454 protein-coding genes, 9 tRNA genes, 27 pseudogenes, 2 riboswitches and 1 other annotated feature (1 of these 493 cut by a window edge) are annotated in these 459406 nt (G+C 51.7%); of the genes and pseudogenes, 182 read left to right on the top strand and 308 right to left on the bottom strand.

All coding sequences use genetic code 11. The features are described from left to right. The 5 genes from ftsI to mgrB all read right to left on the bottom strand — a co-directional run. Window positions 1-1697, bottom strand: the 5' portion of a protein-coding gene (gene ftsI, locus ACLJNW_RS02450) for a peptidoglycan glycosyltransferase FtsI (protein ID WP_000730322.1). The gene continues 49 nt to the left of window position 1, outside the view; 1697 of the gene's 1746 nt are visible here — the first part of the coding sequence; it begins with the start codon at window positions 1695-1697; its stop codon lies beyond the left edge, outside the window. A gap of 219 nt (window positions 1698-1916) precedes the next feature. Continuing rightward, window positions 1917-2126, bottom strand: a complete 210-nt coding sequence (cspE, locus tag ACLJNW_RS02445; protein WP_001062678.1) for a transcription antiterminator/RNA stability regulator CspE — start codon at window positions 2124-2126, stop codon at window positions 1917-1919. Window positions 2127-2138: 12 nt separating this feature from the next. Beyond that, a complete protein-coding gene (locus ACLJNW_RS02440; RefSeq protein ID WP_001537930.1) occupies window positions 2139-2282 on the bottom strand; it encodes a DUF2627 domain-containing protein in 144 nt (47 codons plus the stop codon). 648 nt (window positions 2283-2930) lie between these two features. Continuing rightward, on the bottom strand, window positions 2931-3218 hold the full coding sequence (locus ACLJNW_RS02435) for a YebO family protein (protein WP_001000660.1): 288 nt from the start codon (window positions 3216-3218) through the stop codon (window positions 2931-2933). A 70-nt stretch (window positions 3219-3288) separates the two neighbouring features. Continuing rightward, on the bottom strand, window positions 3289-3432 hold the full coding sequence (gene mgrB / locus ACLJNW_RS02430; protein WP_000714547.1) for a PhoP/PhoQ regulator MgrB: 144 nt from the start codon (window positions 3430-3432) through the stop codon (window positions 3289-3291). A gap of 157 nt (window positions 3433-3589) precedes the next feature. On the opposite strand from mgrB, the gene yobH reads away from it, so the two are divergent. Then, window positions 3590-3829, top strand: coding sequence for an invasion protein YobH (yobH, locus tag ACLJNW_RS02425; protein ID WP_001236777.1), 240 nt, complete (start codon window positions 3590-3592; stop codon window positions 3827-3829). 210 nt (window positions 3830-4039) lie between these two features. Here yobH and kdgR read toward each other — a convergent pair whose 3' ends face one another. Then, complete coding sequence (gene kdgR / locus ACLJNW_RS02420; RefSeq protein WP_001262195.1) at window positions 4040-4831, bottom strand: DNA-binding transcriptional regulator KdgR; 792 nt, start codon at window positions 4829-4831, stop codon at window positions 4040-4042. Window positions 4832-5006: 175 nt separating this feature from the next. Here kdgR and ACLJNW_RS02415 point away from each other — a divergent pair, with 175 nt between their 5' ends. Next, window positions 5007-6380 (top strand): MFS transporter, encoded by a 1374-nt coding sequence (locus ACLJNW_RS02415; RefSeq protein WP_023238504.1) that lies wholly within the window; start codon window positions 5007-5009, stop codon window positions 6378-6380. Window positions 6381-6427: 47 nt separating this feature from the next. Here ACLJNW_RS02415 and htpX read toward each other — a convergent pair whose 3' ends face one another. The 4 genes from htpX to ACLJNW_RS02395 form a co-directional block, all read right to left on the bottom strand. After that, on the bottom strand, window positions 6428-7309 hold the full coding sequence (htpX, locus tag ACLJNW_RS02410; protein WP_000984498.1) for a protease HtpX: 882 nt from the start codon (window positions 7307-7309) through the stop codon (window positions 6428-6430). 193 nt (window positions 7310-7502) lie between these two features. Beyond that, complete coding sequence (prc, locus tag ACLJNW_RS02405; RefSeq protein WP_001525059.1) at window positions 7503-9551, bottom strand: carboxy terminal-processing peptidase; 2049 nt, start codon at window positions 9549-9551, stop codon at window positions 7503-7505. A 19-nt stretch (window positions 9552-9570) separates the two neighbouring features. After that, window positions 9571-10257 (bottom strand): RNA chaperone ProQ, encoded by a 687-nt coding sequence (gene proQ / locus ACLJNW_RS02400; protein ID WP_000431401.1) that lies wholly within the window; start codon window positions 10255-10257, stop codon window positions 9571-9573. 97 nt (window positions 10258-10354) lie between these two features. Beyond that, on the bottom strand, window positions 10355-10852 hold the full coding sequence (locus tag ACLJNW_RS02395) for a GAF domain-containing protein (protein WP_001518229.1): 498 nt from the start codon (window positions 10850-10852) through the stop codon (window positions 10355-10357). A 128-nt stretch (window positions 10853-10980) separates the two neighbouring features. Between ACLJNW_RS02395 and yebS the strand changes: the two genes are divergently transcribed. The 5 genes from yebS (at window position 10981) to ACLJNW_RS02370 (ending at window position 17038) form a co-directional block, all read left to right on the top strand. After that, on the top strand, window positions 10981-12264 hold the full coding sequence (gene yebS, locus ACLJNW_RS02390; protein WP_001207294.1) for a membrane integrity lipid transport subunit YebS: 1284 nt from the start codon (window positions 10981-10983) through the stop codon (window positions 12262-12264). After that, window positions 12233-14866: a PqiB family protein gene (locus tag ACLJNW_RS02385; protein ID WP_001521100.1), complete on the top strand. Its 2634-nt coding sequence runs from the start codon at window positions 12233-12235 to the stop codon at window positions 14864-14866. Before yebS ends, ACLJNW_RS02385 begins: the two co-directional genes overlap by 32 nt. A gap of 77 nt (window positions 14867-14943) precedes the next feature. Further along, window positions 14944-16383, top strand: coding sequence for a 16S rRNA (cytosine(1407)-C(5))-methyltransferase RsmF (rsmF, locus tag ACLJNW_RS02380; protein WP_024154648.1), 1440 nt, complete (start codon window positions 14944-14946; stop codon window positions 16381-16383). Window positions 16384-16499: 116 nt separating this feature from the next. Further along, a complete protein-coding gene (locus ACLJNW_RS02375; RefSeq protein ID WP_024131167.1) occupies window positions 16500-16736 on the top strand; it encodes a YebV family protein in 237 nt (78 codons plus the stop codon). A gap of 110 nt (window positions 16737-16846) precedes the next feature. Further along, window positions 16847-17038 (top strand): YebW family protein, encoded by a 192-nt coding sequence (locus ACLJNW_RS02370; protein ID WP_000457838.1) that lies wholly within the window; start codon window positions 16847-16849, stop codon window positions 17036-17038. A gap of 18 nt (window positions 17039-17056) precedes the next feature. Here ACLJNW_RS02370 and pphA read toward each other — a convergent pair whose 3' ends face one another. The 4 genes from pphA to sopE2 all read right to left on the bottom strand — a co-directional run bounded on the left by pphA (window position 17057) and on the right by sopE2 (window position 19102). Further along, complete coding sequence (gene pphA / locus ACLJNW_RS02365) at window positions 17057-17707, bottom strand: protein-serine/threonine phosphatase (protein WP_000986176.1); 651 nt, start codon at window positions 17705-17707, stop codon at window positions 17057-17059. 17 nt (window positions 17708-17724) lie between these two features. Then, on the bottom strand, window positions 17725-17940 hold the full coding sequence (locus ACLJNW_RS02360; RefSeq protein ID WP_024143539.1) for a hypothetical protein: 216 nt from the start codon (window positions 17938-17940) through the stop codon (window positions 17725-17727). Continuing rightward, window positions 17931-18095 (bottom strand): hypothetical protein, encoded by a 165-nt coding sequence (locus tag ACLJNW_RS02355; RefSeq protein WP_001134857.1) that lies wholly within the window; start codon window positions 18093-18095, stop codon window positions 17931-17933. The genes ACLJNW_RS02360 and ACLJNW_RS02355 overlap by 10 nt, the downstream gene beginning before the upstream one ends. A 284-nt stretch (window positions 18096-18379) precedes the next feature. After that, entirely contained in the window at window positions 18380-19102 is a 723-nt protein-coding gene (sopE2, locus tag ACLJNW_RS02350; protein WP_023204535.1) for an SPI-1 type III secretion system guanine nucleotide exchange factor SopE2, read from the bottom strand. 682 nt (window positions 19103-19784) lie between these two features. Here sopE2 and ACLJNW_RS02345 point away from each other — a divergent pair. Together ACLJNW_RS02345 and ACLJNW_RS02340 are read left to right on the top strand one after the other, a co-directional pair. Beyond that, on the top strand, window positions 19785-20180 hold the full coding sequence (locus ACLJNW_RS02345) for a DUF1398 domain-containing protein (RefSeq protein WP_000422879.1): 396 nt from the start codon (window positions 19785-19787) through the stop codon (window positions 20178-20180). Between the two features lie 327 nt (window positions 20181-20507). Next, window positions 20508-20984, top strand: a complete 477-nt coding sequence (locus ACLJNW_RS02340; protein ID WP_000030945.1) for a hypothetical protein — start codon at window positions 20508-20510, stop codon at window positions 20982-20984. Window positions 20985-21356: 372 nt separating this feature from the next. Here ACLJNW_RS02340 and ACLJNW_RS02335 read toward each other — a convergent pair whose 3' ends face one another. Next, window positions 21357-21776: a GNAT family N-acetyltransferase gene (locus ACLJNW_RS02335; RefSeq protein WP_000354407.1), complete on the bottom strand. Its 420-nt coding sequence runs from the start codon at window positions 21774-21776 to the stop codon at window positions 21357-21359. 369 nt (window positions 21777-22145) lie between these two features. On the opposite strand from ACLJNW_RS02335, the gene ACLJNW_RS02330 reads away from it, so the two are divergent. Beyond that, on the top strand, window positions 22146-22415 hold the full coding sequence (locus tag ACLJNW_RS02330; RefSeq protein WP_001752421.1) for a hypothetical protein: 270 nt from the start codon (window positions 22146-22148) through the stop codon (window positions 22413-22415). Window positions 22416-22580: 165 nt separating this feature from the next. Then, window positions 22581-22721 carry a hypothetical protein gene (locus tag ACLJNW_RS02325; RefSeq protein ID WP_001617922.1) on the top strand — a complete coding sequence of 47 codons (141 nt, stop codon included), beginning with the start codon at window positions 22581-22583 and terminating at the stop codon, window positions 22719-22721. Between the two features lie 145 nt (window positions 22722-22866). Here the strand turns inward: ACLJNW_RS02325 and ACLJNW_RS02320 are convergent. Continuing rightward, a pseudogene (locus tag ACLJNW_RS02320) lies at window positions 22867-24061 on the bottom strand (IS256 family transposase). A 58-nt stretch (window positions 24062-24119) separates the two neighbouring features. Here ACLJNW_RS02320 and ACLJNW_RS02315 point away from each other — a divergent pair. From ACLJNW_RS02315 to ACLJNW_RS02300, 4 genes and pseudogenes are all read left to right on the top strand, one after another. Further along, window positions 24120-24553, top strand: a pseudogene (locus ACLJNW_RS02315) (tyrosine-type recombinase/integrase); the annotation flags it as partial. A 1294-nt stretch (window positions 24554-25847) separates the two neighbouring features. After that, window positions 25848-26762, top strand: coding sequence for a DMT family transporter (locus ACLJNW_RS02310; protein ID WP_001233445.1), 915 nt, complete (start codon window positions 25848-25850; stop codon window positions 26760-26762). 132 nt (window positions 26763-26894) lie between these two features. Then, window positions 26895-27053: a DUF5993 family protein gene (locus tag ACLJNW_RS02305; protein WP_000480735.1), complete on the top strand. Its 159-nt coding sequence runs from the start codon at window positions 26895-26897 to the stop codon at window positions 27051-27053. Window positions 27054-27062: 9 nt separating this feature from the next. Then, on the top strand, window positions 27063-27677 hold the full coding sequence (locus tag ACLJNW_RS02300) for a disulfide bond formation protein B (RefSeq protein ID WP_000848069.1): 615 nt from the start codon (window positions 27063-27065) through the stop codon (window positions 27675-27677). 326 nt (window positions 27678-28003) lie between these two features. Here ACLJNW_RS02300 and ACLJNW_RS02295 read toward each other — a convergent pair. Further along, window positions 28004-28150, bottom strand: a pseudogene (locus tag ACLJNW_RS02295) (helix-turn-helix domain-containing protein); the annotation flags it as partial. 674 nt (window positions 28151-28824) lie between these two features. Further along, a complete protein-coding gene (locus tag ACLJNW_RS02290) occupies window positions 28825-28950 on the bottom strand; it encodes a hypothetical protein (protein WP_001652642.1) in 126 nt (41 codons plus the stop codon). On the opposite strand from ACLJNW_RS02290, the pseudogene ACLJNW_RS02285 reads away from it, so the two are divergent. Next, a pseudogene (locus ACLJNW_RS02285) lies at window positions 28941-29142 on the top strand (IS3 family transposase); the annotation flags it as partial. The gene ACLJNW_RS02290 and the pseudogene ACLJNW_RS02285 overlap by 10 nt on opposite strands. A 377-nt stretch (window positions 29143-29519) precedes the next feature. After that, window positions 29520-29720 (top strand): vesicle-borne virulence factor PagK, encoded by a 201-nt coding sequence (gene pagK / locus ACLJNW_RS02280; protein WP_010989029.1) that lies wholly within the window; start codon window positions 29520-29522, stop codon window positions 29718-29720. Window positions 29721-29816: 96 nt separating this feature from the next. Here the strand turns inward: pagK and ACLJNW_RS02275 are convergent. The 5 genes and pseudogenes from ACLJNW_RS02275 to ACLJNW_RS02255 all read right to left on the bottom strand — a co-directional run. Then, window positions 29817-30329: pseudogene (locus tag ACLJNW_RS02275) on the bottom strand (tail fiber assembly protein); the annotation flags it as partial. Between the two features lie 27 nt (window positions 30330-30356). Continuing rightward, window positions 30357-30587 (bottom strand): annotated as a pseudogene (locus tag ACLJNW_RS02270) (phage tail protein); the annotation flags it as partial. 51 nt (window positions 30588-30638) lie between these two features. Continuing rightward, a pseudogene (locus ACLJNW_RS02265) lies at window positions 30639-31871 on the bottom strand (phage tail protein); the annotation flags it as partial. Then, window positions 31834-32437, bottom strand: a pseudogene (locus ACLJNW_RS02260) (phage terminase large subunit family protein); the annotation flags it as partial. The pseudogenes ACLJNW_RS02260 and ACLJNW_RS02265, both read right to left, overlap by 38 nt. Further along, complete coding sequence (locus tag ACLJNW_RS02255) at window positions 32424-32915, bottom strand: DUF1441 family protein (protein ID WP_023204530.1); 492 nt, start codon at window positions 32913-32915, stop codon at window positions 32424-32426. The pseudogene ACLJNW_RS02260 and the gene ACLJNW_RS02255, both read right to left, overlap by 14 nt. Window positions 32916-33222: 307 nt before the next feature. Between ACLJNW_RS02255 and ACLJNW_RS02250 the strand changes: the two genes are divergently transcribed. Beyond that, window positions 33223-33390 (top strand): lytic enzyme, encoded by a 168-nt coding sequence (locus ACLJNW_RS02250; protein WP_000789530.1) that lies wholly within the window; start codon window positions 33223-33225, stop codon window positions 33388-33390. A 256-nt stretch (window positions 33391-33646) separates the two neighbouring features. Here the strand turns inward: ACLJNW_RS02250 and ACLJNW_RS02245 are convergent, their stop codons facing one another. Then, complete coding sequence (locus tag ACLJNW_RS02245; RefSeq protein WP_001050883.1) at window positions 33647-34180, bottom strand: DUF2514 domain-containing protein; 534 nt, start codon at window positions 34178-34180, stop codon at window positions 33647-33649. Window positions 34181-34233: 53 nt separating this feature from the next. Further along, window positions 34234-34425: pseudogene (locus ACLJNW_RS02240) on the bottom strand (glycoside hydrolase family 19 protein); the annotation flags it as partial. On the opposite strand from ACLJNW_RS02240, the pseudogene ACLJNW_RS02235 reads away from it, so the two are divergent. Both ACLJNW_RS02235 and ACLJNW_RS02230 read left to right on the top strand, forming a co-directional pair. Beyond that, a pseudogene (locus tag ACLJNW_RS02235) lies at window positions 34414-35568 on the top strand (exonuclease VIII); the annotation flags it as partial. The pseudogenes ACLJNW_RS02240 and ACLJNW_RS02235 sit on opposite strands and share 12 nt — an antisense overlap. Before the next feature lie 29 nt (window positions 35569-35597). Beyond that, window positions 35598-36677: a tyrosine-type recombinase/integrase gene (locus ACLJNW_RS02230; protein ID WP_038803962.1), complete on the top strand. Its 1080-nt coding sequence runs from the start codon at window positions 35598-35600 to the stop codon at window positions 36675-36677. A gap of 382 nt (window positions 36678-37059) precedes the next feature. Here the strand turns inward: ACLJNW_RS02230 and ACLJNW_RS02225 are convergent, their stop codons facing one another. The 3 genes from ACLJNW_RS02225 to yobA are packed head-to-tail and all read right to left on the bottom strand — an operon-like array spanning window position 37060 to window position 38680. Continuing rightward, window positions 37060-37413 carry a YebY family protein gene (locus tag ACLJNW_RS02225; RefSeq protein WP_023204512.1) on the bottom strand — a complete coding sequence of 118 codons (354 nt, stop codon included), beginning with the start codon at window positions 37411-37413 and terminating at the stop codon, window positions 37060-37062. A gap of 16 nt (window positions 37414-37429) precedes the next feature. Continuing rightward, on the bottom strand, window positions 37430-38305 hold the full coding sequence (gene copD / locus ACLJNW_RS02220; protein ID WP_000979694.1) for a copper homeostasis membrane protein CopD: 876 nt from the start codon (window positions 38303-38305) through the stop codon (window positions 37430-37432). Next, window positions 38306-38680, bottom strand: coding sequence for a CopC domain-containing protein YobA (gene yobA / locus ACLJNW_RS02215; protein ID WP_000168393.1), 375 nt, complete (start codon window positions 38678-38680; stop codon window positions 38306-38308). A 137-nt stretch (window positions 38681-38817) separates the two neighbouring features. Between yobA and ACLJNW_RS02210 the strand changes: the two genes are divergently transcribed. From ACLJNW_RS02210 to exoX, 3 genes are all read left to right on the top strand, one after another. Continuing rightward, a complete protein-coding gene (locus tag ACLJNW_RS02210; protein WP_000856224.1) occupies window positions 38818-39048 on the top strand; it encodes a DNA polymerase III subunit theta in 231 nt (76 codons plus the stop codon). Between the two features lie 107 nt (window positions 39049-39155). Next, on the top strand, window positions 39156-39812 hold the full coding sequence (locus ACLJNW_RS02205; RefSeq protein WP_000100256.1) for a nitrilase-related carbon-nitrogen hydrolase: 657 nt from the start codon (window positions 39156-39158) through the stop codon (window positions 39810-39812). A gap of 23 nt (window positions 39813-39835) precedes the next feature. Next, window positions 39836-40534: an exodeoxyribonuclease X gene (gene exoX / locus ACLJNW_RS02200; RefSeq protein ID WP_000944284.1), complete on the top strand. Its 699-nt coding sequence runs from the start codon at window positions 39836-39838 to the stop codon at window positions 40532-40534. 36 nt (window positions 40535-40570) lie between these two features. On the opposite strand, the gene ptrB is transcribed toward exoX, so the two are convergent. The 4 genes from ptrB to yebG form a co-directional block, all read right to left on the bottom strand. Then, complete coding sequence (ptrB, locus tag ACLJNW_RS02195) at window positions 40571-42622, bottom strand: oligopeptidase B (protein WP_023204511.1); 2052 nt, start codon at window positions 42620-42622, stop codon at window positions 40571-40573. Between the two features lie 213 nt (window positions 42623-42835). After that, on the bottom strand, window positions 42836-43495 hold the full coding sequence (locus ACLJNW_RS02190; RefSeq protein ID WP_000024709.1) for a tellurite resistance TerB family protein: 660 nt from the start codon (window positions 43493-43495) through the stop codon (window positions 42836-42838). 93 nt (window positions 43496-43588) lie between these two features. Beyond that, window positions 43589-43942 carry a protein YebF gene (gene yebF / locus ACLJNW_RS02185; RefSeq protein WP_023204510.1) on the bottom strand — a complete coding sequence of 118 codons (354 nt, stop codon included), beginning with the start codon at window positions 43940-43942 and terminating at the stop codon, window positions 43589-43591. A gap of 67 nt (window positions 43943-44009) precedes the next feature. Next, window positions 44010-44300, bottom strand: coding sequence for a DNA damage-inducible protein YebG (gene yebG, locus ACLJNW_RS02180; protein WP_000257723.1), 291 nt, complete (start codon window positions 44298-44300; stop codon window positions 44010-44012). Between the two features lie 130 nt (window positions 44301-44430). On the opposite strand from yebG, the gene purT reads away from it, so the two are divergent. Then, complete coding sequence (purT, locus tag ACLJNW_RS02175) at window positions 44431-45609, top strand: formate-dependent phosphoribosylglycinamide formyltransferase (RefSeq protein ID WP_000173430.1); 1179 nt, start codon at window positions 44431-44433, stop codon at window positions 45607-45609. A gap of 99 nt (window positions 45610-45708) precedes the next feature. Here the strand turns inward: purT and kdgA are convergent, their stop codons facing one another. The 3 genes from kdgA to zwf form a co-directional block, all read right to left on the bottom strand. After that, entirely contained in the window at window positions 45709-46350 is a 642-nt protein-coding gene (kdgA, locus tag ACLJNW_RS02170) for a bifunctional 4-hydroxy-2-oxoglutarate aldolase/2-dehydro-3-deoxy-phosphogluconate aldolase (RefSeq protein ID WP_000800494.1), read from the bottom strand. A gap of 37 nt (window positions 46351-46387) precedes the next feature. Next, window positions 46388-48199 carry a phosphogluconate dehydratase gene (gene edd, locus ACLJNW_RS02165; RefSeq protein WP_001069124.1) on the bottom strand — a complete coding sequence of 604 codons (1812 nt, stop codon included), beginning with the start codon at window positions 48197-48199 and terminating at the stop codon, window positions 46388-46390. Window positions 48200-48433: 234 nt separating this feature from the next. After that, the gene (zwf, locus tag ACLJNW_RS02160; RefSeq protein WP_000301711.1) at window positions 48434-49909 is read right to left on the bottom strand and encodes a glucose-6-phosphate dehydrogenase; all 1476 of its coding nucleotides are present in this window, start codon (window positions 49907-49909) and stop codon (window positions 48434-48436) included. 341 nt (window positions 49910-50250) lie between these two features. Between zwf and ACLJNW_RS02155 the strand changes: the two genes are divergently transcribed. Together ACLJNW_RS02155 and pyk are read left to right on the top strand one after the other, a co-directional pair. Then, a complete protein-coding gene (locus ACLJNW_RS02155; protein WP_001056720.1) occupies window positions 50251-51120 on the top strand; it encodes a MurR/RpiR family transcriptional regulator in 870 nt (289 codons plus the stop codon). Window positions 51121-51243: 123 nt separating this feature from the next. After that, window positions 51244-52686 carry a pyruvate kinase gene (pyk, locus tag ACLJNW_RS02150; RefSeq protein ID WP_000091156.1) on the top strand — a complete coding sequence of 481 codons (1443 nt, stop codon included), beginning with the start codon at window positions 51244-51246 and terminating at the stop codon, window positions 52684-52686. A gap of 72 nt (window positions 52687-52758) precedes the next feature. Here pyk and lpxM read toward each other — a convergent pair whose 3' ends face one another. The 3 genes from lpxM to znuA all read right to left on the bottom strand — a co-directional run bounded on the left by lpxM (window position 52759) and on the right by znuA (window position 56126). Beyond that, a complete protein-coding gene (lpxM, locus tag ACLJNW_RS02145) occupies window positions 52759-53730 on the bottom strand; it encodes a lauroyl-Kdo(2)-lipid IV(A) myristoyltransferase (RefSeq protein WP_000448401.1) in 972 nt (323 codons plus the stop codon). A 116-nt stretch (window positions 53731-53846) separates the two neighbouring features. Next, window positions 53847-55166, bottom strand: coding sequence for a murein DD-endopeptidase MepM (gene mepM / locus ACLJNW_RS02140; RefSeq protein ID WP_001184032.1), 1320 nt, complete (start codon window positions 55164-55166; stop codon window positions 53847-53849). Window positions 55167-55181: 15 nt separating this feature from the next. Beyond that, window positions 55182-56126 carry a zinc ABC transporter substrate-binding protein ZnuA gene (gene znuA, locus ACLJNW_RS02135; protein WP_000939597.1) on the bottom strand — a complete coding sequence of 315 codons (945 nt, stop codon included), beginning with the start codon at window positions 56124-56126 and terminating at the stop codon, window positions 55182-55184. A gap of 78 nt (window positions 56127-56204) precedes the next feature. Here znuA and znuC point away from each other — a divergent pair, with 78 nt between their 5' ends. Next, window positions 56205-56960, top strand: coding sequence for a zinc ABC transporter ATP-binding protein ZnuC (gene znuC / locus ACLJNW_RS02130; protein WP_000203023.1), 756 nt, complete (start codon window positions 56205-56207; stop codon window positions 56958-56960). Next, window positions 56957-57742, top strand: coding sequence for a zinc ABC transporter permease subunit ZnuB (znuB, locus tag ACLJNW_RS02125; RefSeq protein ID WP_000571506.1), 786 nt, complete (start codon window positions 56957-56959; stop codon window positions 57740-57742). Before znuC ends, znuB begins: the two co-directional genes overlap by 4 nt. A gap of 78 nt (window positions 57743-57820) precedes the next feature. Here the strand turns inward: znuB and ruvB are convergent, their stop codons facing one another. The 3 genes from ruvB to ACLJNW_RS02110 all read right to left on the bottom strand — a co-directional run bounded on the left by ruvB (window position 57821) and on the right by ACLJNW_RS02110 (window position 60503). Further along, entirely contained in the window at window positions 57821-58831 is a 1011-nt protein-coding gene (ruvB, locus tag ACLJNW_RS02120) for a Holliday junction branch migration DNA helicase RuvB (protein WP_000568504.1), read from the bottom strand. A gap of 8 nt (window positions 58832-58839) precedes the next feature. Further along, entirely contained in the window at window positions 58840-59451 is a 612-nt protein-coding gene (gene ruvA / locus ACLJNW_RS02115; protein ID WP_000580335.1) for a Holliday junction branch migration protein RuvA, read from the bottom strand. Window positions 59452-59810: 359 nt separating this feature from the next. After that, window positions 59811-60503 carry a hypothetical protein gene (locus tag ACLJNW_RS02110; RefSeq protein WP_000227320.1) on the bottom strand — a complete coding sequence of 231 codons (693 nt, stop codon included), beginning with the start codon at window positions 60501-60503 and terminating at the stop codon, window positions 59811-59813. Between the two features lie 208 nt (window positions 60504-60711). Between ACLJNW_RS02110 and ACLJNW_RS02105 the strand changes: the two genes are divergently transcribed. Then, window positions 60712-61311: a YebB family permuted papain-like enzyme gene (locus ACLJNW_RS02105; RefSeq protein ID WP_000716750.1), complete on the top strand. Its 600-nt coding sequence runs from the start codon at window positions 60712-60714 to the stop codon at window positions 61309-61311. 1 nt (window position 61312) lies between these two features. On the opposite strand, the gene ruvC is transcribed toward ACLJNW_RS02105, so the two are convergent. The 4 genes from ruvC to aspS all read right to left on the bottom strand — a co-directional run bounded on the left by ruvC (window position 61313) and on the right by aspS (window position 64959). Next, window positions 61313-61834, bottom strand: coding sequence for a crossover junction endodeoxyribonuclease RuvC (ruvC, locus tag ACLJNW_RS02100; protein WP_000022509.1), 522 nt, complete (start codon window positions 61832-61834; stop codon window positions 61313-61315). 36 nt (window positions 61835-61870) lie between these two features. Further along, window positions 61871-62611 carry a YebC/PmpR family DNA-binding transcriptional regulator gene (locus tag ACLJNW_RS02095; RefSeq protein ID WP_000907242.1) on the bottom strand — a complete coding sequence of 247 codons (741 nt, stop codon included), beginning with the start codon at window positions 62609-62611 and terminating at the stop codon, window positions 61871-61873. Window positions 62612-62640: 29 nt separating this feature from the next. Beyond that, window positions 62641-63093 carry a dihydroneopterin triphosphate diphosphatase gene (gene nudB / locus ACLJNW_RS02090; protein WP_000653693.1) on the bottom strand — a complete coding sequence of 151 codons (453 nt, stop codon included), beginning with the start codon at window positions 63091-63093 and terminating at the stop codon, window positions 62641-62643. Window positions 63094-63186: 93 nt separating this feature from the next. Then, on the bottom strand, window positions 63187-64959 hold the full coding sequence (gene aspS, locus ACLJNW_RS02085; RefSeq protein ID WP_001258629.1) for an aspartate--tRNA ligase: 1773 nt from the start codon (window positions 64957-64959) through the stop codon (window positions 63187-63189). Between the two features lie 324 nt (window positions 64960-65283). Between aspS and ACLJNW_RS02080 the strand changes: the two genes are divergently transcribed. From ACLJNW_RS02080 to cmoB, 5 genes are read left to right on the top strand one after another with little or no spacing between them, the layout of a single operon-like run. Beyond that, window positions 65284-65850 carry a hydrolase gene (locus tag ACLJNW_RS02080; RefSeq protein ID WP_000916144.1) on the top strand — a complete coding sequence of 189 codons (567 nt, stop codon included), beginning with the start codon at window positions 65284-65286 and terminating at the stop codon, window positions 65848-65850. Beyond that, on the top strand, window positions 65847-66665 hold the full coding sequence (locus tag ACLJNW_RS02075) for a DUF72 domain-containing protein (RefSeq protein ID WP_000639226.1): 819 nt from the start codon (window positions 65847-65849) through the stop codon (window positions 66663-66665). Before ACLJNW_RS02080 ends, ACLJNW_RS02075 begins: the two co-directional genes overlap by 4 nt. A 52-nt stretch (window positions 66666-66717) precedes the next feature. Continuing rightward, entirely contained in the window at window positions 66718-67113 is a 396-nt protein-coding gene (locus ACLJNW_RS02070) for an MAPEG family protein (RefSeq protein WP_000252975.1), read from the top strand. Between the two features lie 40 nt (window positions 67114-67153). Beyond that, window positions 67154-67897, top strand: coding sequence for a carboxy-S-adenosyl-L-methionine synthase CmoA (cmoA, locus tag ACLJNW_RS02065; RefSeq protein WP_001524372.1), 744 nt, complete (start codon window positions 67154-67156; stop codon window positions 67895-67897). Further along, complete coding sequence (gene cmoB / locus ACLJNW_RS02060; protein WP_000569035.1) at window positions 67894-68865, top strand: tRNA 5-methoxyuridine(34)/uridine 5-oxyacetic acid(34) synthase CmoB; 972 nt, start codon at window positions 67894-67896, stop codon at window positions 68863-68865. The genes cmoA and cmoB overlap by 4 nt, the downstream gene beginning before the upstream one ends. A 235-nt stretch (window positions 68866-69100) precedes the next feature. On the opposite strand, the gene cutC is transcribed toward cmoB, so the two are convergent. Next, the gene (gene cutC / locus ACLJNW_RS02055) at window positions 69101-69847 is read right to left on the bottom strand and encodes a copper homeostasis protein CutC (RefSeq protein WP_001185768.1); all 747 of its coding nucleotides are present in this window, start codon (window positions 69845-69847) and stop codon (window positions 69101-69103) included. 19 nt (window positions 69848-69866) lie between these two features. Further along, a complete protein-coding gene (locus ACLJNW_RS02050; RefSeq protein ID WP_000024794.1) occupies window positions 69867-70436 on the bottom strand; it encodes a VOC family protein in 570 nt (189 codons plus the stop codon). Window positions 70437-70672: 236 nt separating this feature from the next. On the opposite strand from ACLJNW_RS02050, the gene argS reads away from it, so the two are divergent. After that, the gene (gene argS, locus ACLJNW_RS02045; protein ID WP_020839273.1) at window positions 70673-72406 is read left to right on the top strand and encodes an arginine--tRNA ligase; all 1734 of its coding nucleotides are present in this window, start codon (window positions 70673-70675) and stop codon (window positions 72404-72406) included. Window positions 72407-72594: 188 nt separating this feature from the next. Next, window positions 72595-74466: a penicillin-binding protein 2 gene (mrdA, locus tag ACLJNW_RS02040; protein ID WP_023204649.1), complete on the top strand. Its 1872-nt coding sequence runs from the start codon at window positions 72595-72597 to the stop codon at window positions 74464-74466. Between the two features lie 53 nt (window positions 74467-74519). On the opposite strand, the gene ACLJNW_RS02035 is transcribed toward mrdA, so the two are convergent. From ACLJNW_RS02035 to flhD, 15 genes are all read right to left on the bottom strand, one after another. Beyond that, window positions 74520-75659, bottom strand: a complete 1140-nt coding sequence (locus ACLJNW_RS02035) for a glycoside hydrolase family 105 protein (RefSeq protein WP_000989908.1) — start codon at window positions 75657-75659, stop codon at window positions 74520-74522. Window positions 75660-75895: 236 nt separating this feature from the next. Then, window positions 75896-76288: a flagellar protein FlhE gene (flhe, locus tag ACLJNW_RS02030; protein WP_001233619.1), complete on the bottom strand. Its 393-nt coding sequence runs from the start codon at window positions 76286-76288 to the stop codon at window positions 75896-75898. Next, window positions 76288-78366: a flagellar biosynthesis protein FlhA gene (gene flhA, locus ACLJNW_RS02025; RefSeq protein WP_000002386.1), complete on the bottom strand. Its 2079-nt coding sequence runs from the start codon at window positions 78364-78366 to the stop codon at window positions 76288-76290. The genes flhe and flhA overlap by 1 nt, the downstream gene beginning before the upstream one ends. Next, complete coding sequence (flhB, locus tag ACLJNW_RS02020) at window positions 78359-79510, bottom strand: flagellar biosynthesis protein FlhB (RefSeq protein ID WP_024154646.1); 1152 nt, start codon at window positions 79508-79510, stop codon at window positions 78359-78361. Before flhB ends, flhA begins: the two co-directional genes overlap by 8 nt. Window positions 79511-79703: 193 nt before the next feature. Continuing rightward, the gene (cheZ, locus tag ACLJNW_RS02015; protein WP_000983585.1) at window positions 79704-80348 is read right to left on the bottom strand and encodes a protein phosphatase CheZ; all 645 of its coding nucleotides are present in this window, start codon (window positions 80346-80348) and stop codon (window positions 79704-79706) included. A gap of 10 nt (window positions 80349-80358) precedes the next feature. Then, entirely contained in the window at window positions 80359-80748 is a 390-nt protein-coding gene (gene cheY, locus ACLJNW_RS02010) for a chemotaxis response regulator CheY (protein ID WP_000763861.1), read from the bottom strand. A 17-nt stretch (window positions 80749-80765) separates the two neighbouring features. Beyond that, the gene (gene cheB / locus ACLJNW_RS02005) at window positions 80766-81815 is read right to left on the bottom strand and encodes a protein-glutamate methylesterase/protein glutamine deamidase (protein WP_000036389.1); all 1050 of its coding nucleotides are present in this window, start codon (window positions 81813-81815) and stop codon (window positions 80766-80768) included. After that, entirely contained in the window at window positions 81812-82678 is an 867-nt protein-coding gene (gene cheR / locus ACLJNW_RS02000; RefSeq protein ID WP_000204370.1) for a protein-glutamate O-methyltransferase CheR, read from the bottom strand. The genes cheB and cheR overlap by 4 nt, the downstream gene beginning before the upstream one ends. A 160-nt stretch (window positions 82679-82838) precedes the next feature. Further along, window positions 82839-84500 (bottom strand): methyl-accepting chemotaxis protein II, encoded by a 1662-nt coding sequence (gene tar / locus ACLJNW_RS01995; RefSeq protein ID WP_000483261.1) that lies wholly within the window; start codon window positions 84498-84500, stop codon window positions 82839-82841. A 236-nt stretch (window positions 84501-84736) separates the two neighbouring features. After that, window positions 84737-85240 (bottom strand): chemotaxis protein CheW, encoded by a 504-nt coding sequence (gene cheW / locus ACLJNW_RS01990; RefSeq protein ID WP_000147295.1) that lies wholly within the window; start codon window positions 85238-85240, stop codon window positions 84737-84739. Between the two features lie 20 nt (window positions 85241-85260). After that, window positions 85261-87276, bottom strand: a complete 2016-nt coding sequence (gene cheA, locus ACLJNW_RS01985; RefSeq protein ID WP_000061302.1) for a chemotaxis protein CheA — start codon at window positions 87274-87276, stop codon at window positions 85261-85263. A 4-nt stretch (window positions 87277-87280) separates the two neighbouring features. Continuing rightward, the gene (gene motB / locus ACLJNW_RS01980; protein ID WP_000795653.1) at window positions 87281-88210 is read right to left on the bottom strand and encodes a flagellar motor protein MotB; all 930 of its coding nucleotides are present in this window, start codon (window positions 88208-88210) and stop codon (window positions 87281-87283) included. After that, complete coding sequence (gene motA, locus ACLJNW_RS01975; protein WP_000906312.1) at window positions 88207-89094, bottom strand: flagellar motor stator protein MotA; 888 nt, start codon at window positions 89092-89094, stop codon at window positions 88207-88209. The genes motB and motA overlap by 4 nt, the downstream gene beginning before the upstream one ends. Window positions 89095-89218: 124 nt before the next feature. Beyond that, a complete protein-coding gene (gene flhC / locus ACLJNW_RS01970) occupies window positions 89219-89803 on the bottom strand; it encodes a flagellar transcriptional regulator FlhC (RefSeq protein WP_000605987.1) in 585 nt (194 codons plus the stop codon). Next, a complete protein-coding gene (flhD, locus tag ACLJNW_RS01965) occupies window positions 89800-90141 on the bottom strand; it encodes a flagellar transcriptional regulator FlhD (RefSeq protein WP_001518146.1) in 342 nt (113 codons plus the stop codon). The genes flhC and flhD overlap by 4 nt, the downstream gene beginning before the upstream one ends. Before the next feature lie 682 nt (window positions 90142-90823). Between flhD and ACLJNW_RS01960 the strand changes: the two genes are divergently transcribed. Both ACLJNW_RS01960 and uspC read left to right on the top strand, forming a co-directional pair. After that, window positions 90824-90940, top strand: coding sequence for a hypothetical protein (locus ACLJNW_RS01960; RefSeq protein ID WP_001617301.1), 117 nt, complete (start codon window positions 90824-90826; stop codon window positions 90938-90940). After that, window positions 90937-91365: a universal stress protein UspC gene (gene uspC, locus ACLJNW_RS01955; RefSeq protein ID WP_000122606.1), complete on the top strand. Its 429-nt coding sequence runs from the start codon at window positions 90937-90939 to the stop codon at window positions 91363-91365. Before ACLJNW_RS01960 ends, uspC begins: the two co-directional genes overlap by 4 nt. Window positions 91366-91382: 17 nt before the next feature. Here uspC and otsA read toward each other — a convergent pair whose 3' ends face one another. The 4 genes and pseudogenes from otsA to ACLJNW_RS01935 form a co-directional block, all read right to left on the bottom strand. Continuing rightward, window positions 91383-92804, bottom strand: a complete 1422-nt coding sequence (gene otsA, locus ACLJNW_RS01950; protein WP_000089042.1) for an alpha,alpha-trehalose-phosphate synthase — start codon at window positions 92802-92804, stop codon at window positions 91383-91385. Continuing rightward, the gene (gene otsB, locus ACLJNW_RS01945; protein WP_000830106.1) at window positions 92779-93582 is read right to left on the bottom strand and encodes a trehalose-phosphatase; all 804 of its coding nucleotides are present in this window, start codon (window positions 93580-93582) and stop codon (window positions 92779-92781) included. Before otsB ends, otsA begins: the two co-directional genes overlap by 26 nt. 222 nt (window positions 93583-93804) lie before the next feature. After that, a pseudogene (araH, locus tag ACLJNW_RS01940) lies at window positions 93805-93986 on the bottom strand (L-arabinose ABC transporter permease AraH); the annotation flags it as partial. Window positions 93987-94097: 111 nt separating this feature from the next. Then, complete coding sequence (locus ACLJNW_RS01935; RefSeq protein ID WP_000754796.1) at window positions 94098-94655, bottom strand: DJ-1/PfpI family protein; 558 nt, start codon at window positions 94653-94655, stop codon at window positions 94098-94100. Between the two features lie 551 nt (window positions 94656-95206). Here ACLJNW_RS01935 and ACLJNW_RS01930 point away from each other — a divergent pair. Beyond that, window positions 95207-95710, top strand: a complete 504-nt coding sequence (locus ACLJNW_RS01930; RefSeq protein WP_023204700.1) for a non-heme ferritin-like protein — start codon at window positions 95207-95209, stop codon at window positions 95708-95710. 178 nt (window positions 95711-95888) lie between these two features. Here ACLJNW_RS01930 and ACLJNW_RS01925 read toward each other — a convergent pair whose 3' ends face one another. Beyond that, window positions 95889-96527, bottom strand: a complete 639-nt coding sequence (locus tag ACLJNW_RS01925; protein ID WP_000684804.1) for an RpiB/LacA/LacB family sugar-phosphate isomerase — start codon at window positions 96525-96527, stop codon at window positions 95889-95891. 255 nt (window positions 96528-96782) lie between these two features. On the opposite strand from ACLJNW_RS01925, the gene ACLJNW_RS01920 reads away from it, so the two are divergent. Both ACLJNW_RS01920 and ftnA read left to right on the top strand, forming a co-directional pair. Continuing rightward, the gene (locus ACLJNW_RS01920) at window positions 96783-97118 is read left to right on the top strand and encodes a YecR-like lipofamily protein (protein ID WP_000803229.1); all 336 of its coding nucleotides are present in this window, start codon (window positions 96783-96785) and stop codon (window positions 97116-97118) included. A gap of 239 nt (window positions 97119-97357) precedes the next feature. Continuing rightward, entirely contained in the window at window positions 97358-97855 is a 498-nt protein-coding gene (ftnA, locus tag ACLJNW_RS01915) for a non-heme ferritin (protein WP_000920615.1), read from the top strand. Window positions 97856-97900: 45 nt separating this feature from the next. Here ftnA and ACLJNW_RS01910 read toward each other — a convergent pair whose 3' ends face one another. After that, on the bottom strand, window positions 97901-98140 hold the full coding sequence (locus tag ACLJNW_RS01910) for a YecH family metal-binding protein (RefSeq protein ID WP_000377238.1): 240 nt from the start codon (window positions 98138-98140) through the stop codon (window positions 97901-97903). A 226-nt stretch (window positions 98141-98366) separates the two neighbouring features. On the opposite strand from ACLJNW_RS01910, the gene tyrP reads away from it, so the two are divergent. Then, window positions 98367-99578 carry a tyrosine transporter TyrP gene (tyrP, locus tag ACLJNW_RS01905; protein ID WP_023204702.1) on the top strand — a complete coding sequence of 404 codons (1212 nt, stop codon included), beginning with the start codon at window positions 98367-98369 and terminating at the stop codon, window positions 99576-99578. Window positions 99579-99652: 74 nt separating this feature from the next. Here the strand turns inward: tyrP and ACLJNW_RS01900 are convergent, their stop codons facing one another. From ACLJNW_RS01900 to uvrY, 10 genes are all read right to left on the bottom strand, one after another. Then, window positions 99653-100318 (bottom strand): YecA family protein, encoded by a 666-nt coding sequence (locus ACLJNW_RS01900; RefSeq protein ID WP_000781520.1) that lies wholly within the window; start codon window positions 100316-100318, stop codon window positions 99653-99655. A gap of 237 nt (window positions 100319-100555) precedes the next feature. Next, window positions 100556-100882, bottom strand: coding sequence for a glucose-6-phosphate dehydrogenase (locus ACLJNW_RS01895; RefSeq protein ID WP_000240837.1), 327 nt, complete (start codon window positions 100880-100882; stop codon window positions 100556-100558). A gap of 260 nt (window positions 100883-101142) precedes the next feature. Continuing rightward, window positions 101143-102582, bottom strand: a complete 1440-nt coding sequence (locus tag ACLJNW_RS01890) for an SH3 domain-containing C40 family peptidase (RefSeq protein ID WP_077910363.1) — start codon at window positions 102580-102582, stop codon at window positions 101143-101145. 212 nt (window positions 102583-102794) lie between these two features. Next, window positions 102795-103127: a hypothetical protein gene (locus tag ACLJNW_RS01885; RefSeq protein ID WP_023209714.1), complete on the bottom strand. Its 333-nt coding sequence runs from the start codon at window positions 103125-103127 to the stop codon at window positions 102795-102797. 249 nt (window positions 103128-103376) lie between these two features. Then, window positions 103377-103463: transfer RNA gene (locus ACLJNW_RS01880), tRNA-Leu, on the bottom strand. Window positions 103464-103474: 11 nt separating this feature from the next. Further along, window positions 103475-103548: transfer RNA gene (locus tag ACLJNW_RS01875), tRNA-Cys, on the bottom strand. Between the two features lie 51 nt (window positions 103549-103599). Continuing rightward, a tRNA-Gly gene (locus ACLJNW_RS01870) sits at window positions 103600-103675 on the bottom strand. A gap of 151 nt (window positions 103676-103826) precedes the next feature. Beyond that, complete coding sequence (gene pgsA, locus ACLJNW_RS01865; protein ID WP_001160192.1) at window positions 103827-104375, bottom strand: CDP-diacylglycerol--glycerol-3-phosphate 3-phosphatidyltransferase; 549 nt, start codon at window positions 104373-104375, stop codon at window positions 103827-103829. Between the two features lie 56 nt (window positions 104376-104431). After that, window positions 104432-106264 (bottom strand): excinuclease ABC subunit UvrC, encoded by a 1833-nt coding sequence (gene uvrC / locus ACLJNW_RS01860; RefSeq protein ID WP_001289468.1) that lies wholly within the window; start codon window positions 106262-106264, stop codon window positions 104432-104434. Continuing rightward, window positions 106261-106917 (bottom strand): UvrY/SirA/GacA family response regulator transcription factor, encoded by a 657-nt coding sequence (gene uvrY / locus ACLJNW_RS01855; protein WP_000611323.1) that lies wholly within the window; start codon window positions 106915-106917, stop codon window positions 106261-106263. The genes uvrC and uvrY overlap by 4 nt, the downstream gene beginning before the upstream one ends. 311 nt (window positions 106918-107228) lie before the next feature. Between uvrY and ACLJNW_RS01850 the strand changes: the two genes are divergently transcribed. Both ACLJNW_RS01850 and ACLJNW_RS01845 read left to right on the top strand, forming a co-directional pair. Next, window positions 107229-107384: a hypothetical protein gene (locus tag ACLJNW_RS01850; protein ID WP_000546186.1), complete on the top strand. Its 156-nt coding sequence runs from the start codon at window positions 107229-107231 to the stop codon at window positions 107382-107384. Beyond that, window positions 107381-107605, top strand: a complete 225-nt coding sequence (locus ACLJNW_RS01845) for a DUF2594 family protein (RefSeq protein WP_000106483.1) — start codon at window positions 107381-107383, stop codon at window positions 107603-107605. The genes ACLJNW_RS01850 and ACLJNW_RS01845 overlap by 4 nt, the downstream gene beginning before the upstream one ends. A 66-nt stretch (window positions 107606-107671) precedes the next feature. Here the strand turns inward: ACLJNW_RS01845 and sdiA are convergent, their stop codons facing one another. The 9 genes and pseudogenes from sdiA to ACLJNW_RS01800 all read right to left on the bottom strand — a co-directional run bounded on the left by sdiA (window position 107672) and on the right by ACLJNW_RS01800 (window position 116480). After that, window positions 107672-108394: a transcriptional regulator SdiA gene (gene sdiA, locus ACLJNW_RS01840; protein ID WP_001157167.1), complete on the bottom strand. Its 723-nt coding sequence runs from the start codon at window positions 108392-108394 to the stop codon at window positions 107672-107674. Window positions 108395-108624: 230 nt separating this feature from the next. Beyond that, window positions 108625-109377 (bottom strand): L-cystine ABC transporter ATP-binding protein TcyN, encoded by a 753-nt coding sequence (tcyN, locus tag ACLJNW_RS01835; RefSeq protein WP_001273033.1) that lies wholly within the window; start codon window positions 109375-109377, stop codon window positions 108625-108627. After that, window positions 109374-110042: a cystine ABC transporter permease gene (gene tcyL, locus ACLJNW_RS01830; RefSeq protein WP_001158238.1), complete on the bottom strand. Its 669-nt coding sequence runs from the start codon at window positions 110040-110042 to the stop codon at window positions 109374-109376. The genes tcyN and tcyL overlap by 4 nt, the downstream gene beginning before the upstream one ends. Before the next feature lie 20 nt (window positions 110043-110062). Continuing rightward, complete coding sequence (gene dcyD / locus ACLJNW_RS01825) at window positions 110063-111049, bottom strand: D-cysteine desulfhydrase (protein WP_001128188.1); 987 nt, start codon at window positions 111047-111049, stop codon at window positions 110063-110065. Window positions 111050-111202: 153 nt separating this feature from the next. Then, window positions 111203-112003 carry a cystine ABC transporter substrate-binding protein gene (gene tcyJ, locus ACLJNW_RS01820; RefSeq protein WP_000761628.1) on the bottom strand — a complete coding sequence of 267 codons (801 nt, stop codon included), beginning with the start codon at window positions 112001-112003 and terminating at the stop codon, window positions 111203-111205. A 146-nt stretch (window positions 112004-112149) separates the two neighbouring features. Continuing rightward, window positions 112150-112701: a flagella biosynthesis regulatory protein FliZ gene (gene fliZ / locus ACLJNW_RS01815; protein ID WP_023204633.1), complete on the bottom strand. Its 552-nt coding sequence runs from the start codon at window positions 112699-112701 to the stop codon at window positions 112150-112152. A 58-nt stretch (window positions 112702-112759) separates the two neighbouring features. Continuing rightward, complete coding sequence (locus tag ACLJNW_RS01810; RefSeq protein ID WP_001087453.1) at window positions 112760-113479, bottom strand: RNA polymerase sigma factor FliA; 720 nt, start codon at window positions 113477-113479, stop codon at window positions 112760-112762. Between the two features lie 196 nt (window positions 113480-113675). Continuing rightward, window positions 113676-114881: pseudogene (fliB, locus tag ACLJNW_RS01805) on the bottom strand (flagellin lysine-N-methylase). Window positions 114882-114959: 78 nt separating this feature from the next. Further along, window positions 114960-116480 carry a FliC/FljB family flagellin gene (locus ACLJNW_RS01800; protein ID WP_020438185.1) on the bottom strand — a complete coding sequence of 507 codons (1521 nt, stop codon included), beginning with the start codon at window positions 116478-116480 and terminating at the stop codon, window positions 114960-114962. Between the two features lie 256 nt (window positions 116481-116736). Here ACLJNW_RS01800 and fliD point away from each other — a divergent pair, with 256 nt between their 5' ends. The 4 genes from fliD to amyA all read left to right on the top strand — a co-directional run bounded on the left by fliD (window position 116737) and on the right by amyA (window position 120486). Further along, window positions 116737-118140 (top strand): flagellar filament capping protein FliD, encoded by a 1404-nt coding sequence (gene fliD, locus ACLJNW_RS01795; protein ID WP_023204636.1) that lies wholly within the window; start codon window positions 116737-116739, stop codon window positions 118138-118140. Between the two features lie 14 nt (window positions 118141-118154). Then, the gene (gene fliS / locus ACLJNW_RS01790) at window positions 118155-118562 is read left to right on the top strand and encodes a flagellar export chaperone FliS (RefSeq protein WP_000287764.1); all 408 of its coding nucleotides are present in this window, start codon (window positions 118155-118157) and stop codon (window positions 118560-118562) included. Beyond that, window positions 118562-118930 (top strand): flagella biosynthesis regulatory protein FliT, encoded by a 369-nt coding sequence (fliT, locus tag ACLJNW_RS01785; protein ID WP_000204899.1) that lies wholly within the window; start codon window positions 118562-118564, stop codon window positions 118928-118930. Before fliS ends, fliT begins: the two co-directional genes overlap by 1 nt. 71 nt (window positions 118931-119001) lie before the next feature. After that, window positions 119002-120486, top strand: a complete 1485-nt coding sequence (gene amyA, locus ACLJNW_RS01780) for an alpha-amylase (RefSeq protein ID WP_023204182.1) — start codon at window positions 119002-119004, stop codon at window positions 120484-120486. A gap of 39 nt (window positions 120487-120525) precedes the next feature. On the opposite strand, the gene yedD is transcribed toward amyA, so the two are convergent. Further along, window positions 120526-120939 carry a lipoprotein YedD gene (gene yedD, locus ACLJNW_RS01775; protein ID WP_000754694.1) on the bottom strand — a complete coding sequence of 138 codons (414 nt, stop codon included), beginning with the start codon at window positions 120937-120939 and terminating at the stop codon, window positions 120526-120528. A 185-nt stretch (window positions 120940-121124) separates the two neighbouring features. Between yedD and yedE the strand changes: the two genes are divergently transcribed. The 3 genes from yedE (at window position 121125) to ACLJNW_RS01760 (ending at window position 123212) form a co-directional block, all read left to right on the top strand. After that, a complete protein-coding gene (yedE, locus tag ACLJNW_RS01770; RefSeq protein WP_001535233.1) occupies window positions 121125-122330 on the top strand; it encodes a selenium metabolism membrane protein YedE/FdhT in 1206 nt (401 codons plus the stop codon). Further along, window positions 122327-122560, top strand: coding sequence for a sulfurtransferase-like selenium metabolism protein YedF (gene yedF, locus ACLJNW_RS01765; RefSeq protein ID WP_000790504.1), 234 nt, complete (start codon window positions 122327-122329; stop codon window positions 122558-122560). Before yedE ends, yedF begins: the two co-directional genes overlap by 4 nt. 265 nt (window positions 122561-122825) lie before the next feature. Then, on the top strand, window positions 122826-123212 hold the full coding sequence (locus tag ACLJNW_RS01760; protein WP_000639596.1) for a hypothetical protein: 387 nt from the start codon (window positions 122826-122828) through the stop codon (window positions 123210-123212). A gap of 119 nt (window positions 123213-123331) precedes the next feature. Here the strand turns inward: ACLJNW_RS01760 and fliE are convergent, their stop codons facing one another. Further along, the gene (fliE, locus tag ACLJNW_RS01755) at window positions 123332-123646 is read right to left on the bottom strand and encodes a flagellar hook-basal body complex protein FliE (protein ID WP_000719036.1); all 315 of its coding nucleotides are present in this window, start codon (window positions 123644-123646) and stop codon (window positions 123332-123334) included. 216 nt (window positions 123647-123862) lie between these two features. Between fliE and fliF the strand changes: the two genes are divergently transcribed. From fliF to rcsA, 14 genes are all read left to right on the top strand, one after another. Continuing rightward, the gene (gene fliF / locus ACLJNW_RS01750) at window positions 123863-125545 is read left to right on the top strand and encodes a flagellar basal-body MS-ring/collar protein FliF (RefSeq protein ID WP_001276832.1); all 1683 of its coding nucleotides are present in this window, start codon (window positions 123863-123865) and stop codon (window positions 125543-125545) included. Further along, on the top strand, window positions 125538-126533 hold the full coding sequence (gene fliG, locus ACLJNW_RS01745; RefSeq protein ID WP_000067735.1) for a flagellar motor switch protein FliG: 996 nt from the start codon (window positions 125538-125540) through the stop codon (window positions 126531-126533). Before fliF ends, fliG begins: the two co-directional genes overlap by 8 nt. Beyond that, on the top strand, window positions 126526-127233 hold the full coding sequence (gene fliH, locus ACLJNW_RS01740) for a flagellar assembly protein FliH (protein WP_000064158.1): 708 nt from the start codon (window positions 126526-126528) through the stop codon (window positions 127231-127233). Before fliG ends, fliH begins: the two co-directional genes overlap by 8 nt. Continuing rightward, window positions 127233-128603: a flagellar protein export ATPase FliI gene (gene fliI / locus ACLJNW_RS01735; RefSeq protein ID WP_000213257.1), complete on the top strand. Its 1371-nt coding sequence runs from the start codon at window positions 127233-127235 to the stop codon at window positions 128601-128603. Before fliH ends, fliI begins: the two co-directional genes overlap by 1 nt. Before the next feature lie 21 nt (window positions 128604-128624). Next, window positions 128625-129068 carry a flagellar export protein FliJ gene (gene fliJ, locus ACLJNW_RS01730; protein ID WP_000046981.1) on the top strand — a complete coding sequence of 148 codons (444 nt, stop codon included), beginning with the start codon at window positions 128625-128627 and terminating at the stop codon, window positions 129066-129068. Continuing rightward, window positions 129065-130282: a flagellar hook length control protein FliK gene (gene fliK / locus ACLJNW_RS01725; protein WP_000631669.1), complete on the top strand. Its 1218-nt coding sequence runs from the start codon at window positions 129065-129067 to the stop codon at window positions 130280-130282. The genes fliJ and fliK overlap by 4 nt, the downstream gene beginning before the upstream one ends. 104 nt (window positions 130283-130386) lie before the next feature. Next, complete coding sequence (fliL, locus tag ACLJNW_RS01720; protein WP_000132169.1) at window positions 130387-130854, top strand: flagellar basal body-associated protein FliL; 468 nt, start codon at window positions 130387-130389, stop codon at window positions 130852-130854. A gap of 4 nt (window positions 130855-130858) precedes the next feature. Continuing rightward, the gene (fliM, locus tag ACLJNW_RS01715; protein ID WP_000502811.1) at window positions 130859-131863 is read left to right on the top strand and encodes a flagellar motor switch protein FliM; all 1005 of its coding nucleotides are present in this window, start codon (window positions 130859-130861) and stop codon (window positions 131861-131863) included. After that, window positions 131860-132273 carry a flagellar motor switch protein FliN gene (gene fliN / locus ACLJNW_RS01710; RefSeq protein WP_001282115.1) on the top strand — a complete coding sequence of 138 codons (414 nt, stop codon included), beginning with the start codon at window positions 131860-131862 and terminating at the stop codon, window positions 132271-132273. Before fliM ends, fliN begins: the two co-directional genes overlap by 4 nt. Continuing rightward, entirely contained in the window at window positions 132273-132650 is a 378-nt protein-coding gene (gene fliO, locus ACLJNW_RS01705) for a flagellar biosynthetic protein FliO (protein WP_000978276.1), read from the top strand. Before fliN ends, fliO begins: the two co-directional genes overlap by 1 nt. Then, window positions 132650-133387, top strand: a complete 738-nt coding sequence (gene fliP / locus ACLJNW_RS01700; RefSeq protein ID WP_001253410.1) for a flagellar type III secretion system pore protein FliP — start codon at window positions 132650-132652, stop codon at window positions 133385-133387. Before fliO ends, fliP begins: the two co-directional genes overlap by 1 nt. Before the next feature lie 9 nt (window positions 133388-133396). Further along, window positions 133397-133666: a flagellar biosynthesis protein FliQ gene (gene fliQ / locus ACLJNW_RS01695; RefSeq protein ID WP_000187355.1), complete on the top strand. Its 270-nt coding sequence runs from the start codon at window positions 133397-133399 to the stop codon at window positions 133664-133666. An 8-nt stretch (window positions 133667-133674) separates the two neighbouring features. Continuing rightward, window positions 133675-134469, top strand: a complete 795-nt coding sequence (gene fliR, locus ACLJNW_RS01690; RefSeq protein WP_000616953.1) for a flagellar biosynthetic protein FliR — start codon at window positions 133675-133677, stop codon at window positions 134467-134469. Window positions 134470-134750: 281 nt separating this feature from the next. Then, complete coding sequence (gene rcsA / locus ACLJNW_RS01685) at window positions 134751-135374, top strand: transcriptional regulator RcsA (protein WP_000103974.1); 624 nt, start codon at window positions 134751-134753, stop codon at window positions 135372-135374. 38 nt (window positions 135375-135412) lie between these two features. Here rcsA and dsrB read toward each other — a convergent pair whose 3' ends face one another. Then, window positions 135413-135607: a protein DsrB gene (gene dsrB / locus ACLJNW_RS01680; RefSeq protein ID WP_000867218.1), complete on the bottom strand. Its 195-nt coding sequence runs from the start codon at window positions 135605-135607 to the stop codon at window positions 135413-135415. Window positions 135608-135735: 128 nt separating this feature from the next. Between dsrB and yodD the strand changes: the two genes are divergently transcribed. Next, window positions 135736-135963, top strand: coding sequence for a YodD family peroxide/acid resistance protein (yodD, locus tag ACLJNW_RS01675; protein WP_000844798.1), 228 nt, complete (start codon window positions 135736-135738; stop codon window positions 135961-135963). A 309-nt stretch (window positions 135964-136272) separates the two neighbouring features. Beyond that, a complete protein-coding gene (locus ACLJNW_RS01670; RefSeq protein WP_024154645.1) occupies window positions 136273-137088 on the top strand; it encodes a mannosyl-3-phosphoglycerate phosphatase-related protein in 816 nt (271 codons plus the stop codon). On the opposite strand, the gene dgcQ is transcribed toward ACLJNW_RS01670, so the two are convergent. The 3 genes from dgcQ to ACLJNW_RS01655 form a co-directional block, all read right to left on the bottom strand. Next, on the bottom strand, window positions 137067-138779 hold the full coding sequence (gene dgcQ / locus ACLJNW_RS01665; RefSeq protein WP_001119834.1) for a cellulose biosynthesis regulator diguanylate cyclase DgcQ: 1713 nt from the start codon (window positions 138777-138779) through the stop codon (window positions 137067-137069). The genes ACLJNW_RS01670 and dgcQ overlap by 22 nt on opposite strands. A gap of 164 nt (window positions 138780-138943) precedes the next feature. After that, window positions 138944-139129, bottom strand: coding sequence for a YodC family protein (locus tag ACLJNW_RS01660; RefSeq protein WP_001521741.1), 186 nt, complete (start codon window positions 139127-139129; stop codon window positions 138944-138946). Window positions 139130-139205: 76 nt separating this feature from the next. After that, a complete protein-coding gene (locus tag ACLJNW_RS01655) occupies window positions 139206-140123 on the bottom strand; it encodes a DUF808 domain-containing protein (RefSeq protein ID WP_085920526.1) in 918 nt (305 codons plus the stop codon). A gap of 169 nt (window positions 140124-140292) precedes the next feature. On the opposite strand from ACLJNW_RS01655, the gene yedA reads away from it, so the two are divergent. After that, window positions 140293-141213, top strand: coding sequence for a drug/metabolite exporter YedA (yedA, locus tag ACLJNW_RS01650; protein ID WP_001212264.1), 921 nt, complete (start codon window positions 140293-140295; stop codon window positions 141211-141213). On the opposite strand, the gene ACLJNW_RS01645 is transcribed toward yedA, so the two are convergent. The 4 genes from ACLJNW_RS01645 to drpB form a co-directional block, all read right to left on the bottom strand. Further along, complete coding sequence (locus ACLJNW_RS01645) at window positions 141202-141672, bottom strand: very short patch repair endonuclease (RefSeq protein ID WP_000785978.1); 471 nt, start codon at window positions 141670-141672, stop codon at window positions 141202-141204. The two genes, yedA and ACLJNW_RS01645, sit on opposite strands and share 12 nt — an antisense overlap. Beyond that, window positions 141653-143083: a DNA cytosine methyltransferase gene (locus ACLJNW_RS01640; RefSeq protein WP_024154644.1), complete on the bottom strand. Its 1431-nt coding sequence runs from the start codon at window positions 143081-143083 to the stop codon at window positions 141653-141655. The genes ACLJNW_RS01645 and ACLJNW_RS01640 overlap by 20 nt, the downstream gene beginning before the upstream one ends. Before the next feature lie 73 nt (window positions 143084-143156). After that, window positions 143157-143852 (bottom strand): phosphohydrolase, encoded by a 696-nt coding sequence (locus ACLJNW_RS01635; protein ID WP_000377041.1) that lies wholly within the window; start codon window positions 143850-143852, stop codon window positions 143157-143159. Between the two features lie 91 nt (window positions 143853-143943). Then, a complete protein-coding gene (gene drpB, locus ACLJNW_RS01630; RefSeq protein WP_000107430.1) occupies window positions 143944-144243 on the bottom strand; it encodes a cell division protein DrpB in 300 nt (99 codons plus the stop codon). A gap of 649 nt (window positions 144244-144892) precedes the next feature. Here drpB and ompS1 point away from each other — a divergent pair. Further along, window positions 144893-146071, top strand: a complete 1179-nt coding sequence (gene ompS1 / locus ACLJNW_RS01625; protein ID WP_001080668.1) for a porin OmpS1 — start codon at window positions 144893-144895, stop codon at window positions 146069-146071. A 260-nt stretch (window positions 146072-146331) separates the two neighbouring features. Here ompS1 and ACLJNW_RS01620 read toward each other — a convergent pair whose 3' ends face one another. The 5 genes from ACLJNW_RS01620 to ACLJNW_RS01600 form a co-directional block, all read right to left on the bottom strand. Beyond that, window positions 146332-146520, bottom strand: coding sequence for a hypothetical protein (locus tag ACLJNW_RS01620; protein WP_024131109.1), 189 nt, complete (start codon window positions 146518-146520; stop codon window positions 146332-146334). Between the two features lie 10 nt (window positions 146521-146530). Next, window positions 146531-146743 carry a cold shock domain-containing protein gene (locus tag ACLJNW_RS01615; protein WP_000208509.1) on the bottom strand — a complete coding sequence of 71 codons (213 nt, stop codon included), beginning with the start codon at window positions 146741-146743 and terminating at the stop codon, window positions 146531-146533. 454 nt (window positions 146744-147197) lie between these two features. Then, on the bottom strand, window positions 147198-148466 hold the full coding sequence (locus tag ACLJNW_RS01610; RefSeq protein ID WP_000457663.1) for a Y-family DNA polymerase: 1269 nt from the start codon (window positions 148464-148466) through the stop codon (window positions 147198-147200). Between the two features lie 2 nt (window positions 148467-148468). Continuing rightward, a complete protein-coding gene (locus tag ACLJNW_RS01605) occupies window positions 148469-148888 on the bottom strand; it encodes a translesion error-prone DNA polymerase V autoproteolytic subunit (protein ID WP_000394197.1) in 420 nt (139 codons plus the stop codon). 590 nt (window positions 148889-149478) lie between these two features. Further along, a tRNA-Ser gene (locus ACLJNW_RS01600) sits at window positions 149479-149568 on the bottom strand. Window positions 149569-149656: 88 nt separating this feature from the next. Here ACLJNW_RS01600 and mtfA point away from each other — a divergent pair. From mtfA to ACLJNW_RS01575, 5 genes and pseudogenes are all read left to right on the top strand, one after another. Beyond that, on the top strand, window positions 149657-150454 hold the full coding sequence (gene mtfA, locus ACLJNW_RS01595; protein WP_000598920.1) for a DgsA anti-repressor MtfA: 798 nt from the start codon (window positions 149657-149659) through the stop codon (window positions 150452-150454). Window positions 150455-150554: 100 nt separating this feature from the next. Further along, a tRNA-Asn gene (locus tag ACLJNW_RS01590) sits at window positions 150555-150630 on the top strand. A gap of 167 nt (window positions 150631-150797) precedes the next feature. Next, window positions 150798-151103, top strand: a pseudogene (locus ACLJNW_RS01585) (Arm DNA-binding domain-containing protein); the annotation flags it as partial. Window positions 151104-151524: 421 nt separating this feature from the next. Then, a tRNA-Asn gene (locus ACLJNW_RS01580) sits at window positions 151525-151600 on the top strand. Window positions 151601-152251: 651 nt separating this feature from the next. Next, window positions 152252-153706, top strand: a complete 1455-nt coding sequence (locus ACLJNW_RS01575) for an AMP nucleosidase (RefSeq protein ID WP_000428191.1) — start codon at window positions 152252-152254, stop codon at window positions 153704-153706. A gap of 521 nt (window positions 153707-154227) precedes the next feature. Here ACLJNW_RS01575 and ACLJNW_RS01570 read toward each other — a convergent pair. After that, window positions 154228-154401 carry a hypothetical protein gene (locus ACLJNW_RS01570; RefSeq protein WP_000957535.1) on the bottom strand — a complete coding sequence of 58 codons (174 nt, stop codon included), beginning with the start codon at window positions 154399-154401 and terminating at the stop codon, window positions 154228-154230. 47 nt (window positions 154402-154448) lie between these two features. Here ACLJNW_RS01570 and ACLJNW_RS01565 point away from each other — a divergent pair. Further along, a pseudogene (locus ACLJNW_RS01565) lies at window positions 154449-154553 on the top strand (DUF520 family protein); the annotation flags it as partial. A gap of 57 nt (window positions 154554-154610) precedes the next feature. On the opposite strand, the gene ACLJNW_RS01560 reads toward ACLJNW_RS01565, so the two are convergent. The 7 genes and pseudogenes from ACLJNW_RS01560 to ACLJNW_RS01530 all read right to left on the bottom strand — a co-directional run bounded on the left by ACLJNW_RS01560 (window position 154611) and on the right by ACLJNW_RS01530 (window position 162454). Then, a complete protein-coding gene (locus ACLJNW_RS01560; protein WP_024154643.1) occupies window positions 154611-156353 on the bottom strand; it encodes a hypothetical protein in 1743 nt (580 codons plus the stop codon). Between the two features lie 56 nt (window positions 156354-156409). Next, complete coding sequence (locus ACLJNW_RS01555; RefSeq protein ID WP_010989035.1) at window positions 156410-158104, bottom strand: SEL1-like repeat protein; 1695 nt, start codon at window positions 158102-158104, stop codon at window positions 156410-156412. 683 nt (window positions 158105-158787) lie between these two features. Next, window positions 158788-159066 (bottom strand): annotated as a pseudogene (locus tag ACLJNW_RS01550) (transposase); the annotation flags it as partial. A gap of 85 nt (window positions 159067-159151) precedes the next feature. Continuing rightward, window positions 159152-159619 (bottom strand): annotated as a pseudogene (locus ACLJNW_RS01545) (phage integrase N-terminal domain-containing protein); the annotation flags it as partial. 473 nt (window positions 159620-160092) lie between these two features. Then, on the bottom strand, window positions 160093-160617 hold the full coding sequence (locus ACLJNW_RS01540) for a peptidase (RefSeq protein ID WP_001219019.1): 525 nt from the start codon (window positions 160615-160617) through the stop codon (window positions 160093-160095). 163 nt (window positions 160618-160780) lie between these two features. Continuing rightward, a tRNA-Asn gene (locus ACLJNW_RS01535) sits at window positions 160781-160856 on the bottom strand. 140 nt (window positions 160857-160996) lie between these two features. Beyond that, entirely contained in the window at window positions 160997-162454 is a 1458-nt protein-coding gene (locus ACLJNW_RS01530; RefSeq protein ID WP_023204221.1) for an EmmdR/YeeO family multidrug/toxin efflux MATE transporter, read from the bottom strand. Window positions 162455-162613: 159 nt separating this feature from the next. Between ACLJNW_RS01530 and ACLJNW_RS01525 the strand changes: the two genes are divergently transcribed. Then, window positions 162614-162689 (top strand) — tRNA-Asn (locus ACLJNW_RS01525). Window positions 162690-162853: 164 nt separating this feature from the next. Then, entirely contained in the window at window positions 162854-163156 is a 303-nt protein-coding gene (locus ACLJNW_RS01520) for an Arm DNA-binding domain-containing protein (RefSeq protein ID WP_001219031.1), read from the top strand. Between the two features lie 18 nt (window positions 163157-163174). Here the strand turns inward: ACLJNW_RS01520 and arsB are convergent, their stop codons facing one another. From arsB to ACLJNW_RS01495, 5 genes are read right to left on the bottom strand one after another with little or no spacing between them, the layout of a single operon-like run. After that, window positions 163175-164224 carry an ACR3 family arsenite efflux transporter gene (gene arsB / locus ACLJNW_RS01515; protein WP_001276040.1) on the bottom strand — a complete coding sequence of 350 codons (1050 nt, stop codon included), beginning with the start codon at window positions 164222-164224 and terminating at the stop codon, window positions 163175-163177. A 17-nt stretch (window positions 164225-164241) separates the two neighbouring features. Next, window positions 164242-166002: an arsenical pump-driving ATPase gene (arsA, locus tag ACLJNW_RS01510; protein WP_023210638.1), complete on the bottom strand. Its 1761-nt coding sequence runs from the start codon at window positions 166000-166002 to the stop codon at window positions 164242-164244. Window positions 166003-166045: 43 nt separating this feature from the next. Continuing rightward, window positions 166046-166408, bottom strand: coding sequence for an arsenite efflux transporter metallochaperone ArsD (gene arsD, locus ACLJNW_RS01505; protein WP_000849417.1), 363 nt, complete (start codon window positions 166406-166408; stop codon window positions 166046-166048). A 33-nt stretch (window positions 166409-166441) separates the two neighbouring features. Then, window positions 166442-166918 carry an arsenate reductase ArsC gene (locus tag ACLJNW_RS01500; protein ID WP_001101539.1) on the bottom strand — a complete coding sequence of 159 codons (477 nt, stop codon included), beginning with the start codon at window positions 166916-166918 and terminating at the stop codon, window positions 166442-166444. Then, a complete protein-coding gene (locus ACLJNW_RS01495; RefSeq protein ID WP_023204219.1) occupies window positions 166915-167289 on the bottom strand; it encodes an ArsR/SmtB family transcription factor in 375 nt (124 codons plus the stop codon). The genes ACLJNW_RS01500 and ACLJNW_RS01495 overlap by 4 nt, the downstream gene beginning before the upstream one ends. A gap of 413 nt (window positions 167290-167702) precedes the next feature. Here ACLJNW_RS01495 and ACLJNW_RS01490 point away from each other — a divergent pair, with 413 nt between their 5' ends. Beyond that, a complete protein-coding gene (locus ACLJNW_RS01490) occupies window positions 167703-167888 on the top strand; it encodes an Arm DNA-binding domain-containing protein (RefSeq protein ID WP_001624696.1) in 186 nt (61 codons plus the stop codon). A 148-nt stretch (window positions 167889-168036) separates the two neighbouring features. Here the strand turns inward: ACLJNW_RS01490 and ldtA are convergent, their stop codons facing one another. The 23 genes from ldtA to pduF all read right to left on the bottom strand — a co-directional run bounded on the left by ldtA (window position 168037) and on the right by pduF (window position 188062). Next, window positions 168037-168966 (bottom strand): L,D-transpeptidase, encoded by a 930-nt coding sequence (gene ldtA / locus ACLJNW_RS01485; RefSeq protein ID WP_001252816.1) that lies wholly within the window; start codon window positions 168964-168966, stop codon window positions 168037-168039. A 77-nt stretch (window positions 168967-169043) separates the two neighbouring features. After that, window positions 169044-170114, bottom strand: coding sequence for a nicotinate-nucleotide--dimethylbenzimidazole phosphoribosyltransferase (cobT, locus tag ACLJNW_RS01480; RefSeq protein ID WP_023204218.1), 1071 nt, complete (start codon window positions 170112-170114; stop codon window positions 169044-169046). A gap of 26 nt (window positions 170115-170140) precedes the next feature. Beyond that, complete coding sequence (cobS, locus tag ACLJNW_RS01475) at window positions 170141-170884, bottom strand: adenosylcobinamide-GDP ribazoletransferase (RefSeq protein ID WP_023204217.1); 744 nt, start codon at window positions 170882-170884, stop codon at window positions 170141-170143. Beyond that, window positions 170881-171426 (bottom strand): bifunctional adenosylcobinamide kinase/adenosylcobinamide-phosphate guanylyltransferase, encoded by a 546-nt coding sequence (cobU, locus tag ACLJNW_RS01470; RefSeq protein WP_000973194.1) that lies wholly within the window; start codon window positions 171424-171426, stop codon window positions 170881-170883. The genes cobS and cobU overlap by 4 nt, the downstream gene beginning before the upstream one ends. Continuing rightward, window positions 171423-172943, bottom strand: a complete 1521-nt coding sequence (locus ACLJNW_RS01465) for a cobyric acid synthase (RefSeq protein ID WP_020839249.1) — start codon at window positions 172941-172943, stop codon at window positions 171423-171425. The genes cobU and ACLJNW_RS01465 overlap by 4 nt, the downstream gene beginning before the upstream one ends. Next, complete coding sequence (locus ACLJNW_RS01460) at window positions 172940-173755, bottom strand: energy-coupling factor ABC transporter ATP-binding protein (protein WP_000881542.1); 816 nt, start codon at window positions 173753-173755, stop codon at window positions 172940-172942. Before ACLJNW_RS01460 ends, ACLJNW_RS01465 begins: the two co-directional genes overlap by 4 nt. Before the next feature lie 8 nt (window positions 173756-173763). Further along, window positions 173764-174441 (bottom strand): energy-coupling factor ABC transporter transmembrane protein, encoded by a 678-nt coding sequence (locus ACLJNW_RS01455; protein ID WP_000147141.1) that lies wholly within the window; start codon window positions 174439-174441, stop codon window positions 173764-173766. Beyond that, window positions 174428-174709, bottom strand: a complete 282-nt coding sequence (locus ACLJNW_RS01450; RefSeq protein ID WP_000753212.1) for an energy-coupling factor ABC transporter substrate-binding protein — start codon at window positions 174707-174709, stop codon at window positions 174428-174430. The genes ACLJNW_RS01455 and ACLJNW_RS01450 overlap by 14 nt, the downstream gene beginning before the upstream one ends. A gap of 1 nt (window position 174710) precedes the next feature. Then, window positions 174711-175448, bottom strand: a complete 738-nt coding sequence (gene cbiM / locus ACLJNW_RS01445; RefSeq protein WP_000764336.1) for a cobalt ECF transporter S component CbiM — start codon at window positions 175446-175448, stop codon at window positions 174711-174713. After that, window positions 175445-176158, bottom strand: a complete 714-nt coding sequence (locus ACLJNW_RS01440; protein WP_023193425.1) for a cobalt-factor II C(20)-methyltransferase — start codon at window positions 176156-176158, stop codon at window positions 175445-175447. Before ACLJNW_RS01440 ends, cbiM begins: the two co-directional genes overlap by 4 nt. Beyond that, complete coding sequence (gene cbiK / locus ACLJNW_RS01435) at window positions 176155-176949, bottom strand: sirohydrochlorin cobaltochelatase (RefSeq protein ID WP_000709784.1); 795 nt, start codon at window positions 176947-176949, stop codon at window positions 176155-176157. The genes ACLJNW_RS01440 and cbiK overlap by 4 nt, the downstream gene beginning before the upstream one ends. A gap of 2 nt (window positions 176950-176951) precedes the next feature. Next, window positions 176952-177743: a cobalt-precorrin-6A reductase gene (locus tag ACLJNW_RS01430; RefSeq protein ID WP_001001982.1), complete on the bottom strand. Its 792-nt coding sequence runs from the start codon at window positions 177741-177743 to the stop codon at window positions 176952-176954. Continuing rightward, window positions 177740-178465, bottom strand: a complete 726-nt coding sequence (locus ACLJNW_RS01425; protein ID WP_024154642.1) for a precorrin-3B C(17)-methyltransferase — start codon at window positions 178463-178465, stop codon at window positions 177740-177742. Before ACLJNW_RS01425 ends, ACLJNW_RS01430 begins: the two co-directional genes overlap by 4 nt. Beyond that, complete coding sequence (cbiG, locus tag ACLJNW_RS01420) at window positions 178465-179520, bottom strand: cobalt-precorrin 5A hydrolase (RefSeq protein WP_001098927.1); 1056 nt, start codon at window positions 179518-179520, stop codon at window positions 178465-178467. The genes ACLJNW_RS01425 and cbiG overlap by 1 nt, the downstream gene beginning before the upstream one ends. Next, on the bottom strand, window positions 179501-180274 hold the full coding sequence (locus ACLJNW_RS01415) for a cobalt-precorrin-4 methyltransferase (protein ID WP_000004867.1): 774 nt from the start codon (window positions 180272-180274) through the stop codon (window positions 179501-179503). Before ACLJNW_RS01415 ends, cbiG begins: the two co-directional genes overlap by 20 nt. Continuing rightward, window positions 180258-180836 carry a decarboxylating cobalt-precorrin-6B (C(15))-methyltransferase gene (locus tag ACLJNW_RS01410; RefSeq protein ID WP_023204216.1) on the bottom strand — a complete coding sequence of 193 codons (579 nt, stop codon included), beginning with the start codon at window positions 180834-180836 and terminating at the stop codon, window positions 180258-180260. Before ACLJNW_RS01410 ends, ACLJNW_RS01415 begins: the two co-directional genes overlap by 17 nt. After that, window positions 180826-181431, bottom strand: coding sequence for a cobalt-precorrin-7 (C(5))-methyltransferase (locus ACLJNW_RS01405; RefSeq protein WP_000958841.1), 606 nt, complete (start codon window positions 181429-181431; stop codon window positions 180826-180828). The genes ACLJNW_RS01410 and ACLJNW_RS01405 overlap by 11 nt, the downstream gene beginning before the upstream one ends. Next, on the bottom strand, window positions 181425-182564 hold the full coding sequence (cbiD, locus tag ACLJNW_RS01400) for a cobalt-precorrin-5B (C(1))-methyltransferase CbiD (protein ID WP_001292910.1): 1140 nt from the start codon (window positions 182562-182564) through the stop codon (window positions 181425-181427). Before cbiD ends, ACLJNW_RS01405 begins: the two co-directional genes overlap by 7 nt. Further along, a complete protein-coding gene (locus tag ACLJNW_RS01395) occupies window positions 182564-183196 on the bottom strand; it encodes a cobalt-precorrin-8 methylmutase (protein WP_000558988.1) in 633 nt (210 codons plus the stop codon). The genes cbiD and ACLJNW_RS01395 overlap by 1 nt, the downstream gene beginning before the upstream one ends. 10 nt (window positions 183197-183206) lie before the next feature. Continuing rightward, entirely contained in the window at window positions 183207-184166 is a 960-nt protein-coding gene (gene cbiB / locus ACLJNW_RS01390) for an adenosylcobinamide-phosphate synthase CbiB (RefSeq protein ID WP_000153660.1), read from the bottom strand. Continuing rightward, window positions 184163-185542 carry a cobyrinate a,c-diamide synthase gene (locus ACLJNW_RS01385; RefSeq protein WP_000741252.1) on the bottom strand — a complete coding sequence of 460 codons (1380 nt, stop codon included), beginning with the start codon at window positions 185540-185542 and terminating at the stop codon, window positions 184163-184165. The genes cbiB and ACLJNW_RS01385 overlap by 4 nt, the downstream gene beginning before the upstream one ends. A gap of 96 nt (window positions 185543-185638) precedes the next feature. Further along, window positions 185639-185814, bottom strand: a riboswitch (cobalamin riboswitch). Window positions 185815-186139: 325 nt separating this feature from the next. Further along, a complete protein-coding gene (gene pocR / locus ACLJNW_RS01380) occupies window positions 186140-187051 on the bottom strand; it encodes a transcriptional regulator PocR (RefSeq protein ID WP_000622326.1) in 912 nt (303 codons plus the stop codon). Window positions 187052-187267: 216 nt separating this feature from the next. Continuing rightward, window positions 187268-188062 carry a propanediol diffusion facilitator PduF gene (gene pduF, locus ACLJNW_RS01375; protein ID WP_023204215.1) on the bottom strand — a complete coding sequence of 265 codons (795 nt, stop codon included), beginning with the start codon at window positions 188060-188062 and terminating at the stop codon, window positions 187268-187270. Between the two features lie 524 nt (window positions 188063-188586). Here pduF and pduA point away from each other — a divergent pair. The 21 genes from pduA to pduX all read left to right on the top strand — a co-directional run bounded on the left by pduA (window position 188587) and on the right by pduX (window position 205361). Beyond that, window positions 188587-188871: a propanediol utilization microcompartment protein PduA gene (pduA, locus tag ACLJNW_RS01370; RefSeq protein ID WP_001183618.1), complete on the top strand. Its 285-nt coding sequence runs from the start codon at window positions 188587-188589 to the stop codon at window positions 188869-188871. Further along, entirely contained in the window at window positions 188868-189680 is an 813-nt protein-coding gene (pduB, locus tag ACLJNW_RS01365) for a propanediol utilization microcompartment protein PduB (protein WP_000097500.1), read from the top strand. The genes pduA and pduB overlap by 4 nt, the downstream gene beginning before the upstream one ends. A gap of 18 nt (window positions 189681-189698) precedes the next feature. Further along, on the top strand, window positions 189699-191363 hold the full coding sequence (gene pduC / locus ACLJNW_RS01360) for a propanediol dehydratase large subunit PduC (RefSeq protein WP_001256899.1): 1665 nt from the start codon (window positions 189699-189701) through the stop codon (window positions 191361-191363). A gap of 10 nt (window positions 191364-191373) precedes the next feature. After that, a complete protein-coding gene (pduD, locus tag ACLJNW_RS01355) occupies window positions 191374-192048 on the top strand; it encodes a propanediol dehydratase medium subunit PduD (RefSeq protein WP_000405050.1) in 675 nt (224 codons plus the stop codon). 14 nt (window positions 192049-192062) lie between these two features. Next, the gene (gene pduE, locus ACLJNW_RS01350) at window positions 192063-192584 is read left to right on the top strand and encodes a propanediol dehydratase small subunit PduE (protein WP_001090600.1); all 522 of its coding nucleotides are present in this window, start codon (window positions 192063-192065) and stop codon (window positions 192582-192584) included. Between the two features lie 15 nt (window positions 192585-192599). Beyond that, window positions 192600-194432 (top strand): propanediol dehydratase reactivase alpha subunit PduG, encoded by a 1833-nt coding sequence (gene pduG, locus ACLJNW_RS01345; protein ID WP_001268884.1) that lies wholly within the window; start codon window positions 192600-192602, stop codon window positions 194430-194432. Continuing rightward, complete coding sequence (pduH, locus tag ACLJNW_RS01340) at window positions 194422-194772, top strand: propanediol dehydratase reactivase beta subunit PduH (RefSeq protein WP_023204612.1); 351 nt, start codon at window positions 194422-194424, stop codon at window positions 194770-194772. Before pduG ends, pduH begins: the two co-directional genes overlap by 11 nt. A gap of 18 nt (window positions 194773-194790) precedes the next feature. Further along, on the top strand, window positions 194791-195066 hold the full coding sequence (gene pduJ / locus ACLJNW_RS01335; RefSeq protein ID WP_001057755.1) for a propanediol utilization microcompartment protein PduJ: 276 nt from the start codon (window positions 194791-194793) through the stop codon (window positions 195064-195066). A 3-nt stretch (window positions 195067-195069) separates the two neighbouring features. Then, a complete protein-coding gene (gene pduK / locus ACLJNW_RS01330; RefSeq protein ID WP_077911656.1) occupies window positions 195070-195552 on the top strand; it encodes a propanediol utilization microcompartment protein PduK in 483 nt (160 codons plus the stop codon). Further along, on the top strand, window positions 195552-196184 hold the full coding sequence (locus ACLJNW_RS01325; RefSeq protein ID WP_023204615.1) for a phosphate propanoyltransferase: 633 nt from the start codon (window positions 195552-195554) through the stop codon (window positions 196182-196184). The genes pduK and ACLJNW_RS01325 overlap by 1 nt, the downstream gene beginning before the upstream one ends. Beyond that, window positions 196181-196672, top strand: a complete 492-nt coding sequence (gene pduM, locus ACLJNW_RS01320; protein WP_001012965.1) for a propanediol utilization microcompartment protein PduM — start codon at window positions 196181-196183, stop codon at window positions 196670-196672. The genes ACLJNW_RS01325 and pduM overlap by 4 nt, the downstream gene beginning before the upstream one ends. A gap of 3 nt (window positions 196673-196675) precedes the next feature. Continuing rightward, complete coding sequence (pduN, locus tag ACLJNW_RS01315; protein ID WP_000549825.1) at window positions 196676-196951, top strand: propanediol utilization microcompartment protein PduN; 276 nt, start codon at window positions 196676-196678, stop codon at window positions 196949-196951. 9 nt (window positions 196952-196960) lie between these two features. Next, window positions 196961-197971: a two-domain cob(I)yrinic acid a,c-diamide adenosyltransferase PduO gene (pduO, locus tag ACLJNW_RS01310; protein WP_001029488.1), complete on the top strand. Its 1011-nt coding sequence runs from the start codon at window positions 196961-196963 to the stop codon at window positions 197969-197971. Further along, a complete protein-coding gene (gene pduP, locus ACLJNW_RS01305) occupies window positions 197968-199362 on the top strand; it encodes a CoA-acylating propionaldehyde dehydrogenase PduP (RefSeq protein ID WP_001097680.1) in 1395 nt (464 codons plus the stop codon). The genes pduO and pduP overlap by 4 nt, the downstream gene beginning before the upstream one ends. Before the next feature lie 11 nt (window positions 199363-199373). After that, on the top strand, window positions 199374-200486 hold the full coding sequence (gene pduQ / locus ACLJNW_RS01300) for a 1-propanol dehydrogenase PduQ (RefSeq protein ID WP_001091465.1): 1113 nt from the start codon (window positions 199374-199376) through the stop codon (window positions 200484-200486). Then, on the top strand, window positions 200483-201838 hold the full coding sequence (gene pduS, locus ACLJNW_RS01295; protein WP_001271293.1) for a cobalamin reductase PduS: 1356 nt from the start codon (window positions 200483-200485) through the stop codon (window positions 201836-201838). Before pduQ ends, pduS begins: the two co-directional genes overlap by 4 nt. Window positions 201839-201840: 2 nt before the next feature. Further along, window positions 201841-202395 (top strand): propanediol utilization microcompartment protein PduT, encoded by a 555-nt coding sequence (gene pduT / locus ACLJNW_RS01290; RefSeq protein WP_000075774.1) that lies wholly within the window; start codon window positions 201841-201843, stop codon window positions 202393-202395. Beyond that, entirely contained in the window at window positions 202395-202745 is a 351-nt protein-coding gene (pduU, locus tag ACLJNW_RS01285) for a propanediol utilization microcompartment protein PduU (protein WP_000441098.1), read from the top strand. Before pduT ends, pduU begins: the two co-directional genes overlap by 1 nt. 4 nt (window positions 202746-202749) lie before the next feature. Beyond that, a complete protein-coding gene (pduV, locus tag ACLJNW_RS01280; RefSeq protein ID WP_000826277.1) occupies window positions 202750-203202 on the top strand; it encodes a propanediol utilization protein PduV in 453 nt (150 codons plus the stop codon). Continuing rightward, entirely contained in the window at window positions 203187-204401 is a 1215-nt protein-coding gene (pduW, locus tag ACLJNW_RS01275; protein ID WP_023204607.1) for a propanediol utilization propionate kinase PduW, read from the top strand. Before pduV ends, pduW begins: the two co-directional genes overlap by 16 nt. A gap of 93 nt (window positions 204402-204494) precedes the next feature. Then, on the top strand, window positions 204495-205361 hold the full coding sequence (gene pduX / locus ACLJNW_RS01270; RefSeq protein ID WP_038803957.1) for an L-threonine kinase PduX: 867 nt from the start codon (window positions 204495-204497) through the stop codon (window positions 205359-205361). A 33-nt stretch (window positions 205362-205394) separates the two neighbouring features. Here the strand turns inward: pduX and ACLJNW_RS01265 are convergent, their stop codons facing one another. The 8 genes and pseudogenes from ACLJNW_RS01265 to ACLJNW_RS01230 form a co-directional block, all read right to left on the bottom strand. Next, window positions 205395-205730, bottom strand: coding sequence for a DUF496 family protein (locus ACLJNW_RS01265; protein ID WP_000450405.1), 336 nt, complete (start codon window positions 205728-205730; stop codon window positions 205395-205397). Between the two features lie 244 nt (window positions 205731-205974). Further along, window positions 205975-207033, bottom strand: a complete 1059-nt coding sequence (locus tag ACLJNW_RS01260; RefSeq protein WP_001200854.1) for an FUSC family protein — start codon at window positions 207031-207033, stop codon at window positions 205975-205977. A gap of 118 nt (window positions 207034-207151) precedes the next feature. Then, the gene (gene sbmC / locus ACLJNW_RS01255; protein ID WP_000384326.1) at window positions 207152-207619 is read right to left on the bottom strand and encodes a DNA gyrase inhibitor SbmC; all 468 of its coding nucleotides are present in this window, start codon (window positions 207617-207619) and stop codon (window positions 207152-207154) included. A gap of 150 nt (window positions 207620-207769) precedes the next feature. Then, window positions 207770-208942 (bottom strand): serine-type D-Ala-D-Ala carboxypeptidase DacD, encoded by a 1173-nt coding sequence (gene dacD / locus ACLJNW_RS01250; protein WP_000925044.1) that lies wholly within the window; start codon window positions 208940-208942, stop codon window positions 207770-207772. Between the two features lie 123 nt (window positions 208943-209065). After that, window positions 209066-209830 (bottom strand): thiosulfate reductase cytochrome B subunit, encoded by a 765-nt coding sequence (gene phsC, locus ACLJNW_RS01245; RefSeq protein WP_001092553.1) that lies wholly within the window; start codon window positions 209828-209830, stop codon window positions 209066-209068. Then, entirely contained in the window at window positions 209827-210405 is a 579-nt protein-coding gene (gene phsB, locus ACLJNW_RS01240) for a thiosulfate reductase electron transport protein PhsB (protein ID WP_001016236.1), read from the bottom strand. Before phsB ends, phsC begins: the two co-directional genes overlap by 4 nt. 14 nt (window positions 210406-210419) lie before the next feature. After that, window positions 210420-212696, bottom strand: a complete 2277-nt coding sequence (gene phsA / locus ACLJNW_RS01235; RefSeq protein ID WP_024154639.1) for a thiosulfate reductase PhsA — start codon at window positions 212694-212696, stop codon at window positions 210420-210422. 259 nt (window positions 212697-212955) lie between these two features. After that, window positions 212956-213048 (bottom strand): annotated as a pseudogene (locus ACLJNW_RS01230) (heavy metal-binding domain-containing protein); the annotation flags it as partial. Between the two features lie 266 nt (window positions 213049-213314). Here ACLJNW_RS01230 and sopA point away from each other — a divergent pair. Continuing rightward, a pseudogene (sopA, locus tag ACLJNW_RS01225) lies at window positions 213315-215667 on the top strand (SPI-1 type III secretion system effector HECT-type E3 ubiquitin transferase SopA). A 129-nt stretch (window positions 215668-215796) separates the two neighbouring features. On the opposite strand, the pseudogene ACLJNW_RS01220 reads toward sopA, so the two are convergent. Next, window positions 215797-215874 (bottom strand): annotated as a pseudogene (locus tag ACLJNW_RS01220) (hypothetical protein); the annotation flags it as partial. A gap of 159 nt (window positions 215875-216033) precedes the next feature. Between ACLJNW_RS01220 and ACLJNW_RS01215 the strand changes: the two are divergent. Further along, window positions 216034-216105 (top strand): annotated as a pseudogene (locus tag ACLJNW_RS01215) (hypothetical protein); the annotation flags it as partial. A 348-nt stretch (window positions 216106-216453) separates the two neighbouring features. Further along, window positions 216454-217944, top strand: coding sequence for a type III secretion effector GogB (gene gogB / locus ACLJNW_RS01210; RefSeq protein WP_010835411.1), 1491 nt, complete (start codon window positions 216454-216456; stop codon window positions 217942-217944). Window positions 217945-218214: 270 nt separating this feature from the next. Here gogB and ACLJNW_RS01205 read toward each other — a convergent pair. Further along, window positions 218215-218373: pseudogene (locus tag ACLJNW_RS01205) on the bottom strand (hypothetical protein); the annotation flags it as partial. Between the two features lie 35 nt (window positions 218374-218408). Here ACLJNW_RS01205 and ACLJNW_RS01200 point away from each other — a divergent pair. Then, complete coding sequence (locus ACLJNW_RS01200) at window positions 218409-218633, top strand: PagK family vesicle-borne virulence factor (RefSeq protein WP_001216644.1); 225 nt, start codon at window positions 218409-218411, stop codon at window positions 218631-218633. Window positions 218634-218752: 119 nt separating this feature from the next. Here ACLJNW_RS01200 and ACLJNW_RS01195 read toward each other — a convergent pair whose 3' ends face one another. From ACLJNW_RS01195 to ACLJNW_RS01060, 28 genes and pseudogenes are all read right to left on the bottom strand, one after another. Beyond that, the gene (locus ACLJNW_RS01195; RefSeq protein ID WP_058652153.1) at window positions 218753-219334 is read right to left on the bottom strand and encodes a tail fiber assembly protein; all 582 of its coding nucleotides are present in this window, start codon (window positions 219332-219334) and stop codon (window positions 218753-218755) included. Then, window positions 219334-220206: pseudogene (locus ACLJNW_RS01190) on the bottom strand (phage tail protein); the annotation flags it as partial. The gene ACLJNW_RS01195 and the pseudogene ACLJNW_RS01190, both read right to left, overlap by 1 nt. A gap of 833 nt (window positions 220207-221039) precedes the next feature. Continuing rightward, window positions 221040-221666, bottom strand: coding sequence for a hypothetical protein (locus tag ACLJNW_RS01185; RefSeq protein ID WP_024154638.1), 627 nt, complete (start codon window positions 221664-221666; stop codon window positions 221040-221042). Next, the gene (locus ACLJNW_RS01180; RefSeq protein ID WP_023225456.1) at window positions 221650-222876 is read right to left on the bottom strand and encodes a baseplate J/gp47 family protein; all 1227 of its coding nucleotides are present in this window, start codon (window positions 222874-222876) and stop codon (window positions 221650-221652) included. The genes ACLJNW_RS01185 and ACLJNW_RS01180 overlap by 17 nt, the downstream gene beginning before the upstream one ends. Continuing rightward, window positions 222873-223205, bottom strand: coding sequence for a hypothetical protein (locus ACLJNW_RS01175; protein ID WP_001261467.1), 333 nt, complete (start codon window positions 223203-223205; stop codon window positions 222873-222875). The genes ACLJNW_RS01180 and ACLJNW_RS01175 overlap by 4 nt, the downstream gene beginning before the upstream one ends. Continuing rightward, complete coding sequence (locus ACLJNW_RS01170) at window positions 223202-223918, bottom strand: hypothetical protein (protein WP_024154637.1); 717 nt, start codon at window positions 223916-223918, stop codon at window positions 223202-223204. The genes ACLJNW_RS01175 and ACLJNW_RS01170 overlap by 4 nt, the downstream gene beginning before the upstream one ends. After that, window positions 223915-224958, bottom strand: coding sequence for a hypothetical protein (locus tag ACLJNW_RS01165; protein WP_024154636.1), 1044 nt, complete (start codon window positions 224956-224958; stop codon window positions 223915-223917). Before ACLJNW_RS01165 ends, ACLJNW_RS01170 begins: the two co-directional genes overlap by 4 nt. Continuing rightward, window positions 224958-225233, bottom strand: coding sequence for a hypothetical protein (locus ACLJNW_RS01160; RefSeq protein ID WP_000061271.1), 276 nt, complete (start codon window positions 225231-225233; stop codon window positions 224958-224960). The genes ACLJNW_RS01165 and ACLJNW_RS01160 overlap by 1 nt, the downstream gene beginning before the upstream one ends. Continuing rightward, a complete protein-coding gene (locus tag ACLJNW_RS01155; RefSeq protein WP_000011138.1) occupies window positions 225230-225946 on the bottom strand; it encodes a hypothetical protein in 717 nt (238 codons plus the stop codon). Before ACLJNW_RS01155 ends, ACLJNW_RS01160 begins: the two co-directional genes overlap by 4 nt. Beyond that, window positions 225946-228000 carry a hypothetical protein gene (locus ACLJNW_RS01150; RefSeq protein WP_024154635.1) on the bottom strand — a complete coding sequence of 685 codons (2055 nt, stop codon included), beginning with the start codon at window positions 227998-228000 and terminating at the stop codon, window positions 225946-225948. Before ACLJNW_RS01150 ends, ACLJNW_RS01155 begins: the two co-directional genes overlap by 1 nt. 123 nt (window positions 228001-228123) lie before the next feature. Beyond that, window positions 228124-228711: a hypothetical protein gene (locus tag ACLJNW_RS01145; protein WP_000268743.1), complete on the bottom strand. Its 588-nt coding sequence runs from the start codon at window positions 228709-228711 to the stop codon at window positions 228124-228126. Further along, window positions 228711-229148 carry a hypothetical protein gene (locus tag ACLJNW_RS01140; RefSeq protein WP_001133547.1) on the bottom strand — a complete coding sequence of 146 codons (438 nt, stop codon included), beginning with the start codon at window positions 229146-229148 and terminating at the stop codon, window positions 228711-228713. The genes ACLJNW_RS01145 and ACLJNW_RS01140 overlap by 1 nt, the downstream gene beginning before the upstream one ends. Before the next feature lie 3 nt (window positions 229149-229151). Beyond that, complete coding sequence (locus ACLJNW_RS01135) at window positions 229152-230546, bottom strand: hypothetical protein (protein WP_024154634.1); 1395 nt, start codon at window positions 230544-230546, stop codon at window positions 229152-229154. A gap of 5 nt (window positions 230547-230551) precedes the next feature. Continuing rightward, entirely contained in the window at window positions 230552-231490 is a 939-nt protein-coding gene (locus ACLJNW_RS01130; protein ID WP_023225461.1) for a hypothetical protein, read from the bottom strand. Beyond that, window positions 231474-231905, bottom strand: coding sequence for a hypothetical protein (locus ACLJNW_RS01125; RefSeq protein ID WP_000766224.1), 432 nt, complete (start codon window positions 231903-231905; stop codon window positions 231474-231476). Before ACLJNW_RS01125 ends, ACLJNW_RS01130 begins: the two co-directional genes overlap by 17 nt. Further along, window positions 231902-232327, bottom strand: a complete 426-nt coding sequence (locus ACLJNW_RS01120; RefSeq protein ID WP_001114360.1) for a hypothetical protein — start codon at window positions 232325-232327, stop codon at window positions 231902-231904. Before ACLJNW_RS01120 ends, ACLJNW_RS01125 begins: the two co-directional genes overlap by 4 nt. Before the next feature lie 12 nt (window positions 232328-232339). Beyond that, complete coding sequence (locus tag ACLJNW_RS01115) at window positions 232340-232825, bottom strand: hypothetical protein (RefSeq protein ID WP_001643824.1); 486 nt, start codon at window positions 232823-232825, stop codon at window positions 232340-232342. Window positions 232826-232889: 64 nt separating this feature from the next. After that, on the bottom strand, window positions 232890-233921 hold the full coding sequence (locus ACLJNW_RS01110; RefSeq protein WP_001110972.1) for a major capsid family protein: 1032 nt from the start codon (window positions 233919-233921) through the stop codon (window positions 232890-232892). A 17-nt stretch (window positions 233922-233938) separates the two neighbouring features. After that, complete coding sequence (locus ACLJNW_RS01105) at window positions 233939-234811, bottom strand: hypothetical protein (protein WP_024154633.1); 873 nt, start codon at window positions 234809-234811, stop codon at window positions 233939-233941. A 20-nt stretch (window positions 234812-234831) separates the two neighbouring features. After that, window positions 234832-236406, bottom strand: coding sequence for an NUDIX hydrolase (locus ACLJNW_RS01100; protein ID WP_038803955.1), 1575 nt, complete (start codon window positions 236404-236406; stop codon window positions 234832-234834). Continuing rightward, complete coding sequence (locus tag ACLJNW_RS01095) at window positions 236407-237282, bottom strand: hypothetical protein (RefSeq protein WP_010835735.1); 876 nt, start codon at window positions 237280-237282, stop codon at window positions 236407-236409. Beyond that, window positions 237254-238684 (bottom strand): anti-CBASS protein Acb1 family protein, encoded by a 1431-nt coding sequence (locus ACLJNW_RS01090; RefSeq protein WP_001150142.1) that lies wholly within the window; start codon window positions 238682-238684, stop codon window positions 237254-237256. Before ACLJNW_RS01090 ends, ACLJNW_RS01095 begins: the two co-directional genes overlap by 29 nt. Then, complete coding sequence (locus tag ACLJNW_RS01085; protein ID WP_024154632.1) at window positions 238684-239955, bottom strand: hypothetical protein; 1272 nt, start codon at window positions 239953-239955, stop codon at window positions 238684-238686. Before ACLJNW_RS01085 ends, ACLJNW_RS01090 begins: the two co-directional genes overlap by 1 nt. Then, window positions 239945-240919: a terminase small subunit gene (locus ACLJNW_RS01080; RefSeq protein ID WP_024154631.1), complete on the bottom strand. Its 975-nt coding sequence runs from the start codon at window positions 240917-240919 to the stop codon at window positions 239945-239947. The genes ACLJNW_RS01085 and ACLJNW_RS01080 overlap by 11 nt, the downstream gene beginning before the upstream one ends. A 70-nt stretch (window positions 240920-240989) precedes the next feature. Then, window positions 240990-241223 (bottom strand): DUF826 domain-containing protein, encoded by a 234-nt coding sequence (locus ACLJNW_RS01075; RefSeq protein WP_246751040.1) that lies wholly within the window; start codon window positions 241221-241223, stop codon window positions 240990-240992. A 168-nt stretch (window positions 241224-241391) separates the two neighbouring features. After that, entirely contained in the window at window positions 241392-241847 is a 456-nt protein-coding gene (locus ACLJNW_RS01070) for a lysis protein (RefSeq protein WP_371063713.1), read from the bottom strand. A 5-nt stretch (window positions 241848-241852) separates the two neighbouring features. Further along, window positions 241853-242341, bottom strand: a complete 489-nt coding sequence (locus ACLJNW_RS01065; RefSeq protein ID WP_024154628.1) for a lysozyme — start codon at window positions 242339-242341, stop codon at window positions 241853-241855. After that, window positions 242319-242624 carry an HP1 family phage holin gene (locus tag ACLJNW_RS01060; protein WP_246751041.1) on the bottom strand — a complete coding sequence of 102 codons (306 nt, stop codon included), beginning with the start codon at window positions 242622-242624 and terminating at the stop codon, window positions 242319-242321. The genes ACLJNW_RS01065 and ACLJNW_RS01060 overlap by 23 nt, the downstream gene beginning before the upstream one ends. Window positions 242625-242797: 173 nt before the next feature. Here ACLJNW_RS01060 and ACLJNW_RS01055 point away from each other — a divergent pair, with 173 nt between their 5' ends. Continuing rightward, a complete protein-coding gene (locus tag ACLJNW_RS01055) occupies window positions 242798-243295 on the top strand; it encodes a hypothetical protein (RefSeq protein ID WP_024154626.1) in 498 nt (165 codons plus the stop codon). Between the two features lie 262 nt (window positions 243296-243557). Here the strand turns inward: ACLJNW_RS01055 and ACLJNW_RS01050 are convergent, their stop codons facing one another. The 16 genes and pseudogenes from ACLJNW_RS01050 to ACLJNW_RS00975 form a co-directional block, all read right to left on the bottom strand. Further along, complete coding sequence (locus ACLJNW_RS01050; protein WP_024154625.1) at window positions 243558-244124, bottom strand: ORF6N domain-containing protein; 567 nt, start codon at window positions 244122-244124, stop codon at window positions 243558-243560. A 272-nt stretch (window positions 244125-244396) separates the two neighbouring features. Further along, on the bottom strand, window positions 244397-245074 hold the full coding sequence (locus ACLJNW_RS01045; RefSeq protein ID WP_024154624.1) for a bacteriophage antitermination protein Q: 678 nt from the start codon (window positions 245072-245074) through the stop codon (window positions 244397-244399). Next, on the bottom strand, window positions 245071-245211 hold the full coding sequence (locus ACLJNW_RS01040) for a YlcG family protein (RefSeq protein ID WP_000801757.1): 141 nt from the start codon (window positions 245209-245211) through the stop codon (window positions 245071-245073). Before ACLJNW_RS01040 ends, ACLJNW_RS01045 begins: the two co-directional genes overlap by 4 nt. After that, window positions 245208-245819, bottom strand: coding sequence for a recombination protein NinG (locus ACLJNW_RS01035; protein ID WP_134938864.1), 612 nt, complete (start codon window positions 245817-245819; stop codon window positions 245208-245210). Before ACLJNW_RS01035 ends, ACLJNW_RS01040 begins: the two co-directional genes overlap by 4 nt. Before the next feature lie 2 nt (window positions 245820-245821). Next, entirely contained in the window at window positions 245822-246028 is a 207-nt protein-coding gene (locus ACLJNW_RS01030) for a hypothetical protein (protein WP_001241022.1), read from the bottom strand. Continuing rightward, complete coding sequence (locus ACLJNW_RS01025) at window positions 246028-246630, bottom strand: DUF1367 family protein (RefSeq protein WP_024154570.1); 603 nt, start codon at window positions 246628-246630, stop codon at window positions 246028-246030. Before ACLJNW_RS01025 ends, ACLJNW_RS01030 begins: the two co-directional genes overlap by 1 nt. 34 nt (window positions 246631-246664) lie before the next feature. Beyond that, on the bottom strand, window positions 246665-246913 hold the full coding sequence (locus ACLJNW_RS01020) for a hypothetical protein (RefSeq protein ID WP_014343878.1): 249 nt from the start codon (window positions 246911-246913) through the stop codon (window positions 246665-246667). A 116-nt stretch (window positions 246914-247029) separates the two neighbouring features. Continuing rightward, on the bottom strand, window positions 247030-247263 hold the full coding sequence (locus ACLJNW_RS01015) for a DinI family protein (protein ID WP_024154569.1): 234 nt from the start codon (window positions 247261-247263) through the stop codon (window positions 247030-247032). Window positions 247264-247510: 247 nt separating this feature from the next. After that, window positions 247511-247837 (bottom strand): hypothetical protein, encoded by a 327-nt coding sequence (locus tag ACLJNW_RS01010; RefSeq protein WP_023226036.1) that lies wholly within the window; start codon window positions 247835-247837, stop codon window positions 247511-247513. Between the two features lie 95 nt (window positions 247838-247932). Next, a pseudogene (locus ACLJNW_RS01005) lies at window positions 247933-248181 on the bottom strand (DUF551 domain-containing protein); the annotation flags it as partial. Between the two features lie 7 nt (window positions 248182-248188). Further along, the gene (locus tag ACLJNW_RS01000; RefSeq protein ID WP_023226038.1) at window positions 248189-248617 is read right to left on the bottom strand and encodes a ParB/RepB/Spo0J family partition protein; all 429 of its coding nucleotides are present in this window, start codon (window positions 248615-248617) and stop codon (window positions 248189-248191) included. Continuing rightward, entirely contained in the window at window positions 248614-248961 is a 348-nt protein-coding gene (locus ACLJNW_RS00995; protein WP_023181106.1) for a DUF977 family protein, read from the bottom strand. Before ACLJNW_RS00995 ends, ACLJNW_RS01000 begins: the two co-directional genes overlap by 4 nt. A gap of 10 nt (window positions 248962-248971) precedes the next feature. After that, on the bottom strand, window positions 248972-249721 hold the full coding sequence (locus tag ACLJNW_RS00990; RefSeq protein WP_000800008.1) for an ATP-binding protein: 750 nt from the start codon (window positions 249719-249721) through the stop codon (window positions 248972-248974). 2 nt (window positions 249722-249723) lie between these two features. Further along, window positions 249724-250521, bottom strand: coding sequence for a YdaU family protein (locus ACLJNW_RS00985; RefSeq protein WP_024132164.1), 798 nt, complete (start codon window positions 250519-250521; stop codon window positions 249724-249726). Window positions 250522-251058: 537 nt separating this feature from the next. Continuing rightward, window positions 251059-251433, bottom strand: a complete 375-nt coding sequence (locus ACLJNW_RS00980) for a CII family transcriptional regulator (protein ID WP_001574095.1) — start codon at window positions 251431-251433, stop codon at window positions 251059-251061. Further along, window positions 251399-251635 (bottom strand): transcriptional regulator, encoded by a 237-nt coding sequence (locus ACLJNW_RS00975; protein WP_001013670.1) that lies wholly within the window; start codon window positions 251633-251635, stop codon window positions 251399-251401. The genes ACLJNW_RS00980 and ACLJNW_RS00975 overlap by 35 nt, the downstream gene beginning before the upstream one ends. A 103-nt stretch (window positions 251636-251738) precedes the next feature. Between ACLJNW_RS00975 and ACLJNW_RS00970 the strand changes: the two genes are divergently transcribed. The 8 genes and pseudogenes from ACLJNW_RS00970 to ACLJNW_RS00935 all read left to right on the top strand — a co-directional run bounded on the left by ACLJNW_RS00970 (window position 251739) and on the right by ACLJNW_RS00935 (window position 257978). After that, entirely contained in the window at window positions 251739-252122 is a 384-nt protein-coding gene (locus ACLJNW_RS00970; protein ID WP_000125524.1) for a helix-turn-helix domain-containing protein, read from the top strand. Between the two features lie 27 nt (window positions 252123-252149). Continuing rightward, window positions 252150-252551, top strand: coding sequence for a helix-turn-helix domain-containing protein (locus ACLJNW_RS00965; protein WP_024154567.1), 402 nt, complete (start codon window positions 252150-252152; stop codon window positions 252549-252551). 259 nt (window positions 252552-252810) lie between these two features. Further along, a pseudogene (locus tag ACLJNW_RS00960) lies at window positions 252811-252975 on the top strand (hypothetical protein); the annotation flags it as partial. Then, window positions 252968-253138 carry a YdaE family protein gene (locus tag ACLJNW_RS00955; RefSeq protein ID WP_000917690.1) on the top strand — a complete coding sequence of 57 codons (171 nt, stop codon included), beginning with the start codon at window positions 252968-252970 and terminating at the stop codon, window positions 253136-253138. The pseudogene ACLJNW_RS00960 and the gene ACLJNW_RS00955, both read left to right, overlap by 8 nt. Before the next feature lie 140 nt (window positions 253139-253278). After that, window positions 253279-256194 (top strand): RecE family exodeoxyribonuclease, encoded by a 2916-nt coding sequence (locus ACLJNW_RS00950; protein ID WP_024154566.1) that lies wholly within the window; start codon window positions 253279-253281, stop codon window positions 256192-256194. Then, a complete protein-coding gene (locus ACLJNW_RS00945; RefSeq protein ID WP_077910356.1) occupies window positions 256157-257314 on the top strand; it encodes a RecT family recombinase in 1158 nt (385 codons plus the stop codon). Before ACLJNW_RS00950 ends, ACLJNW_RS00945 begins: the two co-directional genes overlap by 38 nt. Window positions 257315-257356: 42 nt before the next feature. Further along, window positions 257357-257596 (top strand): DUF4060 family protein, encoded by a 240-nt coding sequence (locus ACLJNW_RS00940; RefSeq protein WP_024154564.1) that lies wholly within the window; start codon window positions 257357-257359, stop codon window positions 257594-257596. 175 nt (window positions 257597-257771) lie between these two features. Then, entirely contained in the window at window positions 257772-257978 is a 207-nt protein-coding gene (locus ACLJNW_RS00935; protein WP_000997833.1) for a helix-turn-helix transcriptional regulator, read from the top strand. Here ACLJNW_RS00935 and ACLJNW_RS00930 read toward each other — a convergent pair. After that, window positions 257959-259140 (bottom strand): tyrosine-type recombinase/integrase, encoded by a 1182-nt coding sequence (locus ACLJNW_RS00930; RefSeq protein ID WP_001007943.1) that lies wholly within the window; start codon window positions 259138-259140, stop codon window positions 257959-257961. The genes ACLJNW_RS00935 and ACLJNW_RS00930 overlap by 20 nt on opposite strands. Before the next feature lie 175 nt (window positions 259141-259315). Between ACLJNW_RS00930 and sbcB the strand changes: the two genes are divergently transcribed. Then, window positions 259316-260746: an exodeoxyribonuclease I gene (gene sbcB, locus ACLJNW_RS00925; RefSeq protein ID WP_024154563.1), complete on the top strand. Its 1431-nt coding sequence runs from the start codon at window positions 259316-259318 to the stop codon at window positions 260744-260746. 135 nt (window positions 260747-260881) lie between these two features. On the opposite strand, the gene plaP is transcribed toward sbcB, so the two are convergent. From plaP to ACLJNW_RS00905, 4 genes are all read right to left on the bottom strand, one after another. Further along, window positions 260882-262240, bottom strand: a complete 1359-nt coding sequence (gene plaP, locus ACLJNW_RS00920) for a putrescine/proton symporter PlaP (RefSeq protein ID WP_001519005.1) — start codon at window positions 262238-262240, stop codon at window positions 260882-260884. Next, window positions 262230-262292 carry a membrane protein YoeI gene (gene yoeI, locus ACLJNW_RS00915; RefSeq protein ID WP_096335044.1) on the bottom strand — a complete coding sequence of 21 codons (63 nt, stop codon included), beginning with the start codon at window positions 262290-262292 and terminating at the stop codon, window positions 262230-262232. Before yoeI ends, plaP begins: the two co-directional genes overlap by 11 nt. Before the next feature lie 233 nt (window positions 262293-262525). Further along, the gene (locus ACLJNW_RS00910; protein WP_000803384.1) at window positions 262526-263440 is read right to left on the bottom strand and encodes a LysR family transcriptional regulator; all 915 of its coding nucleotides are present in this window, start codon (window positions 263438-263440) and stop codon (window positions 262526-262528) included. Window positions 263441-263485: 45 nt separating this feature from the next. Beyond that, the gene (locus tag ACLJNW_RS00905; RefSeq protein WP_000754715.1) at window positions 263486-264310 is read right to left on the bottom strand and encodes an SDR family oxidoreductase; all 825 of its coding nucleotides are present in this window, start codon (window positions 264308-264310) and stop codon (window positions 263486-263488) included. Window positions 264311-264472: 162 nt separating this feature from the next. On the opposite strand from ACLJNW_RS00905, the gene hisL reads away from it, so the two are divergent. The 9 genes from hisL (at window position 264473) to hisIE (ending at window position 271805) form a co-directional block, all read left to right on the top strand. Continuing rightward, window positions 264473-264523, top strand: a complete 51-nt coding sequence (hisL, locus tag ACLJNW_RS00900; protein ID WP_001364200.1) for a his operon leader peptide — start codon at window positions 264473-264475, stop codon at window positions 264521-264523. Then, window positions 264499-264622: a sequence feature (His leader region), on the top strand. (Overlaps the previous gene by 25 nt.) A gap of 46 nt (window positions 264623-264668) precedes the next feature. Then, a complete protein-coding gene (gene hisG, locus ACLJNW_RS00895; protein ID WP_000886603.1) occupies window positions 264669-265568 on the top strand; it encodes an ATP phosphoribosyltransferase in 900 nt (299 codons plus the stop codon). A gap of 102 nt (window positions 265569-265670) precedes the next feature. Next, window positions 265671-266975, top strand: a complete 1305-nt coding sequence (hisD, locus tag ACLJNW_RS00890; protein ID WP_000009622.1) for a histidinol dehydrogenase — start codon at window positions 265671-265673, stop codon at window positions 266973-266975. Continuing rightward, window positions 266972-268051 carry a histidinol-phosphate transaminase gene (gene hisC, locus ACLJNW_RS00885; protein ID WP_000102715.1) on the top strand — a complete coding sequence of 360 codons (1080 nt, stop codon included), beginning with the start codon at window positions 266972-266974 and terminating at the stop codon, window positions 268049-268051. Before hisD ends, hisC begins: the two co-directional genes overlap by 4 nt. Continuing rightward, window positions 268048-269115 (top strand): bifunctional histidinol-phosphatase/imidazoleglycerol-phosphate dehydratase HisB, encoded by a 1068-nt coding sequence (gene hisB / locus ACLJNW_RS00880; RefSeq protein WP_020898967.1) that lies wholly within the window; start codon window positions 268048-268050, stop codon window positions 269113-269115. Before hisC ends, hisB begins: the two co-directional genes overlap by 4 nt. Beyond that, window positions 269115-269705 (top strand): imidazole glycerol phosphate synthase subunit HisH, encoded by a 591-nt coding sequence (gene hisH, locus ACLJNW_RS00875; protein WP_024154562.1) that lies wholly within the window; start codon window positions 269115-269117, stop codon window positions 269703-269705. The genes hisB and hisH overlap by 1 nt, the downstream gene beginning before the upstream one ends. Beyond that, the gene (hisA, locus tag ACLJNW_RS00870; protein ID WP_000586409.1) at window positions 269705-270442 is read left to right on the top strand and encodes a 1-(5-phosphoribosyl)-5-[(5-phosphoribosylamino)methylideneamino]imidazole-4-carboxamide isomerase; all 738 of its coding nucleotides are present in this window, start codon (window positions 269705-269707) and stop codon (window positions 270440-270442) included. The genes hisH and hisA overlap by 1 nt, the downstream gene beginning before the upstream one ends. After that, the gene (gene hisF / locus ACLJNW_RS00865) at window positions 270424-271200 is read left to right on the top strand and encodes an imidazole glycerol phosphate synthase subunit HisF (RefSeq protein ID WP_000880125.1); all 777 of its coding nucleotides are present in this window, start codon (window positions 270424-270426) and stop codon (window positions 271198-271200) included. Before hisA ends, hisF begins: the two co-directional genes overlap by 19 nt. Beyond that, on the top strand, window positions 271194-271805 hold the full coding sequence (hisIE, locus tag ACLJNW_RS00860; RefSeq protein ID WP_023204341.1) for a bifunctional phosphoribosyl-AMP cyclohydrolase/phosphoribosyl-ATP diphosphatase HisIE: 612 nt from the start codon (window positions 271194-271196) through the stop codon (window positions 271803-271805). The genes hisF and hisIE overlap by 7 nt, the downstream gene beginning before the upstream one ends. An 80-nt stretch (window positions 271806-271885) precedes the next feature. Here the strand turns inward: hisIE and wzzB are convergent, their stop codons facing one another. The 40 genes from wzzB to ACLJNW_RS00660 all read right to left on the bottom strand — a co-directional run bounded on the left by wzzB (window position 271886) and on the right by ACLJNW_RS00660 (window position 317675). Continuing rightward, window positions 271886-272869: an LPS O-antigen chain length determinant protein WzzB gene (wzzB, locus tag ACLJNW_RS00855; protein ID WP_023195129.1), complete on the bottom strand. Its 984-nt coding sequence runs from the start codon at window positions 272867-272869 to the stop codon at window positions 271886-271888. A 142-nt stretch (window positions 272870-273011) separates the two neighbouring features. After that, on the bottom strand, window positions 273012-274178 hold the full coding sequence (ugd, locus tag ACLJNW_RS00850; protein ID WP_000704825.1) for a UDP-glucose 6-dehydrogenase: 1167 nt from the start codon (window positions 274176-274178) through the stop codon (window positions 273012-273014). 236 nt (window positions 274179-274414) lie between these two features. After that, window positions 274415-275821 (bottom strand): NADP-dependent phosphogluconate dehydrogenase, encoded by a 1407-nt coding sequence (gene gndA, locus ACLJNW_RS00845; protein ID WP_000043530.1) that lies wholly within the window; start codon window positions 275819-275821, stop codon window positions 274415-274417. Between the two features lie 163 nt (window positions 275822-275984). Then, the gene (locus ACLJNW_RS00840) at window positions 275985-277415 is read right to left on the bottom strand and encodes an undecaprenyl-phosphate galactose phosphotransferase (protein WP_000368707.1); all 1431 of its coding nucleotides are present in this window, start codon (window positions 277413-277415) and stop codon (window positions 275985-275987) included. A 71-nt stretch (window positions 277416-277486) separates the two neighbouring features. After that, window positions 277487-278920, bottom strand: a complete 1434-nt coding sequence (rfbK, locus tag ACLJNW_RS00835; RefSeq protein ID WP_001103643.1) for an O-antigen biosynthesis phosphomannomutase RfbK — start codon at window positions 278918-278920, stop codon at window positions 277487-277489. Then, window positions 278907-280346 carry a mannose-1-phosphate guanylyltransferase/mannose-6-phosphate isomerase gene (locus ACLJNW_RS00830; protein WP_000009016.1) on the bottom strand — a complete coding sequence of 480 codons (1440 nt, stop codon included), beginning with the start codon at window positions 280344-280346 and terminating at the stop codon, window positions 278907-278909. Before ACLJNW_RS00830 ends, rfbK begins: the two co-directional genes overlap by 14 nt. Next, window positions 280347-281291: an O antigen biosynthesis rhamnosyltransferase RfbN gene (rfbN, locus tag ACLJNW_RS00825; protein ID WP_000705151.1), complete on the bottom strand. Its 945-nt coding sequence runs from the start codon at window positions 281289-281291 to the stop codon at window positions 280347-280349. It lies immediately after the preceding gene. Beyond that, window positions 281292-282353 (bottom strand): glycosyltransferase family 4 protein, encoded by a 1062-nt coding sequence (locus tag ACLJNW_RS00820; protein WP_001521643.1) that lies wholly within the window; start codon window positions 282351-282353, stop codon window positions 281292-281294. 320 nt (window positions 282354-282673) lie between these two features. Continuing rightward, a complete protein-coding gene (gene rfbV / locus ACLJNW_RS00815; RefSeq protein ID WP_000908623.1) occupies window positions 282674-283675 on the bottom strand; it encodes an abequosyltransferase RfbV in 1002 nt (333 codons plus the stop codon). 4 nt (window positions 283676-283679) lie between these two features. Continuing rightward, window positions 283680-284972: an MATE family efflux transporter gene (locus tag ACLJNW_RS00810; protein WP_006497737.1), complete on the bottom strand. Its 1293-nt coding sequence runs from the start codon at window positions 284970-284972 to the stop codon at window positions 283680-283682. A gap of 81 nt (window positions 284973-285053) precedes the next feature. Then, complete coding sequence (rfbJ, locus tag ACLJNW_RS00805) at window positions 285054-285953, bottom strand: CDP-abequose synthase (protein WP_000143399.1); 900 nt, start codon at window positions 285951-285953, stop codon at window positions 285054-285056. Between the two features lie 27 nt (window positions 285954-285980). Next, window positions 285981-287294, bottom strand: a complete 1314-nt coding sequence (gene rfbH / locus ACLJNW_RS00800; protein ID WP_000126349.1) for a lipopolysaccharide biosynthesis protein RfbH — start codon at window positions 287292-287294, stop codon at window positions 285981-285983. Between the two features lie 26 nt (window positions 287295-287320). Next, the gene (rfbG, locus tag ACLJNW_RS00795; protein ID WP_000565903.1) at window positions 287321-288400 is read right to left on the bottom strand and encodes a CDP-glucose 4,6-dehydratase; all 1080 of its coding nucleotides are present in this window, start codon (window positions 288398-288400) and stop codon (window positions 287321-287323) included. A 4-nt stretch (window positions 288401-288404) separates the two neighbouring features. Continuing rightward, a complete protein-coding gene (gene rfbF, locus ACLJNW_RS00790; RefSeq protein ID WP_000648784.1) occupies window positions 288405-289178 on the bottom strand; it encodes a glucose-1-phosphate cytidylyltransferase in 774 nt (257 codons plus the stop codon). Further along, on the bottom strand, window positions 289175-290167 hold the full coding sequence (locus tag ACLJNW_RS00785) for a CDP-6-deoxy-delta-3,4-glucoseen reductase (RefSeq protein ID WP_000018227.1): 993 nt from the start codon (window positions 290165-290167) through the stop codon (window positions 289175-289177). The genes rfbF and ACLJNW_RS00785 overlap by 4 nt, the downstream gene beginning before the upstream one ends. Window positions 290168-290172: 5 nt before the next feature. Continuing rightward, a complete protein-coding gene (gene rfbC, locus ACLJNW_RS00780; RefSeq protein WP_000973709.1) occupies window positions 290173-290724 on the bottom strand; it encodes a dTDP-4-dehydrorhamnose 3,5-epimerase in 552 nt (183 codons plus the stop codon). Further along, entirely contained in the window at window positions 290725-291603 is an 879-nt protein-coding gene (gene rfbA / locus ACLJNW_RS00775) for a glucose-1-phosphate thymidylyltransferase RfbA (RefSeq protein ID WP_023194347.1), read from the bottom strand. It abuts the gene before it with no gap. Window positions 291604-291650: 47 nt separating this feature from the next. After that, window positions 291651-292550 carry a dTDP-4-dehydrorhamnose reductase gene (rfbD, locus tag ACLJNW_RS00770; RefSeq protein ID WP_001023658.1) on the bottom strand — a complete coding sequence of 300 codons (900 nt, stop codon included), beginning with the start codon at window positions 292548-292550 and terminating at the stop codon, window positions 291651-291653. Beyond that, window positions 292550-293635, bottom strand: coding sequence for a dTDP-glucose 4,6-dehydratase (rfbB, locus tag ACLJNW_RS00765; RefSeq protein WP_000697846.1), 1086 nt, complete (start codon window positions 293633-293635; stop codon window positions 292550-292552). The genes rfbD and rfbB overlap by 1 nt, the downstream gene beginning before the upstream one ends. Window positions 293636-294011: 376 nt before the next feature. Further along, a complete protein-coding gene (gene galF, locus ACLJNW_RS00760; RefSeq protein WP_000981469.1) occupies window positions 294012-294905 on the bottom strand; it encodes a GalU regulator GalF in 894 nt (297 codons plus the stop codon). Window positions 294906-295082: 177 nt separating this feature from the next. Beyond that, entirely contained in the window at window positions 295083-296486 is a 1404-nt protein-coding gene (gene wcaM / locus ACLJNW_RS00755) for a colanic acid biosynthesis protein WcaM (RefSeq protein WP_023209799.1), read from the bottom strand. A gap of 10 nt (window positions 296487-296496) precedes the next feature. Continuing rightward, window positions 296497-297717 carry a colanic acid biosynthesis glycosyltransferase WcaL gene (gene wcaL, locus ACLJNW_RS00750; protein ID WP_000868504.1) on the bottom strand — a complete coding sequence of 407 codons (1221 nt, stop codon included), beginning with the start codon at window positions 297715-297717 and terminating at the stop codon, window positions 296497-296499. After that, on the bottom strand, window positions 297714-298994 hold the full coding sequence (gene wcaK, locus ACLJNW_RS00745; RefSeq protein ID WP_023204337.1) for a colanic acid biosynthesis pyruvyl transferase WcaK: 1281 nt from the start codon (window positions 298992-298994) through the stop codon (window positions 297714-297716). The genes wcaL and wcaK overlap by 4 nt, the downstream gene beginning before the upstream one ends. A 21-nt stretch (window positions 298995-299015) precedes the next feature. Then, on the bottom strand, window positions 299016-300494 hold the full coding sequence (wzxC, locus tag ACLJNW_RS00740) for a colanic acid undecaprenyl disphosphate flippase WzxC (RefSeq protein ID WP_023139021.1): 1479 nt from the start codon (window positions 300492-300494) through the stop codon (window positions 299016-299018). Between the two features lie 101 nt (window positions 300495-300595). Next, on the bottom strand, window positions 300596-301990 hold the full coding sequence (gene wcaJ / locus ACLJNW_RS00735; protein ID WP_000183155.1) for an undecaprenyl-phosphate glucose phosphotransferase: 1395 nt from the start codon (window positions 301988-301990) through the stop codon (window positions 300596-300598). Between the two features lie 53 nt (window positions 301991-302043). Then, a complete protein-coding gene (cpsG, locus tag ACLJNW_RS00730; protein ID WP_023204336.1) occupies window positions 302044-303414 on the bottom strand; it encodes a colanic acid biosynthesis phosphomannomutase CpsG in 1371 nt (456 codons plus the stop codon). A gap of 110 nt (window positions 303415-303524) precedes the next feature. After that, window positions 303525-304967, bottom strand: coding sequence for a mannose-1-phosphate guanyltransferase (cpsB, locus tag ACLJNW_RS00725; protein WP_072209469.1), 1443 nt, complete (start codon window positions 304965-304967; stop codon window positions 303525-303527). After that, window positions 304964-306187, bottom strand: a complete 1224-nt coding sequence (gene wcaI, locus ACLJNW_RS00720) for a colanic acid biosynthesis fucosyltransferase WcaI (RefSeq protein WP_023203902.1) — start codon at window positions 306185-306187, stop codon at window positions 304964-304966. The genes cpsB and wcaI overlap by 4 nt, the downstream gene beginning before the upstream one ends. Further along, on the bottom strand, window positions 306184-306657 hold the full coding sequence (locus tag ACLJNW_RS00715; RefSeq protein WP_023203903.1) for a GDP-mannose mannosyl hydrolase: 474 nt from the start codon (window positions 306655-306657) through the stop codon (window positions 306184-306186). Before ACLJNW_RS00715 ends, wcaI begins: the two co-directional genes overlap by 4 nt. A gap of 2 nt (window positions 306658-306659) precedes the next feature. Beyond that, window positions 306660-307625: a GDP-L-fucose synthase family protein gene (locus tag ACLJNW_RS00710; protein WP_023203904.1), complete on the bottom strand. Its 966-nt coding sequence runs from the start codon at window positions 307623-307625 to the stop codon at window positions 306660-306662. Between the two features lie 2 nt (window positions 307626-307627). Beyond that, window positions 307628-308749: a GDP-mannose 4,6-dehydratase gene (gmd, locus tag ACLJNW_RS00705; protein WP_000048160.1), complete on the bottom strand. Its 1122-nt coding sequence runs from the start codon at window positions 308747-308749 to the stop codon at window positions 307628-307630. A gap of 23 nt (window positions 308750-308772) precedes the next feature. Further along, window positions 308773-309327: a colanic acid biosynthesis acetyltransferase WcaF gene (gene wcaF / locus ACLJNW_RS00700; RefSeq protein ID WP_001153603.1), complete on the bottom strand. Its 555-nt coding sequence runs from the start codon at window positions 309325-309327 to the stop codon at window positions 308773-308775. Between the two features lie 15 nt (window positions 309328-309342). After that, on the bottom strand, window positions 309343-310089 hold the full coding sequence (gene wcaE / locus ACLJNW_RS00695; protein WP_000480134.1) for a colanic acid biosynthesis glycosyltransferase WcaE: 747 nt from the start codon (window positions 310087-310089) through the stop codon (window positions 309343-309345). Window positions 310090-310101: 12 nt separating this feature from the next. Beyond that, complete coding sequence (gene wcaD, locus ACLJNW_RS00690) at window positions 310102-311316, bottom strand: colanic acid polymerase WcaD (RefSeq protein WP_000091392.1); 1215 nt, start codon at window positions 311314-311316, stop codon at window positions 310102-310104. After that, a complete protein-coding gene (wcaC, locus tag ACLJNW_RS00685) occupies window positions 311291-312508 on the bottom strand; it encodes a colanic acid biosynthesis glycosyltransferase WcaC (protein WP_023203905.1) in 1218 nt (405 codons plus the stop codon). Before wcaC ends, wcaD begins: the two co-directional genes overlap by 26 nt. After that, a complete protein-coding gene (gene wcaB, locus ACLJNW_RS00680; protein WP_000888724.1) occupies window positions 312505-312993 on the bottom strand; it encodes a colanic acid biosynthesis acetyltransferase WcaB in 489 nt (162 codons plus the stop codon). The genes wcaC and wcaB overlap by 4 nt, the downstream gene beginning before the upstream one ends. 2 nt (window positions 312994-312995) lie before the next feature. Further along, window positions 312996-313838, bottom strand: a complete 843-nt coding sequence (wcaA, locus tag ACLJNW_RS00675; protein ID WP_000205695.1) for a colanic acid biosynthesis glycosyltransferase WcaA — start codon at window positions 313836-313838, stop codon at window positions 312996-312998. Between the two features lie 86 nt (window positions 313839-313924). Beyond that, window positions 313925-316084 carry a tyrosine-protein kinase Wzc gene (gene wzc / locus ACLJNW_RS00670; protein WP_023203906.1) on the bottom strand — a complete coding sequence of 720 codons (2160 nt, stop codon included), beginning with the start codon at window positions 316082-316084 and terminating at the stop codon, window positions 313925-313927. Next, window positions 316081-316530: a low molecular weight protein-tyrosine-phosphatase Wzb gene (gene wzb, locus ACLJNW_RS00665; protein ID WP_000482224.1), complete on the bottom strand. Its 450-nt coding sequence runs from the start codon at window positions 316528-316530 to the stop codon at window positions 316081-316083. The genes wzc and wzb overlap by 4 nt, the downstream gene beginning before the upstream one ends. A 5-nt stretch (window positions 316531-316535) precedes the next feature. Further along, window positions 316536-317675 (bottom strand): polysaccharide export protein, encoded by a 1140-nt coding sequence (locus ACLJNW_RS00660; RefSeq protein WP_000978076.1) that lies wholly within the window; start codon window positions 317673-317675, stop codon window positions 316536-316538. Window positions 317676-318349: 674 nt separating this feature from the next. Here ACLJNW_RS00660 and ACLJNW_RS00655 point away from each other — a divergent pair. Beyond that, entirely contained in the window at window positions 318350-319930 is a 1581-nt protein-coding gene (locus ACLJNW_RS00655) for a TerC family protein (protein WP_000454712.1), read from the top strand. Window positions 319931-320015: 85 nt separating this feature from the next. Here the strand turns inward: ACLJNW_RS00655 and asmA are convergent, their stop codons facing one another. The 3 genes from asmA to udk all read right to left on the bottom strand — a co-directional run bounded on the left by asmA (window position 320016) and on the right by udk (window position 323224). After that, window positions 320016-321872, bottom strand: a complete 1857-nt coding sequence (gene asmA, locus ACLJNW_RS00650; RefSeq protein ID WP_001252254.1) for an outer membrane assembly protein AsmA — start codon at window positions 321870-321872, stop codon at window positions 320016-320018. A 38-nt stretch (window positions 321873-321910) separates the two neighbouring features. Beyond that, window positions 321911-322492 (bottom strand): dCTP deaminase, encoded by a 582-nt coding sequence (gene dcd, locus ACLJNW_RS00645; protein WP_001234783.1) that lies wholly within the window; start codon window positions 322490-322492, stop codon window positions 321911-321913. 90 nt (window positions 322493-322582) lie between these two features. Continuing rightward, window positions 322583-323224, bottom strand: a complete 642-nt coding sequence (gene udk, locus ACLJNW_RS00640) for a uridine kinase (RefSeq protein ID WP_000132082.1) — start codon at window positions 323222-323224, stop codon at window positions 322583-322585. A gap of 330 nt (window positions 323225-323554) precedes the next feature. Between udk and ACLJNW_RS00635 the strand changes: the two genes are divergently transcribed. Next, window positions 323555-326545, top strand: coding sequence for an MASE1 domain-containing protein (locus ACLJNW_RS00635; RefSeq protein ID WP_000042948.1), 2991 nt, complete (start codon window positions 323555-323557; stop codon window positions 326543-326545). Here ACLJNW_RS00635 and alkA read toward each other — a convergent pair. Beyond that, a complete protein-coding gene (alkA, locus tag ACLJNW_RS00630; protein ID WP_000494703.1) occupies window positions 326513-327382 on the bottom strand; it encodes a DNA-3-methyladenine glycosylase 2 in 870 nt (289 codons plus the stop codon). The genes ACLJNW_RS00635 and alkA overlap by 33 nt on opposite strands. Before the next feature lie 133 nt (window positions 327383-327515). Here alkA and yegD point away from each other — a divergent pair, with 133 nt between their 5' ends. Beyond that, entirely contained in the window at window positions 327516-328868 is a 1353-nt protein-coding gene (gene yegD / locus ACLJNW_RS00625) for a molecular chaperone (RefSeq protein ID WP_023203957.1), read from the top strand. Window positions 328869-328966: 98 nt separating this feature from the next. On the opposite strand, the gene ACLJNW_RS00620 is transcribed toward yegD, so the two are convergent. Further along, window positions 328967-329026: a type I toxin-antitoxin system Ibs family toxin gene (locus tag ACLJNW_RS00620; protein ID WP_105887528.1), complete on the bottom strand. Its 60-nt coding sequence runs from the start codon at window positions 329024-329026 to the stop codon at window positions 328967-328969. 282 nt (window positions 329027-329308) lie between these two features. Between ACLJNW_RS00620 and mdtA the strand changes: the two genes are divergently transcribed. The 11 genes and pseudogenes from mdtA to ACLJNW_RS00565 form a co-directional block, all read left to right on the top strand. Next, a complete protein-coding gene (mdtA, locus tag ACLJNW_RS00615; protein WP_024154560.1) occupies window positions 329309-330547 on the top strand; it encodes a multidrug efflux RND transporter subunit MdtA in 1239 nt (412 codons plus the stop codon). Continuing rightward, window positions 330547-333669: a multidrug efflux RND transporter permease subunit MdtB gene (mdtB, locus tag ACLJNW_RS00610; protein ID WP_001197786.1), complete on the top strand. Its 3123-nt coding sequence runs from the start codon at window positions 330547-330549 to the stop codon at window positions 333667-333669. Before mdtA ends, mdtB begins: the two co-directional genes overlap by 1 nt. Continuing rightward, complete coding sequence (gene mdtC, locus ACLJNW_RS00605; protein WP_001210077.1) at window positions 333670-336750, top strand: multidrug efflux RND transporter permease subunit MdtC; 3081 nt, start codon at window positions 333670-333672, stop codon at window positions 336748-336750. After that, on the top strand, window positions 336747-338159 hold the full coding sequence (locus ACLJNW_RS00600) for an MFS transporter (RefSeq protein WP_001523543.1): 1413 nt from the start codon (window positions 336747-336749) through the stop codon (window positions 338157-338159). Before mdtC ends, ACLJNW_RS00600 begins: the two co-directional genes overlap by 4 nt. Continuing rightward, on the top strand, window positions 338159-339562 hold the full coding sequence (gene baeS, locus ACLJNW_RS00595) for a two-component system sensor histidine kinase BaeS (protein WP_000870077.1): 1404 nt from the start codon (window positions 338159-338161) through the stop codon (window positions 339560-339562). The genes ACLJNW_RS00600 and baeS overlap by 1 nt, the downstream gene beginning before the upstream one ends. Continuing rightward, the gene (gene baeR / locus ACLJNW_RS00590; RefSeq protein ID WP_000137854.1) at window positions 339559-340281 is read left to right on the top strand and encodes a two-component system response regulator BaeR; all 723 of its coding nucleotides are present in this window, start codon (window positions 339559-339561) and stop codon (window positions 340279-340281) included. The genes baeS and baeR overlap by 4 nt, the downstream gene beginning before the upstream one ends. A gap of 268 nt (window positions 340282-340549) precedes the next feature. Then, on the top strand, window positions 340550-341752 hold the full coding sequence (locus ACLJNW_RS00585) for a PcfJ-like protein (protein WP_023204065.1): 1203 nt from the start codon (window positions 340550-340552) through the stop codon (window positions 341750-341752). After that, entirely contained in the window at window positions 341752-342468 is a 717-nt protein-coding gene (locus ACLJNW_RS00580; RefSeq protein WP_000498586.1) for a DUF1266 domain-containing protein, read from the top strand. The genes ACLJNW_RS00585 and ACLJNW_RS00580 overlap by 1 nt, the downstream gene beginning before the upstream one ends. Window positions 342469-342478: 10 nt before the next feature. After that, the gene (locus ACLJNW_RS00575; protein ID WP_049812309.1) at window positions 342479-344533 is read left to right on the top strand and encodes a DUF4034 domain-containing protein; all 2055 of its coding nucleotides are present in this window, start codon (window positions 342479-342481) and stop codon (window positions 344531-344533) included. A 172-nt stretch (window positions 344534-344705) separates the two neighbouring features. Continuing rightward, a complete protein-coding gene (gene yegQ, locus ACLJNW_RS00570) occupies window positions 344706-346067 on the top strand; it encodes a tRNA 5-hydroxyuridine modification protein YegQ (RefSeq protein ID WP_023204653.1) in 1362 nt (453 codons plus the stop codon). A 450-nt stretch (window positions 346068-346517) separates the two neighbouring features. Then, window positions 346518-346696, top strand: a pseudogene (locus ACLJNW_RS00565) (non-LEE encoded effector protein NleB); the annotation flags it as partial. Between the two features lie 9 nt (window positions 346697-346705). On the opposite strand, the gene ACLJNW_RS00560 reads toward ACLJNW_RS00565, so the two are convergent. Then, the gene (locus tag ACLJNW_RS00560) at window positions 346706-347122 is read right to left on the bottom strand and encodes a CesT family type III secretion system chaperone (RefSeq protein WP_023204654.1); all 417 of its coding nucleotides are present in this window, start codon (window positions 347120-347122) and stop codon (window positions 346706-346708) included. Between the two features lie 121 nt (window positions 347123-347243). Beyond that, window positions 347244-347579 (bottom strand): type III secretion system effector SteD, encoded by a 336-nt coding sequence (steD, locus tag ACLJNW_RS00555; protein ID WP_001533113.1) that lies wholly within the window; start codon window positions 347577-347579, stop codon window positions 347244-347246. A gap of 561 nt (window positions 347580-348140) precedes the next feature. On the opposite strand from steD, the gene yegS reads away from it, so the two are divergent. Next, the gene (yegS, locus tag ACLJNW_RS00550; protein WP_023204655.1) at window positions 348141-349040 is read left to right on the top strand and encodes a lipid kinase YegS; all 900 of its coding nucleotides are present in this window, start codon (window positions 348141-348143) and stop codon (window positions 349038-349040) included. 52 nt (window positions 349041-349092) lie between these two features. Here the strand turns inward: yegS and fbaB are convergent, their stop codons facing one another. After that, complete coding sequence (gene fbaB / locus ACLJNW_RS00545; protein WP_000129590.1) at window positions 349093-350145, bottom strand: class I fructose-bisphosphate aldolase; 1053 nt, start codon at window positions 350143-350145, stop codon at window positions 349093-349095. Between the two features lie 253 nt (window positions 350146-350398). On the opposite strand from fbaB, the gene ACLJNW_RS00540 reads away from it, so the two are divergent. The 3 genes from ACLJNW_RS00540 to ACLJNW_RS00530 are packed head-to-tail and all read left to right on the top strand — an operon-like array spanning window position 350399 to window position 353633. Continuing rightward, the gene (locus ACLJNW_RS00540) at window positions 350399-351670 is read left to right on the top strand and encodes a nucleoside permease (RefSeq protein WP_023204656.1); all 1272 of its coding nucleotides are present in this window, start codon (window positions 350399-350401) and stop codon (window positions 351668-351670) included. Beyond that, window positions 351667-352671 (top strand): ADP-ribosylglycohydrolase family protein, encoded by a 1005-nt coding sequence (locus ACLJNW_RS00535; RefSeq protein WP_000642793.1) that lies wholly within the window; start codon window positions 351667-351669, stop codon window positions 352669-352671. Before ACLJNW_RS00540 ends, ACLJNW_RS00535 begins: the two co-directional genes overlap by 4 nt. Continuing rightward, window positions 352668-353633: a PfkB family carbohydrate kinase gene (locus tag ACLJNW_RS00530; RefSeq protein WP_024154559.1), complete on the top strand. Its 966-nt coding sequence runs from the start codon at window positions 352668-352670 to the stop codon at window positions 353631-353633. Before ACLJNW_RS00535 ends, ACLJNW_RS00530 begins: the two co-directional genes overlap by 4 nt. Here ACLJNW_RS00530 and ACLJNW_RS00525 read toward each other — a convergent pair. The 3 genes from ACLJNW_RS00525 to thiM are packed head-to-tail and all read right to left on the bottom strand — an operon-like array spanning window position 353607 to window position 355973. Next, on the bottom strand, window positions 353607-354353 hold the full coding sequence (locus ACLJNW_RS00525; RefSeq protein WP_000434062.1) for a GntR family transcriptional regulator: 747 nt from the start codon (window positions 354351-354353) through the stop codon (window positions 353607-353609). The genes ACLJNW_RS00530 and ACLJNW_RS00525 overlap by 27 nt on opposite strands. 35 nt (window positions 354354-354388) lie before the next feature. After that, entirely contained in the window at window positions 354389-355189 is an 801-nt protein-coding gene (thiD, locus tag ACLJNW_RS00520) for a bifunctional hydroxymethylpyrimidine kinase/phosphomethylpyrimidine kinase (RefSeq protein WP_001188957.1), read from the bottom strand. Beyond that, entirely contained in the window at window positions 355176-355973 is a 798-nt protein-coding gene (gene thiM / locus ACLJNW_RS00515; protein ID WP_001523544.1) for a hydroxyethylthiazole kinase, read from the bottom strand. The genes thiD and thiM overlap by 14 nt, the downstream gene beginning before the upstream one ends. 31 nt (window positions 355974-356004) lie before the next feature. Further along, window positions 356005-356101, bottom strand: a riboswitch (TPP riboswitch). A gap of 281 nt (window positions 356102-356382) precedes the next feature. Between thiM and rcnB the strand changes: the two genes are divergently transcribed. Further along, entirely contained in the window at window positions 356383-356697 is a 315-nt protein-coding gene (rcnB, locus tag ACLJNW_RS00510) for a Ni(II)/Co(II) efflux transporter accessory subunit RcnB (protein ID WP_000837534.1), read from the top strand. Between the two features lie 262 nt (window positions 356698-356959). Here rcnB and ACLJNW_RS00505 read toward each other — a convergent pair whose 3' ends face one another. The 6 genes and pseudogenes from ACLJNW_RS00505 to apbC form a co-directional block, all read right to left on the bottom strand. Beyond that, window positions 356960-357967 carry a putative fimbrial-like adhesin protein gene (locus tag ACLJNW_RS00505; protein WP_000765279.1) on the bottom strand — a complete coding sequence of 336 codons (1008 nt, stop codon included), beginning with the start codon at window positions 357965-357967 and terminating at the stop codon, window positions 356960-356962. Window positions 357968-357982: 15 nt separating this feature from the next. Next, window positions 357983-360471, bottom strand: a pseudogene (locus tag ACLJNW_RS00500) (fimbrial biogenesis outer membrane usher protein). Window positions 360472-360484: 13 nt separating this feature from the next. Continuing rightward, window positions 360485-361168: a fimbrial biogenesis chaperone StcB gene (gene stcB / locus ACLJNW_RS00495; protein ID WP_000698775.1), complete on the bottom strand. Its 684-nt coding sequence runs from the start codon at window positions 361166-361168 to the stop codon at window positions 360485-360487. A gap of 55 nt (window positions 361169-361223) precedes the next feature. After that, on the bottom strand, window positions 361224-361754 hold the full coding sequence (gene yehD / locus ACLJNW_RS00490; RefSeq protein WP_000830686.1) for a fimbrial protein YehD: 531 nt from the start codon (window positions 361752-361754) through the stop codon (window positions 361224-361226). 278 nt (window positions 361755-362032) lie between these two features. Further along, window positions 362033-362314, bottom strand: coding sequence for a YehE family protein (locus tag ACLJNW_RS00485; protein WP_000760404.1), 282 nt, complete (start codon window positions 362312-362314; stop codon window positions 362033-362035). A 277-nt stretch (window positions 362315-362591) separates the two neighbouring features. Beyond that, on the bottom strand, window positions 362592-363701 hold the full coding sequence (gene apbC / locus ACLJNW_RS00480; RefSeq protein ID WP_001005424.1) for an iron-sulfur cluster carrier protein ApbC: 1110 nt from the start codon (window positions 363699-363701) through the stop codon (window positions 362592-362594). Between the two features lie 164 nt (window positions 363702-363865). Here apbC and metG point away from each other — a divergent pair, with 164 nt between their 5' ends. The 3 genes from metG (at window position 363866) to ACLJNW_RS00465 (ending at window position 367299) form a co-directional block, all read left to right on the top strand. Continuing rightward, a complete protein-coding gene (metG, locus tag ACLJNW_RS00475; RefSeq protein ID WP_024154558.1) occupies window positions 363866-365899 on the top strand; it encodes a methionine--tRNA ligase in 2034 nt (677 codons plus the stop codon). A 239-nt stretch (window positions 365900-366138) separates the two neighbouring features. Next, entirely contained in the window at window positions 366139-366597 is a 459-nt protein-coding gene (locus ACLJNW_RS00470) for a YehR family lipoprotein (RefSeq protein ID WP_000703137.1), read from the top strand. A gap of 171 nt (window positions 366598-366768) precedes the next feature. Further along, the gene (locus ACLJNW_RS00465) at window positions 366769-367299 is read left to right on the top strand and encodes a YehR family lipoprotein (RefSeq protein ID WP_001197951.1); all 531 of its coding nucleotides are present in this window, start codon (window positions 366769-366771) and stop codon (window positions 367297-367299) included. 56 nt (window positions 367300-367355) lie between these two features. On the opposite strand, the gene ACLJNW_RS00460 is transcribed toward ACLJNW_RS00465, so the two are convergent. The 3 genes from ACLJNW_RS00460 to ACLJNW_RS00450 are packed head-to-tail and all read right to left on the bottom strand — an operon-like array spanning window position 367356 to window position 370271. After that, window positions 367356-367823: a DUF1456 family protein gene (locus ACLJNW_RS00460; RefSeq protein WP_000950413.1), complete on the bottom strand. Its 468-nt coding sequence runs from the start codon at window positions 367821-367823 to the stop codon at window positions 367356-367358. A gap of 46 nt (window positions 367824-367869) precedes the next feature. Continuing rightward, window positions 367870-368589, bottom strand: coding sequence for a two-component system response regulator BtsR (btsR, locus tag ACLJNW_RS00455; RefSeq protein WP_000598637.1), 720 nt, complete (start codon window positions 368587-368589; stop codon window positions 367870-367872). Next, window positions 368586-370271, bottom strand: coding sequence for a sensor histidine kinase (locus tag ACLJNW_RS00450; RefSeq protein ID WP_000272845.1), 1686 nt, complete (start codon window positions 370269-370271; stop codon window positions 368586-368588). The genes btsR and ACLJNW_RS00450 overlap by 4 nt, the downstream gene beginning before the upstream one ends. 222 nt (window positions 370272-370493) lie before the next feature. On the opposite strand from ACLJNW_RS00450, the gene mlrA reads away from it, so the two are divergent. Together mlrA and ACLJNW_RS00440 are read left to right on the top strand one after the other, a co-directional pair. Further along, complete coding sequence (mlrA, locus tag ACLJNW_RS00445; RefSeq protein WP_001240418.1) at window positions 370494-371225, top strand: HTH-type transcriptional regulator MlrA; 732 nt, start codon at window positions 370494-370496, stop codon at window positions 371223-371225. Window positions 371226-371284: 59 nt separating this feature from the next. After that, entirely contained in the window at window positions 371285-371392 is a 108-nt protein-coding gene (locus ACLJNW_RS00440) for a protein YohO (RefSeq protein WP_001261696.1), read from the top strand. On the opposite strand, the gene ACLJNW_RS00435 is transcribed toward ACLJNW_RS00440, so the two are convergent. The 5 genes from ACLJNW_RS00435 to bglX form a co-directional block, all read right to left on the bottom strand. Further along, the gene (locus tag ACLJNW_RS00435) at window positions 371373-372104 is read right to left on the bottom strand and encodes an ABC transporter permease (protein ID WP_000824854.1); all 732 of its coding nucleotides are present in this window, start codon (window positions 372102-372104) and stop codon (window positions 371373-371375) included. The genes ACLJNW_RS00440 and ACLJNW_RS00435 overlap by 20 nt on opposite strands. Next, window positions 372088-373035 carry an ABC transporter ATP-binding protein gene (locus tag ACLJNW_RS00430; protein WP_023204661.1) on the bottom strand — a complete coding sequence of 316 codons (948 nt, stop codon included), beginning with the start codon at window positions 373033-373035 and terminating at the stop codon, window positions 372088-372090. Before ACLJNW_RS00430 ends, ACLJNW_RS00435 begins: the two co-directional genes overlap by 17 nt. Next, on the bottom strand, window positions 373028-374197 hold the full coding sequence (locus ACLJNW_RS00425) for an ABC transporter permease (RefSeq protein WP_023204662.1): 1170 nt from the start codon (window positions 374195-374197) through the stop codon (window positions 373028-373030). Before ACLJNW_RS00425 ends, ACLJNW_RS00430 begins: the two co-directional genes overlap by 8 nt. A 3-nt stretch (window positions 374198-374200) precedes the next feature. Continuing rightward, the gene (locus tag ACLJNW_RS00420) at window positions 374201-375118 is read right to left on the bottom strand and encodes an ABC transporter substrate-binding protein (protein ID WP_000155876.1); all 918 of its coding nucleotides are present in this window, start codon (window positions 375116-375118) and stop codon (window positions 374201-374203) included. 180 nt (window positions 375119-375298) lie between these two features. Further along, the gene (bglX, locus tag ACLJNW_RS00415; protein ID WP_000871560.1) at window positions 375299-377596 is read right to left on the bottom strand and encodes a beta-glucosidase BglX; all 2298 of its coding nucleotides are present in this window, start codon (window positions 377594-377596) and stop codon (window positions 375299-375301) included. A 266-nt stretch (window positions 377597-377862) separates the two neighbouring features. On the opposite strand from bglX, the gene dld reads away from it, so the two are divergent. Then, a complete protein-coding gene (gene dld / locus ACLJNW_RS00410) occupies window positions 377863-379593 on the top strand; it encodes a D-lactate dehydrogenase (RefSeq protein ID WP_000095232.1) in 1731 nt (576 codons plus the stop codon). 58 nt (window positions 379594-379651) lie between these two features. Here the strand turns inward: dld and pbpG are convergent, their stop codons facing one another. Beyond that, window positions 379652-380593, bottom strand: coding sequence for a D-alanyl-D-alanine endopeptidase (gene pbpG / locus ACLJNW_RS00405; protein WP_023204664.1), 942 nt, complete (start codon window positions 380591-380593; stop codon window positions 379652-379654). A gap of 165 nt (window positions 380594-380758) precedes the next feature. Then, window positions 380759-381346: a Yip1 family protein gene (locus ACLJNW_RS00400; RefSeq protein WP_001017057.1), complete on the bottom strand. Its 588-nt coding sequence runs from the start codon at window positions 381344-381346 to the stop codon at window positions 380759-380761. 158 nt (window positions 381347-381504) lie between these two features. Here ACLJNW_RS00400 and ACLJNW_RS00395 point away from each other — a divergent pair, with 158 nt between their 5' ends. Further along, window positions 381505-382074: a DedA family protein gene (locus ACLJNW_RS00395; RefSeq protein WP_001523476.1), complete on the top strand. Its 570-nt coding sequence runs from the start codon at window positions 381505-381507 to the stop codon at window positions 382072-382074. A 48-nt stretch (window positions 382075-382122) separates the two neighbouring features. On the opposite strand, the gene ACLJNW_RS00390 is transcribed toward ACLJNW_RS00395, so the two are convergent. Further along, complete coding sequence (locus ACLJNW_RS00390) at window positions 382123-382884, bottom strand: SDR family oxidoreductase (protein WP_000169609.1); 762 nt, start codon at window positions 382882-382884, stop codon at window positions 382123-382125. Between the two features lie 65 nt (window positions 382885-382949). After that, complete coding sequence (gene mdtQ, locus ACLJNW_RS00385; protein ID WP_001081453.1) at window positions 382950-384386, bottom strand: multidrug resistance outer membrane protein MdtQ; 1437 nt, start codon at window positions 384384-384386, stop codon at window positions 382950-382952. Window positions 384387-384703: 317 nt separating this feature from the next. On the opposite strand from mdtQ, the gene yohP reads away from it, so the two are divergent. After that, window positions 384704-384787 carry a small membrane protein YohP gene (yohP, locus tag ACLJNW_RS00380; protein WP_000698460.1) on the top strand — a complete coding sequence of 28 codons (84 nt, stop codon included), beginning with the start codon at window positions 384704-384706 and terminating at the stop codon, window positions 384785-384787. Between the two features lie 57 nt (window positions 384788-384844). Here the strand turns inward: yohP and dusC are convergent, their stop codons facing one another. The 6 genes from dusC to ACLJNW_RS00350 all read right to left on the bottom strand — a co-directional run bounded on the left by dusC (window position 384845) and on the right by ACLJNW_RS00350 (window position 390877). Next, on the bottom strand, window positions 384845-385783 hold the full coding sequence (gene dusC, locus ACLJNW_RS00375) for a tRNA dihydrouridine(16) synthase DusC (protein ID WP_024154557.1): 939 nt from the start codon (window positions 385781-385783) through the stop codon (window positions 384845-384847). Between the two features lie 108 nt (window positions 385784-385891). Beyond that, a complete protein-coding gene (locus tag ACLJNW_RS00370) occupies window positions 385892-387085 on the bottom strand; it encodes a 3-hydroxybenzoate 6-monooxygenase (protein ID WP_000150113.1) in 1194 nt (397 codons plus the stop codon). Between the two features lie 14 nt (window positions 387086-387099). Next, window positions 387100-387744 carry a maleylacetoacetate isomerase gene (maiA, locus tag ACLJNW_RS00365; protein WP_000781183.1) on the bottom strand — a complete coding sequence of 215 codons (645 nt, stop codon included), beginning with the start codon at window positions 387742-387744 and terminating at the stop codon, window positions 387100-387102. A gap of 8 nt (window positions 387745-387752) precedes the next feature. Then, the gene (locus ACLJNW_RS00360) at window positions 387753-388454 is read right to left on the bottom strand and encodes a fumarylacetoacetate hydrolase family protein (protein WP_000170621.1); all 702 of its coding nucleotides are present in this window, start codon (window positions 388452-388454) and stop codon (window positions 387753-387755) included. 15 nt (window positions 388455-388469) lie between these two features. After that, on the bottom strand, window positions 388470-389507 hold the full coding sequence (gene gtdA, locus ACLJNW_RS00355; protein ID WP_001289857.1) for a gentisate 1,2-dioxygenase: 1038 nt from the start codon (window positions 389505-389507) through the stop codon (window positions 388470-388472). Between the two features lie 11 nt (window positions 389508-389518). Then, window positions 389519-390877, bottom strand: coding sequence for an MFS transporter (locus ACLJNW_RS00350; protein ID WP_023204666.1), 1359 nt, complete (start codon window positions 390875-390877; stop codon window positions 389519-389521). Window positions 390878-391002: 125 nt separating this feature from the next. Between ACLJNW_RS00350 and ACLJNW_RS00345 the strand changes: the two genes are divergently transcribed. The 8 genes from ACLJNW_RS00345 (at window position 391003) to preA (ending at window position 397984) form a co-directional block, all read left to right on the top strand. Continuing rightward, window positions 391003-391911 (top strand): LysR substrate-binding domain-containing protein, encoded by a 909-nt coding sequence (locus ACLJNW_RS00345; RefSeq protein WP_000024658.1) that lies wholly within the window; start codon window positions 391003-391005, stop codon window positions 391909-391911. 131 nt (window positions 391912-392042) lie between these two features. Continuing rightward, the gene (locus ACLJNW_RS00340) at window positions 392043-392441 is read left to right on the top strand and encodes a CidA/LrgA family protein (RefSeq protein WP_000045719.1); all 399 of its coding nucleotides are present in this window, start codon (window positions 392043-392045) and stop codon (window positions 392439-392441) included. Continuing rightward, complete coding sequence (locus ACLJNW_RS00335; protein WP_000989296.1) at window positions 392438-393133, top strand: CidB/LrgB family autolysis modulator; 696 nt, start codon at window positions 392438-392440, stop codon at window positions 393131-393133. Before ACLJNW_RS00340 ends, ACLJNW_RS00335 begins: the two co-directional genes overlap by 4 nt. Window positions 393134-393286: 153 nt before the next feature. Continuing rightward, window positions 393287-394171, top strand: a complete 885-nt coding sequence (gene cdd, locus ACLJNW_RS00330; RefSeq protein WP_000553526.1) for a cytidine deaminase — start codon at window positions 393287-393289, stop codon at window positions 394169-394171. A gap of 176 nt (window positions 394172-394347) precedes the next feature. Beyond that, a complete protein-coding gene (sanA, locus tag ACLJNW_RS00325; protein ID WP_000920081.1) occupies window positions 394348-395067 on the top strand; it encodes an outer membrane permeability protein SanA in 720 nt (239 codons plus the stop codon). Further along, a complete protein-coding gene (locus ACLJNW_RS00320; protein WP_000605187.1) occupies window positions 395064-395309 on the top strand; it encodes a DUF2542 family protein in 246 nt (81 codons plus the stop codon). Before sanA ends, ACLJNW_RS00320 begins: the two co-directional genes overlap by 4 nt. 204 nt (window positions 395310-395513) lie before the next feature. Beyond that, window positions 395514-396755, top strand: a complete 1242-nt coding sequence (locus ACLJNW_RS00315; RefSeq protein WP_023258893.1) for an NAD(P)-dependent oxidoreductase — start codon at window positions 395514-395516, stop codon at window positions 396753-396755. Next, entirely contained in the window at window positions 396749-397984 is a 1236-nt protein-coding gene (gene preA / locus ACLJNW_RS00310) for an NAD-dependent dihydropyrimidine dehydrogenase subunit PreA (RefSeq protein ID WP_023203832.1), read from the top strand. The genes ACLJNW_RS00315 and preA overlap by 7 nt, the downstream gene beginning before the upstream one ends. Before the next feature lie 74 nt (window positions 397985-398058). On the opposite strand, the gene mglC is transcribed toward preA, so the two are convergent. From mglC to folE, 6 genes are all read right to left on the bottom strand, one after another. Next, window positions 398059-399069, bottom strand: a complete 1011-nt coding sequence (gene mglC / locus ACLJNW_RS00305; RefSeq protein WP_001275101.1) for a galactose/methyl galactoside ABC transporter permease MglC — start codon at window positions 399067-399069, stop codon at window positions 398059-398061. 15 nt (window positions 399070-399084) lie between these two features. After that, complete coding sequence (mglA, locus tag ACLJNW_RS00300) at window positions 399085-400605, bottom strand: galactose/methyl galactoside ABC transporter ATP-binding protein MglA (RefSeq protein WP_000535907.1); 1521 nt, start codon at window positions 400603-400605, stop codon at window positions 399085-399087. A gap of 133 nt (window positions 400606-400738) precedes the next feature. Continuing rightward, the gene (gene mglB, locus ACLJNW_RS00295) at window positions 400739-401737 is read right to left on the bottom strand and encodes a galactose/glucose ABC transporter substrate-binding protein MglB (protein WP_001036943.1); all 999 of its coding nucleotides are present in this window, start codon (window positions 401735-401737) and stop codon (window positions 400739-400741) included. 498 nt (window positions 401738-402235) lie between these two features. Next, window positions 402236-403258, bottom strand: a complete 1023-nt coding sequence (gene galS, locus ACLJNW_RS00290) for an HTH-type transcriptional regulator GalS (RefSeq protein ID WP_000628631.1) — start codon at window positions 403256-403258, stop codon at window positions 402236-402238. A 149-nt stretch (window positions 403259-403407) separates the two neighbouring features. Continuing rightward, window positions 403408-404550 carry a DUF418 domain-containing protein YeiB gene (gene yeiB / locus ACLJNW_RS00285; RefSeq protein ID WP_001518079.1) on the bottom strand — a complete coding sequence of 381 codons (1143 nt, stop codon included), beginning with the start codon at window positions 404548-404550 and terminating at the stop codon, window positions 403408-403410. Window positions 404551-404564: 14 nt separating this feature from the next. Then, entirely contained in the window at window positions 404565-405233 is a 669-nt protein-coding gene (folE, locus tag ACLJNW_RS00280; protein ID WP_001139611.1) for a GTP cyclohydrolase I FolE, read from the bottom strand. Window positions 405234-405562: 329 nt separating this feature from the next. Between folE and fghA the strand changes: the two genes are divergently transcribed. Next, window positions 405563-406420, top strand: coding sequence for an S-formylglutathione hydrolase (fghA, locus tag ACLJNW_RS00275; protein ID WP_000425491.1), 858 nt, complete (start codon window positions 405563-405565; stop codon window positions 406418-406420). On the opposite strand, the gene ACLJNW_RS00270 is transcribed toward fghA, so the two are convergent. Both ACLJNW_RS00270 and ACLJNW_RS00265 read right to left on the bottom strand, forming a co-directional pair. Further along, entirely contained in the window at window positions 406409-406798 is a 390-nt protein-coding gene (locus ACLJNW_RS00270) for a helix-turn-helix domain-containing protein (protein ID WP_000876817.1), read from the bottom strand. The genes fghA and ACLJNW_RS00270 overlap by 12 nt on opposite strands. A 4-nt stretch (window positions 406799-406802) precedes the next feature. Beyond that, window positions 406803-408170: an L-serine ammonia-lyase gene (locus ACLJNW_RS00265; RefSeq protein ID WP_001518989.1), complete on the bottom strand. Its 1368-nt coding sequence runs from the start codon at window positions 408168-408170 to the stop codon at window positions 406803-406805. A gap of 216 nt (window positions 408171-408386) precedes the next feature. Here ACLJNW_RS00265 and serB point away from each other — a divergent pair, with 216 nt between their 5' ends. Together serB and ACLJNW_RS00255 are read left to right on the top strand one after the other, a co-directional pair. Beyond that, the gene (gene serB, locus ACLJNW_RS00260; protein WP_000022921.1) at window positions 408387-409274 is read left to right on the top strand and encodes a phosphoserine phosphatase SerB; all 888 of its coding nucleotides are present in this window, start codon (window positions 408387-408389) and stop codon (window positions 409272-409274) included. Between the two features lie 32 nt (window positions 409275-409306). Continuing rightward, entirely contained in the window at window positions 409307-410629 is a 1323-nt protein-coding gene (locus ACLJNW_RS00255; RefSeq protein ID WP_000023806.1) for an MFS transporter, read from the top strand. A 43-nt stretch (window positions 410630-410672) separates the two neighbouring features. Here the strand turns inward: ACLJNW_RS00255 and cirA are convergent, their stop codons facing one another. From cirA to yieE, 3 genes are all read right to left on the bottom strand, one after another. Further along, complete coding sequence (cirA, locus tag ACLJNW_RS00250; RefSeq protein ID WP_001749131.1) at window positions 410673-412664, bottom strand: catecholate siderophore receptor CirA; 1992 nt, start codon at window positions 412662-412664, stop codon at window positions 410673-410675. Between the two features lie 345 nt (window positions 412665-413009). Beyond that, complete coding sequence (gene lysP / locus ACLJNW_RS00245) at window positions 413010-414479, bottom strand: lysine-specific permease (protein WP_000535000.1); 1470 nt, start codon at window positions 414477-414479, stop codon at window positions 413010-413012. 189 nt (window positions 414480-414668) lie between these two features. Further along, entirely contained in the window at window positions 414669-415532 is an 864-nt protein-coding gene (gene yieE / locus ACLJNW_RS00240) for a DNA-binding transcriptional regulator YeiE (RefSeq protein ID WP_000548315.1), read from the bottom strand. A gap of 120 nt (window positions 415533-415652) precedes the next feature. Between yieE and ACLJNW_RS00235 the strand changes: the two genes are divergently transcribed. Together ACLJNW_RS00235 and nfo are read left to right on the top strand one after the other, a co-directional pair. Continuing rightward, complete coding sequence (locus ACLJNW_RS00235) at window positions 415653-416702, top strand: YeiH family protein (RefSeq protein ID WP_000137966.1); 1050 nt, start codon at window positions 415653-415655, stop codon at window positions 416700-416702. 78 nt (window positions 416703-416780) lie between these two features. Further along, entirely contained in the window at window positions 416781-417638 is an 858-nt protein-coding gene (gene nfo, locus ACLJNW_RS00230; protein ID WP_023204025.1) for a deoxyribonuclease IV, read from the top strand. Between the two features lie 64 nt (window positions 417639-417702). Here nfo and fruA read toward each other — a convergent pair whose 3' ends face one another. The 3 genes from fruA to fruB are packed head-to-tail and all read right to left on the bottom strand — an operon-like array spanning window position 417703 to window position 421476. Then, window positions 417703-419391: a PTS fructose transporter subunit IIBC gene (gene fruA / locus ACLJNW_RS00225; protein ID WP_000854417.1), complete on the bottom strand. Its 1689-nt coding sequence runs from the start codon at window positions 419389-419391 to the stop codon at window positions 417703-417705. Between the two features lie 16 nt (window positions 419392-419407). Further along, on the bottom strand, window positions 419408-420346 hold the full coding sequence (fruK, locus tag ACLJNW_RS00220; protein WP_000091249.1) for a 1-phosphofructokinase: 939 nt from the start codon (window positions 420344-420346) through the stop codon (window positions 419408-419410). Beyond that, complete coding sequence (gene fruB, locus ACLJNW_RS00215) at window positions 420346-421476, bottom strand: fused PTS fructose transporter subunit IIA/HPr protein (protein ID WP_023204026.1); 1131 nt, start codon at window positions 421474-421476, stop codon at window positions 420346-420348. The genes fruK and fruB overlap by 1 nt, the downstream gene beginning before the upstream one ends. 368 nt (window positions 421477-421844) lie before the next feature. Here fruB and setB point away from each other — a divergent pair, with 368 nt between their 5' ends. After that, window positions 421845-423026, top strand: coding sequence for a sugar efflux transporter SetB (gene setB, locus ACLJNW_RS00210; RefSeq protein ID WP_000551934.1), 1182 nt, complete (start codon window positions 421845-421847; stop codon window positions 423024-423026). A 63-nt stretch (window positions 423027-423089) separates the two neighbouring features. Here the strand turns inward: setB and ACLJNW_RS00205 are convergent, their stop codons facing one another. The 3 genes from ACLJNW_RS00205 to ACLJNW_RS00195 all read right to left on the bottom strand — a co-directional run bounded on the left by ACLJNW_RS00205 (window position 423090) and on the right by ACLJNW_RS00195 (window position 424521). Next, a complete protein-coding gene (locus ACLJNW_RS00205; RefSeq protein WP_023180837.1) occupies window positions 423090-423755 on the bottom strand; it encodes a GNVR domain-containing protein in 666 nt (221 codons plus the stop codon). 1 nt (window position 423756) lies between these two features. Then, entirely contained in the window at window positions 423757-423879 is a 123-nt protein-coding gene (locus ACLJNW_RS00200) for a membrane protein (RefSeq protein WP_001519564.1), read from the bottom strand. 387 nt (window positions 423880-424266) lie between these two features. Beyond that, window positions 424267-424521 (bottom strand): YkgJ family cysteine cluster protein, encoded by a 255-nt coding sequence (locus ACLJNW_RS00195; RefSeq protein WP_001523448.1) that lies wholly within the window; start codon window positions 424519-424521, stop codon window positions 424267-424269. 324 nt (window positions 424522-424845) lie between these two features. Between ACLJNW_RS00195 and yeiP the strand changes: the two genes are divergently transcribed. From yeiP to yejF, 9 genes are all read left to right on the top strand, one after another. Next, on the top strand, window positions 424846-425418 hold the full coding sequence (gene yeiP, locus ACLJNW_RS00190) for an elongation factor P-like protein YeiP (RefSeq protein WP_001136822.1): 573 nt from the start codon (window positions 424846-424848) through the stop codon (window positions 425416-425418). Between the two features lie 212 nt (window positions 425419-425630). Further along, window positions 425631-426617 (top strand): CobW family GTP-binding protein, encoded by a 987-nt coding sequence (locus tag ACLJNW_RS00185; protein WP_000169350.1) that lies wholly within the window; start codon window positions 425631-425633, stop codon window positions 426615-426617. 29 nt (window positions 426618-426646) lie between these two features. Continuing rightward, complete coding sequence (locus ACLJNW_RS00180; protein WP_000178091.1) at window positions 426647-427366, top strand: phosphatase PAP2 family protein; 720 nt, start codon at window positions 426647-426649, stop codon at window positions 427364-427366. Window positions 427367-427779: 413 nt separating this feature from the next. Beyond that, complete coding sequence (mepS, locus tag ACLJNW_RS00175; protein ID WP_000241015.1) at window positions 427780-428352, top strand: bifunctional murein DD-endopeptidase/murein LD-carboxypeptidase; 573 nt, start codon at window positions 427780-427782, stop codon at window positions 428350-428352. 325 nt (window positions 428353-428677) lie between these two features. Next, window positions 428678-430234 carry a cyclic di-GMP phosphodiesterase gene (locus ACLJNW_RS00170; RefSeq protein ID WP_024154555.1) on the top strand — a complete coding sequence of 519 codons (1557 nt, stop codon included), beginning with the start codon at window positions 428678-428680 and terminating at the stop codon, window positions 430232-430234. A 106-nt stretch (window positions 430235-430340) separates the two neighbouring features. Beyond that, a complete protein-coding gene (locus ACLJNW_RS00165; RefSeq protein ID WP_000561742.1) occupies window positions 430341-432146 on the top strand; it encodes an extracellular solute-binding protein in 1806 nt (601 codons plus the stop codon). Between the two features lie 9 nt (window positions 432147-432155). Beyond that, a complete protein-coding gene (locus ACLJNW_RS00160; protein WP_023204027.1) occupies window positions 432156-433250 on the top strand; it encodes a microcin C ABC transporter permease YejB in 1095 nt (364 codons plus the stop codon). Then, on the top strand, window positions 433250-434275 hold the full coding sequence (locus tag ACLJNW_RS00155) for an ABC transporter permease (protein WP_198910648.1): 1026 nt from the start codon (window positions 433250-433252) through the stop codon (window positions 434273-434275). Before ACLJNW_RS00160 ends, ACLJNW_RS00155 begins: the two co-directional genes overlap by 1 nt. Window position 434276: 1 nt before the next feature. Next, complete coding sequence (gene yejF, locus ACLJNW_RS00150) at window positions 434277-435866, top strand: microcin C ABC transporter ATP-binding protein YejF (RefSeq protein ID WP_000203612.1); 1590 nt, start codon at window positions 434277-434279, stop codon at window positions 435864-435866. A 3-nt stretch (window positions 435867-435869) separates the two neighbouring features. Here the strand turns inward: yejF and ACLJNW_RS00145 are convergent, their stop codons facing one another. From ACLJNW_RS00145 to rsuA, 3 genes are all read right to left on the bottom strand, one after another. Continuing rightward, a complete protein-coding gene (locus ACLJNW_RS00145) occupies window positions 435870-436214 on the bottom strand; it encodes a YejG family protein (RefSeq protein WP_001094639.1) in 345 nt (114 codons plus the stop codon). Window positions 436215-436604: 390 nt separating this feature from the next. Beyond that, window positions 436605-437795, bottom strand: a complete 1191-nt coding sequence (locus ACLJNW_RS00140; RefSeq protein ID WP_000213349.1) for a Bcr/CflA family multidrug efflux MFS transporter — start codon at window positions 437793-437795, stop codon at window positions 436605-436607. Between the two features lie 27 nt (window positions 437796-437822). Then, window positions 437823-438518 carry a 16S rRNA pseudouridine(516) synthase RsuA gene (gene rsuA / locus ACLJNW_RS00135; protein WP_001234836.1) on the bottom strand — a complete coding sequence of 232 codons (696 nt, stop codon included), beginning with the start codon at window positions 438516-438518 and terminating at the stop codon, window positions 437823-437825. A gap of 151 nt (window positions 438519-438669) precedes the next feature. Here rsuA and ACLJNW_RS00130 point away from each other — a divergent pair, with 151 nt between their 5' ends. Both ACLJNW_RS00130 and rplY read left to right on the top strand, forming a co-directional pair. Then, window positions 438670-440430 carry a DEAD/DEAH box helicase gene (locus ACLJNW_RS00130; RefSeq protein WP_000578121.1) on the top strand — a complete coding sequence of 587 codons (1761 nt, stop codon included), beginning with the start codon at window positions 438670-438672 and terminating at the stop codon, window positions 440428-440430. Between the two features lie 124 nt (window positions 440431-440554). Further along, on the top strand, window positions 440555-440839 hold the full coding sequence (gene rplY, locus ACLJNW_RS00125) for a 50S ribosomal protein L25 (RefSeq protein WP_000494193.1): 285 nt from the start codon (window positions 440555-440557) through the stop codon (window positions 440837-440839). A 108-nt stretch (window positions 440840-440947) separates the two neighbouring features. Here the strand turns inward: rplY and ACLJNW_RS00120 are convergent, their stop codons facing one another. Then, window positions 440948-441568 carry a hypothetical protein gene (locus ACLJNW_RS00120; RefSeq protein WP_000033442.1) on the bottom strand — a complete coding sequence of 207 codons (621 nt, stop codon included), beginning with the start codon at window positions 441566-441568 and terminating at the stop codon, window positions 440948-440950. Between the two features lie 27 nt (window positions 441569-441595). Continuing rightward, the gene (yejK, locus tag ACLJNW_RS00115) at window positions 441596-442603 is read right to left on the bottom strand and encodes a nucleoid-associated protein YejK (RefSeq protein WP_000050806.1); all 1008 of its coding nucleotides are present in this window, start codon (window positions 442601-442603) and stop codon (window positions 441596-441598) included. 179 nt (window positions 442604-442782) lie between these two features. Here yejK and ACLJNW_RS00110 point away from each other — a divergent pair, with 179 nt between their 5' ends. The 3 genes from ACLJNW_RS00110 to ACLJNW_RS00100 all read left to right on the top strand — a co-directional run bounded on the left by ACLJNW_RS00110 (window position 442783) and on the right by ACLJNW_RS00100 (window position 444952). Next, entirely contained in the window at window positions 442783-443010 is a 228-nt protein-coding gene (locus tag ACLJNW_RS00110) for a YejL family protein (protein WP_001135904.1), read from the top strand. 31 nt (window positions 443011-443041) lie between these two features. Beyond that, window positions 443042-444802 carry an LPS biosynthesis-modulating metalloenzyme YejM gene (gene yejM / locus ACLJNW_RS00105; RefSeq protein ID WP_000256150.1) on the top strand — a complete coding sequence of 587 codons (1761 nt, stop codon included), beginning with the start codon at window positions 443042-443044 and terminating at the stop codon, window positions 444800-444802. Between the two features lie 73 nt (window positions 444803-444875). Then, window positions 444876-444952, top strand: a tRNA-Pro gene (locus ACLJNW_RS00100). 130 nt (window positions 444953-445082) lie between these two features. On the opposite strand, the gene ACLJNW_RS00095 is transcribed toward ACLJNW_RS00100, so the two are convergent. Further along, window positions 445083-445586, bottom strand: coding sequence for a S24 family peptidase (locus tag ACLJNW_RS00095; RefSeq protein ID WP_000806401.1), 504 nt, complete (start codon window positions 445584-445586; stop codon window positions 445083-445085). Between the two features lie 27 nt (window positions 445587-445613). On the opposite strand from ACLJNW_RS00095, the gene ACLJNW_RS00090 reads away from it, so the two are divergent. Together ACLJNW_RS00090 and ACLJNW_RS00085 are read left to right on the top strand one after the other, a co-directional pair. Continuing rightward, window positions 445614-445904, top strand: coding sequence for a DinI family protein (locus ACLJNW_RS00090; protein WP_000884778.1), 291 nt, complete (start codon window positions 445614-445616; stop codon window positions 445902-445904). Between the two features lie 347 nt (window positions 445905-446251). Then, entirely contained in the window at window positions 446252-448081 is a 1830-nt protein-coding gene (locus tag ACLJNW_RS00085; protein WP_000639473.1) for an acyltransferase family protein, read from the top strand. 53 nt (window positions 448082-448134) lie between these two features. Here ACLJNW_RS00085 and ACLJNW_RS00080 read toward each other — a convergent pair whose 3' ends face one another. From ACLJNW_RS00080 to ACLJNW_RS00065, 4 genes and pseudogenes are all read right to left on the bottom strand, one after another. After that, a complete protein-coding gene (locus ACLJNW_RS00080; protein WP_024154554.1) occupies window positions 448135-448578 on the bottom strand; it encodes a tail fiber assembly protein in 444 nt (147 codons plus the stop codon). Between the two features lies 1 nt (window position 448579). Beyond that, the gene (locus ACLJNW_RS00075; protein WP_125572651.1) at window positions 448580-448903 is read right to left on the bottom strand and encodes a hypothetical protein; all 324 of its coding nucleotides are present in this window, start codon (window positions 448901-448903) and stop codon (window positions 448580-448582) included. A 52-nt stretch (window positions 448904-448955) separates the two neighbouring features. Continuing rightward, a complete protein-coding gene (locus tag ACLJNW_RS00070) occupies window positions 448956-449483 on the bottom strand; it encodes a tail fiber assembly protein (RefSeq protein ID WP_001215679.1) in 528 nt (175 codons plus the stop codon). Window positions 449484-449485: 2 nt separating this feature from the next. Further along, a pseudogene (locus ACLJNW_RS00065) lies at window positions 449486-451003 on the bottom strand (tail fiber protein); the annotation flags it as partial. Here ACLJNW_RS00065 and ACLJNW_RS00060 point away from each other — a divergent pair. Next, window positions 450963-451121 (top strand): hypothetical protein, encoded by a 159-nt coding sequence (locus ACLJNW_RS00060; protein WP_001749124.1) that lies wholly within the window; start codon window positions 450963-450965, stop codon window positions 451119-451121. The pseudogene ACLJNW_RS00065 and the gene ACLJNW_RS00060 overlap by 41 nt on opposite strands. A gap of 28 nt (window positions 451122-451149) precedes the next feature. After that, on the top strand, window positions 451150-451353 hold the full coding sequence (locus tag ACLJNW_RS00055) for a virulence protein MsgA (RefSeq protein ID WP_001653202.1): 204 nt from the start codon (window positions 451150-451152) through the stop codon (window positions 451351-451353). Window positions 451354-451544: 191 nt separating this feature from the next. Here ACLJNW_RS00055 and pagL read toward each other — a convergent pair whose 3' ends face one another. Continuing rightward, complete coding sequence (gene pagL / locus ACLJNW_RS00050; protein WP_000281877.1) at window positions 451545-452108, bottom strand: lipid A 3-O-deacylase PagL; 564 nt, start codon at window positions 452106-452108, stop codon at window positions 451545-451547. A 729-nt stretch (window positions 452109-452837) separates the two neighbouring features. On the opposite strand from pagL, the gene narP reads away from it, so the two are divergent. Then, a complete protein-coding gene (gene narP / locus ACLJNW_RS00045; protein ID WP_001115498.1) occupies window positions 452838-453485 on the top strand; it encodes a nitrate/nitrite response regulator protein NarP in 648 nt (215 codons plus the stop codon). Between the two features lie 43 nt (window positions 453486-453528). Here narP and ACLJNW_RS00040 read toward each other — a convergent pair whose 3' ends face one another. The 8 genes from ACLJNW_RS00040 to ACLJNW_RS00005 all read right to left on the bottom strand — a co-directional run. Further along, on the bottom strand, window positions 453529-454572 hold the full coding sequence (locus ACLJNW_RS00040; protein ID WP_130576507.1) for a cytochrome c-type biogenesis protein CcmH: 1044 nt from the start codon (window positions 454570-454572) through the stop codon (window positions 453529-453531). After that, window positions 454569-455126 (bottom strand): thiol:disulfide interchange protein DsbE, encoded by a 558-nt coding sequence (gene dsbE / locus ACLJNW_RS00035; RefSeq protein ID WP_000828296.1) that lies wholly within the window; start codon window positions 455124-455126, stop codon window positions 454569-454571. The genes ACLJNW_RS00040 and dsbE overlap by 4 nt, the downstream gene beginning before the upstream one ends. Continuing rightward, complete coding sequence (locus tag ACLJNW_RS00030; RefSeq protein ID WP_024154791.1) at window positions 455123-457054, bottom strand: heme lyase CcmF/NrfE family subunit; 1932 nt, start codon at window positions 457052-457054, stop codon at window positions 455123-455125. Before ACLJNW_RS00030 ends, dsbE begins: the two co-directional genes overlap by 4 nt. Continuing rightward, on the bottom strand, window positions 457051-457530 hold the full coding sequence (gene ccmE, locus ACLJNW_RS00025; RefSeq protein ID WP_001053607.1) for a cytochrome c maturation protein CcmE: 480 nt from the start codon (window positions 457528-457530) through the stop codon (window positions 457051-457053). Before ccmE ends, ACLJNW_RS00030 begins: the two co-directional genes overlap by 4 nt. Beyond that, window positions 457527-457739, bottom strand: coding sequence for a heme exporter protein CcmD (gene ccmD / locus ACLJNW_RS00020; RefSeq protein ID WP_000074110.1), 213 nt, complete (start codon window positions 457737-457739; stop codon window positions 457527-457529). The genes ccmE and ccmD overlap by 4 nt, the downstream gene beginning before the upstream one ends. Then, window positions 457736-458473: a heme ABC transporter permease gene (locus ACLJNW_RS00015; protein WP_000266003.1), complete on the bottom strand. Its 738-nt coding sequence runs from the start codon at window positions 458471-458473 to the stop codon at window positions 457736-457738. The genes ccmD and ACLJNW_RS00015 overlap by 4 nt, the downstream gene beginning before the upstream one ends. Before the next feature lie 51 nt (window positions 458474-458524). After that, a complete protein-coding gene (ccmB, locus tag ACLJNW_RS00010; protein WP_000990037.1) occupies window positions 458525-459184 on the bottom strand; it encodes a heme exporter protein CcmB in 660 nt (219 codons plus the stop codon). Further along, window positions 459181-459406, bottom strand: a 226-nt coding sequence (locus ACLJNW_RS00005) for a hypothetical protein (protein ID WP_410961053.1), incomplete at its 5' end; no start/stop codon positions are given. The genes ACLJNW_RS00005 and ccmB, both read right to left, overlap by 4 nt.

Raw genomic sequence — 459406 nt, 5'->3', positions numbered from 1 at the left:
TCTGAATCGGCAGGCATACCGTCTGGCTCAACATTTTCCAGCCGCAGCACATCGCCCATGATCTGGCTGAATACGGGCGCAGATACCGCGCCGCCATAATAAGCCCCATTTTGCGGATTATTAATCACCACCACCAGCGCAAATCTGGGGTTACTTGCCGGCGCGACGCCTGCGGTATATGCCACATACTTATCGACGTATTTACCATCATCGCCAATTTTTTTCGCCGTCCCGGTTTTGACCGCAATACGGTAGTCTCTTACTGCGGCTTTTGTTCCGCCGCCGCCAGGCAACGCGACACTCTCCATCATATGTTCCACCTCGTGCACCAGTTCTTCCGGCATTACCCGCGTGCCGATCACGGGCGGATCAACTTTGGTGATCGATAACGGACGGTAGATACCAAAGCTGCCAATCGTGGCATAAACATGCGCCAGTTGCAGCGGCGTCACCATTAATCCATAGCCAAAAGCGAAGGTAGCGCGATCTAAATCACTCCAGTAACGGCGTTTCGGTAATAACCCGCTGCTCTCTCCGGTGAGACCCAGTCCGGTAGGCACGCCGAAACCAAAGCTTTTATAAGTATCCATTAATTTCTGCACCGGCATCGCCAGAGAAAGGTGAGAAACGCCGGTATCGCTGGATTTTTGCAAAATGCCGGTTAATGTCAGTTCCGGATAGTAACCGACGTCGCGGATACGGTGTCCATCGAGAGTAAAAGGATGGGTATCGATAACGCTGTCCGGTTGCACGATACCCTGCTGTAACGCAGTCATAATGACCAATGGCTTCACAGTAGAACCGGGTTCGAAAGTGTCGCTAATCGCGCGGTTACGAAAATCGTCCAACTGCGCGCCTTCACGGTTGTTCGGGTTGAAATCCGGGTAGCTCGCCATCGAGAGAATTTCACCCGTTGGGATGTTAATCAATACGGCAGCGCCGGATTCCGCTTTGTTCCAGATGACGGCGTTATCCAGCGCATCTTCGGTAACCGTTTGCAGACGTTCATCAATGCTAAGCTGAAGTTCATGAGCAGGAACCGGATTCACTTCCGTAATGTTCTCAATAACGTGACCAAATTTATCTTTACGCACCAGTCGGGAGCCCGGTTTTCCCGTCAGTTGCGCGTTAAAGCTCTTTTCAATACCTTCTATTCCCTGCCCGTCGATATTGGTAAAGCCGATCAAATTGGCCGCTACGTGTCCGGCAGGGTAAAAACGGCGCGACTCTTCCCGCAGGTTAATACCCGGTAGATTTAATTTATCTATCCATTCGGCTTGCTGGGGTGAAACCTGGCGCGCAAGGTAGATAAAACGGCCTGCCGGGTTACTGTTTACCCGTTCCGCAAGCGTACTGAGCGACAGATGTAAGGCGCTGGCCAGCGCCTGCCAGCGCTCATTGTAGCCAACGCCGCCTTTGCTTATGATAGTCTTCGGATCGGCCCAGACAGCATTAACCGGAACGCTCACCGCTAAGGGTCGCCCTTCTCTGTCGGTGATCATGCCGCGTGGAGAGGCCGTGGTCACTTCACGAAGCGAGCGCATATCTTCTTGTTTCACCAGTTTCGACGGCGTAACAATTTGCAGCCATGCCACCCGCCCTAACAACAATGCCATACTGAGCAGAATGGCAGTGCAAAGTAGTGCAAAACGTATGGGCGTAAAATTACGGGTATCGCCGTCGCTTTTCTTTTTCACCTGATCTCCAGCCGAATCATTTTTCAGGTGATTGATTTAACGGGAAACGGCCGGAAAAACCAGAAAAAACAATGCTAATAACCTCGCGCCTTTGCAACAAATCGCTAACGAGAGCGCATCCAGACACATTTTGAAGGATATTGAATTAAAAAGCCCCGCTTTTAGCGAGGCTTTATATCTGAGGCTGACGCGACAAACGCATCAAATCAGTGGTGTCGATCAGATAGCTGTTACGTTAACAGCAGCCGGACCTTTCTGGCCGTCCTGAATTTCGAACTCAACGTTCTGGCCTTCAGCCAGAGTTTTGAAACCATTGCCCTGGATAGCGGAGAAGTGTACGAACACATCTTTGCTGCCGTCAGCCGGAGTAATGAAGCCAAAACCTTTGGATTCGTTGAACCACTTAACTTGACCTTTAATCTTTGCCATTTGCAAAATTCCTTAGAGTGTTTTCTTTGCCCGTAGGCATAACATAGATAAAACTGAGACATTACTGCTTGAGGCACTAATATAAGGTTCGGCAGAGAAGCGGTATTCAACGTCAACGTGTTTACTCAGGACTTCTTTACTGAAAATGCCACACATAAACAGAACTGTACCTCGTTTAACCCAAAGCCTGTTATCACATACAACGTTAATTATGGCAAGCCATTTTTAAACGTGTCTCGATCCGTCGCACAAATTACGAGAACCTTCACAAATTGACAGCACGTTTATGCAACAAAATTGCGAAAGATATATCCTCACGCGCTGACGGACTCCTGACAACGTCACTGCTGAAAAGCCATTTTTCTACCATAGCTCAATAACTTCGCTTCTTCCAGTGCATCAAATCACATTTAAAAGCTGTATTTTTCATATCACTTTTTATGCTGAGTTATGCATAAATTGTCACAATGATAAAAAACACCTTTTAATCAAAATAATAGAAAAGAAAAGCGATTTTCGACACCGCTTTTTGTGATGTTCTGCGTCTTTACAGAATGCCTTAAAATAATGAACAAACAATGACAATCCATAAAGAGAGAGAAACGTTTCGCTTTTAATAGAGAATGAGCGGTATCACAAAAATGCCATATGTCCATTTGTTATACATATAAAACTATGTTGCATATAAAGCCATATATTATGTAAGGTGTTGATGCTGTAGTATCAGTTGCAAACGGCAACGCGGAGAGATCCGACGGGGAAATGGGGCGTATGGCACTGGCGCCATTTGCGCCCCGGTAAGCATTATCGTTCTGCAACCAGACGAATGATGTCCTCATCCTCTTTTGGTTCGCTTGCCGCTGTTGCGGGTTCCGCTTCTTTTTCTGGTTCGTTTGCTTCGCAAAGGCGGCGTAACAACGCGTTTTGCCGCTTCTGTTGATCCAATAACGCTTCGAGCAATTCTATCTGCTCGTTGGCACGGGAACTTGCCCGGTTGACAAAGAACCAGAGCGCCAGCCCCACCACCAGAACCACCATTGATACTATTAAAGATGCAAGAGAAAACGCACCAGAGTTTAAAACGTCGTTCATTTCACCACCTCAATGTAGAGACGTCATTCTACCACTGCTACACGGGAAGGAAATCTCTGGTGTAAAACGTTTACCAGGGAATAAATTTATTGATGGCGCAAATACCGCTGAAAAATTGTACATCCTGATCGCACATGATATTAAACACCTGCGCCCACAGCAACAGGCATACTACCACCACGATGCCGAGAACGACCCATCGAAATTTTTTCACTCCACTCTCCGATCTTACATCTTATGTCGCTAAATTATCATGAGTTACTTAAACCAGGAGTAACTGTAGCGGCATTATATGTTTTTAGGAATGATTCACTTGTTTCAATCAATGTACACGCTACTCTTATTCTAACTAAAAAAGAAAAGAGGTAGTAATGCGTTTGATCATTCGCGCAATTGTATTGTTTGCCCTGGTGTGGATAGGCCTGCTGATGAGCGGCTATGGCATCCTGGTGGGAAGTAAAGTGAACGCTGCGGGGCTGGGTTTACAGTGCCATTACCTGACCGCACGCGGCACCAGCACGGCGCAATATCTCCATACCAACAGCGGCATTATTGGCTTTTCCGACTGTCCCATTTTCAGAAAAATCGCCACCGTGGTGGATAATGGCTAAGCGGCAATAAATAATTTCACAGTGAAACTATCACCAATAATTCCCCTATATTGGCTGTTGTTCATAAGTACTGTTAAATAATATTTTAATAACCGTTAAATAAGCCGACAGATATTATCTACTTTTACGATTTCATCCCACCCGTGTTATAAAAAAAGCAGCTACATTTTTCGTAGCTGCTTTTTTTTAACGTCATGCTAATAACGTTGCTTAGAAGGGATAATCGTTGTAACCCATTTGTTCAGAAATTTTACGCGCGGCGGCGTGTAACATAGCCACATATTCCTGTAGGCGTTCTTCTGAAAAACGCAGCGTCGGGAACGAAATGCTTAACCCTGCGATGACTACGCCAAAACGGTCAAATACCGGTACGCCGATACAACGTAATCCTTCTTCCTGTTCTTCGTTATCTTCACCGTATCCTTGCGCACGCACTTCATCCAACAGCGGCAGCAACGCTTCAGTGCTGGTAATCGTGCGTCCCGTGCTTTGCTTATACTCTACGCCGTCGAGAATCTGCTTAACCTCATCACGGTCGCGCCAGGCCAGAAGCACTTTACCGATGGCCGTACTGTACAGCGGATTACGACGCCCAATACGTGAGTACATCCGCAGATTGTACATAGAGTCAATTTTATGGATATAGACAATGCTGTCTTCATCCAGCGCGCCAAGATGGATAGTTTCTTTTGTCAGACGAGACAGTTCGCGCATCTGAATGTCCGCACTGCGGATGAGATCAACATTTTGCAAAGCTCGCGCGCCCAGCTCAAACAGCTTTAGCGTCAGAGAGTATTTTTCAGACTCCCCCTCCTGAGCCACGTAGCCCAGCGTTTTCATGGTTTGCAAAAAGCGATAAACGGTGCTTTTCGACATCATGACGCGCTGCGATAGCTCGGTAATCCCTATTTCACGCTCTTCACCCAGCGCCTGCAGAATGCCGAAAACTTTCAGCACAGAAGATACAGAATCAGGCTGCTTATCCAGATCTGCGTTTGCCATCTATCACCTCATTACGAGCGTTTTATAAAATTCAGAACGAGTTTTTATTATAATTTCACGCCAGGTCGCCCGCAATCCATCTTTGCTTACTTCGTTACAAATCTGCGACATAACAACTCAGTATTAATGCTAACATTATTATTCAGCTCATAATTCCCCTTATTACAAAATACTTATGGAAAAAACACGGGCCGATGGCCTGCCCCTCCCGCAGAGATACGGCGCTATCCTGACGATTATTATCGGTATTTCGATGGCGGTTCTGGATGGCGCAATCGCTAATGTCGCGCTGCCAACCATTGCGACTGATTTACATGCCTCCCCTGCCAGCTCTATCTGGATTGTCAATGCGTACCAAATCGCCATTGTCGTCTCACTGCTTTCCCTGTCTTTTTTAGGCGACATGTTTGGTTATCACCGGATCTATAAATGTGGTTTAGTGGTATTTCTGCTTTCATCATTGTTTTGCGCGCTTTCAGACTCGCTGCAGATGCTGACGCTGGCGCGCATCGCGCAGGGATTTGGCGGCGCGGCGCTCATGAGCGTAAACACGGCGCTGATTCGTCTTATCTATCCCCAGCGTCATCTGGGACGAGGCATGGGAATTAACTCTTTTATCGTCGCAGTCTCTTCCGCCGCGGGTCCGACCATCGCCGCGGCGATTTTATCCATCTCATCATGGAAATGGCTGTTTCTGATTAATGTCCCGTTAGGTATCATCGCGTTAATTCTGGCCATCCGCTTTTTACCAGCAAACATCGCCCATGACACTAAGCCGCGCTTTGACTTACCGAGCGCGGTAATGAATGCGCTCACATTTGGCCTGCTGATTACCGCATTGAGCGGCTTTGCCCAGGGACAGTCGCTAACGTTGATTGGCGCAGAGCTGCTCGTTCTGGTCGTGGTCGGGTTTTTCTTCGTGCGCCGCCAGCTTTCTTTGCCCGTCCCTTTGTTACCCATCGACTTGTTACGCATTCCGCTTTTTTCACTCTCGATCGGCACGTCAATTTGCTCGTTCTGCGCGCAAATGTTAGCCATGGTCTCGCTACCTTTTTATCTGCAAACCGTGCTGGGCCGTAGCGAAGTAGAAACCGGCCTGTTATTGACGCCCTGGCCGCTGGCAACGATGGTGATGGCGCCGCTGGCGGGATACCTGATAGAACGTCTTCATGCCGGTTTGCTGGGGGCGCTGGGAATGGTGATAATGGCAGCCGGGTTGTTTGCGCTGGTCATGTTGCCAGGCCCCCCCTCCGATCTGAATATTATCTGGCCGATGATCCTTTGCGGCGCAGGGTTTGGCCTGTTCCAGTCGCCGAATAATCACACCATTATCACTTCCGCGCCGCGTGAGCGCAGCGGTGGCGCCAGCGGGATGCTGGGCACGGCGCGACTGTTAGGCCAAAGTACTGGCGCCGCGCTGGTAGCGCTGATGTTGAACCAGTTTGGCGATAGCGGTACGCATCTTTCGCTGCTCGTGGCGGCGATCCTGGCGACTCTCGCGGCGGTAGTGAGCGGTTTACGTATTACGCAACCACGCGTTCAGGCGTAAAAAAAGCGCGTCATTCGACGCGCTTTTCATACTTGCCAGTGGGCTTATTATTTCAGGTACTCGCCGCTACGCAGCGCTTCAATGCGTTTATCCAGCGGTGGGTGCGTCATAAACAGCTCGCTTAACGATTTCGATTTACCGTTAATACAAAACGCCATCATGCTGGTCGCTTCTTGCGGCTCGTAGCTGGTTTTCAGGCGCTGCAACGCGGCAATCATTTTTTCACGGCCAACCAGCTTCGCCGATCCCGCATCGGCATGAAACTCACGGTAACGGGAGAACCACATGGTGATGATGCTCGCCAGAATACCGAAGACCAGTTCCAGCACCGTCGCAACGGCGAAATAGATTAGCGGATTACCGTTACTTCCTTCGCCTTCATCGCGGTTGCCGCCCAGAAAACCAGCAGCAATTTGCGCGATAATGCGCGAAATAAAGATAACGAAGGTGTTAACCACCCCCTGAATCAACGTCATCGTCACCATATCGCCATTGGCAATATGGCTGATTTCATGCGCAATGACGGCTTCCGCTTCGTCAGGGCTCATGTTTTGCAACAGACCGGTGCTTACAGCGACCAATGAGGCGTCACGGCGTGCGCCCGTCGCAAACGCGTTAATGTCCGGCGCATGGTAGATAGCAACCTGCGGCATGGCGATACCGGCCTGGCGCGCTTGCGTTGCTACGGTGTTCATCAACCAGCGTTCTCTTTCATTGCGAGGCTGTTCAATAACTTCCCCTCCTACGGATTTTAACGCCATCCATTTGGACATCAGCAATGAAATAAAAGAACCGCCAAAACCAAACAGCAGCGCCATGATCAGCAAGCCTTGCACGCTGCTCGACTGTATCCCTGTCAGGCTCAGAACCAGCCCGAAAACGACCATCACGGCCAGGTTCGTCAGCAGGAAGAGCGCGATTCGCATCATAATTTTCTTTTAACCTCAATTTAACAAAGCGCACTATGCGATTACCCACATCGTATGGGTCTTATGGCTATTTTCAAGCATCACCAGGCGGTAAGTCACGAGAAAAACACAACTTTACATTTTGTAGCATTATCCTGACGACTTCTGCGCTTGTTAAAAAAAAACAGGCACAATTTTTTGTGCCTGTTTAGCGTTACTTATCGGCTGCCGCCTGCTCCGCTGGTTTTTCTTTTTCAAGATGCGCCAGGTCCAGAGCAATCTTCACCGTTTCATCAAGGTATGGGTCCGGCTCCTGGTAATCCTTTGGCAGATCGTCCAGTTTCTTCAGCAACGGTTTACCCTCACGTTTAAACCGATCGTTAATACGCGCCAGACGCAGAGCGTCTTCTTCATTGTTCTCTTTCTCACGCTGCGCATAATTCAGAGAGACGATGTTACGCTTATCCTTCATGGCATTGAAACGTGCGATATCCTTCATGATGTACTGAAACTCAGGATCTTTGGCGATACGCGCGTTGTGCTCTTTCAATAATTCCGGGCCAAACGGGGCTAAATCGTCCGATTTCACGTATTTCGCCGCATCAATGCTATCCCACGGCAAGGCGTTATCTTCAAATTTTTCTCCGGTTTCCGTCTCTTCATTGCCGGTCGGCATGATGATATCCGGCGTGACCCCTTTACGCTGCGTACTACCGCCGTTGACACGGTAAAACTTCTGAATGGTGTACTGCACCGAACCCAGCGCAGGCCATTCCGGGCGAAGCATCTGATCGTAAATTCGGTTTAGCGAACGATATTGCTGTACCGTCCCTTTACCGAAGGTCGGCTCACCGACAATCAGCGCGCGACCATAATCCTGCATCGCGGCAGCGAAGATTTCCGATGCCGAGGCACTGAAACGATCGACCAGCACCACCAGCGGGCCTTTGTAGTAGACCACGCCGTCGGTGTCGCTATCCTCACGCACTTTGCCGTTATTGTCGCGCACCTGAACTATCGGACCAGAAGGGATAAACAGACCGGAAAGCGAAACGGCTTCCGTCAGCGCCCCACCGCCGTTTGAACGCAGATCGATAACGATGCTGTTAACATTCTGTTTTTCCAGCTTCTGAAGCTGAACTTTGACATCATCGGTCAAGCCAACATAGAAGCCTGGAATATCCAGTACGCCAACTTTTTCCTTGCCGACGGTTTTCACCGACATTTTAACCGCGCGATCTTCAAGACGAATCCGTTCACGCGTCAGCGTGATGATACGCGTTTTCGTCCCTTTACCAGCCGGCAGTATTTCCAGTCGGACCTTGCTGCCTTTTGGCCCTTTGATCAGCGCCACCACATCGTCAAGACGCCAGCCAATGACGTCGACCATCGGTTTTCCGGCCTGCCCTACGCCGACGATACGATCGCCGACGCTAATCGACTTGCTCTTCGCTGCCGGGCCGCCGGCGACCAATGAGTTAATGACAGTGTAATCGTCATCCATTTGCAGCACCGCGCCGATACCTTCCAGAGACAGGCTCATTTCGGTATTAAACTGCTCGGTATTGCGGGGAGAAAGATAATTCGTATGCGGGTCGATTTCACGCGCAAAAGCGGTCATCGCCAGCGAGAACACATCTTCACTGTTGGTCTGCGCCAGGCGGCGAATAGCGAATTTGTAGCGACGCGTCAGCGTTTCGCGAATTTCTTTGTCGCTCTTGCCGGTGAGTTTCAGACTGAGCTCATCGAATTTCACTTTACCATCCCACAGCGCATTTAGCTCAGCCTCATCTTTCGGCCAGGGCGCTTTACTGCGGTCCAGGTTAAACGTATCGTTTCCGGTGAAATCCATTGGCCGTTCCAGCACTTTTAGCGCGTACTGGTAACGTTCAAACCGGCGCTTTTGCGCCAGGTTATAAAGATCGTAAAAAACATCCAGCTTACCCGTGCGCAGCTCATCGCCCAACACGGTTTTCTTTTTCGCAAACTGCTCGACATCGCTCGCCAACAAAACGTTGTGGCTATAGTCGAGAAGATTCAGATAGCGATCAAAAATCTTTGCCGAAAATGCCTCATCCAGATCGAACTGGCGATAGTGGGAGCGGGTAAAACGCGACGTTACGCGCTCGCTCACCGTCGCATGTTGCGTCTCTTCCTTCAGTACGGGAATTTGATCGGCACGCGTAATATCTTCCACGGCGAAGGACTGGCCTGCTAATGCAAGCAGGCCAGCTAACGCGGTAAGCCTAAAAAAAGTGTTCATGCCAGGCCTGGCCTCCGTTTCAGAACACCAGGTGTTCTGCGCGTACAATCAAAGACATACCCGAATTCAGCTGTACACGGACACCATCTTTGGTGATTTCTAATACGGTGGCATCCATCGCATTATTACCCGCTTTCACCTTGAGGGACTGCCCTACGGTCAATACTGAAATATCAGAAACCGGCGTGTGCTTCTCTTCGCGAGGCGCACGCGGCGCTTTCGTCGTCGGTTTATCAGCGCGAGGTTTACGTTCAGCGCCTTCTTTACGACGCGCTACCGGGCGAGGTTTACGCTCGCGTCGCGGCGCGTCTTCTTTTTCGCCAGCCGCCGCGGCAGCTTCGCGTTTTTTCGCTTGCTGCTCTGCGCGCTGCGCCTGAACACGGGCTTTGGCTTCTTCAAGCTGCTTACGCGCATGTTCGACATGCTGTTCTTCCAGCTCGCCGCACGGATTGCCATCAAGGTCGACGCGCGTTGCGCCCGGCTTAACGCCGTACAGGTAACGCCAGCTTGAAGTATAAAGACGTAAAGCGGAACGAAGTTGCGTTTTGCTGAGGTTCATTTCGCCCCCAACTCGCTCTACCAGATCCTGAAAAATACCAATTTTCAGCGGGCGAGCTTCGCCTTCCGCACTAAAACAGTGAGGAAAACGCTCGGCCAGAAACGCGATAACTTCTTTACTGCTATTCAACTTAGGTTGATTTTCCATGAAATTTCCTGATTACAACGGACGTAGCCAACAAGCAGCAGGCATGAACAGGCGTCATTATAATGACGCCATCAGTAATTGCTACGTTATCCGTTGATTATCCTGCGACGCTCGCAAAGAATTTTTTGTAATCCGTCGTTGCAAGCACGGTTTCAAGCTGTGCGACCAGCGTACGCAGGCCGTGTTCATCTTCTTCGGTAAAACGGCCAAACGCCGTGCTATCTATATCCAGCACGCCGATAATCCGTTCGCCAACCGTGACAGGCAGCACAATTTCGGCGTTGCTGGCGGCATCACAGGCAATATGGCCGTCAAACGCATGAACATCATCAATACGTTGAACCTTATTCTGCGCTACCGCTGCGCCGCACACGCCGCGACCAACCGGAATCCGCACACAGGCGATTCGCCCCTGAAACGGCCCCAACACCAGCGTATCGCCTTCGAGGAGATAAAATCCCGCCCAGTTCACCTCGGTAAGACGTTCGAACAGTAGCGCGCTGGTATTCGCCAGCGTGGCCAGAAAGCTGGTTTCACCTGCCATTAACGACTGAAAATCGCGGTTTAACGCCGCGTATAGTTCTGTTTTGCTCATTATATAATCACTTCGTGGTCTTACTCCTAAACACAGGCTATTAAAATAAGCATTAAATGCGTTCTTGCTCAAGATTATTCCTGTCATGAGTTAAGATTACATTATTCTAACACTTTGATTCACGATACATGGCTCTGAACACCTCACACGTCACGCCAACAAAAAAGCTAACGATCAGGTCAATTAGCGAAGCGCTGCCGCGCAGCCACTACCAGCGCTGCCCTGAATGCGACATGCTGTTCAGCTTGCCGGAGATGAGCGCTCATCAAAGCGCTTATTGTCCTCGTTGCCAGGCCAAAATTCGCGATGGGCGCGACTGGTCGCTGACGCGGCTGACCGCGATGGCAGTAACCATGCTGCTATTGATGCCGTTTGCCTGGAGTGAACCGCTACTCCATATCTACCTGTTGGGCGTACGCATTGATGCCAATGTGATGCACGGCATCTGGCAAATGACGCAGCAGGGCGATCCGTTAACCGCCGCAATGGTGCTCTTTTGCGTGGTGGGCGCGCCGCTTATTCTGGTTTTTTCAATTGCTTACCTGTGGTTTGGCAGCCTCCTCGGCATGAATCTGCGTCCAGTCCTGCTGATGTTGGAAAAACTGAAAGAGTGGGTGATGCTGGACATCTATCTGGTCGGTATTGGCGTTGCCTCTATCAAAGTGCAGGACTATGCCTTTCTGCAGCCGGGCATCGGGCTTTTAGCGTTCGTCTCGTTGGTGGTTCTTAGCATTCTGACTATGATTCATCTGAATGTGGAGCAACTATGGGAACGATTTTATCCGCAGCGCCCTGCTCAACGTGCGGACGAAAGATTGCGCGTCTGTCTTGGCTGCCACTTTAGCGGCTATCCGGATGCGAAAGGACGCTGCCCGCGTTGTCATATTCCGCTACGGTTACGCAGAAAACAGAGCATACAGAAGTGTTGGGCGGCCTTGCTGGCGTCTATTGTTTTTTTGCTGCCGGCAAACCTGCTGCCTATCTCGGTAATCTACATTAATGGCGGGCGTCAGGAAGATACTATCCTGTCGGGCATTATGTCGCTTGCCAGCAGCAATATCGCCGTCGCCGCCGTCGTTTTTATCGCCAGTATTTTGGTGCCGTTTACCAAAGTCATCGTGATGTTTACGCTACTGTTGAGTATCCATTTTAAATGCCAACAGGGACTGCGGACGCGAATTCTGTTGCTGCGTCTGGTGACATGGATAGGCCGCTGGTCGATGCTTGATCTTTTCGTTATCTCGTTAACCATGTCTCTGATTAATCGCGATCAGATTCTGGCTTTTACTATGGGACCGGCTGCGTTTTATTTCGGCGCAGCGGTAATTTTGACTATTCTTGCAGTGGAATGGCTGGATAGCCGCTTACTTTGGGATGCACATGAGTCAGGAAACGCCCGCTTCGAAGACTGAAGCGCAAATTAAAACCAAACGCCGTATTTCACCTTTCTGGCTGCTACCGCTTATCGCGCTAATGATCGCGGGGTGGCTGGTATGGGATAGCTACCAGGATCGCGGCAATAGCGTGACTATCGATTTTATGTCGGCGGACGGTATCGTACCGGGCCGTACTCCCGTGCGTTATCAGGGAGTAGAAGTCGGCACCGTGGAAGATGTCAGTCTGAGCAAAGATCTGCGCAAAATTGAAGTTCGCGTCAGTATCAAATCAGATATGGAAGATGCGTTGCGCGAAGAGACGCAATTCTGGCTGGTGACGCCCAAAGCCTCGCTGGCGGGCGTTTCCGGCCTGGATGCGTTGGTCGGCGGGAATTACATCGGTATGATGCCAGGTAAAGGCAAGCCCAGAGATCATTTCGTCGCCCTGGATACACAGCCTAAATACCGGCTTAGCAACGGCGATCTGATGATTCATCTCAATGCGCCGGATCTCGGTTCGCTTAATAGCGGTTCACTGGTCTATTTCCGTAAAATCCCTGTCGGACGGGTGTATGACTATTCGATTAACCCTAACAAACAGGGCGTGACGATTGACGTTCTGATTGAGCGACGGTTTACCGATCTGGTGAAAAAAGGCAGCCGTTTTTGGAATGTCTCCGGCATTGACGCCGATCTAAGCCTGAGCGGCGCGAAGGTGAAACTGGAGAGCCTCGCGGCCCTGGTCAATGGCGCGATTGCGTTTGACTCACCGGACAATTCCAAACCCGCCGCCCAGGATGACACGTTCGGCTTATATAAAGATTTAGCCCACAGCCAACGAGGGGTAATCGTTAAACTTGAGCTGCCCAGCGGAGACGGTCTGAAAGCGGAATCTACGCCGCTAATGTACCAGGGACTGGAGGTGGGTGAGCTTTCTAAACTGACGCTCAACCCTGGCGGTAAAGTCACCGGAGAGATGACCGTCGATCCCAGCGTTGTTCCGCTGATGCGGGAAAATACGCGTATTGAGTTACGCAATCCCAAACTGTCGCTAAGTGACGCGAATATCAGTTCGTTGTTAACCGGAAAAACCTTCGAGCTGGTGCCGGGCGACGGCGAACCGCGCAGTGAATTTGTGGTGGTGCCGGGTGAAAAAGCCCTGCTGCATGAGGCGAATGCCTTAACCCTGACGCTGACGGCCCCGGAAAGTTACGGCATCGAACCGGGCCAGCCGTTAATTTTACATGGCGTAAAAATTGGCCAGGTCATTGAGCGCAACTTATCCAGTAAAGGCGTGTCATTCATCGTCGCGATTGAACCGCAGCACCGGGATTTGGTACAGGGCGACAGTAAATTCGTGGTCAACAGCCGGGTGGATGTCAAAGTCGGCCTTGACGGCGTAGAGTTCCTCGGCGCCAGCGCCAGCGAGTGGATTGACGGCGGAATTCGTATTTTACCCGGTACGAGCGGGAAGATGAAATCCACCTACCCGCTCTATGCTAACCTGGAAAAAGCGCTGGAAAATAGCCTCAGTGACTTACCGACTACCACCTTAACGCTGACGGCCGAAACGTTGCCGGATGTCCAGGCAGGTTCCGTCGTGCTGTATCGAAAATTTGAAGTAGGCGAAGTCATCACCGTTCGCCCACGTGCCAATACCTTTGACATCGACCTGCATATTAAGCCGGAATATCGCCACCTGTTAACCAGCAATAGCGTGTTCTGGGCGGAAGGCGGCGCGAAGGTGCAACTTAACGGCAGCGGCCTAACGGTACAGGCCTCGCCACTCTCCCGCGCGCTGAAAGGGGCCATTAGTTTTGATAACCTGAGCGGCGCCAGCGCCAGTCGGCGCAAAGGCGATAAACGCATTCTTTATGCTTCAGAAACCTCCGCCCGCGCGGTAGGCGGACAAATTACGCTGCACGCGTTCGACGCCGGAAAATTGGCGGAAGGGATGCCCATTCGTTACCTCGGTATTGATATCGGCCAGATCCAGACGCTGGAATTGATCACCGCACGTAATGAAGTGCAGGCAAAAGCCGTCCTTTATCCGGAGTACGTACAGACATTTGCCCGCGCCGGGACACGTTTTTCCGTTATTACGCCACAAATTTCCGCGGCGGGCGTCGAGCATCTGGATACGATTCTCCAGCCCTATATTAACGTTGAGCCAGGACGCGGCGCGGCACGGCGCGACTTTGAACTGCAGGAAGCCACGATTACCGACTCACGCTATCTGGATGGGTTAAGCATCGTCGTGGAGGCGCCAGAAGCAGGCTCGCTTAATATTGGTACACCCGTCCTGTTCCGCGGTATCGAAGTGGGAACCGTCACCGGAATGTCCCTGGGGTCGCTCTCCGATCGGGTGATGATCACCTTGCGCATCAGTAAGCGTTACCAATATCTGGTGCGTAATAACTCCGTATTCTGGCTCGCCTCCGGCTATAGTCTCGACTTTGGTCTGACAGGCGGCGTGGTGAAAACGGGGACATTCAATCAGTTCATCCGTGGCGGTATCGCCTTCGCTACTCCACCTGGTACGCCGCTGGCACCAAAAGCGCAAGCCGGTAAGCATTTCCTGTTACAAGAGAGCGAACCGAAAGAGTGGCGTGAATGGGGTACCGCTCTGCCACGTTAAACACCCGGCTCCGGCGTACTCGCGCCGGAGCGTTTTATGCTACACTGCGCGCCTGTTTTTTTGCCGGCGATACACCTGTGGCTCAACACGCTGTCTATTTTCCTGACGCTTTTCTGACGCAAATGCGTGAAGCAATGCCTTCCACGCTCTCTTTTGATGAATTTATTTCGGCCTGCCAACGCCCGTTGCGCCGCAGTATACGCATCAATACGCTTAAAATATCCGTGGCTGATTTCCTTGCCCTAATCGCGCCCTACGGCTGGTCGCTCACGCCAATTCCGTGGTGTCATGAAGGATTCTGGATCGAGCGCGATGATGAAGAGGCATTGCCGCTTGGCAGTACCGCTGAGCATTTAAGCGGCCTGTTTTACATTCAGGAGGCCAGTTCGATGCTGCCGGTCGCGGCCCTGTTCGCCGATGATAATCATCCGCAGCGGGTCATGGATATGGCAGCGGCGCCTGGCTCCAAAACCACGCAGATCGCTGCCCGCATGGGGAACCACGGCGCCATTCTGGCCAACGAATTTTCGGCCAGTCGCGTCAAAGTTCTGCACGCTAATATCAGCCGATGTGGAATCGCCAATACCGCACTGACGCATTTCGATGGCCGCGTATTTGGCGCTGCGTTACCGGAGATGTTTGACGCTATCCTGCTGGATGCGCCCTGCTCTGGCGAAGGCGTAGTACGTAAAGATCCTGATGCGCTAAAAAACTGGTCGCCAGAAAGCAATCTGGATATCGCGGCGACACAGCGGGAACTGCTCGACAGCGCTTTTCATGCTTTACGACCCGGCGGCACGCTGGTCTACTCCACCTGCACGTTAAATCGCCAGGAAAACGAAGAGGTCTGCCTCTGGCTGAAAGAGACCTACGCCGACGCCGTTGAATTTTTGCCGCTGGGTGATCTGTTTCCTGACGCTGACCGCGCCCTCACCCCGGAAGGCTTCCTGCACGTCTTCCCGCAAATTTACGACTGCGAAGGATTCTTCGTCGCACGTCTGCGTAAAATGTCATCCCTTCCAGCCATGCCCGCGCCGGGGTATAAAGTGGGGGCGTTTCCTTTTACCCCCCTCAAAGGCCGCGAAGCATTACACGTTACCCAGGCGGCCAACGCCGTCGGACTGTTATGGGATGAAAATCTCCATCTTTGGCAGCGTGAAAAAGAGGTCTGGCTGTTCCCGGCAGAGATTGAATCACTGATCGGAAAAGTCCGTTTTTCCCGGCTCGGCATTAAGCTGGCTGAAAGTCATAATAAAGGCTATCGCTGGCAACATGAGGCGACGATAGCCCTTGCCTGCCCGACTCATGCTCACGCGTTCGAACTCTCTGCGCAAGAGGCGGAGGAGTGGTATCGCGGTCGGGATATTTATCCGCAAACACCCCCTGCCGCTGATGATGTCCTGGTGACGTTCCAGCGTCAGCCGCTTGGTCTGGCAAAACGTATCGGCTCAAGAATAAAGAACAGTTACCCGCGTGAACTGGTGCGGGATGGCAAACTCTTTACTGGTAACAGTTAAAAGGCGCACAAAAAACCGCACTTTTTGACTGGCGCTTTTGCGTACGTTGACTACGCTGAAAAATGGACGGCTAAACTGGTCGTACCACAATTAGCGTATTAACGGAGAGCACGATGATGAAAACCAGTGTGCGCATTGGCGCTTTTGAAATCGACGATGCCGAATTACATGGCGAATCGCCGGGGGAGCGAACGTTAACTATCCCCTGTAAATCCGATCCGGATTTATGTATGCAACTGGACGCCTGGGATGCCGAAACCAGCGTTCCCGCCATTCTCAACGGGGAACATTCCGTTTTGTTCCGTAATCATTACGATCCTAAATCTGATGCCTGGGTCATGCGTCTTGCCTGACTCAAAAAGAACCCGTCGCCAGGCGGGTTATTTATTCTTCCTTTTCTCATTTCCCCCCTGCGCTAACCTCTCCTACACTATCGTGTAAAGTAGTTAACATTGAGGATGTAATGTTCGCGCTGGTACTTTTTGTATGTTACCTGGATGGAGGATGCGAGGATATTGTCGTGGACATCTACGATACCGAGCAGCAATGTCTTTATTCGATGGACGATCAACGGATTCGCCATGGCGGCTGTTTTCCGGTAGAGGATTTTATCGACGGCTTCTGGCGACCTGCGCAGCAATATAGCGATTTTTAACCCTGGTCGCTGATACCGCTATTGTATCCGCGCTAACGTCAATTGCCCGCCAAATACCGCGCCCGTATCAATATAGTGTACGTTGGCAAAATCCATGCGCCGACGCAACGGCGTATGGCCAAACCAAAAATGATCGGCTCCGCTAATCCCGCCGCGCTTATTTATGAGCCGTTCGCGGCTCCAGAGAACCTGATGTAAGTCGACCTTTTTTTGCCATTGATAGGTTGACGCGGGATAATCTGCATGAGCGATCACATGCGTGCTATGGCGGCAACGAACTTCCAGTATCCAGGGCAGCCGCTGACAAAGAATAAAAAGCGCTTCAGCTTGCGCAGCGTGTTCAGCCGTCAGGCGGGTAAACCAGTCGCCACCATTCATCAACCACAGCGTCGACTGCGATGAGGCCCGCGCATCCAGCGCCATTTGTTCATGATTGCCGCGAACCGCCGTCATCCAGGACTCACGCAGTAAAGCCAGGCAGCCCAGGCTGTCCGGGCCTCTATCAATGAGATCGCCCACAGAAACTAACAAGTCTTGTTGCGGATCAAATCGACACTCACGTAACCTTTTCATTAACATTGAAAAACAGCCGTGAATATCGCCAACCACCCAGACATGCCGCCAATTCTTTGCCTCTATTCGCTGATAAATCTCTTCAGGCCGCATCATGTTTTTCCTGTCATTCATTACCCAGGACAGATATAAAAAGATAGCGTGTGCAGATTTTTTTGCTTAGTAAGCGTGCTCTGTTGTAAATAGCGAATTTCATCAGTAGTGAGTAAATGCTTTGTTATCACCGCACTAAAATATAACTGGCTGCGCCAGGGGAGTATTATCCCCTGGCGCAGCGAGCTACTCACTATCGCCTGTTCACGTTCAATATTCTTCCTCCTTAAAAGCATATTGGAAACATAAACCACATCACCTCAGCACACGATATAGCACACTCTTTAGCGGAGTGATCCTCAAGGCAAACCAGCGCCAATGCAGGTGTCGTTACCGTGGCGACCATCGCCCCCACAAACAGGCGCAGCACAATTTTTTTTAAAGGCGGCATAACCTCTCCTGACAGTTAACAGACCATTAATCCTTATCGAGACATCATCCGTGCGCGGGTATCATAAACTTAACAACACGCAGCGTTTCAAAAAAAGCTGTCTGGTTGTGCAGGTATTTAGAGTAATAACAATTATTTTAAGTTTTAAGGTTATCCATTTGATTTTTATATTAAAATAAAGATGACGACGTTTTGTTAAAAGCGTCGCCATAAAAACGAATATATAGTTTCAGAAAATCTGCTATTAATTCATATGGTTAATAGCAGTATTGTATTTACTATCTTCAGGAGGCATTCTGAAGATGCTTATTCGCAATATTTTCTATAGTTAACTGAAATTGTTGTGGCGTCGGCAGCGCCCCCTTATCAAACAGCGGCGTAACCTCTTTCATAACGATTTTCTCAGCATACGCTTTAAAAGACACCTGCTGATTATGATTTATAAACATATGCGGATATTTAATACTCGCGGAAGCAATGAGGGGGACGACAAAAGGATTCGCCCCTGCCCCACCTGGAGTAAATACGCCATTTTTTATCTCCCCAGGTAGCCCCGCATTCTGCGCAGCCTCTCCTATCTCTTTCAGAAAGGGGGTAATACTGACCCCTTTACTGATGAGTAATTTACAACATTGATCTTTATTATTACTGTACACGGCTGATAATATGGCTTCGCATGTCTGACGAGCATAGGCCGGATCTTTACTCGCATTACCTTTGATATCCAGACTATTGAGCTTTTGCAGCATAAAATCTTTAACAGTTTTACTGGTTAATACTGCCCTACCCTCAGAAGCGTTCCCACGATGAAAATGGGTAGTCGGTATGTCTGTTTGTTGATGCAGGCTAAAACGATCTGACAGACTCGTCGACAGGCTGATAAAGCTATTTCTAACGGCAGTAATACTTTTTGCAAAAATGTCCTTCTCCGTTGTTTTTTCTTTTACTGGTTCAACGTCACTTCTATGGATTCTGTAGTGCTGGGTGGATAGTGTTATGTTAGTCACGGTAGTTCTCCTTTTAGATAACTATGCATAGCTACACTTTGTTTATATTTCTTGCTTTCAAAAAATAGCCACCATCTCCACAACCATTTTTACTCATTGATATTTATAAATTTTATTTTCCTGATGGATTTTGTTCTTCTGTCACTTAGCCTGTTTTTTTCGGCGCAAGGTGATCGACTTTTATCGAGGAACATTTTTATCGGGACAATCCTGAACAGGTAAAACATCACTTCAATTCAACTGCTGCGTCACATAAAACATTCATGAATATTATTATTTATGCTGATGTTGTTACGATTTTGCCCCCATTCGCAGGCTGGCTACCAATTATCCTGCCAGCGAGTTAGCCGCTTTTTCAAAACCTATAAAGTCGCCACGCCAAACCTCTCCGTCACTGTAATCATTATCTAAACATCAATTAATTAACTGATTTTTATATATTATGACTTTTCATGACGTTCAGAAAAACTACAAATGAAATGGATTGACGCATCTATTAGTGGTCAAAAAAACGCGCTACGAGAAATAATCAGTAACAATTGCAACACTATTCCAATCATAACGTAAACTATATGATACCAGGCGATTATTATTGCTTTTAGGTAACATCTTTGTATGGCTGCTTTTAAGCAACAATACTCTAACACAACGTATAACATTATAACTTACAATAGGTTAACAAATGGAATTACAGCTTATGCTTAACCACTTTTTCGAGCGCGTCAGAAAGGATGCAAATTTCAACGCATTTCTAATCGATCTGGAATATAATAATATCGCTTATTACATCTATTTTGTTGCTACCGGCAATGTGAAAATTATCACTCATGCAGGCCACTTCATTTCTATTAAAAGCAATAGAAAGCTGATTAAAGTCAATTCAACACCAAATACGGAATTAATAAAATTGACTTCAGCTAAACACTTTTCGGGCGAGCATTCCTATGAAAAATACTGTACCGATCTGGCAACAGCAGGCGTTTTTAAATGGATTGTGGAATTAAACCAAAAAACTCGACAATACTGGTCGAAAGACAACCAATTATTATATATAGAAAATGCGGTCATGCCGCTTTAACAAGCCAGGGTAATAATAGCGTCAGTCGTGACATTCGGCGTGTTACGACTGCGGGTTATCCATTTGAGACCATAATGAGAGTCTGACTGCGAGAGTTATCCTGTGCAGTCCGACCGACGCAGCAACGTTTGACACGATGCTCGACAACAGCATCTCCTGGTGCAGGAGAAATGATATTCAAAGCGATATCGACTAAAAGCTCAAAATATTTGCCTGCTATTTATATTCTATCTAATTAATACCCTCCAGGAAGTGTGGCATAATTGCAGAATCTGTCAGGATTCCGGGAGCATACCGGAGCGTAATCGAAAAAACATCTGGAGATGTATGAGCAAGGATGAAATCAGTTATCAAATTCTTTACCGGTACTCTCTGGAAAAGCTATACAGTACTCTTACCAGAAGAGTAGATAACGTGCTGTCATTCGCCCTCGTTTTTCTCGGGGTCGGCGTCACCATAAACGTCGGGAGTCCCTTTATTCTGGGGCCAGGCATTGTGGGTATCGCCATACTAAAAAGAGTACTCCGCTTCGGCACGCGATCAGCCCAGGCCGACCGGCAGTCCCGCGCCTGGCTGAAACTTTTTAATACTCAGCACCGCTTTCCTTCAGATAAAACACTGTTCCTTGCCTTCACATCGCTTGAGCAAGACGCGAGTGAAGTATGGTCCATGCTTATTGGTCCTGCCATCGTCATGACTGAGACCGCCCTCGGAAAAACGCCCATTGAGCCATTGACGGCGGGTGAAAAACTCTGTGCATTTTTGAGCGGCGCGACGAAATCCCAGCTAGCAGATCGCAATTGACCTGTCTTCTAAACGCCTGTGCCATACCACAGAGATTTAGTACAAAATTAATTAATGGAGTACTAACGCTGTCAGCAGGTTTCTCTGAGTGAAAGATTCGTATTATACGCACAGCCCAGTTTACAGTTTATATAACAGCGCAATATGTTTTTGTATCCGGACCATGCCGCCTACAAGCGGCTGTCTGAGTACCTCTAGCCGTGCCAGGGGGTATTAGCTCAAATGTGAGCTGACAGCCAAACCTAATCTGACTGTCCGCCCTGTGCCAGAAGCGGACGCTGATCATGGTGTGTACAGGCCAACGGTACGATATATTTTAAAGCTACCTGATTACAGCTTTCATAAAGCTATGGGTATTCAAATGCAGCAAAGCTATAAACCGAGCTTAATTAAATAATGCCTTTGCGAACCTACTTTAGGAAAGTCCGGTAGCGACATTTGAAGTATATAACCCTGTTTTTCATAAAAAGGGAGAGCCTGGAAGCTAAAGGTATCTACAAGTCCATGAACACAGCCTTTCCGCAAACCTTCTTTTTCGGCCATCGCCATAAGTTTGCTCCCCAGACCGCAGTTCCTTGCAGATTCACTTACCCAAAGATAGTCGATGCAGAGCCACGGACCTTTTCTGTCAGCAATTAATCCGCCTACCATTTCGCCGCTTTCGTTTCTGCAGTAGACCCCAAGCTGCCCATTTTTACTAAAATCGACGAACTGAGCATTGTAGCTTCTTAATCCGGTTAATAGTTCTTCTTTATCAAATTCAGTAACTTGATGTGTGATTTGAATGTCCATACATGCCCAATTGAACAAGTTTGTATTTGGAATATAACGTTATAAATAAGTTAATTAAATGTATCAATAGAAAGTTTGTTTTTACTCCTGGGGGCAGGTCACGTCCGCTACTCGCTTAAAGCAAACTGTCAGTTGGAGTCTGAGCTGGTACAATTAATGTGCCACTGGTTAGAAATCAGTAATACGATTTTATCAGGCTGGTGCTCTGGCCTGTCAGGATTTGAGGTATCCACCCGGTTTACCAGCCCCCTGTATTTGGCACCAGTGGAACCCACTTCCCGATCCAGGATATCCAGTACCCACCACCGAACCTCTTTCCCCAAAAGACATGAGCAACCTCAAGCGCCTTGTCTGGATGATAACCACGGTATGAAGTTTGATAACACGTGGAATCAGGGCGTATGGTTCGCTCTCCGTTCAGCAACTGGACGCCCTTCTCCCCAGCCTTTCAGCGTTGAAGATTTGCCAGCGCTGGGTGAAGAGTATAGGCGAATTATGAAAATCATTTCTGCCGTTTATACTTCGAAAAAGACGTTATCAAAAAGGTGGTTCGCAAGCGCGGAGTTATTAAACCTTTACTTAACGAAATACGGTTTAAGTTGCTTGAATTGCAGCAGAAAGAAAACGACGGCTTGCTGATGCTGGACAAATTAAGCAAGCATGGCATCAATGGACTGATACGCCGTCAATAAAAGGAAGGGTGCATGGACGATCCCGTCACATCACCAATCACAACAGAAGAGCACAAAACAACATTTCACAGTGTAAAGGATAAAACACGATGCCATTTTCAATCAAAAACATATGTTCAGGTCCAAAAGGACATTGCCCAGAAATCTCCAGCCCTATACAGGACAAGCCAGTACCGAGGAATTGCACACTGACCTCAACAACATGCGATATACAGAGCTATACAGTATTCAGCAGATGGTCCTGCAGTTATGAAATGCGCCCACCCGGTGCAGAAGAAAGAACCCCACGACTAAAATTCTCAGCGACGGAGCTCTCATGGCTATCTAAAACAATAGAAACAGAGAGGCGCAACACAAAAGAATGAGCCTGTCAGTAATTCTGTGTAACTGCCCAGTTATTAAAGGTGATCGCTCAGGCGGTCACCGAACTCGATAATAAAACGGCTCATCGCCAGCCGCCAGTTCTGGATCGGCATACTCCATTTTTTGACGCATCCTTGATCGCCAGATAAATAACTTTTCGTACTGAGTCATCCGTCGGGAACACCTTGCGTTTCTTAATCGCGGCACGGATCACGCAGTTCAGGGATTAGATTGCGTTTGTGGTGTAGATGGCCTTGCGGATATCCGGCGGATAACTGAAGAGCGTATTGAGGTTTTCCCAGTGCGCACGCCAGCTTTTGCTGATTTGCGGATATTTATCGTCCCGGGCTTTCGCGAACGCATCCATCGCCATCAGTGCCGCCTCTTCGGTCGGGGCCTGAGGCCGCTGGTGGCGACTTTGTAGCCTTTCCAGGCTACGTATTTCAGACTGTTACGCACCATGTGGATACTGCACAGCTGGATATGGGGCTGCGGGAAGACGCTGTTTATCGCATCCGGGAAGCCCTTCAGACCATCCACACAGGCAATCAGGATGTCCTGAACGCCCCGGGTTTTCAGCTCCGTCAGCACGCTTAGCCAGAACTTTTCGCCTTCATTTTCGGCCAGCCACATACCCAGTAACTCTTTCTGGCCTTCGGTGTTGATACCCAGTGCCAGGAAGACGGCTTTGTTGATTACGCTGCCATTCTGACGGACTTTGACAACAATGCAGTCCATATAAACAATGGGGTACAGCGCATCCGGTTGCCGGTTTTGCCTCTCAGTGACCTGCTCTTTTACGGCGTCGGTGACTTTAGATATCAGCGAGGGTGACACATTGGCGTCGTACATCTCTTTGAAGGTGGCGACGATTTCGCGGGTAGTCATGCCTTTGGCGTAGAGGGATAAAATTTGGCTGTCCATCTGCGTAATGCGCGTCTGGTGCTTCTTAAGCAGCTGTGGTTCGAAGGTGTTTTCACGCTCACGCGGTGTGTTGAGTTCTATCTCGCCGTCATCGCACAACACCGTTTTGGACGAGTAGCCATTACGGGTGTTTGAGCCTGTTTTGGGCGCATTTTTCTCATACCCGGGGTGGTCAGCCAGCTCCGCATTGAGCACCGTTTCGACGGTTAATTTCGTCAGCATACGGGAAAACGAATTGAGGTCGGCTTCGGTTTTAAGGCCTTTAGTCAGTTCAACCGCAAGGGCTTTGAGTTTCTTTTCGTCCATAATTGCCTGTCCCCGTTACTGGAGTGAACATATCAAACACAGGCAATTACACAATTTTATATTACAGTCTCAGTTCAGTCACATTATTGATGAGCGACTGTACGTTAAGCCAATCAAGACCGAGATGAAAATCGCTCTGCCACTTTCGCTCACCCCTCCTTCCATGGGTTTACGCCTCAGTACGGTGATTGATCGTTGCCGCCTGGTAAGCCGTAGCGAATACCTTATCAGCGCTGGCATACGCAAAAACCGCCCGAACGGGAGTATTCATCCTGACAGCCTGACTAAAAAATTTGTTGCGGCACGAAAATTTACCGGAATAAATTTAGTGATAACCCACCGACATTTCACGAGATCCGCAGCTTATCCGGACGACTGTATAAAGATGCTTACGGGGAAAGGTTTGCTCAGAAACTCCTGGGACATACTTCCGAGAACACCACGAAACTCTATCTCGATGAACGCGATAATAAAGCTTACGTGATGCTCTGATTTTGCTGTAAAAGAAATGTTAAACTGGATTTGGATCTGATATAACGAAAAAGCCCGAAATACAGAAATTCTGGAAAATTTCGGAAATTTCGGATTATTGATCATAAGCAACTGATTTATAAGAAAAAAAAGAGACCGAATACGATTCCCGCTTACGGCAACCATTGATATTTCTCTTTAAATTCATAATGTTACATATTAATTAAGTGATTTTAACGATTGGAATATGTTATTTTTGATTCTAATAGATTCAATTAGTTATCACTTTTTACGTTTTAATTCGGACATATTTCGGGCCATTTTGCGTATAAATCCCCCGACCAAACAAATTAACTGCCCAATACATCACTCCCCTCTTCCATTGGGGGACTCCCGATGCCAAATACCTATGTAGACGAAGGCTTAATAGTGATGCCAACAAAAGCGATCGCGAAAAGTTGAACAGGTGGCTAGTTTCAGATTAAACACATTGGTTAGTCATCTTGAACAAGTAAAATCCGCCGCAACTGGCAACCATTCAATACTCGCACTATCGAACGATCGCCAGCTTGCCGCAGCCCGTTCTTGCATACGATGTGGCTGCGGTTCCATCACATCAGGAATGTGAAAATCGGGATAAACCTGCCACTTAACCTGAAGCAGGTCTTCATAGCGGGTGGTATACCGAGGCGAAAGCATTTCTCTTAAGGTCGCCATATAAAAACATTCTATTACAACGAGTTATCTCCTCCTGCCTCCGCCCCGGCGCAAAGCTATAGTTTTTTCTATCTCCTTGTGAAACAAACAATTATTCTTGCTATGGTGCTGATTAACAATCGTTCGCGGGCAACGTACATTCAGCGAGTTTCAGAGCTTCCTGACGGAATTCAGCCGGTGCTGTTTCTGGGGCTTCTTACTGGTTGATACAGATCCTGCCTCTTACTTGAGAATTTACCATTTAGCCGTATGTCCATTATGGGTGAATAAGATCATTTATCATCGTAAGGGTTGAAAGCGATAAGTTAAACTTGTCCTGGCTCAACAAGGGACCCGACTAATGATGAGCTCTTCATCTTCAAGGCGTTTTATGCCTTCCAGCAAGAATAGACATTAAATCGACAACTGCTGCCAGGTCTTACAGGCGCAGTGGACAATCGTGTGGTAACAGCTTGAGTCATTTATTATTTTTCTCATTCAGCATAACTGCGTCTTCTGATAGAGAAATTTTTATCTAAACATATAAAAAACACAGTGAAGAAAACGCTACTTTTTTCTAGCTAAAAAGCTAAATTAATTTTTTTACGGAGAGGATCTTATGCGCAAGGTGTCGATATCTATATTATTCATGCTAGTTTCACTGACTTGGGGGACTACATGGTTGGCCATGCGAATTGCCGTTGAAACTATCCCTCCAGTGTTTGCAACCGGAATGAGGTTTATGTTTGCAGCACCTTTTTTAATCATCATTGCATGGTTAAGAAAAAAAACACTGTTGTTTCCTCCCGGACAACGATTATTCCAGTTTGTGATATGCATCTTTTATTTTTGCATTCCTTTCTCACTAATGATTTATGGTGAAACCTATGTCAACTCTGGGCTTGCCGCCATTATCTTTGCGAATATGCCTGTGGCCGTTTTGATAGCATCGGTTTTGTTTCTAAATGAAAAAGCGAAACTAATGCAGATCGCGGGCTTAACTATCGCAATCACTGCATTGACGGGGATACTTCTTGAAGAAACGAATACAAGTACAGAGAGTCACTGGCAGGGTATCACTGCGCTTATTTCTGCTGTGTTAATCCATGCCATAATATATACACAATGTAAGAAAAGAAGTTGTACTGTCTCTGTTATCACATTTAATGCGCTCCCGTGCCTTTTAGCTGGGTTGATACTTTCTGCGACAGGATGGTTTTTTGAAAGACCACAAGTATCAACCTTCTCAGTACACTCAATATTAGCTACCCTGTATCTCGGGGCTTTTGCCGGAGTTTTTGGTATCCTGTGCTACTTTGCGCTTCAGCAAAAGGCTAATGCCTTCCAGGCTTCGCTTGTATTTCTTATCTTTCCGCTGATTGCGGTAAGTCTGGAAGACTATATTTATGGATATGCTATTTCAACACATTCAATGCTGCTTATTATACCATTAGTTATCGGGATATTTCTTACCCTTGTCGCCAGAAATATCCCTGTAACCAGCAGATGCCGGGATAACTCATCACAGAAATAATCGATTTATAATAACGCAAATAATTCCTGATGCCTTACTGTGCTCCGGCTAATGCGGGGTGGATAAGCTGGAATACAGACCCGGTAATACACAGCGATTATATTAACAAGCAATGTAATAAAGGAGTTTTTTATGTTCATGTTTCTGCCATTCTTGCTTGCACTGAGCGTGGCAATGGGGGCCATAAACAGAAAGGATAAAGTCAGCTACATTCTGTGGGCCGTTTTACTCATCGTCACTATTTTATCATTCATTCATCATATGACCAATTCGCTGACTTTGTCATTTTAAGGAGTGTGTATGAAAACGCATCATCATCCAACAACATTTGTTCATCTGATTAATCAGGTGGGACTCCTTGGGATATGCGTTGCTCTGGTTGTAGCCTTTTATTATCAACTCGTTAGGCATGAACTGCCTTGTCCAATTTGCTTATTACAGCGGGCTGGCCTCATCATCGCCGGTTTTGGCTTTTTATTTAACCTCTGCTTTGGTCTACGAGGTATACATTACGGGATGGTAATTATTGGCAGTATCCTGACCGGAGTTATGGCATCCCGGCAAATATGTTTGCATATCATGCCCGGTGACACAGGATATGGTTCTGCATTTTTTGGATTACACTTTTATACCTGGACTCTGATTACGTCAATTCTGATTATTATTGCTGTTGCGGTAATTCTGGCAATCAGTAGCATGAATGTTGCATTTCGTTCATTGAATATTAATCCGGACCTGTTCAGTATTGTCGGTTGGGTATTTCTGTTACTGATTACTGCCAACCTTATTTCAACTGTACTGGAATGTGGCGGAGGGGAATGTGCTGCTAACCCGGTCACATATAAGCTACTGTCGAAACAGGATATTGCCTTTCTGAAAACAGGCCTCCTGACGAGGACAGTTCTCCGGTTATGACGCACTTTTAAAATGACTGATTGGTAAATATATAGCAAGCACCTGTCTTGTAGAAATTGGAATGGTTATGGGCTAACACGGAAGTTACAGTAACATTGAAATGTTGCAATAACAGGAATCAAACTTACAACCTTCGCATTACGAATTAGTAGAATCACATTTAACTAACTGTTTCAAATACACATTTCCGCATTCACATTGCTCAACTCAATGGCACATGATGTTAGAAATAGAATGATGCTTCACCATGTTTGACACAAAAATGGCACACCCTATAAAGCATCCACAGCACATATTTGGGTGGCACGCACCGTGGAAATACTGCATTACCCTAACACAGGGAATTTTCTGTACAGCGTCGACAGCCCCGCATCATAAATAATCGCTACCTGCTGTCGCGGTACTCCTGCCCTAATAAGGCACCCTGCCTGCGCCCATTGCTCCGGCGTCAGTTTTGGCCTACGGCCACCAATGTAGTGGCACTGTAGTGGCACACTGGGTACTGAAGCAATGGCCACAACTGGCGCTTGATGCTATCAGCCAGATAACCTTCCAGATGGATAACAAACATAGCAGCTATCCTGTCTGTATCGGAATTGTAAAACCAGACGTTGACCATCTTCATCAAGGTTAAAGGAACAAAGAGCTCTTTAAAGTAACTCTTTGTTCCATTACGATAGTTTAAATATGATGTTCTGAATGGGCCTTCACTACATGAACAGGAAAGGCTCAGGATAACCACTTCTCAGACATTAAAAGCAAATGAGAAAACCAAGGGGGCCTAAACCTGCCGCCAGGGAACAAACCTTTGCACAGTCTGCAGTGCTACCACCGTCCCCTATGCACCCCAGGGCGAACGCTGGCTGGGCAGCAGACGACAACAGCAGAAGAGTTGTTATGAATAAAACTTTACGTGATTTAATAAGAGAAAACATATTATTACCCTCATAGTAAGCAGTATTAAATAAGCCGGGATATATCTGATGTTCAATCAGTCCCTCATATAGGGTTAGCACCATAGCGAGTCGTTTTCACAAAAAACACAGACTGTTGAAACTTTATTTATCACTTTGACATTTGCAATACATGACACATGATTAGCTTCAGCCGCCATTATAGGGAAAGCTCCATTTCCATACTCATTTACTCACTTCTCCCTGCGGAAAAAGAAATGCAGTATAGCCAGCGTGGTGCTTTTGCTGAAACCAGACGCGAGCAACACGGCAATGATGATCGGCGTCAGAATGAGTTCGGAATCGGCATTGGCAAACAAGGCGCACAGTCGTTAATACCCACCAGCAGTTCCGCCAAGACTGCGACAATGTCGTAAGAGAGGCCTTCAGCCAGGCAAAACAGCGCTATGGTGCGCCCCGGCTTGCTGAGGAAGTGAACCTGGGGCCTGAGGTACAATGTAAAAACGATAGCGTCCAGCCTGCGCCATCAGGGTCTGCGGCGATCTCAGTCCGGAACAATTTGAAAACCAGAACCTCGCTTAAGGCTGTGTCCACAATACGCGGACAGGATCAAAACTGTTAGTATGGCTGGCTTACAAGAATGAAGTGAAGTTGATTGATATAACAAACACTCCTGATAATGTTAACTGGCCTGTTCCTCCGGGGGAGCGAGCCAGCCATGATTTGAAAAGCACATGAAATCACTTTCACATGAATTAATTTACATTGGAAATAAAATATAATAGTGCTTATCATTTTTATTTAAGTTAAATATTTTATAAATGGTTTTTATTTACTCACCTGATGGTAATGAATAACGTTTAATATCTATAGTAAAGGATGCTGTAACCGTAAGGATAGTGTGCCACAATTTAACAGGTAACATATTATGAAACACGTCAAGAGCGTATTTTTAGCAATGGTTTTAATATTACCATCTTCACTATATCCTGCTCTTACAATAGCGGCAGACTCTCAAGATCATAAAAAAGAAGAAACAATTAAGCCAATGCCTCAAAAGTGGTGTAATCTTTGGCCTGCTGGCATACCCTTCCCTGAAGATTGGTTTAAAATGTGTAGAGGTTATTGAGTATAAATTTAATATACTAGCCAGTAACCATATCAGTTATGACAGACAGGCCTTCTTCATATTTGCTATAAATAAGGCCTGAGCTTTCCTGACAAATTATAAACTACTGGCTGGTTTCTCCGGCCAGACAGGCTTTAAAGTATCAACACGGTTTACCTGTACCCGGTACTTTCTCCATGCCAGAAGAGAAGCTTTTTCTTTATTGGTTGCTTCGTCCAGATCCACTGCATCCTGTAACGGCGCGATTTTTTCAGACGCTATTTGCAGGAGTCTGTTTTTCGTTCCTTCAGCTTCACGAAGTCTGGCTGCGGCCTCCGCAGCTTCATCATTCATCCAGACCTGAGCCTTACTATCCCATTTTTTGTATCCACCACCTGGTGAAACTGATGTGACGTTTTCAGGTAGCGGACCAAGATCGGAGATATAAACCTGATTGCCGGTTGTTGTGTCGTAAACCGTCTCGCCGCGGTGATCCTCCTGCAGACTCCACGTTTGGGTTTCAGCGTCAAAAACAGCAATATGACTGGAGGGAATATCAGGAGGGGCTATATCAGTACAATTTGCCGGGCGACGCTGTCCGGGGGGGACCTGACCACATCCGGCCCCCATTGCAGGTAATGCAACAGATGTAATTTTCCGGTCTTCTCCGGCGCTTTTATTGTGCTGAAAAATTGCCAGTAACGCAGCCCGTGTTGCATTATAAACCGCGTCGGTGCCGTCAATAATCAGCGGAACGCGCATCGTCGGGGCGGGAACCAGCCACGGATGTTTACTGTTACCCGTTTCAATAACAAAGGCGGTGCCGACGGGCTGTTCCCCCAGGTATTCACGGATGATATTTTGCTGTACCCGTTCCTGTAATTGCGACCCGAAATATGCCGTAATAGCAGCATCCACACCGCCGTCCATAAGACCAAAGGTTTCCGCATTACCGTCTGCGTCCACAATAACGACGTGTCCGTGTGGACCGATATACATGGTGTGCTCGTGTCCTCCGATATAAACTGTATGCGCATGGTCGCCAGCGGCCTGTGTCCACGCACCACCTCCAGGCTGAAATGAAGTGTGATTGGAATCTCCCCAGTATGAATTGATATAACCGCCGAACTGGTTAGTATGATTGCCCGTGGTATTGGTCGATTTCGTGCCGTAATCAAAGGATGAGGTAGTTTTTGTCCCTAAGTCGGTATCCTGCGCTCTGGCGCTGTGACTGTGCGATTTGTTGCCGTCCATTTCTTGCGACAGTATAGCTCGCCCACTGGCGGGTTTACCTTTGATTGTCCAGCCTCGCATGTCAGGGATAACGCCGGACGGATACGCTATAGCCAGTAACGGGTAAGCAGATTTATCAAACGATTGCCCCTGCATCAGAGCGTAACCTGCCGGAGTAGCATCAGACGGCCATGCTATCGGCGCCCCTACTGGATGCGAATCCGGTGGCGGATTTAGTGTGGTGTAGAGCATTGCCCATTCGGACCACTCAGCCTCGGCGGTATCTCGATGGCTGCGAATATATGCGGGCGCTGGCGCACCGTTTGTCCCGCTCCAGCCAATGAGAATTTCCCCATCACCGGTTCCGGTCAGACGCAAAATATTCCCGTATTGCGTTGGATAACCGTTATTGTAAACCTCGCCCATTATCAGGCCGCTATCGCTGCCTCTTGTCGTGCCAGTCAGTGCCGGAAGCGCGCCGCGTGATGCCAGTCTGTTCGCTGCAACAGCCGTACCTGATGCAGGGAGCGCTCCGATATTTTGTACAAACAGCGGCTTTTCCGGAATATCGCCACCGTTCTGTGATTTATGTAACGCATCGGCGGCGTGATTTATCGTTTCCCGTAAACTAATGTATTCGATAAAACCATCAGCGCTTTTTCCTGACAGCGCCGTCAGGGTTTCGTCCAGCGGCTGCTTGCCCGCCAGTTTATTCAGTACCGTGATGGCAAAGTTCGGATCGTTTCCCAAAGCGTCAGCCAGTTCCTGCAGGGTGTCCAGCGCTTCCGGCGCAGAACCAACCAACTGCGCCACTTTCGCAACCACAAACGCTGCCGTGGCAATTTCAATACCTGCAGCTGTGGTTTCCGGCATTGGTGCCGTTGGCGTACCGGTCAGTGCCGGACTGTCCAGCGGGGCTTTGGTCTGTACCTCCCCCATACCCCACCATGTTTTCCATCGCTGGCTGGAACCAGTCGCCGCAGTGTGGACAGGGCCAGTACCACCGACGGCGATCGCCCCGGTTATAAAGAGAAAGAATGCCTGTCGTGGGTGGGGCCTCGTGCGGCGAAGAACGCCGCCATTTCACATCGGTGATTTCCCGACCAGACGAACTCTCTGCCAGTGTCATCCCCGCAGACATAAAGGTGGTGGTACGTTTGGATGCCAGGGAAAAACCATCTCCCTCGCCATCGATATCTTCAGGGAAACGGTCATAGTCGGTCAGCGCCACCCGCTTGTAATCCGACGAAGAAAAAACGGTTATGGACGGCCAGCCAATTTGCAGGAATGAACCATCACGAAACATTTTATCGTGGACGTTGTTGTCATTTCGGGAAGGACTGAGACGCTAACGTGTCATCCCAAGGAACCGCCGTATTGGTACCGCGGGGAACAAACATAAATTGTTTTGTTCCTTCCGCTACCGGCATTCTGCGTGGAGGCCTGAGATATTCAGCAACCTCCCGGCGTACTGCCGCTGCGGAGCCATATTTATTCCCCGTCATCGTCTGCGGTCTCCTGTATTGCCTTAACTAACAGTATTCTGACCTCATCCACCACATCCTGGGCCTCGTTTAGCTGATCCGCAGACCATCCCTTATCCCTTTCCAGTTTATCCGGCCAGACTTCAAGTACCTGCGTAATGGCCTTGACTATCGCCGCCATTTGTTGACGGACTTCCGACAACGGGACGACCTGCTTCATCTCTTTTTCCAGCCAGAGACGCCCCTTTTCGGAGTCAAACCAGTTCTTACGCTCTTTTGGAGTCATTTTATTCGGGTCCTGATGTTCAGCAGCCTGGGAAACGGGCGTTTCCATCAGTACGCGGATCACATCCGTCAGGAGATACAGCTTGTTTTTTTCATTGCTTCCCAGTGCCAGGGGAACGCCCGAGAGGCGACTGACAACCGTCTGTCGATGTAACCCTGTAATAGCGGCAAGCTGACAGATATTGCATTTGAGGTTCTTCAGTTCGCCGTCCATTTTTACCTCTGGGGCTGTTTCTTAGCGCGCCCTCGCCCGGAAAAACAAAATATAACGAACAAAAAACATACAAACCATCATCTTTTAAAAATAAATGACATTAAAACAGAGAGTTACAACATGATGATGATGCATGAAAAATCAAAAATGCGCCAAATCCCGCGCCGCTGCCGCCCCGTGGCAGACCGCCCCGCCGGGAGTACCTTTTTAAAATACGAACAATTATCAACAACTACCACTTAATGATTATTTATTTCATTTTGCGATATTGATTATCATTTTCAATAACAACACACAGAGAACATAAATGAAAAACATCATCACTATTATCGTAGCCATTATTATCGTTTTTTATGCAGGTATGTGGTCGCAGAAATTCCTGATGGAAGATGAGTGCCTTGATTCAGGTGGTTCATACAATGAAAATGGAATTTGCAATATTGCAGGCAGTCATCAGGATGTTCCCCCTAAGTAAGCAGAATGCTTTTTAAATTCGTTACCCACCTCTACAGATAAGGAGGCGAATGGTCACTAAAAGTAAAATCCATTGCAGAAGAATTTCCGGAAAGTTGTTATTCCAGCACCCCGACAGGTTATTCAGACAGATTTCAGCTATATCAAAACTGAGTGAGTACTTATCAGTTTCATCTGGTGAAAAACCTGTTCTTATTCATCTGGTTCCATCTGATGATATGTAGTCACTTTTTTACAGCAATATTACAGGGGGAGTTTCAATGCCTCCTGTAATTATTTGACTCTCTCACCGAATCATATACTCGTTCACACGTCATTCCTGCCCGGTAGCGCTCGTCAGCGATTCCAGCATAATGTTTAGCTTCTTCTGCAATATCTCCGAGCATGTTGGCAAGCATTCTGGCGTCGGCGTTGGTTGTTTTGCTTCTGACGGCAGCGGCAAGATTTGCGGTGTGCTTTGCGGCGTCCAGGCGGGTGGCAAGTTTTTTTGCTTCGGTACGCAGCTGGCTAACAGTGGCAGACAGGCCAGCAGCAGTGGCAGCAGATTTAGCGGCTTGCGCTTGTGCATCTTTCACAGCCTCATCACGGGCAATAACGCGGCCCTGTTCAATAATACGGGCGGCGGTCTGGGCGTTGACTTCCTGAGAGGATTCAGCGCTGTCGCGATCTGCCCATTTTTTTTGCCAGCCCCTGTCACTCCAGACATTACCGGCGATAAACGCACCAGCCATCAGCAAAATAAACACCAGCTGCAACCAGTATCTTTTCAGAAGAGCAGATAACAGATTCATACCAGCACCGATTTTGCTTTCTCAAAGCGCTCCCGCCGATCACCGATGCCGTTCTACCCTCCGTTGATGATCTGCGTAACACGTACCAGGTCGCCGGAATATTTCAGACACCCTTTAGTCACAAAAAGCCACGCTGCGGATCGGGCGGCATGACGTTCTAGCTCAAGCTGTCCTGGATTCGCCACTAGATCCAGTTTCAGTGCAACGCCACATCTGGTGTAATTCTCCAGCCCGGTAATCCTGATCTTCGCCGAACGTGGTGCGAAAGCTTTCTTGCCGTTCATGGCGTTCGCGATCCGGACTGGTACGAATATGTGCCTGATAACCCCCCAACAACCCATGAAGAAAATGCAGCAAGGCTTAGTCAGGCGGGCAAATGTCTGCGGGATATTGAGGCAGAGAGATTTCAGTGTGATGAAGAAAAACAGCAACCGACAGGCGAACTGGCAGATGAACCAGCAACGCCTGAAGCAGTGGAACAGGACACAACTGAACATCATCCGGACCCACAGCCGCTGGAGAATGAACCACCTGTAAGCCAGACAGAAGCAGGCTACCAGAAAATACGGGCAGAACTGCACGAAGCACGTAAAAACATTCCACCCAAAAACCCGGTTGATGTTGGTAAACAACTGGCAGCCGCGCGCGGTGAATATGTCGAAGACATCAGCGACCCGAACGATCCGAGGTGGGTTCATAACAATTACAGCGCCTCAAATCAGGGTGAAAAAGAAGAAGTGGTGCCGGAGGGAAAACAACCAGCAGCAGAGCCGGAGGCTGTCACCAGAAACGCGGACGGGACTTTCGATGTATCAGCGCTATTCCTGCCCCCCTCAAACCAGACCGAAAAAACGGAAGCCAGAACAGAAAGAGATGGAGAAACGCCGAAAGAGAGCAACCAGCAGGAAACGGCTGGCGATACAGGACAGGAAATTACAACGGACGGTGGATCAGGTACTGGCGGTGATGAAGCTGGCGAAGCGGCAGATCCCGTAGAAAACGGAAATTTCACTGTCCCTGATAATATACAGCCAGGTATTTACTATGACATCCCTAACGAGGCGTATCACGCTGGCCCCGGCGTCAGTAAATCACAGCTTGACGATATCGCAGACACACCAGCAATTTATCTGTGGCGTAAAAATGCCCCCGTGGACACGGAGAAAACAAAGACTCTCGATACAGGAACGGCTTTTCACTGCCGGGTACTGGAACCAGAGGAATTCAGTAAACGCTTCATCATCGCTCCGGAATTTAACCGCCGTACCAGCGCAGGAAAAGAAGAAGAGAAAACCTTTCTGGAAGAGTGCGCCCGGACAGGAAGAACCGTGCTTACGGCAGAAGAAGGCCGGAAAATCGAACTTATGTACCAGAGTGTGATGGCGTTAACCGAGTGCATTGCTGGAGAAGTTGATCAGTGAGTCGAAAAAAGTACGATGCTAACCTTCCGAGGTACCTCACCTACCGTAAGGCCAGTAAATCTTTTTTCTGGCGTAACCCGGTAACTGACAAGGAATTTCCGCTCGGTCAGATCGCCCGCAGGGACGCTATCACACAGGCCATAGAGGCAAACAACTTCATAGCGCAAAACCACACGCCAGTGGCGCTTATTGAAAAACTAAAAGGAACGGACTCATTCACTGTGTCCGCATGGATTGATCGCTATGAGGTTTTATTACAGCGCCGGAGTCTGTCGGTTAATGCCTACAAGATTCGCAGTAATCAATTAGCGACCGTACGCGAAAAAATGGGAGAAATAATACTGGCAGAAGTAACAACCCGGCACATTGCCAAGTTTCTTGAGTCGTGGATAACCGAGGGAAAAAACACTATGGCGGGAGCAATGAGATCAGTTCTATCTGACATGTTCAGAGAGGCTATTGTCGAAGGGCATATTGTGAAAAACCCGGTGGAAGCAACCCGGATACCAGAGATTAAGGTGGCCAGGGAACGCCTGCAACTGGAAACGTATAACGCCACACGAGCGGCAGCAGAGCATATGCCTGCATGGTTCCCTCTCGCGATGGATTTAGCGCTCGTTACTGGTCAACGTAGGGAGGATATCGTAAATATGAAATTTAGTGATGTTTTTGACAACCGCTTATACGTAACTCAGATTAAAACCGGAATGAAAATAGCCATTCCCCTCTCCCTGACACTTCGGGCGACGGGGTTACGTCTGGGAACGGTAATCGATCGCTGCCGGCTGGTAAGCCGCACTGATTTCATGATCAGTGCTGGAATCAGGAAAAATAGCCCAACCGGGAATATTCATCCGGATGGATTGACAAAGACATTTGTAAAAGCAAGAAAAGCCTCCGGTGTTAACTTCAGCAATAATCCACCGACATTTCACGAGATCCGAAGTCTGGCCGGGCGGCTGTACAAAAACGAGCACGGCGAGGTGTTCGCCCAAAAACTCCTGGGCCACACATCAGCGAACACCACGAAACTCTATCTCGATGAGCGTGATGATAAAGCTTTTATGATGCTCTAATACTCCAATTTTCGTTGTGAAATAAATGTTAAATTTAATTTGATTGTGATATAACCAAAAAGACCGGAATACAGAAATTCGGAAAAATTTCGGAAAATTTCGGATCATTAATCATAAGTAACTGTTTTATAAGAAAAATAAAAAGAGACCGAATACGATTCCTGTATTCGGTCCAGGGAAATGGCTCTTGGGAGAGAGCCGTGCGCTAAAAGTTGGCATTAATGCAGGCTAAATCGCCTTGCCCTTTAAGAATAGATGACGACGCCAGGTTTTCCAGTTTGCGACGAAGGTGATTGAAAAAACCTGGCGTTTTGTCTGTCATCAGAGATAAAAAAACCGTAAGCCTTTTCGTGAAGGTTTACGGTTTTTTATTAAAAATCAGTCAGCTATTGGATGGATCACAAAGCTTTTCCGCACGTTCGATAAACGGCGCCAGACTCATTTTCTCACCGGGCTTCGCCGGGTTATCGATTTGAATGACGGCAATAGGCTGAGCGCGCGTTTTACCCTCCGCTACTTGCTGTTCGGCAATGGCATTCAAGGGATACTGCACCAGCGTACTGGGGTTGATCACATAGAGCGCCTGGCCAGGCCGACAGGTCAACATGACCTCTTCCCGATTAAACGCCCACTTGTCTTTTCCTACTTCAAAACGACTTACGGTAATCACCTGCGGCGCCGCCAACGCTACGCCCAAAGTGGCCAGCAGAAGCGCCGGAAGGAGTATTTTTTTCATTCGTTATGCCAGTCCATCAAAAAGGTTCGAGGGTTGCAAACAGGCTGACGATCGCCAGAACTATGCCTCCAACTCCCCATTCAATTTGCGTCATCCTGACAAACCATAGGTCAGTCCGGGGATTTTCCTGTCGCATACGTGGTACGAGAACATACCGATTCGTCAGCGCAATTGCTACCATAAGCACGACCAGCGCACATTTTAACAAAAGCAACTGTCCATAGGTGGTCTGCCAGATAGCGGTAAATCCCGTGATAAATAGCGTGTTGCCAATGCCTGTGAGCAATACGCCCGCCACAAAAAAGTGACCATAACGAGAAAAACGCATCATGGCGCTAATAGCATGTTGACGCCAGCGTCCCTGAGCCATGCGCATACAATAAACCACTGGCAACAGCCCACCAAACCAGGCTGCGGCACAGAGTAAATGCAGAGCATGGTTAATCTGCTGTAATGTTCCCACTACACCGTCGCGCATCGTCGCATGTCCAACGCCTGCCAGCAGGATAAACTGAGCAACGGTGAGAATAAGAAGCCGTCGTTGCATTTTTACCGGCGCAATGACTACCACCGCCAGCGTGACCAGCGCGAGGATAATTTGCCATATCCAGACCGCACCAAAGCGGGTTTGCAGTACCGCGCCCCACACCGAGACGGAAAAAACATCGGGCCAGCCGCCGCCCATCAGTCCGCCCTGAATCGCCAGCATAAAAGCCGCGCTGATAACGCTCCAGGCGGCGGCATGTCGTTGCAGATGTAAAAATCGACGCGTCATTAAACGACGAATTGATGCGGGTGCCAGCCAGGCGCCGTAAAGCGCGCAGCCGTAGACCAGCATCAAACTAGCAAAATGAATAAATCGGAGAGTTATCCAGACGAATGTCAGCATCATTTATTTCACGCTGAAGGTGTATTTCCCTTTTGTTTTATGTCCATCCACCGACACAACGTGCCAGTCTACCGTGTAAGCGCCAGATTTTAACGGCTGCTCAAGCGGGATAATCAACTGCGTTTTATCCTGTTCATTTCGCTTTGCCGGGCGCGTTTTGATGAGCTCTTGCTGAGGGCCAGTAATGGTTGCGCCGCTGAACCCTGGCTCAATCCCTTCAGAAAAGTTCAGGGTCAGCGCCTGTGGCGAGGCCGTAACGGCAGCATTCGCCGCTGGATACTGATGCGTCAGGTGCGCATGTGCCCAGGCCGCTGGCGTCGCAAATGTCGATGCCAGCAGCAGTAAAGCTAAACGTCGCGATGGTGCAGAAGAAGCCATATTCACTATTCCTTTTTGTTATACCTACGTTACAAAGAATAACCTTCAACAATCAATGAGTCGAGGATCATCATTTCCATCTTGCCATTACCGCGGACTCTTAGTACCTTCTGGCGGCAACAAAAAAGGAGACACGTATGAAAACAAATCTGGCTCAGCTTGAACAAGCGGAAATGGATAAAGTCAATGTGGACCTGGCGGCTGCCGGGGTGGCATTTAAAGAGCGCTACAATATGCCAGTTGTCGCGGAGGCGGTCGAACGTGAGCAGCCAGAGCATCTACGCGCCTGGTTTCGCGAGCGGCTGATTGCCCATCGTCTGGCTTCCGTATCACTATCCCGACTCCCTTACGAACCCAAAGTTAAATAAAAATTATATAACGTTACACTTCCTTACATGCAGACGACTACATTATAAGGCGATTCTTAACCTATGCTTTTTAGAATGGCTGTAGAGACTATGAAAAGGAAGTCATTATGTCCTCCTGGAAAATTGCTGCTGCGCAGTATGCGCCCCTGAACGCCTCGCCGGCGGAGCATGTCGCCCATCATCTGGAATATATTGAGCTTGCGGCTCGTCAACAGTGCGAACTGCTGGTCTTTCCGTCACTGTCGCTATTAGGCTGCGACGAAAGGAATAAATCGTTGCCCGCCCCGCCTGACGAGGCGCTTTTACAGCCGCTCACTCATGCGGCCGATACCCACCATATGACTATCATTGTGGGTATGCCTGTTGAGCATAACTGCCGCTTCGTAAAAGGCATCGCTATTTTTGCCCCATGGCTAGCGTCGCCGCTCATGTTTCACAAAAGTCATGGCGCCTGTATTGCCAGGCAGCGAAGCGCTATCAACGTGGTGGATGAGCAGCCAGAAGGTGGTGATATAGATCCCTCATTTACGTTATTCACAACCAGTCAATGTCTTAACGAACCTGAACTACATGCTTCTACCTCACGCTTACAACGTTTTTCGCATAAATATGCGCTGGCCGTACTGATGGCCAATGCCTGTGGCAGTAGCGCGCTGTGGGATGAAAGCGGGCAACTTATTGTTCGTGCCGATTGCGGTTCGCTATTACTGACGGGCCTGCGCACAACGGAGGGTTGGCAAGGCGATATCATTCCATTACGCTAAGGTCTTTCGGTGAGGAATGAATCATGTTGCGGATTATAGACACGGAAACCTGCGGGCTGCAGGGCGGGATCGTAGAGATAGCCTCTGTAGATGTCATTGATGGCAACATTGTCAATCCCATGAGTCACCTGATACGCCCCGATCGCCCTATTACGCCGCAGGCGATGGCGATACACCGTATTACCGAAGCCATGGTCGCCGATAAGCCGTGGATTGAAGATGTCATACCGCTTTATTACGGTAGTGAGTGGTATGTCGCTCACAATGCCAGTTTCGACAGACGCGTATTACCTGAATTGCCGGGTGAGTGGATCTGTACCATGAAGTTGTCGCGACGCCTGTGGCCGGGAATAAAATACAGCAATATGGCGCTCTATAAATCGCGCAAACTAAGCGTACAAACGCCACCGGGGCTGCATCATCACCGGGCGCTTTATGATTGCTATATCACCGCCGCCTTGCTGATTGATATTATGCGAACCACCGGCTGGACCGCGGAAGAGATGGTCAATATCACGGGCCGTCCTGCGCTGTTAACCACTTTCTCGTTCGGTAAATACCGCGGTAAGGCGGTATCTGAAGTCGCAAAACGCGATCCGGGCTATTTACGCTGGCTTTTTAATAACCTTGATAATATGAGCCCGGAACTTCGCCTGACGCTTAAACACTACCTGGACGATGTTCAGGCTGGCGAGCAACGCAGCAATGGAACACCACAATAACCCGCGACGCTCACAAGCCGTTGCGGGCGCGCGCGTCTATGCGCTATGTAAGGTTCCCTGCGCCAGGCCGATTAAAAAGGCGAACTCCAGCGCGACGCCTTCGTAGGATTTAAACCGCCCCGACTTACCACCGTGCCCGGAGTCCATATCCGTACATAACAGCAGCAGACATTGGTCCGTTTTTAGCTCGCGTAATTTTGCCACCCACTTCGCCGGTTCCCAGTATTGCACCTGGGAATCGTGCAATCCTGTCGTCACCAGCAGGTGCGGATAGTCCTGCGCTTTGACATTGTCATAAGGACTATAGCTTTTCATATAGTCATAATACTCAATATCCTGCGGGTTCCCCCACTCTTCAAACTCCCCTGTCGTTAATGGGATCGACTCATCCAGCATCGTGGTTAATACATCAACAAAGGGCACCTGGGCAATAACGCCGTGGAAAAGCTCGGGGCGTTCGTTGATAGCGACGCCCATTAGCATTCCGCCCGCGCTCCCGCCCATCCCATAACACAGCGACGGTGAACCGTAACCCAGTTTTAATAAGGCATCGCAGGCATCAAGATAGTCATTAAAAGTATTCCGCTTTTTGAGGAATTTGCCATCTTCATACCACTGCTGTCCCAGCTCACCGCCGCCGCGAACGTGTACGATTGCGTAAACAAAGCCACGATCCAGCAAGCTCAGTCGGCTGCTGCTGAAGTCGGCGTCAATACTGGAACCGTAAGATCCGTAGCCGTAAACCAGAAGCGGATTTTGCCCTTTACGAAAATACTTCTGATGATAAACCAGCGATACCGGCACTTCGACGCCGTCGCGTGCGGTGATCCACAGGTGTTCGCTCTGATAACAGCCAGAATCAAACCCAGGCACTTCCGTCTGTTTAAGTATCCGTCGTTCTCCGGTATCCATATCCAGTTCAAACAAGGTATCTGGCGTCGTCATTGAAGAATAGCCGTAACGCAGCCGGGAGGTCTCAGGTTCGGGATTATAGGCAAGCCACGTCACGTAAGCCGGATCGTCAAAGGCAATGCCTATCACTTCACGGGTTTTACGGTTAATTTGCCGCAGGCTGGTAAGCCCCCGTTGACGCTCTTCGACCACTAACCAGTCGGTAAACAGGGTAAACCCTTCCAGCATAATATGCTCGCGCGGAGGGATCAGCTCTTCCCAGGCGTTTTCATTGCGCACGCGGGTACGGTACAACCCAAAGTTTTTACCGTTCCGGTTAGAGCGCAGGTAAAACTTATGTTGATAGTGATCGAGACTATATTCGTGGTCTTTGCGGCGCGGTAAGAATGAAAACGGCTCGGCATCGGCCAGTTCCGCGTCAAGTAATAGCACTTCGCTAGTGGTGGCGCTGGCAAGATGAATTACCACATAATGCTGCGAAGTGGTTTTATGCAGGCTGACATAAAAGGTGTCGTCTTTCTCTTCATATACCAGTTCATCTTGCGATGACGGAGTGCCAATCGTGTGCCGCCAAACCTGATAGGGCAGCAGCGTCTTCTTATGCTTACGCACATAGTAAAGGGTCAGGGAATCATTGGCCCAGACAAATTCAGGCGCAACGTTATCCAGCAGTTCCGGATACCAGTTACCGCTTTCGAGGTTACGAAAACGCAACCCATACTGACGACGGGATAAATAATCTTCTGCCAGCGCCATGATGGTATTATCCGGCGTAATGGCAAGTCCGCCGAGCGTATAAAATTCGCTGTGCGCGGCCCGCTGGTTCGCATCGAGCAAGGTTTCCCACACATCCCACTCTTCGCTTAACGCCGATTGTCGTTGATAGATGGCATATTCGCAGCCGGGTTCATAGATATAACGGTAGCGATAGCCATTTTTCACATACGGAGCGGAAACTTCTCTGGGCGGGATGCGATCGATAATTTCTTTTAGAATGCGGTCCTGTAACGCCTGCTGAGAGGACATGACCTTCCGGCCATACTCATTTTCCTGATGCAGGTAATCAAGGACTTCCGGCTGCGAGCGAGTGTCATCTCGCAGCCAGTAATAATTATCAATGCGCGTATCGCCATGTACGGTCATGGCATAGGGAATTCGATTGGCTTTTGGCAACATGTCGTTTTTTCTTTTGCGTTAATATTTGTTATATATCACGCGGCAAACACAGCGGCTTAGCATGGTAGTCCCGGTCCGCTCACCTCGGTAAGCGCCTGAGATGTCACTGCTTCGCCGCTATCTTGCAACATGAATGACGTAAACTATCCATCCTATAAGGGTGGCAAAAGACACGCATGATGCAAGCGAAACATGTTACTTAATGGCAGGTTATCAGCCTGGTAGCGCTTGTTTTTGCTGCTGCAAGTCCTGCTCGATACCGTCCCGAACCTCTTGAGGAATTTTTAGCGCGTCTCCTAACGCATTCAGATAGCTACGTTCCATAAAGTGGTCAATATCAATGGCGGCACAGCTCAGGAAGTAGAGTTCCAGAGCTTCTTCTTCATTGCGAACGCCCTGTGCCAGACGTTGTGGATCAAGCGGCTGCTCAATAGCTTTCTCGATAAACACACGCCCTTGCTCTTCCACACCTGATTCTCGCAGTTGGTGCTCAATCGCCGCGCGTTCTTTGGCATCAATATGCCCATCGCTTTTTGCAGCAAAAACCAGTGCCAGGATCAGTCGCTCAGTGCGAACATCCAGCGGCGTACTTTGGCTGCCGAATTGCGGCTCCCCCTGATGCGCAGCGCGTACTTTATCTTTGTACTTATTCCACAATACGGAACCCGCCACCGCGCCGCCGCCCACCAGCAAAGCGCCAGTACCGTATTTGGTTAATAATTTGCGCGAAGACTTATTGGCGACCAACAGTCCAGCCAGACCGCCCAGCGCGCCGGGAACCAGCAGTTTATTTAACCCCTGTTCACCGGAAGGCGATGCAGAAGCGCCTTTTTGCCCAAGAAGTGATTGTAATTGGTTCAACCAGTTAGCCATAGTACCCCTCAAATACAGACCAATAATGGTCAAGCGTACCTGAGGGGATGTCAGGAATTGTCTGTTCCGGCAAAAGAAGCGCAAATTACGCTGCTAGCGGGGCTTATATTCCGCCTTGCCGGCTTTGCAATCAATGATGACCTGATAATGAATATCGGCGCTTTTACCGCGAACAGTTAGCGGAACTGTCCATTTATCATTTTGACCTACAACGTCCTGCACATTAACCCACGCGACCGGGTCAGCCTGCCCGACCTTTTTTTGGTCGTCGGCCCACCGCACGATACGATTTTGCTGGTAGTCGCGCTTCACGCTTGCCGCAATCCCGGCGGCATCCAGCCCTTCACACTGCGGAAACTTAACCGATTTACTCTCGGTGGATGCCGCAAATGCCGATACGCTGGCGGATAACAGTAGCAGGCTCAACAACGCTCCTCTTTTATTCATACTTTTCTCCTTAGCACAATGATTCAGGAAAAGCATGGTACAAAACGCCGGGAGCGCAAGTACGGGTTCAGGCGGCTTGCTTTTTCGTTTTACTCGCGGCGTCCTTTTCAACCGCCTGCGGAGAAGGCAACTTACCGGTTTTGAGGATAGTACTTAACACCTCTTTATGTTCCGCCAGCCACAGCGACAACGCCTCGCGCTGCCCATCTTCCAGCACGACTGGCGACTGCTCAAGCCAGGTATCAAGAAGATCGGCAGTATCGAGCATTTTGTCCCAGGCGTCGGCTTCCTTTTTACTGGTAAATGACATCTTCTCCTCACCCTCGCGAATGACTACGTATTTAACTTCAACCGCCATTTTGCAGCCCCTTATTTACCTGTGTTTATATACAGTATATTGCAAGGCAGCAAGAAAAGCAATTTATTCGAAAAGACATACGCAAACGTTTTCGTATATACTGCGCGCAGGTAAATAAGGGGACAGAAATATGACGCTATTAGGCACTGCGCTGCGTCCGGCAGCAACGCGAGTGATGTTATTAGGGGCAGGAGAATTAGGAAAAGAGGTGGCGATTGAATGCCAACGCCTGGGGATCGAGGTTATCGCCGTCGATCGCTATCCTGATGCTCCCGCCATGCATGTGGCTCACCGTTCACACGTCATTAATATGCTGGACGGCGAGGCGCTACGTCATGTGATTACAGAGGAAAAACCGCATTATATCGTGCCGGAAATAGAAGCGATCGCCACCGATACGCTGCGCGAGCTGGAGGGCGAAGGGCTGAATGTCGTGCCTTGCGCCCGTGCAACGCAGCTCACGATGAACCGCGAAGGGATCCGTCGCCTGGCCGCAGAAGAATTAGGACTGCCGACATCGACGTATCGCTTTGCCGACAGTGAGGCCAGTTTTCATGATGCGGTAGCCGCAGTGGGTTTTCCTTGCATCGTCAAACCGGTCATGAGCTCTTCCGGCAAAGGCCAGAGCTTTATCCGCTCGGCCGAACAGCTCGCGCAGGCATGGGAGTATGCTCAACAGGGCGGACGCGCTGGCGCGGGTCGCGTGATTGTGGAAGGCGTGGTTAAATTTGATTTTGAAATTACGCTGCTCACCGTTAGCGCCGTCGATGGCGTGCATTTCTGCGCGCCGGTCGGTCATCGTCAGCAAGATGGTGACTATCGCGAATCCTGGCAGCCACAGCAGATGAGCGAACTGGCGCTGAAGCGGGCGCAAGAGATTGCTCGTCATGTGGTACTGGCGTTAGGCGGTCATGGTCTGTTCGGCGTTGAACTCTTCGTCTGTGGCGATGAAGTCATTTTCAGCGAAGTCTCCCCTCGCCCGCACGATACCGGAATGGTCACGTTGATTTCTCAGGATCTCTCTGAGTTTGCGCTGCATGTGCGCGCCTTTCTGGGAATGCCCGTAGGCGCTATTCGCCAGTATGGTCCCGCTGCCTCGGCCGTGATTCTGCCGCAGCTTACCAGTCAAAATGTGACGTTTGATAATGTACACGCGGCGGTAGGAGCCGGAGTACAGGTACGGCTGTTTGGTAAGCCTGAGATCGACGGCACTCGTCGTCTTGGTGTAGCGTTAGCGACAGGTGAAAACGTTGAAGAAGCGGTGATAAGAGCGAAAAAGGCCGCCAGCCGCGTGACGGTAAAAGGCTAATGCGCCATCGCCTGATGGCGACGTTAGCGCATTTTTATCAGACCTGCCTGATCGCCACTCGTAAGCCCGATAAGCAAGCGCCATCGGGCATTTAACGGCTTACTGCTTCGCGCCTTCTACCGCTTCGCGCGCCAGTTTGGTGATGCGATCGTAATCACCCGCTTCCAGCGCGTCGGCCGGCACCAGCCAGGAACCGCCGATGCACAACACGCTTTTCAGCGCCAGATAGTCACGATAGTTTGCCGGAGAGATGCCGCCGGTTGGGCAGAAACGTACCTGAGAGAACGGGCCGGCAATCGCCTGCAACGCTTTAGTGCCGCCATTCGCTTCCGCCGGGAAGAATTTGAACTCTTTCAGACCATAGTCCATGCCCAACATCAGTTCAGAAACGGTGCTAATACCGGGAATCAATGGGATAGTGCCTGCCGTCGCGGCTTTCAGCAGTGGCTCAGTCAGTCCCGGACTAATCGCAAATTGCGCGCCCGCTTCCGTCACCTCCGCCAACTGCTGCGGATTGAGAACGGTTCCGGCGCCGACAATCGCTTCCGGCACGTCTTTAGCGATAGCGCGAATTGCATCCATCGCGCAGGCCGTACGTAAAGTCACTTCCAGAACGCGAACGCCCCCGGCCACCAGCGCTTTAGCCATCGGCACCGCGTGCTCCAGTTTATTGACTACAATGACCGGGACAACCGGGCCGGTGGTCAGGATTGCTTCTGCACTTGTTTTCCAGTTTTTCATCGGAATTCTTCTCTCGCCTGATTACTAGTGTGTCATCTTAAAAAGTGATACAGGTTGCGCCCTGCTCCGCACCCGACAGCTTTTCGCGCAGCGCGCCAAACAACTCACGCCCCGTTCCGACGCGCGACGCGCTCAGGTCCGGAATATGAGGCTGACGAGCGGCAAGTTCCGCCTCGTCGACCAGCAGAGTTAACTCACCTGTCTGCCCATTCACGCGAATGATGTCGCCATCGCGCACTTTTGCCAGTAAGCCGCCATCGTAGGCTTCCGGCGTTACGTGGATAGCTGAAGGCACTTTACCCGAAGCGCCTGAAAGTCGTCCATCAGTAACTAACGCGATTTTGAAACGGCGGTCCAATAATACACCAAGTGGCGGCATGAGTTTATGTAATTCTGGCATTCCATTCGCTTTTGGTCCCTGATGACGCACGACAACAACACAATCCCGATCAAGCAGACCCGCGTCAAACGCAGGCAGCACATCATGCTGACTTTCAAATACCATGGCAGGCGCTTCAATGATCTGGTTTTCAACCGGTACCGCAGACGTCTTCATTACTGCGCGTCCCAGATTACCGCTTAGCACCTTAGTACCGCCGTGAGGAGAGAACGGCTTATCAAAAGAGGCAATGACATCGTTATCCAGTGACCTTTCCGCGCCTTCACGCCAGTCCAGCTCGCCGTTGTTGAGCCAGGGCTCCAGCGTATAGCGTTTCAGGCCGAAGCCTGCGACAGTATTAACGTCTTCGTGCAGCAATCCGGCATTGAGCAGCTCACGCATCAATACCGGTACACCGCCCGCCGCCTGGAAGTGGTTAATGTCCGCCGGACCGTTCGGGTACAGACGCGCCATCAACGGAACCACTTCCGACAAATCCGAGAAGTCATCCCAGTTGATCAGAATGCCCGCCGCGCGCGCCATTGCAACCAGATGCATGGTGTGGTTGGTCGAGCCGCCGGTAGCCAGCAGCGCGACAATGCCGTTCACCACAACTTTTTCGTCGATCATTTTACCGAGCGGCATCCACGTATTGCCGTTGCCGGTAAGACGTGTTACCTGACGTGCGGCAGCGGCAGTCAATGCCTCGCGCAGCGGCGCATCCGGATGCACAAACGAGGAACCCGGCAACTGCATTCCCATAAACTCCACCACCATCTGGTTGGTGTTGGCGGTGCCGTAAAATGTACAGGTGCCCGGCGCATGGTAAGAGGCGGCTTCTGACTCCAGCAGCGCCATTCTGTCTACTTTTCCTTCCGCATATAGCTGACGAATACGGACTTTTTCTTTATTCGGCAGGCCGCTCGCCATCGGGCCTGACGGAACAAAAATCGCGGGTAAATGACCAAAAGAGAGCGCGGCCATCGCCAGCCCCGGAACGATTTTGTCGCATACGCCGAGGAATAACGCGCCGTCAAACATATTGTGAGAAAGGCCTACTGCTGCCGACATCGCTATCACTTCACGGCTGAGTAATGACAACTCCATGCCATCCTGCCCTTGTGTAACGCCATCGCACATTGCCGGTACGCCGCCTGCGACCTGACCTACCGCATTCACGGAATGCAGGGCCTGACGAATAATCTGCGGATAATGTTCATACGGTTGATGCGCAGAGAGCATGTCATTGTAGGAGGTAATAATGGCGATATTATTGCGCAACATACTTTTCAGCGAGGCTTTGTCCTCTGGCTGACAGGCGGCGAAGCCATGCGCCAGGTTGCCGCAGGCCAGTTGAGATCGGTGGACCGTGGCGGTTTTCGCCTGCTCAATGCGGGCAAGATAGGCTTTTCGGGTCTGCTGCGAGCGTTCGACAATGCGCTGTGTTACGCGTAACAAATTAGGATTCATAGAGGCTCCTGAAATTTATCTGTCCGGCTACCGGGTTTACCATGCGTTTCATCAATGTGGAAAGACAGTGAAATACATGATGTCCGGTGATAATGGGGCAAAATCGTTTCAGGCAGTGTAATAAAAAAAGCCTCGCAGGTGAATCCACACGAGGCTTAAAAGTGCAAAAATGATTCTACAATCTGTGTTAGATCATGTTACCGGTAAAATACCACCTAAGAGTGAGTGGCAAATTTACTCAAACTCATTCCACGAACGACCGTCACGGGTAATCATCGCCACGGACGCTACCGGTCCCCAGGTGCCCGCCTGATACGGCTTCGGCGCGTCGTTGTCCATCGCCCATGCTTCGGTAATGGAGTCCACCCACTTCCAGGCTTCTTCCACTTCGTCACGGCGGACAAACAGCGCCTGAATGCCACGCATCGTTTCCAGCAGCAGGCGCTCATATGCATCCGCCAGGTGCGTCTGATTAAAGGTCTCGGAGTAGCTCAGATCAAGCTTCGTGATCTGCAGATTATGCTTATGATCCAGCCCCGGTACTTTGTTAAGCACCTGAATATCTACGCCTTCATCCGGCTGCAGGCGAATCGTCAATTTGTTCTGCGGCAGGTCTTGCCAGGACTCTTTAAAGAGATTCAGTTCAGGCGTCTTGAAATAAACCACGACTTCAGAGCACTTAGTTGGCAGACGCTTGCCGGTACGCAGATAGAATGGCACGCCCGCCCAACGCCAGTTATCGATGTCGACGCGGATCGCGACGAACGTTTCGGTGTTGCTGCTTTTATTCGCGCCCTCTTCTTCCAGATAGCCCGGCACCTTTTGACCCTGCGCAAAGCCAGCGGTGTATTGACCACGAACCGTTTTTTCACGCACGTTGGAGCGATCAATACGGCGCAGCGATTTCAACACTTTGACTTTTTCATCGCGAATACTGTCGGCGCTCAGGTCAGACGGCGGTGACATGGCAATCATGCAGAGAATTTGCAGCAAGTGGTTCTGGATCATATCGCGCATCTGACCGGCCTGGTCAAAGTATCCCCAGCGCCCTTCAATCCCCACCTCTTCCGCTACGGTAATCTCAACGTGATCGATAGTGCGGTTATCCCAGTTATTAACGAATAACGAGTTGGCAAAACGCAGCGCCAGCAGGTTGAGAACCGTTTCTTTACCCAGATAGTGGTCGATACGATATACCTGGCACTCTTCAAAGTATTCGCCGACCCGATCGTTAATCTCACGCGAGGTCGCCAGCGAAGTACCCAACGGTTTTTCCATCACGACGCGCGCCGGTTTGGCGTTGAGTTTAGCCTCCCCTAACCCTTTGCAAATAGCGCCAAAGGTGCTGGGCGGCATCGCAAAATAGTTAATGGTGGTACGGTTTTTTTGATCCAGCATATCGCCCAGGCGACTGAACGCAGGCGTATCGTTAACGTCAAGATTACAAAAATCCAGACGGCCGCTCAGCGTATCCCACAAGCCTTCATCAATTTTTTCCTTCATGAAGGTTTCCAGCGCCTCACGCACGACGTGGGTATAAGCTTCTTTATCCCAGTCCGCGCGCCCCACCCCAATGATCCGGGTATCCGGATGGATCTGGCCGGCTTTCTCAAGCTGATACAGGGAAGGCAGCAGTTTCCGGCGCGCCAGGTCGCCTTTCGCGCCGAAAATGACCAGGTCACATGCCTGGGCTGTTTGCGTTACCGCCATGTCATTCTCCTCAGTTAATCTCCTGGTACTTTAGCCAGGATATCGTTGTAATTTTATTACACAGCACTGTACTGCTTTTACGAGATTACGGAAACCGTAAACGCCTTTTCATGGGTGAACCGGCGTTTGATTGGCAATATAATCGGCAAAACGCCTAATAAAATTGTCGCTTTTCCACACAAGCTGGAACTTAAAATCCGACGTCGGTCATGTAATGAAAAAAAACGACACCTTTTTTAGCCATTTTGCCCCCTTTGACAGCCGCCAGGAGTAATATCTAACAAAACGCGTTCGGTTTCGCGCATCATTGAAATCGCTAATACCCATGAGCCTTGCTAATCATGAATATGCTGGAAAAAGTCCAGTCTCAACTGGAACATTTAAGCAAATCTGAACGAAAAGTCGCCGATGTTATTCTGGCCGCCCCAGGCAGATCGATTCACTTAAGCATTGCCATGCTGGCCCAGGAAGCTAACGTTAGCGAGCCAACGGTGAACCGTTTCTGTCGCAGCATGAATACCCGCGGCTTTCCTGATTTTAAACTGCATCTGGCGCAAAGTCTGGCAAATGGCACCCCCTATGTTAATCGCAATGTGGATGAAGATGACAGCGTCGAGGCCTATACAGGAAAAATCTTCGAGTCCGCTATGGCCAGTCTCGACCATGTTCGCCAGTCGCTGGATAAATCGGCCGTCAACCGCGCCGTCGATTTACTGACCCAGGCAAAAAAAATCGCCTTTTTTGGTCTTGGTTCCTCCGCCGCGGTCGCGCATGACGCCATGAATAAGTTTTTTCGCTTCAATGTACCGGTGATTTACTCCGACGATATCGTGCTGCAACGGATGAGTTGTATGAATTGTAGCGATGATGACGTCGTCGTGCTCATTTCGCATACTGGCAGAACCAAGAGCCTGGTGGAACTGGCGCAGTTGGCACGGGAAAACGATGCGATGGTGATCGCCCTGACCTCCGCTGGAACGCCGCTGGCGCGCGAAGCCACGCTAGCCATTACCCTCGACGTACCGGAAGATACAGACATTTATATGCCCATGGTCTCTCGACTTGCTCAGCTGACCGTGATAGATGTGCTGGCAACGGGATTTACTTTGCGTCGCGGGGCAAAATTCAGAGATAACTTGAAGCGTGTCAAGGAAGCGCTCAAGGAATCGCGTTTTGATAAAGAATTACTCATCAAGAGTGATGACCGCTAAAAGCAATAACAATGTTCTACCCTTTTCGTCATCCGGGGACGTTCATTTTATACCGTTAAGGTTTCAGAACGACCGGATCAATGTTCACGCAACACCAAGTTGTTTTAGTCAACGGAGTATTACATGTCCAGAAGGCTTCGCAGAACCAAAATCGTTACCACGTTAGGCCCGGCAACTGACCGCGATAACAACCTTGAGAAGGTTATCGCCGCGGGCGCAAACGTAGTACGTATGAACTTCTCTCACGGCTCGCCGGAAGATCATAAAATGCGTGCTGATAAAGTCCGTGAGATTGCCGCCAAACTGGGGCGTCATGTGGCTATTTTAGGCGACCTGCAAGGGCCAAAAATTCGCGTTTCCACTTTTAAAGAAGGCAAAGTGTTCCTCAATATCGGGGACAAATTTCTGTTAGACGCTAACCTGGGTAAAGGCGAAGGCGACAAAGAAAAAGTCGGCATTGATTACAAAGGGTTGCCGGCAGACGTCGTTCCTGGCGATATCCTGCTGCTTGACGATGGTCGAGTGCAGTTGAAAGTGCTTGAAGTCCAGGGCATGAAAGTCTTTACCGAGGTCACCGTCGGCGGCCCGCTGTCTAACAATAAAGGCATTAACAAGCTCGGCGGAGGGCTTTCTGCTGAAGCGCTGACCGAAAAAGACAAAGCCGATATTCAAACCGCTGCGCTGATAGGTGTTGACTATCTGGCCGTCTCCTTCCCGCGCTGCGGCGAAGATCTGAACTATGCACGCCGCCTGGCACGCGACGCCGGCTGCGACGCGAAAATTGTGGCTAAAGTCGAACGCGCCGAAGCGGTATGCGACCAAAACGCCATGGACGATATCATTCTGGCCTCTGACGTTGTGATGGTCGCACGTGGCGACCTGGGCGTTGAAATCGGCGATCCGGAGCTGGTTGGTATCCAGAAGGCGCTGATTCGCCGTGCGCGTCAGCTAAACCGCGCAGTCATCACCGCAACGCAGATGATGGAGTCGATGATCACCAACCCGATGCCGACCCGCGCGGAAGTGATGGACGTGGCGAACGCCGTCCTGGATGGTACGGATGCAGTTATGCTGTCTGCCGAAACCGCAGCCGGTCAGTATCCTTCTGAAACCGTTGCCGCAATGGCGCGCGTCTGCCTGGGCGCAGAAAAAATCCCCAGCATCAATGTGTCTAAACACCGTCTCGACGTGCAGTTCGACAACGTTGAAGAAGCTATTGCCATGTCTGCGATGTATGCGGCAAACCATCTGAAAGGCGTTACCGCGATCATCACCATGACGGAATCCGGTCGTACCGCGCTAATGACTTCCCGTATCAGCTCCGGCCTGCCGATTTTCGCCATGTCGCGCCATGAACGCACGCTGAACCTGACCGCGCTCTACCGCGGAGTAACGCCGGTGCATTTTGACAGCGCGGCTGATGGCGTTGTCGCGGCACATGAAGCTGTTAATCTGCTGCGCGATAAAGGGTATCTGGTTTCCGGCGACCTGGTTATCGTGACTCAGGGCGATGTCATGAGCACCGTCGGCTCAACCAATACCACGCGTATTTTGACCGTGGAGTAAAACTCCCCCACACCTGTTCATCAGGTAGTACAGGGTTTGTCAGCATAAAGCCTCTCTTACGAGAGGCTTTATTTATTTGATGGGATAAAGATCTTTACGCTTATACGGCTGAATCTCGCCTGGCTTGCGGGTTTTGAGCAGCTTCAGGATCCAGGTGTACTGTTCCGGATGCGGGCCGACAAAAATTTCGACCTCTTCGTTCATCCGTCTGGCGATAGTGTGGTCGTCAGCCGTGAGCAGATCGTCCATTGGCGGGCGAATCTGGATAGTCAGGCGATGCGTTTTACCATTATACACCGGGAAAAGCGGTATCACGCGTGCGCGGCACACTTTCATCAGCCGACCAATTGCAGGCAGCGTCGCTTTGTATGTCGCAAAGAAATCAACGAATTCACTATGCTCCGGGCCGTGATCCTGGTCCGGCAGGTAGTAACCCCAGTAGCCCTGACGAACAGACTGAATAAAGGGTTTAATCCCGTCATTACGCGCATGCAAACGTCCGCCGAAACGCCGACGCACTGTGTTCCAGATATAGTCAAAAACCGGATTACCCTGATTATGAAACATCGCCGCCATTTTTTGCCCCTGAGAGGCCATCAGCATGGCTGGAATGTCGACGCCCCAGCCATGCGGTACGAGAAAAATGACTTTTTCGTCGTTACGACGCATCTCCTCAATGATTTCCAGACCTTCCCAGTCAACACGCTGTTGAATTTTTTTCGGACCGCGCATCGCCAACTCAGCCATCATCGCCATTGCCTGTGGCGCGGTGGCGAACATCTCATCGACAATCGCTTCGCGCTCAGCTTCGCTACGCTGCGGAAAGCACAAAGACAGATTAATTAGCGCCCGGCGACGAGAACTCTTCCCCAGCCGTCCGGCAAAACGCCCCAGCGTCGCCAGCAAAGGGTCGCGGAATGATGCCGGTGTTAATGCGATCCCCGCCATTGCCGCCGCGCCCAACCAGGCGCCCCAATACTGCGGATAGCGAAAGGATTTTTCGAATTCAGGGATATACTCACTATTATTTTTTTTGGTTTCCATGCTTTTCCAGGGTCTGCTGACGCGAAAAGGAATTGTGAATAGTGTAGCGACGTCTGCGTCTCACACAAAACAAAAAAGCCGGCACACATCGCGTACCGGCTCTGTCAGCGCATTTGTTAATCGAAGCGCAGTTGCGGCAGAACCTCTTTCACCTGTGCCAGGTATTCACGACGATCTGACCCCGTCAGACCTTCCGTGCGCGGCAATTTTGCTGTCAGAGGGTTAACGGCTTGCTGGTTGATCCATACCTCATAATGCAGATGCGGCCCTGTGGAACGCCCGGTGTTACCAGAAAGCGCAATACGATCGCCACGTTTCACTTTTTGCCCCGGTTTCACCAGCAGCTTACGCAAGTGCATGTAACGTGTGGTGTAGGTGCGTCCATGACGAATCGCAATGTAGTAACCGGCAGCGCCGCTACGTTTAGCGACCACGACCTCGCCATCCCCCACCGACAGCACCGGCGTACCCTGCGGCATCGCAAAGTCAACGCCACGATGCGGCGCAACGCGTCCGGTAACCGGGTTCAGACGACGCGGATTGAAGTTGGAGGAGATGCGGAACTGTTTAGCGGTCGGGAAGCGTAAAAAGCCTTTCGCCAGACCAACCCCATTACGGTCATAGAATTTACCGTCAGCGGCGCGAATGGCGTAGTAATCTTTACCATCGGAACGCATCCGCACGCCCAACAACTGACTCTGTTCACGCTTGCCATCCAGCATCTCGCGCGACATCAGAACCGAAAATTCATCGCCCTTTTTCAGCTTGCGAAAATCCATCTGCCACTGCATTGCTTTTATCACTGCGCTGATTTCGCTGCTGGTTAAACCGGCCTCTTTCGCGCTGGCGACAAAGCTACCCCCTACCGTACCTTTCAGCAGACTGTTAACCCAGTCCCCCTGCTGCATTTCACTGCTCATTTTAAAACCGTTGGCAGTGCGATCGTAGGTACGCGTTTCACGGCGGGAGACTTCCCATGTCAGACGCTGTAAATCGCCATCGGCGGTCAGTGTCCAGGAAAGCTGTTGGCCAATTTTCAGATTGCGCAGCTCCTTATCAGAAGCGGCAAGTCGGCTAATATCGCTCATATCGATGCCGTACTGATTCAGAATGCTGCTTAACGTATCGCCTGTGGAGACGACGTATTCATGGACGCCGACTTCGCCTGCGGTTTTATCGTCCAGCTCATCCTGAGGAATAGCTTCATCTTCCTGCGCGGCCTGATCGATGGGTTCGCTGGCCTCCGGTAAGAGGGAACGAATCTCGCTTTTCTCCAGTTCAATAGTTTTAACGGTTGGTGCGGATTCTGGGTGGTAAACATAGGGCCGCCATACGGCGACGGCCAGTGTCAGAACGGTAAGTGACCCCAGCATAACGCGGTGGGGTCGGGGCAGATTATTAAATGCCAGGGCGACAGAGCGGGCTATCTGTTGCACGTATTCACTTCCTCGTTAATCTCCTTTCAGGCAGCTCGCATACTGGTTGGCTAATTGGCTTAAAAACGCTGAATAGCTTGTTTTACCCAGTTTAATGTTCGTCCCGAGGGGGTCAAGTGTTCCCATTCGAACGGATGTCCCTCTCGCCACGGCTTCCACGACCGCTGGCCTGAATTGTGGCTCAGCAAAAACGCAGGTTGCTTTTTGCTCAACCAACTGTGTTCTTATTTCATGTAAACGCTGCGCGCCAGGTTGTATCTCAGGGTTCACGGTAAAGTGACCGAGCGGGGTGAGTCCGTAGTGTTTTTCGTAGTAACCGTAGGCGTCATGAAAAACGAAATACCCTTTCCCCTTGAGCGGCGCGAGCTCGTTACCGACCTGTTTATCGGTTGCGGCTAATTGTGCCTCAAAATCCTTCAGGTTGGCGTCGAGTTTGGCTCGACTTTGCGGCATAAGTTCCACTAATTTTTCATGGATTGCAACCGCTGTAGCCCGCGCTATCTCTGGGGAGAGCCAAAGATGCATGTTATATTCGCCGTGATGGTGATGTACGTCACCTTTTTCCTCATCGGCGCCCGTATGCGCATGTTCATCCTCATCATCATCCGCGCCCTTCATGAGTAACGGTTTCACATCGGCAAGTTGCGCAATGGTAACCTGCTTATTATCAGGAATATTCCTGACCGACTTCTCCATAAAGGCTTCCATTTCCGGGCCAACCCAGACGACTAAGTCCGCGCCCTGTAAGCGTTTTACGTCTGATGGACGCAATGAATAATCATGCTCGGAAGCCCCATCCGGAAGTAATACTTGCGTATCCGTAACGCCATCAGCAATGGCGGAAGCGATGAACCCAAGCGGTTTAAGCGAAGCGACAACGGCGGCATCGGCGGCCTGGGTTGCACTCCCCCAAAGCGCGGCGGATAATGCTGCGAAAAGAAGCGTATTTTTCTGTAACATAATGCGACTAATCATCGTAATGAATGTGTGAAATGTGATATTATAACATTCTATCACTTCTGCAAGCCTAAAATTAACATGACAAGTTTAGTTTCACTGGAAAACGTCTCGGTCTCATTTGGTCAACGCCGCGTCCTCTCTGACGTGTCGCTTGAATTGAGCCCCGGAAAAATTTTAACGCTTCTCGGCCCAAACGGCGCGGGGAAGTCAACGCTTGTACGCGTGGTTTTAGGACTGGTAGCCCCTGATGAAGGGGTGATCAAGCGCAACGGGCAACTCCGTATCGGCTATGTCCCGCAAAAGCTCTATCTCGATACCACGCTTCCGCTGACGGTAAACCGATTTTTACGTTTACGTCCCGGCACGCAAAAAACGGATATTCTCCCGGCGCTTAAACGCGTTCAGGCCGGACATTTGATTGACGCGCCCATGCAAAAACTCTCCGGCGGCGAGACACAACGCGTACTGCTGGCGCGTGCTCTGCTTAACAGGCCGCAGTTGCTGGTACTTGATGAGCCGACGCAAGGCGTGGATGTCAACGGCCAGGTCGCGTTATACGACCTTATCGATCAGCTGCGTCGCGAACTCGATTGCGCCGTGCTGATGGTGTCACATGACCTACATCTGGTCATGGCAAAGACGGATGAAGTGTTATGCCTGAACCATCATATTTGCTGTTCCGGCGCGCCGGAAGTGGTGTCTATGCATCCGGAATTTATCTCTATGTTTGGCCCGCGAGGCGCGGAGCAATTAGGGATTTATCGCCATCATCATAATCATCGCCACGATTTACAGGGTCGTATTGTACTGCGCCGGGGAAATGGTCACTCATGATTGAATTATTACTGCCCGGCTGGCTGGCCGGGATGATGCTGGCGTGCGCCGCTGGTCCTTTGGGCTCATTTGTGGTCTGGCGTCGGATGTCCTATTTTGGCGATACGCTGGCTCACGCGTCGCTTCTGGGCGTGGCGTTTGGCCTGTTGCTGGACGTTAACCCCTTTTATGCGGTAATCGCCGTTACGCTGCTGCTGGCCGCCGGTCTGGTATGGCTGGAGAAACGCCCTCACCTCGCGATTGATACCTTACTGGGCATTATGGCGCACAGCGCCTTATCTTTAGGACTGGTCGTGGTCAGCCTGATGTCCAACGTCCGCGTTGATTTAATGGCTTATCTGTTTGGCGATTTGCTGGCCGTCACGCCGGAAGATCTTATCTCGATCGCTATTGGGGTCGTTATTGTGCTGGCCATTCTCTTCTGGCAGTGGCGCAACTTGCTGTCAATGACTATCAGTCCGGATCTTGCCTTTGTCGATGGCGTGAAGTTACAGCGCGTGAAGCTGCTATTGATGCTGGTAACAGCGTTAACCATTGGTGTGGCGATGAAGTTTGTCGGAGCGCTGATCATTACGTCGCTGCTGATTATCCCCGCCGCAACCGCGCGTCGCTTTGCCCGTACGCCGGAACAGATGGCGGGCATCGCCGTTGGTGTAGGTATGATAGCGGTTACAGGTGGACTGACCTTCTCAGCCTTTTATGATACCCCGGCAGGGCCATCCGTAGTGCTGTGTGCCGCGCTGCTGTTTATCTTCAGTATGATGAAAAAGCAGGCAAGCTAAGCGTGTGTTGCCCGGTGGCGCTGCGCTTACCGGGCCTACAAAATCGCCCAGGTCTGATGAGCGCAGCGACTTCAGGCGCTAAGGCATCTCTGGCGGCGTGATCCCGAAATGGTTCCAGGCGCGCACCGTTGCCATACGCCCACGCGGCGTGCGCTGCAAAAAACCTTGCTGAATCAGATACGGCTCCAGCACATCCTCAATGGTTTCACGCTCTTCGCCAATCGCCGCCGCCAGGTTATCCAGGCCGACCGGTCCACCGAAGAATTTATCAATAACCGCCAGCAGCAGCTTGCGATCCATATAGTCAAACCCTTCCGCATCGACGTTCAGCATATCCAGCGCCTGCGCGGCAATTTCCGCTGAAATAGCCCCGTCATGCTTCACCTCGGCGAAATCACGCACACGTCTGAGCAGGCGGTTGGCTATACGCGGCGTACCGCGCGCCCGACGCGCCACTTCCAGCGCGCCGTCATCGCTCATCTCAAGCCCCATGTGCCTTGCGCTGCGCCCGACGATGTGCTGCAGATCGGGCACCTGGTAGAACTCCAGGCGCTGCACAATACCAAAACGGTCGCGTAGCGGCGAGGTCAGCGAACCTGCTCGCGTCGTCGCGCCAATGAGCGTAAACGGCGGCAGATCGATCTTAATTGAACGTGCAGCAGGCCCTTCGCCAATCATAATATCCAACTGATAATCTTCCATCGCCGGATAGAGTACCTCTTCCACCACCGGTGAAAGCCGGTGAATCTCATCAATAAACAGCACATCATGCGGTTCAAGATTGGTGAGCATAGCCGCCAGATCGCCTGCTTTTTCCAGCACCGGGCCGGACGTGGTTCGGAGATTGACGCCCATTTCATTGGCAACGATATTCGCCAGAGTCGTCTTACCTAACCCTGGCGGGCCGAAAATCAGCAAGTGATCTAGTGCGTCGCCACGCAGTTTTGCCGCCTGAATAAAGATCTCCATCTGGGAGCGCACCTGCGGTTGGCCGACATATTCCGCCAATAACTTCGGGCGAATGGCGCGATCGGCGACGTCTTCTGCGATCGTGGCGCCTGCTGAAATCAGGCGATCTGCTTCTATCATCCTTTACCTCATAACGCGGCGCGTAACGCGTCGCGAATCAGTGTTTCACTGCTTGCATCCGGACGGGCGATCTTGCTTACCATCCGACTGGCTTCTTGCGGTTTATAACCCAGCGCCACCAGCGCAGCAACTGCTTCTTGTTCTGCATCTTCCGAGGTTGGGCTGGCCGGCGACGTCAATACCAGATCGACCGCTGGCGTAAAGAGATCGCCATGTAGCCCTTTAAAGCGGTCTTTCATTTCGACAATCAGCCTTTCGGCGGTTTTCTTGCCGATACCCGGCAGCTTCACCAGTGCGCCAAGCTCTTCGCGCTCAACCGCATTGACGAACTGCTGCGCCGACATGCCGGAGAGAATCGCCAGCGCCAGCTTAGGCCCGACGCCATTCGTTTTAATTAGCTCTTTAAACAGCGTGCGCTCTTGCTTATTGTTGAATCCGTACAGCAACTGCGCATCTTCACGCACCACAAAGTGGGTGAAGACGATTGCCTCCTGCCCGGCCTCCGGCAGCTCGTAAAAGCAGGTCATAGGCATATGTACTTCATAGCCTACGCCCCCTGTCTCCAGCAGCACGATCGGGGGTTGTTTTTCGAGAATAATGCCTCTGAGTCTGCCTATCACATGACGCTCCTGCGTAAAGGGCTGAAAAGATAATGCACTATCATAAAAAAAGACTGGATGTTTATCCAGATGAAAAACACGTATCCCGATATTTCTCTACTCCGACAACCCGCGATGGTTAACGACGGGTACGCTCCCCGCTGCGTACAAAATAAGTCGTACACTCATTGACAACTTTTTGCGTCCTACGCGAACAACTTTTTGCCAACATGCCGTGGCGCACGTTCGGTAGTCTTCAATAATGAGTATCCTGATAACACTAATAATGTATCCAGTACGAATGCCAACAGCGGAACATCGGGCCTCCAAAAAAACAGACCCGAGAATAGATTTAATAATATTAACCACTAGCGCTGAATTTAATCGCATGTTGTTTTATCGTCGCGCGCAACAGATTTTAATTCGCCATGACACAATAAATATTGTACAAACTCATTTTTCATGCCATCGAAATTCACGGCTGGCATCCCTTCTGAATAACTATAATAAATATTCACATACTCTTCGCTACTAAAAAGTGCCTGTCGTTTTGCTGCTAACCCACGGCCTTTTGCTGCAATATACTGGAAGCAGTGGCCGCTGGCGCCACAGCTCCGCCCATCATCAACAATATATATATCGGCAGCGTTAAACAGCTGTTCCAGCCAGCACTGGCGAATCGTTCCGGCCGCACAAACCAAAAATAATGATGCGCTAATCATCCACCCGGATTTTTTTACCGATGTCATAGCCAGGAAAGCCATAAAGCACGCTGCCTGCAGGCACAAAACCAGTTCTTTATTCCCGGCAACCAAATGCCACTGGTTAAATACTAAGGTAATGAAAACTGAACTCAATGTTGCCAACAGTCTGGTCCTGAACCGCCTGGCAGGGAGAAGCAAAAATAATAATGAAATCGTCCCTGGCTTTAATAAAAAAACAACAGTATTAGCCTCTGCCATATCAATACTCAAACAATAACAAAAACTAATAAACAGATGAAAGATAATAGCAACAAAAATATAAGAAAAATAAAATACCCAACCTATTCTCATTGGTTTATCATCAACCACGTCATACTCCCTGTCAATATGAGAGATCAGATGATGAGAAATTTACCACCTTAATCCCCCCCAAATATATTTGCGACATTAATTCCAATAAATGAAATATTCACCATACATATTTCGATGACACTAAGGCTTGTCATTTATCTGGTATAATGCTAACTACCCTGTAGAATAAATAAAAGGAATTTATTTCAAATAATGGAATGCAGAGATGAAAAAACATTATTCTGTCCAATATGAAACCGGGGATATCGTCTTTACCTGTATAGGTGCCGCGCTTTTCGGCCAGATATCCACCGCTTCACAGTGCTGGAGCAACCATGTTGGGATTATTATTGGTCATAATGGTGATGACTATCTGGTGGCGGAAAGTCGCGTCCCCCTCTCAACCGTCACCACGCTGTCACTGTTTATACAACGTTCAGCCGGACAACGTTACGCGGTTCGTCGCCTGTGCGGCGGCCTGACGGTCGAACAGAAACTCGCCATCATGGAACAGGTTCCCGCCCGGCTGAATAAGTTTTATCACACGGGGTTTAAATATGAGTCATCGCGCCAGTTCTGCTCGAAATTTGTGTTTGATATCTATAAAGAAGCATTGTGTATTCCGGTAGGCGATATTGAGACATTCGAAGAATTGCTTCACAGTAATCCTGATGCGAAACTCGCCTTCTGGAAGTTCTGGTTTTTAGGTTCAATCCCGTGGGATCGTAAGACGGTGACGCCCGCCAGCCTGTGGCAACATCCCAATTTAGAATTAATTAGCGCCTGTGGAATTGAAACCCCTCAACGCGAGGCTGAGGGAGAATGATTTAGCGCAACCTTCCCCGCGCCAGATTGAGTCGGCTCTCGCTCATTTGCATCGCGTTCTGGCTAACGTGGCAATGCGTAATGGCGATAGCCAGCGCATCTGCGGCATCGGCCTGCGGGTTAGCGGGGAGCTTTAGCAACGTACGAACCATATGCTGTACCTGGCTTTTTTCCGCGCTACCAATACCGACGACGGTTTGCTTCACCTGACGCGCCGCGTATTCAAACACGGGCAGTTCCTGGTTGACCGCGGCGACAATCGCGACGCCGCGCGCCTGTCCCAGCTTGAGGGCTGAGTCGGCATTTTTCGCCATAAACACCTGTTCGATAGCAAAATAGTCCGGCTGGAACTGCGTGATGATTTCCGTCACGCCTGCGTATATGAGCTTCAAACGAGACGGCAAATCATCAACTTTGGTGCGAATACATCCGCTGCCCAGATAGGTGAGTTGTCTGCCTACCTGACGGATAACGCCATAACCGGTAATGCGCGAGCCGGGGTCAATACCGAGAATAATCGACACGCTATACCCCCTGCCCGCCGGCGTTTAACAGCACCATTACAGGGTCGCCGCCACCTCATCAGAGATCTCACCGTTATGGTAGACTTCCTGAACATCGTCACAGTCTTCCAGCATATCGATCAGACGTAGCAGTTTCGGCGCGGTTTCCGCATCCATATCCGCTTTGGTTGACGGGATCATGGACACTTCGGCGCTGTCCGCTTTCAGACCCGCCGCTTCCAGCGCGTCACGCACTTTGCCCATCTCTTCCCAGGCAGTGTAAACATCAATCGCGCCATCATCATAGGTCACAACATCTTCCGCACCGGCTTCCAGAGCAGCTTCCATGATGGTATCTTCATCGCCTTTCTCAAAGGAGATGACCCCTTTCTTACTGAACAGGTACGCCACTGAGCCATCGGTACCCAGATTACCACCGCACTTGCTGAAAGCATGACGCACTTCCGCTACGGTACGGTTACGGTTGTCACTCAGACACTCAATCATAATGGCCGTGCCGCCAGGACCATAACCTTCATAGATGATGGTTTCCATGTTCGAGTCTTCATCACCACCCACACCGCGAGCGATGGCACGGTTCAGAGTGTCGCGGGTCATGTTGTTGGCCAGCGCTTTATCTACAGCCGCGCGCAGACGCGGGTTGGCATCCGGATCGCCGCCGCCCAATTTAGCTGCCGTTACCAGTTCACGAATAATTTTAGTGAAGATTTTACCGCGCTTGGCATCCTGCGCAGCTTTACGATGTCTGGTGTTGGCCCATTTACTATGACCTGCCATAAATATTTCCTCAAAAAAAGCGCGCCTTTTCAGGCGACGTTAATGACAAACTCTTCAATCGCTTGCCGGTTACTCCAGGACTTGGTAAGCGCCGCCGCGTCAGGCGCATCAAGCCACTGGTACGTCAGATGTTCAGTGAATATCACCTGCCGCTCATGCGGTAACGCAAGGCAGAACCAGAATTCTGTATTATGCATGACGCCCGGCGCATAGCGATGACGTAAATGTGAAAAAATTTCAAACTCCACCGTACGTTGGCAGTCGATTAAGGTCAGTTGCTCTGCCGCAACATCAATCGTGACCTCCTCTTTGACTTCACGTACGGCGGCCTGCAACGCGGTCTCCCCTTCTTCTATGCTGCCAGTCACTGACTGCCAAAAATCCGGGTCATCGCGTCGCTGCAACATTAGCACCCGTTTCGTATCCTGCGCGAAAATAACCACCAGGACCGAAACGGGGCGCTTGTACACTTTATCCTTCACGCGACCTCGTTGTTGGCTGTTGGGTGACGGATGAGACTCGCCCTTGCGGGCCGCCGCGATATCACGCGAATGATGTCGTGTACATTGTTCATATCAGTTATTCTCGGCTTTCTTTACAACCTGAATCCCCAACTCCGTCAACGCTGCCTGGTTGGCGAAACTCGGCGCTTCGGTCATCAGACACGCGGCGGCGGTCGTTTTCGGGAAGGCGATAACATCACGAATATTGTCGGTGCCGGTCAACAGCATGGTCAGACGGTCCAGACCAAACGCCAGGCCCGCATGCGGCGGCGTACCGTATTTCAACGCATCCAACAGGAAGCCGAACTTCTCGCGCTGCTCCTGCTCATTGATACCGAGAATACCAAATACGGTTTGCTGCATTTCACCGTTGTGAATACGCACCGAACCGCCGCCCACTTCATAGCCGTTAATCACCATATCGTAAGCGTTAGCGACGGCTTCTTCCGGCGCAGTTTTCAGTTCAGACGCCGTCATGTCACGCGGGGCGGTGAACGGATGGTGCATCGCGGTCAGACCGCCTTCGCCGTCGTCTTCAAACATCGGGAAGTCAATCACCCACAGCGGCGCCCATTTGTCTTCGTCGGTCAGGCTCAGGTCTTTGCCCAGTTTCAGACGCAGCGCGCCCAGCGCATCGGCAACCACTTTTTTGTTATCTGCGCCGAAGAAGATCATGTCGCCGTCCTGCGCGCCGGTACGTTCAAGGATAGCGTCGACGATGTCGGCGGTCAGGAACTTGGCCACCGGACTGTTAATCCCGTCCAGACCTTTCGCGCGCTCGTTAACTTTGATATACGCCAGGCCTTTCGCGCCGTAGATCTTAACAAAGTTACCGTAATCGTCGATCTGCTTACGGCTAAGCTGCGCCCCGCCAGGCACACGCAGCGCTGCCACGCGGCCTTTCGGATCGTTAGCCGGGCCCGCGAAGACCGCGAACTCTACCGATTTCAGCAGGTCAGCGACATCTACCAGTTCCATCGGGTTACGCAGGTCTGGTTTGTCGGAACCGTAACGACGTTCCGCTTCGGCAAACGTCATGACCGGGAAATCCCCCAGATCCACGCCTTTCACTTCCAGCCATAAATGGCGCACCAGCGCTTCCATCACTTCGCGCACCTGTGGCGCGGTCATGAAGGAGGTCTCGACGTCGATCTGAGTAAACTCCGGCTGACGGTCAGCACGTAAGTCTTCATCACGGAAGCATTTGACTATCTGATAGTAACGGTCGAAACCGGACATCATCAGGAGCTGTTTGAACAGCTGCGGCGACTGCGGCAGCGCGTAGAATTTACCTTTGTGCACGCGCGAAGGCACCAGATAGTCGCGCGCGCCTTCCGGCGTGGCTTTGGTCAGCATCGGCGTTTCAATATCAAGGAAACCGTGATCGTCCATAAAACGACGCACCAGGCTGGTAATTTTGGCGCGAGTTTTCAGGCGCTGCGCCATTTCCGGACGACGCAAATCCAGATAGCGGTACTTGAGACGCGCCTCTTCGGTATTAACGTGGTTAGCGTCAAGCGGCAGTGAGTCTGCGCGGTTGATGATAGTGAGAGAGGACGCCAGCACTTCAATTTCGCCGGTCGCCATATCCGCATTGACGTTTTTCGCGTCACGCGCACGCACGGTGCCCGTAACTTGAATGCAGAACTCATTACGCAGTTCAGAGGCCAGCTTTAACGCGTCCGCACGATCCGGATCGAAGAACACCTGCACAATACCTTCGCGGTCGCGCATATCGATAAAGATCAGGCTGCCAAGATCACGACGACGGTTGACCCAACCACACAGAGTCACCTGCTGCCCCACGTGGGACAGACGTAGCTGTCCGCAATATTCTGTACGCATGAGATATCCCTTAACTTAGCCGCAGGCGGATTGTTGCCTGCCATGCAGGCGACGAAGTCGCAGCTTTAGCTGTATGTCACAACTGGATGAAAAAAGGCGGCTATTATACTGGAAATTCTGCCGCACGATAAGAGTCAATCCAGCATGGGAGCGATAACTTGCCCGTTTCATGCGGTATCGACACTTGGTTCATACTGACTGTACCCGGGTTTTTCACGCGGGTATTGCGTATGCTCACAAAAATTAACAATATTTGTCACCGCTTTCCTCTTTAATCGCGCTTAAGGTGTAGTGAAATACGCTATTTTTAGGAGAGTGATTATCATGCTGAAACTCAACGCGACCACAACCGCCCTGGTGGTTATTGATTTACAGGAAGGAATTCTTCCGTTTGCCGGCGGCCCGTATACGGCAAATGAGGTGGTCGCCCGCGCCGCGCGGCTGGCGGAAAAGTGTCGTGCCAACGGCTCGCCCGTGGTTATGGTACGCGTCGGATGGTCTGATGATTATGCCGAAGCGTTAAAACAACCCGTGGATGCCGCAACGCCTGCGCACGCGTTGCCGGAAAACTGGTGGACCTGGCCTACGGCATTGGGTAAAAAGGACAGCGATCTGGAAGTGACTAAACGCCAGTGGGGCGCGTTTTACGGCACCGATCTGGAATTACAGCTTCGCCGCCGGGGTATCGACACCATCATATTGTGCGGGATCTCAACCAATATCGGCGTCGAATCCACAGCGCGTAACGCCTGGGAGTTGGGATTTAACCTTATTATTGCCGAAGATGCCTGTAGCGCCGCCAGCAGTGAGCAGCATCAGAGCAGTATGACGCATATTTTCCCGCGCATTGGCCGGGTACGCAGCGTAGAGGATATTTTAAACGCCTTATGATCTACATTGGCTTGCCGCAATGGTCGCACCCGAAATGGGCGCGGCTCGGCATCACCAGTCTGGAAGAGTATGCCCGCCACTTTAACTGCGTGGAGGGCAACACCACGCTTTACGCGCTGCCGAAAGCGGAAATTGTCGATCGCTGGTATGCGCAAACTACGGACGATTTCCGTTTTTGCTTTAAATTTCCCGCGACCATTTCTCACCAGGCCGCGCTGCGCCATTGCGACGATCTGGTACAGGCGTTTTTTACCCGCCTGGCGCCGCTGGAAACGCGTATTGGCCAATACTGGCTGCAGTTGCCCGCCGCCTTTGGACCGCGCGATCTCCCCGCCTTATGGCAGTTTCTTGATGCGCTCCCCGCCACGTTTACCTATGGCGTAGAAGTTCGTCATCCGTGTTTTTTTGACAAAGGTGAGGATGAACAGCGGCTCAATCGCGGGTTACACGCGCGCGGCGTAAACCGCGTGATCCTGGATAGTCGTCCGGTACATGCCGCCCATCCCCACAGCGAGGCCGTCCGCGACGCGCAGCGAAAAAAACCCAAAGTCCCGGTACATGCGGTCGTGACGGCCAGCCATCCGATGGTGCGTTTTATCGGTAGCGATAATATGGCGCAAAACCGTGAGTTTTTCGCCGCCTGGTTGCAGAAACTCCCGCAGTGGCGGCAGACCACCACGCCTTTTCTGTTTTTACATACTCCGGATATCGCGCAGGCGCCGGAACTGGTGAATACGCTTTGGCATGATTTACGCAGCGTCTTACCGGAAATCGGCACTGCTCCGTCCATTCCACAGCAATCTTCTCTTTTCTGAAAATGCCCCCTATCATAGACAGTGCCATCAGCCATTTTAAAAGGGAGTTTGTATGGTAAGCGCGCTGTATGCCGTTTTGGGTGCGTTATTATTAATGAAGTTCTCTTTTAATGTCGTTCGCTTGCGAATGCAGTACCGTGTCGCCTATGGCGACGGCGGTTTTAGCGAATTGCAAAGCGCCATCCGTATTCATGGCAACGCGGTGGAATATATTCCTGTCGCGCTGGTGCTGCTGCTGTTTATGGAAATGAACGGCGCCGAAACGTGGATGGTGCATATCTGCGGCATCATTTTAATCGCCGGTCGGCTGATGCATTATTACGGTTTTCACCACCGCCTGTTCCGCTGGCGGCGGGCGGGGATGAGCGCGACCTGGTGCGCATTGTTGCTGATGGTGCTGGCAAACCTGTGGTATATGCCCTGGGAGTTGGTTTTCTCCCTGTATTAGCGCACAATATGCGCCTTTATTTTTCCCGGATGTATACGTTATGTCTCACCGCGACACGCTTTTTTCTGCGCCTATCGCCCGTCTCGGCGACTGGACTTTTGATGAACGAGTAGCCGAAGTTTTCCCCGACATGATTCAGCGTTCGGTACCAGGCTACTCCAACATCATCTCCATGATCGGCATGTTGGCTGAACGCTTTGTGCAGCCGAACACGCAGGTCTACGATCTGGGCTGCTCGCTGGGCGCCGCGACGCTGTCTGTTCGGCGTAATATCCGCCATGAGCATTGTCGCATTATCGCCGTCGATAACTCCCCGGCCATGATTGAACGCTGCCGCCGTCATATTGATGCGTATAAAGCGCCTACGCCGGTTGAAGTCGTTGAAGGCGATATCCGCGATATCACTATTGAAAACGCCTCGATGGTGGTGCTGAATTTTACCCTGCAATTCCTTGAACCTGCCGAACGCCAGGCATTGCTGGATAAGATTTACCTGGGGTTGAATCCCGGCGGCGCGCTGGTACTGTCGGAAAAATTTAGCTTTGAAGACGCGAAAGTGGGCGAGCTGTTATTCAACATGCACCACGATTTTAAACGCGCGAATGGGTACAGCGAACTGGAGATCAGCCAGAAGCGCAGTATGCTGGAAAACGTGATGCTCACCGACTCGGTGGAAACACATAAATCGCGCTTGCGTAAGGCGGGTTTCGAACACAGTGAACTGTGGTTCCAGTGCTTCAATTTCGGGTCGCTTGTCGCGTTAAAAGCCGGAGCTGCCGCATGATCGAGTTTGGTAACTTTTATCAGCTCATTGCTAAAAATCATCTCTCCCACTGGCTGGAAACATTGCCCGCGCAGATTGCCGCCTGGCAACGCGAGCAGCAGCATGGCTTGTTTAAACAGTGGTCGAACGCGGTAGAATTTTTACCGGAAATGACGCCCTGGCGGCTGGATTTACTGCACAGCGTCACGGCGGAAAGCGAAACGCCGCTCAGCGAAGGTCAGCTAAAGCGTATTGATACATTGCTGCGTAATCTGATGCCGTGGCGTAAAGGCCCGTTCTCGCTTTATGGCGTAGATATTGACACCGAATGGCGCTCCGACTGGAAGTGGGATCGCGTACTGCCGCATCTGTCAGATTTAACCGGCCGGACGATCCTTGATGTCGGCTGCGGCAGCGGCTATCACCTGTGGCGGATGATTGGCGCGGGCGCACATCTGGCGGTCGGCATCGATCCTACACAGCTTTTCCTCTGCCAGTTTGAGGCGGTGCGTAAACTGTTGGGTAACGATCAGCGCGCGCATCTGCTGCCGTTGGGCATTGAACAACTCCCGGCGCTGAAAGCATTTGATACCGTCTTCTCGATGGGGGTGCTTTATCACCGTCGCTCGCCGCTGGAGCATCTGTGGCAGTTAAAAGATCAGTTGGTCAACGAGGGTGAACTGGTACTGGAAACGCTGGTCGTCGACGGCGACGAAAATACCGTACTGGTGCCGGGTGACCGCTACGCGCAGATGCGTAACGTCTATTTTATTCCTTCCGCGCCGGCATTAAAAAAATGGCTGGAAAAATGCGGCTTTATTGATGTGCGTATCGCTGACGTTTGCGTCACCACCACCGAAGAGCAGCGCCGTACCGAATGGATGGTTACCGAGTCGCTGGCCGATTTTCTTGACCCGAACGATCGCAGCAAGACGGTGGAAGGCTACCCCGCCCCGCAGCGCGCGGTGCTGATTGCGCGTAAACCGTGATGGATTGCCGAATGACCGTTACGTATAGCACCGTTTCTCCAAAATAGTTCAAGTTGCAGCAAGGCGGCAACGCAGCAAATCCCCGGGAACGTAGGTAGCTACGTGACCGGGGTGCGCGAGGCGGCCAACGCTGCTGCGGCTTGAAATATGAAGGAGAAAAAAAGGCCCCTGTTGAATTGGCAGGGGCCTGGTACGAGCAAGCATCATATTGGGCGACATGATGCAACGGTAAAAATCATTTGGCCTGATGGCGAACAATGATTCCTTTCATTTCAGCGACCGCCGCACCCTCTACCCTATAGCGAGAATACTCGTCCGCCTGTATATCGGCAGACATCGATAACCCCTGATTGCGATAGCGCATCGGCGAAGGCAGTAAGACTCCGGCGGAACTGTGTACTTCCCGTACTCCGGCATCGAGGAAATTCTGCAGGTTATTTGCACGAACCCCCGCACCAGCCATAATGATTGGAGCATCCCCCTGGGCAATAAGTTCCATAATTATTGATAAACCTTGCGCCGCATCGGCTTTTTGTCCGGAAGTCAGTACTCTTGCTACGCCTGCGTCAGCCAGATTCTTTAGCGCATTGAAGGGATTAGCGCACATATCGAAGGCGCGGTGGAATGTCACCGCCAGCGGCCCGGCCGCCGCCATTATTTTTTCCATTCGCGACATATCGACATCCCCATCAACGGTCAACACGCCAGTAACCAGCCCGGGAAAACCCAACTCTCTGACGAGGCGAATATCTTCCAGCATGGCGGCAAATTCGCCGTCAGTGTAATAAAAATCCCCGCCGCGAGGACGAATAATCGGATGTACGGGAATCGTAATATGCTCGCGTACGCTGCGTAAGACGCCGAAAGAAGGCGTAAGCCCCCCTTCTTTCGGCGCGGCGCACAGTTCGATACGATCCGCACCGTTTCGCTGCGCGGTGAGCGCGCATTCCATGCTGTAACAACAGATCTCAAGTAACGCCATATTCACTCCGCTCGGCAGGTTAATGGGCCGCCTGTTCGCTGGCGACAATCGCTTCAATCGACCATGGATGAAATTTTACCGTGATGCGGCCATCGGTCACGGCCAGCGTAGGGTTTGGCAAACGTTCATGCTCGCCCTGTGGCGAACTGGTTTTAACCACTATCCCCGGCTGACTAAGCCCCTCATCCGACAACAACGCCAGGGCCCTCGCGTTCAAGGTCTCCGGCTCGCCGGGCAGCACGATTTCAATATGCTCCCACCCCTCGTGTGGATAGCGTTTTTCTCCCGGCCACGGTAATTCGATAACAGAAAACCGCCAGTGTTCCACACATACCGGTTCATGCAGTTTAAACAGACAAATCGGCCTGCCGTTGATGATATTTTCCGACAGTAGCTCACCGCATTGTTCAAAACCGCGACGCCAACGCTCCGCCGTCGTATTCTGGTGACAGCGCAATGAAATGTGATCGGCCTCAAGGGCGCTAATCTGCAGACCAAGGCGAGTGGAAAGTTCTCTGAACGCCAGAGTGAATCGCGGTAAATCTGCGGAAATATCATGCAGTTCATCAATGTGTTGCCAGTTCGCCATATCAGGACGCTCTTCTTGCTGTGAAAACCGCTAATTTACGCTGTTGCGCCCCGGCAACCAACCTTTGATTTGATTGGGCGTTTATTGAATGCTTATGCAGATTATTGTTGCGTATATTTCAGGCGACGCGCCGCGCGCGCAATGCTGACGCCAACGGGCATTTGCAGTATACTCCCGCCCTAATTCTTAAACTGGCGCGGGCAATACAGTCCGCTTCATAAACGTAAGGTATTCCGGTGAATATTCAGGCTCTTCTCTCAGAAAAAGTTAGTCAGGCCATGATTGCTGCAGGCGCGCCTGCAGATTGCGAGCCCCAAGTTCGTCAGTCAGCCAAAGTTCAGTTCGGCGACTATCAGGCCAACGGCATGATGGCAGTTGCGAAAAAACTGGGTATGGCCCCCCGACAACTTGCAGAGCAGGTGCTGACTCATCTGGATCTCAGCGGCATCGCCAGCAAGGTTGAAATCGCCGGCCCTGGCTTTATCAATATTTTCCTCGAACCGGCTTTTCTCGCTGAACAGGTGCAACAGGCGCTGACCTCCGATCGTCTGGGCGTTTCTCAGCCGACTCGTCAGACGATTGTCGTCGACTACTCCGCGCCCAACGTCGCGAAAGAGATGCACGTCGGTCATCTACGCTCCACGATTATCGGCGATGCGGCAGTGCGCACGCTGGAGTTTCTGGGCCATCATGTTATTCGCGCTAACCACGTCGGCGACTGGGGCACCCAGTTCGGTATGCTTATCGCCTGGCTGGAAAAACAGCAGCAGGAAAACGCGGGCGACATGGCGCTGGCGGATCTCGAAGGATTCTACCGCGATGCGAAAAAGCATTATGACGAAGATGAAGCGTTTGCCGAGCGCGCGCGTAACTACGTCGTCAAATTGCAGAGCGGTGATACCTATTTCCGTGAGATGTGGCGTAAGCTGGTTGATATCACCATGACGCAAAACCAGATCACCTATGATCGTCTGAACGTCACTCTGACGCGTGACGATGTGATGGGCGAAAGTCTGTATAATCCGATGCTGCCGGGCATCGTCGCCGATCTGAAAGCCAAAGGCCTGGCGGTTGAAAGCGAAGGCGCAACGGTGGTTTTCCTTGATGAGTTTAAAAACAAAGAAGGCGATCCGATGGGCGTCATTATTCAGAAGAAAGATGGCGGTTATCTGTATACCACTACCGATATCGCCTGCGCCAAATACCGTTACGAAACGCTGCACGCCGACCGCGTGCTCTACTACATTGACTCCCGTCAGCACCAGCACCTGATGCAGGCCTGGACCATTGTGCGTAAAGCCGGTTATGTGCCGGATTCCGTTCCGCTGGAACACCACATGTTCGGCATGATGTTGGGTAAAGACGGTAAACCGTTTAAAACTCGCGCGGGCGGTACGGTGAAACTGGCGGACCTGCTGGATGAGGCGCTGGAGCGCGCGCGTCGTCTGGTGGCGGAGAAGAACCCGGATATGCCGGCTGACGAGCTGGAAAAACTGGCTAACGCCGTCGGTATTGGCGCGGTGAAATACGCCGATCTGTCAAAAAACCGCACCACTGACTATATCTTCGACTGGGATAATATGTTGGCTTTCGAAGGCAATACCGCTCCTTATATGCAGTATGCCTATACGCGTGTGCTGTCTGTTTTCCGTAAAGCGGATATCGACGAGCAGGCGCTGGCGAGCGCGCCGGTTATCATTAGCGAAGATCGCGAAGCGCAGCTCGCCGCCCGTCTGCTGCAGTTTGAAGAAACCCTGACGGTGGTCGCGCGTGAAGGTACGCCGCACGTCATGTGCGCGTATCTGTATGACGTCGCCGGGCTGTTCTCCGGCTTCTACGAGCACTGCCCTATTCTCAGCGCCGAGAATGACGCGGTTCGCAATAGCCGCTTAAAACTGGCGCAACTGACGGCGAAGACGCTGAAACTGGGTCTGGATACGTTGGGTATCGAAACCGTAGAACGCATGTAAACGCGCCGTCGTTAACATCATCAGGCCTGACTCCGGGTAACGGACTCAGGCCTTTTTATTGCCACAGCGGTATATCTGTAACAAATCACAAGGAATGACACATTTCTATAGAGAGATGGAACATCTTTTACCTGTGCTGGCGCTGACCGCCCCGTATCATTAGGCGGCGGATTGTTCAGGTACAGGTAATGACTTTTAAAGACTTTGATGCGGAAGAGAAACTCTTCCTGAGACGTGTGATTGTGGCGTTTGGTGTAGTGGTTGTCTGCTTTGGTATCCTGATCTTCAACCTCTATAACTTGCAAATCCGCCAGCACCACTACTACACCACCCGTTCGAATGAGAACGATATCAAGATGCTACCCGTCGCGCCCACGCGCGGCATCATTTACGATCGCAACGGCATTCCGCTGGTGCGTAACGTAACCTGGTATGATATCGCGGTTACGCCCTATAAAATTGCCGATATGGATGCGCTGCTAAAACAGCTCACCCCTATTGTTGATCTCTCCCCCGATGATATCGCCGACTTTCGCCATGCGCTAAAATCCAGTAGCCGCTATCGTCCGGTGGTGCTCAAAAACGCGCTAACGGATGTTGAAATCGCACGCTTTGCGGTCAATCAGTTTCATTTCAACGGCGTCACGATCAATAGCTATCAGGATCGGCAGTATCCTTACGGCGCGGAGCTGGCGCATGTTCTCGGTTACGTGTCAAAGATAAACGATAACGACCTTAAAGCGCTGGATAAAAAAGGGCTGGCAGAGAATTACGCGGCGGACCATAACATCGGTAAACAGGGGATTGAGCGTTACTACGAAAACGATCTTCATGGTAAAACCGGTTATCAGGAGGTCGAGGTGGATAATCACGGGCGTATTGTCCGCCTGCTGAAAGACGTTCCTCCCATCGCGGGTAAGAACATTCACCTGACGCTGGATCTCCATTTACAAGAGTACATTGAAAGTTTGCTGGCCGGGCAGCGTGCTGCCGTACTGGTTGAAGATCCGCACGATGGTTCAGTGCTGGCGATGGTATCTATGCCCAGCTACGACCCGAACCCCTTTGTAAAAGGCATTAGCTATCAGGATTACGGCAAACTGCTGCACGATAAAAATCTGCCGCTGATCAACCGCGTGACGCAAGGGCTTTATCCCCCGGCGTCAACGGTTAAACCCTATATGGCGATGTCCGCGCTGTTATGCGGGATTATTACGCCGCAAACCACCTTCTTTGGCGCGCCAACCTGGACGCTTCCCGGCACGCAGCGGCATTACCGGGACTGGAAAAAAACCGGACACGGTATGCTGGATGTCACTAAAGCGATTGAGGAATCTGCGGATACCTTTTTCTATCAGGTCGCTTATATGATGGGTATTGACCGTATCGACACGATGTTGTCTCAGTTCGGCTATGGCAAACCGACGGGCATCGACCTAAATGAAGAGTATGACGGGCTGCTTCCCAGTCGCGCATGGAAACAGCGGGTCCATAAAAAAGCCTGGTATCAGGGCGATACCATTTCTGTCGGCATCGGCCAGGGTTACTGGATTGCCACCCCCATCCAGATGGTTAAAGCGATGGTGGCGCTCATCAACAACGGTAAGGTGATTGCCCCTCACCTGTTACTCAATGAAGAGAGCGGCAAAACGGTGGTTCCGTATCGTCCTTCCGGAACAGCGGCACAGATAGCCGATCCGGCGTCGCCATACTGGGGACTGGTGCGTCAGGCGATGTATGGCATGGCGAATGCACCCAATGGAACGGGCTATAAGTTCTTTCACACCGCGCCCTACGGCATTGCGGCCAAAAGCGGCACGTCGCAGGTATTTAGCCTGAAAGAAAATCAGACCTACAACGCGAAAATGATCCCTATTCGCCTGCGCGATCATGTGTTTTATACCGCTTTTGCACCGTATAAAAACCCTAAGGTCGCTATTGCCTTGATTCTGGAAAACGGCGGAAGCGACGGCGTTACCGCCGCGCCCATCATGCGAAAAATCCTTGACCACCTGTTTGATCCACAGGCTGATACCACACAGCCGGATCAGGCGCCATAGTCAAATAAGCAAAGCGTCATCAGACAAGGATACGCCCGGAATATCCGCATACATCAGAAATAGTTACGCAGATATTCCGTCAAACACAGCATGGCCATCGCCTGCCCGTAAGGCATAGAGGTCAACGGAATATGACGGTAAAAATCGAGATCGTGGCCCATGCCAGTGCCAAATGACGTTTGCAGCAGTTCGCCTTCCGGCGAGATATGTTTCACTATCCCCCGAATAGCTTTTTCCGCCACCTGCGCATAGTGCCGTTCGACATAGCGTTTGCGCACCGCTTTAAGAATACCGTAGGCAAAACCCGCCGTCGCCGACGCCTCAAGATAAGAGTGCGGATCGTCAAGCAGCGTATGCCACAAACCGCTTTCATCCTGACATTTCGCCAGCGCGGCGATCTGCGCATTCAGTACCTGGACCAGATAACGGCGCACGGCATTATTTTCCGGCAAGTCCAGCAGTTCAAGAAAATCCGGGATCACAATGGTCAGCCAGCTGTTGCCGCGCGCCCAGCGAGCGTTAGCGAAGTTATGATGACCGTCATAGCTCCAGCCGTGGAACCACAGCCCCGTCTCTTTATCCATCAAATTCTGCACGTGTAGCAGGAACTGATAGGTTGCCTCTTCCACATATTCCGGCCGGTTCAACAGTTTACCGATTTTCGCCAGCGGCAGCACCGTCATCATTAGCGTGTCGTCCCACATCTGCTGATGATTTTCCTCCGCCAGCGTGATGTGCTGCATTCCGCCGTGATCGGTACGGGGCATTTCATTCATCGCCCATTCGGCCCACGTTTCCAGCCACGGTAAATACGCTGGATTACGCGTCTCTTCATAGCGATACGCCAGCGTTAAAAACGGCGCCATCGTATTAACGTTTTTCGTCGTCGCGCCTTCCGCAAAACGATCGGCAAACCAGTCATCAATGATCTTACGCATCGTCTGGTCGCCGGTCTGTTGGTAATAGTGATACATTCCGTACAGGCCCACGCCGTGCGTCCACTCCCATCCGGCCCAGCCTTTAGTATCGATCACGCGTCCGTCGTCCAGTCGCAATAAAAATTCGCCTGTCTCATCTTTAATATTGACCAGGTTATGCGTCACCTTTTGCACCAGGGCTTTTAGTTCATCTCTGGCGATAAAATGCTCAGGCTGACGCAATAGCGGACTGTGTTTGACTGGATAAACCATCATTTGCTTAACCTCTGTGTAATGTCGAATTCAGTGCTGCGTGCAGTTTTACCGCCGACGCAGTCGATTCGCTACAGTAAAAGCTAAGCTGGGCGGAAACCTTTTTGTTTCTGCCATTGCCAGAGCGTAAATGGCAAAAACGCAAAGAGTCCGGCAACCTACCTCACCATTTTATAAAACAGCGTTTCTATTTATTCAAAAAGAGAGTCAGGTCTGCTACCTGGCAAAGAAAGGGGCGGTTAGCGGTAGTTCACAATCACCTGATTGCTCCGCACTTTTAACGCCGGGATAAGTCGGCCGCCGCCGGGGACTTCCCAGACAAAGCGGAGCGGCTCGACTGCGGGAACATGAGCAAAACCGTGGGTCGTGCCACTCTGACCATCAAGTTCTACGCAACGGGACTGGGAACATAAACGTACCCGTAATCCTGCGGGGGTCGGGCCATTCAGTTCATAACGCCAGGCGACCAGCGTCATCACACCGGAAACCGGCTGACGCGCCGACAATGGCGAAGACGATGCGGAAACACCCCGGTAATTTAAGGTTACACCCATACCGCTATCCTGCCACGCGCCTTCGCCTGCGGCCTGAACCGTCAGGGGAAAGAGCAACAACGCCAGCCATTTACGCATTATTTTCCTCCAATGGTCGCCGTCATGCGGATATGACGGTTATCGGAAAGCTCAAGGTTCGACAACACCACCAGCTGCGGTAAACTGCGCCGCAAAAAGCGGGACAATAATGGACGTAGCGCATGGTTAACCAGTAATACCGGCGGCGCGCCAAGCATCTCCTGGCGAGAAAGCGCCTCTTGCGTCTGCGCCAGCAGGCGATCCGCCAACCCAGGCTCAAGACCGCCGCCGCCCTGCAATGCCTGAAGCAGCAAACGCTCCAGCGCGGTATCCAGGCCAATCACCTGCACTTCTTCATTACCGGGGAACCACTGTTGCGTAATCGCTCGTCCTAATGCCACGCGTACCACGGCGGTTAATTCATGCGGATCGCTTTGTAACGGCGCATGTTCCGCCAGCGTTTCCAGAATGGTGCGCATATCGCGAATAGGGACTTTTTCCGCCAGTAAGTTTTGCAGGACTTTGTGTAAAGTCGTGAGGGTCACGACGCCGGGGACCAGATCTTCCGTGAGTTTAGGCATCTCCTGAGAGACACGATCCAACAGTTGCTGCGCTTCCTGGCGGCCAAACAGTTCGGCGGAGAATTGGCCAATCAAGTGGTTAAGGTGCGTCGCCACAACGGTACTGGCTTCCACGACGGTAAAGCCCTGAATTTGCGCCTGCTCTTTCAGGGCGCTTTCAATCCAGATGGCATCAAGGCCAAAAGCTGGATCGACGGTTTTCTCGCCCGGTAGCGTTCCCGCCGCCGTGCCGGGGTTAATAGCCAGCCAACGTCCCGGATAGGCGTCCCCGCTGCCAATCTCTACCCCTTTCATCAAAATACGGTAGCGCGCAGGCTGTAAATCCATATTGTCGCGAATATGGACAACTGGTGGCAGGAACCCCATATCCTGCGCGAATTTTTTACGAATGCTGCGAATACGTCCGAGCAATTCGCCATCCTGTTGAAAATCCACCATCGGGATCAGGCGGTAGCCCACTTCCATTCCCAGTGAATCCTCAAGCTGTACGTCATTCCAGGTGGCTTCGACCACCGAGTTATTTTCCGGCATTTTTACCGGCTGCGGCTCCTCCGGCGCTTTTTCTTCACGCCCGCGCAGCCACCATGCCAGGCCGAGCAAAGCGGCGGTAAAGAGTAAAAATACCAGGTTAGGCATTCCAGGCACCATGCCAAGCAGCCCCAGCACCGCCGCCGCCAGCAGCATTACCCTTGGATTACTGAACAGTTGGCCAACCATCTGCTCGCCTACATCCTGATCGGTACTGACGCGGGTCACAATGACGCCCGCCGCCGTGGAGATAACCAGCGCCGGGATCTGGGCGACCAGGCCGTCGCCAATGGTCAGCAGAGTGTAGCTTTCCGCCGCGCTGCCTATGCTCATTCCGTGCTGCAATACGCCGACCAGCAGCCCGCCGACCACGTTAATGACCATGATGAGAATACCGGCGATGGCGTCGCCGCGTACAAATTTACTTGCCCCGTCCATCGAACCGTAGAAGTCGGCTTCCTGAGTGACTTCCGAACGCCGTTTTTTGGCCTCGTCTTCACCAATCAGACCGGCATTAAGATCGGCGTCAATCGCCATTTGCTTACCGGGCATACCATCCAGCACAAAGCGCGCGCCGACTTCGGCAATACGTCCGGCGCCTTTGGTGATGACCATGAAGTTGATAATGACGAGGATGATAAAAACCACAATCCCGATCGCGAAGTTACCGCCGACCAGGAAATGACCGAACGCCTCCACCACCTTTCCCGCCGCCGCCGCGCCGGTATGCCCTTCCATCAAAATAATGCGCGTTGAGGCAACGTTAAGCGCCAGACGCAGTAGCGTGGTAAACAGCAGAATGGTTGGAAACGCGGCAAAATCCAGAGTGCGCTGGGTAAACATCGCCACCAGCAGCACCATGATCGATAGCGCAATATTAAAGGTAAACAATAAGTCGAGGATAAAAGCAGGCAGCGGCAGCACCATCATCGACAAAATCAGCAGAATGAGGATCGGCCCGGCAAGAATTTGCCATTGCGTCGATTTCAGGTTGCTGGGCAGGCGCAGCATCGCGACCAGATTAGCCATTAGTATTCTTCTCGTTCATAAAATCCAGCGCTTCTGGCACCGGAAGGTTCTCAGGTTGTGGAGGACGTTGCCCGCCCGCAAGCCGCCAGCGTTTAAGCTGCCAGACCCAGGCCAACACTTCCGCAACGGCAGCATATAACTGCCCGGGAATTTGCTGACCGATTTCGGCGTGGCGATATAATGCCCGCGCCAGCGGCGGCGCTTCTAAAGTGGGAACCCGATGTTCAGCGCCGATCTCGCGAATGCGCAGCGCTATTAATCCAGCCCCCTTCGCGACCACTTTCGGCGCGCTCATTTTGTTTTCGTCATACTGCAGCGCCACGGAATAGTGCGTCGGGTTAGTGACAATGACGTCCGCTTTCGGCACATCTTCCATCATGCGGCGCTGCGCGGCGGCGCGTTGCATCTGGCGAATTTTGCCCTTAACATGCGGATCGCCTTCGCTCTCTTTAAATTCGTCGCGAATGTCCTGCCGCGACATGCGTAATTTTTTCAGGTGGCTAAAGATCTGGAAAAACACGTCAAATCCCACCATCGGAATCACGCCCAGTACCACCAGTAACGCGCAGAGTCCAACCAGATCCAGCGCATTCCCCATTGCGACGATCGGCGACTCCGCCATCAGGCGCATCATTTGTGGCCAGTGATACCAGAGATAAAAGCCGGTAACGCAGCCGACCAGCGTGGATTTCAACACCGCTTTTAGCAGTTCCGCGCCGGTCTGCGCCGAAAACATGCGCTTAATTCCCGGCAGCGGGTTTAATTTAGAAAATTTTGGCTGTAGCGACTTACCGCTAAAAATCAGGCCGCCAAGCATAACCGGCGAGATAAGCGCCACCAGCACCACGCCCGCGATGAGCGGTAGCAACGCCATCATCGCCGCTTTAATCAGCAAAATTATCTGCCCCAGGATCAGGTTAGGATCGTTCACCATACGGTGATCGAAGTGCAGGCCTGCTGAGAGCATTCCCGCCAGTTGCCGCGCTAACGACTCGCCGCCGAACCAAATAATACAAACGCCCACCAGCAATATCAGCAGTGAGGTCAGTTCTCTGGAACGGGGGATCTGCCCTTCTTCCCGCGCTTTTTCAAGTCGGTGGGGTGTGGGGGCTTCTGTTTTGTCGTCGTCGCTCTCTTCTGCCACGCAGCAAACCCTGGATAGATTGATAAGCGAGAATGATGCCAGAACCGCTTTACGCCAATGGGCAGAGTAAGCGGTAAAAAAGGCGGGGTTTATGGCGTTAATAGAGATAGCCGGATACGATAAGAAAGTCTCGTATCCGGCCGGGTTGACGGATTCGAACCCGATAAGCGCAGCGCCATCAGGTCAAAAAAGCTTAAAACCCAAGACTGTCCAGCAGGTCGTCCACCTGATCCTGACTGGCGACGACGCCAGCTTTCGAGGTATCCACCTGCGGGCCGTTGAGTAAGCTTTCGTTCTCGCGTTTTGGTCGTGCGCTCTGTTCCGGGATGTTTTCCAGCAGTACCATTAATAACTGGCGCTCAATCTCCTGAATCACGTCCATCATGCGTTTGATCACCTGACCCGTCAGATCCTGGAAATCCTGCGCCATCATGATGTCCAGCAGTTGCGCGTTAGTAAAGCTGGTATGGCCCGGGACATCCCTGAGAAACTGGCGCGTATCCGTCACCAGTTCACGGGCGTCGGCAAGCTCGATCGGATTGTCAAACCACTCGTCCCAACGTTGGGTTAGCGCTTTCGCCTCTTTCTCCATCGCATCCTGATGCGGCTGCGAGGCTTCGACACTGTTTAGCGCGCGTTCCGCCGCCTGCGCCGTCATCTGGACGACGTAATCCAGACGGTCGCGCGCATCAGGGATCGCCTCCGCCGCTTCGGCAATCGCCTGGTCCAGCCCCAGCTCACGCAGGCTGTCGCGCAGCATTCGGGTCAGACTACCGATGCGCGCAATGATGTCTCCTGCTGAACCTTCATCAGCAGGCTTGATAGATGGTTGCATCATCATCGCATCCTCACATGCCCAGTTTCTCAAAGATTTTGTTGAGCTTCTCTTCCAGAGTCGCTGCGGTGAACGGTTTTACGACATAACCGCTGGCGCCAGCCTGTGCGGCGGCGATAATATTCTCTTTTTTGGCTTCCGCCGTGACCATCAACACGGGTAACGCCGACATGGCGCTATCGGCGCGAATGGTTTTCAGCAGCTCCAGGCCATCCATGTTCGGCATGTTCCAGTCGGAGATAATAAAACCAAAGCCGCCCGCCTGGAGCTTGTTCAGCGCATCGACGCCGTCTTCGGCCTCTTCCACATTGTTAAATCCAAGCTCTTTTAAGAGGTTGCGCACGATACGACGCATGGTCGAAAAGTCATCCACAACCAAAAATTTAAGCTCTTTATCCGCCATAAAATACTACTCCTGGTTCAAATACGTATCGCCTGTCCGGCACTGATTTTCGCCAGCATCTGCTGGCTTACCTGGCTAAGATCGACCACTTCGCTTACGCCACCCATATTGATGGCCTCGCGCGGCATGCCGAACACCACACAACTTGCTTCGTTTTGCGCAATGGTCCAGGCGCCAGCCTGGTACATCGCTAACATTCCAGCGGCGCCATCGTTGCCCATCCCCGTAAGAATGACGCCTACGGCGTTGCGCCCCGCGTGTTTCGCCACCGAATGAAACAGCACATCCACGGAAGGCCGATGCCGGTTTACCGGCGGGCCATCATGAATTTTGATTTGATAATTCGCCCCGCTACGCGCCAGCTCCATATGCTTGTCGCCGGGTGCAATGTAGGCATGACCTGGCAATACGCGTTCGCCGTCCTCGGCCTCCTTAACGCTGATTTGACAGAGTTTATTCAGGCGCTCGGCAAACGAGCGGGTAAAGCCAGGCGGCATATGCTGCGTAATAATCACTGCCGGACTGGAAAGCGGCAGCGGTTGCAGCACATGTCGGATAGCTTCAGTACCGCCCGTTGAAGCGCCGATAGCAATCAGTTTTTCCGAACTGAGCAGCGGACCGGCTTTTAAGGTTGCCGGGGCCGCCATCGGTTTATGTGCGGCGATGCGGGCCCGCGCGGCGGTACGCACTTTTTCGGCGATCATCTCGCTATACGCCAGCATACCTTCACGAATACCAAGCTGCGGTTTGGTGACAAAATCGATGGCCCCCAACTCCAGCGCCCGTAGCGTCACTTCGGAACCTTTCCCGGTCAGCGAAGAGACCATCACCACCGGCATCGGTCGCAGGCGCATCAGTTTTTCCAGAAAATCGAGGCCGTCCATACGCGGCATCTCAACGTCCAGGGTCAATACGTCCGGATTAAATTTTTTGATGAGATCCCTGGCGACCAACGGGTCCGGCGCAGTCGCCACCATCTCCATATCGCTATGGCTATTAATAATTTCAGTCATGATTTGGCGCATTAGCGCGGAATCATCAACTGACAATACCCTGATTTTACTCATGCTTTATCCTTACTTAGCGCATACACCGTCTGTCCGCGCAGGCTAAACTCGCGCACGAGGTTGCTAAAGTTTTCTGAGTGACCGGCAAACAACAGTCCGTCAGGTTTAAGGAGTGGAACAAAACGGCGCAGAATGTCCTCCTGAGTCGTTTTATCAAAATAGATCATGACGTTACGGCAAAAAATCGCGTCAAAGGGACCGGGTACGTTGTACTGCTTTTCCAATAAATTAACGGAGGAAAATTCAACATAATTGGCCAGTTCCTGACGCACGCGCACCAGTCCTTCATGCGGCCCCGTACCGCGCATAAAGTAACGTTGTAGCTGCTGCGGCGATAACGTTTTCAGTTCGCTGAGGCGATAAATACCGCTTCTCGCTTTTTCCAGCACTTCAGTATCAATATCGCTGGCGAATACTTTCCAGCGACCGGGGGCCATCCCCAACGCATCCGCCAGCGTAATGGCGATACTGTAAGGTTCTTCTCCTGTCGATGCCGCCGCACTCCAGACGCGGTACTCGCCGTGGCGGCGACGCGCATGTTCCGCAAGGATGGGAAAATGGTGCGCCTCGCGAAAAAAGGCGGTCAGGTTGGTAGTCAGAGCGTTGATAAAAGCCTGCCACTCAGCGCTGTTTTGATTAGCCTCCAGCATACTGAGATAACGGCCAAAATCATCCAGTCCCAGGGTACGCAGCCGACGGACCAGGCGGTTATAAACCATATCCCGCTTATGGTCGGCCAGCACGATCCCTGCGCGCTGGTAGATTAATTGACATATCCGACGAAAATGCGCGTCGGACAGCGCGAGGCGCTGTGTCATCTGTAACAATACTGACGTTTGCCCGGAGGGCAGAGATGATGTCATAGCGCCTTCTTAATCACATTCAAAGTACAACGGGCGCGCCCTGCGGCAGCGCCATGCTTCCCGTATTACACATTTTTTGCTTTTATCTATGCGAACCAGACGAAAGGGATCGGCGGATTCGCAAATTAATCGATAACCGACAGCACACAGCGCACGTCGATCAGAAGGTTTCCCAGTTCGCATCATCCCCGGCGGCTACTGACCGCGGCGTATTGCCGGACTGAGCGTCCACTGACAAACGCATCTCAGGTTTATTTGCCACCAGCGGTCGCGATGCCAGGCGGAAAGCCGATACCGCCTGGGTCAGACGGCTGGCCTGCTCTTCCAGCGCGGCGGCGGCCGCTGCGGATTCCTGAACCAGCGAGGCGTTCTGTTGCGTTACGCGATCCATTTCGGAAACGGCCAAAGCGACCTGATCGATACCCCGGCTTTGCTCATCCGAGGCGGAGGCGATTTCGCCCATGATATCCGTGACGCGCGTAACGGCATTGACGATGTCAGTCATGGTTTCCCCGGCGCTTTCCACCAGCACAGAACCGGTATCGACACGCGAGACGGAATCTTCAATCAACGCTTTTATTTCTTTCGCCGCCTGGGCGCTGCGGCTGGCCAGATTACGCACCTCGCCTGCCACGACCGCAAAACCGCGCCCCTGCTCTCCCGCGCGCGCCGCTTCTACCGCCGCGTTCAGCGCCAGAATGTTAGTCTGGAAGGCAATACCGTCGATAACGCTGATAATGTCAGCGATTTTTTTCGAACTGTCGGCAATTTCGTGCATGGTGTTTACCACGCCGTCGACCACTTTGCCGCCATGACGCGCGGTCTCGGAGGCGCTTTGCGCCAGTTGCGAAGCCTGACGGGCGTTATCGGCGTTTTGCTTCACGGTAGCCGTCAGTTGTTCCATGCTGGCCGCCGTCTCTTCCAGAGCGGAGGCCTGCTGTTCGGTACGGGAAGAGAGGTCGGTATTACCGGCGGCAATTTCACTGGTGCCGGAATAAATCGCATCCGAACCTTCACGAACCTGCGTCACGGTGTCAATCAGCGAGCGTTGCATATGTTCAACCGTTCCCGCCAGTTCGCCAATTTCATTACGCCCTGAGACGGTGAGCGTTTTCGTCAGGTCGCCGCTGGCAATTTCACGGATATGAGTAATCACTCGCGCTAATGGGTTAAGCAGAGCATGACGAATGCCGAACCAAACCACCATCAAAATCAGCACCAGCACGACCGCAAGAACCCCCAGTTGCCATTGCGCAAAACGGTAGTCATGAGCGCTTTGATCAAATGTCTGGCGGTACAGGTTTTCGCTCACCCGGGCGTAATTGCCCAGCGCCTCGCCCAACGCGTTTTGCATTCCCTGGGTTGGCTGGGCGAAGTAGGCATCCATATTGCCATGGTCCAGAAACTGAATAAGTTCGGCTAATGCGGCCTGATAGCGCTGATATTTTTCATCGACGTTCGCGCTGGCCTCCGCCATCGCTGGCAATGGCGTCATGTTTTTGAAATTGGCGTAGTGCGCCGCCGCCTGTGCGAGGGTCGTTTTTGCATTCTGGAGTAAATCCGTTTTGGCGCTGCTCTGCTGGTTAGAAGCGTCCATCATCATGCGTGCGGCGGAGCGGCTCAGGTTAATGCGCGTTTGCAGCATTAAGTCCCATGTCGACGTGAGTTCGCTTTGTTGCTGGCGTAATTCGTTAGAAATAACAAAACCTTGCTGGTTATGCTGTAATGAAGAAAACAGCAAACCACCGGAAACAAGCTGTAGCAGTGCGAAAACCCCCAGCACCATCATCAGCATTGTGACAACGCGGATACGGTTAAACATAAGGCACCTTCCTGATAACGAGTTATCAACGTTATCGGCACCTGCGGTGATAACTTTACTTTTGCAAAAAGGAAATACGCTGTTCCGGAAGACGATATTGACAATAACAGCGTCGCAGCGGCGATGTCGGCACAAAATGCAGGGGCTGGGCGCGGGCGATGAAGAGGAACTCTCACCGCTGGCGGAAGCATAACGGTGAATATTGCCGGATGGCGCGACGCCATCCGGCAACGTTATTACGCGACGTGTGATGCTGCGATATCCAGCAGCGCCATCTCTTCGCTGTTAAGCAGTTTTTCGATATTCACCAGAATCAGCATACGCTCGCCGAGCGCGCCCAATCCCGTCAAATATTCTGTTGACAAGGTCACGGCAAATTCTGGCGCCGGACGGATCTGTTCCGCCGTTAACGACAGTACGTCAGACACGCCGTCTACCACTATCCCGACGACACGTTGCCCCAGATTCAGTACGATCACTACCGTATTGTCATCGTACTCAACGTCGCCTTCGCAGAATTTCACGCGCAGATCGACAATGGGGACAATCACGCCGCGCAGGTTAGTCACCCCTTTTATAAAGGCCGGTGTATTGGCGATGCGCGTCACCTGGTCATAGCCACGGATCTCCTGCACTTTCAGGATATCGATGCCGTACTCTTCATTTCCCAGTGTAAACACCAGGAATTCCTGACCTGACGGCTCGCCGGCCAGTTTGCTTACATTACTCATACCGGTCATATTATTCCCTTCTCACTCAATCAGGCGGCTGTGATCGCCATACGTTGTTCGCGGTTTAAACCCTGCAATGCGGAAACATCAACAATCAGCGCGACGCTGCCGTCGCCCAGGATCGTCGCGGCGGAAATCCCCGGTACCTTGCGATAATTGCTTTCCAGATTTTTGACCACCACCTGGTGCTGACCGATGAGCTGATCGACCAGCAGCGCGTAACGGCGTCCCGCGCTTTGCAGGATCACAACAATGCCCTGCGTGGCTTCGGTTTTCGCCCCGTCCACGTCAAACACTTTCCACAATTCGACCAGCGGCAAATACTCGCCGCGAACTTCCAGAACCCGTTCGCCGCCCGCCAGCGGATGAAGATCCTCTTCACGCGGTTGCAGCGACTCCATCACCGCATTTAACGGCAGGATAAAAACTTCCCCCGCCACGCGAACCGACATCCCATCGAGGATGGCCAGCGTCAGCGGCAGCAGAATACGAATCGTGGTGCCGGAGCCTTGTTTTGACTGGATCTCAACGTGACCGCCCATCTCCTGAATGTTACGTTTCACCACATCCATGCCAACGCCGCGACCGGAGACATCCGTGACCTGTTCCGCAGTTGAGAATCCCGGCGCGAAGATCAACATGCCTACTTCATCGTCGGTCATGTTTTCATTCACCGCCATCCCCTGCGACATGGCCTTCGCCAGGATACGCTCACGGTTAAGCCCCGCGCCGTCATCGGTCACTTCAATACAAATATTCCCGCCCTGATGTTCTGCGGAAAGAATCAGATTGCCGACAACATTTTTCCCCGCCTCAAGGCGTTTTTCCGGCATTTCAATCCCGTGGTCGAGACTGTTGCGCACCAGGTGCGTCAGCGGGTCGATAATGCGTTCGATCAGGCTTTTATCAAGTTCAGTGGAGCTCCCCACCAGCGTCAGCTCTACCTGCTTGCCCAGTTTGCCCGCTAAATCGCGTACCAGACGCGGGAAACGGCTGAAGACGTACTCCATAGGCATCATACGAATCGACATCACCGACTCTTGTAAGTCGCGGGCGTTACGTTGTAACTGACCCATACTGGTAATGAGATCGCCGTGGTTTACCGGGTCCAGCTCGTTAGAACGCTGGGCCAACATTGACTGGGTAATCACTAACTCGCCGACCAGGTTTATGAGCTGATCCACTTTCTCTACCGCCACGCGAATGCTGGTGGACTCGCGTTCACGCGCAGGTTTTTCACGCCCCGCATGATGTTCATGGGCCGCGCTTTTGGCGGCTGGCGCAACGACTGCCGGAGGCGCTACCGGCGCTACCTCGGTTTTCTCTTGCGCTTTTTCAACCGGCGCGGCGACCACTTTTTCAAAAGCGATCTGATCGGCCTCGATGACAAAACAGAGCACCGCGACAATGTCATCTTCCGCGACGCTGCCATCCAGAGTTGCCGACAGTGAATCCGCCCCCTTAACGACATCCGTCAGAGTAGCCAGATTGCCCAACTCTTCTTCAAGCAGATCGACCTCATTGGCTTTCAACCGTGAAAGTACAATGCGCAGTTTACTCTCGTCACGAGGCGATTCGGTTTCGGCTACGCTCTCTTCCTGGATCGCCGCGCTTAGTGCCGCGGTTTCTACGACCGCCGGCGTGGTTTCGCCTTTCGCCTCCAGCGCCAACTGGCGTAGCGCATTGCAGATATATTCGAAGCTTGCGGCATCCGGCTCTTCGGAGTTTTTATAGGCGTCGAGCTGTTCCTGCATAATATCTTTCGTTTCCAAAAACAGGTTGATAATGTCGGTATTGAGCTGCATTTCACCGCGTCGGGCTTCATCCAGCAGGTTTTCCATTAAATGCGTGGTTTCCTGCAGAATAGTGAAGCCGAATGTGCCCGCGCCGCCTTTAATGGAGTGCGCCGCGCGAAAAATGGCGTTCAGTTGTTCAGCGTCCGGGGACTCCGGCACCAAATCCAGCAGATGCTGCTCCATATCAGCCAACAGCTCGTCAGCTTCATCAAAAAATGTCTGATAAAAATCGCTAATATCCATGCTCACGCTATCACCTCGGTTCCGCTTTTGGCGATGTGGGTACGCTTGCCGGCGGGGCTGCCGCAGGCTGTTGTAATACACTTACCGGCTCATTCTGGCTTTCAGCGTTTTCATGCAAAATGGCCTGTTCCGCCTGTTTGTTTAACACCAGCAGGCTTATACGGCGGTTGATGGCGTCATCAGGACCGCGATCGCTCAGCCGCATCGTGGCGGCCATGCCAACCACCCGTAATACTTTTCCGTTATCCAGCCCCCCAGCGACCAGTTCGCGACGCGAAGCATTGGCGCGATCGGCGGATAATTCCCAGTTGCTGTAGCCTTTTTCGCCGTTCGCGTAGGGAAAGTCATCGGTATGGCCGGCCAGGCTAATGCGATTAGGTATACCGTTTAACACTGGCGCAATCGCACGCAGAATATCGCGCATATACGGCTCAACTTCGGCGCTGCCGGTTTTAAACATCGGGCGGTTCTGGCTGTCGATAATCTGGATGCGCAACCCCTCCTGAACTAAATCAATTTTCAGATGCGGACGTAACGCGCGCAGTTTGGGATCGGATTCGATCAGTTGATCCAGATCGCCACGCAGTTTGTTTAACCGACTCTGCTCCATCCGTTTTTTCAGCTCGTCGATATTCGGCTGCTTTTCCACTTCACCCTGCTGTTGGGTGTAATCATCGCCGCCGCCTGGTATCGGGCTCTCGCTATTGGCAATCCGATTCCCCCCCGTTACCGCGGTGGCCAACGGCGTACGAAAATATTCGGCAATCTGAATTAATTCTTTAGGGCTGGAGATGGAAATCAGCCACATCACCAGAAAAAAAGCCATCATCGCCGTCATAAAATCGGCGTAGGCAATTTTCCAGGAACCGTGCGCCCCGCCGCCGTGCGGTTTGTGCCTGCGGCGTTTTACGACGACAATGGGATGAGCCTGATTTTTCATGCTTCCTCAGTCGTCTGCTGCTGGTTTGGGTTTCTCACTGCGCGAACGTGTTCTTCCAACTCAATAAACGATGGACGCTCACTGGAATAAAGCGTTTTACGACCAAATTCCACGGCAATCGGCGGCGCATAGCCGTTCAGATTAGACAGCAGTGTGATTTTTACGCACTGCATCATCTTGGTGGTTTCGGCGCTCTTCTGGCGCAAAACGGTCGCTAACGGTGAAATGAATCCATAAGCCAGTAAAATACCGAGGAACGTACCTACCATGGCATGGGCAATCAGCGCCCCCAACTCCGCTGCCGGACGATCGGCTGAAGCCAGAGCGTGAACCACCCCCATTACCGCCGCGACGATACCAAAGGCAGGCAGCGAATCCCCCACCATCGCCAGACTGTTGGCCGGGACTTCCGCCTCGCTTTCATGGGTTTCAATCTCTTCATCCATCAACGCTTCAATTTCGAACGTATTCATGTTGCCGCTGATGATCAGGCGCAGATAATCGACAATAAAATCAAGCATTACCGCATCGGCCAGAATACGCGGATAACTGGCGAAGATTTCACTCTCTTTCGGATTTTCAATATCGCGTTCAAGGGAGAACATCCCCTGCTGGCGTGATTTGGCCATCAGGCGATAGAGCAACGCCAGCAAATCCATGTACATAGATTTTGTGTATTTCGAACGACGAAATAACAACGGGATCGCTTTCATCGTGCCTTTGATGGCCTTCCCGTTGTTGCCGACAATGAACGCCCCTATCCCCGCGCCGCCAATGATGACCAGTTCAGCAGGTTGATAGAGTGCCCCAAGGTGCCCGCCGGTCATGACATAACCGCCGAAAACTGTACCGATAACCACCAGGTAACCTAATAAGATAAGCACGACATCATCCTTCCGCTGTTGACTATGACAGGATGCGCAGTCGGGCGATTAACGCGAAGGCAAGGCAAAAAAAAGCAGCGGTAATGACTTACCGCTGCTGGAGTGTTTGTCCACACCGTTTCGGTTAAACAGCCTGTTCGATCTGTTCATCCAGCAGTTGTGGAATAATATCGGCAGCATCTCGGGAAAGTTTACGTCTTTTTACTGCGCGGGATGGCGGCTGGCATAAACTACACGCAAAGCTGCCCACGGGCTGATGCGCATGGGTAATAAAGTTCCCACCGCAGCAGTTACAGCTCGACAATTCAAGCAACCCACTTTCAACAAAACGCACCAGCGTCCATGCGCGAGTCAGCGCCAACAACGGCCCTTCAGGCGGTTGCGGACACTGCTCAAGATAAAGCCGATAAGCTTTAATCACCGCATCCACACCGCTGCATAAGCCAGTCTTCAGTAAAAATTGCCAGGCGTTGCAGAACATGGAGGCATGAATATTTTGCTCCCAGGTCATAAACCAGTCTGTCGAAAATGGCAGCATCCCTTTAGGCGGCGGGCTACCGCGTAATTCTTTGTACAGCCTGATGAGGCGACCACGGCTGAGCTGTGTTTCGCTTTCCAGCATTTGTAGACGAGCGCCAAGATTAATCAACTCCATCGCCAACTGGATATCGCGAGCTTCCTGAACAATGCTTTTTTCACTCATTATCATGCCCTTTTCTTACGCGCCGTATCGTCCACTTCATTGAGCAAACGCGTTGAAAGCATGATACCTGTGTGAATCTGCTGTAAATCATCGACGCGCGAATCCTGAGTCAAACGGGTGATCGTCTGATGATCGTCAAACCGGAAATGACAAACTAACTGGTTCGTCTCCGCCAGTTTGACCATCTGCGGCAGGGTCAACGCGCCCAGTGTGTTTGCCATCTCTTCGTTGATACCGAGGCGGAACATCGCAGATGCTTTGTCCTGGACGATCAAACGCTGTGCAAGGAGTAAATATGACAAATTGATGTCATAAATGTGTTTTAGCAACTCGGATGTATGCATTGTTCCCATCCAGAATAACCAACTTTATTTTTGTGCGACGTAGCCGCACCCCGTGATGTCGCCGGGAAGGCCCGGTAAAAGAAGCAAAAAGGTCAAATGCATAGCAGCGCTCAGACATTATGGACATTGTGACGTATAACGCAGCCTCCCACTGAGATTCGCCTTACACGTTTACATCAATTTTTACAAATGCCTAAGATTTTTCCTAATTCGACGCAACTCTACTCGTCAGCTTCGTGACATACAACGGAGCGGGACGGCGATTTTAGAAAATATGTGATGTAGATCACATAATTTAACGGAATACTTACGATAAAACCATCAGCATGGCTTTTACTTTGTTTAATTAATAACCTAATGTTCACTTTTTCTATTCCACACTGCTGAATAGGGGTACGTCAACACCAAATTCTTTTTTGTTTCTCTCTGTTAAAATAACGCCAGGATAATAGATAACAGGCTATTATTTCTATTTTAGAAACGCTTTTATTTTACCTTTAGTAAACAGTAGCTTAAATATTAAACGTTATTAATTAATCTCGTCACAGCATACGCCCTCCGCTGTTAAAAATAAGCTCATTTGATTTAACTTTTAGCTTTCATTGTTCACCCATTTAAATGAAGCATCCTGGTGGTGTGTAAAAAGTGTCTTATGCCACGATTCTTTACATAAGAATAATTAATGATTAATTATGATGTCCTTCACATTAATGTGGCATTAGCGCATTGCAGAAATGCGATAAACAGAGTAAAGCTAAAGCACAATCTCATATTCTTGCAATCAAGGAGCGAGTTATGAGCTACACCCATATTCTTGTCGCCGTTGCCGTCACCCCGGAAAGTCACCAGCTACTGGCTAAAGCGGTCTCTATCGCCCGCCCTGTTCAGGCGAAAGTAAGCCTGATTACTCTCGCTTCCGATCCTGAACTGTATAACCAGTTCGCCGCGCCCATGATGGAGGATTTACGCGCGGTTATGCATGAGGAAACCGAGAATTTTCTTAAGATGCTGGGGGAAAAGGCGGATTATCCGATTGAACAAACTTTCATCGCATCAGGTGAGTTAAGCCAGCATATTTTGGCTGTGTGCCGCAAACACCATGTTGATCTGGTCATTTGCGGCAACCATAACCACAGTTTCTTTTCGCGCGCGTCCTGCTCGGCAAAAAGTGTCGTCAGCGCCAGCCAAGTAGATGTGTTGCTGGTACCGTTAGCGGGCGACTAGTCGCCGCTCGCGATATTTCAGGCCAGCTTAGGGAACGTCGCCACGTTGTTCTGCTGCTGACGCTCAGGGCTACGCGGCGTGACCTCTTTTAGGTCATGAATAAAACGTTCCTGCCAGCGGTTAATGTCATTTTTAACGATCACGTCCAGCATTTCCGCATGGCGCGAAATACGCTCGGCAAGGGGCATCGTTAACGCGCGATTGAGCGCCGCCGCCACGTCATCCCGATCGTAAGGATTGACGATTAACGCCGACGTCAGTTCATTCGCCGCGCCGGCAAACTGTGACAGTACCAGTACGCCAGGATTAGCGGGGTCCTGCGCGGCGACAAACTCTTTCGCCACCAGGTTCATCCCGTCACGCAACGGGGTGACGAGCCCGACGTCTGAATAACGGAATATCTTCATTAACAGTTTACGGTCGAAATGCTGATTCAGATAATAGAGCGGCGTCCAGCCCAATTGTCCATATTTCCCATTAATCCGGCCTGCTTCCGTCTCAAGCTGGTGGCGAATATCCTGATATGCCTGTACTTCGCCGCGTGACGTAGGCGCAATTTGGGTATAACGAATTTTTCCCCGATGCTGCGGATAGTTTTCCAGTAGCGCTTCATACGCCAGAAAACGTTCCGGCAGCCCTTTCGAATAATCCAGCCGCTCGACGGAAAAAATATTCTTCACATTTTTCAGTTCCGCCTTGAGCTGCGCCAGTTTAGGCGGCAACGGCCCGGCAGCCTGCAGAGCAATCTCATCGGGCTCAATACCGATAGGATACACTTCTGTCTGGAAGTCTTTACCCCACGCGATATGCTGCTTGCCACTGCGAGTCGTGACTCGCGTTTGACTCGAAAGGCTATCCAGAAAAGCCAGGCGATCATTTTCGGTCTGGAACCCTAGCAGATCAAAGTCACACAACTGCTCCAGCAGTTCATCATGCGGCGGTAAAGCGTTAAAAATCTCCGGGGTCGGGAATGGAATATGCAGGAAAAAACCAATTCGGTTGTTCACGCCGCGTTTACGCAGCTCGCTGGCGAACGGTAACAGGTGGTAGTCATGCACCCAAATGATGTCGTTCTCTTTAATGAGGGGCAATAACTTATCCGCTAATAGCGCATTCACCCGCATATAGCCTTCCCATGCAGGACGCTGAAACTGTACCAGGTCCAGACGATAGTGGAACGCAGGCCAGAGAACCGCATTGGAAAATTGACAGTAATAATCTTCGTAATCTTGTTCGCTCAGGTTAAACGATGCCCAGGTAATATTACCTTTTGTCACCTTTTTTAATGGCTCATCCTCGTTACCTGTCTCGCCACTCCAGCCGAACCACAACCCGCCAGCCGCTTTTAGCGCGCCAAGCACGCCAACGGCGAGGCCGCCGGCGCCGCCTTTATTATCCGGGGGGGCAATTCGATTAGATACTACGACTAAACGACTCATAGCCATCTCTCCTGTTATTCATTACTTGTTGTTCTTGTTGTGGATAATTGATTTGTTCCAGCCAGCGCCAGACATCGGGTACGCTTTCCAGCCGCCATGCCGCCTGGGTTGCCCCGACGCCCACTTTTACGGAAATTCCGCCAGCGTGATTCACCACGCCAAAGCCAGCCTCATCGGTCAAATCGTCGCCCACAAAAACGGGAATCCGTCCCGCAAAGGGCGCTTCCTGCATAAAGGCGGCAATCGCTTCGCCTTTATTGGTTCCCTTAGGTTTGATTTCCACAACACATTTACCAGGCTGCAACGCCAGTTGCGGCCAGTGCTGCGTAACGTGTTGCGCAAGCGCCAACAGCGCCGCTTCATGTTCCGGAGCCTGACGGTAGTGCAGCGCAAACGCCATCCCCTTCGTCTCCAGCTCCGTTCCGGGCAGCGCTACAAGCGTCGAACGTAATAACGCCTCCACCTCACGGACTACCGCTTCAGGAAGGCGCACGATATGGGTTTTACCATTGATGTCACGACGCTCTGCTCCGTGAACGCCAGCGAGCGGAAAGCAAAAAGGCTTCGCCAAAGCATCCAGCTCAGTCATTGAACGCCCTGAAATCAATGCCAGTGCCCCTGCGTTGTGCGCCGCGAGACGGTCTAACAACTGAAGGATTTTATGCGGTACCACTACCTGATCGGGATGAGGCTTTATCTCTGCCAATGTGCCATCAAGGTCAAAAAAATACGCATAGTTCGCAGTGAGTTCGGGGGATACGGTTAACGGTTCTGCCACCCTGGTCTCCTCCTTATCATCATATTGAGACTCACAAACGGTCTCATTAGTCATGTAAGTATAGACAGTGTGACGCTGCTCGCCATTTAGAAAGGCCATCGCCAGCCGGGGTAGCGGCTGGCGATGACGTGAAGCTATACTGTTTAGTTGAGTGTTAATTCATCAAATCGTACGCTTCGCTTTTTGCTTATAATGGTCGAAGATAACTGCTGCCAGAAGGATTCAGCCGCGAACCACGTACTGTGCAAAAGGTGAAATGTTGAGCAGGTTCATCGCATTCTCCACCGTTCCTGATATCAGTACGCTCGCCACCACATATGAGACTTTTCCGAGGCCGCCTTTCAGGAATCCCCCCCTAAGACACACGCAGAAATAACGATTAACTCATAACCCAGGGAAGTCATTAGCCACCATGACATAACCCAGAGCGAATTCATCAGCCAAAAGGCAGGAAAGCCAGCACATTAATCCATAACATCAGCCAGCTAATCCTTACGGCCCTGGGTGAATAACGATTACCAGGGATAATAGATATGTTCAGCCTGTTCGCGAACCGGCGCATCGTCTCCCAGCAGTCTGGCGGAAAGGGTTAGCGCGAAATCAAAGACATGACCCAAGCCTTTGCCGCTAATTAAATTACCATCTTCAACAACGGGCGCATCCACATAGACACCTTCCGGAACCGCTTTCCACAGGTCGCCGGAACAGACATAACGACGCCCCTTCAGCAATCCGTGAGCACCCAGCACCCTTGCCGCCGCGGAACAGATAGGACAAATAAATTTCCCTGCCGCATCATGACGCGCAACGAAAGCGATCACCGCCGGATTAGCCGCCAGATTAGCGCTCCCCTGCGGACCGCCCGGCAGCACTACCGCATCAAAAAGCGCCTGCTGGCGTTCACTCAGCGTGCTGTCCGCAACCATAGGAATATCATGGTAACTCACCACCGCCCGTGATTCAGCACACGCCAGCGTTTCGACGTCGATATGCAAACGTCGCAGAATATCAAGAGTAACAATGGCCTCTGCTTCTTCAAATCCTGGCGCCAACAGCACCGCGACCTTTTTCATTGACTGCTCCTTGTTAACGAGTCACCCATCAAAACTGCGCTTAACCGAATAACGTGCTCGTATGATTAATGACATTAAAAATGATCTACCGCAAAATCGGCTAGTTTATAAAAACAGGCATATTTGCTCTCAACCGTTTATGCGTGTGATATCCAGACTGACTAATGTTTTATTTTATTGAAATTAACATACTTGAAAGGCTTAACCCATGATCTGAAACAATGTTTCATAAATTACAAATCTATATAATATCATTTAACTTTCAAATGGTTGCAACTGCTCCTCATCCAAAATCATTACACCTGAAAAAATCACACCGCTGAAAATGTAAAAAAAGATAAACAATTGCATTTAAGGATTTTCTTATTTTTATTGACGCGCTATTCTCATTACCGATCGATAAACAGGAAATGAGATCGCATAAGGGACTGGCGGAACGGAGTTCTTCTGCTAAGAGTATTTATTGTGCATAGAGGTAAGAATGTGACAACGGCCCGTTGCATTCTCGTCTGTCATGCACATCAACACTTTCTGGAAATAAGGATATTGTTATGGCAGCTGTAGGAATGGTTCAAAAGCTCAACACGCCAATGAACCTTGAGTTTTACGCATCAAATCTTTACCTCCATCTAAGCGAATGGTGTTCTGAACACAGTTTAACAGGCACCGCCACCTTTCTTCGTACCCAGGCGCAAGGCAACGTGACGCAAATGATGCGCATGTTTAATTTTATGAAAAACGCCGGCGCCACCCCTATCGTTAAAGCCATTGACGTTCCGGGTGAAGAGCTCTGCTCTCTGGAAGAATTGCTCCAGAAAACCCTGGAGGATTATCAGCAACGCGCCAGCACGCTGTCGCGTCTGGCAGATGAAGCGAAAGCGCTGAATGATGCCTCAACGCTCGATTTTCTCCATACCCTGGAAAAAGAGCAGCAGCAGGATGGCGTACTTTTACAAACTATTCTCGAAGAAGTTCGCAGCGCTAAACGAGCAGGGCTATGCCTGGCGCAAACCGATCAGCATCTCCTTAACGTCGTGACCTATCAGCATCACTGATAGCGGCACCCCGAGCGACAATATTGAGACGTTATTAGCCGGATAGCAACGCGAAGCAGCTTATCCGGCCTACACCGTTTCTGATCTGTTTGCCAGAGGTGGTGCCTGTCGCTACTGGCGTATTATCGGCACATCATGCCAGCCGACAGGCGCGAAACGTCTCTGTCTTGTCCGGGCATTACCCCAGCATCTCACGTACAAACGCTTCTATTTCTTTATTCTGGCCGTTTTCAAACAAACATTGCTGGAAACGCGGCCCTGAAACCGCCGTTTTAACCAGTTCAGGATCGATAGCCCGTAGTGTATCCAGATAATTCTCTTTGACGACCGCGGCCTTAACCTGGTTCAAAATGCCCGCATTGCGTACCTGCGGCGCTTTGCGCTCAGGCGGATACCCCTCGCCTTTACGCCCGGTAAACGCTTTTTCAAAGATGAAACGCACGTTCAGCTCAGCGCCCCAGCCAAAGCCTTTCGCAAATGGCAGGGACAACGCATTGCCGTTGTTGATCTGCGCAAACAGAAAAGCATCTGCCGGATCGATGCAATAGCCACAAATGACACCTGGATGAATATTTAACGACATCAGCGCGCCCTGACCGGTGCCACAGCCAGTAACCACAAAATCAACCGCGTTTGCATTAAGCAGAATACTCGCCATGATGCCTAAATGAATGTACGTCAGGTGATGGTCATTTTCGTCGCACATGCCAACGTTAAAAACGGGAAATCCCTTTTCATTGGCGACGGCGCTAAGTTCGTTATAAATGATGGCATTTTTGCTGGCCTGGCTATTTTCCATCATCAGTGCAATTTTCATCGTGTTCCTCCTGAATGCAGACGGTCGCGTCTGCGTAAATCATGACGTTTTGCCCACACTACACACTTAAGAACACGCATTCAAATTTAATGAAACCAAGTTTCATTAAATGAAGAGACGCTCACACATTTTCTGTTCCCGCTGTAAACCCCCTGCCGTTACCTTTAATCAAGGCGAATCCGTAAGTTATTCCAGCCATTGACGGTGCAAGACACGAGGTAGCATGGTCTGATACCGAACTGTCGGAGCGATTTTATGAAGCCTCTTATTTTTACTCTTTCACTGCTAGCCCTGACGGGATGCACCATTACTCGACAAGCGCAGGTCAGCGAAGCCAGCCCGATAAGCGGCATCGTGCGCTTGACGTATAACCAGCCGCTATTTTTTACTTCACGGACAGATGACTATGTATCTCACGGGACCGCAACACGCGAATGCCAGCAGATGGGCTATGCCGATGCCGTTTCGTTTGGTCAGCCGGTAGGAACCTGTAGCATTTATGCGGGCTCGTTGTGTCTGAACACCCGATTTACCCTCTCCTGGCAGTGCCGGGGCGTTGCCGTCCCGCAAATCATGCCGCTTTATTATTAAGGCGGCTGGCTTAACGCCGACACCATGTACAATGGAGGAGAGTGCAAGGTCGCTATTGCCAGCATGAAGGTGCTGGCTTTCCTTTATTTTTATACCCTATACACTGGCGTTAATGCGTTTTATTCCCATTCGTATTTTTAATAATTAAATTTAATATTTTACCTTTTGCAAATAATAAAATAACAAATTATAGTGGCGCCACATTACCGTATATCTTTTGCTATTTGTGGAGCGGAACCATGCTGAAAACAGAAATGATCGACAAACTGAATGAGCAAATGAATCTGGAGTTGTACTCCTCCCTGCTCTATCAACAAATGAGCGCGTGGTGTAGCTATCACAGTTTTGAAGGCGCGGCCGCATTTCTTCGTCGCCATGCGCAAGAAGAGATGACGCATATGCAGCGCCTGTTTGACTACCTTACCGATACCGGAAGCCTGCCGCGCATTAATAGCGTTTCTTCGCCCTTCGCTGAGTACACCTCACTGGATGAACTGTTCCGCGCGACCTATGAGCATGAGCAGCTTATTACGCAAAAAATTAATGAACTGGCTCATGCCGCAATGACCAGCCAGGATTATCCGACATTTAATTTCTTGCAGTGGTATGTGGCAGAACAGCATGAAGAAGAAAAACTGTTCAAATCTATTATTGATAAATTAACGCTGGCGGGAAAAAGCGGCGAAGGGCTTTATTTCATTGATAAAGAACTCTCCACCCTGGATACGCAAAATTAATCCAGCACGTCCTTACACGGTGAGACGCGCTCTCACCGTGGCGTATTAATGGCGGCAGATTTTACTCTCATGCGTTGAAAAACCGTCCTCCACCGCAATAAACTTTCCTTTCGCCGCCAGAAACGCGACCAGTTCCGCCGCCGTCATATCTGACGCTGAACAGGTGTGAAATCGTGCCCGCTCGCCAAAGCGCGCTTTTATTGCCGCCTCCAGCGAGGTATGCGTGTACTGCTCGCCAGACTCAATCATCATGTTGAGTACTTCGTGACCGTGAATGGAATCCATAACCCCTCCTGAATAAAACTCGTAGCCTAATGTGTCCTTGTGCGAGCGACTTTGCGCTAGCGCAGGTTTGCGGCGGTTGTCCGCGTCTCCTCTCATATTCGCTTTTATGCCCGAAACTGTAAACTTTACAGTACACCAATTGTAACGACCATTTGACGAAAATAGCGTAATGCCTTACCCTGCGCCGCGGATATCACCGTTCTTTGTTACCGGGGTAGTAGAAAGCGTGAAAAACAGAACTCTGGGCAGTATTTTTATCGTGGCAGGCACCACTATCGGCGCCGGGATGCTGGCAATGCCGCTGGCAGCGGCTGGCGTTGGTTTCAGCGTCACGCTGGGATTGTTGATTGGCCTGTGGGCGCTGATGTGTTATACCGCGCTACTATTACTGGAGGTATATCAACACGTTCCGGCGGATACCGGACTGGGCTCGTTGGCAAAACGCTATCTTGGACGTTACGGACAGTGGCTTACGGGATTCAGTATGATGTTCTTAATGTATGCGCTCACCGCCGCCTACATTTCCGGAGCCGGAGAATTACTGGCATCCAGTATTAATAACTGGCTTGGCGCCACGCTCTCGCCCGCTGCCGGGGTGCTGCTGTTCACCTTTGTTGCCGGTGGGGTGGTGTGTGTGGGCACCTCGCTGGTCGACCTTTTTAACCGCTTCCTGTTTAGCGCAAAGATCATTTTTCTGGTCATCATGCTTGCGTTGCTCACGCCACATATTCATAAAGTAAATCTTCTTACGCTTCCTTTACAGCAGGGGCTGGCATTGTCCGCCATACCGGTCATTTTCACCTCGTTTGGTTTTCACGGAAGCGTACCGAGTATTGTGAGTTATATGAACGGCAACATTCGCCGGCTGCGTTGGGTCTTTATGACGGGTAGCGCCATTCCGCTAGTGGCCTATATTTTTTGGCAGCTCGCCACGCTGGGAAGTATCGACTCGCCGACATTCAGAGTGCTACTGGCCAGCCATGCCGGGTTAAATGGCCTGCTGCAGGCGCTCAGAGAAGTGGTCGCTTCGCCACATGTCGAACTGGCGGTCCACCTGTTCGCCGATCTGGCGCTGGCGACCTCTTTTCTGGGCGTAGCGCTAGGATTATTTGATTACCTGGCCGATCTATTCCAGCGCCGCAGTACGGTGTCCGGACGCCTGCAAACCGGGCTGATTACCTTTCTGCCGCCGCTGGCGTTTGCGCTTTTCTACCCACGTGGATTTGTGATGGCATTAGGCTATGCCGGCGTAGCGCTGGCAGTGCTGGCACTACTCATCCCTGCCATGCTGGTCTGGCAATGCCGTAAACAGAGCCCTCAGGCGGGATATCGTGTGGCAGGCGGCACGCCAGCGCTGGCGCTGGTGTTTATCTGCGGCATTGTCGTGATTGGCGTCCAGTTTTCGATCGCACTGGGGTTCCTGCCCGATCCAGGTTAACGCCAGGCAAAGATTACCGGGCCCGGACGCCGTCCAGGCTCGATAATCATCACGCTATGGCCGTTTACGAGCCATTAATGCAGGCAGCACTGCTTAAATTTTTTGCCGCTCCCGCATGGACAAGGATCGTTACGCCCCACTTTCACCTCTGCTTTTATCGGCATCTGTAGCGGCGTCGTGTGCGGATGCGCCATCCACCAGGCATGCAGCTCAAGCGCCGCGATACGGATAGCGTCAACGCTTTTATCGAACGCTTCCGGGCTCATTTTATCCAACAGCGCAAAGTTTTCTTCCGTGCCGTGTAAGGCAATCGCTTCCAGCGCCGGTTTTAGCGTATCCGGCAAGTCAGACCAGTCGGACAGCGACACTCCGCGCATGTAACCAAAGCACCATTCTTCAACAATCGTTAATTCATGGCCATCAACTTCTCGCAGGCCAAACAGCGGCTCGAACTGTTCTGGATAGTCTTCAAGCCGGGCGGCTGTGTCCGCCATGTGCTGGAACACCAGATCCATAAATCGCGTCATTTCTTTTTCAGATGTCCAGCGCGGTACGTACGCGGGTCCCCCCCATATCGCGACCAGCCACTGTTCCGGGTCGATGGGACGCGGAGAACTTAGTACCGCAGTAATCAGACCGTCCAGCTCCGCGACATCCAAAATGGCCTGATCGGTATTGTATTTCGTCAGCACATCATCCAGCCATTCCAGCTCGTTCTCGTTTAATGGTTCCATTTTCATAACGCTTTTCCTCAGTGATGACTTCCGCCTGTAGGCCTCTTACATTGCAGCGGATAAAAATAATTTTTTTGCAGGCAGTTGGATGGCAACCATCAGGGGCCAGATTAACACGAAATGAGGAGGATTCCGGAAGTTAACGCACAAAAGGAGGATCAGGGCGCAGATTTTCCGCCAGGAAGCGCTCGCCCCACACAAAAGCGAGAGATGGGTTTCTCGCTATATTATACTCATGCTAACTTATACCACCGCCGCGGACAGATAAAACCGCCCTCTCAAATAGAGCTTATTTTCAGTAAAAAAGTGTTTAATGAGTTCGTCTACCGCTTCTCTGTCAGCAGAAAAGGTTATTTCCATAAACAGCGTATCGTACCCTATTTTGATATTTTTTTTCTTACAGTAAACACGGATCTCATCCTGCACACTCAGCAACGGCAGGCTAAATGTGTATAGCGGTTGCGGTTCTTTTTTCGCCGCTTTCTCAAAAACTTTAGTGACCAGATCCCCAAGATCGCGCTCTGACCGGGCACCGTTATTAAAATGCAATAAATTACGTCTTTTTACCACCCAGCCTCCAGCCAGATACCGCCAACAATAACTCTCACTTCAATGTGTGAGGCACATAATCACATCCAGAATCAGCTCCAGAATCAGCTCCAGAATCAGCTCCAGAATCAGCTCCAGAATCAGCTCCAGATAGTATTTCAAATAAACAGCCCGCACTATAGCGCATACTTTTTTCAGACACAGTTTACAGGGATACTCTCTTTATATCCACGCGCACGGTTGCCTTAATCATGTCTTCCGCGATAACACAGTTTGTCAACCTATTCTATATAACCAAGCTTAAACAGAACCTTACCAGCCAGTGATATCAGCTCAGGATTTTCAGGATAAAAACGCAGTAACGGCAAAAATACCGCCTCACCGATAATGCTCCGGCTATTAGCATGGTTTGGGCGCAATCCCCAGATATTCTGATAAGTCATCGGCACGACCTGCCCATTCATGGTTGTGTTACCGATATACAGCATAATATGCCCTGGAATATAGACCAGCGTAGTAAACGGTTTTCCGTATCTGGTGAGATAATCGATCCGCATTTGGGGACTTTTATGACTAAGATCGACCACCCGTCCAGCAGCCTCTACCTGCGCGGATGAATGTCTGGGCAGGAATATGCCAAACGGCATTAACAGGCTGCGGACTTCGGCTGAACAATCATTATAAAAGTTAAAATTTCCCCAACCGTAGGGGGCGCCGTGCATTGCTTTCATTAGCACGGCGATATTTTCCGGCGTCATTTTCCACGGCATAGCCGTAAACTCGTTACCGCTTAGCCAGACCCAATGGATAAACGCGCGACCGTTGCTGCCGCGAACTGGCGCCGCAATCAGGAACTGGCCCGCCCGTTGATGTCGGAACGGTAAAATAGTGCCCGGTCGCCCGGTGAAATAATAGACGCCTGCGACATGGACAGAAACCGGCGCGTTGATAAATGCCCCCAGTTGCTTATGAGCAAGCAAAACCCACTGTGTTATAAATTTCTGATCCGTACTGGCAATATCTTCACTATGAACCCAGCCAGTTACCGCTGGTGAAACGACATATTGCCAGCGTTGGTCTTTGCTCTTCGTCAGCGTATAGACCGGCGTACCGGGACGCAGCGAAGACATTTGTAAATTATCAAACGGATACCCCTCGCCTGCCTGACGGGGATCGTTAAAGAGCGGGTCGTCCGTTGGCAGCGCTCTGACTAAACTTTCTCTGACCATAATGCCTCGCCGGGAGGCATGATAGATATTGTCAATCTGCGTATCCGTATTCCCTCTAACCTCCTCTTTCCAGCGAGAGGTATAAAGTCTGAAGTTTTCCCCCCAATAAGCACTGCCGTCGCTAAGAAACTGCTTAATACTGGCATCCCGGGCCTGTGCTGCATTTTTTTTCAGCAATGCGGTAATATAAAAACCATTCCACGGCGAGTGCGCTTCACTGTCCATTCCGAAATAATGAGATTTTAGTGCGTGAAAGTAGCGCTGTTGGGTAGCACTATCAATAACCGGAATAGTGTAATCAGCCGAGTCCGGAGGTATCCATTTATCAACCGACTGTGAATAATCCGCTAACGGAAAGCGTGTTTTTGTCGGGTCAATATAGCTCCCTGCGACAATTTCATCTTTGGCTGTTGATCGGTAGGTCGTCTGGTGGCAAGAGGTGAGGCACAATGGTATCAATAAAACGGCCCAGGTTTTCTTTTGCATCATCATCTCCGTAAAGCGGGGAAAGCATAATATAGAGACTGACCAAAACCGCCATTCACGAAAACCCGAAATTATCTGTAGTTGACCTGTTATTAAGACAATATTGCAAAACGTGATTAAAGCATGAAGCGGATCACATTACCTAGTGATGAATATTAGTTCGCTATCTACCTTTAATTAAATTGTGCAGACCCCCCCCTGAACAGTTATATACTCGTTTAATTTGCATAAATACTCCACTGGCCCGCCCCTGTTTTTTTCAGACAATACATATTGTAGCGCGTCAGTTCTACTTTTTTTATATACTCTGCAAAGTCGTTTTCATCGACGTAGCCAATAAAATTACGCGCATCACATGTTGAAGAGGAAGGCTCTCCTGGAAGAGAGTAGGTTACGATTGCACTCTCAGGCTCATACAAAATAAAAAAAAGTAAAAAAGCGCAACCTACAATCCCAATATTAATGAAGCTAATAAATAATTTTGCATTATCGGTATATTTCACTGGCAGACCTACTCTCTTTAATAAAGCAGGCATAAAACATATCAGCATTTTTTATAGAGATTAATGGATTTTATCGGCTGATTTACCCGACGTTTAGTATTTACCAGGCATAAGTTCTTGCGGGTCGGTAGCACATAACTGTTGTACTGGCAGAAATGCCGCTACCGATGTTTTTTACTGTATATCGCACTGGAGAGTTCACGCTCGCGGTCGGCATACAAACTGAAGGCACAAAAAAACCACCCGTAGGTGGTTTCACGACACTGCTTATTGCTTTGATTATTCTTGTCTTTCCCATGGTACCCGGAGCGGGACTTGAACCCGCACAGCGCGAACGCCGAGGGATTTTAAATCCCTTGTGTCTACCGATTCCACCATCCGGGCTCGGGAAAAATTGGAGGCGCGTTCCGGAGTCGAACCGGACTAGACGGATTTGCAATCCGCTACATAACCGCTTTGTTAACGCGCCAAATTTTTTGGCCTTTCAGCCAGCATCCGCTTTACGCCAATGCTTTCAAACTGGAGCGGGAAACGAGACTCGAACTCGCGACCCCGACCTTGGCAAGGTCGTGCTCTACCAACTGAGCTATTCCCGCAGTATCAAGCAACTTTGTTAATCACTTGATTTTGTTATCGTCTGGCAATCAGTGCTGCCGTTCGATGCGTTGCATTCTACTTACCTGACGCACTGAGTCAACGATATTTTTCGTCACTCACGATCGTTTGCTGAAATTTGCGGCGAAACGATCACTGATCAAGCAAATCTCCACGTGCAGCGCTCAAATATTGCAACATGGACCACAATGTTAGCACCGCTGCGACAAAGAAAAGCGCGATCCCGGCATACTCTACCCAGATATTCGGACGCCACAAGAGCCACGCCAGCGCCACCATCTGCGCGGTAGTTTTGACTTTACCGATCCAGGAGACCGCTACACTACTGCGTTTGCCCAGCTCCGCCATCCATTCACGCAGAGCAGAGATAATAATTTCGCGGGCTATCATCGTCGCCGCAGGTAACGTCACCCACCAGCTATGATAATGCTCGGTGACCAGCACCATGGCGATCGCCACCAGCACCTTGTCGGCGACGGGGTCGAGGAAAGCGCCGAAACGCGTACTCTGGTTCCAGCGTCGCGCCAGAAAGCCGTCAAACCAGTCGGTAATCGCGGCAATACAGAAAATCAGCGCGCTGACCATCGGCGCCCAGGCGAACGGCAAATAAAACACCACGACAAAGAATGGAATCAGGATGACGCGAAACAGCGTGAGCAACGTAGGGATATTAAATTGCATAGTGACGGGTAACTATCTGTTGTCAGTGAAATTACCCCTATGTTGCTACAGTGGCCTCAATGTTTCAACGACCAGAAGATCTTTTCTGCCAGACCTTGCGAAATACCCGGCACTTTTGCAATTTCTTCTACGCTGGCGTTACGTAGTCCTTGCAAACCGCCCATATATTTCAGCAGCATCTGGCGACGTTTAGGCCCAACGCCTTCAATAGTTTCCAGCGTACTGGTATTTTTAACCTTCGCGCGTTTTTTACGGTGCCCGCCGATCGCGTGATCGTGCGACTCATCGCGAATATGCTGAATAACATGTAGCGCCGGCGAGTCCGGCGGCAGGCTAAACCCCTCGCCTTCCGGTTCAAAAAAGAGTGTTTCCAGACCGGCCTTTCTGTCCGCGCCTTTGGCGACGCCAAGCAGCAAAGGGCGATGCTTATCCCAGGGGACATCCAGCTCAGCAAAAACGGCTTTCGCCTGGGCGAGCTGCCCTTTTCCGCCGTCGATCAGAATAACATCCGGAATCTTACTTTCTTCTATAGCCTTGCCATAACGCCGACGTAGCACCTGATTCATCGCCGCGTAGTCATCACCCGGCGTGATACCCGCGATATTATAACGACGATACTCGGCGCGTAACGGCCCGTTAGCGTCAAATACCACACAGGATGCGACCGTTTGCTCCCCCATGGTATGGCTGATGTCAAAACATTCCATCCGCTTGATCGCAGGAAGTTTTAATACCGCCGCCAGCGCGGTCAAACGCTGCGTGATGGTGGACTGCTGCGAAAGTTTAGTGATTAAGGCCGTTGCCGCGTTGGTCCGCGCCAGCTTGAGATAACGGGCGCGATCGCCACGCGGTTTTGTCTGGACATGAATACGCCGTCCGGCAAGTTCCGACAACGAGTCGGCCAGCAGCGTTTTATCACTCAGATTAAAATCGAGCAGTATCTCGCCCGGTAGCGTGCGCATCTGGCTACCCTGCAGGTAAAACTGCCCGACAAAGGTTTCCACCACTTCGCCCAGTTCCGTACCGCCAGGCACTTTTGGAAAATAGCTGCGGCTGCCCAGCACCTTACCCTGGCGAATAAACAACACATGCACACAGGCCATACCCGCATCAAAAGCCACACCGATCACGTCGAGATCGTCGCCCGCATTGGAGACAAACTGTCTCTCCGTGACCCGGCGTACCGCCTGGATCTGATCGCGAATACGCGCCGCCTCTTCAAATGCCAGATCCTGGCTGGCCTTTTCCATCCGGGCAATCAGCTGTGTTAAGACCTGGTCGTCCTTGCCGGACAAAAACAACCGGACATACTCCACCTGTTGCGCATACTCCTCCTCGCTGACCAGTCCTGCAACGCAGGGGCCTAAGCAGCGGCCAATCTGGTATTGCAGGCAAGGACGCGAGCGGTTGCGATACACGCTGTTTTCGCACTGGCGGATAGGGAAAATTTTCTGTAACAGCGCCAGCGTTTCCCGCACGGCATAGCCATTAGGAAATGGGCCGAAGTACTCGCCTTTCGCATGTTTGGCGCCACGGTGCATCGCCAGACGCGGATGGGTATCGCCGCTCAGAAAAATAAAAGGATAGGATTTATCATCACGCAACAACACGTTGTAACGCGGTTGATACAACTTGATGTAATTATGCTCAAGCAGCAGCGCTTCCGTTTCGGTATGCGTTACCGTGACATCAATGTGTTGAATTTGCGCAACTAGCGCTTCGGTTTTACGCGAAGCCAGGTTGCTGCGAAAGTAGCTGGAAAGACGCTTTTTCAGGTCTTTTGCTTTACCGACATAAATAACCGTACCGCCGGCGTCATACATACGATAGACACCGGGTTGGCTGGTAACGGTTTTCAAAAACGCCTTTGCGTCAAATATTTCACTCACTGGCTTGTTAACGTCTCCGCATTACACAGGCCATGGCGGATTGCCAGGTGAGTCAGCTCAACATCACCATGAATGTTTAATTTACTGAACATACGATAGCGATAGCTGTTCACCGTTTTAGGACTGAGATTCAGCTGTTCTGAAATCTCATTGACCTTCTGACCCTTGGTGATCATCAGCATAATCTGCAACTCGCGTTCAGACAAACTGGCGAACGGCGTTTCCGTTTTTGCAGGCTCGATCTGACTGAGCGCCATCTGCTGAGCGATATCGGAGGCGATATAACGTTGTCCGGAATACACCGAACGAATAGCGCTCACCACCTCCTGAGGCGCAGCGCCTTTGCTGAGATAGCCAGCTGCGCCAGCCTGCATCACTTTGGCGGGCAACGGGTTTTCCGTATGGACGGTCAGCATGATCACTTTGATATCCGCTGTCGAGCGGGCAATTTTACGCGTCGCCTCAAGGCCGCCAATACCGGGCATGTTCATATCCATCAGCACGACGTCAACGGCGTTAGTACGGCACCATTTTACCGCATCCTCTCCGCAGCACGCTTCACCGACAACTTTAATGCCCTTTATATCTTCAAGAATGCGTCGTATCCCTGCGCGCACCAGTTCGTGGTCATCAACAAGAAGAACGTTGATCAAAGGAATATCTCCAGAATAGGGATAACGCTACTGATAGTTAATCGCCCTTATATTAGCTGGTTTTATCTCAACTTTGAAACGTAAAAAAACACCGGGTATTCGATTTTGTTCTCGTTTTTGGAAATTATGTTGTACGTCGTGTGGCAACTGCCAACGTTGTAGCCCCTTCTGACAGCGCTGCCCCGGGCTGCTATTTCATAATGGTGACAAAAATTTCACGTTCCGCTGTCTAAACACTAATTAGGGAATCAACTTTGTAACAATAATTAACGAGTAAAATACGCGTAATAAACAAAGAATGAAGAAAATATATGCATCACGCGGCAACGTTTATTTTGTGGGTAACCCCTCCGCTTTTTGATCAAAAAACAACCACTGCTATTTTTAGCGTAGCTTATGGTATACTCCGCCGCCTTAACATCTGCTATCGCACATTTTCACTGAAACATAACGAGGAAAATAAATGAGTACGCCTGATTTTTCCACCGCTGAGAATAATCAAGAACTGGCTACTGAAGTCAACTGCCTGAAAGCCATGTTAACGCTGATGCTGCAGGCGATGGGCCAGGCCGATGCAGGGCGCGTGATTCTTAAAATGGAAAAACAGATCGCGCAGATGGATGATGAAGCACAAGCGGCGGTATTTTCCAGTACGGTTAAGCAAATTAAACAGGCTTACCGCCAGTAGTAAAAAACCGGCTGTTAGCATCGCTTTCAGCCGGTTTCGCGTCTGGTGCGAAGCATCGTCAGCACGTCATATCAGACCTGTCGCCGCAGCGTAGCAGGCAATCTGTGTTTTATTTGGCGCATTGAATTTCTTCTGCATGTTTTTCTGATGGAAGTTAACGGTATTTTCAGAAATCGACAGAATAATGGCGATCTCCGATGAGGTCTTCCCTTCCGCCGTCCACTTCAGAATCTCTTTCTCACGTTTACTGAAACGCATCTCAGGCGCCATCACCATGTCGTCTTCAAATCTTGTCAGCGCCGAAAGACTCTCCCGCGCCAGCAGTTGCAACCTCAGCTCCACTTCATCGTAGGTAAACGAGGAGCAGCGTAAACTGCTACGGGAGAAAGATAAAAAGCCCAGCGCCCGGTTCGGCAACATCACACACTGGGTTACGCCTCTGCGTAATCCGAAACGCTGGGCGGCATCCCACATCGCCTGCGCTTCATGAAATAGCACGTCATCCCAATGTAAATGACCTTGCCTGAAATTTTCCGGCTTTAATACCGGATCGATCGCAAAATAGTTTTCGGACTGATAATGCGTTACCCACGCCGGAGGATAAGTGGTACGAAGCGATATTTTAGGCCGGGTAAAGGGGACGGGATGACGAACACACAGGGCATAATAATCAAATTCCAGCCGCTGTGTCTGATATTGCAATTCAGTATAAACATCCTCTGCTGCCGCCATCTCCTGAAAGCGTAACAACATTGCGCGTCGCCAGGTGAAGAAATCATTTTCCTGCATATTTTATTGCCACGCCTTTGATATTGATAATCATTATTATGAATGACTTAAATTAACACATAAATAGTGTTTATATATAAGAAATATCGGACGAAACGTAGAATACTTGAGCGGCATTACACTTTTGGCTTCCGCCTGAGAGCGAGGTTAATAATCTGGCAGAATGACTTCATAATTATTCATTGCGCTCGCCCAAGGCGCGGCTAATTCGGGCGAGCGTTGAAAAGGCATTATTTCACTAAAAATTTCTCAAGGAACTGGCGGGTACGCGGATGCTGAGGATCGGCGAACAAGGTTTTCGCCGGCCCCTGCTCAACGATTTGCCCCTGATCCATAAATATTGCCCGGTCAGCCACGTCACGCGCAAAGCCCATTTCGTGAGTGACGATCACCATCGTGCGCTTTTCCTGCGCCAGCTGGCGAATCGTATTAAGCACCTCGCCGACTAATTCAGGATCAAGCGCCGACGTGGGCTCATCAAACAGAATCACTTCCGGGCGCATCGCCAGCGCGCGCGCAATCGCCACGCGCTGCTGTTGCCCGCCCGACAGGCGGCGCGGATAACGGGTCTCTTTACCGGCCAACCCGACTTTGGCTAACAGTTCCCGCGCCAGCGCCGTCGCCTCGGCTTTCGGCTCTCCCTTTACAATCACCGGACCTTCAATGATATTTTCCAGCACGGTACGATGCGGGAACAGGTTAAAACTCTGAAAGACAAAGCCGACATGCTGACGTAGCTGGCGAATCAACCCTTTTTGCTGGCTGAATGGGCGGGCGGTATCGATGATAATATCGCCCACTTTAATGGTACCCGCTTCCGGTTGTTCCAGCAGGTTAATGCAGCGTAATAACGTTGTCTTCCCTGAGCCGCTCGGGCCGATAATGGCGACGACTTCTCCGGGCTTCACCTCAAGGTCGATACCGTGCAGCACCGTTTGACCATGAAATTTTTTGACCAGGTTGGTGACTTCGATAGCACTCATTTTGGCTCTCTCTCCTGGCGGTTAAGCTGGTTTTCAAAATAGTTTTGCAGTGCCGATAAGACGGTCGCCATTACCCAGTAGATTAACGACGCGGCCAGATACATGGTAAACACCTCCAGCGTTCGCGAGGTAATTAACTGCGCCTGGCGGAACAACTCCGGCACCTGAATCGTCGCGGCGAGCGACGTATCTTTCACCAGGCTGATAAAGCTGTTGCTCAACGGCGGAAGCGCGACGCGAGCCGCCTGCGGCAAAATAGCGCGACGTAGCGTTTGCCACGGCGTCATGCCAATGCTCGCCGCCGCTTCCCATTGTCCCTTGTCGATAGCCGAGATCGCCGCGCGCAGCGTCTCGGACGTGTAAGCCGCGGTATTGAGCGATAAACCAATCATCGCCGCCGGGATAGGGTCCAGCTCAATCCCAAATTGCGGCAGGCCGTAATAGATCATAAATAACTGGGCGATAAGCGGCGTACCGCGAAAAATCGAGATATAAAAGCGCGCCAGCCAGCGAACCGGCCATAGCGGAGACATCCGCATCAGCGCCAGCACAAATCCCAGCAGCAGACCAAAAAACATACCGCCAATACTCAGTTGCAGGGTAAAGACGGCGCCTTTAAGCAAATACGGCAGCGATTCAATAACCAGTTGGATACTTTCTTGCATTCGCGTTGATTACCTGGAGGTTATACATGAGGATGGTAGGCAAACAGCGCAGGTGCCCCACCGGTGTGAATAAAGAGAATCGGCCCGTCATCGTTAAAGCGTTTCTGGCTGATGCCGTCTATCAGACCCGCCATCGCTTTACCGGTATATACCGGATCCAGCAGCACTCCCTCCAGGCTCGCCAGCAGTTTCACCGCCTCCATCCCCGCGTCATTTGGCACGCCGTAACCCGGGGCAAAATAGTCATCCCATAAATGAATATCCGCCGTCGCCGTCAGCGCCAGCTGACCGGCAATAGCCTGCTGCAAGGCAATCACTTTGGGTTTCTGCTCGGCGACAGAACGTGAAACGGTCACGCCAATCAGTTCGACATCCGGCATCAGATGTTCCAGCCCGACAGCTAACCCGGCGTGCGTTCCGGCGCTGCCGGAGGCCACCACAACCGAAGAGAGCCCGACAACTTCTTCACACTGCTGGGCGATTTCCAGGGCGCTCTCTACGTATCCCATTGCCCCCAGCGCGCTGGAGCCGCCGACCGGAATCACATAGGGCCTGAACCCTTGCGCTTCAATGCGCGTCGCCAGCGTTTGCAGCTGCGCATCCGGATCGGTTAGCGCATCGCACATCTCAATTTGCGTATTAAATAAATCCAGTAACAGGCGATTACCATTCGTCAGGTAATTTTCCGCGGTGGTACCGATTGGATTTTCCAGCAAAGCGACGCAATGCAGCCCCAATTTGGCCGCGACCGCCGCCGTCTGACGGACATGGTTCGACTGAATCGCCCCTGCGGTTATCAGCGTATCCGCCCCTTCTCGCAGCGCGTCGGCCACCAGAAACTCCAGCTTACGCAGTTTATTGCCGCCCATTGCAATGGGCGTAACGTCATCGCGCTTAATGTAAATCTCACGGCCAAGATAATCAGACAATCGCGGCAGGTATTCGAGCGGGGTCGGCGCGCCAATAAGCTCCAGGCGAGGAAAGCGCGTTAAGTGATGTAGTGGCATTGAGCCTCCGGTAACGTTGTGGTGTGTTCTTTTTATTATGCACGTTGATCTAACGGAAATAAAAAAGGCGCCGATTCACGCGCCTCCGTTTGCTGACATAGTATGAGGTTGATATTGCCCGGCGGCGCACTGCCTGCCGGGCAACGTAGAGCATTATTGGGTCACGTCAGCGCCAAACCATTTTTCGGAAAGCGCTTTTAAGGTGCCATCTTTTTGCATTTCCGCAATGGCGTTATCTACCGCCTTCAACAAGTCTTCGTTGCCTTTACGTAACGCAACGCCGGACTCCTGACGCGAAAACGCATCACCGGTGACGGCCAGCGTACCTTTGGTTTTTTTCACCAGATCCAGCGCCGCCAGACGATCGACTAAAATCGCGTCAATACGGCCTACGCGCAGATCCTGATATTTTGTAGGATCATCGTCATAAGTACGGATATCCACGCCCTGAACATGTTGACGTAGCCATTCTTCATAGTTAGTCCCCAGCCCAACGCCGACTTTTTTGCCCTGCAGATCGGCCGCCGTTTTGATCGTGCCTTCATTGCCTTTTTTCACCAGCGCCTGAACGCCGGAGACAGTATAAGGCGTAGAGAAATCATATTTTTTCTTGCGGACGTCTGAAATCGTGACCTGGTTTATCACTACATCAATGCGTTTAGAGTCCAGTGACGCCAGCATTCCGTCCCATTTGGTCGGCTTCAACGACGCTTTAACGCCCAGATGTTTTGCCAACGCCTCGGCGAAATCGACTTCAAAACCGGTTAATTTGCCGTCGTCGCCCTGAAAGCTAAACGGCGGATAGGTACCTTCCAGCCCTACCAGCAGCGTGCCGCGTTCTTTAACTTTGTTCAGCAAACCCTCATCGGCAAAGCTCTTCGCGCTCATTCCCGCCACCAGCGCTACAGCCATTACTCCCATCAGTGCCTGACGTCCCAGCAGTGCTAATTTCATAGTAACCCCGAATATTGCCGTTAATGACCATAGACTGTGTCCCGCCATGGCGCATCGTCACGTCTCGCGAACCTTTGGGGGACTCAGCCTAATGTAGAAGGTTTGCCACGTTTCACCAACACGACTCTGCTACATCTTATGCTTTTTTAATATATATCAGAACTGGCGGTAAAGGGGGATTTCTGTCTGGGCGCAATCTGCTGATGCGCTTTATATTGCTGGTATTTACGTAGTGCGATACGGTAATTATTGGTGCTGGTTTCCGGCAACCATGGCGCCAGGCTTTCATCGAGAAAAACGTCCTGCAGCAGATCGTGGGAAATGTTTTGCTCGCTGAGGTAATTGCCAAGACGTCGTAAACGCACGACATATTCCCGCACCGTGCCATGACTCATCTCGGTTTGTTCAAACAAATACTGTTTGAAACCGATAATATCGAAAAAATCACTCTGCTTTTTGCAGTGCAAATCGCCGCAAAAGCGACACAGCGCCACCCACTCCTTCTGCTCCCGCTGCCAGGCAGCGTCGTCAAGTAGCATATCCAGCTGTGAAATAGCGATTTTATTAACGATCTTGCCACGGCGAACCAGCGTAATGCGGTCGAGCAGTTTGTGACAATGCGCGCAATGCGTCTGGCTGTGTTTAAAGTCTTTAAGATAGCGGCTCAAGGGCCGCCTTTTAGGTTGCTGCACCGTCATGAGAACTCCTGGTAGTCTATACGTTGTGCGGCACTTTTCGGGTGCGATCATGCGCGACCTATAACTTACCCAGTTTGGTGCGTAATCGTTTGATGGCCTGACTATGCAACTGGCTGACCCGCGATTCGCCAACTTCCAGTACCGCGCCAATCTCTTTGAGGTTGAGCTCTTCCTGGTAATACAGCGTTAACACCAGTTGCTCGCGTTCCGGCAGCGATTCAATCGCGTCCATTACCCGCTGTCGCAGGTCGCCCTCCAGCAGTTGATGTAACGGGTTTTCCTGTTGATGTTCTTCAGTCACCAGTTCGATGCTATCGCCATGCTCTTCCCGCCACTCATCGTAAGAGAAAAGTTGGCTGTTGTTGGTATCGAGCAACATCTGACGATACTCCGCAACAGGAATGCCAAGACGTTCCGCCACTTCGGTTTCCGTCGCATTACGCCCCAGTTCCTGCTCCAGTTGTCCCATCGCCTGCGCCACTTCGCGGGCATTACGCCGGACGCTACGCGGCACCCAATCGCGGCTGCGTAATTCATCCAGCATCGCCCCACGAATACGCTGCACTGCGTAAGTGGTAAATGCCGTTCCTTGCAAAGCGTCATATCGGTCGACCGCATTTAATAACCCGATGCCGCCCGCTTGTAGCAGATCGTCCAGTTCCACGCTCGCCGGCAATCGCACCTGCAGGCGCAATGCTTCGTGACGCACCAGCGGTACATAACGCTGCCACAGCGAGTGTTTATCCATTACACCTTCAGCGGTATACAGTGAATTCACGATAAACAGCCCTGCGTTAAATGAGTTATCGGCATGATTATCCGTTTCTACAGAGGGTTCTATCGAAGGAATAAGGCTATAAAAGAAGGGTTATTTCACTTATGTAACCTGTAGCACCTTTTTAGCGGCTCAAAGAGCAGAATAAAATCAGCCAGATAGGATAAACGGGATGCGCAAAAGCCCACCCCGAACAAAACTATGTCAGAAGATGAATCATCGACAGATCGTCGCCAGTACGCACCGTTTCTATATGGCGATGAAAATTCTTCGCCACCTCGCTGTTATGCTGGCTGCGGGAGTGAAAACTATACACAATATTGGTAACGTCATCCCACTCAAGCCGCCCGCGCTCATGCACGCTGGCTGCCGTTAATAGCTTAATAAAGGCATATTCCGCCACGATAATATACAGCGCGCGTAACGGGTCGACATTCGGCTGGTTGGGGAAATTATTTTCCCAAATTTTATAGAGAATTAAATTTCTGAAGGCCCAATTCTTCTGCTGCTCATCCGCCTGTAAACAGCGCGCTAATGAGGACTCAATATCGCTAACCTTCTGCTCCATTGAAACGCCCTCTTCCGCCGTCAGCACCCGCAGAAGGCACTGGATGTAGTGATCGAGGATAACACTGCCACGATTAAGCGGGAGCGAGCGGAAATAGTTCTGCATCTGCAATACCAGCGAGGTTTTTACCTTGCTATCCGGCGCGATATTCATCAACTCCTGCGCCAACACGCCGGTCTGCAACTGCTCAAGTAACGCGGCATACACCTGTTCCAGTTCGCCCAGCGCCACATCATCAATTTTGGCAAATTTCTGTGCATACATGACAAATTTAATCAACGCATAGAGCGCAGCTTCCGTACTGCTGTTGGCATGGTTGATCAGACTCAGGCAAAACAGATTGAGTAACTTTTGCTGCGCTGGAAATAACGGCGCAGTATTGAATGTCTGCTGAATGATTTTTTTTTCGCCGAGCGCCATCGCGTCAGGATCGTTTAAAATACGCGACGTTACCTCCGGGCAGGCAAGACTCAGGGAGTTATGTACCTCATTTTTATAGGTATGGTGCGCCCGCGGGAAAGAGGAACAGGTATGACTTAATGCCTTTGCGCCTAACGTTTTTTATACCCGGCACAGACGGTCCTCATCCAGATAAGGACAATTCCCCAGCGCCGAAGGCAGCTTAATTTCGCCCCAGTGGCTGTTGTTCTTTTTCAGCAGAATAATATTATCTTGCGCGATGGTACGAATCGTCGCGTCTTTACTGGCGAGATACTTTTTGACCGTCGTCTTATCCAGCGTGATTTTCCAGCCCTTACAACAGTGATCGCTGCAGGCCGAGCCAGAACAGGAAAAGTGGGTGACAAAGGCAGGTTCAGTGACGGTGATTTCTTTCATTACACAGGCTCCAGAATTAAAAAAGGCAGCTTTCGCTGCCTTGATTGTGTACCACGTGTCGGTGAATCAATCGCCGGATTAACGCAGTAAAGAGAGGACGTTTTGCGGAACCTGGTTAGCCTGCGCCAGAACGGAGGTACCGGCCTGCTGCAGAATCTGCGCGCGAGACATGTTGGAGACTTCGGTCGCGTAGTCGGAATCTTCGATACGGCTACGGGCAGAAGACAGGTTATTTACGGTATTGCCCAGGTTGGTGATAGCGGAGTTGAAACGGTTCTGTACCGCACCCAGGTCAGAACGAAGTGTATCAACCTGTGCCAAGGCAGCATCAATTTTCTGCAGTGGGTTTTCAGTCTTATCTGTATTAACCTCTTTAAGCTCACCGCCTGTTCTGAAGTTATGTTTGTCAAGGTCGCTTGCTAAGTAAGTTTTACCATCGGTAGCAGTAACAACTTCAGATTTACCATTTGCGCCACCAAATTTCACAGCTCCAGTTTGAGCAACGCCAGCACCATCTGTATAAGTGGTTGTTTTAGCAGTAATTGTACCTGTTTTCTCATCATATGTAGCGGCATAGAAATCGTCGCCCATTTTCACTGCATAGCCACCATCAATAACCTTACCGTTTTTATCCTCAAACGATAGTTTTACAAGGCTAGTATTGTCCTTATCGGCACCAGTAACCCCTGCAGCAGCAAGTTGAGCCGCAACTGTGGTCGTATCAACACCCTCTTTTGTTACTTCAGCAATTTGGTTGTGGGTTATAGTGGCCGTTCCCCGAATAGCTGTAGCTTCCGCAGTTGCTAACGGAGTTTTATCAGTCGTATCAATATTAACTTTCTTTGTAGTTTCATCATAAGTGGCTTTATAAACACCAGCAGAAGCACCGCCTTTAACATCTAAATAGTATTGACCATCTTTAAATTTGATATCAGCCCCAGTAACCCCCGTTGCACCACCGCCAATTGCAGTTTGGATATCAGTATTGCTCTGGGCTGTAATAGTATCTGTACCATTTTTATAGGTAGTTTTATCAACGGTTACAGCAGTTTCTTTCGGGGTGTAGGCATCCTGGACATTAAGCTTATCAAGTCCCAGTGTTTTAGAGCTAATTTCTTTTAAATCAATATCAATAGTTTCACCGTCGTTGGCACCAACCTGGATGGTCAGGGTGTTGTCCTGCGCCAGGACTTTCACGCCGTTGAACTGAGTCTGACCGGATACACGGTCGATTTCGTTCAGACGCTGGGTGATTTCAGCCTGGATAGAGTCAAGGTCAGACTGGGAGTTAGTACCGTTAGCAGACTGAACCGCCAGTTCACGCACACGCTGCAGGTTGTTGTTGATTTCGTTCAGCGCGCCTTCAGTGGTCTGCGCAATGGAGATACCGTCGTTAGCGTTACGGGAAGCCTGAGTCAGACCTTTGATGTTCGCGGTGAAACGGTTAGCAATCGCCTGACCTGCCGCATCGTCTTTCGCGCTGTTGATACGCAGACCGGAAGACAGACGCTCGATAGCGGTGCCCAGAGCGGACTGGGATTTGTTCAGGTTATTCTGGGTCAACAGCGACAGGCTGTTTGTATTAATGACTTGTGCCATGATCTTTTCCTTATCAATTACAACTTGATGTTATTGGGCTGTTGCCCACGGTTTCTCACCGTAACCCTTGTATCGGCACCTGAATTTCGAACTTTAGAAAATTTTTCACTTCCCCCGATCTTTTTCTTAGGCGGCGAAATAGCCGCTTTATGCATCATTATTCCGCGCATTATTTTTGCAAAATTATCATTAAACTTTGCCTCCAGATTGCCGATAACGCGCTTAACTACTGTTTGCAATCAAAAAGGAAGAAGGCATGGCTTCAATTTCATCATTAGGTGTGGGATCAAACTTACCGTTAGACCAGTTGTTGACAGACCTGACAAAGAACGAAAAAGGACGCTTAACGCCAATTACCAAACAGCAGAGCGCGAATTCGGCAAAGCTAACCGCCTATGGCACATTGAAAAGCGCATTAGAAAAATTCCAGACGGCAAATACCGCGTTAAATAAAGCGGATTTATTTAAGTCTACCGTGGCGTCCAGCACGACAGAGGACCTCAAAGTCAGTACTACCGCAGGCGCTGCCGCAGGGACTTATAAGATTAGCGTAACCCAGCTTGCCGCCGCGCAGTCGCTGGCGACAAAAACCACCTTCGCAACCACCAAAGAGCAGTTGGGCGATGCGTCGGTCACGTCCCGGACAATTAAAATTGAACAGCCGGGACGTAAAGAGCCGCTGGAAATTAAGCTGGATAAAGGCGACACCTCCATGGAGGCGATCCGTGACGCCATCAATGACGCCGACAGCGGTATCGCCGCCAGCATCGTTAAGGTCAAAGAGAACGAATTCCAGTTGGTGCTTACCGCCAATAGCGGTACCGACAATACGATGAAGATCACGGTGGAAGGCGATACAAAACTTAACGATCTACTCGCTTATGACAGCACCACCAATACCGGCAATATGCAAGAGCTGGTGAAAGCAGAAAACGCGAAGCTGAACGTAAACGGCATCGACATTGAGCGTCAGAGCAATACCGTAACCGACGCCCCTCAGGGAATTACGCTCACCCTGACCAAGAAAGTGACCGACGCGACCGTGACGGTAACGAAAGATGATACCAAGGCGAAAGAGGCGATTAAATCCTGGGTGGATGCCTATAACTCGCTGGTGGATACCTTTAGCTCGTTAACCAAATATACCGCCGTTGAGCCGGGCGAAGAAGCCAGCGATAAAAACGGCGCGCTGTTAGGCGATAGTGTGGTTCGTACTATCCAGACCGGGATTCGGGCACAATTTGCCAATAGCGGCAGTAATTCTGCGTTCAAAACAATGGCGGAAATTGGCATCACCCAGGATGGGACTTCCGGCAAACTGAAGATTGATGATGATAAGCTGACCAAAGTACTGAAAGATAACACAGCCGCAGCGCGTGAGCTGTTGGTAGGCGATGGTAAAGAAACGGGTATCACCACCAAAATTGCCACCGAAGTGAAAAGTTATCTGGCGGATGACGGCATTATTGATAATGCGCAGGACAACGTTAACGCCACGCTGAAAAGCCTGACAAAACAGTACCTGTCCGTTAGCAACAGCATCGATGAAACCGTTGCCCGTTACAAGGCCCAGTTTACCCAACTGGATACCATGATGAGTAAGCTGAATAACACCAGTAGTTATTTGACCCAGCAATTTACAGCTATGAACAAGTCCTGATAACAGAGGTCACCATGTACACCGCGAGCGGTATCAAAGCTTATGCGCAAGTCAGCGTGGAAAGCGCCGTGATGAGCGCCAGCCCACATCAGTTGATTGAAATGTTGTTTGATGGCGCGAATAGCGCTCTGGTGCGCGCTCGCCTGTTTTTAGAACAAGGCGATGTTGTCGCGAAAGGTGAAGCGTTAAGCAAAGCCATCAATATTATCGATAACGGGCTGAAAGCCGGCCTCGATCAGGAAAAAGGCGGTGAGATTGCGACGAATCTTTCCGAGCTATACGACTATATGATTCGCCGTTTACTGCAGGCTAATTTGCGTAACGACGCTCAGGCCATCGAAGAAGTGGAAGGGTTACTCAGCAATATTGCAGAAGCCTGGAAACAGATTTCACCGAAAGCATCTTTCCAGGAGTCTCGTTAATGACCTCAACCGTGGAGTTTATCAACCGTTGGCAGCGTATTGCGCTGCTCAGTCAATCGCTGCTTGAACTTGCGCAGCGAGGTGAATGGGATCTCTTACTGCAACAAGAGGTCTCCTATCTGCAAAGTATTGAAACGGTGATGGAAAAGCAAACTCCACCGGGCATTACGCGAAGTATTCAGGATATGGTCGCCGGATACATCAAACAAACGCTGGATAATGAGCAGCTCCTGAAAGGGCTGCTGCAACAGCGACTGGATGAACTGAGTAGTTTGATCGGACAATCCACCCGCCAAAAATCACTCAACAACGCTTATGGGCGTCTTTCCGGTATGTTACTCGTGCCAGATGCGCCTGGCGCCTCATAATATTTTCCCGTCTCGTATGAAAATTCTTCCATACTCCAGAGGTCGGCTAAACGACTTCTGGAGCACGGAAGATGAAAAACCCCACGTTATTGCAGTACTTCCACTGGTATTATCCCGACGGCGGTAAACTCTGGTCTGAGCTGGCGGAACGTGCTGATGGGCTGAATGATATCGGTATCAATATGGTCTGGCTACCGCCCGCCTGTAAAGGCGCCTCCGGCGGCTATTCCGTAGGCTATGATAGCTACGACCTGTTTGACCTCGGCGAATTTGACCAAAAAGGAACTATCGCGACAAAGTACGGCGATAAACGCCAGTTACTGACGGCGATAGACGCGCTCAAAAAAAATAATATTGCGGTGCTGCTCGACGTCGTCGTGAACCACAAAATGGGCGCAGACGAAAAAGAACGTATCCGCGTTCAGCGCGTGAATCAGGATGACCGCACGCAAATCGATGACAACATCATTGAATGCGAAGGCTGGACGCGCTACACCTTCCCTGCCCGCGCGGGCCAGTATTCCAACTTTATTTGGGACTATCACTGTTTCAGCGGCATTGATCATATCGAGAATCCCGACGAAGACGGCATTTTTAAGATCGTCAATGACTATACCGGCGATGGCTGGAACGATCAGGTTGATGATGAGATGGGTAATTTCGACTATCTGATGGGTGAAAATATCGATTTTCGCAATCACGCGGTTACGGAGGAGATTAAATATTGGGCTCGTTGGGTCATGGAACAAACCCACTGTGACGGCTTTCGCCTGGACGCGGTAAAACATATACCCGCCTGGTTTTATAAAGAATGGATTGAGCATGTACAGGCGGTTGCACCAAAACCGCTGTTTATTGTCGCAGAATACTGGTCGCATGAAGTGGATAAATTGCAAACGTACATCGATCAGGTCGACGGGAAAACCATGCTGTTCGACGCGCCGTTGCAGATGAAATTTCACGAGGCCTCGCGCCAGGGCGCGGAGTATGACATGCGCCACATTTTCACCGGCACGCTGGTAGAAGCCGACCCTTTTCATGCGGTGACGCTGGTCGCTAACCACGATACACAACCGTTACAGGCGCTGGAAGCGCCGGTAGAACCCTGGTTCAAACCATTGGCCTATGCGCTGATCCTGCTTCGTGAAAACGGCGTACCGTCAGTGTTTTATCCCGATTTATACGGCGCCAGCTATGAAGATAGCGGCGAAAATGGCGAGACCTGTCGGGTCGACATGCCGGTGATTAACCAACTGGATCGGCTGATCCTCGCTCGTCAGCGTTTTGCGCACGGTATACAAACACTCTTTTTCGATCATCCTAACTGTATCGCCTTTAGTCGCAGCGGTACTGAAGAGAATCCAGGCTGTGTGGTTGTACTTTCCAATGGCGACGACGGTGAAAAAACCCTCCTGCTCGGCGACAATTACGCTAACAAGACCTGGCGTGATTTTCTGGGAAACCGCAGTGAGCATGTTGTAACTAATGATCAAGGCGAAGCGACGTTCTTCTGCAACGCAGGCAGCGTCAGCGTGTGGGTCATTGAGGACGTATGATGAGCGTTCCCGGCGGCAGAGCGCTGCCGGGAAGCGAAATTACGGCAGCGGCGTCGGCAGCGGCGTTTTTTCTAACGCGGCGGCGCACTCCGGCGTCGGACGAGCGACCCGTTGCAGCGTCATGCCATCATATTCCAGAGTATTCCCGTCGCGCTCAATTTCATAGAGCTCACGCTTAACCGTAACATTGGTTAAGTCATCGGAGAGCATGGTCAGCTTGCCCGGCAGAGCAATAACGCGCTGCCACTGGCGGCAGTCCAGCGTATCGCCTTCTTTAGTCACCACCAGGCTGGCGATAGCTTCAGGGCTCACCAGCTTACGTTGCGGGCCTTTTGACTGCCAGTACCCTTCCAGACCGGCCGGCGCGGGCGTTTTCACCACATCATTATAGTTTTCCACCTCGGCGCATCCGGCCAGAACCAGCAATGCGCCAACGATCGCTACTTTTTTCATCATTCATCCTGCATCAGAAGAAAGAGGAATTGTGGCATTAAAGCCCTGACGCCGCCAGCCTTTCCAGGCGCTGGCCGCAATTTGATCCAGTCGGTATTACCGCTTATTAGGTGTAGGCAAATTCTGTGATCGGTGTAGTATGCGCACTTCTTGTTTCACACCTTCTGAGTTCAGAGGCTAAACACATGTCATGGCAACACTTCAAGCAAACCTGGTTAATTAAATTCTGGGCGCCGGCCCCTGCGGTGATCGCAGCCGGTATTCTCTCTACCTACTATTTTGGCATCACCGGCACGTTTTGGGCCGTGACGGGCGAATTTACCCGCTGGGGCGGGCAAATTTTGCAGCTTTTTGGCGTTCATGCCGAACAGTGGGGCTACTACAAGCTGATTCATCTGGAAGGTACGCCGCTGACGCGTATCGACGGCATGATGATCCTCGGCATGTTCGGCGGCTGTTTCGCCGCGGCGCTGTGGGCCAACAACGTAAAACTGCGTATGCCGCGCAGCCGAATCCGTATCGTACAGGCGGTGGCCGGAGGCATTATCGCTGGCTTCGGCGCGCGTCTGGCGATGGGGTGTAACCTGGCCGCCTTTTTTACCGGGATCCCGCAGTTCTCCCTACACGCGTGGTTCTTTGCGCTGGCGACCGCTATCGGCTCCTGGTTCGGCGCCCGCTTTACGTTGCTGCCGATATTTCGCATACCGGTGAAAATGCAAAAGGTCTCCGCGGCTTCGCCACTGACGCAGAAACCGGATCAGGCAAGACGGCGTTTCAGGCTCGGTATGCTGGTCTTTATCGGCATGATTGGCTGGGCGTTATTAACGGCAATGCATCAGCCGAAACTGGGGCTGGCGATGCTGTTCGGCGTCGGATTTGGGCTGCTGATCGAGCGCGCGCAAATCTGCTTTACCTCGGCCTTTCGCGATCTGTGGATCTCCGGACGCGCCCATATGGCGAAAGCGATTATTTTCGGCATGGCGGTCAGCGCTATTGGTATTTTCAGCTACGTGCAGTTGGGCGTTGCACCTAAAATTATGTGGGCTGGCCCGAATGCGGTCATTGGCGGACTGCTGTTCGGTTTTGGCATCGTGCTGGCGGGCGGCTGCGAAACCGGCTGGATGTACCGCGCCGTAGAAGGCCAGGTGCATTACTGGTGGGTGGGCCTCGGCAATGTCATCGGTTCGACCATCCTGGCTTACTACTGGGATGATTTCGCGCCCGCTCTGGCGACCAGTTGGGATAAAGTTAACCTGCTGAATACCTTTGGTCCGCTGGGCGGTCTGCTGGTCACCTACCTGTTGTTATTTACCGCGCTGATGTTAATTATCGGCTGGGAAAAACGTTTTTTCCGCCGTGCGGGGCTGACGCCTGCTAAGGAATCTGTATGAAAAATATCGTCCCTGATTACCGTCTGGATATGGTTGGCGAACCTTGCCCGTACCCGGCGGTCGCCACTCTGGAAGCGATGCCGCAGCTAAAAAAAGGTGAGATCCTGGAAGTGGTGAGCGACTGTCCGCAGTCCATTAATAATATTCCACTGGATGCGCGCAATCATGGCTATACGGTGCTGGATATCCAACAGGATGGCCCGACAATTCGTTATCTGATTCAAAAATAAGCGCATACTCCCGCTGTACGTTACGGCGGGAGACCTTTTTACGGCATAACCGGCAAAAATCTAAAACGCATAAAAGAAATCAGACAAGGTCGTCTTGTGCGCCGTGGCATAAATCTATTATATAACGTATACCGTTTTAATTTTGTTTGAGCCGATGAAAAACCCATGACTATTTTAAGCAAAACATAAAATAATTATTATTTTCCCTCTACGTCATAAAAGACTATCAGGTATTTATATTTTTACTCACTGACATTATCAGGTGATGATTTATTTATGCACAGCAGAAGCCAAAAAAATGATAAAAATTATTTTCATCTCCATTATTGGAGTCGTCTGTCTTGCCGCTGCCCGTTACTCACCCGTCACAGTGGTCAATGCACATCCGAGCGCCATTGCCCGCTGTCTCGCTGATAATCTGTCCCCGTATGGGTATATACTGGATCTCCATGAAACAGATATTCCAGGCATTAATAAAGAATTTACCGTGTATTATCGCAACGGCGCATATATTGCAGGAACATTCTGGATTGCAAACTCAATGACAATAGCATCAGAACGAATAGTAGGAATGAATGGCGTTAGTAAACAGGCGTACCCTATTTTTAATAAATCCCTGCAACAATGTGCAACCCGCTTATCAATAAAATGAGCGCGTCTCGCAAAAATAAGCCCACATAATCACGCACTGGTTGCATGGGCGTCGCGTCCCCCGCCGCTGACGTAGGTAAGCGCCCGGGAGTTCGCTGCGGATGGGTTGTCAGCCCTGGCTTAAACCTGCATGGACATGACTTCCTGATACGCGGCGACCAGCTTGTTGCGCACCTGAATCCCCATTTGCATGGAGACGGACGCTTTTTGCATATCGGCCATCACGTCATTAAGCGCAATGCCCGGCTCACCCAGAGTGAATTTTTCCGCCTGAACGCGCGCCGCCGCTTGTCTGTCGCTAATACGATCCAGCGCAGCATGTAGCTGGCCGGCAAAACTCACCGTCGACTGCGAGTGCGTGTCTTGCCCGCGCGCGGCCATCGCCGTCGCCTGTAACTGGCTAATAACCCCTTCAATCCCCTGTATTGCTGCCATGCTATTCCCCTGGATGATTTTTTACGCAGCAGAGATTACCAGTTTGTCAATAAGATAAAGGCGTTAAATAACGATAAAAAACCTCGGTTTTTAGCGCATAGAAAAATTCGAAACCACAAATAATGAGACCGTCAATTTTTCGAGTTTGCTGACCCGGGAGTGAGTCTTGTTCCACTTTGCAAAAAACGCCGTCCACGATCAGTCACGAGGTGCGAGATGAGTGCGACTGCATCGACTGCAACCCAACCTAAACCTCTCGAGTGGCTTAATCGCCTACGCGCGAATCCCCGAATTCCGTTAATTGTGGCGGGTTCCGCTGCCGTGGCGATCGTCGTTGCGATGGTGCTGTGGGCCAAAACGCCCGATTACCGCACGCTATTTAGCAACCTTTCCGATCAGGACGGCGGCGCGATCGTCGCGCAGTTGACCCAGATGAATATCCCCTATCGCTTTGCCAATGGCAGCGGCGCGATTGAAGTGCCCGCCGACAAAGTGCATGAACTGCGTCTGCGTCTGGCGCAGCAGGGGCTGCCTAAAGGCGGCGCGGTAGGCTTTGAACTGCTTGATCAGGAAAAATTCGGTATCAGTCAGTTCAGCGAGCAGGTGAATTATCAGCGCGCGCTGGAAGGTGAACTGGCCCGGACGATCGAGACGCTGGGGCCGGTAAAAAGCGCCCGCGTTCACCTTGCGATGCCAAAGCCGTCGCTATTTGTGCGGGAACAAAAATCCCCTTCCGCCTCCGTCACCGTCACACTGGAACCGGGACGGGCGCTGGATGAAGGACAAATTAGCGCCGTGGTACATCTGGTTTCCAGCGCTGTCGCCGGTTTGCCGCCAGGAAACGTCACTCTGGTCGATCAATCCGGTCATCTGCTCACGCAATCCAATACCAGCGGTCGCGACCTTAATGACGCGCAATTAAAATTTGCTAATGATGTGGAAAGCCGCATCCAACGCCGTATCGAAGCCATTCTGTCGCCTATCGTCGGGAACGGTAATGTTCACGCTCAGGTAACCGCCCAGTTGGATTTTGCCAATAAAGAACAGACGGAAGAGCACTACAGCCCGAACGGCGATGCGTCGAAGGCCACTCTGCGTTCACGTCAGTTGAATATTAGCGAACAGGTAGGCGCGGGCTATCCCGGCGGTGTGCCTGGCGCGCTGTCGAACCAACCAGCGCCGCCTAACGAGGCGCCGATCGCCACGCCGCCGACCAATCAACAAAACGCGCAGAATACGCCACAAACCAGCACCAGTACCAACAGTAACAGTGCTGGCCCGCGCAATACGCAGCGTAATGAAACCAGTAACTACGAAGTGGACCGCACCATTCGTCACACCAAAATGAATGTGGGCGATATTGAGCGTCTCTCCGTGGCCGTCGTGGTGAATTACAAAACGCTGGCGGATGGCAAACCGCTGCCATTAACCGCCGATCAGATGAAACAGATCGAGGATCTAACCCGTGAGGCGATGGGTTTTTCTGATAAACGCGGCGATACGCTAAACGTGGTGAATTCACCGTTTAGCGCAGTGGATAACACCGGCGGCGAACTGCCCTTCTGGCAACAGCAGTCCTTTATCGATCAGTTGCTCGCGGCAGGTCGCTGGTTGCTGGTGCTGGTGGTGGCCTGGATTCTGTGGCGCAAAGCGGTACGTCCGCAGTTGACGCGCCGCGTTGAAGAAGCGAAAGCGGCGCAGGAGCAGGCGCAGGTTCGCCAGGAAACCGAAGAAGCCGTGGAAGTACGCCTTAGCAAAGACGAGCAGCTCCAGCAACGCCGGGCTAACCAGCGTCTGGGCGCTGAGGTGATGAGCCAGCGTATTCGCGAAATGTCAGACAACGATCCGCGCGTTGTGGCGCTGGTCATTCGCCAGTGGATGAGTAACGATCATGAGTAATCTTAGCGGTACCGATAAAAGCGTCATTTTGTTGATGACCATTGGCGAAGACCGGGCGGCAGAGGTGTTTAAACACCTCTCAACCCGCGAAGTACAGGCGTTAAGTACGGCGATGGCTAACGTGCGTCAGATCTCCAACAAACAACTGACGGACGTACTATCAGAGTTTGAGCAAGAAGCGGAGCAGTTCGCCGCGCTGAATATCAACGCCAACGAATACCTGCGCTCCGTACTGGTTAAAGCGCTGGGCGAAGAACGCGCCTCCAGCCTGCTGGAAGATATTCTGGAAACGCGCGATACCACCAGCGGTATCGAAACGCTCAACTTTATGGAACCGCAGAGCGCCGCCGACCTGATTCGCGACGAACACCCGCAGATTATCGCCACCATTCTGGTCCACCTTAAACGCAGTCAGGCCGCCGATATTCTGGCGCTGTTTGACGAACGACTGCGTCATGATGTGATGCTGCGTATCGCGACATTTGGCGGCGTACAGCCGGCGGCGCTGGCGGAGTTGACCGAAGTGCTGAATGGCCTGCTCGACGGTCAGAACCTGAAACGCAGCAAAATGGGCGGCGTAAGAACCGCGGCGGAAATTATCAACCTGATGAAAACGCAGCAGGAAGAAGCGGTTATTACCGCTGTGCGCGAATTCGACGGCGAACTGGCGCAGAAAATCATCGACGAGATGTTCCTGTTCGAAAATCTGGTGGATGTGGACGATCGCAGTATCCAGCGTCTGCTGCAGGAAGTGGATTCCGAATCGCTGCTGATCGCTCTGAAAGGCGCCGAACCGCCATTACGCGAGAAGTTCCTGCGCAATATGTCCCAGCGCGCCGCCGATATCCTGCGCGACGACCTTGCCAACCGTGGCCCGGTTCGTCTGTCTCAGGTGGAAAACGAGCAGAAAGCGATTCTGCTTATTGTGCGTCGTCTGGCGGAAACCGGCGAAATGGTGATTGGCAGCGGCGAGGATACCTATGTCTAATGAATTGCCGTGGCAAGTCTGGACCCCCGACGATCTCGCCCCGCCGCCGGAGACGTTTGTGCCGGTTGAGGCTGATAACGTGACCTTGACAGACGATACGCCGGAGCCCGAACTCACTGCAGAACAGCAGCTGGAGCAGGAGCTGGCGCAGCTAAAAATACAGGCCCATGAACAAGGTTATAATGCCGGGCTGGCGGAGGGACGGCAAAAAGGACACGCGCAGGGATACCAGGAAGGGTTAGCGCAGGGGCTGGAGCAAGGACAAGCCCAGGCGCAGACGCAGCAGGCGCCGATTCATGCCCGTATGCAGCAGTTAGTGAGCGAGTTTCAGAACACGCTTGACGCGCTCGATAGCGTTATCGCCTCACGGCTGATGCAAATGGCCCTGGAGGCCGCACGTCAGGTCATCGGCCAAACGCCGGCGGTGGACAACTCGGCGCTGATTAAACAGATCCAACAACTGTTGCAGCAAGAGCCGCTCTTTAGCGGCAAGCCGCAGTTGCGCGTGCATCCGGACGACTTACAGCGGGTGGAAGAGATGCTGGGCGCCACGCTCAGTCTTCACGGATGGCGGTTACGCGGCGATCCAACGTTGCATCACGGCGGGTGTAAAGTCTCTGCCGATGAGGGCGATCTGGACGCCAGCGTCGCTACTCGCTGGCAAGAGTTGTGTCGCCTGGCGGCGCCGGGAGTGCTCTGATGACCACGCGCCTGACCCGCTGGCTTACCGCGCTCGACAACTTTGAAGCCAAAATGGCTTTATTGCCGGCGGTGCGTCGTTATGGACGTTTAACCCGCGCCACTGGCCTGGTACTGGAGGCCACCGGTCTCCAGCTTCCGCTGGGCGCCACCTGCATTATTGAGCGCCAGGACGGCCCTGAAACCAAAGAGGTGGAATCGGAAGTCGTCGGTTTTAACGGCCAGCGTCTGTTTTTAATGCCGCTGGAAGAGGTCGAAGGCATTCTGCCCGGTGCCCGCGTTTACGCCCGTAACGGGCATGGCGACGGTCTGCAAAGCGGCAAACAGCTACCGCTCGGCCCGGCCCTGCTTGGTCGGGTGCTGGATGGCGGCGGTAAACCGCTCGACGGACTGCCTGCGCCGGATACGCTGGAAACCGGCGCGTTAATCACGCCGCCGTTTAACCCGCTACAGCGAACGCCAATCGAACATGTGCTGGATACCGGCGTACGCGCTATCAACGCGTTGTTAACCGTAGGGCGCGGTCAGCGTATGGGACTCTTTGCCGGTTCCGGCGTTGGTAAATCGGTTCTGCTTGGCATGATGGCGCGCTACACGCGGGCGGACGTGATTGTCGTGGGACTTATCGGCGAACGTGGCCGCGAAGTTAAAGATTTTATCGAAAATATTCTCGGCCCCGACGGTCGCGCGCGTTCGGTGGTGATCGCCGCCCCGGCGGATGTCTCGCCGCTGCTGCGAATGCAGGGCGCCGCCTATGCCACCCGCATCGCCGAAGACTTTCGCGATCGCGGACAGCATGTGTTGCTGATTATGGATTCGCTGACGCGCTATGCAATGGCGCAGCGTGAGATTGCGCTGGCAATCGGCGAACCGCCAGCCACCAAAGGTTATCCGCCCTCGGTGTTCGCAAAGCTGCCGGCGCTGGTCGAGCGTGCCGGTAATGGCATCCACGGCGGTGGCTCTATCACCGCGTTTTATACCGTGTTGACCGAGGGGGACGACCAACAAGATCCCATTGCCGACTCGGCACGCGCAATCCTCGACGGGCACATTGTCTTGTCCCGCCGTCTGGCGGAGGCCGGGCACTATCCGGCCATTGATATCGAGGCGTCAATCAGCCGGGCGATGACCGCGCTCATTACCGAGCAGCACTATGCGCGGGTACGGCTATTTAAACAGTTGCTTTCCAGTTTCCAGCGTAACCGCGATCTGGTCAGCGTCGGCGCCTATGCCAAAGGCAGCGATCCGATGCTCGATAAAGCCATTACCTTATGGCCGCAACTGGAAGCGTTTTTACAGCAAGGCATTTTTGAACGGGCCGACTGGGAAGACTCTCTGCAGGCGCTCGATTTAATTTTCCCGACGGTGTGATAAAGCAGGAGGGCGACGATCATGGCACAACATGGCGCTCTGGAAACACTCAAAGATCTGGCCGAAAAAGAGGTAGATGACGCGGCGCGTTTACTGGGCGAAATGCGTCGCGGCTGCCAACAGGCGGAAGAACAGCTCAAAATGCTGATCGATTATCAGAATGAGTATCGCAGTAATTTGAACACCGATATGGGCAACGGCATCGCCAGTAATCGCTGGATCAACTATCAGCAGTTTATTCAGACACTGGAAAAGGCGATAGAGCAGCATCGCCTCCAGCTTACGCAGTGGACGCAAAAAGTCGACCTGGCGCTGAAGAGCTGGCGTGAGAAAAAGCAGCGACTTCAGGCCTGGCAAACCTTACAGGACCGACAAACCGCGGCAGCGCTGTTAGCTGAAAACCGCATGGATCAGAAAAAGATGGATGAATTTGCTCAGCGTGCAGCAATGAGGAAACCCGAATGATCACCCTGCCCCAACTGATCACCACCGATACCGACATGACCGCGGGTCTGACGTCAGGAAAAACCACCGGTTCAGCCGAGGACTTTCTGGCGCTCCTGGCGGGCGCGTTAGGCGCAGACGGCGCACAGGGCAAAGACGCCCGCATCACGCTGGCCGATTTACAGGCGGCAGGCGGCAAGTTATCGAAAGAGCTACTGACCCAACATGGCGAGCCGGGCCAGGCGGTGAAGCTTGCCGACCTGCTGGCGCAAAAAGCGAATGCGACGGATGAAACGCTTACCGATCTGACACAAGCGCAGCATCTACTGTCTACGCTAACGCCATCGTTGAAAACCAGCGCTCTGGCCGCATTGAGTAAAACGGCGCAGCATGATGAGAAAACGCCCGCGCTGAGCGATGAGGATCTTGCCAGTCTGAGCGCCTTATTCGCCATGCTGCCCGGACAACCTGTCGCGACGCCTGTCGCCGGAGAAACGCCGGCTGAAAATCACATCGCCTTGCCGTCACTGTTACGCGGCGACATGCCATCGGCGCCGCAGGAAGAGACACATACGCTCTCTTTTAGCGAGCATGAAAAAGGGAAAACCGAGGCGTCGCTTGCGCGCGCCAGCGACGATCGCGCCACGGGGCCAGCACTGACGCCGCTGGTAGTCGCTGCCGCCGCGACCAGCGCGAAAGTGGAGGTGGATAGCCCGCCCGCGCCAGTAACGCATGGCGCGGCAATGCCGACGCTCAGCAGCGCCACGGCGCAACCGCTACCTGTCGCCTCAGCCCCGGTACTCAGCGCGCCGTTAGGCAGCCATGAATGGCAGCAAACGTTCAGTCAGCAGGTCATGTTATTTACGCGTCAGGGACAGCAAAGCGCGCAGCTTCGATTGCATCCGGAAGAGTTAGGTCAGGTGCATATTTCGCTCAAGCTGGATGACAATCAGGCGCAGCTCCAGATGGTATCGCCGCACAGCCATGTCCGCGCCGCGCTGGAAGCCGCCCTGCCCATGTTGCGCACCCAGTTGGCGGAAAGCGGCATTCAGTTGGGACAAAGCAGTATCAGTAGCGAAAGCTTTGCCGGACAGCAGCAGTCTTCGTCGCAACAACAGTCTTCCCGCGCCCAACACACGGACGCGTTTGGCGCTGAAGATGACATAGCGTTAGCGGCGCCGGCCTCGCTTCAGGCCGCCGCGCGCGGCAATGGCGCAGTGGATATCTTCGCCTAACGCCAGAGGTAGCATGATTATCCGCGTCTTTTCCACGCTTTGTCGTGGACAGGACACGGGATAATCAGCCAATAAGCAGTACCGAAACAGGAAGCCCGTATCAGATGACTGACTCCGCGATTAACAAAAAGAGCAAACGCTCGATTTGGATACCTTTGCTGGTGTTGATTACCCTCGCCGCCTGCGCGACCGCCGGTTATAGCTACTGGCGTATGCAGCAGCAACCGACCACGAACGCTAAAGCGGAACCGGCTCCGCCGCCCGCGCCGGTATTTTTTGCGCTGGATACGTTTACCGTCAATCTGGGCGATGCGGATCGCGTGTTGTATATCGGCGTGACCCTGCGTCTGAAAGACGAAGCGACGCGCGCGCGATTAAATGAATATCTGCCGGAAGTGCGCAGCCGTCTGCTGTTGTTGTTTTCCCGTCAGAATGCCGCCGAGCTCTCAACAGAAGCTGGCAAACAAAAACTGATTGCCGCCATTAAAGAGACACTGGCCGCGCCGCTCGTTGCCGGACAACCAAAACAGGTCGTCACTGACGTGCTTTATACAGCTTTTATTCTGCGGTAACGATATGGGCGATAGTATTCTTTCTCAGGCTGAAATCGATGCGCTGTTGAACGGCGACAGCGACACCAAAGACGAACCCACTCCCGGTATCGCAAGCGATAGCGATATTCGCCCTTACGATCCCAATACCCAGCGTCGCGTCGTGCGTGAACGCTTGCAGGCGCTGGAGATTATTAACGAGCGTTTCGCACGCCAGTTCCGGATGGGATTATTTAACCTGCTGCGCCGCAGCCCGGATATTACCGTGGGTGCCATACGTATTCAGCCGTATCACGAATTTGCGCGTAACCTGCCGGTACCGACCAACCTGAACCTGATCCACCTGAAGCCGCTACGCGGCACCGGGCTGGTGGTGTTCTCGCCGAGTCTGGTGTTTATTGCCGTCGATAACCTGTTCGGCGGCGACGGCCGTTTTCCGACCAAAGTCGAGGGCCGCGAGTTTACCCATACGGAACAGCGTGTCATCAACCGTATGCTGAAACTGGCGCTGGAAGGCTATAGCGACGCATGGAAAGCCATTAATCCGCTGGAAGTGGAGTATGTGCGTTCCGAAATGCAGGTGAAATTTACCAATATCACCACCTCGCCGAACGATATCGTCGTCAATACGCCGTTTCATGTGGAGATCGGCAATCTGACCGGTGAATTTAACATCTGTCTGCCATTTAGCATGATCGAGCCGCTGCGTGAGCTGCTGGTGAATCCGCCGCTGGAAAACTCGCGCCATGAAGATCAGAACTGGCGTGATAACCTGGTGCGCCAGGTTCAGCACTCTGAACTGGAGCTGGTGGCCAATTTTGCCGATATTCCGTTACGTCTTTCCCAGATTTTGAAGCTGAAACCCGGCGATGTACTGCCGATTGAAAAACCCGACCGCATTATTGCTCATGTGGACGGCGTTCCGGTACTCACCAGCCAATATGGCACCGTAAACGGACAGTATGCGCTACGCGTAGAACATTTGATCAACCCAATTTTGAATTCGCTGAATGAGGAACAGCCCAAATGAGTGACATGAATAATCCGTCCGATGAGAATACTGGCGCATTGGATGATCTGTGGGCTGACGCGTTAAACGAGCAAAAAGCGACCACCACTAAAAGCGCCGCCGACGCGGTTTTCCAACAGCTTGGCGGCGGCGATGTCAGCGGTGCTATGCAGGATATCGATCTGATTATGGATATCCCGGTCAAACTGACCGTAGAGCTGGGCCGCACGCGAATGACCATTAAAGAACTGCTGCGTCTGACGCAGGGGTCGGTCGTCGCGCTGGACGGGCTGGCGGGCGAGCCGCTGGATATCCTGATTAATGGCTACCTGATTGCCCAGGGTGAAGTGGTCGTCGTGGCGGATAAATACGGCGTACGTATCACCGATATTATTACGCCATCCGAGCGTATGCGTCGTTTGAGTCGTTAATGATGAAGACAGAAGCCACGGTTTCTCAGCCCACCGCGCCAGCCGGATCGCCGCTCATGCAGGTGAGCGGCGCATTAATTGGCATTATTGCGCTCATTCTGGCGGCGGCCTGGGTGATTAAGCGTATGGGATTCGCGCCAAAAGGAAATAGCGTCCGGGGACTGAAGGTGTCAGCCAGCGCCTCGCTTGGCCCGCGCGAACGCGTGGTGATTGTCGAGGTCGAAAATGCGCGCCTGGTACTGGGCGTGACCGCCTCGCAGATCAACCTGCTGCACACCCTGCCGCCCGCGGAGAATGACACGGAAGCACCCGTTGCCCCACCGGCGGATTTCCAGAACATGATGAAGAGCTTACTCAAGCGTTCCGGGAGATCCTGATGCGCCGTTTGTTATTCCTTTCTCTGGCGGGTCTGTGGCTTTTTAGTCCCGCCGCCGCTGCGCAACTGCCGGGGCTTATCAGCCAACCATTAGCGGGCGGAGGCCAAAGCTGGTCATTATCCGTCCAGACGCTGGTTTTCATCACCTCGCTGACGTTTCTGCCGGCGATTTTACTGATGATGACGAGCTTCACGCGTATCATCATTGTTTTTGGCCTGTTGCGTAACGCGCTGGGCACGCCCTCGGCACCGCCAAATCAGGTGTTACTCGGGCTGGCGTTGTTTTTGACCTTTTTTATTATGTCGCCCGTCATTGACAAGATTTACGTGGATGCTTACCAGCCGTTTAGCGAGCAGAAAATTTCTATGCAGGAAGCGCTGGATAAAGGCGCGCAACCGTTACGCGCGTTCATGCTGCGCCAAACCCGCGAAGCCGATCTGGCGCTGTTTGCCCGTCTGGCCAATAGCGGTCCGTTACAGGGACCGGAAGCAGTACCGATGCGTATCCTCCTGCCCGCTTATGTCACCAGCGAATTAAAGACGGCGTTTCAGATCGGTTTTACGATTTTCATCCCTTTTTTGATTATCGACCTGGTGATCGCCAGCGTATTGATGGCGTTGGGGATGATGATGGTGCCACCAGCGACAATCGCCCTACCGTTTAAGCTGATGCTGTTTGTGCTGGTCGATGGTTGGCAATTGCTTATGGGGTCGCTGGCCCAAAGCTTTTACAGTTAGAGGCGCAAAATGACTCCTGAATCCGTCATGATGATGGGCACCGAGGCGATGAAAGTCGCTCTCGCCCTGGCTGCGCCGCTGTTACTCGTCGCGCTGATTACCGGCCTCATTATCAGCATCTTGCAGGCCGCGACTCAGATTAATGAAATGACGCTGTCGTTTATCCCTAAAATCGTCGCGGTATTCATCGCAATTATCGTTGCCGGCCCGTGGATGCTCAACCTGCTGCTGGATTACGTGCGCACTCTGTTCAGCAATTTACCTTATATCATCGGATAAACAGAACGATGATCCAGGTTACAAGCGAGCAATGGCTATACTGGCTGCATCTCTATTTCTGGCCTTTGCTGCGCGTACTGGCGCTGATTTCAACGGCGCCCATTCTCAGCGAGCGCGCTATTCCCAAGCGGGTAAAACTGGGGTTGGGAATAATGATTACCCTTGTTATCGCGCCGTCGCTACCGGCAAACGATACGCCGCTTTTTTCTATTGCCGCCTTATGGCTGGCGATGCAACAAATTCTGATCGGTATTGCGCTGGGATTTACCATGCAATTCGCCTTTGCGGCGGTGCGTACCGCAGGTGAGTTTATCGGTCTGCAAATGGGGCTTTCCTTTGCCACCTTCGTCGACCCGGGCAGCCACCTGAATATGCCGGTTCTGGCGCGTATTATGGATATGCTCGCCATGCTACTGTTTCTCACCTTTAATGGCCATTTGTGGCTTATTTCGCTGCTGGTCGATACCTTCCACACCCTGCCCATCGGTAGTAACCCGGTGAACAGTAATGCATTTATGGCGCTCGCCAGGGCCGGAGGGCTCATTTTCTTAAACGGACTGATGCTGGCATTGCCGGTCATTACCCTCCTGCTTACGCTCAACCTGGCGCTGGGGCTATTAAACCGCATGGCGCCGCAGCTCTCGATATTTGTTATCGGTTTCCCGCTTACCCTCACCGTCGGCATTATGCTGATGGCCGCGCTAATGCCATTAATTGCGCCGTTTTGCGAACATTTATTCAGCGAAATTTTCAATTTGCTTGCTGATATTGTTAGCGAGATGCCGATAAATAATAACCCATAATTTTTATCCTGTTTTACTAAGGTTTATCCGAAAATAAATTTTAAAAAACATTCACCAGGATATATCCACTGCCCCTTATTTGTTTTTACTTCACTCACATAACGCAACATTCACTTTACTTTAAGATGATTCCTGGCAAATTATATGTAACTTTACGGGATAGTAAGTTCGCCTGAAAAACCGCGTAAGCGTTGTCTAAGGTGACTATTCGTGTTCCGTCTGATTATGGTGAGTTATTCAGGTAAGGGGAATTATCGTTACGCATTGAGTGAGGGTATGCCATGTCAACGATTATTATGGATTTGTGCAGTTACACCCGGCTAGGGTTAAGCGGGTATCTGGTCAGCAGAGGGGTGAAAAAAAGGGAAATCAACGACATCGAAACCGTTGACGAACTCGCTATCGCTTGTGGCGCGCATCAGCCTTCGGTGGTGTTTATTAATGAGGACTGTTTCATTCATACGCCTTCAGACAGTCAACAAATAAAGCAAATCATTAATCAACATCCTGACACGTTATTTATTGTTTTTATGGCAATTGCTAATGTGCATTTTGATGAATATTTATTAGTAAGAAAAAACTTATTGATTAGCTCGAAATCGATTAAACCTGACTCGCTGGATACCCTTCTTGGCGATATTCTGAAAAAAGAGTCGGGTATTTCAGGAACCATAAATTTACCAACATTATCGTTAAGTCGAACTGAATCCAGCATGTTGCGAATGTGGATGGAAGGTCAGGGAACCATTCAGATTTCTGACAGAATGAATATTAAAGCAAAAACAGTATCCTCCCATAAGGGGAATATAAAAAGAAAGATAAAAACGCATAATAAACAAGTGATCTATCACGTAGTGCGGCTGACAGATAACGTCACTAACGGCATTTTTGTTAACATGCGCTGAGACATCCGGACTGGCAATGTACCTCCAGTCCGGCTCAATTAGTCCTGCTCCGCCTTCTCGACAAAAATACCATCCTGGTGACCTGACTCATTGAAGAACCAGATGCCGAGCGGGTAATCCTCCAGCGAAACCAGGTACATTGTGCCTTCACTAAATTCTTCCACTGCCAGTACCACGCCCGGTCGGCGGGGACCGCCGTCCGTTTTAACGGTTACCCGATCATTCACCTTCATCATTTTCCTCCTGTCGCTTTGTGCCAGTGTAGAACAATTTTCTGCGTCTGACAGCGCCTTGCCGGCGTGTTTGCTGGTTTTCTCAACGGTCTATACTTAGGCTGTCAGGAACCCGTGAGGTAGTGAAGATGAAAACGGCAAAAGAGTACAGTGATACGGCCAAGCGCGAAGTGAGCGTCGATGTAGATGCGCTACTGGCGGCCATCAATGAAATCAGCGAAAGCGAGGTTCACCGTAGCCAGGAAGATCCTGAGCGGGTGAGCGTAGACGGACGGGAATATCATACATGGCATGAATTAGCTGAAGCATTCGAGCTGGATATTCATGATTTTAGTGTAACAGAAGTAAACCGTTAAAAATGGCCGAAAAAAATCCCGGCCCTACGGGTCGGGATCAAACTTGCTTATGCAAGAAGCACTTGAAAATTCGTTACACCAGGAAATCTGATGTGAGATTTACCTTATCTGCAATTTTTTTGCATGACAAGTAAATATTTTTTACATGAATGATTAAGCGCGCTAATAGTTTGGTAGCAAAAGTGTGACAACGCATGTGCTGCCTGGAAGCGACGGGATCGGTTCCAGTTAGCGTTCGACTTCTTTCGGGTGTGCTTTAGGACTTTTCCTGGAAATAAGCCCGCCGTTGCAACGGAAAATGAGGAAAAAATGCTCTCAATCCATGACCCCTTGCTGATTTTTACCGATCTGGACGGCACACTGCTGAACAGCCACACTTTTGAGTGGCAGCCCGCGGCTCCCTGGCTTACACGCCTGCATGAAAGCGGCGTGCCCGTGATCCTCTGTAGCAGTAAAACCGCGGCTGAAATGCTCCAGCTCCAGACGACGTTAAATCTACAGGGACTGCCGCTGATTGCGGAAAACGGCGCGGTGATCCAACTGGACGTTCATTGGGAAGACCATCCCAACTATCCCCGTCTGATAGCCGGTATTTCTCACAACGAAATCCGCCTCGTCCTGCATAAATTGCGTGAAAAGGAACAGTTTAAGTTCACCACGTTTGATGACGTTGACGATCAGGTGATAAGCGAATGGACGGGCCTAAACCGGGCACAGTCTGCCCTAACCCGTCTGCATGAAGCGTCGGTGTCGCTGATCTGGCGCGATAGCGATGAACGCATGGCGCAGTTTGTCGCCCGTTTAAATGACCTGGGACTGCAATTTGTCCATGGCGCCCGTTTCTGGCATGTGCTGGACGCCTCCGCTGGTAAAGATCAGGCTGCCAACTGGCTGATTGAAGCATATCGTCGGCAGTGGCGCGCGCGTCCTCTGACGTTGGGACTAGGAGACGGCCCCAATGATGCGCCCTTACTGGATGTGATGGATTATTCGGTTGTCGTTAAAGGGCTAAACCGGGAGGGCGTACATTTGCGTAACGACGATCCTCAGCGCGTCTACCGTAGCCAGAACGAAGGGCCGGATGGCTGGCGCGAAGGAATGGACTATTTTTTTTCCCGCTCCTGAGTCGCGTCGCTGGCGCAAATACGGTTACGTCCGGACTGTTTGGCGTAATAAAGCCGTTTGTCGGCCAGCGACTGCAACTGCTCAAAATCATAGTCGCCGTATTCCTCCGCGCTACTGATCCCCATTGACGCGCTGATACGAAGCGTCGTGCTTTTCGTCACCAGAATCTCTTTGTCATTAATGCGCTGGCGTATGCGTTCGGCAATCTGCAGCGCCTGCGCTTTCGTCGCGCCGGGCAGCACGATACAAAACTCTTCGCCCCCTACCCGTCCGGCGATGTCGTGCGCTCGAATGGTGCTGCCAATGAGCCCAGCGGCATGGGACAACACGCGATCGCCTGCCTGATGGCCAAAGCGATCGTTAACGCTTTTAAAATAATCTAAGTCCAGTTGTATCACAGAAAATGGCTGGCGGGCTTCCCGATAGCGCTTTGCCAGCCTGGACGCTTTTTCAAACAGCGCGCCACGGTTATATAGCCGGGTCAGCGGATCGTGCCATGCCTGCCATTGCAGCGAATTTTGCAGAACAAACATGTTTTTGACCATATGTCGAATAACGCCCCAGGAGATCAACAGCATCGCCGTAAAAAGCACCCATAACAGCGTCAGCGCGATACTAATACTGCCAAAATTCCCTTGGATGCCTTCACGTAGTGTATGCACGCGCAGCAGGACGCCATCAAAATGATCCAGCCGCTCCCAGCTTACATAATGCGTTCCTAAACGCAGCCCGCCCAGGGTATCTTTTTCTATTTCACGCGCCAGTAAGGCGCGCTCACGGTCATTTAACGTATTCGCGGTTTGTTGTTCCGGCGCGGAGTCCGTCAACAAACGGAGATGGTTATCGTATAGCTGATATTCCCCTTCAATATCCTTTTCGGCCGCATCGCGCAGGAACCGCTGTAATGACGCGACGGGAATATCCATTGCCAGTACGCCATACCAGTAATTATCGTGATCCAGCGGTAGACTGGCTGTCACTTTTTTCTGCTCGTCAGCAACATAGGACTGTGCGGAGGTAAACCACCGCACGCCGCGCTGTGGGTTACGCCGTTGGCTTTGCTCGATAAACCAGGGCTGGGTCACGTACTGATAGTAACGGGAGACAATATCGCTACCGTACGCCGTAGGGAGAGTTGAGAGGTAAAACCCTGAGCGAGAAACATACATCGTCTCCAGCGTCAGCATGGCGGATGAGCGCGCCAGACGCGCCAGATACCCTAACTCCAGCGTGGCGGTTAATTCATTTGCCAGGTCACGACTCTCCCGCGAAAGAAGCGTCGTCCGGGCGACAAATTGATCGGAAACGCCATATAACGGCAATGTCCGCCGCTTATCCAACTCCAGTTGCCAGAAATGTCTGACGCGTCGTTGCTCAAACTGCGTCACCGCGCTCTGCAATGCGGAAAAAGCCAGCGGCGCCACCAGCGCTTCATGCATACCGTTGCGTAAAAAGATCAACCTGTCCATGTTGAATTGCAGTTGGCGGTCAAGGACATTCGCGACGCTCCCCAGATGATTGCGCTGACTGGCGACATACGCGTCTTTCAGTATCATCACTTCCCGCCAGGTAAGTAGCGTCGAGAACAGCATCACGATCAGAAAACAGGTGTTGACGACATGACCGGGACCAAAACGCCGCGCCAGCTTTTTAAACCAGCCTTGATTGTCTAACAGTGTTTCGTGCGGCACCCTGGTAACTCCTGGTTATTGATACAACTCCCCCTGATGGCTTACGGTAGCCAGACCTCATCAAGGGATACCACTCAATCCTGGCATAACCAGGTAGCAGCATGTCGCAGCGCGACGACTCTTTTTCTCCACAGCAAAACGCCCGGCATTAACCGGGCGTTTTGTCATCGGGCTTCGTCCCGCCCGCGCCTTTCCTTGCCTGGCACGAGCTCATTCTCATGGAATGCCTCCCGCTTTACGCCAAAACCATCATACCAGCGACACTCTACCATTCCGCTGGAATAACCGGTGACGATCATCCGGGGCCCACCCTCTTTCACGGTAACTTCCTCACTGACAGAAAAGACCATACCTGCCTCCTGTATCAGATGAAACGTTTTCACCTTAGACGAGGATGGGCAATTTTGCATAATTCATTGTAGAAAATCAGTGCGAAACACCGCGAATTTTCGCCACACCTTTCACCAGAGCCACCACAATGGCGCCGATAATAAAGCCGAGCACCAGATTCAGCCCCGCAGGGATCGTATGCGCCATGAAAGCCCCCTGCTGCTGCGCAAAATGTTCAATGGCATGGTGTAGTGGCGCAATACCGTGTACGACAATTCCGCCGCCGACCAGAAACATCGCCAGCGTACCGACAATGGATAATGCTTTCATTAACCAGGGCGCGATAATCAGTAATCCTTTACCGACGCCCTGCGCCAGCACACTACGCTTTTCCGCCAGCCAGTACCCCATATCATCCAGTTTGACAATAATACCCACCAGGCCATACACGCCAATAGTCACAACCAACGCAATCCCCGCCAGTACCAACACCTGATTAAGCAGCGGCGCCTGCGCGACAATCCCCAGGGTAATGGCCACAATTTCAGCGGACAGAATGAAATCGGTACGGACCGCCCCTTTTACTTTATCTTTTTCAAAGGCCAAAGGATCTTGCGCAGCCAGCGCCTCAAGACGTTTTTGCCGCTCCGCCGGGTCTTCTTTGTGTTTTCGCGCCTCAAAGGTATGCAGGACTTTTTCTACCCCTTCAAAGCAGAGAAACGCGCCGCCTAACATTAATAAAGGCGTAATGGCCCACGGGATAAATGCGCTTATCAACAGCGCCAACGGCACCAGAATAACCTTGTTGATTAATGATCCTTTCGCCACGCTCCATACCACTGGCAGCTCGCGATTAGCGCGAACGCCGGTCACCTGCTGCGCATTGAGCGACAGGTCATCCCCCAGTACGCCCGCGGTTTTTTTCGCGGCCAATTTGCCCATTACCGAAATATCGTCCAGCAGCGTGGCGATATCGTCGAGTAATGTCAGTAAGCTACTTCCTGCCAAAATGATTTCCTCGGTCTTTTCTTCTAAGACGTTAAGTATGTAGCAAAACGCGCAATGCCGAAACCGGCGGCGCGGGTCAACGCCTTTTTATTCCAAAAGGACAATTATAATGCTCGCCAGCATAATAATTTTGACGTTTACTATATTCACCCTTTTTATTTCACCGTGAGTGATTATGCGTTTCCGGCAGTTATTACCTCTTTTTGGCGCACTTTTTGCCTTGTACATCATTTGGGGGTCTACCTATTTTGTTATCCGCATAGGCGTTGAAAGCTGGCCGCCGCTGATGATGGCAGGCGTACGTTTTCTCTCGGCGGGGATGTTGCTCATGGCGTTTTTGCTGTTGCGCGGCGAAAAACTTCCGCCGCTGCGCCAGACCATCAACGCCGCGCTGATTGGTCTACTGCTGCTGGCGGTGGGTAACGGTCTGGTGACGGTGGCGGAGCATCAAAACGTGCCATCGGGCATTGCTGCCGTCGTGGTCGCCACTGTCCCGCTATTTACGCTGTGCTTTAGCTACTTTTTTGGTATTAAAACGCGCAAATTAGAATGGGTGGGGATTGCCATTGGACTTGCCGGGATTATTCTGCTGAACAGCGGCGGCAACTTAAGCGGCAATCCGTGGGGCGCGATTTTGATCCTGATAGGTTCGATGAGCTGGGCATTTGGTTCCGTTTACGGCTCGCGCATCGCCCTGCCTGTGGGCATGATGGCGGGTGCGATTGAAATGCTGGCGGCGGGCGTGGTATTGCTTTGCGCGGCGTTTCTTTCCGGCGAGAAGCTCGCCACGCTGCCTGGTTTATCGGGGTTTATGGCCGTCGGCTACCTGGCGTTGTTCGGTTCTATTATCGCCATTAATGCCTATATGTACCTGATTCGCAACGTCAGTCCGGCGCTGGCGACCAGCTACGCCTATGTGAATCCGGTTGTCGCCGTGTTACTTGGCACTGGCCTGGGCGGTGAGAGGTTATCGCCCGTTGAATGGGCCGCGCTGGGTGTGATTGTGTTTGCCGTAGTGCTGGTGACTCTGGGTAAGTACCTGTTTCCTGTCAAGGCGGTGGTCACGCCGTGTAAAACGGAAGATTCACGCCAGTAGATGAATCCCCTGGGTGTCGATCTGCGCGCTGGCGCCGCCGCCGCAGATCCACTCTTCCAGGCGCTCCGCCAACGCCGCGTCGCTCAATTTCGCTCGCCCGCGCAAGGCGCACTCCCAGACGATCAGTACCCGCCAGCCAAGCGCCTGTAAACGCTGAATATCGCGCTCATCGCGCTCAACGTTCTTACCGATTTTTTCCAGCCAGAAAGCCGTTCGCGTGGCCGGCACTTTGAACAGATAACAGTGGTGATGATGCCAAAAGCAGCCGTGAGTAAAAATCACACAATCATAATCATTCACCACAAAGTCCGGCTTGCCCGGTAATGTCGCGTCCTGAGTATGAAACGTAATCCCCTGTGCGCTTAACAGGCCAGCAAGACGTTTTTCAATAGCCGTATCGCGGGTCGCTATCGCGCGCATATTTTTACTGCGCGTGGCTTTATCGTGAACGTCCGCCATCTACCGTCTCTCTCTGACGCAACGTCACCGCCTGGTGAATTTTGGGTTCCAACAGCTTTGCTACCGCAGCAAATACCGGCACCACCACGGAGTTGCCAAACTGGCGATAGGCCTGCGTATCCGAGACAGGTATCCTGAACTGGTACGTTTGCGGCGCCTCAAATCCCATTAAACGCGCGCACTCTCTCGGCGTGAGTCGGCGGGGACGATGTTGTTGGTTGCCAGCATCGTCGAAATTCACTTCGCCTTTCGCCATATCCCAACCACGATCGATCAGAATTTCGGCACCATCTTTGTAGTAGCGAGCAGATAACGTGCGCGCCACACTTTCCGGATTGTCAGGATAAACCATGCCATAGCCAAAACCGTTTCCCCGCGCCTGGTGCTTTTTCGCGTAGCGATATAAATATTTCCACAGCACCGGCGTCAGGATATATTTGGCTTCGACGACGGGCTCCAGCAGTTCTGCCAGCGTCGGACGGCGCGGTGGATAACAACGGGCGATATTGCGTAACGTAAAATCGGTTTTCAGGTTTAAATCGCGACGGAATCCCACCAACACAATACGTTCCCGATGCTGAGGAAGAAAGTGCTGCCCGTCGATAATTTTCGGATCGTCCGGGCCATTGTCAGCGGCATCCGCCACGTCATATCCCAGTTCATCGAGCGTTTGCATAATAATGCGGAAGGTGTTGCCCTGGTCGTGACTTTTAAGGTTTTTCACGTTTTCCAGCACAAACAGCGCGGGGCGGCGGGCGTCGATAATTCTTACGACATCAAAAAATAACGTCCCCTGAGTCTCGCAGGCAAAGCCGTGGGCGCGGCCCAGCGCATTTTTCTTGGAAACGCCCGCCAGAGAAAATGGCTGACAGGGAAAGCCCGCCAGCAGGACATCATGTTGCGGAATATGCTGGCGAATGTGTTCCGCCGCCTCATCATCGCTGACCCCTTCCCGGTGGCTCAATGTGATATCGCGGATATCTTCATTAAAGCGATGTTGCAGCGGATCGCAAAAATAGTTCGCTTTATATGTCCGTACCGCGTGCTTATTCCATTCGCTGGTAAACACGCACTGTCCGCCTATCGCTTCAAATCCGCGGCGAATACCGCCGATGCCCGCGAAGAGATCGATAAAACGAAAGGCGTAATGTGGATGATGCGCTGGCGGCGTCGGCAACTCTGTTTTAAGACAGGTGAGTTCATTGTCGCTCAAGCGATGCCATGCCGCGTTCATCATTACGCGCTTGAAGATGGCCGGGCTCCAGTGCTGTTCGCCCAGGCCGTTAAGGTGCTCCACCAGCGTTTTAACATCGTAGATTTCCAGCAATTGACTCAGCATCGCCTGGAGCTCGCTTCCGGCGTCGTCGGCGATGAGGTTCCGGGCGTGTGTTACTGAAATATTTTCCTGCATACATTTAACCGGCCAAAAATAATTGCCGACAGACTAACATAAAATGACGCGGTTTACGTTTCAGCGACAGGGGTTACTGATGCGTAGCAAACATCTGGATGACCGCATCATCCCGTGTTTCATAGTCGCCTTTCAGCTCAGCGCTCAGTTTCGCCATGTACGACACCAGAAAATCCGCATTACGCTGCGCCAGGTACTTGCCCCGTTCGGTCTGCATCGTCAGCGGCAGTTTCAGCAGTTTGGTTTGAAAATGGTCGAGCGCGAATTGCTTATCGTTAAGAGGCCGTCTGTCGGCAAAGGGATCGTCGGCATCAAATAACGCGACGCCCAGCGCGCCGGAGACCGCGAAGACCCGCGCCAGACCAATGGCGCCCAACGCCTCCAGCCTGTCTGCATCCTGCACGATTTTTGCCTCTGGCGTGGTAGGCGCAATTTTTGCGCTGAAGCTATGCGCTTCGATAGCATGACAAATGCCCGCCAGTTTTTCTGCCGGAAAGTCAGGAAAATCCCGCAGAAAAATACGCCGGGTTTCTGCCGCCGCCAGAATGGAAGAACGATGCCGCTGCGGATGATTTTTCGCCAGGCTGACGATGTCATGGAAATAACATGCCGATAGCACCACCAGCCAGTCGACAGGACTGTTTTCCCCCAGCGTTTGCGCGGTTGCCCAAACACGACGAAAATGGAAGATGTCATGGGCGGCATCCTGTTCCTGATGGTGGTGACGTAGCCAGTCTTCAAACTGCGATTGCCAGTATCCTGAGTCCATACGCCCTCTCTTTATAGCAGACCATTTTTATTACATGCCTGAGCACAGGGTTCGCTATCCTGACATATCCGCCACCACTTTACATCCCTGCTTACTTGCGCGTTTCTGGCTTAGTGTCGGCGGGATAAGCCCTGTTTTTGCGAGGCCGGGTATACCAGGCAATACTCCCCAGAATAAGCCAGACGACGCCCAGCGAAAGCGCGTTAAGCCATTTTTCCGTTGCGCTGCCAGGAGTGCTGATTGGGCCGAGAACCGGCTCGGTTTGTATGGCGGACATCAGCCACACGCAACGCGCCATCGCCCAGATGAAGTAGCCGCAAAAGGTATAAAAAACCCATAACGCTAATTTACCGCCCATGCTACGGGTGGCGTTGTCCTCCCTGGTACTCAAACTTTACTCCGCTTTTGTGATGTAAGTCATATGACATTAATTACATTATAATGTGATATTAATCACATTTCGACCATGGAATACCTCATCCACCTGTTCTGGCTATTCATTCCACAAATAGTTTATTCTCAGTTAATGTTACGTCTGGCGCTGAACCTGCTGTTAAATAAGGGAATGGTGATTGAATCGCACTCTGATGCAGAATAACCTATAACCAGAACAACTTATTTTTACGCACCGCGATAGCGTTTTATTTTATTAGCATTAAATGTCAGAATGATTCGGTTATTAGCCTTTTATCATTTATTTTATCATTACCCACATTACCGGCATTTATGCCGGTTTTTTTTATGCTTTTTCATAATCAAAGCATCAAATACATATAAAAAACAAATTATATTCACGCCAACAGCCATCAAACCAAAACACATAACCCATTGATAAAAAATGATAATTATAGAATATATATTCTTAATTACTTATATACTCTGTATTATAAAAAACCAAACAGAAACAAATTGAAATATTTTAAATACCTTTGTTACATGTTATTTTTTAAATTCCATGAACTTCATAGAATAGTATCAATTTGTAGTTTTGTTGAAGTGGCTACATATTCATATAAATTATTATCATAAGGGAATACATAATGAACAGAAAAGTTCTGGCACTGCTTGTCCCGGCGTTATTAGTGGCAGGCGCAGCAAATGCGGCTGAAATTTATAATAAAAATGGCAACAAACTCGACCTGTACGGCAAAGTTGATGGTCTGCGTTACTTCTCTGACAATGCAGGCGACGATGGCGACCAGTCCTACGCCCGTATTGGCTTTAAAGGCGAAACGCAGATCAACGATATGCTGACCGGCTATGGTCAGTGGGAATACAACATTAAGGTGAACACCACCGAAGGCGAAGGTGCAAACTCCTGGACTCGTCTGGGCTTTGCCGGTCTGAAATTCGGCGAGTACGGCTCTTTCGATTATGGCCGTAACTATGGTGTTATCTACGACATTGAAGCCTGGACCGATGCGCTGCCGGAATTCGGCGGTGATACTTATACCCAGACCGATGTCTATATGCTGGGCAGAACCAACGGCGTTGCTACCTACCGTAATACCGACTTCTTCGGTCTGGTGGAAGGCCTGAACTTCGCGTTGCAGTACCAGGGTAATAATGAAAATGGCGGTGCTGGTGAAGGTACAGGTAACGGCGGCAGCCGCAAACTGGCCCGTGAAAACGGCGACGGTTTCGGTATGTCTGCCTCCTACGACTTTGACTTCGGGTTAAGCCTGGGTGCGGCCTACTCTTCCTCTGACCGTACGGACAATCAGGTTGCTCGTGGTTATGGCGACGGCATGAATGAGCGCAACAACTATGCTGGTGGTGAAACCGCTGAAGCCTGGACCGTAGGTGCCAAATATGACGCCTACAATGTTTACCTGGCGGCGATGTACGCTGAAACCCGCAACATGACCTATTATGGCGGCGGCAATGGCGAAGATAATGGCGGTATTGCTAACAAAACCCAGAACTTTGAAGTGGTTGCGCAGTATCAGTTCGATTTCGGTCTGCGTCCGTCCATCGCCTACTTGCAGTCTAAGGGCAAAGATTTAGGCGGTCAGGAAGTCCATCGTGGCAACTGGCGTTACACCAACAAAGATCTGGTTAAATATGTTGACGTCGGTATGACTTACTACTTCAACAAAAATATGTCCACCTATGTTGATTATAAAATCAACCTGCTGGACGAAGATGATGACTTCTACGCAAGCAACGGTATTGCAACCGATGATATCGTAGGTGTTGGTCTGGTCTACCAGTTCTAAGACGCTTTATGTTATTCAAGCCCGTGCTTAGCGCGGGCTTGTTATTATAGGGCAAGAATTAAATAACGGATAACGGCGCAAAGACAGATGACCTGGCTTCATCGGATAGATGAGGACAACGTCGCTTTTTTCAGGCGCTGTCTGCAAGAGAAATAACACCTTTGGGGAAAGGTAAATGCCACTATAGATGATGGATGTCAGCGTCTATAGATGATAATCATCCGGGCATAAAAAAAGCTCCGGTACGGAGCTAATATGAATTATTTTCTAAAATCTGGCGGAACCTGTCCTGAGCGAATGTATAATCCAACATTATCAAAAGTGATCATGGTTGACTTACAAAAAATACATTTCGCGCCAAATGGGTTTTGCTCAGTAACATCGAATGTCGATGTTCTGTATTGTGAACCATGGCAACATGGACACCGGAAGTGAATTTTATTAGTAATATCAGATACCTTAAAGCGCCACAACGTTGACCGCTGATGGACCTTTTGGTCCCTGTTCTACTGAAAACTCCACTTCCTGATTTTCATTCAGAGTGCGGAATTCATTACTTTGAATGGCGGAAAAATGCACAAACACATCTTTGCTGCCATCTTTAGGCGTAATGAAACCAAAGCCCTTTTCAGGGTTAAACCATTTTACTAAACCAGTGATTTTCGTCGTCATAATATTGTTACCTTTTGAATGAGCCCTTGGGCGAAATGGCCTGAAGAAAATTATCAGAGAGAAAAAAACCTAAAGGAGATCTCAAGAGGAACAAATGATGAGAAATATTACAATCACTACTTCAGATAAGTTTGTATCAAACCGCACAACCATTAACGCATGGTTAACTGAACATAGCAAGCTTTAGTTTTGTTAAAAAAATATTAATTGTTTTTTAGCATTATCACGCTGATTGCCATACTCTTTTTATCCATGCCCGGCGCTACGGCTGAAACCAGGCGTAAATAAGTGACGTCTCACAACGCCTACCTGGCAATAAACGCGCCACATTTTCTGATGTCGTAAACCAGGATACATGCGCCTCATCGTGAGAGGTTCCTGTGATCTTGTGCGACCAAAACCGGTTAGAGAACGGGGATGATTTGGCAACCATCTCAGGCATTGATCGCACAAGTTACTTAACACGCAGTAGATCAGAGTATCTTGTGGTGTACCGAGGCGAAAGCATTTCTCGCTTCATAGCCCACTGTTGCGACATCCCCTGCCCGGCGAAGTACAGCGTCCCCTTCCCGTCTTTTGCGTTAAGATGGTCCAGTACTTCCATCAACTTCGCACTACCGGCGCGCGGCGCGTTATCGTCGAAAAGGTTGAGTTGCGCTACGCCCTGGCTGAAGAAGTCACCCAGCATCACCCCCGCTTTCTGGTAGCGATGGCCGTCGCGCCAGATTTTATCCAGACATTTCACAGCCGCATTGATAATGTCACGTGAATCCTGCGTGGGGGTGAGAAGCGTCACCGCGGCGCTGTTACCGTAGTAGGGCTCGTTCAGGGCAAAGGGTGATGTTTTGACGAATGTTGAAATGAAACGGCAGTACTGGTGCTCGCCGCGGAGTTTTTCTGCCGCGCGCGCAGCGTAGCTGTAAACAGCCTGGCGCATTTCCTCATAGTCTGTGACCCGCTCGCCGAAAGAGCGGCTACAAACGATTTCCTGCTTTGCCGGCGCAAACTCTTCAAGCTCCAGACATGGCTCTCCGCGAAGCTCTCTCACGGTACGCTCCAGCACGACATTGAAGTGTTTCCTGATGATCCAGGTACTTTGTTCAGAGAGATCGAGAGCAGTCTTGATGCCCAGGGAATTTAGCTTCTTACTGATGCGTCTGCCGACACCCCAGACATCCTCTACGGGTATCAGGGCCAGCAGCCGACGCTGGCGATCGATGTTCGACAGGTCAACCACCCCGTCGGTCTGGCGCTGCCACTTTTTCGCAGCATGGTTAGCCAGCTTGGCAAGGGTTTTCGTCTGGGCAATGCCTACACCGACAGTCAGGTGCGTGCGCTTCAGGACCGTCGCTCTTATCTCGCGCCCGAAATCTGTCAGATCCCGGCAGTTTCGTACCCCCGTCAGATCACAAAAAGCCTCATCAATGCTGTAAATTTCTACCCGCGGCACCATCTCCTCGAGTGTGGTCATTACCCGGTTCGACATATCAGCGTAAAGCTCGTAATTACTGCTGAAGCAAACAACACCGGATCGCCGGAAGCGTTCTTTCTGTTTGAAGTATGGCTCACCTGGTGCGATACCGAGCTGTTTCGCCTCGGCGCTACACGCGATAACGCAGCCATCATTGTTTGATAACACCACCACCGGTCGGCCACATAAATCAGGACGAAAGACCGTTTCGCAGGAGGCGTAAAAGCTATTAACATCGCAGAGCGCGAACATAATCAACTGACCGCTTTAATGATAAAGGTCACCACCCCGAATATGTCGAGCGTGTCTTCACTGCCGACAGGTATAGGTCGATAGGCGCCGTTCATGGGGATTAACTGCACTGTCGGGCGCAACTGCAACCGTTTTACGGTGAACTCTCCTTCAATTGCCGCAATTACAATGTCACCGTGGTCAGCGTTCCGTGAGCTATCCACCACCAGCAGGTCGCCGTCGCTGATGCCTGCTTCAATCATTGAATCACCCGTGGCTTTGACAAAATATGTTGAGCTGGGATGAGAAACGAGCAACTCATTAAGATCGATACGCTGCTCAATGTAGTCCGCTGCGGGGCTGGGGAATCCACACGGCACTAAGTAACTGAAAAATGGGAGAGGAATAATTTCGCGCAACTCTGTAGGTCTGAAAAATTCCATAATCCATACCTCGAATACTGTTTTTATATACAGTAGTATTATTTAAACATGCGCGCAAGATACTGGAGTCGCTGCGGCTGTTGAAATCTTCGTCGCTTCGTTTGTAAGTTTCTCTCTCAGTTCAAATTATGCGTTTTGTAAATTTTCCGGTTGTATTGTCATGTGCGCATATTTAAGCCAGTCTGGAGGCCAGATTTTCTGTACAGCGTCGACAGTCCCGCAGCGTAAGTTATCGCCACGCGCCAGCGCGTTTCCCTCACAGCAATTAATCTTCTGCCCGGCGCCCATGTCTACAGGGGAACATGTCGGGCAACAGGCCGGGTGCGACGATGACCGAGGACGACGGCGTTAAGTCGCCGCGAGTGACATCAATATTAATCCAGATGGGGTACGGCGAAAGCCCGGGGCAGAAAACCAGGAGTTGACTTATGATCGAAAAGTAAAAATAACACCATCCCTGGCCCCCTCTTCTGGCAGAAAAAGCATAAGATGGCGATACGTTTTTCACGTAATATTCTAACAGAATATTCTAAGTGTATTCTAAGTGTGAGACTGATCGCTGAAAGAAGATGAGCTAAGTGTTTGAATTGTGGCGGAGAGAGGGGGATTTGAACCCCCGGTAGAGTTGCCCCTACTCCGGTTTTCGAGACCGGTCCGTTCAGCCGCTCCGGCATCTCTCCGTATATTGCAATGATGCCAGGTAATTTGGCATTTTAACAGACCCTATTCGGGTAATTTTGTTCAAGTGACGAGTTTACGAGCAAAACGATGATTAAGTGGCCCTGGAAAGCACAAGAAATAACCCAGAACGAAGACTGGCCGTGGGATGATGCGCTGGCTATACCTCTTCTGGTAAACCTCACCGCGCAAGAACAGGCTCGGCTTATTGCGCTAGCCGAACGTTTTTTGCAGCAGAAAAGACTGGTAGCGCTACAGGGATTTGAGCTCGACTCGTTAAAAAGTGCACGTATTGCGTTAATTTTTTGCTTACCGATCCTGGAGCTCGGTATTGAGTGGCTTGATGGTTTTCATGAAGTGCTCATTTATCCCGCGCCCTTTGTGGTAGATGATGAATGGGAAGATGACATAGGTCTGGTGCACAGCCAGCGTGTCGTACAGTCGGGGCAAAGCTGGCAACAAGGGCCCATTATTCTGAACTGGCTGGATATCCAGGACTCGTTCGATGCTTCGGGTTTCAACCTCATTATTCATGAAGTCGCGCACAAACTGGATATGCGTAATGGCGATCGCGCCAGCGGCATCCCTTTCATCCCGTTGCGCGATGTGGCTGGCTGGGAACACGATCTCCACGCGGCAATGAATAATATTCAGGATGAAATCGATCTTGTTGGCGAAAGCGCTGCCAGTATAGATGCCTATGCCGCCACCGACCCTGCAGAATGTTTTGCCGTGTTGTCAGAGTATTTTTTCAGCGCGCCAGAACTGTTTGCTCCACGTTTCCCGGCACTATGGCAGCGTTTTTGCCAGTTCTATCGCCAGGATCCTTCTCAGCGCTTACGGGTAAGCGCTGCCGAAGGCGACTACGGCGAGGAATCCGAACATTAATTCCTCACTTTGTGGGTTAATTAACCAATTGAATTGGCGCGTTAATTTTACTGTTGACACGTTATAGCCGGCCCAGTATTATGCGCCTCGTTGAAACAATTCCTCTGTAGTTCAGTCGGTAGAACGGCGGACTGTTAATCCGTATGTCACTGGTTCGAGTCCAGTCAGAGGAGCCAAATTTAGGAAAGCAGACGTTCACTGGCGTCTGCTTTCTGCATTTATATCAACTGATTAACCCCTTCTTCAGGTTCACTCTCGTTTACTAAAAACCACTCGAAGCTATACCCTTTTGCTGGTAAAGCTGGTTCGATTTGCGTTTTACCAGCACGCGGAGGGAACCGTCATGTCACTGACTGATACTAAAGTAAAAAATGCCAGACCAGCGGAAAAGGCCGTCAAGCTCGCTGACGGGTTTGGCCTCTATCGATTCAAAATACTGGCAGTCAGGCTATCGCTTTAATGGCAAACAGAAGGTGTTTTCTATTGGGGTTTACCCTGCGGTTTCTCTTGCTGATGCCAGACAACGCCGTGACGAGGTCAAAAGGCTGCTGGATCAGGGGATTGACCCGAACGCAAAAAACAGGCTGATGAAAAAATCCTTCAGGAAAAGCGCGATAAAACCCGCTCGTTCCGTGTCGTCGCCAAAAGCTGATGCACCATAATTCTGCCTATGATATTGACGGAAATCTTTTCGCCTGCACCAGAAATTTATCTGCCATTTCCGCTACCGGCGTCAGACTGCCTGTATCAACCATTTTCACAAAATATTTCACGTCTAAAGTTCATTCTACTCCCTGCCCTTAATCTCTACGGCGTTATGTCTCAGAATTATTTGCCAAGTGCCTGCCAGTTTTTCACGTTTCATCAGACGCTGGTACATAGCCATTGCGGTAAGGTCACAGCATTTGACTTGTGCAATTACAGACAAAGTTGCGCCATGCCGGAGCAAAGTAGGAATTAGATCAAAACTTCAACGCTTTGTTGTTTTTGTCAGCAAACAAACGCGCAACCTTATTTCCCCCTTTGACAAGCCGATCGCACATCGTTACTATGCGCCCCGTTCACACGATTCCTCTGTAGTTCAGTCGGTAGAACGGCGGACTGTTAATCCGTATGTCACTGGTTCGAGTCCAGTCAGAGGAGCCAGATTTTAGTTTCGGGATATCCTGGTGAGTCCGGAGACGTTTAAAAAACAATAAATTATCTTTACCCGGTTGACCTGAGAAGGTTTACCGGGTTTTTTGATATCTGTTATTTTGGCGTCCGAGTGCCTCCAGGTTCGTTAAACAAATAGCCTTTCACGATGGCACTCACTGATACTGCTATCCGTAGGCTCAAACCCACCGATAAAAATTTCTGCATCAGAAAATAACAGATTGCATCCAGCGTCCTAAAACCATGCAGGGAGTGCGAAAACTGCTGCCTGATACATGGTGCCTGACAGCCCCTTACTTATAATTATCTTGATCCTGTTTACGCTAGCTTAAAAAACCAATATTAAAACCAGTGAAATTTCCAACGGCGTCTTTGATAGTAAACTGACGATTATCGCTGCCGATGGCTCCGCCTTGGGGAATGCCATTTTAATCATATGGGCGTTAATGCCTCCTCCGATACCGCGCCAAAATGGGAAATCTTCAGCGACGCTTTCACCGCCGCCGCTGATGAAGAGGCGGATGTGGCAGGTGATCTGGCGGTTACCTGTGCCGCCGCCCCTACGCTAACCCCTTTAGTTTCCTCCTTTGCTGTCATACTATCGAATGACGTGCCTCACCTGTGAACGCTAAGGAGAATAATATGGAAAATAAAGGCACAAACCTAACGCCCGAGCAGGCGCTGGATCGCCTGGAGGAGCTATACGAGCAGTCGGTTAACGCGCTCCGTGAAGCCATCGCTGACTATGTTGATAACGGTACGCTGCCCGATCCCCACGCCAGGCTTAACGGACTGTTTGTTTATCCTTCGCTGTCTGTAAGCTGGGATGGCGCGACACCGAACCCGCCTAAAACACGCGCTTTTGGACGCTTTACTCATCCCGGCTGTTATACCACTACCGTTACGCGGCCTGCGCTATTTCGCGCTTATCTTCTGGAACAGCTTAACCTCGTTTACCATGATTATGGCGCGCATATTGCGGTAGAGGCCTCGCACCATGAGATCCCGTATCCTTATGTGATCGATGGCTCGGCTCTGACGCTGGATCGTTCTATGAGCGCCGGGCTAACGCGCCATTTTCCTACCACAGAACTGGCGCAGATTGGCGATGAGACGGCAGACGGTCTGTTCCACCCCGGCGAATTCTATCCGCTATCGCACTTCGACGCGCGTCGTGTTGACTTCTCGTTGGCCCGGTTACGGCACTATACCGGTACGCCGGTTGAACATTTTCAGCCCTTCGTTTTGTTTACCAACTACACCCGCTATGTCGATGAGTTTGTGCGCTGGGGATGCAGCCAAATTCTTGATCCTGACAGTCCCTATATCGCGCTTTCCTGTGCCGGCGGAATTTGGATCACGGCAGAAACGGAAGCGCCGGAAGAGGCTATTTCCGATCTGGCCTGGAAGAAGCATCAGATGCCCGCCTGGCACCTGGTAACGGCAGATGGGCAGGGGATTACGCTGGTAAATATCGGTGTCGGCCCTTCAAATGCTAAAACGATTTGCGACCATTTGGCCGTGTTGCGGCCTGACGTCTGGCTTATGATTGGGCACTGTGGAGGGTTACGAGAAAGTCAGGCGATTGGCGATTATGTGCTGGCCCATGCCTACTTACGCGATGATCATGTGCTGGATGCCGTTCTGCCGCCTGATATTCCGATTCCAAGCATTGCGGAAGTACAGCGTGCGCTGTACGACGCTACCAAAGCGGTTAGCGGAATGCCCGGCGAAGAGGTGAAACAGCGACTGCGCACGGGAACGGTCGTCACCACGGATGACCGTAACTGGGAGCTTCGTTATTCCGCATCGGCGCTGCGATTCAACCTTAGCCGCGCGGTCGCGATTGATATGGAGAGCGCGACGATAGCAGCCCAGGGCTATCGCTTCCGCGTGCCTTACGGCACGCTGCTTTGTGTTTCTGACAAACCTTTACACGGTGAAATTAAACTGCCCGGGCAGGCAAACCGGTTTTATGAGGGGGCTATTTCAGAACATTTGCAAATTGGTATTCGTGCTATTGATTTACTACGCGCAGAAGGTGATCGTTTGCACTCACGTAAATTACGTACGTTTAATGAGCCGCCGTTTCGCTAACGAAATGAGCTGTCGCCTGCTGCTGGACAGGAGTGGAAGAGGCGTATTTATGTGATATGGAAAGCGGCTGAATGAAGCCTTAGCGGGAGGCGATTCTGCATCCCGCTAAGGCCTTATTGTGCCGCGAGCTTCATCACCATCGCCGGATACCTGTCGCCGATAACCGCGTCTATGCCAGGAAACGCGCCGGAAGGCGAAAACATTGCGCCACACTTCACGCTCCTTGAGCGCCTGACCCACAAGCCCGGATTAACAAGCAGATACCGACCGTGAGAATCGATCAGCTTAAAGGGGTTATCAGAAGGCTTGATACTGAGGATTTTCGCGTCAGACAGGGATATAGGGTGGTCACGCCATTATCGAACTCATAGCGCCACGAGTGGCGCGGAAAGCCTTCATCATCATAGTGGCGCACGTCGGTAAAGCGCACCAGCCGGTGCTCGCCGTTCCATTCAAATCGGTGCTCCCGGCACTGCGCCTTGCCCCAGCGGTCAGCGATGGGATTGCCGAACTCGTCGTACTCATAGTGGTGGTCTGCCCTGTAGCAGCAGGCGGTCGCCTTTGACTTTCGCCTGATGCTCGCCACCTTCGGGCGGCATGTTCATGCCCAGCAGGTTGTCGTCGTCGTCAAAGCTGAACTCCTCGTGCAGGGCGTTCCAGCGCGGGTCTTCCGGCAGGCGGTGTTGGGTCAACATTAATATCTTGCGGTAATCTCTGTGGGTTTGGATTCGAATTTACGTTAGTGCGTGTGACCGGTAAATCCCGCGACGATCTGCAGGCAGTGATGGTGCTGATGCGCGGCGGCAATCTGGGCCAGCCGTTCCAGTTCAAAAACTTCCGCGATTGATTTTTCCCGCCCGCCGCCTTCCCGCATGTGAGAAAGGTGGCCGGGCGGGTAAATCGATTAAGGCGTGGCTTTTTTAGGCTCTGCGGCCTTGTTATACAACGCCTGAATCAGCGCCTGCTGTTCCGCTCCCGGTATGATACCCAATCTGTGAAAAATATTCCCAATCTGATAAAGCTGCTGATTACCGGTGTCGTCCTGGCGGGTAATCGACGCCTGCGTGGTTAATTTTTTCAGCGTAAAGGTAATATGTTCCTGACACTCGGGCGTGTTTTCAGAACAAATCTGGCGTAACAGCATCAGGTTTTTATTATCGACCCTATCTGCGTTAATCATCAATTCCCTTGCCTGACTCCACTGTTTTGCATTCATGTAGTGGTCGATCATCGCCTCCTCTTCGAGAGAGGGAACGTGCTGGTGTAACACCCGTTTGGCATTCACCGTGTCGTTGCCATAGCCGTAAAGCTCTGCAAGTCTTTGAAAGGAAAGTGACATATCTTCATCAGGCCAAGCTTTTGCTTGGCTGAGGTAAATCGCCTCGGCGCTGACGGCTAATTTTTGCGCTGCCTCAGGATGGCCAATTTCTTTGAGTACTTCACCTATTTCATTTGTTGCATCTTCCCATTCGGCGAACGTCAGGGTTTGCGCCTCGGCGGAGAGGGTTGCGATATGCTTTTCCGCCACAGCATTCTGCTTATGCTGAAAGAGATTCTTCAGCGCTTTGATTTTGTACTCGTAGCAATACCTGTCGTCGTAGCAGGTATATTCCGGCGCGCTCATCAGCAAATCGATACGCTTATTCATCAGCGCAACATCATCAAGCTTGCTTAATAAATCAATCAGCTCCATTTCAATGCGCGGCGAAGGGGCAAAATTGAATATTTTATCGACCTGCGTCACATAGGTTGAAAGCGTCTCCTGATAATTCTGTGTCAGCTCGTTTTTCTTATAAAAAGAGAGCAATCCCGGTAATGAATACTGGAAATAGCTTCCTTTATTGCCGGTTGCTTTGCGCAATCTCGCAGACAACGCCATCGCCTTCTCTTTATTACCCGTGGCGTAATAGATCTCCATCAGGTCGAGATACTCCTGATAACGGTAGGCTTCAGCACTCGGTTGTTGAGCAATAGCCGTATCAAACATTTTCAGCGCGCTATTTGCGTAAACCAACGCCTTTGCGGTGTCACCCTTGGCATGGTACTGCTTCGCAATAATAAGCAGCATTTTTAGCTGAGTATAAGGAACAACAATTTTATCAGCGTAATTTTCATTATAAATAGCGGCGGTTTTATCAGGATCTGAGTGCCAGGATTTTAAAACCGTGGCTAAATAAAAATTCCTCGCGTCGGCATTTTTGCTAAGAAGGGCTAAGGCTTTTTCAGGCTGTTTGCGATTAACCCAGCGATTAACCCAGCCATCAACGTAGCTCTCGTAGGCGGTAATGCTCGACGGTTTATCGAGACCAATTTTGGACAGGAAAACCATCGCGGCATCCGGGCTATTATTTTCAGCGATCCACGAGGCCTCATGGTTTAGCGAAAACTTCGCATCATTCGATTGTGTGTCCAGCTTTTTCAGTAATGCATCCGCACGGCTCATCGGGCCGTACATAAACAGTTCCCTGTGTAATTCAAACCAGGCTGCCTGCGATTTAAAAGTGGTGTTTTCATTTAAAGGGACGGCATTTTGCAGTTTCTGTTCGACAACTGACCAGACATCAGGCGATTGCTGACTTTGTGCAACGCTCTGATAAGAGTAAAAAACCGTGGCAGCTGTGAGTAATGTGGCGAATTTAAATTTCATAGCAACGTGTATCCTTTCAGTTCCGTTTGAATAGCCTCTTTACAGCAAAGTCATATTTACTTAGTTTGAGGCGTTAATTCCTTTAAGGCTGCCAGTGCAGGTTTGACGCCGCCTTTTACCGCCGCTGTAAGATGAAGTTTGGCTTTGTTGAGGTCTTTCTCAACGCCATCACCATTCCTGTACATGAGTCCAAGGTTATAGTGCGCCTGAGCATTTCCCTGGTCAGCGGATTTTTTAATCCACTTATAGGCTTCCGGCAGGTTTTTCGGCATTCCTTCGCCGATAAGATTTAAATATCCCACTTCTAACTGCGCATCACTTTCGCCAAGCTCTGCCGCTTTGAATAAATAGGAGAGATATTTTTTACTGTCTTGCGCTACGCCATCACCGTCGTTGTACGCATAGGCCAAAAAGAGAAGCGCGCCGGGATGATTTTGCTCTGCGGACTGAGTTAACCATTTCATCGCCGCATCGTAGTTTGTGCATTCAAACTCATACTTACCTAAATGATATTGCGCAGTGCTGTCACCCTGCTTTGCCTTATTGGTGACGTCAGTCGGCGCATATAGCTCTGAAAGCTCTTCATCGTTGTGGTAACAACGGATGTATTTTATGCCGTCTTCATCATAGGCTTCTTCTGTACCTTCCTTGTCGCCATCGACATAGGGCAGCGCACTTAAGACCTTACCCGTACGATCGTTAAACTCTCTTTTCAGGCCGTTTCTTTCATCATTAGCAAACATAACCTCTTCAACAAGTTTACCGGTACGTTCGCTCCAGCGGCGATCGGCTCCCTGCTTTTTATCGTCTTTATATTCGGTGGTATAGGTGAGTTTGCCCTGTTCATTCCAGTGCTTAGCGTCCCCATTTAGCATACCGTTTTTATAGGGATAGACTGATTCGCGGTGACCATTTTCGTACCACTTTTCGAAATCCCCGTCTAACACATCATGTTTATACATTTTGGATGAGGCAGGCTTTCCGTTGCTGAACCATTCTTTGACCGCACCATGTTTACGGCCTTCACTATCAAAAGAGGATTCTTCTTTGGGATGCCCATTTTCATACCAGCTCTGAGCAGAAAGCTGTTTGCCATTTTTATAGGTCGCTTTAGAAAGGAGTTTGCCCTCTTCACTGTATTGTTCGAACGTTCCGTCGTTTTCACCTTGGTTATTTCTGTGGTAAACACCACGAATTTTACCGGTAGAATAATATTCCGTACTGGTGCCGACAATGGTGCCTTTACTGTATGAATATTTCCCCTTTATTTTCCCATCAGGGAAATATTCAAATGCCGGGCCTTCCAGTTTCTGATTTAAATAGCTGTGTTTTTGTTTTAAAACGCCGTTATCATAAAAATGTGGGCATTCGCCATCTTTAATTTTACCTTGGGCAAAGTAACGTTTACTTTCAACGGCTCCGTTTTCATGGTATACGATGTATTCCCCTTCGGGTTGACCATCTTTAAACGTCAGCGTTTCCGCTATTTTGTCTTTTTCATCAAAGTAAGTTTCAGCTTTTCCGTCACGCTTATTTTGCGCATTATAATGATAAATACTTTTGAGATTGCCGCTTTCATAGAAAGATTTAAATACAGAAACACGTTGTCGGTTAGCGAAGTTTTCTTCGTTGGTATAGCCTTCAAAGGCTATCTGTTTACTCTGCATCACCTCCCCTGTTTCTTCTGAGGATTCCAGATACCAGCCGGTGACTTTCCATAATTTTTTCTCTTTGTCATAGGGGAGGGGCATATGGACTACTGTTGTTACCTGACGTTTAACCGTCGGTTGCAGTTCATCATCCAGCCACAAGTCAGACGATCTTTTCATGTATTCGGCACCGCACAGCGCTTCGGTACATAGCTCGATTCCAGTCAGCATGGGCGTGCCGCCAGCATCGCACTGATCGACCGTCAGGTAAAAATAACGGTCATCGAGAATAGCCGGTCTTAAACTGCGTATTTTATTAATATATTCTTCTGTCGTCAGTCCCATTGATTCTGCGCGCGCAGAAAGGGTATTAGTATTACAGGGTGTTTTATCTTTAAAATAATAACGGTCGGCGAGTAAAAGTTTCAGGTCACTGCTAATGGCGGTTTTATTAAAATCGATATTTTCAATTTGGGCGATGAAATTAACGGGTTTGGATTCTGTACTGGGGGATTGTTTTGCACATATATTCGCGCAATATAATGAAACTATAATTGTTATGAATATTTTCTTCAAGATGTTCTCCTTGTATGAATAATAACTCCCTGAAACTTATTTCATGCTATAGAAACAAAGAGTTAATGTAAAGGATGCGAGGAGCATATTCTGGCAGGAGAGAGTTTTCTTCAGTTACCAGTAAGAATAATTTAAGTATTACGAGCGCGTTGTTTTTAATTTGATAATAACGCGCTGATGATTATTAACGATTATATACCCAATAAACCTCAAGATGCGGGAGTGAGCACCTGAAAGTGATCTTTAATTCGGGATGTCAGTGAGTCCGCTATATCCGGCAGCGTCTGGTTAAAAAAGACAGATATTGCGTCCCTGAACTCTCGCGTACTGCTGAAGTAGCGATTATTCCGGGCATGTTCGTTCATTAATTTCCACATTCGTTCTATCGGATTCAGGTTTGGACTGTAAGGGGGAAGGTAATGCAGCCTGATATTTACCACCTCCGCCCAGTCTTTCACTAACTGTGAACGGTGGTAACCTGCTCCATCCGCTGCTCGCTCTTAGCCAGCTGTCAAATTTGCCCATACACCTGCGCCACATACCGCCCACGCCCGTCCCCATGCCCCAGATCCATTGCACTCTCTGCACCGCTTCCTGTGAACGTAAGCCCATCAGCCTCGCCAGTTCCAGCGCCGCTGCCAGTCCCGGATCTTTCATGCGGGCCGTCTCCAGCACATGATGATAATGTTCCGGCGTGATCGCCTGTCGCGTCCCGCTGCGCGATGCACCAGCCAGACCCAGCGATTTATTAGTCAGCCACTCATGCGCTGCCACCTGTTTACGCCCGGCCTGTTGCAGAACAGCGCGCAGCGAGGCCATTTCATTTTGCAGCGTGCGTTTGCCGATCCCCTGCGCCAACCTTTCATGAATATAGCTTTCAATGTGGCGCACCTTAATCTGCGCAACCCGCTGGATATGGACGTTCAAAGCCCGTAAGTGGTGATCGAAACGCTGCACGATATGAATGCAATCGTTCACCGTTTTATGGCTACCGCCACAGTGCTTTGCCAGTGCCTTCATTTCACCACCTAACTTGCCCATACACTTCTCCTGTGATTTTGAGAACACAAACAGTCTCCGGCGTATGCTCTTTGGCTGCGCCAGAACGATACCTTTACGCCGGAGTGGCAGTTTGTTGAGGTATAGGGAGTTTCAGACTGTACGCGGTACAGGCTGCCTGCGTGAGCAGAAATTCTCCGGGGCATCAGCCCCCCCTCGGTATCGATCTTTTTCTCTTCTTTCTTGCTGACAGCGGCCCCAAAAAGGCGTGTCAGATTCGGGAATGAACGCCGGAACCCCGAAAACAGGGGCATGGCGCGGTGTAGTGGTTGTGCGTCACTTTGTCGCTTTGCGCGACGAAAGTGACGCACCGGTTGAGTGCCGGGCGCGAAAGATCGCGGATTCTGGCGCAGATTGACGGTCACGCGGCAGCAAAGCCGGACGTCTTTGCAGGCCGCAGCCCGTAAAGTAAAAGGCGCTGATGTGGTAACAGGTGCCGGGTGGAATCGCTTCCGTCACGGTGCAGCATTGACCAGAGATCTGGCGCAGGTACCATCGAGATACTCTTTCAGTTCTTTGGTACCGAACGTGTCGATAGCCCGCTGAGCTGCGCCAAGATTAGACGCCAGCTTGTCACCGCCAATGTCTTTATCGGCTTTAACTGCCGCAGCCCAGTCTTCTGTTTGCTTCTGCCATGACTCCGCTTGCTGTTGTTGCACTCCCGCCAGCACTTTCGGATAGACGTCCACCAGCTTCTGCGCCTGCTCTTGCGTCAGGTTCAGTTCACGCGCCACTGGTTCGAACTGCGCCAGCGCGCTGGTATCGAGTTCCTGACCTTCAGGGGCGGTGAACGCGTATTTCTCCGGCGCGCCGGGCGGCGTTTCTTCTTTCGGTGGAGTGGGCTTATTGGGATCGGCGGGTGGGTCGTGTGGTTTTTCAGAAGCGGGACCATCTGACGGTGGAGCGGCGGGTGGATTTTCTGACGGTTTTCCTGTACCCGGATCGGTCTGCGTGCCACCAGCGGTATCGGTTAATGCCATAGGAGGGGGCTCCATTTACTCAACGAACCGTGAGGCCCCGATTAAGCCCCAAAAACTATGGATGTCAAAAAACCCGGCAAACCTTATCAGATCAACCGGGTAAAGATAATTTCTTGTTTTTTAAACGTCTCCGGACTCGCCAGGATGTCCCGAAACTAAAATCTGGCTCCTCTGACTGGACTCGAACCAGTGACATACGGATTAACAGTCCGCCGTTCTACCGACTGAACTACAGAGGAATCGTGTGAACGGGGCGAATATTAACGAGGTGCCCCTGGCTTGTCAAAGCCTGTTTTCACAAAAAAAGTTCGTTTGCTGCTTTATTCCACACTTCGGTTAAAATTCACCGTTTCCTGATGATTTTCACAGCAAAAAGCGCTTACTCCCTCTTTACGCGCGGGTATCTCCACAGCCAGCGCCCGCTTATCAGACGCCAGTAAAACAGTGCGCCACGCACGGCCCAGTCAAGAAACATCCCCAGCCAAACCCCTACAACCCCCATACCCAGCACAATACCAAGCGTATACCCTGCCACAACGCGACAGCCCCACATCCCCAGCATCGATACCCACATCGCAAATCGCACATCGCGCGCGCCTTTAAAACCCGACGGCAACACCCACGCGGCCGCCCAAATTGGCATAAAGACAGCATTAAGCCAGAGCAGAACTTTCACTACCTCTTTTACGTCCTGCTCCTGGGTATAAAATGAGGCAAACAGACCCGCGAACGGCGCTGTCCCCCAGGCGATTGCCGTAAGTACGATAGTCGACATCCAGAATACATGGCGCAATTGACGCTCTGCCTGACCAATTTGTCCGGTACCAAGACGCTTACCGGTGATAATAGTCGACGCCGAACCAAGGGCGTTACCCGGCAGGTTGATAAGCGCCGCCACGGAAAAGGCAATAAAGTTACCCGCAATAACGTTAGTGCCCATTCCGGCGACAAACATTTGCGTCAGTAGCTTGCCACCGTTGAACAGCACTGATTCAATGCTCGCCGGAATACCGATACCCATCACTTCCCAGATAATGCCGAAATTCAGCGGCTTCAGATAGCTTTTCAGCGGAATGCGCAGCGCCGGATTAAAACCAATCATCAGCACCCAAATAATCGCTACTGCGCCGATGTAGCGCGAAATGGTTAATCCCAGCCCCGCACCGGCAAAACCCAGCCCTTGCCAGGAGAAAGCCCCGTAAATCAGGATGCTGCTGATGATAATATTGAGAATGTTCATCCCGCCGTTAATCATCAACGGGATTTTCGTATTCCCTGCCCCACGCAGCGCGCCGCTACCGATTAGCGCAATTGCCGCAGCCGGATAACTCAGCACTGTCAGTTCAAGGTACGTTAACGCCAGCCCCTTTACTTCTGGCGTCGCCTCGCCTGCGACAATATTAATAATTTCACTGCCGAAATAATGAATGACCACTGCCAGCACAACGGCAAATAGCGTCATAATCACCAGCGACTGGCGCGCCGCCGCCCTTGCGCGTCGCCTGTCGCGCTTGCCGAGGCTAAAGGCGACCACCACCGTAGTACCAAGATCGATAGCCGCAAAAAAAGCCATAATTACCATATTAAAACTGTCGGCAAGCCCCACGCCCGCCATTGCTTCCTTGCCCAGCCAACTGACGAGAAAAGTACTGAGCACGCCCATTAGCAAAACACAGGTATTTTCCAGAAAAATAGGGATAGCAAGTGGGGTGATTTCACGCCAGAACAACACTTTGTAGCTCTTGCGTTTGGCATACCAGGGCGTACGGACGACAGCCTGGCGTAAGGCAGTGGAGACGTTCAAAATGGACCTTAAAGAAGAGAGTTGAAACCACATTTCAATAATGAGCGAGAAATCGTAAGGCTGCAAAGCTTTTTGCAGAAAAAATGTCTGCAAATGCAACAAAGTGATGAGATAACCCGCAATCGAATCTGTAAGAGGTTAAATGGGGTTTGACAAAAATTTTTCCGCCGCTAATATACGACCCCACACGATTCCTCTGTAGTTCAGTCGGTAGAACGGCGGACTGTTAATCCGTATGTCACTGGTTCGAGTCCAGTCAGAGGAGCCAGATTTTAGTTTCGGGACATCCTGGTGAGTCCGGAGACGTTTAAAAAACAAGAACTTATCTTTACCCGGTTAACCTGATAAGGTTTACCGGGTTTTTTGACACCTATAGTTTTTGGGGACTTAATCGGGGGCCTCACGGTTCGTTGAGAAATGGAGCCCCCGCCGATGGCATTAACCGATACCGCTATCCGCAAGATCAAACCCACCGAGAAATCCTTCAAGATTACCGACAGTTCAGGACTCTACCTGCTGATCAAACCCAACGGCTCGAAACTCTGGTACATGAAGTACCGCATTGACGAGAAAGAGAAGAAGCTGGCTTTTGGCCCCTATGCGGTGAAAAAACAGTTAATCAGGTCGAACCCTGCGCAAAATCTGGATGGTGAGTTCACGCCGCCTGAAACACAGCATTACCCGGCCCTGCCCCTTGAGAAACTGTCTGAATGTTTGCCGCGAACGGATAATTAGAGAGGGATAATATCTCCGCTAAGCTCTCTCATACCACCCTTTCGAACGATTCACCACTCGCACAACCAGCAGCATCACCGGCACCTCAATGAGCACCCCAACCACGGTCGCCAGCGCCGCACCGGAATGAAAACCAAACAGGCTGATTGCCGCTGCGACAGCCAGTTCAAAGAAGTTCGATGCGCCGATCAGGCTGGATGGACAGGCAATATTGTGCTTTTCGCCCACCAGTCGATTCAACCCATAGGCCAGTGCCGAGTTAAACAGCACCTGAATCAGAATTGGCACCGCCAGCAGGGCAATGACCAGCGGCTGTTGCAGAATGGCTTCGCCCTGAAACGCAAACAGTAACACCAGCGTTGCCAGTAATGCCGCCATTGACCACGGGCCGATTTTCGTCAGCGCATTATCGAATGCCGCTTGCCCCTTGCGTAGCAGGGCCTTACGCCAGAGCTGGGCCAGAATAACCGGCACAACGATGTATAGTACCACGGAGGTTAACAGGGTGGCCCACGGCACGATGATTGAGGACAAGCCGAGCAACAGCCCAACAATCGGCGCAAAGGCGAAAATCATGATGGCATCGTTCAGCGCCACCTGCGACAGCGTGAAATAAGGGTCGCCGTTGGTGAGTCGGCTCCAGACAAACACCATTGCCGTACAGGGCGCGGCAGCCAGCAGAATAAGCCCGGCAATGTAGCTGTCAAGCTGATCGGTTGGCAGCCACGGCGCGAATAAATAACGGATGAACAGCCAGCCGAGCAGCGCCATTGAGAATGGTTTAACCAGCCAGTTGATAAACAACGTTACGCCGATCCCGCGCCAGTGCGCTTTGACCTGCCCCAATGCCCCGAAATCAATGCGCAGCAGCATAGGAATAATCATTACCCAAATAAGCAAACCGACCGGCAAATTGACGCGGGCAATCTCCAGACCGCCGATAACGCGAAAGACGCCCGGCATTACCTGCCCGAGCAGAATACCGATGGCGATGCAGAGCGCAACCCAGACGCTCAGGTAACGTTCAAACAGGTTCATGGCCGGAGCGGCCTGGGTTTGTGCGGACATAGCAGGCTCCTTTAGGTTTATTTTCCCGTTGTGCTCAGTTGTAGCAAACGTTCCACACCGACAGGCTCTTCCGCCTGTAGCGGCACCAGCGCACAGCGTCGGGCATGGTGGGTACAGACGGCATCAATCTGCGACCGTTCGCGTTCGGCACGCTGGCGCAGCAGCGGCGATGTAGTCGGCGTATTGATCAGGCTGTTATTAATGACCCAGCCCCACGGTTCAATCCCCGCGCGACGCAGGTCGTCCTGCAAATGAGCGGCTTCCAGCACCGGCGTGGTTTCCGCCAGCGTGGCGATGAGAACTTTCGTCTGCTCGCTGTCCTGTAGGCGCATCATGGGCGTCAGTACGGGCTGACCGTGTTCCCCGGCCAGTCGGGCAATCTCACGGTGGTAAGCGCCAGTAGCGTCAAGCAGCAGCAACGTATGGCCGGTTGGTGCGGTATCCATGACGACAAACTGCTTACCTGCCTCCTGAATGATGCGGGAGAAAGCCTGAAACACGGCAATTTCTTCCGTGCAGGGAGAACGCAGATCTTCTTCAAGAACGGCACGACCCTGTTCGTCGAGGTTTTTACCCTGCTCAGCCATCACCTGCTGCCGGTAACGCTCGGTTTCGGCCAGTGGATCGATACGACTGACGGTCAGACCGTCGAATGAGCCATCCAGCGTGTCGGTCAGGTGCGCCGCCAGATCGGATGTGGACAGGTGAACCGGATAACCGCGACGGGCCAGTTCAACGGCAATAGCCGCCGCCAGCGTGGTTTTCCCCACGCCACCTTTGCCCATCAGCATGATCAGGCCATGTCCCTGAGATGCGAACCCATCGATTAGCGATGACAGCGAAGGGAGGTCAACGGGCGGTATATCTCCGCTTTCCACCGGCGCGCCTGTTGCGCTGTCGTCCAGCAGGCCACGTAATGCCACCAGACCCACCATATTGAACGGTTTTAGCGGCAGGCGATCGCAAGGCAATGCTCGCAGGTTATCAGGTAAATGTTGCAGCGCCTGTTGTTCACGTTGATACAGTGCCTGCGCCAGCTTATCGTGTGCGGCTTCCTGATCAGGCAACAGGCCGTTAATGACCAGATACTGCTGCGTCAGGCCGATGGCGGCTAGTTCGTCATAAGTGCGCGATACTTCCTTCAATGTTGCGGTTTGCGCTCTGGCGACCAGCACCATTCGCGTCAGTTCCGCATTCGCCAGTGCGTCTACGGCGGCGCGATACTGGCTGCGCTGTTTTTCCAGCCCGGCCAGCGGTCCGAGACAGGACGCACCGTGCTGGCTGTTGTCGAGATAACCGCTCCACGCGCCGGGCAGTTGCAGCATTCGTAGCGTATGCCCGGTTGGCGCGGTGTCGAACACAATATGATCGTACTCATCGCGCAGTTGCTGATTAGTCAGCAGCGCGGTGAATTCGTCAAAGGCGGCTATTTCGGTGGTACAGGCACCGGAAAGCTGCTCCTCAATACCCGCTACGATGTCGTCCGGCAGAATTCCACGCACCGGTCCAACAATGCGCTCACGGTATGCCGCTGCGGCAGCGGACGGATCGACTTCCAGCGCAGCCAGTCCGTTGACCGCTGCAATCGGGGTTATCTGATGACCAATAGTCTGTTCAAATACCTGCGCCACATTGGAAGCCGGATCGGTGCTGACCAACAGTACACGTTTGCCAGAGGCGGTCAGATGAATCGCGGTAGCACAGGCCAGCGATGTTTTACCCACACCGCCTTTACCGGTAAAAAACAAAAAGGGGGGCACCTGCCGAAGCATCAGCATAAAAAAGACTCCTTTAAATTAAATAAAGCGGGAAATCAGTCCGTCAGCAGCACTTATCGCCGCCGCAACAGGAGGAAGCCGCTGGCGTAAAACTCGAATAGACGGTAAGCCCCATCCAACGCGCCAGTTCCTCTCTGCGAGGGTAGCGACCAGCCAGTGCGACTTCACCATCCACCAGAATCAGCGGTAGCGCCTCTTTGCCGGAACGGGCCAGAAAGCCTTTAACGATTTCGTTCTGTGCGAAGAGCAATGGTTGCTGCGCCAGATTGAAACGCTCAATATTGACGCCCTGCGTTCTGGCCCACTCAAAATCAGCGGCGAATGCGACCAGCGCCGGATCGGTTTCCGGGCCACAGACGCCGGAAGAACAGCATAATGCGGGATCGAAAATCTGAATCGTCTTCATTTGACTCTCCATCAATTATTGAAATACAGGTCGTTAAAAAATTTCGCCAATACGATCCAGTTCAACTTTCAGACGAGCGCGATCGTGCAGCAATTCATTCAGCGGCAGCGCCAGAAAAGCTTCAATACGCGCACGTAATGTCTGGTAAGCAGTGACAAAAGCCGCATCGATTTCGGCATCGCTACCGGTAGCACGAGCCGGATCGTCAACGCCCCAATGGGTACGCATCACGTTACCGAGCCAGGCCGGACAGGTTTCTCCGGCAGCGTTTGAACAGACTGTCACGACAATATCCGGCGTCTGCGGCAGGCCATCCCACAATTTGCTGAAATAGCCTTCTGTTGAAATGCCTTCCCGCGCCAACAACGCCAGTGCTCGGGGATGTACGTAACCCGCCGGGTGACTGCCTGCGCTCATGGCGCGCCATCCGGCAGGAGCCAGATGGTTAAACGTGGCTTCGGCCAGCACGGAACGGCAGGAGTTACCGGTACAGAGAAAAAGTACGTTCATGATTTACTCTTTTTCGTGGTGTTGAGTGGTGGTAAAACGGCTTCTGAGCAGGAAGAAGCCGAACGAAAATCCGCGCATTGTTCCGGGTGGCCTGAGCAGCACTCCTCGGTCAGCCAGCCGATTAAATCCAGCATCAGTGGGATGTTGGCACGATAACGCTGGTAACGACCTTCCTGTTCTACCGTCAGCATCCCGGCTTGCGTCAGCGCCTTTAAATGAAACGATAAGTTAGTCGGCGGGATATCCAGCGTTGAAGCGATCTCCCCGGCAACCATGCCCTCGGTACCCATTTTTATCAGTAGGCGATATACGTCCAGACGTACACCGGAGGAGAGGGATTCAAAGATGGTTGTGGCATTTTGTTTGTTCATAATGTGGGGCGGCCCTCTATGATTCAATATTTCAATCATTATTGAACAATCGAATTAATTCAAGTATCCGTTAATAATATCTAGTGGAAATGGCAAGATGGGGGGAAATAATCCCACTTTTAAAATGTGATAAAAATCACATTCTTAGTGCATCATTACGATCGGGGCTTTTATAAGGGCCTTATTTTGAATTTAGAAAATAAATATTTTATTATTCAATGAGATAAAAAACGCACCCAGTCAGAGGAGCCAAATTCCTGTTTTCAGGCATCTCAGCATGTCTCAATAGTATTTTGATTCAGAGAGTTAGCGTAGAAAACTGTCTCAGTGCATATTGATTTATCTCTCCGCATCGGGACAAATTGGTGGTCTGATTTGGGGTCATTTCAGTTAGATAAAGGAGTGATCACCACATGCCCCTTACTGACAGTAAAATCCGCGCTACTAAACCTTCACCAACTCCCTTTAAACTGACCGCTTCTCACGGTCTGTATCTGCTTGTCAGTCCGGGCGGTTCATGCCTCTGGTATCTCAAATATCATTTCGACCGAAAAGAATACTCGGCGCGGTGGATAAGAGAGCCTTGCAGACGCATATAAAAAACCTCCGGCGATGCCGGAGAAAAGATTTATGACTTTGAGCTTAATCGGAGGGCTCGCGGTTCGCTGAGAAATGGAGCCCCTGCCATGACACTCACTACTAATACAGATGCTCCAGCCCATGAAAACCAGCAATGTGGCAGGATATTTAAAGGCCAGGCCTGCCCGCGCTAATGTTGACCGGCATTCCGGAACGGCGCTCCAGCACCTCATTAACCCGCGAAGTATCAACGTCATCCCCTTTGATAAACGTGCGCAGCACTGGCGTAACGGGCAATGGAACTTTTTTGTCTGACTCAAATTCAGCACGGTTACGAGAAAGCGGTTCGTGTACCTCCAGCCAACGACTGCCATCCGGCTCTACCGAAAATTTAACGGGCCTGTCGATAATCTGAACGCGGGTTCCTACAGGAACATGGTCGAATAAATATTTAATATCGTCATTGCGTAAACGGATACAGCCCTGACTGACGCGAAGGCCGATGCCAAAGTTAGCATTAGTGCCATGGATGGCATATAACCTGCCGATATATATTGCGTATAGCCCCATAGGGTTATCCGGCCCCGCAGGCACCATCGCGGGCAGCGTTTTTCCCTCTTTAGCATATTCCCGGCGCGTATTAGCCGTTGGCACCCAAACCGGGCCATCTTGTTTGCGTTCAACCGCAGTTACCCAGTTGCGCGGCGTTTCACGGCCAGCCTGACCAATACCAATGGGTAGCACCTCAACCGTATTCGTGCCTGCGGGATAATAATAAAGGCGCATCTCGGCGACGTTTACCACAATACCTTCACGAACGGTGTCAGGCAGAATCAACTGCTGCGGCACTACCAGTGTGGAACCAGACTGAGGTAAAAACACATCCACGCCGGGATTCGCTTCAAGCATATTACTCAGCCCCTGACCGTAGCGGGCGGCAAATGACTCTAAGGGCTGAGTATTGTTCTGTGGTACGGCGATTGTGACAGGCTGTCCTACCAGACGACTGCCTTCGGGCGGCAACGGATAGCTTATAGCCAGCGAGAAATGGCTTACCAACAAGACGAAAAACGGAAAAAAAGGTGTGATACGACGCATTATATCCCTTCCTTTGTCGCGGCAGGTGTGCGTTAAGTATAGCTTTTTTCTCACATGGCTGGTGTTGTGCGCCCGGGTTATGTTGCGTTTGCGTTCCCCTCCGGCAGGACAATATTACTGGCCGCCAACTCCCCCATGTTGTGGAACATGGCGCACGCGGCTTCCACGATCGGCATCGCCAGCGCCGCGCCGCTTCCTTCACCTAACCGCATCGCCATATGCAAATAGGGTTCCATAGACAAATGCGCGAGCGCGATGCGGGCGCCCTTTTCCGCCGAAAAGTGCGACGGGATCAGATAAGGTCTCACCGCAGGCGCAATCTGACAGGCCGCCAGCGCTGCCGAGTAGGAAAGAAAGCCATCCAGCAATACGGGTAAGCCACACCTTGCCGCGCCAAGCATCACGCCGGTCATCCCGACCAGATCAAAACCACCCACCTTCGACAACACATCAATGCCGTCGCGCGGATTGGGCTGATTAATCGCAATCGCCCGCCGCACGACGTCCACTTTATTATCGATGCGGGAAGGCGGAAGATTCGCGCCAATCCCCACCACCTCTTTTGCATCACTTCCTGTAAAAACGCTGGCCATCGCGGCGGCTGGCGTAGTGTTCGCCATTCCCAGCTCCCCTACGCCAAATAAGGTCACGCCGCGTTGCGCCAGGTCGCAGGTGTAGCGGGAAACCTCCAGCAAAAGCGCCTCAGCCTGCAAGCGACTCATCGCCGGGCCAACGGCAATATTTCCGCAGCCGCGCGCGACGCGCATATTAACTACGCCAGGAATAGGTTCGGCATCAATACCGACATCAATGACATGCACCTTCGCACCGGCCTGAGCGGCAAGCACGCATACGCCGGTTGTTCCCCGCGTCATATTCGCCGCCTGAATCGCCGTCACGATTTTGGGCGAAACCGCTACGCCTTCATCCCAGACGCCATGGTCGGCGCACATCACCAGCACCGCCTTTTCACCTACCTGCGGCGTACCGTTAAGACCCGGCATACCCGCGAGCTGAACGGCTAAGGTTTCCAGTCTGCCCAGGCTGCCCGGCGGTTTGAGCAGGCCGTCAATATGTTGCTGCGCACGCGCCATCGCCTCGGCGTCCGGCGCAGGAATGTCACGGAGTAAAGCGTGTAGTGTCTGCATAAGATGTCTCGTCCGTAATAATCGGCTCATAACAGAGCCAGCAGAAAGATCAATTCGCCAAGTTCGATCGCCGCGCCCAGCGTATCGCCGGTTTGACCGCCAAGCGTACGTTTAAGCAACTGGCCAAGGATGAAAATCGCCGCGCATGTGACCACCATTGCGGCCAGTCCTTGCATACCAGGCAGTAATACCGTGGCGATGATTATCGCCAATCCCAGAGTAATACAGGTTTGCCGTCCGCTGACTTTACCGATAAATACATTGCCAAGCCCCTCTTCACGGGCGTAGCGATGACGGTACATCAATAAAACGGCGCTGCCGCGTCCGGCCGCACAGGCCGCTGCCAGCGCCGCCAACATTGGCGTTCCACGTAACGCCAGTTCGCTGACCACCAGAATTTTTGTCAGGAGCACAAAAATAAGCGCCAGCCCGCCATGGGTTCCCAGACGACTATCGCGCATAATCTCCAGCATTCGCTCACGGCGGCGCGCGGAAAAAATGCCATCGCAGGTATCGGCCAGCCCATCCAGGTGAAAACCACCGGTCAGCAGCGCCAGCGCCAGAATACAGAACAACGCCGCTAGCGGAATACCGCACCAGGGTTGCAGGAGGATGAAAATCAGGCCGCTTACGCCCCCCAGAATCAACCCGATAAAGGGAAACATCACGATCCCACGCGAATACTGCTCGAAATCCAGTCCCTGCGACCAGCGTGACGGCACGGGCAAGCGGCTAATAAAAGCGAGCATGGCCCAAAACAGCTTACTCATTTAATTTTGACTCCAATACCTGAGACCACCAGCCAGACCTCATCCGCCGCTGCCGACAGTCGTTGGTTGACCCGACCGGCAATATCACGAAAATGGCGCGCCAGACGGTTTTCCGGGACGATCCCCATTCCCACCTCATTTGTCACCAGTACCACTTTCGCCGGGCAGCGCTGGCAGGCTGCAATTAAAATCTGAATTTCATCGTCAATGCCGCGCTCCATCGCTGCATAATCCCATTGTTCGGGATCGTTTTCGCCTCCCAGCGCAAACAGCAGATTCGTCACCATGGTGGTAATACATTCCAGCAAAATCGCGTCGTCAGGGGCAAGATCCGCGGTAATCAACGTATCAAGATGCCGCCAGCATTCTGCGGTCCGCCAGTGTGCCGGCCTGCCATCTTTATGATGCTGAATTCTCGCCGCCATCTCGTCATCAAGAATCTGCGAGGTGGCGATATACAGTACCTGCGGCGCATCGCCAATTAAGGTTTCAGCATGACGGCTTTTACCACTACGCGCCCCGCCCGTCACCAGAATCATCATACCGGCTCCTGATGTTGTTGCATGATGTTATAAATTTCATCAATATCAATATGTTGCCGCATCGCTTCCGCCAGCAGATCAAATTGCCGCGCTTTATGCTCCGCATAACAAAAAGTCGTTTCCCACGGCGCAAGTCCTTTTCGCGCCCGTAACCCATTGACCACCGCACGGGTAAACGCATCGCTGTCAAACAGGCCGTGAAGGTAAGTGCCAAACGCCAGTCCGTCGGCGGTGACCGCGCCATCCGCCACAGAGCATCCATTTTTCTGTAACGTCATGGCCGTACAGCATCCTTCCTGCAGCACCGTTTCCCCCATGTGAATTTCATAACCGCGTACCGGTAGCCCCGCCGCGGCAGCCAGCCAGCCGGGCAGCTCGCCTGACATTGTCGCGTTAACCTGCGTCGTGGTTTTATCCTGTGCAAAGCGAGTGATCGTATTAAGCAGCCCCAGGCCCGGCTGCGTACCCAGCCCCGACTCCACCTCATCCACAATGGTGTCGCCCAGCATCTGGTAGCCGCCGCAAATCCCCATCACCGGCACGCCCTGCCGATGTGTCTGCAATACCGCATCCGCCATCCCGCTTTCACGCAGCCAGGCGAGGTCGCTCAGCGTATTCTTACTGCCCGGCAGGATCACCAGATCAGCGTCAGTCAACGCTTCCGGGCGGCGAATATAGCGTATGCGCACATCCGGCTGCGCCGCCAGAGCGTTAAAATCCGTAAAGTTAGAAATATGTGGCAGTTGCACAATGGCAATAGTGATATCACGGGGGGCGTTACCGCGATATTTATCGTTTTGCAGCGCGACGCCATCTTCATCTTCCAGATCCACATCCAGCCATGGCATCACTCCCAGGACCGGGACGCCAGTAAGCGATTCGATTTGTTCGATACCGGAATAGAGTAGCGCCACGTCGCCGCGGAATTTGTTGATAATGACGCCCTTTACTCTGTCACGCTCCTGTTTATGCAGCAGCGCCAGCGTGCCATAAATAGCGGCGAATACGCCGCCCCGGTCGATATCCGCCACCAGAATAACCGGACACTGGGCCATTTCCGCCATTCCCATATTGACGATATCGCGATCGCGCAGATTGATTTCCGCCGGGCTTCCGGCGCCTTCCAGCACAATAACGTCATATTCCTGCGCCAGGCTGTTATAGACCGCAAGGATTTGCTCACGCAAACGCGGTTTATAGTCATGGTAACTAACCGCATCCATATTGGTCGCCACTTTCCCCATCAGCACGACCTGCGCCTGGCGATCGCTGGTCGGTTTGAGCAGCACCGGGTTCATACGCACATCTGGCGTGATCCCCGCGGCTTCCGCCTGAAAAATTTGCGCCCGCCCCATCTCTTTACCATCCGGCGTAATACCAGAATTAAGCGCCATATTTTGCGATTTAAACGGCGCGGTACGCAGACCATCCTGATAAAAAATGCGGCATAAACCGGCCACCAGCACACTTTTGCCGACGTCGGATGCCGTCCCCTGCAACATAACTGCCTGCGTCATGACGCCTCCCTGAATGCGCACTTTTGCATTCGATGAAAAAACTCCGTTTCTGTTTTACACAGCGGCAGTCCCAGTTGAGTATGAAGTTTGACCAGCCAGGGCTGGGTTAGCCCCGCTTGTTCCATCGCTTCCGTACACGCGAAAACCTCGCCAGGCGCGCCATGCGTCAGGATCTGGCCCTGGCGTAATACGTATACGGCATCGCTAATTTCATAAATAAGATCGATATCATGGCTGGAGATAATGACATGATTTCCCTGCGCCACAATCCGCCTGATGATAGCAAGCATCTGAGTGCGCCCTGCGGGATCGAGACCAGCAGTGGGTTCATCCAGCAATAGATAGCGCGCCTGTAGCACCAGCGCTCCGGCGATAGCCACACGTTTTTTTTGCCCATGACTCAAACACTGAATGGGCTGATGGCGAAAATGTTGGGCGTCAACCAGCGTTAGCGCCTCGTCGACGCGGCGCGTGATTTCCGCCTCCGGCACCCCCAAATTACGTAAACTAAACGCAATGTCGCTATCGATATCAGTATAAAAAATCTGCTGTTCAGGGTCCTGAAAAACCGTCGCAACTTGCTGGCGCAGCGCCAGTAGTCCGCGCTTGCTGTAATCCAGCGGTTTTCCCTGCCACAACACGGCCCCTTTTTGCGGACGCAACAGGCCGCTCAGGTTCATAAAAAGCGTAGACTTCCCACAGCCGTTCGCGCCCACCAAACCGGTAACAGGCGAAAGCGAAAAATCCAGATTTAACCCTTTAAGTACCGGCTCATCCTGATAACGAAACCACAGGTCTGAAGTGGCAAGCATAATAGTCCTTACAGGTGAAAATCACCCTGATACAGTTTGATATCCAGCGTGGTAGTCATTTGCTGATAACGCATTAACACCCGCGTAAACAGGAGTCCAGTCAGCATTGCCAGAGATCGATAGCCGTTCGGCAGGCTGCAATAACCAAAACGCAGCGTTTGCGCGCGACGAATTGCCGCCGCCTCATCCAGAAGAATAAAGAGAAAGCGCCACGTTAACAGGATTTGCTCGGTAAGCAGGCGTGGAATATGCGCGCGCTTAAGCAAGCTAATTAACTGCGGAAACGGTAGGTTCATCACCAGCCACAACGTCGCGGACAGCGCCGTCAGGCTACGCCAGAACGTTTCATTCGCCGTAACCACGCCCGCACGGGTAATCCCGATCCAGTACGGCCCGACAGAGATGCCAGCCAGCAGCATTTGCGGCTCGCGGCTGATGCTGAAGATAATAGTTATCACGCCGACCAACAAAAATCCAAAAGGTATCGCCATCCATCGACACCAGCGCCAGAGGGATATGCGCAATAGCCAACAACTCAATCCGGCAATGATCAGCAGCTCAATGCCCTGCCCTACAGGCGGCAGAACAAACGCCAGTATCATCATCGCCAGCCACAGCAAAAACTTGCGCTGCGGCGCAACGTGTACCCAGCGGCTTTGATAGCTGAGTCGATCAAGCCCGGTCATCACGGCGTTGTTTACCTTTGCAATACCCCAGGATATAAAAAATCACCGCCGCGCCAAGAGAGCCCTGAAGGGTAAACAGCAGGCTTTCAATTTCACCGCTGGCAGGTTCATATAACGGCTGAAACCAGGGTTTATACTGCGGCGCAATAGCCTGAATCTGGCTTTCCGCTTCGCCGTCTGAACCGCCATATTCACCGCCATGGTTAATAAAAAACGGCAGAATCACCAGCGCCACCACCATCGCTAACAACATCAACGTTTTTTTCATTTTAATGTCCTTGTACGGTAATCACTTGCCGTTTGGTTAACTGGTCATAAATCATGACGGTTAATAAACCTTCGGCAATGGCGACAGGAATCTGTGTGAGGCAGAAAATCCCCATAAACTTCACAACAGACCCTGTCGCTCCGGCATGGGGATCGGGAAACGCAACGCCAAGCTGGACTGAAGTCACAAAATAGGTCGCCAAATCCGCCAGCATCGCACACAGAAAAACGGCGACATCACGGCGCAGTCCGGCACGGCAGGCCATTTTCCACACCAGATAACCGACAACCGGGCCAATCACCGCCATCGACATTCCATTTGCGCCAAGCGTCGTCAGGCCGCCGTGCGCCAGCAATAGCGCCTGAAACAACAGCACAACCGCGCCGAGAATCGCCACCACCCCGGGCCCGAACAAGATAACCGCCAGACCAACGCCGGTCGGATGTGAACAACTCCCCGTTACCGACGGAATTTTGAGCGCGGACAGGACAAAAATAAACGCGCCGCACAGCGCCAGCAGTACCTTCTGATGATTATCCTCCTGCACAATACGCCGTAAGCGCACCAGCCCATACCACAAGCAGGGTAAAAACAGTAACCACCAGGCCAGCGCCCACACTGGCGGTAAAAAGCCCTCCATGATATGCATCGCAAACGCCTGTTGCGGGACAACCATCAGCAATAGCGCTGCAGCCAGTCCACTGAAAGACAACTGTCGAAGCTGCTGTTCAAGTTTCATTCTGCATACTCCCACTGTTTATTGACCAGAATGGTCGAAAAATAGGGCAACGCTTGATCATCGTTGACCTCGTGGAGATGGCGCCAGCACTGCTCGCCGGGCAGTGTGGCCTCGGACATCATTAAGGCGCATTCCAGCAGGCCAGCCTGCGCCAGCAACGCTTTAATACGGGCGAACCGGCCATACACTTTCATCAACACCAGGCTATCATGCTGTTGTAGCGCCTGGGCTATTTCCGCTTCCGGCGCGGTACAAGAAATAACCGCCAGCGATTGCCGTTCTATGGCGAGCGGCATTTTCGCGCGGGCGGCTATCGCGGCGAAGGACGTGACGCCGGGGACAATCTCCAGCCACTCCGGGCAGCCGATTCGGTGGAGTAAAAAAATCCAGGTACTGAATAGCATCGCATCGCCCAGGGTAATAAAACCGACCTGTTTACCTGCTTCCACCTCTGCGGTAAGCGCGGCGGCAACCTCGTTCCAGACCGCTTCTTTCTCGGCGCCGTCAGCGCTCATAGGGAAATGGCAACAACGTACTTCCGTCTGCTCGCCGAGATAGTCGCGCACAATCGACAGCGCCAGACTATCGCCCCCCTTACGACCGGCGGGCGCATACAGAATGTCCAGCGAGCCAAGAATCCGCGCTGCGCGGACGGTTATCAGGTCGGGCGCGCCTGGCCCGGTACTTAATGCGTATAATTTACCGTTCATGCCGCCTCCTCTACCGCCATGTTCAGCGCCTGGTGCAAATGCGCGACAAACATCGCCCGGATAGCCGGGTTTTCTCCCAGCCCGCTCAGCCACGGCGTCGCCGGAATGCCCGCCGCGTTAAAGCGCATTTTCCATGAGTCGCCGTCGTCTGAAGCCATATCATTAATGGCGTGATCGCCCGCCACCAGCATTAATGGCATCAAATGTACGCCGGTGACGCCTTCGTCACGCAGGCTGTCGATCAGGATGTCGACCTCCGGGTAGCTTTCTACGGCGCCGACGCGCGCCGGAAAGCGCTGCGCGGTCATCATATGATCGAGACAGGCATAAGCTGCGAATGCGTGATGGCTGGCGCCGTGGCCCATAAAAACGACTTTCTCCGTTTGTCTGAGCGATGGCATCTGTTGTCGCAACGCCTGCATTAGCTGCACATAATCGTTATGGCTGCTCAGCAGCGGCACGCCCAGCGTCAGGCGAGTAAATAACGGACGCAAGAGTTGTACTTCACGGACAATTTTTTCATATTCGTCGCCGTTAATAATGTGCAACGACTGAATCGCCACGTCCTGATATCCCTGTGCGGCAAGCTTTTGCAAAGCCTGTAATGGCGTATCGATGTCGATACCGTCACGCTGGCGAAGCTTGCGAATGATCATTCCGGAAGTGAAGGCGCGAAACAGGTCGCGATCGGGACAGGACGCCGCCAGATCACGTTCGCACGCCACAATGTTTTTTTCACAGGTGTCGTGATAGCTGGTGCCAAAACTGACTACCAGAAGCGCTTTTTTCATTTTTACTCCTTAGCTGCGGCCAGCCAGCGCGATAAACGCTGCGCAAAGGCGGCCTGGCTTTCCAGTAACTCATCACCCGTCACAAGCGGCGTCGGGCGCGCAATAACGATGCAGGGAATGCCCGCATCCAGACAGGGCTGAACTTTTTCCTGATATCCCCCCTCCGCGCCGGACGCTTTGGTAATGACTACGTCGGCCCGGCACTGGTGGTAAAACGCGGCGTTAAAATCAGCGCTGAACGGCCCACACAGTGCGAAAATTTCTCCAACGCCGAACCCCAGTTCGCTGCAGCGTTGAATCACCTCCGCCACGGGCAGTACGCGCGCCAGCAACGTTTTTTCCGCCAGCCCGGCACGCCAGGCGGCCAGATCTTTACTGCCGGTCGTCAGTAACACGCGCGGACCAAAACGCCTCGCTATCTCGCAGGCATCGGCAATACTGCGCGCCGTATAGAGAAGCGGATGCGTCAGATTGCTAAGCTGCTCCGGACGCTGATAACGACTTAACAACACGCCCGCCGTTTCACAGGCGCGAAGGAGGTTATGGCTGACCATTTCTGCATAAGGATGCGACGCATCTATTACCCAGCGAGTACGGTTTTCTTTTAGCCAGGCGACCATCTGCCCGTACTCCAGACGACCACAGCGCACCTGTCCTTTAATGTCGCCAGCCAGCGCTTTTCCGGCTGGCGTCGCCACGGATAAGGTGTACGCGACGTTCGCCGCATCCAGTTGTCGGCATAACGCGCGCGCATCGCTGGTGCCGCCCACCACCAGCACTTCCCCCTCATTCACAGCGTGTAACCTCGCGGCGTTATCATCAGCCCATCCTGAACATAGGTCGTTTTATTACCAACGATGACCAGACTGGTCATATCTACCGGTTCAAAATCCATATCGCCGAGCGTAGTCAGCCATTTTTCCTCTTTTTTACGTCCGGCGGATTTCACCACGCCAACCGGCGTCTGCGCGCTTTTACTGGCGGCAAGCAGGTCAAACGCGCGCGCCAGATGCCCTTCGCGCCCGCGGCTGCGCGGGTTGTAAAAACAGATAACAAAGTCTGCCTCTCCGGCGGCAACGATGCGTTTTTCAATAACCGGCCACGGGGTCAGCAGGTCGCTGAGGCTGATATGGCAGAAGTCATGCATCAGCGGCGCGCCCAATAAAGAGGCGGCGGCGATGCTGGCGGTCATGCCAGGAATGAGCCGCACCTCGACGTCCAGTTTTTGCTTGCCGACCAGTTCCAGCACCAGACCCGCCATGCCGTAAATACCGGCGTCGCCGCTGCTGATGAGCGCGACGTTATGCCCGGCCTGCGCCAGTTCAATAGCCGCCTGGCAGCGTTCAATTTCCTTACACATGCCGGTCTTGATCACCTGTTTGTCGCCAGTGAATGCTTTAACCAGATGGGTATAGATTTTGTAACCCACGACGATTTCCGCCGCCTGAAGCGCCTCAATCGCCTCCATCGTCATCATTGCCTGCGAACCGGGGCCAATACCAATTACGCTCAACATCAGTGTGCAACTCCTAAAGTAATAGTGACGCCCTGTTCTCGCAGGGTCTCGCCTAACAATTGTCCCTGGCTTAATAACCACGCTGCCGGGCCGGATACGCTGCCAACGCCCACCGTTTTTCTGACGAAGCCAGAACCGGGAAAATGGTGTTCGAATTCACGCAACGCTTCGGCGGTAAAGGTTTTAAAAGGCACGCGGCAGCAGGAGGCGAGCTGAATAAGCCCCGGCTCCCCTTTTTTGAGCGTGACGCTGCCAATCGCTTTTAACGCCAGCGGATCGAGTTTCTGCGCTTCAAGCTGACGCGCCAGTAATGTCGCTAACAGGGGAAATGGCGTATCGCGGCGACAGCCAATTCCCGCCACCACACGCTGGGGCACCAGTTTCCAGTGCAGTACGGGAAGCTCAGGGAGGTCATTACGCAAAGAGACGCAGATAAGCGCATCCAGTTCAGGCAATCGCTGCAAATCATCAACAGGGATAAAACCACGAATATCGCACTGGCCGATCTCTTCCGTTAGTTCGGCATCCCACCATAACCCCACCCGTTGATGACTGACCAACATCTGGTTAACGGTTTTTACCGCCGTGCGAAGATCGGACATGCGGGCGTTAAGCTGGAAAGCTAAGGTGTCCAACGCGGACATCTCATTGACATCCGTTGCCGTGGTAATCACCGGATCGGCGCCTAACATTCCTGCCAGGTAGCGCGTCAAGGCATTGGCCCCGCCCGCATGACCGGAAAGCAGGCTAATGACATGCTGACCACGTTCATCAATGACGACCACCGCCGGATCGCTGAACTTGTCGTTCACTAACGGCGCCAGGACACGAACGGCAATGCCGGTCGCGCCGATAAAAATAAGCGCGGTATAAGTGGTAAAAGCCTGCCGGGCGGTATTAGCGAATCCGCCATCGAAGGGAATAAATCCCTCTTCCCGCAGTTTTTCACTGGTAAAGCAGGTTAACGGCAGCATCGCGGAGAGTCTCTTTGCCAGCGCCACGCCGCCGGGCGTCAGGCAAAACAACGCAATGGATTCAGGCTTTACGGTATTCATGGCTAAAGTCCGCTGCATAAAGTCTTGAGTAGTGATACTCCTTACCCAGAAAATTCCCGACAAGAATCAGCGCCGTCTTACGGATGCCAGCATCACGTACTTTGTCGCTAATATCCGCTAACGTGCCGCGAACGGTCTGGCTTTCCGGCCAGGTAGCCTTATAGATGACCGCGACAGGCGTAGCTGCCGGATAACCGCCGGCAATGAGACGTTCCGCCACTCGGTGAATACGCTGAACGGAGAGATAAATCGCCATCGACGTCTGGTGACTGGCGAACGCCTCCAGTTGTTCGCGCGCCGGTACTGGCGTACGCCCTTCCAGACGGGTAATAATGAGACTCTGCGATACCTCCGGTACGGTATATTCCACACCCAGCTCCGCCGCAGCGCCGAGAAACGCGCTGACGCCAGGCACTACCTGCCAGTCGATACCACGGCGGGTTAACTCTTCGCCTTGCTCACGTACGGAGCCGTACAGCGAGACATCGCCCGTTTGCAAACGCACCACCGTTTTTCCCGCTTTCACGCCCGCGGCCATCAGCTCGATAATCTGCTCAAGATGCAGTTCGGCGCTGTCGTAGCGTTCTGCCTGCGCGGGGCAGTAATCCAGCAGTTCGGTATTGATCAGCGAACCGGCATAGATAACTACCTGCGCCTGTTGCAGCAGGCGGTAGCCTTTAAGCGTGATCAGCTCGCGATCGCCCGGCCCGGCGCCGACGAACCATACACAGCGTGGATCAAATGTCTCTGACATGGTTTTCTTCCTTCTGACAGGCGATAACAAAAACAGGATTGTTCGGTTTGAAATAGTGTCCCGCCCCCAGCGGCGTTAACGATGAAAGCTGAAGCTGTACACAGTCCATTCGACATGCGCCGATGTGGGCAAGATGCGCCAGCGCACTATGGAGGTTTTCCTGCAAGATAAAGGTCATCACCAGACGGCCACCGGGATGCAGATGACCCATCGCCCAGTCAATCAGCGCCGTCAGATGCCCGCCGCTGCCGCCCATAAACACCGCATCGGCTTTCCCGGTTATGGTCATTGGCGCTTCGCCGGGGAGAATATCGATATTGCCGCAGGCAAAGCGCTGACGATTCTCATCAAGCAGCCGTAGCGCGGCAGGATTACGCTCGATAGCCGTCACCTGCAACGAAGGAAATTGCAGCGCCGCTTCAATTGAGACGCTTCCCGTTCCCGCCCCGACGTCAATCAGATGACTGGCGCGGTGGAGCTCAAGTTTCGACAGCACCAGCGCCCGTACCGCCTCTTTGGTCATTGGCACGTTCTCGCCGCGCAGAAAAAGCTCATCTTTCATCCAGGATCACCACTGCATTCATTTCATAGTCGGCGTTGACCGCACTGACGGGTAGCCAGTGGATCCGCTCATTTTCCATCGCCAGATTTTCACCAATCACCATTAAGCGATGCCCTTTACCGCGCGCGACCAGCTCCCGCGCGATTTCCCGCGGCCCGCAGCGGGCATCCGTGACCATCGCCACTTTACGATGGTTCGCCAACTGCTCGAAGCTGACGCAACGACCGTGGCTACTGGTCAACCACATGTCATTCATATCAATTCCAGCCTGCGCGCACAGATACTGTACGGCGCTGATGCCAGGGATAATGCGAACCTGTTCGATACCAAAATGCGCCACCAGGCGTGTACCGATGCCATAAAACAGCGGATCGCCGGAGGCCAGCACCACGATCCCTTTATCCCAGCGGGCGGCAATCCAGGACAACAACGCGCCAATATCCGCGCCCAGCGTAAATCGTTCGCCGCCAAACGCCGGAAACTGCGCCAAATGCCGTTTACCGCCTGCCAGCGCATCGGCGTGGTCTATCGCTTCCAGCGCCGCAGGGGTCATCAAATGCCGTCCGGCGGGCCCCATTCCCACGACCGTTAGCATTGCAGCTCCTTAGCAATCTCGTCGACGGGACGATTACTGCCGAGAATATGGTTATCAAAAGAAAACAGGATGGCGTCGCAGACAGGCGGCGTTTTGGTAAAACGCAGCATCTGCATGACTCGCAAACAAATACGCCTGGCAAGATGGTTATAGATATGCCCGAAGCCATATGCTTCAATGTGCTCCATTGCCGCTTCAGTGGTATCGCAATCGCCGACCAGGGTGAGTAACTCCAGCGGCGCGCCCAGTAAAGCTAAATGCGCGACCAGCGTTTCCATGCGCGCATCGGCAATATGGCTATGGGTATGAAAGATCCCGGCGGCGATTTTGATCAGTTTTCCAGGATGCCCCACCAGCACTATCTGGCAAAATCCCAGCCGTACCGCCTCTTCAATCATGTAGCCGACAAAATTGCTCATGGTGACGACTGCCTGTGTGTCGACGCCCATTTGTTCGCGAACAAACCGTTCGCCGTGGTTGCCCGGCACGAGTATCACCCGCGTTAATCCTGACGCCCGTTTGATCTCCAGTTCCAGCGATAGTGAGCGTTTCCAGCTTTCTTCCGACATCGGCGTCACAATGCCGGTAGTGCCAATAATGGAAATGCCGCCAAGGATGCCAAGCCGCGAGTTATACGTTTTTTGCGCCCGCACTTCGCCTTCCGGGGCAAAAATCTCCACATCGGCCCCACGCGCCGGGCCTATCGCTTCGCGCACCGCTGACTCAATGGTATGGCGCGGCGTACGATTGATGGCGGCGCTCCCGAGCGGCAGTCCAATCCCTTTACGCGTTACCGTACCAATACCTTCGCCGCCAGTGAGCGTAATCTCACCGCTGTCGTTGAGCGTAACGCGGGCAAAAATCAGCATTCCGTGCGTGGCATCCACGTCATCGCCGCCATCTTTACGAATTGCGGCTATCGCCTGCTGGCCTTCAATGTGCGGCGACTCCACGTTCAGGCATAGCGTGACGCCCGACGGCGTGACGATGGAGACCTGATGAATCAGATGTTGACGTAATACCATCAGCGCGGCGACTTTTGCCGCCGCCGTCGCGCAGGAACCGGTGGTATATCCTTTACGTAACGCTTTACCGTGGTGCCAGACCGGCGCGTCAAAAGAAAGCTCGCTCATCAGGCCTCCCGGAGATGATAGAGCAGCGCATTGACGATAGCGGCAGCCACGTTACTGCCGCCTTTACGCCCTAACGCGGCAACCGCGGGGAAATGGCTATGGGTGAGTGCCTCTTTGGACTCCGCCGCGCCGACAAAGCCTACCGGTACGCCCACCACGCCGCTCACCGTCACGTTATGTTCAAGCAAACGGAACAGGGCCGTCGGCGCATTACCGAAAACAAAGAGCTTGTTTTTCTCCTCCTCGGCGATAGCGATATCGACGGCGGCCATTGAACGGGTAATCCCCTGCGTTTGTGCGGCGCGCACCACGCGCGGATCGCTGATATAACAGCGACACTCGCCGCCAAACGTCGCCAGTAATCTTTTATTAATGCCGGACAGCGCCATCGTGGTATCGGTATAAATAATGCACGGATGGCGTAACGCATCACAAAGCTGCTCCAGCGCATCGGCAGAGAACCACAAAATGTCCAGCCAGTCGAAATCGGCGGTGGTATGAATAACCCGCTTGATAATGGCCTCATGGAGCGGACTGGCGAAACGGTAATCAGGACGCGTTTCGCGAATAATGTCGCTAATAATGGTGAAACTGTTGGCCTCAATGGTTTGGGGCTGCTGGATATAATGCATACTGTCGTCCTCAGGCCACGCCAGATAACCCGCACCGCGCCGCAATAAACAGCGCCAGCGCCAGGGTTGAAGCGACCCACATCAATCGAATCGTTCGGGAAATATCGTCCACGGAAATATCGCGCTGCGCGTCGCCTATCCAGGGCTTGTCCACACGCTCGCCAAAGTAGTTATTTGGGCCGCCGAGCTGGATACCTAAGGCGCCGGCCACACACGCTTCCGACCAGGCGCAATTTGGGCTACTGTGGTTATAACGGTCACGCCAGCCAATACGCAGCGCACGCCAACCACTCAGGCGACACAGTCCTGCCGCAATGCCCAGCAACAGCCAGCTCAGTCGGGCAGGAAGATAGTTCGCTACGTCGTCCATACGGGCGCTGACCATACCAATCGCCCGGTATTTTTCATGTTTGTAGCCCACCATTGAATCCAGGGTATTGACGGCTTTGTAGGCCATCGCCAGCGGCGCGCCGCCGAGAAAGAGGAAAAAGAGCGGCGCGATAATGCCGTCAACGGTGTTTTCTGCAACCGTTTCCACCACGCCGCGATTGATCTGCGCTGGCTGAAGTTGCGACGTATCGCGCCCGACGATCCAGGAGAGTTTTATTCGGCTTTCCGCAAGGTCGTTCTCCCGCAACGGTCGTTCAACCTCCTGCGCGGCGCGGGCCAGAGAGCGTCCGGCCAGCGTGGTAAAGATCATCCAGACTTCGACGCTCCAGCCAAACCAGGGGTGAATCCGCTGCGCCAGCGCCAGTACGCCCCATGCCACGCCCCAGGTCGCCCCGACAACCACAACCCACATTACGCCGCCGCCAATCCGCAGCGCTTTATCGCCGGGACAATAGCGACGCACAATACGCTGCACAAACGTAATTAATCGGCCTATCCAGCGTACCGGATGGGGCCAGTGTTGAGGGTCGCCGATGATAAAATCCAGCACCCAGGCGATACACCAGGCAAGGATCGTCATAATACGCGCCTCGCCGCCGCCAGCCAGTGCTGCAACATTTCCGGACGCTGGGCGAAATGGACGTGCAGATAGCTGGCAAACGTGTTGCCTGTCTGCCAGCCGCCAGTCCATTCCTGTAACACGCGGCCATCGCGAACCTTACGACAGGCCATAACGGCGGGTGTTTCGGGGATAAAATCTGAGTAGTGAAATTCATGGCCGCGCACTATCTCGCCAGGCGCCGCCAATAGCGTTGGCTGCATAGCCTGCGCCTCACAGTAGCCAAAGCGGGTAAGTCGCTTACCCATTTTGCTGTGACCGGGGATAATATTCGCCATCTGATGAATTTCCCCACCGCTATCCTCCAGAGTGCTCCCCAGATACATCAGACCGCCACACTCCGCGTAAATCGCCACGCCGCGCTGATGCGCCGCCCGCAAATGTTTTAACATCGCCGTATTTGCCGCCAGATCCGCGGCGTATAATTCAGGATATCCACCGCCCAGCCAGATCATCTGACAATCAGGCAATGCGCGGTCATGCAGTGGGCTAAAACGCACAATGTTAACGCCGGCACGCTCCAGAAAATCGATGTTATCGGGATAATAAAAGTTAAAGGCCTCATCATCCGCCAGAGCAAGCGTCAGCCCTGCCCCCGCTGTGTTATCGGGGCGCTCAGGCCACATTCCCGTCGGAAGCGCTGATAACACGCTCAGCGAGAGTAGCGCATCCACATCCACTGTTTGTTCCAGCGAGGCGGCAAAATCATGCCATGATTGCTGATTGACGAGGGATTCTCTGGCGGTAATCAACCCCAGGTGGCGTTCAGGTAATGCGACGCCGTCGCAAGGAGGAACATACCCCAGTACCGGCAGTGAGCAATAATGTTCAATGGCATTTTTGAGGAGCTGATAGTGGGCGTCGCTAGTGACGCGATTCACAATCACGCCCGCGAGGTTGAGGGTCGGGTCGAAGTGCTGAAATCCCATAACGGTAGCCGCAAGCGACGTTGAAACAGCCTTGCCGTCCACCAGTAGGATGACCGGGCAACCAAGCTGTTTGGCCATCGCGGCTGTGCTGCAGTAATTGGGGTCGACGCCATAGCCGTCATACAGCCCCATGACCCCTTCAATGACAGCGATATCCGCCTGCCGCATTTGTTCGCAAAATAAGGCGTTGAGAACAGGAGGAGGAAGCATGAAACTGTCAAGATTACGGGACGCCACGCCACAGATAGCGGTATGCCAGCCGGTATCAAGGTAATCTGGCCCAACTTTAAACGGCTGTACGCGCAGCGCGCGTTTTTGCAGCAGCCTCAACAAACCAAGCGTCACCGTGGTTTTGCCGCAACCGCTTCCTGTGCCTGCAAGAATAAATGCGTGATGCCTTGCCGCCATTACCCTGATCCTGTTCAGGGTGGTAGGGGTATACAGGTACGCGCATGTTCAGTCTTTCGACTGTACGCGTCTTCGCAACCCACTTCCCACCGAAGTTGTTGGTTATCACCGACAGGCAGGTCTTCTGGCTTAGCGTCCTCCTCGCCCGTCCTTCCCAATCTTGCGATCAGTGGTCTTTACGGGGTCGTCAGCATCACAGCAGCGGGGGCTGCGGGGGATTTTCACCCCCTTCCCTACCACAAATGTGGCAAACCTGTTGGTTTACGTTATGGCTGTACGGCACACCCATAACGACAATTAATAATGTGCTACGTTTTACATTTCTGTGAGCAATAGCCTGAGCGGTTGCTCATCTGACGTTAATCTACTCATCCTTACCGGTATATTGACGATAAAACGTATCGACAAAGCGTAATAAAACTTATCTTTCCTGACACTGTACTTCATCACAAAAATAAAAACTGGTGCAGTTTATGCCTTAAATTTTATTATTTTGTTGCGCTATGACAATTTATTGTTACACCAGATAAATTTTCTTTCTGAAATGATTAAGATACAAAAGACTATCAAAAATCGGCAATAGCAAAATATTGCTATTCATAACGATGGAGGATGAGAATTCTCATTTATCTGCTGGCGATAAGCCTGCGGCGTAACCTGATAGGTCTGGCGGAAGACTTTGCAAAAATAACTGGTTTGCGAAAAGCCTAAATTACGCGCAATACTGGCAATACTCCAGTCACTATGGCAAAGCAATTCTCTGGCGCTAACCATTCTCTGGCGGTTCACCCACGCATTAAATCCGATTCCCTGATATTTTTTGAATAGCTTACTGAAGTAATAGGGGCTGAGATAGACATGTGAGGCGACATCCTCAAGACGAAGATCGTCGGACAAATGCGCATCAATATAGCGAAGCGCTTTTTTCATTTTACTGTCATGCGGAGTGGGACCACGAGTGGTTTTATTTGCCTCCGATTGCTGCGGATTGTCTTTGATAACCACGAAATTGAGCTGTTTTTTCAGGCAATTCTCAACAATCAGTTTAAGAAGATCGGCGGAAGCGATAACGCGTGAATAGTCCATCTCTGGCACATTCCGAAATTCATTCAAGAGCTCAGGATCAGCCTGCCAGCGATCGTCGACATTAAGAATGTTTACCAGCTCCACGTCATTACTTAAACGAACCTGCCCGCATAAAACAAAGCCAACTAAATGCCCTGCGATTACCAGCGGAATAGAAAAATCCGTTAGACCGGCATGACAACGATAAATACAGGGTTGATCGGACTTCGATGCCTCCAGTCCCCCGCAGCGATCGCTCATACGACAACGTGTACTATGCTGGGGATGCTGCCGCATCAACTGACAAAACGGCGTGAAATTGAATAGCTCAGATATTTCATCACCATGAATATTGACAACCACAACCGCCAGACCGGTGGCTTGTGCAAAATCCTGTGCGATTTTATTAATGAGTTCTGAGTTCAGAGCGCTCGCAGAAATCATGATAAAACCCCTCAGTTAATTTATTGTTATAAACAAAACACATTATTTACATTCACTTTTTATTAGCATTATCCTGGCCCTGATAAAAAGTACAATGACAATATCAAAAGTCTCCCATTGCTGGGAGACGTTTTGATCAGTTCGTGAAAGCAGATCACGAAATTATCTCACCTGTTTTTACGATACATCATTGCTGTGAATCTGGTTCGCATTTCCTTACAGTTCACAGCGGTTACAAGGTAAATTCTTACCAATAAAATAGCGATATATGGCTGCTCCGGCACAGGCGCCGATAACAGGCGCGACAATCGGCACGATAAAATAAGGGATCTCTCGCCCACCGCTCATCGCCATGTTCCCCCACCCCGCTAACCATGTGAACAGTTTGGGACCGAAATCACGCGCCGGGTTCATTGCAAAACCGGTAAGGGGTCCAGTAGACGCGCCGATAACGGCAACCAGTATCCCAATAAGCAAAGGCGCAAGCGGCCCTTTAGGAATGCCATTGCCATCATCCGTCAATGCCATGATCATGCCCATCAGAATCGACGTAATGACCACTTCCACCAACGCAGCCTGCCATACATTTAGCGCTGCGGCCGGATAGGTACTGAAAATGCTGGCTAATTGCAAACTTTCGACGCTACCGCGCACCATATGATGCGCAGTCTCAAATTCAGTAAAAAGGCTACTATAAAGCGCATACGCCAGCAGAGCGCCGCCAAAAGCGCCGGCAAACTGGGCAATAATATAAGGCAATACTTTCTGTTTGGGGAAGCAGGCAAACAGCCACAGCGCAATCGTCACCGCAGGGTTAAGATGTCCGCCGGAGATTCCGGCAGTAAGGTAAACGGCCAGTGAAATTCCAAGCCCCCAAATAATGCAAATCTCCCATAATCCGAGGCTGGCGCCTGCGACTTTGAGCGCGCTCAAACAACCGATACCAAAAAACAAAAAGAGTCCGGTGCCTAAAAATTCCGCACCACATTGCGCCTTTAGAGAATCATTCATGTGACACCTTCTGAGCAAAGTTCGTGTCCTGGCCAGCGCAAGTTTCGGCTGGCGGTAGAGTACAGCTAACCTCACTATAAAAAGTGCCGCCTGTAAATTGTTGGCAACCTGCGAACCTGTCTCCCGGAAAAATCGTGTTGCGATAGCAAAATTTTGCTTTTCCGATATTTTTAGCAGCCCATCATACGGGAGATTCGAGCTATAAAATACGCCTGTGAAAATAATAAAATATTGCACAAGCCAACTTATCAATTTCGAATAAGCATCACATTTTGCGTCTTTCGCCATATCAAATAAAAATACTCTCGTCACTAACAAAAATGTAAAAATGAAATAATAAAAACAAAATAATCATATAGACAATAATAAATTAAATGTAATTTATCAATAAGTTATAAAAGCAAAAGACAATTTAGTCATATTGCTTTCCCATTATTTTCTGATGCTCAACAGCAAGTCAGCCATTCTTTTTCCTCGCATCTTCTTATAGTCCCCACTATCGGAACACTCCATGCGAGGTCTTTATGCAACAAGAAGCACTAGGAATGGTAGAAACCAAAGGCTTAACCGCAGCCATAGAGGCCGCTGATGCAATGGTTAAGTCAGCCAATGTGATGTTAGTGGGCTATGAAAAGATTGGCTCCGGGCTGGTAACCGTCATCGTGCGCGGCGATGTTGGCGCGGTCAAAGCGGCCACCGATGCAGGTGCCGCAGCCGCACGCAACGTGGGTGAAGTGAAAGCCGTACACGTCATCCCACGCCCTCACACCGATGTAGAAAAAATCTTACCGAAGGGAATTAGCCAATGAGCAGCAATGAGCTGGTGGAACAGATCATGGCGCAGGTGATTGCCCGTGTGGCAACGCCGGAACAACAGGCCATCCCTGGTCAACCCCAACCTATACGAGAGACGGCTATGGCAGAAAAAAGCTGCAGTTTAACGGAATTTGTCGGGACCGCCATTGGCGATACCCTGGGCCTGGTTATCGCCAACGTCGATACCGCCCTGCTGGACGCGATGAAGCTTGAGAAGCGCTATCGTTCCATCGGTATTCTCGGCGCCCGCACCGGCGCAGGCCCGCACATTATGGCGGCGGACGAAGCGGTGAAAGCCACCAACACCGAAGTGGTCAGCATTGAGCTGCCGCGCGATACCAAAGGCGGCGCGGGCCACGGTTCGCTGATTATTTTAGGCGGTAACGATGTATCCGACGTCAAGCGCGGTATCGAAGTCGCGCTGAAAGAGCTGGACCGCACCTTCGGTGATGTTTACGGCAACGAAGCCGGGCATATCGAGCTGCAGTACACCGCTCGCGCCAGCTACGCGCTGGAAAAAGCGTTCGGCGCGCCGATTGGCCGTGCCTGCGGCGTCATCGTCGGCGCTCCGGCTTCCGTCGGCGTACTGATGGCCGATACCGCCCTGAAGTCAGCCAACGTTGAAGTCGTGGCGTACAGCTCTCCGGCGCACGGCACCAGCTTTAGTAACGAAGCCATTCTGGTGATTTCCGGCGACTCCGGCGCGGTCCGTCAGGCGGTGACCTCCGCCCGCGAAATCGGCAAAACCGTCCTTGCGACCCTCGGTTCTGAACCGAAAAACGATCGCCCGTCCTACATCTGATACCCACGAGGCTGATTCATGAGATCGAAAAGATTTGAAGCACTGGCGAAACGCCCTGTGAATCAGGACGGCTTTGTTAAGGAGTGGATCGAAGAAGGCTTTATCGCAATGGAAAGCCCGAACGACCCAAAACCGTCGATAAAAATCGTTAACGGCGCGGTAACCGAGCTGGACGGAAAACCGGTTAGCGAATTCGACCTGATCGACCACTTTATCGCCCGCTACGGCATCAACCTGAACCGCGCCGAAGAAGTGATGGCGATGGATTCGGTCAAGCTTGCCAATATGCTGTGCGATCCTAACGTCAAGCGCAGCGAAATCGTTCCGCTGACCACCGCCATGACCCCGGCGAAAATTGTTGAAGTGGTTTCGCATATGAACGTCGTCGAAATGATGATGTCGATGCAGAAAATGCGCGCTCGCCGCACGCCGTCTCAGCAGGCGCACGTCACCAACGTTAAAGACAACCCGGTGCAAATCGCCGCCGACGCCGCCGAAGGCGCATGGCGCGGGTTTGACGAACAAGAAACCACGGTTGCGGTAGCACGCTACGCGCCGTTCAACGCCATCGCGCTGTTGGTCGGCTCTCAGGTTGGTCGTCCGGGCGTACTGACGCAGTGCTCACTGGAAGAAGCCACCGAGCTGAAGCTCGGCATGCTGGGCCACACCTGCTACGCCGAAACCATCTCCGTTTACGGCACCGAGCCGGTCTTCACCGACGGTGACGATACCCCATGGTCGAAGGGCTTCTTAGCCTCTTCCTACGCCTCTCGCGGCCTGAAAATGCGCTTCACCTCCGGTTCTGGCTCCGAAGTGCAGATGGGCTACGCCGAAGGCAAATCCATGCTGTATCTGGAAGCGCGCTGCATCTATATCACCAAAGCCGCGGGCGTTCAGGGGCTGCAAAACGGCTCCGTAAGCTGTATCGGCGTACCGTCTGCCGTGCCGTCAGGCATTCGTGCCGTGCTGGCGGAAAACCTGATCTGCTCGTCACTGGATCTGGAATGCGCCTCCAGTAACGACCAGACCTTCACCCACTCCGATATGCGTCGTACCGCGCGCCTGCTGATGCAGTTCCTGCCGGGTACCGACTTTATCTCCTCTGGTTATTCCGCGGTGCCGAACTACGACAACATGTTCGCCGGTTCCAACGAAGATGCGGAAGACTTTGACGACTACAACGTTATCCAGCGTGACCTGAAAGTGGACGGCGGTTTGCGCCCGGTTCGCGAAGAGGACGTTATCGCCATCCGTAACAAAGCCGCCCGCGCGCTGCAGGCCGTGTTTGCCGGAATGGGACTACCGCCGATTACCGATGAAGAAGTTGAAGCCGCGACCTATGCCCACGGTTCGAAAGATATGCCGGAGCGTAACATCGTCGAAGACATCAAGTTCGCCCAGGAAATCATCAATAAAAACCGCAACGGTCTGGAAGTCGTTAAAGCGCTGGCGCAGGGCGGGTTTACCGACGTGGCCCAGGACATGCTCAACATCCAGAAAGCCAAGCTAACCGGCGACTATTTGCACACCTCCGCCATTATCGTCGGCGACGGACAAGTGCTCTCTGCGGTTAATGACGTCAATGACTATGCCGGTCCGGCAACAGGTTATCGCCTGCAGGGAGAACGCTGGGAAGAGATTAAAAACATCCCTGGCGCTCTTGATCCCAACGAGATTGATTAAGGGGTGAGAAATGGAAATTAATGAAAAATTGCTGCGCCAGATAATTGAAGACGTGCTCCGCGATATGAAGGGCAGCGATAAACCCGTCTCGTTTAATGCGCCTGCGGCATCCACAGCGCCACAGACCGCTGTGCCTGCGGGCGACGGCTTTCTGACCGAAGTGGGCGAAGCGCGCCAGGGCACTCAGCAGGACGAAGTCATTATCGCCGTCGGCCCGGCATTTGGCCTGGCGCAAACCGTCAATATCGTCGGCTTACCGCATAAGAGCATTCTGCGCGAAGTCATTGCCGGTATTGAAGAAGAAGGCATCAAGGCGCGCGTGATTCGCTGCTTTAAATCTTCCGACGTGGCGTTCGTCGCCGTTGAAGGTAACCGCCTGAGCGGATCCGGCATCTCCATCGGCATCCAGTCGAAAGGTACTACGGTTATCCACCAGCAGGGGCTACCGCCGCTCTCCAACCTGGAGCTGTTCCCGCAGGCACCGCTGCTGACGCTGGAAACCTACCGTCAGATTGGTAAAAACGCCGCCCGCTATGCGAAACGAGAATCACCGCAGCCGGTCCCTACGCTCAATGACCAGATGGCACGCCCGAAGTACCAGGCAAAGTCGGCCATTTTGCACATTAAAGAGACCAAGTACGTCGTGACGGGCAAAAACCCGCAGGAACTGCGCGTGGCGCTTTGATAAAGGATAACTCCATGAATACCGACGCAATTGAATCGATGGTCCGGGACGTATTGAGCCGCATGAACAGCCTGCAGGGCGATGCGCCAGCAGCGGCTCCTGCGGCAGGCGGCACGTCCCGCAGCGCAAAGGTCAGCGACTACCCGCTGGCGAACAAACACCCGGAATGGGTGAAAACCGCCACCAATAAAACGCTGGACGACTTTACGCTGGAAAACGTGCTGAGCAATAAAGTCACCGCTCAGGATATGCGTATTACCCCGGAAACCCTGCGCTTACAGGCCTCTATCGCCAAAGATGCGGGTCGCGACCGGCTGGCGATGAACTTTGAACGCGCCGCCGAACTGACCGCGGTACCGGACGATCGCATTCTTGAAATCTACAACGCCCTTCGCCCCTATCGCTCGACGAAAGAAGAGCTGATGGCTATCGCCGACGATCTCGAAAACCGCTATCAGGCGAAGATCTGCGCAGCTTTCGTTCGCGAAGCGGCAACGCTGTATGTCGAGCGTAAAAAACTCAAAGGCGACGATTAACTTTAGGGGTAGACAATGCGATATATAGCTGGCATTGACATCGGTAACTCATCAACGGAAGTCGCACTGGCGCGGCAAGATGAGACTGGCGCACTGACGATTACGCACAGCGCGCTGGCGGAAACCACCGGGATCAAAGGCACGTTGCGTAACGTGTTCGGCATTCAGGAAGCGCTCGCCCTCGTCGCAAAGCGCGCGGGGATCAATGTCAGCGATATTTCGCTCATCCGCATTAACGAAGCCACGCCGGTGATTGGCGATGTGGCGATGGAAACCATTACCGAAACCATCATCACCGAATCGACAATGATCGGCCATAACCCAAAAACGCCGGGCGGAGTAGGCCTTGGTGTGGGTATCACGATTACGCCGGAGGAGCTGTTAACCCGCCCGGCGGACTCGTCCTATATTCTGGTGGTGTCATCGGCATTCGATTTTGCCGACATCGCCAATGTTATCAACGCCTCAATGCGTGCCGGATACCAGATTACCGGCGTCATTTTGCAGCGCGACGATGGCGTACTAGTCAGCAACCGGCTGGAAAAATCGCTGCCGATCGTTGACGAGGTTCTGTACATCGACCGCATTCCTCTGGGGATGCTGGCGGCGATTGAAGTCGCCGTGCCGGGGAAGGTTATCGAGACCCTCTCCAACCCTTACGGCATCGCCACCGTATTCAACCTCAACGCCGATGAGACGAAAAACATCGTCCCGATGGCGCGCGCGCTGATTGGCAACCGTTCCGCCGTAGTGGTTAAAACGCCATCCGGCGACGTCAAAGCGCGCGCAATACCCGCCGGTAACCTGGAGCTGCAGGCGCAGGGTCGTACCGTGCGCGTGGATGTTGCCGCCGGTGCCGAAGCTATCATGAAAGCGGTGGACGGCTGCGGCAAGCTCGACAACGTCACCGGCGAGGCCGGGACCAATATCGGCGGCATGCTGGAGCACGTACGCCAGACCATGGCCGAGCTAACCAATAAGCCCAGCAGCGAGATTTTCATTCAGGATCTTCTGGCCGTTGACACCTCGGTTCCGGTGAGCGTCACCGGCGGTCTGGCCGGGGAGTTCTCGCTGGAGCAGGCCGTCGGCATCGCCTCGATGGTGAAATCAGACCGTCTGCAGATGGCGATGATTGCCCGTGAAATTGAGCAGAAGCTTAATATCGACGTGCAGATCGGCGGCGCTGAGGCTGAAGCCGCCATTCTGGGCGCGCTGACCACGCCGGGTACCACCCGACCGCTGGCGATCCTCGACCTCGGCGCGGGCTCCACCGATGCCTCCATCATCAACCCTAAAGGCGAAATCATCGCCACCCATCTCGCCGGAGCAGGCGACATGGTCACGATGATTATTGCCCGCGAACTGGGGCTGGAAGACCGCTATCTGGCGGAAGAGATCAAAAAATACCCGCTGGCTAAGGTCGAAAGCCTGTTCCACTTACGCCACGAGGATGGCAGCGTCCAGTTCTTCCCGACGCCGCTGCCTCCTGCGGTGTTCGCCCGCGTCTGCGTGGTGAAACCGGACGAACTGGTGCCGCTTCCCGGCGACTTAGCGCTGGAAAAAGTGCGCGCCATTCGCCGCAGCGCTAAAGAACGCGTCTTTGTCACCAACGCCCTGCGCGCGCTGCGTCAGGTCAGTCCAACCGGCAACATTCGCGATATTCCGTTCGTGGTGCTGGTCGGCGGCTCGTCGCTGGATTTCGAAGTTCCGCAGCTGGTCACCGATGCGCTGGCGCACTACCGCCTGGTCGCCGGGCGGGGAAATATTCGCGGTAGCGAAGGCCCAAGAAACGCGGTGGCCACCGGCCTGATTCTCTCCTGGCACAAGGAATTTGCATATGGACAGTAATCACAGCGCCCCGGCCATCGTCATTACCGTTATCAATGACTGCGCCAGCCTCTGGCACGAAGTGCTGCTGGGTATCGAAGAGGAAGGCATCCCTTTCCTGCTTCAGCATCACCCGGCTGGAGATATCGTTGACAGCGCCTGGCAGGCGGCGCGCAGCTCGCCGCTGCTGGTCGGCATTGCCTGCGATCGACACTCGCTGGTCGTGCATTACAAGAATTTACCCGCATCGGCGCCGCTTTTTACGCTGATGCATCATCAGGACAGTCAGGCCCAACGCAACATCGGTAATAACGCGGCACGGCTGGTCAAAGGGATCCCTTTTCGGGATCTCCATGCTTAATCACAGGAGAACGGCAGTATGAATAACGCACTGGGACTGGTTGAAACAAAAGGGCTGGTCGGCGCCATTGAAGCCGCCGATGCAATGGTTAAATCCGCCAACGTACAGCTGGTGGGCTACGAAAAAATTGGTTCTGGCCTGGTTACCGTCATGGTTCGCGGCGATGTCGGCGCGGTTAAAGCAGCCGTAGATGCCGGCAGCGCGGCGGCAAGCGTAGTGGGTGAAGTGAAATCCTGCCACGTTATCCCGCGTCCGCACAGCGATGTTGAGGCCATTTTACCGAAATCAGCCTAATCGATGGCAAATAAGGAGCACCGCGTGAAGCAATCACTGGGATTACTTGAAGTTTGTGGTCTGGCACTGGCTATCAGCTGCGCCGATATCATGGCGAAATCCGCTTCTATCACGCTGCTCGCCCTCGAAAAGACCAATGGTTCAGGCTGGATGGTGATTAAAATTACCGGTGATGTGGCCTCCGTGCAGGCGGCTATCACCACCGGTGCGCAATTTGCCGAACAGCGGAATGGTCTGGTGGCCCACAAGGTTATCGCCAGGCCCGGAGAAGGGATCCTGCTCGCAGAGACACCCCCCCCCCCCGTCATTGAACCTGAGCCTGAAGAGTCAGAGATAGCTGCTGTCGTTTCTGAAGCGCCAGCAGAAGAGGCCCCGCAGGAATCAGAACTGGTCAGTTGCAACCTGTGTCTGGATCCAAAATGTCCGCGCCAGAAGGGCGAACCTCGTACGCTTTGCATCCATTCCGGCAAGCGAGGTGAAGCGTAATGGATAAAGAGCTTCTGCAATCAACGGTCAGTAAAGTTCTTGATGAGATGCGCCAGCGGCCTATCCCGCTGGGCGTCTCAAACCGTCATATCCACCTGTCCGCACAGGATTATGAGCGGCTGTTTCCCGGCCATCCCATCAGCGAGAAAAAAGCGCTGCTGCAGCCGGGACAATACGCTGCGGAGCAAACCGTCACCCTGGTAGGGCCGAAAGGACAGCTAAAAAATGTGCGCCTGCTCGGCCCGCTGCGCTCGGTAAGCCAGGTGGAAATTTCGCGTACCGATGCCAGAACGCTGGGGATTTCCGCGCCGCTGAGAATGTCCGGCAACCTGAAGGGCACACCTGGCATCCGCCTGATCAGCCCCTTTGGCGAACTGGAATTATCTTCCGGGGTTATCGTCGCGCAGCGGCATATCCATATGTCGCCGCTTGATGCGCTGATCCTGCGGGTTTCCCACGGCGATATGGTCTCCGTGGCGATTGAAGGCGACGATCGCGGGCTGATTTTCAACAACGTGGCGATTCGCGTTTCACCGGACATGCGCCTCGAAATGCACATTGATACCGATGAAGCCAACGCCGCTGGTGCCGATAACCCGCATGCCTTTGCCCGGCTGGTAGGCCCGCGATGAACGGCGAAACCCTGCAGCGCATTGTCGAGGAGATTGTCTCCCGGCTGCAGCGCCGTGCCCAGAGCACGGCGACGCTGAGCGTTACGCAACTTCGTGATGCCGACTGTCCAGCACTGTTCTGTCAGCACGCGTCGCTGCGCATCCTGCTCGTCGACCTGCCGCTGCTGGGTCAGCTTGCGGATGCAGAAACCGACGATGCCGCCGCCCGGAAAATTCACGACGCGCTGGCGTTTGGCATCCGCGTACAGCTCAGCCTGCACAGCCAGTTGCTGCCGGTTATCCCGGTAAAAAAACTGGCTCGTCTGCCGCTGGTATTCACCGACGAGCACGGACTGCCGCTGGTTCTGCATGCGGGTTCGGTGCTGAGCTATCGCGATGTCGCGCTGCTAAGCCGGGGGCGTCTGGTTGTCCACCGCAAATGCATCGTGACCGCCATGGCGCGTGACGCGGCCAATGCGCGGAATATTCAATTAATTAAGCAGGAGTAAATCATGCATCTGGCACGAGTCACGGGCGCGGTTGTCTCCACGCAAAAATCACCTTCTTTGATTGGGAAAAAGCTGCTGCTGGTGCGTCGGGTCAGCGCCGATGGCGAACTCCCCGCCTCGCCCACCTCCGGCGATGAAGTGGCCGTGGACTCCGTCGGCGCGGGCGTCGGCGAACTGGTTTTGCTCAGCGGCGGCTCCAGCGCCAGGCACGTTTTTTCCGGGCCAAATGAGGCCATCGACCTCGCCGTTGTCGGCATTGTAGATACGCTTTCGCGTTAAGGGGCGGTTATGGCGATTTATACCCGAACAGGTGACGCTGGCACCACATCACTGTTTACCGGCCAGCGGGTGAGCAAAACCCACCCGCGGGTTGAAGCCTACGGCACGCTGGATGAGCTGAACGCCGCGCTGAGCCTGTGCGCCTGCGCCGCTGCGGATGAAAATCACCGCACCTTACTCGAGGCCATCCAGCAGCAACTTTTTTGGTTTAGCGCAGAGCTGGCCAGCGACAGCGAGCAGCCGTCGCCCAAACAGCGCTACATCAGCAGCGAAGAGATTTCGGCCCTGGAAGCCGCTATCGATCGGGCAATGGCCCGCGTCGAACCGCTGCACAGCTTTATTTTACCCGGACGCTGCGAAGCCGCGAGCCGATTACATTTTGCCCGCACGCTGGCGCGCCGCGCCGAACGCCGTCTGGTTGAACTGGCAACTGAAGTCAACGTACGCCAGGTGCTGATGCGCTACATCAACCGCTTATCGGACTGCCTGTACGCCCTGGCCCGCGCGGAAGATAGCGATGCGCACCAGGCCAACATCATCCGCGAAGTTAGCAAGCGCTATCTGGCTGCCAGCCAGCCGACCCGCAGCAAGGAGACAACGCCCGTGGCCCTCTCATTCCACGATCTGCACCAGCTCACCCGCGCCGCCGTTGAACGCGCGCAGCAACTGCAGGTTCCGGTAGTCGTCAGCATCGTTGACGCGCACGGCACGGAAACTGTGACCTGGCGGATGCCGGACGCCCTGCTGGTCAGCAGCGAGCTGGCGCCGAAAAAGGCCTGGACCGCAGTGGCGATGAAAACGGCGACCCATGAGCTGAGCGATGTCGTTCAGCCGGGCGCCGCGCTTTACGGTCTGGAAAGTCATTTACAGGGAAAAGTGGTCACCTTTGGCGGCGGTTACGCCCTGTGGCGCGGCGGCATATTAATTGGGGGTCTTGGCATCAGCGGCGGCAGCGTTGAGCAGGACATGGACATAGCACAGACCGCCATCGCGGCTATTAACGTGGGAACTCATCAATGAATACTTCTGAACTCGAAACCCTGATTCGCACCATTCTTAGCGAGCAATTAACCACGCCGGCGCAAACGCCGGTCCAGCCTCAGGGCAAAGGGATTTTCCAGTCCGTGAGCGAGGCCATCGACGCCGCGCACCAGGCGTTCTTACGTTATCAGCAGTGCCCGCTAAAAACCCGCAGCGCCATTATCAGCGCGATGCGTCAGGAGCTGACGCCGCTGCTGGCGCCCCTGGCGGAAGAGAGCGCCAATGAAACGGGGATGGGCAACAAAGAAGATAAATTTCTCAAAAACAAGGCTGCGCTGGACAACACGCCGGGCGTAGAAGATCTCACCACCACCGCGCTGACCGGCGACGGCGGCATGGTGCTGTTTGAATACTCACCGTTTGGCGTTATCGGTTCGGTCGCCCCAAGCACCAACCCGACGGAAACCATCATCAACAACAGTATCAGCATGCTGGCGGCGGGCAACAGTATCTACTTTAGCCCGCATCCGGGAGCGAAAAAGGTCTCTCTGAAGCTGATTAGCCTGATTGAAGAGATTGCCTTCCGCTGCTGCGGCATCCGCAATCTGGTGGTGACCGTGGCGGAACCCACCTTCGAAGCGACCCAGCAGATGATGGCCCACCCGCGAATCGCAGTACTGGCCATTACCGGCGGCCCGGGCATTGTGGCAATGGGCATGAAGAGCGGTAAGAAGGTGATTGGCGCTGGCGCGGGTAACCCGCCCTGCATCGTTGATGAAACGGCGGACCTGGTGAAAGCGGCGGAAGATATCATCAACGGCGCGTCATTCGATTACAACCTGCCCTGCATTGCCGAGAAGAGCCTGATCGTAGTGGAGAGTGTCGCCGAACGTCTGGTGCAGCAAATGCAAACCTTCGGCGCGCTGCTGTTAAGCCCTGCCGATACCGACAAACTCCGCGCCGTCTGCCTGCCTGAAGGCCAGGCGAATAAAAAACTGGTCGGCAAGAGCCCATCGGCCATGCTGGAAGCCGCCGGGATCGCTGTCCCTGCAAAAGCGCCGCGTCTGCTGATTGCGCTGGTTAACGCTGACGATCCGTGGGTCACCAGCGAACAGTTGATGCCGATGCTGCCAGTGGTAAAAGTCAGCGATTTCGATAGCGCGCTGGCGCTGGCCCTGAAGGTTGAAGAGGGACTGCATCATACCGCCATTATGCACTCGCAGAACGTGTCGCGCCTGAACCTCGCGGCCCGCACCCTGCAAACCTCGATATTCGTCAAAAACGGCCCATCTTATGCCGGGATCGGCGTCGGCGGCGAAGGCTTTACCACCTTCACTATCGCCACGCCAACCGGTGAAGGGACCACGTCAGCGCGTACTTTTGCCCGTTCCCGGCGCTGCGTACTGACCAACGGCTTTTCTATTCGCTAACTGAGGTCGCGATGAATACCTTCTCACTACAAACGCGGTTGTACAGCGGTCAGGGCAGCCTGGCGGTGCTCAAGCGCTTTACCAATAAGCACATCTGGATAATCTGCGATGGCTTTCTGGCGCGCTCTCCGCTGCTGGATACCCTGCGTAACGCGCTGCCCGCAGATAACCGCATCAGCGTCTTTAGCGAGATAACGCCGGACCCCACCATCCACACAGTGGTTCAGGGCATTGCGCAAATGCAGGCTCTGCAACCGCAGGTGGTGATTGGTTTTGGCGGCGGCTCGGCAATGGACGCGGCGAAAGCGATTGTCTGGTTTAGCCAGCAGAGCGGGATCAACATCGAAACCTGCGTGGCGATCCCGACCACCAGCGGCACCGGCTCGGAAGTGACCAGCGCCTGCGTAATTAGCGACCCGGATAAAGGCATCAAGTATCCGCTGTTCAACAATGCGCTGTATCCGGATATGGCGATCCTCGACCCGGAGCTGGTGGTCAGCGTACCGCCGCAGATTACCGCCAACACCGGCATGGACGTGCTGACCCACGCCCTGGAGGCCTGGGTGTCACCGCGCGCCAGCGACTTTACCGACGCGCTAGCGGAAAAGGCCGCCAAACTGGTGTTCCAGTATCTGCCGACGGCGGTGGAAAAAGGCGACTGCGTGGCGACGCGCGGGAAAATGCACAACGCTTCAACGCTCGCCGGGATGGCCTTCAGCCAGGCGGGGCTGGGGCTTAACCACGCGATAGCCCACCAGCTTGGCGGACAGTTTCATCTGCCGCACGGGCTGGCCAATGCGCTGCTGCTCACGACGGTGATCCGCTTTAACGCGGGTGACCCGCGCGCCGCCAAACGCTATGCGCGGCTGGCCAAAGCCTGCGGTTTTTGCCCGGCAGAAGCCAATGACGTTGCGGCAATCAATGCGCTGATTCAGCAAATCGAACTGCTTAAGCAACGCTGCGCCCTTCCCTCACTGGCCGTTGCGCTTAAAGAAGGAAGATCCGACTTTTCCGCACGTATTCCGGCGATGGTGCAGGCCGCGCTGGCGGATATCACGCTGCGCACCAACCCGCGCCCGGCCAGCGCCGAGGAAATTCGCGAGCTGCTGGAGGAACTGCTATGAGCGCCGCCATCAATAGCGTTGAAATGTCCCATAGCGCCGATGAAATTCGCGAGCGCGTCCGCGCAGCGGGCGTTGTCGGCGCGGGCGGCGCAGGTTTTCCCGCTCACGTCAAACTACAGGCGCAGGTAGAGATTTTTCTGGTGAACGCCGCCGAGTGTGAACCGATGCTCAAAGTTGACCAGCAACTGATGTGGCAGCAAGCTGCGCGCCTTGTGCGCGGCGTACAGTACGCCATGACGGCAACCGGCGCGCGCGAAGGGGTGATAGCCCTGAAAGAAAAATACCGCCGGGCCATCGACGCCCTCACCCCACTGCTGCCAGACGGTATCCGCCTGCATATCCTGCCGGATGTTTATCCTGCGGGCGATGAGGTGCTAACTATCTGGATGGCAACCGGCCGCCGGGTCGCCCCGGCTGCGCTACCGGCCAGCGTCGGCGTGGTCGTCAATAACGTGCAAACGGTGCTGAATATTGCCCGGGCGATCGAGCAGCAGTTTCCGGTCACTCGTCGCACGTTGACCGTGAACGGCGCGGTCGCCAGACCGTTGACCGTTACCGTTCCTATCGGCATGTCACTGCATGAAGTGCTGGCGCTGGCGGGCGGCGCAACGGTCGACGACCCTGGTTTTATTAACGGCGGCCCGATGATGGGTGGTCTGATTACCTCTCTTGATAACCCGGTGACGAAAACTACCGGCGGCCTGCTGGTGCTCCCAAAAAGCCATCCGCTTATCCAGCGCAGGATGCAGGACGAGCGCACAGTGCTTTCCGTCGCGCGCACCGTCTGCGAACAGTGCCGACTCTGTACCGATCTCTGCCCACGACATCTGATCGGCCACGAACTCTCTCCGCACCTGCTGGTGCGGGCGGTGAACTTTCATCAGGCTGCCACGCCGCAACTGCTGCTGAGCGCCCTTACCTGCTCGGAATGCAACATTTGCGAAAGCGTGGCCTGCCCGGTCGGGATCTCGCCGATGCGCATCAACCGCATGTTAAAACGCGAGCTGCGGGCGCAAAACCAGCGCTACGAAGGGCCGCTGTATCCAGCCGACGAGATGGCGAAATATCGCCTCGTGCCAGTGAAGCGGCTGATCGCCAAACTGGGACTAAGCCCCTGGTACCAGGAAGCGCCGCTGGTTGAAGAAGAGCCGTCAGTAGAAAAAGTCACTTTGCAGCTGCGCCAGCATATTGGTGCCAGCGCAGTACCGACTGTTGCCGTCGGCGAGCGCGTGACGCGCGGGCAATGCGTTGCCGATGTCCCGCCTGGCGCGCTCGGCGCATCCATTCACGCCAGCATCGACGGCGTTGTATCGGCCATCAGCGAACAGGCCATCACGGTTGTAAGAGGTTAACCATGTCTCAGGCTATAGGAATTTTAGAACTCACCAGCATTGCCAAAGGGATGGAACTCGGCGATGCGATGCTGAAAAGCGCCAACGTCGATCTACTGGTCAGCAAGACCATCTGCCCGGGGAAGTTTTTACTGATGCTCGGCGGGGATATCGGCGCTGTCCAGCAGGCCATTGAAACCGGTACGTCGCAGGCCGGCGAGATGCTCGTCGACAGCCTGGTGCTGGCAAATATTCATCCCAGCGTACTTCCGGCCATCAGCGGCCTGAACAGCGTCGATAAGCGTCAGGCGGTCGGCATCGTCGAAACCTGGAGCGTGGCGGCCTGCATTAGCGCCGCAGACCGGGCGGTGAAAGGCTCAAACGTCACCCTGGTGCGGGTGCATATGGCCTTCGGTATCGGCGGTAAATGCTACATGGTGGTGGCGGGCGACGTTTCTGACGTCAATAACGCCGTGACGGTTGCCAGCGAAAGCGCGGGCGAGAAAGGGTTGTTGGTTTACCGTTCGGTGATCCCACGCCCGCATGAAGCCATGTGGCGACAGATGGTGGAGGGATAATGGAAAGACAACCGACAACGGATCGCATGATTCAGGAATACGTGCCGGGAAAACAGGTCACCCTCGCGCACCTGATTGCCAATCCCGGCAAAGCTCTCTTTAAGAAGCTGGGCCTGCCGGATGCGGTGTCCGCCATTGGCATCCTTACCATCACGCCGAGCGAAGCCTCGATTATCGCCTGCGATATCGCTACCAAATCCGGCGCGGTGGAGATTGGTTTTCTTGACCGCTTTACCGGCGCGGTGGTGCTGACTGGCGATGTTTCCGCCGTGGAATATGCCCTTAAGCAGGTGACGCGCACACTGGGCGAGATGATGCAGTTCACCACTTGCTCGATCACCCGGACGTAACGTCATGAAGCGTCTGATGTTTATCGGTCCCAGCCAGTGCGGCAAAACCTCGCTGACCCAAAGCCTGCGCGGCGAAGCGCTCCATTATAAGAAAACCCAGGCCATTGAATGGTCGCCGATGGCTATCGACACGCCGGGCGAATACCTGGAGAACCGCTGCCTGTACAGCGCCCTGCTGACCAGCGCCTGCGAGGCCGACGTCATCGCCCTGGTGCTGAATGCCGACGCCCAGTGGTCGCCCTTTTCTCCGGGTTTTACCGCCCCGATGAACCGCCCGACGATTGGCCTGGTCACCAAGGCCGATCTCGCCGAGCCGCAGCGTATTTCGCTGGTTGCGGAGTGGCTTACGCAGGCTGGCGCACAGCAGATTTTTATTACCAGCGCGCTGAATAACTCGGGTCTCGACGCCGTGCTGGATTTTCTGAATTCGAAGGAACCTTTATGTCTTACAAAATAATGGCCATTAACGCCGGTAGCTCATCGTTAAAATTTCAGCTGCTGGAGATGCCGCAGGGCGACATGCTCTGCCAGGGACTGATTGAACGTATCGGTATGGGGGATGCGCAGGTGACAATTAAGACGCACAGCCAAAAATGGCAGGAAACCGTCCCCGTTGCCGATCATCGCGATGCGGTAACGCTGCTTCTGGAAAAGCTGCTGGGTTATCAAATCATTAACAGTCTGCGGGACATTGACGGGGTGGGCCATCGTGTGGCGCACGGCGGTGAGTTTTTTAAAGACTCGACGCTGGTCACGGATGAAACGTTAGCGCAAATCGAACGTCTTGCTGAACTGGCCCCGCTTCACAACCCGGTAAACGCGTTGGGTATTCACGTTTTTCGTCAACTGTTGCCTGATGCCCCTTCCGTAGCCGTGTTTGATACGGCATTTCACCAGACGCTGGATGAACCCGCCTATATTTACCCGCTTCCCTGGCATTATTACGCGGAACTGGGGATTCGCCGTTATGGCTTTCATGGCACCAGCCATAAGTATGTCAGCGGCGTTCTGGCGGAAAAGCTGGGCGTACCACTCAGCGCATTACGGGTGATTTGTTGTCATCTTGGAAACGGTAGCAGCATCTGCGCCATCAAGAACGGGCGTTCGGTCAATACGTCGATGGGCTTTACGCCGCAGTCAGGCGTGATGATGGGCACCCGTAGCGGAGATATTGATCCCTCTATTCTGCCGTGGATAGCCCAGCGCGAAAGCAAAACGCCGCAACAGTTGAATCAGTTATTAAATAATGAGTCAGGCTTGCTGGGCGTTTCTGGCGTGTCGTCTGATTACCGCGATGTCGAACAGGCAGCCAATACCGGTAACCGGCAGGCTAAACTCGCTCTCACTCTGTTTGCCGAACGCATTCGCGCCACCATTGGCAGCTATATTATGCAAATGGGAGGACTGGATGCGCTGGTATTCACTGGGGGAATTGGCGAGAACTCAGCGCGCGCCAGATCGGCGGTTTGCCATAATTTGCAATTTTTAGGCTTAGCCGTTGATGAAGAGAAAAATCAGCGTAATGCGACATTTATCCAGACGGAGAACGCCCTGGTGAAAGTCGCCGTCATCAACACCAACGAAGAGTTAATGATCGCACAAGACGTTATGCGCATTGCGCTACCGGCCACGGAAGGGCTTTGTGTACCAGCCTGAGAGGGGTATACGACGCATTGCGGCAAGTCATGGTAATAACGCTTTTACCATGACACTATGCGCGCACACTATTCGTACCTGAAAGGTGATAACGTGGCTGTTGCGCAATGCCCCGCCTCATGTGGGGAACTTATCCAGGGATGGATTCTGGGCAGTGAGAAACTGGTCTCCTGCCCCGTTGACTGGTACAGCACCGTAGCAGTCACGGCTGCGCCGCCGTTGGTAAACGAGCGTCCATTGTCGCGGGCGATAGTGGAGCGAGTTCTGGCGCACTGGCAGTATCCTGCGCACTGGAGTAACGAGATTCGCGTCGATGTGCGTTCGTCAATTCCCGTTGCCAAAGGCATGGCCAGCAGCACCGCAGATATTGCCGCTACGGCGGTGGCAACGGCGCATCATCTTGGCCATTCGCTGGATGAAACCACCCTTGCACAGCTTTGCGTCTCAATCGAACCCACTGATAGCACCGTTTTTCATCAGTTAACGCTGTTTGATCATAATAATGCGGCCACGCAAATCGCCTGCGAGCCACCGCCGCCAATCGATTTGCTGGTACTGGAAAGCCCGGTCACACTGCGCACGCAAGATTACCACCGTCTCCCTCGCCAGCAGAAATTAATAGCAAGTTCAGCAACCTTGCAGCAGGCCTGGAATCTGGTGCAGGAAGCCTGTATAACACAAAATCCGCTCCGACTGGGTGAGGCGGCTACGCTTAGCGCTATCGCCAGCCAGACGCTGTTACCTAAGCCGGGCTTTACCGCCCTGCTATCGCTGGTCGAAGAGTGTGATTTATACGGATTGAACGTGGCGCATAGCGGTAGCGTGGTGGGTCTGATGCTGGACCGGAAACGTCATGATATTGCGCGTCTGAAAGATAAGCTGGCAGAGAAAAAACTTACCCGACACTGGCCAAAACAACATTTACTCAAGATGGTCACTGGCGGGGTCAAACTGCAGTGAGAGCCTGATATACGCTCCCACTGCCGTAGCGCATTATTCAGCTTTTACATCGGCGTGTTTCATTTCGCCCATCGCTTTCAGCTTTTTGGAAATGTCGCGACGCTCTTTGGAGATTTCGGCATTTTTAATGATGTAATCATCAACGCGATCTTCATAGTCGCTTTTCATGCTGGCGATGATACCCTGAATCGCCTCAACGCTCATACCTGGCTTGATGTAGTCGCTCAGGTTGTCCAGCAGCAGCACACGCTTCTGGTTGTCACGGATCTTCTTCTCAATGTCCTGAATTTCACGCTGCAGTTTATTTTTACGACGGAACAGACGAACAAACTCCAGCACGTCCTGGAAAGAAGGCTTGGTTGTTTCCATTTTTACACCCCTGATAATGTGAGATTCGGATTCGTTAAGCAACTGCTAGTGGATAAACATTACGTTTATCCCCGTCATACTTCAAGCCGCCAGAGGAAACACCGTTACGTCGCCGTCTGGGGAAACCTGAAGGTTCGGGGATAAAATCGTTGCCAGTAGCACTCATTTTATCCTTATATTAGTATCATACTCTTAATCTTTGCTGAATCGAAGCAGCAACAAATTCATTCACCCCATCTGCTTTTTATTTGCGCAAAGCCCGGCAGATCAAATGTGAAAGCAGTTCCAACTGTCGGGCAGTTTCCATACTTAGCCAAACATAGCCGTGGATGGGGGTTTCAGCCACCGCGTCGCCCTGCTGCTCGTTCATTAGCTGCCGCAACTCGGCAGCAATATCATTCAGTTTACCGGTGTTTGCCAGTACCGGCTGCGGGTTGCCTTCAAACAACGCGTGGGCGATCGTTAGCAAGGTTTGCTGCGTCATCTGCTGGGTTTCACGCAATGTGTGCGCGTTAAGCATCACAAAATGGCTGGCGCGCGTCGCCCAGTGGGCATTGATTTGTAATTCAAGCATACAAACCAGGTTGCGGTTGATGGTCTGAATGGCCTCGAAAATAGATTTTTGTATCCGGGTTTCTTTACTGGCAGGCGTTATCAGCCCGCGCATTTTGACGACATCGTTCAGCAACCGTTGCAAATGTTTATCCAACCGGGGGCGCTCCAGCAAATTCGGCGACAGCGCTGCCTGATACACCCGATTATACGCCGTGACGCAATGCGCCAGTTGGATGCGCCAGTGCAAAAAGGCGCGCTGGGGCCAGATGCCGGTAAACAACATCGCCAGTAGCGACCCCAAAATCACATCCCCGCCACGCCATAATGCCGTATCCATATCACCAGCGGGAGCGCCGACAACAACGGCAAGCGTTATGCCTATCAGTAGCGCCTGATACGGTTTTTTCCCTAAGGCCAGCCAGCCGCACAAAAACATCGCTATCGCACACCACACCAGCATCAGCGGTAAGGAAAAGAGCTCCAGGCGTAACGCCACCAGCCCTAACGCCGCGCCCAGGATCGTACCGCCTATGCGCTCAAAAGCACGAGGCACTACATTTCCCCAGAATGAGATGGGCCCCATAATCACCACTAACGTGATTAGCGGCCATGTGCCCTCGGGAATAGAAAACAGACGAACCAGCAGAAAGGTAAGAATGAACGCCAGGGCGATACGTATGCCATGCACGATGCGATAATGACGGTACAACCGTATTTCAAAAGGGCTTAATGACTTATCGGCACGCACGCTTGCGCTCCTTACGGGAATGGCAAAAAATGCATTGTACCTGCTTTATAGCAAAAATAGCGCACTGGCGGACGGAACACATTATCCGTCCGCTCTTTTCAGACAGGAAACCAGTCGATCACTTCCGCTGTACCGGAATATACATTTCAATATCCCAGTATCCATCTTCCATGCCGTTATTCAGATAGGTTTCAAAACAGGGCGCAGAGGCTATCTGATAAGCGCTATCCTGCTCCAGGACGTCAAAAAACCGTTCCCACGGCTTCGCAAAGTCACGGTCTTCCACTCGCGCGACAGCAGTGGCATATTCGCCGCCTTCAATGGCGGTCACGATTACGCCTTCGCTATTGTCCGGCAGGATGAAATTCTCTGCCACGGACACCACGGTATCGCAGCGGAGTTTTTCCGCAGGTACGACATCTGGATTGTCGTAATAGACGGCAATCCATTCAACTGGCACGATCCGCTGTCGATCCACCCACGTCATCAGTTGTTCAAAACCCTGCTTCACGGTGTGTTCCCATGGACCGACCATGTGGAAACCGGCTATCTTGCGTTTTTGTTCCTGCCTGATTTCGTAATCCATGCTGCCTCCGTCACTTTACTATACTGTATGAATATACAGTATAATTACAGCCTTTTACGGTCACAAGGACAGCGTGATCATTTTGTGAGCAACCTCGCAATCCCGCCCTTTTGACACCTCAGATGACGGTGAACGGTGTGTGACAACGGCTTACGCTTTATGCTGAAAATAGTCGCTCAGACGAGAGAACATACCGCCTTTACCCACCGACTCCAGAGTGACCAGCGGCCACTGAGCGATCAGTTTATCTCGATCGTAGAGCTCTATTTCACCTACCCGTTGATGAGCGGCGATTGGCGCCTCCAGCTCTTTTCTATCCAGCACATATTTTGCTTTGATATGCGGAATTTCCGCTTTAGGCAGCGCCATCCAGAAATCCTGTTCCGTACCCAGCGCAATCTTTTCTTTGTCTCCGTACCAGATCCGCTCGCTGCCCACTTTTTTGCCGCTGTGCAAAATCTGCACCGTCGCAAAGTTTTGCTGGCCCCACTGCAACAGTTTTCGCGCCTGTTCCTCACGGCCTTTCGAACTTTTCGCCCCCATCACGACGGCGATAAGTCGACGCTGCCCGTCCACCGCCGATGCGATAAGATTAAACCCCGCCCCCGATGTGTGTCCGGTTTTAAGCCCATCAATATGCATGGTCTTATCCCACAACAAGCCGTTGCGGTTCTGCTGTGTGATGCCGTTCCAGGTCAGGCTCTTCTCGCTGTACATGTGATAAAATTCAGGTTCACCGTGAATAATCGCCCGGGAGAGTACGGCCAGGTCATACGCGGAGCTATGTTGTCCCGGCGCATCCAGACCGTGGACGGTTTCAAAATGGGTATCCTGTAAATTGAGTTTTTTCACATAGCTGTTCATCATCGCCACAAACTGCGGCTGCCCGCCCGCGATATAATCCGCCAGCGCCACACAGGCATCGTTACCGGAATCCACGATTAAGCCACGGCTTAAATCACGCACCGACACGCGATCTCCTTCTTTTAAAAACATCAACGAGGAGCCGACAAACACCGGATTATCCTTCGCCCAGGCGTCGCGCCCAACGGTGACGATATCGTCAGGGCTGATACGATGACTATCGATGGCGCGATCGACGACGTAGCCCGTCATTAGCTTGGTAAGGCTGGCGGGATTACGTTGCTGGTGTTCATTACCGGCGGTAAGAACCTGTCCCGTAGTGTAATCCATCAACACCCAGGCGCCTGCATCAATGGCTGGCGGTTGGGGAGCAAAACTTACGGCATCGGCCGCAAGCGCAGGAGAAAGGTGCATCGCGAATAAAGAAGCGGCAATAAACAAACGGCGTTTCAACAGCATGTCCTCAGGATGGTCTCAATTTGCCGTTCTTTTTACGGAAGTTCAGTTAAACAAACATGGATAAATTGCAAGAAAATGTGACACAAGGCACATTTTCTTGCTGACATTATTTTATGGATACGCTCAGACGGCGGACTTATCCCCGCGCGGCGCGGTACGATGACGATGATAGCCGTCAACCATGCTACGGAAAATTTGTCCCGGCGTGTCGCCAAGAGTACACAGATAGAGATGCGCGCAAATAAACAGTAAGCCGATGATAGCAAGCGCCATATGCAGCACCAGCATCACAGGGCCCAGACCCGCAACCTGCGGATAGAGACACAGCAAACCGGTGATGATTAACAGCGGTACCAGCGCGTACATAATCGCCAGATATGCCAGTTGTTGCAGTGGATTGAACTTATTCTGCTCTGTTGCCGCGAACGGATGCGCTTCCCCTTTCATAATGCCAAAAAGGTAAAAACGCGTCTGGCGTATGCAGCGCGTTACCAGTCCGGAAAAATTTACCCGATAGTGACGCCCGTTACCTGTGGTGAGGTTGATCAGCACAAACCCGACCCAGAAAGCCAGTAAGGCAAAACCACACCAGGTATGCACTTGTACCATTAGCGCTACAGGGCCGAGAGAAAAATGACCAAATAAACCGCTTAACAGTAATAAAACAAACAGTAACGCATTTCCCCAATGCCAACGGCGAATCGCCAGCGAGTAGAGATAGTCACGATGCTCTTCGCCGCCTGCCGTTTTTGGCGCCAGCATCCGGCGCAATAACGCATGGATAACCAACCCAACAAGCATGAGCAGCACCACGACGCCTGCATAAATTAACCACAGCGGCCAATAATCTGGCGCATAGTGTAGTTCCGCTCCCCAGATAGTATTCATGCTTTACCCTCCTGATGGACTTCTTTACGACGGTACAGACTGACCGCGCCGCTACGCGCCTCCTGCTGGCGATAGACCTCTTTCTGACCGACCCAGCGCTGGATCTCGCTCTCATCCAGTCTGCCGAATTTCAGCGCGTCCGTTGGGCAAACGGATACGCACGCCGGAGACTGGCCAGCCGCCAACCGCGTGTCGGCGCAGAAGTTACACTTGTCGGCGACACCGGTTTGCGGATTCAAATAGCGCACATGGAAAGGACACGCGGCAACACAATAATCGCAGCCAATACAGCGCGATTTATCCACCTGCACGATCCCGTTTTCATCACGATATGACGCTCCGGTAGGACAAACGCTGACACATGGCGCATTTTCACAGTGCTGACAGGAGACGCGGACAAATTGAAAATGGGTTAGTGCGTTGGATGCCTGTTCAGGGGCGCGAATTTGTACCTGTACGCGGCTAAATCCCTCCGGTACGTCATTAAGCACTTTGCAGGCAACGGTACACGCCTGGCAGCCGATACAACGTTTTTCATCATGCAGCATGACGTACTGATTCGTTAAATGATTCATGGTTCCCTCCTCCCTCATGCCCGGCTCAGCGTCACGCCTGCGGTATGCACTACCGTACCGGATACCGGACTCGTCACGTGCGGCAGTAAATTTCCGCAGTGGATACCGTGTGTCGTCGCCGCCGTTTTGGCCCCAGCTTTAGCGCCAAATCCCATATAGACAAAAAGCGTGTCCGGGCGGATACCGGGCGTCACCAGCGCCTTACCTTTCTCTTTACCCGTGGCATTTTCCAGCCAGATCTCATCGCCGGTCTTAATGCCTTTTTCTTGCGCCGTTTGCGGATGAACCCAGACCGCGTTATCCCACATTAGCTCGCTGAGTAAAGGTACGTACTGCGTCGCGCCATTGGTATGCACGGCCACCTTGCCCTGAATGAAGTAAAGCTCATTCTCTTTTTTCAGCGCAAAGTCACGAACGCGCGGAACGCCGTAGCCAGGGAGCAATTCCTCCAGGGTTGCGGAATAAAGTTCGATTTTGCCGGAGGGCGATTTGAAGCGAAGCTGTTCGCCATAGGTGTTGTCACTGTCCGTCGCGATAGCGCCGGGGTAACGCGCCGTAAACTGACGAACGGATTCTGGTTCGCGTAATAGCAGCGGAACGCCCCATTCGAGATACCCTTTCTGTCGCAGTTCCTTCGCTAAGGCATGGTCGCCGTTCAACTGATAGAGTTGGCGCGTCTGCATATCCTGCCACGGATAGTACTGCCCTAATCCCAACTGTTCGCCAAGTTCTTTCCAGATTTGCCAACTCGGACGCGCCTCGCCAATCGGCTCTACGACCTGTTGGCGCAGAGCGTAAGCCGGGTGCAGTCCCGACATATCGGATACCTCTTCGTCCCGTTCGAGATAGGTGCATTCCGGCAGCAGATAGTCGGCATATGCCGCGCTCTCGCTCAAATAGACATCGCAGCTGACCACCAGATCCAGTTGCTCAACGGTTTTTACCAGGTCCGAACGACAGGTGACGGTCTGGAAAGGATTATGCCGCGACATAATCCACGCCTTTATCGGGTAAGGCTTCTGGGTTAACGCCGAGTCAATAATGCTTTGCACCACGCCGCCGCCAGCGGCGATATATTTAAACTGCGGTGCGACCAAATCGATGCGTTGCGCCGTCGGTTTCGGCATATTTTTAATGTTGAGTTTCGCCAGCGTTGGCGCGACCTTTTCTCCGGCCAGTTTATTGTAAACAGACGCGTTTTTTTTCTGATATAGCCCGCCTTCGCGCTCAATATTACCGAGCAGCACATTAAGCGTAAAAATCATACGCCGCATATCGATCTCTTCCTGCGAGAACGTCGCGCGATGACCAGGACTGACAATAGCGTGAGGCGCGCAGGCAGCCAGTTCGCGTGTCACCCGGACAATAACGTCGGCTGGGACATCGGCCTGCGCGGCGGCCCATTCCGGCGTCGTCTCTTTTACCGCCTGTGCTAACTGTTCAAATCCGCTGGTATAACGCTCAACAAAAGACGCATCGTAGAGCTGTTCATCAATCATGACGTGGCACATCGCCAGCAGAACCACTAAATCCCCCCCGGGACGAATAGCGTGCCACTCATCCGCCTTGCTGGAAAATATCGACAAACGCGGATCGAAGCTCACCATTTTGGCCCCCTTCTCCTGCGCGGTCATTAACTCATGGGTATCGGCAACTTCAATCCCTTCATACAAATTGTGGCCAAACGAAACCAGATAGCGCGTGTTAGCGATATCCATCGCCAGATCGCCGCCCATCATCACTTTTGCCGCAATGGCTTTCCCGGCAGGGCATGTTGAGGCGTGCGTAAAGGTATTAGGCGAACCAAAGGCCGTAGCCAGATGGAAAAGATGGCTGGAGAGCGAGCCCGATTTGGAAGAGAAAGCCACGCTCTCGGGGCCATGCTGCGCTTTGATGGCATTCATTTTCGCCGCGATTTCCTGGTAAGCCTGTTGCCAGCTAATCACCTGCCATTCACCGTCGCCGCGTGGCCCGGTGCGTTTCATAGGTTTTACAATCCGTTGCGGGTCATTGACCAGGCTGACGCCGCTCCCGCCCCTGGCGCATATGCGCGTCCCCTGCTGCGGCGCAGAAGGATTGCCCTGGATGAAAACGGTCTTGTTATTGACTACCTGCGCCTGAATAGGGCAACGAAAGGAACACATTTCGCACAAGCTTGGCGTTAGCGTGGTTTTACCGTTAATGCCGGCAATCGGGTTGCGCGCCAGCGCCCCGGGCGGAAAAGCGCCCAGCGCGCAGGCAGAGCAGCCGATGCCTACCCCCTGCAAAAAAGAACGACGACTAATGCTCATATAACCTCCTGTTATTAGATATAGCTGAAGATTATATTTAATTTGTATTATGAAATGTCGGCTTCAATCACAATTTGAAATAGTTGTTAAAATGAGCATGTCAACACGATAAAACCTTTTATTTTATAAATATTTTACATTTCCTGAACACGCACATGGACTGTCATTGAATAATCAGCAGAATTACCAAACAACCCGCTGTTAATTATAAAAATGATACAATTCCAATAACACGTAATAATATTTAAAAGAAAACGATTATTTCCTGAAAAGCGATTTCACGCGCTTTACGCAGTTCTTTCTCATACGCGCCGGAACGTCCGCCGACGATATCCCGAATGCCGGTGAAAAACGCTGGTTGAGCATCGAAGCGGGTTTACTTTTGCGTGCACATGGGCTTCGTTACCCGACCCGCTCCCTTATGCCTTGATTTTTCCGCAGATACGTCAGCGTCCCACAATACGGTGACATGATGACAGGATGGACACTTTCTGAAAGAAACCTGCCAGATAACATGGTGAATTGTGATCTCCATCGCCATACCGACATATGAAGCTTACTTTTAAGGCGTTAAAAATCCAGACCGTTTTTCCATAATGATGTTGATAAGGAATTCTAATGAAGATATCATCAGGCGCAATTAATTTTTCTACTATTCCTAACCAGGTTAAAAAATTAATTACCTCTATTCGTGAACATACGAAAAACGGGCTCACCTCAAAAATAACCAGTGTTAAAAACACGCATACATCTTTAAATGAAAAATTTAAAACAGGAAAGGACTCACCGATTGAGTTCGCGTTACCACAAAAAATAAAAGACTTCTTTCAGCCGAAAGATAAAAACACCTTAAACAAAACATTGATTACTGTTAAAAATATTAAAGATACAAATAATGCAGGCAAGAAAAATATTTCAGCAGAAGATGTCTCAAAAATGAATGCAGCATTCATGCGTAAGCATATTGCAAATCAAACATGTGATTATAATTACAGAATGACAGGTGCGGCCCCGCTCCCCGGTGGAGTCTCTGTATCAGCCAATAACAGGCCCACGGTTTCTGAAGGTAGAACACCACCAGTATCCCCCTCCCTCTCACTTCAGGCTACGTCTTCCCCGTCATCACCTGCCGACTGGGCTAAGAAACTCACGGATGCAGTTTTACGGCAGAAAGCCGGAGAACCCCTTACGGCCGCAGATCGCGATTTTTCAAACGCAGATTTCCGTAATATTACATTCAGCAAAATATTGCCCCCCAGCTTCATGGAGCGAGACGGCGATATTATTAAGGGGTTCAACTTTTCAAATTCAAAATTTACTTATTCTGATATATCTCATTTACATTTTGACGAATGCCGATTCACTTATTCGACACTGAGTGATGTAGTCTGCAGTAATACAAAATTTAGTAATTCAGACATGAATGAAGTGTTTCTACAGTATTCAATTACTACACAACAACAGCCCTCTTTTATTGATACAACATTAAAAAATACGCTTATACGTCACAAAGCCAACCTCTCTGGCGTTATTTATTTTACATGAACCGGATAATTCATCACCTCCGTCAGTATCAAGGGGCGGAAATTTTATTCGTCTAGGTGATATCTGGCTGCAAATGCCACTCCTTTGGACTGAGAACGCTGTGGATGGATTTTTAAATCATGAGCACAATAATGGTAAAAGTATTCTGATGACCATTGACAGCCTGCCCGATAAATACAGTCAGGAAAAAGTCCGGGCAATGGAAGACCTGGTGAAGTCATTGCGGGGCGGCCGTTTAACAGAGGCAGGTATCCGGCCAGTTGAAAGTTCGCTGGTGAGCGTACTGGCCCACCCCCCCTATACGCAAAGTACGCTTATCAGCGAGTGGATCAGGCCTGTTCAGGAACGTTTTTTTGCCCACCAGTGCCAGACCTATAATGACGTTCCCCTGCCGGCTCCTGACACATATTATCAGCAGCGCATACTGCCTGTGTTGCTGGATTCGTTTGACAGGAACAGCGCCGCCATGACCACTCACAGCGGACTCTTTAATCAGGTGATTTTACACTGTATGACAGGCGTGGACTGCACTGATGGCACCCGCCAGAAAGCTGCAGCGCTTTATGAACAGTATCTTGCTCACCCGGCGGTGTCTCCCCACATCCATAATGGGCTCTTCGGCAATTATGACGGCAGCCCGGACTGGACAACCCGCGCTGCAGATAATTTCCTGCTGCTTTCCTCCCAGGATTCAGACACGGCGATGATGCTCTCCACTGACACGCTGTTAACAATGCTAAACCCTACTCCTGACACCACATGGGACAACTTTTACCTGCTGCGAGCCGGAGAGAACGTTTCCACCGCGCAAATCTCCCCGGTAGAGTTATTCCGTCATGACTTTCCGGTGTTTCTCGCCGCATTTAATCAGCAGGCCGTGCAGCGACGCTTTGGGGAACTGATTGATATCATCCTCAGCACTGAAGAGCACGGGGAACTGAACCAGCAGTTTATTGCCGCCACGAACCAGAAACATTCCACCGTAAAGTTGATTGATGATGCCTCAGTGTCGCGTCTGACCAGCATTTTTGACCCCTTGCTTCCTGAAGGCAAACTCAGCCCGGCACACTACCAGCACATCCTCAGTGCTTATCACCTGACTGACGCCACCCCACAGAAGCAGGCGGAAACCCTGTTCTGTCTCAGTACCGCATTCGCACGCTATTCCTCCAGCGCCATTTTCGGCACTGAGCATGACTCTCCGCCGGCCCTGAGAGGCTATGCGGAGGCGCTGATGCAGAAAGCCTGGGAGCTGTCTCCGGCGATCTTCCCGTCCAGCGAACAGTTTACCGACTGGTCCGACCGTTTTCACGGCCTCCATGGCGCCTTTACCTGTACCAGCGTTGTGGCGGATAGTATGCAACGTCATGCCAGAAAATATTTCCCGAGTGTTCTGTCATCCATCCTGCCACTGGCCTGGGCCTAGTCCAGCCTCAACCCGCATGAAATTAAGGGACACAGCGTTGTGTCCCTCTGTACATAGACCCGTTTTAGTCCATGCATTTTTTGAGATCCCGGCCAGATTGCCCCTGGCCTAAATTCCATACAGTACTAAATCAGAATCAGTAATTTCAGATGGACCGGAATATGGTTTACCATAGAGGGAGCGTAGTTTAGTGTCGCTGATGGTCATTTTAGTATTTTGTACTCAATGATTTTAATGTTTATGTACTCACCATCGCATGTACGAACATTAGCAACGATATCAATTGGTGTACAAATACAATCAATCAACGACAAAATAAAAGAATAAAATATTTCATATACAGATAACATCAGGCGTGTACATCAAGTGACAGTTAAAAACGACAGCATACAGAGCACATTCCTCTTCCACGATTACGAAAACAAAATCGCAACCCACTGAATTAAATAGAATTAAACAAAAGTGACATATAAAAATGTACTTAATTATGTACTTTTGAAATCGTCAGCATACGATCTGCTGATCAACATACGACGTTACATCACAATAGAGGTCTATACGATCTATAAACCTATAAACACGGTTACAGTCAGTCCTGACTAAACAGCAGCCGGCCTACCGCAGTCACGTTCTTGCAGACAACGTGACTGCGGTAATCCATCCCACCGGATTGTCTTCAAATTCTCCATGTTGCTGAATCGGCTAACAGCTTCTTAAACGATCGGTATTAGGCTAGGTTCTAAATCTTGCCTGAATGAAAATAAATGTAATAATGATAGCTTGGTATTGACATATAGATTGAAAAAGCGCATGAAAATAGGATTCCAACCAGCCATATTGCAATATGCATATACAAGTAACGAGGCGACATCAAACCTTGAGTTATTAAATAAATGGAGAATAGAATCCCCAGATATTGAGAAGGAGGAGCGTAATAGTATTTACGACAAAATAATAGAAGCAAATCATACCGGGAGCTTATCAATTACTGCTCATCATGTTACCTCTATTCCGGTATTTCCTGATAATTTATCCGAGTTGAATTTATCTTCATGCTATACACTGGAGTCTATTCCAAATCTTCCTGATGGGTTAAAAAGTTTAACTATATCTGGAAATCAGACCATTAAAATTTCATATTTCCCAGATAGCTTAGAGTCACTATCTATAGATATGCAGGCATATGAAGAAAATTATACTTTCCCCGCATTACCTTATGGATTAAAGAGTTTTACTGCGTGCTATGGTAAATTTTTGCCTCCCCTTCCTCCGCATCTATCTTCTTTGTCATTGCAAAATTTCCCTGAAATATTATGTGCTGAGTTACCATATAAATTAGATAAATTAGACTTACAAAATTGCCCTTTCTTGCCATTAATGAAAATGTTACCTGAGGGGTTAAAAGAACTAAGTATTGAACTTATACAAACAGTTCCCGGTACTGTTATAGATGATATTTTGCCTGATAAGCTAAAAAAATTAAGTATCAACTTTTGTGATAATATTAAACTTCCAGTTAAGCTTCCTGTTAATTTAAAGTCTATCAATTTATCCTCAAGGACCCCTATTGTATGGGAAATACCAACCTGCAATCTGCCTGCACATATAGATATTAGTACCGATGGTTATGTTAAGCTTAATCCTGAATTTCTTACCAGGAGTGATATTACCTTTAGTAACAAACCTGCAGGAGATGCGTTAAGTTTTCAGCCTGGAGATGTGGTTTATGGTTTATGTAAGGCAAGAGATCGAGTAAATACTTTAGTTAATTCGTTATATTATTTTTCAAAAAAAGATATTATTATTCAAAATACATTAACAGATGCGGTCTGGGACAGGAAGAATAGAGCCGTGTTTAATAAAGATGAGAAGATAGCAGAAAGATTGAATGATGTTCAGAGAGGGACTTTTTTTAGAGAATTTTTATCTCAACATAAAAAATACAATATTACCGAAGATAAATATTCAGACTTATCCAATGAGGAGTGCTGGATAAAAACAAGTAAAGCCGGTCTTGAATTCCAAACACGATTAAGGGAACGGTCAGTTATTTTTGTCATTGACAATTTAGTTGATGCTATAAGTGATATCGCAAATAAAACAGGAAAGCATGGTAATTCTATTACAGCACATGAGCTAAGATGGGTATATCGGAATCGACATGATGATCTGGTAAAACAAAATGTTAAATTTTTTCTTAATGGTGAGGCTATTTCACACGAAGATGTTTTTTCATTAGTTGGTTGGGACAAATATAAGCCTAAAAATGGAGTGTGATATTTAACGTGTGATTCATAGAAATCGTTGACTTTAAAAATAAAATATGCAATTAATATATTTATATATAGAGCAGTCCTATTGGAGTTAAGAATATATACTACCCCTAACTCTAGACTACATGCCAACTTTACTTAGTATCATATTTTCTTGCTACATATCTGTTTGGCAAGGGTATGAATAAAAAAACAAGATTAATTTAATTGATATCGCAACAGATAAGCACTTGCATTTATCTTTAAACCTTTTTATGGCCAACCAGATTTTTCACCATCTGCGCACGTTTATTCGGGCATGCGTTGAAAACCTGAAAAAAAGAAAAATATCGATGCTTATTATTTTTTCTTTAAGTAAATTTTCGCTCAACAAACTTAATTGTTTATTCAATGACGATGAAGCGTGAACTATGCTGGAAATGAAGGAAGTCAACAGTAAGGATAGTCTGAATATTCACGGGTGATATTATGAGACACGTTAAGAACATATTTTTAGTCCTGGTTTTTGCATTGTCGGCAGCAGCTTTTTCCACATCTGCGATGGCTGCCAGTACCCCTCCTCCAGATCACAAACCGGGCGGACTAGACATAGGCGATATTGTTTTACCGCCTCCACCAGATTGGTGTAAAAAGTATCCAGAGGGTACAATGAGACCACCTGAGTTTGGAATAATCTGTCAGTGGAATAAATAATTTTTAGCTGGCTGACATAACCATATTTTTATGGTTATGTCAGCTCAGCACCAAGGCATTATAATCTCTCTGTGCGCGTTTCTATCTTCCACAGTGGTAAAAACTAATCCCGCCAATCATTAATGGCTAGCTGGTTTCTCCGGCCAGTCTGGATTTGAGGTATCCACCCGGTTTACCAGTATCCTGTATTTTTTCCATTCGTCGAGCTGCGCTTTCTCATCATCTGTTGCGATATCAAGATCAACAGCATCCTGTAACGGCGCGATTTTTTCAGATGCTATTTGCAGGAGCCTGTTTTTGGTTTCTTCCGCCTGACGAAGCTGCGCTGCTTTTTCAGCCGCTTCGTCTTTTACCCAGACCTTAGCCTTACTATCCCATTTCTGGTATTCACCACCTGGTGAAACTGATGTGACATTTTCGGGCAACGGACCAGGAGCGGAGATATAAACCTGATTGCCGGTTGTTGTGTCGTAAACCATCTCGCCGCGGTGATCCTCATGCAAACTCCATGTCTGGGTTTCAGCGTCAAATATAGCAATATGACTGGCGGGAATATCAGGAGGGGCGATATCAGTACAGTTTGCCGGTAGTCCTGTGTGCGGCGGAATATACGCATCACCTGCACCAATAAATTCGTTAGTATCTGAACGCAGATTGAAAATTTTAATTGTCTGCGCCTGTTCGCTCATTTTAAAAGTCATTATGCCAGCCTCACTATGTAGTTAAATGCAATATTTTTAACCGTGGTTTCCGCATTACCGTCTGCGTCCACAATAACGACGTGACCGTGTGGACCGATATACATGGTGTGCTCGTGTCCTCCGATATAAACTGTATGCGCATGGTCGCCAGCGGCCTGTGTCCATGCACCACCTCCAGGCTGAAATGAGGTGTGATTGGAATCTCCCCAGTATGAATTGATATAACCGCCGAACTGGTGAGTATGATTGCCCGTGGTATTGGTCGATTTCGTGCCGTAATCAAAGGATGAGGTAGATTTTGTCCCTAAGTCAGTATCCTGCGCCCGCGCGGTGTGCGAGTGCGATTTGTTGCCGTCCATTTCTTGCGACAGTACAGCACGTCCACTGATGGGCTTACCCTTTATTGTCCAGCCTCGCATGTCAGGGATAATGCCGGACGGATACGCTATAGCCAGTAACGGGTAAGCAGATTTATCGAAGGACTGCCCCTGCATCAGGGCGTAACCGGCTGGGGTAGCATCAGACGGCCATGCTATCGGCGCCCCTACTGGATGCGAATCCGGAGGTGGGTTTAGTGTGGTGTAGAGCATTGCCCATTCGGACCACTCAGCATCGGCGGTATCTCGATGGCTGCGAATATATGCGGGCGCTGGCGCACCGTTTGTCCCGCTCCAGCCAATGAGGATTTCCCCATCACCGGTTCCGGTCAGACGCAAAATATTTCCGTATTGCGTCGGATAGCCATTGTTGTAGACCTCGCCCATTATCAGACCGCCATCACTGCCTCTTGTCGTGCCAGTCAGTGCCGGTAACCTGCCGCGTGATGCCAGTCTGTTCGCTGCAACAGCCGTACCGTTGGCAGGAAGCGCTCCGATATTTTGTACAAACAGCGGCTTATTCGGGATATCCGCACCACACTGGCTTTTAGCCATGTAGTTTTCATCACTTTCGGTTTTGCTGTAGACCTCAAGACTGGACCGACCTTTGGCCTTATCCGGTACGTCGGACAGGTTCTGGTCCTTCTGCAAATACCGTGATCCCAAATAAATCTCCAGGGGATTAAGCACAGAAAAATAGGTTTTTGTATTATCCAGAACGCATAAGACAGGAATATCTTTAATAATATCATTGGCCGATAACTCTGCTTTATTCCCCTTGTATAGTGGGAATATGCCAAGCACACGTCCTCCCATCGTCAGTTGCAGAGTGCTGGCTCCGGTATTGTTTAGCGCCGGAATAACCACAAGTGGAGTGCGCAATGTCCAGTCAACTCCACCATTGACGAAATAAGTTGCTGGTAACTCCAGCGTCAGATTATTTTCTGTACCTCCGGCCACACCAGCGACATAATGCCCACTCTGGAGCTCTTCAATTTGTACAAACTGATTTTCAGATCCTCGCGTCGCAAAATTCGCTATAACGTCATTCAGTGACCATCCCTTCGCTGTTGTACCTTCCTGACCGCGAATAACCGTCAGCATGTCATTATTAACTGCAGTCAGATGGCATACCTCAAAAACTGTTTCTTTTGCGTCTGTCAGTGTAATTTTGGCGTAAGTTTTAAGAGGGTTTGAGCTGTTTGCATAATCGCTGGTCAGCAAATTAGCAAACATCGCTCCCACACCAGGCATCACCTGAATGGTCGTCTGGCTGGCGGTAATATCAGCCGCCAGTGAGGAGACGACATTATTTCCGAATCCAATAATCATTGCTCAACCACCGTTACCGAATAGGTATAAATAAAAGGGAGTTTCACCAGCGACTGGTCAATTGCATCTTTAAGAAAGTGTCCGACACCATCGCCATAGTCAGGAATGGAGACAAAAAAAATGCCCTTATCGGGCATTACACTAATATCAAAAGTGGACTGTACAGGTGGGTCTATTCCGTTATCTCCATGTATAAAGCGTGCAAGCCGTCGTTTGAACCAGTTGATACAGAAGTGCGAACCATCGCCTTTATAAAAATTCCATGTCAGTATCCGTTTAAAATAGTCGTCCGGAACATATGACGCTGAGCCGGGAACATAATTTCTCAGTTTTGCATACGCGACATTATTGTACTCAATAGTGTTATACGCCCCACGAGCAATGGCATCCTCGGAGATTTGAAGTAAGGGGCGTGATTCCCCATAAATACCCGCCGCAATCCAGTCCAGCAACTCACCGGTAATCGCCGGGGAGGTCCAGCAAGGTAAATTCAGGTTGTTAAAGTAATCAAGATACTCCTGTGCCAGTTTGTTATAAGCATCAAAAAAGGCAACTATATCCGGATCGTCATTATATTGCGTATAGGGGTAGGCCGGAATAATGCTTTCAAGAAGAGCTGCCATATTGCTTAACCTGAATTTGTGAAAATGAAGTGGAAAAATAGGCGTAAGTATCACCATAAACCAGGCTGGAGTCGGTTGCAGGTGGGACAATTTTTCCGTTTATTCCAACCTGAATATCAATCATTGATACAAGGTTTGAAGATACAAGCCCCTTAACCTGATTAAGAAAAATATCCCGAATCAGGAAAATGTTTATTGGTTCACCCGTTGCAATTCCGTTAATGTAATCAGCAATGCTTTGCTGCACTGCTTTTTCAATCCCGGTTGGATCGATATAGCTGGTTGAGGCTGTATTCCAGGTGATTAAAAGCGTAACGTTTTGTGATGATGGCACTACAAACGGCACGTGATACGTATCCGGATACACAATGATCGGTATCGTTTTTTTATCCACCGCAGCGCCTGATGGATTCACTACATCATTCGTCAGTACGGAGATATCTGGCACAGCTTTATAGATAGCGTAAGCCACTTCATAAGGATCGCCGCCACCAGCAATCGCTACCCATGCCCCCAGCGATGCCTGTCGGTATGAGATCAGATTCTCCTGTACACCATAAACATTTTTCAGTTCAATCCGGTAACAGTCAGGCGTTCCCTGTACACCGTACATACCCGCCTGGAATACCTGGGCACGGTATGAAGAAAAAGTCTGTTCCTGCGCGCCGGGTAATCCAGCGGTAAGGTTGGTGCAGGTCAGGTTGTATGTATTCGGTACTGAGGTTTTTATCTGATTTACAGTTCCCGCAGGTACTGCCCAGGAGCCCCCGGTTGTTGCCAGGCAATAGACAGGCTCCGTTTGTCCACTTTCCGGGATCATCGTGTCACGCTGAACGGTATAGGTGTAGGTTCCATCCCCGACCATAAAACCTTTCGGTATAGCAAACCCGGGCGGGCCACTGAACACCACATAAACCGATGTATTGGTACCCTGCCCTTTCTGAACGCCGTACATATCACCCAGTTGCGCCAGCAGGTGTACATTTGCCGAATACGGGCTGCATGAGTTAATCAGGTCAACCCGCGCCTGATCACATACCACAAGCGCACCGACGCTCGTACTGACCATATCTTCAATCAGCGATCCTGGTAGATTTGTGGTTATCCCCGGGGACAGCGCTGTTGCAGTATCAATAACCAGTTGCCGGAGTTCATCCGTCGTTTTAGGAACAGGGCCGGCAATATCATAACTAATGGGTAAATCACTCATACATACACCTGAGCCACTATTTTAGAGCCTGAGTTAGTAATCGCCGAAATGTTGTAAACAGGGGGATCAACATCCGCCAGCGCAATCTGTAGAGAGGAAAAATATTTGCTGAACTGCTGCTGGAGCCGGTTAACATAAAAAGTCGGCAGTATCTGCTGAATAACTGAGCCGTTAGCCGGTATACCGTGGTTAGCAAAAAACGGGGACTCCTGCGGGGACAGCTTCAGATTCTGCACCAGCGTTGTGAGATACACAGAATCGTTAAACCCGTTTTCGTCAGTCGTGACCGTTACCCACTTCCCGTCTTTATCTCGTCCGTATGTCCTCATTCGGTAATACTCCCGTTGAATTGTGACGTTGGCCCTCCGGTATCCTGTCCGTCATTACCATTGCTGTGCCTGTGGCTATTAACCCACTGAACCAGCTTTTCCCAGCCCTCCAGCATGATTTTCGGGCTGGTGCTGGCCGCACTGTCAGTCAGTGTTCCACTCTTCCCTGTCAGCGACCAGGTACCAGCGGTGAGCGTCAGAGCTGTACTGCCCACCGTCACTTCGAATTTTTCAGGTGTGGCAATCGTGATACTTTCCGGTGTGAGCAGAAACGTAGTGTTGCTTTTCGCATCACGAATGGTTACCCCCTCCGGTCCGTACAGCGTCAGTACCTGACCATCGACGTTCTCCCACTCCGTGTTACTGATGGGTAAAAACACCAGCGCACTGAGATTTGCGGGGGGTGTCAGATCAGCCGTTCCCCCTCCGAGGCCGCTGGCGCCGCCCAGGTAGGTATCCGCCGGGATGACTATCCCCTTATCTCCTTTTTGCATCGGGTATCTGATGTACTGAGGGCCGAATAGCGGAATGGTCAACTGAGGTAACGTGTAGGGAATGTCCCGCAGCAAAAAGGTAACAGTGACCATTTTCCCGGACTGACTGACGACCTCTGCGGGTAAAATCTTTCCGGCCATCTGCATAGCGGCGGCTATTTTCTGGTCGGCGAAATTATTCATATTGCCGCCAAAATTGAGTTTTTTATTTATACTCATGTTGCAGCAATCCCCCCTGTTGGATGCGCCTCGATAACAGTTACCCAACTGTTTGCGTCCGGTTGCCTGCTGTTACCCACCAGACGGACCGAAGACACCAGAAAATCCCCCGTAAAAGCCGAGTCATCACGAAACTGTGAGTATGACGATGCCTGGATCATCGGCCTTAATTTCTTCGGCATCCGGATATAATCGCCCACCTGAATATCGCTGCGCATAACGCAGGGAATGGATACCGTACCAAACTGGATCCATGTCGGTTGACCAACAAGATCGGTAAATTCAATTTGCACGGGATTTTTACTTCTGTAAGAGGCGCTTTTTTTGGAATCTTTATCCTGGTGGTTAGCAAAATCGTTATCGAATACGCGGATCTCCCTGCCGTTCACCATCGCTATTTCAACACCAGAATAATTACTGTCCTTAATGATGCTTTTACTCAGCGAGTTAAGTCTGGTCGCAAGCTCCTGGAGACTGCCGCAAAACATATTGCTGTCATAATTATTCACCAGGCGATCGCTGATACTGACTGAGAACCGATAGTCACCTCCCAGCGTCTGAAAGCATTGCGTCAGCGCGACAGAAAGCTTAACCCCTTTGTTCCACGGCACCGTTAAATTTACGGGTGCCAGCGGTAGTGGGTTAATGTCAGACACAGGGCCGGCGGTCACAATAAGATCCAGCCGTAACTCGGTCCCTTGCCAGTTCCCCAGCACCTGCCAGATGGTCCCTTCCAGCACCAGTCCACGCTGTTCCGGTTTCGCCAGCGGCAACCCTTTTGACATTCCCACCCACATTTTTATGGTCATGCCAAACATATCCTGTCTGGCCTGTTGCATTTCCTGCGGACTGATGCCCCAGACAGTGATGCAGCTCTGCCCTTTGGGAGTGGATTCACCAAAACGGAGAAGGTCGAATTCAACCATCAGGCACCCCGGGTTAAATACCCCGTTTTTCATGCTACTGTACTGTCTGTACAGCGTACCGGGGTTGCCCTTAGCATCCGGAGCATTAAAAATCTGAATGTCGTAGAAACGCATCAGTTAAATACCTCAATCTGACCGTCAGAAACACGCCATACCATTCTGGTTTTGCTGAATGCCCCCACCAGTAAATTAATATCGTAATTCTTTGGGGAACCAATAACCGGTATTGTCAATTGCCGACGGCCTGAGTTATCCGTGATATTGAGGTACCAGCGCTGGGCGGCAATATTCCATTTCGTCTGGCAGTTATAAACTTCACCATCGAGAACGGGAGTAAAGACCATGCTTTTCTGTTCGTTACCGGAGAAGGGATAATACGCCATGCTCATAAATTAAATGCCCCGCTCAGTTTTCCGATTAAGCCAATAACCGCACCCGATACACTACTGCCGAGTGAGGTATTACCAATCGCCGAGATGGTACTGGTCCAGGCGCTTTCTGTTGCCTTGTCCCCGTTATCAATCTTGCCCAGATAACTGTTTATCGCCTGTTCAGCCCCGGTTTCAGAAAGCAGTGGTTGCTCAAAATCCCATAACCATTGCCGCTGCGGTAAGGCATCATTCGATCCGGTAACATCACGCACCGTTCTCAGTATACAGTTGCTGTAAATAATACCTGGCGTTGCCACAATAAACGTTCCGCCAAGACTGGCGTGTGCCTGCAATACGGCCTGCAACGAACTCAGCGTGACCAGCTTTGTCATGGCGCCGGTGTTTTCATTTACCGGCGCATCCATCAGCATTGGAATGCGCAGCGGCTGCGAGAGAAGCGCGTTGGCTGCCACCGCCTGATTTGCAAACGGATAACGACCAATGTCGTAATCAACCATTGTCCCACCGGGCGCCGCTCGCCAGTGGCAGAAATACTTATCCAGATCCGTCAGTTCAATAGCGCCCCCCATCAGACCTGAAACGTAGCTGGCGCTCTGGGTCAGGGCGACTATCGGCAACATGCCGCCGGGTATACTCTGCGCCACACCATCGCAGAGAATAACCGGGGAGATTTCAAAACCGAGCTTGTAGAGCTCGCGGGTAAATGACATTAACCGAACCCTCCAAGTTGCGTACTGGATACAACTGCATTACCGCCGGTATTGTTATAAACAACAAGTCCCTGAGCATGGCCACGCTTCTGGTTATCCAGAATTTGTTGCAGTATCTGGTCAGTTTTCCCCGAACCCTGTTGTACTGGTTGTACGACAGGGTTACTTGTGCTGGTACCGGGCAATTCAGAACCATACTGGGCAAGATATTGTCCCCGCACGCTGTCGGATGGATTTATATCCTGCAAAGATTTTTTCTGCGATTCCTGAAAATGACCTCCGGCATTATTGATAATCTGTGTGACCTTCTCTTCACTTAACCGGGAACCGGCACCTTCTTTTACTGACATGGCAGTAATTAATTTCGCGAGCGTCCTAGTATCATTTAAATTCAGCTTTTCGAATTCACTACGGCCAGTCGCATTCACAACATGCCCGATATATGCTTTCGTATTGTTCTCGTTAGATGGAGCCCATTTACTGATAATATCGTGAATATTGTTGATGCCCTTTGTGCCGTATATTTGCAGTTGTTTTGCAGCAGCGAGAACACCTTCATCTAGGCTGGGGAACACAGCAAATTTCCCGCTTCTGGTATTGGCGGTTTCATAACCTGCGGCATAACGTAAATTCGCAGGATTATTGAACCTGTCAGCAATGGTTCGCCCCTTAGCATGAACATCAGCCTGTTTCCCGTCGACCGGCTTAACATCTCCTGATGCAAAGAATTTTTTTACCCCTTTCAGCCACGACCACACTCGCGGATCATCATCCCCACCCGGGGTGTAAGTCTCACTGGTAACGGGATCGGTGCGCTTCTCGTCGCTGAGTATCGATGACTGGGATTTAATGTCATCCGTCGTGATGTCGGATTTACCACTTATCCAGTCAATGACTTTGCCGATAACCCGACCAAGTCGCTCCACTCCGGATATGAAAGCTTCAACATCTTTCTGGAATTCGGGGGAAGCCAGATAGTTACCAAACCGGCGTATACCATCTGAAAGGCCATCAATCCATTTTCCCAGTTCCGGCGATTTAAGGACCGTTTCAATCGCGCCGGAAAAGGCATCCGAAAGTTTTCCCAGCTCCGGCGCCAGCGGTGCCAGTCCCCGGATAAACGTATTCCCGATACTGACCTTACTGCGGTCGAGCTGAATGTTGAAATCCTGCCACTGGCGAAGCTGCTGGTCCGTCAACTGAAGGCGGCGGGTGTCCTGCTGTGCCTGTTTCGCCATCGCATCGATTTCTTCATCGCTCATTTTTTTGAAGCGGTTCAGATCGTCAAGGGTGAAATAGTTCGTCAGCCCGTAGGCTTCCGCCCCCTGCTGCGTACTGCCGTTACGCACAAAAATATCACGCGCCGCTTTTATCATTTCAGGTAAAAGCTCAGCAGGATCCCTGTCCGGGTTATCGACTCCCATTGCCCGGAACTGCCAGCGTTTACTCAAATCAAGCTGCGCATCACGTATGGCGCCCAGAGTTCCGACAGGATTACCCAGCGCTTTCTGAAAATCGACAGCAGTCGAATTAAGTCCACCTGCCGTCGTCCCCAGCCCCATCGCAGTAAACCGTTGTGCGGAGGCATTGCCGGCCAGGTGGTTAAGCCCCCACAGACCGCCCGCACCAGCCAGCCCGGAAAAAAGCCCCAGAACGGTTCCCCATGAAAGCAGGCTGGTTGTGGCATCTTTGATATGACCTGCCAGCGATTTCGCATCCTTGCTGGCTTTATTCAGGAAATTGCGCGCACCGCCGGACTTCTTGTTAAACTCCGTCTGGGTTTTTGTGGCCTTCTCCAGATTACCGTTGAGTCGATCGAGGCCGTCATTAACAGATGCTAACGCCGCAACGCCATCAGCGAACGCTTTTGTAATCCCCTCCGTACCATCCCGGACACGTTCTGTCTCCTTTGCGGCCTCGCCGAGTCCGTGAACCGCCCCCCGCCATTGTTCAGGTAATTCGCCGAGTGCTTTCTGGTATTCATTGAATTTTTCCAGGAACGACTGAAATTTCTCGTCCTGAACATCAATTTCGACAATGGATTTAGCCGCCATTGAAATACCCCTTGTGTCTTATTTCCTCCAGAATGAACCGCTGCCGGAAATGGAGCGGGCTTTTATATTCGCCGCAGCCCAGTTCACGGCAGAGTTGACTGAAGCCTTCGCATGAGGCCCATGTCAGGAGGGTATGTGTGAGGGTTCCGGCAGGGCTTCCGGGGTCGGGGTATCGGTAGCCGTTTTCGACGTCGGTAAAGAATCGCGATACGCCATAGCGCTCAATGACACAAGTTGCCCACTGTACATATCGAGCGCTTTCCCCACCGTCGGTGCGATCAGGTTCGCTTTCTGAATGGCAGAGCTCACCATAAAAAAAACGACCTCGCCCTCAACTTCCCGGTACTCATCATCGGTGATAATTTCCTGCCTGAATGCAGCCTCCAGCGAAGACGTTTTCCAGGTTCCGTTATCGTTCCAGATGACCGTTGTCAGACGCTGTATCTCATCGACAATATTCGGCGTTCCTGGCTGAAGATCTCCTGCCTCCTGCCGCGCTTTGATGATTTTTCGCAGCATCATCGCCGCCACGCGGGGCGCACCTACCGAACCCACCAGGGAGAAAAAATTATTGAACAGATTCCCCAGCAGTACGCAATTTTCCTCAACGACTTCATACGGAAACGGCACAATGTGCAGATACACCAGTGAGCCGTCATCGCGGGTGATGGTGCTGACAAAATTCAGTTTTCGGTCAATTTTCACGGCCATTAGCCCCACATTTTATCGTTGGTGATCAGATAACCGGAAATCGTCACGACATATCCGGCATCCATACCGTTGATGGTCAGTTCATTAAAATTCACCAGATATGCATTCAGGACCGTGTAGTTTCCGAAGGTGCTGGCATCCGGCGTGATAACGACCTCTCCCAGCGACGTATCAGAAGCAAAACGGTTCTGATAGCTCGCCGCCAGCCCCTGCGTTCGCAGTAAATGCATCGTGATCGTTACCTGCTGATAAGGTACCTGGCTCCCCACGGTTCCGGTCAGCGTGGGGATAATGTCCGTTGCAGCCGAATCTGGCCGCATACTGATCGCATCCTTACCCAGAAATGACGCGGTGACATTCAGCGCCGGAATATCCGTGACAGTCACCGCACCCCTGACACGGTTAAGAAAGCCCTGCGGTACTAATGGATTTGGCATTTATTACGCCCCCACAAAATTGGTCACGTTGAGATTAAAAGTGATGGACTCAAAACCACGACGCGGGGTGACAACCGCACTCAGGCCGTTATATTTTCCATCGGCGTAATCGGACTGATTCAGGCTGGTATAGTCAGCGAACGGTACTGCGTTGATGACCGCGTTCCCGGCATAAGAGCCTTTTTCATATTCCGCGTTGAACGATTCCTGCGTGAGTTGCGTATCAATCACCTGACCGAGAATTAGCCCGTAACTGATACCGGAACGGAGAGTTTTCAAAGCGCGCCGTTGCAGGCGACCAATTCCCTGCTGATCGTAATAAAGCGGGTTAACAGTAGTGTTAGAACCGTTAATCACTTCATTCGCCAGATCCAGCTCAAGGTTGATTGCACACCATGCCACCGAGTACCAGTAGTTAAACGGCATACCGTCAAGCATGTGACCGGCCACCAGCATTTTATTGCTCAGGCCACCTTCTGCCGCCGTGCCGATATAGTTGATATGGTTATCCTGCAGGGTTTTCAGCAACGTACCATTACCTGCCGGCGGATACTCCGTTACGCCATACATAAAGCGGTACGCCATCGGCGGGACCATGTTTGATGACCCCGGATCGTTTGCCAGTGAGGACTGGAACGGTGCCGCCATCGAGAACTCAGTTGCGCCAATTGACGGCGCCTCAACCCCGGCAAAGACATTCGGATATTTGCCGGATACCCATTCCTGGTACGTCGCAATCGTGGTGGTGACGAAAAATTTCACCAGCGCGCCGGGCGAAGTGTAATTGTTCGCCAGCGTTTTAAAGGTCGGTTCGGCGTCCCATTCCCTCGGCACAAGGTAAGAGAAAAATTTCTGGTATGTGTTTCCCAGAGAAGTATCTTCATCAATGAACGTACCAAGGGCCGCAACCGCAGATTTTACCTTCATCTCACCCAGCTCAAGGACATAAACCGCCCGGCTGGTCCCCTGTGCCCAGTACGTGGTGTTCATCTGCTGGAGTTCTCCGGCGGCAACAGACGTTACGGTACCTGTAACCGTTGCTGTACCGGGATCACTGTTCAGGGGATAAGTAAACGTTTTTTCGCCTGTCACAGACGCTGTAAATGCCCCGTTATAAGCAGCAGGCGCAGCACCAGAAATCACAACAGGGATCGTTTCATCAATGGACCAGCCATGATTTTCTGAAAGAGTCACCGTGACGGTATTCCCGGCCCACGCAAGCGAAGAAATAGCTTTTGCTGGCGCAACGATATTTTTTAGATCGTCTTTGGACGTCAGCAACTGATAACTCCCCGCCGCCAGCGTGGTTCCCCCGGTTGATACCAGAGCGCCTGACTTTAACAACTGGGAGGGTTTCGGCGGACTGGTCACCGACACATTAATATTTACTATTGCCATTTGGATTATTTCTCCACATAAATGGACGGAATTGCAGACGTGATCAGCCTGCGGGCGACGTTCCTCATCCGCTGCTGGTAGTAATTAACTTTGAATTTGACCTTTTTCCGCATGGCGATAATGTTGAGCTCGTTCTGCGTGACGCGCTCATCCTGTATCACAGGAATATTCATTACGCCCATTTCGGCTTTATCGCTGAGCGTGTAGTCCTGCACATAGCGCAGAAAATCCTCAACGGCAGCATTACGCAGCCCTGTCACGGTGAGTGTCACGTCCTCAGAAACCAGTTGATACTGGTTCTGCTTCTCGTCGAGACAGAAGGCTCCGGCCACAGGGATCGGTTCTCCGCATTTCACTGTAGCGTAGGGCGGCGCAAGGTTTTGCACGGAAAGCATTGCCGGGTACATCGGCATGAAATGACTCAGAGAGAGCCAGATCGGTAATGAGTTGGAAACCACCACATCCGCAAGATCGATATCGTCGGCAGAATTAATAATCTGCGACATCATATGCGGATAAATGGCATGTCCGGTATAATGGTAAATGTTCGCTGGTTCGTTCAGCCCGGAACGGCGCGAGAAAGCAAACTGAATGCCGTAAAACTCCCCGATATAAAGCACCTCAGAACCAATATCATTAAACGGATCAATATCGGCCTGCGCGGTGAAGGTCACCACATTTTTATCGTAGAGCTGTTCTTCATCCTGGATAGATTCAGTAGTCAGGTGCAGATAGCCTTTTACCTCCTTTGTATCCGGTTCAGTATCAGGATCATCCGCAAGAACTGACGCCTTCACCCAGAAAACAAAGCCATCAAGGGGAAGCACTTTCCGGACATATTTAGTAAACGTAACAGATGCCGAACGGCTGATATCATCCAGCCCCTGCACCAGCGACGCATTGAGTTCCGTTTTAGCCTGAGAGAGTTCACTGAGGGAAGGCATTCAGCACCCCACTTACCCAGGCGCGCATTGACGCCTGAAACATACCGGTATCGATAAAAGAGGGCCGCGGTTCCCCTTTCCTGTTTTTAAAACGCTTGCTAATCCCCTCCAGTGCGCGGGCAGTAGGCACACCTTCTGTGCCGTTCATCTCCTCGTTATCAAGGAAAGCGACAAAGAGGTGATGCACCTGTGACATGGATTCCGCGAAGGGATCCGCAGGAAGCGGCGCGCCTGCGAGCATATTTTCGAGACCGGCGGCAAGGTCATTACTCATCATCTGTGCAATTTCCTCGCCGTGGCGGTCAAAGAACGTCTGCATGATCCGGTATTTCCCTTCAAGAATTTCGGCCACATCGCCAGTAGTCGTATTCTCGTTTTCATAGGGAATATCCATCACGCCCAGATGCAGTTTCACGTCAGCCCCCACAAATCGCCGTACTGCTGCGCAATTGCCAGATACCACCGACCATACGGGTCTTTGAGTTGTTGCAGATCTGCAAGAGAGAGGTTTTTCAGTGCATCACTGACAACCCGCGTCTGACTGGTTGATTCGTCGGAAGAGGCGCTGATAACGCCAGCAGTAAAATTGTTGATACCCAGTTTTTCGCGTACCGGACCGAAAGCGACTTCAGGACCGAAGTTAAGCAGAAAGGAGGCCGCGAGGTTATAAACAGCCTGCGAATACAGAACCGGGCTGATACAGGCGATCTGCCGGTTCACCCAGTCCAGGGACATTGACCAGGAGAGACTAACGGCCGGATCGTCATCGGCTAACGCGTCGGCATTAACTCCCATCGTATTACGGATAAACAGGATAAATCCGGCCAGTTCAGGCATGACACACCCCGCTTATTTTTTCTTTTTAGTTCCCGTGTTAACCGCCAGTGTTTCATCAACAAACGCTGTTTCGTCACGGTCATCGGTGGCATTCAGTCGCTGCTCTGCACTGACTTCCAGCTCACCGAGATAGCCGTTTTCCTGCTCAGTGAGTGCGTTATTTGTTGCCAGTACGGAAGCCTGACGGCGATCGTGCGCTGCACGGTTCAGGTGACCATCGTTATCCCGCATGGCCTTTTCGATAACCTTCGACGACACCGGCTTATCAATGCTGTAACACAACCCGATATAAATACGGTTCTGGTCGATTTTTGTCGCATCAATCAGACCATAATCGGCGTGCTGCTGAATAATAAGGTCGATTTCGGCGCGGGTACCGTCAATGACAACGGCCTGAGAGCCTGCATTAATCGGGTGATAAACAAGACGTCCCGTCTCCGGCTTGCGCCAGGCGAAATCGTGGCGCTGTTTGGTGGTGTTGGCGATGTACAGTTTCATGTTTACTCCTGGGTAAAAAATCCCCGCGCACCCTCCGGCACGCAGGGAAATCAGCGAGGGAAAATTAATCGCTGTACTTCATCGAAATGATAGTCAGCGCTTCAGGGCGAAGTACCCAGCCAGAGGTGGAACGCAGTTCGGAAAGCACATCGATCGCCCCGCCCGCAATCGGGGTGGGAATTTCACGCGGTGCCGCCATGTCGCACAGCATCAGTGATGTGGCTTCCAGTGACGGACTCAGTCTGGCGAATTCGTTGGTGTTGATTTTCGCGTTAACCTCAGGGCGCTCGACCTCCGGCATGGCGATGACGATCGCATCCGTTCCGTTTGCCCCGGCACCAATCAGCGTATCGTCATAACCCCATTCAATTTCACAATCAGCATCATCCCCCACACCATTAACGGTGCCTTTCACCGTGGAAGTACCACCGCCCGGACGCTGGTAACTGGTCAACTGAACGATCTGCTGCATTTCCATGGTACCCAGCGTGCGCTGAGGTCCGAGGATAACCATGCGTGACGCCCGGCCCATTTGCATAGTTCGGGTGCGGATCGCCTGAATCTGCGCCAGCAGGAATACCGCCATTTCGCCATGATCGTAAGTAAGTACGGTAGTGTTCCCGCGGCTGTCGGCCGGCAGGCTGATAGTGGTCGCACCGTTGGTGTTCAGTACCCCCTCACCGCCCGCCGGGTTCATTCCATAGAGCAGCGCGTTACGCATTTGCTGAAAAATCGCCTGCCGGGTACCGAGTCGCTGGGCTTCCGGAAGCGCAATCCCCCAGTTCCCCGCTGCGGCCATATCGTGATGATCGTAAATGGCGCGGGCACGGAACATATATGTCGGCGTGCTGACCATTCGCGCCTCCAGTGCCACAGAGGGTAACTGGTTGGCGTTACCTGACTGGCTTGAGGTGACCTGAGTGCGAATATCCAGGCGTTTCATATAAACGTACTGGTCGCCGTCTGCCAGGCGAACCAGCGGGTTACCGCTTGCCATGACAGAAAACGCACCAGATGCCTGCTGATATGACAGGATCATTTCCGGCATGATGTACGACGGATTTACAATTTGATAAGCGGGTGTAATAGCTGGCATCTCTTAGCCTCTCCTGATTACAGCAGAATTACCGCAGCGTTTCCGCTGTCGTTCCAGGTAGCAAAACCCGTTGCCGAATCGTAAGAAACGGTTTTGCTGTTACCCATCTGCATTTCGATGATTTTTACCGGAAGGGCAACGTCTTGCACTTTTGCCGCGCCTACCGTTCCCTGAGTGGTTGCATTGCCCGCAGGCACTGAAACCGGGGTAAAGGTGAATGTGGTTGCCGTAGGAACACTGAGCACCTGAACAATGCCGTTATATGCAGCAGGAGCCACGCCCGTAATATCCACATAAACGCCCACTTTCAGGCCGTGCGCGCTGGCAGTCGTCGCGGTCGCAAATCCCGCTAAATTTGCGGTAGGCGCAGTCCAGGTAATAGCGGTTGTAGCCACATCTGCCGCCGCAGTGCTGAACACATCCAGACAATCCTCCGCAAAATTCCACACCAGCGGCTGATTAACAGAAATCCCCGCGCTGGCCAGAGAGATCACGGCATCAGAGGCTTTGACCGGAACACGCATTCCTGAGCCCAGGCGATAAAACGACACGCTCATATTGCTGAGGAGAAGCGGTACCGGGGATTGCGGCGTGGTCAGGCCGTTGTGTGCCTGGTTGAACACGGAAAAGCCCACCAGTTGTGAAAGGCTGGCTGCGCGTTTGATAATGCTGCCACGTGGTGCAGAAGAGGCGCCCGGTACAAGTTCGTTAACCGGCAGTCCGCCCCACAAAGGTTTTATTTCATCACTGGCAAGGGTACCGGATGCCAGCGCATAACGTGCCGCCGGATCGTCCAGCGCCACGCCCTGGATAAGACCATCAGATTTCGCGTAGAACGTGCCGCGCGCGTTAGTGGTCTGCATTGGATTAACTGACAATGCACTCGCCATGTTTATTGTTCTCCGGTTGATTACTGTTTGATGCCAGCGACTTTGCGGCTGACGGCCTGGAACGGTGCCCATGTTGCGGACGGATCGCCGATAAAGGTACTGATACGGCGTCCGGTGGCGTCGGTGCGGATGACTTCACGTAACCCGGCACCGGGCTCCAGACTGGATGCCGCTGATGCCTGCGCATCGGCATAGATTTTTTTCTCCGCAATACTCAGGAGCTGGCTGTCTGCGATGGCATGCAGATCCACTTCTTTATAGTCTGAAGAATATTTTTGCAGGCGAGTCATGATGCGGCGGCGGTATGGCATAGCGCGTTCTCCCGCCATCGGCTGCGGCGCGCGCTCACCAAATGAAGCAAACACGCTGTCGGCCTTACACTGGGTATCAGCGATTTCATTGCGCTCTTCATCGCTGAGTTCCTGCGGTACACGACTTTTCATTTCTTCCATGTCTGCGCGGATTTTTTCCAGTTCGGCATCCGCTTTGGCTTTTTCTTCTGCCTCCGCGTCCGCTTTGGCCTTTGTTTCGGCGTCAGCCTTCGCCTTTTCTTCCTCTTCCTTGAGACGGGCGGCATCTTCATCAGCTTTCGCCTTTTCTGCTGCTTCAGCATCTGCTTTTGCTTTTTCCTCGGCGTCGGCCTTTGCGCGGGCTTCGCGAGCGTCCAGCGCCTGGTTAATGAGTGCTAATACTTTTTCTTCATCCATTTTCTGGACCTCGTTCAAAAGTGTGTCGGATTTAACTCCCGTCGGTTCCCCCAGCTTGTCCCAGACGCCCTGCTCACAAATAGCCAGGTGGTCCAGTAAAACAGGGGTCCCCTCCAGCAGCAGCGGCTCGCCGTCGACGTTGATCAGAACGTCATCGCCGCCCGTCACCGTGGGGGATGTACTCATTTGCCGCGTTGAAAGAATCGTGGCGGCGTCAGTGTCGTAGATGCGGGCCATTCCCCACACCTCATCACCCTGGATCCAGGCAAATGCAATCGCACCGATAGTCCTCGCGGCGTACTCCTCGCTGTTCAGCGTGTTTTTCTCCGGGTGCAGCCAGATCACCGGCAGGCCAGAGCACCGGGCGAGGAAATCATCAGTGAGGTAATTCTCGGGAGAACGGTAAGCGTATTGCCTGAACTTAGAACGCCAGGTAACACCCGTTCCGGTGATACGCAGCGCCCACAGGTACATATTTCTGAAAAACTGCGGGGATGTGAGTTGCCCGTCGGCAATAAGCCCGGCAACGTCCTTTTCATTGAGTGGTTCGGCATCAAGCATTGCCACCATGCCGGGATGCAACGGTTCCGGCAGTTCATCCGGAGAAAACCAGCCACAGGCCTGATTTTCATCGTTCAGTACCGCGTCGAATTGCTCAGCATCATCAGCGAGGTAGGTAACATAGCCATCAATCAGGGTATGAGGCGTCAGCGGTGCGGAATAATCAAACCCGCATTCTTCCAGCACTTCACGCTTTGCCGCGGCTTCAGGCGTCTCCCCCTCTTCGAGTTTTCCGCCCGGTACCGCCCACGAACCATCATCCCCACGCTTAACCAGAAATATTTTCCCGCCAGACTTAAACAGGATCCCGGCAGCGTAGGTGTTCACTTATCCTCCGTTTCTGAAGCCTTCAAAATTTGCTGTTCGGCGACCGACTGACATATTCCCCTCAGTAAATTTTCGCCATTTCTCGGTTTTCATTTCATCCGGCAGACTGCGCACGTTGTAGATATATGTCAGGTAACAACGACAAAATACCTCTTCGCCCGGTTGAGTGATTTCATCGAGATAGCCAGCCGGCCCCGCCTTCATAAATCCTTTCTTCAACGCCCAGTTACCGCGTATCGCATAGGTTTTCAGGTCGCGGTCTTTGTGTGGTTCCCGATAGTCATAATGGGGCTGGCGCCAGTGGCTGTGCCACACCGCCGCAATCGCCCCGCCATCGGTCGCAATGATGTTATCGATATTGGCAATCAGCTTATGTGTCTGGTCCACCATCACGCGGCGCCGTTCAAAATCAATCTGCCGCGCTGATTTGGCGATATGCTGGCTTGTGGCAACCACGCCAGAACGCGATGAAGCGGATAAACCGGGACTTATCGATGTAATGGGAGGAATGCTGGTTGCCCAGCCACTGAAACGCTGAATTGTCCGGTCAACAGCCTGTGTACGGTTCAGCTTTATCAGGTCGGCAGAAGCCATAATCCGCCTGTCCAGCTCTGCCCGCAGTTTTGGTTCAAGATAATTCAGTGTGAAACGGCTGACGCCAGGATGACGCTTAAGCGCCCTCTCCCGGCCAACTTCCAGATCGTAAGCAGCAGTCAGACGCCGGGACACATATCTGTAAAAATCATCGCCGCCGATTTTATCCTCAGTGGCATTACGCAGGCGCTCAGTCCACATAATCAGACTTTCTTCACTGCTGTAACCATGTTCCAGAAAGAATTTAATCGCGTCACGCAGCTCTTTCAGAAAGGAGTTCATCAAAATTCCCCTCACCAGGCGGTGTTACATCCGGCGGATTTTGTTCAAGCTGCTCGTAATCCAGTTCCAGACGATCCGCAAACAGGTTTTCGTTCATATTGGCGTTCTCACAGGCCCATTTAATGAGTGTCGCCCTGTTTTGCGGGTCTTTGGTGAGTTGTGGCAACAGCACAGTCAACATCTCAGTAATCGCCTTAAAGCGTGTTTCATCGACTTTAACTTTTTCGCTTTCAGGCTCTTTCAGCGATGACGGCCAGACGTAATCAAAGTTGTTCACCCAGGAACTGAAAGCCGCCTCCCAACTGATGCTTTTGTATTCCGGCAAATCGTTTTTCAGCGCCTCGAAAAACTCAGGCGACCACGCCCGGTACTGAACGATGCGAACAAAAAAATCATACAGCGGCTGTAAATCTTTGCGCACATCGTCGATATACTGGGCAACCGCTTTTGCATCCTCGGTACCTTCGCCAAATCCGCGCGTAAACGTCTCGCTGTTGAGCAGAATCGCGGGCATGTCTGCCGCCGTCGCAATATTCGCCAGAATGTGATTACGGGCGGTATCAAGCGGTTTTTCCAGGTTCTGCATGTCGAGAGATTCAATTTTGTCGTGTTCCCCCACCTGCAATACATCACCATTGCCACCGCGTTTCAGCATCCAGCGCTTAATGCCGGACATTTTCTGCATCATGTTATTGACGATAGAGCTGGCCTGTTTGATGAACGCCACCAGCAGTCCGGCTTTAATCGTCACCATGTCGTCAGCGCGCATGGACTGAATAAATGATTTCAGCGGATACAGCGCGCGCTGATAAACGCTGCGCCCGGCAAAGCCGAATGATGATGGCGTGTAGGCCAGATAAATCGGATCCTCGTTCATCATCACACAGCACCGGCTATGGTGATATGGCTTACTGGCGACTGTTACATTCCCGACCTTTTGAAAGTCAGCGGAATTTGGATCCTGATTCATCACAATTGAGCCAGCAGTATTCATCGGGTCCAGCACGTTAAAAGTGATGGACTTTTTATACAGCGACTCAAACTCAGCAGCTTCGTTCGTTGGCTCTCCGTCGACAAGCATCACCACAGCGCCAACACCGTAAATTCGGGACTGGCGCGCTGTATTGGCAATGATGCGATCGGCTTTAATCGCTTTCCACTCGCGCTCGAAAGCTTCACGCAGGCGCCTTTCAGGTCCACGAGTAACATGTACAGTTCGCGGTTCCGACATCGCCAGTTTTATCGGGCGGTCGACCATCTTTCCGCCCAGCGGATGAAACAAATAAATCAGCTTGCAGAGCTCATAACCCGCCTGCGCGCCGGGTTCAATGCTCCCGCCCTCCAGAATCTTGCTGAGGACGCCAGCATTGCTGCCCATGCAAATATCGTCGTCGTCCTGCATCAGAACCCCTCTCCGTTACCAAGACCAAGCGCGACGCCGTAGTTAAAGCAGTCAAACAGATCGTCGTCCTGGTTTTCTTCACCAATGATGAACTGGAGTACCTGCGTCAGAAGATGGTTTTTCTTCGACTGTTTGTACTCAACGATTTTGTCAAAGGCGTATTTAGAAATGCGTACCTTCCCGGACGCCACATAACCAGAAATGTTGATGGCGCGGGATTCTTTGGGAAGTGACGTTAACTCACTGTCGACAGGGTGGACGTTCCAGCCCTCGTTAGCGCCCTGCTGTAACAGGGTGATGCCGGTTGCCTTATCCTCAATAAACAGGCCTGTGGGCCCCATACGGGCGCGGCAGATTTCGCTAAGGTGTTTAGCTTTACCTTCCCACTGCGGCACAACGTCTTTCAGGAAATACCCGTCAATCTGGATAATGTCCCAGTCCAGAATGATAAGGTGTGGCGACGGCAGGTTATCCAGCGCAAACCAGATACACGCGGATCCGTCGTTCTGGAGTTTTCCCTTTTGCGCACAGTCAACGACACCATAAACCGTATCGCAGGAAAACGGATAATCAACAGGCGCGCCGTTCTCCAGCAACCAGTCGAGCTTGAAAAAGTTCTGCCCGCGCCAGTCCACGAATTCAGCGTTGTATTCCTGCTGAACCACCAGCGGAGGGCGACCATCGATAATTCGGGCCAGCGCCGCCGGATTAATTGTCGGGTTAGCCGCAGTCGGCGCATGATGTTCCTCCCAGCCCATCGATTTATCATTACAGGCCTGATAGAAAAAATTCTCGTCATCAACGCCTTTCGGCGTACCGGCCATCACCGCATCGCCGTCAAAGTCGAGCAGCGTCGGCTCAATGGCCTGTTCCCAGATATCCCTCATGCCCTTTTTGACGAGACTGCCCTCATCAATAATGACTTTGTGATATTTACGGGAACGCCCGGCATCGGGGTTATCCAGCGTCCAGAACTCAACCAGACCGCCGCCAATCAGTTCAATAATCGAATCGGTCTTACTGGAACTAATCGTGATCGGCTTTAACAGATCACGGATGGTCTTAAACGACGGCAGCAGGATTTTATAGGACGGCGCAAACCAGCCTACGCGCATCTGCCGCGCCGCCCAGTTACCGCCCGCCTGTTCAAGCATGGTGGTTTTACCGAAGCGGCGACCAGCGCGGATAACTTTTCGCTTAGCCGGAGAACGATAAATTTTCTTCTGCCCTGCATGGAACGGCAGGAACTCTATAACATGTTCAGTCGCCATCAGGGGAATTCACCAGTTTAATGACCACTGTCGGCTCGTCGTCTTTGCCCTTGCCTTTACGCTTAAGCTCAACTTCCTGTTCCAGACGTTCAGCTTCGGCGGTGCGTTTTCGGATTTCCAGATCCAGCAGCCGTTGCGCCAGTTCGGATTCAGCCAGCCCCAGGCGCCGCATAATCGCTTCAAACATTTTTTCGCGACTGATGGTCGATATCTCGATACCGCCCTTCACCAGTTTCGTACCGGAATAAGCAAGGCGGGCTATCGGGGACAGTTTGGTGGTATCAGCGAAATGAGGTCGTCCTACACCATCACCATTACATCGGGGACAATCAGGGTTAGGCTCGCGGTTGTGGTTGTAGCCGTATCCACCAGCATCGTCCGGTTCTTTCGCGCCCTCTTTTCCTGCGACTTTTTCCTTTTGCTCTGTGAACTCGACCACATCACGCCACTGATAGTGATAGCCAAATCCCCAGCAGTAACGACAACACCCCCGGCGATATTGAGAAATTTCGTTAGCGTCGAATGTGGCGAGTTGCCACATCTTTTCGAGTACTTCATCTGCACTCGCCAAAGTGCGCACAAGTGAATCTCTTTGCTGCTGCGCAATTGCCTGCGCAACGTGAGGTACTGTGAGGAGCTGTCTTCCGTAACTTGCATCACTGTAACCAGCGCGTTCGGCTGCGGCTGTTGCGTTCTGGTCTATGAGGTATTCAGCGACAAAGCGTTTTTGTTGGGGAGTGAGTTCACTATTAAGAAGTTTTTCTGCGCTTTTTTTTGCCTGCGCAGTGCGCATTTTTTTCTGCGCATTTTTTTGCGCACTTTGCGCAGTCGGTTTCTTGATGTAACGGCGGGCTGTAGCGTAATTCAGTCCCTGCGCTTCACACCAGTCTTTTGGGGATATACCGGATTTAGCATGCTCGGCGAGGAACTGGTGTTGCAGTGCTCCCCAGTCCGGTTTTGCCATGATTATGTTCCCTGTGATTAACCATTATCGCAGCCCCTCACTGAAGGGCTGCTGTAATGCCTGATCTCACCTACTGCGTAACCGGATTATCATCATCACTACCGAGAATATCGGTCAATGCGGTATCTACAGCGGCGTCAATCTGCTGATCCAGAGTAGATTTAATCTGCGTTTTAACCGTGGTGGTTACCGTGTCTGATTTGAGGGCGTTTTTCACCATGTCGTCGGTGACGATATCTTTCATATCCGGCATTTCTCTTTGCTCCGTATGGACGAGGCTTTTCAGCCACTGGGTTATTTTCATGAGGTGTACCAGTTTTTAGCGTCTGGTTACGCTGCGTTGATACATGAGGTCTTTTTCTTCAGTACCATGGTATGCGACATATGTCCGTATATCCCCTTATAAGACATTTTGTGCTCTTTATGACACCCTGCAGGCCAGTTCCGTTTTCCCTCCTGCGGGGAATTTTTTTTATTTGCACTGCGTCCGGATGTACTCCTGCAAATACTTCAGTTTTTCCTGGTCGCTGATGATCCCGGCGCGGATATCGAGAACGTTTTGTCCAGCACCTGGAGAGAGTTCGACGGTGGCAGCATTGCCCACGCGGCTGGTGCTGGCGGTTTCGGTGCTGGCTGGCACTGTACAACGTCCTTCGACGCGCACCCGGCCACCAGCAGCAAGGCGGCGCTGCAAATCAGCATTCCTGGTCTGTGCATCGGCTAATTCCTTTGTATATCTGGCATCAAGGGCGGCAACGTCACGCTGGCGCGTTTGCATATCACTGATAGTCTCGTTCGCCAGATTCAGGTTGTGAGTGGCGGTGTCCCGCTGCTGCCGGAACCGTACCGCGTTACTGTGGTAATGGTCTGTTGCCCATGCCAGCGCCGCGACCACAATCAACAATGAGGCTATTACGCCCGTGCTTATGCGGTTCATTTCAGCCCCCACGTACACACCTCGCGCTCAATCTCGCGACGCGTTACCAGCCCTTTCCACTGCTTACCGCCTGCATACGTCCAGCGTTTAAGCTCGTTACAGGCTCCGGCGCGGTCGCCGGCGTTGAGTTTTTTCAGCAGGGTTGACCTGGCAAACGCGCCAGTACCAACGTTGTAAGCAAAGGAGTAGAGCGCGGCTCTTTCGCTGTTCGGGATACTGACCTTAATCAGTGGATCTACGCGAGCAGCCACCAGCGCAAGGTCTTTATTCAGTAGCGCATCACATTCCGCATCGGTGTAGCGTTTGCCGGGGATAATGTCTTTTCCCGTATGCCCATCACATACGGTAAGTACGCCCACCACGTCACGATAAGGTTCGTGGCGCCTGCCTTCCAGACCGTCATGACCGCCAAGCAGCGCTGCCGCTATCACTATTGCACTCGCGCCACCAGCCAGAAGGGCTTTAACTTTCGTCCTTAGCGCCATCGTTTCCCTCCGGTTCTTCTGCGGTGAGTACCAGCGATTTCAGCGAACTGTCCGGCCTGCTGGCCAGTTGCTCCAGTATCTGATTACGCTTCTCCATCGCTGCCACCTGGTCTTTCTGCGCCTGCGCGGATTGCTGTTTGTAGTGGCGATTAACCAGAAACGTTCCGATACCGAGGATGATGCCAATCAACGCGCCGTAGTCATTCAGCGTCCATTGAGCAAACAGTCCACTGATAAACGCCCACAGGTAGGCCAGCCATGTCGTATGTTTATCCATTGTCATAACTTCCCCTGTCCGGGAAATGGACTACCCGGATGTCGGGTAAGTGGAAAAAGAAAAGGCCGCGCAATAGCGCAGCCTGTGAATATGAGCCAGATAGCGTCTGGCGGCGTATACCCTGTATTTGATACTGTTAAATCGCCAAAAATAATCCCATCAGACAAGAGAATGCATAAATGGATAAATTCGATCGCCCCAGGCAACGCCTCTTTCTTCAGGGTTTATACGATGCCTATCCTGAAGAATTAACAAATGAACAACTCGAAGAACTTTTATCGTCTTTTCCCGATGAAAAAGTCACTACAGCAAACCTTCTGTATCTGGAAAAGCATGGGCTTATATTTAGCGGATTACAAGAAGGCGCTGTTGGATATCACCTGGTGAACCGTCCGGCGATAACCCATAAAGGCATTGACTTTATCCGCGATGACGGTGGGCTTGGAGCGATCCTCAATGTTCAGACAGTTAAATTTCATGACAGTACTATCACCGCCCTGGAAGATATCATTCGTGTTGCAAATCTTCCTGATGAGAAAAAATCCGGGCTGATTTCAAAACTTCGAGAGCTTCCGTCAGATGCCATAAAACATTTGACCCTTCAATTACTGACGAAGGGGGTTCTGAATTTGCCGGCAGCACTTCCGATAATTGAAAAATTCCTCCGCTCGGTGTGAATTCTTTGTCGGAGCGGATCATAGAGAATCGCCCCCATCCAATTAGTGGACCAAGGAAAAACCAGAAATCATGCTGAGCCTCAGTGCTAATGAAAAAACCATTAGGGTGAAAGTGGCATGCGTAAATTTTCATGTATTCCCCCCAGAAAAGTAAAAGCCCAAGGCGTTAACCTCGGGCTTGAATTTGTTTGGTCGACGATTGAAGCTATGGCGACGATATCAGATTTACATAAAATATAGCCGTTTTAATCCAGTTTTGCAATCACCACGTCGCCAGTGTCTCAACCAGCCGGTCACGTTTGATGATTATCCACCCCATCTGGCGAAGGTCACTTAATATGCTCGATACTTTGCCGATAAATACGTCGTCAGGCAGAGGTTGGGTATCAACAGTACCGTCAGGGGACACCGTTACAATGAAACGCCGTTCTTTCGGAAATGGAATCGCGGGATGGGACTGACGTGCTGAAACAGGTTGCTTCTGGTTGAAATAGCAATCCTCCAGCTTCTCGAATACTTCCCATGCCTGATCGGTTTCGAGCATTTTAGCGTGGCGGGCAGCGCCGCGTTCTGTCCAGAGGATTAGGGAACGGGCATTTTTACCAACTAACCCGATTGTTTCGGGTCTGTTCTTGAACTCGCGTAATTCGCTTTTTTCAATTTTAAAGAAATGCTTTCCTACAACGAATCGCGTGGTGTTGTTCAGAAAGTTATCAGAAATGTTTTTGATTTTTGTGCCGTATAACTGCGCCAAAAGTTCGGTAGTAATAACGGGAATTTGGTTATGGATAATCGGGGAAAGAGTTTCGACAGAGATTTGAGTGGTCATAATGACGCCCTCCGGTGATTGTTTTGTTTATCACCACCGCCGACGCCAATCGGATTGGGTGGTGAGACGTACAGGGTTGGCGTAACCGGATCACCGACCGGCGAGCCTTTCGGCTCCCCCATACGCCCCACCATAATTCAGATGCGCGTATACAAACGACAACAAAAAACACGCTCGCGGCGTGTCTCTGTCGCGGTGAAATTCCGGGACGCCAATCCCGACGCCAGATTTTGCTGGCGTACTGGGAATATAGCCCCGGATAACTCTTTGTGTCAATTAAGTGCGTATAGGTTGAAAGCCACCTGTTCCGAACGCGAATCCGATACACTCAAAAGAGACGCCTGATCAAGACGCAGAAATATCGTGCGCATGGTCAGCCAGTGTCTGGTGAAGGTTTCTGACCAGTTCTTTTCGCTAACGCCTACCAGGCCCGCTAAATCTTTATATTGATAAACCTCACGCCCGGCTAATTCAGATTTGACATCCTGCGCTGCAAGCCAGATAAGTTTCTTCAGCCGTTCCACTGTCTTGCCAGCCATCTTCCTCCCTGCAAGCTGCTGTCTGAACTCGCACCACGCCCAACGTGTTATTTCGACCTGGTGTTCCCAGCAGGTATTCTCACTGTAATTCCACAACAACCACGCCTTGTAGTGTTCATCGAGTGAAAGAACCGCCCGGCGCCATGAGGCAGTGGAATATTCCACAGGCTTCACCAGCGGGATAGCGCTTCCTTTCGCCAGCGACTGCTTGCCGGGGATTGGCGGGTTATTTAACGTTATCCAGCTTTCTGTTTCCTCGTCCCAGATACGCTGTTTTTTTCGGGGATAGTTTTTCGTGTCGAATTGCGCGTTCTCCAGCCAGGCCAAAAGCTGCCCTTTAGTCTCCCCGCTTAAATCGGCTGTCGCTACCATTAGCTGCTCACGTACATACTGGAGGTATTGAGTGTTCATTGAGTAAATCCTGTGAACTGATAAATACGAACAAAATTGCGCAGGATGCGGTAGTCAACCAACACCGACCCCGGACGGCGGTAAATGCGGAGGCGCTGCCAGCGCATGCGGAGTATCTCGATCAGTTCTGGTTTCATGCGGCCTCCAGCTTTTTTAGCGCACGCAGATCCGCCAGAGCCGCGAGCCTGATTTTCTTCAGCTCCTCGACCGTCCAGCGGTACGGGGTGTTATTGTTCTCGAGTGCCAGCACCGCCGCCTCACCGTAACGCTCAACCAGAGCGGTACGATATGCTTCGATGTTCCCTGATTTGTAGACGTTGCAGACATCACACTGAAGATGGATGTTGAAGCGAGTGAAGCGCAGATGCACCGCGGCGGCCGTAGTCCTGTAATGGCCTGCATGCCATGCGAACGCCGTCTTCGTTCCACAGGAGATGCAACCGAGTCCTTCTGCCAGTTCGGTTTCGCGGCAAATGTCATTTACGGCGCGCTGCGTCAAGTCAATCCAGTGTTTCAGCGGCTTAACCGCGGCTTTCCGCTGGCGCCAGGCGGCGCGTTCTTTTTTCTCAGCGGCGCGCTGAAGGGATTGCGCCTTACGTTGCGCGGTTTCGCGAGCTTTTCTGGTCTGTTCTTTGCCGACGGCGCTGGCGCACTGGTACGAGCAAACGATCTGCCCCTCGCGTATCGGGTGAAACCACTGGCGGCATTCTTTGTTTGCGCACTTACGGCGCGGTAATTTAGCCATGTTCACCCCCAGACCTTTTGGCGTAAGGATTTTGGCGTCCGCACCCGGTGTGCATATTCAGGTAATTTCGCGCTGACAGTCCAGGTAATGAAGTCAGGGTTCAGGCTCTTTTCTGTCCTTACGCCCCGCTTCTGATAATCCGATACCAGCGTGTCGGCCTGCTCGGTTGTGCAGTCGTGATGATGGAACCAGGAGTATTTCATCGCCATCACCCCGCAAAGCTCATTAGCTGGGCGGCGGCGTTCTCCGCCTCGTACTGCGTGCGGAATGTCCGTGATAAAATCCAGCGCCAGAGAACATCAAGCGCAGATTTATACAACTGCTGAAATTCGACCTCATCCATACTGGAAAAAGCGATGCTGCGGGGATGTTTGCGAAGGGTGCCGTCCGGCAGCTGGATGGCGTCATAGTGACCAGCCTCAACCGTCACCCATGCGCGGTAGGCATCGAATGATTTACACAGGCTAATCCCGTTTGTTACCCGGCGGTTTGCAATCTGTTCCAGATACTGTTCAGCCGCATCCAGTAATGCGCCCTCATTCCCGCCATATGCAGCGAGAAACTTTGCATAACCGTTTACCAGTTTGCGTTCATTGGCAGAAATGGCGCCGCCGGTGGGTTCCCAGTATTCAAACCCAAGATTAAGCAACGCGAAAAAGCGGCGATGGAATGCAGGATTCCTCACCTGACGGAACTCAGCCACCAGCACGGCACCGAGTTTGATTTTTGATTGCAGAATATCACTGGTCTCCGGCGTTGCGGGGATCAGAATTCCAGATGACTGCTTGATGAGTTGTAATTCGTGCGCCATGGTATTCTCCGTGGCGCAGAAGGTTAACGGTTGTTCAGGCCGTTGATTTCATATTATCAGAAGGTGGTGTTACCCGGTAGCCGAGACGGCGAATAAAATGCATAAAACCGTTGGGAGTAAAAACTTCTTCATCATCCAGCAAAGGACGCATAGATACCATGCCATTTACACGATAGATAAGATGCCTGCCTGATGATGGAAAGCTAAACACTACGCAGCCATCAGATCTTCTTACAATGTCATACCAGCTATCTTCTGATTTTTGCAAAGCTGAATTACTCAATTTTTGTTCTCCCTTCAGGCGATGTACAGACGCGGTTAAAAATTGTCGGCAGCAGCATCAAAGGGATACGCAAATTGCGGTATTCTGAAAAATGCGCGCCAGCATTAAGCGCAATGTTAATAAAACCAGTCGTCAGCGCTTTCCCACGTTTCCTGCAGAATGCTCTGTATACGTTTTTTATCGCCATCAGCAGCACCGACGATACTCAGACCATCCTGACTGCCTCGACGGATGGTTAAGTTGCAGTTTTCATACTGATTCTGGAGACGGGTAATTAATTCTTTTTCAAGCGCAGGAACGGCACCTTCCGGAAGCTGTTTTGTCCGGCTGATAACAAGTTCAATTTTCATAATTCCCTCTACATTTAACTACTGTATATAAACACAGTATACCTGTTAGAAAGAATATTCAAGGGGTGAATAGCACTTTTTGCAAAGGCTAGCGTGTTGTTTCATATCAGATTTTAGGCGAAAAAACCCGCCGCAGCGGGTTAGTATTTGTAGCGGTTTTCCGGGGCAAACGCGTATTCGTAGGTAAAACTGAGCGCCTCGTTGTCCTGCTTGTCTTTTGATTGTGCTGCAATATTCCAGTCAGACATTAGTCAGCAGTTCTCCCACGCCAGCGTTTATTACTCTCAGAGATTCGATCTGTATCAACGGATTCAACCTCCCCTTCAGAAAATCTAATGGCATTTGCTTTATTTAGTGCCGCCCTAGCATCTTCTTCGGCCTTACTGAAATGCACCTTCTTTTTTCCCCTGAAACTGCCAACGCGAATTTTGGAGGAGGTCTGCGACTTGTACCTGCTAATCCGTAACTGTGCCGCTAAATGTGCTTTTGCCTCTGTCCGGTTCGCAGGCTTCTTCTTGACTAATTCAAGGTCTAATTGGTACTGCTGCTTAGCATTTAGCTTCTTCGGCTTCATGGTGTCACCCTCAAACAAAGTCCGTTTATCATAGAATAAAAGGCCCCTAAGAGCCTTGATTAATGTTTATGCTAACCTCTCCCTCTTGGCGCCCATCACTTCACCTCCTGCGGCGGCTCCGGTAGCGGCATACAGTGTGATGGTTTCCACGACGCCCCAGGAATTAGCCATCCATCATTAGTGTCAGGATGCCCCGGAATGTAAGTCGCCCATTTCATTCGCCAGTCACCTTTCCTGTCAAACTCTCTGGCAACAAGAACGCCCGTTTTGCCATCCGGTATTCGCTCACTACAGCTTATCCAGCCATCCGGAGTTACCGGAGAGTTGCCTGCCAGCGCTTCTTGCGGTCGTTCAAGCTTCACGTATTCCTGAACGCAAGTTCCCGGCACCTCCAAAAATCCATTGGTTACCTGCGTGCGCCTGGAATTTGCAGGACGTGTCAGGCATAACCAACTCATGAACCACTTCGCCTGTTTCAACAAAGTAGTAGTTGCTGTCTGTAACGTTGTTGATGAAGAATGCCTCACGCTCGCGCCATGACATCTCACCGAGAATACGCTGCACCTTTTTGGTGATTGGTCGGTAATCAGGTTCTATGCCAGCCAGTTTTGCCGCCGCGTAGTTGTGGTGGCCATCCATCAGGATGGTGTATTGCTGCCCACGCAGAACTATCGGGTAAACAGATACGATAAAACGCTTAAATCTTGCCGCTCTGTCGTTTACCTTTGCCTTGTCGAGGTAGCGCTGACTGCTGATAAGCGGACCTTTGATGTAGCTCATTGGGCTCCCCCCTTGTTGATGCTCATTTTGGATGCTCCATAAACCTGCATTACCTGGCTTTTCTCCAGTGCCGGTAGCGCTGAAAATCCGGTTGTCTTGTTGCAGCTATAACGCTTCAGGTCATAATCAATTACTGCCCGCTGGTCACGAAAAACGCCGCACCGCCCGTGGCGGATGAAACCTCCGCGCACTAACGCGATCTGCAGATATTTCTCCGCCGTGGTTCTGTGCACGCCGAAAATCGCAACGACGTCGTTCGTCGTGATGCGCCCCTGCTCTTTCACCAGACCGATAATCCGCTCAAGAATAATCATCCGCTCTCTGTGTGTTTTTGGTCGGGCCATTTTTAACCCCTTATTTCACGATCCGGAGGTGGCTAACGTTTTTCCGGTAGCTTCCCCAGTCAAAATTCACCCACATCCCTCCGTCCATCTGGAGGCGATCGATAACCCTCGCGCCCAGTGAATCCAACAGCCCCTCGTGGTTAAGATTCGTCAGAACGCCAACAGGTCGCATCGATGAGAGACGGCGATCGATAACCTGATTGAGAATGACCTTCTCACCACTGCTCCCGCGCTGAATACCGACTTCATCCAGTACCAGAAGGTCAACTTTGCAAAGGTCATCAAGCAGGGACGCTTCTGATTGCCCACCGTCGTAGCACTCACGAACCCTGAGCATCAGGTCAGGAATGGTTACCACCAGAACGCTATGACCGCCGGCCAGCAGATGATTTCCGATTGCCGCCGCAAGATGGTTTTTCCCGGTTCCCGGACCACCGCTGAACACAAAGCTCGCAAATCCACTACCGAAGTTCTGGGCATAACTTTTTGCCATCGTGTACGCTTTTCGCTGCCCCTCCCCGCTTACTTCGTAGTTGGCAAACGTACAGCTACGATGGAGATCCTGAATGCCAGATCGCCCGAAAATCTTCTCGGTGCGGGATTTCTGATTCATCCTGTCAAGCTCTTCACTGCGTTTACGCCCTTCGGCTTCCTGCCATGCCCGCCACTCATCAGCAGTCGAGAATTTCGGCTGCACACTGGCTGGGATAATTCTTTTCAGGCGATCAAGCGCACCGCCAGTACCGATTACGTTTTTCATCGTTACCCCCTGAATCCGGTAGGGATCGAATTATCAGGTTGAGATATTTCGTTTACGTCACGACGCTTTTTGCTCGCAGTTCCCTCAGGAACAAGTAGCCCCCTCCACTCATTTTCCATGGTCAGTTTCACCACGAACTCAGGGCTATGCCCCTGCGTCCTGTATGCTGCGAGTTTATTAATCGAGCCGTTGGCCCCTTGCAGGGTTTTAATTGGCTTACCAAGTTGTTTGCGATAACCCACCCACTCCGCCCAAAGAGTCGGGGATAGCCATTCCGGTAATTCAATCGAAAGCGGATTAAAATTATTTCTATCTCCCCCCGTGGGGGATTTAGGGGGATCTTTTAATTCTTTTAGATCTTTATTCTTATTCTTATCTTTATTAGTTGAGTTTCCGTTAGCATTCCGCTCTAACGAACTTTCAACGAGCGTTGAACACACGTTGCTTTCTCGTTCAACTTTCATTGTTTTATTGGCTTTTCTCTTTGCTACTGAGGCCTTTCCTGCGGCAGAACGTTGTTCCAGCTTCGCATGAACAGATGCCAAATCCTGTTCAATACGTTCATGTATCCATTCTTCACCATTGTCGATAAAAAACTCACTTAACGACTCTTCAACGGAAATCCAACGCTCGTTATCAAGTCGTGCAATTTTTGCTAAACGACTTTTCGGAATAGCTCTCCCCGTTTGCCAGTAGTTAAACATCAACAGCAAATAAGCCCCATGCTCCTCTGTAGACAGATGCATGGTATCTGCCAGATAATCAGCTATGTACAATTGCATGTAAGGTAAAGCAGCCATAAAATACCTACAGACCATGGAGTTAAAATGAACAAATTCATAGCAACACCGCACAGACCTGAAATTTCTGTCAGATACGATGAGCATGACAATTCGCTTACAATTTCTATCAATCACTGCCCTGGTGTTAATTCGGAAGAATTGAATATCTGCCGAGAAATTGAGATGCACGTAGGGGAAGTTCCTCGCCTGATCGACGCCCTCACTAAGGCATACGAATGCGCTACTGGAGAGAAGCCTTAAGCCACATGGTGAACTTTGCATAGATACCCCTGAATTTAATACGTTGGAGAGTTCGTCTTTTCTGCGTATTTAAAGACAATATCAACGCACTGAAAGACGCATTTCTGGCAGATAGAAACGCCAGCCACTTCAACATTCGTCTTTCCGCAAAAAGAGCATTTGTGGGTTGGCTGGATGTTTACCTCGATACTGGTTACTGACATAATTTCCCCGCAATGAATTCGCAATGAATTGCACCAGAAAGCCGTTGGTGACCCCTCACCGCGGCTTTCGCCTTTTTGGTTGCTGCCATTTTCAGTCCCACCCCAGCGCATCCGGCCTGGCTCGTTCAGCCTTTAGCCCGGCATCAGCGAGAATCTCTACGGCTGTGAGATAGTTTCTGGATACCAGTACCGCCTCAGGTGGCGCGGCCTGAATCCCAAGAAAAGCCAGCTCTTTCGCCATGTTGCAGAAATATCCCTCAGCTTTACGCCTGCTGACTGTCGACTCGCTGATGCCCATATGCTCGGCGTATGATTTCTGCCCTACTGATGCAAGTCGGTTGAGCAGGACACTCTCTATCTCAATCGGGTTGATTTCTGGTGGGTCTAACTTTCGTGCAATTGCGTTCTCCATGGGTAAATATCCTCTATGGTTATTTGGCTGATGCCTCTTGGCTTGGTAAGCCATCGGTTGGGTTTGGGTAGATATCAGGGCGCAGTTCGTGAGGTGTGATGCCCGTTATCTTGAAAATCGGTAATACGCGGCCTGGTGGGACAGCACCGTTGTAACGTGTCTTCCAGCGGCTTACCGACATGGGTTTAATACCCAGTAAGGCTGCAAGATTGCTGGCATTACCTGCTTTTTTGATGGCTTTCTCTAATCCGTTCATGATGGTCTCCAAAAGATACACGAACAAATTAAGCCTTAGACTTAAAATTAAATCAAGTCCCAGGCGAATTTTATTTTATAAGCAAAAGGCTTATTCTTCTGACATGACAGCGAAAAAATTACTTAACCCGATTCTTGTAGAGCGCCTGACAGAGTTAACGCGCCGCGGGATGACAAAATCTGATATGGCCAGGGTTGCGGGAATAACGCCGCAGTCCGTTAATGGCTGGTTCAAGAAAGGTGCCATGAGCAAGGAGTCAGCGCTCGCTGTAGCGGATGCTGCTGGTGTATCAGTACCATGGCTATTAGGTGAAGAGGTTAGCGAGCAGAATGGATTAAAGCCAGACGAGCAGCGATTGCTTGAGCTATATCGTCAGCTACCAGAGGAGGAGCAGCAGAACATGATGCGGATTTTCTCACTGCGCTTGAAAGAGTTGGACGAGTTGTATGCGAAGTACATGAACCGCCGGATTAAGACAGATCAGTAATATAATCAAAAAATTAAATTCTTGCTCATGAGAAAAAACAACCACCAAACAAATCACCCGCAAGTTAAAAGGCTCAATGAAATTGTTGAGCAGAAAGGCCTTACCAAAGCAGAGATTTCACGAATATGCAACGTAAGTAAACAAGCAGTCAATGCTTGGTTCGCTCGCGGAACAATAGGGAAGCCATCTGCGATTAAGCTTTCTGAGGCTTTAGGCGTGAGCTTAGCTTGGGTACTTGGGCAAGATGTAGCCTTAGAAAGCGATTTATCCGTTACAGATAAACAAATGTTACACCTTTTCCGCCAGTTACCTGATGAGGATCAGCAAGACATCATGCAAGTAATTTCATTGCGCTTAAAAAGGCTCGATGAGATTTATGAAAAATACATGCTCAGACGCAATAAAGACGATAACTCATCCAATCTGTAACCCTCCGCTATCACCAGCAATCAATACCGGCTTATGCCGGTTTTTTATTGAAAACCCGCAACACACACTTCCTCGATGTCCGCATTACCAATATTAAGCCATAAACTTAATTTTTAACTTCGCCTTAGACTTGACATTAATTAAGTCTCAGGCTTAATATAATTCCATAGCAACAACGAACCACCCAGGCAGGACGCCCACGAAGTAGCCGTCCGGGGCATACGAAGACCGGAATGAGGTGGAAAAGTTAACGCGCAGAAGGTTTAAAACGTTCCGCTGGCCGGCGATAAGGCAAACGAGGGTGAGAATGATTGATTTCGCACGTAAACCAGCTCGACAGCAGGCCGTCCCGCTCAACCGGATTGAGGTTTTAATCCGCCGCCTCTGCTACCTGCTGGCGCAGAAAGGAGATCCGGATGCTTAAACAAAAGACATGCGCTTACCACCTGTGTGGAAAGCCGATTGAGCAAGGCAAAGAAGTAAAAAACGAGCTGATGCTGATTCGCGGCGCGCAGCTGACACATGAAGAGCGCGATTACTGCTCTGTACGTTGTGCCTCATACGACCAAATGGCGCACGAAAGTTAACGTAAAAGCCGCGCAAGGCGGCCCATACGTCCGGTGACACCGACCAAAGTTCCACCGGAAAACTACACAAAAAACCAAAGTTCACCCAATGGGCGCTATCTCTGGCCCGGGGATCTTACATCTAAAAAAGAGGATCTCACATGGAATTTTTCTATGTAGTAAAAGCTACGCAGAAATCCGGAAAGCAAGATGCGACGGTCTGGTTCACTGCAAAATCAGAAGCGCGCGCCAACCTTATGCTGGATGTCGTTCTGGAAGATGCTGAAATTGAAACCGGCCGCGGTAAGGATTATGCAAGGCCGATCCGCACCAATTTTCCGGTAGTCAACGAGCTGCCGCCGGAAGGTGAAATAAGTTTTACCTTCACTAATTATTATCGCCTCGGTGAAGATGGCATGACTTGGGAACAAATCCCCGGCGTCACCCTGCCATCATCTGAAGCCGCCGCCGTGGCCCGCCAGCACATCGTTGACGGTGTTGATACCGAAACAGGCGAGGTATTAGAAGACCACTCCGAAAATTTTGAGAACAAAGGCAACAGCCCTACCCCAGCCCCCGAGCTGACTGTTGTCGCAACTATGCCTCTCCGTCACCGCGTTCTTGCTCAGTACATAGGTGCAGGTGAGTATCTTTATCACGTCGACGCCTCCCAGAAAAAAGAAATTCTGCGTCTCGAAATGGACACCGATAATTCATATGTCCAGAACCTGCTGCTTGCCGCCGAGAATGTTGAAGCGTTCAAGAAAGCCATTGAACACGATGTTCATAAGGCAGTTAATGCCATCAAAAAAGTATTCCCTGTCGATGGAAAAACTCCTGAACTGGCGACTGTTATCCAGTTCCTTAAAACATGGTTCGAGACGGAGCATATCGATCGCAGTTTGCTCGTTAAAGAGTGGGCGAAAGGCAACCGTGTATCGGCTATTCAGCGCACTGAAAGCGGCGCCAACGCTGGCGGTGGCAATAAGACTGACCGTAACCCTGATTACGAACACACTCTCGATACTCTGGACGTAGAGATTGCAATGGCCACTTTGCCTATGGACTTTAATATCTATGAGCTACCTGGCAGCGTTTACCGTCGCGCAAAAGAAATCGTAAAGAAAAAGGAAAGTCCGTTCAAAGAATGGTCCGCAGCACTTCGCGCAACGCCCGGTATCCTGGATTATTCCCGCGCCGCTATTTTCGCGCTGATCCGAAGCGCACACCCTGAGTTTTATCACTACCCCGGACGCCTTCAGGGGTATATCAACGCCAACTTAACGGAGACTGATCACGAGACCCCCACCGAGGAAGCTCTCACGGCTGCCCGACACACTCCGGAAAAAGACGCGGTAGAAGAAGCCAACCGACAGCTTGCCGCCGCACGCGGTGAATACGTCGAGGGCATCAGCGACCCGAACGACCCAAAATGGGTGAAAACCGGGACAAGCCAGCCGACCACCGAACCTGAACTGGTTAAAAATGTCGGCAACGGGATTTTCGACGTGTCCGCTTTAATGCAGAACTCATCAACTCATGGCACAGAAACGAATCCGGAGACCACCAGCAATGTGCAGGTTCAAAAAGCTGACAGTGATGAAAAACAGGCTGGTGATGCGGTGCAAGCAGGCGAAGGCGATCTGGATACTGGTAAAGAAGCAGTTACCGTAGAGAACCAGAATCAGGCTGAAACGCACCAGAACAACGATTCTGTGAGCCAATCTGAACCTGAGGCGCAACAAAACGTACCGGAAACGCAACAAGAAGAGCCAGAAGCAGCCTGGCCAGAATACTTCGAGCCGGGCCGCTATGAAGGTGTACCAAACGAGGTTTACCACGCCGCCAACGGGATCAGCTCAACTCAGGTGAAAGATGCTCGCGTGTCGCTGATGTACTTTAACGCGCGTCACGTAGAGAAGACTATCGTCAAAGAGCGCTCTCCAGTACTTGATATGGGCAACCTGGTACATGCTCTGGCTCTACAGCCAGAAAACCTCGAAGCGGAGTTCAGCGTAGAACCGGAGATCCCTGAGGGTGCTTTCACCACCACCGCCACCCTGCGCGAGTTCATCGACGCGCACAACGCCAGCCTGCCAGCACTGCTGAGTGCTGACGATATCAAAGCGCTGCTGGAGGAGTACAACGCCACCCTGCCGTCGCAGATGCCGCTTGGAGCTTCGGTAGATGAAACCTATGCATCGTATGAGCAGCTTCCCGAAGAATTCCAGCGCATTGAAAACGGCACCAAACATACAGCCACGGCGATGAAAGCCTGCATCAAAGAGTACAACGCCACCCTGCCCGCGCCGGTTAAAACCAGCGGCAGCCGTGACGCGCTGCTGGAGCAACTGGCAATAATCAACCCTGACCTGGTCGATCAGGAAGCGCAAAAATCGTCGCCGTTGAAAGTCTCTGGCACGAAGGCCGATCTGATTCAGGCCGTGAAATCAGTCAACCCGGCAGCGGTATTCGCCGACGAATTGCTGGATGCGTGGCGGGAGAACACCGAAGGGAAAATGCTGGTCACCCGCCAACAGCTCAGCACCGCGCTGAACATTCAGAAAGCCCTGCTGGAGCACCCGACCGCCGGCAAATTGCTGACTCACCCAAGCCGTGCTGTCGAGGTTAGCTATTTTGGGATTGATGAGGAAACCGGGTTGGAAGTTCGGGTACGCCCTGACCTTGAGATCGATATGGGCGGCCTGCGCATTGGCGCCGACCTGAAAACTATCAGCATGTGGAACATCAAGCAGGAAGGCCTGCGTGCGAAGTTGCACCGGGAAATCATCGACCGGGACTATCACCTGAGCGCGGCCATGTACTGCGAAACTGCGGCGCTGGACCAGTTTTTCTGGATTTTCGTCAACAAAGACGAGAACTACCACTGGGTCGCCATCATTGAGGCGTCTACCGAGTTGCTGGAACTTGGCATGCTGGAATACCGCAAAACAATGCGAGCGATAGCAAACGGCTTCGACACTGGTGAATGGCCAGCGCCTATCACAGAAGACTACACCGACGAACTGAACGATTTTGATGTGCGCCGCCTTGAAGCGTTGCGCGTACAGGCATAAGGGGAAAATCATGGAAAACACCAATATTATTACCACTGAGCAGCAGGCACCAAACACCATTTCTGCCAGTAACGCAATTTTTAACGTTCAGGCGCTGGGTCAGTTAACAGCTTTCGCTAACCTGATGGCAGACTCACAGGTGACGGTACCGGCACACCTTGCAGGGAAACCAGCCGACTGTATGGCTATCGTCATGCAGGCTATGCAATGGGGTATGAATCCTTACGCTGTGGCGCAGAAAACACACCTGGTTAACGGTGTTCTTGGTTACGAGGCACAACTGGTCAACGCAGTAATCGCAAGCTCCAGTGCCATTCATGGCCGTTTTCATTACCGCTATGGGGGTGACTGGGAGCGCTGCACCAGGACACAGGAAATCACACGCGATAAAAACGGTAAAAGTGGGAAGTACACCGTCACTGAGCGCGTTCGTGGCTGGACGGATGAGGACGAGATCGGCCTGTTCGTTCAGGTTGGTGCCATTCTGCGAGGTGAATCTGAAATCACCTGGGGAGAACCTCTTTACCTCTCCGGCGTTGTTACCCGCAATTCTCCGCTATGGGTTTCAAACCCTAAACAGCAAATTGCCTATCTGGGCGTTAAATATTGGGCTCGCCTGTACTGCCCGGAAGTGATCCTCGGCGTGTACAGCCCTGATGAGGTTGAGCAACGAGAAGAACGCGAGATTAACCCTGCTCCAGTCCAGCGCATGAGCGTACAGGAAATCACCAGCGAGGTTAGCACCAGGACCAGCGCGCAGGAGTCGGCAGCTAACGTTGATGCTGTTGCCGACGATCTTCGCGAACGCATTGATACAGCAAGTTCCGTTGATCAGGCAAAAGCAATCCGTGCGGATATCGAATCACAGAAAGCGTTGCTGGGTACTGCGCTGTTCACCGAATTAAAAAACAAAGCAGTGAAGCGCTATTACCAGGTCGATGCACAGAACAAAGTCGAGGCAGTGATCAACTCAATTCCAAACCCTGGCGAACCGGAAGCCGCAGAGATGTTTGCTAAAGCTGAAAGCACGCTTGGCGCTGCTAAACGTCATCTTGGCGACGAACTGCACGATAAGTACCGCGTCACCCTGGATGATATGAAACCGGAATACATCGGCTAATTGCATCGGGAGGGGTTACGCCCTCCCGCCTGAGGAGGTTTTATGCGCCTTATAAATCGCAGTAAGCAATCGCCATTGGGCCGTCGCGCATGTGATGCTGCACTGGCAGCGCATCATGAGAAGTTCGGCGATTACGGCAGACAAAAGCACGTTACCAATTACACCGTTGTAGTGGATGGCGTAAAGGTTCCTGTCGAAGTAGTTAACCGGGCCACCAGCTACGTAGCCACCGCAATGATCGGCGTCCGGAAACTTAGAAATCTGCCGGCACAGGCAAACTGAATATTAGCGATGGCCCGCTGCGGGCCACTGGAGAAAACGATGAGCAACAAAATCGAGAACCCTGTCGTGATTGGCGGTATGCAGTGTGGGAACATTCGACGCCTAACTGCCAGCACTATTTATTCTACTGCGATGGTCGCTGGTGCTGTCTATGTAGCCAGTCTGTGAGGTGGATATGAACGATATTGCACAGAACAATGTTGGTATGATTGACGAAAAAGAAGCTATGAGAATGATCAAAGTATCTTCACGGATGACCATTTCGAAATATACCAAGCTATATAATTTTCCAAAACCAATCCGAACTCACCCCAAACAATACCTTCAGTCTGAGGTGGTACAGTGGATCTTAAACGGGGGGATCAACCAGAAATCTTCCTGATATGCCAGAATATTTTTTCAGCGTACAGCTCATAGGCGGCTTTCTGTTCAGCAATCCAGTCATGTTTGTTATAAACAGAAAGTACGCCGCCCAGCTCATGCCCTAACATTTTCTCAATAACATGCGGAGCTATACCTTCTTCTGAAAGTCTGGTTGCCAGTGTACGCCGAAAATCATGAGCGGAAAATTCGCCAATACCCAGGGATGATTCTATCCTTCCAAGAAATCTGTTTGCACCAGCAATAGTCATGGACTTTTTCAGATCCGGACCAGGGAAAAGAATATTCCCGTATGTCATTTCTGCTTTTTTAAGCAACTGATCGGCCGCGTCAAAAATTGGTCGTCTGATAATTCTGTTCGTTTTACTTTTTTCGGCGGGTACGGTCCATATCCCCTCCTCACGATCGAATTCCTCCTTAACAGCCAGGCGAAGTTCGCTATTCCTTGCGCCATACAGCATCAGTAGTTGATGGAGCAATCGGTTAGACGTTGACCCTCTGCTACGCTCTATCGCCAGCCAGATTTTAGCAAGCTGATTATAACTGAGTGTCACCTCACCCACGGTTGGTTTTGTCCCCACATCTTTTGGCTGTAACAGCATTAAATCAGCCGTGCTGATAAATTGTCTGCGTGTACACCAGCCAATAGCTGCCCGAAGTTGTACCAGTAACTGACGAGCCCTGCGTGGGTTTAATCGCTCTTCGTCAGTAAATCGTTCAACCCACAGGCGAACAGGAATTTCTTCAATCGGAACACCGGCGAACGCATCACTCATGTGCTTTATGACCGTCGACCTGTAAAGTGCCTTAGTCTTTTCCCTCAAAGCCACGTTAACATAGTTTGCCTCCCAGTAATCCAGGCAGTCTTTTACCGTTGGTTTTTTCTTTGACTTGTTGTTTCCGGCAAGCTCACGAGGATCAATGCCTTTATCGACGGACTCTCTTAAATCTGCGACTATGTTACGGGCGTCACGCAGAGTGAGAGCAGGATAGCGACCAAGTCCCATGCGGTGCTGTTTCCCATCCCAGCGAAAACGGAACTGGAAGCTAATGATTCCCTTTGGAGTAATACGGATACCCAACCCATCAGAATCAGTAATTTCAGATGGGCCGGAATATGGTTTACCATAGACAGAGCGAAGCTTAGTGTCACTGATTGCCATTTTAGTTTTCTGTACTCAATGATTTTATGGTTTATGTACTTATTTTGTACTCAATATCGCATGTACCAACATAAACCACAATATCCAGACATGTACAAATAAAAGCAATCAATATCAAAAACGGCACTAAAAACATTTTATTTCATGGACATACAACATCAGGCGTGTACATCAGGTGACAGTTAAAAACGACAGCATACAGAGCACATTCCTCTTCCACGATTACGAAACCTTCGGTACGCATCCGGCCCTCGACAGACCTGCGCAATTCGCCGCGCTCCGTACGGATAACGACTTCAACGTTATTGGCGAGCCGGAGGTGTTTTATTGCAAACCCGCCGATGATTATCTACCGCAGCCCGGCGCGGTGCTGATTACCGGCATCACGCCACAGGAAGCGCGTGAGAAAGGAGAAAACGAAGCCGCTTTCGCCAGACGCATTCATGCGCTGTTTACCGTTCCTAAAACCTGCGTTGTGGGCTACAACAATGTGCGCTTTGATGATGAAGTCACGCGCAATATTTTTTATCGCAACTTTTACGATCCCTATGCCTGGAGCTGGCAGCATGATAATTCACGTTGGGATCTATTGGATGTCATGCGCGCCTGTTATGCGCTGCGCCCGGAGGGAATTAACTGGCCGGAAAACGACGACGGCCTGCCCAGCTTTCGTCTGGAACATTTAACCCAGGCGAACGGGATCGAACACAGCAACGCGCATGATGCGATGGCGGATGTCTACGCCACTATTGCGATGGCGCAACTGGTGAAAACACGCCAGCCGCGACTGTTTGATTATCTTTATAGCCACCGCAGTAAACATAAACTGGCGGCGCTGATTGACGTTCCGCAGATGAAGCCGCTGGTGCATGTCTCCGGCATGTTTGGCGCGTGGCGCGGTAATACAAGCTGGGTCGCGCCGCTGGCGTGGCATCCTGAAAACCGTAACGCGGTGATCATGGTCGATTTAGCAGGCGATATTTCTCCTCTTCTTGAGCTGGACAGCGACACCCTTCGCGAGCGGCTTTATACGGCCAAAGCCGATCTTGGCGATCACGTCGCAGTGCCGGTAAAGCTGGTGCATATCAATAAATGTCCGGTACTGGCGCAGGCGAATACCTTGCGCCCGGAGGATGCCGACCGGCTGGGAATTAACTGCCAGCACTGCCTGGATAACCTGAAAGTGTTGCGTGAAAACCCGCAGGTCCGCGACAAAGTGGTGGCGATTTTTGCCGAAGCCGAACCTTTTGCCGCCTCGGATAACGTTGATGCCCAGCTCTATGATGGTTTTTTCAGCGATGCCGATCGCGCAGCCATGAAAATCGTACTCGAAACCGAGCCGCGTAACCTGCCCGCGCTGGATATTACCTTTGTCGATAAGCGCATTGAGAAGCTGCTGTTTAATTACCGCGCACGCAATTTTCCCGGTACGCTGGATGACGCAGAGCAGCAGCGCTGGCTGGAGCATCGCCGTCAGGTGCTGACGCCGGAGTTTTTACAACAGTATGCCAATGAATTGCAGATGCTTTCTCAGCAGTATGCGGAAGATAAAACGAAGCTGGGGCTGCTGAAATCACTGTGGCAGTACGCAACCGAGATTGTGTAATTGACCAATGCCTGACGGGCATTGTTAATCCAGAGCGGATAAATAGTGACATCGCCATCCGGCAAACGTGCTGGATGACAGACAAAAAACCGGAGGCACTGCCTCCGGTTTTACTATTGCCGATAATACGCGCGATTACGCGACGTCTTCGTACTGTGGAACCGGGTTGCGGAAGCTTTTAGTTACGCACGCCAGATAAATCAGCCCGATACCCGCCCAGATCAGGCCCAGTACCATTGAGCTCTCTTCCAGGTTAACCCACAACGCACCAACCGTGAGCGCGCCGCACATGGGCAGGAACAGATACTGGAAGTGATCTTTCAACGTTTTATTACGCTTCTCACGGATCCAGAACTGCGAAATCACCGACAGGTTAACAAAGGTAAACGCGACCAGCGCACCAAAGTTAATCAGCGCCGTCGCCATCACCAGGTCAAAATTAATCGCCAGCAGCGCGATCGCCCCGACCAGGATGATGTTCATCGCTGGGGTACGCCATTTCGGATGAACGTAACCGAAGAAGCTTTTCGGGAATACGCCGTCGCGCCCCATTACGTACATCAGGCGCGCTACGCCTGCATGCGCCGCCATACCGGAAGCCAGTACGGTGATAGTAGAGAAGATCAGCGCGCCCACCTGGAAGGTTTTACCCGCCACGTACAGCATGATTTCCGGCTGAGACGCATCCGGATCTTTAAAGCGAGAGATATCCGGGAAGTACAATTGCAGGAAATAGGTTGCAAAGATGAAGATCAGGCCGCCAATCAGCGCGGTCAGAAAAATCGCACGCGGGATCACGCGCTCAGCATCTTTGGTCTCTTCCGACAGGTTACTGATGCCGTCAAAGCCGGTAAAGGAGAAGCACAGGATCGTCGCTCCCGTAATCATCGGGATAACGTGCGCATCGCCGGACCAGAACGGACGGGTGCTCGCCAGCGTACCGGCGCCTTCGCCTTCAAATACGCCATAAACCACCATGCCCAGAATGACCGCAATCAGCACCACCTGTAGCACTACAATCACGGTGTTGAAGTTAGCGACCGATTTGAGGCTGCGCAGGTTAAAGGCCGTCATAAAGGCCACCAGCGCCACGACAAACACCCATGACGGAATGGAGGGCACCAGCGCTTCAAAATAAATTTTCGCCAACAGAATGTTGATCATCGGCGCGAACAGATAATCGAGCAGAGAAGACCAACCCACCATAAAGCCAACGGTCGGGCTGATGGATTTCTGGGCATAGGTGTACGCCGAACCCGCGGAAGGATAGCGACGCACCAGTTTCCCGTAGCTCAACGCCGTAAACAGAATCGCGATTAACGCGAATGCATACGCCGTCGGTACGTGACCGTCAGTGAGGCCTGAAACGATACCAAATGTATCGAACAGCGTCATCGGCTGCATATAGGCAAGACCCATCATTACAACCGGAACTAACGTAAGCGTTTTACGTAATTCCACGCGAGAGGTGTTTGGAGTAACGTTATGCGACATGGTCATTCTCCTTTACGGCGAATGCCGTCGCGTAAGCAAAAAATTGCCCCATTTTCTGGATTCCTCAGCGACAACAACTGTCGATTTTTAAGTAAGTATCTATCCGGTACGAAGCCCGGCCTCTTGGTATTGAATGATGTGTTTGAAGCAAAAAAATAACCGACGCGTATTAAAACGTCGGTTAGTGTCATTTTTTGCAAGCGGCGTATTCTGCCCTAAATTGAAGTGAAATGACAAGAGAATGCGAGCGCGTTCAAAAAATTATTTTTCATAAGCGATTGATTTTTAAACCGGCGATTTTGCATACACCCCAGCAATAGCATTATTTGCTAAAATTTCATCCCGCCACCAGCCGCTGGCCAGCCCGGCGGTCTGTTCATTCCAGCCAACCCACACCGGTTCATAGACGATTTGCGCCACAACTTTCTTCTCTATAAGCGCGCCGCTTTCCAAAAATCGCTGCGCCAGATAACGCGGTAAATAGCCGCATCCCAGGCCGCTAATTTGCAGCTCCAGCTTGGTTTTAAAATCAAACACGGTAATCGCTTCCTGAGCGTCGAGCAGTTCAGACCCTATTGATCGCGAGGAATGGACGCTATCGCCAACCACAATCGCGCGAAAACGTTTGATCGTCTGGCGGCTAAGCGGTTCCTCTTCATGAACCAGCGGATGATGCGGAGCGACAGCAAACACCAGTTCAAGATCGCCCAGTCTTGCAAAGCCAAAGCCGGTGTCAGGCGGCGGCGCGCGCATGGCGCCAACAATAATATCCGCCCTTCCCTGCGTCAGCGTCTCCCATGAACCGCCGAGAACGCCATTGACAAATTTAAGGCGCGTCACGCTGTGGCGTTGATAAAAAGCGTCGATAAGCGGGGCCAGAAGAGAAAAGGGAAAGGTATCATCCACACCGATGACCAGTTCGTTCTCCCAGCCTTCATGCAGTTTAATCGCCTGCTTTTCCAGCTCGCGAACGGTGTGCAGCACTTCACGGCCTTTTTCCAGTAGCATCTTACCGGTTCGTGTAAATCGCGCGCGATGCCCGCTACGGTCGAGCAGTTGGATATTAAGATCGTTTTCCAGCTTATGAACGGTATAACTGAGGGCGGACGGCGTTTTAAATAATTTTGCCGACGCCGCCGCGAAGCTGCCTTCTTTTTCTAACGCATCAAGAATAACCAGAACGTCCAGCAGTGGTTTCATACTCGTCCCCTTGCGCTATATGGCGACCACCTGCTGGACAGCGACTCACTCCATCGGCATCACCAGCGGATCGGGATATTGATATTCAAATCCCAGCTCATTACAAATCCGGCTACCGTCGATAATCTTCCCTTTGCCATTGTCCGGTGCGTCACGAAAATGCGGCGGCGCCATTCCCAGCAAGCGCGTCATTTGCGGATAAAACACGTTGCGGGCTGGATGCGCCGGCGCACATATATTATAGATGTGCCCTCCTTTCGGCGTCTGTAGCAAAAGGGTAATTGCGCCAACCACGTCTTCAAGATGCACCAGATTGACCCCGTGTTGACCATCCGGCGCGGTTTTTCCGGCAAAGAAACGTCCGGGATGGCGCCCAGGTCCGACCAACCCCGCCAGCCGCAGAATATCCACTGACGTGCCCGGCAGATTATGCAGCCAATCTTCCAGTTCCTTCAGGGTACGCCCGCTGGCCGTGACCGGATTACGCGGCGTATTCTCTTTCACCACGCCTTGCGCATCGCCGTAAACAGACGTCGAACTGGTAAAAATAATACGCGGGATACGATAAGCCAGCGCGCTATCGACCAGCTCCTGCATCGCCTGCAGATAAAAATCCTCTCCCGGACCGCTACGGCGCGCGGGCAGTGTTATCACCAGCGCATCGACATCCAGCAGAGCGTCAAGATCGTCCGCCTCACAGACCAGCTCCGGCTCCAGACGCAGCGGATAGCTTTCAATTCCACTCATACGGGCCGCTTCCACCCCGTCAAGGGTGGTTTTGCTGCCGGTAACCTGCCAGCCTCTCGCTGCCAGCGACATTGCCAGCGGCATGCCTAACCAACCTAAACCGACAATTGCGACCTTTTTCATCCATTTTCTCCTGACTTTAACGCCTTATACATAAGGCTACGCCAGCCCGCAGTGACTGACAATTCATACTATAAATGCGAAATGAAAAAAGCGCTTGCTTTAAGGCGTAAAAGTGGTTTAGGTTAAAAGGTATCAAATGAATAAGCATTCATCGGAATTTTTATGACACGCGTTCAATTTAAACACCACCATCATCACCATCATCCTGACTAGTCTTTCAGGCGATGTGTGCTGGAAGACATTCAGATCTTCCAGTGGTGCATGAACGCATGAGAAAGCCCCCGGAAGATCATCTTCCGGGGGCTTTTTTTTGGCGCGCGATACAGACCGGTTCAGACAGGATAAAGAGGAACGCAGAATGTTAGACAACACCCGCTTACGCATAGCTATTCAGAAATCAGGCCGTTTAAGCGATGATTCACGAGAATTGCTGGCCCGCTGCGGCATAAAAATTAATTTACACACTCAGCGCCTGATTGCGATGGCGGAAAACATGCCGATTGATATCCTGCGCGTGCGTGATGATGACATTCCGGGTCTGGTGATGGATGGCGTGGTCGATCTCGGTATTATCGGCGAAAACGTGCTGGAAGAAGAGCTACTCAACCGCCGCGCACAGGGCGAAGATCCACGCTATTTAACCCTGCGCCGTCTTGACTTCGGCGGCTGCCGTTTATCGCTGGCAACACCGGTTGACGAAGCCTGGGACGGCCCGGCCGCGCTGGACGGTAAACGTATCGCTACCTCATATCCGCACCTCCTCAAACGCTACCTCGACCAGAAAGGCGTCTCTTTTAAATCGTGTCTGTTAAATGGTTCTGTCGAAGTCGCGCCGCGCGCGGGGCTGGCCGACGCTATCTGCGATTTGGTCTCTACCGGCGCGACGCTTGAAGCTAACGGCCTGCGTGAAGTCGAAGTTATCTACCGCTCTAAAGCCTGTCTGATTCAGCGCGACGGTGAGATGGCACAGAGCAAGCAAGAGCTGATCGATAAATTGCTGACCCGTATTCAGGGCGTGATTCAGGCGCGCGAATCGAAATACATCATGATGCACGCGCCAAGTGAACGCCTGGAAGAGGTTATCGCCCTGCTGCCAGGCGCCGAAAGGCCGACAATTCTGCCGCTGGCAGGCGAGCAACAGCGCGTGGCGATGCACATGGTCAGCAGCGAAACGTTGTTCTGGGAAACCATGGAGAAACTGAAAGCGCTTGGCGCCAGCTCGATTCTGGTACTGCCGATCGAGAAGATGATGGAGTGATCTGACGCCTGATGGCGCTGCGCTTATCAGGCCTACGTAATGCGTTGATATTTTGGGTTCTGTAGGCCGGATAAGGCGGAACCCTGTGATGGAGTAAAGACCATGAGCTTCAATACCCTGATTGACTGGAACAGCTGTAGCCCTGAACAGCAGCGTGCGCTGCTGACGCGTCCGGCGATTTCCGCCTCTGACAGTATTACCCGGACGGTCAGCGATATTCTGGATAATGTAAAAACGCGCGGTGACGATGCCCTGCGTGAATACAGCGCTAAATTTGATAAAACAGAAGTGACAGCGCTACGCGTCACCCCTGAAGAGATCGCCGCCGCCGGCGCGCGTCTGAGCGACGAATTAAAACAGGCGATGGCCGCTGCCGTCAAAAATATTGAAACGTTCCATTCCGCGCAGACGCTACCGCCTGTAGATGTGGAAACCCAGCCAGGCGTACGTTGTCAGCAGGTTACGCGTCCCGTCGCGTCTGTCGGTCTGTATATTCCCGGCGGCTCGGCTCCGCTCTTCTCAACGGTGCTGATGCTGGCGACGCCGGCGCGTATTGCGGGATGTCAGAACGTGGTTCTGTGCTCGCCGCCGCCCATCGCTGATGAAATCCTCTATGCGGCACAACTGTGTGGCGTGCAGGAAATCTTTAACGTCGGCGGCGCGCAGGCGATTGCCGCTCTGGCCTTCGGCAGCGAGTCCGTACCGAAAGTGGATAAAATTTTTGGCCCCGGCAACGCCTTTGTAACCGAAGCCAAGCGTCAGGTCAGCCAGCGTCTCGACGGCGCGGCTATCGATATGCCAGCCGGGCCGTCTGAAGTACTGGTGATCGCAGACAGCGGCGCAACACCGGATTTCGTCGCTTCTGACCTGCTCTCCCAGGCTGAGCACGGTCCGGATTCCCAGGTGATCCTGCTGACGCCTGATGCTGACATTGCCCGCAAGGTGGCGGAGGCGGTAGAACGTCAACTGGCAGAACTGCCGCGCGCGGACACCGCTCGGCAGGCCCTGAGCGCCAGTCGTCTGATTGTGACCAAAGATTTAGCGCAGTGCGTCGCCATCTCTAATCAGTATGGGCCGGAACACTTAATCATCCAGACGCGCAATGCGCGCGATTTGGTGGATGCGATTACCAGCGCAGGCTCGGTATTTCTCGGCGACTGGTCGCCGGAATCCGCCGGTGATTACGCTTCCGGAACCAACCATGTCTTACCGACCTATGGCTATACTGCTACCTGTTCCAGCCTTGGGTTAGCGGATTTCCAGAAACGGATGACCGTTCAGGAACTGTCGAAAGCGGGCTTTTCCGCTCTGGCATCAACCATTGAAACATTGGCGGCGGCAGAACGTCTGACCGCCCATAAAAATGCCGTGACCCTACGCGTAAACGCCCTCAAGGAGCAAGCATGAGCACTGAAAACACTCTCAGCGTCGCTGACTTAGCCCGTGAAAATGTCCGCAACCTGGTACCGTATCAGTCCGCCCGCCGTCTGGGCGGTAACGGCGATGTCTGGCTGAACGCGAATGAATTCCCGACAGCGGTGGAGTTTCAGCTCACCCAACAAACGCTTAACCGCTACCCGGAATGCCAGCCAAAGGCCGTGATTGAAAACTACGCGCAATATGCTGGCGTAAAGCCGGAGCAGGTGCTGGTCAGCCGCGGCGCGGATGAAGGGATCGAGCTGGTGATCCGCGCCTTCTGTGAACCGGGGAAAGACGCCATTCTCTACTGTCCGCCCACTTACGGTATGTACAGCGTCAGCGCCGAAACCATTGGCGTAGAGCGCCGGACGGTTCCCGCGCTTGAAAACTGGCAGCTGGATCTACAGGGGATTTCCGACAACCTTGACGGCACAAAAGTGGTGTTCGTTTGTAGCCCCAATAACCCCACCGGGCAACTTATCAACCCGCAGGATCTGCGCACGCTGCTGGAGTTGACACGCGGTAAAGCGATAGTCGTCGCCGACGAAGCTTATATTGAGTTTTGCCCGCAGGCCACGCTGACAGGCTGGCTGGTTGAATATCCTCATCTGGTTATCCTGCGCACATTGTCGAAAGCTTTTGCGCTGGCGGGTCTGCGCTGCGGCTTTACGCTGGCTAATGAAGAGGTGATCAACCTGCTGTTAAAAGTGATCGCCCCTTATCCGCTTTCTACGCCAGTGGCGGATATCGCCGCCCAGGCGCTGAGTCCGCAGGGAATAAACGCAATGCGCGATCGCGTGGCGCAGACAGTGCAGGAACGTCAGTATCTGGTGAATGCCCTGCAACAGACCGCCTGCGTAGAACACGTCTTTGACTCTGAAACCAACTATATTCTGGCGCGGTTTACCGCCTCCAGCAGCGTGTTTAAATCCTTATGGGATCAGGGCATTATCTTACGCGATCAGAATAAACAACCTTCTTTAAGCGGCTGCCTGCGGATTACGGTCGGCACCCGCCAGGAAAACCAGCGCGTCATTGACGCCTTACGTGCGGAGCCAGTATGAGTCAGAAGTATCTTTTCATTGACCGGGACGGAACCTTAATTTCCGAACCGCCGAGCGATTTTCAGGTAGACCGCTTTGATAAACTGGCCTTTGAGCCAGAAGTGATACCCGTATTGCTGAAGCTGCAAAAAGCCGGTTTTAAGCTGGTGATGATCACTAACCAGGATGGGCTTGGCACGCAAAGCTTCCCGCAGACGGACTTCGACGGACCGCACAACCTGATGATGCAGATTTTCACCTCTCAGGGCGTATGCTTTGATGAGGTGCTGATCTGCCCTCACCTGCCCGCAGACGACTGCGACTGCCGCAAGCCCAAAGTGAAGCTGGTGGAGCGTTATCTTGCGGAACAAGCGATGGATAGCGCCAACAGCTATGTGATTGGCGATCGTGCAACCGATATCCAGCTCGCTGATAACATGGGCATTACTGGTTTACGCTATCACCGTGAAACGCTGAACTGGACGATGATTGGCGAACAGCTAACGAAACGCGATCGCTATGCGCATGTGGTCCGCAACACCAAAGAGACACAGATTGATGTCAGCGTCTGGCTGGATCGCGAAGGCAACAGCAAGATTAATACCGGCGTCGGCTTCTTTGACCATATGCTCGATCAAATCGCCACCCACGGCGGCTTTCGTATGGAGATTACCGTTAAGGGCGATCTCTATATCGACGATCACCACACGGTAGAAGATACCGGACTGGCGCTCGGTGAGGCATTAAAACTGGCACTCGGCGACAAACGCGGTATCTGCCGTTTTGGCTTTGTACTGCCGATGGATGAATGTCTGGCGCGCTGCGCGCTGGATATTTCCGGTCGTCCGCATCTGGAATATAAAGCTGAATTTACCTACCAGCGTGTGGGCGATTTGAGCACAGAGATGATTGAACACTTTTTCCGCTCACTCTCTTACACGATGGGCGTCACTCTGCATCTCAAGACTAAGGGTAAGAACGATCACCACCGTGTCGAAAGTTTGTTTAAAGCCTTTGGTCGTACGCTACGCCAGGCTATTCGCGTGGAGGGCGATACATTACCGTCCTCGAAAGGAGTGCTGTGATGAACGTCGTCATCCTTGACACCGGCTGCGCCAATTTAAGCTCGGTAAAATCCGCCGTGGCGCGCCACGGTTACACCCCGGTGGTCAGCCGCGAAGCGGAAATCATATTACGCGCTGACAAACTCTTTCTGCCTGGCGTCGGCACGGCGCAGGCCGCTATGGATCAACTGCGCGAACGTGAACTGATCGACTTAATTAAAGCGTGTACTCAGCCGGTACTGGGTATCTGCTTAGGGATGCAACTGCTGGGTCGTCGCAGCGAAGAGACGCGCGGCGTGGATCTGCTGAACATTATCGAGCAAGACGTGCCGAAAATGACCGACTTTGGTCTGCCGCTGCCGCACATGGGCTGGAATCGCGTGTATCCGCAGGCGGGCAACCGGCTGTTTCAGGGCATTGAAGATGGCGCCTATTTTTACTTTGTTCACAGCTACGCGATGCCGGTCAACCCGTGGACTATCGCCCAGTGCAATTACGGCGAGCCGTTTACCGCGGCGGTACAGAAAGATAATTTCTTCGGCGTACAGTTCCATCCGGAACGTTCGGGCGCGGCGGGCGCACAGTTGCTGAAAAACTTCCTGGAGATGTAATGATTATTCCGGCATTAGATTTAATTGACGGCACCGTGGTGCGTCTCCACCAGGGCGACTACGCCCGGCAGCGGGATTACGGTAACGATCCCCTGCCCCGTTTACAGGATTACGCCGCCCAGGGCGCCGGGGTGCTGCATCTGGTAGATCTGACCGGCGCTAAAGATCCGGCTAAGCGACAGATACCGCTGATTAAAACCCTGGTCGCGGGCGTGAACGTGCCTGTTCAGGTCGGCGGCGGCGTGCGTACCGAAGAAGACGTTGCGGCATTACTGAAAGCTGGCGTTGCCCGTGTGGTCATCGGTTCAACGGCGGTGAAATCCCCTGACGTGGTGAAAGGCTGGTTTGAACGTTTTGGCGCGCAGGCGCTGGTGCTGGCGCTGGACGTTCGCATAGACGAACACGGCACCAAGCAGGTGGCGGTTAGCGGCTGGCAGGAAAATTCCGGCGTCTCGCTGGAACAACTGGTGGAGACCTATCTCCCCGTCGGCCTGAAACATGTACTGTGTACCGATATTTCTCGCGACGGCACGCTGGCGGGCTCTAACGTGTCGCTGTACGAAGAAGTATGCGCCAGATATCCGCAGATCGCCTTTCAATCCTCCGGCGGTATTGGCGATATCGATGATATTGCCGCCCTGCGCGGCACCGGCGTGCGCGGCGTGATTGTCGGACGCGCTCTGTTAGAAGGGAAATTTACCGTTAAGGAGGCCATCCAATGCTGGCAAAACGTATAATTCCGTGTCTGGATGTTCGTGATGGTCAGGTGGTGAAAGGCGTACAGTTTCGCAACCATGAGATCATTGGCGATATCGTTCCGCTGGCCAAACGCTATGCCGACGAAGGCGCGGACGAACTGGTGTTCTATGACATTACCGCCTCCAGCGATGGTCGCGTAGTCGATAAAAGCTGGGTGGCGCGCGTTGCCGAGGTGATCGACATTCCGTTTTGTGTAGCGGGCGGTATCCGGTCAATTGACGACGCCGCCAAAATTCTTTCTTTCGGGGCGGATAAGATCTCTATCAACTCCCCGGCGCTGGCTGACCCAACGCTGATTACCCGTCTGGCTGACCGTTTTGGCGTACAGTGCATTGTCGTCGGGATTGATACCTGGTTTGACGACGCCACGGGGAAATATCATGTTAACCAGTATACCGGCGATGAAAACCGTACCCGCGTGACGCAGTGGGAGACGCTGGACTGGGTGCAAGAGGTACAACAGCGCGGCGCGGGGGAAATCGTCCTGAATATGATGAACCAGGACGGCGTGCGTAACGGTTACGATCTGACGCAGTTGAAAAAAGTCCGTGACGTTTGCCGCGTGCCGCTGATCGCCTCCGGCGGCGCGGGCACGATGGAACACTTTCTTGAGGCATTCCGTGATGCCGATGTCGACGGCGCGCTTGCCGCCTCCGTTTTTCACAAGCAAATCATCAATATTGGCGAATTAAAAGCGTACCTGGCAGGCCAGGGCGTGGAGATCAGGATATGTTAACAGAGCAACAACGCCGCGAGCTGGACTGGGAAAAAACCGATGGCCTGATGCCAGCCATCGTGCAACATGCGGTATCCGGCGAAGTATTGATGCTGGGCTATATGAACCCACAAGCGCTGGACAAAACCATTGAATCCGGCCATGTCACGTTCTTCTCACGCACGAAACAGCGTTTATGGACCAAAGGCGAAACCTCAGGCCATGTGCTGAATGTCGTCAGCATTGCGCCAGATTGCGACAACGATACACTACTGGTGCTGGCAAACCCTGCCGGGCCGACCTGCCACAAAGGTACCAGCAGCTGCTTTGGCGACGCCAGCCATCAGTGGTTATTCCTGTATCAACTGGAGCAGCTACTGGCAGAGCGCAAAACCGCCGATCCGACCAGCTCTTACACGGCGAAACTGTACGCCAGCGGTACCAAACGTATTGCGCAAAAAGTTGGCGAAGAAGGTGTGGAAACCGCGCTGGCGGCCACCGTCAATGATCGTTTTGAATTAACCAATGAAGCGTCTGATTTGATGTACCACCTGCTGGTGCTGTTGCAGGATCAGGATCTCAACCTCACCACCGTGATCGACAATCTTCGTAAGCGTCATCAATAAGCGTAAAAAAACCGGGCAATGCCCGGTTTTTTAATGAGAAATTTTACCTGTCGTAGCCGACCACCATCCGGCAAAGAAGCTTACAAGGCTTTTGGCTTATAGCTACGTAGCGCATTGCGTCCCAGCACAATCCCGGCACCGATCATCCCACCCAGCAATACAGCCAGCACGAGGGTAATGGCTGTTTTCGGGCTATCGCGACGGACCGGCAGCGTCGGCTTCATCACATAACGATAGACGTGCACCGTATCGGCAGTCACTTTCAGATTTTTAATGTCCAGCAGTGTCTGCTTCGTCTGGTAATAGGCCGGAGAAAAGACCAGTGGACGCGTCGCTTCGTTCTGTATCATCGATTTTAGCGCATCGCTCCCCAACAGGAACATCGTGTCCTGGGTAACATCCTGGGTTTGCTGAATCTGCGGCTGCGTGATTTTGGCCTCATCCGCATAGCGCAACGCTTCTTCGATTTGCTTAATACGCAGATCTTTTTGCTCCTGCGCCACAACTTCCTGCGTCTCAAGGGACTCCTGCAACGTTTTGGTTTGCAGCGTGATGTTATCTTTCAGGTCAACTTCCAGTTCCTTAGCGACCTCTTCATCCACCTGTTGGATATATTCCGCCAGCCGACGCTGCGCCCCTTCAGCGGTAGTACTCACATAAGAAACCGAGAGTGGCAGCGCCTGCCCCTTTACCGACTGTTCAATGGTGAGCTTTTCCCGCTCTTTCTGATTATCCAGCGCTTCCGATAATGCGGAAAACGCAGAACTAAAGCGGCTTATAAAATTCGCCTGCACTTCAGAGATTTTGGGGGCATTCCCGCCATACAAGACGTTGAGCGCGTTGGTATAGGTGGCAACCTGCGCGGCATCAGGTTGGGTAATAATCGCCGTGGATGTCCATTTTTCTTTGGCTATCATCAGGTAGCCTACGGCCAGCAAAATGGCGATAATAACGGCTACAATAATGGTCATCTTCCCACGCCATAACTGTAGCAATAACTCAATCAAATCAATCTGTTCCGGATCGTTCCCACGCCCGGAAGACGTATTACTATCCACTGTCATAGATACCCTAACTAAAAAAAGGATGAAGCTGGAGACAGTGTAGTCATAAAGCAAATATATGCCATAGGATTAATGATAAAAATCAGACATTATTTCCATATGGTCAATAAATCATCGGGACTCATCAGCCCCGATTGCCTTATTAATCACTACCGAAAAGATCGCGGGTATACACTTTTTCAGCAACATCCAAAAGCTCTGCCGCCATCCTGTTGGAAATAATGACATCCGCCTGCTGTTTAAAGCAGTGCAAATCACGTTCAAGACGTGAGTTAAAGAAAGTATCTTCTTCCATTACCGGCTCATAGATGATGACCTCTACGCCTTTCGCTTTAATGCGCTTCATAATCCCCTGAATCGATGAGGCGCGGAAGTTATCGGAGCCACTCTTCATAATCAGGCGATAAATGCCCACCACTTTAGGCTTTCTGGCGAGGATAGCGTCGGCAATAAAATCTTTACGCGTACGGTTTGCTTCAACGATAGCGGAGATAATATTATTAGGCACCGATTGATAATTGGCCAGCAACTGTTTGGTATCTTTTGGCAAACAATATCCGCCATAACCAAAAGAGGGATTATTATAATGATTGCCAATACGCGGGTCGAGGCACACCCCTTCAATAATTTGTCGGGTATTTAATCCTAACGTTTCAGCATAGCTGTCTAATTCATTAAAATAAGCGACTCGCATAGCGAGATAAGTATTGGCGAAAAGTTTAATAGCTTCCGCCTCAGTGGAGTCCGTAAACAGCGTTGGAATCTCCTGTTTAATAGCGCCTTCCTGGAGTAATGCGGCAAATTCTCTGGCGCGCTCAGACTGTTCCCCAATCACGATACGGGAGGGATAAAGGTTATCGTAAAGGGCTTTACCTTCACGTAAAAACTCCGGAGAGAAAATGATATTTTCTGTCGCAAACTTCTGACGCATTGCCGCCGTGAAGCCAACCGGCACCGTAGACTTAATAATCATCACGGCTGCGGGGTTGATGCTGATCACATCCTGAATGACCGATTCCACACTGGACGTATTAAAATAGTTAGTTTTGGGATCGTAATCCGTAGGCGTAGCAATGATGACGTAATCTGCATTCTGGTACGCATCAAACTTATCCAGCGTTGCCCTGAATCTGATGTTATCTTCCTTTAAAAATTGCTGAATTTCTTTATCAACAATCGGAGATATCCGATCATTTAACAGTTCAACACGGGAAGGAACAATGTCTAACGCCACCACATCATGATGTTGTGCAATAAGCAAACCATTAGACAAGCCAACATAACCCGTCCCGGATATCGTGATTTTCATTATTCGCTCTCAGAATTAACTTAATTATGAATCATGATGTATTTCGCATCCTGATAAGATATTAAAGTTTTAACGCCTGAGTATATAAAGTGCAACGCAGACGAAAACAATTCAGATTATCTTCATTACGATAAACACAGATTATTAAGTTAATATTAAGCAAAAGCGATAAATCAATAAGAATAGAGATAAAAAAAAGCCCGGTATTAAACCGGGCTTAAACATTTTTGCAGAAATTATTCCAACCACTCGGTATGGAAAATGCCTTCTTTATCAGTACGTTTATAGGTGTGCGCACCAAAATAGTCACGCTGCGCCTGAATTAAGTTAGCTGGCAGTACTGCGGCGCGATAGCTGTCATAGTAGGCCACTGCCGCAGAGAATGTCGGCACCGGAATGCCGTTCTGCACCGCGTAAGCCACGACATCTCGCAGCGCCTGCTGGTACTCATCAGCAATTTTCTTGAAGTAAGGCGCTAACAGCAAGTTAGCGATATCGGCGTTTTCTGCGTAAGCATCGGTGATCTTCTGCAGGAACTGAGCGCGAATGATACAGCCCGCCCGGAAAATCTTAGCAATCTCGCCGTAGTTGAGATCCCAGTGATATTCATCAGACGCGGCGCGTAGCTGTGAGAAGCCCTGCGCATAGGAGACGATCTTGCCAAGATACAGCGCGCGACGCACTTTCTCGATAAATTCCGCTTTGTCGCCTGCCGGTTGCGCTTTCGGCCCGGAGAGCACTTTAGATGCGGCAACACGTTGCGCTTTCAACGAAGAGATGTAACGCGCAAAGACAGATTCGGTAATCAGCGACAGCGGTTCGCCCAGATCCAGCGCGCTCTGGCTGGTCCATTTACCGGTCCCTTTGTTGGCGGCTTCATCAAGAATGACATCCACCAGGTAGTTTCCGTCTTCATCTTTTTTAGTGAAGATGTCTTTAGTGATGTCGATCAGATAACTGCTCAGCTCGCCGTTATTCCACTCGGTAAAAGTGTTCGCCAACTCTTCATTGCTGAGGTTCAGGCCGCCTTTCAGCAGGGAGTAAGCTTCAGCGATAAGCTGCATATCGCCATATTCAATACCATTGTGGACCATCTTGACGTAGTGACCAGCACCATCGGCGCCGATATAGGTCACGCACGGTTCGCCATCTTCCGCCACAGCAGCAATCTTCGTCAGGATCGGCGCCACCAGTTCATAGGCATCTTTCTGACCGCCAGGCATGATAGATGGCCCTTTCAGCGCGCCCTCTTCACCACCGGAAACACCGGTACCGATAAAGTTAAAACCTTCCGCAGACAGCTCACGATTGCGACGGATTGTGTCCTGGAAGAAGGTGTTACCGCCATCAATAATGATATCGCCTTTTTCCAGATACGGTTTCAGCGAATCGATAGCTGCATCAGTACCTGCGCCCGCTTTCACCATTAACAGGATACGACGAGGCGTTTCGAGGGATTCAACAAACTCTTTCACCGTGTAATAAGGCACCAGCTTTTTGCCGGGATTCTCGGCAATCACTTCTTCGGTCTTTTCACGGGAGCGGTTGAAAACGGAGACGGTATAACCACGGCTTTCGATGTTGAGCGCGAGGTTGCGCCCCATCACTGCCATACCGACGACGCCGATCTGTTGCTTGGACATTACATACTCCTGTCAGGTGTGGAAACCCTGCCACAAACGGTCATGGCAGGTTAAAGGTGAATAGTATGTTAACTCAAAGGTATGCTATTAAGGTAGCGATTGATGCGTTCAGATTTTACGCAGGCTATTTTATACAATTATTATTCAGTACTTCTCGGTAAGCTCAATACGCACCATCTCGCCGCAAAACAACTTTCGCTGTTTTAAACAGAATGGCAATATCATTCCAAAGCGTCCAGTTTTTAACATACCAGGAATCAAAATAAACACGAGTGTCATAATCAACATCATTACGCCCACTCACTTGCCATAGACCTGTCATGCCCGGCTTTGCCATCAAATAATAATCAACATCATCACAATAACGCTCCAGTTCATCCGAAACGATAGGTCGTGGTCCAACCAGGCTCATATCACCTTTTAGTACATTAAAAAGTTGTGGCAACTCATCAAGGCTAGTTTTACGTATAAATCGACCTACAGCTGTGATTCGAGGATCATTTTTCAGTTTAAAATCTTTCTCCCATTCAGCCCTGGCAATAGGATCGTTAGCCAAAAGTTCTTTTAGTACCTCTTGAGAATTCATAACCATAGAACGAAATTTGTAGCATGGAAAAAGTTTTCCATGCCGACCTACTCGCTGGTGACCATAAATAGCCGGACCACCATCTCGAGTAACTTTATACCACAGATAAATCATAAGTGGTGATGCAATTATAAGAATCATTATTGAACAAACAATATCAAATGTCCGTTTGAGAAAACGGGACGACCTTTTAGCCAAGTTATTTTGTATCCTTAATAACATAACTTCATGGCTAAAGATAAAAGACATATCAGTATTATATAATGGCAATCCTCTAAACGAGGGGACTACAGTAACAGAACGACAATGATGTTTTGAAAGTTCACGTAGCCAAAAATGTGTTTTCTCCAACTCGGTGTATTCATAAGCAAGGATATAATGGACATCACCTGTACGATTTAAATCCCAAATAATCTCAGTATCCTTTATCACCGGCAACATATTTATTTCAGCATCTGACGCATCCGTATCAAAAAAAGCGATAACATCAAACCCCATCATCTCCTCACTTTGCAGCGCAGAATATGCACCACGAGCATTCTGTCCGCTCCCCAGGATGATAGTTTTTTTCTTCCAGATACCTAGCTTGTTCAATAAATGCTTTGTAAGTGCGCGAAAAAAAGGCACCAGGATTAGAGCAAAAGTCCAACAAAACACCCAGACATAGCGTGAAAACTGCCATTTTGTAAACGCTATCAGAGCCAAATCAAATATAGCAAAAATAACGATCGTACGAAAAATTTCTTTTAACTCATACCAAAATGGCTTGCGGTATGTATAATGTCGCAAACGAATCCAAAACCAACCGACACATACTACTGACAAAATAAAATGCGTAATAACTCTTGTATCTAATTGGTCTTGAGGAATAAATCGCTGTACTTGATCAAAAATAAAATAGACACATCCTAATGAAAACCATAAGGCTAAATTAAAAAAAATCAAATCCGATATAGCCAAAAAAATTTTACATAGCTGTGGATTATACTTATTATCAATATTATCCATTTAATCCTCACCCTCTGACCGTGCATAATGTAAATAAAATAGGCATATTAAGTAAATAACATTCAATTTTTTTACAGCAAGCATCGTTTTTTAATATTAGCAAGCGTTGTATTTACAAGATCCTGAGCCCTATTTAATAAATTAGCTTCTGCATAGCAGCGTAACTCAGGTGCATTACCAGAAGCGCGCAAATGCACAATACATCCATCACGTAAAGTAATTCGCATACCATCTGTCATATCTGTAGAAATTGCACCTTCATTCTCCAAACCAATATAGCTTAAGAGGTTGCTCAGATTTTCTCTGCCCATACTAATTAAGGATTGACTTTTATCAGTTGTAATCCCCTGTAATCTGTCAGAATGGGTGTAACGAGTTGGGAGTTCATTGACTAAAGCGCTAATGCTGGTATTCCTACTTTTGTAAAGCAGCATTATTGCTGGTAATACAGCATCACGAGTTGGTAAGGCATGAAGATTCTGCTCGTTAATACAGATGTCGCTTCCTAATAAAAAACCGCCATTGGCTTCAAAACCGACAATACGACTATAACTCCGCGATAATTCATTAAAAGCTTCGATAACATAAGGCGAGCCAATTTTTGTAAGCTTAACATGTTTAAAAAAGCGGCCAGAAGAAATTATGCTGTTACAACTAACAGGAATAGCGACGGCTTCTGCATCTAATGCAAGTGAACATAATAGACCTAGTATATCGCCTCTTAGCCACTCACCGGCCTCATCAGCAATAAGAGGGCGATCACCATCCCCATCTGTCGAGAATATGGCATCTAAATCGAACTCTTTAGCCCATGAGCGAGCTTTTTCCCGATCCTCTTTGCTTACAGCCTCTGTATCTATAGGTACAAAATTATCGCTTCTACCCAAGCTAACGACTTCAGCCCCCAATGCAATAAATAAAGGCTTATAAAGATCACGCCCAGCGCTTGAATGTTCGTAAATACCAATACGCTTATTTTTCAGGAATGGAGTAGAAAATAAAGATGTATAACGAGATATATAATTAACAGCAGCCATTTCTGAAACTATGAGTTCTTTAAGCTCTAAATGGCTGCACGTATCTTCAACACTAAGGATCGCAGCCTCATCATGTTTCGTGATTTCACCATCAGGACGATAAAACTTGAGGCCGTTCCGCTCGAATGGAATATGACTTCCCGTAACCATTATCGCAGGCATATTGTCAGACATAGACTGAAAGGCCAAAGCTGGGGTTGGTACCACTCCATAAAAAATACAGTTAACGCCTTTATCCGCCAATGCAGCAGCACACGCCTGAGCCATCCCATAACTACTTGGACGATTATCTATTGCCAATGCTACGGTATCAAAGGAAAAATGTTCCTGCATAACGGCAACAAATGAAACCGTAAAAGCAGCACATACCTGAGGTGTAAAATCTTTTACAAGACCGCGAGCCCCACTCGTTCCAAACACAATACCTGATGAATAAATAACATCACGGCTATTATTAACTACGTTCATTAGTCCACTCCTTCGAAAATCCAGAACGTTGTTCTAAACGAATAATATCATCCTCACCAAGATAGGTACCTGATTGAATCTCAATTAACTTCAGGGGGGTCATTCCAGGATTTTCCAGCGCGTGAATAGTATTCGGAGGAATAAATGTTGATTCATTTTCAGAAACCATATAAATCTGCTCTCCCTTTGTAACACGAGCAGTCCCGGATAATACTATCCAATGCTCAGCCCGGTGGTGATGCATCTGCGCCACAAATTTCTCACCCGGCTTAACAGTGATACATCGAACGAGGTAATTTTTGCCGCTATCAATCACATTATATTTTCCCCAGGGGCGGAAAACTTCTTGATGTTGTTTATATTCGTTCCTATCATTCCGTTTTAAATAATCGACAATTTTTTTAACATCTTGTACTGTATCTTTATTAGCCACCAGTAAAGCGTCTGTTGTTTGAACAATGACAAGATTGCTTACACCAATCGCACTTATAAACATATCTTCGGAATAAATGTAATTATCATTACAAGCATGTGCGAAGATATCTCCTTTTAAAACATTTCTCTGATGATCTTTATTCGATATATCCCAAAGTGAGGACCAGGAACCCACATCCGACCAGCCAGCGCTCATTGGTATCACCACCGCATGCTGTGTGTGCTCCATAACTGCATAATCGATAGAATCACTCGGGCATGACATAAACTCTTCTTTATCAATACGAATAAAATCAAGATCGGGATTTATATGTCCTACCGCCTTTTCACAAGCTTTATAAATTTCAGGTGATAAATACTTTAATTCGTTTAAATAAGAGCTTGCACGAAATAAAAACATACCGCTATTCCAGTAATATTTCCCTGATTTGAAATAGTCACCGGCGGTATCGATATCCGGTTTCTCCACAAATTCAGCCACTGCATAAGCGTCATTTCCTATCAACTCACCACGACGAATATATCCATAACCCGTTTCAGCATGCGTTGGAACAATACCAAAAGTTACAAGCTTACCATTTGCAGCGTATTCTTCAGCATGTCTGACAGCTTTCGTAAAAGCTATTTCATCCTGAATCACATGATCTGCAGCAAGAACCAACAAAAGAGGATCAGCATTATCAGCATTCTGGAGCGCACAAAACGCGGCAAGAGCGATCGCTGGTGCAGTATTACGGCCTACCGGTTCGAGAATAATATTATTTGCTAACTTGTCAATTTCACGGAGTTGTTCAGCGACTAAGAAACGGTGTCTGTCATTGCAAATGACAACGGGTTCTTCTGTAGAAAGTGAAGCTAATCGCTTTATAGTATTTTGCAGCATTGATAGTTTACCTTCAACGCTTAGAAACTGCTTCGGATGATATTCGCGTGAAAGCGGCCATAAACGGCTACCTGTGCCGCCAGCCATAATTACGGGAAGAAAAGACATTTATTTTATCTCTTTTGACGAAGAATATTGGATATTATTCCAATAACTCTTGTACATGCTAAAATAGCGACATGTAGACAACGGTAAAGATTGCCAATGCTTGCCTAATTTGTAACCCAAGAATTTAGCAAAGGTTGTTAATAAAGCTCTTGGAATCCAGAACGGTGCATTTTTAAGCAGGAATTGAATCTCTGATTTTACGAAGCGGAAACCCTCACCACCGGCTCCGCCAAAGTCACGCTGAATCCACGGAGAACAAGCATGAAATACACCAGTATCAAAATATCGTTGAAACTCTTCTCGCGGGGTATAATTATGGGAGTGTCTTACCACCGCTTCAGCGCAGTAGGCGACCTTATAACCCGCCTGAATCATCTTAGCCGCCATAAACATATCCTCGGCAAGAATTGTATGTTCAGGAAACCCACTTAACTCTTCAAAAACGGAACGGCGATAGGCAGCAAAAGAATTGGACATAAATACAGTTTTAATACCCAATTTTTCTATATCTGCCTTACTTTTAACAATAGATTTTGAACTATAATTAAAATTTCTGGCATGCACTGCAAGGGGATTAGCATCTTTATGAGGAAGTTGTCTACCACAAACCGCTGCTATCAATGGATCTGAAAAATAATAAACCAAATTTTTAATTGCATCCGAATCCGCGAGAATTGCATCTTGCGTTAGAAAAATTATAACATCAGCGTCCAGAGTTTTTGCAACTGCTAAATTTCTGGTTCCTCCATGATTAAAATCTTTAGAGTCAATATTAAATATTGATATATTTTTCAGGTCTGAGGCTAACGGAACCGTTTCATCTTTAGAACCTGAGTCTATAACAATCAATTTATCCGGATATATAGTTTGCTGCTTAATCGCATCCAGAACATTAGGCCAAAGCGACCCTGCATTATATGTGGGAATAATTAATGTTATTTTCATTTATTTTGATTCCGCCAACCAATTGCCAACCATCTGCTTCATATTATCAAAGTCATACCGTGCGACATAGTTGTTAAATCGGGAAATTGCATCAGGCAACTGCTCTATATTTTTAATTGCACTCTGCCAGCTTTTTTCATCATCCGGATTCACATATAATGCACCATTGGTTAACACTTCATGAAATACTGGTATATCGGACACTATAACTGGAGTATTTGATGCCATCGCTTCAATAGGAGGTATACCAAAACCCTCATCAATAGATGGATAAACAAGCGCGTAGGCTTTAGAATATAAAATCTTTAATTCATTAAATGAGACTTCATGTAAAAAAGTCACTTTATCTTTTAGTTCCAGATCAACGACCATTTGTTGGAGAGACATTGCATAGTCAGTACGACCACATACAATAATTAAATTATAAGAGTCAGACCAAACTTTTTTATTTTTTATGAATGAATGAATATTTTTATGTGGCCAACTTGCACCAACAGCTAAAAAGTAATTCTCTTTTTCTTTTTTTTGTATAAAATCAGATTTATTAACACTATTATAAATTACTGATATTTTCTCACTATCTACATTATAAGTTTTAGCAATGCTATCTTTAACGGTATAAGATACCGTTAAAACATGCTTACATCGCTTAACGGACATTTTTAATAAAAAGCGAAAATACACTTTCTGAATAAAACTATCTGGATAATAAAAAGGTCTTATATCATGTACGGTTATCGTTTGGTTTCTCAGTAAGGGGATAGTGTGATGTGTAGTACACACCAATTTTTTATTACCAAACTTAATTAAAACCCTCAGCGCAAGCCAGTAACTATATACATACCATACTAATGGTCTAAGTCGCGATGTTTTTGATGTGTTGCTAACAATATTCGGAACAGTAACTACTGCATAACCGAGCTTTTCAAAATAATCAGCGTGTACCTTGCTACAGATTATTGCGTCAACATCAGCTATTTCTCGCAGTGCCGTTAAAAATTTAATCGAGTATTGCCACATTCCCGTACCACTTTTACCTAAACGTGATAGGTTTACGATCATTGAATAGCTCTCCGTTTTTCCATACGCATCTTTAAAGCAATAATCATAAGGATAAATAATATTACGAAGCTTACACTAGGTGTAATTCTTAATAATAGAGTTAATGTAATACCGGCAGTAAAACACTACAAAAACAATCATAAAGAAATATATTATTATACTAACATTCCCAGAAAAAAAACATCTAAGTAGTTAAGCTATCCAAATTTATTTATATATATCAAATATGATTTTTCATTAAAAAGAAAAGTCAGTAACGTAAATCTAGCTGAATCCAGAAAGGTTAAATCTACATTTAATCTCAATATAATAACTTACTACTACTTAATTATCCGTTTAGTAAAATTCTTAAGCACGGTAATATTTTTCACTGCATATGCTAGTTTCCCAAATCGAAGTACAGTGTTGATCATATTTTTATTACAACCTAGCTTTGCATAAAATTCAGATAAATCTCTTTTTTCATCACTATTGCCATAACATGCCATAGCCAAAGTTGTATATAACCATGGTCTCTCTTTTAGCAAAACATTTTCAAATGCTCGTTTTAAAGATATATTTTTACTGTAAAAATCATTAGCTAATTTTAAATATGCAATAAAATCAATTAAAATTCGTCTGGCCTTTCCTTTCTTCTCGAAACTATCATTATCTCCTCGGCATATTACGAGTGGTTTTGATATATAATGCAAAAGGCACCCTGGCGTATTAAATACGCTCATCATGATAAATACATGAGGATAGGAAGTGCCAATATAGGACGCATCAAAATCAATGGCATCCCATCGTTCTTTTTTTACTATTAAAGAACTTAGATAGCTAAATACACCACCAATAGATAAGCATCTACTGAGATAGATTTCCCTATCTAAATTATTATTAAACACATAAAGTTCATCATCTGTTCTGAGCCAAGAACGATGAGGATTTCTAATCTCAACTAAATCACACCCGGTCTCTTTTCTGTCACATAAATATATATCTGCTTGAGAATCGAGATAAGTTTGTAATATCGCTAACGAGTCTTTCGCAAGAGCATCATCACTGCCAAATATCCAACAATAATCCCCATTCGCAAGGGATACTGAAGCAAGAAAATTCCTATCTGGCCCAAGGTTAACGCTATTACGCCGATATATTATTGGGAAATTATAATTGTTCCTCCAAACATCAATCATTTCCTCTGTACCATCAGTAGAGGCATTATCTGATATACATACCTCAATATCTAAATTAAATTTTTCCTGATTATTTATACTATTCAACAACTCTTCAAGATATTCTTTTCTATTATAAGTTGGAATACAAAATGATATAAGCATATGATTATCCCTTATTTGCCTTAATTAAGTAAGTTAGTGGAAGCCCCCAAAAAACAGTTAAAGCAAAAGATATAATCAAGCCAAGCAGCACTCCACTGATTCCAAGCGTACTAGAAAAATACCATTGTGCTATTCCACCAATTATTGCTTGTAGTGGTACTAATATCCAAAGTATTTTTAAATAATTCATACTTTGCAATAACATTGCATAAGTGTCACACCAAACGCGAATACAGAAATATATGCCAATTAACATAAAAGATAAAATAGAAACTTGATAATTAATATCTTTGGCTATTACTGAAAATATCTGTTCTTTAAATAAATAAATAAATATTGTACATCCAACAACATATAGTGAGCCAAGCAAAATATTGACACCTATCATTTTGTTAAGTTTTTTCCATTGCTGTTTGACTCTCAATTCAGCACATATAGGCCATAATGCTTGCAAAATAGCAGTATAAATAAAAAAGACTAAACCAAAAATTTTCATCGTTACTGTATATTGAACAATATCAGCAGGAGTTAGCCTTTGAGAAATGACCATATAATCTGTTTGAAGCACCACTATCGATAATAAAGTAAAAAGAAAAAACCCTGAAGATCTACGTAAAATTGCTATATAATGAGATTTTGTTGTTTTAACATGATAAAGCTTTATGTATCTATATACAATATAGCACAATGAAATCATACCCACTGGAAGATACAGGACTATTAGTGATAATTTTATGTCAACTGAGATCCCCCTATAGTATATATATAGCAAGCCGAGCATACCTATCATATAAGATAATGCGTTTAATAGATTAGCTTTCCACCCGACCAATTCGGCAAAAAGTATTTTATAAGCAATAGCTCCGATTCCAATAGAACTGAAAACCAGACATGAGGTAAAAAAGAGCATTCTGGTTTTGTCCTGTAATATCTCATGAAAAGAAGAAAGATATTTAGCGGAAATTACCCCAGAAAAAATATAAAATAAAGCAATAAAAAAAATAATAGCTATAAAGCTTAGATGTAATGCTGATTTAATATATGCATCATAACTTTTGTTTTTGGCTCTGCATTCTGATATATAATTTTGCAGTCCTGTACCTATGCCAAAATCAACAGCGCTACACCATACTAATAAACCAGTTAACAAACTAAAGATTGCATATTTCTCTTCACCTAGTATAGAAATAAGATATGAAATACTTGCTAACTGCACCCCGGCAATTATTATTTTGGATAACCATGATGAACCTGCAACAATTAAATGACTCGGAATTTTTAACAATTGAACTTTCACTATGCAATTAAACGACTTAGTTTTTACAACATAACGCGACTAATTTGTTAACGATTTATTTATTAAAAGATCATGAAAATCTCATAACCGTTTCAGTAGTTCTTCAATTCCTTTTTTATAATCGAAATTTGGTTTCCAGCCCATTGCTTTTAAATTTTTATTATTTGCTACAGAGAACATTATTTCATTATCTCTTTGCTCTATCGCACCAAATTCAAATATACTCGATGAACCTGGCATCATAGTATTTTGCAAATAAACCAGAAAATCTTTCAAACTTACCCCAGCACCAGTTCCAACTTGATACTCAGTATATGAAGGTACTTCTTTTCTATTTTCTAATATAGTTAAATAAGCATTTACCACATCATCTACAAAAATAAAGTCTCTTATCTGTTCGCCTGTTGTACATTTCACGCAACTCTGTTTTTTATTTAAGCAGTCGATAATGTATGGAATAAATTTATTTTCACCATCCCCAGGCCCATATACATGCTCTAATCGCATGTTTACAAATGAAATGTCATGCATATTAGCATAATAATGCCCAATTTCATCAAAGTGTCTTTTAGTAATTATATAAGGCCGCATATGTTGATAATTAAAATCTTTCTTGGCAAAAAAACTATCTGTATTTAAAAAGATATCCGCCCGATATTTTATTGCCAAATCAAGAAGCTTTAATGGTTTTATAACATTTGCATCTTCAATATTTATGAGAGATGATGTTTTATGCCCATATTCTGTTGCCAAATGAATGATACCAATTAATGCAGAATCAATTGATAACTCCTCGACTAATAATTCGATATTATCCCAACTGCACCATCTAACATTAGCTAATGCATTACTATTATTTTTTATTACATCTCGAGTGATTGCGACAACTGAAATCCCCGATTTTTTTAGAGCTTCGAGTAAATGCTTACCAATAAAGCCGGAAGCCCCACTGACAATTACATATTCTTTCAAAAAGGTCATCGCAATCACCAGGTAGAATAAATTGAATTAGAAATTCAAACCAAAGAACTCTTCAAACTTGCTAACTACATAATCTAAATGCTCTGTAGTCAAGCCTGGATAAATACCAATCCAGAACGTTTGATTCATTATACGGTCGGTATTTGTCAACTCACCCACTACACGATATTTCACATTAGCAAAATACGGTTGGCGAATCAGATTTCCAGCAAACAGTAAACGTGTACCGATTTTTGCTTCATCAAGGAATTTCACCAGTTCGACACGGTTAACACCGCTAGTTTCTTTCAGGGTGATAGGGAAGCCAAACCAGGATGGATCTGATTTCTCTGTTGCTTCTGGTAATTCGAGGAATTCAGTGCAAGATTGCAAGCCCTGTTTCAGATAGGAAAAGTTAGCTTTACGCTGCTCTACAAACTCTTCCACGCGTTCTAACTGAGCCAGACCACATGCTGCCTGCATGTCCGTGATTTTGAGATTATATCCGAGGTGGGAATAAGTATATTTGTGATCATAGCCTTGAGGAAGTGACCCCAATTGCTGACCAAAACGTTTACCGCAGGTGTTATCGCATCCTGGCGCACAATAACAATCCCGGCCCCAGTCACGGAACGACTCAATAATTTTCTTCAGTTCACCTGACTTGGTGAATACAGCACCGCCTTCACCCATTGTGATATGGTGAGCCGGATAAAAACTAACGGTTCCGATGTCACCAAAGGTACCTACCATCTGGCCTTCATAAGTCGTCCCAAGGGCATCACAGCAGTCTTCAATCAACCATAAGTTATATTTATCGGCAATCCGACGAACTTCACTCAGGTTAAATGCATTACCGAGTGTATGAGCGATCATTATCGCTTTTGATTTCTCAGTAACTGCAGCTTCAATAAGAGAAGCATCGATATTATATGTCGGGATATCAACATCCACGAATACCGGTATTAAACCATTCTGGATCGCCGGGTTAACTGTAGTCGGGAAGCCAGCAGCGACAGTAATAACCTCATCACCAGGTTTGAGAGCACGCTCGCCTAATTTTGGGGAAGTCAGCGCAGTCAGTGCCAGCAAGTTTGCCGAAGAGCCAGATGTAGTCGTTAAAACATGAGGAACCCCAATAAATTCCCCAAGTTTTTTCTCAAAGGCATCATTGAAACGACCAGTAGTTAGCCATCCATCAAGAGACGCCTCAACCATCAATTGTAACTCTTTGGCACCAATAACCTTCCCGGAAGGAGGCACAACGCTTGTACCTGCAACAAAAGGTTTCGGGCTCAATGCCTCATTCGCATACTGAGCGACAAGCTGAGAGATTTGCTCACGCAGGTTATTTGCTGTCATTACTTTGATTCCTTAAACTTATTTTCTTAACGAGTAGTTGCAGACATATAGTCGCTGATTTCACGCTTTGAACAAATCAACATATCTTCGCCGCGAATCCATGCTTTATGCCATTTTACGATGCGACCAAGTGTTTCAGTCAATCCCCAACGCGGATGCCATCCTAATTGCATATTTGCTTTAGAGCAATCCAGTTTCAGGTAATGTGCCTCATGAGGATGATTCTCACCATCCAGTAACCAGCTTGCATCATCACCCCAAAGCGTGACCATCTTGTCAACAATAAATTCGACCGTCTTCGCATCTTCATCACGCGGGCCGAAATTCCATCCTTCAGAAAACTTAGCACCTTCTGTATATAAGCGTTGCGCCACCACAATGTAACCAGAAAGAGGCTCCAGTACATGCTGCCAGGGACGGATAGAATATGGGTTTCGAATAATAACCTGCTGGTTATTTTCAAATGAGCGCAGAATATCGGGAATTAAACGGTCTTTAGCCCAATCGCCTCCGCCTATGACATTACCAGCCCTCACAGACGCCAAACCAACGCCATGTTGCTCATAATTTGCAGGATTGAAGAATGAGTTCCGGAATGCAGACGCGACTAATTCTGCACAACCTTTACTATTAGAGTATGGATCGTACCCTCCCATGGGTTCGTTCTCACGATAGCCCCACACCCACTCACGATTGTCGTAGCACTTATCACTGGTGATATTTACGACTGCCTTTATGTTACCTACTTGCTTAACTGCTTCAAGCAAATGGACAGTACCCATAACATTTGTTGAGTATGTTTCGATTGGCTGTTCATAAGATAGGCGCACTAAAGGCTGGGCTGCCATATGGAAAACAATTTCTGGCTTAAATTCTGCAATAGAATTGCGCAGCTTTTCAAAATCACGAATGTCGCCAATATGAGATTCCATAAGATCATTAAGACGCACTATCTCAAATAAACTTGGAACAGTTGGCGCATCAAGTGCATAGCCTTTTACAATTGCACCCATTTCAGTCAGCCATAGCGAAAGCCAGCTTCCTTTAAAGCCAGTATGGCCGGTAACGAATACACGTTTACCTTGCCAAAAATTTTTATCAATCATCTAGTTACTCCCAGGTTTTCCACGGAGCTTTACCTTTTTCCCACAGCCCTTCGAGGTAAACTTTATCACGTAGGGTATCCATCGGCTGCCAGAAACCTGGGTGTTCAAAAGCCATTAACTCCCCCTGTTGTGCCAATGTCATTAATGGCTCTTGTTCCCAGGTTGTTGCATCGTTATCGATGAGATCGATAACCGATGGATTCAACACAAAGAAACCACCATTGATCATTGCCCCATCGCCTTTCGGTTTTTCCTGGAATGACCGGACCTGACCAGCTCGGATATCTAATGCGCCAAAGCGTCCTGGTGGAAAAGTAGCTGTTAAAGTCGCTTTCTTACCGTGAGCCTTATGGAAATCGATAGTCGCTTTGATATCAAGGTCGGCAACGCCATCACCATAAGTAAACAGGAAAGCCTCGTCATCTTTTACGTATTCAGCAACACGTTTCAGACGACCACCAGTCATTGAAGAATCACCCGTATCAACCAATGTGACATTCCATGGTTCAACACGTTTATGGTGAACTTCCATACGGTTTTCAGCCATATGGAATGTTACATCTGACATGTGAAGGAAGTAGTTCGCAAAATATTCTTTAATCACATATCCTTTATAACCACAGCAGATAATAAAATCCTTGATACCATGCACAGAATACATTTTCATAATGTGCCAAAGAATAGGCTTGCCACCAATTTCTACCATCGGTTTTGGTTTTACAATTGTTTCTTCACTTAGTCTGGTACCAAGTCCACCAGCCAGGATGACCGCTTTCATAAATTATCCTCAATATTATTAGATGCGGTAAATGCATCAGAATAGAAATGTTCTACAGAGAGATTTTTCATCATAAAGTCCTTTTTACTGGCATCGATCATCACAGGTGAACCACATGCATATATATCGAAGAACTCTAGAGAATCAAAATCATCCATCACGGCATGATGGACAAATCCCTTTCTTCCCCCCCATTCGGCGTCATCACCAGAAACAACAGGGATATAATGAACGTTGTCGTGCTGTTCACTCCACTGCTGCGGTAATGCAGAGTAAAAATCTTTACTATCTTGCATTCCCCAGTAGATGTAGATCTCACGACGACATTTTCCCTGAATGAGATGCTCAACCATTGATTTAACTGGAGCGAATCCAGTACCGCCTGCAAGGAAGATTATAGGTCTGTCACTTTCACGAATAAAAAATGTTCCGCAAGGTCCTTCAATGCGCATAAGAGTATTTTCTTGTAACTCCCCAAAAATGAGCGAGCTCATCTGACCATTGGGAACATTCCTTACATGCAACTCAATACCATTCGACTCATCACTATTAGCGATAGAATAACTGCGAGTTACACCTTTATAATGTAAATTGATATACTGCCCTGGAAGGAAGCCAATTTTTGCTGTTGGTGGTGTGCGTAGCTTCAAAGTCATAACATCGCCTGAAACCAGTACAGCACTATTTACCTTGCATGGGACAATTTTTTTTGTCTGTCCAACTAGTTCAGGAAAAAAATGCGCATTTAGCTCAAGGGCGGTTTTAGGTTTACAGCAGCAGGTTAGTATTTTATCACCCTGTCCAAAAATATTACCTTTGGAGTCAACAACTTCTCCCGCCAACAAATCGGACTCACAGATACCACAATCACCCGCTTTGCAGCTATGTTCAAGATGGATGCCAGCCGATAGCGCAGCATCGAGGATTGATTCATCCTCTCTACCGGAAAATTCAATATTTGATGGAAAAATCTTAATAATATGAGACACGATGCTTACTCTGTTAACAAGGCTTGATGCAGTAAAGGTGCTGCAGCATCTTTTGCTGAAAGCTCAGGCAGCTGAGAAAAAGGCCATTCAATACCTATTGTCTCATCATTCCATAAAATGCTACCTTCCGATGAAGGTGAGTAATAATTAGTTGCTTTGTACAGAAACTCTGCATACTCACTAAGAGTAACAAAACCATGAGCAAAACCTTCTGGAATCCAAAGCTGTCGCTTATTCTCAGCAGATAGATTTACGCCAACCCATTGACCAAAAGTAGGCGATTCTTTTCGGATATCGACCGCAACATCAAAAACCTCACCGACAGCACAACGAACTAACTTCCCCTGTGCATTTTCTCCTCTCTGAAAATGTAGCCCTCTGAGTACGTTCTTTTTGGATTTTGAATGATTATCTTGAACAAATGTAACTTTACGTCCAATCAACTCTTCAAAGGTCTGCTGGTTATAACTTTCAAAAAAGAATCCCCTCTCATCGCCAAAAACTTTAGGCTCTAAGATCAAGACATCTGGTATTGCTGTTTTAATCACAATCATCACTTATAAACCTTTCACCATCTTCAGCAAATATTTGCCATAATCATTTTTTGATAATGGCCCGGCCAGTTCTATAACCTGTTGTGCATTTATAAAATTTTTACGAAATGCGATCTCTTCCGGGCAGGACACTTTTAGCCCCTGGCGTTCTTCGATGGTTGCAATAAAATTACTGGCCTCTATCAAACTCTGATGCGTCCCTGTATCCAGCCAGGCATAACCGCGCCCCATCATGGCGACAGACAATCTTCCCTGATCCATATAGATACGGTTAATATCCGTGATTTCTAACTCACCGCGAGCGGAAGGCTTAAGATTTTTCGCCATCTCCACCACGCTATTATCATAAAAATACAGCCCCGTTACCGCGTAATTACTCTTCGGTTGTAACGGTTTTTCCTCCAGACTAACGGCTGTGCCACTTTGGTCAAACTCAACCACACCGTAGCGCTCCGGATCGTTTACATGATAAGCAAAGACGGTAGCACCACTTTCTTTATTAACGGCAGCTTCCATTAACTTTGGTAAATCATGACCATAGAAGATATTGTCACCCAGTACTAATGCACAATCATCATTACCAATGAACTCTTCACCAATAATAAACGCCTGTGCTAAGCCATCCGGGCTTGGCTGTACTTTATATTGAAGATTCAGCCCCCACTGGCTGCCGTCTCCCAGCAGTTGTTGAAAACGCGGCGTGTCCTGTGGCGTACTGATGATCAGGATGTCCCGAATGCCTGCCAGCATAAGCGTGGAAAGGGGATAGTAAATCATCGGTTTATCATAAATTGGTAGCAATTGCTTACTTACCGCCATGGTCACCGGATAAAGACGGGTGCCGGAGCCCCCCGCTAAAATAATGCCCTTACGCATTTTCATTTCCATTTCTCATTCATAGAAAATGCCCTGATGGGCATTTAAATTTATCAGATGGTTGTCGTCGTAAACATTTCAGTCAGCATGCGCTTAACTCCTAATTCCCATTGCGGCAGAATAAGGTCAAAATTACGCTGAAACTTTTCAGTATTGAGACGCGAATTGCCTGGTCTGCTCGCCGGCGTCGGGTAGGCGCTGGTCGGCACAGCATTAAGCTCAGTCAGCGCAAGCGTTATCCCTGCTTTGCGCGCCTCGTCAAAGACTAAGGCCGCGTAGTCATGCCAGGTTGTGGTTCCCCCGGCAACCAGATGGTAAAGACCTGCGACTTCTGGTTTCTTTAACGCCACACGGATCGCATGAGCCGTGCAGTCAGCCAGTAATTCTGCACCGGTTGGCGCACCGTACTGATCGTTGATGACTGAAAGTGTCTGACGCTCTTTCGCCAGACGAAGCATTGTCTTTGCGAAATTATTGCCCTTACCTGCATAAACCCAACTGGTGCGGAAGATAAGATGCTTAGGGCAGTTATCCTGCAGGGCCTTTTCTCCCGCCAGTTTGGTCTTGCCATAGACATTCAGCGGCGACGTAGCGTCCGTTTCCTGCCATGGGATATCGCCGGTACCAGGAAATACATAATCGGTTGAATAATGCACTACCCATGCGCCAGTTTCGTTGGCTGCTTTAGCGATGGCTTCCACACTGGTGGCGTTAAGTAACTGCGCCAGTTCTGGTTCAGACTCTGCTTTATCTACTGCAGTATGTGCTGCTGCGTTAACAATCACATCGGGACGAAGCTTACGAACGGTTTCGGCAACGCCTTTCGGATTACTAAAATCACCGCAAAACTCTTTTGAATGGACATCCAGGGCAATCAGATTCCCTACTGGTGCCAGAGAACGTTGCAACTCCCAGCCTACTTGCCCTGTCTTACCAAAAAGTAAGATATTCATTACTGGCGTCCTTCATAGTTCTGTTCTATCCAACTCTGATACGCCCCACTTTTAACATTGTTTACCCATTGAGTATTTGCAAGGTACCATTCCACTGTTTTACGAATACCGCTTTCAAAGGTCTCCAGCGGTTTCCAGCCTAATTCACGGCTAATTTTACCTGCATCAATGGCATAACGACGATCATGGCCCGGACGATCCGCGACATAAGTGATTTGTTCACGATAAGAAGTCGCTTTGGGTACAATCTCGTCCAGCAGATCACAGATGGTAAATACCACATCGAGATTTTTCTTCTCATTGTGGCCACCAATGTTATAAGTCTCCCCCGCCTTGCCTTCAGTCACTACCATATGAAGCGCGCGAGCGTGATCTTCTACATATAGCCAATCGCGAATCTGATCCCCTTTGCCATAAATTGGCAAAGGCTTTCCTTCCAGTGCGTTCAAAATGACCAACGGAATCAGTTTTTCAGGGAAGTGATAAGGGCCATAGTTATTAGAACAATTGGTAACGATCGTTGGTAGACCATAGGTACGCCGCCAGGCACGGACTAAATGATCGCTGGATGCTTTTGACGCAGAATAGGGGCTACTTGGCGCATATGCCGTCGTTTCAGTAAATAACGGCAGCGTAACGCTGTTTTCAACTTCATCAGGATGCGGTAAATCGCCGTAAACTTCATCAGTGGAAATATGATGAAAACGAAAATTATTTTTTTTATCTTCGCCAAGCGCAGACCAGTATTTACGCGCAACTTCAAGAAGTACATAGGTGCCGACGATATTGGTTTCAATAAATGCTGCCGGCCCGGTAATCGAACGGTCCACATGACTTTCCGCAGCCAAATGCATCACCGCGTCCGGCTGGTACTGCTCAAAAATACGCGTTATTTCAGCGGAATCACAAATATCCGCGTGTTCAAAATTGTAGCGATTACTTTCAGAAATATCAGAAAGGGATTCAAGATTACCGGCGTAGGTTAATTTATCAATATTAACTACAGTGTCCTGTGTATTCTTAATAATATGGCGGACAACAGCTGATCCAATAAAACCTGCCCCGCCAGTAATAAGTATCTTCACTTTTCTATTCCATAAGGCGTATTTAATGTGGTATTTAATTTGCCAATAAAAATTAATTGCTCAAGTCGTTACACACGCTACCGCCCCTGGCTCATCAGCTACCAGTGCACTGCGTACATATCGACTTGTTACAAACCTCGCCCAGCAGGGCAAAGCTCACTAAAACTTAAACGCTAATTGTCTTATTAATTGCATCCGGAAACAAGGATTAATCTTATAAAATCAGCATTAAAATGCTCCAGATAACCCCTTGTTACTTAAGCCCTTTATACAAAACTAAAACGGCAGTCAACACTCGTTTCAGCCAACTTGCCGCTTCGAATGTTCACTGCCGTTATTATGTTTATCACCAACCATTTATCACGGTTGTTAATACTTATTCATGCAGAAGCTGCTCTATGCTCTTACGGAACTTCGCTCCTTCTTTCAGGTTGCGCAGCCCGTACTTCACAAATGCCTGCATGTAGCCCATTTTTTTACCGCAGTCATAGCTGTCACCCGTCATTAGCATAGCGTCAACCGACTGTTTTTTCGCCAGTTCAGCAATGGCATCGGTGAGCTGGATGCGGCCCCAGGCGCCCGGTTCGGTTCTTTCCAGTTCCGCCCAGATGTCGGCTGAAAGCACATAACGGCCTACCGCCATCAAATCGGAATCCAGCGTCTGCGGCTGATCCGGTTTTTCGATAAACTCCACAATCCGGCTGACTTTGCCTTCATTATCCAGAGGTTCTTTCGTCTGGATAACGGAATACTCCGATAAATCACCTTTCATGCGCTTCGCCAGCACCTGGCTGCGACCCGTTTCATTGAAACGCGCCACCATCGCCGCAAGGTTATAGCGCAGCGGATCGGCGGTAGCATCATCGATAATAATATCCGGGAGTACCACAATGAAAGGGTTATCGCCCACGACCGGACGCGCGCACAGAATAGAGTGCCCCAGCCCTAACGGCTGCGCCTGGCGAACGTTCATAATCGTTACGCCCGGTGGGCAGATAGATTGCACTTCCGCCAAAAGCTGACGCTTAACGCGCTGTTCAAGAAGTGATTCAAGTTCATAAGAGGTGTCGAAGTGGTTCTCAACGGCGTTTTTAGACGCGTGAGTCACCAGTACGATTTCTTTGATCCCTGCAGCCACAATCTCATCGACAATGTACTGAATCATTGGCTTGTCGACGATCGGTAGCATCTCTTTTGGGATTGCCTTGGTGGCAGGCAACATATGCATACCCAAACCCGCTACCGGTATAACTGCTTTCAAATTCATCATTGTTTCTTCCACCTGTAAAATGGTTGCTGAATTATAGCTCTTTAGCTTGTTTTCGCCAGCATGAATTACTCTGCTGCCAGGGATAATGATGGCACGCTTTACATTACGTCTTAGTCGGCACCATAACATTAAGTATGAACAACTTTTTCCCAGGAATTTTCGTAAAAATAGCGGTACTTACCCTCCCCGCTTCGGCAGCGAAAAATTCACTGCTTCGACATTCACGGTTTGGTGATTAATCCTGTCGATATCCACGGAACTCTGCCCGTTTTCATTGATGGCATGAACATTAGCGAGGGAAAGCAGCGTGTCCTGGCGGGCCATAAATTGACCACGGACATCTTTACGCAAATCGAAATGCATTTTTAATGCCGGGCCAATCGCTGAAGTTTGCATCACATTGATATTACGCAGGAAAAGATGCTGCGGTTGGTTATGCAGCTCCAGTGTGGCATGCGTCATCCGCACGTTAGTGATAGCGACAAACGAAGGAGCGTTACCGGAGGAAATTTGAATGCCGCGTAATTTATAAGCAACCTGGCGATTATCCAACCGAATAGCGTTTAATTTAAAGTTTTGCGGAATTGACAGGTATTTTCCTTTAACGACGCCATAGCCGATGAGCATCCCAGCACTATTCGCCATATCAATATTATCAATGACGAAATTATCACAGCCATAAATTGCGATCGTTGCGTTATCAATACCCGCATTTTTACTGAAATCGGGCGTGATGTTTTTGGCTTTGACATTGCGAATGACGAAATGTTTGCCATTTTCTACGTGCACAAGCTGTCGGCAATCAGATCCGGTAATATTGGCCACCACAAAGTTTTTTACTGCCTGGTCTTCAGGATAACTGTTGTCATAGGTGCTACCCGCCAGCCCGATGCCGATCCCCCAGTTGATTTTGCCATTGGTACAATCAATGCGTTCGATGACATGATCGGAAATCAGGATGTCGCGGTCGTGAATCGCGACATTCCACTCAATGGCGTCCCCCTGCAAATCGCTAAAGCGGCTATGCGTAATCCGCACGCCGTCCATTTGGTTATGAAATCCCTGGCGGAGAATGGCGTAGTTGGCGTGGGTAACGGTGATGTCATCGATAATGAGATTACGCATCACCTGCGGTTCCTTACCGCCGATGAAAATTTGCGCGACGGGGCCAAAGCCGCTCATCGCCACGCCTTTAATCACACAGTCCGACCCGCGAACATCCAGCGTCACATTGTGCAGACTGCCGCCCTGCTCCCCCACCACCTGACACCCGTCCTGCAAAATAAACCGTCCCCGGCCATTCCCACGCACCGCGCCCTGTACCCGCAGCGTTTTTCCCGCCGGAATCGTTATCGCCGCATTGATATTTTCACACACCCATCCTGGCGGTACGACCACGGTCTGTCCGTCGGCGAAGGCCTGTTTGAACGAGGCGATACCGTCATCCGCCGGATAATCCTTAATATCGACGGTCTCGCGAGGTTCACGCGCCTGTACCGGCAAGGCGCGCAGAAAAGGAAGAACAGCAAGCGCAGAACCTGCCGTCAGGAGGGTACGTCGGGAGAATTTAGTCGCGGGCATACCACCTCGTTTATATCGTTTGTAGCAGGCTGGCTAACTGGCGATTAATCGCCTGCTGATTAAAATCTTGCGCCACTTTTTCACGGGCGCGCGTGATCACCGACTCCAGCGTGTCGTGGTCAATCCGGCTGAACTCAGCGAGTCGGGCCGCCAGCGCCTGCGCATCGTTTTCCGGCACCAGCCAGCCGGATTTGCCGGCCTCCACCAGTTCCGGAATACCGCTATGCACGGTAGATACCACGGGAATCCCTACCGCCATCGCCTCCATCAGCGCTACCGGAATACCTTCCATATCGCCATCCGTACTGGTAATCGACGGCAGCAAAAAAACATCGGCGTCATCCAGCATCGCCTTCACTTCATGGCTCGGTTTAAACCCCGGCATCTCAATGACATCCTCTAGCTGATACTGCTCGATGAGCGTGCGCAGCCGACGTTCCCACGGGCCAATCCCCAGAATGCGGTAGCGAAACGCCACGCCCTGTGCTTTCAGTTGCCGACAGGCTTCAATCGCCACATGCAGGCCTTTTTTTTCTGTCAGGCGCGCGACGGAAATCATCTCCAGCGGCATCCCTGGCGCTTTCACCGGACGATGGGTAAAACGCGTCATGTCGACACCCATGCGCGAAACGGCAATCTTCTCTGGCGGACAGCCCATACTTTTCAGGCGACCGGCCCACAGTTCGCTGATGGGCAGCATCAGATCGCCACGACGAAACAACTGCTGATACTCCGGCGTGTAATGACTGAGCACCTCGCGGCTGGAAATATCAATCCCGTGGAAAATAGTCGCGATTTTGCCGCGAAGCACGCCCAGTTCGCGCAGTTTGGCCGCCGTCACGCCCGCCGGACCAAAGTGCGCGATGAACACATCCGCCACAAAAGGTTGGCCCGCCTGCGCGCAAATCGCGGAAAGGATCAAATTGCGTGATTCATCGCCGTAGCGGGTAAAATTGAGCGCTTTCCAGGTCGCCGCCCGATGCAGCCCCGGCAGCGTTTTACATGCCCGGTAGCGCAGTTTCGCCAGCCGTCCCTGGGGCTCATCCTGTAACCAGCGGGTTTTCGCCGCCAGGCCATACTTCTCCCAGGCGGCGTGAGTATGTTGGGTATCGCCTTTTTGTAACGCGACAATCTCCACCTCATGGCCCATATCAATAAACGCAGTAATCTGATTCAGCACAAAGGTTTCCGATGAGAGTGGAAATTTCAGCAGAAAAAAGCTGACTTTCATTGCTCCTCCCGAATTCTGTCGAGAACGGATTTGATCATCGTGAACCCTTTCGCCCGCTCCTCGGTGACGGCATTAGCCACTTTTGCCTTTAGCGCAGGCAATTGATTGAGCGTATCGGCCACCACGCTTTGTAATGAACCGTTCAGCAAGTGACGGATATCGATAGCCAATTCCGCCAGGCCTAGTTGCTGCATAATCCCGGCGGATTTATGTTCATAATTAATGGCGATAGCGGGCGTGCCAAAATTCATGGAGATAATGGCGGAATGCAGGCGCGTCCCGATGGTCAGTACGCAGGATGCGAGGATCTTTCCGATTTCCACGTCATTGAGTTCGTCCATCGCGATATGGAAATGCTCTGAGTCGTTTACATACTTCGCCATCCGTAACGCAACCATCCGGTCATCGCGGTTATAGCGATCGATACTGGTGCAGGTCGACAGCGCCAGTACCTGATAACCGTCCGCAATCAGGCGATTCACGACCTGGGCAAATGCCTGCTCATAGGCCTGCTGAGTGGTGCCCAGACGTCTATCAAACGGCTCCAGATCGCGCAACGTAATCGCGACGGTTTTGCGGCGCGCGGTGACGTCCAGCCAGTGCTGCACAGCATAACTGGCAACAAACTCGTCGTGACGGCGTTCGACTAACCAGGCGGTATCCACCCCCAGCTCCACTTTCCGGGTATCGATCTGCGCGGCGGTCATCAGATCGCGGCTGACGGTTTCACGCAGGATCAACGCACTGGTGCGTCCAAAAACATAATTGGCGAGCTGGTTAAAGTCAGGGTTCTGGAAAGGGCCGACGCTATGTCCCACCATATAAATTGGTTTGTTCGCCATAAACGCGCACAGCGGATATTCAAAGTGAGTCAAACCGTATAAGTCGACATAGTTTGAACCGCCCACCTGAATGACGGCGTCATACTGCGCAATAAATTGCGCGAATTCGGCAAATTCCGGCGCGATAGCAAAATTACGCAGCGATCCTTCCTGGGCGACTTTAGACAATAAAATTTTATGCTGAAAACGACGGCGTAATATTTTTTTCACCCGACCGTTAAGCCCTGCCGCCGCCTGCTGTTTCTGGCTTAACTGATACAGCGGGTCGGCAATAATCGGGCGCCCCTGCAACCAGGCGGAACTCACCGGGAAACGGCTCATCACATCCATCTCCGCCTCTGGTGCCTGTTGACGGATGGCATCAAGCAAACCGCGCATAATGGCGCTATCACCACGGTTGCCGCATGTGTGGTTGCCTAAAATTAATAATTTCATAAATAGCCTCTTATATCCCCGTCATCCGACACGTAATAACTTTTTCATTTTTGCACTGCCAACAAGCTGATTTTTAATTTCCATCACCAGCGCATTGCGTGAAAAAATAATCATTAAAATAAAACTCAAAATACCGACTACAACCTGTAGTGCGAATACCCCTGACAACGGTAAATAGCCGTCGACCAGCTTTCCTGCGCCGTAGCTGGTAATAAATGTTGGCAATGAGAGATAAAACGGTAGCCACAGGCTGAGAATATACTGACGATAGCTGGAGCCGAGTACTGGCTTAATCATCACGAAATAGCTCAGAATGGTGTTGATGATTTGCACCACCAGGAACCCCAGCGTCACGCCAATCGCCCCCGCCAAATGGCCGCCAATGAGAATTGCCGGGATAAACAGAAACGTTTTAAAGACGTTGAACTTAAAGCTGATATCCACGCGCGCTTTCGCCATCAGCAGCGAACCAATCGGGTTGCCGACCGAACGCAGCAGCCCCACCACGCACAGCAATTGCAGGATCGGGATAATACTGTTCCACTTCTCGCCAAACACTAACGGCACAAAATTGTTCGCCACTACCATCAGGCCCAACAGCGCGGGAAAATTGATAATTCCCACCACGGAAAGCAACTTATAGAAGTTGACGCGCAGCTTCTCGGTATCGTCCTGGATTTTGGCGAATGCCGGAAATAGCACGCGAGTAATGATGGGGTTAAGCTTCGCCGGCGGCACAACCGCCACGTTGTACGCGAGGTTATATCCCCCGGCGACGCTTGCGCCGAGAATTCTCGCCAGTACCAGCGTCGATAAATTCGTGTTGATGTAATTGACGATACTGTCCGCCGTCAGCCACGCGCCAAAACGCAGGTTCGTGGACACCGATGCCAGCGAAAAATGCAGCCCCGGACGGTAAATCTTGCGGCCAAAGTAACCAAACAGCAGCGTTCGCACCGCGCTGTTCACCAGATAGCCGAGAATCGCGGTTAACGCCAGCGGCCAGTAATGGGCGCTAATCACCGTAAAGGTGAACCCCGCCAGCACGGAGGTCGTTTCGATCATGCCGATCTTATTGAACTCCAGCTCTTTTTGCATCAGCGCGCGGAACTGCTGCCCGTGAGGGATCACGATAAACGCCAGCGACAACGTTTTGATTAACGGCGCAAGATCCGGATTATGCAAAACATGGGCAATCGCATCGCTCAGCCAAAAGACCACCGCAAATACCACAATCCCAAGCCCAACGTTTAGCCAGTAAAGCGTGGTCAGCTCCAGATGCCCAATCGTTTTACGCTGGATAATCGAGTTCGCGATGCCAAAGTCCGAGATCGTGTCGGCCAGCGCGATAATCACCAGCGAGACGGTCAACAGGCCAAACTGGTGGTTGTCGATGATCCGCGCCAGCACCGTCATCTGAATTAACCCCAGACCGATAATCACTATCGTGGCGATAGCCGACCATTTAGCGCCGCTGATCGTTTTTTGTCGTAAACTCATTCTTTTCTCCAGAACCTGTTCACAAGGCGTCATTGGCGCAGCCAGATTGAGCACTGCCCTGGTGCAATATGGCAAGTAAAATAGCCTTGTGGGTCAGGTTCTTAATACGCCGCTTTATTAACAAACCCTTTAAAAATCGTCAGAAAAACGATTTTGATATCGAACCAAATACTCCATTCGCGGATGTATTCCAGGTCGAATTCCACGCGTTTTTCCATTTTCTCCAGCGTATCGGTCTCACCGCGCCAGCCATTAATTTGCGCCCAGCCGGTGATGCCCGGCTTCATCTTGTGGCGTAGCATGTAACCTTCAATCAACTGACGATACTGTTCGTTATGCGCCACCGCGTGAGGACGAGGACCGACGATGGACATCCCGCCAGTTAATACGTTGATAAACTGCGGCAATTCATCCAGCGAGGTACGACGCAAAAAGTTACCTACCCGGGTGACGCGCGGATCGTTTTGCGTCGCCTGGGTAACGACCTTATCGTTCTCCATCACCTTCATTGAGCGGAACTTCCAGACCTTGATCGGCTTGCCGTCCATCCCGTAGCGCGTCTGACGGAAAATCACCGGCCCGGGCGAGCTCAATTTGACCGCCAGCGCAATGCAGCACAGTACCGGTGAGATGAGCAGCAGAATCAGCGACGCCAGCACGATATCTTCTGCCCGTTTAAGCAGACGGTTAATCCCTGATAGCGGCGTGTCATACAGCGGAACGACCGGAACGCCGCTCATCTCCTCCACGCGCGAGTGGAGAATATTAAAGGTGAACACATCGGGAATAAGGATCACCGAGCAGGTGGTGTCGGCCAGCTCGCGCACCAGTTTTTTCACCATGGCGCCGTCGCTCATTGACATGGCGATATAAACATTGTGAATTCGCGAGGCTTTCGCATCGTCAATTAACTGCTCGAAGTTCCCGGCCCAGTCAGCAGAGACGCCGCCCGGTTTAGGATCGTGATAGACGCCCACCACCTCAAAACCCAGCCACGGCTCATTACGGAAGCTATCCAGCAACGCCTGGCCCGCAGGCAAATCTCCGGCGACGGCGACCCGGCGAGTGTTATAACCACGATTGCGTAGCCAGCCCGCGCCAAAACGAATAAATGAACGGCATAACACTAAGCCCAGGCTGGACAGCGCATACCAGGCCAGCCAGGTGGCAAGGCGGTTGTCAAAGTCATCATTAAACGCCACCAGACCGGCGCTGAAGATCAGGCTCAGCGTCCAGTTTTGCAGTAACAGCGTTAACTCTGTCGACATTTTGACGCCGCGCCAGGAGCGATAAAAATCGGTTATCCCGCCCAGCATTTGAAAAACAACCAGCGTAATCAGCGCCACCAACAGGTGCATGTACAGGAATGGCAGTCCACTGACTTCACAGATGAACCACAGCCCGCCAAACATGATGGTGATATCTGAAAAGCGTTGCACCATAGAGATTAACGATGCATTGGTTTTGGCTCGTTCGCGCTTTTTTAGATTTGTCATCGTTGTTCCTGTGATTGGCCCCTTACCCGCAGGCGGTAAGGGGAGATCTGACGTTACTGATTCAGCAGCGCCAGCAGAGTGCGTGTTCGCGCTTCCATCAGCGGAATATCGCCGCGTGATTCCACATTCAGGCGCACCACCGGTTCGGTGTTTGACGAGCGCAGGTTGAAACGCCAGTTGGCGAACGACATGCTGAGACCGTCCGTGCGGTCCACTGCCTGCGCCTCTTCCGCGAAGTGCGCTTCCACCCGCGCCATGGCCGCCGCCGGCTCCGCCAGCCTGCTGTTGATTTCCCCGCTCGCCGGGAACGCCGCCATCCGGTCGCGGACCAGCTCACCCAGCGACTGCCCCTTCAGGCACACCAGCTCCGCCACCAGCAGCCACGGGATCATCCCGCTGTCGCAGTAGGCAAAATCACGAAAATAGTGATGCGCGCTCATTTCCCCGCCATAAATGGCATCCTCCGTACGCATCCGCTCCTTGATAAAGGCGTGCCCGGTTTTTGACATCACCGGCGTCCCGCCCGCCGCCGCCACCACTGCCTCCGTGTTCCAGGTCAGGCGCGGGTCGTGGATAATCTTCGCCCCCGGGTGTTTTTCCAGAAACGCTTCCGCCAGCAGCCCGACGATGTAGTACCCCTCGATAAACTGCCCTTTCTCATCGAACAGGAAGCAGCGGTCGAAGTCGCCGTCAAAGGCGATACCCATGTCCGCCCCGTGTTCAATAACGGCCTTGCGGGTGTCGTCGCGACACTCCGGCAGCAACGGGTTGGGAATGCCGTTCGGGAAGGTGCCGTCCGGGGTGTTGTGGATTTTGATGAACTCCACCGGCGCGCCCAGCGCCTTCAGACGCGCTTCGATGGCGTCAATGACCGGCCCCGCCGCGCCGTTGCCGGCGTTAAACACCAGCTTCAGCGGGGTGAGATTGTTAACACTGATATAGCCGAGCAGGTGGTCGATGTAGGCGTTGCGCAGGCTGATTTGTCTGTAGCTGCCGCGCGCGGCCTCGTTCACCGGCGGGAAGTCGCCCGCTTCCGCCAGACGCTGAACGTCGCGCAGACCGGTGTCGCCGCTTATCGGGCGGGCGCCCTCGCGTACCAGCTTCATGCCGTTGTAGTCCATCGGATTATGGCTGGCGGTCACCTCAATACCGCCGTCCACGCCGAGGTGGAAGGTGGCGAAGTAAATCTCTTCGGTGCCGGACATACCGATATCCAGCACGTCGACGCCCGCATCCTGTAACCCTTTTGCCAGCGCCAGCTTCAGCGCCTCGCTGGTCAGGCGCACGTCGCCGCCCAGCACGACGGTTTTCGGTTTTAAATATTCGCCGTAAGCGCGGCCAATCCGCCACGCGATATCTTCATTGAGCTCTTCGCCCAGCCTGCCGCGAATGTCGTAGGCCTTGAAACAGGTTAATTTTGTCATGTTCTTACCCTTCTTCAGGCAACAGTTAGCCCTGACCGTAAATGGCCAACATCGTTATTGTTATTCATTGCCGGATGGCGCGTTGCGCTTACCGGGCATAATTGCAGGCGTCAGACCCGCCCGTAACGGTCCTCGAACCGCACCACGTCGTCCTCTTCGAGATACGAGCCGGAACGCACTTCAATTAAATCGAGCGGTATTTTTCCCGGATTTTCCAGGCAGTGGGTCGCCCCCAGCGGAATATAGATGGACTCGTTTTCACCGAGCAGCTTAACCTCGCCGTTGATGGTGACTCTGGCGGTCCCCGCCACCACCACCCAGTGCTCGGCGCGGTGATGGTGCATCTGCACCGACAGTCCTTCCCCCGGCTTGACGGTAATGCGCTTCACCTGATAGCGCTCGCCCGCGTCGATGGAGTCGTATTTGCCCCACGGACGGTAAACCTCTCGGTGCATGTGGTGCTCATGGCGTCCGTCGGCCTTGATCTTCTCCACCACCTTTTTCACGTCCTGCACCGCATGGCGATCGGCAATCAGCACGGCGTCTTTGGTCTGCACCACCACCAGATCCTTCACGCCGACGGTGGTCACCAGGCCGGATTCGGCGTAAACGTAGCTGTTTTCCGTTTTATGGCTGATGACGTCGCCGTGGTGGACGTTTCCCTCCGGGGTGTGGGCGCTGATTTCCCACAGCGAGGACCACGAGCCGACATCGCTCCAGCCCGCGTCCATTGGCATCACCACCGCGTCCGCCGTTCGCTCCATCACCGCGTAGTCAATGGACTCTTCCGGACAGGCGAGGAAGGCCTCTTCATCCACACGAATGAAATCAAGATCCGGATCGACGCCGCGCATCGCCTGTTCACAGGCGGCCAGAATATCGGGGCGGAACTTTTTCAGCTCTTCCAGATAGCGTCCGGCGCGGAACAGAAACATGCCGCTGTTCCAGTAGTAATCGCCGCTGGCGACGTAGGCCTGAGCGGTTTCCAGCCCCGGCTTCTCAACGAACTGCGCCACCTCAAAAGCCACCGCATCCGTCGCGCCCGGCACGACATCACCGCGCCGGATATAGCCATAGCCGGTTTCCGGCAGATCCGGCACGATACCGAAGGTCACCAGTTTGCCCACGTCGGCATAGGGCATGGCGCTGCGCACCGCGTCGCGGAAGGCCTCTTCATTGGCGATCGCATGATCCGCCGCCAGTACCAGCATCAGCGGATCGCAGTCCGTATGCTGGCGCGTCGCCGCCAGCGCCGCCAACGCAATCGCAGGCGCGGTATTGCGCCCGGCGGGCTCAAGAATAATGTTCTCCGTCAGCTTATTGAGCTGGCGGAGCTGTTCGGCGACGATAAAACGGTGCTGTTCGTTGCAGATCACCACCGGGCTTTCGCACTCCACGCCGTTCAGACGGCAAATGGTGGTTTGCAGCATGGTGAGATCGCCTTTCAGGCACAGAAACTGTTTTGGATAAAGCACGCGAGAAAGCGGCCACAATCGGCTACCGGAGCCACCGGCCATCACAACCGGGTAAAGTTTTGTCTGACGCATTATCATCCCCGAATATCTGCAATAAATTGGCGTAGCACGTTCTCTTTATTGAGCGTGCGTTCGGCGTATTCACGTGCCGTCGTGTTGTTTTTCGGCATGGCGAGCGCCTGGCTAATCCCGTTGACCAGCGCGTCGGTCGACTCCGGTTCCACGCAAACGGCGATGCCCGGATAGCGCGCGCAAAGTTGTCCTAATTCGGTGTGCGGCTCAGCGGTAATCACCGCATTACCGCCGACCGCCAGAATGTTAGTCAGCTTGGAGGGCAGTACCGCATCCGCTGCGCCGCGCTTTTGCACCACCAGATGGCAGTCGCCCATTTTCAGCAGCGCGGGTAAGGCGTCGTAAGGCTGCAGCGGGAGGAATTTAATATTTGGCAGGCCGCGTTCGCGGGCCATGTTCTCCAGCCGCGCCTTGCCGCCCCCCTGGCCGACAATCGCAAAAATCAACGGTCGATCGCGTAATCGTTCCGCGGCGTCAATTACCTTTTCCAGCCCTTGCTTTTCGCCGATATTGCCGGAATAGAGCACAATTTTTTTGCCCTCTGGCAAGCCAAGCTGCTGACGCAAAGCCGTCACGTCAGCGTCATTAACGTCCTGAAAGCGCGCCACTTCCGACCAGTTCGGAAAAAAGAGGATTTTTTCCGCCGCGACGCCCTTTTCCCGCGCTTTATTCATCATGCAGCGAGATATGGTCGAAACATTATCAACGTTACGCAGCGCGCTACGTTCAAAGGCCGTTGCTAACCGCGCTACGCTGCCGCGCTTACCTTTTCCCGCCATTCCTAAGCCAAGCATGGCATCCACTTCGTAATCCTGAATATGCAGTACGGTACGCGCGCCGGAGAGTGTCGCCAGCAGACGCATTCCCGGCGTACAAAAGAGCGTCGGTACAACGCCGATAATCCGATCCGGCTTCCAGCGACGCTGCGCCATCAGTGGGAAAAAACTGCTCAATGCAAAGCTCCCCAGATGAAGCAGTCGTTTTAAGGTGGAGGGCTGTTTCGGCACATACAGCGGGCAGCGCCAGACGGTAGCCTCGCCCTCTTCCCGGCGATAGCGCCAGGCGGAATAGCGCTCGCCGACCTTCCACTGCGGGTAGTACGGCGGCGCAGTAATGACCCGCACCTCATGGCCTTCCCGCGCCATCCACGCCACCATTTCGCCGGTATATTTGCCGATACCGGTCAGTTCCGGCGAATAGTTAATGCCATAGACCAGGATCTTCATAAGCCCACCGCCGGCGCGTCAGGAAGGAAGTAGGCCCGACTGTTCTCATGAACATTGTCGCTTGCCAGAAGCTGTTCCGGCGTCAGCCAGCGGTAACTGCCATGCTGCGCGTCAGGCAGGCGTAAATCGCTCTCCGCCACGCGCAGACGAAAGCCGAGCACGATGTAGTGAGTTGAAAAATCTTCACCGGAAAAGTTGTCGTCATAGAAGTGCTGCCAGACGCCATAAAACGTCCCTGCCGCCAGCGGCAGACGCACGCCCAGTTCCGCCTGCGTCAGGCGTGCAAAGGCGGCCTCCAGCGTTTCGTCTTTGCGCACCCGTCCCCCCGGCACAAACCAGTAGCCCTGCGCCGGACGGTTGAGACGCTGGCCCAGTAAAATTTCCCCCTGGCCGTTTTCCACAATGAAATCGAGGGAGATGAGGGGCGTGGCCCGCACCACGGCGGCGAAATCTTCCTGACGTAAAAACATTGTCACCCCCGGAACCGTTGCTGATTCTCAAGGAACCACTGGTAAGTACCGGCAAGCCCTGCCTCCAGTGAAATTTCGTGATACCAGCCAAGCTGATGCAGGCGTGTGACGTCGAGCAATTTACGCGGCGTGCCGTCCGGCTTCGTGGCGTCGAACACCACCCGGCCCTGGTAACCCACCACCTTTGCGATGGTCTGCGCCAGCTCGCGGATGGTGCAGTCCACGCCAGTGCCGACGTTAATGTGCGACAGCATCGGGGCGGTGTTCTCCTGCCACACTTCGCGCGCCAGCTCCATCACGTGAATACTGGCCGCCGCCATATCGTCAACATGCAGAAATTCGCGCATCGGCGTGCCGCTGCCCCACACCACCACCTCCGGCGCGTGGCTCTGCGAAGCCTCATGAAAGCGGCGCAGCAGCGCCGGGATCACATGTGAATTGTCCGGATGGAAATTGTCATGCGGGCCGTACAGGTTGGTCGGCATCACCGAACGGTAGTCGCGACCGTACTGGCGGTTGTAGGACTCGCACAGTTTAATCCCGGCGATCTTGGCAATGGCATACGGCTCGTTGGTCGGCTCCAGCGTTCCCTGCAGCAGCTCGCTTTCCGCCATCGGCTGCCTTGCCAGTTTCGGATAGATACAGGACGAACCGAGAAACAGCAGTTTGTTCACGTTGTGCAGGTGCGCGGCGTGAATAATGTTGCTCTCTATCATCATGTTTTCATAAATAAAATCCGCCGGATACGTGTTGTTGGCGACAATGCCGCCCACTTTCGCCGCCGCCAGATAAACCTGGTCGATACCCGCCCCGGCAAAGAACGCCTGTACCGCGCGCCCGTCGAGCAGATCCAGCTCATCGCGGGTGCGCAGCACCAGTTCCACGTCGCCGCTCTGCGCAAGCTGCCGTACAATGGCGGAGCCCACCATTCCGCGATGGCCCGCCACAAAAATTCGTTGCTTGTTCATTCTCAGGACTCCAGCGCGATGGCCACCTCGTAACCGTGGGATTTCAGCAGTGAGTGTTTTTTCGCGGCTTCCAGATCGTTCGCCACCATCTCGGAGACCATCTCCGACAGGGTGATTTCCGGTTTCCAGCCCAGTTTCTCATGCGCTTTGGACGGGTCGCCCAGCAGGGTTTCCACTTCCGCCGGACGGAAATAACGCGGATCAACGGCCACAATCACATCCCCCGGTTTCACGCCCGGCGCATCGTGTCCGGTAACGGATACCACGATCCCTTTCTCATTAATGCCTTCGCCTTCAAAGCGCAGTTTTATCCCCAGTTGCGCCGCCGCCAGCTCCACAAACTGGCGTACGGAATACTGCACGCCGGTGGCAATCACGAAATCTTCCGGCTGCTCCTGCTGTAACATCATCCACTGCATCCGCACGTAATCTTTCGCATGGCCCCAGTCGCGCAGCGAGTCCATATTGCCGAGATACAGGCAGGACTCCAGCCCCTGGGCGATATTGGCGATGGCGCGGGTGATCTTACGGGTGACGAAGGTTTCGCCACGACGCGGGGACTCGTGGTTAAACAGAATGCCGTTACAGGCGTAAATACCGTAGGATTCACGGTAGTTGACGGTGATCCAGTAGGCGTACAGTTTCGCCACCGCATAGGGGGAACGCGGGTAGAACGGCGTGGTCTCTTTCTGCGGAATTTCCTGCACCAGACCGTACAGTTCAGAGGTGGAGGCCTGGTAGAACCGCGTTTTCTTTTCAAGACCGAGGAAGCGAATCGCCTCCAGCAGGCGCAGCGTGCCCATCGCATCCACATCGGCGGTATATTCCGGCGACTCAAACGACACCGCCACATGGCTCATCGCGCCCAGATTGTAGACCTCATCCGGCTGCACTTCCTGTAAAATGCGGGTCAGGTTGGAGGCGTCGGTCAGGTCGCCATAATGCAGATGAAATTTCGGGTTGCAGCTGTGCGGATCCTGATAAATATGGTCCACGCGCTCGGTATTAAACGATGACGCGCGGCGCTTGATACCATGCACCTCATACCCTTTTTCCAGCAGAAATTCTGCCAGGTAAGACCCATCCTGTCCGGTTACGCCAGTAATGAGAGCGACTTTTGACATTTTCATTTCCTCAAATAGTCCCGTTAGGGAGTAACTTTCTGAACGCGCTGGCGCGTTACCACTGCGGGATTGCCCCGACAAATCGCATTTGCCGGTAATGATTTAAATACGCTGCTGCGCGCGCCGACGACGGTGCCATGACCTATCGTCACGCCGGGCGCGACAAAAACATCGGTCGCCAGCCAACATTTTTCGCCAATAACAATCGGCGCGGCGTTAATATCGAAATGGGCGCTGGTATAATCATGGCTACCGGTACATAAATAACCTTTTTGTGAAATAACCGCATGTGCGCCAATATTAATTTCACCCAACGTATATAACACCGCGTCGTCGCCTACCCAGGCATAATCGCCGACGGTTAATTTCCACGGATAGGTAATTTTTACTGACGGTCGAATAACCACATTTTTTCCAATTTTGGCGCCAAACAGACGCAGCAAAAAGGCTCGCCAGCGATACAATATTTGCGGCGACCCGGCGAATAATGTCGCCTGTACCGCCCACCATAATTGTACTTTTAGCGCATTAGCGCCGCGGAACCCTTTCGGCACCGTAAAGCCGCTAAGATCCTGCATAATAACTCCCGGTGATTAGACTTTGTTATACCGCGCTTTTGTTTTACCCGTCGTTTTCAGACGTAATAAATAGGATAATTGCGCCCAAAACCCTGGCACACGTAATATTTTTCGCTGTACGTTTTTTGCATCCTGACATAATTCCAGATTATTCGAGGTTGACACGCCGCCCATCGAAAATTCAGATACCAGTCCGTTAATTCGCCGAAAAGGATAGCCTGCTTTATAGAGACGGGCCGCCAGCGCATAATCTGAAGAGACATGATATTGCAGATCATAAGGATACTTTTTTAACGCTACCGTCGGGAAAAATATCGCCTGATGGCTGGCTGGCAAACTATGGTAGATATAATACCCGGGTTTAGCCTTCCGGCGTATTTTATGCCCGCCGCCGAAATCCAGCAGCGCGTCGCCAATATACATCGCCTCGCCCTTTTGTCGCGCCAGTTGGCGGACAAACAGCGCGGCATCATCATGGAACGCATCACCGGAATTAAGAAACAGGGTATAGCGCCCCTGCGCCAGCGCAATGCCTTTGTTCATGGCATCATAAATACCGCGATCCTTTTCACTGATAAAACGCAGGTTAAACTCACCGTGACGTTTTTGCAGAAATTCGCGCGTGCCGTCCTCCGAACCGCCGTCCACTACGATCCATTCAAATGACAGACCCGGATCGCGCGCCAGATTGCGCAGCGAGCGCCAGGTTTTTACCACCCCTTCGTAATTGCGAAAGGCGACGGTAACGACGCTTAAAAACATGCCACCACCCCGTTATGAAATTTTTAACGCCTTGCGCAAAATGAACGGACAGACGATTAAAAAAGCATATTCCGGGCTAAATATTGAACCGGTAAAAAACAGCGACACCGGCGTAAAAAGATAGAGCTGCACCCGAAAATTACGATTATCGCCAAACGCATTTAGCGCCATTTTTAAAACTTTCCCCATATACCACAGCGTCATTAGCACTGCGAACCAGGAAAAATAAATAATCAGCAGATACAATCCATTGTCTATGGTTTTCCCGACATCCGCACCGTTAAAGATTCCGAATGATGCAACATATTCATAAAGTGAGCCAAATCTGACTACACCATCAATATGGGTCAAGGAATATCCGACCATGACTAACGGGCCCACAATACGATAATAAGAAGATGAGCCTTCCGTCCCTAAATCGCCAAGTCGTGTCGCGATATAAGGAAATGCAATAATTACCCCAACCAAAAACAGGGTTAATGAGACCAGCGCCAGTGGAAGTTTTTTCTTTATCGCATCCTTATTCAAATATTGGAACGCCCACTCCAGAAGGTAAAACAGGATAAAGGTCATTACCCCTGAAAATGATCCTGATAATATTATCCCTGCCAGAATCATAGCATCGCTTTTCGGTGTTTTGATACCAAACTGTTTGATGCTCAGCCAAATTGAGATTAGTGCCAAAGCGAAAAATGCCGGTTCAAAATAAAGCGCAGTGGTACGCTTACCGCCAAATTTTATGAAGTTCAGTACGTAGCTATTACTGTAAATGAGATATTTCGAAATTCCTTCCATAATACTGCTGCCGCCGGTAAGGATAATTTGCGCCATCTCAACCGCGGCGAGCGCGACCACTATACCCACCACCAGATAAAAAAAACGTAAAATCTTTCGGTGGTTATGCGCGGAAATGGTTTTGAATCGGATACTCCAGACCATCCCGATAATGACCACAATATAGACAAACAGCATCGTGGATGTGACATATTTACCGGCATTCAGCGACTGGCCGAACAGGAAGTTAAATGCCGTAAGCCCCGCGCCGATGCCTAAGGCAATCATCAATTTTTTTACGCTAATGCGTTCCACAAATAACAGCAGCAACAGCGGTAAAAAAGTGACGATGGTAATGGGAAAGCTTTCCCCCAGTTGGGCAATCTTGACATTGACCAGTAGGTAGATCAGCGGCAGCAGCAGGTAGCTACAGATTCTGATAGAACGAGACATACTCCTCCAGCATCTGTTGACCGCTGTACGCGACGCGGCTACGCATACGAAAGGCGTCCAGCGTGGCGCCAAATACCGCCTGAGCAATCTCTGGCTTACGCCGCTGCGCCAGGCGCAGTACATCTGTAGCGGCAAAGGTCTGGCCGCCGGATTTCGCCAGCACCTCCTGCGCCGCCTCGCTGTGGGTAGCGAGCACCGGTACGCCGATCGAGAGCGCTTCACACAAGATCAGCGGATAGTTATCGACCCGCGAGCTAAAGACCAGCGCATCCATCTCATTGAGCGCGCTCATTAATTTGCGCTTATCGGTTTCAAAACCGTGATTAACAACGTTTTGGCCAGTAAAAGGCGAAAATTTACCGAAGGTATGCAGTTCAATTTTTTCGCCCAGCGCCATCATGTCGTGTACCAGACGCTGGTCAGTTTTGCCGTCATAACGCAAGTCATGCGCCACAATGGCAATTCGCGGTTTTCCCGGATTCAGCGGCACAGGTGATAGCTGCGCGAGAATCGCCTCGGTCGCCAGATCGATACCGTTGTTAATAATCTGGCAGCGCCCCGCGCCATAAACGCTGTTAAAGGCCTCGGCCACGTGCTGGCTCGGCGAAATAAACCGGCAGCCCAGCCGCAGCATGTCCCGAAAGCGCTGACGTTTGCCGTCAATAAGCTGGTGCGCCCGATCCACCCTGACCGGCGGATAATTGCTTAGGGTCGGGCATTTTTGGCAGCCGTTTTTCCAGCCCTCGCAACCGTCGGTGAAGGCGCAACGCCCGGTGACGCTCCAGTGATCGTGCAGCGTCCAGACCAGCGTGACGTCTGGTTTTTGCGCTTTGACTTTTTCGCAAAACGTCACGATGTCCGCCAGGTTTAGCCAGTAACTGTGGAGAACATGAAAATGCAGCACCAGCGGGCCGGATGTCTGGATAACCGTGCGGTAAAGATTGTCGAGATTGCCAAACAGATCGCGATTCAGGAAACGAAACAGCGCGATATTAGCGATTGCCGTGCCGCGCGGCGTCTGTTTTATCACCTGCGGATAGCGGTGGTGACTGACGCTTTTTTTTCCGCCTTTGCCATAACCATAGACAAAACGTGACGTCAGCCCTTTTTGCAATGCCCGCAGATGGAGATCCAACGCCACTCCCGCCGCACCGCCTTCCGCCAGCCGTACATTAAATTGCAGAATATTCATGTGCTGACCTTCACCCGTGCTTTTTCTCCCACCACCAGCGCATGGTCCGGAATACTGTCAAGCACCACGCTACCCGCGCCAATCGTGACGTGATTACCAATAGTAATATCGCCAAGCAGGATGACATTCGCCCCCAGCTCAACGCCGTGACCAATCACCGGACAAGCCAGACTGTCCGCGCCGCGATTGCCAATGGTGACGCCGTGGCGAATGGTAAAATCGTCGCCGGCGACGACATGTTTGTTAATCACTACCGCGTAACCATGATGGATAGTGAACCGCCGACCAATGGTCGCGGCGGCCTGGATTTCATACCCGAACAGGCATTCCGTGATCACGCGATACAGCACCAGCACCGGCGCGGCCCACAGATTATTCAGCACATTCTTTTTGCGCCAGACGGAACAAAAATGAGCGATACGGTAGGCCAGCACCATGCAACAGGGGCGTAAGCTCCAGCTATTCGCGCGTAAGTCTTCCAGCATCGTTATCGCCCCCGCAGCCCGGCCGCCAGGCGTTTGCTGTTACGCACGGAGAGCAACGTCAGCAACGTGCGCCAGGTCATTCGCTTATTGCGAATTTGGTACAGGGTAAAAAGCTGGTATTTTTTGCTGGCGCGATCGAATTTATCTTTGTGCTTACGATAAAAATGGAAATAGCCGGAGAACTTTTTCGGCGAAGAGGTAATCTGCATCTCGCCGTGGTTGATATGTAAAATTTGCGTCGCCTCTTCGACTTTCCACGGTTCGCCATATTCCACCACCATACGCAGAAAAATGTCGTAATCCTGCGCCGCCTTGAGTTCGGTATCGAACAAACACGCTTTAAAACGCCAGGCCCAGGTAAAAACCTGATTGCCAATAATATTGCGCTTGTAGAACAAGCGGCGCGAATAAGGGGATTTCGGATACAGCGGCAGGCTGGCAGGCTGAGAGTAGACCTCGCCCTCGCACACATAGTCGTTGGCATACAAAAAGGCGTGCGTAGTCAACTGGTGTTTATGGGCCAGAAACACGCTCAGACGGTTTGGCGTCCATTCATCGTCATCATCAATACCGGTAATGTAGTGTCCTTGCGCCTGCATAATGGCCTGGTTGCGAACCGCGCAGGCGCCGGTATTCCTGGCGTTATGGGTATAACGGACGCGCGGGTCGTTCAGCTCCTCAACAAATTGTTGTAGCTGCTGATAAGACGAGGAGCAATCATCCACGATGATCATCTCCCAGTGACGGTAGTCCTGACGTAGTACTGATTTAATCGCCCGGATAGCCAACTGCTGCCTGTTCCAGGTTGGCATATAAATTGAGATCAGCGGATTGTCTGTTGTCATGCTTATTCCCCAGATAGTTTTGCCGCATGGCGCTACGCTTGTCCGGCCTACAGTCACAGGCCGCGCCATCCGGCACGCCTTATTTTTTATTTGGAATCTGACTGGTATTCATACTCGTAATAACCATAATCCTGGTAGCCCGTCGCCCGGCGGAAAATGGAGTTGAGAATGACGCCTTTGACCTGAATGCCATTCTGGTCAAAACGGCTCAGACTGGTTTCCACCTCTTTTAAGGTGTTGACGGCATAACGCGCCACCATCAGCGTCGTCCCGGCGTGGCGACCCACAATCGCGGCGTCCGTCACGGCCAGAATCGGCGGCGTGTCGATTAATACCAGGTCGTAGCGGCTGCTTGCCCAGGCGATCAGCTCGCCGAAGCGCTCGCTCATCAGCAGTTCCGATGGATTAGGCGGCACCTGACCGCGCGGAATAAGATCAAAATTAGCAATCGCCGTGGGTTTCGCGCAGGAGGCTATCTCACCTTTGCCCGCCAGAATGTCAGATAAGCCGTCCACGTTATTGGTGCCGAGCAGTTCATGGGTGTAGCCCTTGCGCATATCGCAGTCGATCAGTAATACCCGTTTATGCGTCTGGCTGATGACGGCCGCCAGGTTGGCGCAAACAAAGGTTTTGCCGATAGAGGGGCTGACGCCTGTGAGCATGAGTACATTATTTTGCGCCTGCATCATGGCGAAATGCAGGCTGGTGCGCAGGCTGCGAATCGCCTCAATCGCCAGATCGGTCGGATTGCCCACCGCCAGCAGTTGGCTCTGCTTGTAACGCTTAATTCCTTTAATGGTTTTGACGCTATCGCGCGCTTTTTGCCATTCCGACAGCGGAATACTGGCATAGACGCTGATCCCGTGCTCCTCCAGCGCCTGCGGGCTTTCAATACCGCGATTAAACAGCGAGCGCAGGAGCACGCCGACAATCGATAACATTAATCCCAGAATAATGCTGCCGAGAATAATCAACGCCTTTTTCGGCTTCAGCACGCCCGGCTGGGTAATCGCCGGGTCAACGATGCGCACGTCGCCAACGGTGCTGGCTTCGGTGATTTTCAGCTCCTGCTGTTTATTAAGCAGTTGCATATAGACCTGCTGGCCGGACTCCACATCGCGGGTCAAACGCACAATCTCCTGCTGGGTTTTCGGCATTGCCGTCACCCGCCCGTTCAGTTTGGCTTTTTCATCTTCCAGCGCTTTACGTTTTTCCAGCAGGGTGCGGTAAGCCGGATGCGCTTTGGTAAAGAGCTTGGAAATTTCCGCCTCTTTAAACGTCAACTCATTCAACTGGGCGTCGATATTAACCATCGAATCGAGCACCGCCTTCGCCTCCAGCGGTAAATCCACCGAGTCTTTATCCTGGCGGAAAGCGTTTAGCTTGTTTTCCGCCACATCCAGACGGCTGCGGACTTCCGGCAGTTGTTTTGCCAGAAACGCCAGGCTCTTCCCCGCCTCTTCAGATTTTCGCGCAATATCCTGTTGCAGATAGTTACGGGTAATACTGTTGAGAATGTCGCGGATCTGGTCGCGATCCTCTCCCGTGAACGTCAGGCTCAGAACGCCGGTATCTTTGCCGGTTTCCGTTACGGTGAGGTTATTTTGCAGGTTATTAATCATGCCAAGCGTTGAGAATTTACTCACCGTAAATTCTGTATCAGGACGGGCGTCAATCGCCTCTACCCGCATCGTCACGCCGTCTTTATTGAGTGGCTGGCCCACAACGCCCTGCGCGCTAAATCCGCCGTCGCTAACCAACTGATAACGTTTGTCGCCCAGCACTTTGAGGGTGAAGATCTGTCCGCTCATCGTCTCTGGTCGGGTGAATGTCGTGACTTTCACCATTTCATTGTGACGCCCCATCAGCCGCTCCCACCCGGCGCCGAACAGCGGAAAGGTGTTTTTGGTGACGGCAATATCCAGATCCAGATCGTCAACGGTCTTCCCAAGCACCAGGCGCGATCGAATGAGCTGAATTTCCGCATCGGAAGCCGGCGGCTTATTCGCTAATGCGCTGTTGATATCCTGTACCAGCGAATTACCGGCGTTTTGTTCAATCTGCACCAGCGCATCGGCGCTATAGATGGGCGTGGCGAAGAACGTATAAATTACCGCGCACAGCGCAAATATGGCCGTCGTCCCCAACACCCACCAACGCGCTTCAATCACCGTTCCGACCAGGCGCCCGATATCGATTTCATCGCTACCCGTAACCGCCGCAGATTGTTTTGCTTTTTCTGTCATGGTTTTCCCTGCTCTGCATTCAGTGCCTGCGCCCACTGGCGGGCAGACCTTTCCAGTAATGTGTACACCGCCTCAAACGCATCGCGGCTTTTGCGATACGGGTCCGGTATTTCACGCTCGCTGTCCCAGTGACCAAACAGCATTACCTTGCCGCGCATTTCCGGCGCAATGTCGCACAGGGCGGCGATGTGACGTTTCTCCATCGTCAGAATCAGGTCATATTCCCGGCACAGACGCGCGGAAATTTGCCTTGCGCAGTGATTTTCCAAAGACAGATCGTGGGCGCTCGCCACGCTCGCCGCCGCAGGATCGGCGCCTTTGCCGACCAGTGCGCCTAATCCTGCGGACGCAACCGTCAGCGAGGGATGAAAGCGTTTTAGCAAACGTTCCGCCGTCGGGGAACGGCAAACATTCCCCACACAGACCACTAAGATTTTGTTAAACATAACGATTACCAGGAATGAATGTCGCTGGCCGTATCCGTCATATAACGGACACCGCTAATGGTTGGCAGCAACTGATTGATCAGACGGTTCCAGCGAGCAACCGGCGCGGTCGTGACGTACACCACATCGTAAGGCTGAAGTCGGAATTCCGTCGCCATCACCAATGACGTGGCGTCAGACATATCAAGCTGGTAGATATTGGCGATCTTGCCGCCGCGTTCCCCCTCGCCTTTCAACGGACGAATCACAAAAATGCCGCTGGCGTTGGAGGTGGTCAGATCGATGCCTTCCGCATTGCCCAATGCTTCGGTGAGCGTCATGCCGCTGAAATCCATTTTGAGGGTGCTCTGTTTTTTCACTTCGCCCATGACAAAGACTTTCAGATCGTCATTGCGCGGCACATACAGAATGTCGCCAGGGTAGAGCAAGCGGTTCTGACTAAGATCGCCATTTTGCATCAGCGCCTGTAGCGAAATGCGCTGTTCTTTGCCGTTGTGCGTCAACACGACGTTGCGCCAGTCCGCCATATCGGTCAGGCCGCCCGCGGCGTTAATCGCATCCAGGACGGTTAGCGGTACGTTAGTAATGGCCTGCTGACCGGATTTATTCACCTGGCCGGAGATATACGCTTTTTGCGAGCGGAAAGCGGCGATATTGACATCCACCTGCGGGTCCGCGATGTACTTCGCTAAACGCCCGGTAATATCGCTGCGAATCTCTGACAAAGTTTTACCGACGACGCTAACCTTGCCAATGTAGGGATAAAACATGGTGCCGTCCGGCTGTACCCAGTTGCCGGTATCGCTTGAGCTACGGTACTGGCCCGCTGGCGTGGTCAATTCCGGGTGATCCCAGACGGTGACATTCAGCACATCGCCAGGCCCGACGCGATACTGATAGCTGGCGATCTCCTGGTCCAGCGACATATTCGGTTGCGCGACATTGGGCCGCGGGCGTAATTGCTCAACCAGCCGTGGCGTCAGCGGATACACATTGACCATCCGGTCGAGATCAAAGTCAGCGTCTTGCTGTTTGATCACATCTTTCCCCATCGTAGACATATTGCTGCCCGGAAGTACTGTGCAACCACTTATCAAGCTGAGCGACGCCAATAATGGCATCAATTTCATTTTGGATTTCATCATTGATTATTTATCACTTTGGCAGAGTCATTATCCTGTGCAATTTAAATAGCGGCTTCGTCCGTGCACATTTACCTTGCAGTTAATAGCAGAGAAAATTAACTGGCATCATTCTGAAAAAAAATCAATTCATCCGCAGGCTATTGACAGAATAATAAAGGCTTATATTCAGGCTTTCAGGCACGCTACCGCCCCTGGCTTCTTAGCTACCAATACACTGATTATTCTAAATTTTCGCATTCCCCTCCGATTTCATCCTCGTTCAGATAAAAATCTTCAGCGAAATAAAGGTTACGTATTAATAGTTTTCTCGATGTCGTGACAGGATATTTAAGCGCGCTATCTTAATCCTGCAAGAATTGTTGCAGCTAACCTAATGACAGGCAAGGTAACAAACCCGCCATTCTATATTTTTAAGATTAATATTAAATGAATTAACAGATGATTTTAGGATTTTATTGATGTTGACAATATTTATTTACTCCACTCCACCTGCGATATTTCCTAAATATATTCTTGACATTATTTAGTTTCTGACAGAAACATTACGGCTATTTTAAAGTTATTTTATAGCCGAGTAACAAAGATAAATTGCGCTGCGGCATTGCATTTTTCCGCCGTATTATCCATGATCGAATTGTGACAATTGTCATATTACAGAAGGTATTGCTCTTACTATGGAATGGATTGCCGATCCGTCAATCTGGGCCGGACTGGTAACGTTAATCGTTATCGAACTTGTTCTCGGCATTGATAACCTGGTCTTTATTGCCATCCTCGCTGAAAAACTACCGCCGGGGCAGCGCGACCGCGCGCGCATTACCGGCCTGATACTGGCGATGATCATGCGCCTGCTGCTGCTGGCGTCAATCTCGTGGCTGGTCACCTTGACTAAGCCGCTCTTTAGCGTACAGGCGTTAAGCTTTAGCGCCCGCGATCTGATTATGCTGTTCGGCGGCTTCTTCCTGCTCTTTAAAGCCACCATGGAGCTCAACGAACGGCTGGAAGGGAAAGATAGCGCCAACCCTACCCAGCGTAAGGGGGCGAAATTCTGGGCGGTGGTCGCGCAAATCGTGGTGCTGGACGCTATCTTTTCTCTCGACTCCGTGATTACCGCCGTGGGGATGGTCGATCACCTGGCGGTCATGATGGCGGCCGTGATAATCGCCATTAGCCTGATGCTGCTCGCCAGCAAGTCACTGACCCGATTTGTGAACAACCATCCCACCATTGTCATTTTGTGTCTTAGCTTCCTGCTAATGATCGGCTTTAGCCTGGTGGCGGAAGGGTTTGGTTTCCACATTCCGAAAGGGTATCTGTACGCGGCTATCGGCTTCTCGGTGATGATCGAGGCGCTCAACCAACTGGCTATTTTTAACCGCCGCCGTTTTCTTTCCGCTAACCATACGCTGCGCCAGCGCACAACGGAGGCCGTGATGCGGCTGATTAGCGGTAAAAAAGAGGATGCCGAACTGGATGCGGAAACCGCCGCGATGCTGGCAGACCATGACGACAGCCAGATTTTTAATCCGCAGGAGCGCAGGATGATTGAGCGGGTGCTGAATCTCAACCAGCGCACCGTAAGTAGCATCATGACGTCGCGCCACGATATCGAGCATATCGATCTCAACGCGCCGGAAGCGGAAATCCGCGCTCTGCTGGAAAAGAACCAGCATACGCGTCTGGTCGTGACGGGTGAAAATGAACAGGAAGATTTACTCGGCGTCGTCCACGTCATCGATCTGTTGCAACAATCGCTGCGCGGCGAACCGCTCAACCTGCGGGCGCTGATTCGCCAACCGCTGGTTTTCCCGGAAACATTGCCGCTGCTGCCTGCGCTGGAGCAGTTCCGTAACGCCAGAACCCATTTTGCCTTTGTCGTAGATGAGTTTGGCTCGGTTGAAGGCATTGTGACATTAAGCGATGTCATGGAGACTATTGCCGGTAATCTGCCGAATGAAGTCGAGGAAATTGACGCCCGCCACGATATTCAGAAGAACCCGGACGGTTCCTGGACAGCAAACGGCCATATGCCGCTGGAGGATTTGGTGCAGTACGTGCCGCTACCGCTGGATGAAAAACGGGAATACCATACGATTGCCGGATTATTGATGGAATATTTGCAGCGCATACCGCAAACCGGTGAAGAGGTTCAGGTGGGCGATTATTTGCTGAAAACATTGCAGGTAGAAAGCCATCGAGTGCAGAAAGTGCAGTTAATTCCGCTGCATAACGGCGAGCCAGACCCGGAGATGTAACGTCTGTTCGCCTGCCCCGGCCTGCTTACCAGGCAGGCCGGAGGCGCGTTAGCCTCGCCATCCGGCTCTGCCCTTTGGCCAAAAACTAAAGCTTATTCAGCAGCTTCTTCACATCTTTACCGTTGCGGGTATCTTTATTGCGATCCGCCCAGTCGTTGAGCCGACGCTTCGCCTCATCCTGTAAATGCTTGCGCAATAACTGATCCACTTGCAGGGTATAGTTCAGCTCCTGCCACTTGCCATAGACGCGCAGCGGCACCGGCGTCTCTTTCAGGAAGGTGATCAGGTTGCTATCGCCGTTCCAGCCGCCCAGCACACGCAGATTAAATTGTGTATCACAGCTCTGCTTAACCAGATCCAGCGTTCCGCTGCCGGTTAACGCCAGCATAGAAGATTGCCCGACCATGTCGTCGAGTGTCAGCGTGCCCTTATTTAGCGTCAGATCGGTCGTGAAGCGATCCAGTCGGGTCGCGTTGTCCATATTTTCCTGCGACTGCTGCGCGTCGCCGCCGCTTCGCTCTACGGCCTGCTGCACCAGTTGCTGGAAATTCATTCCTTCGAGGCGCGTATTGCTCATGTCAACATGCGCTTTTCCTTTCCAGCTGTGGCGAAATGCCTCCGCGTCAATATCCGCCCCGGAGAAATCGCCAACCAGCGACATCTTACCGGTCAGGCTAATCGGATAATTGAAGGCTTTCAGGATAGTCCCAATCTCAACATGGTTGAGGCGAGGGTGGAATTCGATGCGCGGACTGGCGGTGCGGGCGTCCAGCGTGCCGGGCAGCGACATCTCTCCGTCGGCCAGTTTCCCCTGCAACTCAGTAATATCCAGCAATCCGGCCTGATTAGACATCTTCGTCGAAACCTGGGTAAAGTCCATTCCCCGCCAGCGAACTGAATCCGCCTGTAAAGCAATCTCCGCCGTAAAGCTTTGCAGCCCCTGATAAGGCGGCGCACCAACACGCGACGCGATAACTGGCCTGGTCAGGGGGAGCGTATTTTGCCCCTGCGACACCGCGCCGCCCGTCTGTGCCACGGCGCTATGATGCGGCAACAGGTTATCCAGATTAAGCTTGCTGGACCGGAGGTCAATTTGCCATTCCGGCTGGTCCGCCAGCGTTACCTGGACATGCCCGGTCAGAGAACTGTCATTCGCCGTTAAATTTAAGTGGTTAAATGAAAGACGTTTTTGCGCCTCCTGCCACTGCGCCTGCAATTGTCCCTGCCCCTCAATCCCCTGCGCCGGTAGATCCGCGCCCTGCAATTGCCAGCGCAGTTGCTCAATACCCGCGGTTAAGTTATGCGGATAATCGGAAGCATCCACCGTTCCGCTGAACGATAAAGCAAGATCCCGCTGATCGCGGTTCACGCGTCCCGAAAAATCAAACGTGCCGCGATGCTCGGCATCTTGTTCCATATTCAGACGAATATCGCGCACCGTGACCTGATCATCATTTTCATGCTGGAAAACCAGCACGCTGTCGGCAACGCGCAGGCTACGAATATCAAACGACCAGCCGCGATCTTCCGCTACGTCCGGCAAGGTATTATCTTTCGGCGCGACCGGCGCATCATCACTGCGTACCGCTTCCGTTTGCGGCGTCAGTTGAATCACCCCGCCCTTCAGCATCACCTGCTTAACATGAAGCTGATGACTCAACAGCGGCCATAAAGCGACATCCAGGCGCATATTGTCAGCCCGCACCAGCGGTTCGCTGGCGCCTCGCGCCGTTAGCGTCATTCGCCCGGAAAGGATACTGAGTTGCGGCCATACGTGCCAGCGCAGCGGCCCGTCAAGTTGCAACTGATATTCACTACGCGCGGCAACCTGCTGCACCATATAGGCGCGGAAATCATTCGGATTGACCAACAATACCAACGCAGAGAATCCGGCCACCAGCACGACCAGGAGAATCATCAGCGTCGTCAGAAATCGTCTCATGCTACCCTCAATGGACCGGCAGTATTGCGCCGAATGGCTCAGTCTTTATCAATCCGGCTGGCGACAGCGCCCTGCTGATCGCGATATTTGGCATCCTGACGGCGGTTATAAGGCCGCGCCGCCGGGCCGGACAGCGGCTCAAAGCTCAACGCGCCGATGAGCATACCCGGACGCAACGCCAGCGGCAGCTTCCCGGAGTTGTAAAACTCAAGCACAATGCAGCCCGACCAGCCGGGATCGATACGGTGCGCCGTCACATGCACCATCAATCCCAGACGCGCCAGCGAGGAGCGACCATCCAGCCAGCCCACTAAATCCGGCGGCAGGGTAACGGATTCAAAGGTGACGGCCAGCGCCAACTCGCCCGGATGCAGATAAAATGCCTCGCCGTCCGGCAAAACGATTTCATCGCTCATCACGCGATCCAGCGCCGCGCTGACCTCATCTTTCGGCCCGCTCAGATCGATAAACGCCGCCGTATGGCCACGGAAGGTTCGAAATTTATTGCCAAGACGTACATCGACCGTCGCGCCGTTAATGCGCTCTACGGGAGGTCGCGGGGTGATAGACAAACGGCCTTCATCCAGCCAGGCTTCAATATCTCGGTCGCATAAACGCATGGCACTTTCTCCTTTCGCGCATCAAGCCCTTAAATCAAGCACATCAAGGGCTAACCAGGTTATCACTGAACGGTACACAATTCGCCAGATTTATTCAAAGAACTGGCTGATTTTCGCTTTCAGAATATCAATAGCGATGCGGTTTTTACCGCCGCGCGGCACGATAATATCCGCATATTGTTTGGAAGGCTCAATAAATTGCAGGAACATCGGACGCACCGTTTTCTGATATTGCGCCATCACCGAATCCATTGAGCGACCACGCTCGTTCACATCGCGTTTGATACGGCGCATCAAACAGATATCCAGCGGCGTATCGACAAAAATAGAGAAGTTCATCTCTTCACGCAAACGCGCGTCGGTCAGTAACAGAATACCTTCAAGAATAATCACCTTCTTCGGTTCTACGCGAACCGTTTCCTGCATACGGGTATGCTCAACATAACTGTATACCGGTAATTCAATCGCCGAACCGCGCTTGAGCGCCTGAAGATGCTGAAATAGCAGGCTGTGATCCATCGCATTCGGATGGTCATAGTTAGTTTTTACGCGTTCTTCCATCGACAGATGGCTTTGATCTTTGTAATAACTGTCTTCGGGAATAACGCCAATATGTTCGTCACCCACTTGTTCACGCAATTCGCGGTAAAGGGTACTGGCAATAAGACTCTTGCCGGAAGCCGATGCGCCAGCGATACCGATAATGACGCACTGATGAGACTGATCAGTCATAAATTTAGCGACCTGATTAACCTGGATGTAAGGAAGGGGGGCGCCGAAACGCCAAACGCGGCAATTATAGGGATTTCAGCAGCGCGATACCAGTCCGGCGCTATGCCACGGTGAATTTGTTGGCGGCGCATTCGACGTCGCGATGTAAAAGCGTTCAGTTTTAACGCGGGCAGCGGTTTTATCGACCCGTCTGGAGGAGGAATACGCCGGGAGCCACAATTTATATTCAGCCAGCGTATAAATCATTACGCGTTTATACTAGCATAATCACAGAGTAAACTGACGCGTCCGGTATTCCGCGACGTTACCGGCGATTCGGATAGAGTGGTAATGAGTAAACCATCCCAACATGTTTTCGTTACCGTCCCCCACCCGCTATTGCGTCTGGTCAGTTTAGGCCTGGTCGCGTTTGTCTTTACGCTCTTTTCGCTCGTATTATCGCGTGTCGGCACCCAACTCGCGCCGCTGTGGTTCCCCACCTCCATTATGATGGTCGCGTTTTACCGCCATGCGGGCCGTCTGTGGCCAGGGATCGCGGTCGCCTGCTCGCTCGGCAGCATCGGCGCCTCACTGACTTTATTTCCTGCCGCCTCGCTTAACTTTAGCTGGACGGCAATAAATATTATCGAGGCGGCCACTGGCGCGATACTGCTGCGAAAACTGCTCCCCAGCTACAACCCCTTACAAAATTTGAATGACTGGTTTCGTCTGGCTATCGGCAGCGCCGTGATTCCGCCGCTACTCGGCGGCCTGTTATTTTGGCTAATAGCGCCGGAAGCGGTCGCCTCGAAAGCGTTTCTGATTTGGGTATTATCGGAAGCCATCGGCGCGCTGACGCTGGTGCCGTTAGGTTTACTGTTTAAACCACACTATCTGTTGCGTCATCGCGACCCGCATCTGTTGCTGGAAACGCTATTGACGCTGGTCATTACGCTGGCGCTAAGCTGGCTCGCTATGCGCTATATTCCGTGGCCGTTTACGTGCGTTATCGTCCTGTTGATGTGGAGTGCGGTGCGCCTGCCGCGAATGGAGGCGTTTTTAATTTTTTTAGCTACCGTTATCGTGGTCTCGCTCATGCTGGCCAATGACCCCACGCTGCTCGCCACGCCGAAAACCGACGTGATGGTCAATATGCCGTGGCTGCCTTTTTTAATGATCCTGCTGCCTGCCAATATGATGACGATGGTGATGTACGCGTTTCGCACGGAGCGTAAACATATCACCGAGAGCGAATCCCGCTTTCGCAACGCGATGGAGTATTCCGCCATTGGTATGGCGCTGGTCGGTACGGAGGGTCAGTGGCTACAGGTCAATAAATCTCTGAGCCATTTTCTTGGCTATAGCCAGGATGAATTACGCACGATGACATTTCAGCAATTGACCTGGCCGGAAGACCTGAATAATGACCTTGAACAGCTAAACATGCTGGTGCGCGGCGACATCAATAGCTATTCCATGGAAAAACGCTACTACACCCGCAACGGCGATGTCGTCTGGGCGCTACTGGCCGTCTCGCTGGTTCGTCATAAAGACAATAAACCTCTCTATTTTATTGCTCAGATCGAAGATATTAACGATCTCAAGCAAAGCGAGCAGGAAAACCAGCGGTTGATGGAGCGTATTACACAGGCGAACGAGGCGCTGTTTCAGGAAAAAGAACGGTTGCACATCACGCTTGACTCTATCGGAGAAGCGGTGGTGTGTATTGATGTCGCGATGAATATCACCTTTATGAACCCGATCGCCGAGAAGATGAGCGGCTGGCGGCAAGAGGATGCTTTAGGCGCGCCATTATTAACGGTTCTGCGCATTACGTCAGGTGATAAGGGGCCGCTGCTGGAGGATATTTATCGCGCCGACAGGTCGCGATCGGACATGGAACAGGAGATAGTGCTCCATTGTCATAACGGCGGCAGCTACGATATTCATTACAGTATCACGCCGCTCAGTACGCTTGACGGCGATAAGATTGGTTCGGTTCTGGTTATCCAGGACGTTACCGAATCACGAAAAATGTTACGCCAGCTCAGCTACAGCGCAACGCATGACGCCCTCACCCATCTTGCCAACCGCGCTAGTTTTGAAAAACAGCTGCAACAGCGCCTGCAAACAATACAGGAATCGCCTCAACATCATGCGCTGGTGTTTATCGATCTGGACCGTTTTAAAGCGGTTAACGACAGCGCGGGACATGCCGCCGGCGATGCCTTATTGCGCGAGCTCGCGTCACTGATGCTCAGTATGCTTCGATCCGGCGATCTCCTGGCCCGTCTGGGTGGCGATGAGTTTGGCCTGTTGCTGCCGGATTGTAATAGTGACAGCGCGCGCTTTATCGCGACGCGGCTTATCAACGCCATTAATGAGTATCACTTTATGTGGGAAGGACGCCTGCATCGGATCGGCGCCAGCGCCGGGATCACAATGATAAATGAACATAACTGCCAGCTCACAGAGGTCGTGTCTCAGGCCGATATTGCCTGCTACGCCGCGAAAAATAGCGGTCGAGGCCGTCTGACCGTGTACGAACCGCAGCACGCATTAACCTCCTCAAAGGGAATGATGCCGCTGGAAGAACAGTGGCATATGATTAAAAATAACCACCTGCTGATGCTTGCCAGAAACGTCGCGCCGCCGCGTACGCCGGAGGCCACCAGCTTTTGGCTGGTCTCACTCAGGCTGTGGACCAGCGAAGGGGAAGTGTTGGAAGAGCGCGCGTTCCGGGCAGGGTTAGCCGACTCCGCGCTGCATCACGCGCTTGACCGACGGGTATTCCATGAGTTTTTCCACCATGCGGCGACCGCCGTCGCCAGCAAGGGATTAAGCGTTGCGCTGCCGCTGTCCGCCGCAGGATTATACAGCGCGACCCTTATTGATGAGCTGCTGGAACAACTGGAGCATAGCCCACTACCGCCACGGTTATTACACCTGATTATCCCGGCTGACGTTATCGTTAAGCAGGCGCAGACCGCCGCTGCGACTCTGCGAAAACTGCGGCAACGCGGCTGCCAGGTTATTTTCAGCCATGTCGGGCGCGATTTACAGCTGTTTAATTTACTGCCCCCGCATATCGTCGATTATTTACTGCTGGATAGCGACCTTATCGCCAACGTTCATGAGAGTTTAATGGATGAAATGCTGACCTCGATCATCCAGGGACACGCCCAGCATCTGGGCATCAAAACGCTCGCCGGGCCGGTACAAAATCCACAGGTGCTGGATACGCTCTCCCGTATTGGCGTGGATCTGATTTATGGCGACACTATCGCCGAAGCGCAACCGCTGGATTTGTTACTGAATACCAGCTATTTCGCTATCCATTGACGGTTGCCAGCCGTGGGTATACCAGATATGCAGTAGCGCGTAGGAACGCCACGGTTTCCAGCGCTCCGCGTAGCGACGGATCTGCGCGGCCGTCATCCCGGCAAAGCGCTGCTTAATTAAGTAATCATCGGGCAAAAAGATATCTTTTGCCTGCCAACCGCGCAGGGCGAAATAGTTCGCCGTCCAGCGGCCAATTCCCGGAAACGTTTGTAAATTTTTAACGCTCTGCTCAATATCCGGCGGCGCGGCGAGCGCCAGTTTTCCCGCCAGCGTCGCCTGCGCCAGATGAATCAGCGCTTCGGCGCGCCGCAGAGGCATCCCCAGAGCTTTAAGCGCCAGCGGATCGGCCAACGCCAGCGTTTCCGGACCGGGAAAACAGACATAATCGGGCGCATCCGGCAACGCCTCGCCATAGCGGCGCGCCACTTTCGCCGTCAACCTGGCCGCCATCGCGACACTCACCAGTTGCCCCAGTATCGCCCGCACGCCTTGTTCAAACGTATCAACCGATCCCGGTAAACGCAGCCCCGGTCTGTCCTCGCCCAGTGGCCCCAGCACGGCGGCAACCTGCGCGGGCTGGCAGTCAAGATCAAACAGACGCGAAACCTTCGCCAGACACGCCGGCGCGACGGGAAGTAATCCGGCGCTCACGCTGACCTGCACAGTGTGGGTGGGCAGATGGGGGCTCACGCTGATCAGTCCGCGATGCTCGCCCACCACCAGGCTGCGCGCATAAAAGCCCTCGCCTACCGTTTCCACGCCGTCCACCGCACGCGCGGCAAGAAAGCCCAACATCCACGACCAGTCGTAAGGCGGCTGCCAGCTCAGGGTAAACATACTTTTCTCCTTTATTTGACCTTTCAGCATAAACGCTAATCGCACGTAACGCCTTGCTTTCATATTCCAGTTGTCGCCGCGACGACATTTCGCTAAAGTCACGCCCCTTCTTCACTGGCATGGGGATTTTAAGGTGTTTATCGGATTTGATTACGGTACGGCAAACTGCTCGGTCGCCATTATGCGCGACGGGCATCCACAGTTGCTGACAATGGAGAATAACAGCGTATTACTGCCGTCTATGCTGTGCGCGCCGACGCGCGAAGCGGTGAGCGAGTGGCTGTATCGCCATCATGATGTGCCGGCAACGGACGAAGAAACCCAGGCGCTGCTGCGCCGCGCGATACGCTACAACCGCGAGGAAGATATTGAGGTTGGCGCGCAAAGCGTACAGTTTGGTCTGGCGTCGCTGGCGCACTATATTGACGATCCCCAGGAGGTCTGGTTTGTCAAATCGCCGAAATCCTTTTTAGGCGCCAGCGGCCTGAAACCGCAGCAGGTCGCGCTGTTTGAAGATTTAGTCTGCGCCATGATGGTACATATTCGTCATACGGCGCACAGCCAATTGCCGGAGGCCATTACCCAGGCGGTGATCGGTCGCCCGATCAACTTTCAGGGACTGGGCGGCGATGACGCGAACCGCCAGGCGCAGGGTATTCTGGAGCGGGCGGCAAAACGCGCCGGTTTTCAGGAGGTGGTATTCCAGTACGAACCGGTTGCGGCGGGCCTGGACTACGAGGCTACGCTGCGGGAAGAGAAGCGTGTGCTGGTCGTGGATATTGGCGGCGGCACCACCGACTGCTCCATGCTGCTGATGGGGCCGCAGTGGCGTCAGCGCGCCGATCGTGAAAACAGCCTGTTGGGGCACAGCGGTTGCCGCGTGGGCGGAAACGATCTGGATATCGCGCTGGCCTTTAAAAATCTGATGCCTTTGCTGGGCATGGGCGGCGAAACCGAAAAAGGTATCGCCCTGCCGGTGCTGCCGTGGTGGAACGCCGTCGCGATTAACGACGTCCCGGCGCAAAGCGATTTTTACAGTAGCGCGAATGGTCGTCTGTTGAACGATTTGGTTCGCAACGCGCGTGAAGCAGACAAGGTCGCGTTGCTGCTCAAGGTCTGGCGTCAGCGGCTTAGCTACCGCTTGGTACGCTGCGCGGAAGAGAGCAAAATCGCCCTTTCCGGCCAGGCGGATGTTACGGCGAGGCTGCCATTTATCAGCGATGACCTAGCGGTCGCTATCAGCCAGCAAGGACTGGAAGCGGCGCTGGATCAACCGCTGGCGCGTATTCTGGAACAGGTGCAACTGGCGATGGACAGCGCGCAGGAAAAACCAGATGTCATCTATCTGACCGGCGGCAGCGCCCGTTCGCCATTGATTAAAAAAGCGCTTTCCGAACAGCTACCGGGCATACCCGTCGCTGGCGGCGATGATTTCGGCTCCGTCACCGCAGGACTGGCGCGCTGGGCAGATGTCGTTTTCCGCTAAGCGCCTCGCAAGCCCAGCGCTGATGGATTGACATTATTCTTGATGTGGCTTAACGTCAGGAGTGAGCGTAAGGGAGGATTCCTCCTCCCCCTGGTGTCTTAGTAAGCTGGTAGGCTAATCACTAAGAGTATCACCAGTATGATGACTACCTTCATCATAACCCTTTCCTTATTTTGGCCCCTTCCTCGGGAGGGGCTTTCCCGTTTCAGCGTCCTGCTGAAATCGGTGGCTTACCTTCATTGCCGTGCCGCCACTTTACCGCACTCCGGCGCGTTAACGATTTTCACCGATGAGAGTTGCGTAGCGCCTCGCAAAGCGGGTCGCCATTCAGAATAATCCCGACCGTGTTCCATAATTCCTCCATTTTTCTCCCTTCCCTGCTGACTACAATACAGGGAGCAACATTCCGCAAAACGTTTCAGGATGAGAAACTTATACCGATGAAAGGCAGTAATACTTTCCGCTGGGCAATAGCGATTGGGGTTGTAGTGGCCGCCGCATTCTGGTTCTGGCATAGCCGTAGCGAAAGCCCGACCGCCGCGCCGGGCGTCGCCGCGCAAGAGCCACATACCGCCGCCGCAGGTCGCCGCGGTATGCGCGACGGCCCTCTGGCGCCGGTACAGGCCGCGACCACGACCACGCAGGCCGTACCGCGCTATCTGAGCGGGCTGGGTACCGTGACCGCAGCGAATACCGTTACGGTGCGTAGCCGCGTGGATGGTCAACTCATCGCCCTGCACTTTCAGGAAGGTCAGCAGGTCAACGCAGGCGATCTGCTGGCGCAAATCGATCCCAGCCAGTTTAAGGTCGCCCTGGCGCAGGCTCAGGGACAGTTGGCAAAAGATAACGCTACGCTGGCGAATGCGCGTCGTGATCTGGCGCGCTATCAGCAACTGGCAAAAACCAATCTGGTTTCCCGTCAGGAACTGGATGCGCAACAGGCGCTGGTCAACGAAACCCAGGGAACCATTAAAGCGGATGAAGCCAATGTCGCCAGCGCGCAGTTACAGCTCGACTGGAGTCGTATCACGGCCCCGGTCTCGGGACGCGTGGGTCTGAAACAGGTGGATGTCGGCAACCAGATTTCCAGCAGCGATACCGCAGGTATTGTCGTCATTACGCAAACGCATCCGATTGATCTCATTTTTACTCTGCCGGAAAGCGATATCGCGACCGTGGTTCAGGCGCAGAAAGCGGGGAAAACGCTGGTCGTAGAAGCCTGGGATCGGACTAACTCGCACAAATTGAGCGAAGGTGTGTTGCTCAGTCTGGACAACCAGATTGATCCCACAACGGGAACGATCAAAATTAAAGCGCGCTTTACCAATCAGGACGATACGCTGTTCCCCAATCAATTTGTGAACGCCCGGATGCTGGTCGATACCGAACAAAATGCCGTTGTGGTGCCTGCCGCGGCGGTGCAAATGGGCAATGAGGGCCACTTTGTGTGGGTGCTGAACGACGAAAATAACGTCAGCAAGAAGCGGGTAAAAATCGGTATTCAGGATAACCGAAACGTGGTGATCAGCGCAGGCTTGTCGGCAGGCGATCGCGTCGTTACCGATGGTATTGATCGGCTGACGGAAGGCGCAAAAGTCGAGGTTGTTGAGCCGCAAACCACCGTGGCGGATGAAAAATCCTCTTCCCGCCATGAAGGTCAAAAAGGAGCGCGCGCCTGATGCAGGTATTACCTCCGGGCAGCACGGGCGGCCCTTCGCGTCTGTTTATTCTGCGCCCCGTGGCCACCACTCTGCTGATGGCAGCGATTTTACTCGCCGGGATTATTGGCTATCGCTTCCTGCCCGTCGCCGCTTTGCCGGAGGTCGACTACCCCACTATTCAGGTTGTTACGCTCTACCCTGGCGCCAGCCCGGATGTCATGACCTCCGCCGTCACCGCGCCGCTTGAGCGCCAGTTCGGCCAGATGTCAGGACTGAAGCAGATGTCGTCGCAAAGTTCCGGCGGCGCGTCGGTGGTGACGCTACAGTTTCAGTTGACGCTGCCGCTGGACGTTGCCGAGCAGGAAGTACAGGCGGCGATTAACGCAGCCACCAATTTATTGCCTTCCGACCTGCCGAATCCGCCGATTTATAGCAAAGTCAACCCGGCGGACCCGCCGATTATGACGCTTGCCGTCACCTCAAACGCAATGCCGATGACCCAGGTAGAGGACATGGTAGAAACCCGCGTGGCGCAGAAGATCTCGCAGGTCTCCGGCGTCGGACTGGTGACGCTTGCCGGCGGGCAGCGCCCTGCGGTACGCGTAAAACTGAATGCTCAGGCTATCGCCGCGCTCGGTCTGACCAGCGAAACGGTCCGTACCGCAATTACCGGCGCCAACGTCAACTCGGCGAAAGGCAGTCTGGATGGCCCCGAACGGGCGGTGACGCTTTCTGCTAACGATCAGATGCAGTCTGCCGACGAATACCGCAGGCTTATCATCGCGTATCAAAACGGCGCGCCGGTACGGCTGGGCGATGTCGCCACCGTCGAACAGGGGGCGGAAAATAGCTGGCTCGGCGCATGGGCGAATCAAGCTCCGGCTATCGTGATGAACGTTCAACGCCAGCCCGGCGCCAATATCATTGCGACAGCGGACAGCATTCGCCAGATGCTGCCCCAGCTTACCGAAAGCCTGCCGAAATCGGTGAAGGTCACGGTCCTGTCCGATCGCACCACCAATATTCGCGCTTCCGTGCGCGATACCCAGTTTGAACTGATGCTGGCGATCGCGCTGGTCGTCATGATTATCTATCTGTTTTTACGTAATATTCCCGCCACAATTATTCCCGGCGTCGCCGTACCGCTGTCGCTTATCGGCACCTTTGCGGTGATGGTGTTTTTGGATTTTTCCATTAATAACCTGACGCTGATGGCGCTCACTATCGCCACGGGTTTCGTGGTGGACGATGCGATTGTGGTGATCGAGAACATCTCGCGCTACATCGAAAAAGGAGAAAAACCGCTGGCGGCGGCGCTCAAAGGCGCGGGCGAAATCGGCTTTACCATTATTTCCCTCACCTTTTCCCTGATTGCGGTACTGATCCCGTTGCTCTTTATGGGCGATATTGTTGGTCGACTGTTCCGCGAATTTGCGGTGACGTTGGCGGTAGCGATTTTAATCTCCGCCGTCGTCTCTTTGACGCTCACGCCCATGATGTGCGCGCGTATGCTCAGCCAGCAGTCTCTGCGTAAACAAAACCGCTTTTCCCGCGCCTGCGAGCGGATGTTTGACCGCGTGATCGCCAGCTACGGACGCGGATTAGCGAAAGTGCTCAACCATCCGTGGCTTACATTGAGCGTGGCATTCGCCACGCTCCTGCTCAGCGTTATGCTGTGGATAGTCATTCCGAAAGGGTTCTTTCCGGTACAGGATAACGGCATTATCCAGGGGACGCTGCAGGCGCCGCAATCGTCATCGTATGCCAGTATGGCGCAACGTCAACGCCAGGTGGCGGAGCGGATATTACAGGACCCGGCGGTGCAAAGCCTGACGACTTTTGTTGGCGTAGACGGCGCTAACCCCACGCTCAATAGCGCGCGCCTGCAAATTAACCTCAAGCCGCTGGATGCGCGTGATGACCGCGTGCAGCAGGTGATCTCCCGGCTGCAAACCGCCGTGGCGACGATTCCCGGCGTGGCGCTGTATCTCCAGCCGACGCAGGATTTAACCATCGACACGCAGGTCAGCCGCACGCAGTATCAGTTTACCCTGCAGGCCACGACGCTCGATGCGCTCAGCCACTGGGTGCCAAAACTGCAGAACGCGCTACAGTCGTTACCACAGCTTTCCGAGGTAAGCAGCGACTGGCAAGATCGAGGATTAGCGGCCTGGGTGAATGTCGACCGCGACAGCGCCAGCCGTCTGGGTATCAGCATGGCGGATGTGGATAACGCGCTCTACAACGCGTTCGGACAACGCCTGATTTCAACGATTTATACCCAGGCGAACCAGTACCGCGTCGTGCTGGAACATAATACTGCCAGCACGCCGGGTCTGGCGGCGCTGGAGACGATTCGCCTGACGAGCCGCGACGGCGGCACCGTACCGCTCAGCGCGATTGCCCGCATTGAGCAGCGCTTCGCTCCGCTCTCTATCAATCATTTAGATCAGTTCCCGGTTACGACATTTTCGTTTAACGTGCCGGAGGGCTATTCGCTCGGCGATGCGGTGCAGGCGATTCTCGATACGGAAAAAACGCTCGCCCTGCCAGCGGATATTACAACGCAGTTTCAGGGCAGTACGCTCGCCTTCCAGGCGGCGCTGGGCAGCACCGTCTGGCTTATTGTCGCCGCCGTGGTGGCGATGTATATCGTGCTCGGCGTGCTGTATGAGAGTTTTATCCATCCGATTACGATTCTCTCAACGCTGCCTACGGCGGGCGTCGGCGCGCTGCTGGCGCTGATCATCGCTGGTAGCGAGCTCGATATTATCGCCATTATCGGCATTATTTTGCTGATCGGCATCGTGAAGAAAAACGCCATCATGATGATTGACTTCGCCCTCGCCGCCGAACGCGAACAGGGGATGAGTCCGCGCGACGCTATCTTCCAGGCCTGTCTGCTGCGTTTTCGACCGATTCTGATGACCACGCTGGCGGCGTTGCTCGGGGCATTGCCATTAATGTTGAGTACCGGCGTTGGCGCGGAATTACGTCGCCCGTTGGGGATCGCGATGGTAGGCGGCTTACTGGTCAGCCAGGTATTAACTCTGTTTACCACACCGGTGATTTATCTCCTGTTTGACCGCCTGTCGCTGTACGTGAAAAGTCGCTTTCCGCGCCATAAAGAGGAGGCGTAGATGCGCTTTTTCGCCCTTTTCATCTACCGCCCGGTCGCCACCATTTTGATTGCCGCCGCCATTACGCTGTGCGGCATTCTGGGCTTTCGTCTGCTGCCGGTCGCCCCGCTGCCGCAGGTCGATTTCCCGGTGATTATGGTTAGCGCCTCGCTGCCGGGCGCCTCGCCGGAAACCATGGCTTCGTCGGTGGCGACGCCGTTGGAACGCTCTTTGGGACGCATTGCAGGCGTCAATGAAATGACCTCCAGCAGCTCGCTCGGCAGTACACGCATTATTCTCGAATTTAATTTCGATCGTGATATTAACGGCGCGGCGCGCGACGTGCAGGCCGCCATTAACGCCGCGCAAAGCTTGTTGCCAGGCGGAATGCCCAGCCGCCCGACTTATCGCAAGGCCAACCCGTCCGACGCGCCGATTATGATTTTAACGCTTACCTCGGAGAGCTGGTCACAGGGCAAACTGTATGATTTCGCCTCTACCCAACTGGCGCAAACCATCGCGCAAATTGACGGCGTCGGCGATGTTGACGTCGGCGGCAGCTCCCTGCCCGCAGTACGTGTAGGCTTAAACCCGCAGGCGCTCTTTAACCAGGGCGTCTCGCTGGATGAGGTCCGCGAAGCGATCGACAGCGCCAACGTACGCCGACCGCAAGGCGCAATTGAAGATAGCGTCCACCGCTGGCAAATCCAGACCAACGACGAACTGAAAACCGCCGCCGAATATCAGCCGCTGATTATTCACTATAACAACGGCGCGGCGGTACGCCTGGGCGACGTCGCCAGCGTCACCGACTCGGTGCAGGATGTCCGTAACGCCGGGATGACGAACGCTAAACCCGCTATTTTGTTGATGATCCGCAAGCTGCCGGAGGCCAATATTATTCAGACGGTCGACGGCATCCGGGCAAAACTGCCGGAACTGCGGGCAATGATCCCCGCCGCTATCGATTTACAAATCGCCCAGGATCGTTCGCCGACGATTCGCGCATCGCTGCAAGAGGTAGAAGAGACACTGGCTATCTCTGTTGCGCTGGTGATCCTGGTGGTGTTTTTATTCCTGCGCTCCGGGCGCGCCACGCTAATTCCCGCCGTCGCCGTTCCCGTTTCGCTCATCGGCACCTTCGCCGCCATGTATCTGTGCGGCTTCAGCCTCAACAATCTGTCGCTGATGGCGCTGACTATCGCGACCGGATTTGTCGTTGATGATGCCATTGTGGTGCTGGAAAATATCGCCCGCCATCTGGAGGCGGGAATGAAACCTTTGCAGGCGGCATTACAGGGTACGCGAGAAGTTGGGTTTACGGTCATCTCCATGAGTCTGTCGCTGGTGGCGGTATTTCTGCCGCTGCTGTTAATGGGCGGCCTGCCAGGACGATTATTACGGGAATTCGCCGTTACCCTCTCGGTGGCGATTGGCATTTCGCTGGTGGTCTCGCTCACGCTGACGCCGATGATGTGCGGCTGGATGCTTAAATCAAGCAAACCGCGCACCCAACCGCGTAAACGGGGCGTTGGCCGTCTGCTGGTCGCCTTGCAACAGGGTTACGGCACGTCATTAAAATGGGTGCTTAACCATACGCGTCTTGTCGGTGTGGTTTTTCTTGGCACCGTTGCGCTGAACATCTGGCTTTATATCGCCATCCCTAAAACATTCTTTCCGGAGCAGGACACCGGCGTGTTGATGGGCGGTATTCAGGCTGACCAAAGCATCTCTTTCCAGGCCATGCGCGGCAAGCTGCAGGATTTTATGAAAATTATTCGCGACGATCCGGCGGTGAATAATGTCACTGGTTTTACCGGCGGATCGAGGGTGAATAGCGGCATGATGTTTATTACGCTGAAGCCGCGCGGCGAACGCAAAGAGACGGCGCAGCAAATCATTGATCGACTGCGAGTCAAACTGGCAAAAGAACCTGGCGCCAGGCTGTTTCTGATGGCGGTACAGGATATTCGCGTCGGCGGGCGGCAGGCTAACGCCAGTTACCAATATACGTTGCTGTCTGACTCTCTGGCGGCGCTGCGCGAATGGGAGCCGAAAATACGCAAAGCGCTCTCGGCCCTGCCGCAACTGGCGGACGTAAACTCCGACCAGCAGGATAACGGCGCGGAGATGAACCTTATCTACGACCGCGACACCATGTCACGGCTGGGTATTGATGTTCAGGCCGCAAACAGTCTGTTAAATAATGCTTTCGGCCAGCGGCAAATTTCCACCATTTATCAGCCGATGAACCAGTATAAAGTGGTGATGGAAGTCGATCCGCGCTATAGCCAGGATATCAGCGCGCTGGAGAAAATGTTCGTTATCAACCGTGACGGAAAAGCGATTCCCCTCTCTTATTTCGCCCAATGGCGGCCCGCCAATGCGCCGCTGTCGGTGAACCATCAGGGACTTTCCGCGGCGTCCACGATTGCCTTTAACCTGCCGACCGGCACATCGTTATCGCAGGCGACAGAGGCCATTAATCGCACCATGACGCAGCTTGGCGTCCCCTCGACGGTACGCGGCAGTTTTTCCGGAACGGCGCAAGTCTTCCAGCAGACCATGAATTCACAGCTTATTTTGATAGTGGCGGCGATCGCTACCGTCTACATTGTGCTGGGGATACTGTACGAAAGCTACGTCCATCCACTGACCATTCTCTCTACTCTACCATCGGCGGGCGTTGGGGCGCTTCTGGCGCTGGAACTCTTCAATGCCCCTTTCAGCCTAATCGCCCTGATAGGGATCATGCTATTAATTGGCATTGTGAAGAAAAACGCCATTATGATGGTCGATTTTGCGCTTGAAGCGCAACGAAGCGGCGGCCTGACGCCGGAACAAGCCATTTTCCAGGCCTGCTTGTTACGCTTCCGTCCAATAATGATGACCACGCTGGCGGCGCTGTTCGGCGCACTGCCATTGGTGTTATCTGGCGGAGACGGTTCGGAATTACGGCAGCCGTTGGGGATAACCATTGTCGGCGGTTTGGTCATGAGCCAGCTTCTGACGCTCTATACCACGCCAGTGGTGTACCTCTTTTTCGACCGTCTGCGGCTGCGTTTTTCGCGTAAAAATAGCAAACCGGTAGTAGAGATATGACAGAACTTCCTGACAACACCCGCTGGCAACTCTGGATTGTGGCATTCGGCTTTTTTATGCAGTCGCTGGATACCACCATCGTCAACACTGCGCTGCCCTCCATGGCGAAAAGCCTGGGGGAAAGCCCGCTGCATATGCACATGGTAGTGGTGTCATATGTTCTTACCGTCGCCGTGATGCTCCCCGCCAGCGGCTGGCTGGCAGATAAAATCGGCGTGCGTAATATTTTCTTTGCCGCCATTGTGCTGTTCACGCTGGGTTCGCTGTTTTGCGCCCTCTCCGGCACGCTTAATCAACTGGTATTAGCGCGGGTTTTACAAGGCGTAGGCGGCGCGATGATGGTGCCGGTCGGACGCCTGACGGTCATGAAAATCGTGCCGCGCGCGCAATATATGGCGGCAATGACCTTCGTCACCCTACCGGGACAGATCGGGCCGTTACTCGGCCCCGCGCTGGGCGGGGTGCTGGTGGAATATGCTTCATGGCACTGGATCTTTCTGATCAATATCCCGGTGGGAATTGTCGGCGCTATGGCGACCTTTATGCTGATGCCAAACTACACCATAGAGACCCGGCGCTTTGATCTGCCGGGGTTCCTGCTGTTAGCTATCGGCATGGCGGTACTCACGCTGGCGCTGGACGGTAGTAAAAGCATGGGGATTTCGCCCTGGACATTAGCCGGACTTGCTGCGGGTGGCACGGCAGCCATTCTGCTCTATCTCTTCCATGCCAAAAAAAACTCAGGCGCGTTATTCAGCCTGCGATTGTTCCGCACGCCCACGTTTTCACTGGGGTTGCTGGGCAGTTTTGCCGGGCGTATCGGCAGCGGTATGCTGCCGTTTATGACGCCGGTCTTTTTGCAAATTGGTCTTGGTTTTTCACCGTTTCATGCCGGTTTGATGATGATCCCCATGGTGCTGGGCAGCATGGGAATGAAGCGGATTGTAGTGCAGATAGTTAACCGTTTTGGCTATCGTCGGGTTCTGGTGGCGACTACGCTCGGACTGGCATTGGTTAGCCTGTTGTTTATGTCGGTCGCGCTGCTCGGCTGGTATTATCTCCTGCCGCTGGTACTGCTTTTGCAGGGAATGGTGAACTCGGCGCGCTTTTCTTCCATGAACACCTTAACGCTAAAAGACCTTCCCGATACGCTGGCCAGCAGCGGCAATAGCTTATTATCGATGATTATGCAGCTCTCGATGAGTATCGGCGTCACTATTGCCGGAATGCTGCTGGGTATGTTTGGCCAACAGCATATCGGGATAGACAGTAGCGCCACACATCACGTCTTTATGTACACCTGGTTATGTATGGCGGTTATTATCGCGCTACCAGCGATAATTTTTGCCCGCGTGCCGAACGATACACAGCAAAACATGGTCATTTCACGGCGTAAAAGGAGCCTGTAATGAAAGTCTGGCGGCCCGGAATCACCGGCAAGCTGTTTCTGGCGATCTTCGCCACCTGCATCGTGCTGCTGATCAGTATGCATTGGGCCGTGCGCGTCAGTTTTGAACGCGGATTTATTGACTATATCAAACACGGCAACGAGCAGCGGCTACAAATGCTGGGCGATGCGCTGGGCGACCAGTACCAGCAACACGGCAACTGGCGTTTTTTACGCAACAACGATCGCTTCGTTTTCCAGATTTTGCGTTCATTTGAGCATGACAACGACCGCGATAAACCCGGCCCCGGTATGCCGCCGCACGGTTGGCGCACCCAATTCTGGGTCGTCGATCAAAATGGCCGGGTGCTGGTCGGCCCACGCGGTCCGGTGCCGCATGACGGTACTCGTCGGCCCATTCTGGTCAATGGCGCCGAAGTCGGCGCGGTTATCGCCTCTCCTGTCGAGCGGCTGACGCGCAATACGGATATTAATTTTGATATGCAGCAGCGGCGCGCCAGCTGGATGATCGTGGCGTTATCAACGTTGCTGGCCGCGCTGGCGACATTTTTGCTGGCGCGTGGCCTGCTCGCCCCGGTCAAACGGTTGGTCGAGGGTACGCACAGACTGGCGGCGGGGGATTTTACCACGCGCGTGACCCCAACCAGCGCCGATGAGCTGGGAAAACTGGCGCAGGATTTTAACCAGCTTGCCAGCACGCTGGAAAAAAACCAGCAGATGCGCCGCGACTTTATGGCGGATATTTCCCACGAACTGCGCACGCCGCTGGCGGTATTGCGCGGCGAACTGGAAGCCATTCAGGATGGCGTTCGCCAGTTCACGCCAGAATCGGTTACCTCGCTACAGGCGGAAGTCGGTACGCTTACCAAACTGGTTGACGACCTGCATCAGCTGTCGTTGTCTGACGAGGGCGCGCTGGCTTATCAAAAAACGACCGTCGATCTTGTTCCCCTGTTGGAAGTCGCTGGCGGCGCGTTCAGAGAGCGCTTTACCAGCCGGGGGCTAACGCTACATTACGCGTTGCCGGATAGCATGACCGTCTTCGGCGACCCGGATCGCCTGATGCAACTGTTTAATAATCTGCTGGAAAACAGTTTGCGCTACACCGACAGCGGCGGCGGCCTGCATATTTCCGCCGAACAACGCGACAAATCATTATTCCTGACCTTTGCCGATTCTGCACCGGGCGTCAGCGATGAACAGTTACAAAAGCTTTTTGACCGTTTTTACCGCACGGAAGTGTCCCGTAACCGCGCCAGCGGCGGTTCTGGACTGGGGCTGGCGATATGCGTCAATATTGTACACGCGCATAACGGTCATCTTCACGCCGCTCATTCGCCTTTTGGCGGGGTTAGCATTACAGTAGAGTTACCGCTGGATCGCGATTTACAGAGAGAAGTATGACTGAATTACCCATTGATGAAAACACGCCGCGCATTTTGATTGTTGAAGATGAACCCAAGCTGGGTCAGCTGCTTATTGACTACTTACGCGCGGCGAGTTACGCCCCCACGCTCATCAATCACGGCGACAAGGTACTGCCGTATGTGCGTCAAACGCCGCCGGATCTGATTCTGCTGGATCTGATGCTGCCGGGTACCGATGGTCTGACGCTATGCCGGGAGATTCGCCGTTTTTCCGACATCCCCATTGTGATGGTCACAGCCAAAATTGAAGAGATCGACCGGCTGCTGGGGCTGGAAATCGGCGCCGATGATTATATCTGTAAGCCTTACAGCCCGCGCGAAGTCGTGGCCCGCGTGAAAACCATTTTGCGCCGCTGTAAACCGCAGCGCGAACTCCAGCAGCAGGATGCCGAAAGCCCGTTAATGATTGATGAAAGCCGCTTTCAGGCCTCCTGGTGTGGTAAAGCGCTGGATTTAACCCCCGCTGAATTCCGCCTGCTAAAAACCTTATCGCTTGAACCGGGTAAAGTTTTTTCCCGCGAGCAGTTGTTAAACCACCTCTACGACGACTACCGTGTGGTGACCGACCGTACCATCGACAGCCATATTAAAAACCTGCGCCGCAAGCTGGAATCGCTGGATGCCGAACAGTCATTTATCCGCGCGGTCTACGGGGTGGGATATCGCTGGGAAGCGGATGCGTGTCGCCTGGTATAATGATTATTGGCATAACAATAACAAAGTCGTAAGACGATATTTTCCGCCAACGCTATTCTGGCGGAATTAACACACTGTCCTCTTTCCTTTGGCCGAGCGGTATCCCGAAAACCACGACGAACGCGATCGGAGACAATAAATTATTTGGCCGCTCTTTTTAGTTTACCGATATACTGTGAGTAGTTTTTTAAACTTATTGCGCATTAATTCATTAAGTGAATCTAAAAATACATAAACATAATACCAGCTTAATTATACATGGATTTTTATGACAGAAACGTCATCTCACCGCTATAAACCACGCAATATAATAAATGCGCCAAATGTAAAATCGTCTATTTTTTCACGGAGCCAACAACGCGGCGACAGCGAGAATATCCAGCGCTGGTTAAGCAACCATTTTTATCGTTGGATCATTGGTGACTTTCCCCATGTTTATCCTGTGCGCTCCGTCGCCGATTATGCCGTTTATTTTAGCGCTGATGCAGAAATCCCCGCCTGGCTGGCGCCAAAGCTGGGTGGCGATGAGCGCTTTTACTACCTTAACGTTCAGCACCCGCAACTTGTGGCGATGGAAAGAGATTTAGTGGAATTTCTTTCGCGTCAGGAAGGAACGCGGCTGGAAACTAAACTACAGCGCATCAACTGCTTTACCGTGCTGGCAATGCGCGAAGCGGAGCATCAAAAAATGCAGCGCCTGCGTGAACAAGGTTGGTATCCCTCCAACAGCGAGGCGCTAAAACCGGTGATGGCGGTGAATAACGGTGTGCTGGTTGAACTTGATGCGACAAACCCCGGCCTGCGCAGTGAGATGGCGTATGAATCCTGGCATATGCAACACTGCGTCGGAGATTTTGACAATAAAGGCGCGCTTTCCGGCGGCTACGGCGATTACTACGCCCGGCAAGTTGAACAACAGAAACTTCGCCTGTTCAGCCTGCGCGACGGCAATAATATTCCCCACGTCACAATAAGCCTGGTGGTTGGTAATAACGGCCTGAGCATTGATCAGATTAAAGGTAAGCAAAATCGCCACCCTATTAAGAAATATGCTAACGATGTTTTATCTCTGTTACGCCATCTGCAACCACTTCCTGAGCGCCACGCCGATTGCGAAGGGATGGGAATAGTTTATGAAGCAACGCCGGAATATTCAGGTTGGAAATTTATTACTCATATTCATGACCTCAATTTTCTGCTCAATGTGCTGCATGACAATTTTCATTTAATGGAACACTTCCCCACTCCCCCGGTAGCTTTACAGTGGCTGCTGCTGCACAGCGCCCCGGAGGCGCTACGCTACCTTCAGGTTGTTGATCCTAACGTGGCGACGGCTGCGGAAATGCTGTTTCCACGACATGAATGGCACCCTACGCTTGCCGGGGAAAACACCAGTAGCGAACCTTTCGAAATTGAAAGCCTGACGCTACAAACCACGCGCTACCTCCCTGTCATCAAGGAGGTGCAATAATGTTCTGGATTGTTCTTATTATTGCCGCCCTATTTTTTAGCTGGCGCAACTACAAAAAAAACAAACCGCTGATTGCGGCCCGTATCGCCGAGGAGAAAGAAAAAGATCGCCTGAAAGACCTGCGTCGCGATACCCGACGGCGGCAATGGGCGCTGGCGCTAGCTGATATCCTCGCCCGGCGCAACGGGCTACCGATCAAAGGCGTTGAGCTGGTATTTAAACTTGACGATGACAAACGCCGCTATCTGGCGCAGCAGGTAAAAAAAGAGCTGGGCTTGAGCGAAAACCTTGACGGCGCGGCGTTACGCCACAAGGTTGAGGATATCTTACGCCGCTGGCCTGCGGGCATCGGCAGCTCGCCGCGCACGTTTTATCATCATCTGGCGGCCCAGGGCCAGGTCCGCGACGCGCTGGCTTTCGACTGCATGCGCACCGCCTTTCTGACCCGCTGTATCGCCGGGCTCGGCTGGTGCGACGTACATCAGGCCTGGCTGGTGTTATTACTTAACGCCCAGCGCGCTCAGGACTGTTTTGATTCCTGGGAGGATTACGCCACCGCCTACGTTCGCGCCCGCCGGGTATGGCTCACGCTACGTGACACGCCAACAGCGCTTGCCGGACGGGATTTACAGGAAGCCACCCATTATTTGCAAGACCCGGTCAGCCGCTGGCGACAACTGCCGTGGAATGAATTCAAAATTTTCGAGCCGATTTAAAGGACGCTTTATGGAACAGGATGATCGTCTGCTCAACGCTATGTTTGAGATGTGCAACCACAAAAATCCCCTCAATGACGGGCAACGAGAGTGGCATATTGCCGATATTCCCGGCCTGCTGCGCGAAGAACGCTATGACGAACTGGACGAACGCTACAACCAGGCGCTGACGGAGAGCTTTACCAGCCGCGAAGCGGAAAAGCGCTATTTCTTCGCCTGGAATCAAATGGACAACCCTTTTTACGATATGGACACGCTGGTTGAGGCTGGGCCGCAAGGATTAGCGCTGATCAAAAACTGGCAGCGCGCTCGTCCCCGCTCCACTCACGCCTGGCTTGCCGAGGCGCAATACTGGAATCACCGTGCGTGGCTTTACCGCAGCTATGGCTGGGCGAGAGAAACCACCCGAGCGATGTGGATCTGCGCCGCCGCCTGCAACGAACGGATGGTCATCGCCGCGCTCAATGCTATCGACTGTGAACCGCGCCAGTGGATGGCGGCGGCCCTGACCAGCACCAACTCAAAAGTCTTCGGCCAGCCCGACTGGCTGGTTGAGTTCCTCGTGGGCGCGGATGTTGCCGGGCAGCCATTAATGGAAGATCTGGCTGAATATCATCGCCATTCACCGCAGGAGGTGGATGCGCTGATGGCCCATTCCGGGCTGTCGTTTGCCGATGCGGTTTGCCCAAATTTGCCTCGCCCGTCCGTGCTGCCGGAGTGCAATGACGATGCCGGGCAAAAATACTGGCTCGCCGTCTGCCTGGCTATTTTCCCGACGGCATTTTACGTGCTGGATGAATATATCCCGTTTCGTATGCCACGCTGGAGAGGGTCTCACGAGGAGATCCGCGAATTTCTGGAATCAAGCGTATGCGATCACCTTTCTGCCGCAGAACGTGAACATCTGGAGCTATTGATCTGGTGGGACGATCACCGCGATCTGCGCATCAAAGAGGTTGACTCCCCGGCAGAACAGGAACGTATTATCGCCAAAGCCGAAGAGATTAGCCTGCGAGCGCATATTCAGGAATCTCGCCACAACGCGCTGGAGTGGCTGCGGGTCTGCTATAGCGATCTGGACGATAATGACGCGCTCTGGCGAACCCTTCAGCGTTCGATCGTGGAAAAAGTTAAGCTCAACAACTACTTCTCTGATGACACGATAAAGTTCGCCCTGCGCGATTTTCCTGACACCTGGTGGATGTATAATTTTCTCTGTCAGAATGCGCAGCAAACGGAATTCGCAGTGCCGAAAATCCGTCGTGGCTACTTTCAGTACGCCGGGTTATTGGGTTTCGAAAAGGATGAGGCGCAAGGCCTCGCCTGGCTCGATAGCGTCGCCGACATTCAATATAACCATAACTGGCGGGCGGCGATTAAAAATTTCAACTGGTTCGGGCTCCCGGAACATTTCGTGCCGCTGGCAGAGCTGGGCGCACAAAGAAATATACCCGCCGCGCTAAACCTGCTGGGCCTTGAACACAATAATAAAGAGAACAACGGCCTACTACCTTACGATCCTGCCATCGCGTTAGGGTATTTTCAGCGCGCGGCGGAGATTTTGCACCGGCAGTTAGCGCTGCGCGAGAGCACCCCGTACAAATTAATAGATAACGGAGGCTATACCGACTATGAAAATGACCTGCAAAATATTCATTTCAGCATTGGCATCTGCAACCAGCGTCTGAGTAAACAAGAACCTGATACCGAAAAACGTTCCGCTTATGAAAAAGAACTGCTCGATAATCTCTGGCTGGCGCATCAGTTCGGGCATAAAGAGGCCTGGGGCTTGTTCCTGCTGAATATTTTTGAAGTGAAGGATATTACGCTGGCGCATAAGCATCTGGAACTGGTGCAACAAGAGGCCAACAAAGGCACGCTACATGCTATGGTGACCCTATCGCGCCTGCACGGTAATAAACACGATCGAACGCTGTTTAATATGAAGCTAAGCGCACGCTGGGCGCATTTTGCCTTCACGCTTTACCCGGATAATGAAATCGTTATGGACTGCCTGGACCACCTGCATTTCGATTCTTTCTGGAAACGCTTTCGTTTCGCCTAGTATACCGTCCGTATCCCGAATTCAGAGCTGCCGGGACAGGTCAACTCAATGGTGTAAGGTGGTTTACTCCCCTCTCCCACGGCGCTACAATGCCCGCCCTTAAAGTGAGGACTCTCCTCCAGCCGCCTCATCAGGTGAGGCGGATCTGACCTGTCATCAGAACGAGAAAATGATGTTTAAACCAGAACTCCTTTCGCCGGCGGGAACGCTGAAAAATATGCGTTACGCTTTCGCTTACGGCGCTGACGCGGTTTACGCGGGCCAACCTCGCTACTCCCTGCGCGTACGTAACAACGAATTCAATCACGAAAACTTGCAGCTCGGCATCAACGAAGCCCACGCGTTGGGTAAAAAATTCTATGTGGTCGTGAACATCGCGCCGCATAACGCCAAGCTCAAAACCTTTATCCGTGACCTGAAACCCGTCGTCGAGATGGGCCCGGATGCGCTGATCATGTCCGATCCAGGGTTGATTATGCTGGTACGCGAGCACTTCCCGGCAATGCCGATTCACCTGTCGGTACAGGCTAATGCCGTAAACTGGGCGACGGTAAAATTCTGGCAGCAGATGGGACTGACCCGCGTGATTCTCTCCCGCGAGCTGTCGCTGGAAGAGATTGAGGAAATTCGCCAGCAGGTGCCGGATATGGAAATAGAAATTTTCGTCCACGGCGCGCTATGCATGGCCTATTCCGGTCGCTGCCTGCTTTCCGGCTACATCAATAAACGCGATCCGAATCAGGGCACCTGCACCAATGCCTGCCGTTGGGAATATAACGTGCAGGAAGGAAAAGAAGACGTTGTCGGCAACATCGTGCATAAGCATGAACCGATTCCGGTACAGAACGTTGAGCCGACGCTCGGTATCGGCGCGCCGACGGATAAAGTGTTTATGATAGAAGAGGCCCAAAGACCGGGCGAATACATGACCGCGTTCGAAGACGAGCATGGCACCTATATCATGAACTCAAAAGATTTGCGCGCTATCGCCCACGTGGAGCGCCTGACGAAAATGGGCGTCCACTCGCTGAAAATCGAAGGCCGCACCAAATCCTTTTATTACTGCGCCCGTACCGCGCAGGTCTACCGTAAGGCCATCGACGACGCCGCCGCGGGTAAACCCTTCGACCCTACGCTACTGGAAACGTTGGAAGGTCTGGCTCATCGCGGCTATACCGAAGGTTTCCTGCGTCGCCATACGCACGACGATTACCAGAATTACGAGTACGGGTACTCCGTTTCCGAACGCCAGCAATTTGTCGGCGAGTTCACCGGCGAGCGTAAAGGCCAACTGGCGGCCGTGGCGGTGAAAAATAAATTCTCCGTTGGCGATAGTCTGGAGCTGATGACACCGCAGGGAAATATCAATTTCACCCTGGAACAGATGGAGAACGTCAAAGGCGACGCTATGCCGGTGGCGCCTGGCGATGGCTATACCGTCTGGATGCCCGTCCCGCAGGACGTTACGCTGGATTACGCACTATTGATGCGTAATTTCTCAGGCGAATCAACGCGTAACCCCCATGGTAAGTAGTTAATTGCGGTTATTTTTTCATGGCGGGAAGATTCTTAGAAATTGATCACATACCGCTTCGCTCAATGCGGGTATTATTCAACGCGCTGAAAAACATAACCCATAAATGCTAGCTGTACCAGGAACCACCTCCTTGGCCTGCGTAATCTCCCTTACGCAGGCTTATTTTTTGCGTATAATCAATAAAAAAGTGGTACTTTCCGCCACATCCAAAATTGACCACACTAACCAAAGCGCAAATGGGCGCTTTGGTTTAGAGACCTCCCCTATTCATGGCCAGCCAGCAAGACACAATCCTCCCCGCATCCGGTCGGACTCAGGACTTAGCATTCTGACGTTTACGTTTAACATCAGTGAATTAAATCAATAACTGCTTTGTGAGAACTTACACAAAAAGTTTCCAGATTATTAAATTAAGGTTAAAAACTGATAATTTAAGCGTGTAAAGGTATGGCACGTTTTAATGCCGCTTTTACAAGGATTAAAATAATGTTTCCCGGATTAGAGGTTTGATTTCATGTCAAAGTAATACTCAAACCATCGCACCTACGCTCAGTCCACCTTCATCAGGCCATGTAAGTTTTGCTGGGATTGATTATCCTCTATTGCCACCAGATCACCAAATCCCCTTCCCACCGTCACGTATAATCGGTATCCAGAGTTATTCCTTTATCCTGTAAAATGTGATACAGATTCTCCATTGATCTAATAACTACCTCAATTTCACATTCAAGTTTCTCTACAGAACTTTCATTTAGTGAGAAGTTGAGAGCCAATAATAATGATTGTGAGTTATTATCATAACACAAATGTGGTCCATTATTCTCTGCAAACCATAAATTAGCATTGAGAAATTCAAAAGCAAGATTATTATTATCCGGAGGTCTTCCGCAAAAACCGTATATCATTATATACTCACTGTTAGTGCTTGTTAGTAAGATACGGTAACGGTTATCTATAATAAATGAGCATAATCTGTTTTCGTCAAAGACAATTGAATCGATATTTAATTTTAGTGAAAACTGTCTTAATAAGCGATCGGCTCTTGAATACATAACACCCCATACTCTATCTAAAGCGTTCCTATATAAGTCATAAGCCTCTGGTCTGGACGCTTAACACCCCGTGTCATCGTCGGAATTCGTCTTTTCCCTATGACTTGCTGTGTTTGCTCATTTATGGCCAGGCTGGCCGGGTTCTGATGCCATTTGCGCTAAGGTATAGTCCGGCGCATATTCCCATCATACCAATTCCCCCCATGCCAAACGATGCGCCTAAAACCGTCAGGGCGGTAGTATATGCAGTACCACTACTGACACTGGCGACAGCCCCTGAGCATACCCCACTGAAAACTCCTGTAAACAATGCCGTGGTTCCCAGGCACATTAAACATCTGGGTTTATTGCCGTAAGCGTTAAAATCAACGATTTCAGCTACCGGTTTTTCGTCATTACCCCGTTCAGAAGGAGGGAGCAATGGCGTTTGCGCATTCACGCCTGAAGTGACATTCATATAAACCTCTTCATGCACATGCCTGTTTATGTTTATGAGAAAAGCGATACATCAGGCAACGGTACGACTATAGGACACCGCGCTAAGCCATCATCTAAATAGGTTTTATTTGATATATAGTAGCGTGCTTCTAATAGTGCGCCGTGTTTCTGCTAAAGAGTCTAAAGAACATTTCGATTTTATGCTATTAAAAAGTATGTTTGGTAATAAATATCAGGTTTTTATCTGATATTATGGTGTTTGAAATTAATACTGATAACTGACGTATGTTCGTCTTGTTAATTCTCCGTTTCGTTATCAAAGGCGCTATATCGGAAAGCGTCTGACTACCCCTTGTGATTTCCTTGCACTCTCACAAGCGCTACTCAATGCGCATACCGGCATCTCTCTTGTCGCCATTTGCCTTAAACCATGCTTAGCTTACCGCTGCGTACAGCAGGAAGAAAAACGGTAAAGCAATAAGTGCGCAACATTTCAATTTTCATCCTGTTCTGACCTCGCTTTTTCATTTCTGCTATACACTTTCTGGAGATTGTTGTTCAACCTATTAAGGCATAACGGATGGCTAACTTTCCCGCCAGCTTACTGATCCTCAATGGCAAAAGCGCTGATAACCAGCCGCTACGTGAGGCCATTACTCTACTTCGCGACGAAGGCATACAGATTCACGTTCGGGTAACCTGGGAAAAAGGCGACGCGCAGCGTTACGTTGATGAAGCCCGTAGACTGGGCGTTGAAACGGTGATTGCCGGCGGCGGAGACGGTACCATTAATGAAGTGTCGACCGCCCTCATCCAGAGCCGCGACGGCGTAGCCCCTGCACTGGGCCTTTTGCCGCTCGGCACCGCCAACGATTTTGCCACCAGCGCCGGTATTCCTGAAGCGCTGGACAAAGCGCTGAAACTGGCGATTGCCGGAAACGCGATGGAAATTGATATGGCCAGGGTCAATGATAAAACCTGTTTTATCAATATGGCGACGGGCGGTTTTGGCACCCGCATTACCACCGAAACGCCGGAAAAACTTAAAGCCGCGTTGGGCGGCGTCTCCTATCTTATTCACGGTCTGATGAGAATGGATACGCTGACCCCTGACCGCTGCGAAATACGTGGCGAAAACTTTCACTGGCAGGGAGATGCGCTGGTGATCGGCATCGGCAACGGTCGTCAGGCCGGCGGCGGGCAGCAATTATGTCCCACCGCGCTAATTAACGACGGGCTGTTACAGCTACGGATTTTTACCGGCGAAGAGCTGCTGCCGGCGCTGTTTTCCACACTCACGCAGTCAGATGGCAATCCGAATATTATTGACGGCGCCTCAGCGTGGTTTGATATTCATGCGCCGCATGAAATCACGTTTAATCTGGATGGCGAACCACTCAGCGGACAAGAATTCCATATTGAGGTGCTGCCTGGCGCATTACGCTGTCGACTGCCACCAGACTGCCCGTTGCTACGTTAATAACACCTGCCGCTGGCCGGATGCGTTCACATCCGGCTTTTCTTCGTTGAACTCAGGCGATGGTGACTTTGCTATCCAGATAGACATCCTGTACGGCGTTAATCAACTTCACGCCATCAGCCATCGATTTCTTAAAGGCTTTACGTCCCAGAATTAGCCCCATTCCACCGGCTCGTTTGTTGATCACCGCGGTACGAACCGCGTCGCCGAGATCAGTGTCGCCGCCGTCCGCGCCGCCGGAGTTGATAAGCCCGGCGCGTCCCATATAGCAGTTCGCCAACTGGTAACGTACCAAATCAATCGGGTTATCGCTGGTCAGTTTGCTGTACACGCGGTCGTCGGTATAGCCGAAGTTGACCGCTTTATAACCGCCATTATTCTCGGCCATTTTCTGTTTCACAATATCCGCGCCAATCGTAGCGGCCAGATGGTTGGCTTGCCCCGTCAGGTCAGCGGATACATGGTAATCGACGCCGTCTTTTTTAAAGGAAGAATTACGCAGGTAAGCCCACAATACGGTCACCATACCCAGCTCATGCGCACGCTCAAAAGCGGCGGAGATCTCTTCAATCTGGCGACGAGACTGTTCCGAACCGAAATAGATCGTCGCGCCTACCGCCACAGCGCCCATGTTGAACGCCTGCTCAACGCTGGCGTACAGGGTCTGATCGTACTCTGTCGGATAGCTCAATGTTTCGTTGTGATTCAGTTTGACCAAAAACGGAATACGGTGCGCATAGCGCCGTGAAACCGAGGCCAGTACGCCGTAGGTAGAGGCCACGCAGTTACAGCCGGCCTCAATCGCCAATTCAACAATGTTTTTTGGGTCAAAGTAGCGCGGGTTGGCCGCAAAAGAGGCGCCGGCGGAGTGCTCCACTCCCTGATCGACGGGCAGTATCGAAAGGTATCCTGTTCCCGCCAGGCGTCCAGTATTATAGAGCGTCTGCATATTACGCAGAACGGCTGGTGGACGATTATTGTCAATCATCACCCGGTCAACGTAATCCTTGCCGGGTAGATAAAGCTGATCGGAAGGAATGGTCATACAACGATGCTGTAAAAGGCTGTCGGCGTCTTTGCCAAGCAACTGCGCAATATCAGTCATAGCTATGCTCCCGTAAGTTCCGATAGGGTATCGGAAGGTGAATAGTCCTGCCCCGCAGATTGCGGGTCGCAATAAGCCTGGTACTGACCGACCATTTTTGCCAACTTTAGCGCATTTTTTCGGCGCTATCTGCTGACTCGATTCACGTCCGAAAAAGTGTTAGTTCGGTCAAAATTAACGCTCAATGGTATTTAAAAGGTATTATTAAATGGTATTGTCATGGCGTACCTTACCTGTCATGAAGGATTCAAAAATGAAAACGACCTTTAAACTGTCGTTCATGATGTTCGTGGAGTGGTTTATCTGGGGCGCCTGGTTCGTCCCCCTGTGGCTATGGCTAAATAAAAGCGGGTTTTCCGCCGGTGAAATAGGCTGGTCTTATGCCTGTACCGCCATTGCGGCGATCCTGTCGCCGATTCTGGTCGGCTCCGTTACCGACCGTTTTTTCTCGGCGCAAAAAGTCCTGGCGGTACTGATGTTTGCGGGTGCCGTACTGATGTATTTCGCGGCACAGCAAACCACCTTTGCCGGATTCTTTCCGCTGCTCCTGGCCTATTCATTGACCTATATGCCGACCATCGCGCTGACAAACAGCATTGCCTTCGCTAACGTACCGGACGTTGAACGCGATTTTCCACGCATTCGCGTTATGGGAACCATTGGGTGGATAGCCTCCGGCCTCGCCTGTGGATTCCTGCCGCAAATGTTAGGCTATAACGATATTTCCCCCACCAACATTCCACTGCTCATAACCGCCGCAAGTTCAGCGTTGCTGGGCGTATTTGCGTTCTGTCTGCCAGACACGCCGCCAAAAAGCACCGGCAAGATGGATATTAAAGTGATGCTGGGGCTGGATGCGCTGGTTCTGCTGCGCGATAAAAACTTTCTCGTTTTCTTCTTCTGTTCCTTCCTGTTTGCGATGCCGCTGGCCTTCTACTACATCTTCGCTAACGGCTATCTGACAGAAGTGGGAATGAAAAACGCCACCGGCTGGATGACGCTCGGCCAGTTCTCTGAAATCTTCTTTATGCTGGCGCTGCCCTTTTTCACTAAGCGCTTTGGTATTAAAAAGGTATTATTTCTTGGTCTTATTACCGCCGCGATCCGCTACGGCTTTTTTGTCTATGGCGGCGCGGAGACGTACTTCACTTACGCCCTGCTGTTCCTCGGTATTTTGCTGCACGGCGTGAGTTACGATTTCTACTACGTCACCGCCTACATTTATGTCGATAAAAAAGCGCCGGTTCATATGCGTACCGCTGCGCAAGGGCTTATCACCCTCTGCTGTCAGGGATTCGGCAGCCTGCTGGGCTATCGTCTCGGCGGCGTGATGATGGAAAAAATGTTTGCTTATCCGCAACCGGTTAACGGTCTGACATTCAACTGGGCGGGCATGTGGACGTTTGGCGCAGTGATGATTGCCGTCATCGCGCTACTGTTTATGATTTTCTTTCGCGAATCGGACAAAGAGATCACTGCTATTGACGATCGCGATATTGCGTTGACACAAGGGGAAGTAAAATGAAAGCAGAACGTATTCTCGGTGCTCTTTACGGGCAAGCGTTAGGGGATGCGATGGGAATGCCCTCTGAGCTGTGGCCGAGAACGCGCGTCAAAGCGCATTTCGGCTGGATTGACCGCTTTCTGCCCGGGCCAAAAGAGAATAATGCCGCCTGCTATTTTAACCGCGCGGAGTTTACGGATGATACCGCAATGGCGCTCTGCCTGGCCGACGCGCTACTCGAATGCGAAGGCAACATTGATCCCGAGATTATTGGGCGTAACATCCTCGCCTGGGCAGAACGCTTTGATGCGTTCAATAAAAATGTACTCGGCCCGACGTCAAAAATTGCGCTGAATGCGATTCGCGACGGCAAACCCATCGCGGCGCTGGAAAACAACGGCGTGACTAACGGCGCGGCCATGCGCGTTTCGCCGTTGGGCTGCCTGTTGCCGCCAACTAACCTGACAGCCTTTATAGCAGAAGTAGCGTTAGCCTCCAGCCCGACGCATAAATCCGATCTGGCGGTGGCTGGCGCCGTGGTTGTCGCCTGGGCCGTCTCGCGAGCGGTTAACGGCGACACGTGGCAAAGTATTGCCGACTCGCTCCCCGCCGTCGCCCATCAGGCGCAGACAGCGCGTATTACCACGTTTAGCGCCTCGCTATCGGCACGTCTGGAACTGGCGCTAAACATTGTCCGCCACGCCGACGGCGTCGAATCTGCCAGCGAACAGCTCTATCAGATCATCGGCGCGGGAACCAGCACCATTGAATCGGTTCCCTGCGCTATCGCCATGGTGGAACTGGCGAATACCGATCCTAACCGCTGTGCCGTGCTGTGCGCTAACCTCGGCGGCGATACCGACACTATCGGCGCGATGGCTACCGCCATTTGCGGCGCGTTGCACGGGGTAAGCGCCATTAACCCCCAGTTAAAGCAAACGCTGGACGAGGTTAATCAGCTGGATTTTGCGCGCTATGCCGTTGCGCTGGCGAGTTATCGTCAACGGCGGGAGGCACTATGAACGGCGCACGGTTGCTGACATTATTACCGACCCTGCATACCCGGCGTCCGCTCACCGTTATCGGCGCGGCAGTGATCGATATCATTGCCGACGCCTGGACGTTGCCGCGTCGCGGAGGCGATATTGAACTGCAACAACAGAGCGTCAATGTCGGCGGCTGTGCGCTGAATATTGCCGTGGCGTTGAAACGACTGGGGATTGACGCCAGCAATGCGCTGCCGCTGGGCCAGGGCGTGTGGGCGGAGAGGATTCGCCGCCGTCTGGCAAAAGAGGGATTATCCAGCGTGATTGACGCGGTTGAAGGGGATAACGGCTGGTGTCTGGCGTTAGTCGAACCGGATGGCGAACGCACGTTTATGTCTTTTAGCGGCGTGGAAAACCAGTGGAATACGGACTGGCTGTCGCAGCTCAGGACACCGCGGGGCAGTCTTGTCTACCTGTCCGGTTATCAACTGGCCTCGTCCTGTGGCGAACCACTGATCCAGTGGCTGGAAACCGTCGACGATGTAACGCCTTTTATCGATTTTGGCCCGCGAATCGGTGATATTACAGACGATGCAATGGCGCGCATTATGGCCTGCCGGCCCATCGTCTCCCTCAACCGCCAGGAAGCCATCATCGCTGCGGAACGCGCCGGGCTTGCGACCGATACGCGCACTTTCGGCGAAGCATGGGTAAAACGCTTTTCCGCGCCGCTGGTGGTGCGCCATGATAAAGACGGAGCGTGGTATTTTAGCGCGCAATCTTCCGGCGTTGTGCCAGCGTTTCCGGCAACCGTGGTGGATACCATCGGCGCGGGCGACAGCCATGCTGGCGGCGTGCTGGCAGGACTGGCGTCAGGCTGGCCGCTCGCGGATGCCGTACTGCTGGGAAATGCGGTGGCAAGCTGGGTGGTCGGGCATCGCGGCGGCGACTGCGCGCCCACGCGCGAGGCGCTACTCCTCGCACACAAAAACGTATAGGTCGCTACGACAATAACTGATGCTGTATTCAATAGGCCGCTGCTGCTGATCGAGCGCCACCTGCTTAATCACCAGCACCGGCACTTTACCATCCATTTGAATATGCGACTGAAACTCATCATCCGGCATCCGGGCGCTGACGCGGGATCGGGTACGCTGAGGGTAAATGTGCTGGCGACGAAAATAGTCATACAGAGAAATGCCAATCGCGTCGACATCATGAATCAGATGCGCAGGCACCCAGGACTCTTCAATCGATACCGCGTCCTCATCAACATAACGAATGCGTTTGAGTAAAAAGACGTCGCTGCCTGCGGGGATCGCCAGATGCTGCGCGACCTCATCCGGACAACTTACCACGCGTTTGTTAACCCATAGCGTATCCGGTTTTTTGCCGCGCAAGACAACCTGCTGAGAAAATCCCCGCGCCTCTTTCAGGGAATATTCAAAGATATTATTGATTTGCGTACCGTAGCCGCGGGCGCGCGTGACAACACCCTCTTCTTCCAGCGCCTGCATCGCTTTTCGTACCGTGATGCGCGAGACGCCGGTAAGCTGGCTGAGATCGCGTTCGCCAGGCAAAATATTACCGTGCTCAAGAATACCGCTGCGCACGGCATCCTTTACCGTCTGGGCGAATTTCATGTATAGCGGCGTATTATCCGCCGCTGAAATTCGTTCATTCAGTTGCGCGATGAGCCGGGTATGCGCTTGTTCCATTTATCTTTCCTGACGACGGGTCTGTAGGCAGTATACTACCACCACGCGTGGAAATGATGTACCGGACCAATGCCCTTCCCCACTTCCAGCGTGTCCGCCTGCGCCAGCGCCGCCGAAAGCCATGCCTTCGCCTCGTTTACCGTCTCTCCCCAACTGCGATGCCGGGGCCGTAACGCCGCCAGCGCCGCCGACAGCGTACAGCCCGTCCCATGCGTATTTTTGGTGTTCACACGCGGCGCGCTAAAACGCTGCTCGCCCTCGCGGGTAAAGAGCCAGTCCGGGCTTTGCGCATCCTCTAAATGCCCGCCTTTCATCAATACCGCTTCACACCCCATCGCCAGTAACGCCCGCCCCTGCGCCAGCATCTCCTGTTCCGTACGCGCATGGGGCGCATCCAGCAACGCTGCGGCTTCCGGCAAATTAGGCGTAATCAGCGATACCTGCGGCAACAGCCGGACGCGTAATGTTTCTATCGCAGAGGGCGAGAGCAACGGATCGCCGCTTTTCGCCAGCATCACCGTATCCAGCACCACATTACGTACATGATGGCGCTGTAGTCGCTCCGCCACGGCCTCGACAATATCGGTTTCCGCCAGCATGCCGATTTTTGTGGTATCAATGCGCACATCGCTGAACACGGAATCAAGTTGAGCGGCGACAAAGTCCGGCTCTATCCGGTACACCGACTGTACGCCACAGGTATTTTGCGCCACCAGCGCGGTGATGACCGAACAGCCATATGCGCCCAGCGCGGAAAAGGTCTTGAGATCCGCCTGGATACCGGCCCCGCCGCTGGGATCGGTGCCGGCAATCGTCAGCGCGTTAATTCGTTGCATTGGCCGCCTCCACATCCAGATGATAGAGCGCATCAAGAAAAGCCGGGATGAAGCTACCCGGTCCTTCGCTACGCTCTGCCGCGGCCTGTCCAGCCAGTTTCATCCAGCAGCAGGCCGACGCGACATTGTCCAGCGCGGCGCCCGGTAACGCGCAACTGGCGGCGACGACCGCCGACAACGCGCAGCCGGTGCCTACAATGCGAGTCATTAACGGATCGCCGCCGGGAATGCTCAGCGTGCGCTGACCATTAGTGACGTAATCTATCTCTCCGGTAACCACAACGATGCAGTCTATCTGACGCGCCAGCGCCTGCGCCGCAGGCAGTGCGGCCAACGCCGCCTCGGTGGTATCTACGCCACGTCCGCCCAGCGCCATGCCGGATAACGCCAGGATTTCCGAGGCGTTGCCGCGTATTGCCGCCGGGCGCAGGGACAAGAGATCCAGGCAAAATCGCCGACGAAATTCCAGCGCGCCCACCGCGACAGGATCAAGCGTCCACGGTGTTTTGGCATCATAAGCGCTTTCTACCGTCGCACGCATCGCGTCAGCGCGTGAGGCGGTTAATGTTCCGACATTAACCAGCAAGGCGTTGGCGATGGCGGCAAACGGTCTGGCCTCGACGGGATCAATCACCATGGCGGGTGAAGCGCCAAGCGCCAGCAGCGTATTGGCGGTAAATGTTTGTACGACGTCATTCGTCATACAGTGCGTAAGCGGGGAGAGCGCGCGAAAGTGTTTTAACGTATGCGCCGCAAGCGTGCGGCAGTGCAGGTCAGGCTGCATGGTTCAGCTCCTGCCCGCGTGAAGAAGGGACACGAGCAGTGTCAGACTTCCCTACGCTGGCATTATCCAGATCAGGTGGTACGGGTATTTCTCAGCCTTCACAAAGAAGGGCACCCCGAGTCGTCAAGCCCCGCCGTGTTAAGCGGGGTTTCGCTATTAAGCATACTGTCTGCGCCAGACAATGTAAATTTACAGTCAGCGGCGGACGATAATTTCAGCGTTATCAGATAGTTCTCAAAACCTATTCGGTTCTGGCAAACTTGCTGGCGGATATGTTGCTGCACGACGCTTTCGTTTACACTTTTTACGAAAAGGGGCGTGAGATAACAAAATAGCGCTTGTCAGATACGCCACCAGCAGAAATGATACACACGATGTTAACTGACCCGCATATGTGGAGGGTAAAAGTATGAAAAGTAAGTTGCTGCCTTGCGCGCTGTTGCTTGCAACCAGTTTTGCATGGGCCGCCCCCGCGACAACGGGCATTGATCAATATGAGTTAAAAAGCTTTATCGCCGACTTCACCCACTTCAAGCCCGGCGATACCGTTCCGCAAATGTACCGCACCGATGAGTATAATATTAAACAGTGGAAATTACGTAATCTGCCCGCGCCAGATGCCGGTACTCACTGGACCTATATGGGCGGCGCGTATGTACTGATTAACGATACCGATGGAAAAATCATCAAAGCCTATGATGGCGAGATTTTTTATCATCGATAAAAAAAGCCCCCTCATCCAGAGGGGGAAATACAGCCCCATGTTACTTTTTTATTAGCCCTTAATCACTCTATCCCCTTCAAACTGCCTTTTTTGTTGACTGCCTTCACTACCCGATTCGCTCTGGATCTCGCCCTTTTGAAACTACCGCATACCACATTAAAATTTATTGCAGAAAGATTGTCATCCCGGTCACTTATTATTGTAAGTGACCGGAAGTTCATTCACCTATCGCGCCATATATCTTAAATGTTTTTCATATATATTAATCGTATTTCACATAGATCAGCGCAGTCGCTTTTAGATCGCCTGGCTTTATATTGTCTCGGTCATAAACATAATAACTAGCGATAATAGGGATTGTTATCATATCACTGTTGAGCGGCGTGCCTACTTGATCCACTTTCCATAACGTTGAAGCATTACCCTGCTCTGCTGTATTTGAAATATTCACCGTTTTTCCACCGCTCTCCAGTATAAATCCGACGCCATTATTCACAGCACCACGCAACACAGAATAGCTATCTGGTATTAAATCACTGCTGGAGAGATAAACCGTCATTTTACGCGATGTTTGTTTAGCATTACCAAAAAGATTATCACACTGGAGTCGAATATTATCCGCGGCATTTTTGTTGCTGACCTTGCCTGTGTTATATAATTCAGAAAGCGCAATATTCGGTAGCGTGATCGTCAGATCTTCAGGTTTGCAGGTTGTCTGCTTGCGATCGTAGGACACAAACAGATCAAATGAATATAACCCTGCACCTCTAAGATAACTATTATAATCTGCGGCACAGGCATTCCAACCTCTTCCTGCTAGCAGGCACCCTAAAAACCGCAAACCGGCCGTAAACTGAGTTGCAGAAGAAGCGCTTGTTATTGATACCACCCCGTTGATTAGGACACTGTTCCCACTACCGGCAGAAATATTTACATTCGCCCCAGAGGAAGCGGGTTCAACCGTTACCGTATAGCCCGTTGTAAACGGCATTGTGAGAGTATTATTATCTGCCCAGGCGATTTTTAACTTCAGTTTTACTGTATCATTGTATAATCCCACGATGATATCGGAAGGATCCATACGCGTTATCTTATAAGTCCCTGAACAAGTTGTATCGTTAAAATTATGGCTATAAGTTGCGGACTGATTAGGGTTAATCGTAAAATCCTCACGAATAATTAAATTATCCTGATAAGTAATTTCTCCCGTACAGGCTGCGTATGTTTCAGGTAAAATCAATAACATCACGATAAAAAGAAAGAGTTTCATTTCACCACCTCACCACTACCGACAAATATAAACTTTACTTTCATCAACCGTTTTACCAAAGGTGATTGAACATGAAAGCCCCTGCTCTTTATCTACTGGTACACTGACTTCGGGCGGAATATCATTCGTTCGAATAAATAGCTGACTACCTTGTCCAACAATGCCCACATTATGACCATGATGATCTACTACATCATAACCAAAAATAAGAGGCGAGCCATCAGGACGCTGCGCTTTAATAAACCATGGTTTACGCTGGTCGGTATCAAAATTCACTAGCACGACGGCCCCTCGGTACGGGGCGGCAACTTTACGGTTACCGCGTAATTCCGTTTCACTGCTACTTTGCGACACATCAAGCATAAGATGGTTTTCGCGATATGGCGTAAGGTTGTCATAAACCACCGTTCCTTTTTTATTGGTGGTCCGATATTTTTGGCCGTTAACGTAGGCTCCTTCAAGTCCCGGAGCCTGCATAATCGCAAAGGTATCTGAAAGCCGGCTGGATAAATTCAACCCGCCACTCCAGGCTACAACCCACCGGAAATACTTCCGCCGGTCTGAGTATAATTGGACGACTGGCTGTAACTACCATTAAGCGTTGCAACGGGCGTATTCCAGGTTAAATTCGTCCCCGCTGTGGTCTCACTATCCTGTCGCTGATGACTAACATTCACGCCGTAATTAAATTGATCGCGACTGCCTGCCGTACCGGTTAAACCAATATTGTTTGAGGTAAATCCATCATCATCAAAGGTCGTCGAGTTCGACACATTCAGATGACGCCGCGGGGTAGTAATACCGTCCCCCCAGTCAAAGGGAATTGAAATAAACAGGTTAAAACGTTTATCTTCATTATGATCCTCGTCGTAAGTCTGACTGGCGGATAACGTATAATTAATTTTCTGGAACGTATTGGAATAGCTTATTTGATAATCTTTACTGGTGCCGCTACGTCCCCAGTAATCACGCCATAATGCACTCAGTGATACTGCGCCCCATCCTTCTGGCAAGGATTGGCTCACATTAGCTGAAAACGTATTTTTACGCCCAAAATCGTTTTGATAATAATCAGCAATATCGTATACATCATTCTTATCGCGACGATAGTTATTTTTATTATTGGCCCAGACATGATCGTTAAATGTGCGGTAATCCTGTGATGAATACCGATACGCAGCCAGACCAAACCGAGTTAATGTTTGGGTCAGGTATTTATTATAAGCAATCTGATAACTCTGACCATCAAATACATCGCCATTATCCTGTTTACTGTGCGCTCGCGTAGCGTCAAGCGAAATGGCGCCAATCCGGGTATTCCACCCCGTGCCGAGGGTAAACGCATTATAATGGTTCGATAGCATCGTACCGCCATAAAGCGTCAACAGGTTATTAAGGCCATACTGATAACTGATTTGTGTAAAATCGGCCTGATTATCGGCGCCTTCAATATGACTACGGCCGGCGGAAAAATCATACTTAGAGACGCCAGGCTGCAACATGTTCGGTACGGAAGCGTAAGGCACCAGCCAGGTATTTATCGAACCATCCGCCTCACGCACGGTGACATCAAGATCCGCGCCACCGCCCGCGAGTTGCAGATCCGCAATGGAAAAGGGGCCAGGAGGAACCTCTTTCTGATAAACAACGAATCCGTTCTGTTCGATGGTTACCAAAGCGTTAGTCTGTGCAATCCCCTGCACCAACGGCGTAAAATTCTGTTTCGAGTTTGGCAACATTTGCATATCGCGAAACAGGCGAACGCCGGTAAATCTCACAGAATCAAAAATCTCTGACGAGGTATACTGATCCCCGGCGCGTAATGTGCCGAGGAGCTCAGCGATACCGCGCTCCAGATACAATGTGTTGCTTTTCCACTCACCGCTGCTGCCATCGGTTTTATTAAATGTGGTATCCGCATGCGCTTGCCAGCCCAACAGATTGAAACCGCTATTGAACCGAACGTAAGTACTTTCACTACTGCCAGAATTCTTATAGTCACTGTAATACTGGCTGGCATAGTAAGAAGTATAAAATGCATTGATGCCGCGATCCCAGTTTTCAGGCAATACATAACCCGCCTCGACCTCATTTACATAGGCCTGGGGAACGCTCAAATCCAGCCGAAAAACGCCAATATTAAAAGTATAGCCACCGCTTCTCACGACATCTTTTAACGCAATACAATCCGTTGCTCCCTGCGGTTGCAGACCATCGCTTATCACACCAATATTTTTCAACAACTCAGTTGAAATACACGTGCTACCGGGATCATCGGCAACAATGATATCGTATTTACCTCGCCATTGATTGTTGACATAAATATCCAATTCGTACTGTCCCGGAATTGGCTTATTCTCATCCAGATGGAAATTTGTTATTTTTTGATCTCTCATTCCCCCCACCATAAAATGGGTATCAAACGTTTCCGTCGCGATAGCCTGCGTTTGCCAGGTAAACAGAGTCAATAAAACAAGCGAAGCGATGGGCGTCATCCTTAGCATGATGAACTCCTGTTTATTTTACATTAATTTTGCTACTAATATAGTTACCATTATCATCAATAATCGTTACTTCATACTGGCTTGTTGACGCATATTTCATGTTAATATTTTGCGTCGATAGCGGTGGCAGCATGATAGTTTGATCATTAATCTTAGTATTTCCTGCTTTTACATCCGTCACGGTAATCCAGTTTGCAGTATCATTTTTCATGATGACAGTTTTATTACTGCGAAATAAACCAATCCTCTGAAAACTGTCTTTGGTTACGGCGGCAATTCGACTGGGGCGCCATATTAATTTTATTCGATTCTGCATTGCGAATTTAAGCACATTTTTACCGGCGTTTTCCTGGCTGTTTGGTGGAATATCAAGCACATTCAGATAAAACAGACTTTCTTTGTTGTCCGGTAAGCTATTAGGCATTTTCTTGATTTTGATCTGCTGACCAGACTCAGCGGCAACGCGCGCCACTGGCGGCGTCAGCATAAATGGCACCTGAATTTTTTCTGGCGGTAATGAAGTGTTACCGTCATCAATCCAGGACTGTACCAGCGAAGCTTGCTCGCCCTGATTCACCAATTGTACAACGACTTCTTTCTTCTCTGCCGGGTAAATCACACGCGTACCATAAATAACAATACCAGCATGCGCAGGCAAAATTATGGCAGATAATAATACTGCAGATAATATTTTCATATTTACACGGCCTTGCTTATAAAAAACCGGCGACGAACGCCGCCGGTTGAATAAATTAGTCAGTAACAACCGTTAAAGTCAGTGTTGAGCTAACATCACCAGAAGCAACATCACCGTCTAAACGCGCATAGCGTGCTAAAAAAGTCAGGTCGTATTCACCGCTGCTATTTGGATCTAGTGTCACCCCCGTCTCTGGATCAATCTGATTATCCGTACTTCCGTAGTAAACCGCAAAACCGACACCTTTGGCAGACCCGTTATTAAATGTGATATCGTGGCTGTCAAATTGCGTTGAAGAGAAGGTAATACGCGGCGCTACACCCTGTTGACATTTTATTTTCAACGGCATCTGAGTTTGATTAGTTACTGCGTCATAAATCTGACCCGGGGTTAAATTAATTATTTTATCCGCACCAATTTCATTCAGTCTAATTTCAGCGGTGTTCGTACCCAAAAATTGACAGGTAGTACCAACCACCTTTCCGTTAATATTCAGAACGCCTGAATCATACTCATCAACAGCAAAAGCCCCAGCGCTCATAAATACAGCAGACAATACAGAAGCAGCAATAAGTGAACGTTTCATAATCTCTTCCTTAATGAAGTAATTTCTATTTGTTAAGAGTTATTAACCCTTGCAACGAAAATTCTCATAGACAGGAAGTTATCGCAATGTAAACACGATGTTTTGTTGATTTAAAACAATTTACAGATTGCAATATAATTGCAACAAATAATCATTGCTTATCATTATTTTGTAAACTTATTAATTTCCGAAATTTACTGCCCTTAAATATAAACACAACAAATAAAAAAGCCCATATCATTGATATCAATGATATGGGCCTGCGGAATTAATAAGAATTAGTCGTAATGATTAACAACAATCTGTCGGGTGCTATCACCAGGCACCGTGTATAGCTGCGTTGTCACACCTCTCATCGGCGTAGCGGCGGGTGTTTGCAGAGTTGAAACGTGGATAGTGTTGCCGCAACGCTGCTGCAACTGTGCGTTTACCACTTCTGTACTGCACGTTGGCGCGGTCACTTTTCCACTGATGGTTAATGTTGCGGTGTCGGAGGCAAAAACAGGTACGCTTATCCCATAAGCCGAAACTATAATTCCCATCAGCAAATATTTTTTCATAGTGAGTAATTGTTCCTCTGGTGAACGTCAAACAGTATGCAGGCCGTCCTGATGAGCAGTATGAACGTATCGATACCTTAAAACCAATTGAAAAAATAAATCAGTAGGATAGGTATGATCAATTCAAATAATGTTTTTGCCGATTATTTCAGATAAACACCTGTCTGTTTAAGCAGGAATTAACAATGCGGGGGCTATTATTTTATTAATACATTCACTGCATCAATATATATTAATGCAGTGAATGTCATATTCTCTTTGGAATACGTCAGGAGGATTACACCGCGCGGAAGGCGATTTCTCCCGGAATCACTTCACCCTGCCAGTAAAGCTGTGCCGCAACGCGATCGGCCAGTTCGCGATAGATCGCGGTAAATTCGCTCTCCGGACGGCTAACCACCGTCGGCGTACCGCGATCAAGATCTTCGCGCAGACTAATATGCAGCGGCATCTGACCCAGAAGCTGAGTATGGTATTTTTCCGCCAGCTTCTGCGCGCCGCCCGTGCCGAAGATCGGTTCGTGATGGCCGCAGTTGCTACAAATATGCATACTCATATTTTCCACAATGCCGAGCACCGGCACTTCCACCTTCTCGAACATCACGATACCTTTTTTGGCGTCGATTAGCGCGATATCCTGCGGCGTAGTCACCACCACCGCGCCGGTAACAGGAATGTTCTGCGCCAGCGTTAGCTGAATATCCCCGGTTCCCGGCGGCATATCCAGTACCAGATAATCCAGATCCGGCCACAGCGTCTCCTGCAACATCTGCATCAGCGCCTTACTGGCCATTGGGCCGCGCCATACCATCGCGTTATCGTCAGTCACCAGATAGCCGATCGAGTTGGTCGCCAGGCCGTGAGACATAATCGGCGCCATATGCGTACCGTCTGGCGATGTTGGGCGCTGATCTTCTGCGCCAAGCATGGTTGGGATCGACGGACCGTAAATATCGGCATCGAGAACCCCGACCTTTGCGCCTTCAGCCGCTAACGCCAGCGCCAGGTTTACCGCCGTGGACGATTTCCCCACCCCGCCTTTACCGGAGCTCACGGCAATGATGTTTTTCACGCCATTAATGCCAGGCTGATTTTTGACGCGTTTCAGCGTCGCAATGTTGTACGACAGTTTCCAGTCGATCGCTTTTGCGCCCGTAATACGTAACAGATCGGCGCTGCATTGCTCTTTTAATACCTCAAACGCGCTGTTCCAGACGAACGGCATGACCAGCTCAACGTGCAGCGTATCATCCATCCAGGCGACGTGGTGCAACGCCTTAAGCGTGGTGAGGTTATGCTTCAGGGTTGGGTGCTGAAAATTCGCCAGCGTCCCGGCGACCATCGCTCGCAGGGTATCTGGTGATTTGGCCTGGGATTGTTCGTTCATCCCGACTCCTTTTGTAGTTCTGAAAAGTACGATTGTAACTTTGTAGTTTACTCCAGCGGTAACAATTATTCATTTACGGATAAATGCCCTTATCGATTGGCGCAGTAATTACCATTTTGGTACTATCAAAGCCCTTTTTTACAACAGAAGAAGTAATACCCACTATGACTCAAGTCGCGAAGAAAATTCTGGTAACGTGCGCGCTGCCGTACGCCAACGGCTCTATCCACCTCGGCCATATGCTGGAGCACATCCAGGCTGATGTCTGGGTCCGTTACCAGCGAATGCGCGGCCATGAGGTTAACTTCATCTGTGCCGATGACGCTCATGGCACGCCGATCATGCTGAAAGCGCAGCAGCTTGGTATTACGCCGGAGCAAATGATCGGTGAAATGAGCCAGGAGCACCAGACCGATTTCGCCGGTTTTAATATTAGCTACGACAACTACCACTCAACGCACAGCGACGAGAATCGCGAGCTGTCCGAGCTGATTTATACGCGCCTGAAAGAGAACGGTTTTATTAAGAACCGCACCATCTCTCAACTCTACGATCCGGAAAAAGGCATGTTCCTGCCGGACCGATTTGTGAAAGGCACCTGCCCGAAATGTAAATCCGCAGACCAGTACGGCGATAACTGTGAAGTGTGCGGCGCGACCTACAGCCCGACCGAACTTATCGAACCGAAATCCGTGGTGTCCGGCGCGACGCCGGTAATGCGTGACTCCGAGCACTTTTTCTTTGACCTGCCGTCATTCAGCGAAATGTTGCAGGCGTGGACCCGCAGCGGCGCGCTGCAGGAGCAGGTGGCGAACAAAATGCAGGAGTGGTTTGAATCCGGCCTGCAACAGTGGGACATTTCCCGCGACGCGCCGTATTTTGGTTTCGAAATCCCGAACGCGCCGGGCAAATATTTCTACGTCTGGCTGGACGCGCCGATTGGCTATATGGGCTCCTTCAAAAATCTGTGCGATAAGCGCGGTGACACGACCAGTTTTGATGAGTACTGGAAAAAAGACTCCGATGTCGAGCTGTACCACTTTATCGGCAAAGACATCGTCTATTTCCACAGCCTGTTCTGGCCTGCCATGCTGGAAGGCAGCCACTTCCGTAAGCCGACCAACCTGTTCGTTCACGGTTACGTGACGGTGAACGGCGCGAAGATGTCTAAGTCTCGCGGCACCTTTATTAAGGCCAGCACCTGGCTGAAACACTTTGACGCCGACAGCCTGCGCTACTACTACACCGCGAAGCTTTCTTCACGCATTGATGACATCGACCTGAACCTGGAAGACTTTGTCCAGCGCGTCAATGCCGATATCGTCAATAAAGTAGTCAACCTGGCCTCGCGTAACGCCGGTTTTATCAATAAGCGTTTCGACGGCGTGCTGGCGGCTGAACTGGCCGATCCGCAATTGTATAAAACCTTTACTGACGCCGCTGCGGTGATTGGCGAAGCATGGGAAAGCCGTGAATTCGGTAAAGCTATCCGTGAGATTATGGCGCTGGCCGACATCGCTAACCGTTATGTTGACGAGCAAGCGCCGTGGGTGGTGGCTAAACAAGAAGGCCGCGACGCGGACCTGCAGGCCATTTGCTCAATGGGCATCAACCTGTTCCGCGTGCTGATGACGTATCTGAAACCGGTACTGCCGACGCTTTCTGAACGCGTTGAAGCCTTCCTGAACAGTGAGTTGAACTGGGATGCCATCGAACAGCCGCTGCTCGGTCACAAGGTCAACACCTTTAAGGCGCTCTACAATCGCATCGACATGAAGCAAGTTGAAGCGCTGGTTGAATCGTCTAAAGAAGAGGTGAAAGCCGCAGCCGCGCCGGTTACCGGCCCGTTAGCCGACTTCCCGATTCAGGAAACCATCACCTTTGACGATTTCGCCAAAATTGACCTGCGCGTAGCATTGATTGAAAATGCTGAGTTCGTAGATGGTTCTGACAAATTGCTGCGTCTGACGCTGGATCTGGGCGGCGAGAAGCGTAACGTCTTCTCCGGCATTCGTTCCGCCTACCCGGACCCGCAGGCGCTGATTGGCCGCCAGACGGTAATGGTCGCCAACCTCGCGCCGCGCAAAATGCGCTTTGGCGTCTCCGAGGGAATGGTGATGGCCGCAGGACCTGGCGGGAAAGATATCTTCCTGTTAAGCCCTGATGACGGCGCGAAGCCTGGCCAACAGGTGAAATAAGCAACAAGCCGGAGCATGCTCCGGCTTTTTTAACCGCTTAATCCTGACTGGCATATCACCCCATCCGCGTGTTTTAACTTTTTCCTTAATAAGCAATAGCGTTAAGACTCCATATCCGGACTGCTAAATAACGGCTAAAAGTCATATTCTATCTCTCCCTGATACATTGCTATTACTGGGTTAAATTAATTCATTGAAATTATTTTAAAAACCCAATCATTATATAAAATGGAGTTTAGATGAAAATTTCTGGCAAGTTATTGTCCGCGGCTTTGGCTTCCGTACTGGTGTTCTCTCTTGCTGGCTGTGGCGATAAAGAAGAATCAAAGACCTTTAACGCAAACCTGGCGGGGACAGAAATTTCAATTACTTACACCTATAAAGGTGACAAAATCATTAAGCAGACGTCTGAAAGTAAAATCAGCTATGCCACTGTAGGCGCTAAAACGAAAGAAGATGCCGCCAAAATTCTCGATCCGCTGAGCGCGAAATATAAAAATATCGCCGGAGTGGAAGAAAAATTAACCTATGAAGATACCTATGCCCAGGAAAACGTCTCTGTGGATATGGAAAAAGTGGACTTTAAAGCGTTACAGCAAATCTCAGGGACGATGGTGTCCGGCGATACCAGCAAAGGTATCAGCATGAAACAAACCCAGACGCTGCTGGAAGCTGCTGGTTTTAAAGAAGCGAAATAACTGGCAGGCATAATGTATTGCATCGACTGGTAAAGTCGCTCAGGGCGCTGCTTCGGCAGCGTCTTTTCTTTATGAATTCCGAAAAAAGACAGCCTCGCTGTAAGTCCCCTCGCCAAAGCCTATAATCCCTGAATTCTTGGCCACACCAATACTTAACGACAAGGAATTGTTATGCAGGTTCTACGTCTTATGGCACTGCCACTATTCGCGCTCTCTCTATCGGTTAGCATAACTGGCTGCGATCAGAAAAACGATACTCTCCAGGGAAAGCAAAATAACATGACAGCGTTTATCAAGAAGATAGCCGCTAGCAAAGAGTCAGAGGAAACACAACGCTATGTAGGTAATCTCAACGGTATTGAAATCAAGTTAACCTATTACTACAAAGGGGATATCGTTTTACGTCAAATATCTGAACATAAACTACTTTATAAGACCCTGAAAGCCAATAATAAAGAAGAAGCACAAAAAATGCTGAGTCAAGTCGGCGAAGCTTATCAGGGTATGCCGGGTTTGACTGAACGAATCGACTATTATGATAGCTATGCTACGGAATATGTGGATATTGATTTTACCCAGGCAAAAATAAGCGACCTCTGTAAATTGCCAGGATCATCAATTGACAACTGTTCCGCGTACTATCTGTCAATGATTCGCTCGCAGAAACTGTTGGAAGAGAGCGGATATCATAGAATCAATTAGTATAATAATGCGTTTTCCCGGTCAGACAGGACGCTGCCGGGAACAATACCGCAGAATTACTTCGCCGCGTGTTCACGGGCTGCCAGACCGCGCAGAAAATAACGCATAAACTGATCGCCGCATTCGCGGAAGTTCTTATGGTCCGGCGCGCGCATCATCGCGGTGATCTCTGGCATTGAGACACGAAACAACTGACCGGTAAGTATCGCCAGGATATCATCTGTTTTTAGCGAAAAGGCGATACGCAGCTTTTTCAGCACAATATTGTTGTTGATACGACGTTCCGCCGTCAATGCAGGCGCCGCCTCATCTTTGCCGCGTTTTTCATAAATGAGGCCATTGAGAAATGAGGACAACACGATATCCGGGCAACGCTGAAACCCCTCTTCCTCTTCTTTGCGCAACCAGATTGCAATCTGCTCCGGCGTAGCATCAACGTTACCCAGCGCCAGGATACGCGCCAGATCGGTATTATTAGCTTTTAAAATGTAGCGCACGCTACGCAGAATATCGTTACTCAGCATGAGGCCTTCGGTCGTTTCTATGGCAAAACGATATTCTAACAGTCTTTTACAGGCCAATCGCCTCTTTTAAACTTTTCAGATAGCGACGGCTTACCGGCACCGTCAGGCCGTTGCGTAAAATCAGCTCTGCCTGCCCATTATCCTCCAGCCGTATTTCCTGCAAATGGGCCATATTCACCAGAAACTGACGATGACAACGCAGTAGCGGCGTCCGGCTTTCCAGCGTGCGCAGCGTCAGCTCGGTAAACCCCTCTTTCCCTTCACTGCTGGTCACATAAACGCCGCTCATACGGCTACTGACAAAGGCGACATCATCCATTTGCAACAAATAGATCCGGCTGTGTCCGGTACAGGGAATGAATTTAAGCGCCTGCTGGTTTTCCGGCAACAACGAAACATCCTGTTTACTGCGCTCCTGACGCAGACGATGTAACGTTTTTTCCAGCCGTTTCTCCTCTATCGGCTTGAGCAGATAATCAAAAGCGTGTTCTTCAAAGGCTTTGATGGCGTATTCGTCAAACGCGGTTAAAAAAACGATATACGGGCGGTGTTCCGGATCAAGCATTCCTACCATCTCCAGTCCACTGATACGCGGCATCTGAATATCCAGAAACAGCACATCAGGTCGCAACTTATGTACCGCGCCAATCGCTTCTACCGCGTTCGCGCACTCTCCCACAATCTCAATGTCATCCTGCCCCTGGAGCAAAATCCGCAGATTTTCCCGCGCTAACGGCTCATCATCCACAATCAGCACTTTAATCATGCGTCCTCCTCCAGTGGAAGTCGTAATGTAATTCGGGTAAAACAGTCCGGCTCGCAGGCCACGCTAATACCATAATCATCGCCAAAGTGTTCGCGCAGACGTTTATCAACCAGACTCATCCCCAGCCCGCTACTGCCGGCGGAAGGCTGATACAGTCCCGCATTATCCTCAATATCTAACATCAAATGCTGCCCTTCGCGCCGGGCGCGAATAGCGACGTTGCCGGTATCAAGCAGTTGCGACGTGCCATGTTTAATGGCGTTCTCAACAATCGGCTGTAATGTAAACGCAGGCAATTTCTGACGTGAAAGCGTCGATGGAACATCAAGCTGTACCTGCAGACGCGACTGAAAACGCGCTTTTTCAATTTGCAGATAAGCGTTTACGTGTTCAATTTCATCCGCCAGCGTGACGATTTCCGACGGGCGTTTTAAATTTTTGCGAAAAAAGGTCGACAAGTACTGCACCAGTTGGCTGGCCTGTTCGCTGTCGCGGCGAATCACCGCTTTAATGGTATTGAGCGCGTTAAACAGAAAATGCGGGTTCACCTGCGCGTGCAACAGCTTGATCTCTGACTGCGTCAGCAACGCCTTCTGCCGTTCATACTGCCCGGCCAGGATCTGCGCGGATAAAAGCTGCGCAATACCCTCTCCCAGGGTGCGGTTAATTGAGCTGAACAGTCGGTTTTTCGCTTCGTACAATTTAATGGTGCCCATGACTCGCTGATTTTCGCCACGCAGCGGGATCACCAGCGTCGAACCGAGTTTACACTGCGGGTGTAGCGAACAGCGATACGGCACTTCGTTGCCATCGGCATAAACCACCTCTCCGGTTTCAATTGCTTTCAGCGTATAACCTGATGAAATGGGTTTGCCCGGTAGATGGTGATCGTCGCCAATACCAGTAAAAGCCAGCAGTTTTTCGCGATCGGTGATGGCGACGGCGCCAATATCCAGCTCCTGATATAACACCTGCGCCACCTTCATACTGTTCACTTCGTTAAATCCCTGACGCAGAATCCCCTCCGTTGACGCGGCGACCTTCAGCGCGGTAGCAGAAAATGCCGAAGTATATTTTTCGAACATGGCGCGCTTATCGAGCAAAATACGCATGAACAGCGCGGCGCCAACGGTATTCGTCACCATCATCGGCGCGGCAATATTACTGACCAGATGCAAGGCATCGTCAAACGGCCTGGCTATCAGTAAAATGATCAGCATCTGCACCAGTTCGGCAATACACGTAATTGCTCCCGCCGTCAGCGGGCTAAACACTTTGTCCGGGCGTCCGCGACGTATGAGAACGCTGTGTACCAACCCGCCCAACAGCCCTTCGACGATGGTGGAAATCATACAGCTCAGCGCCGTCATGCCGCCCATAGAATACCGATGTAACCCACCGGTCAGACCGACCAGCCCGCCGACGACCGGCCCGCCGAGTAGGCCGCCCATCACCGCGCCAATTGCGCGGGTATTGGCAATCGAATCTTCGATATGCAGCCCAAAATAAGTGCCCATGATGCAGAAGATAGAAAACGTGACGTAACACAGAAGCTTGTGCGGCAGACGAACCGTGACCTGCATAAGCGGGATGAACAGACGCGTTTTACTCATTAGCCACGCAATGACCAGAAACACGCACATCTGCTGAAGCAGCAGCAACACCAGATTAAACTCGTACATACCCGCAAACCACACTTCAATTAAAAGCGCGTAACATACATTGAGTACGATTAACTTTCTTTGAACTGTTGCATAAAAATATGAATTCGTGAATACGATCACTTAAACACCCCGCCGCAACCCGCTACTTCGCGTTTTAATGCATAAAAAACAGGCAAAACTTCCTGGTTCGTAAAAGAGCGTCTAAAGTTAAACCGGGACCTCGCGAGCAAGGGTGAAACGATGGCGCTTTACACAATTGGTGAAGTGGCTTTGCTTTGTGATATCAATCCTGTCACGTTGCGCGCGTGGCAGAGACGTTATGGACTTTTAAAACCACAGCGAACGGATGGCGGTCATCGTCTGTTTAACGATGCCGATATCGACAGAATCCGCGAAATCAAGCGCTGGATAGATAACGGCGTTCAGGTCAGCAAAGTCAAAGTGCTGCTCAGTAGCGACAGTAGCGAACAACCTAACGGCTGGCGCGAACAGCAGGAGATCCTGCTGCACTACCTGCAAAGCAGTAATCTGCACAGTTTACGGCTATGGGTCAAAGAACGCGGTCAGGATTATCCAGCCCAAACATTGACCACTAACCTGTTCGTCCCACTGCGGCGACGATTACAGTGCCAACAACCCGCCCTTCAGGCGCTGCTCGGCATTCTTGACGGTATCCTGATCAACTATATTGCGCTCTGCCTGGCGTCTGCGCGTAAGAAACAGGGAAAAGATGCGTTGGTGATCGGCTGGAATATCCATGATACCACCCGCCTGTGGCTGGAAGGTTGGGTCGCCAGCCAACAGGGATGGCGAATCGACGTGTTGGCGCATTCGCTTAGCCAGTTCCGCCCGGAACTGTTTGACGGCAAGACGTTACTGGTATGGTGCGGAGAAAACCAGACGCTGGCGCAGCAGCAGCAACTCCTGGCATGGCGTGCCCAGGGACGCGACATTCATCCCCTTGGCGTTTAAACAGCAGCTAACAAATTCGCTTTAATGTATACTCTTTTTATTAACATAAGGAGTACATAATGCGCGTAGCGAAAATCGGGGTGATCGCTCTTTTCCTGCTGATGGCTATTGGCGGTATCGGCGGCGTGATGCTGGCAGGTTACAGTTTTATTTTGCGTGCCGGGTAAGCGCGCGCGTCAGCCTTTCAAACAGGCGGTCGATAATGATCGCCGCCAGCGCCACCAGCAGCGCCCCCTGGATAACATAGGCCGTATTAAAGCCGCTAAGCCCGATAATGATCGGCGTGCCTAACGTACTGGCCCCCACCGTTGAAGCGATGGTCGCCGTACCAATATTGATAATCACCGAGGTTCGGATGCCCGCCAGAATCACCGGCGCGGCCAGCGGCAGCTCAACCTGATACAACTGTTGGCGACGGCTCATTCCCATACCGCTGGCAACGCTCATCACGCTGGCAGGCACCGCGCCCAGCCCGGCCAGGGTCGCCTGCAGGATGGGCAACACTCCATACAGGATCAAGGCGATAATGGCTGGTTGCTGACCAAAACCCATGACGGGTACCGCGATCGCCAGTACCGCCACCGGGGGAAAGGTCTGCCCGACGGCGGCGATAGTCTCCACCAGGGGACGAAACTCTTTCCCACTTTCTCGCGTGACCGCAATCCCTGCGCCGACGCCCACCACGACGGCAAACAGACTTGAGATGCCCACCAACCAGAAATGGGCGAGCGCGAGGGCGGCAAAACTCTCCTGTTGGTAGACCGGGCGCGGCAAATCGGGAAACAGCGCGGCGAAGAACGGCTGGCTATAAGGCAATCCAAATAGCAGAAGCAAGAACAGAACAATAAGCCAGAGAAGCGGATCACACAGTCGTTTCACGGGGGGACGTCTCCGAAAGCAGATCGCGGAAATGGAGCGTACCGCAGGGCTCGCCCTGCTGATTCGCCACCGGCAGGACGTCGCACCGACGGGCGACAAACATCGATAGCGCATCGCGTAGCGTCATCTCTTCCACCAGCGCGTCGCCGCTGAGCTGTTCATGCCGACGTACATAATCGCCTACGCTACGTAACGAAAGCAGCCTTACGCCCAGCTCGCTGCGGCCAAAAAATGCCTGCACGAAATCATTTTCCGGCGAGGTCAGCATAGAAAGCGGCGATCCCTGTTGGATAACGTGGCCCCCGTCCATCAGCACCAGATGGTCGGCGAGGCGTAGCGCCTCGTCGATGTCGTGCGTCACCAGTACGATGGTGCGCCCCAGCAGCTGATGAATGCGGGTCATCTCCTGCTGCAATGCGCCGCGCGTTACCGGATCAAGCGCGCCGAAAGGCTCGTCCATCAGCAATACCTGCGGATCGGCAGCCAGCGCCCGCGCAACGCCGACCCGCTGCTGTTGCCCGCCGGAAAGCTGATGCGGATAACGATCGCGCAGCGCGCTTTCCAGACCCAATAATGCCATCAGTTCATCAATACGATCGTTAATCCGCGCACGCGACCACTTTTGTAGTTGCGGTACGGTGGCGATATTTTGCGCCACCGTCCAGTGGGGAAAAAGACCGATAGACTGAATGGCATAGCCCATGCGACGGCGCAGTTCAAGCACCGGCAGGCTGCGGATCTCTTCCCCGGCAAAACGGAGCGTTCCGCTATCATGCTCTACCAGCCGGTTAATCATCTTCAGAGTGGTCGATTTTCCCGAACCGGAGGTGCCAATTAACACCGAAAAGCTGCCTTCGCTAAAGTGCAAATTGAGGTCGCTAACAGCCTGTTGATCGCCGAAGGTTTTACTGACATGGTTAAATTCAATCATCGGTTGCTCCCTTCAAAAACGCGATCCATAAATCAAACAGCGCGTCGATCACTACCGCCAGCGCAATCACCGGAATGACGCCCAACAGGACTAAATCAATGGCGCTGCTCAATAGCCCCTGAAACACCAGCGCGCCGAAACCTCCCGCGCCAATCAGCGCGGCGACGACGGCCATTCCCACTGTCTGAACCATTACTACCCGCAGGCTACGTAAAAAGACCGGCAGCGCCAGCGGCAGTTGCACATGCCTGAAGCGCTGGCCGCTACTCATTCCCATTGCTCTTGCGCTCTCCAGCACATCGCGCGGCACCTGATTGAGCCCGGCGACCACGCCGCGCACCAGCGGCAATAACGCATAGAGCACCAGCGCTATCAGTGCAGGCGTCATGCCGGTTCCCGCGACGCCGAATTCGGCAAGCCACGGAAACTGTTTCACCAGCCCGGCCAACGGCGCAATCAGCAGGCCAAACAGCGCGACGGAAGGGATAGTCTGGATCACATTCAGCACGGTAAACACCGGCCCCTGGCGTGAGGCGGAAAAATAACACCAGACGCCCAACGGTAGTCCGATCGCCAGCGCCGGCAGCACCGTGCCCGCCAGTAACATCAAATGTTGCACCAGCGCGGCATCGAAAACATCCTGGCGGTTGGTATACTCTTTCAGAAGCGAGAGGTTGTCGAACGTGCCTGAAAACAGCAGCACCAGCGGGACAATGACAATTTGCGCGTGCAGCAACCAGCGCCACAGCGGCCCAACGGTAATACGGCGGATCGCATCGCTACAGGCCAGCAACATCAGACCGAGGCCCAGCCACAATCCACTTCCCAGACTGGTACGCGCCAGCGGGCTGCCCTCCTGCGCCAACTGGGTCGCCGCCCTGCCGACTCCCCACAGCATGACAATAAAAAGCGTCTGCGCCAGCATCAGCGTCAGTACGCTACCGCGTTTACCGGGCACAAAGCACAGCGTAAACAGCGCGCATCCCGCGCCAGTCAGCATCCAGATGGTCGCCGGCCAGATCTCCCATAACTGGCGCCCCTCGCCGCTCACCAGACGATTCGGGGCGTAATTAATGAAAGGCAGCGCGACAGCAAGCAGGGCCAGAACAACCAACAGCAACAGCACACGATTAACCGTAATTTTTTTGGCAGCGTCACTCACAGATTACTTCACCCACCCTTTTTGTCGGAGGTAATCTGCGGCGACTTTTTTCGCATCCAGCCCTTCTACGGCGATTCTGGCGTTCAACTGTTGCAGCGTTTTCTCATCAAGGCTGGCGAAAACGGGCTGCAGCCAGTCGGCTATCTGCGGATAGGCCTGTAACACCGATTCACGCACTACCGGCGCGGGCGCATAGATAGGCTGGACGCCTTTCGGGTCGCTCAGGGTTTGCAGACCCAGCGCGGCGACCGGGCCGTCGGTGCCATACGCCATCGCGGCGTTAACGCCGGATGTTTGTTGCGCGGCGGCTTTGATCGTGACCGCCGTATCGCCGCCCGCCAGCGACAAGAGCTGGTTCTGATTCAAGGTAAAATCATAGGCTTTTTCAAATGCCGGCAGCGCATCCGCCCGTTCGATAAATTCCGCAGACGCCGCCAGTTTAAAAGTGCCGCCCTCTTTCAGATAACGGCTGAGATCGGCAAGCGAGGAGAGTTTATTTTTTTCAGCGATGTCCTGGCGTACCGCGATGGTCCAGGTGTTATTTGCCGGCGCAGGCGTCAACCAGACCAGCTTATTCTGCTCCGCATCCAGTTTTTTGACTTTCTCAAAGCCTTGCTTTGCATTTTTCCATGCCGGATCGTTTTCATCTTTAAAAAAGAACGCCCCGTTACCGGTGTATTCCGGATAGATATCCAGCTCTCCGGCGGTAATCGCGCCACGAACGACTGGCGTCGTCCCGAGCTGAATTTTATTGACCGTTTTAACGCCGTGGCTTTCCAGTACCTGCAAAATCATGTTGCCGAGCAGTGCGCCTTCGGTATCAATCTTTGACCCGACCGTCACGGGCGATGCCGCCTGTAGAGGTAAACTCACCGTCGCCAGCAACGCCAGCGAACTTACCCATAGCTTTGAGATCGTCATGATGCTTTCCTCATCCTTTTACGGCCTTTTTCAGAGACTTGAGAAAAAAGCATAGTTGAAAAGTCTGCGTTTAACCTGGGATTTTCCGGCAGTTTAAGTGACGTGGCAGGCAATAAAAGGGGGGACAGAAAAAGTCATTGCCAGACAGGGCGCTGCTATCGCGCCCTGTTGACGGCAGGCTTACAGTAGCTCGAACGATCCTTGTTTAACGCGAGCGGAATCCACGCCGATAAAGACGTTGAACTTGCCGGGTTCCGCGTCATATTTCATCTGCTGATTCCAGAACTTCAACGCCTCGATATCAATCGGGAAACTCACGGTTTTACGTTCGCCGGGCTTGAGGGTGATTTTTTCAAAGCCTTTTAATTGCTTCACCGGGCGGCTCATTGACGCCGTGACATCCTGTAAGTACATCTGGATGACCGTAGCCCCTTCGCGTTTACCGGTGTTCGTGACCTCTACGCTGGCCGTGACTTTGCCGTCGCGTTGCATTGTCGGTGAGGAGAGCGTGACGTCAGACACCGTAAATGTGGTGTAGCTCAGACCGTAACCAAACGGATAGAGCGGGCCATTCGCTTCGTCAAAATAGCGTGAGGTGTATTTGTTTGGCTTTTCAGGATTATACGGGCGTCCCGTATTGAGATGGCTGTAATAGACCGGAATTTGTCCCACCGAACGCGGGAAGGAGATCGGCAGTTTGCCTGACGGGTTGTAATCGCCAAACAGCACATCGGCAATGGCGTTGCCGCCTTCCGTCCCGGCAAACCAGGTCTCCAGAATCGCATCGGCCTGTTGATCTTCTTTTACCAGCGCCAGCGGTCTGCCGTTCATTAATACCAGTACCAGCGGCTTACCGGTGGCTTTCAGAGCGGTGATTAAGTCGCGCTGACTCTGCGGAATGGTGATATTGGTACGACTGGAGGCTTCATGCGCCATCCCCTGCGACTCGCCTACCACTGCGACCACTACATCGGCCTGTTTCGCCGCCTGTACGGCCTCATCAATCATCGCCTGCGGTGAGCGCGGATCGATTTTCACCGCCTCTTCATACAGGTTTAAGAAATCGACGATGCCTTTATCATTAGTGATATTCGCCCCTTTGGCATAGAGGATCTTCGCCCCGTCGCCGACGGCATTTTGAATACCCGCCAGCACCGTCACTGACTGATTCGCGACCCCAGCAGCAGACCAGCTTCCCATTACATCACGTTGACTGTCGGCCAGCGGCCCAACAACGGCAATGGTGCCCGATTTTTTCAACGGCAGCGTTTCCAGACGGTTTTTCAGCAGTACCACACTTTCCCGCGCCACTTCCCGCGCCTCTTTACGATGCAGGCGGCTTTCGGCATTGGTGTCCACCGGATCGCTCTCTTTCGGCCCCAGATGGCTATAGGGGTCGTTAAACAATCCCATGTCATATTTTACGTTGAGCACATGGCGTGTCGCGTCGTCCAGTTCCGCCATCGTCACTTTGCCCGACTTAATCAGACCCGGCAGATATTTGCTGTAATACTCATCCGCCATGCTCATATCCACCCCTGCCTTTAGCGCCACGCGCACCGCATCTTCCGGGTCGGCCGCGGTACCGTGTTTAATCAGTTCTTTAATAGCGCCGTGGTCGGAAACGGTAATTCCCTTAAAGCCCCACTCATCGCGCAGGACATCTTTCAGTAGCCAGGAATCTGACGTCGCAGGCGTGCCGTTCAGCGAGTTCAGCGCCACCATCACCGCGCCGCTCCCCGCATCCAGCCCCGCTTTGTACGGCGGCATGTAATCATTAAACAGGCGCTGGGAACTCATATCCACGGTGTTGTATTCTTTACCGCCTTCAACGGCGCCATAGGCGGCAAAATGTTTCACGCTGGTCATCACCGAATAGCGGTCCGCCGGGCTTTTGCCCTGCATCGCTTTCACCATGGTTTCGCCCATGATAGAGGTTAAATATGTATCTTCGCCAAAGCCTTCGGAGGCGCGTCCCCAACGCGGATCGCGGGAGACATCCACCATCGGCGCCCAGGTCATATTCAGGCCGTCGTCCGCCGCTTCATACGCCGATACGCGTCCTACGGTTCTTACCGCATCCAGATTAAAAGAAGAAGCCAGACCGAGGCTTATCGGGAAGACGGTTCGCTGGCCGTGTACCACGTCATAGGCAAAAAAGAGAGGAATTTTCAGGCGGCTCAACGCCATCACCTGATCCTGCATTTGACGGATATCCTGGCGGGTGACGGTATTGAAAATCGCCCCTACCTGCCCGTCTTTGATCATCTCGCGAATCGCTTCTTTCGGGTTATCAGGGCCGACGCTAATCAGACGTAACTGACCAATTTTTTCATCGACAGTCATTTTCTTGAGTAAATCCGTGACGAACGCGTCGCGCGCTTCGGGCGTCAGCGGGTGATTGCCAAACAGGTTTTCCGCCAATGCTGGCTGCATCGCCAGACTCACAGCAACACCTACTGAACATAACCATTTCATGTTGAGTCTCTCTTTATCTTTATCCCGACGAGGCGGTAAAAACAGAATAAAAACCGCAGTTTGCCATAAGCCTAAACGCGAGAGGAGAAGAAAGCGAAGGTTATTCTCCTAATTTTCCGCACAGTCGAATACACAACCGCCAGCAAATGGTATCAAGGCGGCAAATGAATACCACCAACACAGAAACAATTTGAATGAGAAAGCGTATTGTCATACAAAGCGCTATGCTTAACGCTGATATTTTGTCCCACCACAAGGAGTGGAGAATGTCTTCCATAACAATGACTGATAATAAAACGTTCCTGAATGAGCTGGCCCGCCTGGTAGGCCATTCTCACCTGCTGACAGACCCCGCCAAAACCGCCCGCTATCGCAAGGGTTTCCGTTCCGGTCAGGGCGACGCGCTGGCCGTTGTTTTCCCGGGTTCATTACTGGAACTGTGGCGTGTGCTCAACGCCTGCGTTAACGCTGACAAAATTATTCTGATGCAGGCCGCCAACACCGGTCTGACGGAAGGCTCCACGCCGAACGGCAACGACTACGATCGCGATATTGTGATTATCAGCACCCAGCGGCTGGATAAGCTGCACTTACTGGATAACGGCCAACAGGTTCTGGCCTGGCCCGGTACGACGCTCTATGCGCTGGAAAAAGCGCTTAAACCGCTGGGCCGTGAACCGCACTCGGTGATTGGTTCGTCGTGCATCGGCGCGTCGGTCATCGGCGGTATCTGTAATAACTCCGGCGGCTCGCTGGTGCAGCGCGGCCCGGCCTATACCGAGATGTCGCTTTTTGCCCGTATTGACGACCAAGGCAAACTGCAACTGGTCAATCATCTGGGTATCGATCTTGGGCATACGCCGGAGCAGATCCTGAGCAAGCTGGATGACGAACGGATTAAAGATGAGGATGTGCGCCACGATGGTCGTCATGCGCACGATCACGACTACGTGACGCGGGTACGAGATATCAACGCCGATACGCCCGCCCGCTATAACGCCGACCCGGACCGTTTGTTTGAATCTTCCGGCTGCGCCGGAAAACTGGCGGTTTTTGCCGTTCGCCTTGATACCTTTGCAGCGGAAAAAAATCAGCAGGTTTTTTATATCGGCACCAATCAGCCCGCGGTACTGACTGAAATCCGTCGGCATATTCTGGCGAACTTCGACAATCTGCCAGTGGCGGGAGAATATATGCATCGCGATATCTACGATATTGCGGAGCAGTACGGTAAAGATACCTTTCTGATGATCGATAAACTCGGCACCGACAAGATGCCATTCTTTTTCACGCTAAAAGGCCGAACCGATGCGATGCTGGAAAAAGTAAAATTTTTCCGTCCGCATTTCACCGACCGCGCGATGCAGAAATTCGGCCATCTGTTTCCCAGCCATCTGCCGCCGCGAATGAAAAACTGGCGCGATAAATATGAGCATCATCTGCTGTTAAAAATGGCGGGAGACGGCGTCGCAGAAGCGCAACGCTGGCTGAATGAATTTTTTAAATCCGCTGAGGGCGGTTTCTTCACCTGTACGCCGGAAGAAGGCAGCAAAGCCTTCCTGCACCGCTTCGCCGCTGCTGGCGCGGCGATTCGTTATCAGGCCGTACACGCTGATGAAGTGGAAGATATCCTGGCGCTGGATATCGCTCTGCGCCGCAACGATACCGACTGGTTCGAGCATCTGCCGCCGGAAATCGACAGCCAACTGGTACATAAACTCTATTACGGCCACTTTATGTGCCACGTTTTTCATCAGGACTATATCGTGAAGAAAGGCGTCGACGTCCACGCGCTGAAAGCGCAAATGCTGGAGCTGTTGCAGGCGCGCGGGGCACAATACCCGGCGGAGCACAACGTTGGACATCTGTATAAAGCGCCGGAAACGCTGACGCGTTTTTATCGGCAAAATGACCCAACCAACAGTATGAACCCCGGTATCGGCAAAACGAGTAAGCGGAAATTCTGGCAGGAAAATACGCCCGACGAAACGCATTAACACCGAGTGGTTTACCGTGAATGCCCGGCGGCGCGATGCCTGCCGGGCCTGCGGCGACTTAATCGTTCTGTGCGGTTTGCGCGCTGGCGCTGGCTGCCGCCATTTGCGCGGCTTTTTGCTTTTTATAGCTCAGCGCGGCAGCCGGAACGGGCATGACTTTACCGGTTTCAATCCATGTACGCAGGCGACTGGCGTCCGCAAAGTGGGTATATTTGCCGAACGCGTCCATGACCACCAGCGCGACCGGTTTGTTATTGATCACGGTACGCATCACCAGGCAATGCCCCGCCGCATTGGTAAAGCCGGTTTTCGTTAACTGGATATTCCAGTTATCACGGTAGACCAAATGGTTGGTATTGCGAAACGGCAGCGTATACGCCGGATGCGAGAATGTCGCCATATCTTCGCGCGTGGTGCTTAGCTGGCCAATCAGCGGGTATTGCTTCGTGGCAATCAGCAATTTTGTTAAATCCCGCGCGGTCGAGACGTTATGAATCGACAGCCCCGTCGGCTCAACAAAGCGGGTATGCGTCATGCCCAGCGCTTTCGCCTTCGCATTCATCGCTTTAATAAATGCGTTATAACCGCCGGGATAATAGTGCGCCAGGCTTGCCGCCGCACGGTTTTCGGATGACATCAACGCCAGCAGCAACATATTTTTGCGGCTAATTTCGCTGTTCAGGCGCACGCGGGAGTAAACCCCTTTCATTTCCGGCGTCTGGCTGATATCGACCTTCAGTATTTCATCCAGCGGCAATCGCGCGTCGAGCACGACCATCGCCGTCATTAATTTGGTTATCGAGGCAATCGGACGCACCAGATCCGGGTGGTTCGAATAGATCACTTTATTGGTGTTGAGATCAACAATCATTGCGCTACCGGAGGCAATCTCAGGTTGAGACGCCGCGGTTGTCGCTGCCGTTTTCGCCACAGCCTGCGGGGCAAAAGGAACGGCCAACATCAGAGCAAGGCTCAGGAATGAAGCTCGGAATTTCAGCATGATGAGATTTCTGATAATGATTCACGCGCGTCGTAACGCACACCGCCTGAGCTAAGATTATACTCAAGCTAGCAGTGGCATCATAGCGGCACGCCAGCGTTGCCGCTACAGAAGAATCGTCAGCAAATGCTGCATTGCTGGCTTTTGCGCCAGCCCTTTTTCGCATCAGAACAGGCGGTAGCCATATCCCCACAGGATCACGGTGATCGCCAGCAGCACCTCCAGGACCAGTACGCCGATAGCGAGCGTCGAACTGGAGAAGCTTAATCCCTCCTCTCTATTAATGTTAAGGAAAGTCGGAATACCCAAATACAGCAAATAGCCGGTGTAAAAAAGCGCGACAGCGCCGACCAAAGCGCATAGCCATACCAGGGGATAGAGCGCCACCAGACCACTTAAAAACAGCGGCGTCGCGACATAGCCGGCAAAAACCATACAGCGCGCAAGCGATGGCCGTTGCGGATAGTTTCGCGCCATCCACCAGATGACGCGTCCCATCACCGCGACGCCCGCCAGCATCACGCCGTAGAACAAGACCGCCAGCGCAAAAGCGGTAAACAGCGAGAGTTGTAACACGTTGCCGTCGCCAAAATTCCAGCCGATTTGCGTCGTGCCGATAAAGGCGCAGACGACGGGAATCGCCGCCATCAGCAAAACATGGTGCGTATAGTGATGCGAAACGGTTTCGTTTTCGCTTTTGATCACCTGCATTTCCCGATCGGGATGGGAAAAAAGCCCCCATACATGGTTCATACTGCCCCCTTCTGCTGCCTCAGATGCCAGTATGTTCAAGTATAATTCAGTTTCTGGTTATTTTATGAGCAATGGCAAAATAGTCTCCGGCAAAACGTCGGCTTTGCCTCGCACGCCTCTTGCCAGGGTGTATGCTTAATGCCGGAGGTGGTTTACGCATGGATATCAACACGCTTATTACGCATTATGGCTATGCGGCGCTGGTTATCGGCAGTATGGCCGAAGGTGAAACCGTTACCCTGTTGGGGGGCGTCGCGGCGCATCAGGGATTACTCAAGTTTCCGCTGGTGGCGGCGGCCGTCGCGCTGGGAGGGATGATGGGCGATCAGCTACTTTACCTGTTAGGACGATGCTATGGCGGGAAGATCCTGCGTCGTTTCCCGCGTTATCATACGAAGATTCGTCGCGCGCAGAAAATGATCCAACGCCATCCGTATCTGTTTGTGATCGGCACGCGTTTTATGTATGGCTTCCGGGTGGTTGGCCCGCTGCTGATTGGCGCCAGCCGCCTGCCGCCTAAAATTTTTCTGCCGCTGAATATTGTAGGCGCGCTGATCTGGGCGCTGCTGTTTACCACGCTGGGATATCTTGGCGGCGAGGTGATCGCGCCATGGCTGCACGACCTCGATCAGCATCTCAGGCACGGAGTCTGGCTGATTCTGGCCATCGTCCTGGTGGTGGGCGTGCGCTGGTGGCTGAAAAGACGCGGCAAAGCGGAGGCCCGTTAAACCCGATGGTATCCGGATGGCATAACGCCGCCATCCGGCACCCGGCGTTTATTTTGCGTTGAATTGCGGATTCACCAGCATAAATCCGCCGTCGACAATCAGCGACTGACCGGTGGTATAGCTTGCGCCTTCCGAACACAGCCAGGCGACGAGGCTGGCTATTTCATGCGTAGAACCCGGTCGGGCGATAGGGATCGAGGGTTCCGATCCCGGCTCAATGTCGCTGTCATCCATATCATTCATCGGCGTGGCGATAGCGCCTGGCGCGACGGCGTTGACCAAAATATGATGCTCAATCAGTTCCAGCGCCATGGATTTAGTCAATCCCCCCAACGCATGTTTCGCCGCGGTATAGGCGCTGGCTTGCGGAAGCGGCGTATGCTCATGGACGGAGGTGATGTTGATAATGCGCCCTCCCTCTCCTTGTTTAATCATATGCCGGGCGGCGATCTGCGCGCAGAGAAACGCGCCATCGACATCCACGGTAAAAATTTGCCGCCACTGCGTAAACGGCATATCAATAAACGCGGATTTGGTCATCGCCCCGGCATTATTGACCAGCACGTCAACGCGCCCCAGGCGCTGGATAAGATGTTCAATGGCCTGCGCGCCCTCGGGTAACTGGCTCAGGTCAAGATGAATGGTCTCTGCCCGCACACCAAACTGCGCCGCTTTTTTCGCCGTCTCCTGCGCGCCGCGTTCATCGGAATGCCAGGTGATACCAATATCAAAACCGTTTTGTGCTAATAACAACGCACACGCTTTGCCAATTCCCGAATCTGATGCCGTTACAATTGCGACTTTGGTCATATTCCTCTCCGGATGAATCATACACAGCCTAAGTATAGGAACCCTGTCTGAATCATCTGGAAAAATCAGGAATGATAACCGCCGCCCAGCGCGCTGGTAAGCTGAATAGAGGCATCCAGCCACTGGCCCTGCAACAGCAAGCCGTTACACTGCTCGCGCAGTGCCGGGATTTTGGCCTCGCTCACGCGGGAACCCGCAATAATGCCGGCATTAAAGCGCGCTTGCGCCAGACCGACCACACGCTGCGCGTCATGCTCAATCTGCTGCTGATGCTGATTTTTCTGCGCCAGCGTCTCTACCTGACTGGCGGCGCGCGCCACATCATTAACCGCATCTACCACCGCTTTGTTGTAGTTGGCGATAGAAAGGTTGCTTTGCGCTTTGGCGATATCGAGGTTGGCATTCAGCCTGCCGCTGTCGAAAATCGGCAGCGTCAGCCCGCCGGTAATGCCATATTGCTGTGCGGAATGGCGGAACAGATCGCTCAGATGTAACGCATCCTGCTGTAAAAAAGCCATCAGATTGATATCGGGATAAAACGCGGCCTTCGCGGCGTCAATGCTGCTCAACGAGGATTCAATGTACCAGTGCGCGGCCTGTAGATCCGCCCGGCGCGCCAGCAACGAATACCCCAGTTGCGACGGTAACTGGCTTTCAACGGCGGGGAGACTCACCTGACGCAGCTTGAGCGCCGCCGATTGCGTATTGGTTAACGCGCTGAGCCGCGCTTCAATAACCTTCATTTTACCGTTAACGTCATTCAACTGCTGCTGGGTTTTGCTGGCGTCGATATCGGTCTCGACCCCTTCAACAGAAGAAGTAATACCGTGTTGATACAGCTCCCGGTTTACCGCCACCACGTTTTGCTGCTCATGCTCGATTTGCATCAGCACATTTTTCAGCGCCGCCTGCGTCTGCCACTCCCAGTAGAGTCGCGCCACGCCGCTTGCCAGCAATTGTCGGGTCTGCTCCTGCTCCGCTTCGCGCGCTTTGACCGCCCCGATCCGCGCGGTAACTTCAGCGCGGTTTTTCCCCCATAAATCCAGATCCCAGCCCGCCGTCAGGCCGAATGTACCGTTGGTATACCACGGCCCGGTCGTTCCCGCCGCGGGGTCGGTAATCGCGAATGGCCCCATCAGCCCTTCCGCGGACATTCGCTGGCGCTCAATGTCGGCAGAAAAGTCGAGCTGCGGGCCGTCCTGCGCCTCAACCGCTTTCGCCTGCGCTTCCGCCAGTTGAATACGCTGTTCAGCCACCTGCATATCCGGCGAATGCTGTATGGCATTATCAATCAGCGCGTCAAGCTGCGCATCGTGATACGCCTTCCACCACTGGCTATCCGGCCAACCGTTTTTCAATGCCGCCGGCAGGCTGGAATCAACATGAGAAGAGGGCGTCTGCTGGGTCAGCGACTGGCGGGTATCGTGCATAGGGGCGCAGCCCGCCAGCAAAATAAAAAGCGGTAAGCTCGCTGTCGCGGCAAGGAAAGAATTACGATTCATGGAGGTGTTCTGATAAAAAAAGGTGCGCAGAGAGTACGTCTTACGGCGAACTATTTTTTAGTTACGCGTGGCAATACATCATCAGACAACAAAAGACATATTTTGAAATTTATATGATTAGCAAATAATTTCATCTGATACATTTTTTGATGTAATACTTCAATGAAAAGTCCCACTAACCCGTTCATAAATGAACGATTTTGCTGCAATACGCGCCAGCAGCCTTCATGAGTTAAACGTCGCCGCGCCCAACAAAGCAGCAGATGGCTTAATACTTTCCTATACTTTGTTTGTATTTACCAATAAAGGGACAAACAATGAAAATTCTTCTATGGGCAATCTTAATTATTTTTCTGATTGGGCTGTTGGTGGTAACGGGCGTGTTTAAGATGATTTTCTGATTCCTGCGCCGGGCAGCGATAGTATCTGCCCGGCACACGTTCTGGACGCTGTAGAGATTAGATTTTAATAGCCTGAATCACCCGCGCAATCTCGGACGAACGGTTTAACGCCCGAATCGACTGAAAGAGTTCTGTCGCCTCAATATATTCCTTACGTAAATATCCCAACCACTGTTTAATACGCGCGACATGGTATAAACCGGTATCGCCCTGCTTTTCCAGTCGGGTATATTTTTGTAATAACGTTACCACTTCCGGCCACGGCATACGCGGTTCGTTATACTTCACCACCCGGCTCAGGTTAGGAATATTTAACGCCCCGCGGCCAATCATCACCGCATCGCAGCCGCTGGTCGCCATACATGCCTGCGCGCTCTGCCAGTCCCAGATTTCGCCATTAGCGATAACCGGAATAGTCAGACACTGGCGTATTTCGCCGATCGCCTGCCAGTCGATATGCTCGGCGCGGTAGCCCTGCGCTTTGGTACGGCCATGCACCACCAGTTCACTGGCGCCGGCCTGCTGCACCGCATCGGCGATTTCAAATTTTCTATCGCCGCTATCCCAGCCGAGACGCACTTTTACCGTCACCGGCAGATGCGACGGTACCGCGGCCCGCATCGCTTTCGCGCCCTGATAGATGAGTTCGGGATCTTTGAGCAATGTCGCGCCGCCGCCGCTGCCGTTCACCACTTTTGACGGACAGCCGCAGTTCAGGTCCACGCCATACGATCCCAACGCCGTCGCCCGCGCGGCGTTTTCCGCCAGCCACTGCGGATGCTGGCCCAGAAGCTGAATACGCACCGGCGTGCCGGACGGCGTGCGGCTGGCGTGAAGCAACTCCGGGCAGATGCGATGAAACACTTTTACCGGCAGCAGCTGATCCACCACGCGCACAAATTCGGTGATGCAGAGATCGTAATCATTCACTTCGGTCAGCAGCTCGCGCACTAACGCGTCGAGCACGCCTTCCATCGGCGCCAGTAAAACACGCATATCGGTATCCACAGCAAAAAAAGAGGCGCTATCATAACGCCTCTCTGCGATGAGCAAAACTTTTTGCCGGGTGGCGGCGCAAACGCCACGCTACGTCACGTAAGGCGCTCAACGCGGCTCAAGACAGTTATCTTCTTTCCAGCCGTACAGCCATTCGATACCGCGATAAAACGCCTCCTGCGATTTCCCTTTCCACAGCAGATTACGCACCTGACGCTCCACCCCGGCGGCGTGATAGAGACGCCCCATCTCGCGGGTAGACCAGACGATACGCGCCGTGCGGGGAATACGCACCGACTCATACAGCGCAAATGCCTGCTGCGCGTCGCCGTCGCAGCGTTCCAGCGCTTTGCCTAGCGTGACGGCGTCTTCCAGCGCCATACAGGCGCCCTGGGCCATATATTGCGCCACCGGATGCGCGGCGTCGCCCACCAGAGTGATACGCTCGGTTCCCCATTTTGCGACCGGCTCGCGATCGGCGGTCGACCAGCGGCGCCAGGAGGTCGGCTTATCCAGCATCTGACGCGGGCGGGGATGAATACCGGCAAAATAAGAGAGCACCTCTTCTTTACTGCCGTCTTTCACGCCCCACTCTTCTTGCTGGCGGCTGTGGAATGTCACCACCAGATTGTACTGTTGGCCTCCGCGCAGCGGATAATGGACCAGGTGACAATGCGGGCCTGCCCACAGCACCGGTGCGTTAATACGTAAATCGTCCGGCATATCGTCGCAATCAATCACCGCCCGATAGACTACATGCCCCGTTACGCGCGGCGCGTCGCCGAGTAAACTTTGCCGCACGACCGATTTAACGCCGTCGCAGCCCACGAGAATATCCGCCGTCCAGCTATTTCCCTGCTCATCAAACACCGTAACGTCATCCGGCGTCTGGCGGATATCGACAATATGGGTCGAGGTACGATACTCCACGCCAGGGTGCGTCAGCACCGCTTCCCATACCGTTGCATGAATATCTACCCGGTGAATTACCGCATACGGCCCGCCAAAATGGTCGCGGAACGCCTGCCCGGTTTCAATGCGTACCACTTCTTCGGCATTCACGGCATCCATCATGGTAATGTGATCGGTAAACACCGCACGCTGGCGGGCAACATCGCCCACACCGAGACTATCCAGCGCCGAAAAAGCGTTCGGCCCAAGCTGAATACCCGCGCCAATCTCGCCAATTTCGTGCGCTTTTTCCAGCAGCATGACTTTTATTCCCTGGCGCGCCAGCGACAGCGCGGTCGCCGCGCCGCCGATTCCGCCACCTACAATAATTGCGCTTGTCACGTGAGTCATGGTCATTCTCCTTTTCAGGCCGGGATTTTATCTTGTTGATTTTCCGGCGCGGCGGCAATAAACGCCGGTAGCTGTACGCAGGCGTCATAAACGGCTTTACAGCGCGGATAGCCTGATAAATCGCAGCCCATCCTGAGCGCATTCGCCCACTGAGGAATCAGGCAGCAGTCCGCAAGGCCTGGCGCGTCGCCCACGCAGAATCGTCCGGACTGACTTTTACGCAATAGCTGCTCTACCGCGCTTAACCCTTGCTGTATCCAGTGGGCGTACCAGCGCTTTTTATCCTCTTCGCTAACCTTCAGCTCATCGGTCAGGTAGCGCAACACGCGCATGTTATTGATCGGGTGTATATCGCAGGCGATAGCGTAGACAATTTCCAGCGCCTGGCTGCGCGCCGGGTCGCTCGTCGGCAGCAGCGGCGTTTGCGGAAAATGTCGGTCCAGCCAGTCGACGATGGCCAGCGATTGCCCCAACGATTCGCCGTCATCAGTGACTAGCGTCGGCACCAGGCCTACCGGATTCATCCGTCGGTAGGCCAGCGCATTCTGCTGGCCGATACGAATATTGACGCCCACTGTCTGGTAATCAATCCCCTTTAACGCCAGCGCAATACGTACACGATAAGACGCCGAACTATTAAAGAAACTGTACAGCTTCATCGTTCACCTCAGACAATTTTCACAGCAATCGGCGTCAGACCTTCTACGTTCCCGGTGATGACATCCCCTTTCACCACTGCGCCCACCCCCTCTGGCGTACCGGTGAAAATCAAATCGCCTGGCTGCAATTCAAAAAAGCCGGACAAATAGCTGATGGTTTCATTCACCGACCAAATCAGATGACGAATATCGCTGCGCTGATGGTCTTCGCCGTTAACCTGTAGCCAAATAGGGGCGTTATCCACATTATGCGTTTCAGCGGCTTTGTGTAATGGCGCAATGGGCGCGGAGAGATCGAACGCTTTGCCAATTTCCCACGGGCGTCCCATCTGACGCATTTCCATCTGACGATCGCGACGCGTCATGTCCAGACCGGTGGCGTATCCCCAGACATATTCATGGGCTTTTTCTAGCGGGATATCGCTCCCCTTTTTACCAATCGCCACCACCAGCTCAATTTCATAATGGTAGTTATCGGTCTGCGCCGGATACGGCAGTTCCAGGGTATCCCCCGCCGCTACCGGGACGACAGCGTCCGCTGGTTTACAAAAGAAGAACGGCGGTTCGCGATCGGGATCAAAACCCATTTCACGGGCATGGGCGGCATAGTTGCGACCCACGCAGTAAACGCGACGTACCGGAAACTGCTCATCACTGCCCGCCACGGGTACTGTCACCGGGGCCTGCGGCTGGAATACATATTTGGTCATGTTCTCTCTCCCTAATTAATAACGTGCTTCGCGGAACAGCCCCAGGGCTTCCTGAACCGGCTTGTCCGAAAAGCTGAATAACACCGTGTCTTCGCTGCTGCGAAACGACACCTCATGCCAGGTCGGCGCCACAAAAATGTCTTTTGCGGAAAAATGAAAAGTTTCGTTGCCGATAGTGACCTGCCCTGCCCCTTCAACGACGTGGTAGATAGTGCTGTCGGTGCTCCGCGCCACACGCGAGGCAAAGCCTTTTGGCAGCAGTTGCAGGAACGCGCCCATCGACGGCATCGGATAACCGCCAGTGACGGGATTAACGTAACGCAGCTTGTAGCCTTCCCACTCATCCGGATCGCCCATACGGGTCAGATCGTGCAACGCCTCGCGACTGCGGTCGTAACGGTAGTTGAAAATCGGCGACGAGTTCCCGCGCTGGTGGCGCAGCGGCAGCATATTCGCTGCATAGCGCGGCAGATAATCGCCCTCTTTTCGCGTCACCGGCTGCTGATCTTCGGGATAGTCTTCCGCAAAACCACAGCCCAGGAGATTGACTAACGGCAGATCCAGACCATCCAGCCATACCACCGGCTCTGATCCCGGATTACCATGATCGTGCCAGCGCCACTGCGGCGTCAGGATAAAATCGCCGGTATGCATTGGCGTGCGCTCGCCGTCCACCGCGGTAAATGCGCCTTTACCTTCGACGATAAAACGCAGCGCCGACTGGTTATGGCGATGACTCGGCGCGACTTCGCCGGGCAGGATCAGCTGTAAACCAGCGTATAAGGTCGCCGTGATCGACGACTGACCGCGCAATGCCGGATTTTCCAGCACCAGCACCCGGCGGATCGCCTCTTTCGCGCCAATGACATTGCCGCTTTCCATCAGTAGCGGACGAATTTCCTGATAATTCCAGTAGGCCGGCGCGCAGTTGGCGTTTGGCGTCTGCGGTACCAGGTGATGTAACGATTCCCACAGCGGCGTCAGATTCTGCCCGGAAATATGCTGGTAATACTGCTGACGGCTATCTTTTACGTTCTGATTTATTTCAGACATGGAGATTCTCCTTATTCGTTTACGACGCTGGCACGCGGCAGGTCGTCAGGTACAGAAATCGAAAGGCGGACAACCACTGTCAGCAGGGTAAGCATTACCGCGCTGATAGCCGCCGGAATAGCAATGACAAAAAACAACGTATCGAAAGAGAAATTGAGGGCCATCATCATGCCGCCGGAGAGCGAACCGACAATCGCCCCGCAGCGTCCAATGGCGTTCGACCAGCTCACGCCCGTCGCCCGGCTTTGGGTGGGGTACAGCGTCGCCGTCAGAGCATTCAGCCCGACCTGGGAACCGCTAATACCGATGCCGGTACCAAAAATCGCCAGCGCCATCAGCCAAAGGCCGTTTTCGCTCAGGCCTATCATGACAATGCAAACTGCGCCCAGCGCATAGCTCACCGCCAGTACCCGGAACGGGTTAAGCCGGTCCATCAACACGCCGAGTAACAGCGCGCCAAGCGTGCCGCCAACCTGGAATGCGGCAGTCACCCACGACGCCTGTTGCAGATCAATACCTCGATGGTTAAGTAACGTCGGCATCCAGCTGGAAAGCAGATAGATAATGAGCAGGCTCATAAAGAACACCACCCATAACATCAGGGTAATGACAAGCTGTCGCCCGGCAAAAAGCTGGCGAATACTGCCTTTGGCGACGGCTGCCGTCTCATGCAGAAAGAATTGCGTATCGTGATAGCGCTCGCCGGTAATGGCGCTGACCGTCCGGGCGACAACGGCTTGCGGTAGTTGGCGACGTACCTGCCAGCGGGGAGATTCCGGCAGCGCGAACAGCAGGCCGAAAAACAGCATCAAAGGCAAGATGCCGCCTAGCGCCAGAATTCCGTGCCAGCCAATCAGCGGCACCAGTTGCGCGCTCACAATCCCGCCCATCGCCGACCCCAGGGTAAAACCGCAGAACATCAGCGTGACCAGCGCTCCGCGTCGACGAGCGGGAAGGTATTCCGACGTCATGGTGATGGTATTCGGCATCGCTCCGCCCAGTCCCAGACCGGTTAAGAAGCGCAGCAACACCAGGGTTTCTATATCCGGCGAGAAAGCGGAAAGCAGGCTCAATGCGCCGAATAGCGCCACGCAAAGCTCAATGACCCGCTTGCGGCCAAAGCGATCCGCCAGCGGCCCGCATAGCAGCGCGCCGGCCGTAAGCCCCAGCAGCCCTGCGCCAAACAGCGGCGCAAGTTCGCTGGCGCTTAGCTGCCAGTGAGTACGAATATCCGGGGCGATGAAGCCAATCGCGGCGGTGTCGAAACCGTCGAGCATAACCACCAGAAAACAGCACATGATAACGCGCCACTGCATTTTGCCGACGGGCGCGGCATCAATAAGGGCTTGTAGATCACGTCGTTGAGTCATAGCTAATGCCTCAGTGCAGGGAGATAGATGTTGTTTTTATGTTTGCTATGTTACGAGTTTGTAGAGTGAGCGATAAAATGTACAATGGCTTTTCAGGCAGAGACATAACCTGGAGGTTATAGCGAATGGCGAACTGGGCGCAGAAATTGAAATTACATCACCTGCAAACGCTGGTTGCGCTGGGCGAACAGGGCAACCTGACGCACGTCGCCCGGATGATGAATATCTCCCAGCCGGCGCTATCGAAGTGGCTATCTCAACTCGAAGATGAGATAGGCATCACGCTTTTTGAGCGCCACAGTAAAGGACTACGCCCCTCGGAAGGCGGTAAATTACTGCTCCAGCACGCCCAGCGCCTAATTAACGATCTGGAGCGTTCACAGTATGAAATCGCCCGTTTCAAGCAGGGCGGCCTGGTTGGCAGCCTGAAGATCGGCTGTTCGCCCGTGGCGACTGACTGCGTATCACAGGCGATTCTGAGCCTGCTTAACGAAATGCCGACGCTGCATCTGAATATTGAAGAGAAGGTAATGACGCCGCTGCTGCACGATTTGCTTGCCGGTCAGGTGGATGTGGTGGTAGGGCGTGTCGGCGGCCGCGCCCTGCAACTGCCGCTTAATTATCAGGTACTTTATACCGAGCCGGTCTGCTTTGTGGCGCGTCCGCACCATCCGCTGGCCGCGCGAGCGCAGATCGCCTGGAGCGATCTGGCACACTGGCGGTGGATAGTCTGGCCAACCGGCACCCCTATTCGCATCAGTATTGATAACGCCCTCGTCGATAATGGCGTCATGCTCCCGGAAAACACCATTGAATCGGCGTCAATGAACGTCAGCACCAATTTGCTGCAAAGCAGCGATATGATCTCTATTCTTTCTTTACGGCTGGCGCAACGCTATGCCAGCCAGGGGCAACTGGCGATTTTAAACTTGCCAAAAATTGAGCAAAAAGGCAGCGTAGGGATGTTCTGGCGTAAGAATGAGACGCCGTCTTTGGCCCTGAGTCGCTTTTTGTATTTTTTAGCCCAGGTTTAACGCCGCCGACCAGGGGCATTGCCCGATGTTCCTGCTGTCTATACCCACTATGCTAAGAATTCATGATGTGATCGGTAGCACGTTTTAACGTTTAATTGTATGATGAATCCATCTCATCAAGGGCTTTAAACATGAGTAAGTCACTGAATATTATCTGGCAATATATACGCGCTTTTGTATTGATTTATGCCTGTTTGTACGCAGGCATTTTTCTTGCATCACTGCTTCCTATCACTATTCCCGGCAGCATTATCGGGATGTTAATTCTGTTTGTATTGCTGGCGCTGCAAATTCTGCCGGCAAAGTGGGTTAACCCCGGCTGTTATGTGCTGATTCGTTATATGGCGTTGCTGTTTGTGCCAATTGGCGTTGGGGTCATGCAATATTTTGACTTACTGCGCGCGCAATTCGGCCCGGTGGTGGTCTCTTGCGCTATCAGTACGCTGGTCGTTTTTGTGGTCGTAAGCTGGAGTTCACATCTGATACACGGTGAGCGTAAAGTGGTTGGGCAGAAGGGAACGAAAAAATGATGACATATATCTGGTGGTCGTTACCGCTGACGCTGGCGGTATTTTTCGCCGCCCGCAGACTGGCGGCGCATTTTAAAATGCCGTTGCTGAATCCGCTGCTGGTGGCAATGGTAGTCATTATTCCTTTTCTGTTGCTGACCGGTATTCCCTACGAGCACTACTTCAAAGGCAGCGAAGTACTTAACGATCTGCTGCAACCGGCGGTGGTGGCGCTGGCCTATCCCCTTTATGAACAGTTGCACCAGATTCGCGCGCGTTGGAAATCCATTATTAGCATCTGTTTTGTCGGCAGTCTGGTAGCGATGATTACCGGGACATCCGTTGCCTTGCTGATGGGCGCAACGCCTGAAATCGCGGCATCGGTACTGCCTAAATCCGTGACTACGCCTATCGCGATGGCGGTGGGCGGCAGCATCGGCGGCATCCCTGCGATCAGCGCGGTATGCGTAATTTTTGTCGGTATTCTGGGCGCGGTGTTTGGCCACACGCTGTTAAACGCGATGCACATCCGTACTAAGGCCGCACGCGGGCTGGCAATGGGGACCGCCTCACATGCGCTCGGTACTGCGCGCTGTGCCGAGCTGGATTACCAGGAAGGCGCGTTTAGCTCCCTGGCGCTGGTGATCTGCGGCATTATTACCTCGCTGGTAGCGCCCTTTTTGTTTCCGCTCATTCTGGCGGTAATGCGCTAACGACGGGACAAAAGACCGGGTTAAAATTTGCGATACGTCGCGCATTTTTCATTGAAGTTTCACAAGTTGCATAAGCAATGAGATTTAGATCACATATTAAGACATAGCAGGCCCGTAAACTACGGTTCCATTACATTGTTATGAGGCAACGCCATGCATCCACGTTTTCAAACTGCTTTTGCCCAGCTTGCGGATAATTTGCAATCAGCGCTGGCCCCTATCCTGGCGGACCACCATTTTCCCGCCATGCTGACCGCAGAGCAGGTCTCGACGCTTAAAAATACGGCGGGACTGGACGAAGACGCGCTGGCTTTCGCACTGTTACCTCTGGCGGCGGCCTGCGCCCGTACCGATTTGTCCCATTTTAACGTCGGCGCGATTGCGCGCGGCGTTAGCGGCAACTGGTATTTCGGCGCGAATATGGAGTTCCTGGGCGCCACCATGCAACAAACTGTGCATGCTGAACAAAGCGCGATTAGCCACGCCTGGCTACGCGGCGAAAAAGGGCTCGCCGCCGTCACCGTTAACTACACGCCTTGCGGCCACTGTCGCCAGTTTATGAACGAGCTGAACAGCGGTCTGGATCTGCGCATTCATCTGCCGGGCCGCGCGCCGCATACGTTACGCGATTATCTGCCTGACGCTTTCGGGCCAAAAGATCTGGAGATCAAAACGCTGCTGATGGACGAGCAGGATCATGGCTTTACGTTAACGGGCGATACGCTAACGCAAGCGGCGATAACGGCAGCCAATAAGAGCCATATGCCTTATAGCCACTCACCGAGCGGCGTGGCGCTGGAATGTAAAGATGGCCGTATTTTCACCGGCAGCTATGCGGAAAACGCCGCCTTTAACCCTACGCTTCCCCCGCTGCAAGGCGCGCTAAACCTGCTGAGTCTCAATGGCTATGACTATGCGGATATTCAGCGTGCGATTCTGGCGGAAAAAGGCGATGCAGCATTAATTCAATGGGATGCCACCGCCGCAACGCTGAAAGCGTTAGGTTGCCATAATATTGACCGCGTGCTTCTCGGCTAAGCAAATGTGCCGGATAGCGACGCACTGGCGTCTTATCCGGCCTGACTCTCCTCTCCCGCGACCCGATACAAGGGAAATCATGCTGAAAATCTCCGCAATCAGACGGCGGTTTCTTGCGCTACGTCTTCGGGTACAGTAGCCTGATCGTACTTTCATCCTGGTATCGAGTTTCCTGCATGTTAAAGCGCGTGTTTTACAGCCTGTTGGTCCTGGTAGGCTTGCTGCTGTTGACGGTGCTTGGCCTCGATCGGTGGATGAGCTGGAAAACAGCGCCCTATATCTATGACGAGCTACAGGATCTCCCCTACCGCCAGGTTGGCGTCGTGTTAGGGACAGCCAAATACTATCGCAAGGGTGTCATTAATCAGTACTATCGTTATCGTATCCAGGGCGCGTTAAACGCTTACAATAGCGGTAAAGTCAATTACCTGCTGCTCAGCGGCGACAATGCCCTGCAAAGCTATAACGAACCGATGACCATGCGCAAAGACCTTATCGCGGCGGGCGTCGATCCTGCGGACATTGTGCTTGATTACGCTGGCTTCCGTACGCTTGACTCCATTGTGCGTACCCGCAAAGTGTTTGATACCAACGACTTTATTATCATCACTCAGCGCTTCCACTGCGAACGCGCCTTGTTTATTGCGTTGCATATGGGCATTCAGGCGCAGTGTTACGCGGTACCTTCGCCCAAAAATATGCTGACAGTGCGCCTGCGCGAATTTGGCGCCCGCTTTAGCGCGCTGGCGGATCTCTATATTTTTAAACGCGAACCGCGTTTTTTAGGCCCGCTGGTACCTATTCCCACGCAGCATCAGGTGCCGAATGACGCCCAGGGATATCCGGCCGTTACGCCGGAACAATTGCTTGAACTGGAAAAGAAAAAAGGGAAATGATCATGGATGTACAGACGATATTTGTCATATTAGCCTTTCTGCTACTCCCGCTTTTTTGCTTCCGTGAGGCCTGGAAAGGCTGGCGAACCGGCGCGGTAGATAAAGTTGTCAAAAATGCGCGAAAACCGGTTTATGTCTATCGCCATGCCGATCCCGTACAATATTGGTCTTATCTTTTTCTTTATACCGGTTGCGGTTTTTTATTTACTGGAATGATTATTTATCTTCTTTTTTATCGTTAATCTATTTATTATCCCTTTAAAATTGAGAATAGTTATTATTATGATATAAGGAACAAATGCTGTTTTGCATTCTGGTTTCATTTTTTTGTGAATTCTTTCACAGAATACCCTTCTTTCAATGCTTAGGCTGGCGGTAGATTTTGGATCATTAAAACGCGTTATTTGCGTTTCGCCTTAATTTATTCAAGCATTAAGGAAGATTATATGCCGCAACAAAATTATCTGGATGAACTCACGCCTGGTTTTACGCCATTACTGGCAATAAAAGAGGCTTCACGTTGTTTATTATGTCACGATGCGCCCTGTAGTCAGGCTTGCCCGGCGCAAACCGATCCGGGGAAATTTATTCGTTCTATTTACTTTCGCAATTTTAAAGGCGCAGCGGAAACTATCCGGGAAAATAATGCGCTTGGCGCCGTCTGCGCCAGAGTCTGTCCGACGGAAAAATTATGCCAGCGCGGATGTACACGTTCCGGAATAGATAAACCTATTGATATTGCACGCCTGCAACGTTTTATTACCGATTTTGAACAGCAGACTGCCATGCAGATTTATCAGCCCGGGAGTAAAACACGCGGGAAAGTAGCGATTATTGGCGCGGGTCCGGCAGGTTTGCAGGCAAGCGTGACGCTCACGCATTTAGGCTATGACGTCACCATTTACGAAAAACAGCCGCAGCCCGGCGGATGGCTGCGTCACGGCATCCCGGCATTTCGTCTGCCGCAAAGCGTTCTCGATCAGGAAATTGCCCGCATTGTAGAAATGGGCGTCAATATTAAATGTAATTGTGAGGTGGGCGGGTCGCTATCGCTTGCGCAACTCAAAGCCGAATATCGCGCCGTGCTGATGACCGTCGGGATGTCCTGTGGCTCTGATTTACCGTTATTTGAGCAAGCCAATCACGTAGAGATTGCCGTTGATTTTTTACAGCGCGCCCGTCAGGCCGACGGCGATATTAGCGTTCCGCGTAGCGCATTAATTATTGGCGGCGGCGACGTAGCGATGGATGTCGCCAGTACGTTAAAAATTCTCGGCTGTCCTTCCGTCACCTGCGTGGCGCGGGAAGAATTAGCCCAATTTCCCGCCAGCGAAAAAGAATTTACCAGCACGCAGGCATTAGGCGTATCGATTATTGATGGTTTTACGCCTGTCGCCGTCAGCGGAAATAAAGTGACCTTCCACCATGTACGCCACTCAGGAGAACTGACGCTGGAAGCGGAAAATATTATTTTGGCCGTGGGGCAGCACGCGCGACTGGATACCTTTGCGGAGATAAAAGCGCAGCATAATATTATCGACACGCACAATTATCAAACCGACGACCCGGCGATCTTTGCCGCTGGCGATATTGTTAAAGGCGATAAGACCGTCGTTTATGCGGTAAAAACCGGAAAAGAAGCCGCTCAGGCTATTCATCATTATTTAGAGGAGGCCTGCTCATGTTAACAAAAGATTTGTCTGTTACCTTTTGCGGCGTTAAGTTTCCCAATCCGTTTTGTCTTTCTTCTTCTCCGGTAGGCAACTGTTATGAGATGTGCGCCAAAGCCTATGATACCGGCTGGGGCGGGATCGTTTTTAAAACCATTGGTTTTTTTATTGCCAACGAAGTCTCTCCACGTTTTGATCACCTGACGAAAGAAGATACCGGTTTTATTGGTTTCAAAAACATGGAGCAAATTGCTGAGCATCCGCTGGAAGAGAATCTGGCCGCCATTCGACGGCTAAAACAGGATTATCCGGATAAGGTGCTGATTGCTTCCATCATGGGGGAAAATGAGCAGCAGTGGCAAGAACTGGCGCGTCTGGTTGAAGAAGCCGGCGCGGATATGATTGAGTGTAACTTCTCTTGCCCGCAGATGACCTCGCACGCCATGGGAAGCGATGTAGGGCAAAGCCCGGAGCTGGTTGAAAAATACTGCCGCGCCGTAAAACGCGGTTCATCTTTGCCAATGCTGGCGAAAATGACGCCGAATATTGGCGATATGTGTGAAGTCGCGCTGGCCGCCAAACGCGGCGGAGCCGACGGTATCGCCACCATCAACACCGTGAAATCCATTACTAACATCGACCTGAACCGCAAAATCGGGATGCCGGTGGTTAACGGTAAATCCAGTATCTCCGGTTATTCAGGAAAAGCGGTGAAACCCATTGCGCTGCGTTTTATCCAGCAGTTGCGAATGCACCCTGAACTGCGCGATTTCCCGATTAGCGGTATCGGCGGCATTGAAACCTGGGAAGACGCTGCCGAATTTCTGCTGCTGGGCGCGGCGACCCTACAGGTGACGACAGGCATTATGCAATACGGTTACCGCATTGTAGAAGATATGGCGAGCGGCCTCAGCCACTATCTGGCCGATCAGGGATTTGCCTCATTACAGGAGATGATCGGGCTGGCGAATGACAATATTATCCCGGCGGAAGACCTGGATCGCAGCTATATCGTCTATCCGCGGATTAATCAGGAGAAATGCGTCGGCTGCGGACGTTGCTATATCTCCTGCTATGACGGCGGTCATCAGGCGATGGAGTGGGATGAACACAGCCGCACACCGCATTGCAATACGGAAAAATGCGTCGGTTGTCTGCTGTGCGGTCATGTCTGCCCGGTCGCCTGTATTGATTTAGGCGAGGTCAAATTTAAAAAAGGCGAAAAAGAACACGCGTTAACGCTGTAGCTCACGGTATGAAGCCCGGCGCGCAGTTTCGCTGCGCCGGGTTATCTGATAAGCAAAGTAATAGGTCTGGATAACTACTTCTTACGCGCGTATTTCAGCGAGTCCAGCGCCACGGCGAAAATGATAATGCCGCCTTTGATAATGTACTGCCAGTACGGGTTTACCCCTATATAGGTCAGGCCATAGTTGATGACGGTAAAGATAATGACGCCGGTCACCACGCCGAAGACCGTCCCCACTCCGCCGCTAAACGATACGCCCCCGACCACGCACGCGGCAATCGCATCCAGTTCATACATAAAGCCGAGGTTGTTGGTGGCAGAACCAATACGCCCTGCTTCCAGTAAGCCGCCGAAGGCATAAAACACGCCGGAGAGCGCATAAATCATCAGCAGGTTCAGCGCCACGTTTACGCCAGAAACTTTCGCCGCCTCCGGGTTGCCGCCAATAGCAAAAATGTTTTTACCAAAACGGGTCTTATTCCACAGCACCCAGACAAACGCTACCGCAATCAGAGCGTAAAAGGTGATGTATGAGAGCCGGAAACTGCCCATCGCCACAAAGCCCTGTGCAAAGGTGGAAAAGCCGCTGTCAAAGCCGGAAATGGGCGAAGCGCCGACAAAGTCATAGTAAAGGGAGTTGATCCCATAAACGATAATCATCGTGCCAAGCGTGGTAATAAACGGCGTCACGTTCAGGTAAGCAATGATGATGCCGTTCACCAGGCCAATCACCGCGCCAATCGCGCAGACAATCAGGATGACCAGCGCAATCGGCATGGTCGCCATTTCCGGAAACACTTTGTTGGCGTTTTCCATTGATTGCAGTAATGTTGCCGCCACAACCGCCGCCAGCCCTACCTGACGCCCCGCCGACAGGTCTGTCCCTTGGGTGACGATGAGTCCCGCCACGCCCAGCGCGATAATAATACGTACCGAAGATTGCGTCAGAATATTACTTAAATTCAGCAAACTTAAAAAAGTCGGGTCCTGGAAAATAATAATCGCCAGCAACACTAAAAGAACGACGTAAATTCCGCCCTCTTTCAGCCAGGTCAAAAAGCTTTTCTTGTTTAACGCACTCATAAGGAGCCCCTGATCTTAAAGGTGCAAAGAAGCAAGACGCAAAATTTCATTTTGCGTTGTTGTTTTAGTATCGACAATGCCGGAAACGAGACCGTTACTCATCACCAGGATACGATCGGTAATCCCTAACAGCTCCGGCATTTCAGAAGAGATAATGATGATCCCCTTGCCTTTTTTCGCCAGTTCCGCAATAAGCTGATAAATTTCAAACTTTGCGCCGACATCAATGCCGCGGGTCGGTTCGTCCAGCATTAATATTTCCGGCTGCGTTAATAGCCAGCGACCAATGATCACCTTTTGCTGATTGCCGCCGGAAAGTGAACCAATTTGCGTGCGATGCCCCGGCGTTTTTACCCGCATGGAATCAATAACCCATTGGGTGTCGCTTTTCATCCGGGAATTATCCAGTAACCCCACTTTATTTTTATAATTACGGATATTCGAAATTAATGAGTTAAATCCGATATCCAGATAGGCATAAATTCCGGTGGAACGACGCTCTTCCGTCACCAGCGCAAAACCGTGGTTAATCGCTTCGTTCGCAGTGTGATTATTAATTTTCTTGCCATGTAAAGTGATTGTCCCGGACGACTTCTCACGAATGCCAAACAGCGTTTCGACGATATCGGTACGCTTTGCCCCAACCAGACCGGCAATGCCCAGAATTTCGCCCTTGTGCAAATCAAAGGAGACATCGCGAATGGAAGGCTGGCGCAGCGAGGTCAGGTGACGTACCTCCAGAATCACGTCGCCCGGCTTATTTTCTTTATCCGGAAAGCGCTGGTTCAGGGAACGCCCGACCATCATCGCAATGATCTTATCCATATCCAGCCCTTCCAGCGGCTGGGTGGCAATCCACTGACCGTCGCGCAAAATAGTAATTTCATCGCACAATTGAAAAATTTCTTCCATTTTATGCGAGATATAAACAATACCGCAGCCGCGTTCTTTCAGCTTGCGAATAATGGTGAACAGATGATTAACCTCTTTCTCAGTTAACGATGAGGTCGGTTCATCCATAATAACGATCTTAGCGTTATAGGAAAACGCCTTCGCAATTTCGATCATCTGCATTTGCGAAACGGATAACGTTCCTACGCGCGCGCGCGGGTCAATATCGATATCCAGTTCATCAAATATCGCTTTGGTATCCTGGTACATTTTATCCTGGTCGACAAACATACCTTTGGTGGGATAACGTCCCAACCACATGTTATCCATGACCGAACGTTGTAATACCAGATTTAACTCCTGGTGTACCATCGAAATCCCATTCTCCAGCGCTTCTTTCGCCGAATGGAAGTCCACTTCTTTTCCCTGAAATACAATGCTGCCGGAGTCTTTTTGATAAATACCGAAAAGACATTTTAATAATGTTGATTTGCCTGCGCCGTTTTCGCCCATTAATGCATGAATAGAATGCGGACGAACGTTTAAGTTGACATTATCAAGCGCTTTCACGCCGGGAAATGATTTGTTAATGCCACGCATTTCCAACAAATATTCACCCGACGGCGGAGAAATCGTGCTGCCCATAATGATACCCTGTCGGCCTTTTTAATTATGACTATCCGCGCCGGATGGCAAAAGAAATACGTTATCCGGTCTGCGGCGCGTCACCCTTCCACGGTTTCAGGGCGCAACAAAATTGCGCCCACAGACGGAAAAGTTATTTTTGGGTAAATTCGCTCAGATTGTCTTTGTCCACGCCGACATAAGGCACGCGCACGATTTTGTTCTCAATCTTCCAGCTGGTGCCGTCAGCCGCACCCTTGCCTTCGGCGAGGTTTTTCGCCAGATCGAATGTCGCTTTCGCCTGATTGTTGGCGTCATTCAGTACCGTACCGGCCATCGCGCCCGATTTCACCAGCGCCAGGGCTTCCGGTAACGCATCGACGCCAAAGACCGGAATCGACGATTTATTATGCGCTTTCAGCGCCTCTACCGCGCCCATCGCCATCGCATCGTTATTCGCGATAACCACTTCAATCTTGTTAGCGTTCGGGCCAGACAGCCAGGCATCCATCTTATCTTTTGCCTGCGCGGTATCCCACATGGCGGTGTCTAACGCCAGTTGCTCGGTCTGAATACCTTTATCATTTAACTCTTTCACCACATACGTCGTACGGGCTTCAGCATCCGGGTGCCCCGGCTCGCCTTTCAGCAGAACATACTGAATTTTACCGTCTTTATTCAGATCCCAACCCTGATTCGCCTGCCAGTGTTTGGCAATCAAGTCGCCCTGAATCACACCGGATTCTTTAGAGTCAGTCCCGACATAATACGCCTTGTCATAGCTGTCCAGCGCTTTGCGGGAAGGCTCTTTGTTAAAGAACACCACCGGCACATTTTGCCCGCGCGCTTTCTCAATCACCGTACCGGCGGCTGCCGGGTCGACCAGGTTAATCGCCAGAGCTTTAACCCCTTTCGCCAATAAAACGTCAATTTGATCATTCTGTTTGGATTGATCGTTTTGCGAGTCATTCATCAGTAGCTGAACATCCGGCGCGGATTTGCCATCTTTTTCAATAGCCTTACGCACCACGGACATAAAGTTATCGTCATATTTATAAATCGTCACGCCAATACGAGTATCAGCCGCGTGCGCGTGCGCGCCGAATAACAGACTTGCCATCACGGCAGAAAGGGTCAGTACCTTCTTATTCATGGTAGCTCCGGTTTTATTATGTAGGGTATAGCGTAAAAAAATGCCCGGCTGTTCAGCACGTTAACGCGTGTTACTGAACGCCGAAGCGTATTTAGAGCCTATCCCACCAGGCGTTATTGGCGCAGCCAGTTTGGACACGGACAGCGCGCAAAAACCGGAGCGTACACGTAGTACGTGAGGTTTGACTCGCTACGCTCGCCCTTCGGGCCGCCGCTAGCGGCGTTCAAAACGCTAACGCGTTTTGGCGAGCACTGCCCAGGTCCAAAATGGCAAGTAAAATAGCCCTAATGGGATAAGCTCTTATTCAACTCTTTATTTTTGTCCGGTAGTCGCGGGATATTGTGATAACGGTTTTTATAAGCGAAATACCCCAGCAAAACTGACAACTAACTGTTACACGTTAGTTACAGTGCGACAAACGTTGTCATCATAGCTATCACAATGTTAATAAACTGTGAATTTACTCACAGATTGAAAACGGTTACATGCGGTGCGTAATCAGTTAGTGATCAGTACCGCATTCTGTCGCCATGCCACCGAATGGCGCCGTACCAGGGTCGGCATGAAGCAGTGCGTCGCCGTGATATCCAGCGTGCCTGCAGCCCCCTGTAACGCCAGCTCGGTCGCGATTTTCGCCATAGAAGCAATAGGATAGCGCACGGTAGTCAACTGAGGATCGGTATAACGAGCAATAGGGATATCGTCGAAACCGATGACAGACAGATGCAAGGGAATGGCGATGCCGTTATCTTTTAACGCCGTCAGCGCGCCCGCCGCCATGTTATCGTTATAGGCAAATACCGCCGTCAGTTGCAGATTGCGTCCCAGCAACTCAACCATTGCCGACTCGCCGCCCTGCATGTCCGGCGTGCCGGTGCCTATCCAGCTCTCCGACGCAGCAATCCCCTGCTCTTGCAGCGCGTGTAACCACCCTTCTCTGCGCATCGCGTCATCTTCAATACGGTGGCTGGAGGCCAGGTAGCCGATGCGTTGATGTCCATTATTCAGCAACATTCGGGTCGCCATTCTGGCGCCGCTCACATTGTCGAGACAAACACAACGATGCGCATAACCCGGCACGATACGGTTAATCAGCACCATACCGGGGATCTGATCCATAAAGTCGCTCAGCTCGCGATCGGTTAAGGCTTTTGAGTGAACAATCAATGCGTTACAACGCTGACGGATCAAGACTTCAATCGCATGGCGCTCTTTTTCCGCCTCATGATAACTGTTGCCAATGAGAACATATTTCTGGTGCTGCTGCGCGACCAGATCTACGGCTTTCACCAGAGCGCCGAAAAAGGCATCGGAAACATCCATGACCACGACGCCGATGGTGTCGCTCACCTGGGTGGCCAGCGCTTGCGCATTCGCATTTGGCCGATATCCCAGCAGGGTGACGGCCTGCATAACGGCGTCACGGGTGTCGGGACTGACCAACGCGCTGTTATTCAGTACGCGGGAAACGGTCGCTACAGACACGCCAGCCTGGCGCGCTACATCACGAATGGTGATCATATTCACTGCCCTGTTTGAGTTCAAAAATGCTCACAAATGCCCCGTTAGCAGGCGGCTATTTTGTCAGCACCCTGCCCAGGGCTGCGTGAGAAACATCACAGGGATGGAAACGGTTACAGCCATTTTGTTAATGAATGTGATCCAGATCGTTATCTGAGCGATCCTGACGCGCGCAACGTGAGTTGACGCCATAACCACTCGACCGGTCCCTGTCGCCAGAAACGTAGCCAGATGACGGAAAAGAGAAGGTTTATTGCCCATACCGGAACGACAAAGAACAAGAGTTCCAGTCGATTGAATTTCATAAATAAGCCAAACTGATAAAACAGCGTGGTACAGATGATCGTCTGCAGCAGATAATTGGTCAGCGCCATTCGCCCTACGCAGGCAATGGCAAGCGTCAGTCTGCATCGGCTAAGCTGCGGCCAGAAGCCAAACATCAGCGCGGCATAGCCCAGCGTTTGCAACGGCGCGCTCAGTTCACGCGGCGCCTGCAATAAAAAGGCGCACCAGCGGTACGCCCAGTCCAGCCGCCATTGTAAAATGACCGCAGGCAGGTTGATCATTAGCCCTAACGCCACCAGCAGAACCCCGGTACGGCGATAGTGCCGCAGACTGTACTGACCTTTCAGCCAGCCGCTACGCATTAGCGCAGCGCCCAGCAGCATCATACCTGCCAGTTGCCAGCCATACTGCGCGCCGAGCGCCAGTAAACTATTCGACAGCATCTCTGCCCGGTTGCTGATAGCCTCCATGCCGCCGTTCAGCTTCCAGTATTTTTCATACAATATTGCCGACGCATCCGGCGTCCAGGCGCGGCTGGTTTCGCTACTCGATACCACGCCCAGCAGCAGTAGCACGCCAATCCCGACCAGATAAAGGAGTATGCCGGTATTGAACAGGCTTTTTACCGAAGGCGCGTCGCGTACCAGTCGCCAGCAAATTAATCCGACCAGACCGTAGGCCAGCAGAATGTCGCCGTCCCAAAAGAATAACGCATGGATAAAACCTAACAGTACCAATAGCGTTAAGCGCGACTGAATCCACTGTTTACCACGCGGAAGCAGCATTTGTAGCCCCGCGCCAAACAACAACGCGAACAGCGTAAGAAACTTAGCCTGCGCCACAATATCGAGAATCGCCCAGGACCAGGCGTCTTCGGGAACGATCGCGCCGTACCAGGCGGGATTGAGATAAGCCGCCTTCGGCAATCCAAAGGCGCTAATGTTAAGAAGCAGGATACCGAGGATAGCGACGCCACGTACAAAATCCAGTGTGACATTACGTTCCATCGTCTCCGCCTTAATCATGGATGATGGCGAACGGCACGCAGAAACTCCTGGCGCGTATTCTGGCTGGACTTAAACAATCCGCCCAGCGACGTCGTCGTCGTGGCGCTGGTTGCGTCACGAATACCGCGCGCTTTCACGCAGTAATGCACCGCATCAATCGATACCGCTACATTATTGGTGCCGAGCAAGGTTTGCAGCGCCGTCAGAATTTGTTGGGTCAAACGTTCCTGAACCTGCGGACGCTGGGCGAAGAATTGCACGATGCGGTTAATTTTCGACAGGCCGATCACGGAATCTTTGGGGATATACGCGACGGTCGCTTTGCCATCAATGGTCACAAAGTGATGTTCACAGGTGCTGGTCAGCGTGATATCGCGGACGGTGACCATTTCATCCACCTTCATTTTATTTTCAATGAGGGTAATTTTCGGGAAATTGGCATAGTCGAGGCCGGCGAAAATCTCGTCAACGTACATCTTAGCGATACGATGCGGCGTTTCCATCAGACTGTCATCGCTCAAATCGAGATTCAGCAACTGCATAATCTCAGTCATATGCCCTGCGATAAGGCTTTTTCGCGTTTCATTATCCAGTTCATCCATAGGCGGGCGCAGCGGCGTTTCCAGCCCCCGGGCAACCAGCGCGTCATGAACCAGGGCCGCTTCTTTACTGAGTGATGGCATTAATCGTGTTCTCCTGCAGGTGTGGCGCCTCTGCCCTGCATGGGGCAAAGTTTGTCAATATTGTGACAGTGTGATTATTGTGCGTGAGGTAGCGCACATAATCCAGTATTCACGCCCATAATTGTTGAAATTGTCGCTGCCTTTCATGACATCTTTTCCGGTGCGAGAATGCTGGCAGGACAAAGGGCATATTTGTTAACGCAACGTTATTTAAATGATGAAGCATGTTTATGTATTACGGAAGTGAAAGTTACTCACAACGCGGTGAATAATCTGTATTATGAAGAATCTGCATACCTTATCAGGTTCACTATAAAAGGAGCCCCCGCATGGAAATGCTCGAAGAGCACCGATGTTTTGGCGGCTGGCAGCAGCGCTGGCGTCATCATGCCGCCACGCTAAACTGCGCCATGACATTCAGCATTTTTCTTCCGCCGACTCAGGATAATGAACCGCCTCCGGTACTGTACTGGTTGTCCGGGTTGACCTGCAATGATGAGAATTTTACCACCAAAGCAGGCGCGCAGCGTATCGCAGCAGAACTGGGCATTGTATTGGTGATGCCGGATACCAGTCCACGCGGTGAACAGGTCGCCGACGATAGCGGATACGATTTAGGCCACGGCGCCGGGTTTTATCTCAATGCCACACAGCCGCCCTGGGCCAGCCATTATCGCATGTACGATTACCTGCGCGATGAGCTTCCGGCGCTTATCCAGACACAGTTTAACGTCAGCGACCGTTGCGCCATCAGCGGGCACTCGATGGGCGGCCACGGCGCATTAATCATGGCGCTGAAAAATCCGGGCAAATACACCAGCGTCTCTGCTTTTGCGCCTATCGTCAACCCCAGCCGCGTGCCGTGGGGAATCAAAGCGCTTACCGCTTATCTCGGCGAAGATGAATCAGCCTGGACTGAGTGGGATAGCTGCGAATTAATGCTGGCCAGCCAGCCGCAGGACGCCATTCCTGTGCTCATCGATCAGGGCGACAGCGATCAATTCCTCGCCGATCAACTTCAGCCCGCCGTACTGGCGGAAGCCGCGCGGCAAACCACCTGGCCGATGACGCTACGAATCCAGCCTGGCTACGATCATAGCTATTATTTTATTGCGTCCTTCATCGAGGACCATCTGCGCTTTCATGCCCGGTATTTACGGGACGAGCGTGAGACGTCACCAACATAATGAATTTTCCAGCGCCGCGCTGTAATTCACCTCCTCCGACTGCGGCGCGGAAGATTTATTATTTAAATCCGCGGCCTGCTGGCGTACCTGAAGGCGGCCGCTGCCCTCTCCACCTTCATAACTTTCGTGAAAATTACGCAGCTCGGATTCAAACAGCACCGCATCAAGATTATGCAACTTATCCAGCGCCCGCAGGAGAGAAATTAACGTATCAAGATTGAGCCCTCCCCCCTTCTCGATACGCTTGATGGTGGCGATGCCAACGTGCGCGCGATCGGCAAGCTGCTGCTGGGTCATCGAAAGAGACAGACGCGTCTCCTTTAAGCGAGCGCACAACGACAGGATAATCTCATCGTTATTCATCGTATTGTATTTCACGCTGTTACCCTCTCTTGCGCGGCTGAATTTTCCCCAGCGAACCATGATACGTTTCACGGTATTTAGCGCTCATGTCTTTACCGGTCTCGTACATCGCAGCAATGATCTCATCGAGCGAAATACAGGGTTCGCTTACGCGACTCATCGCCATCGTCGCCGCGTTTATCGCTTTCACGGCAGAGATGGCATTTCTCTCTATGCAGGGAATTTGTACCTGCCCGCCCAGCGGATCGCAGGTCAATCCCAGATGATGTTCCATGGCAATTTCAGCGGCGCTCAGCGTTTGCTCCACGGATGCGCCCATCAGTTCAGCCAGGCCCGCCGCCGCCATTGAGCACGCCACGCCGACTTCCCCCTGACAGCCAACTTCAGATCCCAGAATAGAGGCGTTTTGTTTAAACAATATCGCGATAGCGGCGGCGGTCAGGAAGAAACGGGTCAGAGCACCGGGCTCCAGCGGCGTGACAAATTTATCATACCAGCAGAGCGCTGCCGGAATGATGCCGCACGCGCCATTGGTTGGCGCGGTAACAATCTGTCCGCCGCTGGCATTTTCTTCGCTTACCGCAATCGCGAAGGCATTGACCCAGTTCAGCGCGGTTAAAAAATCGCTGGCGGAACGGTTCGCCTGTAACGTCTTATGTAACGCACAGGCGCGCCGCGGTACCTGATAGGGGCCGGGTAATACCCCCTCAGTATGCAGGCCGCGATAAACCGCCTGCTGCATCACGTCCCATATTTGCGCCAGATAATTCTGCAACGTCTGTGGCGAGTGGCGGCACAGCTCATTTTTCATCATCAGCGCCGCTACGGACAGGCCGTTACGCCGACACAGCGCCAGCAACTGCGCGGCATGACTAAATTCAAAGGGCGACACTGTACGCAAAGGAAGCGATGGCGTCAGCGGCTCGCCATGTTTGCGAACCTGTCCGGCGCCGGTCGAAAACCAGGTCTCTTCATACACCGTAAAATAATCATCTCTGGCGCGAAACGTCATGGCATAAGGATGGCCTGGATGCGCCTGGTGATTGGCGATAATCTTGACTTTTATCGTGATTCCGCCCGCGTCAGAGAGCGGGAGTTCGATTTTGTTTTCATTTTCCGCACGCTTAATCACCGCCATATGCGAACGGAGATCGACATTCTCCGGCTGGCAACCCAGCAGCCCAAGATACAGGGCGGTATCCACATTGTGGCACTTGCGGCTTAACGATAACGCGCCATACAGCTCGATTTCAATTTCCCGAATTAGCGGCAACGTCTCTTGTTCTCTGAGCAATGAAATAAAGTGACAGGCGGCGCGCATCGGCCCTACGGTACGTGAGCTGGATGGACCTATTACTATTTTGAATATATCAAGGCAACTCTCCATCGTTATATCAATCCTTTCAGTGTCATTCGCGTTCAGTAATAAATAACATCCTCGCACAGTTGGCATATCAAAAGTGATACCTTTTGTGTCTGAACTTTACCTGGTATCAAAAACAACGCTTTTTTAGCCCTTTTCTGGCTGTGATATCTGTGATAGCACGAGATTCCACGCCACAAAAGAGCCATTATAATACCCGTAAATTAAGGGAGTTATCATATGAGCATTATTTATTTTATTACTACACAGGATATCGATACGTTTCAGAAAAAATTACAGGAAACGTTACTTAATGCCGTCACCATGCCGTTTCCGCTATTATTTGATAAACGTTATGCCGCGCTTATCAATACCGCTTATTTAAAGCTTACGCTGCCAGCGGAATGTCTGACGCCTGAATTTTATCGCTATTTACGCGAACTCTCATTGCAATGGCAGTTTGATTTTTTTATTAAGCCGCAGCCACTGCCTGCTAACGGTATTATCGCGTTTGATATGGACTCGACATTTATTGCGGAAGAAGGCGTGGATGAAATTGCCCGCGAGCTTGGCATGTCGACGCAAATCACCGCCATTACCCAACAGGCGATGGAGGGCAAGCTTGATTTTAACGCCAGTTTTACCCGACGTATCGGAATGTTGAAAGGCACACCGAAAGCAGTGCTGAACGCCGTATGCGATCGCATGACCCTTTCGCCAGGCCTGTTAACTATTCTGCCAGTCATCAAGGCCAAAGGATTTAAAACCGCGATTATCTCCGGGGGACTGGATATATTCACCCAGCGTCTAAAAGAACGGTATCAACTGGATTATGCCTTTTCGAATACGGTTGAAATACGCGATAACGTTCTGACGGATAACATTACTTTGCCGATTATGAATGCCGCAAACAAAAAACAGACGCTGGTTGACCTGGCTGCCCGGTTAAATATTACCACGGAGAATATTATTGCCTGCGGTGATGGCGCCAACGATCTGCCGATGTTAGAACATGCTGGCACCGGTATTGCCTGGAAAGCGAAGCCGGTTGTACGGGAAAAAATCCACCATCAGATTAATTATCACGGTTTCGAATTGCTTCTTTTTCTTATTGAAGATGAATTATAACGCGACTCACCTCGCCGGAAGGGAATTTTAAAATGAGTATAAAAACATTTATTTTCAGCCAGCCCGATAAGCCGATTGTAAAAGAGAAAAAAGAGATAGACCAGACCTATAAAAAATTTCGTTTTGAGATTATCGCCTCGGTCTTTATCTCTTATGCCGTCTTTTATCTTACCCGTAAAAACTTCTCCGCCGCGATGCCGGCCATGCTGACGGAAACGTCGCTGACCGCAGAAGACTTCGCCATTATGTCTTCTATTTTTTACATTCTTTATGGTGCGATGAAGTTTGTCGGCGGGATGCTGGTCGATAAAATTAACCCGAAAGCCATGACCGGCCCGGTGCTGATTGGCGTGGGGATTGTAAATATTCTGTTCGGCTTTTCCGATAGCGTGGCGGCATTCTACGTACTGTACAGCCTCAACGCGATATTACAGGGCACCAGCTTTCCGCCGATGGCGAAAATTATGGCCTCGTGGTTTTCGAAAAACGAACGGGGACGCTGGTGGGCTATCGTTGAAGCGGCGCACAATATCGGCGGCAGCCTCGCGCCGCTGCTGACCAGTTTTGCTATCGCCTTTAGCGGTAGCTGGAAAATGGGGTTTTATGTTCCCGGCGCCATTTCGCTGCTGATGGGGATAGTGGCGCTATTTACCATTAAAGATCGTCCCGGTACGTTAGGTTTGCCCAACGTGGGGCAGTGGCGTAACGACCCGACGGAACTGGCCCAGGTCAAGGCCAGCCCGGTCAACCTGAGCTTCTGGCAGATTTTTGTGAAATATATCCTGACCAATCCACTGGTATGGATCATTATTATCGGTGATATGTCGGTTTATATTGCGCGCACCATCCTTAACGACTGGCCGCAGATTTACTATTCGCAGGTTCACGGCTGGAGCCTGATAAAAGCGAACTCGATTATTTCCTGGTTTGAGGCGGGCGGACTGGCAGGTGGGTTGCTGGCAGGCTACTTGTCTGACTTTATGTTCAAAAGTAACCGCTGGATGACCGGATTAATCTTCGCGTTAGCGCTGTGCATATGCATCGTGCTGGTGCCGCTGGTTCAGGATACCTCTTACACCCTCACCGCGATTCTGTTCACCATCATGGGCTTCGCCTTATACGGACCGCATATGCTTTTTGCCGTCGGCTGTCTGGATGTGACCCATAAGGATGCGGCGGGATCTATTACCGGCTTTCGGGGATTGTTCAGCTATGTCGGCGCGGCAATGGCCGGTGTGCCGGTAATTATGGTGAAAAATAGCTGGGCGTGGTCGGGCGTTTATATCTATGCGTTAATCGCCATTCTGCTAACGACTCTGTCGCTGGCGTTGCTCTCCAGGCTGCATCGGTTATAACATTCTGGCGACAGCGGCAAAACGCGGCTGTCGCCAGTCTCTGTCAGAAACGGTAATCCACCGCAATAAAGTAACGACGTCCGTCTTCGGTATAACCGTAGTCGTCGCGTTTGAGATCTTTATCGCCCACGTTCAGAACGCCCGCACGCAGTTTAACGTTTTTCGTCGCCTGCCATGCCGCGCCGGTATCCCAGACCACGTACCCGCCCGGCGTTTTCGCTGTTGCGCTGTCGGCCCGCTTACGCCCGGTATAATTCCCTGATACGTAGAATGACCAGTCTTCGAGCTGCACCGGTTTCCAGTCCAGCGTACCGTTCGCGGTGTGGAACGGCAGATCGGAAAGCGGCTTGTTCCCGCCATTACTGACGTCGCGCCCGTCGTTATAGGTGTAATTCAACGACAGTTTCCACGCCTCGTTAAACGGAACTTTCAACTCGGTTTCCACGCCCTGAATACGCGCTTTATTCACGTTGTAATAACGGAAGACCGGAACGCGCTGTCCCCGACTGTTGGTTTCGAAACCGACAAAGTTGGAATAGCCGGGCGCGGCGTTAACGTCAGGGGTACGACTAATGCTGATGCGATTGTCCACATCGTTACGGAACGTGGTAACGCTCGCTTCCACGCCCTCCAGTATGCCTTCTTCGCCCCGGTAATAAAGGCCGAGCTCCCAGCTTTCACTGGTTTCAGGTTTCAGATCCGGGCTACCGACAATGCGGCATCCGCCACGGCAGGAGTTGGTCGCCCAGTCCGGACTTAATTGCAATAGCGACGGCGCTTTAAAGGCCGTGGCCCACCCACCTTTCACCGTCAGGGTATCCGTTGCGTTATAAACCAGATAAGCACGCGGGCTCCAGTGATCGCCATAGGTTTCATGGTCATCCATACGAATACCGGTGGTCAGCGCCAGCGGTTCGAAGATGCGCCACTCATCTTCAAGGAACAGAGCATACTGGCTGGCGGAGGTTTTAGTACTGGAACCGCCGGTCAGGTTCACCGCATCGCTCAGTTTATCGTGACGCCATTCGCCGCCGAAGGTAAGGAACTGGTTGACAGCCGCTAACGGCAGAACGTATTTCCCGTCAATCGAATTGCTTTCTGACGTGATAGGGCTACTGTTGCCGGGGTTTTTGTTTTCCACTTTTTCGCCGTAGAACTTGAGCTCGCTATTGCCGAGATCCCAACGTCCGTTATGGCTCAACGCGTAGTTTTGCCGTTCCAGACGGTTTTTATCCAGCGAGTCGGAGTCCCGGTCCTGGCGATCAAAACCGTAGCCTGCGGTAACGTCATGATTTTCGTTTGGTGTCCAGGCAAACTCGACGTTTCCATCCCGGCTGGTAAATCCTTCAATGCGCGGCGTTTCACCCGTAGCGGTGGTGGCGGAACTCTGCTGCTCGTCTTTTTCGCGTTTCGCCAGGCTACCGTAGGCTTTCATTCCCAGCACGCCGTCGATCAGCGGACCGCTGGTAAAGAACTGACCGTTATAGGTATCGCCACGGTCGCGATGTTCCTGAATAGTGGAGTCAACCGTGACGCTGCCGTGCCATTTCTGACCAATTTTTTTGGTGATAATGTTGACCACGCCGCCCAGCGCATCGGAGCCATACAGCGAGGACATGGGGCCACGCACCACTTCAATGCGTTCGATAGCGTCAACCGGTATCCAGTTCAGATCAAAATCATTATGGCGGAAGACCGCGTTACGGGAGTTAACGCGCTTACCGTCGATCAGGATCAGCGTATAACTGCTGTCCAGACCACGAATACTCACGCCTTTACGGTTATCCCCTTCGTTAGTGAGCTGTACGCCCGGCACCTCTTTCAGGACATCTTTCAGGTTTTGCACGGGCCTGCGCTGTAAATCTTGCTGGGTAATGACGCTGATACTTGCTGGCGCATCTTTCAGATTTTGTTCGATGGCGGACGCGGTAACGACCATAGTTTCACCATCATCCGTTGCCGCGGCAACCGGCCAGGCCAACGTAACTGCGGACATACAAAGCCCTACCCGAACGAAAGGGTTAAACCTAAACATTCCATTTCTCCATGAGGTAAATACGACAAAAAAATCGGTTATCGCTCACAACGCATTACGTTTCGCCTGCGATAACGGTTATCACGGCGAACTCTTTTTATGCAGGCGAGTCGGGCTCATGAGTGACGGTCGCGCCCGAATCTTCATCCTTTCTGATTTCGAGCGTAACGATAAAGCAAACGATAATAATTATCAATTTAATTGTTAATAATTATGTCATTTGAACCAATCATGAAGAAAAAACAAAAAACCCTCTCGAATGAGAGGGTTAGAAGAGTCAGATTCAGGCAGTCAGTGCCGGATAGCGGCATAAAAGCCTATCCGGCCTACGACGAGAATACCGCGTTACTTTTTAACGCGTTCCGGGAAGTGCATTTCGCTATAGCGCACGAAATGCGTACCTTTTATCAGCTTGTAGCCGAACCAGATAAGCAGGAACAGCGGAATACCGATATAGGTCGCCGCGACGCCGCCCCAGTCGATGGTATCTTTCAGGAACGCTTCATAGTTCTGCCCCAACGTAATAATCAGGCACAGTACAAAGGCGAAAATCGGCCCCAGCGGGAAGAACCCGGAACGGTACGGCAAATCATTCACATCATACCCTTGTAACACGTAACCGCGACGGAAGCGATAATGGCTAATGGCAATCCCCAGCCAAGCGATGAAGCCCGTCATACCGGAGGTGTTCAACAGCCACAGATAGACCGTCTGGTTGCCAAACATTGAGGTCAAAAAGCAAAGACCGGCAATCACGGTGGTGGCATAAAGCGCATTGCGCGGTACGCCGCCGCGGGACAATTTCGCAAAAATACGCGGGGCCTTACCGTCACAGGCCAGGGTGTAGAGCATACGGGTCGAGGCATACATCCCGGAGTTACCCGCAGACAGTACCGCCGTCAGGATAACCGCATTCATTATCGCCGCCGCAGACAACAAGCCCGCATGCTGGAACACTAAGGTAAACGGACTGACGCTAATGTCTTTGACGTCGTTACGCAGCAGGTTTGGATCGGTATAAGGAATGATCAGGCTGATAATCAAAATCGCGAAAACATAAAACAGCAGAATACGCCAGAATACCTGACGCACCGCGCGCGGAATATTCTTCTCCGGGTTTTCAGATTCCCCGGCGGCAATACCAATCAGCTCGGTTCCCTGGAAAGAGAAGCCCACGATCATCGCGACGCCAATCATTGCCGCAAAACCGCCAGCAAAAGGCGCATCGCCCGTCGTCCAGTTGCTCCAGCCGACCGGCTCAACACCTTTAAAGATACCGATAATCATCGCTACGCCAACGATGATGAAGATAATAACGGTCGCGACTTTAATTAACGAGAACCAGTACTCCGCTTCGCCAAAACCGCGCACGGAAATGTAGTTCAGCAAGAAAATGACGCAGAGGAATAGCGCGCTCCAGATCCAGCCCGGCGTGTCCGGGAACCACCAGCCCATCACCAATTGCGCGGCAACCAGGTCAACAGCGATAGTCACCGCCCAGTTGTACCAGTAGTTCCAGCCCAGCGCGAAACCAAAGCCTTCTTCCACATAGTTCTGACCATATGTCGCAAACGAGCCAGATACTGGCATATAGGCCGCCAGCTCGCCAAGACTGGTCATCAGGAAGTAGACCATCAAACCAATCAGAATATAAGAAAACAGCGCGCCGCCTGGCCCCGCCTGAGAAATTGTCGCACCAGATGCAACGAAAAGACCTGTCCCGATGGAGCCGCCAATGGCAATCATCGTCAGGTGACGCGCCTTTAATTCGCGACGTAGCGCGGGCGCTTCTGTGGTTTTAGTTTTGGAACCCATGTGAAAATGCTATCCATCCAAAAAATGAGGCGCGATTGTAACAGACGAAATACTATCCTTCCGACACAAATGCGCGGTTATAAGAGACCTTCATGACCGGCCACGGATTATAAGTAAAGCAGAGAATAACGTATACGTAAGCGGATACTAAAAATGGCGATGCCGCCGGGGCAGCCCTCCTCTTCAACTTTATTCACAGTAACTCAAAAAACGCTGCAACGCGTTAGAAAGATGTTTCTGCCGATGATGAACACGCCACAACGTGCGCACCAGGCGCGGTAACGGCACCGCGACTTCGCCCAGGCTTCCCGCCTGGAGTTGTTCAGCAATCACCCGGCGCGATAAACAGCTTATCCCCAGTCCATGACGCACCGCATGTTTGATCGCTTCTGAATTCCCCAACTCCATCGCCATATGAAAGCGCGGCAAATGCGACAACAGCAAATAATCGACAATTTCCCGCGTACCGGAACCGCGCTCGCGTAAAATCCATGGGGATGCCGCAAGCTGTTCCAGCGTCACCGGCCCCTGCGTCAGCGGCGAGGACGGCGCGGCAAAGACCACCAGCTCATCTTCCAGCCACGGCTCAGAGATAATCTCTGTACTGTGACACGGCCCTTCAATCAGGCCGATATCAACCCGAAAATCCAACACCGCGTTAATCACGTCCTGGCTGTTTCCCACGCTGAGTTCCAGCGGCAAGGCCGGATAATGCTGGCGATAGCGGGCAATCATGGCGGGTAAAATGTAATTGCCGATGGTGCTACTGGCATAAACCCGTATCGCGCCGTTATCTTCACGAAATAGCTGCTCAATTTCTACCGCTTGCTCCAGCAATGCCAGCGCGCGCGGGTATAACAAGCGCCCATGTTCGTTGACCACCAGCCGTTTCCCCACCCGATCAAACAACTGTACGCCGAGCTGACCTTCCAGATCGGTGAGCGCGGCGCTAACGGCGGACTGCGATAATGACAGCATGACCGACGCCTGGGTTGTTGAACCGCTTTTCAGTACTTCAGCAAACACTTCAAGTTGTCGTAGCGTAATATGCATAGTCGTATCCCACCGATAGCGTTTCACTTACCACTTATAAAGATTAATTATAAATATATAATCAATTTTATTTTTAAACCAGATCACCGTAACCTTATTGTCCATATACAGGAGAAGGTTATGACAGAACTCACCTTGCAGAATCATCGTCGTACAATGTGGCATTTTATACCGGGGCTCGCTCTGAGCGCCGTCATTACAGGAGTCGCCCTGTGGGGCGGCGCTATCCCTGCCGTTGCAGGCGCGGGGTTCAGCGCCCTGACCCTGGCTATCCTGCTGGGTATGGTTATCGGGAATACCGTCTATCCACAAATATGGAAACAATGCGACGGCGGCGTGCTGTTTGCAAAACAACATCTGCTGCGTTTAGGGATTATCCTTTACGGCTTCCGCCTTACCTTTTCACAAATCGCCGACGTGGGTATTAGCGGTATTGTGATTGACGTATTAACGCTTTCCAGCACGTTCATGCTGGCCTGCTTCTTAGGCCAAAAAGTCTTTGGTCTGGACAGGCATACCAGCTGGCTGATTGGCGCCGGTAGCAGTATCTGCGGCGCGGCGGCGGTACTGGCGACAGAACCGGTGGTAAAAGCGGAAGCCAGTAAGGTTACTGTAGCCGTCGCGACTGTCGTTATTTTCGGCACCATCGCTATTTTCCTTTACCCGGCAATGTATCCGCTGCTGGCGCACTGGTTCAGCCCGGAAACTTACGGCATCTATATCGGCTCAACCATGCATGAAGTCGCGCAAGTGGTCGCAGCGGGTCATGCCGTTAGCCCGGATGCGGAAAATGCGGCAGTTATCGCTAAGATGCTGCGTGTCATGATGCTGGCGCCGTTCCTGATCATTCTGGCGGCGCGCGTTAAACAGCTTTCACCGGCGACCGGCGCGGAAAAAAGCAAAATTACCATTCCGTGGTTTGCTATTTTCTTCATCGTAGTGGCGATCTTCAACTCTTTCCACCTGCTGCCGAAAGCCGTGGTGGATATGCTGGTGACGCTGGACACAGTGCTGCTGGCGATGGCAATGGCGGCGTTGGGTCTGACCACTCACGTTAGCGCATTGAAAAAAGCGGGGGCGAAACCGCTGCTGATGGCGCTGGCATTATTCGCCTGGCTGATTATTGGCGGTGGCGCCATTAACGTCCTAATCCATAGCCTTATCGCATAAATTATTACGTTTCACGCCTGTTAACCCGTTATCATAGCGTTCGTAATGAACCGTTAGCGGGTTTAACAGGAGTCTTTTATGAAATACATCGGAGCGCACGTCAGCGCTGCTGGCGGTCTGGCTAACGCCCCTGCCCGCGCGGCTGAAATTGGCGCAACGGCCTTTGCGCTTTTCACAAAAAACCAGCGTCAGTGGCGTGCCGCCCCCCTTACTCCCCAGGTCATTGATGACTTTAAAATCGCCTGTGAAAAGTATCATTTCTCGGCGGCGCAAATTCTTCCCCACGATAGTTACCTGATTAATCTGGGCCATCCGGTCAGTGAAGCGCTGGAAAAATCACGCGATGCCTTTCTCGATGAAATGCAGCGCTGTGAACAACTCGGCTTAACCTTGCTTAATTTTCATCCCGGTAGCCATCTGATGCAGATTGCACAGGAGGATTGCCTGGCGCGGATCGCGGAATCTATCAATATCGCCCTCGCGCAGACCGAGGGCGTTACGGCGGTTATCGAAAATACAGCCGGTCAGGGCAGTAATCTGGGGTTTGAGTTTGAACAGTTAGCCGCCATCATCGACGGCGTGGAAGATAAGTCGCGCGTTGGCGTCTGTATCGATACCTGCCATGCCTTTGCCGCCGGATACGATCTGCGTACGCCAGAGGCGTGCGAAAAAACGTTCACCGAATTCGGGAAAATTGTCGGATTTCAGTATTTGCGCGGAATGCACCTGAACGACGCCAAAAGCGCCTTCGGTAGCCGCGTTGACCGCCATCATAGTCTGGGTGAAGGCAATATCGGCCACGATGCGTTTCGTTGGATTATGCAGGATGGGCGTTTTGACGGTATTCCGCTGATACTGGAGACCATCAATCCTGATATCTGGGCGGAAGAGATTGCGTGGTTAAAAGCCCAGCAAATTGCCGAAGCGGTGGCCTGACGCTCAATGTTCTTCAGGCAATAAAAAAGGCAGAGCTCGCTCTGCCTTTTTTAGCGTGTTTCTCTTACGCCGCTTTTGCCGCGACTTCCGTCTCCGGACGTTTCAGGACGGCATAAGCCAGCCCTGCCACCAGCGTACCGGCCACAATTGCCAGCAGGTATCCCAATACCGGTGTAATTGCGCCTGGGATAAGCAGAACAAACAGACCGCCATGCGGCGCCATCAATTTTGCGCCTACCGCCATAGAAATGGCCCCGGTCAACGCGCCGCCAACGATACAGCACGGCAGTACACGCATCGGGTCGCGTGCCGCAAACGGAATAGCGCCTTCAGTGATAAAGCACAGCCCCAGCACCAACGCCGCTTTACCGCCTTCCTGCTGCGCTTTGTCGAACTTACGGCGCGCCACCATCGTCGCCAGACCCAGCGCTAACGGCGGTACCATACCTGCGGCCATGATCGCCGCCATCGGCGCGTAAGTTTGCGTACTCAGCAGACCAACGCCAAACGCATACGCCGCTTTGTTCACCGGGCCGCCCATGTCGGTACACATCATCCCGCCGAGAATCGCGCCCAACAGCACTGCGTTTGCGGTTCCCATGGTTTGCAGCCAGTGAGTGAGCCCTTCCAGAATCCCGGCAACCGGTTTACCGATCAGGTAAATCATTGCCAGCCCCACCACCAGACTGGAAATTAACGGGATGATCAGGATTGGCTTCAGCGCTTCCATACTTTGCGGAAGTTTCAGTTTGGTACTGATAAGCTTCGCCATATACCCGGCAAGGAAGCCGGCAATGATCCCGCCGATAAAACCGGAACCGGTGCTAACCGCCAGCATACCGCCAATCAGACCTGGCGTAAGGCCTGGGCGATCCGCGATGGAGAAAGCGATATAACCCGCCAGTACCGGCACCATCAGCGCAAACGCCGAACCGCCGCCAATCTGCATCAGCGCCGCCGCCAGCGTGTCCGGCACCTTAAAGGCTTCAATACCAAAGGCGAAGGAAAGTGCAATACACAGTCCCCCGGCAACCACCATAGGCAGCATGTAAGAAACGCCCGTCAACAGATGCCGGTATGCTCCAGCGCTCTCTTTCTTCCCTTCGGTCGCCGCTTGCGATGCCTTACCCGCCGGTTGATACGGCGTTGCTTCCGCTACGGCTTTATCCAGCTCCTGCGCCGTCTTTTTCAGCGCCAGGCCGGTCGACGTGCGGTACATCGGGAGACCGGCAAACTTCGCCAGATCCACTTCGATATCCGCCGCCACAATGACTAAATCCGCTTCCGCCACCTCTTCCGGGGTGATGGCATTGCCGGCCCCCACGGAGCCGCGCGTTTCGACTTTTACCCACCAGCCGCGTTTTTTCGCTTCTGTTTCAATGGCTTCAGCCGCCATAAAAGTATGGGCGACGCCGGTCGGGCAGGCCGTTACCGCGACCACGCGTTTCGGACCGCCGCTCGCCGCAGGAGCAACCGCAGCAGGAGCGCTGTAAGGGGTCGCATGGCTTTTGGCTTCACTCAGAAACAGTTCCGGATGCGCGACGGCGCGACCAATATCCCCCAGCCAAACCTTTTTGCCGTTCAGAGCATTGTCGTTCGGCAGAGATTCGCCCAGCACGATCGCGAGCTCAGCATCATTCGGATTGTCGATAATTTCCAGATTTGCTTTATGCGCCGCCGCTCCAAGCAGGGTTTTCGCCATGTAAGCGCGAGCCTGGCCGAGATTAGCGTCAATTATCAGCAGCGTTTTCATTATGCCTCTCCTGCTGTCAGTTAAACGGTTGTAAGTCGACACGCGCCATCATTGCGGCCAACTGAGGACGATCGGTAATACCCACATTGCTCTGGCTGACCGCCAGCGCGGCAACCGCCGTCGCCAGACGCAGCGTATGTTCGCTGGACTCGCGCATCAGCAGGCCGTAAATCAATCCGCCAACCATGGAATCGCCTGCGCCGACGGTACTTACCACGTCAACCGCCGGTGGTTTAGCGATCCATTCTCCTGAGGCGTTAACCCACAGCGCGCCTTCCGCCCCCAGCGAAATCACCACATGGGCGATACCCTGTTCGCGTAACGCGTGCGCCGCATCAATCACATCTTTCATTTCCGGGAGCTTACGACCCGCCCAAATTTCCAGTTCGCGGCGATTCGGTTTCACCAGCCACGGCGCAGCTTTAAGACCGGCGACTAACGCTTCACGGCTACTATCAAAGATAATGCATGGACACTGGCTGCGCAGACGCGTCATCCAGTCGGTGAACGCTTCCGGACTCACGCCAGCCGGTAAGCTACCGCTGACGCAGACCATATCGAACTGACCCAGCCAGCTCAGGGAGTCGTTAACAAAGCGTTCCCAGTCTGCGGGGGTCACGTCAAAGCCGGAAAAGTTGAAGTCGGTCACTTCGCCATCTTTTTCCGTCAGCTTCACGTTGATGCGGGTCCGGCCCTGAACCACCTGAAAGCGGTTAGCGATGCCTAGTTCGCTGAATAATTGCTGAAAACCGTCCTGGTTATCTTTACCGAGAAAACCGCCGACGGTGACGTCGATGCCTAAGTCTTTCAGCACCTTGGCAACGTTAATGCCTTTGCCCGCCGCGTGCAGACCCGTGGTTTTCACCAGGTTCACTTCGCCGCGTTCGATTTCAGGGCAAAACCCAACCAGATCGTAAGCCGGATTAAGGGTAATGGTGGCGACACGCCTGCTCATTATGCGCCCTCCCCGAGACCGGCGGCGATCGCATCGCCAATCGCTTTCAGCGCCTGTTCAGCATCTTCACCCTGCGCGGTAAAGCGCAGACGATGGCCTTTCTTCACGCCTAATGCCACCACTTTCATCAGACTACGTCCGTTTGCCGGTTTGCCGGTTCCATCAAGGTTTGTCACGGTAATTTCACTGTTAAATTGTTTAATCGTATTCACCAGCATGGTGCCCGGACGGGCATGGAGACCATGCTCATTACGCACTACAAATTCCGCGCTCAGTACGTCATCCGTCAGCGCATCATCACTGGTCAGCAACGCCAGCAGCGTCGCGGCGTCAGCGCTCAGCAGACGATCGGCTTTATTGTTCAGCAACAGGTCGCCGAGGCGTTTTAGCACGGCAATCGGCTGCTCATCGTTCATCGCGACAGTGACTAATAAGGCTGCTTTTTCACCCTCTACGTCAAACGCCTGGGTCGCACGGCTTACCGCAACAGCGCTGCGCAAATTGCCTTCCGCGCTGTCGTTCAGCCAGATGCCTTGTCCCAGATTCATCGGACTATCGTTAATCGTTTTTGCGACGAACGCCGCATCAACCGCTCCCGCCTCTTTCAGACGCGCCGCATTTAGCGCCTGCAATGTGACCAGCGAGCTGGCGATGACATCCAGCGTCATCGTCTCGTTATCAAGTTTTAATTGTTCACTTTGCTTCTCGCCCATCACCAATGCGCGCAGCTCTTCCGCCGTTGTCGCGGATTTCAGCTGTTCAGCCACGGAGTCATCGCTTAGCACATGCGTCAGCTGACGCAGCAGGCCGAGGTGTTCGTCCGAACTGGCGGCAATACCAATCGCCACGTAGGCGACCTGGCCTTCTCCCCAGGTAACGCCCTGCGGGAATTGAAAGACCTGGACGCCGGTTTTCAGCACCTGATCGCGCGTGTCTGTTGTGCCATGGGGAATCGCAATACCATTGCCAAGAAAGGTCGAGGTTTGCTGTTCGCGCGCCAGCATACCGTCAACATAGCCGCCCGCCACATTCCCCGCCTGCGCTAACGCGGCGGCGATTTGCCGAATGGCCTCTTCTTTATTTCCGGCCTGCTCGCCCGGATGAATGTCCTGAACCGATAACTGGAACATGTGTCTCCTCTCCTGCTGAATTGAAACGATTCAGCCACTATGAGAAAAAAAGCGCCAATCTGAGTTATCAAAAAAACCAGATCGCGCTGAAACGTTTCAAGAAGTCTGGATCTTTCTGCTTCAGCACGCAAGAAAAGTTACCGGTTTTGTAGCAATTTTTTGAGGTGAAGCACATTTTTTCTCCAACAGACCCTCAATAGCTGACGCATAAAAGGCTTCAGCTTTTTTCTTTCAGCTTGCGTCAGCACGCCCTGGTAACAAACTGGAATGCTATTTTGATTTTTCGTGTCGATTTTGATTCAGACGCCTGTTTATTTTCTGACGGGCAGCGTAAACTCCGCCTCTCTTCACACCACTGATATAGAAACATGCACAACAGTCCCGCCGCCGCTGCGCCCAAATCGTTTGACCTGACGTCTACCGCCTTTTTGATCGTCGCTTTTCTCACCGGTATTGCCGGTGCGCTACAGACGCCGACGCTCAGTATTTTTCTGACGGATGAGGTTCACGCCCGCCCCGGCATGGTGGGATTCTTTTTTACCGGCAGCGCGGTTATCGGCATTATCGTCAGCCAGTTTCTGGCGGGTCGCTCAGATAAAAAAGGCGATCGCAAAAAACTGATCGTTTTCTGTTGCGTGCTGGGCATGTTGGCCTGCGTGTTGTTTGCCTGGAACCGCAACTACTTTATTTTGCTGTTCATCGGCGTCTTTCTCAGTAGCTTCGGCTCTACCGCCAACCCGCAGATGTTTGCGCTGGCCCGTGAACATGCCGATCGTACAGGTCGTGAAGCGGTGATGTTCAGCTCAATCCTCCGCGCCCAGGTCTCATTGGCCTGGGTCATTGGGCCGCCGCTGGCCTATGCGCTGGCGATGGGTTTTAGCTTTACGGTGATGTATTTGAGCGCGGCGGTAGCTTTTATCGTCTGCGGCGTCATGGTGTGGTTCTTTTTACCGTCAATGCGCAAAGATGCGCCGCTGGCAACCGGCACGCTGGAAGCACCGCGTCGTAATCGCCGCGATACGCTGTTGCTGTTTGTCATCTGTACGTTAATGTGGGGAACTAACAGCCTGTATATCATTAATATGCCGCTGTTTATCATCAATGAGCTGCATCTTCCGGAAAAACTTGCAGGCGTGATGATGGGCACCGCCGCCGGGCTGGAGATTCCCACAATGCTGATTGCAGGTTACTTCGCCAAACGGTTGGGAAAACGCCTGTTAATGTGCATCGCCGTTGTCGCCGGACTGTGCTTTTATGCGGGTATGTTGCTGGCGCACGCGCCGGCGACGTTGCTCGGCTTGCAGTTGCTGAACGCGATTTACATCGGCATTCTTGGCGGGATTGGCATGCTCTATTTTCAGGATCTCATGCCAGGCCAGGCGGGTTCAGCCACCACGCTGTATACCAATACCATTCGCGTCGGCTGGATCATTGCCGGTTCGCTGGCGGGAATCGCCGCAGAAATCTGGAATTACCATGCGGTCTTCTGGTTTGCGTTAGTCATGATTGTCGCCACCATGTTCTGCCTGGCGCGTATTAAAGATGTTTAACTTGCAAGCCTGATACTTTTACTCTTCGACACATTCAGCGCAGAGTTTATCTCTGCGCAATGTTCATGCGCGGTCATTCATTGTCTTTTTCTCAAAACGATATTCTGTAAGCGCCCTCCTACATAAAAGACCGGTTATTGAGAAAATTACGCCCATCAGCCCGCAAAGGACCAACACCAGCCGCATCTTATATTTTGGTGTGACAGCAACATCTATCACTTCAATGTTAGCATTATTTTTAACCGCCTCCGACAACAAGGATAGCTTTGTATATGTTTCCGTTTGTAACATATTTTTATGCACGCTATAACGTTTAATGTCACCATCATCGATATACCATGCTGCCATTTTATCGACGCTATTTTTCAGGGTGGAAATAATATTATTGACGCTTTCTTCCCTCCCCTGCGCCTTAAAAAGGACAAGCTGATTTTTCGCGTCAAAACTTATTTTATTTTTATATTCCGTAGGCAAGAAACGGCTAAACTGGTTAAGGATAACCGTTGTTTTACATTGAATATCATTAGTATAGCCACATAACGCATAGGTAGCAGGCGTATCCAGATTAGGTTTGATTGTCATACTCACAACCTTTGTATCATGCTGCACGCTCACAAAAACATAGCCAATGGCAACAAAAATAAAGGTAGCGATCATGATACTTAGCCATTTTCTTATAAGGAATAAGGAAACGTCGACTAAATCAATTTCACTATTTTCTCCCCGCATTTCACATCCCTTTTAAAACGCTAATAGTCAACCCGAATACTGAAATAACAAAAAGCAACACCAGCGTAAAAATAAACGCCCTGGCTGCGAACGTATATTTCTTCATAAGATAAAACCCACACATAAGAATTCGAGTATTTTAAAGGAAAATAACAACACATTCACACTGGTTATATCGATCGGTAAACACATCAATGATAGATATAAACTATCAAATTCATGATATCGATCGTTACAAATAATTAAAATCGATCAAAATTCCTCTTTTTAATAGATAAAAACTATCATATAAATAAAATTGATCGTTTTTATTTTATGTGACGGTTTGTTCGGTACACGTTCAGGCACCAACGGGGTTGAGCGGCGACATCTACCGCTTCATAAGCCACGAAATAAGGGAAGCATGTATTACGCTATTTAATGGTAAAAGGAGGTAATTTGATGCGCAGCTTTTGCAGACTATTTCGGGATATAACGTAAGCCCCTGCACATTTATCAAAAGCGGCTTAGATCATGGTAAGGTTTTCTGTTCGAGTTCCAGCAAATAAATAATGGCCTCTTCCCGGGTCGTTAAACACATGTCCCCTGTCGGTTGCAAACCAGAGCACACTTTTGGGCGTAAAGGCGAGCCAAAGATAAGACACAAGTTATCTTCCGAAAGCTGCACGCATCTGGTATTCATCGGCTTGCCATTCGGCATTCCGGGTATCGGCGACGAAATTGAAGGCGCAATACAGCAAGCGCCACAACCGCTACGACAGTCCATGCTCAGCCCCTCTATTTATAACCAAATGAAAGATAACAGAATTTGTCCAAAGAAAAATCCAGATTTAAAATGTGGACGTCATCATGATCAGGCCTGCCCTCAGACATTCCGAAGACAAGGCTGGAAACAGAAGGGACAACACAGCACACTTCCCCCCTCCGGGCGACATGCCATCGCGTATTCTCGTTGAACGCGGAGCGGAAAGCGGGCGAACAGTATCACCTTTTTTGCACCAGCAAAAGTGACAATTCCACTTGCCTGGACGGCCCGGCGCGAGTAGTTTTACGCGATATTTTAGATAATCTCTACAACAGGATCTCCTCGATGCCAAGAGCGAACGAAATCAAAAAAGGTATGGTACTGAACTACAACGGCAAATTGCTGATTGTGAAAGATATCGACATTCAGTCGCCTACCGCCCGTGGCGCCGCCACACTGTATAAAATGCGTTTTTCCGATGTCCGCACCGGTCTGAAAGTGGAAGAACGTTTCAAAGGCGACGATATCGTTGATACCGTCACCCTGAGCCGTCGCGGCGTTGACTTTTCTTATGTCGATGGCAACGAATATGTGTTCATGGATAAAGAAGACTATACGCCGTATACCTTCACCAAAGATCAGATTGAAGAAGAGTTGCTGTTTATGCCTGAAGGCGGAATGCCGGATATGCAGGTTCTGACCTGGGACGGCCAACTGCTGGCGCTAGAGCTTCCGCAGACCGTGGATCTGGAAATCGTCGAAACCGCGCCGGGTATTAAAGGAGCGTCCGCCAGCGCACGTAACAAACCCGCGACATTAAGCACCGGTCTGGTGATTCAGGTTCCCGAATACCTGAGCGCAGGTGAGAAAATCCGCATTCATATCGAAGAGCGCCGTTATATGGGGCGCGCGGATTAAGTTTCGCATTTTTCGGCTGCGCCCCAGGGCGCAGTCTGACCCTTTTCTTTAATTGACTGTTCTGCACCAAGAAAGAGAAACGTTAAAAATTTAACATTTTCTGCTCTTAAGATGGCAGAAGCACGACTTCGTCAACTCAGCCCTTCTCTTTTTCACGTTTATTCGCCAGGATTATTAAAGTTGTTATGTTGTATCAATATTCTGGAGCTGACGTGACCAAAACCAATCTTATTACTGGATTTCTCGGTAGCGGAAAAACCACCTCTATCCTTCATTTATTAGCTCATAAAGATCCGGCTGAAAAATGGGCCGTCCTGGTCAATGAATTTGGCGAAGTGGGTATTGACGGCGCGCTGCTTGCCGACAGCGGCGCACTGCTAAAAGAGATCCCCGGCGGCTGCATGTGCTGCGTCAACGGATTGCCTATGCAGGTAGGGCTCAATACGCTGCTGCGCCAGGGCAAACCTGACCGGTTGCTGATTGAACCAACCGGACTGGGGCACCCAAAACAGATTCTGGATTTATTAACTGCGCCGGTTTATGAGCCGTGGATTGATTTACGCGCTACGCTCTGCATCCTTGACCCTCGCCTGCTACTGGACCAACAGAGCGTCGCCAATGAAAATTTCCGCGATCAGCTCGCCTCAGCCGATATTATCATCGCCAATAAGACCGATCGCGCCACGGCGCAGAGCGATGCCGCCCTGCAACAGTGGTGGCGACAGTACGGCGGCGATCGTCAACTGATTCATGCCGAACATGGACAGATAGACGGTAAGCTTCTGGATTTACCACGACAAAATCTGGCGGAACTGCCGGCCAGCGCCGCGCATTCTCACACTCATGCCAGTAAAAAAGGACTCGCCGCGCTAAATCTGCCCGCCCAGCAGCGCTGGCGACGCAGCCTCAATAGCGGACAGGGTCATCAGGCCTGCGGCTGGATTTTCGATGCCGATACCGTGTTTGACACCATTGGCCTCCTTGAATGGGCGCGTCTGGCGCCGGTGGGCCGGGTGAAAGGCGTTATGCGCATACAAGAGGGGCTGGTACGCATCAATCGCCAGGGCGATGACCTGCACATCGAAACACAGAGTGTCGCGCCGCCGGATAGCCGGGTTGAACTTATCTCAAACACAGAAACCGACTGGAATACGTTACAGACGGCCTTGTTGAAGCTTCGTTTAGCGACGCACGCGTAAGGTTGCCACCGTTTAAAAACTATGGCGAAATGACGATGAAAACCCGCTATTCCTTGATAATTCTGCTTAATGCCGCCGGTCTGGCGCTGTTTTTGTCATGGTATCTTCCCGTCAATCACGGTTTCTGGTTCACCATTGATTCCGGCATATTCCACTTCTTTAACCAGAAACTGGTGGAAAGCCACGCGTTCCTCTGGTGGGTCGCTATTACCAATAATCGGGCGTTTGACGGCTGTTCGCTGCTGGCGATGGGCGGACTGATGCTCAGTTTCTGGCTAAAAGAAGACGCGTCGGGCCGGCGGCGCATTGTGATAATCGGATTGGTCATGCTGCTAACAGCGGTGGTGCTTAACCAACTCGGTCAGGCGCTGATCCCCGTCAAGCGCGCCAGCCCAACGCTCTCTTTTGAGCATATTTATCGCGTCAGCGAGTTGCTGCACATCCCGACAAAAGACGCGTCAAAAGACAGTTTCCCAGGCGATCACGGTATGATGCTGCTGATATTTTCCGCCTTTATGCTGCGTTATTTCGGCAAAACGGCGGGGATTATCGCCCTTATTATATTTGTGGTTTTCGCGTTTCCGCGCGTTATGATTGGCGCTCACTGGTTCACCGATATTGTGGTCGGGTCGCTCACGGTTATTTTGATTGGCCTCCCCTGGTGGCTGATGACCCCGCTCAGCGACCGGGCGATAGCGCTTTTTGAGAATTATCTCCCGGGCGGAAATAAACAAATTTTAAACAAATAACCCATGTAATTAACATTACCTTCAGCGATAGTTTTACATCGTTGAAGGTAATTTATGATGATACTCCCCCAGCCCATCATTTTTCGGTCATATTATTCCTCTGCAAAATGAACAGGTTGCACGATTTTTAAACGATTTGCGCTTAATTTGACCCGTGCTGATAGCTCACTTTTCGTATCATAAATTCTTATAAAAAATCACGCGAAATCGCTCGCAATGACAGCAACAATCGGGTAATCTCAAACTCGTTTTGCCTCGCCAGATAATTATTCTCATTGCGAATAAATTTGTGCGTTCCGCCACAGATTTGTGCACAAAGAATTGTCTCAAGCTGTGCAGGTAATTAGTCTCATCACGTTTGGCATTTTTATAACGATATTTATCGTTAAGGACTTCAAGGGAAAACAAACAACATGGTCAAATCTCAACCGATTTTGAGATATATTTTGCGCGGGATTCCTGCGATTGCAGTTGCGGTTCTGCTTTCTGCTTGTAGCACAACCACCAATACCGCAAAGAATATGCATTCTGAGACGCATGCTGTGGGCAATAGCGATAGCTCTTCACTGCAAGCCTCTCAGGATGAATTTGAAAATATGGTGCGTAACCTCGACGTTAAGTCGCGGATTATGGATCAGTATGCTGACTGGAAAGGCGTGCGTTACCGCCTGGGCGGCAGCACTAAGAAAGGCGTCGACTGTTCCAGCTTTGTACAGCGCACCTTCCGTGAACAGTTTGGTTTAGAGCTTCCGCGTTCAACCTATGAACAGCAGGAAATGGGCAAAGCAGTTTCACGCAATAACCTGCGTACGGGCGATCTGGTTCTGTTCCGCGCCGGTTCCACTGGTCGTCATGTCGGTATTTATATCGGCAATAACCAGTTTGTCCATGCGTCTACCAGTAGCGGCGTCATTATCTCCAGTATGAACGAACCGTACTGGAAAAAACGCTACAATGAAGCGCGTCGAGTTCTGAGTCGCAGTTAATCTTCATCAGGCAGCACCTCCCTTGGCTTACCTGATGAGACGACATAAAAAGCACTGCTTCAGCAGTGCTTTTGCTTATTATCCCTTCTGAACCCGTTTTACCGAATAGCGACGTGTCGCCTCTTATCCAGCCTACAACACACGAACATAGGCCTGATAAACATAGCGCCATCAGGCATTCAGGTCGTTTCCCCCAACGCCTACTGCGACAATACGCTTTCCTGCGCATCACAGAAAAGCATGACTATCCGGGGTAATCCAGGCTATAGTCTTATAAATCAACCAGTTTAACCGGCATCCGCCTTTTCAGGTCACACCAGGAATTATGCTTACACGCGACTCCTCTTCCGGTCGGAAAATCCTGCTTACCTGTATCATTACGGGGATAGCGGCAGCATTACTTATTGGTAGCCTGCAATTTTTCCTGTCGTGGCATAAACGGGATGTTAAATACAATACGCTCCTTTCTGATGTACAACATTACCTGGCCAGCTATTTCGCCGACCTGAAAGCCACCACCGATATTCTTCAACCGTTGACGATCAACACCTGTCAGCAGGTTGGCGCAGAACTCACCTCAAGAGCCGCTTTTAGCCTTAATGTCCGCGCCTTCTTATTGATTAAAGATAAAAAAGTGTTCTGCTCTTCCGCCACTGGCGCCATGAATATGCCGCTTCAGCAACTGGTACCGGATATAGATATCCGCAAAGACGTTGCTATGGCGATTCTGCCCGGCACGCCAATGATGCCCAACAAACCGACAATGGTGATTTGGTATCGAAACCCATTATTAAATGACAGCGGCGTATTCACATCGCTGAATATTAACCTGACGCCTTACTTACTCTATACCACGCGCCAGGACGATTTTAACGGCATCGCGCTGATTGTCGGCAATACCGCGCTGTCGACCTTTTCTTCGCGTCTGCTGACCGTCGCGGAGCTGCCGGGCGCGCCATCACGACAGGCAACTATCAACGGCCTGCCGCTTAAAATACAGCTTTATGCCGATAGCTGGACCTACAATGACTTGTGGTATGCGTTGATGCTGGGCTGCATTAGCGGCATCGTAGCAGGGTTTATCTGTTACTTTATCTATGCCCTCCGGACGCGACCGGGCAAAGAGATTTTAACGGCGATCAAACACGAGCAGTTTTATGTGGTTTATCAGCCCGTCGTCGATACTCGTACGCTGAGCGTCACCGGGATTGAAGTCTTACTGCGCTGGCGTCACCCTACGGCAGGCGAGATTCCGCCGGATGCCTTTATCCACTATGCCGAAGCGCAACAACTTATCGTACCGTTAACGCAGCATCTGTTCGAGCTGATCGCCCGCGACGCGCCCACGCTACAGAAGGTGATGCCCGTCGGTGCCAAATTTGGCATTAACATCGCGCCGGAACATCTGCACAGCGACAGTTTTAAAGAGGATATGCACCGGCTCAGGGACGCCCTGCCCGCGCACCATTTTCATATCGTGCTGGAAATCACTGAACGCGATATGCTCCAGCAGTATGAAGCGGCCAAACTGTTCGAATGGCTGCATTCCGCCGGGTTTGAAATCGCTATAGATGATTTCGGTACAGGCCATAGCGCCCTGATTTATCTGGAGCGATTTACTTTAGATTATCTGAAAATCGATCGCGGCTTTATCCAGGCGATCGGCACGGAAACCGTCACGTCTCCGGTTCTGGATACCGTGCTGACGCTCTCCAGACGCCTGAATATGCTGACGGTGGCCGAGGGCGTTGAAACGCCGGAGCAGGCCCGTTGGCTACGCGATCACGGTGTTAATTACTTGCAGGGGTACTGGATTAGCCGTCCTTTACCCCTTAAAGATTTCGTGCTGTGGATGTCGGCGCCTTCCGTGCCTGAATGGTAGCCCCCTTACGGTTTTAACGGATTCACATCAGACGCAACGTCACTTATTATTCAGCGAAACGCCTGCCGGTTTGCAGCGGGCAATACGATAAGGAAACCGCCTTCAGATGATTGCGCGCGTAATGCTTCTGCTTGTCGCACTGGTTAGCGCTGGCGCCCAGGCCCAGGAAATCAAAGAAAGCTACGCTTTCGCCGTACTCGGCGAACCTAAGTATGCTTTTAACTTTGATCACTTTGATTATGTGAATCCTGCTGCGCCGAAAGGCGGTCAGATGACGCTTTCCGCCATTGGTACGTTCGATAATTTCAATCGCTATTCGCTGCGCGGCAATCCCGGCGTACGTACCGAAGCCCTTTACGATACGCTTTTTACCACTTCGGATGATGAACCCGGAAGCTATTACCCGCTGATTGCCGACCATGCCCGCTATGCCGCCGACTATTCCTGGGTGGAAATCTCGATTAATCCCCGCGCTCGTTTTCACGATGGCACGCCCATTACCGCCCGCGATGTGGCCTTTACCTTTCATAAGTTTATGACCGAAGGCGTACCGCAGTTCCGTCTGGTCTATAAAGGTACTACCGTGAAGGCGATTGCGCCTTTAACCGTGCGAATTGAGCTGGCGAAGCCTGGTAAAGAAGACATGCTTAGTCTGTTTTCATTACCGATCATGCCCGAAAAATTTTGGAAAAATCATAAACTTAGCGATCCTCTTTCAACGCCGCCCTTAGCCAGCGGGCCATACCGGATTACTCAGTGGAAAATGGGCCAGTACATTGTCTATTCACGCGTCAAAAACTACTGGGCGGCTAATCTGCCGGTCAATCGTGGACGTTTTAACCTCGACACTATCCGCTACGATTACTACCTTGATGACAATGTCGCTTTCGAGGCGTTTAAAGCGGGCGCATTTGATCTACGGCTGGAAAACGACGCTAAAAACTGGGCAACGCGCTACATCGGTAAAAATTTCGATAATCATTACATCATTAAAGAAGAGCAGAAAAACGAGTCGGCGCAGGACACACGCTGGCTGGCCTTTAATATTCAGCGCCCGGTATTTAAAGACCGGCGGGTACGTGAAGCCGTCACCCTGGCCTTCGATTTTGAGTGGATGAATAAAGCGCTGTTCTATAATGCCTGGAGCCGAACCAACAGTTACTTCCAGAATACCGAGTACGCCGCCAGAAATTACCCTGACGCCGATGAGCTGGTATTACTCGCGCCGATGAAAAAAGATCTTCCTCCTGAAGTCTTCACCCAGATCTATCAGCCGCCGGTCTCTAACGGCGACGGCTACGATCGCGAAAATCTTCTTAAAGCTGACGCCTTGTTGACGCAGGCCGGATGGGTGATCAACGGACAGCAACGGGTCAATAGCGTCACCGGTAAGCCTCTGACGTTTGAACTTCTCCTTCCTGCCAGCAGTAATAGCCAGTGGGTTCTGCCCTTCCAGCATAATCTTCAGCGTCTGGGCATTACGATGACTATCCGTCAGGTTGATAATTCTCAACTCACCAACCGGATGCGTAGCCGCGACTATGACATGATGCCGAGGCTATGGCGGGCGATGCCCTGGCCCAGCTCCGATCTACAAATCTCATGGGCGTCGGAATACATTGACTCCAGTTATAACGCTCCCGGCGTACAAAGCCCGGTGGTGGATAAACTGATCGCGCAAATTATCGCAGCGCAGGGTGATAAAGCGAAACTGGTGCCGCTGGGACGGGCGCTGGATCGCGTGCTGACCTGGAACTATTACATGCTGCCGATGTGGTATATGGCGCAAGACAGGCTCGCCTGGTGGGATAAATTCTCCCATCCGGCGATTCGCCCGGTATATACCATCGGGTTAGATACCTGGTGGTATGATGTCAACAAAGCCGCCAAACTACCGGCAGCCAGGAGGTAGTAAGAATCAATGGGCGCCTATCTTATCCGCCGTCTGTTACTGGTGATCCCCACGCTATGGGCCATTATTACCATTAACTTTTTTATCGTGCAGATCGCTCCCGGCGGCCCTGTCGATCAGGCGATTGCCGCGATTGAATTTGGCCAGGGCGGCGCGTTGCCCGGCGCCAGCGGCGAAGGCGTTCGCGCCAGTCATGCGCAAACCGGCGTCGGCAATATCAGCGACAGCCATTATCGCGGCGGCCGGGGACTCGATCCGGAGGTGATCGCGGAGATCACCCATCGCTACGGCTTCGACAAACCGCTGCATGAGCGTTATTTCAAGATGCTACGGGACTATCTCTCTTTTGACTTCGGCGACAGTCTGTTTCGCAGCGCATCCGTACTAACGCTGATCAAAGATAGTCTTCCCGTCTCCATTACTCTGGGATTATGGAGCACGCTGATTATTTATCTGGTGTCTATCCCGCTGGGGATCCGCAAAGCCGTCCATAACGGCAGCCGCTTTGATGTATGGAGCAGCGCGTTTATCATTATCGGTTATGCGATCCCCGCCTTTCTGTTCGCTATTTTATTAATCGTCTTTTTTGCCGGCGGCAGCTACTACGATATCTTTCCGCTACGTGGCCTGGTCTCCGCCAACTTTGACACGTTACCGTGGTACCAGAAAATCACCGATTATTTGTGGCACGTTACGCTACCGGTGTTGGCGACCGTCATCGGCGGTTTTGCCGCCCTGACGATGCTGACGAAAAATTCGTTTCTCGACGAGGTGCGTAAACAGTATGTCGTTACCGCTCGCGCTAAAGGCGTGAGTGAAAAAAACATTCTCTGGAAACATGTTTTTCGTAACGCCATGCTGCTGGTGATCGCCGGGTTTCCCGCCACTTTTATCAGTATGTTTTTCACCGGCTCGTTGCTAATTGAAGTCATGTTCTCGCTCAACGGCCTGGGGCTGCTGGGTTATGAAGCAACTGTTTCGCGCGACTATCCGGTGATGTTCGGCACGCTTTATATCTTTACCCTGATTGGCTTATTACTGAATATCCTGAGCGATATCAGCTATACGCTGGTCGATCCACGCATTGATTTTGAGGGACGATAATGCCGCGATTAAGCCCGGTCAATCAGGCCCGCTGGGCGCGTTTCCGCCATAATCGCCGGGGCTACTGGTCACTATGGATTTTCCTGATCGTGTTCAGCCTGAGCTTATGCGCGGAACTGATTGCTAACGATAAGCCATTGCTGGTGCGCTATGAAGGCCAGTGGTATTTTCCGCTGGTAAAAAATTACAGCGAGCGCGATTTCGGCGGCCCGCTGGCGACAACGGCAGATTATCAGGCCCCCTGGCTACAACGGCAGCTTGAGAATCGGGGCTGGGTGTTGTGGGCCCCCGTACGCTTTGGCGCCAATACCATTAATTTTGCCACCACGCAGCCTTTCCCCTCCCCGCCTTCGGCGAAAAACTGGCTGGGCACCGATGCGAATGGCGGCGACGTTTTCGCCCGCATCCTGTACGGCACCCGCATTTCTATTTTATTCGGCCTGATGTTAACGATTTGCTCCAGCGTCATGGGTGTACTGGCGGGCGCGCTACAGGGCTATTATGGCGGCAAAGTCGATTTATGGGGGCAACGTCTCATCGAAGTCTGGTCGGGGATGCCGACCCTGTTTCTGATTATTTTACTTTCCAGCGTAGTGCAGCCTAACTTCTGGTGGCTGCTGGCCATAACCGTGCTGTTTGGCTGGATGAGTCTGGTGGGCGTGGTGCGCGCCGAGTTTTTACGGACCCGCAATTTTGACTATATCCGCGCCGCGCAGGCGCTTGGCGTCAGCGATCGTGACATTATCCTGCGCCATATGTTGCCTAATGCGATGGTCGCTACCCTGACATTTTTACCGTTCATTTTATGTAGTTCCATCACCACCCTGACGTCGCTGGATTTTCTGGGATTCGGTCTGCCGCTTGGCTCCCCTTCTCTCGGCGAACTTCTTTTACAGGGGAAAAACAACTTACAGGCTCCCTGGCTGGGGATCGCCGCCTTTCTGTCTGTCGCCATTCTGCTATCGCTGCTGATTTTTATCGGCGAAGCGGTACGCGACGCCTTTGATCCTGCTAAGGCGGTATAAGATGACATCTCCATTGCTTGCGATTGAAAATTTATCGGTAGGTTTCCGTCAGCAACAGCACGTGCGCCCTGTCGTTAACGCCATTTCGTTACAGGTGAACGCCGGGGAAACGCTGGCGCTGGTCGGCGAGTCAGGGTCAGGAAAAAGCGTGACGGCGCTTTCCATTCTGCGTCTTTTGCCTACCCCTCCCGCCGTCTACCTCTCCGGCGATATTCGCTTTCACGGCGAATCATTGCTTCATGCCAGCGAGCAGACGCTACGCGGCGTACGCGGCAATAAAATCGCCATGATTTTTCAGGAACCGATGGTTTCACTTAACCCACTGCATACGCTGGAAAAACAGCTCTATGAAGTGCTGTCGCTCCATCGGGGAATGCGTCGGGAGGCGGCAAGGGCGGAGATGATCGGTTGTCTGGATCGGGTCGGTATCCGCCAGGCGAGCCAGCGTCTGCGCGATTATCCGCATCAGCTTTCCGGCGGCGAACGCCAGCGCGTCATGATAGCCATGGCGCTGTTAACACGGCCGGAATTACTGATCGCCGATGAGCCGACCACCGCCCTCGACGTCTCCGTACAGGCGCAGATCTTATCTCTACTGCGGGAACTCCAGCGTGAGCTCAATATGGGATTGCTGTTTATCACCCATAACCTCAGCATTGTAAAAAAACTGGCGGATTCAGTGGCGGTAATGCAACACGGCAAGTGCGTAGAGAACCAACGCGCCGACACGCTGCTCTCCGCGCCGACCCATCCGTACACGCAAAAACTACTCAACAGCGAACCCACTGGCGATCCGGTTCCGCTCCCCGCCGGGCAGGCGCCGTTGCTGGAAGTGGACAAGCTGCGCGTCGCCTTCCCAATCCGCAAAGGCATTCTGAAGCGCGTCGTGGATCATAATGTGGTGGTTAACAATATCAGTTTCACCCTGCATCCAGGCGAAACGCTGGGTCTGGTCGGCGAGTCAGGATCGGGAAAAAGCACCACCGGTCTGGCGCTGTTACGGCTTATCCGCTCCGAAGGCCGCATCGTGTTTGACGGTCAATCGCTGGATACGTTAAACCGCCGCCAGCTTTTACCTGTTCGCCACCGTATCCAGGTCGTATTCCAGGACCCAAACTCATCGCTAAACCCGCGTTTAAACGTGTTGCAAATTATCGAAGAAGGCCTGCGCGTCCACCAGCCTACGCTTTCAGGCGCGCAGCGCGAACAGCAGGTGAAAGCGGTCATGATGGAAGTCGGCCTGGACCCGGAAACACGGCATCGTTACCCCGCTGAGTTTTCCGGCGGCCAGCGTCAACGTATCGCCGTCGCCAGGGCGCTGATTTTAAAACCGTCGCTTATTATTCTGGATGAACCGACCTCATCGCTGGATAAAACCGTTCAGGCGCAGATTCTTGCCCTCCTGAAATCGCTCCAGCAAAAGCACCGTCTGGCCTATATCTTCATTAGCCACGATCTGCATGTAGTACGCGCGCTGTGCCATCAGGTTATCGTGCTGCGGCAGGGGGAGGTGGTTGAACAGGGGCAATGCGAGCGCGTGTTTACCGCACCGCAACAGGCCTATACGCGTCAGCTACTCGCGTTAAGCTGACGCCTAAAAAGGATTATTGTTAGAAAAAGGTTCCGCTATCGCCACGCCGAAATTTTTCAGCCGACAGGTGGCGGCAAACTCATCCTGACGATTAACGAACAGGCACGGCTCCCCTTCGCACTCCAGCACGGAGCAAGGAACTTCAATATCGCTTAGCGCCTGGCTGAGCTTATGCATCACTGACCACGCGCTATCGCCTGCCGGACTCAACAGTTTAAGCGCCACCAGACTATTCTCGGTGCTCTGCCCGTTTTGCGGAATCGGTTCAACCTTTGACCCCGCAAAACCCGCCGACCAGCGATAGTTTTGCGGCAGACGGTGAACAATTGAGAGCTGTAATGTATTCACTTTCTTTCCCCGGAAGCACAATTACTTCACAATTTAATTACATTTATATTAACACATCATTGACAACCCGTCCTTAAACAGATTGCTAACGCCCTTCTCTCCGTCAGTGGCTCTACAGCAAGCGGGAGTTAAAATAGTTTTACCGACGCGGAGATAGCGGCGGGCTATATGTACCCGTTTCTGCGATCTAACTCAACCTTTTTAACTACAATGATGTGACTTTTTACATAAATGGATTTTACATAAAATAAACATAAAGGAGGAAAATGATGAATTGGTAATTGATATACATCAACTATGAAAGCCGTTTGGCTTTGCCATCGTGTAGCGGATAGCGTCCCCCAACGCCGCCTGCGCATTCTTCGGCGCCATTGAGGGGCAGCGCGCCCGTCACCGTTTTTTGGGACGGCTGGCGTAGAGATAAAACAGAATGGAACAGGCGGCGCAAAGCGCAATCGACCAAATCATCGGCCACGCACTGGTAAAGGTAGCCAGCGACAGCAACGCGCCGACGATAGCGCCAATACCAAAGCGGAAAGTGCCCGCCAACGAAGACGCCGTTCCGGCCATATGCGGAAACTCATCCAAAATGACCGCCATCGCATTGGACGAAACCATCGACACACAGCCGACAAACGCCGCAACGCCGACCACCAGCGCCCAGAATCCAATGCCCATCAGCGCGCTGAAAACCATCCACACCGCCATCGCAAACTGAATCCATAGCCCGGCCCGAAACATGTTTAGCGCCCCTACCCGTCTGACAAAACGGCTGTTGATAATCGTCATCACAAACAGAAATACGATGTTCAACGCGAAGTAGTAGCCGAAATCCTGCGGCGGAACATGATTAATTTCGATATAAACAAACGGCCCCGCGCTCAAAAAAGAGAACATACCGGCAAAACTAAACCCGCTCGCCAGCATATAGCTCAGTACGCGTTTGTGGCGAAACAACGCGGCAAAGTTACCTATTGTGGTACGAATATGAAAAGGCTGACGCCGCTCAACGGGCAGCGTCTCTTTAATCAAAGCAAAGATCATGACTGACGCCAGAATCGCCGCAATGGCCAGTATCCAGAAGATATAGTGCCAGCTTAACCATACCAACACCCAGCCGCCGACAATGGGCGCCATTAACGGCGCTATCGTAGTGACCAGCATGACAAATGACATCATGCGCGAAAACTCTTCCTTTGGATAAATATCCCGCATCAGCGCATTGATGACGACGCTTGCCGCCGCGGCCGCCAAACCGTGAAAGAAACGCATCACGATCAGTTGATCGATAGTCTGCGCCAACGCACAGGCGACCGCCGCAGCGGCAAATACCAGCGTCCCGCCCAGGATGACCGGCTTACGCCCGAGGCTATCCGCCATCGGTCCATAGATAAGCTGCCCCAGCGCAAACCCCAGAATATAGGTGCTGAGCGTCATCTGCGCGCTACCGGCAGGCACGCCGAATTGCGCAGAAATCACCGGCAGCGCTGGAAGATACATATCAATCGACAGCGGCATTAACATGGCCAACAGGCCAAGGATAAAGACAATGGCAAAGGAAGAGTGCTGCCGGGTGGTCACATCGAACTCCTGAATTTAACGAGATAGTTAGCCGACGCTGGCGATTTCTTCTTCAGTCAACGGGCGGTACTCGCCGGGAGCCAGATTCTCATCCAGCGTAATGGCGCCAATCCGTTCGCGGTGCAGTTCCACAACGCGATTGCCTACTGCGGCAAACATCCGCTTCACCTGATGATAACGGCCTTCGCTGATGGTCAGACGGACCTGCACAGGCGTTATCACCTCCAGCGTAGCGGGTTTAGTGAGATCTTTTTCATTATGCAACTGCACGCCTTTCGCAAATTGCGCTGCCGTATCGTCGGCCACCGGCGACTCCAGGGTCACCAGATAGGTTTTTTCACAGTGATGGCGCGGCGACGTAATGCGGTGCGACCACTGACCGTCATCTGTCATTAACACCAGACCGGTAGTATCGATATCCAGACGTCCTGCGGCATGCAGCTTATACGCCACCGGCTCATCCAGGAAATACAGCACCGTTGGATGATCGGGATCATCGGTTGAACAAACGTATCCCTGCGGCTTGTTAAGCATAAAATAGCGTGGCCCGTGTTGCTGCGCTAAGGGATTGCCGTCATACGCAACCGCATGTTCCGGGAGCAGTTTGAAGGCCGCATTTTTAATGATGTCGCCATCGACGGTAACGCGGTTACCACGAATTTCACGCCCGGCAATAGCGCGGCTGACGCCAAGCTGCTGAGCGATAAATTTATCAAGTCGCATGTGTGTGATTTAGCCTGTAATAATACGGAAATCGGGCATTCTACCCGAAAAAAGGGAATTGCTATCCGCTCAGTATAGCGGGCTAACTATATCCCTCAAGGGAAATGATTCATGGCATACTATTCCCGGAACCGTTTAACGTAGTGAGACCATGATTTTTACACTCCGCCCCTACCAGCAAGAAGCCGTAGACGCCACGCTCAGCCACTTTCGCCGCCACCGTACGCCCGCCGTGATTGTTCTGCCGACCGGCGCAGGTAAAAGCCTGGTGATCGCCGAACTGGCGCGCGTCGCCCGCGGACGGGTACTGGTGCTGGCGCATGTGAAAGAGCTGGTCGCGCAGAACCACGCCAAATATTGCGCGCTGGGGCTGGAAGCGGATATTTTCGCCGCCGGACTCAAACGTAAAGAGAGTCAGGGCAAAGTCGTGTTCGGCAGCGTACAGTCGGTGGCGCGTAATCTTGACGCCTTCCAGGAGGAGTTTTCGCTGTTGATTGTCGATGAATGCCACCGCATCGGTGACGATGAAGACAGTCAGTATCAGCAAATCCTCACTCACCTGAGTAAAGTTAATCCTCACTTACGTCTGCTTGGACTCACCGCCACGCCTTTTCGCCTCGGAAAAGGCTGGATTTATCAATTTCATTATCACGGTATGGTGCGCGGCAACGACAACGCTCTGTTTCGCGACTGTATTTATGAACTGCCGCTGCGCTATATGATTAAACACGGCTATCTGACGCCGCCTGAGCGGCTTGATATGCCAGTGGTCCAATACGATTTCAGCCGCCTGCAGGCCCAAAGCAATGGGCTGTTCAGCGAAGCCGACCTGAACCGCGAGCTGAAAAAGCAGCAGCGGATTACGCCGCACATCATCAGCCAGATTATGGAATTTGCGCAAACGCGCAAAGGCGTGATGATTTTCGCCGCCACGGTCGAACATGCGAAAGAGATTGTCGGTCTGCTTCCGGCGGACGACGCGGCGCTGATTACCGGCGATACGCCAGGGCCCGAGCGCGACGCGCTGATTGATAATTTCAAGGCGCAGCGTTTTCGCTATCTGGTTAACGTCTCGGTGCTGACCACCGGCTTTGACGCCCCACACGTTGATCTCATCGCGATTCTACGTCCCACGGAGTCAGTTAGTCTTTACCAACAAATTGTCGGGCGTGGTCTGCGCCTTGCGCCGGGAAAGACCGATTGCCTGATTCTTGATTACGCAGGCAACCCGCACGACCTGTATGCCCCGGAGGTCGGTAGCCCGAAGGGAAAAAGCGATAACGTCCCTGTCCAGGTATTTTGCCCGGCCTGCGGCTTTGCCAACACCTTCTGGGGGAAAACCACTGCCGACGGCACGCTGATTGAACACTTTGGCCGTCGCTGCCAGGGCTGGTTTGAGGATGACGACGGCCATCGCGAGCAGTGCGATTTTCGCTTTCGCTTCAAAAACTGCCCGCAGTGTAATGCCGAAAACGATATTGCCGCCCGACGCTGCCGGGAATGTGACGCCATTCTGGTCGACCCGGACGATATGTTAAAAGCGGCGCTCAGGCTCAAGGATGCGTTAGTCCTGCGCTGTAGCGGAATGACGATGCAGCATGGGCAGGATGAGAAAGGCGAATGGCTGAAAATCACTTACTATGACGAGGACGGCGCGGATGTCAGTGAGCGCTTCCGCTTGCACACGCCCGCCCAGCGTACCGCTTTCGAACAGCTATTTATTCGCCCGCATACCCGCACGCCCGGCGTTCCTTTACGCTGGATCACGGCGGCGGATATTGTCGCGCAGCAGGCGCTGTTGCGGCATCCCGATTTTGTGGTCGCGCGGATGAAAGGCCAGTACTGGCAGGTGCGTGAAAAAGTGTTCGACTATGAAGGCCGCTTCCGCCGGGCGCACGAATTACGTGGTTAATCGTACTTTTCATTGATGTAACGGCGATTTGAGTATAGAATCCCGCCCGCCTTTGCATACGCAAAGCAGATCACTTACCTGTTGCTGGGTCGCCTGTAGCAGGAATTATTAAAGAGAGATTTAAATGTTTACTATCAACGCAGAAGTACGTAAAGAGCAGGGTAAGGGTGCGAGCCGCCGCCTGCGCGCCGCTAACAAGTTCCCGGCAATCATCTACGGCGGTTCTGAAGCCCCGGTTGCTATCGAACTGGACCACGACCAGGTGATGAACATGCAAGCTAAAGCTGAATTCTACAGCGAAGTTCTGACCCTCGTGGTTGACGGTAAAGAAGTAAAAGTTAAAGCTCAGGCTGTACAGCGTCACGCTTACAAACCGAAGCTGACTCACATCGACTTCGTTCGCGCGTAATCGCCTGGAAGTTGAAGAAAAACCCCGCCCCGGCGGGGTTTTTTTATGCGTTTAATTGAATTTGACGACATGCAGAGCAACGAGAACCCACTTTGCTTTTCTGCTTTCTTACACCTCGCCACATTCAATTAGCGCCTCCCCTAATCGAGGATCTGTAGTTTCCGACGCGGTATTCATACCTTTAAGCCGATTGAATAATGCCCGTTGACGAACGCTGGCACTTTCCGGTTTCCATGGCAGAATTCGTATTGGTATCGTTTGCCCGTCATTCAACGCATCAAATACCTTTTCATTGGTCAGTAAGTCGCCGCAGCTCCATGTCTTGCTATCAAACTGAAAATCAAATAAGACATGGAGTTCCAGTTCATCTACACGCACTTGACGCTTTGCATTATCGATGCGTATTTCCACCTTCTCTTTATGCGTCAAAGTTGCATCAAGATTGAGTCCATACCGTTTCAACTGCCCCTTGTCGTAATAGTAACGTATGCTGGACCAGGTTGATTTAAAAGCAAATCCAGTAATGAATAAACCACTTAACAAGAACAGCGGGCATATGAACAAGCTCAGTAACCAGTTGGTGCCATAAGTATAAAACAGTACCAACGAGAGAACGGTGAACACCATGCCGAGCATCAACATCATCAAAAATGCGACAATGTGCGCATACAAAACCTGCCGAAATAAACTGAAATTAACAGGCGGCCTCTGACGTATTCCTTTACTCACTACGGCGTCCTTTTATGTCGTATGCCTTTATTTCCCGCCCGACGTGCGTCGCTGCAACTGATCGCGCAAATTCGGCGGCGTCCCTTTGATAGTCAGGGTATCGGTCGCCGGGTCCCAGAAAATCCGCTCGCCCAGTAGCATCGCATCAAAGTTAATCGTTAACCCGCCGCCGCTGCCGGCATATTTGGTTAACTGGCGTAGCGTACTGCGATCTGCCGGGAAGCTCTCTTCCAGCTCATAGCCTTTTTCGGCGGTAAATTCGCTGAAGCTGACTTCACTGACGCCGGAAAGCTCTTTAGACAGCGATTCCAGCTCAATCTCTTCCCCGGCTTGTAACTGCTCGTTGCAGTAGCTGTACACCTGCTGACGCACGTTCTGACGTTCTGCTTTATCCAACTGCGCTTCTGCGGTGAAATCATCCACTGCCTGCAACAGGCCGCGATTCTGCGCTTTGGCGTTCAACCCTTCGCTGGCGCCGAGGAAATCCATAAAGAAGTCAGCGACCTTGCGCCCTACCCGACCTTTCAGGAACGTCAGGTAGCGGGTCGATTGCGGATTAGTTTCCCACTCGGTAAGATCGATACGCGCCACGATATCCGCATGGTTGATATCAAGATAATGCGTCGGGTTAATGTCCAGATTTTCATTGACCCGCATACTGCTCAGGTTGTTCAGTACCGTAACCAGCAGATACTCCACCGCCAGGTAACGATAATGGCAGAACAATACAATGCCGCCGTCCGCAAAGGGATATTTCGCCAGTTCGTCACGCAGGCGTCCGGTCGCCGCCCGGCTAAAGGCAAGAAAATCTTCTTCCCCCTGACGTTGCAACCGCAGCGCTTGCGCCAGTTCACTCTCTTCATTAAACAGGCCATACGCCTTATTCTTGGCGCTATAGACCCGATGCAGTTCAGCCACCATCTCGACAACGGTGGTTGTCGGCTCCAGCAATGAATCGCGCAAGACCAGCTCAAGATTTTGCTCATCGCGCTTGATAAGCTGGTGCAGGGCAATCTGGTTGATATCCAGACTCATGATAAACTCTCCTTTAAGACCGGGCGGTATTCAACCACCGCCTGCCGGAAGACGCAAGCAATCGCCCTGTCATTTCAGGCGTTATCCGTAACGCGAATGATTTAGGGGATAAAAATGCAGAAAAAAAACTGTTGCTACGGTAATATGTTGCCCTTTCATGAACAAACAGATTTTGATTTATGCCACAACTCTCCCGCTATAGTGATGAACATGTTGAACAACTGCTGAGCGAACTGCTCAGTGTACTGGAAAAACATAAGGCGCCGACCGATCTTTCCCTGATGGTACTGGGAAATATGGTCACCAACCTTATCAACACCAGCGTGGCGCCGGCTCAACGCCAGGCGATTGCGAACTCTTTTGCCCGCGCCTTGCAGTCTTCGATTAGCGAAGACAACGCGCACTAAAAAGCCGACTCCGGAGAAACAAGCGACAGGTATGGTAACTCATCGTCAGCGCTACCGTGAAAAAGTCTCCCAGATGGTTAGCTGGGGGCACTGGTTCGCTCTGTTCAATATACTGTTGGCTACGTTGCTCGGCAGCCGTTACCTGTTTGTCGCCGACTGGCCGACAACGCTTGCGGGTCGCATATACTCCTACCTGAGCATTGTCGGGCACTTTAGCTTTCTGGTGTTCGCCACCTATTTGCTTATTCTTTTTCCGCTCACGTTTATCGTGATGTCCCAGCGGCTGATGCGGTTTTTATCAGCCATTCTGGCGACCGCGGGTATGACGTTGTTGCTTATCGACAGCGAAGTCTTTACCCGTTTTCACCTGCATCTTAACCCCATTGTCTGGGAACTGGTCATCAACCCTGACCAGAACGAAATGGCGCGCGACTGGCAGCTTATGTTTATTAGCGTGCCAGTTATCTTATTGATTGAGATGCTATTTGCGACATGGAGTTGGCAAAAGCTGCGCAGTCTCACGCGCCGCCGCCATTTCGCAAGGCCGCTTGCGGCATTCTTTTTCGTCTCCTTTATCGCATCGCATCTTATCTACATCTGGGCAGACGCTAATTTTTACCGGCCGATTACCATGCAGCGGGCAAACCTGCCGCTCTCTTATCCGATGACGGCGCGACGTTTTCTTGAAAAACACGGTCTGCTGGATGCGCAGGAATATCAGCGCCGTCTGGTAGAGCAAGGCAATCCGGAAGCGGTCTCCGTTCAGTACCCGCTCAGCAATTTGCACTATCGCGATATGGGCACCGGTCAGAATGTGCTGCTCATTACCGTAGACGGCCTGAACTATTCTCGCTTTGAGAAGCAGATGCCGGAGCTGGCTACATTTGCCGAGCAAAACATCGACTTCACCCGTCATATGAGTTCAGGGAATACCACTGATAACGGTATTTTCGGCCTGTTCTATGGCATATCGCCAGGCTATATGGATGGCGTGTTATCCACCAGAACGCCTGCGGCGCTCATTACCGCGTTGAATCAGCAAGGCTACCAACTGGGACTGTTTTCTTCGGATGGCTTCGCCAGCCCGCTTTATCGTCAGGCATTACTGTCCGATTTCTCGATGCCGGCAGCGCAAACGCAGTCTGATGCGCAAACGGCCAGCCAGTGGATAGACTGGCTTGGGCGCTACGCACAGGAAGATAACCGCTGGTTCTCATGGATATCGTTTAACGGTACTAACATTGATGACAGTAACCAGAAAAATTTTGTTAAGCGTTACGCCAGTGCCGCCAGCGACGTGGATGCGCAAATCAATCGGGTTCTGAACGCGCTGCGAGAGGCCGGTAAATTCGACAATACTGTCGTGATCATTACCGCAGGACGCGGCATACCGTTGACGCCGGAAGAAAATCGCTTCGACTGGTCGCAAGGTCATCTGCAAGTACCGCTGGTGATCCACTGGCCGGGGACGCCTGCGCAGCGTATTAATGTGCTTACCGATCATACCGATGTGATGACCACGTTGATGCAACGCCTGTTACATGTCAGCACGCCAGCGAACGAATATTCACAGGGCCAGGACATCTTTACCGTTCCACGTCGTCATAACTGGGTAACGGCGGCAGACGGCAGTACGCTGGCAATCACGACGCCGCAAATGACCCTGGTGCTCAATAATAACGGTCATTATCAGACCTATGACTTACACGGCGAGAAGATCAAAGATCAGAAGCCGCAGCTCAGTCTGCTGCTGCAAGTGCTAACAGAAGAGAAACGTTTTATCGCTAACTGATTAATTATAAATCAGTTAGCACCGTTTCCCCTTGCATTCGCGTTGGAAAGAGGTAGTATTAGCACCCACAAGTCGGCACGTAGCGCAGCCTGGTAGCGCACCGTCATGGGGTGTCGGGGGTCGGAGGTTCAAATCCTCTCGTGCCGACCAAAATTCCTCGAAGAACCAGCCTGTTACGGCTGGTTTTTTTATGCCTGTTTTCTGAACGGGGAAGCAACGGGGAATAATCGGGGAAAAACCCCGACACAAAACATCGACTTTACCGTAAAGTTTCAACTATTCACATCACCGGGCAGTCATCAAACTCCGCGTTCCTGGCATCATTAATGATGTACGTGATAACTCCAAATATTGCGTGTGAAGAATTGTAGCCATCACCATCTTCTGGCAGCGCTTCCTTTCTCCCGTTCTCCAGATTTATCAGGTGGGGCTGAGGGTGAGTTCGGTATCGCTTGATCCTGAATTCCCCATCTATCGCGCATATCAGCAGCGAGCCATCACAGGCTGAAAGCGACGCGTCCACAACAAGTAGCGCCCCCTGGATTATCCCTTCCCTGAAATGTGAACGCGATGCCCGCATGAAATAAGTCGCTGCGGGCTGGCTGATTAGCTGCTGATCGAGGGAGATCCTTGTTTCAACGTAATCACTGGCAGGTGAAGGGAAGCCCATGGCTATAGTCCTCCGTTTGGATTGAACAGCTGAAAGGTACGTCTCCCCTTCCTGCGTTGATACATCGCGGAATGTTGTCACATACCACTCGATCCATTCGTTAGCCTGCTTCATCGTCCAGTTCCAGTTAACCTTGCTCAGTTGCTGGACAAACCGCTGTGTGGTGACGGTCTTCCGGCCATTAGGTTCCTGCTGTATCGAAGCATACCAGGCTATTTCAATATTGATGGTTTGCCCGGAGCAAAAGATATCATTCTGGGAGAATTGACTAAGAGGGTTCACCGGATCTTCCCCGATGCTGATGTTCGGGTTAAACCGATGATGACACTACCGGCGATCAATACTGACGCCAGCAAGCATGAGAAGGAACAGATAAGCCGTACTGTTCAGGAAATGTTTGAAGAGGCTGAATTCTGGTTAGTGAGCGAGTAAAGTTTTTCAATATCCGCCATAGTTACGTTTTGATCGCGCTGTGGCGGATTTTCATTTTCGTAAACGTTCCCTTTTCCCATTCTCAAAATTTACAGGGTGCGATTGCGAATGTGTCCGGTACCGCTTAATCCTGAACTCCTCTCCATCTATGCAAACCAGCAATGAGTCGTCGCGTGGCGAAACGGACGTATCAATAACCAGCAAGATGCGCTGGTCAGTGACCTTCTTTGATGTAGTTGATGTAGTTGATGTAACAGGTCAATTTTAGGTGACGACTTTTATAAAAAAGTCTATCATCCATTATCTTAATTTCGTCTTGTGTGGCACCTTGGAATTATAGGTAAAAAATGATCTACAAGAAATTCAGACTCGATATAAATGGGCTAAGAGCTTTTGCATTGATAAGTGTTGTGCTGTATCACTTCGGTGTACCTTATGTGTCAGGTGGCTTTATAGGTGTAGATGTTTTCTTTGTAATTTCTGGTTTTCTTATGACTGGAATTGTCCTTGAACGCGTAGACCACAAAGGAGTACTTGATTTTTATATTGCAAGATTCCTAAGAATTGTACCAGCTCTGGTATTTGCAATTCTCTTGTTGATGATTTTCGGTTTATTTACACTAAGTACAAATGAATACGAAGCACTTAGCAAGAACGCAATATCGTCTTTACTTTTTTATTCAAATAATTATTACGCAATTCACTCTAGTTATTTCGACTCATCATCAGAGTTCAACTTTTTGCTTCACACCTGGTCACTATCAGTTGAGTGGCAATTTTATATTTTATATCCTTTATTAGTCATTATAGTTAAAAAATTACGGTTTCCTGTTGGACTCTCATTATCTGTAATTTTAGCCATGTCACTTGCAATTACACTTATGCGAGTGACTGGAACCAAAGAAGATATTTTCTATCTTATCCCTACCAGGGCATGGGAAATGCTGGCTGGCGGCCTTGTATACATAGCATCTGTACGTTACAAAATGCCAGAATGGATAAAGCATTGTGAGGTTTATGGGATAGTCCTCATTGTTGTTGCTGTTGTTATACTGCACAGTAATGGTTACTGGCCAAGCTATTCAGCACTCGCTCCCGTGCTGGGTGCTTCGATGGTTATTCTGGCTAACAAACAGAACTCTTTATTCACATCAAACAGAATTGCACAGTGGGTGGGTAAGATTTCTTACTCAGTTTATTTATGGCACTGGCCTGTAATTGTAGCGATGAAACATTATGATATTGAGTTCAGCGCTATAAATATTTTCTTTGGTGTAATTGTGTCTTTTGCGCTTGGGGATATTTCATACAGAACAATTGAAAACACGCTCAGGAAACGAGTTAAGCTACAATTTAATATTGTATTATTTTCCTCTACTCTGGCTCTATGCTTGTTTGTCATGTTCACAAAAGGTGTTAGTTTTAGATTTTCAGACACCCTAAAGCAAGTCGTTGAGTATCGTATGGACAACTCTCCCTGGAGGCCTGATATTTGCTTCCTCAATCCAGATCAAGATTATTCAGCATTCTCAAAATGTCAGGATAAAATGACTGAAAAGTCTTTTGTTGTATGGGGTGACTCGCATGCCGCACATCTTATGCCAGGGCTGAAATCGGTATTTGGAAATTCACTTAACATTACGCAGAGAACTGCAAGCTTGTGCCCACCAATCATTGGGCTTCAAAAAGATGACAGGCCGTATTGCAAAGACATCAATGATATGGTAGCCAAGGAAATTTCAGACAACAAGCCTACTACGGTATTAATGTCCGCGTTGTGGCCTGTCTATCCTATGCGTGATTATCTGCCTGAGACTATTAAATTCCTGAAGGATAACAAAGTAAAAAACATCATCATTGTTGGCCCGTTCCCGGTTTGGAAGAAAACGATGATTGATACTATTGAGGATATGGGGATTAATTCCGGAAGGACCGTTCCATGGAGCATGACGGATGAAACCCGTAATCTGAGAGATAATGACAAATATCTTAGAGAGCTGGCGAAAGAGCATTCCCTTACTTATATTTCACCACTTGAGACTATGTGTACAGAAAGTTATTGCAAAGCAATAATAGGGAATAGAATTGCTTACCCTATACAATATGACAATGCGCACCTAACACCAGAAGGCTCAGGGTGGTTTATTGAGGAAGTGAAAAAGCAGATTTCAAAATAAACAGAGGGGCTTGCCCCTCTTTTTATTTTATAAAACTACAACAATAATGCAAATTATTTTATGTGTATAGCTTTTCTGATGGGGCATGCTATATTTTGTGCAACCGATGTATCAACCGCTTTCAGCGCATCGAGATAATCCAGCCACAGATTGTACTGCGCCAGTTCGTCGCCCGTCAGGCGCCCGAGCGCCGCTTTGCCCGGCCACCGCCTGCTGTTCATGTGCTCGTTGGCCTGATCGATTCCCTTCTTCTTTTCCTGATTTGCGGCAGAAATTAAATCATCTTGCGTTGGAGGTGGAATACAAACCCAGGCAATACGTCCATTTGATGAACCGAGATACATTCCCTTTGGTGGAGTTTTCATATAATACTTATCAACTTCTTCATCGGTCAGAGCATAAAAATCATTCGACCACAACCCACTGGCCTTATAAGCTGGAATGTTCTCCTCTGAAAAATATGTGTTTGATGTCGAGGAAAAACATATTATGCTCATGTCAATACCCCATGTAAATTACAGATATGGAATTATCGCCACCGGATGGATTAAATATACGAATAGCACCGTTGTTCTCAATCAAATATGTTGGGGATATCGTAATATCACCTTGTGCATCCTGAGGGGTAAGCGTGGCAGCCTTGAATACATAAGGAAATGTTGTTGGTAATGGAAAAACATACCCTGAAGGGCTATTCCCGGGAACAAAGCAATTTAAAGCCTGAAAGATTGCGCCACCGGGCAGAGAGGTATAGATCCCGGCAGGGTTGTCCCTGAGAACAAATGAAGAAATGTCCGGGTTCTGATTCGCGCCGTTGCCCACGTCCCGTTGTGCGGCCGATTTCAATTGAACGTTTCGAGCACATGATTTTTATCTATTTATTCAGATATTCCGGCCAGTTAATATCAGGTGCAACATCTAGCGCCAGTCGGCGCAGCTTTGTTCGGTATTCACGTAGCGCAGTGAGTTCGGACAATTCAGCAGCCGTTATATCGCCATCGTCCTGAGCTTCTACAAGCTGATTGATTTTTGCTGTGACCGACGTCATACGCCTGTCGCGCTCTGCCGTAGCTAAAGCAACATAATCAATCTGAACAGGGGCAATAACGCCGTTGCTGTAGGTAAAATTCCCAGGCTGAAAACCATCGGGAATATCAGTATCAGCGAATTCCACAACAGAGCAATTCAGCGGAAATAGCTTAGTCGCATCTTTATCCGCAGCAATAATCAGCCCTGTTTTGTCATACTGGATTTTCAGCGTATCGGGCTGGAATAACTTCTGTAACACATACCAGTCAACACCTGATTCATCCTGGATAAACTGAATACTGCAATTCTCTGATAATTTCTGCTGAACAAGGGTTAATTCCGTTGTTTTAGTGAAATTTTTAAAATGCCTCATTTTTATGCTCCCACCGTATACCACTGGCCATTCACTTTAAGCTGTAACAGGCGTCGTTGGATCCTGTCTGGTGTATCGTTCGAGTCTCCATTCTCAACACCTGTAATGACGTAACCTAACTGGTCTGCAAATCCGGGCGAACGATATAAGTTTCCATGCTCAACGGCACCGAATCGAATTGACTGAACATACCCACTCAGCATGTCAGTTGTAGCAAGGAATACACCAGACCCATCATCATGAAGCATAAATGGCTTTGTTTTGTCGTTCTGGTACACACCAACCATGGTGATGTACTGACGCGCTGGCTTAGAAGCCACAAACGCGCTCAGCCAGCCCGGTCCGCTACCACCGCCCCATATATCACCGTATACATCGCCATTTTTGTTGAATATCGCACTTCCAGCCTGCAAGTTTTCAGCAGCTGCGATAACACCGAGTCGGGTGCTGATATATGCCCGGATAGCCAGGTCTTCTGAGTTCTGAAATCCGATACCATTCCATGACTTAATGTTCAGATTGTTACCATTAAAACCTGCACCATCAACGTCACCTTTAGCCATCCCACCAGTGCCATCCCCAACCGTAACCAGGGTATCGCCACGCATATTTGGTGCAGAAATACCCCCCGTAAAGGCGCCCCCCTCCAGCATCGCCACTTGACGCCATGAGGTAATACCCGTTCCTGTTCCGTGACCAAACAATACGTTATTGCCACTGACTGCAAGAACATCCACAACAGTGGTCGGACTTACCACCTCGCTAAGGGTAATAATTTGCCAGAAACTTACCTGGTCTGGCGCGTCGGGGGCCTGATGCGCACGCATAAACTGACAGCCTGTAGCCGCACGCGCGCCGATTGATGTTCGGTCAATTGCGTCACTGACAAACGTTCCCGCGAGGAATCGCCCGTCACCTTTAAAAAGAACGTCTACTAAACCAACGTATTCGATAAGACCGTCAACACTTTTTCCTGACAGCGCCGTCAGGGTTTCGTCCAGCGGCTGCTTGCCCGCCAGTTTATTCAGTACCGTGGTGGCAAAGTTCGGATCATTTCCCAACGCGTCAGCCAGTTCCTGCAGGGTGTCCAGTGGCTCCAGTACGGAACCAACCAGCGCGGCAATCAGTTTGCGGAAAAACTCCGCGTTTGTTGTCTGAAGCCCTTTAGCATCGCCTGGCGGCGTCGGTGTGGTCGGCGTTCCAGTGAATGCCGGGCTGTCCAGCGGCGCTTTGGTCCGTACCTCACCCATAACGGTTTTTACCGCCTTTGGTGTGGCCGCCAGCGCTTCGCTGTCACTGTCCGTGGCACTGCTTAATTTAACGATACCTTTTTTCGTCAGGCTTGCATCTTCCAGGGAAATCACGTCTGCGATATCCTCGGCCCGTTTCGCGGCCTCTTCGGCTCTGGTTGCCGATTCTCCGGCTGCAGCTCTGCTTTGCGCTGCCAGTGATGCGCTGGTATCAGATGCGGCGGCGTGGGTGGATGCCTACGATGCTGATGACGAGGCGGCTGCCGCCGTTCTGGCTGTGTCAGCCGACGCCGCGCTGGCTGATGCCTCCCCGGCTTTTGTGGTCGCCGTACCTGCGCTGCTCTCCGCAGATGCTGCGGATGAAGCTGCCGACCAAAATTCCCCTTGAAAACCAGCCTGTCAGGGCTGGTTTTTTTATGCCTACAATTAAAAAGTTAGCTGATGCCAGAGACGTTATTTTGCATGAACTGATTTTGCATGAACTGATTGGACATCTTTCCTGTGCAGTGGTCACAGTAAAGTCAATGCAGGCAACTAACGTAAACCATGTTTGTACTAAAACAGAAAAAGCGCATCTACACCCTATACTGGAAAAAATGTTTGCAGTGGCAGGTAAATGAGTAAGCAATCTGTCGCAGCAATAATAAAACGTTCTGGTAAGGTAAACGGCCTACCACGCCTTTGTCGCTAACAATTAGCCTCCCTGTCGCCATAGGGTCGATAACGATCGGCTATTCACAACACGTTTTGTAGACAACATACGGTGATTAATTACTCCTTCAGCCAGCAACTCGCGAATTGTTATTCAACTTCAGAAATTATAACTAATTGAAGCACCTACAAAATTATGCCCTGAATTTTTATCCGTAAGTGATCCATTCGAGAAATGCCGGATATAAGCTTCTGTAGAAAAAGCCCCAAAGTTCCAGCCAAGAAACGCTTTTTCTCCAAAGGTAAATGCAGAATTGACACGCATATCATCTCGCGACTTAGATTTTATATAAGCCCCCAGACCAATACCGGTATAGATACCAGCGAAATGAACCAGCGCCACATCCTTCGAGATACCCAATACGCCCTGGTTATATTTATTGCAGGGAACGCTGCCAGAATGTTTACTGCAATCATCGCTACCCTTAGCCTTAAATCCTCCTAACTCCAGATTATTTCTTGCCTGTAAAAAGAAAAAATCGCTGGGTTCACTGTATGTCAGAAAAGCCGTATATAAGTGCTCAACCCCTCCTCTTCTTATACTTTCTCCCGCAGCAAAAGAGATCTGATGCTTGTTGCCCTTGCCAAAAAAAACATTATCATTAGCAGAACATGCGAATGCACAAGGTAATAATAGATATATAAATATTCTCTTCATATACACTCCACCACCATTTCAATGTCAATAGTTATTTTTAACCGGCTAACATATTTAAAATTTTCTACGCCACGCTTACGCTCACAGAAACGGCTGATATAGCATCCACACTACGTTCTCCCCTTGAGTCGCCCCAACGGGTGCTCAAAACGCCGCGAGTGTTGTTCAGGCACATCCAGGATAAGTTATAAGTGAATGACACTCATTTCTGACCACATTTTCATTTATGATAAGAATATCGTCAGAATCTCTTTATCGCATAAAAATACCTCTGCTATTGACTTAATATTTAATTTAACAGATGTCGCGGTTTATTCGTTCTGCTCAGATGTATATCATTGACATTAATAAAACCATAAATAAATTCAGTTAAAATAATTTGTTAATAATGACAAGCTTTAGACGCTATGACTTTTAATAAGGAATTTCCTGCCAGTAAAGATAGTCTGGACTTACGGGTGCAAGGGCGCAGCAACATATGCCACACTTCTGTTATGTCACATTGTCCGAAAAAAGCGTCCAGACCAGTATTCAACTTCAGGGAGTATTCTGTTTTCTCTCACAACGGGTTGTTTTATCCTTTCTATCGTTCAGCTAATTACTCGCCTGTCACAGGTTTTACTACTTACCCATGCACTAATTAGGGTAAAATTTACGCGCTTGACAATGTGGCAAATCTGGACGATTTCCGCGCTGAAAACAATAATCATTCTAATAAAACTCAGGAGATACAGCATGCCTGAAGTAACACCTTTTCAGGTGCTTATTGTGGACGACCATCCACTTATGCGGCGAGGTATTCGTCAATTACTGGAACTGGACCCGGCTTTTCATGTCGTTGCCGAAGCGGGTGACGGGGCGAGTGCGATCGATCTGGCGAATCGCATTGAGCCCGATCTGATCCTGCTGGATCTGAATATGAAAGGTCTGAGCGGGTTAGATACCCTGAACGCGCTACGCCGGGATGGTGTGACGGCGCAAATTATTATTCTTACCGTCTCGGATTCCGCCAGCGACATCTACGCGCTGATCGACGCCGGCGCCGACGGTTATCTGCTCAAAGATAGCGATCCGGAAGTGCTGCTGGAGGCCATTCGCAAAGGCGCTAACGGCGGTAAAGTCTTTAGCGATCGGGTCAATGAATATCTGCGTGAGCGCGAACGGTTTGGCGCGCAGGAAGATCCCTTTAGTATCCTGACCGAACGAGAGTTAGATGTCTTGCATGAGCTGGCGCAGGGACTTTCTAACAAACAGATTGCGTCAGTACTGAATATTTCTGAGCAGACGGTTAAGGTGCACATTCGTAATCTACTTCGCAAGCTAAACGTGCGCTCACGCGTCGCGGCGACCATTCTATTTTTACAAACACGCGGAATGCAGTAACAAGCCAGGCCCGGTGGCGCCGCGCCACCGGGCCGTCAGGGTCTTATTTCTCCTGCGCCAGCCGGATACTGCGCTCTATCACCGCCCGCCGGGCGTCACCCGCCGGCAGCAGCTTCAGCATCATCTCCCAGGCCGCCACCGCCTCGCCAAAGCGCTGCTGCTCAAAGGCGCTGAACGCATACAGGCTTAACACCCGGATATCCGTGTGGTCGCGGCTCACCAGCTGACGCAGCAGCTCCCCGCCGCGGCGGTTATCCTCCGGGTCGGACGAGCGCGTCAGCGCCTCCGCGTAGCCCAGCGCCGCATCGCGGTTTTCCGGGTCCAGCCGGTACGCGTTCGCATAGGCCCCGGTGGCGGTACCGGCATTACCCAGTACCATACCGGTGCGCCCCAGCATGAGCCAGCCCTCAACATTGCCGGCATCATTCTGCAGGCGGGTACGCAGCCCCAGCGCCAGCCGCGCCATCTCCTCCTCATTCAGCGGCTGCGCCGCCGGGTCCAGCGCCCGCGCCAGCAGTCCCGGCGTCTGCGCCGTTGCCTGCTGCCAGGCCCTCACCTGCGGATAGCTGCCGGTCTGTGAGTAACTGATGGCGGCCACGACCAGCGCCATAACCACGCCCGGAAGATACACCCCCACCCCTGCGCGTGGTCCCGCCGCCGGAATGGCGTCAGCCAGGACGTCCTGTCTGATACGCACCCGCCGGCGCGTGCGGGCGACGATTATCCACCCGCCCGCCACGATGGTGGCCAGCGGCAGCACCCACAGCAGCACCGTCAGCGGGGTCAGCGGCGGGTCGTAGGTGACAAAGTTGCCGTAGCGCGCCACCATGTAATCGATGATTTCCTGGCGGCTTTTCCCCTCCTGCATCAGGTCATACACCCTGCGGCGCATGTCGGTGGCTATCATCGCGTTCGAGTCCGCAATGCTGTTGTTCTGGCATTTCGGGCAGCGCAGCTGCTCCGTGAGCTGGCGGAACTGCTGCTCCTGCGCTTCATCTTTAAACGGCATCACGTCGGTGGTTGCCCGCGCTGACCCGGAGATAACCAGCACCAGCATCAGCATCACCATGCCCGGTAACAGTCTCATTGCGCCGCCTCCCGGCTGTATCTGTCCCACAGCGGTTTCAGTTCACTTTCCCATACCCGGGCATTCAAATCGCCCGCATGGCGGTAGCGGATAATCCCCCTGCCGTCGATGAGGAAGGTTTCCGGCGCGCCGTACACGCCCAGGTCCAGCCCCAGCATCCCGTCGCTGTCCGATAAACTCAGCGCATACGGGTTGCCCAGTTCCTTTAACCAGGCCACCGCCTTCGCCCGGTCGTCCTTATAGTTCAGCCCGACCACCCGGATACCCTGCGCAGAAAGCTGGTTCAGGTACTGATGCTCGGCGCGGCAGGTCGGGCACCAGGTGGCCCAGACGTTAAGCAGCACCGGTTTCCCCTGCGTCAGCACCTCCGCCTGGTAGTACTGACCCGGCGTCTCCAGCGATTCCAGGCGGAACGCCGGCACCGGCTTCCCGGTCAGTGCCGATTCGAGATTCGTCGGGTCATCCCCCTGCGCGTTGCGCGCCAGCTGCCACAGCAGCGCCGCGGCAATCAGCAGAAAAATCAGCAGCGGTAATAACAGTACGTTGCGTTTCATCCGGCCTCCGGCAATGGTTTACGGCGGCGGTAGCGCGGGTCCGCCAGGCACAGCAGCCCGCCCAGCGCCATCAGCAGTCCCCCGGCCCATATCCAGCGGACAAACGGTTTGTAGTACAGGCGCACGGCCCACGCGCCGTTGTCCAGCTCCTCCCCGAGCGCGGCGTACAGGTCGCGGGTCAGCCCGCCGTCAATCGCCGCCTCGGTCATCACCATCCGGCTGGTGTTGTAGAGCCGTTTCTCCGCGTGCAGCACCGCCTCCGGCTCGCCGTGGCGCGTCACCCCGATGAGGGCCACCCCGCCGCGGTAGTTGGGCCCGGTGATGTCCCGCACCTCCCGGAAGGTGAAGCGGTAGTCGTGAATGGTCACGCTGTCGCCCGCCCGCATCCGCACGTCACGCTCCACGCTGTAATTCTGGCTGAAGGCGATGCCGGTAATCGTCACCGCCAGCCCGAGGTGCGCCGCCACCATTCCCCAGTAGCTGAGAGAGGTTTTCGTGCCGCGGGACACGCGCTGTACGGCTTCGGCCACCGCCAGCACCGCAATCCAGCAGGCCATCGCCATCCCCACCGCCGTCATGGCGATGATTTTATCTTCCAGCAGCCATGGCAAAAGTACCGACAGCACCAGGGTAGTGACAGCGGCAGCCCACAGCAGTTTCCTGATGTTACGCGGCCGGTCCCGGCCCCAGCGCACCAGCGGCCCCACCCCCAGCAGCAGGGCAAAGGGGACCATCAGCCAGGTGAACATGGTGTTAAAGAACGGCTCCCCCACCGAAATGCTGCCCAGCCCCAGCTGTTTGTGCACCAGCGGCAGCAGGGTGCCCAGCAGCACCACCAGCATGGCGGCCATCAGCAGGACGTTATTGCCGAGCAGCAGCGACTCGCGCGACCACAGCGTGTTGTTCACCCGCGAACGCACCCTGTGCCCGCGCACGGCGAACAGCAGCAGCGAGCCGCCGGTGACCAGCACCATAAAGGCGAGGATAAACATCCCGCGCGCCGGGTCGGAGGCGAAGGCGTGCACCGACACCAGCACCCCGGAGCGCACCAGGAAGGTGCCCAGCAGGCACAGCGAGAAGGCGCAGATGGACAGCAGCAGCGTCCACGCCTTAAAGCCGGCGCGCTGTTCCGTGACCGCCAGCGAGTGCAGCAGGGCGGTGCCCGCCAGCCACGGCATAAAGGAGGCGTTCTCCACCGGGTCCCAGAACCACCAGCCGCCCCAGCCCAGCTCGTAGTAGGCCCACGCCGAGCCGAGCACGATGCCCAGCGTCAGGAACACCCACGCCGCCAGCGTCCACGGGCGGGCAAAACGGGTGAACGCGCTGTCCAGACGCCCGCTCAGCAGCGCGGCGATGGCGAAGGCGAAGGCCACCGAGAAGCCGACATAGCCCATGTACAGCAGCGGCGGGTGGAAAATCAGCCCCGGGTCCTGCAGCAGCGGGTTCAGGTCGCGCCCCTCCACCGGAAAGGCCGGCAGCGTGCGGGCGAACGGGCCGGAGGTGAACAGGATGAACGCCAGAAAACCGGCGCAGACCATCCCCATCACCGCCAGCACCCGGGCGACGATATCCGCCGGCACCTGCCGGCTGAACACCGCCACCGCCAGGGTCCAGCCGCTCATCAGCAGCACCCACAGCAGCAGCGAGCCCTCGTGCGCCCCCCAGGTGGCGGCCACCCGGTACCACACCGGCAGCTGCGTGTTCGAGTTGCCGGCGACATAGGCCACGGTGAAGTCGTTAACCACAAAGGCGTGCACCAGCACGAAAAACGCGCCCGCCACGCAGATAAACAGCAGCCAGGCGAACACCCCGGCCGACGCCATCATCCGCGCGTCGCCGCGCGCCACGCCCCACAGCGGGTAAACGGACAGCAGCAGCGCCACGCCGAGCGCCAGGCACAGCAGCGCGTGGCCGTATTCAGGCATCATGATGAGGTGTCCTTATCAGCGCGTTGCGGGCGGCGGTGGTTTTCCTGCATCGCCTTTTCCACTTCCGGCGGGGTGTAGTTCTCGTCATGTTTGGCCAGCACCTCGTGCGCCAGGACGTGGTTGCCCTTCTCCAGGGTGCCCTGCACCACCACCCCCTGCCCCTCGCGGAACAGGTCCGGCAGTATCCCCTCATAGCTCACCGTCACCGACCCTTCGGCGTCGTAGAGGCTGAAGTTCACCTTCAGCGAGTCCGGGTCGCGCCTGACGCTGCCGGGCATCACCATCCCGCCGACACGCAGGCGCTGGCCCACCGCCGGCAGCTGCTGCGTCTCGCGCTTGCCGTAGAGGATTTCGCCGGGGGTATAGAACAGGTCGATATTCGCGCGCAGCGCGTACAGGACCAGGGCGGTGGTCAGCGCCAGGCCCGCCAGCACCGCGCAGACCACCCATAGCCGGTTTTTACGTCGCAGGTTCACGCGGCCTCCTGTTGCGCCTGTGCGGCACGCATCCGCGCCTCGCGCGCCCGCTGCTGCGCCACGCCGCGCAGAATGGCCCGGCGCTGCAGCACCGTGTGCAGCGCCAGCAGCGCCAGCGGCGCCACGGTCATCGCTACCGCCAGCCAGACAAAAAAGGCGTACCCGCCCATGGCGAAAAAATCGCTCCACGATGAAAATGCCGGACTCACCGGTGCCCCCTTTTCAGTATCAGTTCGCTCACCCACGGGCGGCGTTTTTCCATCAGTAAAATCAGGTTGCGCATCCGCATCAGCGAAAGCGTCATAAAGAGCAGCAGGAAGCCGGCGATGGCCCAGCGCAGCGGCGAGCGCATCGCCGGGTCGATGCTCTGCTGCATCCGCGTCGAGCCCTGGTGCAGGGTGTTCCACCACTCGACGGAATAGTGGATAACCGGCAGGTTCACCACGCCGACCAGCACCAGAATGCCCGCCGCGCGCCCGGCCATTTTACGGTCGTCAAAGGCGTGCCACAGGGCGATGACCCCGGCGTAGAGAAACAGCAGCACCAGCTCCGAGGTCAGGCGCGCGTCCCACACCCACCAGGTGCCCCACATCGGTTTGCCCCACGCCGCGCCGGTGACCAGCGCGATGAAGGTGTACACCGCCCCCACCGGCGCCATCGCCGCGACGGCAAGGCTGGCCATTTTCATCTGCCAGACCAGCCCGGTGAACGCCGCCACCGCCATCGCCGCATAGATACCCATCGACCAGATGGCCGCCGGGACATGCAGGTACATAATGCGGTAGCTCTCCCCCTGCTGGTAGTCCGCCGGGGCGAAACCAAAGCCCCGGACCCAGCCGGTGGCCAGCGCGATGATGCCGGCTGCCGCCAGCCACGGCACGAGCCTGCCGCAAATCTGATACAGCCGGGGCGGCGCCGCCAGCTGATGAAGGGTTTTCCACATAGTCGTCACCTGACCTCCTGAAACCAGTAAAATGTCCGTCGTGCCGGGGCGCTACTGCGTACTGATGCGCAGCGCCGCCGCGGTGGCGAACGGGCTTAACGTCGCGCTGCCCGCCAGCAGCGCCCCCAGCACCGCCAGATAGCCGTCAGCGGGTAAATGCATCGATGCCGCGTCCATCGCCGCGGTGGCGAAAATCAGCACCGGGACACTCAGCGGCAGCACCAGAATGCCCAGCAGGACGCCGCCGCGCCGCAGGCCGGCCGTCAGCGCGACGCCCGGCGCGGCGAGAAACCCCAGCGCCGGCGTGCCGAGCAGCAGCGTCAGCGCCATGATTTTCCAGCCGTACACGTCCATCCCCAGCAGCAGCGCCACCAGCGGGGAGAGCATCATCAGCGGCAGGCCGGTCACCGCCCAGTGCGCCAGCACCTTCGCCAGCACCACCGCCGGCAGCGGCACCGGCAGCAGCATCAGCTGCTCCAGGCTGCCGTCCTGCAGGTCGTCGCGAAACAGCCGCTCCAGCGCCAGCAGCGAGGCCAGCAGCGCCGCCACCTGGATGATGCCCGGCGCGATACGCGCCAGCAGCTGCGGCTGCGGCCCGACGCTTAACGGAAACAGGGTGATGACCATCAGGAAGAACCACAGCGGGCCGGCGATGTCCGCGCCGTGGCGGAACGCCACGCGCAGCTCGAGACAGAAGACACGCCACATCACAGCCCGGCCCCCCCGCCGGTCAGCACCAGGCGGCGGACGGTGTCCGCGGCCCCCGGCAGCGGCTGGTGGGTGGTGAGGATGACCATCCCGCCCTGCGCCGTGTGCGCCGCCATCCGCCGGGTGAGGCGCGCCACGCCGTTAACGTCAATGGCGGTGAACGGTTCGTCGAGCACCCACAGCGCGGCGCGGGTCAGCCACAGGCGGGCCAGCGCCTGTCTCTTA

The organism is Salmonella sp. SAL4457, assembly GCF_046548235.1.
Lineage (GTDB): Bacteria > Pseudomonadota > Gammaproteobacteria > Enterobacterales > Enterobacteriaceae > Salmonella > Salmonella enterica.
This window is presented reverse-complemented; position numbering and strand designations above follow the sequence as displayed.

Excerpts from the sequence above, each read along its gene's own strand:
- cspE (WP_001062678.1), bottom strand. The coding sequence starts at position 2,126 with ATGGCAAAGATTAAAGGTCAAGTTAAGTGGTTCAACGAATCCAAAGGT.
- ACLJNW_RS02440 (WP_001537930.1), bottom strand. The coding sequence starts at position 2,282 with ATGTGTGGCATTTTCAGTAAAGAAGTCCTGAGTAAACACGTTGACGTT.
- ACLJNW_RS02435 (WP_001000660.1), bottom strand. The coding sequence starts at position 3,218 with ATGAACGACGTTTTAAACTCTGGTGCGTTTTCTCTTGCATCTTTAATA.
- yobH (WP_001236777.1), top strand. The coding sequence starts at position 3,590 with ATGCGTTTGATCATTCGCGCAATTGTATTGTTTGCCCTGGTGTGGATA.
- kdgR (WP_001262195.1), bottom strand. The coding sequence starts at position 4,831 with ATGGCAAACGCAGATCTGGATAAGCAGCCTGATTCTGTATCTTCTGTG.
- ACLJNW_RS02415 (WP_023238504.1), top strand. The coding sequence starts at position 5,007 with ATGGAAAAAACACGGGCCGATGGCCTGCCCCTCCCGCAGAGATACGGC.
- htpX (WP_000984498.1), bottom strand. The coding sequence starts at position 7,309 with ATGATGCGAATCGCGCTCTTCCTGCTGACGAACCTGGCCGTGATGGTC.
- prc (WP_001525059.1), bottom strand. The coding sequence starts at position 9,551 with ATGAACACTTTTTTTAGGCTTACCGCGTTAGCTGGCCTGCTTGCATTA.
- proQ (WP_000431401.1), bottom strand. The coding sequence starts at position 10,257 with ATGGAAAATCAACCTAAGTTGAATAGCAGTAAAGAAGTTATCGCGTTT.
- ACLJNW_RS02395 (WP_001518229.1), bottom strand. The coding sequence starts at position 10,852 with ATGAGCAAAACAGAACTATACGCGGCGTTAAACCGCGATTTTCAGTCG.
- yebS (WP_001207294.1), top strand. The coding sequence starts at position 10,981 with ATGGCTCTGAACACCTCACACGTCACGCCAACAAAAAAGCTAACGATC.
- ACLJNW_RS02385 (WP_001521100.1), top strand. The coding sequence starts at position 12,233 with ATGAGTCAGGAAACGCCCGCTTCGAAGACTGAAGCGCAAATTAAAACC.
- ACLJNW_RS02375 (WP_024131167.1), top strand. The coding sequence starts at position 16,500 with ATGAAAACCAGTGTGCGCATTGGCGCTTTTGAAATCGACGATGCCGAA.
- ACLJNW_RS02370 (WP_000457838.1), top strand. The coding sequence starts at position 16,847 with ATGTTCGCGCTGGTACTTTTTGTATGTTACCTGGATGGAGGATGCGAG.
- pphA (WP_000986176.1), bottom strand. The coding sequence starts at position 17,707 with ATGATGCGGCCTGAAGAGATTTATCAGCGAATAGAGGCAAAGAATTGG.
- ACLJNW_RS02360 (WP_024143539.1), bottom strand. The coding sequence starts at position 17,940 with ATGCTTTTAAGGAGGAAGAATATTGAACGTGAACAGGCGATAGTGAGT.
- ACLJNW_RS02355 (WP_001134857.1), bottom strand. The coding sequence starts at position 18,095 with ATGCCGCCTTTAAAAAAAATTGTGCTGCGCCTGTTTGTGGGGGCGATG.
- ACLJNW_RS02345 (WP_000422879.1), top strand. The coding sequence starts at position 19,785 with ATGGAATTACAGCTTATGCTTAACCACTTTTTCGAGCGCGTCAGAAAG.
- ACLJNW_RS02340 (WP_000030945.1), top strand. The coding sequence starts at position 20,508 with ATGAGCAAGGATGAAATCAGTTATCAAATTCTTTACCGGTACTCTCTG.
- ACLJNW_RS02335 (WP_000354407.1), bottom strand. The coding sequence starts at position 21,776 with ATGGACATTCAAATCACACATCAAGTTACTGAATTTGATAAAGAAGAA.
- ACLJNW_RS02330 (WP_001752421.1), top strand. The coding sequence starts at position 22,146 with ATGAAGTTTGATAACACGTGGAATCAGGGCGTATGGTTCGCTCTCCGT.
- ACLJNW_RS02325 (WP_001617922.1), top strand. The coding sequence starts at position 22,581 with ATGTTCAGGTCCAAAAGGACATTGCCCAGAAATCTCCAGCCCTATACA.
- ACLJNW_RS02310 (WP_001233445.1), top strand. The coding sequence starts at position 25,848 with ATGCGCAAGGTGTCGATATCTATATTATTCATGCTAGTTTCACTGACT.
- ACLJNW_RS02305 (WP_000480735.1), top strand. The coding sequence starts at position 26,895 with ATGTTCATGTTTCTGCCATTCTTGCTTGCACTGAGCGTGGCAATGGGG.
- ACLJNW_RS02300 (WP_000848069.1), top strand. The coding sequence starts at position 27,063 with ATGAAAACGCATCATCATCCAACAACATTTGTTCATCTGATTAATCAG.
- pagK (WP_010989029.1), top strand. The coding sequence starts at position 29,520 with ATGAAACACGTCAAGAGCGTATTTTTAGCAATGGTTTTAATATTACCA.
- ACLJNW_RS02255 (WP_023204530.1), bottom strand. The coding sequence starts at position 32,915 with ATGGACGGCGAACTGAAGAACCTCAAATGCAATATCTGTCAGCTTGCC.
- ACLJNW_RS02250 (WP_000789530.1), top strand. The coding sequence starts at position 33,223 with ATGAAAAACATCATCACTATTATCGTAGCCATTATTATCGTTTTTTAT.
- ACLJNW_RS02245 (WP_001050883.1), bottom strand. The coding sequence starts at position 34,180 with ATGAATCTGTTATCTGCTCTTCTGAAAAGATACTGGTTGCAGCTGGTG.
- ACLJNW_RS02225 (WP_023204512.1), bottom strand. The coding sequence starts at position 37,413 with ATGAAAAAAATACTCCTTCCGGCGCTTCTGCTGGCCACTTTGGGCGTA.
- copD (WP_000979694.1), bottom strand. The coding sequence starts at position 38,305 with ATGATGCTGACATTCGTCTGGATAACTCTCCGATTTATTCATTTTGCT.
- yobA (WP_000168393.1), bottom strand. The coding sequence starts at position 38,680 with ATGGCTTCTTCTGCACCATCGCGACGTTTAGCTTTACTGCTGCTGGCA.
- ACLJNW_RS02210 (WP_000856224.1), top strand. The coding sequence starts at position 38,818 with ATGAAAACAAATCTGGCTCAGCTTGAACAAGCGGAAATGGATAAAGTC.
- ACLJNW_RS02205 (WP_000100256.1), top strand. The coding sequence starts at position 39,156 with ATGTCCTCCTGGAAAATTGCTGCTGCGCAGTATGCGCCCCTGAACGCC.
- exoX (WP_000944284.1), top strand. The coding sequence starts at position 39,836 with ATGTTGCGGATTATAGACACGGAAACCTGCGGGCTGCAGGGCGGGATC.
- ptrB (WP_023204511.1), bottom strand. The coding sequence starts at position 42,622 with ATGTTGCCAAAAGCCAATCGAATTCCCTATGCCATGACCGTACATGGC.
- ACLJNW_RS02190 (WP_000024709.1), bottom strand. The coding sequence starts at position 43,495 with ATGGCTAACTGGTTGAACCAATTACAATCACTTCTTGGGCAAAAAGGC.
- yebF (WP_023204510.1), bottom strand. The coding sequence starts at position 43,942 with ATGAATAAAAGAGGAGCGTTGTTGAGCCTGCTACTGTTATCCGCCAGC.
- yebG (WP_000257723.1), bottom strand. The coding sequence starts at position 44,300 with ATGGCGGTTGAAGTTAAATACGTAGTCATTCGCGAGGGTGAGGAGAAG.
- purT (WP_000173430.1), top strand. The coding sequence starts at position 44,431 with ATGACGCTATTAGGCACTGCGCTGCGTCCGGCAGCAACGCGAGTGATG.
- kdgA (WP_000800494.1), bottom strand. The coding sequence starts at position 46,350 with ATGAAAAACTGGAAAACAAGTGCAGAAGCAATCCTGACCACCGGCCCG.
- edd (WP_001069124.1), bottom strand. The coding sequence starts at position 48,199 with ATGAATCCTAATTTGTTACGCGTAACACAGCGCATTGTCGAACGCTCG.
- zwf (WP_000301711.1), bottom strand. The coding sequence starts at position 49,909 with ATGGCGGTAACGCAAACAGCCCAGGCATGTGACCTGGTCATTTTCGGC.
- ACLJNW_RS02155 (WP_001056720.1), top strand. The coding sequence starts at position 50,251 with ATGAATATGCTGGAAAAAGTCCAGTCTCAACTGGAACATTTAAGCAAA.
- pyk (WP_000091156.1), top strand. The coding sequence starts at position 51,244 with ATGTCCAGAAGGCTTCGCAGAACCAAAATCGTTACCACGTTAGGCCCG.
- lpxM (WP_000448401.1), bottom strand. The coding sequence starts at position 53,730 with ATGGAAACCAAAAAAAATAATAGTGAGTATATCCCTGAATTCGAAAAA.
- znuA (WP_000939597.1), bottom strand. The coding sequence starts at position 56,126 with ATGTTACAGAAAAATACGCTTCTTTTCGCAGCATTATCCGCCGCGCTT.
- znuC (WP_000203023.1), top strand. The coding sequence starts at position 56,205 with ATGACAAGTTTAGTTTCACTGGAAAACGTCTCGGTCTCATTTGGTCAA.
- znuB (WP_000571506.1), top strand. The coding sequence starts at position 56,957 with ATGATTGAATTATTACTGCCCGGCTGGCTGGCCGGGATGATGCTGGCG.
- ruvB (WP_000568504.1), bottom strand. The coding sequence starts at position 58,831 with ATGATAGAAGCAGATCGCCTGATTTCAGCAGGCGCCACGATCGCAGAA.
- ACLJNW_RS02105 (WP_000716750.1), top strand. The coding sequence starts at position 60,712 with ATGAAAAAACATTATTCTGTCCAATATGAAACCGGGGATATCGTCTTT.
- ACLJNW_RS02095 (WP_000907242.1), bottom strand. The coding sequence starts at position 62,611 with ATGGCAGGTCATAGTAAATGGGCCAACACCAGACATCGTAAAGCTGCG.
- aspS (WP_001258629.1), bottom strand. The coding sequence starts at position 64,959 with ATGCGTACAGAATATTGCGGACAGCTACGTCTGTCCCACGTGGGGCAG.
- ACLJNW_RS02080 (WP_000916144.1), top strand. The coding sequence starts at position 65,284 with ATGCTGAAACTCAACGCGACCACAACCGCCCTGGTGGTTATTGATTTA.
- ACLJNW_RS02075 (WP_000639226.1), top strand. The coding sequence starts at position 65,847 with ATGATCTACATTGGCTTGCCGCAATGGTCGCACCCGAAATGGGCGCGG.
- ACLJNW_RS02070 (WP_000252975.1), top strand. The coding sequence starts at position 66,718 with ATGGTAAGCGCGCTGTATGCCGTTTTGGGTGCGTTATTATTAATGAAG.
- cmoA (WP_001524372.1), top strand. The coding sequence starts at position 67,154 with ATGTCTCACCGCGACACGCTTTTTTCTGCGCCTATCGCCCGTCTCGGC.
- cmoB (WP_000569035.1), top strand. The coding sequence starts at position 67,894 with ATGATCGAGTTTGGTAACTTTTATCAGCTCATTGCTAAAAATCATCTC.
- cutC (WP_001185768.1), bottom strand. The coding sequence starts at position 69,847 with ATGGCGTTACTTGAGATCTGTTGTTACAGCATGGAATGCGCGCTCACC.
- ACLJNW_RS02050 (WP_000024794.1), bottom strand. The coding sequence starts at position 70,436 with ATGGCGAACTGGCAACACATTGATGAACTGCATGATATTTCCGCAGAT.
- mrdA (WP_023204649.1), top strand. The coding sequence starts at position 72,595 with ATGACTTTTAAAGACTTTGATGCGGAAGAGAAACTCTTCCTGAGACGT.
- ACLJNW_RS02035 (WP_000989908.1), bottom strand. The coding sequence starts at position 75,659 with ATGATGGTTTATCCAGTCAAACACAGTCCGCTATTGCGTCAGCCTGAG.
- flhe (WP_001233619.1), bottom strand. The coding sequence starts at position 76,288 with ATGCGTAAATGGCTGGCGTTGTTGCTCTTTCCCCTGACGGTTCAGGCC.
- flhA (WP_000002386.1), bottom strand. The coding sequence starts at position 78,366 with ATGGCTAATCTGGTCGCGATGCTGCGCCTGCCCAGCAACCTGAAATCG.
- cheZ (WP_000983585.1), bottom strand. The coding sequence starts at position 80,348 with ATGATGCAACCATCTATCAAGCCTGCTGATGAAGGTTCAGCAGGAGAC.
- cheY (WP_000763861.1), bottom strand. The coding sequence starts at position 80,748 with ATGGCGGATAAAGAGCTTAAATTTTTGGTTGTGGATGACTTTTCGACC.
- cheB (WP_000036389.1), bottom strand. The coding sequence starts at position 81,815 with ATGAGTAAAATCAGGGTATTGTCAGTTGATGATTCCGCGCTAATGCGC.
- cheR (WP_000204370.1), bottom strand. The coding sequence starts at position 82,678 with ATGACATCATCTCTGCCCTCCGGGCAAACGTCAGTATTGTTACAGATG.
- tar (WP_000483261.1), bottom strand. The coding sequence starts at position 84,500 with ATGTTTAACCGTATCCGCGTTGTCACAATGCTGATGATGGTGCTGGGG.
- cheW (WP_000147295.1), bottom strand. The coding sequence starts at position 85,240 with ATGACCGGTATGAGTAATGTAAGCAAACTGGCCGGCGAGCCGTCAGGT.
- motB (WP_000795653.1), bottom strand. The coding sequence starts at position 88,210 with ATGAAAAATCAGGCTCATCCCATTGTCGTCGTAAAACGCCGCAGGCAC.
- flhC (WP_000605987.1), bottom strand. The coding sequence starts at position 89,803 with ATGATAATGAGTGAAAAAAGCATTGTTCAGGAAGCTCGCGATATCCAG.
- flhD (WP_001518146.1), bottom strand. The coding sequence starts at position 90,141 with ATGCATACATCCGAGTTGCTAAAACACATTTATGACATCAATTTGTCA.
- ACLJNW_RS01960 (WP_001617301.1), top strand. The coding sequence starts at position 90,824 with ATGATTAATTATGATGTCCTTCACATTAATGTGGCATTAGCGCATTGC.
- uspC (WP_000122606.1), top strand. The coding sequence starts at position 90,937 with ATGAGCTACACCCATATTCTTGTCGCCGTTGCCGTCACCCCGGAAAGT.
- otsA (WP_000089042.1), bottom strand. The coding sequence starts at position 92,804 with ATGAGTCGTTTAGTCGTAGTATCTAATCGAATTGCCCCCCCGGATAAT.
- ACLJNW_RS01935 (WP_000754796.1), bottom strand. The coding sequence starts at position 94,655 with ATGAAAAAGGTCGCGGTGCTGTTGGCGCCAGGATTTGAAGAAGCAGAG.
- ACLJNW_RS01930 (WP_023204700.1), top strand. The coding sequence starts at position 95,207 with ATGGCAGCTGTAGGAATGGTTCAAAAGCTCAACACGCCAATGAACCTT.
- ACLJNW_RS01925 (WP_000684804.1), bottom strand. The coding sequence starts at position 96,527 with ATGAAAATTGCACTGATGATGGAAAATAGCCAGGCCAGCAAAAATGCC.
- ACLJNW_RS01920 (WP_000803229.1), top strand. The coding sequence starts at position 96,783 with ATGAAGCCTCTTATTTTTACTCTTTCACTGCTAGCCCTGACGGGATGC.
- ftnA (WP_000920615.1), top strand. The coding sequence starts at position 97,358 with ATGCTGAAAACAGAAATGATCGACAAACTGAATGAGCAAATGAATCTG.
- ACLJNW_RS01910 (WP_000377238.1), bottom strand. The coding sequence starts at position 98,140 with ATGGATTCCATTCACGGTCACGAAGTACTCAACATGATGATTGAGTCT.
- ACLJNW_RS01900 (WP_000781520.1), bottom strand. The coding sequence starts at position 100,318 with ATGAAAATGGAACCATTAAACGAGAACGAGCTGGAATGGCTGGATGAT.
- ACLJNW_RS01890 (WP_077910363.1), bottom strand. The coding sequence starts at position 102,582 with ATGATGATGCAAAAGAAAACCTGGGCCGTTTTATTGATACCATTGTGC.
- ACLJNW_RS01885 (WP_023209714.1), bottom strand. The coding sequence starts at position 103,127 with ATGCTGATATGTTTTATGCCTGCTTTATTAAAGAGAGTAGGTCTGCCA.
- pgsA (WP_001160192.1), bottom strand. The coding sequence starts at position 104,375 with ATGCAATTTAATATCCCTACGTTGCTCACGCTGTTTCGCGTCATCCTG.
- ACLJNW_RS01850 (WP_000546186.1), top strand. The coding sequence starts at position 107,229 with ATGCATCACGCGGCAACGTTTATTTTGTGGGTAACCCCTCCGCTTTTT.
- ACLJNW_RS01845 (WP_000106483.1), top strand. The coding sequence starts at position 107,381 with ATGAGTACGCCTGATTTTTCCACCGCTGAGAATAATCAAGAACTGGCT.
- sdiA (WP_001157167.1), bottom strand. The coding sequence starts at position 108,394 with ATGCAGGAAAATGATTTCTTCACCTGGCGACGCGCAATGTTGTTACGC.
- tcyN (WP_001273033.1), bottom strand. The coding sequence starts at position 109,377 with ATGAGTGCTATCGAAGTCACCAACCTGGTCAAAAAATTTCATGGTCAA.
- tcyL (WP_001158238.1), bottom strand. The coding sequence starts at position 110,042 with ATGCAAGAAAGTATCCAACTGGTTATTGAATCGCTGCCGTATTTGCTT.
- dcyD (WP_001128188.1), bottom strand. The coding sequence starts at position 111,049 with ATGCCACTACATCACTTAACGCGCTTTCCTCGCCTGGAGCTTATTGGC.
- tcyJ (WP_000761628.1), bottom strand. The coding sequence starts at position 112,003 with ATGAAATTAGCACTGCTGGGACGTCAGGCACTGATGGGAGTAATGGCT.
- fliZ (WP_023204633.1), bottom strand. The coding sequence starts at position 112,701 with ATGACGGTGCAGCAACCTAAAAGGCGGCCCTTGAGCCGCTATCTTAAA.
- ACLJNW_RS01800 (WP_020438185.1), bottom strand. The coding sequence starts at position 116,480 with ATGGCACAAGTCATTAATACAAACAGCCTGTCGCTGTTGACCCAGAAT.
- fliD (WP_023204636.1), top strand. The coding sequence starts at position 116,737 with ATGGCTTCAATTTCATCATTAGGTGTGGGATCAAACTTACCGTTAGAC.
- fliS (WP_000287764.1), top strand. The coding sequence starts at position 118,155 with ATGTACACCGCGAGCGGTATCAAAGCTTATGCGCAAGTCAGCGTGGAA.
- fliT (WP_000204899.1), top strand. The coding sequence starts at position 118,562 with ATGACCTCAACCGTGGAGTTTATCAACCGTTGGCAGCGTATTGCGCTG.
- amyA (WP_023204182.1), top strand. The coding sequence starts at position 119,002 with ATGAAAAACCCCACGTTATTGCAGTACTTCCACTGGTATTATCCCGAC.
- yedD (WP_000754694.1), bottom strand. The coding sequence starts at position 120,939 with ATGAAAAAAGTAGCGATCGTTGGCGCATTGCTGGTTCTGGCCGGATGC.
- yedE (WP_001535233.1), top strand. The coding sequence starts at position 121,125 with ATGTCATGGCAACACTTCAAGCAAACCTGGTTAATTAAATTCTGGGCG.
- yedF (WP_000790504.1), top strand. The coding sequence starts at position 122,327 with ATGAAAAATATCGTCCCTGATTACCGTCTGGATATGGTTGGCGAACCT.
- ACLJNW_RS01760 (WP_000639596.1), top strand. The coding sequence starts at position 122,826 with ATGATTTATTTATGCACAGCAGAAGCCAAAAAAATGATAAAAATTATT.
- fliE (WP_000719036.1), bottom strand. The coding sequence starts at position 123,646 with ATGGCAGCAATACAGGGGATTGAAGGGGTTATTAGCCAGTTACAGGCG.
- fliF (WP_001276832.1), top strand. The coding sequence starts at position 123,863 with ATGAGTGCGACTGCATCGACTGCAACCCAACCTAAACCTCTCGAGTGG.
- fliG (WP_000067735.1), top strand. The coding sequence starts at position 125,538 with ATGAGTAATCTTAGCGGTACCGATAAAAGCGTCATTTTGTTGATGACC.
- fliH (WP_000064158.1), top strand. The coding sequence starts at position 126,526 with ATGTCTAATGAATTGCCGTGGCAAGTCTGGACCCCCGACGATCTCGCC.
- fliI (WP_000213257.1), top strand. The coding sequence starts at position 127,233 with ATGACCACGCGCCTGACCCGCTGGCTTACCGCGCTCGACAACTTTGAA.
- fliJ (WP_000046981.1), top strand. The coding sequence starts at position 128,625 with ATGGCACAACATGGCGCTCTGGAAACACTCAAAGATCTGGCCGAAAAA.
- fliK (WP_000631669.1), top strand. The coding sequence starts at position 129,065 with ATGATCACCCTGCCCCAACTGATCACCACCGATACCGACATGACCGCG.
- fliL (WP_000132169.1), top strand. The coding sequence starts at position 130,387 with ATGACTGACTCCGCGATTAACAAAAAGAGCAAACGCTCGATTTGGATA.
- fliM (WP_000502811.1), top strand. The coding sequence starts at position 130,859 with ATGGGCGATAGTATTCTTTCTCAGGCTGAAATCGATGCGCTGTTGAAC.
- fliN (WP_001282115.1), top strand. The coding sequence starts at position 131,860 with ATGAGTGACATGAATAATCCGTCCGATGAGAATACTGGCGCATTGGAT.
- fliO (WP_000978276.1), top strand. The coding sequence starts at position 132,273 with ATGATGAAGACAGAAGCCACGGTTTCTCAGCCCACCGCGCCAGCCGGA.
- fliP (WP_001253410.1), top strand. The coding sequence starts at position 132,650 with ATGCGCCGTTTGTTATTCCTTTCTCTGGCGGGTCTGTGGCTTTTTAGT.
- fliQ (WP_000187355.1), top strand. The coding sequence starts at position 133,397 with ATGACTCCTGAATCCGTCATGATGATGGGCACCGAGGCGATGAAAGTC.
- fliR (WP_000616953.1), top strand. The coding sequence starts at position 133,675 with ATGATCCAGGTTACAAGCGAGCAATGGCTATACTGGCTGCATCTCTAT.
- rcsA (WP_000103974.1), top strand. The coding sequence starts at position 134,751 with ATGTCAACGATTATTATGGATTTGTGCAGTTACACCCGGCTAGGGTTA.
- dsrB (WP_000867218.1), bottom strand. The coding sequence starts at position 135,607 with ATGAAGGTGAATGATCGGGTAACCGTTAAAACGGACGGCGGTCCCCGC.
- yodD (WP_000844798.1), top strand. The coding sequence starts at position 135,736 with ATGAAAACGGCAAAAGAGTACAGTGATACGGCCAAGCGCGAAGTGAGC.
- ACLJNW_RS01670 (WP_024154645.1), top strand. The coding sequence starts at position 136,273 with ATGCTCTCAATCCATGACCCCTTGCTGATTTTTACCGATCTGGACGGC.
- ACLJNW_RS01660 (WP_001521741.1), bottom strand. The coding sequence starts at position 139,129 with ATGGTCTTTTCTGTCAGTGAGGAAGTTACCGTGAAAGAGGGTGGGCCC.
- yedA (WP_001212264.1), top strand. The coding sequence starts at position 140,293 with ATGCGTTTCCGGCAGTTATTACCTCTTTTTGGCGCACTTTTTGCCTTG.
- ACLJNW_RS01645 (WP_000785978.1), bottom strand. The coding sequence starts at position 141,672 with ATGGCGGACGTTCACGATAAAGCCACGCGCAGTAAAAATATGCGCGCG.
- ACLJNW_RS01640 (WP_024154644.1), bottom strand. The coding sequence starts at position 143,083 with ATGCAGGAAAATATTTCAGTAACACACGCCCGGAACCTCATCGCCGAC.
- ACLJNW_RS01635 (WP_000377041.1), bottom strand. The coding sequence starts at position 143,852 with ATGGACTCAGGATACTGGCAATCGCAGTTTGAAGACTGGCTACGTCAC.
- ompS1 (WP_001080668.1), top strand. The coding sequence starts at position 144,893 with ATGAACAGAAAAGTTCTGGCACTGCTTGTCCCGGCGTTATTAGTGGCA.
- ACLJNW_RS01615 (WP_000208509.1), bottom strand. The coding sequence starts at position 146,743 with ATGACGACGAAAATCACTGGTTTAGTAAAATGGTTTAACCCTGAAAAG.
- ACLJNW_RS01610 (WP_000457663.1), bottom strand. The coding sequence starts at position 148,466 with ATGTTCGCGCTCTGCGATGTTAATAGCTTTTACGCCTCCTGCGAAACG.
- ACLJNW_RS01605 (WP_000394197.1), bottom strand. The coding sequence starts at position 148,888 with ATGGAATTTTTCAGACCTACAGAGTTGCGCGAAATTATTCCTCTCCCA.
- mtfA (WP_000598920.1), top strand. The coding sequence starts at position 149,657 with ATGATTAAGTGGCCCTGGAAAGCACAAGAAATAACCCAGAACGAAGAC.
- ACLJNW_RS01575 (WP_000428191.1), top strand. The coding sequence starts at position 152,252 with ATGGAAAATAAAGGCACAAACCTAACGCCCGAGCAGGCGCTGGATCGC.
- ACLJNW_RS01570 (WP_000957535.1), bottom strand. The coding sequence starts at position 154,401 with ATGTTGACCCAACACCGCCTGCCGGAAGACCCGCGCTGGAACGCCCTG.
- ACLJNW_RS01560 (WP_024154643.1), bottom strand. The coding sequence starts at position 156,353 with ATGAAATTTAAATTCGCCACATTACTCACAGCTGCCACGGTTTTTTAC.
- ACLJNW_RS01555 (WP_010989035.1), bottom strand. The coding sequence starts at position 158,104 with ATGCCCCTCCCCTATGACAAAGAGAAAAAATTATGGAAAGTCACCGGC.
- ACLJNW_RS01540 (WP_001219019.1), bottom strand. The coding sequence starts at position 160,617 with ATGGCATTAACCGATACCGCTGGTGGCACGCAGACCGATCCGGGTACA.
- ACLJNW_RS01530 (WP_023204221.1), bottom strand. The coding sequence starts at position 162,454 with ATGTGGTTTCAACTCTCTTCTTTAAGGTCCATTTTGAACGTCTCCACT.
- ACLJNW_RS01520 (WP_001219031.1), top strand. The coding sequence starts at position 162,854 with ATGGCATTAACCGATACCGCTATCCGCAAGATCAAACCCACCGAGAAA.
- arsB (WP_001276040.1), bottom strand. The coding sequence starts at position 164,224 with ATGTCCGCACAAACCCAGGCCGCTCCGGCCATGAACCTGTTTGAACGT.
- arsA (WP_023210638.1), bottom strand. The coding sequence starts at position 166,002 with ATGCTGATGCTTCGGCAGGTGCCCCCCTTTTTGTTTTTTACCGGTAAA.
- arsD (WP_000849417.1), bottom strand. The coding sequence starts at position 166,408 with ATGAAGACGATTCAGATTTTCGATCCCGCATTATGCTGTTCTTCCGGC.
- ACLJNW_RS01500 (WP_001101539.1), bottom strand. The coding sequence starts at position 166,918 with ATGAACGTACTTTTTCTCTGTACCGGTAACTCCTGCCGTTCCGTGCTG.
- ACLJNW_RS01495 (WP_023204219.1), bottom strand. The coding sequence starts at position 167,289 with ATGAACAAACAAAATGCCACAACCATCTTTGAATCCCTCTCCTCCGGT.
- ACLJNW_RS01490 (WP_001624696.1), top strand. The coding sequence starts at position 167,703 with ATGCCCCTTACTGACAGTAAAATCCGCGCTACTAAACCTTCACCAACT.
- ldtA (WP_001252816.1), bottom strand. The coding sequence starts at position 168,966 with ATGCGTCGTATCACACCTTTTTTTCCGTTTTTCGTCTTGTTGGTAAGC.
- cobT (WP_023204218.1), bottom strand. The coding sequence starts at position 170,114 with ATGCAGACACTACACGCTTTACTCCGTGACATTCCTGCGCCGGACGCC.
- cobS (WP_023204217.1), bottom strand. The coding sequence starts at position 170,884 with ATGAGTAAGCTGTTTTGGGCCATGCTCGCTTTTATTAGCCGCTTGCCC.
- cobU (WP_000973194.1), bottom strand. The coding sequence starts at position 171,426 with ATGATGATTCTGGTGACGGGCGGGGCGCGTAGTGGTAAAAGCCGTCAT.
- ACLJNW_RS01465 (WP_020839249.1), bottom strand. The coding sequence starts at position 172,943 with ATGACGCAGGCAGTTATGTTGCAGGGGACGGCATCCGACGTCGGCAAA.
- ACLJNW_RS01460 (WP_000881542.1), bottom strand. The coding sequence starts at position 173,755 with ATGCTTGCCACTTCAGACCTGTGGTTTCGTTATCAGGATGAGCCGGTA.
- ACLJNW_RS01455 (WP_000147141.1), bottom strand. The coding sequence starts at position 174,441 with ATGACCGGGCTTGATCGACTCAGCTATCAAAGCCGCTGGGTACACGTT.
- ACLJNW_RS01450 (WP_000753212.1), bottom strand. The coding sequence starts at position 174,709 with ATGAAAAAAACGTTGATGTTGTTAGCGATGGTGGTGGCGCTGGTGATT.
- cbiM (WP_000764336.1), bottom strand. The coding sequence starts at position 175,448 with ATGAAACTTGAACAGCAGCTTCGACAGTTGTCTTTCAGTGGACTGGCT.
- ACLJNW_RS01440 (WP_023193425.1), bottom strand. The coding sequence starts at position 176,158 with ATGAACGGTAAATTATACGCATTAAGTACCGGGCCAGGCGCGCCCGAC.
- cbiK (WP_000709784.1), bottom strand. The coding sequence starts at position 176,949 with ATGAAAAAAGCGCTTCTGGTAGTCAGTTTTGGCACCAGCTATCACGAC.
- ACLJNW_RS01425 (WP_024154642.1), bottom strand. The coding sequence starts at position 178,465 with ATGTTGAGCGTAATTGGTATTGGCCCCGGTTCGCAGGCAATGATGACG.
- cbiG (WP_001098927.1), bottom strand. The coding sequence starts at position 179,520 with ATGAATACCGTAAAGCCTGAATCCATTGCGTTGTTTTGCCTGACGCCC.
- ACLJNW_RS01415 (WP_000004867.1), bottom strand. The coding sequence starts at position 180,274 with ATGTCAGAGACATTTGATCCACGCTGTGTATGGTTCGTCGGCGCCGGG.
- ACLJNW_RS01410 (WP_023204216.1), bottom strand. The coding sequence starts at position 180,836 with ATGAAAGATGAGCTTTTTCTGCGCGGCGAGAACGTGCCAATGACCAAA.
- ACLJNW_RS01405 (WP_000958841.1), bottom strand. The coding sequence starts at position 181,431 with ATGCTAACGGTCGTGGGAATGGGGCCCGCCGGACGGCATTTGATGACC.
- cbiD (WP_001292910.1), bottom strand. The coding sequence starts at position 182,564 with ATGAGCGAGCTTTCTTTTGACGCGCCGGTCTGGCACCACGGTAAAGCG.
- ACLJNW_RS01395 (WP_000558988.1), bottom strand. The coding sequence starts at position 183,196 with ATGCATTATATCCAGCAGCCCCAAACCATTGAGGCCAACAGTTTCACC.
- cbiB (WP_000153660.1), bottom strand. The coding sequence starts at position 184,166 with ATGACGATCCTTGCCTGGTGTATCGCCTGGGTGCTGGATTTTATCATC.
- ACLJNW_RS01385 (WP_000741252.1), bottom strand. The coding sequence starts at position 185,542 with ATGGCGGCAAGGCATCACGCATTTATTCTTGCAGGCACAGGAAGCGGT.
- pocR (WP_000622326.1), bottom strand. The coding sequence starts at position 187,051 with ATGATTTCTGCGAGCGCTCTGAACTCAGAACTCATTAATAAAATCGCA.
- pduF (WP_023204215.1), bottom strand. The coding sequence starts at position 188,062 with ATGAATGATTCTCTAAAGGCGCAATGTGGTGCGGAATTTTTAGGCACC.
- pduA (WP_001183618.1), top strand. The coding sequence starts at position 188,587 with ATGCAACAAGAAGCACTAGGAATGGTAGAAACCAAAGGCTTAACCGCA.
- pduB (WP_000097500.1), top strand. The coding sequence starts at position 188,868 with ATGAGCAGCAATGAGCTGGTGGAACAGATCATGGCGCAGGTGATTGCC.
- pduC (WP_001256899.1), top strand. The coding sequence starts at position 189,699 with ATGAGATCGAAAAGATTTGAAGCACTGGCGAAACGCCCTGTGAATCAG.
- pduD (WP_000405050.1), top strand. The coding sequence starts at position 191,374 with ATGGAAATTAATGAAAAATTGCTGCGCCAGATAATTGAAGACGTGCTC.
- pduE (WP_001090600.1), top strand. The coding sequence starts at position 192,063 with ATGAATACCGACGCAATTGAATCGATGGTCCGGGACGTATTGAGCCGC.
- pduG (WP_001268884.1), top strand. The coding sequence starts at position 192,600 with ATGCGATATATAGCTGGCATTGACATCGGTAACTCATCAACGGAAGTC.
- pduH (WP_023204612.1), top strand. The coding sequence starts at position 194,422 with ATGGACAGTAATCACAGCGCCCCGGCCATCGTCATTACCGTTATCAAT.
- pduJ (WP_001057755.1), top strand. The coding sequence starts at position 194,791 with ATGAATAACGCACTGGGACTGGTTGAAACAAAAGGGCTGGTCGGCGCC.
- pduK (WP_077911656.1), top strand. The coding sequence starts at position 195,070 with ATGGCAAATAAGGAGCACCGCGTGAAGCAATCACTGGGATTACTTGAA.
- ACLJNW_RS01325 (WP_023204615.1), top strand. The coding sequence starts at position 195,552 with ATGGATAAAGAGCTTCTGCAATCAACGGTCAGTAAAGTTCTTGATGAG.
- pduM (WP_001012965.1), top strand. The coding sequence starts at position 196,181 with ATGAACGGCGAAACCCTGCAGCGCATTGTCGAGGAGATTGTCTCCCGG.
- pduN (WP_000549825.1), top strand. The coding sequence starts at position 196,676 with ATGCATCTGGCACGAGTCACGGGCGCGGTTGTCTCCACGCAAAAATCA.
- pduO (WP_001029488.1), top strand. The coding sequence starts at position 196,961 with ATGGCGATTTATACCCGAACAGGTGACGCTGGCACCACATCACTGTTT.
- pduP (WP_001097680.1), top strand. The coding sequence starts at position 197,968 with ATGAATACTTCTGAACTCGAAACCCTGATTCGCACCATTCTTAGCGAG.
- pduQ (WP_001091465.1), top strand. The coding sequence starts at position 199,374 with ATGAATACCTTCTCACTACAAACGCGGTTGTACAGCGGTCAGGGCAGC.
- pduS (WP_001271293.1), top strand. The coding sequence starts at position 200,483 with ATGAGCGCCGCCATCAATAGCGTTGAAATGTCCCATAGCGCCGATGAA.
- pduT (WP_000075774.1), top strand. The coding sequence starts at position 201,841 with ATGTCTCAGGCTATAGGAATTTTAGAACTCACCAGCATTGCCAAAGGG.
- pduU (WP_000441098.1), top strand. The coding sequence starts at position 202,395 with ATGGAAAGACAACCGACAACGGATCGCATGATTCAGGAATACGTGCCG.
- pduV (WP_000826277.1), top strand. The coding sequence starts at position 202,750 with ATGAAGCGTCTGATGTTTATCGGTCCCAGCCAGTGCGGCAAAACCTCG.
- pduW (WP_023204607.1), top strand. The coding sequence starts at position 203,187 with ATGTCTTACAAAATAATGGCCATTAACGCCGGTAGCTCATCGTTAAAA.
- ACLJNW_RS01265 (WP_000450405.1), bottom strand. The coding sequence starts at position 205,730 with ATGGAAACAACCAAGCCTTCTTTCCAGGACGTGCTGGAGTTTGTTCGT.
- sbmC (WP_000384326.1), bottom strand. The coding sequence starts at position 207,619 with ATGGATTACGAAATCAGGCAGGAACAAAAACGCAAGATAGCCGGTTTC.
- dacD (WP_000925044.1), bottom strand. The coding sequence starts at position 208,942 with ATGCTGTTGAAACGCCGTTTGTTTATTGCCGCTTCTTTATTCGCGATG.
- phsC (WP_001092553.1), bottom strand. The coding sequence starts at position 209,830 with ATGAATACTATCTGGGGAGCGGAACTACACTATGCGCCAGATTATTGG.
- phsB (WP_001016236.1), bottom strand. The coding sequence starts at position 210,405 with ATGAATCATTTAACGAATCAGTACGTCATGCTGCATGATGAAAAACGT.
- phsA (WP_024154639.1), bottom strand. The coding sequence starts at position 212,696 with ATGAGCATTAGTCGTCGTTCTTTTTTGCAGGGGGTAGGCATCGGCTGC.
- ACLJNW_RS01200 (WP_001216644.1), top strand. The coding sequence starts at position 218,409 with ATGAGACACGTTAAGAACATATTTTTAGTCCTGGTTTTTGCATTGTCG.
- ACLJNW_RS01195 (WP_058652153.1), bottom strand. The coding sequence starts at position 219,334 with ATGACTTTTAAAATGAGCGAACAGGCGCAGACAATTAAAATTTTCAAT.
- ACLJNW_RS01185 (WP_024154638.1), bottom strand. The coding sequence starts at position 221,666 with ATGGCAGCTCTTCTTGAAAGCATTATTCCGGCCTACCCCTATACGCAA.
- ACLJNW_RS01180 (WP_023225456.1), bottom strand. The coding sequence starts at position 222,876 with ATGAGTGATTTACCCATTAGTTATGATATTGCCGGCCCTGTTCCTAAA.
- ACLJNW_RS01175 (WP_001261467.1), bottom strand. The coding sequence starts at position 223,205 with ATGAGGACATACGGACGAGATAAAGACGGGAAGTGGGTAACGGTCACG.
- ACLJNW_RS01170 (WP_024154637.1), bottom strand. The coding sequence starts at position 223,918 with ATGAGTATAAATAAAAAACTCAATTTTGGCGGCAATATGAATAATTTC.
- ACLJNW_RS01165 (WP_024154636.1), bottom strand. The coding sequence starts at position 224,958 with ATGCGTTTCTACGACATTCAGATTTTTAATGCTCCGGATGCTAAGGGC.
- ACLJNW_RS01160 (WP_000061271.1), bottom strand. The coding sequence starts at position 225,233 with ATGAGCATGGCGTATTATCCCTTCTCCGGTAACGAACAGAAAAGCATG.
- ACLJNW_RS01155 (WP_000011138.1), bottom strand. The coding sequence starts at position 225,946 with ATGTCATTTACCCGCGAGCTCTACAAGCTCGGTTTTGAAATCTCCCCG.
- ACLJNW_RS01150 (WP_024154635.1), bottom strand. The coding sequence starts at position 228,000 with ATGGCGGCTAAATCCATTGTCGAAATTGATGTTCAGGACGAGAAATTT.
- ACLJNW_RS01145 (WP_000268743.1), bottom strand. The coding sequence starts at position 228,711 with ATGGCCGTGAAAATTGACCGAAAACTGAATTTTGTCAGCACCATCACC.
- ACLJNW_RS01140 (WP_001133547.1), bottom strand. The coding sequence starts at position 229,148 with ATGCCAAATCCATTAGTACCGCAGGGCTTTCTTAACCGTGTCAGGGGT.
- ACLJNW_RS01135 (WP_024154634.1), bottom strand. The coding sequence starts at position 230,546 with ATGGCAATAGTAAATATTAATGTGTCGGTGACCAGTCCGCCGAAACCC.
- ACLJNW_RS01130 (WP_023225461.1), bottom strand. The coding sequence starts at position 231,490 with ATGCCTTCCCTCAGTGAACTCTCTCAGGCTAAAACGGAACTCAATGCG.
- ACLJNW_RS01120 (WP_001114360.1), bottom strand. The coding sequence starts at position 232,327 with ATGCCTGAACTGGCCGGATTTATCCTGTTTATCCGTAATACGATGGGA.
- ACLJNW_RS01115 (WP_001643824.1), bottom strand. The coding sequence starts at position 232,825 with ATGAAACTGTACATCGCCAACACCACCAAACAGCGCCACGATTTCGCC.
- ACLJNW_RS01110 (WP_001110972.1), bottom strand. The coding sequence starts at position 233,921 with ATGCCAGCTATTACACCCGCTTATCAAATTGTAAATCCGTCGTACATC.
- ACLJNW_RS01105 (WP_024154633.1), bottom strand. The coding sequence starts at position 234,811 with ATGGCGAGTGCATTGTCAGTTAATCCAATGCAGACCACTAACGCGCGC.
- ACLJNW_RS01095 (WP_010835735.1), bottom strand. The coding sequence starts at position 237,282 with ATGAACTCCTTTCTGAAAGAGCTGCGTGACGCGATTAAATTCTTTCTG.
- ACLJNW_RS01090 (WP_001150142.1), bottom strand. The coding sequence starts at position 238,684 with ATGCAGGACGACGACGATATTTGCATGGGCAGCAATGCTGGCGTCCTC.
- ACLJNW_RS01085 (WP_024154632.1), bottom strand. The coding sequence starts at position 239,955 with ATGGCGACTGAACATGTTATAGAGTTCCTGCCGTTCCATGCAGGGCAG.
- ACLJNW_RS01080 (WP_024154631.1), bottom strand. The coding sequence starts at position 240,919 with ATGGCAAAACCGGACTGGGGAGCACTGCAACACCAGTTCCTCGCCGAG.
- ACLJNW_RS01075 (WP_246751040.1), bottom strand. The coding sequence starts at position 241,223 with ATGAAAATAACCCAGTGGCTGAAAAGCCTCGTCCATACGGAGCAAAGA.
- ACLJNW_RS01065 (WP_024154628.1), bottom strand. The coding sequence starts at position 242,341 with ATGGCGCTAAGGACGAAAGTTAAAGCCCTTCTGGCTGGTGGCGCGAGT.
- ACLJNW_RS01060 (WP_246751041.1), bottom strand. The coding sequence starts at position 242,624 with ATGACAATGGATAAACATACGACATGGCTGGCCTACCTGTGGGCGTTT.
- ACLJNW_RS01055 (WP_024154626.1), top strand. The coding sequence starts at position 242,798 with ATGGATAAATTCGATCGCCCCAGGCAACGCCTCTTTCTTCAGGGTTTA.
- ACLJNW_RS01050 (WP_024154625.1), bottom strand. The coding sequence starts at position 244,124 with ATGACCACTCAAATCTCTGTCGAAACTCTTTCCCCGATTATCCATAAC.
- ACLJNW_RS01045 (WP_024154624.1), bottom strand. The coding sequence starts at position 245,074 with ATGAACACTCAATACCTCCAGTATGTACGTGAGCAGCTAATGGTAGCG.
- ACLJNW_RS01040 (WP_000801757.1), bottom strand. The coding sequence starts at position 245,211 with ATGAAACCAGAACTGATCGAGATACTCCGCATGCGCTGGCAGCGCCTC.
- ACLJNW_RS01035 (WP_134938864.1), bottom strand. The coding sequence starts at position 245,819 with ATGGCTAAATTACCGCGCCGTAAGTGCGCAAACAAAGAATGCCGCCAG.
- ACLJNW_RS01030 (WP_001241022.1), bottom strand. The coding sequence starts at position 246,028 with ATGGCGATGAAATACTCCTGGTTCCATCATCACGACTGCACAACCGAG.
- ACLJNW_RS01025 (WP_024154570.1), bottom strand. The coding sequence starts at position 246,630 with ATGGCGCACGAATTACAACTCATCAAGCAGTCATCTGGAATTCTGATC.
- ACLJNW_RS01015 (WP_024154569.1), bottom strand. The coding sequence starts at position 247,263 with ATGAAAATTGAACTTGTTATCAGCCGGACAAAACAGCTTCCGGAAGGT.
- ACLJNW_RS01010 (WP_023226036.1), bottom strand. The coding sequence starts at position 247,837 with ATGAAGCCGAAGAAGCTAAATGCTAAGCAGCAGTACCAATTAGACCTT.
- ACLJNW_RS01000 (WP_023226038.1), bottom strand. The coding sequence starts at position 248,617 with ATGAGCTACATCAAAGGTCCGCTTATCAGCAGTCAGCGCTACCTCGAC.
- ACLJNW_RS00995 (WP_023181106.1), bottom strand. The coding sequence starts at position 248,961 with ATGGCCCGACCAAAAACACACAGAGAGCGGATGATTATTCTTGAGCGG.
- ACLJNW_RS00990 (WP_000800008.1), bottom strand. The coding sequence starts at position 249,721 with ATGAAAAACGTAATCGGTACTGGCGGTGCGCTTGATCGCCTGAAAAGA.
- ACLJNW_RS00985 (WP_024132164.1), bottom strand. The coding sequence starts at position 250,521 with ATGGCTGCTTTACCTTACATGCAATTGTACATAGCTGATTATCTGGCA.
- ACLJNW_RS00980 (WP_001574095.1), bottom strand. The coding sequence starts at position 251,433 with ATGGCTTACCAAGCCAAGAGGCATCAGCCAAATAACCATAGAGGATAT.
- ACLJNW_RS00975 (WP_001013670.1), bottom strand. The coding sequence starts at position 251,635 with ATGAACGGATTAGAGAAAGCCATCAAAAAAGCAGGTAATGCCAGCAAT.
- ACLJNW_RS00970 (WP_000125524.1), top strand. The coding sequence starts at position 251,739 with ATGACAGCGAAAAAATTACTTAACCCGATTCTTGTAGAGCGCCTGACA.
- ACLJNW_RS00965 (WP_024154567.1), top strand. The coding sequence starts at position 252,150 with ATGAGAAAAAACAACCACCAAACAAATCACCCGCAAGTTAAAAGGCTC.
- ACLJNW_RS00955 (WP_000917690.1), top strand. The coding sequence starts at position 252,968 with ATGCTTAAACAAAAGACATGCGCTTACCACCTGTGTGGAAAGCCGATT.
- ACLJNW_RS00950 (WP_024154566.1), top strand. The coding sequence starts at position 253,279 with ATGGAATTTTTCTATGTAGTAAAAGCTACGCAGAAATCCGGAAAGCAA.
- ACLJNW_RS00945 (WP_077910356.1), top strand. The coding sequence starts at position 256,157 with ATGTGCGCCGCCTTGAAGCGTTGCGCGTACAGGCATAAGGGGAAAATC.
- ACLJNW_RS00940 (WP_024154564.1), top strand. The coding sequence starts at position 257,357 with ATGCGCCTTATAAATCGCAGTAAGCAATCGCCATTGGGCCGTCGCGCA.
- ACLJNW_RS00935 (WP_000997833.1), top strand. The coding sequence starts at position 257,772 with ATGAACGATATTGCACAGAACAATGTTGGTATGATTGACGAAAAAGAA.
- ACLJNW_RS00930 (WP_001007943.1), bottom strand. The coding sequence starts at position 259,140 with ATGGCAATCAGTGACACTAAGCTTCGCTCTGTCTATGGTAAACCATAT.
- plaP (WP_001519005.1), bottom strand. The coding sequence starts at position 262,240 with ATGTCGCATAACGTTACTCCAAACACCTCTCGCGTGGAATTACGTAAA.
- ACLJNW_RS00910 (WP_000803384.1), bottom strand. The coding sequence starts at position 263,440 with ATGAAACCACTGCTGGACGTTCTGGTTATTCTTGATGCGTTAGAAAAA.
- ACLJNW_RS00905 (WP_000754715.1), bottom strand. The coding sequence starts at position 264,310 with ATGAAAAAGGTCGCAATTGTCGGTTTAGGTTGGTTAGGCATGCCGCTG.
- hisG (WP_000886603.1), top strand. The coding sequence starts at position 264,669 with ATGTTAGACAACACCCGCTTACGCATAGCTATTCAGAAATCAGGCCGT.
- hisD (WP_000009622.1), top strand. The coding sequence starts at position 265,671 with ATGAGCTTCAATACCCTGATTGACTGGAACAGCTGTAGCCCTGAACAG.
- hisC (WP_000102715.1), top strand. The coding sequence starts at position 266,972 with ATGAGCACTGAAAACACTCTCAGCGTCGCTGACTTAGCCCGTGAAAAT.
- hisB (WP_020898967.1), top strand. The coding sequence starts at position 268,048 with ATGAGTCAGAAGTATCTTTTCATTGACCGGGACGGAACCTTAATTTCC.
- hisH (WP_024154562.1), top strand. The coding sequence starts at position 269,115 with ATGAACGTCGTCATCCTTGACACCGGCTGCGCCAATTTAAGCTCGGTA.
- hisA (WP_000586409.1), top strand. The coding sequence starts at position 269,705 with ATGATTATTCCGGCATTAGATTTAATTGACGGCACCGTGGTGCGTCTC.
- hisF (WP_000880125.1), top strand. The coding sequence starts at position 270,424 with ATGCTGGCAAAACGTATAATTCCGTGTCTGGATGTTCGTGATGGTCAG.
- hisIE (WP_023204341.1), top strand. The coding sequence starts at position 271,194 with ATGTTAACAGAGCAACAACGCCGCGAGCTGGACTGGGAAAAAACCGAT.
- wzzB (WP_023195129.1), bottom strand. The coding sequence starts at position 272,869 with ATGACAGTGGATAGTAATACGTCTTCCGGGCGTGGGAACGATCCGGAA.
- ugd (WP_000704825.1), bottom strand. The coding sequence starts at position 274,178 with ATGAAAATCACGATATCCGGGACGGGTTATGTTGGCTTGTCTAATGGT.
- gndA (WP_000043530.1), bottom strand. The coding sequence starts at position 275,821 with ATGTCCAAGCAACAGATCGGCGTCGTCGGTATGGCAGTGATGGGGCGC.
- ACLJNW_RS00840 (WP_000368707.1), bottom strand. The coding sequence starts at position 277,415 with ATGGATAATATTGATAATAAGTATAATCCACAGCTATGTAAAATTTTT.
- rfbK (WP_001103643.1), bottom strand. The coding sequence starts at position 278,920 with ATGAACGTAGTTAATAATAGCCGTGATGTTATTTATTCATCAGGTATT.
- ACLJNW_RS00830 (WP_000009016.1), bottom strand. The coding sequence starts at position 280,346 with ATGTCTTTTCTTCCCGTAATTATGGCTGGCGGCACAGGTAGCCGTTTA.
- rfbN (WP_000705151.1), bottom strand. The coding sequence starts at position 281,291 with ATGAAAATAACATTAATTATTCCCACATATAATGCAGGGTCGCTTTGG.
- ACLJNW_RS00820 (WP_001521643.1), bottom strand. The coding sequence starts at position 282,353 with ATGATCGTAAACCTATCACGTTTAGGTAAAAGTGGTACGGGAATGTGG.
- rfbV (WP_000908623.1), bottom strand. The coding sequence starts at position 283,675 with ATGCTTATATCATTTTGTATTCCAACTTATAATAGAAAAGAATATCTT.
- rfbJ (WP_000143399.1), bottom strand. The coding sequence starts at position 285,953 with ATGACCTTTTTGAAAGAATATGTAATTGTCAGTGGGGCTTCCGGCTTT.
- rfbH (WP_000126349.1), bottom strand. The coding sequence starts at position 287,294 with ATGACAGCAAATAACCTGCGTGAGCAAATCTCTCAGCTTGTCGCTCAG.
- rfbG (WP_000565903.1), bottom strand. The coding sequence starts at position 288,400 with ATGATTGATAAAAATTTTTGGCAAGGTAAACGTGTATTCGTTACCGGC.
- rfbF (WP_000648784.1), bottom strand. The coding sequence starts at position 289,178 with ATGAAAGCGGTCATCCTGGCTGGTGGACTTGGTACCAGACTAAGTGAA.
- rfbA (WP_023194347.1), bottom strand. The coding sequence starts at position 291,603 with ATGAAAATGCGTAAGGGCATTATTTTAGCGGGGGGCTCCGGCACCCGT.
- rfbD (WP_001023658.1), bottom strand. The coding sequence starts at position 292,550 with ATGAATATCTTACTTTTTGGTAAGACAGGGCAAGTAGGCTGGGAGTTG.
- galF (WP_000981469.1), bottom strand. The coding sequence starts at position 294,905 with ATGATGAATTTGAAAGCAGTTATACCGGTAGCGGGTTTGGGTATGCAT.
- wcaM (WP_023209799.1), bottom strand. The coding sequence starts at position 296,486 with ATGCCCGCGACTAAATTCTCCCGACGTACCCTCCTGACGGCAGGTTCT.
- wcaL (WP_000868504.1), bottom strand. The coding sequence starts at position 297,717 with ATGAAAGTCAGCTTTTTTCTGCTGAAATTTCCACTCTCATCGGAAACC.
- wcaK (WP_023204337.1), bottom strand. The coding sequence starts at position 298,994 with ATGAAATTATTAATTTTAGGCAACCACACATGCGGCAACCGTGGTGAT.
- wzxC (WP_023139021.1), bottom strand. The coding sequence starts at position 300,494 with ATGAGTTTACGACAAAAAACGATCAGCGGCGCTAAATGGTCGGCTATC.
- wcaJ (WP_000183155.1), bottom strand. The coding sequence starts at position 301,990 with ATGACAAATCTAAAAAAGCGCGAACGAGCCAAAACCAATGCATCGTTA.
- cpsG (WP_023204336.1), bottom strand. The coding sequence starts at position 303,414 with ATGACAAAATTAACCTGTTTCAAGGCCTACGACATTCGCGGCAGGCTG.
- cpsB (WP_072209469.1), bottom strand. The coding sequence starts at position 304,967 with ATGATAATGCGTCAGACAAAACTTTACCCGGTTGTGATGGCCGGTGGC.
- wcaI (WP_023203902.1), bottom strand. The coding sequence starts at position 306,187 with ATGAAGATCCTGGTCTATGGCATTAACTATTCGCCGGAACTGACCGGT.
- ACLJNW_RS00715 (WP_023203903.1), bottom strand. The coding sequence starts at position 306,657 with ATGTTTTTACGTCAGGAAGATTTCGCCGCCGTGGTGCGGGCCACGCCC.
- ACLJNW_RS00710 (WP_023203904.1), bottom strand. The coding sequence starts at position 307,625 with ATGAACAAGCAACGAATTTTTGTGGCGGGCCATCGCGGAATGGTGGGC.
- gmd (WP_000048160.1), bottom strand. The coding sequence starts at position 308,749 with ATGTCAAAAGTCGCTCTCATTACTGGCGTAACCGGACAGGATGGGTCT.
- wcaF (WP_001153603.1), bottom strand. The coding sequence starts at position 309,327 with ATGCAGGATCTTAGCGGCTTTACGGTGCCGAAAGGGTTCCGCGGCGCT.
- wcaE (WP_000480134.1), bottom strand. The coding sequence starts at position 310,089 with ATGTTTTTAAGCGTCGTTACCGTCGCCTTTCGCAATTACGAAGGGGTG.
- wcaD (WP_000091392.1), bottom strand. The coding sequence starts at position 311,316 with ATGTCTCGTTCTATCAGAATCTGTAGCTACCTGCTGCTGCCGCTGATC.
- wcaC (WP_023203905.1), bottom strand. The coding sequence starts at position 312,508 with ATGAATATTCTGCAATTTAATGTACGGCTGGCGGAAGGCGGTGCGGCG.
- wcaB (WP_000888724.1), bottom strand. The coding sequence starts at position 312,993 with ATGCTGGAAGACTTACGCGCGAATAGCTGGAGCTTACGCCCCTGTTGC.
- wcaA (WP_000205695.1), bottom strand. The coding sequence starts at position 313,838 with ATGACAACAGACAATCCGCTGATCTCAATTTATATGCCAACCTGGAAC.
- wzc (WP_023203906.1), bottom strand. The coding sequence starts at position 316,084 with ATGACAGAAAAAGCAAAACAATCTGCGGCGGTTACGGGTAGCGATGAA.
- wzb (WP_000482224.1), bottom strand. The coding sequence starts at position 316,530 with ATGTTTAACAAAATCTTAGTGGTCTGTGTGGGGAATGTTTGCCGTTCC.
- ACLJNW_RS00660 (WP_000978076.1), bottom strand. The coding sequence starts at position 317,675 with ATGATGAAATCCAAAATGAAATTGATGCCATTATTGGCGTCGCTCAGC.
- ACLJNW_RS00655 (WP_000454712.1), top strand. The coding sequence starts at position 318,350 with ATGGAATGGATTGCCGATCCGTCAATCTGGGCCGGACTGGTAACGTTA.
- asmA (WP_001252254.1), bottom strand. The coding sequence starts at position 321,872 with ATGAGACGATTTCTGACGACGCTGATGATTCTCCTGGTCGTGCTGGTG.
- dcd (WP_001234783.1), bottom strand. The coding sequence starts at position 322,492 with ATGCGTTTATGCGACCGAGATATTGAAGCCTGGCTGGATGAAGGCCGT.
- udk (WP_000132082.1), bottom strand. The coding sequence starts at position 323,224 with ATGACTGATCAGTCTCATCAGTGCGTCATTATCGGTATCGCTGGCGCA.
- ACLJNW_RS00635 (WP_000042948.1), top strand. The coding sequence starts at position 323,555 with ATGAGTAAACCATCCCAACATGTTTTCGTTACCGTCCCCCACCCGCTA.
- alkA (WP_000494703.1), bottom strand. The coding sequence starts at position 327,382 with ATGTTTACCCTGAGCTGGCAGCCGCCTTACGACTGGTCGTGGATGTTG.
- mdtA (WP_024154560.1), top strand. The coding sequence starts at position 329,309 with ATGAAAGGCAGTAATACTTTCCGCTGGGCAATAGCGATTGGGGTTGTA.
- mdtB (WP_001197786.1), top strand. The coding sequence starts at position 330,547 with ATGCAGGTATTACCTCCGGGCAGCACGGGCGGCCCTTCGCGTCTGTTT.
- mdtC (WP_001210077.1), top strand. The coding sequence starts at position 333,670 with ATGCGCTTTTTCGCCCTTTTCATCTACCGCCCGGTCGCCACCATTTTG.
- ACLJNW_RS00600 (WP_001523543.1), top strand. The coding sequence starts at position 336,747 with ATGACAGAACTTCCTGACAACACCCGCTGGCAACTCTGGATTGTGGCA.
- baeS (WP_000870077.1), top strand. The coding sequence starts at position 338,159 with ATGAAAGTCTGGCGGCCCGGAATCACCGGCAAGCTGTTTCTGGCGATC.
- baeR (WP_000137854.1), top strand. The coding sequence starts at position 339,559 with ATGACTGAATTACCCATTGATGAAAACACGCCGCGCATTTTGATTGTT.
- ACLJNW_RS00585 (WP_023204065.1), top strand. The coding sequence starts at position 340,550 with ATGACAGAAACGTCATCTCACCGCTATAAACCACGCAATATAATAAAT.
- ACLJNW_RS00580 (WP_000498586.1), top strand. The coding sequence starts at position 341,752 with ATGTTCTGGATTGTTCTTATTATTGCCGCCCTATTTTTTAGCTGGCGC.
- ACLJNW_RS00575 (WP_049812309.1), top strand. The coding sequence starts at position 342,479 with ATGGAACAGGATGATCGTCTGCTCAACGCTATGTTTGAGATGTGCAAC.
- yegQ (WP_023204653.1), top strand. The coding sequence starts at position 344,706 with ATGTTTAAACCAGAACTCCTTTCGCCGGCGGGAACGCTGAAAAATATG.
- ACLJNW_RS00560 (WP_023204654.1), bottom strand. The coding sequence starts at position 347,122 with ATGTATTCAAGAGCCGATCGCTTATTAAGACAGTTTTCACTAAAATTA.
- steD (WP_001533113.1), bottom strand. The coding sequence starts at position 347,579 with ATGAATGTCACTTCAGGCGTGAATGCGCAAACGCCATTGCTCCCTCCT.
- yegS (WP_023204655.1), top strand. The coding sequence starts at position 348,141 with ATGGCTAACTTTCCCGCCAGCTTACTGATCCTCAATGGCAAAAGCGCT.
- fbaB (WP_000129590.1), bottom strand. The coding sequence starts at position 350,145 with ATGACTGATATTGCGCAGTTGCTTGGCAAAGACGCCGACAGCCTTTTA.
- ACLJNW_RS00540 (WP_023204656.1), top strand. The coding sequence starts at position 350,399 with ATGAAAACGACCTTTAAACTGTCGTTCATGATGTTCGTGGAGTGGTTT.
- ACLJNW_RS00535 (WP_000642793.1), top strand. The coding sequence starts at position 351,667 with ATGAAAGCAGAACGTATTCTCGGTGCTCTTTACGGGCAAGCGTTAGGG.
- ACLJNW_RS00530 (WP_024154559.1), top strand. The coding sequence starts at position 352,668 with ATGAACGGCGCACGGTTGCTGACATTATTACCGACCCTGCATACCCGG.
- ACLJNW_RS00525 (WP_000434062.1), bottom strand. The coding sequence starts at position 354,353 with ATGGAACAAGCGCATACCCGGCTCATCGCGCAACTGAATGAACGAATT.
- thiD (WP_001188957.1), bottom strand. The coding sequence starts at position 355,189 with ATGCAACGAATTAACGCGCTGACGATTGCCGGCACCGATCCCAGCGGC.
- thiM (WP_001523544.1), bottom strand. The coding sequence starts at position 355,973 with ATGCAGCCTGACCTGCACTGCCGCACGCTTGCGGCGCATACGTTAAAA.
- rcnB (WP_000837534.1), top strand. The coding sequence starts at position 356,383 with ATGAAAAGTAAGTTGCTGCCTTGCGCGCTGTTGCTTGCAACCAGTTTT.
- ACLJNW_RS00505 (WP_000765279.1), bottom strand. The coding sequence starts at position 357,967 with ATGAAACTCTTTCTTTTTATCGTGATGTTATTGATTTTACCTGAAACA.
- stcB (WP_000698775.1), bottom strand. The coding sequence starts at position 361,168 with ATGAAAATATTATCTGCAGTATTATTATCTGCCATAATTTTGCCTGCG.
- yehD (WP_000830686.1), bottom strand. The coding sequence starts at position 361,754 with ATGAAACGTTCACTTATTGCTGCTTCTGTATTGTCTGCTGTATTTATG.
- ACLJNW_RS00485 (WP_000760404.1), bottom strand. The coding sequence starts at position 362,314 with ATGAAAAAATATTTGCTGATGGGAATTATAGTTTCGGCTTATGGGATA.
- apbC (WP_001005424.1), bottom strand. The coding sequence starts at position 363,701 with ATGAACGAACAATCCCAGGCCAAATCACCAGATACCCTGCGAGCGATG.
- metG (WP_024154558.1), top strand. The coding sequence starts at position 363,866 with ATGACTCAAGTCGCGAAGAAAATTCTGGTAACGTGCGCGCTGCCGTAC.
- ACLJNW_RS00470 (WP_000703137.1), top strand. The coding sequence starts at position 366,139 with ATGAAAATTTCTGGCAAGTTATTGTCCGCGGCTTTGGCTTCCGTACTG.
- ACLJNW_RS00465 (WP_001197951.1), top strand. The coding sequence starts at position 366,769 with ATGCAGGTTCTACGTCTTATGGCACTGCCACTATTCGCGCTCTCTCTA.
- ACLJNW_RS00460 (WP_000950413.1), bottom strand. The coding sequence starts at position 367,823 with ATGCTGAGTAACGATATTCTGCGTAGCGTGCGCTACATTTTAAAAGCT.
- btsR (WP_000598637.1), bottom strand. The coding sequence starts at position 368,589 with ATGATTAAAGTGCTGATTGTGGATGATGAGCCGTTAGCGCGGGAAAAT.
- ACLJNW_RS00450 (WP_000272845.1), bottom strand. The coding sequence starts at position 370,271 with ATGTACGAGTTTAATCTGGTGTTGCTGCTGCTTCAGCAGATGTGCGTG.
- mlrA (WP_001240418.1), top strand. The coding sequence starts at position 370,494 with ATGGCGCTTTACACAATTGGTGAAGTGGCTTTGCTTTGTGATATCAAT.
- ACLJNW_RS00440 (WP_001261696.1), top strand. The coding sequence starts at position 371,285 with ATGCGCGTAGCGAAAATCGGGGTGATCGCTCTTTTCCTGCTGATGGCT.
- ACLJNW_RS00430 (WP_023204661.1), bottom strand. The coding sequence starts at position 373,035 with ATGATTGAATTTAACCATGTCAGTAAAACCTTCGGCGATCAACAGGCT.
- ACLJNW_RS00420 (WP_000155876.1), bottom strand. The coding sequence starts at position 375,118 with ATGACGATCTCAAAGCTATGGGTAAGTTCGCTGGCGTTGCTGGCGACG.
- bglX (WP_000871560.1), bottom strand. The coding sequence starts at position 377,596 with ATGAAATGGTTATGTTCAGTAGGTGTTGCTGTGAGTCTGGCGATGCAG.
- dld (WP_000095232.1), top strand. The coding sequence starts at position 377,863 with ATGTCTTCCATAACAATGACTGATAATAAAACGTTCCTGAATGAGCTG.
- pbpG (WP_023204664.1), bottom strand. The coding sequence starts at position 380,593 with ATGCTGAAATTCCGAGCTTCATTCCTGAGCCTTGCTCTGATGTTGGCC.
- ACLJNW_RS00400 (WP_001017057.1), bottom strand. The coding sequence starts at position 381,346 with ATGAACCATGTATGGGGGCTTTTTTCCCATCCCGATCGGGAAATGCAG.
- ACLJNW_RS00395 (WP_001523476.1), top strand. The coding sequence starts at position 381,505 with ATGGATATCAACACGCTTATTACGCATTATGGCTATGCGGCGCTGGTT.
- ACLJNW_RS00390 (WP_000169609.1), bottom strand. The coding sequence starts at position 382,884 with ATGACCAAAGTCGCAATTGTAACGGCATCAGATTCGGGAATTGGCAAA.
- mdtQ (WP_001081453.1), bottom strand. The coding sequence starts at position 384,386 with ATGAATCGTAATTCTTTCCTTGCCGCGACAGCGAGCTTACCGCTTTTT.
- yohP (WP_000698460.1), top strand. The coding sequence starts at position 384,704 with ATGAAAATTCTTCTATGGGCAATCTTAATTATTTTTCTGATTGGGCTG.
- dusC (WP_024154557.1), bottom strand. The coding sequence starts at position 385,783 with ATGCGTGTTTTACTGGCGCCGATGGAAGGCGTGCTCGACGCGTTAGTG.
- ACLJNW_RS00370 (WP_000150113.1), bottom strand. The coding sequence starts at position 387,085 with ATGACTCACGTGACAAGCGCAATTATTGTAGGTGGCGGAATCGGCGGC.
- maiA (WP_000781183.1), bottom strand. The coding sequence starts at position 387,744 with ATGAAGCTGTACAGTTTCTTTAATAGTTCGGCGTCTTATCGTGTACGT.
- ACLJNW_RS00360 (WP_000170621.1), bottom strand. The coding sequence starts at position 388,454 with ATGACCAAATATGTATTCCAGCCGCAGGCCCCGGTGACAGTACCCGTG.
- gtdA (WP_001289857.1), bottom strand. The coding sequence starts at position 389,507 with ATGTCTGAAATAAATCAGAACGTAAAAGATAGCCGTCAGCAGTATTAC.
- ACLJNW_RS00350 (WP_023204666.1), bottom strand. The coding sequence starts at position 390,877 with ATGACTCAACGACGTGATCTACAAGCCCTTATTGATGCCGCGCCCGTC.
- ACLJNW_RS00345 (WP_000024658.1), top strand. The coding sequence starts at position 391,003 with ATGGCGAACTGGGCGCAGAAATTGAAATTACATCACCTGCAAACGCTG.
- ACLJNW_RS00340 (WP_000045719.1), top strand. The coding sequence starts at position 392,043 with ATGAGTAAGTCACTGAATATTATCTGGCAATATATACGCGCTTTTGTA.
- ACLJNW_RS00335 (WP_000989296.1), top strand. The coding sequence starts at position 392,438 with ATGATGACATATATCTGGTGGTCGTTACCGCTGACGCTGGCGGTATTT.
- cdd (WP_000553526.1), top strand. The coding sequence starts at position 393,287 with ATGCATCCACGTTTTCAAACTGCTTTTGCCCAGCTTGCGGATAATTTG.
- sanA (WP_000920081.1), top strand. The coding sequence starts at position 394,348 with ATGTTAAAGCGCGTGTTTTACAGCCTGTTGGTCCTGGTAGGCTTGCTG.
- ACLJNW_RS00320 (WP_000605187.1), top strand. The coding sequence starts at position 395,064 with ATGATCATGGATGTACAGACGATATTTGTCATATTAGCCTTTCTGCTA.
- ACLJNW_RS00315 (WP_023258893.1), top strand. The coding sequence starts at position 395,514 with ATGCCGCAACAAAATTATCTGGATGAACTCACGCCTGGTTTTACGCCA.
- preA (WP_023203832.1), top strand. The coding sequence starts at position 396,749 with ATGTTAACAAAAGATTTGTCTGTTACCTTTTGCGGCGTTAAGTTTCCC.
- mglC (WP_001275101.1), bottom strand. The coding sequence starts at position 399,069 with ATGAGTGCGTTAAACAAGAAAAGCTTTTTGACCTGGCTGAAAGAGGGC.
- mglA (WP_000535907.1), bottom strand. The coding sequence starts at position 400,605 with ATGGGCAGCACGATTTCTCCGCCGTCGGGTGAATATTTGTTGGAAATG.
- mglB (WP_001036943.1), bottom strand. The coding sequence starts at position 401,737 with ATGAATAAGAAGGTACTGACCCTTTCTGCCGTGATGGCAAGTCTGTTA.
- galS (WP_000628631.1), bottom strand. The coding sequence starts at position 403,258 with ATGATCACCATTCGTGATGTAGCGCGCCAGGCTGGCGTGTCTGTAGCG.
- yeiB (WP_001518079.1), bottom strand. The coding sequence starts at position 404,550 with ATGGAACGTAATGTCACACTGGATTTTGTACGTGGCGTCGCTATCCTC.
- folE (WP_001139611.1), bottom strand. The coding sequence starts at position 405,233 with ATGCCATCACTCAGTAAAGAAGCGGCCCTGGTTCATGACGCGCTGGTT.
- fghA (WP_000425491.1), top strand. The coding sequence starts at position 405,563 with ATGGAAATGCTCGAAGAGCACCGATGTTTTGGCGGCTGGCAGCAGCGC.
- ACLJNW_RS00265 (WP_001518989.1), bottom strand. The coding sequence starts at position 408,170 with ATGGAGAGTTGCCTTGATATATTCAAAATAGTAATAGGTCCATCCAGC.
- serB (WP_000022921.1), top strand. The coding sequence starts at position 408,387 with ATGAGCATTATTTATTTTATTACTACACAGGATATCGATACGTTTCAG.
- ACLJNW_RS00255 (WP_000023806.1), top strand. The coding sequence starts at position 409,307 with ATGAGTATAAAAACATTTATTTTCAGCCAGCCCGATAAGCCGATTGTA.
- cirA (WP_001749131.1), bottom strand. The coding sequence starts at position 412,664 with ATGTTTAGGTTTAACCCTTTCGTTCGGGTAGGGCTTTGTATGTCCGCA.
- lysP (WP_000535000.1), bottom strand. The coding sequence starts at position 414,479 with ATGGGTTCCAAAACTAAAACCACAGAAGCGCCCGCGCTACGTCGCGAA.
- yieE (WP_000548315.1), bottom strand. The coding sequence starts at position 415,532 with ATGCATATTACGCTACGACAACTTGAAGTGTTTGCTGAAGTACTGAAA.
- ACLJNW_RS00235 (WP_000137966.1), top strand. The coding sequence starts at position 415,653 with ATGACAGAACTCACCTTGCAGAATCATCGTCGTACAATGTGGCATTTT.
- nfo (WP_023204025.1), top strand. The coding sequence starts at position 416,781 with ATGAAATACATCGGAGCGCACGTCAGCGCTGCTGGCGGTCTGGCTAAC.
- fruA (WP_000854417.1), bottom strand. The coding sequence starts at position 419,391 with ATGAAAACGCTGCTGATAATTGACGCTAATCTCGGCCAGGCTCGCGCT.
- fruK (WP_000091249.1), bottom strand. The coding sequence starts at position 420,346 with ATGAGCAGGCGTGTCGCCACCATTACCCTTAATCCGGCTTACGATCTG.
- fruB (WP_023204026.1), bottom strand. The coding sequence starts at position 421,476 with ATGTTCCAGTTATCGGTTCAGGACATTCATCCGGGCGAGCAGGCCGGA.
- setB (WP_000551934.1), top strand. The coding sequence starts at position 421,845 with ATGCACAACAGTCCCGCCGCCGCTGCGCCCAAATCGTTTGACCTGACG.
- ACLJNW_RS00205 (WP_023180837.1), bottom strand. The coding sequence starts at position 423,755 with ATGCGGGGAGAAAATAGTGAAATTGATTTAGTCGACGTTTCCTTATTC.
- ACLJNW_RS00200 (WP_001519564.1), bottom strand. The coding sequence starts at position 423,879 with ATGTGTGGGTTTTATCTTATGAAGAAATATACGTTCGCAGCCAGGGCG.
- ACLJNW_RS00195 (WP_001523448.1), bottom strand. The coding sequence starts at position 424,521 with ATGGACTGTCGTAGCGGTTGTGGCGCTTGCTGTATTGCGCCTTCAATT.
- yeiP (WP_001136822.1), top strand. The coding sequence starts at position 424,846 with ATGCCAAGAGCGAACGAAATCAAAAAAGGTATGGTACTGAACTACAAC.
- ACLJNW_RS00180 (WP_000178091.1), top strand. The coding sequence starts at position 426,647 with ATGACGATGAAAACCCGCTATTCCTTGATAATTCTGCTTAATGCCGCC.
- mepS (WP_000241015.1), top strand. The coding sequence starts at position 427,780 with ATGGTCAAATCTCAACCGATTTTGAGATATATTTTGCGCGGGATTCCT.
- ACLJNW_RS00170 (WP_024154555.1), top strand. The coding sequence starts at position 428,678 with ATGCTTACACGCGACTCCTCTTCCGGTCGGAAAATCCTGCTTACCTGT.
- ACLJNW_RS00165 (WP_000561742.1), top strand. The coding sequence starts at position 430,341 with ATGATTGCGCGCGTAATGCTTCTGCTTGTCGCACTGGTTAGCGCTGGC.
- ACLJNW_RS00160 (WP_023204027.1), top strand. The coding sequence starts at position 432,156 with ATGGGCGCCTATCTTATCCGCCGTCTGTTACTGGTGATCCCCACGCTA.
- ACLJNW_RS00155 (WP_198910648.1), top strand. The coding sequence starts at position 433,250 with ATGCCGCGATTAAGCCCGGTCAATCAGGCCCGCTGGGCGCGTTTCCGC.
- yejF (WP_000203612.1), top strand. The coding sequence starts at position 434,277 with ATGACATCTCCATTGCTTGCGATTGAAAATTTATCGGTAGGTTTCCGT.
- rsuA (WP_001234836.1), bottom strand. The coding sequence starts at position 438,518 with ATGCGACTTGATAAATTTATCGCTCAGCAGCTTGGCGTCAGCCGCGCT.
- ACLJNW_RS00130 (WP_000578121.1), top strand. The coding sequence starts at position 438,670 with ATGATTTTTACACTCCGCCCCTACCAGCAAGAAGCCGTAGACGCCACG.
- rplY (WP_000494193.1), top strand. The coding sequence starts at position 440,555 with ATGTTTACTATCAACGCAGAAGTACGTAAAGAGCAGGGTAAGGGTGCG.
- yejK (WP_000050806.1), bottom strand. The coding sequence starts at position 442,603 with ATGAGTCTGGATATCAACCAGATTGCCCTGCACCAGCTTATCAAGCGC.
- ACLJNW_RS00110 (WP_001135904.1), top strand. The coding sequence starts at position 442,783 with ATGCCACAACTCTCCCGCTATAGTGATGAACATGTTGAACAACTGCTG.
- yejM (WP_000256150.1), top strand. The coding sequence starts at position 443,042 with ATGGTAACTCATCGTCAGCGCTACCGTGAAAAAGTCTCCCAGATGGTT.
- ACLJNW_RS00095 (WP_000806401.1), bottom strand. The coding sequence starts at position 445,586 with ATGAAGCAGGCTAACGAATGGATCGAGTGGTATGTGACAACATTCCGC.
- ACLJNW_RS00085 (WP_000639473.1), top strand. The coding sequence starts at position 446,252 with ATGATCTACAAGAAATTCAGACTCGATATAAATGGGCTAAGAGCTTTT.
- ACLJNW_RS00080 (WP_024154554.1), bottom strand. The coding sequence starts at position 448,578 with ATGAGCATAATATGTTTTTCCTCGACATCAAACACATATTTTTCAGAG.
- ACLJNW_RS00070 (WP_001215679.1), bottom strand. The coding sequence starts at position 449,483 with ATGAGGCATTTTAAAAATTTCACTAAAACAACGGAATTAACCCTTGTT.
- ACLJNW_RS00055 (WP_001653202.1), top strand. The coding sequence starts at position 451,150 with ATGCCTACAATTAAAAAGTTAGCTGATGCCAGAGACGTTATTTTGCAT.
- narP (WP_001115498.1), top strand. The coding sequence starts at position 452,838 with ATGCCTGAAGTAACACCTTTTCAGGTGCTTATTGTGGACGACCATCCA.
- ACLJNW_RS00040 (WP_130576507.1), bottom strand. The coding sequence starts at position 454,572 with ATGAGACTGTTACCGGGCATGGTGATGCTGATGCTGGTGCTGGTTATC.
- dsbE (WP_000828296.1), bottom strand. The coding sequence starts at position 455,126 with ATGAAACGCAACGTACTGTTATTACCGCTGCTGATTTTTCTGCTGATT.
- ACLJNW_RS00030 (WP_024154791.1), bottom strand. The coding sequence starts at position 457,054 with ATGATGCCTGAATACGGCCACGCGCTGCTGTGCCTGGCGCTCGGCGTG.
- ACLJNW_RS00015 (WP_000266003.1), bottom strand. The coding sequence starts at position 458,473 with ATGTGGAAAACCCTTCATCAGCTGGCGGCGCCGCCCCGGCTGTATCAG.